Source organism: Pseudoclavibacter sp. CFCC 13611, from assembly GCF_008831225.1.
Taxonomy (GTDB): domain Bacteria; phylum Actinomycetota; class Actinomycetes; order Actinomycetales; family Microbacteriaceae; genus Pseudoclavibacter_A.
On the sequence record NZ_WBKE01000002.1, the window covers coordinates 1 to 461373 of the forward strand.

At 65.6% G+C, this 461373-nt stretch carries 378 protein-coding genes, 5 tRNA genes, 6 rRNA genes, 1 other RNA gene, 5 pseudogenes and 3 riboswitches (1 of these 398 only partly in view); of the genes and pseudogenes, 246 read left to right on the top strand and 149 right to left on the bottom strand.

Features of this window, described 5'->3' with window-relative positions; translation table 11 throughout:
* The 4 genes from F8O08_RS10945 to rrf (F8O08_RS04440) form a co-directional block, all read left to right on the top strand.
* Window positions 1–223, top strand: a 223-nt coding sequence (locus F8O08_RS10945; protein ID WP_225733567.1) for a hypothetical protein, incomplete at its 5' end; no start/stop codon positions are given.
* 312 nt (window positions 224–535) lie between these two features.
* A 16S ribosomal RNA gene (locus tag F8O08_RS04430) occupies window positions 536–2057 on the top strand.
* A gap of 481 nt (window positions 2058–2538) precedes the next feature.
* A 23S ribosomal RNA gene (locus F8O08_RS04435) occupies window positions 2539–5640 on the top strand.
* Between the two features lie 126 nt (window positions 5641–5766).
* A 5S ribosomal RNA gene (rrf, locus tag F8O08_RS04440) occupies window positions 5767–5883 on the top strand.
* The 16S, 23S and 5S rRNA genes sit together here, the layout of an rRNA operon.
* Window positions 5884–5929: 46 nt before the next feature.
* On the opposite strand, the gene F8O08_RS04445 is transcribed toward rrf (F8O08_RS04440), so the two are convergent.
* The gene (locus F8O08_RS04445) at window positions 5930–6907 is read right to left on the bottom strand and encodes a hypothetical protein (RefSeq protein WP_158042691.1); all 978 of its coding nucleotides are present in this window, start codon (window positions 6905–6907) and stop codon (window positions 5930–5932) included.
* 66 nt (window positions 6908–6973) lie between these two features.
* On the opposite strand from F8O08_RS04445, the gene F8O08_RS04450 reads away from it, so the two are divergent.
* Genes F8O08_RS04450 through F8O08_RS04460 form a run of 3 tightly spaced genes read left to right on the top strand, consistent with a single transcriptional unit; the run spans window position 6974 to window position 8773 of the window.
* Complete coding sequence (locus F8O08_RS04450) at window positions 6974–7657, top strand: hypothetical protein (RefSeq protein ID WP_158032132.1); 684 nt, start codon at window positions 6974–6976, stop codon at window positions 7655–7657.
* Window positions 7658–7667: 10 nt separating this feature from the next.
* Window positions 7668–8198 (top strand): DUF4186 domain-containing protein, encoded by a 531-nt coding sequence (locus F8O08_RS04455; protein ID WP_158042692.1) that lies wholly within the window; start codon window positions 7668–7670, stop codon window positions 8196–8198.
* Window positions 8195–8773 (top strand): mismatch-specific DNA-glycosylase, encoded by a 579-nt coding sequence (locus F8O08_RS04460; protein ID WP_158042693.1) that lies wholly within the window; start codon window positions 8195–8197, stop codon window positions 8771–8773. The genes F8O08_RS04455 and F8O08_RS04460 overlap by 4 nt, the downstream gene beginning before the upstream one ends.
* Window positions 8774–8861: 88 nt before the next feature.
* On the opposite strand, the gene gndA is transcribed toward F8O08_RS04460, so the two are convergent.
* Complete coding sequence (gene gndA / locus F8O08_RS04465; protein WP_158042694.1) at window positions 8862–10322, bottom strand: NADP-dependent phosphogluconate dehydrogenase; 1461 nt, start codon at window positions 10320–10322, stop codon at window positions 8862–8864.
* Window positions 10323–10424: 102 nt separating this feature from the next.
* Between gndA and F8O08_RS04470 the strand changes: the two genes are divergently transcribed.
* Both F8O08_RS04470 and F8O08_RS04475 read left to right on the top strand, forming a co-directional pair.
* Window positions 10425–11696, top strand: a complete 1272-nt coding sequence (locus F8O08_RS04470) for a Na+/H+ antiporter NhaA (RefSeq protein ID WP_158042695.1) — start codon at window positions 10425–10427, stop codon at window positions 11694–11696.
* Window positions 11697–12469: 773 nt separating this feature from the next.
* Complete coding sequence (locus F8O08_RS04475; protein ID WP_158042696.1) at window positions 12470–13429, top strand: aldo/keto reductase; 960 nt, start codon at window positions 12470–12472, stop codon at window positions 13427–13429.
* A gap of 103 nt (window positions 13430–13532) precedes the next feature.
* Here the strand turns inward: F8O08_RS04475 and F8O08_RS04480 are convergent, their stop codons facing one another.
* Window positions 13533–14744, bottom strand: a complete 1212-nt coding sequence (locus F8O08_RS04480; protein ID WP_158042697.1) for an NAD(P)H-dependent flavin oxidoreductase — start codon at window positions 14742–14744, stop codon at window positions 13533–13535.
* A 314-nt stretch (window positions 14745–15058) separates the two neighbouring features.
* Here F8O08_RS04480 and F8O08_RS04485 point away from each other — a divergent pair, with 314 nt between their 5' ends.
* The 3 genes from F8O08_RS04485 (at window position 15059) to mfd (ending at window position 20651) form a co-directional block, all read left to right on the top strand.
* Window positions 15059–15709 (top strand): 50S ribosomal protein L25/general stress protein Ctc, encoded by a 651-nt coding sequence (locus F8O08_RS04485; RefSeq protein WP_158037229.1) that lies wholly within the window; start codon window positions 15059–15061, stop codon window positions 15707–15709.
* A gap of 116 nt (window positions 15710–15825) precedes the next feature.
* Window positions 15826–16458 (top strand): aminoacyl-tRNA hydrolase, encoded by a 633-nt coding sequence (gene pth / locus F8O08_RS04490; protein WP_158037230.1) that lies wholly within the window; start codon window positions 15826–15828, stop codon window positions 16456–16458.
* Window positions 16459–16649: 191 nt separating this feature from the next.
* Window positions 16650–20651, top strand: a complete 4002-nt coding sequence (gene mfd, locus F8O08_RS04495) for a transcription-repair coupling factor (RefSeq protein WP_158042993.1) — start codon at window positions 16650–16652, stop codon at window positions 20649–20651.
* Window positions 20652–21204: 553 nt separating this feature from the next.
* Here the strand turns inward: mfd and F8O08_RS04500 are convergent.
* Window positions 21205–22368 (bottom strand): hypothetical protein, encoded by a 1164-nt coding sequence (locus tag F8O08_RS04500; RefSeq protein ID WP_158042698.1) that lies wholly within the window; start codon window positions 22366–22368, stop codon window positions 21205–21207.
* A 76-nt stretch (window positions 22369–22444) separates the two neighbouring features.
* Here F8O08_RS04500 and F8O08_RS04505 point away from each other — a divergent pair, with 76 nt between their 5' ends.
* Window positions 22445–23116 carry a TetR/AcrR family transcriptional regulator gene (locus F8O08_RS04505; protein ID WP_158042699.1) on the top strand — a complete coding sequence of 224 codons (672 nt, stop codon included), beginning with the start codon at window positions 22445–22447 and terminating at the stop codon, window positions 23114–23116.
* A gap of 489 nt (window positions 23117–23605) precedes the next feature.
* On the opposite strand, the gene F8O08_RS04510 is transcribed toward F8O08_RS04505, so the two are convergent.
* The 3 genes from F8O08_RS04510 to F8O08_RS04520 are packed head-to-tail and all read right to left on the bottom strand — an operon-like array spanning window position 23606 to window position 28033.
* On the bottom strand, window positions 23606–24358 hold the full coding sequence (locus F8O08_RS04510; protein ID WP_158037233.1) for a MazG family protein: 753 nt from the start codon (window positions 24356–24358) through the stop codon (window positions 23606–23608).
* A complete protein-coding gene (locus F8O08_RS04515) occupies window positions 24351–25505 on the bottom strand; it encodes an ABC transporter permease (RefSeq protein WP_158037234.1) in 1155 nt (384 codons plus the stop codon). Before F8O08_RS04515 ends, F8O08_RS04510 begins: the two co-directional genes overlap by 8 nt.
* The gene (locus F8O08_RS04520) at window positions 25505–28033 is read right to left on the bottom strand and encodes an ABC transporter ATP-binding protein (protein ID WP_158042700.1); all 2529 of its coding nucleotides are present in this window, start codon (window positions 28031–28033) and stop codon (window positions 25505–25507) included. Before F8O08_RS04520 ends, F8O08_RS04515 begins: the two co-directional genes overlap by 1 nt.
* A gap of 184 nt (window positions 28034–28217) precedes the next feature.
* Here F8O08_RS04520 and hisS point away from each other — a divergent pair, with 184 nt between their 5' ends.
* The 8 genes from hisS to F8O08_RS04560 all read left to right on the top strand — a co-directional run bounded on the left by hisS (window position 28218) and on the right by F8O08_RS04560 (window position 36524).
* The gene (hisS, locus tag F8O08_RS04525) at window positions 28218–29573 is read left to right on the top strand and encodes a histidine--tRNA ligase (RefSeq protein WP_158042701.1); all 1356 of its coding nucleotides are present in this window, start codon (window positions 28218–28220) and stop codon (window positions 29571–29573) included.
* Between the two features lie 159 nt (window positions 29574–29732).
* Complete coding sequence (locus F8O08_RS04530; RefSeq protein WP_158042702.1) at window positions 29733–30809, top strand: methionine ABC transporter ATP-binding protein; 1077 nt, start codon at window positions 29733–29735, stop codon at window positions 30807–30809.
* 5 nt (window positions 30810–30814) lie between these two features.
* A complete protein-coding gene (locus F8O08_RS04535; RefSeq protein ID WP_225733569.1) occupies window positions 30815–31552 on the top strand; it encodes a methionine ABC transporter permease in 738 nt (245 codons plus the stop codon).
* 55 nt (window positions 31553–31607) lie between these two features.
* Window positions 31608–32429, top strand: coding sequence for a MetQ/NlpA family ABC transporter substrate-binding protein (locus tag F8O08_RS04540; RefSeq protein WP_158037239.1), 822 nt, complete (start codon window positions 31608–31610; stop codon window positions 32427–32429).
* A 265-nt stretch (window positions 32430–32694) separates the two neighbouring features.
* Window positions 32695–33972 carry a phosphopyruvate hydratase gene (gene eno, locus F8O08_RS04545; RefSeq protein ID WP_158042703.1) on the top strand — a complete coding sequence of 426 codons (1278 nt, stop codon included), beginning with the start codon at window positions 32695–32697 and terminating at the stop codon, window positions 33970–33972.
* Between the two features lie 15 nt (window positions 33973–33987).
* Window positions 33988–34479, top strand: a complete 492-nt coding sequence (locus tag F8O08_RS04550; RefSeq protein ID WP_158042704.1) for an FtsB family cell division protein — start codon at window positions 33988–33990, stop codon at window positions 34477–34479.
* A gap of 41 nt (window positions 34480–34520) precedes the next feature.
* On the top strand, window positions 34521–35000 hold the full coding sequence (locus F8O08_RS04555) for a DUF501 domain-containing protein (RefSeq protein WP_158042994.1): 480 nt from the start codon (window positions 34521–34523) through the stop codon (window positions 34998–35000).
* 75 nt (window positions 35001–35075) lie between these two features.
* The gene (locus tag F8O08_RS04560; protein WP_158042705.1) at window positions 35076–36524 is read left to right on the top strand and encodes an NAD(P)/FAD-dependent oxidoreductase; all 1449 of its coding nucleotides are present in this window, start codon (window positions 35076–35078) and stop codon (window positions 36522–36524) included.
* A 334-nt stretch (window positions 36525–36858) separates the two neighbouring features.
* On the opposite strand, the gene F8O08_RS04565 is transcribed toward F8O08_RS04560, so the two are convergent.
* Both F8O08_RS04565 and F8O08_RS04570 read right to left on the bottom strand, forming a co-directional pair.
* Window positions 36859–37755 (bottom strand): M48 family metalloprotease, encoded by an 897-nt coding sequence (locus F8O08_RS04565; protein WP_158042706.1) that lies wholly within the window; start codon window positions 37753–37755, stop codon window positions 36859–36861.
* Window positions 37756–37763: 8 nt separating this feature from the next.
* Window positions 37764–38366, bottom strand: a complete 603-nt coding sequence (locus F8O08_RS04570) for a LemA family protein (protein ID WP_158042707.1) — start codon at window positions 38364–38366, stop codon at window positions 37764–37766.
* Window positions 38367–38474: 108 nt separating this feature from the next.
* Between F8O08_RS04570 and F8O08_RS04575 the strand changes: the two genes are divergently transcribed.
* Window positions 38475–38548 (top strand) — tRNA-Leu (locus F8O08_RS04575).
* Between the two features lie 199 nt (window positions 38549–38747).
* Here F8O08_RS04575 and F8O08_RS04580 read toward each other — a convergent pair.
* The 4 genes and pseudogenes from F8O08_RS04580 to F8O08_RS04590 all read right to left on the bottom strand — a co-directional run.
* A pseudogene (locus F8O08_RS04580) lies at window positions 38748–40031 on the bottom strand (MFS transporter); the annotation flags it as partial.
* A gap of 15 nt (window positions 40032–40046) precedes the next feature.
* Complete coding sequence (locus F8O08_RS10950) at window positions 40047–40298, bottom strand: hypothetical protein (RefSeq protein ID WP_225733332.1); 252 nt, start codon at window positions 40296–40298, stop codon at window positions 40047–40049.
* A gap of 83 nt (window positions 40299–40381) precedes the next feature.
* Window positions 40382–41395, bottom strand: coding sequence for a glutaminase A (gene glsA / locus F8O08_RS04585; RefSeq protein ID WP_158042708.1), 1014 nt, complete (start codon window positions 41393–41395; stop codon window positions 40382–40384).
* Between the two features lie 95 nt (window positions 41396–41490).
* Window positions 41491–42198 carry a hypothetical protein gene (locus F8O08_RS04590; RefSeq protein WP_158042709.1) on the bottom strand — a complete coding sequence of 236 codons (708 nt, stop codon included), beginning with the start codon at window positions 42196–42198 and terminating at the stop codon, window positions 41491–41493.
* Between the two features lie 197 nt (window positions 42199–42395).
* Here F8O08_RS04590 and F8O08_RS04595 point away from each other — a divergent pair, with 197 nt between their 5' ends.
* Window positions 42396–43190, top strand: coding sequence for an NADPH-dependent oxidoreductase (locus F8O08_RS04595; RefSeq protein WP_158042710.1), 795 nt, complete (start codon window positions 42396–42398; stop codon window positions 43188–43190).
* A gap of 46 nt (window positions 43191–43236) precedes the next feature.
* Here the strand turns inward: F8O08_RS04595 and F8O08_RS04600 are convergent, their stop codons facing one another.
* Window positions 43237–43956 carry an AraC family transcriptional regulator gene (locus tag F8O08_RS04600; RefSeq protein ID WP_158042711.1) on the bottom strand — a complete coding sequence of 240 codons (720 nt, stop codon included), beginning with the start codon at window positions 43954–43956 and terminating at the stop codon, window positions 43237–43239.
* 311 nt (window positions 43957–44267) lie between these two features.
* On the opposite strand from F8O08_RS04600, the gene F8O08_RS04605 reads away from it, so the two are divergent.
* Window positions 44268–47537: an immunoglobulin-like domain-containing protein gene (locus F8O08_RS04605; protein ID WP_192497714.1), complete on the top strand. Its 3270-nt coding sequence runs from the start codon at window positions 44268–44270 to the stop codon at window positions 47535–47537.
* A gap of 120 nt (window positions 47538–47657) precedes the next feature.
* On the opposite strand, the gene F8O08_RS11095 is transcribed toward F8O08_RS04605, so the two are convergent.
* Window positions 47658–48341 (bottom strand): helix-turn-helix transcriptional regulator, encoded by a 684-nt coding sequence (locus tag F8O08_RS11095; protein ID WP_158042713.1) that lies wholly within the window; start codon window positions 48339–48341, stop codon window positions 47658–47660.
* Window positions 48342–48646: 305 nt separating this feature from the next.
* Here F8O08_RS11095 and F8O08_RS04615 point away from each other — a divergent pair, with 305 nt between their 5' ends.
* The 7 genes from F8O08_RS04615 (at window position 48647) to F8O08_RS04645 (ending at window position 58274) form a co-directional block, all read left to right on the top strand.
* Entirely contained in the window at window positions 48647–49639 is a 993-nt protein-coding gene (locus F8O08_RS04615) for an iron-siderophore ABC transporter substrate-binding protein (RefSeq protein WP_158042714.1), read from the top strand.
* A complete protein-coding gene (locus tag F8O08_RS04620; RefSeq protein WP_192497715.1) occupies window positions 49639–52020 on the top strand; it encodes a hypothetical protein in 2382 nt (793 codons plus the stop codon). The genes F8O08_RS04615 and F8O08_RS04620 overlap by 1 nt, the downstream gene beginning before the upstream one ends.
* Complete coding sequence (locus F8O08_RS10815) at window positions 52017–52865, top strand: hypothetical protein (protein ID WP_192497716.1); 849 nt, start codon at window positions 52017–52019, stop codon at window positions 52863–52865. The genes F8O08_RS04620 and F8O08_RS10815 overlap by 4 nt, the downstream gene beginning before the upstream one ends.
* Before the next feature lie 80 nt (window positions 52866–52945).
* The gene (locus F8O08_RS04630) at window positions 52946–54064 is read left to right on the top strand and encodes a FecCD family ABC transporter permease (RefSeq protein WP_158042716.1); all 1119 of its coding nucleotides are present in this window, start codon (window positions 52946–52948) and stop codon (window positions 54062–54064) included.
* The gene (locus F8O08_RS04635; protein WP_225733570.1) at window positions 54061–55257 is read left to right on the top strand and encodes a FecCD family ABC transporter permease; all 1197 of its coding nucleotides are present in this window, start codon (window positions 54061–54063) and stop codon (window positions 55255–55257) included. The genes F8O08_RS04630 and F8O08_RS04635 overlap by 4 nt, the downstream gene beginning before the upstream one ends.
* Window positions 55258–55286: 29 nt before the next feature.
* Window positions 55287–56168, top strand: coding sequence for an ABC transporter ATP-binding protein (locus F8O08_RS04640; protein WP_158042995.1), 882 nt, complete (start codon window positions 55287–55289; stop codon window positions 56166–56168).
* 693 nt (window positions 56169–56861) lie between these two features.
* Window positions 56862–58274, top strand: a complete 1413-nt coding sequence (locus F8O08_RS04645) for an MFS transporter (RefSeq protein WP_225733572.1) — start codon at window positions 56862–56864, stop codon at window positions 58272–58274.
* A gap of 185 nt (window positions 58275–58459) precedes the next feature.
* On the opposite strand, the pseudogene F8O08_RS11100 reads toward F8O08_RS04645, so the two are convergent.
* Window positions 58460–58624 (bottom strand): annotated as a pseudogene (locus F8O08_RS11100) (pentapeptide repeat-containing protein); the annotation flags it as partial.
* A 251-nt stretch (window positions 58625–58875) separates the two neighbouring features.
* On the opposite strand from F8O08_RS11100, the gene F8O08_RS04655 reads away from it, so the two are divergent.
* From F8O08_RS04655 to ilvA, 5 genes are all read left to right on the top strand, one after another.
* Window positions 58876–60231, top strand: a complete 1356-nt coding sequence (locus tag F8O08_RS04655) for an enterochelin esterase domain-containing protein (RefSeq protein WP_158042717.1) — start codon at window positions 58876–58878, stop codon at window positions 60229–60231.
* Between the two features lie 26 nt (window positions 60232–60257).
* A complete protein-coding gene (locus F8O08_RS04660) occupies window positions 60258–61151 on the top strand; it encodes a lytic transglycosylase domain-containing protein (protein ID WP_225733573.1) in 894 nt (297 codons plus the stop codon).
* 42 nt (window positions 61152–61193) lie between these two features.
* Window positions 61194–61757 carry a nitroreductase family protein gene (locus tag F8O08_RS04665; protein ID WP_158042718.1) on the top strand — a complete coding sequence of 188 codons (564 nt, stop codon included), beginning with the start codon at window positions 61194–61196 and terminating at the stop codon, window positions 61755–61757.
* Between the two features lie 80 nt (window positions 61758–61837).
* Window positions 61838–63151 carry an AI-2E family transporter gene (locus F8O08_RS04670; RefSeq protein ID WP_158042719.1) on the top strand — a complete coding sequence of 438 codons (1314 nt, stop codon included), beginning with the start codon at window positions 61838–61840 and terminating at the stop codon, window positions 63149–63151.
* Window positions 63152–63328: 177 nt separating this feature from the next.
* Window positions 63329–64573, top strand: coding sequence for a threonine ammonia-lyase (ilvA, locus tag F8O08_RS04675; RefSeq protein WP_158037257.1), 1245 nt, complete (start codon window positions 63329–63331; stop codon window positions 64571–64573).
* 2 nt (window positions 64574–64575) lie between these two features.
* On the opposite strand, the gene greA is transcribed toward ilvA, so the two are convergent.
* Both greA and F8O08_RS04685 read right to left on the bottom strand, forming a co-directional pair.
* Window positions 64576–65064 carry a transcription elongation factor GreA gene (gene greA, locus F8O08_RS04680; protein ID WP_158032091.1) on the bottom strand — a complete coding sequence of 163 codons (489 nt, stop codon included), beginning with the start codon at window positions 65062–65064 and terminating at the stop codon, window positions 64576–64578.
* An 85-nt stretch (window positions 65065–65149) separates the two neighbouring features.
* Window positions 65150–65551, bottom strand: coding sequence for a DUF4307 domain-containing protein (locus F8O08_RS04685; protein ID WP_158037258.1), 402 nt, complete (start codon window positions 65549–65551; stop codon window positions 65150–65152).
* A 218-nt stretch (window positions 65552–65769) separates the two neighbouring features.
* Between F8O08_RS04685 and mca the strand changes: the two genes are divergently transcribed.
* Together mca and F8O08_RS04695 are read left to right on the top strand one after the other, a co-directional pair.
* Complete coding sequence (mca, locus tag F8O08_RS04690) at window positions 65770–66801, top strand: mycothiol conjugate amidase Mca (protein ID WP_225733574.1); 1032 nt, start codon at window positions 65770–65772, stop codon at window positions 66799–66801.
* A gap of 62 nt (window positions 66802–66863) precedes the next feature.
* On the top strand, window positions 66864–67274 hold the full coding sequence (locus tag F8O08_RS04695; RefSeq protein WP_158032089.1) for a hypothetical protein: 411 nt from the start codon (window positions 66864–66866) through the stop codon (window positions 67272–67274).
* A gap of 552 nt (window positions 67275–67826) precedes the next feature.
* Here the strand turns inward: F8O08_RS04695 and F8O08_RS04700 are convergent.
* Window positions 67827–68603: an isoprenyl transferase gene (locus F8O08_RS04700; RefSeq protein WP_158032088.1), complete on the bottom strand. Its 777-nt coding sequence runs from the start codon at window positions 68601–68603 to the stop codon at window positions 67827–67829.
* 335 nt (window positions 68604–68938) lie between these two features.
* Between F8O08_RS04700 and trhA the strand changes: the two genes are divergently transcribed.
* The gene (gene trhA / locus F8O08_RS04705) at window positions 68939–69550 is read left to right on the top strand and encodes a PAQR family membrane homeostasis protein TrhA (protein ID WP_158032164.1); all 612 of its coding nucleotides are present in this window, start codon (window positions 68939–68941) and stop codon (window positions 69548–69550) included.
* 15 nt (window positions 69551–69565) lie between these two features.
* Here trhA and F8O08_RS04710 read toward each other — a convergent pair whose 3' ends face one another.
* The 12 genes from F8O08_RS04710 to xseA all read right to left on the bottom strand — a co-directional run bounded on the left by F8O08_RS04710 (window position 69566) and on the right by xseA (window position 87591).
* Window positions 69566–74725 carry an NAD-glutamate dehydrogenase gene (locus F8O08_RS04710; protein WP_192497717.1) on the bottom strand — a complete coding sequence of 1720 codons (5160 nt, stop codon included), beginning with the start codon at window positions 74723–74725 and terminating at the stop codon, window positions 69566–69568.
* 330 nt (window positions 74726–75055) lie between these two features.
* Entirely contained in the window at window positions 75056–75637 is a 582-nt protein-coding gene (locus tag F8O08_RS04715) for a GNAT family N-acetyltransferase (RefSeq protein WP_158042721.1), read from the bottom strand.
* Between the two features lie 41 nt (window positions 75638–75678).
* The gene (locus tag F8O08_RS04720) at window positions 75679–77211 is read right to left on the bottom strand and encodes an aldehyde dehydrogenase family protein (protein ID WP_225733575.1); all 1533 of its coding nucleotides are present in this window, start codon (window positions 77209–77211) and stop codon (window positions 75679–75681) included.
* Between the two features lie 274 nt (window positions 77212–77485).
* Window positions 77486–77869 (bottom strand): DUF4177 domain-containing protein, encoded by a 384-nt coding sequence (locus F8O08_RS10955; protein WP_158037263.1) that lies wholly within the window; start codon window positions 77867–77869, stop codon window positions 77486–77488.
* Between the two features lie 737 nt (window positions 77870–78606).
* Entirely contained in the window at window positions 78607–79683 is a 1077-nt protein-coding gene (gene ychF, locus F8O08_RS04730) for a redox-regulated ATPase YchF (protein WP_158042722.1), read from the bottom strand.
* A 365-nt stretch (window positions 79684–80048) separates the two neighbouring features.
* Window positions 80049–80606, bottom strand: a complete 558-nt coding sequence (locus tag F8O08_RS04735; RefSeq protein WP_158042723.1) for a hypothetical protein — start codon at window positions 80604–80606, stop codon at window positions 80049–80051.
* A gap of 677 nt (window positions 80607–81283) precedes the next feature.
* Complete coding sequence (locus F8O08_RS04740; RefSeq protein WP_225733295.1) at window positions 81284–82585, bottom strand: PhoH family protein; 1302 nt, start codon at window positions 82583–82585, stop codon at window positions 81284–81286.
* Window positions 82586–83173: 588 nt separating this feature from the next.
* The gene (locus tag F8O08_RS04745) at window positions 83174–84565 is read right to left on the bottom strand and encodes a class II fumarate hydratase (RefSeq protein ID WP_225733576.1); all 1392 of its coding nucleotides are present in this window, start codon (window positions 84563–84565) and stop codon (window positions 83174–83176) included.
* 67 nt (window positions 84566–84632) lie between these two features.
* On the bottom strand, window positions 84633–85304 hold the full coding sequence (locus F8O08_RS04750) for a carbonic anhydrase (RefSeq protein WP_158042724.1): 672 nt from the start codon (window positions 85302–85304) through the stop codon (window positions 84633–84635).
* A 44-nt stretch (window positions 85305–85348) separates the two neighbouring features.
* On the bottom strand, window positions 85349–86014 hold the full coding sequence (locus F8O08_RS04755; protein ID WP_158042725.1) for a DUF4245 domain-containing protein: 666 nt from the start codon (window positions 86012–86014) through the stop codon (window positions 85349–85351).
* On the bottom strand, window positions 86001–86321 hold the full coding sequence (locus F8O08_RS04760) for an exodeoxyribonuclease VII small subunit (RefSeq protein WP_158037268.1): 321 nt from the start codon (window positions 86319–86321) through the stop codon (window positions 86001–86003). Before F8O08_RS04760 ends, F8O08_RS04755 begins: the two co-directional genes overlap by 14 nt.
* Before the next feature lie 10 nt (window positions 86322–86331).
* Window positions 86332–87591, bottom strand: coding sequence for an exodeoxyribonuclease VII large subunit (xseA, locus tag F8O08_RS04765; RefSeq protein WP_158037269.1), 1260 nt, complete (start codon window positions 87589–87591; stop codon window positions 86332–86334).
* 254 nt (window positions 87592–87845) lie between these two features.
* On the opposite strand from xseA, the gene F8O08_RS04770 reads away from it, so the two are divergent.
* The gene (locus F8O08_RS04770) at window positions 87846–88859 is read left to right on the top strand and encodes a 4-hydroxy-3-methylbut-2-enyl diphosphate reductase (protein ID WP_225733371.1); all 1014 of its coding nucleotides are present in this window, start codon (window positions 87846–87848) and stop codon (window positions 88857–88859) included.
* Between the two features lie 169 nt (window positions 88860–89028).
* Here the strand turns inward: F8O08_RS04770 and F8O08_RS04775 are convergent, their stop codons facing one another.
* Window positions 89029–90540 carry a DEAD/DEAH box helicase gene (locus tag F8O08_RS04775; protein ID WP_158037271.1) on the bottom strand — a complete coding sequence of 504 codons (1512 nt, stop codon included), beginning with the start codon at window positions 90538–90540 and terminating at the stop codon, window positions 89029–89031.
* A 182-nt stretch (window positions 90541–90722) separates the two neighbouring features.
* On the opposite strand from F8O08_RS04775, the gene F8O08_RS04780 reads away from it, so the two are divergent.
* Window positions 90723–91487: a ferritin-like fold-containing protein gene (locus F8O08_RS04780; RefSeq protein ID WP_192497718.1), complete on the top strand. Its 765-nt coding sequence runs from the start codon at window positions 90723–90725 to the stop codon at window positions 91485–91487.
* 63 nt (window positions 91488–91550) lie between these two features.
* On the opposite strand, the gene F8O08_RS04785 is transcribed toward F8O08_RS04780, so the two are convergent.
* Window positions 91551–91775 carry a DUF3107 domain-containing protein gene (locus tag F8O08_RS04785; RefSeq protein ID WP_158032074.1) on the bottom strand — a complete coding sequence of 75 codons (225 nt, stop codon included), beginning with the start codon at window positions 91773–91775 and terminating at the stop codon, window positions 91551–91553.
* 207 nt (window positions 91776–91982) lie between these two features.
* On the opposite strand from F8O08_RS04785, the gene F8O08_RS04790 reads away from it, so the two are divergent.
* The gene (locus F8O08_RS04790) at window positions 91983–95372 is read left to right on the top strand and encodes an ATP-dependent helicase (RefSeq protein ID WP_158042727.1); all 3390 of its coding nucleotides are present in this window, start codon (window positions 91983–91985) and stop codon (window positions 95370–95372) included.
* Complete coding sequence (locus tag F8O08_RS04795; protein WP_158042728.1) at window positions 95369–98665, top strand: ATP-dependent DNA helicase; 3297 nt, start codon at window positions 95369–95371, stop codon at window positions 98663–98665. The genes F8O08_RS04790 and F8O08_RS04795 overlap by 4 nt, the downstream gene beginning before the upstream one ends.
* A 39-nt stretch (window positions 98666–98704) precedes the next feature.
* Here F8O08_RS04795 and F8O08_RS04800 read toward each other — a convergent pair whose 3' ends face one another.
* Window positions 98705–99997 carry a phosphotransferase gene (locus F8O08_RS04800; RefSeq protein ID WP_192497719.1) on the bottom strand — a complete coding sequence of 431 codons (1293 nt, stop codon included), beginning with the start codon at window positions 99995–99997 and terminating at the stop codon, window positions 98705–98707.
* Window positions 99998–100019: 22 nt separating this feature from the next.
* On the opposite strand from F8O08_RS04800, the gene F8O08_RS04805 reads away from it, so the two are divergent.
* Window positions 100020–101693, top strand: coding sequence for an ATP-dependent helicase (locus F8O08_RS04805; protein WP_158037276.1), 1674 nt, complete (start codon window positions 100020–100022; stop codon window positions 101691–101693).
* On the opposite strand, the gene F8O08_RS04810 is transcribed toward F8O08_RS04805, so the two are convergent.
* Together F8O08_RS04810 and F8O08_RS04815 are read right to left on the bottom strand one after the other, a co-directional pair.
* Window positions 101662–102774 carry a hypothetical protein gene (locus tag F8O08_RS04810; protein WP_158037277.1) on the bottom strand — a complete coding sequence of 371 codons (1113 nt, stop codon included), beginning with the start codon at window positions 102772–102774 and terminating at the stop codon, window positions 101662–101664. The genes F8O08_RS04805 and F8O08_RS04810 overlap by 32 nt on opposite strands.
* Window positions 102775–102835: 61 nt before the next feature.
* Window positions 102836–104200, bottom strand: a complete 1365-nt coding sequence (locus F8O08_RS04815; protein WP_158037278.1) for a zinc-dependent metalloprotease — start codon at window positions 104198–104200, stop codon at window positions 102836–102838.
* Window positions 104201–104250: 50 nt separating this feature from the next.
* Between F8O08_RS04815 and F8O08_RS04820 the strand changes: the two genes are divergently transcribed.
* On the top strand, window positions 104251–105063 hold the full coding sequence (locus F8O08_RS04820; protein ID WP_192497720.1) for a PDZ domain-containing protein: 813 nt from the start codon (window positions 104251–104253) through the stop codon (window positions 105061–105063).
* Between the two features lie 168 nt (window positions 105064–105231).
* On the top strand, window positions 105232–108117 hold the full coding sequence (locus F8O08_RS04825) for a UPF0182 family protein (RefSeq protein WP_318655637.1): 2886 nt from the start codon (window positions 105232–105234) through the stop codon (window positions 108115–108117).
* An 84-nt stretch (window positions 108118–108201) separates the two neighbouring features.
* On the opposite strand, the gene F8O08_RS04830 is transcribed toward F8O08_RS04825, so the two are convergent.
* The 6 genes from F8O08_RS04830 to F8O08_RS04855 all read right to left on the bottom strand — a co-directional run bounded on the left by F8O08_RS04830 (window position 108202) and on the right by F8O08_RS04855 (window position 116899).
* Entirely contained in the window at window positions 108202–110577 is a 2376-nt protein-coding gene (locus F8O08_RS04830; RefSeq protein ID WP_158042731.1) for a hypothetical protein, read from the bottom strand.
* Between the two features lie 98 nt (window positions 110578–110675).
* Window positions 110676–111023: a TraR/DksA family transcriptional regulator gene (locus tag F8O08_RS04835; protein ID WP_158042732.1), complete on the bottom strand. Its 348-nt coding sequence runs from the start codon at window positions 111021–111023 to the stop codon at window positions 110676–110678.
* Window positions 111024–111165: 142 nt separating this feature from the next.
* On the bottom strand, window positions 111166–113880 hold the full coding sequence (locus F8O08_RS04840; RefSeq protein ID WP_158042733.1) for an ABC transporter permease: 2715 nt from the start codon (window positions 113878–113880) through the stop codon (window positions 111166–111168).
* Between the two features lies 1 nt (window position 113881).
* Window positions 113882–114670 (bottom strand): ABC transporter ATP-binding protein, encoded by a 789-nt coding sequence (locus F8O08_RS04845; RefSeq protein WP_158042734.1) that lies wholly within the window; start codon window positions 114668–114670, stop codon window positions 113882–113884.
* Window positions 114671–114854: 184 nt separating this feature from the next.
* On the bottom strand, window positions 114855–115649 hold the full coding sequence (locus F8O08_RS04850) for a response regulator (RefSeq protein ID WP_158042735.1): 795 nt from the start codon (window positions 115647–115649) through the stop codon (window positions 114855–114857).
* Window positions 115646–116899 carry a sensor histidine kinase gene (locus F8O08_RS04855; RefSeq protein WP_225733577.1) on the bottom strand — a complete coding sequence of 418 codons (1254 nt, stop codon included), beginning with the start codon at window positions 116897–116899 and terminating at the stop codon, window positions 115646–115648. Before F8O08_RS04855 ends, F8O08_RS04850 begins: the two co-directional genes overlap by 4 nt.
* A gap of 863 nt (window positions 116900–117762) precedes the next feature.
* On the opposite strand from F8O08_RS04855, the gene F8O08_RS04860 reads away from it, so the two are divergent.
* Window positions 117763–117836: transfer RNA gene (locus tag F8O08_RS04860), tRNA-Met, on the top strand.
* Window positions 117837–118077: 241 nt separating this feature from the next.
* On the opposite strand, the gene F8O08_RS04865 is transcribed toward F8O08_RS04860, so the two are convergent.
* Window positions 118078–118785, bottom strand: a complete 708-nt coding sequence (locus tag F8O08_RS04865; RefSeq protein ID WP_158037285.1) for a TenA family protein — start codon at window positions 118783–118785, stop codon at window positions 118078–118080.
* Window positions 118782–118893: riboswitch (TPP riboswitch) on the bottom strand. It overlaps the preceding gene by 4 nt.
* Before the next feature lie 67 nt (window positions 118894–118960).
* Here F8O08_RS04865 and F8O08_RS04870 point away from each other — a divergent pair.
* Both F8O08_RS04870 and F8O08_RS04875 read left to right on the top strand, forming a co-directional pair.
* Entirely contained in the window at window positions 118961–119413 is a 453-nt protein-coding gene (locus F8O08_RS04870) for a hypothetical protein (protein WP_158037286.1), read from the top strand.
* A 205-nt stretch (window positions 119414–119618) separates the two neighbouring features.
* Complete coding sequence (locus F8O08_RS04875; RefSeq protein ID WP_158037287.1) at window positions 119619–120122, top strand: FBP domain-containing protein; 504 nt, start codon at window positions 119619–119621, stop codon at window positions 120120–120122.
* A gap of 2 nt (window positions 120123–120124) precedes the next feature.
* On the opposite strand, the gene F8O08_RS04880 is transcribed toward F8O08_RS04875, so the two are convergent.
* Window positions 120125–121381, bottom strand: a complete 1257-nt coding sequence (locus F8O08_RS04880; RefSeq protein WP_192496807.1) for a cation:proton antiporter — start codon at window positions 121379–121381, stop codon at window positions 120125–120127.
* A 103-nt stretch (window positions 121382–121484) separates the two neighbouring features.
* Between F8O08_RS04880 and F8O08_RS04885 the strand changes: the two genes are divergently transcribed.
* The 8 genes from F8O08_RS04885 to F8O08_RS04920 all read left to right on the top strand — a co-directional run bounded on the left by F8O08_RS04885 (window position 121485) and on the right by F8O08_RS04920 (window position 128628).
* Complete coding sequence (locus F8O08_RS04885) at window positions 121485–121793, top strand: DUF4342 domain-containing protein (protein ID WP_158037289.1); 309 nt, start codon at window positions 121485–121487, stop codon at window positions 121791–121793.
* A gap of 125 nt (window positions 121794–121918) precedes the next feature.
* A riboswitch (FMN riboswitch) is annotated at window positions 121919–122059 on the top strand.
* 103 nt (window positions 122060–122162) lie between these two features.
* On the top strand, window positions 122163–122798 hold the full coding sequence (locus tag F8O08_RS04890) for a riboflavin synthase (RefSeq protein ID WP_158042736.1): 636 nt from the start codon (window positions 122163–122165) through the stop codon (window positions 122796–122798).
* Window positions 122795–123562: a 3,4-dihydroxy-2-butanone-4-phosphate synthase gene (gene ribB / locus F8O08_RS04895; RefSeq protein ID WP_158037291.1), complete on the top strand. Its 768-nt coding sequence runs from the start codon at window positions 122795–122797 to the stop codon at window positions 123560–123562. Before F8O08_RS04890 ends, ribB begins: the two co-directional genes overlap by 4 nt.
* Complete coding sequence (gene ribH, locus F8O08_RS04900) at window positions 123559–124074, top strand: 6,7-dimethyl-8-ribityllumazine synthase (protein WP_158037292.1); 516 nt, start codon at window positions 123559–123561, stop codon at window positions 124072–124074. The genes ribB and ribH overlap by 4 nt, the downstream gene beginning before the upstream one ends.
* Window positions 124075–124187: 113 nt before the next feature.
* Window positions 124188–125489: a Mur ligase family protein gene (locus F8O08_RS04905; protein WP_158037293.1), complete on the top strand. Its 1302-nt coding sequence runs from the start codon at window positions 124188–124190 to the stop codon at window positions 125487–125489.
* 5 nt (window positions 125490–125494) lie between these two features.
* Window positions 125495–126496, top strand: a complete 1002-nt coding sequence (locus F8O08_RS04910; protein ID WP_225733340.1) for a type 1 glutamine amidotransferase — start codon at window positions 125495–125497, stop codon at window positions 126494–126496.
* Window positions 126497–126639: 143 nt separating this feature from the next.
* Complete coding sequence (locus F8O08_RS04915) at window positions 126640–127008, top strand: DUF485 domain-containing protein (RefSeq protein WP_192496756.1); 369 nt, start codon at window positions 126640–126642, stop codon at window positions 127006–127008.
* Window positions 127009–127011: 3 nt separating this feature from the next.
* Window positions 127012–128628, top strand: a complete 1617-nt coding sequence (locus F8O08_RS04920; RefSeq protein ID WP_158032051.1) for a cation acetate symporter — start codon at window positions 127012–127014, stop codon at window positions 128626–128628.
* 141 nt (window positions 128629–128769) lie between these two features.
* On the opposite strand, the gene pnuC is transcribed toward F8O08_RS04920, so the two are convergent.
* Window positions 128770–129576: a nicotinamide riboside transporter PnuC gene (pnuC, locus tag F8O08_RS04925; RefSeq protein WP_225733372.1), complete on the bottom strand. Its 807-nt coding sequence runs from the start codon at window positions 129574–129576 to the stop codon at window positions 128770–128772.
* An 88-nt stretch (window positions 129577–129664) separates the two neighbouring features.
* On the opposite strand from pnuC, the gene gluQRS reads away from it, so the two are divergent.
* The 3 genes from gluQRS (at window position 129665) to F8O08_RS04940 (ending at window position 133089) form a co-directional block, all read left to right on the top strand.
* Window positions 129665–130624: a tRNA glutamyl-Q(34) synthetase GluQRS gene (gene gluQRS / locus F8O08_RS04930; protein ID WP_158042738.1), complete on the top strand. Its 960-nt coding sequence runs from the start codon at window positions 129665–129667 to the stop codon at window positions 130622–130624.
* Window positions 130625–130679: 55 nt separating this feature from the next.
* The gene (locus F8O08_RS04935) at window positions 130680–132110 is read left to right on the top strand and encodes a dipeptidase (RefSeq protein WP_225733341.1); all 1431 of its coding nucleotides are present in this window, start codon (window positions 130680–130682) and stop codon (window positions 132108–132110) included.
* A 115-nt stretch (window positions 132111–132225) separates the two neighbouring features.
* Complete coding sequence (locus F8O08_RS04940) at window positions 132226–133089, top strand: carbon-nitrogen hydrolase family protein (RefSeq protein ID WP_225733342.1); 864 nt, start codon at window positions 132226–132228, stop codon at window positions 133087–133089.
* On the opposite strand, the gene F8O08_RS04945 is transcribed toward F8O08_RS04940, so the two are convergent.
* The gene (locus F8O08_RS04945) at window positions 133069–134298 is read right to left on the bottom strand and encodes an aminotransferase class I/II-fold pyridoxal phosphate-dependent enzyme (protein ID WP_158042739.1); all 1230 of its coding nucleotides are present in this window, start codon (window positions 134296–134298) and stop codon (window positions 133069–133071) included. The genes F8O08_RS04940 and F8O08_RS04945 overlap by 21 nt on opposite strands.
* Before the next feature lie 105 nt (window positions 134299–134403).
* On the opposite strand from F8O08_RS04945, the gene F8O08_RS04950 reads away from it, so the two are divergent.
* Window positions 134404–136017, top strand: a complete 1614-nt coding sequence (locus F8O08_RS04950) for a S1C family serine protease (RefSeq protein WP_158042740.1) — start codon at window positions 134404–134406, stop codon at window positions 136015–136017.
* A 46-nt stretch (window positions 136018–136063) separates the two neighbouring features.
* The gene (locus tag F8O08_RS04955) at window positions 136064–136357 is read left to right on the top strand and encodes a DUF3039 domain-containing protein (protein ID WP_158037296.1); all 294 of its coding nucleotides are present in this window, start codon (window positions 136064–136066) and stop codon (window positions 136355–136357) included.
* Between the two features lie 59 nt (window positions 136358–136416).
* Here F8O08_RS04955 and F8O08_RS04960 read toward each other — a convergent pair whose 3' ends face one another.
* Window positions 136417–137748, bottom strand: coding sequence for a nicotinate phosphoribosyltransferase (locus F8O08_RS04960; protein WP_158042741.1), 1332 nt, complete (start codon window positions 137746–137748; stop codon window positions 136417–136419).
* A 95-nt stretch (window positions 137749–137843) separates the two neighbouring features.
* On the opposite strand from F8O08_RS04960, the gene rdgB reads away from it, so the two are divergent.
* A complete protein-coding gene (gene rdgB / locus F8O08_RS04965) occupies window positions 137844–138455 on the top strand; it encodes an RdgB/HAM1 family non-canonical purine NTP pyrophosphatase (RefSeq protein ID WP_158037298.1) in 612 nt (203 codons plus the stop codon).
* A 10-nt stretch (window positions 138456–138465) separates the two neighbouring features.
* Here the strand turns inward: rdgB and F8O08_RS04970 are convergent, their stop codons facing one another.
* Both F8O08_RS04970 and F8O08_RS04975 read right to left on the bottom strand, forming a co-directional pair.
* Entirely contained in the window at window positions 138466–140166 is a 1701-nt protein-coding gene (locus tag F8O08_RS04970) for a long-chain-fatty-acid--CoA ligase (RefSeq protein ID WP_158043003.1), read from the bottom strand.
* Between the two features lie 179 nt (window positions 140167–140345).
* Window positions 140346–141374, bottom strand: coding sequence for a YdcF family protein (locus tag F8O08_RS04975; protein WP_158037299.1), 1029 nt, complete (start codon window positions 141372–141374; stop codon window positions 140346–140348).
* A 131-nt stretch (window positions 141375–141505) separates the two neighbouring features.
* Here F8O08_RS04975 and F8O08_RS04980 point away from each other — a divergent pair, with 131 nt between their 5' ends.
* Together F8O08_RS04980 and F8O08_RS04985 are read left to right on the top strand one after the other, a co-directional pair.
* Window positions 141506–142249, top strand: a complete 744-nt coding sequence (locus F8O08_RS04980) for an ABC transporter ATP-binding protein (RefSeq protein WP_158037300.1) — start codon at window positions 141506–141508, stop codon at window positions 142247–142249.
* Complete coding sequence (locus F8O08_RS04985; protein ID WP_225733343.1) at window positions 142246–143628, top strand: permease; 1383 nt, start codon at window positions 142246–142248, stop codon at window positions 143626–143628. The genes F8O08_RS04980 and F8O08_RS04985 overlap by 4 nt, the downstream gene beginning before the upstream one ends.
* 49 nt (window positions 143629–143677) lie before the next feature.
* Here F8O08_RS04985 and F8O08_RS04990 read toward each other — a convergent pair.
* Window positions 143678–143759: transfer RNA gene (locus F8O08_RS04990), tRNA-Leu, on the bottom strand.
* Between the two features lie 208 nt (window positions 143760–143967).
* On the opposite strand from F8O08_RS04990, the gene F8O08_RS04995 reads away from it, so the two are divergent.
* The 6 genes from F8O08_RS04995 to ssrA all read left to right on the top strand — a co-directional run bounded on the left by F8O08_RS04995 (window position 143968) and on the right by ssrA (window position 150497).
* Window positions 143968–145323 carry a DUF2252 domain-containing protein gene (locus tag F8O08_RS04995; RefSeq protein WP_192496808.1) on the top strand — a complete coding sequence of 452 codons (1356 nt, stop codon included), beginning with the start codon at window positions 143968–143970 and terminating at the stop codon, window positions 145321–145323.
* A 76-nt stretch (window positions 145324–145399) separates the two neighbouring features.
* On the top strand, window positions 145400–146515 hold the full coding sequence (gene prfB / locus F8O08_RS05000) for a peptide chain release factor 2 (protein ID WP_158037302.1): 1116 nt from the start codon (window positions 145400–145402) through the stop codon (window positions 146513–146515).
* On the top strand, window positions 146512–147915 hold the full coding sequence (gene ftsE, locus F8O08_RS05005) for a cell division ATP-binding protein FtsE (RefSeq protein ID WP_225733578.1): 1404 nt from the start codon (window positions 146512–146514) through the stop codon (window positions 147913–147915). The genes prfB and ftsE overlap by 4 nt, the downstream gene beginning before the upstream one ends.
* Window positions 147912–148826: a permease-like cell division protein FtsX gene (gene ftsX / locus F8O08_RS05010; protein ID WP_225733345.1), complete on the top strand. Its 915-nt coding sequence runs from the start codon at window positions 147912–147914 to the stop codon at window positions 148824–148826. Before ftsE ends, ftsX begins: the two co-directional genes overlap by 4 nt.
* 4 nt (window positions 148827–148830) lie before the next feature.
* Window positions 148831–149313 (top strand): SsrA-binding protein SmpB, encoded by a 483-nt coding sequence (smpB, locus tag F8O08_RS05015; RefSeq protein WP_158037303.1) that lies wholly within the window; start codon window positions 148831–148833, stop codon window positions 149311–149313.
* An 812-nt stretch (window positions 149314–150125) separates the two neighbouring features.
* Window positions 150126–150497, top strand: a transfer-messenger RNA (tmRNA) gene (gene ssrA / locus F8O08_RS05020).
* Between the two features lie 803 nt (window positions 150498–151300).
* Here the strand turns inward: ssrA and F8O08_RS05025 are convergent.
* From F8O08_RS05025 to F8O08_RS05040, 4 genes are all read right to left on the bottom strand, one after another.
* Window positions 151301–152158 (bottom strand): potassium channel family protein, encoded by an 858-nt coding sequence (locus F8O08_RS05025; RefSeq protein WP_225733347.1) that lies wholly within the window; start codon window positions 152156–152158, stop codon window positions 151301–151303.
* Window positions 152128–152772: a DedA family protein gene (locus F8O08_RS05030; RefSeq protein WP_158037356.1), complete on the bottom strand. Its 645-nt coding sequence runs from the start codon at window positions 152770–152772 to the stop codon at window positions 152128–152130. Before F8O08_RS05030 ends, F8O08_RS05025 begins: the two co-directional genes overlap by 31 nt.
* A gap of 170 nt (window positions 152773–152942) precedes the next feature.
* A complete protein-coding gene (locus F8O08_RS05035) occupies window positions 152943–153644 on the bottom strand; it encodes an iron transporter (RefSeq protein ID WP_192496814.1) in 702 nt (233 codons plus the stop codon).
* Between the two features lie 156 nt (window positions 153645–153800).
* Window positions 153801–155099, bottom strand: coding sequence for an FTR1 family iron permease (locus F8O08_RS05040; RefSeq protein ID WP_158042742.1), 1299 nt, complete (start codon window positions 155097–155099; stop codon window positions 153801–153803).
* Between F8O08_RS05040 and F8O08_RS10820 the strand changes: the two genes are divergently transcribed.
* The 4 genes and pseudogenes from F8O08_RS10820 to F8O08_RS05055 form a co-directional block, all read left to right on the top strand.
* Window positions 155089–155253, top strand: coding sequence for a hypothetical protein (locus tag F8O08_RS10820; RefSeq protein WP_192497721.1), 165 nt, complete (start codon window positions 155089–155091; stop codon window positions 155251–155253). The two genes, F8O08_RS05040 and F8O08_RS10820, sit on opposite strands and share 11 nt — an antisense overlap.
* Window positions 155254–155548: 295 nt before the next feature.
* Entirely contained in the window at window positions 155549–155953 is a 405-nt protein-coding gene (locus tag F8O08_RS05045) for a fluoride efflux transporter FluC (protein ID WP_158037359.1), read from the top strand.
* Window positions 155950–156375: a fluoride efflux transporter FluC gene (locus F8O08_RS05050; protein ID WP_158042743.1), complete on the top strand. Its 426-nt coding sequence runs from the start codon at window positions 155950–155952 to the stop codon at window positions 156373–156375. The genes F8O08_RS05045 and F8O08_RS05050 overlap by 4 nt, the downstream gene beginning before the upstream one ends.
* A gap of 114 nt (window positions 156376–156489) precedes the next feature.
* A pseudogene (locus F8O08_RS05055) lies at window positions 156490–158706 on the top strand (heavy metal translocating P-type ATPase); the annotation flags it as partial.
* On the opposite strand, the gene F8O08_RS10960 reads toward F8O08_RS05055, so the two are convergent.
* Window positions 158704–159432: a VIT family protein gene (locus tag F8O08_RS10960; protein ID WP_158037361.1), complete on the bottom strand. Its 729-nt coding sequence runs from the start codon at window positions 159430–159432 to the stop codon at window positions 158704–158706. The pseudogene F8O08_RS05055 and the gene F8O08_RS10960 overlap by 3 nt on opposite strands.
* Before the next feature lie 203 nt (window positions 159433–159635).
* Here F8O08_RS10960 and F8O08_RS05060 point away from each other — a divergent pair, with 203 nt between their 5' ends.
* From F8O08_RS05060 to F8O08_RS05110, 11 genes are all read left to right on the top strand, one after another.
* The gene (locus tag F8O08_RS05060) at window positions 159636–160031 is read left to right on the top strand and encodes an ArsR/SmtB family transcription factor (protein ID WP_158037362.1); all 396 of its coding nucleotides are present in this window, start codon (window positions 159636–159638) and stop codon (window positions 160029–160031) included.
* On the top strand, window positions 160031–160957 hold the full coding sequence (locus tag F8O08_RS05065; RefSeq protein ID WP_158032027.1) for a cation diffusion facilitator family transporter: 927 nt from the start codon (window positions 160031–160033) through the stop codon (window positions 160955–160957). Before F8O08_RS05060 ends, F8O08_RS05065 begins: the two co-directional genes overlap by 1 nt.
* 443 nt (window positions 160958–161400) lie before the next feature.
* Complete coding sequence (locus tag F8O08_RS05070) at window positions 161401–162372, top strand: ATP-binding cassette domain-containing protein (protein ID WP_158042744.1); 972 nt, start codon at window positions 161401–161403, stop codon at window positions 162370–162372.
* A complete protein-coding gene (locus tag F8O08_RS05075) occupies window positions 162369–164576 on the top strand; it encodes a YhgE/Pip domain-containing protein (protein WP_158042745.1) in 2208 nt (735 codons plus the stop codon). Before F8O08_RS05070 ends, F8O08_RS05075 begins: the two co-directional genes overlap by 4 nt.
* A complete protein-coding gene (locus F8O08_RS05080) occupies window positions 164576–165229 on the top strand; it encodes a TetR/AcrR family transcriptional regulator (RefSeq protein ID WP_158042746.1) in 654 nt (217 codons plus the stop codon). The genes F8O08_RS05075 and F8O08_RS05080 overlap by 1 nt, the downstream gene beginning before the upstream one ends.
* Window positions 165230–165239: 10 nt before the next feature.
* Window positions 165240–167753: an ATP-dependent helicase gene (locus F8O08_RS05085; protein WP_158042747.1), complete on the top strand. Its 2514-nt coding sequence runs from the start codon at window positions 165240–165242 to the stop codon at window positions 167751–167753.
* Window positions 167754–167790: 37 nt separating this feature from the next.
* Window positions 167791–169026 carry a DUF6350 family protein gene (locus tag F8O08_RS05090; RefSeq protein WP_158042748.1) on the top strand — a complete coding sequence of 412 codons (1236 nt, stop codon included), beginning with the start codon at window positions 167791–167793 and terminating at the stop codon, window positions 169024–169026.
* A 9-nt stretch (window positions 169027–169035) separates the two neighbouring features.
* Window positions 169036–169665: a phosphoribosylglycinamide formyltransferase gene (gene purN, locus F8O08_RS05095; RefSeq protein WP_158042749.1), complete on the top strand. Its 630-nt coding sequence runs from the start codon at window positions 169036–169038 to the stop codon at window positions 169663–169665.
* Window positions 169666–169678: 13 nt separating this feature from the next.
* Entirely contained in the window at window positions 169679–171271 is a 1593-nt protein-coding gene (gene purH, locus F8O08_RS05100; RefSeq protein WP_158042750.1) for a bifunctional phosphoribosylaminoimidazolecarboxamide formyltransferase/IMP cyclohydrolase, read from the top strand.
* Window positions 171272–171400: 129 nt separating this feature from the next.
* Window positions 171401–173209 carry an ABC transporter ATP-binding protein gene (locus F8O08_RS05105; protein ID WP_225733348.1) on the top strand — a complete coding sequence of 603 codons (1809 nt, stop codon included), beginning with the start codon at window positions 171401–171403 and terminating at the stop codon, window positions 173207–173209.
* Complete coding sequence (locus tag F8O08_RS05110) at window positions 173206–175053, top strand: ABC transporter ATP-binding protein (RefSeq protein WP_158042751.1); 1848 nt, start codon at window positions 173206–173208, stop codon at window positions 175051–175053. The genes F8O08_RS05105 and F8O08_RS05110 overlap by 4 nt, the downstream gene beginning before the upstream one ends.
* Here F8O08_RS05110 and F8O08_RS05115 read toward each other — a convergent pair.
* Entirely contained in the window at window positions 175022–176320 is a 1299-nt protein-coding gene (locus tag F8O08_RS05115; RefSeq protein ID WP_158037371.1) for an MFS transporter, read from the bottom strand. The genes F8O08_RS05110 and F8O08_RS05115 overlap by 32 nt on opposite strands.
* A 146-nt stretch (window positions 176321–176466) precedes the next feature.
* Here F8O08_RS05115 and F8O08_RS05120 point away from each other — a divergent pair, with 146 nt between their 5' ends.
* Window positions 176467–176988: a hypothetical protein gene (locus tag F8O08_RS05120; RefSeq protein ID WP_158037372.1), complete on the top strand. Its 522-nt coding sequence runs from the start codon at window positions 176467–176469 to the stop codon at window positions 176986–176988.
* A gap of 30 nt (window positions 176989–177018) precedes the next feature.
* On the opposite strand, the gene purU is transcribed toward F8O08_RS05120, so the two are convergent.
* Window positions 177019–177891 (bottom strand): formyltetrahydrofolate deformylase, encoded by an 873-nt coding sequence (purU, locus tag F8O08_RS05125; protein ID WP_158037373.1) that lies wholly within the window; start codon window positions 177889–177891, stop codon window positions 177019–177021.
* Between the two features lie 284 nt (window positions 177892–178175).
* Between purU and glyA the strand changes: the two genes are divergently transcribed.
* Together glyA and F8O08_RS05135 are read left to right on the top strand one after the other, a co-directional pair.
* Window positions 178176–179456 carry a serine hydroxymethyltransferase gene (gene glyA, locus F8O08_RS05130; protein WP_158037374.1) on the top strand — a complete coding sequence of 427 codons (1281 nt, stop codon included), beginning with the start codon at window positions 178176–178178 and terminating at the stop codon, window positions 179454–179456.
* Between the two features lie 4 nt (window positions 179457–179460).
* Window positions 179461–180345 (top strand): bifunctional methylenetetrahydrofolate dehydrogenase/methenyltetrahydrofolate cyclohydrolase, encoded by an 885-nt coding sequence (locus F8O08_RS05135; RefSeq protein ID WP_158032014.1) that lies wholly within the window; start codon window positions 179461–179463, stop codon window positions 180343–180345.
* A 136-nt stretch (window positions 180346–180481) separates the two neighbouring features.
* On the opposite strand, the gene F8O08_RS05140 is transcribed toward F8O08_RS05135, so the two are convergent.
* The 11 genes and pseudogenes from F8O08_RS05140 to sdhC form a co-directional block, all read right to left on the bottom strand.
* Complete coding sequence (locus F8O08_RS05140) at window positions 180482–182470, bottom strand: ABC transporter ATP-binding protein (protein WP_158042752.1); 1989 nt, start codon at window positions 182468–182470, stop codon at window positions 180482–180484.
* A gap of 194 nt (window positions 182471–182664) precedes the next feature.
* A complete protein-coding gene (locus F8O08_RS05145; RefSeq protein ID WP_158037376.1) occupies window positions 182665–184110 on the bottom strand; it encodes an MFS transporter in 1446 nt (481 codons plus the stop codon).
* Window positions 184111–184334: 224 nt separating this feature from the next.
* A pseudogene (gene ribA / locus F8O08_RS05150) lies at window positions 184335–184925 on the bottom strand (GTP cyclohydrolase II); the annotation flags it as partial.
* Between the two features lie 10 nt (window positions 184926–184935).
* Window positions 184936–186024, bottom strand: coding sequence for a bifunctional diaminohydroxyphosphoribosylaminopyrimidine deaminase/5-amino-6-(5-phosphoribosylamino)uracil reductase RibD (gene ribD, locus F8O08_RS05155; RefSeq protein ID WP_158042753.1), 1089 nt, complete (start codon window positions 186022–186024; stop codon window positions 184936–184938).
* A 177-nt stretch (window positions 186025–186201) separates the two neighbouring features.
* On the bottom strand, window positions 186202–187203 hold the full coding sequence (gene trpS / locus F8O08_RS05160) for a tryptophan--tRNA ligase (RefSeq protein WP_158037379.1): 1002 nt from the start codon (window positions 187201–187203) through the stop codon (window positions 186202–186204).
* Between the two features lie 57 nt (window positions 187204–187260).
* Window positions 187261–188247, bottom strand: a complete 987-nt coding sequence (locus F8O08_RS05165; RefSeq protein ID WP_158042754.1) for an exodeoxyribonuclease III — start codon at window positions 188245–188247, stop codon at window positions 187261–187263.
* 75 nt (window positions 188248–188322) lie between these two features.
* Window positions 188323–189363, bottom strand: coding sequence for a YihY/virulence factor BrkB family protein (locus F8O08_RS05170; RefSeq protein WP_158042755.1), 1041 nt, complete (start codon window positions 189361–189363; stop codon window positions 188323–188325).
* A 655-nt stretch (window positions 189364–190018) separates the two neighbouring features.
* Window positions 190019–190849 (bottom strand): succinate dehydrogenase iron-sulfur subunit, encoded by an 831-nt coding sequence (locus tag F8O08_RS05175; RefSeq protein WP_158032006.1) that lies wholly within the window; start codon window positions 190847–190849, stop codon window positions 190019–190021.
* A gap of 2 nt (window positions 190850–190851) precedes the next feature.
* Window positions 190852–192654: a succinate dehydrogenase flavoprotein subunit gene (sdhA, locus tag F8O08_RS05180; RefSeq protein WP_158037382.1), complete on the bottom strand. Its 1803-nt coding sequence runs from the start codon at window positions 192652–192654 to the stop codon at window positions 190852–190854.
* A gap of 39 nt (window positions 192655–192693) precedes the next feature.
* Window positions 192694–193128 carry a succinate dehydrogenase hydrophobic membrane anchor subunit gene (locus tag F8O08_RS05185; protein ID WP_158032004.1) on the bottom strand — a complete coding sequence of 145 codons (435 nt, stop codon included), beginning with the start codon at window positions 193126–193128 and terminating at the stop codon, window positions 192694–192696.
* 17 nt (window positions 193129–193145) lie between these two features.
* Window positions 193146–193523 carry a succinate dehydrogenase, cytochrome b556 subunit gene (gene sdhC / locus F8O08_RS05190; protein ID WP_225732980.1) on the bottom strand — a complete coding sequence of 126 codons (378 nt, stop codon included), beginning with the start codon at window positions 193521–193523 and terminating at the stop codon, window positions 193146–193148.
* A gap of 211 nt (window positions 193524–193734) precedes the next feature.
* Here sdhC and F8O08_RS05195 point away from each other — a divergent pair, with 211 nt between their 5' ends.
* Window positions 193735–194859, top strand: a complete 1125-nt coding sequence (locus F8O08_RS05195) for a mannose-1-phosphate guanylyltransferase (protein WP_158042756.1) — start codon at window positions 193735–193737, stop codon at window positions 194857–194859.
* Window positions 194860–194905: 46 nt separating this feature from the next.
* Window positions 194906–196057, top strand: a complete 1152-nt coding sequence (locus F8O08_RS05200) for an adenosine deaminase (RefSeq protein WP_158042757.1) — start codon at window positions 194906–194908, stop codon at window positions 196055–196057.
* A 6-nt stretch (window positions 196058–196063) separates the two neighbouring features.
* On the opposite strand, the gene hrpB is transcribed toward F8O08_RS05200, so the two are convergent.
* From hrpB to F8O08_RS05215, 3 genes are read right to left on the bottom strand one after another with little or no spacing between them, the layout of a single operon-like run.
* Complete coding sequence (hrpB, locus tag F8O08_RS05205) at window positions 196064–198799, bottom strand: ATP-dependent helicase HrpB (RefSeq protein ID WP_158042758.1); 2736 nt, start codon at window positions 198797–198799, stop codon at window positions 196064–196066.
* Window positions 198796–200571 carry a phospho-sugar mutase gene (locus F8O08_RS05210; protein ID WP_158042759.1) on the bottom strand — a complete coding sequence of 592 codons (1776 nt, stop codon included), beginning with the start codon at window positions 200569–200571 and terminating at the stop codon, window positions 198796–198798. The genes hrpB and F8O08_RS05210 overlap by 4 nt, the downstream gene beginning before the upstream one ends.
* Window positions 200568–201440 carry a purine-nucleoside phosphorylase gene (locus tag F8O08_RS05215; RefSeq protein WP_158042760.1) on the bottom strand — a complete coding sequence of 291 codons (873 nt, stop codon included), beginning with the start codon at window positions 201438–201440 and terminating at the stop codon, window positions 200568–200570. The genes F8O08_RS05210 and F8O08_RS05215 overlap by 4 nt, the downstream gene beginning before the upstream one ends.
* Window positions 201441–201482: 42 nt before the next feature.
* On the opposite strand from F8O08_RS05215, the gene F8O08_RS05220 reads away from it, so the two are divergent.
* Window positions 201483–202907 (top strand): NAD(P)H-quinone dehydrogenase, encoded by a 1425-nt coding sequence (locus F8O08_RS05220; RefSeq protein ID WP_158037388.1) that lies wholly within the window; start codon window positions 201483–201485, stop codon window positions 202905–202907.
* Between the two features lie 184 nt (window positions 202908–203091).
* Window positions 203092–204117: an LLM class flavin-dependent oxidoreductase gene (locus F8O08_RS05225; protein ID WP_158037389.1), complete on the top strand. Its 1026-nt coding sequence runs from the start codon at window positions 203092–203094 to the stop codon at window positions 204115–204117.
* Between the two features lie 321 nt (window positions 204118–204438).
* Here F8O08_RS05225 and F8O08_RS05230 read toward each other — a convergent pair whose 3' ends face one another.
* Window positions 204439–206232 carry an acetyl/propionyl/methylcrotonyl-CoA carboxylase subunit alpha gene (locus F8O08_RS05230; protein ID WP_158037390.1) on the bottom strand — a complete coding sequence of 598 codons (1794 nt, stop codon included), beginning with the start codon at window positions 206230–206232 and terminating at the stop codon, window positions 204439–204441.
* Window positions 206233–206341: 109 nt separating this feature from the next.
* Window positions 206342–207067 carry a Maf family protein gene (locus F8O08_RS05235; RefSeq protein WP_158042761.1) on the bottom strand — a complete coding sequence of 242 codons (726 nt, stop codon included), beginning with the start codon at window positions 207065–207067 and terminating at the stop codon, window positions 206342–206344.
* Here F8O08_RS05235 and F8O08_RS05240 point away from each other — a divergent pair.
* From F8O08_RS05240 to F8O08_RS05260, 5 genes are all read left to right on the top strand, one after another.
* Window positions 207062–208435 carry a class I SAM-dependent RNA methyltransferase gene (locus tag F8O08_RS05240; protein WP_158042762.1) on the top strand — a complete coding sequence of 458 codons (1374 nt, stop codon included), beginning with the start codon at window positions 207062–207064 and terminating at the stop codon, window positions 208433–208435. The two genes, F8O08_RS05235 and F8O08_RS05240, sit on opposite strands and share 6 nt — an antisense overlap.
* A gap of 158 nt (window positions 208436–208593) precedes the next feature.
* Complete coding sequence (locus F8O08_RS05245) at window positions 208594–209115, top strand: hypothetical protein (protein ID WP_158037393.1); 522 nt, start codon at window positions 208594–208596, stop codon at window positions 209113–209115.
* 131 nt (window positions 209116–209246) lie between these two features.
* Window positions 209247–210173, top strand: coding sequence for an ATP-binding cassette domain-containing protein (locus F8O08_RS05250; RefSeq protein WP_158037606.1), 927 nt, complete (start codon window positions 209247–209249; stop codon window positions 210171–210173).
* Entirely contained in the window at window positions 210170–211231 is a 1062-nt protein-coding gene (locus F8O08_RS05255) for an ABC transporter permease subunit (RefSeq protein WP_158037394.1), read from the top strand. Before F8O08_RS05250 ends, F8O08_RS05255 begins: the two co-directional genes overlap by 4 nt.
* A gap of 213 nt (window positions 211232–211444) precedes the next feature.
* Window positions 211445–212149, top strand: coding sequence for a DJ-1/PfpI family protein (locus F8O08_RS05260; protein ID WP_225733579.1), 705 nt, complete (start codon window positions 211445–211447; stop codon window positions 212147–212149).
* 43 nt (window positions 212150–212192) lie between these two features.
* Here F8O08_RS05260 and F8O08_RS05265 read toward each other — a convergent pair whose 3' ends face one another.
* Both F8O08_RS05265 and F8O08_RS05270 read right to left on the bottom strand, forming a co-directional pair.
* On the bottom strand, window positions 212193–212477 hold the full coding sequence (locus F8O08_RS05265) for an acyl-CoA carboxylase epsilon subunit (protein ID WP_158031990.1): 285 nt from the start codon (window positions 212475–212477) through the stop codon (window positions 212193–212195).
* Window positions 212474–214051, bottom strand: coding sequence for an acyl-CoA carboxylase subunit beta (locus F8O08_RS05270; protein ID WP_158032146.1), 1578 nt, complete (start codon window positions 214049–214051; stop codon window positions 212474–212476). The genes F8O08_RS05265 and F8O08_RS05270 overlap by 4 nt, the downstream gene beginning before the upstream one ends.
* A gap of 563 nt (window positions 214052–214614) precedes the next feature.
* Here F8O08_RS05270 and F8O08_RS05275 point away from each other — a divergent pair.
* The 5 genes from F8O08_RS05275 to F8O08_RS05295 are packed head-to-tail and all read left to right on the top strand — an operon-like array spanning window position 214615 to window position 219105.
* A complete protein-coding gene (locus F8O08_RS05275; RefSeq protein ID WP_158037395.1) occupies window positions 214615–215430 on the top strand; it encodes a biotin--[acetyl-CoA-carboxylase] ligase in 816 nt (271 codons plus the stop codon).
* A gap of 10 nt (window positions 215431–215440) precedes the next feature.
* Window positions 215441–216109 (top strand): PH domain-containing protein, encoded by a 669-nt coding sequence (locus tag F8O08_RS05280; RefSeq protein ID WP_192496815.1) that lies wholly within the window; start codon window positions 215441–215443, stop codon window positions 216107–216109.
* On the top strand, window positions 216106–217266 hold the full coding sequence (locus F8O08_RS05285) for a 5-(carboxyamino)imidazole ribonucleotide synthase (RefSeq protein ID WP_158042763.1): 1161 nt from the start codon (window positions 216106–216108) through the stop codon (window positions 217264–217266). Before F8O08_RS05280 ends, F8O08_RS05285 begins: the two co-directional genes overlap by 4 nt.
* 11 nt (window positions 217267–217277) lie before the next feature.
* Window positions 217278–217781 (top strand): 5-(carboxyamino)imidazole ribonucleotide mutase, encoded by a 504-nt coding sequence (gene purE / locus F8O08_RS05290; RefSeq protein ID WP_158037398.1) that lies wholly within the window; start codon window positions 217278–217280, stop codon window positions 217779–217781.
* 1 nt (window position 217782) lies between these two features.
* Complete coding sequence (locus F8O08_RS05295) at window positions 217783–219105, top strand: LCP family protein (RefSeq protein ID WP_158037399.1); 1323 nt, start codon at window positions 217783–217785, stop codon at window positions 219103–219105.
* A 73-nt stretch (window positions 219106–219178) separates the two neighbouring features.
* On the opposite strand, the gene F8O08_RS05300 is transcribed toward F8O08_RS05295, so the two are convergent.
* Together F8O08_RS05300 and galE are read right to left on the bottom strand one after the other, a co-directional pair.
* On the bottom strand, window positions 219179–220315 hold the full coding sequence (locus F8O08_RS05300; protein WP_158037400.1) for a glycosyltransferase: 1137 nt from the start codon (window positions 220313–220315) through the stop codon (window positions 219179–219181).
* Window positions 220316–220379: 64 nt separating this feature from the next.
* The gene (gene galE, locus F8O08_RS05305) at window positions 220380–221363 is read right to left on the bottom strand and encodes a UDP-glucose 4-epimerase GalE (protein ID WP_158037401.1); all 984 of its coding nucleotides are present in this window, start codon (window positions 221361–221363) and stop codon (window positions 220380–220382) included.
* A gap of 194 nt (window positions 221364–221557) precedes the next feature.
* Between galE and F8O08_RS05310 the strand changes: the two genes are divergently transcribed.
* From F8O08_RS05310 to F8O08_RS05320, 3 genes are read left to right on the top strand one after another with little or no spacing between them, the layout of a single operon-like run.
* Window positions 221558–221875 (top strand): WhiB family transcriptional regulator, encoded by a 318-nt coding sequence (locus F8O08_RS05310; protein WP_158031982.1) that lies wholly within the window; start codon window positions 221558–221560, stop codon window positions 221873–221875.
* Window positions 221876–221891: 16 nt separating this feature from the next.
* A complete protein-coding gene (locus F8O08_RS05315) occupies window positions 221892–224705 on the top strand; it encodes a glycosyltransferase family 2 protein (RefSeq protein WP_158042764.1) in 2814 nt (937 codons plus the stop codon).
* A complete protein-coding gene (locus tag F8O08_RS05320; RefSeq protein WP_158042765.1) occupies window positions 224695–226203 on the top strand; it encodes a DUF5719 family protein in 1509 nt (502 codons plus the stop codon). Before F8O08_RS05315 ends, F8O08_RS05320 begins: the two co-directional genes overlap by 11 nt.
* A gap of 9 nt (window positions 226204–226212) precedes the next feature.
* Here the strand turns inward: F8O08_RS05320 and F8O08_RS05325 are convergent, their stop codons facing one another.
* Entirely contained in the window at window positions 226213–226629 is a 417-nt protein-coding gene (locus F8O08_RS05325; protein ID WP_158031979.1) for a hypothetical protein, read from the bottom strand.
* Between the two features lie 72 nt (window positions 226630–226701).
* On the opposite strand from F8O08_RS05325, the gene ahcY reads away from it, so the two are divergent.
* The 6 genes from ahcY (at window position 226702) to secA (ending at window position 235628) form a co-directional block, all read left to right on the top strand.
* Window positions 226702–228174: an adenosylhomocysteinase gene (ahcY, locus tag F8O08_RS05330; RefSeq protein WP_158042766.1), complete on the top strand. Its 1473-nt coding sequence runs from the start codon at window positions 226702–226704 to the stop codon at window positions 228172–228174.
* A 3-nt stretch (window positions 228175–228177) separates the two neighbouring features.
* A complete protein-coding gene (mtrA, locus tag F8O08_RS05335; RefSeq protein WP_158037405.1) occupies window positions 228178–228855 on the top strand; it encodes an MtrAB system response regulator MtrA in 678 nt (225 codons plus the stop codon).
* 2 nt (window positions 228856–228857) lie between these two features.
* Window positions 228858–230390: an MtrAB system histidine kinase MtrB gene (gene mtrB, locus F8O08_RS05340; RefSeq protein ID WP_158037406.1), complete on the top strand. Its 1533-nt coding sequence runs from the start codon at window positions 228858–228860 to the stop codon at window positions 230388–230390.
* Window positions 230387–232093, top strand: a complete 1707-nt coding sequence (locus tag F8O08_RS05345; protein ID WP_158042767.1) for a GerMN domain-containing protein — start codon at window positions 230387–230389, stop codon at window positions 232091–232093. Before mtrB ends, F8O08_RS05345 begins: the two co-directional genes overlap by 4 nt.
* Before the next feature lie 61 nt (window positions 232094–232154).
* Entirely contained in the window at window positions 232155–232808 is a 654-nt protein-coding gene (locus tag F8O08_RS05350) for a ComF family protein (RefSeq protein WP_158042768.1), read from the top strand.
* A gap of 129 nt (window positions 232809–232937) precedes the next feature.
* On the top strand, window positions 232938–235628 hold the full coding sequence (secA, locus tag F8O08_RS05355) for a preprotein translocase subunit SecA (protein ID WP_158042769.1): 2691 nt from the start codon (window positions 232938–232940) through the stop codon (window positions 235626–235628).
* Window positions 235629–235714: 86 nt separating this feature from the next.
* Here the strand turns inward: secA and F8O08_RS05360 are convergent, their stop codons facing one another.
* The gene (locus tag F8O08_RS05360) at window positions 235715–236098 is read right to left on the bottom strand and encodes an Rv3235 family protein (RefSeq protein ID WP_158042770.1); all 384 of its coding nucleotides are present in this window, start codon (window positions 236096–236098) and stop codon (window positions 235715–235717) included.
* A gap of 181 nt (window positions 236099–236279) precedes the next feature.
* Between F8O08_RS05360 and F8O08_RS05365 the strand changes: the two genes are divergently transcribed.
* Entirely contained in the window at window positions 236280–237779 is a 1500-nt protein-coding gene (locus F8O08_RS05365) for a sensor histidine kinase (protein ID WP_158042771.1), read from the top strand.
* Between the two features lie 100 nt (window positions 237780–237879).
* Here the strand turns inward: F8O08_RS05365 and F8O08_RS05370 are convergent, their stop codons facing one another.
* Window positions 237880–238128 carry a WhiB family transcriptional regulator gene (locus tag F8O08_RS05370; protein WP_158031970.1) on the bottom strand — a complete coding sequence of 83 codons (249 nt, stop codon included), beginning with the start codon at window positions 238126–238128 and terminating at the stop codon, window positions 237880–237882.
* A gap of 188 nt (window positions 238129–238316) precedes the next feature.
* Between F8O08_RS05370 and F8O08_RS05375 the strand changes: the two genes are divergently transcribed.
* Window positions 238317–238715, top strand: a complete 399-nt coding sequence (locus F8O08_RS05375; protein WP_158042772.1) for a hypothetical protein — start codon at window positions 238317–238319, stop codon at window positions 238713–238715.
* A 36-nt stretch (window positions 238716–238751) separates the two neighbouring features.
* Here the strand turns inward: F8O08_RS05375 and bcp are convergent, their stop codons facing one another.
* Window positions 238752–239243 (bottom strand): thioredoxin-dependent thiol peroxidase, encoded by a 492-nt coding sequence (gene bcp / locus F8O08_RS05380; RefSeq protein WP_158042773.1) that lies wholly within the window; start codon window positions 239241–239243, stop codon window positions 238752–238754.
* Window positions 239244–239330: 87 nt separating this feature from the next.
* On the opposite strand from bcp, the gene F8O08_RS05385 reads away from it, so the two are divergent.
* The 10 genes from F8O08_RS05385 to F8O08_RS05430 all read left to right on the top strand — a co-directional run bounded on the left by F8O08_RS05385 (window position 239331) and on the right by F8O08_RS05430 (window position 248196).
* Window positions 239331–239403, top strand: a tRNA-Lys gene (locus tag F8O08_RS05385).
* Window positions 239404–239561: 158 nt separating this feature from the next.
* Window positions 239562–240209, top strand: a complete 648-nt coding sequence (locus tag F8O08_RS05390) for a DedA family protein (protein WP_158037413.1) — start codon at window positions 239562–239564, stop codon at window positions 240207–240209.
* Between the two features lie 54 nt (window positions 240210–240263).
* Window positions 240264–240971, top strand: a complete 708-nt coding sequence (locus F8O08_RS05395) for an SGNH/GDSL hydrolase family protein (RefSeq protein WP_158042774.1) — start codon at window positions 240264–240266, stop codon at window positions 240969–240971.
* Window positions 240972–241014: 43 nt separating this feature from the next.
* Complete coding sequence (locus tag F8O08_RS05400; RefSeq protein ID WP_158031965.1) at window positions 241015–242514, top strand: alpha,alpha-trehalose-phosphate synthase (UDP-forming); 1500 nt, start codon at window positions 241015–241017, stop codon at window positions 242512–242514.
* Window positions 242511–243296, top strand: coding sequence for a trehalose-phosphatase (gene otsB / locus F8O08_RS05405; protein WP_158042775.1), 786 nt, complete (start codon window positions 242511–242513; stop codon window positions 243294–243296). Before F8O08_RS05400 ends, otsB begins: the two co-directional genes overlap by 4 nt.
* Before the next feature lie 258 nt (window positions 243297–243554).
* Entirely contained in the window at window positions 243555–245348 is a 1794-nt protein-coding gene (locus tag F8O08_RS05410; RefSeq protein ID WP_158037417.1) for an acetolactate synthase large subunit, read from the top strand.
* Window positions 245349–245352: 4 nt separating this feature from the next.
* On the top strand, window positions 245353–245862 hold the full coding sequence (ilvN, locus tag F8O08_RS05415; RefSeq protein ID WP_158031962.1) for an acetolactate synthase small subunit: 510 nt from the start codon (window positions 245353–245355) through the stop codon (window positions 245860–245862).
* A gap of 76 nt (window positions 245863–245938) precedes the next feature.
* Entirely contained in the window at window positions 245939–246979 is a 1041-nt protein-coding gene (gene ilvC, locus F8O08_RS05420; protein ID WP_158031961.1) for a ketol-acid reductoisomerase, read from the top strand.
* Window positions 246980–247216: 237 nt separating this feature from the next.
* Window positions 247217–247684: a hypothetical protein gene (locus F8O08_RS05425; protein ID WP_158042776.1), complete on the top strand. Its 468-nt coding sequence runs from the start codon at window positions 247217–247219 to the stop codon at window positions 247682–247684.
* Window positions 247681–248196, top strand: a complete 516-nt coding sequence (locus tag F8O08_RS05430) for a hypothetical protein (protein WP_158042777.1) — start codon at window positions 247681–247683, stop codon at window positions 248194–248196. The genes F8O08_RS05425 and F8O08_RS05430 overlap by 4 nt, the downstream gene beginning before the upstream one ends.
* Window positions 248197–248222: 26 nt before the next feature.
* Here F8O08_RS05430 and F8O08_RS05435 read toward each other — a convergent pair whose 3' ends face one another.
* Window positions 248223–248525 carry a rhodanese-like domain-containing protein gene (locus F8O08_RS05435; protein ID WP_158042778.1) on the bottom strand — a complete coding sequence of 101 codons (303 nt, stop codon included), beginning with the start codon at window positions 248523–248525 and terminating at the stop codon, window positions 248223–248225.
* A 151-nt stretch (window positions 248526–248676) separates the two neighbouring features.
* Here F8O08_RS05435 and F8O08_RS05440 point away from each other — a divergent pair, with 151 nt between their 5' ends.
* From F8O08_RS05440 to F8O08_RS05450, 3 genes are all read left to right on the top strand, one after another.
* A complete protein-coding gene (locus tag F8O08_RS05440; RefSeq protein WP_225733580.1) occupies window positions 248677–249723 on the top strand; it encodes a 3-isopropylmalate dehydrogenase in 1047 nt (348 codons plus the stop codon).
* A gap of 216 nt (window positions 249724–249939) precedes the next feature.
* Entirely contained in the window at window positions 249940–251043 is a 1104-nt protein-coding gene (locus F8O08_RS05445) for a branched-chain amino acid aminotransferase (protein WP_225733581.1), read from the top strand.
* Window positions 251044–251134: 91 nt separating this feature from the next.
* The gene (locus tag F8O08_RS05450; protein ID WP_158042780.1) at window positions 251135–251905 is read left to right on the top strand and encodes a fumarylacetoacetate hydrolase family protein; all 771 of its coding nucleotides are present in this window, start codon (window positions 251135–251137) and stop codon (window positions 251903–251905) included.
* Between the two features lie 33 nt (window positions 251906–251938).
* On the opposite strand, the gene F8O08_RS05455 is transcribed toward F8O08_RS05450, so the two are convergent.
* Window positions 251939–253402, bottom strand: coding sequence for a glutamyl-tRNA reductase (locus tag F8O08_RS05455; protein WP_158042781.1), 1464 nt, complete (start codon window positions 253400–253402; stop codon window positions 251939–251941).
* 64 nt (window positions 253403–253466) lie between these two features.
* Between F8O08_RS05455 and hemE the strand changes: the two genes are divergently transcribed.
* The 7 genes from hemE to F8O08_RS05490 all read left to right on the top strand — a co-directional run bounded on the left by hemE (window position 253467) and on the right by F8O08_RS05490 (window position 261342).
* Complete coding sequence (gene hemE, locus F8O08_RS05460) at window positions 253467–254579, top strand: uroporphyrinogen decarboxylase (protein WP_158037424.1); 1113 nt, start codon at window positions 253467–253469, stop codon at window positions 254577–254579.
* Window positions 254576–256138, top strand: coding sequence for a protoporphyrinogen/coproporphyrinogen oxidase (locus F8O08_RS05465; RefSeq protein ID WP_192497722.1), 1563 nt, complete (start codon window positions 254576–254578; stop codon window positions 256136–256138). Before hemE ends, F8O08_RS05465 begins: the two co-directional genes overlap by 4 nt.
* On the top strand, window positions 256135–257148 hold the full coding sequence (gene hemC, locus F8O08_RS05470; protein ID WP_158042783.1) for a hydroxymethylbilane synthase: 1014 nt from the start codon (window positions 256135–256137) through the stop codon (window positions 257146–257148). The genes F8O08_RS05465 and hemC overlap by 4 nt, the downstream gene beginning before the upstream one ends.
* The gene (locus F8O08_RS05475; protein ID WP_158042784.1) at window positions 257145–258086 is read left to right on the top strand and encodes a uroporphyrinogen-III synthase; all 942 of its coding nucleotides are present in this window, start codon (window positions 257145–257147) and stop codon (window positions 258084–258086) included. The genes hemC and F8O08_RS05475 overlap by 4 nt, the downstream gene beginning before the upstream one ends.
* Before the next feature lie 9 nt (window positions 258087–258095).
* A complete protein-coding gene (hemB, locus tag F8O08_RS05480) occupies window positions 258096–259181 on the top strand; it encodes a porphobilinogen synthase (protein ID WP_158037428.1) in 1086 nt (361 codons plus the stop codon).
* Between the two features lie 154 nt (window positions 259182–259335).
* On the top strand, window positions 259336–260688 hold the full coding sequence (gene hemL, locus F8O08_RS05485) for a glutamate-1-semialdehyde 2,1-aminomutase (RefSeq protein ID WP_158042785.1): 1353 nt from the start codon (window positions 259336–259338) through the stop codon (window positions 260686–260688).
* Window positions 260689–261093: 405 nt separating this feature from the next.
* A complete protein-coding gene (locus tag F8O08_RS05490; protein ID WP_158042786.1) occupies window positions 261094–261342 on the top strand; it encodes a hypothetical protein in 249 nt (82 codons plus the stop codon).
* 75 nt (window positions 261343–261417) lie between these two features.
* Here F8O08_RS05490 and glpX read toward each other — a convergent pair whose 3' ends face one another.
* Window positions 261418–262392 carry a class II fructose-bisphosphatase gene (glpX, locus tag F8O08_RS05495; protein ID WP_192496746.1) on the bottom strand — a complete coding sequence of 325 codons (975 nt, stop codon included), beginning with the start codon at window positions 262390–262392 and terminating at the stop codon, window positions 261418–261420.
* A 100-nt stretch (window positions 262393–262492) separates the two neighbouring features.
* Window positions 262493–264121, bottom strand: a complete 1629-nt coding sequence (locus tag F8O08_RS05500; protein ID WP_158042787.1) for a plasmid pRiA4b ORF-3 family protein — start codon at window positions 264119–264121, stop codon at window positions 262493–262495.
* Window positions 264122–264305: 184 nt separating this feature from the next.
* On the opposite strand from F8O08_RS05500, the gene cmtR reads away from it, so the two are divergent.
* Window positions 264306–264638, top strand: a complete 333-nt coding sequence (gene cmtR / locus F8O08_RS05505; RefSeq protein WP_158042788.1) for a Cd(II)/Pb(II)-sensing metalloregulatory transcriptional regulator CmtR — start codon at window positions 264306–264308, stop codon at window positions 264636–264638.
* Window positions 264620–265318: a cation transporter gene (locus F8O08_RS05510; protein WP_158042789.1), complete on the top strand. Its 699-nt coding sequence runs from the start codon at window positions 264620–264622 to the stop codon at window positions 265316–265318. Before cmtR ends, F8O08_RS05510 begins: the two co-directional genes overlap by 19 nt.
* A 93-nt stretch (window positions 265319–265411) precedes the next feature.
* Here the strand turns inward: F8O08_RS05510 and F8O08_RS05515 are convergent, their stop codons facing one another.
* Window positions 265412–267064: an ABC-F family ATP-binding cassette domain-containing protein gene (locus F8O08_RS05515; protein ID WP_158042790.1), complete on the bottom strand. Its 1653-nt coding sequence runs from the start codon at window positions 267062–267064 to the stop codon at window positions 265412–265414.
* Between the two features lie 263 nt (window positions 267065–267327).
* Window positions 267328–268137: a hypothetical protein gene (locus F8O08_RS05520; protein WP_158042791.1), complete on the bottom strand. Its 810-nt coding sequence runs from the start codon at window positions 268135–268137 to the stop codon at window positions 267328–267330.
* An 11-nt stretch (window positions 268138–268148) separates the two neighbouring features.
* Window positions 268149–268263, bottom strand: a riboswitch (SAM riboswitch).
* 183 nt (window positions 268264–268446) lie between these two features.
* Here F8O08_RS05520 and rhuM point away from each other — a divergent pair.
* Window positions 268447–268743 (top strand): RhuM family protein, encoded by a 297-nt coding sequence (gene rhuM, locus F8O08_RS10970; RefSeq protein ID WP_158042792.1) that lies wholly within the window; start codon window positions 268447–268449, stop codon window positions 268741–268743.
* Window positions 268744–268768: 25 nt separating this feature from the next.
* Here rhuM and F8O08_RS05530 read toward each other — a convergent pair whose 3' ends face one another.
* Window positions 268769–269656: an NUDIX hydrolase gene (locus tag F8O08_RS05530; protein ID WP_158042793.1), complete on the bottom strand. Its 888-nt coding sequence runs from the start codon at window positions 269654–269656 to the stop codon at window positions 268769–268771.
* Window positions 269657–269783: 127 nt separating this feature from the next.
* Between F8O08_RS05530 and F8O08_RS05535 the strand changes: the two genes are divergently transcribed.
* Window positions 269784–270788, top strand: coding sequence for an SPFH domain-containing protein (locus F8O08_RS05535; protein WP_158042794.1), 1005 nt, complete (start codon window positions 269784–269786; stop codon window positions 270786–270788).
* Between the two features lie 5 nt (window positions 270789–270793).
* Entirely contained in the window at window positions 270794–271699 is a 906-nt protein-coding gene (locus F8O08_RS05540) for a hypothetical protein (RefSeq protein WP_158042795.1), read from the top strand.
* A gap of 6 nt (window positions 271700–271705) precedes the next feature.
* Here F8O08_RS05540 and F8O08_RS05545 read toward each other — a convergent pair whose 3' ends face one another.
* Together F8O08_RS05545 and F8O08_RS05550 are read right to left on the bottom strand one after the other, a co-directional pair.
* A complete protein-coding gene (locus tag F8O08_RS05545) occupies window positions 271706–272203 on the bottom strand; it encodes a MarR family winged helix-turn-helix transcriptional regulator (protein ID WP_225733583.1) in 498 nt (165 codons plus the stop codon).
* Window positions 272200–272418 carry a hypothetical protein gene (locus tag F8O08_RS05550; RefSeq protein WP_158042796.1) on the bottom strand — a complete coding sequence of 73 codons (219 nt, stop codon included), beginning with the start codon at window positions 272416–272418 and terminating at the stop codon, window positions 272200–272202. Before F8O08_RS05550 ends, F8O08_RS05545 begins: the two co-directional genes overlap by 4 nt.
* Before the next feature lie 333 nt (window positions 272419–272751).
* Here F8O08_RS05550 and dld point away from each other — a divergent pair, with 333 nt between their 5' ends.
* Window positions 272752–274467 carry a D-lactate dehydrogenase gene (gene dld / locus F8O08_RS05555; RefSeq protein WP_158042797.1) on the top strand — a complete coding sequence of 572 codons (1716 nt, stop codon included), beginning with the start codon at window positions 272752–272754 and terminating at the stop codon, window positions 274465–274467.
* 132 nt (window positions 274468–274599) lie between these two features.
* Here dld and F8O08_RS05560 read toward each other — a convergent pair whose 3' ends face one another.
* Both F8O08_RS05560 and F8O08_RS05565 read right to left on the bottom strand, forming a co-directional pair.
* Entirely contained in the window at window positions 274600–274857 is a 258-nt protein-coding gene (locus F8O08_RS05560) for a Txe/YoeB family addiction module toxin (RefSeq protein WP_158042798.1), read from the bottom strand.
* Between the two features lie 24 nt (window positions 274858–274881).
* The gene (locus F8O08_RS05565; RefSeq protein ID WP_158042799.1) at window positions 274882–275139 is read right to left on the bottom strand and encodes a type II toxin-antitoxin system Phd/YefM family antitoxin; all 258 of its coding nucleotides are present in this window, start codon (window positions 275137–275139) and stop codon (window positions 274882–274884) included.
* A 286-nt stretch (window positions 275140–275425) separates the two neighbouring features.
* Between F8O08_RS05565 and F8O08_RS05570 the strand changes: the two genes are divergently transcribed.
* Window positions 275426–278011 (top strand): sigma-70 family RNA polymerase sigma factor, encoded by a 2586-nt coding sequence (locus tag F8O08_RS05570; protein WP_158042800.1) that lies wholly within the window; start codon window positions 275426–275428, stop codon window positions 278009–278011.
* Window positions 278012–278043: 32 nt separating this feature from the next.
* On the opposite strand, the gene F8O08_RS05575 is transcribed toward F8O08_RS05570, so the two are convergent.
* The gene (locus F8O08_RS05575; protein ID WP_158042801.1) at window positions 278044–279207 is read right to left on the bottom strand and encodes a DUF3320 domain-containing protein; all 1164 of its coding nucleotides are present in this window, start codon (window positions 279205–279207) and stop codon (window positions 278044–278046) included.
* 443 nt (window positions 279208–279650) lie between these two features.
* Here F8O08_RS05575 and F8O08_RS11105 point away from each other — a divergent pair, with 443 nt between their 5' ends.
* From F8O08_RS11105 to F8O08_RS05610, 7 genes are all read left to right on the top strand, one after another.
* A complete protein-coding gene (locus tag F8O08_RS11105) occupies window positions 279651–279767 on the top strand; it encodes a DUF2510 domain-containing protein (RefSeq protein WP_158042802.1) in 117 nt (38 codons plus the stop codon).
* 361 nt (window positions 279768–280128) lie between these two features.
* The gene (locus F8O08_RS05585; protein WP_225733584.1) at window positions 280129–281274 is read left to right on the top strand and encodes an ATP/GTP-binding protein; all 1146 of its coding nucleotides are present in this window, start codon (window positions 280129–280131) and stop codon (window positions 281272–281274) included.
* On the top strand, window positions 281271–281633 hold the full coding sequence (locus tag F8O08_RS05590) for a hypothetical protein (protein WP_158042804.1): 363 nt from the start codon (window positions 281271–281273) through the stop codon (window positions 281631–281633). Before F8O08_RS05585 ends, F8O08_RS05590 begins: the two co-directional genes overlap by 4 nt.
* Before the next feature lie 131 nt (window positions 281634–281764).
* Window positions 281765–284218, top strand: a complete 2454-nt coding sequence (locus F8O08_RS05595; RefSeq protein WP_158042805.1) for a type I restriction-modification system subunit M — start codon at window positions 281765–281767, stop codon at window positions 284216–284218.
* 95 nt (window positions 284219–284313) lie between these two features.
* Window positions 284314–285435, top strand: a complete 1122-nt coding sequence (locus F8O08_RS05600) for a restriction endonuclease subunit S (RefSeq protein WP_192497723.1) — start codon at window positions 284314–284316, stop codon at window positions 285433–285435.
* Complete coding sequence (locus F8O08_RS05605) at window positions 285432–288530, top strand: type I restriction endonuclease subunit R (protein WP_158042807.1); 3099 nt, start codon at window positions 285432–285434, stop codon at window positions 288528–288530. Before F8O08_RS05600 ends, F8O08_RS05605 begins: the two co-directional genes overlap by 4 nt.
* Window positions 288517–289263 (top strand): M48 family metallopeptidase, encoded by a 747-nt coding sequence (locus F8O08_RS05610; RefSeq protein ID WP_158042808.1) that lies wholly within the window; start codon window positions 288517–288519, stop codon window positions 289261–289263. The genes F8O08_RS05605 and F8O08_RS05610 overlap by 14 nt, the downstream gene beginning before the upstream one ends.
* A 71-nt stretch (window positions 289264–289334) precedes the next feature.
* Here F8O08_RS05610 and F8O08_RS05615 read toward each other — a convergent pair whose 3' ends face one another.
* Together F8O08_RS05615 and F8O08_RS05620 are read right to left on the bottom strand one after the other, a co-directional pair.
* Window positions 289335–290948 carry a DUF6119 family protein gene (locus F8O08_RS05615; protein WP_158042809.1) on the bottom strand — a complete coding sequence of 538 codons (1614 nt, stop codon included), beginning with the start codon at window positions 290946–290948 and terminating at the stop codon, window positions 289335–289337.
* Window positions 290949–291267: 319 nt separating this feature from the next.
* Window positions 291268–291897 carry a dihydrofolate reductase family protein gene (locus F8O08_RS05620; protein ID WP_158042810.1) on the bottom strand — a complete coding sequence of 210 codons (630 nt, stop codon included), beginning with the start codon at window positions 291895–291897 and terminating at the stop codon, window positions 291268–291270.
* Window positions 291898–291933: 36 nt separating this feature from the next.
* On the opposite strand from F8O08_RS05620, the gene F8O08_RS05625 reads away from it, so the two are divergent.
* From F8O08_RS05625 to F8O08_RS05635, 3 genes are all read left to right on the top strand, one after another.
* A complete protein-coding gene (locus tag F8O08_RS05625; RefSeq protein WP_158042811.1) occupies window positions 291934–292728 on the top strand; it encodes a hypothetical protein in 795 nt (264 codons plus the stop codon).
* Window positions 292729–292805: 77 nt separating this feature from the next.
* Window positions 292806–293147, top strand: a complete 342-nt coding sequence (locus F8O08_RS05630; RefSeq protein WP_158037611.1) for a DUF2200 domain-containing protein — start codon at window positions 292806–292808, stop codon at window positions 293145–293147.
* An 85-nt stretch (window positions 293148–293232) separates the two neighbouring features.
* Window positions 293233–293538, top strand: coding sequence for a DivIVA domain-containing protein (locus tag F8O08_RS05635; RefSeq protein WP_192496818.1), 306 nt, complete (start codon window positions 293233–293235; stop codon window positions 293536–293538).
* Window positions 293539–293555: 17 nt separating this feature from the next.
* Here the strand turns inward: F8O08_RS05635 and F8O08_RS05640 are convergent, their stop codons facing one another.
* A complete protein-coding gene (locus F8O08_RS05640) occupies window positions 293556–293942 on the bottom strand; it encodes a YchJ family protein (protein ID WP_225733361.1) in 387 nt (128 codons plus the stop codon).
* 71 nt (window positions 293943–294013) lie between these two features.
* Here F8O08_RS05640 and F8O08_RS05645 point away from each other — a divergent pair, with 71 nt between their 5' ends.
* The 3 genes from F8O08_RS05645 (at window position 294014) to F8O08_RS05660 (ending at window position 298892) form a co-directional block, all read left to right on the top strand.
* Window positions 294014–294826, top strand: coding sequence for a fructosamine kinase family protein (locus F8O08_RS05645; protein ID WP_225733585.1), 813 nt, complete (start codon window positions 294014–294016; stop codon window positions 294824–294826).
* A gap of 502 nt (window positions 294827–295328) precedes the next feature.
* Entirely contained in the window at window positions 295329–295559 is a 231-nt protein-coding gene (locus F8O08_RS05655) for an SCO4848 family membrane protein (RefSeq protein ID WP_158031918.1), read from the top strand.
* Between the two features lie 12 nt (window positions 295560–295571).
* Window positions 295572–298892, top strand: coding sequence for a DEAD/DEAH box helicase family protein (locus tag F8O08_RS05660; protein ID WP_158042813.1), 3321 nt, complete (start codon window positions 295572–295574; stop codon window positions 298890–298892).
* A 53-nt stretch (window positions 298893–298945) separates the two neighbouring features.
* Here F8O08_RS05660 and F8O08_RS05665 read toward each other — a convergent pair whose 3' ends face one another.
* Complete coding sequence (locus F8O08_RS05665) at window positions 298946–300379, bottom strand: MFS transporter (protein WP_158042814.1); 1434 nt, start codon at window positions 300377–300379, stop codon at window positions 298946–298948.
* 187 nt (window positions 300380–300566) lie between these two features.
* Here F8O08_RS05665 and typA point away from each other — a divergent pair, with 187 nt between their 5' ends.
* Window positions 300567–302474, top strand: coding sequence for a translational GTPase TypA (typA, locus tag F8O08_RS05670; protein WP_158031915.1), 1908 nt, complete (start codon window positions 300567–300569; stop codon window positions 302472–302474).
* A gap of 569 nt (window positions 302475–303043) precedes the next feature.
* Here typA and F8O08_RS05675 read toward each other — a convergent pair.
* From F8O08_RS05675 to F8O08_RS05690, 4 genes are all read right to left on the bottom strand, one after another.
* Complete coding sequence (locus F8O08_RS05675; RefSeq protein ID WP_192496819.1) at window positions 303044–304330, bottom strand: citrate synthase; 1287 nt, start codon at window positions 304328–304330, stop codon at window positions 303044–303046.
* Between the two features lie 318 nt (window positions 304331–304648).
* Window positions 304649–305755 carry a succinyldiaminopimelate transaminase gene (gene dapC / locus F8O08_RS05680; protein WP_158042815.1) on the bottom strand — a complete coding sequence of 369 codons (1107 nt, stop codon included), beginning with the start codon at window positions 305753–305755 and terminating at the stop codon, window positions 304649–304651.
* Between the two features lie 3 nt (window positions 305756–305758).
* Window positions 305759–306085: a ferredoxin gene (gene fdxA, locus F8O08_RS05685; protein WP_158031912.1), complete on the bottom strand. Its 327-nt coding sequence runs from the start codon at window positions 306083–306085 to the stop codon at window positions 305759–305761.
* Window positions 306086–306201: 116 nt separating this feature from the next.
* On the bottom strand, window positions 306202–307557 hold the full coding sequence (locus F8O08_RS05690; protein ID WP_192497724.1) for a PIG-L family deacetylase: 1356 nt from the start codon (window positions 307555–307557) through the stop codon (window positions 306202–306204).
* Between the two features lie 351 nt (window positions 307558–307908).
* On the opposite strand from F8O08_RS05690, the gene efeU reads away from it, so the two are divergent.
* From efeU to efeB, 3 genes are all read left to right on the top strand, one after another.
* Window positions 307909–309540, top strand: coding sequence for an iron uptake transporter permease EfeU (gene efeU / locus F8O08_RS05695; protein ID WP_192496821.1), 1632 nt, complete (start codon window positions 307909–307911; stop codon window positions 309538–309540).
* Window positions 309541–309611: 71 nt separating this feature from the next.
* A complete protein-coding gene (gene efeO, locus F8O08_RS05700; RefSeq protein ID WP_158037472.1) occupies window positions 309612–310835 on the top strand; it encodes an iron uptake system protein EfeO in 1224 nt (407 codons plus the stop codon).
* A gap of 194 nt (window positions 310836–311029) precedes the next feature.
* Window positions 311030–312376: an iron uptake transporter deferrochelatase/peroxidase subunit gene (gene efeB / locus F8O08_RS05705; RefSeq protein WP_158042818.1), complete on the top strand. Its 1347-nt coding sequence runs from the start codon at window positions 311030–311032 to the stop codon at window positions 312374–312376.
* On the opposite strand, the gene F8O08_RS05710 is transcribed toward efeB, so the two are convergent.
* Window positions 312355–313248 carry a PHP domain-containing protein gene (locus F8O08_RS05710; RefSeq protein WP_158042819.1) on the bottom strand — a complete coding sequence of 298 codons (894 nt, stop codon included), beginning with the start codon at window positions 313246–313248 and terminating at the stop codon, window positions 312355–312357. The two genes, efeB and F8O08_RS05710, sit on opposite strands and share 22 nt — an antisense overlap.
* A gap of 92 nt (window positions 313249–313340) precedes the next feature.
* Between F8O08_RS05710 and F8O08_RS05715 the strand changes: the two genes are divergently transcribed.
* Window positions 313341–314804: an aminopeptidase P family protein gene (locus F8O08_RS05715; RefSeq protein ID WP_158042820.1), complete on the top strand. Its 1464-nt coding sequence runs from the start codon at window positions 313341–313343 to the stop codon at window positions 314802–314804.
* Window positions 314805–314882: 78 nt separating this feature from the next.
* On the opposite strand, the gene F8O08_RS05720 is transcribed toward F8O08_RS05715, so the two are convergent.
* Window positions 314883–315413: a general stress protein gene (locus F8O08_RS05720; RefSeq protein ID WP_158042821.1), complete on the bottom strand. Its 531-nt coding sequence runs from the start codon at window positions 315411–315413 to the stop codon at window positions 314883–314885.
* A 65-nt stretch (window positions 315414–315478) separates the two neighbouring features.
* Between F8O08_RS05720 and F8O08_RS05725 the strand changes: the two genes are divergently transcribed.
* Genes F8O08_RS05725 through F8O08_RS05735 form a run of 3 tightly spaced genes read left to right on the top strand, consistent with a single transcriptional unit; the run spans window position 315479 to window position 318514 of the window.
* The gene (locus F8O08_RS05725; protein ID WP_158031904.1) at window positions 315479–316747 is read left to right on the top strand and encodes a magnesium transporter MgtE N-terminal domain-containing protein; all 1269 of its coding nucleotides are present in this window, start codon (window positions 315479–315481) and stop codon (window positions 316745–316747) included.
* Window positions 316725–317387: a DUF1003 domain-containing protein gene (locus F8O08_RS05730; RefSeq protein ID WP_158043010.1), complete on the top strand. Its 663-nt coding sequence runs from the start codon at window positions 316725–316727 to the stop codon at window positions 317385–317387. Before F8O08_RS05725 ends, F8O08_RS05730 begins: the two co-directional genes overlap by 23 nt.
* Window positions 317387–318514 carry an Mrp/NBP35 family ATP-binding protein gene (locus F8O08_RS05735; RefSeq protein ID WP_158042822.1) on the top strand — a complete coding sequence of 376 codons (1128 nt, stop codon included), beginning with the start codon at window positions 317387–317389 and terminating at the stop codon, window positions 318512–318514. The genes F8O08_RS05730 and F8O08_RS05735 overlap by 1 nt, the downstream gene beginning before the upstream one ends.
* Before the next feature lie 103 nt (window positions 318515–318617).
* On the opposite strand, the gene F8O08_RS05740 is transcribed toward F8O08_RS05735, so the two are convergent.
* Complete coding sequence (locus F8O08_RS05740) at window positions 318618–319010, bottom strand: twin-arginine translocase TatA/TatE family subunit (RefSeq protein WP_225733586.1); 393 nt, start codon at window positions 319008–319010, stop codon at window positions 318618–318620.
* Window positions 319011–319065: 55 nt separating this feature from the next.
* On the opposite strand from F8O08_RS05740, the gene F8O08_RS05745 reads away from it, so the two are divergent.
* Window positions 319066–319698, top strand: coding sequence for an O-methyltransferase (locus F8O08_RS05745; protein WP_158031901.1), 633 nt, complete (start codon window positions 319066–319068; stop codon window positions 319696–319698).
* 36 nt (window positions 319699–319734) lie between these two features.
* Here the strand turns inward: F8O08_RS05745 and F8O08_RS05750 are convergent, their stop codons facing one another.
* From F8O08_RS05750 to dapE, 3 genes are all read right to left on the bottom strand, one after another.
* Window positions 319735–319902 (bottom strand): DUF3117 domain-containing protein, encoded by a 168-nt coding sequence (locus F8O08_RS05750; protein ID WP_158031900.1) that lies wholly within the window; start codon window positions 319900–319902, stop codon window positions 319735–319737.
* Between the two features lie 140 nt (window positions 319903–320042).
* Window positions 320043–320921, bottom strand: coding sequence for an Ltp family lipoprotein (locus tag F8O08_RS05755; RefSeq protein ID WP_158042823.1), 879 nt, complete (start codon window positions 320919–320921; stop codon window positions 320043–320045).
* A gap of 95 nt (window positions 320922–321016) precedes the next feature.
* Complete coding sequence (gene dapE, locus F8O08_RS05760; RefSeq protein WP_158042824.1) at window positions 321017–322099, bottom strand: succinyl-diaminopimelate desuccinylase; 1083 nt, start codon at window positions 322097–322099, stop codon at window positions 321017–321019.
* Between the two features lie 35 nt (window positions 322100–322134).
* On the opposite strand from dapE, the gene dapD reads away from it, so the two are divergent.
* From dapD to F8O08_RS05775, 3 genes are all read left to right on the top strand, one after another.
* A complete protein-coding gene (dapD, locus tag F8O08_RS05765) occupies window positions 322135–323112 on the top strand; it encodes a 2,3,4,5-tetrahydropyridine-2,6-dicarboxylate N-succinyltransferase (protein WP_158042825.1) in 978 nt (325 codons plus the stop codon).
* Window positions 323109–323795 (top strand): TenA family protein, encoded by a 687-nt coding sequence (locus F8O08_RS05770; protein ID WP_158037486.1) that lies wholly within the window; start codon window positions 323109–323111, stop codon window positions 323793–323795. The genes dapD and F8O08_RS05770 overlap by 4 nt, the downstream gene beginning before the upstream one ends.
* Window positions 323796–323887: 92 nt before the next feature.
* Window positions 323888–324193 carry an MTH1187 family thiamine-binding protein gene (locus tag F8O08_RS05775; RefSeq protein WP_158031896.1) on the top strand — a complete coding sequence of 102 codons (306 nt, stop codon included), beginning with the start codon at window positions 323888–323890 and terminating at the stop codon, window positions 324191–324193.
* 47 nt (window positions 324194–324240) lie between these two features.
* Here F8O08_RS05775 and F8O08_RS05780 read toward each other — a convergent pair whose 3' ends face one another.
* From F8O08_RS05780 to F8O08_RS05790, 3 genes are all read right to left on the bottom strand, one after another.
* Entirely contained in the window at window positions 324241–324549 is a 309-nt protein-coding gene (locus F8O08_RS05780; protein ID WP_158037487.1) for an antibiotic biosynthesis monooxygenase family protein, read from the bottom strand.
* Window positions 324550–324621: 72 nt separating this feature from the next.
* The gene (locus F8O08_RS05785) at window positions 324622–326301 is read right to left on the bottom strand and encodes an AMP-binding protein (protein ID WP_158042826.1); all 1680 of its coding nucleotides are present in this window, start codon (window positions 326299–326301) and stop codon (window positions 324622–324624) included.
* 70 nt (window positions 326302–326371) lie between these two features.
* The gene (locus tag F8O08_RS05790) at window positions 326372–326983 is read right to left on the bottom strand and encodes a class I SAM-dependent methyltransferase (RefSeq protein ID WP_158042827.1); all 612 of its coding nucleotides are present in this window, start codon (window positions 326981–326983) and stop codon (window positions 326372–326374) included.
* 28 nt (window positions 326984–327011) lie between these two features.
* Here F8O08_RS05790 and hflX point away from each other — a divergent pair, with 28 nt between their 5' ends.
* Window positions 327012–328538, top strand: a complete 1527-nt coding sequence (gene hflX / locus F8O08_RS05795; protein WP_158042828.1) for a GTPase HflX — start codon at window positions 327012–327014, stop codon at window positions 328536–328538.
* 9 nt (window positions 328539–328547) lie between these two features.
* Here the strand turns inward: hflX and lexA are convergent, their stop codons facing one another.
* Window positions 328548–329249, bottom strand: a complete 702-nt coding sequence (gene lexA / locus F8O08_RS05800) for a transcriptional repressor LexA (protein ID WP_158042829.1) — start codon at window positions 329247–329249, stop codon at window positions 328548–328550.
* A 186-nt stretch (window positions 329250–329435) separates the two neighbouring features.
* On the opposite strand from lexA, the gene F8O08_RS05805 reads away from it, so the two are divergent.
* From F8O08_RS05805 to F8O08_RS05830, 6 genes are all read left to right on the top strand, one after another.
* Window positions 329436–329786 (top strand): LysM peptidoglycan-binding domain-containing protein, encoded by a 351-nt coding sequence (locus F8O08_RS05805; RefSeq protein ID WP_158042830.1) that lies wholly within the window; start codon window positions 329436–329438, stop codon window positions 329784–329786.
* 96 nt (window positions 329787–329882) lie between these two features.
* On the top strand, window positions 329883–330974 hold the full coding sequence (locus F8O08_RS05810; protein WP_158042831.1) for a histidinol-phosphate transaminase: 1092 nt from the start codon (window positions 329883–329885) through the stop codon (window positions 330972–330974).
* A 67-nt stretch (window positions 330975–331041) separates the two neighbouring features.
* Window positions 331042–331650 (top strand): imidazoleglycerol-phosphate dehydratase HisB, encoded by a 609-nt coding sequence (gene hisB, locus F8O08_RS05815; protein WP_158037497.1) that lies wholly within the window; start codon window positions 331042–331044, stop codon window positions 331648–331650.
* On the top strand, window positions 331647–332297 hold the full coding sequence (gene hisH, locus F8O08_RS05820) for an imidazole glycerol phosphate synthase subunit HisH (protein ID WP_158042832.1): 651 nt from the start codon (window positions 331647–331649) through the stop codon (window positions 332295–332297). Before hisB ends, hisH begins: the two co-directional genes overlap by 4 nt.
* Before the next feature lie 69 nt (window positions 332298–332366).
* Window positions 332367–333119, top strand: coding sequence for a bifunctional 1-(5-phosphoribosyl)-5-((5-phosphoribosylamino)methylideneamino)imidazole-4-carboxamide isomerase/phosphoribosylanthranilate isomerase PriA (gene priA / locus F8O08_RS05825; protein ID WP_158037501.1), 753 nt, complete (start codon window positions 332367–332369; stop codon window positions 333117–333119).
* Window positions 333120–333128: 9 nt separating this feature from the next.
* Window positions 333129–333908: an SseB family protein gene (locus F8O08_RS05830; RefSeq protein ID WP_158037503.1), complete on the top strand. Its 780-nt coding sequence runs from the start codon at window positions 333129–333131 to the stop codon at window positions 333906–333908.
* Window positions 333909–333926: 18 nt separating this feature from the next.
* Here the strand turns inward: F8O08_RS05830 and F8O08_RS05835 are convergent, their stop codons facing one another.
* Window positions 333927–334274 carry a DUF1844 domain-containing protein gene (locus F8O08_RS05835; protein ID WP_158037617.1) on the bottom strand — a complete coding sequence of 116 codons (348 nt, stop codon included), beginning with the start codon at window positions 334272–334274 and terminating at the stop codon, window positions 333927–333929.
* 297 nt (window positions 334275–334571) lie between these two features.
* On the opposite strand from F8O08_RS05835, the gene infC reads away from it, so the two are divergent.
* The 36 genes from infC (at window position 334572) to der (ending at window position 374634) form a co-directional block, all read left to right on the top strand.
* Window positions 334572–335261: a translation initiation factor IF-3 gene (infC, locus tag F8O08_RS05840; protein ID WP_318655638.1), complete on the top strand. Its 690-nt coding sequence runs from the start codon at window positions 334572–334574 to the stop codon at window positions 335259–335261.
* Window positions 335262–335300: 39 nt separating this feature from the next.
* A complete protein-coding gene (gene rpmI / locus F8O08_RS05845) occupies window positions 335301–335495 on the top strand; it encodes a 50S ribosomal protein L35 (RefSeq protein ID WP_158031884.1) in 195 nt (64 codons plus the stop codon).
* Between the two features lie 31 nt (window positions 335496–335526).
* Window positions 335527–335907 (top strand): 50S ribosomal protein L20, encoded by a 381-nt coding sequence (rplT, locus tag F8O08_RS05850; protein ID WP_158037505.1) that lies wholly within the window; start codon window positions 335527–335529, stop codon window positions 335905–335907.
* Between the two features lie 2 nt (window positions 335908–335909).
* Entirely contained in the window at window positions 335910–336713 is an 804-nt protein-coding gene (locus tag F8O08_RS05855) for a TrmH family RNA methyltransferase (RefSeq protein ID WP_158042833.1), read from the top strand.
* Window positions 336714–336876: 163 nt separating this feature from the next.
* Window positions 336877–337656, top strand: coding sequence for an amino acid ABC transporter ATP-binding protein (locus F8O08_RS05860; protein ID WP_158031881.1), 780 nt, complete (start codon window positions 336877–336879; stop codon window positions 337654–337656).
* Window positions 337657–337692: 36 nt separating this feature from the next.
* Window positions 337693–338568 (top strand): glutamate ABC transporter substrate-binding protein, encoded by an 876-nt coding sequence (locus tag F8O08_RS05865; RefSeq protein ID WP_192496739.1) that lies wholly within the window; start codon window positions 337693–337695, stop codon window positions 338566–338568.
* A 126-nt stretch (window positions 338569–338694) separates the two neighbouring features.
* Window positions 338695–339342 carry an amino acid ABC transporter permease gene (locus F8O08_RS05870; RefSeq protein WP_158031880.1) on the top strand — a complete coding sequence of 216 codons (648 nt, stop codon included), beginning with the start codon at window positions 338695–338697 and terminating at the stop codon, window positions 339340–339342.
* Entirely contained in the window at window positions 339339–340154 is an 816-nt protein-coding gene (locus F8O08_RS05875; RefSeq protein WP_158031879.1) for an amino acid ABC transporter permease, read from the top strand. The genes F8O08_RS05870 and F8O08_RS05875 overlap by 4 nt, the downstream gene beginning before the upstream one ends.
* A 144-nt stretch (window positions 340155–340298) precedes the next feature.
* Window positions 340299–341339 (top strand): phenylalanine--tRNA ligase subunit alpha, encoded by a 1041-nt coding sequence (gene pheS, locus F8O08_RS05880; protein ID WP_158037509.1) that lies wholly within the window; start codon window positions 340299–340301, stop codon window positions 341337–341339.
* Window positions 341339–343861, top strand: coding sequence for a phenylalanine--tRNA ligase subunit beta (gene pheT, locus F8O08_RS05885; protein ID WP_158042834.1), 2523 nt, complete (start codon window positions 341339–341341; stop codon window positions 343859–343861). Before pheS ends, pheT begins: the two co-directional genes overlap by 1 nt.
* A gap of 15 nt (window positions 343862–343876) precedes the next feature.
* Entirely contained in the window at window positions 343877–344941 is a 1065-nt protein-coding gene (gene argC / locus F8O08_RS05890; RefSeq protein ID WP_158042835.1) for an N-acetyl-gamma-glutamyl-phosphate reductase, read from the top strand.
* Window positions 344938–346092, top strand: a complete 1155-nt coding sequence (gene argJ, locus F8O08_RS05895) for a bifunctional glutamate N-acetyltransferase/amino-acid acetyltransferase ArgJ (RefSeq protein ID WP_158042836.1) — start codon at window positions 344938–344940, stop codon at window positions 346090–346092. The genes argC and argJ overlap by 4 nt, the downstream gene beginning before the upstream one ends.
* Window position 346093: 1 nt before the next feature.
* A complete protein-coding gene (argB, locus tag F8O08_RS05900; protein ID WP_158037514.1) occupies window positions 346094–347050 on the top strand; it encodes an acetylglutamate kinase in 957 nt (318 codons plus the stop codon).
* Between the two features lie 106 nt (window positions 347051–347156).
* Window positions 347157–348332 carry an acetylornithine transaminase gene (locus F8O08_RS05905; RefSeq protein WP_158042837.1) on the top strand — a complete coding sequence of 392 codons (1176 nt, stop codon included), beginning with the start codon at window positions 347157–347159 and terminating at the stop codon, window positions 348330–348332.
* A complete protein-coding gene (argF, locus tag F8O08_RS05910) occupies window positions 348329–349249 on the top strand; it encodes an ornithine carbamoyltransferase (RefSeq protein WP_158031872.1) in 921 nt (306 codons plus the stop codon). Before F8O08_RS05905 ends, argF begins: the two co-directional genes overlap by 4 nt.
* Before the next feature lie 168 nt (window positions 349250–349417).
* Window positions 349418–350854, top strand: coding sequence for an argininosuccinate lyase (gene argH, locus F8O08_RS05915; RefSeq protein WP_158042838.1), 1437 nt, complete (start codon window positions 349418–349420; stop codon window positions 350852–350854).
* Window positions 350855–350861: 7 nt separating this feature from the next.
* A complete protein-coding gene (tyrS, locus tag F8O08_RS05920; protein ID WP_225733587.1) occupies window positions 350862–352181 on the top strand; it encodes a tyrosine--tRNA ligase in 1320 nt (439 codons plus the stop codon).
* Between the two features lie 727 nt (window positions 352182–352908).
* Window positions 352909–354430 (top strand): 16S ribosomal RNA (locus tag F8O08_RS05925).
* 481 nt (window positions 354431–354911) lie between these two features.
* Window positions 354912–358013 (top strand): 23S ribosomal RNA (locus F8O08_RS05930).
* A gap of 126 nt (window positions 358014–358139) precedes the next feature.
* A 5S ribosomal RNA gene (gene rrf, locus F8O08_RS05935) occupies window positions 358140–358256 on the top strand.
* Between the two features lie 102 nt (window positions 358257–358358).
* Window positions 358359–359906, top strand: coding sequence for an amidase (locus F8O08_RS05940; RefSeq protein WP_158042839.1), 1548 nt, complete (start codon window positions 358359–358361; stop codon window positions 359904–359906).
* 10 nt (window positions 359907–359916) lie between these two features.
* On the top strand, window positions 359917–361068 hold the full coding sequence (locus F8O08_RS05945) for an HAD-IIA family hydrolase (RefSeq protein ID WP_158038184.1): 1152 nt from the start codon (window positions 359917–359919) through the stop codon (window positions 361066–361068).
* Between the two features lie 10 nt (window positions 361069–361078).
* Window positions 361079–361288: a hypothetical protein gene (locus tag F8O08_RS05950; protein ID WP_158038183.1), complete on the top strand. Its 210-nt coding sequence runs from the start codon at window positions 361079–361081 to the stop codon at window positions 361286–361288.
* Entirely contained in the window at window positions 361285–362100 is an 816-nt protein-coding gene (locus F8O08_RS05955) for a TlyA family RNA methyltransferase (protein ID WP_158038182.1), read from the top strand. The genes F8O08_RS05950 and F8O08_RS05955 overlap by 4 nt, the downstream gene beginning before the upstream one ends.
* Before the next feature lie 3 nt (window positions 362101–362103).
* Window positions 362104–363198: an NAD kinase gene (locus tag F8O08_RS05960; protein WP_158038181.1), complete on the top strand. Its 1095-nt coding sequence runs from the start codon at window positions 362104–362106 to the stop codon at window positions 363196–363198.
* On the top strand, window positions 363195–364889 hold the full coding sequence (gene recN, locus F8O08_RS05965) for a DNA repair protein RecN (RefSeq protein ID WP_158038180.1): 1695 nt from the start codon (window positions 363195–363197) through the stop codon (window positions 364887–364889). The genes F8O08_RS05960 and recN overlap by 4 nt, the downstream gene beginning before the upstream one ends.
* Window positions 364890–364987: 98 nt before the next feature.
* Window positions 364988–366676 carry a CTP synthase gene (locus F8O08_RS05970; protein ID WP_158038179.1) on the top strand — a complete coding sequence of 563 codons (1689 nt, stop codon included), beginning with the start codon at window positions 364988–364990 and terminating at the stop codon, window positions 366674–366676.
* A gap of 6 nt (window positions 366677–366682) precedes the next feature.
* Entirely contained in the window at window positions 366683–367258 is a 576-nt protein-coding gene (locus tag F8O08_RS05975; protein WP_158042840.1) for an NUDIX domain-containing protein, read from the top strand.
* 11 nt (window positions 367259–367269) lie between these two features.
* Window positions 367270–368214 (top strand): site-specific tyrosine recombinase XerD, encoded by a 945-nt coding sequence (xerD, locus tag F8O08_RS05980; protein ID WP_158038177.1) that lies wholly within the window; start codon window positions 367270–367272, stop codon window positions 368212–368214.
* 58 nt (window positions 368215–368272) lie between these two features.
* Window positions 368273–369115, top strand: a complete 843-nt coding sequence (locus tag F8O08_RS05985; protein WP_158031700.1) for a ParA family protein — start codon at window positions 368273–368275, stop codon at window positions 369113–369115.
* The gene (locus F8O08_RS05990) at window positions 369099–369902 is read left to right on the top strand and encodes a segregation and condensation protein A (protein ID WP_158042841.1); all 804 of its coding nucleotides are present in this window, start codon (window positions 369099–369101) and stop codon (window positions 369900–369902) included. Before F8O08_RS05985 ends, F8O08_RS05990 begins: the two co-directional genes overlap by 17 nt.
* A gap of 13 nt (window positions 369903–369915) precedes the next feature.
* A complete protein-coding gene (gene scpB, locus F8O08_RS05995) occupies window positions 369916–370497 on the top strand; it encodes an SMC-Scp complex subunit ScpB (protein ID WP_158042842.1) in 582 nt (193 codons plus the stop codon).
* Complete coding sequence (locus F8O08_RS06000) at window positions 370481–371269, top strand: pseudouridine synthase (protein WP_158042843.1); 789 nt, start codon at window positions 370481–370483, stop codon at window positions 371267–371269. Before scpB ends, F8O08_RS06000 begins: the two co-directional genes overlap by 17 nt.
* Window positions 371270–371280: 11 nt before the next feature.
* Window positions 371281–372375 (top strand): prephenate dehydrogenase, encoded by a 1095-nt coding sequence (locus F8O08_RS06005; RefSeq protein ID WP_158038173.1) that lies wholly within the window; start codon window positions 371281–371283, stop codon window positions 372373–372375.
* Window positions 372372–373115, top strand: a complete 744-nt coding sequence (gene cmk / locus F8O08_RS06010; RefSeq protein ID WP_192496886.1) for a (d)CMP kinase — start codon at window positions 372372–372374, stop codon at window positions 373113–373115. The genes F8O08_RS06005 and cmk overlap by 4 nt, the downstream gene beginning before the upstream one ends.
* Window positions 373108–374634: a ribosome biogenesis GTPase Der gene (gene der / locus F8O08_RS06015; protein WP_158031694.1), complete on the top strand. Its 1527-nt coding sequence runs from the start codon at window positions 373108–373110 to the stop codon at window positions 374632–374634. The genes cmk and der overlap by 8 nt, the downstream gene beginning before the upstream one ends.
* Before the next feature lie 408 nt (window positions 374635–375042).
* Here the strand turns inward: der and F8O08_RS06020 are convergent, their stop codons facing one another.
* A complete protein-coding gene (locus F8O08_RS06020; RefSeq protein ID WP_158038171.1) occupies window positions 375043–375897 on the bottom strand; it encodes a polyphosphate kinase 2 family protein in 855 nt (284 codons plus the stop codon).
* A gap of 120 nt (window positions 375898–376017) precedes the next feature.
* On the opposite strand from F8O08_RS06020, the gene F8O08_RS06025 reads away from it, so the two are divergent.
* On the top strand, window positions 376018–376971 hold the full coding sequence (locus F8O08_RS06025; protein ID WP_158038170.1) for an MYG1 family protein: 954 nt from the start codon (window positions 376018–376020) through the stop codon (window positions 376969–376971).
* Between the two features lie 63 nt (window positions 376972–377034).
* On the opposite strand, the gene F8O08_RS06030 is transcribed toward F8O08_RS06025, so the two are convergent.
* Entirely contained in the window at window positions 377035–377688 is a 654-nt protein-coding gene (locus tag F8O08_RS06030; RefSeq protein WP_225733435.1) for a response regulator, read from the bottom strand.
* Between the two features lie 151 nt (window positions 377689–377839).
* Here F8O08_RS06030 and F8O08_RS06035 point away from each other — a divergent pair, with 151 nt between their 5' ends.
* From F8O08_RS06035 to F8O08_RS06045, 3 genes are all read left to right on the top strand, one after another.
* A complete protein-coding gene (locus tag F8O08_RS06035; RefSeq protein WP_158038169.1) occupies window positions 377840–378991 on the top strand; it encodes a sensor histidine kinase in 1152 nt (383 codons plus the stop codon).
* Between the two features lie 216 nt (window positions 378992–379207).
* Window positions 379208–379825 carry an IMPACT family protein gene (locus F8O08_RS10830; protein WP_158038168.1) on the top strand — a complete coding sequence of 206 codons (618 nt, stop codon included), beginning with the start codon at window positions 379208–379210 and terminating at the stop codon, window positions 379823–379825.
* Window positions 379826–379861: 36 nt separating this feature from the next.
* Window positions 379862–380677 carry a hydroxymethylpyrimidine/phosphomethylpyrimidine kinase gene (locus F8O08_RS06045; protein ID WP_225733434.1) on the top strand — a complete coding sequence of 272 codons (816 nt, stop codon included), beginning with the start codon at window positions 379862–379864 and terminating at the stop codon, window positions 380675–380677.
* 90 nt (window positions 380678–380767) lie between these two features.
* Here F8O08_RS06045 and F8O08_RS06050 read toward each other — a convergent pair whose 3' ends face one another.
* A complete protein-coding gene (locus F8O08_RS06050) occupies window positions 380768–381709 on the bottom strand; it encodes a Ppx/GppA phosphatase family protein (RefSeq protein ID WP_158038166.1) in 942 nt (313 codons plus the stop codon).
* Between the two features lie 78 nt (window positions 381710–381787).
* On the opposite strand from F8O08_RS06050, the gene F8O08_RS06055 reads away from it, so the two are divergent.
* Window positions 381788–382543, top strand: a complete 756-nt coding sequence (locus F8O08_RS06055; protein ID WP_192496885.1) for a glutamate racemase — start codon at window positions 381788–381790, stop codon at window positions 382541–382543.
* Between the two features lie 9 nt (window positions 382544–382552).
* Here F8O08_RS06055 and F8O08_RS06060 read toward each other — a convergent pair whose 3' ends face one another.
* Window positions 382553–383083 carry an NUDIX domain-containing protein gene (locus F8O08_RS06060; RefSeq protein WP_158038164.1) on the bottom strand — a complete coding sequence of 177 codons (531 nt, stop codon included), beginning with the start codon at window positions 383081–383083 and terminating at the stop codon, window positions 382553–382555.
* A 46-nt stretch (window positions 383084–383129) separates the two neighbouring features.
* Here F8O08_RS06060 and F8O08_RS06065 point away from each other — a divergent pair, with 46 nt between their 5' ends.
* The 3 genes from F8O08_RS06065 to F8O08_RS06075 all read left to right on the top strand — a co-directional run bounded on the left by F8O08_RS06065 (window position 383130) and on the right by F8O08_RS06075 (window position 387098).
* Complete coding sequence (locus F8O08_RS06065; RefSeq protein ID WP_158038163.1) at window positions 383130–385769, top strand: DEAD/DEAH box helicase; 2640 nt, start codon at window positions 383130–383132, stop codon at window positions 385767–385769.
* Between the two features lie 214 nt (window positions 385770–385983).
* A complete protein-coding gene (locus F8O08_RS06070) occupies window positions 385984–386565 on the top strand; it encodes a peroxiredoxin (RefSeq protein ID WP_158038162.1) in 582 nt (193 codons plus the stop codon).
* A complete protein-coding gene (locus tag F8O08_RS06075) occupies window positions 386565–387098 on the top strand; it encodes a carboxymuconolactone decarboxylase family protein (protein WP_158038161.1) in 534 nt (177 codons plus the stop codon). Before F8O08_RS06070 ends, F8O08_RS06075 begins: the two co-directional genes overlap by 1 nt.
* Window positions 387099–387291: 193 nt before the next feature.
* On the opposite strand, the gene F8O08_RS06080 is transcribed toward F8O08_RS06075, so the two are convergent.
* Window positions 387292–388518 carry a glycoside hydrolase family 26 protein gene (locus F8O08_RS06080; protein ID WP_158038160.1) on the bottom strand — a complete coding sequence of 409 codons (1227 nt, stop codon included), beginning with the start codon at window positions 388516–388518 and terminating at the stop codon, window positions 387292–387294.
* 44 nt (window positions 388519–388562) lie between these two features.
* Here F8O08_RS06080 and F8O08_RS06085 point away from each other — a divergent pair, with 44 nt between their 5' ends.
* On the top strand, window positions 388563–389585 hold the full coding sequence (locus F8O08_RS06085) for a glycoside hydrolase family 26 protein (protein WP_192496884.1): 1023 nt from the start codon (window positions 388563–388565) through the stop codon (window positions 389583–389585).
* Window positions 389586–389610: 25 nt separating this feature from the next.
* Here the strand turns inward: F8O08_RS06085 and F8O08_RS06090 are convergent, their stop codons facing one another.
* Complete coding sequence (locus F8O08_RS06090) at window positions 389611–391971, bottom strand: glycosyltransferase family 2 protein (RefSeq protein ID WP_158038158.1); 2361 nt, start codon at window positions 391969–391971, stop codon at window positions 389611–389613.
* A gap of 366 nt (window positions 391972–392337) precedes the next feature.
* Here F8O08_RS06090 and F8O08_RS06095 point away from each other — a divergent pair, with 366 nt between their 5' ends.
* The 3 genes from F8O08_RS06095 (at window position 392338) to F8O08_RS06105 (ending at window position 396603) form a co-directional block, all read left to right on the top strand.
* Window positions 392338–393126, top strand: coding sequence for an HAD family hydrolase (locus F8O08_RS06095; protein ID WP_158038157.1), 789 nt, complete (start codon window positions 392338–392340; stop codon window positions 393124–393126).
* Window positions 393123–395660, top strand: a complete 2538-nt coding sequence (locus F8O08_RS06100) for a glycoside hydrolase family 65 protein (RefSeq protein ID WP_158038156.1) — start codon at window positions 393123–393125, stop codon at window positions 395658–395660. The genes F8O08_RS06095 and F8O08_RS06100 overlap by 4 nt, the downstream gene beginning before the upstream one ends.
* Window positions 395661–395760: 100 nt before the next feature.
* Window positions 395761–396603, top strand: a complete 843-nt coding sequence (locus F8O08_RS06105) for an HpcH/HpaI aldolase/citrate lyase family protein (RefSeq protein WP_192497725.1) — start codon at window positions 395761–395763, stop codon at window positions 396601–396603.
* A 110-nt stretch (window positions 396604–396713) separates the two neighbouring features.
* On the opposite strand, the gene ppsA is transcribed toward F8O08_RS06105, so the two are convergent.
* Together ppsA and F8O08_RS06115 are read right to left on the bottom strand one after the other, a co-directional pair.
* Window positions 396714–399098, bottom strand: coding sequence for a phosphoenolpyruvate synthase (gene ppsA / locus F8O08_RS06110; RefSeq protein ID WP_158038155.1), 2385 nt, complete (start codon window positions 399096–399098; stop codon window positions 396714–396716).
* Between the two features lie 100 nt (window positions 399099–399198).
* Window positions 399199–400020 (bottom strand): pyruvate, water dikinase regulatory protein, encoded by an 822-nt coding sequence (locus F8O08_RS06115; protein WP_158038154.1) that lies wholly within the window; start codon window positions 400018–400020, stop codon window positions 399199–399201.
* A gap of 65 nt (window positions 400021–400085) precedes the next feature.
* Between F8O08_RS06115 and F8O08_RS06120 the strand changes: the two genes are divergently transcribed.
* Window positions 400086–400937, top strand: a complete 852-nt coding sequence (locus F8O08_RS06120) for a CPBP family intramembrane glutamic endopeptidase (protein ID WP_158038153.1) — start codon at window positions 400086–400088, stop codon at window positions 400935–400937.
* Between the two features lie 31 nt (window positions 400938–400968).
* Here F8O08_RS06120 and F8O08_RS06125 read toward each other — a convergent pair whose 3' ends face one another.
* The 5 genes from F8O08_RS06125 to aceA form a co-directional block, all read right to left on the bottom strand.
* Window positions 400969–401988, bottom strand: a complete 1020-nt coding sequence (locus tag F8O08_RS06125) for an acyl-CoA thioesterase (RefSeq protein ID WP_158038152.1) — start codon at window positions 401986–401988, stop codon at window positions 400969–400971.
* Between the two features lie 38 nt (window positions 401989–402026).
* Window positions 402027–403163 carry a cation:proton antiporter gene (locus F8O08_RS06130; protein ID WP_158038151.1) on the bottom strand — a complete coding sequence of 379 codons (1137 nt, stop codon included), beginning with the start codon at window positions 403161–403163 and terminating at the stop codon, window positions 402027–402029.
* Window positions 403160–404533: an MFS transporter gene (locus tag F8O08_RS06135; protein WP_158042844.1), complete on the bottom strand. Its 1374-nt coding sequence runs from the start codon at window positions 404531–404533 to the stop codon at window positions 403160–403162. Before F8O08_RS06135 ends, F8O08_RS06130 begins: the two co-directional genes overlap by 4 nt.
* A 4-nt stretch (window positions 404534–404537) precedes the next feature.
* Complete coding sequence (gene aceB, locus F8O08_RS06140; protein WP_158042845.1) at window positions 404538–406256, bottom strand: malate synthase A; 1719 nt, start codon at window positions 406254–406256, stop codon at window positions 404538–404540.
* A 154-nt stretch (window positions 406257–406410) separates the two neighbouring features.
* Entirely contained in the window at window positions 406411–407721 is a 1311-nt protein-coding gene (gene aceA / locus F8O08_RS06145; RefSeq protein ID WP_158042846.1) for an isocitrate lyase, read from the bottom strand.
* Between the two features lie 214 nt (window positions 407722–407935).
* Between aceA and F8O08_RS06150 the strand changes: the two genes are divergently transcribed.
* Together F8O08_RS06150 and rraA are read left to right on the top strand one after the other, a co-directional pair.
* Window positions 407936–409447 (top strand): helix-turn-helix domain-containing protein, encoded by a 1512-nt coding sequence (locus F8O08_RS06150; RefSeq protein WP_158038147.1) that lies wholly within the window; start codon window positions 407936–407938, stop codon window positions 409445–409447.
* Window positions 409444–409944 (top strand): ribonuclease E activity regulator RraA, encoded by a 501-nt coding sequence (gene rraA, locus F8O08_RS06155; protein ID WP_158042847.1) that lies wholly within the window; start codon window positions 409444–409446, stop codon window positions 409942–409944. The genes F8O08_RS06150 and rraA overlap by 4 nt, the downstream gene beginning before the upstream one ends.
* 9 nt (window positions 409945–409953) lie before the next feature.
* Here rraA and F8O08_RS06160 read toward each other — a convergent pair whose 3' ends face one another.
* On the bottom strand, window positions 409954–412068 hold the full coding sequence (locus tag F8O08_RS06160) for an NAD(+) synthase (protein WP_158042848.1): 2115 nt from the start codon (window positions 412066–412068) through the stop codon (window positions 409954–409956).
* 105 nt (window positions 412069–412173) lie between these two features.
* On the opposite strand from F8O08_RS06160, the gene F8O08_RS06165 reads away from it, so the two are divergent.
* Both F8O08_RS06165 and F8O08_RS06170 read left to right on the top strand, forming a co-directional pair.
* Entirely contained in the window at window positions 412174–413406 is a 1233-nt protein-coding gene (locus tag F8O08_RS06165) for an AI-2E family transporter (RefSeq protein WP_225733588.1), read from the top strand.
* A gap of 57 nt (window positions 413407–413463) precedes the next feature.
* Window positions 413464–414021 (top strand): type 1 glutamine amidotransferase domain-containing protein, encoded by a 558-nt coding sequence (locus F8O08_RS06170; RefSeq protein ID WP_158031665.1) that lies wholly within the window; start codon window positions 413464–413466, stop codon window positions 414019–414021.
* 2 nt (window positions 414022–414023) lie between these two features.
* Here F8O08_RS06170 and F8O08_RS06175 read toward each other — a convergent pair whose 3' ends face one another.
* The 3 genes from F8O08_RS06175 to F8O08_RS06185 all read right to left on the bottom strand — a co-directional run bounded on the left by F8O08_RS06175 (window position 414024) and on the right by F8O08_RS06185 (window position 417250).
* On the bottom strand, window positions 414024–414659 hold the full coding sequence (locus F8O08_RS06175; protein WP_158042850.1) for a DedA family protein: 636 nt from the start codon (window positions 414657–414659) through the stop codon (window positions 414024–414026).
* Window positions 414660–414706: 47 nt separating this feature from the next.
* Complete coding sequence (locus F8O08_RS06180) at window positions 414707–416971, bottom strand: heavy metal translocating P-type ATPase (protein ID WP_412973616.1); 2265 nt, start codon at window positions 416969–416971, stop codon at window positions 414707–414709.
* Window positions 416972–417037: 66 nt separating this feature from the next.
* Window positions 417038–417250, bottom strand: coding sequence for a heavy-metal-associated domain-containing protein (locus tag F8O08_RS06185; protein ID WP_158031663.1), 213 nt, complete (start codon window positions 417248–417250; stop codon window positions 417038–417040).
* Between the two features lie 195 nt (window positions 417251–417445).
* Between F8O08_RS06185 and F8O08_RS06190 the strand changes: the two genes are divergently transcribed.
* From F8O08_RS06190 to F8O08_RS06205, 4 genes are all read left to right on the top strand, one after another.
* The gene (locus F8O08_RS06190; protein WP_158042851.1) at window positions 417446–418387 is read left to right on the top strand and encodes a VOC family protein; all 942 of its coding nucleotides are present in this window, start codon (window positions 417446–417448) and stop codon (window positions 418385–418387) included.
* Window positions 418388–418425: 38 nt separating this feature from the next.
* Complete coding sequence (locus tag F8O08_RS06195; protein ID WP_158042852.1) at window positions 418426–419205, top strand: formate/nitrite transporter family protein; 780 nt, start codon at window positions 418426–418428, stop codon at window positions 419203–419205.
* 99 nt (window positions 419206–419304) lie between these two features.
* Window positions 419305–419871: a GNAT family N-acetyltransferase gene (locus tag F8O08_RS06200; protein ID WP_158031867.1), complete on the top strand. Its 567-nt coding sequence runs from the start codon at window positions 419305–419307 to the stop codon at window positions 419869–419871.
* 148 nt (window positions 419872–420019) lie between these two features.
* The gene (locus tag F8O08_RS06205; protein ID WP_158042853.1) at window positions 420020–421219 is read left to right on the top strand and encodes a hypothetical protein; all 1200 of its coding nucleotides are present in this window, start codon (window positions 420020–420022) and stop codon (window positions 421217–421219) included.
* A 120-nt stretch (window positions 421220–421339) separates the two neighbouring features.
* On the opposite strand, the gene F8O08_RS06210 is transcribed toward F8O08_RS06205, so the two are convergent.
* Both F8O08_RS06210 and F8O08_RS06215 read right to left on the bottom strand, forming a co-directional pair.
* Window positions 421340–423379 (bottom strand): ArnT family glycosyltransferase, encoded by a 2040-nt coding sequence (locus F8O08_RS06210; protein ID WP_158042854.1) that lies wholly within the window; start codon window positions 423377–423379, stop codon window positions 421340–421342.
* Entirely contained in the window at window positions 423376–424704 is a 1329-nt protein-coding gene (locus F8O08_RS06215; RefSeq protein WP_158042855.1) for a bifunctional glycosyltransferase family 2/GtrA family protein, read from the bottom strand. Before F8O08_RS06215 ends, F8O08_RS06210 begins: the two co-directional genes overlap by 4 nt.
* A gap of 458 nt (window positions 424705–425162) precedes the next feature.
* Between F8O08_RS06215 and F8O08_RS06220 the strand changes: the two genes are divergently transcribed.
* Window positions 425163–425366: a cold-shock protein gene (locus tag F8O08_RS06220; RefSeq protein ID WP_158031657.1), complete on the top strand. Its 204-nt coding sequence runs from the start codon at window positions 425163–425165 to the stop codon at window positions 425364–425366.
* A 118-nt stretch (window positions 425367–425484) separates the two neighbouring features.
* Here the strand turns inward: F8O08_RS06220 and F8O08_RS06225 are convergent, their stop codons facing one another.
* Genes F8O08_RS06225 through F8O08_RS06235 form a run of 3 tightly spaced genes read right to left on the bottom strand, consistent with a single transcriptional unit; the run spans window position 425485 to window position 429706 of the window.
* Entirely contained in the window at window positions 425485–426675 is a 1191-nt protein-coding gene (locus F8O08_RS06225) for an acyl-CoA dehydrogenase family protein (RefSeq protein WP_158042856.1), read from the bottom strand.
* Complete coding sequence (locus F8O08_RS06230; protein WP_225733589.1) at window positions 426672–428144, bottom strand: beta-ketoacyl-[acyl-carrier-protein] synthase family protein; 1473 nt, start codon at window positions 428142–428144, stop codon at window positions 426672–426674. Before F8O08_RS06230 ends, F8O08_RS06225 begins: the two co-directional genes overlap by 4 nt.
* Window positions 428145–428152: 8 nt before the next feature.
* Window positions 428153–429706 carry a class I adenylate-forming enzyme family protein gene (locus tag F8O08_RS06235; protein WP_158042857.1) on the bottom strand — a complete coding sequence of 518 codons (1554 nt, stop codon included), beginning with the start codon at window positions 429704–429706 and terminating at the stop codon, window positions 428153–428155.
* 130 nt (window positions 429707–429836) lie between these two features.
* Between F8O08_RS06235 and F8O08_RS06240 the strand changes: the two genes are divergently transcribed.
* A complete protein-coding gene (locus F8O08_RS06240) occupies window positions 429837–430691 on the top strand; it encodes a carbon-nitrogen hydrolase family protein (protein ID WP_158042858.1) in 855 nt (284 codons plus the stop codon).
* A gap of 7 nt (window positions 430692–430698) precedes the next feature.
* On the opposite strand, the gene F8O08_RS06245 is transcribed toward F8O08_RS06240, so the two are convergent.
* A complete protein-coding gene (locus F8O08_RS06245) occupies window positions 430699–431742 on the bottom strand; it encodes a hypothetical protein (RefSeq protein WP_158042859.1) in 1044 nt (347 codons plus the stop codon).
* 110 nt (window positions 431743–431852) lie between these two features.
* Complete coding sequence (locus tag F8O08_RS06250) at window positions 431853–432668, bottom strand: NUDIX hydrolase (protein WP_225733590.1); 816 nt, start codon at window positions 432666–432668, stop codon at window positions 431853–431855.
* Between the two features lie 183 nt (window positions 432669–432851).
* On the opposite strand from F8O08_RS06250, the pseudogene F8O08_RS06255 reads away from it, so the two are divergent.
* The 3 genes and pseudogenes from F8O08_RS06255 to F8O08_RS11045 all read left to right on the top strand — a co-directional run bounded on the left by F8O08_RS06255 (window position 432852) and on the right by F8O08_RS11045 (window position 433869).
* A pseudogene (locus F8O08_RS06255) lies at window positions 432852–433120 on the top strand (Rho termination factor N-terminal domain-containing protein).
* A 469-nt stretch (window positions 433121–433589) separates the two neighbouring features.
* A complete protein-coding gene (locus F8O08_RS10975) occupies window positions 433590–433778 on the top strand; it encodes a hypothetical protein (protein ID WP_263970015.1) in 189 nt (62 codons plus the stop codon).
* Window positions 433717–433869, top strand: a complete 153-nt coding sequence (locus F8O08_RS11045; protein WP_263970016.1) for an SDR family oxidoreductase — start codon at window positions 433717–433719, stop codon at window positions 433867–433869. Before F8O08_RS10975 ends, F8O08_RS11045 begins: the two co-directional genes overlap by 62 nt.
* A gap of 299 nt (window positions 433870–434168) precedes the next feature.
* Here F8O08_RS11045 and F8O08_RS06265 read toward each other — a convergent pair whose 3' ends face one another.
* From F8O08_RS06265 to F8O08_RS06300, 7 genes are all read right to left on the bottom strand, one after another.
* Entirely contained in the window at window positions 434169–435812 is a 1644-nt protein-coding gene (locus tag F8O08_RS06265; protein WP_158042860.1) for a response regulator receiver domain, read from the bottom strand.
* Between the two features lies 1 nt (window position 435813).
* A complete protein-coding gene (locus F8O08_RS06270) occupies window positions 435814–438753 on the bottom strand; it encodes an ATP-binding protein (protein ID WP_158042861.1) in 2940 nt (979 codons plus the stop codon).
* The gene (locus F8O08_RS11110; RefSeq protein WP_158043016.1) at window positions 438746–439798 is read right to left on the bottom strand and encodes a DNA cytosine methyltransferase; all 1053 of its coding nucleotides are present in this window, start codon (window positions 439796–439798) and stop codon (window positions 438746–438748) included. Before F8O08_RS11110 ends, F8O08_RS06270 begins: the two co-directional genes overlap by 8 nt.
* A gap of 47 nt (window positions 439799–439845) precedes the next feature.
* Window positions 439846–440046 (bottom strand): helix-turn-helix domain-containing protein, encoded by a 201-nt coding sequence (locus F8O08_RS06280; protein ID WP_158042862.1) that lies wholly within the window; start codon window positions 440044–440046, stop codon window positions 439846–439848.
* Between the two features lie 146 nt (window positions 440047–440192).
* Entirely contained in the window at window positions 440193–440786 is a 594-nt protein-coding gene (locus F8O08_RS06285) for a hypothetical protein (RefSeq protein ID WP_158042863.1), read from the bottom strand.
* Window positions 440787–441427: 641 nt separating this feature from the next.
* Complete coding sequence (locus F8O08_RS10980; RefSeq protein ID WP_225733591.1) at window positions 441428–441784, bottom strand: hypothetical protein; 357 nt, start codon at window positions 441782–441784, stop codon at window positions 441428–441430.
* A gap of 659 nt (window positions 441785–442443) precedes the next feature.
* Window positions 442444–442692 carry a hypothetical protein gene (locus F8O08_RS06300; RefSeq protein WP_158042864.1) on the bottom strand — a complete coding sequence of 83 codons (249 nt, stop codon included), beginning with the start codon at window positions 442690–442692 and terminating at the stop codon, window positions 442444–442446.
* 188 nt (window positions 442693–442880) lie between these two features.
* Here F8O08_RS06300 and F8O08_RS06305 point away from each other — a divergent pair, with 188 nt between their 5' ends.
* The 3 genes from F8O08_RS06305 (at window position 442881) to F8O08_RS06315 (ending at window position 445169) form a co-directional block, all read left to right on the top strand.
* Window positions 442881–443210: a hypothetical protein gene (locus F8O08_RS06305; protein WP_158042865.1), complete on the top strand. Its 330-nt coding sequence runs from the start codon at window positions 442881–442883 to the stop codon at window positions 443208–443210.
* A gap of 45 nt (window positions 443211–443255) precedes the next feature.
* The gene (locus F8O08_RS11115) at window positions 443256–443414 is read left to right on the top strand and encodes a DNA-processing protein DprA (protein WP_158042866.1); all 159 of its coding nucleotides are present in this window, start codon (window positions 443256–443258) and stop codon (window positions 443412–443414) included.
* Between the two features lie 507 nt (window positions 443415–443921).
* Window positions 443922–445169 (top strand): helix-turn-helix domain-containing protein, encoded by a 1248-nt coding sequence (locus F8O08_RS06315; protein ID WP_158042867.1) that lies wholly within the window; start codon window positions 443922–443924, stop codon window positions 445167–445169.
* Window positions 445170–445177: 8 nt separating this feature from the next.
* On the opposite strand, the gene F8O08_RS06320 is transcribed toward F8O08_RS06315, so the two are convergent.
* Window positions 445178–446032, bottom strand: a complete 855-nt coding sequence (locus F8O08_RS06320; protein WP_158042868.1) for a hypothetical protein — start codon at window positions 446030–446032, stop codon at window positions 445178–445180.
* Between the two features lie 616 nt (window positions 446033–446648).
* Window positions 446649–446722, bottom strand: a tRNA-Pro gene (locus F8O08_RS06325).
* Between the two features lie 158 nt (window positions 446723–446880).
* On the opposite strand from F8O08_RS06325, the gene F8O08_RS06330 reads away from it, so the two are divergent.
* The 3 genes from F8O08_RS06330 to F8O08_RS06340 all read left to right on the top strand — a co-directional run bounded on the left by F8O08_RS06330 (window position 446881) and on the right by F8O08_RS06340 (window position 448876).
* Window positions 446881–447420: an FHA domain-containing protein gene (locus tag F8O08_RS06330; RefSeq protein WP_158031634.1), complete on the top strand. Its 540-nt coding sequence runs from the start codon at window positions 446881–446883 to the stop codon at window positions 447418–447420.
* The gene (locus F8O08_RS06335; RefSeq protein ID WP_158042869.1) at window positions 447420–448157 is read left to right on the top strand and encodes a MerR family transcriptional regulator; all 738 of its coding nucleotides are present in this window, start codon (window positions 447420–447422) and stop codon (window positions 448155–448157) included. Before F8O08_RS06330 ends, F8O08_RS06335 begins: the two co-directional genes overlap by 1 nt.
* 167 nt (window positions 448158–448324) lie before the next feature.
* Window positions 448325–448876 carry a MerR family transcriptional regulator gene (locus F8O08_RS06340; RefSeq protein WP_158031866.1) on the top strand — a complete coding sequence of 184 codons (552 nt, stop codon included), beginning with the start codon at window positions 448325–448327 and terminating at the stop codon, window positions 448874–448876.
* Window positions 448877–448952: 76 nt separating this feature from the next.
* Here the strand turns inward: F8O08_RS06340 and F8O08_RS06345 are convergent, their stop codons facing one another.
* Complete coding sequence (locus F8O08_RS06345; RefSeq protein ID WP_158042870.1) at window positions 448953–449804, bottom strand: ParA family protein; 852 nt, start codon at window positions 449802–449804, stop codon at window positions 448953–448955.
* A gap of 143 nt (window positions 449805–449947) precedes the next feature.
* Between F8O08_RS06345 and F8O08_RS06350 the strand changes: the two genes are divergently transcribed.
* Together F8O08_RS06350 and def are read left to right on the top strand one after the other, a co-directional pair.
* Window positions 449948–453379 (top strand): pyruvate carboxylase, encoded by a 3432-nt coding sequence (locus tag F8O08_RS06350; protein WP_158042871.1) that lies wholly within the window; start codon window positions 449948–449950, stop codon window positions 453377–453379.
* 1 nt (window position 453380) lies between these two features.
* On the top strand, window positions 453381–453872 hold the full coding sequence (gene def, locus F8O08_RS06355) for a peptide deformylase (protein ID WP_158031630.1): 492 nt from the start codon (window positions 453381–453383) through the stop codon (window positions 453870–453872).
* A gap of 39 nt (window positions 453873–453911) precedes the next feature.
* Here the strand turns inward: def and F8O08_RS06360 are convergent, their stop codons facing one another.
* Complete coding sequence (locus F8O08_RS06360; RefSeq protein WP_225733612.1) at window positions 453912–455417, bottom strand: LssY C-terminal domain-containing protein; 1506 nt, start codon at window positions 455415–455417, stop codon at window positions 453912–453914.
* A gap of 118 nt (window positions 455418–455535) precedes the next feature.
* Between F8O08_RS06360 and F8O08_RS06365 the strand changes: the two genes are divergently transcribed.
* Window positions 455536–456225, top strand: a complete 690-nt coding sequence (locus F8O08_RS06365; protein WP_158031628.1) for a lysophospholipid acyltransferase family protein — start codon at window positions 455536–455538, stop codon at window positions 456223–456225.
* A 133-nt stretch (window positions 456226–456358) separates the two neighbouring features.
* Window positions 456359–457696 (top strand): class II 3-deoxy-7-phosphoheptulonate synthase, encoded by a 1338-nt coding sequence (locus tag F8O08_RS06370; protein ID WP_225733613.1) that lies wholly within the window; start codon window positions 456359–456361, stop codon window positions 457694–457696.
* Window positions 457697–457813: 117 nt separating this feature from the next.
* Here F8O08_RS06370 and F8O08_RS06375 read toward each other — a convergent pair whose 3' ends face one another.
* Both F8O08_RS06375 and F8O08_RS06380 read right to left on the bottom strand, forming a co-directional pair.
* On the bottom strand, window positions 457814–459979 hold the full coding sequence (locus F8O08_RS06375; protein WP_158042874.1) for a protein kinase domain-containing protein: 2166 nt from the start codon (window positions 459977–459979) through the stop codon (window positions 457814–457816).
* Between the two features lie 36 nt (window positions 459980–460015).
* The gene (locus F8O08_RS06380) at window positions 460016–461119 is read right to left on the bottom strand and encodes a polyprenyl synthetase family protein (protein ID WP_158042875.1); all 1104 of its coding nucleotides are present in this window, start codon (window positions 461117–461119) and stop codon (window positions 460016–460018) included.
* Between the two features lie 42 nt (window positions 461120–461161).
* Between F8O08_RS06380 and F8O08_RS06385 the strand changes: the two genes are divergently transcribed.
* Window positions 461162–461373: the start of a DUF3040 domain-containing protein gene (locus tag F8O08_RS06385; protein WP_158038117.1), read on the top strand. 220 nt of this gene lie beyond the right edge of the window; the window shows 212 of its 432 coding nt (coding positions 1–212); the start codon lies at window positions 461162–461164; its stop codon lies beyond the right edge, outside the window.

A 461373-nucleotide genomic window follows, 5' to 3' on the forward strand; every position in this document is an offset into this window, starting at 1 on the left:
GGTTGGTGGTGTTCGACACGCCCGGGTGGTTGGTGTGGTTTTGGGTGGTTGGTGGGGTGTGGGTATTGTTTCTTCTTGTCACCCCAAAGGTGCTGGGATCTGTAGGGTTCTGGGCCTCAAGCGGGGGCCGCTCATTGTGTTGCTGGGGCTGTTTGGTTTTGGTGTATGGTGGGTGTCTGTGTTGCTTGGTTGTTTGCGTGTTGGTCTGGTTTTTCCGGGTTGACGTTGTGTGAATTTCTGGTAACATGGTGAAGCGCCTTGGCCGTTCTGGTCTTCTGGTTCTCCTGGTTTTGTCTGGGTGTTCTGGTTTGACTTGGTGGATGGTTGTGGTAAGCTGGAAAAGTTGCGCCGGCAGGTAGTCGCCCAGGTTTGGGTGGTGATGGTTGGTTGCGTCCGATCCTTGAGAACTCAACAGTGTGCACATGTCGATGCCAATTGATTTGGATTGCTGAGACCGTTTGGTTTTGGTGGTTCATGTTTTCTTTTGGTTTTATGCCATCACTTTTGTGGTGGTTTTTAGAGCCATGTCAGATTTTCTTCGGAGAGTTTGATCCTGGCTCAGGACGAACGCTGGCGGCGTGCTTAACACATGCAAGTCGAACGATGAAGCTGGAGCTTGCTTCGGTGGATTAGTGGCGAACGGGTGAGTAACACGTGAGTAACCTGCCCCTGACTCTGGGATAACTGCTGGAAACGGTAGCTAATACTGGATATGAACCGTACAGGCATCTGTAGCGGTTGGAAAGATTTTTTGGTTGGGGATGGACTCGCGGCCTATCAGCTTGTTGGTGAGGTAATGGCTCACCAAGGCGACGACGGGTAGCCGGCCTGAGAGGGTGACCGGCCACATTGGGACTGAGACACGGCCCAGACTCCTACGGGAGGCAGCAGTGGGGAATATTGCACAATGGGCGAAAGCCTGATGCAGCAACGCCGCGTGAGGGATGACGGCCTTCGGGTTGTAAACCTCTTTTAGCAGGGAAGAAGCGAGAGTGACGGTACCTGCAGAAAAAGCGCCGGCTAACTACGTGCCAGCAGCCGCGGTAATACGTAGGGCGCGAGCGTTGTCCGGAATTATTGGGCGTAAAGAGCTCGTAGGCGGTTTGTCGCGTCTGCTGTGAAATCCCGAGGCTCAACCTCGGGCTTGCAGTGGGTACGGGCAGACTAGAGTGCGGTAGGGGAGACTGGAACTCCTGGTGTAGCGGTGGAATGCGCAGATATCAGGAAGAACACCGATGGCGAAGGCAGGTCTCTGGGCCGTTACTGACGCTGAGGAGCGAAAGCATGGGGAGCGAACAGGATTAGATACCCTGGTAGTCCATGCCGTAAACGTTGGGTGCTAGACGTGGGGGCCTTTCCACGGTTTCCGTGTCGTAGCTAACGCATTAAGCACCCCGCCTGGGGAGTACGGCCGCAAGGCTAAAACTCAAAGGAATTGACGGGGGCCCGCACAAGCGGCGGAGCATGCGGATTAATTCGATGCAACGCGAAGAACCTTACCAAGGCTTGACATATAGAGGAAACGGCCAGAGATGGTCGCCCCGCAAGGTCTCTATACAGGTGGTGCATGGTTGTCGTCAGCTCGTGTCGTGAGATGTTGGGTTAAGTCCCGCAACGAGCGCAACCCTTGTCCTATGTTGCCAGCACGTTATGGTGGGAACTCATGGGAGACTGCCGTGGTCAACACGGAGGAAGGTGGGGATGACGTCAAATCATCATGCCCCTTATGTCTTGGGCTTCACGCATGCTACAATGGCCGGTACAAAGGGCTGCGATACCGCGAGGTGGAGCGAATCCCAGAAAGCCGGTCTCAGTTCGGATTGGGGTCTGCAACTCGACCCCATGAAGTCGGAGTCGCTAGTAATCGCAGATCAGCAACGCTGCGGTGAATACGTTCCCGGGCCTTGTACACACCGCCCGTCAAGTCACGAAAGTCGGTAACACCCGAAGCCGGTGGCCTAACCTTTTGGGAGGAGCCGTCGAAGGTGGGACTGGTGATTGGGACTAAGTCGTAACAAGGTAGCCGTACCGGAAGGTGCGGCTGGATCACCTCCTTTCTAAGGAGCTTTCGGAACCGTTTGGTTTCGTTGATAGTGCCTGCCAGTGTTTCCAAGAGAGCTGGTGGGTTGCTCATGGGTGGAATCATCGACATGCCTGCGTCTGGTGCATTTGAGTGTGAGTACGGTCTTCTTCGGAGGGTTTGGAAAGTGTTTGGGTGTGTTGGGTGTGGGGTGCATACTGTTGGGTCCTGGGGGATCGGGTCGGCCGCTTTTGGTGGTTGGACGGTTTTCCTTGGGCTTTGGCCCTTCTGGGCCGTGGTCTGGCTGGTCTTTGTGGCTGGTTGGGGTGCGGTGCTGGTCGTTGGTTGAGAACTGCATAGTGGACGCGAGCATCGGACACGCTCGCCTTTTGGTGGGTGTGTCGGATAGATATTTGTAGTCAATTTTGTTTGCACCATTGCGGCTGTTGTCGTGGTGGTTCGGACTGATGACACTGGTGAACATGATGAATTGATTTTGTTGTGTTCGTTACTTATGTGGTCAAGTTTCGAAGGGCAAACGGTGGATGCCTTGGCATCTGGAGCCGAAGAAGGACGTGGTAATCTGCGATATGCCTCGGGGAGCTGATAAACGAGCTTTGATCCGAGGATTTCCGAATGGGGGAACCCAGCCGGGCTGTGACCTGGTTACTCCAGTCTGAATGTATAGGGCTGTGAGAGGGAACGTGGGGAAGTGAAACATCTCAGTACCCACAGGAAGAGAAAACAAATTTAGTGATTCCGTGAGTAGTGGCGAGCGAAAGCGGATGAGGCCAAACCGATTATGTGTGATAGCCGGCAGGTGTTGCATGGTCGGGGTTGTGGGAGTCTCCTGTCGCGCTGCTGAGCGGCGAGGGTAGTTGAATAGCATAGTTGAATGGTCTTGAATGGCCGACCGTAGTGGGTGCGAGTCCCGTAGACGAAATGCTGTGATCGCCCGGAGGATTTCCCAAGTAGCACGGGGCCCGTGAAATCCCGTGTGAATCTGCCAGGACCACCTGGTAAGCCTAAATACTTCCAGATGACCGATAGCGGACGAGTACCGTGAGGGAAAGGTGAAAAGTACCCCGGGAGGGGAGTGAAATAGTACCTGAAACCGTTTGCCTACAATCCGTCGGAGCGCCCTTGTTGGTGTGACGGCGTGCCTTTTGAAGAATGAGCCTGCGAGTTAGTGATATGTGGCGAGGTTAACCCGTGTGGGGGATCCGTAGCGAAAGCGAGTCTGAATAGGGCGTTTGAGTCGCATGTTCTAAACCCGAAGCGAAGTGATCTATCCATGGCCAGGTTGAAGCGCGGGTAAGACCGCGTGGAGGACCGAACCCACTTAGGTTGAAAACTGAGGGGATGAGCTGTGGATAGGGGTGAAAGGCCAATCAAACTTCGTGATAGCTGGTTCTCTCCGAAATGCATTTAGGTGCAGCGTCATGTGTTTCTTACCGGAGGTAGAGCTACTGGATGGCTAATGGGCCCCACAGGGTTACTGACGTCAGCCAAACTCCGAATGCCGGTAAGTGAGAGCATGGCAGTGAGACAGTGGGGGATAAGCTTCATTGTCGAGAGGGAAACAACCCAGACTACCGACTAAGGCCCCTAAGCGTGTGCTAAGTGGGAAACGATGTGGAGTTGCATAGACAACCAGGAGGTTGGCTTAGAAGCAGCCACCCTTGAAAGAGTGCGTAATAGCTCACTGGTCAAGTGATTCTGCGCGGACAATGTAACGGGGCTCAAGCACACCGCCGAAGTCGTAGCATTCGCATTTGTGACAGGCCTTCGTGGTCCAGTCGTGCGGATGGGTAGGAGAGCGTCGTGTGGGCGTTGAAGCCGCGGGGTGACCCAGCGGTGGAGGCCACACGAGTGAGAATGCAGGCATGAGTAGCGAATGACGGGTGAGAAACCCGTCCTCCGGAAGACCAAGGGTTCCAGGGCCAGGCTAATCCGCCCTGGGTAAGTCGGGACCTAAGACGAGGCCGACAGGCGTAGTCGATGGACAACGGGTTGATATTCCCGTACCGGCGAAGAACCGTCAGAGCCAACCCAGTGATGCTAAGAGCCCGAATCCTCTGGCTTGCCCTTCGGGGTGGGAAAGAGGCCTAGCGCTCGACCCTGTCTGGTGCGGCTAGCGTATCTCTGGTGTGACGCAGGAAGGTAGCCTCCGCGGGGCGATGGTTGTCCCCGTCTAAGGGTGTAGGCCGAGGAGTTGGCAAATCCGCTCCTCATGCGGCTGAGACCTGATGGTGAGACCGTATGGTCGAAGTGGGTGATCCTATGCTGCCGAGAAAAGCATCGACGCGAGGTTCTAGCTGCCCGTACCCCAAACCGACTCAGGTGGTCAGGTAGAGAATACTAAGGAGATCGAGAGAATCATGGTTAAGGAACTCGGCAAAATGCCCCCGTAACTTCGGGAGAAGGGGGGCCCGGTGATGTGATCGGATTTACTTCGTGAGCGTTGTCGGGCCGCAGAGACCAGTGGGAAGCGACTGTTTATCAAAAACACAGGTCCGTGCGAAGTCGCAAGACGATGTATACGGACTGACGCCTGCCCGGTGCTGGAAGGTTAAGAGGAAGGGTTAGCTTCGGCGAAGCCTAGAATTTAAGCCCCAGTAAACGGCGGTGGTAACTATAACCATCCTAAGGTAGCGAAATTCCTTGTCGGGTAAGTTCCGACCTGCACGAATGGCGTAACGACTTCCCAGCTGTCTCAACCATGAACTCGGCGAAATTGCACTACGAGTAAAGATGCTCGTTACGCGCAGCAGGACGGAAAGACCCCGTGACCTTTACTATAGTTTGGTATTGGTATTCGGTGCAGTCTGTGTAGGATAGGTGGGAGACGTTGAAGCGGTCACGCTAGTGGTCGTGGAGTCATTGGTGAAATACCACTCTGACTGTTTTGGATATCTAACCTCGGCCCGTGATCCGGGTCAGGGACAGTGCCTGATGGGTAGTTTAACTGGGGCGGTTGCCTCCCAAAGAGTAACGGAGGCGCCCAAAGGTTCCCTCAACCTGGTTGGCAATCAGGTGGCGAGTGTAAGTGCACAAGGGAGCTTGACTGTGAGAGAGACATCTCAAGCAGGGACGAAAGTCGGGACTAGTGATCCGGCAGTGGCTTGTGGAAGCGCTGTCGCTCAACGGATAAAAGGTACCTCGGGGATAACAGGCTGATCTTGCCCAAGAGTCCATATCGACGGCATGGTTTGGCACCTCGATGTCGGCTCGTCGCATCCTGGGGCTGGAGTTGGTCCCAAGGGTTGGGCTGTTCGCCCATTAAAGCGGTACGCGAGCTGGGTTCAGAACGTCGTGAGACAGTTCGGTCCCTATCCGCTGCGTGCGTCGGAAATTTGAGAGGATCTGTCTCTAGTACGAGAGGACCGAGATGGACCAACCTCTGGTGTGCCAGTTGTTCCGCCAGGAGCATGGCTGGTTGGCTACGTTGGGAATGGATAACCGCTGAAAGCATCTAAGCGGGAAGCCGGCCTCAAGATGAGATTTCCATACCATTTATGGTGAGAGGACCCCAGCAGAACACTGGGTTGATAGGCCGGATGTGGAAGCACCGTAAGGTGTGGAGCTGACCGGTACTAATAGTCCGAGAACTTGACAACACACATAAATTCTTTCTGTAACGATGAACGCGTCCACTCTGCGGTTCCCGATCCATGACCGGGAACCACCACAACACACCTTTTGGGGTGTGGGTGTGGGTTGAACTGAATAGTGATCGAAGCCGTTACGGCGGCCATAGCGTGAGGGAAACGCCCGGACACATCCCGAACCCGGAAGCTAAGCCTCACAGCGCCGATGGTACTGCACGGGGGACCGTGTGGGAGAGTAGGACACCGCCGGAACATTATTCACGGAAGGCCACCCCGCTAGCGGGGTGGCCTTCCGTCGTTAACCACACACACGAACGCCAATCACACACGCAACACGAGACTGGCAGGATTGCTTCACCATGATGAAGACCCTGTCTACAACAGGAGAGACCTCATGAGTGAATACAACGATCGCGACGACAGCCGCGGAGACCGCAGTCACGGCCGCAACGAACGAAACGACCACCGGGGCGGTGCGGGCAATGGCCGCCGCAGTAGCAGTGGCCCCAAGCGTCAGTACCGAGAAGGCGGCCGGAGCGGCAGCCAGGAACGTCACGAGTACCGCGGGGGCGGTCGCTGGTCGGATCGCCCCCGCCGGGACGGCGACGGGTCGGGCTCCTCTCGCGGAGGGTACCGCGGGCACGATGATCGCCGCAACGAGCGTAATGACCGTGATGGTCAGCGTGGCGGCTACCGCGGTGGCAGTGATCACCGCGAGGATCGACGCGGTGGACATCGCGACGACCGTCAGGGAGGCTACCGCGGTGGCCGTGACCGCCGGGACGACCATCAGGATGATCGCCGAGGCGGTTACCGGGACGATCGCTCGGGCGGATATCGCGGTCGTGATGATCGCCGGAACGACCGTAATGACCGTGATGGTCAGCGTGACGGCTACCGCGGTGGCAGTGATCACCGCGAGGACCGTCGCGGTGGATATCGCGACGACCGTCAGGGAGGCTACCGCGGAGGCCGTGATGGCCGCGACGGCCGTCAGGATGATCGCCGGGGCGGTTACCGGGACGACCGGCGTGACGACCGGCGTGGCGGATATAGCGGTCATGATGATCGCCGCAACGACCGTAATGACCGTGACGGTCAGCGTGGCGGCTTCCGTGGCGGTAGCGACCGGCGTTCCGACTTCCGCGGCAATGATGACCGTCGTGGAGGGTACCGGGGAAACAGCGACCGGCGTGATGACCGGGGTTCGAACTATCGCGGTCGGGACGATGATCGTCGCGGCGGCGCTCGTGACGACCGCCGTCATGATGGCCACGACCGCAACGATCGCAGGTTCGACGACCGCGCACCGCGGCGCAATGAGCCGCAGCTTCCCGCGAATGTGCGCCCCGACGACCTGCCGTTCGGCATGCGCGTCGAACTCAAGACGCTCGCTCGCGAGAACGCCGATGTGGTCGCGCAGCAGCTGGCCGTCGCCCTCGCACTGATCGACGATGATCCGGCTGAGGCCTACACCTATGCGGCTGCAGCCGTGAAGCGAGCTGGTCGTATCGCGATCGTCCGCGAGGTCGCCGGCATCGCCGCGTATCGTTCGGGTGACTGGCAGACCGCGCTGCGCGAACTGCGCACGCACCGTCGCATCACCGGCAGTCAGCTGAACATCGCGCTCCTGGCCGACGCCGAGCGTGGCCTGGAGCGCCCCGCAGATGCCATCGCGCTGGCCGAAGAGACCGATCTCACCGATGTGCCCACCGAGGTTCGCGTCGAGCTCGCGATCGTCGTCAGCGGCGCCTGGCGCGACCAGGGCAAGCTCGCTGAGGCGCGGAAGGCGCTCGAGATCCCGGAGCTCGATCCTGATACAGCGTTCTCATACAGCGGTCGGCTCTTCGAAGCGTACGCAGATGTGCTGCGTGCGCTCGAAGACCCTGAAGCGGATGCCTGGGAGCGTCGAGCCAAGATCGCTGCCCGCGTCTGGAACGAGCACAAACACGGCACAAGCGGCGAACCGAAGCCGCTTGTCGACGACGAAGTCGAGGTCCAAGATCTGGGCGAGATTCTCGAGTAGTCCTCGCACCATGAACGACCCGGCGGGGATGCTGACCAGACTTGCGCGGTCCACCTTTCGCGCCAAGTTCCGTCTGACGAAGGCCGACGCTGACTACGCGAGGCAGCGAGGCAGGGCGACCATCGCATCCCACGCTCGTGACCTGCTGACCAAACGGATCGGCGCTGCGCACCCCGTGCACGATGGGCGTCAGACGCCGTATCGCGGGCACCCGGTCTTTCCGGCACAGCACGCCACGGCCACCTGCTGCCGTGGATGCGTCGAGAAGTGGTACGGCATTCCGAAGGGGCGTGAGCTCACACCACAGGAGCTCGACCGACTCGCCGCAGTGGTCATGGCATGGATCGACCGCGACCTGCAGCGTGATGCGGCGAGCCGAACGGGCGCACCGTCGAAGAGTGTTGCGACGAGCGTCTCCGAGAGCGTCACAGGGAGTGCTTCGAGCAGAGGCTCGGAAAGTGCCTCAGCGGGCACGCAGTCGGCAGCGGGCACGCAGTCGGCGCCGCGCGCCAGTGCACAGGAGAGGCAACGACACGTATGAAGCGATTCACGAGAGCGGAGCTGCTCGCACATGAAAACGGAACGGTCGACGACATCATCGGTCCGGACACAGAGCTGCTCTTCGTCGGAGTGAACCCGGGGCTGTGGACGGCGGCGGTGAACGCCCCGTATGCCTACCCGGGCAATCGGTTCTGGCCTGCGCTCGAACGGTCGGGGCTCGTGCATCGACACTTCGATGCCAGCCACGGGCTGAGCGCTGCCGACCGGGCCGACTTTGTCGCAGCCGGACTCGGCTCGACGAACTTCGTCAACCGCGCGACGATTCGTGCCGACGAGCTCTCGGCCGACGAGCTGCGCGCTGGCGCTGCGCATCTGGACAAGCTGGTGACGCGCGTGCGTCCACGTGTGGTCGCGGTGCTCGGTATCATGTCGTACCGGACCGCCTATCACCGGCCCAAGGCACACATGGGGCTGCAGGCGGAGCGACTGGCCGGTGCTGAGCTGTGGGTGCTGCCGAACCCGAGCGGGCTCAACGCGCATGAGACGATCGACAGCATCGCAGCGAAGATGCGCGAGGTCGGCGTGGCCGCCGGGCTGCTCGAGGCGTCTGCCTGAGCGCATCGAGGGGGTAAAAGGTGCGCCCTTGCGGGGCCAGCCGACCCGAACCCGGGTTCTGCGCGCCAGACGTCAGGCGCGCCGCCCGTTAAGCCTCGACTTCGCTGCGGTCGCCCGACCACAGCGTGTGGAAGGCTCCCTCGCGATCGACGCGACGATACGTGTGCGCACCGAAGAAGTCACGCTGCCCTTGCACGAGAGCGGCAGGCAGACGAGGCGAGCGCAGCCCGTCGAAGTAGGCCAACGAGCTGGCGAAGGCGGGTACCGGGATGCCGCCGAGCGCCGCATGCGCGACGATCTGTCGCCACGCGCCCTGCGTCGCATCGAGCACCTCGGCAAAGTGAGGCGCAGTGATCAGCGAGGCCGGAGCATCCGCCGGATCGCCCTCATACGCTGCCGCGATCAGATTCAGGAAGCCGGCGCGAATGATGCAGCCGCCACGCCAGATGCGGGCGATGGCCGCAAGGTCGATGTTCCAGCCGTGCTCCGCCGCACCAGCCCGGATCTCGTCGAAGCCCTGCGCATAGGCCACGATCTTCGACGCGAGCAGTGCGAGTCGAACCGCCTCGACGAAGGCGTCGCGGTCGGTGACGCCGAGCTGGCCGTCGGGGTATCCGGCGGATGCCGTGAAGCGCCGCTGCGCCGCCTCACGCTGAACGGGGCGGCCGCTCAAACCGCGGGCGAACACGGCTTCGGCGATGCCCGTGACCGGCACGGCCAGGTCGAGGGCGGTCTGCACGGTCCACGTGCCAGTGCCTTTCATGCCGGCCTGATCGACGATCACGTCGACGAGCGGGCTGCCGGTCTCGGCGTCGACCTGGCGCAGCACCTCGGCGGTGATCTCGACGAGGTACGAGTTGAGGTCGGTCTTGTTCCACTCGGCGAACACATCGGCGATCTCGGCGGGCTCGAGGCCGGCGCCGCGGCGCAGCAGGTCGTAGCTCTCGCCGATGAGCTGCATGTCTGCGTACTCGATGCCGTTGTGCACCATCTTCACAAAATGGCCAGCGCCGTCGGTGCCCACGTGCGTGACGCAGGGCTCGCCGTCGACCTGCGCGGCGATCGACGCGAGGATCGGGCCGAGGGTGGCGTATGACTCGTCGCTGCCGCCGGGCATGATCGAGGGCCCGTTGAGCGCGCCCTCCTCGCCGCCCGAGATGCCTGCGCCGACGAAGTGCAGCCCGCGAGCACGCGACTCGCGTTCGCGTCGAATGGTGTCGGCGAACTGCGCGTTGCCGCCGTCGACGATGATGTCACCCGGCTCGAACACTTCGCTGAGCTGGCGGATCACTTCGTCAGTCGGCTGGCCGGCCTTGACCATGATGATCGCGGTGCGCGGATGCTGCAGCGCCTGAGCGAACTCGGTCACGGTCTCGGTGGGCACGAAGTCACCCTCGTCGGCGTGGTCGCGCATCAGATCGCGGGTGCGCTGCGGAGTGCGGTTGTAGAGAGCGACGGTGTTGCCATGCCGGGCCAGGTTACGGGCGAGGTTGCTGCCCATGACGGCGAGGCCGACGACGCCGATGTTGGCTGATGCGCTGGAAGTCATGCAGAGAATTCTACCGTGACCGCCCGGTAGACTAGAGCGGTCTCGTGCCCTTCGGCCCGAGTGGTGCGTCGGGAAGCCTGGTCGACAGAGACGAGGAGACACATGCCCGCACCCAACGAGCCGAGCGCGCAGAACCACTCGGGCGCGCAGAACGACGTGAGCGCCGCCAGCGAGGCGAGCCAACCGAGCGCAACCACGCTGCCCGCCGCCTCTGCTGCTCGCGACGTGACCGATGCATCCGCCGAACGGGCGCATCGCGCTCGCAGCGGACGCCGCGCCGAGATGCTGCCCGGCCTTCTGCTGATTGCGGCGACGGGAGTCGCGCTCGTACTTGCCAATTCTGCGGCGAGCGGAGCGTGGCACGGCGTGGTCGAGGCACGGCTCGGACCGCTCACGGTGCACGAGTGGGTCGCCGAGTGGCTGCTCGCCGTGTTCTTCTTCGTGACCGGCGTCGAGCTGCGCGAGGAGTTCTCACGGGGCAGCCTGTCGACTCCGCGGCGGGCGCTGACGCCGATCATGGCGGCGCTCGGCGGCATGGTCGTGCCGGCCGTGATCTTCGTCGCGTTCACCGCAGGCGGGTCGGCTGCGCATGGATGGGCCATTCCCACGGCGACCGACATCGCCTTCGCGGTCTCGCTGCTCGCGCTCGTGGCGCCGGGAGTACCCGCGCCTGCGCGTGCGTTTCTGCTCGCGCTCGCGGTCGCCGACGACCTGTTCGCGATGATCGTGCTCGCGGTGTTCTACACGCCGGGGCTGCATCCCACGATTGTGGCCGTAGTGCTCGGTCTGCTGATCGGGCCATGGGTGCGGCCGCGCCTGCGCCGGATGCTGGAGCAGCTCTCGGTGTGGATCGTCGTGCCCGCCTTCGCCCTGGTCAGTGCCGGGGTGCCGCTGTGGGGCGGGGGTGCAGGGGAGGTGTCAGACGCCGCAGTCGGGGCCGGTGACGCAGGGGAGGTGTCAGACGCCGCAGTCGTGGCCGGTGGTGCAGGGGCTCTGGCGCTCGGTGCCGACCCTGTCTTCTTCGGAGTTTTTCTGGGCCTGGTCGTGGGCAAGCCGGTCGGCATCATCCTGGCGACGTGGATCGTGCAGCGGATCGGCCGCGCGTGGAGCGTCAGCCGCGCTCGGCGCGCTGGCACAGCCGTGGTGCAGCGCACGTCGGCGTCGGTCAGCTGGCCGGATCTCTGGGTGGTCGCCCTGCTCGCCGGTGTCGGGTTTACGATGTCGCTGCTGGTGGCGCAGCTCGCGTTCTCCGGCGGTGGTGCGGATGCGGTGCTGCATACCGAGCACGCCACGTTGGGCGTGTTGGCGGCTTCGTTCGTAGCCCCGGTCTTGGCAGGGATCTCGTATCGACTGCTGCGGAGGCGGCGGAAGTAGTTCGGGCGTGTGTCTCCGCGGCCGGCCGTCAAACGCCATGTTCCGGCCGCCATCGGCCGCTGCGGACTGCCGGGTAAGGCTTCAAATGTGGGGCAAAGGGCAAAGGGCAAAGGGCAAAGGCGAAGGCGAAGGCGAAGGCGAAGGCACCCTCTGCCACCTCTGCCACCTCTGCCATCCCTGCCACCCCTGAAAGGCCGGGAAGGCCGGGAAGGCGAGGCTGGTCTCGAGCGGGCAGAACGTGCTGAATGCACGGTGAGTGTGCAGAAGATGCGGGCATTGAGCACTGATGGTCGCGCATTCTGCACGTTCGGCGTCGGGGAGCTGAGAGGGCCGCCATCGAGACATGGGAGATGTCGTTGTGCGGCATCGAAGCATGCAACTTGGCATGTCTGGTTGGCTCTGGGGAGCATTTGGGGCGGATGGATGTGGCGAACGGCACTGGGCGTGGAGGCGGTGGGTGTGTGGATGTGGCGAACGGCACTGGGCGTGGAGGCGGTGGGTGTGTGGATGTGGCGAACGGCGCTGGGCGTGGAGGCGGTGGGTGTGTGGATGTGGCACGGTGTTGGTGCGGCACCTGTCGGATGGCGTCTGGGCGGGCGGGCAGATGCTGGCCAGCGTCGAGGCGAACAAATATCGTGTGACGCAACACGTCGCAGTAGCGTGCGAACGACGGCCACACTGGATATGGTGTGCAGACATCCGAGCGAGTGGGCCTGCGCCTGAACAACGAGCGCCCGCCTCCGAACAGCGCATGACCGAAAGGAAAGCAGACAATGACCAAGTCAGCGACCAGAGTGATCGGCAAGAGCGGCATCGAGATCTTCCCGCTTGCGTTCGGCGGCAACGTCTTCGGCTGGACGGCCGACGAACAACGCTCGCACGAACTGCTCGACCGGTTCACCGAGGGCGGCGGCAACCTGATCGACACGGCAGACTCCTACTCGGAGTGGGCCGACGACGAGCACGTCGGCGGCGAATCCGAGACGATCATCGGGTCATGGCTGCGCGGGCGGGATCGTTCGTCCGTGGTGATCGCCACGAAGGTGGCGAAGTATTCCAAGCGCCCCGGGCTCTCACCGGCGAACGTCGCAGCCGCAGCAGACGACTCGCTGCAGCGACTCGGCACCGACTACATCGACCTCTACTACGCGCACGAAGAAGACCCCAATGTGCCCATCGAACAGACAGCACAGGCCTTCGACGACCTGGTGAAGGCCGGCAAGATCCGTGCGATCGGCGTCTCGAACTTCTCTGCCGAGGCGACCGAGGCCTGGCTGAAGGCTTCGCGTGACAACGGCTGGGCAGAGCCGGTGGCCATCCAGCCGCACTACAACCTCGTTCATCGCAATGACTACGAAGAGCATCTTGCGCCGCTCGCCGCGCGCGAGAACCTCGCGGTGCTGCCGTACTGGTCACTTGCCTCGGGGTTTCTCACCGGCAAGTACCGCGAGCCCGTCGAGCAGGGCGATTCGCCGCGGGCAGGTGCCGCATCGAAGTACGCAGTGCCAGCCGGTCTGGCGATCATCGACCAGCTCGAAGAGATCGCCAAGGCACACCAGACGTCGATCGCCACGGCCGCCCTCGCCTGGCTGCTTGCGAAGCCGCAGGTGGTGGCGCCGAACGCTTCGGCTTCACGCGTCGATCAGGTCGCGGGGCTGCTTGCGGTCGGCGACGTCGAGCTGACCGCCGACGAAGTGGCCGAGCTCGACAAAGCCTCGACCTGGGCCCACTGAGCCTCCGCTGATGCGGCGACCCGGGGCTCTCTGAACCCCGCATCGGGAGATGCGCTCGCTTGAGGTGCAGCTGACAGGGCGACCGGGGGCCTCCCACGACGACCTAGCCGCGGGCACGCTCCAGCTCGGCGACGAGCGTGCGCACGAGGTCGGCCGCTGGCATCTCGCGAGCCCGGCCGACCTCGGAGCCGGCCCAGTGCGCTGCGAACGAGGTGGCATCCCCGTGTGCGGATGCGGCGGCGGCCAACGCCTTGCCTGCGTCGTAGGTCAGCGGGTAAGCGGGGATCTGCACACCGAGCTTTCTGGCCCGCACGCCGATCTCGTGCATTCGATTGCGCAGCCCGCGTGCAGGGCGGCCCGAGACCGCGCTGGTGAATGCCGTGGGGTCGATCGCCTCGAGCTGCTGCTCGCCGAGATCGGTGCGGGGGATGTTCGGCCCGCGGGCGCGACTGACCTCTTCGCGGATGCGCTCGCGGTGTGCCGGCCCGGTGGCCGCCTCGGGGCACAGCAGAAACGCGGTGCCCAGCTGTGCTGCAGCAGCGCCCGCGTCGAGGGCACGTGCGACGTCGACGCCGTCCATGAGCCCGCCGGCGGCGATCAGCGGCAGGTCGACGGCTCGCGCCGCCGCCGCGACGAGGTCGAGGGTCGAAGACCCGCGCGAGGCATGTGCGTCGCCGTCGACACCGCCGTCGAGTGTCGAATCGAACACGCCACGGTGTCCTCCGGCCTCGCGCCCCTGAGCGACGACGGCATCCGCACCGGCCCGCTCGACGAGGCGCGCCTCCTCGGGCGTGGTCGCCGTCACGAACACCAGGATGCCGGCGTCGTGCAGCTGCTCGATCACGCCCGCGGCAGGCAGCCCGAAGTGAAAGCTCACGACGGCCGGCCGAGTGGCCGCCAGCACGTCGACCAGTCGCTGGGTGTTCACACCGGGCGTCGCCGCACTGGCGTAGATTGCGCGCAGCGTGCCCGGCGAAGCGGTCGCGAAGGCTGCGAACTCGGGCTCCAGCAGCCGCAGCCACGACTGTGTCACCAGCGCACTCGAACGCGGCTCTGCGTGTGCGAAGAAGTTGACCATGAACGGCCGTTCGGTGAGCTCTGCCGTGCGCGCGATCTGCTCGGCCGCGCGCGTCGGGTCGGCGCCGCCGATGCCGAGCGATCCGAGGCCGCCGGCGTTCGACACGGCGGCCGCGAGCTCTGGTGTGGTCGCACCAGCCATGGGCGCCTGGATGATGGGGGTGTCGCGCAGCAGCGCCTGTGTCTGTTCGCGCAGCGAGGCGGATGCAGGCTCGGGCGAAGACGAAGTGGGGGACATCGGGGCCTCCTTTGGCTCGTTAAGCGTACGAGAATCCCCAGCTGTCGCAGAATTCACGGCTTGGCAGGCGGGGCCGCCGCGGCATAGACTGTGCACTGATACTTCGGCGAGGGCCGAGACCCCTGCGTGAGCAGATGTCTCAGCCGTTATCGACGCAGTGAGTGGGCAGCCCGCCCTCTCCTCGCGCGTGAGTGCTTGAGTTGAGAAAACCGTCGACCACCAGATGACATGCAGCATGAGACTGCGGGATTCGAGCGCGTCGGCGCCACACGGCGGGTGCGCATGGGGCGCATCCCACAGACCAAGGAGACAAAATGGCAGACAACGCCGAGAACACCTTCGACGCCATCGTGCGCACCAGCTTCGGCAAGGGCGCTTCGCGTCAGCTGCGCCGCGAGGGCCAGACCCCCGCAGTGATCTACGGCCACGGTGCAGAGCCCGTGCACGTCGCACTCGAGGCCCACCAGCTCGGCCTCGCACTGCGCACCTCGAACGCCCTGCTCACCGTCAAGACCGGTGACGACGAGCACCTGGTGCTCGTGAAAGACGTCCAGCGCGACCCGGTGAAGCGCATCATCGAGCATGTCGACCTGCTGGCGGTCAAGCGTGGTGAAAAGGTCGAGGTCGAGGTGCCGCTGCACCTCGTCGGCGAGCCCGTCGGCGGAACCATCGCCGAGACCGACCTCAACACCATCCTGCTGAGCGTCGAGGCCATCGCCATCCCCGAGAACGTCAAGATCGAGATCGAGGGCGCCGAAGAGGGCACCAAGATCTTCGCCAAGGATCTCGTGCTGCCCGAGGGCGCCGAACTGGTCACCGATCCCGAGGCCCTCGTGCTCTCGGTCATCATCCCGAGCGCGGCCGACATGGGTGACTCGGCTGACGAGCTCGCCGTCGAGGCCGCTGAGGCCGAGGCCGCAGCCGAGGCTGAGGGCGCCGGCGACGCCGAGACGACCGAGGCCTGATCGACTCGATCAGCCGCTCTGCTGGGCCGTGTCGCGTTCGTTCGCGCGCGGCCCAGCTCCACCTGCAGGCACATTGACGGCTGGCTGTCAGACAAGAAGAGAGCATTCACCGCACCGTGAGTGACACCCCGTATCTCATCGTCGGTCTCGGCAACCCCGGGCCCGACTACGAGGCGACCCGACACAACGTCGGGCACATGGCCGTCGAGCGCCTCGCCGACGACCTGAGCGCCGGATCGTTCCAGCGCAACAAACGCGCCAACGCCTTCGTAGCGACGGGCGTGACCCGAGCATCCGCCGCGAACGCGGCGCATGCGCCGGGCCAGACGATCAAGCTGCTGCTCGCACACCTCGGCAGCTTCATGAACACCTCGGGCGGCCCCGTCGCCGCCCTGCTCGATTACTACAGCATCACCCCCGATCACCTGATCGTGGTGCACGACGACCTCGACCTGCCGTTCGGCACGCTGCGCCTTAAGAGCGGCGGCGGTCACGGCGGGCACAACGGTCTGCGCGACATCATCGCCGCGACGAAGACCCGTGACTTCTCGCGGGTGCGCGTGGGCATCGACCATCCGCCGGGTCGGCAGCCGGTCGCCGACTATGTGCTGCGTCCCTTCTCAAGCACCGAGCGTCGCGAGCTGCCCATGCTGGTGAGCGATGCGGCGGATGCGGCGCTCGCCCTCGCTGCTGAGGGTCTCGAACCGGCCCAGCAGCGTTTCCACGCCCCGCACGACAACCGAAAGTGAGTATGGCAGCCAAGCGCAGGAACGCCGAGACCGAAGCAGCTGAGGCGGCCTTCGTGCTGCCGGATCACGCCGAGTCGATCACCCGAGCCTTCGCGGGCACCGAGGCCTTTCAACGAGTGCGCGAAGCGATCGACGAACGCGACCTGAACGTCGTCGGCATCGAGAGGCTGCGCACGGCGCTGCTGGCGGCGATGATCGACGAGTACTCAGGCGACCTCGCTGCGGCGAACGCCGGGGGGCAGTACCTGATCATCACGCCGACGGGGCGTGAGGCCGACGTGCTGCTGCGCGCTCTGCGCGAGCTGCTGCCAGAAGCCTCGGTGCAGGAGCTGCCGGCGTGGGAGACCCTGCCGCATGAGCGACTGAGCCCGTCGCCGCAGGTCACCGGGCAGCGTCTCGAGGTGCTGCGCTCACTCGCCGACTGGCGCGATGCGCGCGGTGCAGGCGGCGAGGCGGATGCCGCGTCGAGCTCCGAGCAGACCCCGGCTGCAGAGGGCGGCGCGGCTGCGGCTCAGCCGCAGGTGCAGATCGTGATCGCGAGTGTGCGAGCGGCACTGCAGCCGGTCGCCGACAACCTCGCCAGCATTCGCCCACTGCATGTCGCGGTGGGCGAGGACCACCCGCTCGAAGAGTTCGCCACCCGCCTCGTCGAGATGGCCTACGCACGCGTAGACCTGGTCACCCGTCGCGGCGAGTTCACCGTGCGCGGCGGAATCATCGACGTGTTCCCGCCGACCGCCGACTATCCGGTGCGCATCGAGCTGTTCGGCGACGAGGTCGATACCATCAAGCCGTTCCACGTGGCCGACCAGCGCACCGACGAACAGCAGCTCGACCAGGTCGACATCGGCGCCAGCCGTGAGCTGCTGCTCACCGAGCACGTGCGTCAGCGCGCCGCCGAGATGCAGCACGAGTTTCCGAACCTCTCGGGCATGCTCGAGAAGCTCTCGCAGGGCATTCCGGTCGAGGGCATGGAATCGCTGGCTCCCGCGCTCGACGATCATCTCGTGCCGATCACCGACTACCTCGCGCGCGATGCCGTCGTCGCCGTCGTGAGCCCGGAGCGAGCCCGTACCCGCGCCGAGAATCTGGTCGCGACCAACCGCGAGTTTCTCGAGGCGGCGTGGAGTGCCGCAGTCGCCGGAGCCGAAGCGCCGATCGACCTCAGCGCCGGCGAGTATCTCGACCTGGACGCGCTGCGCAAGGCGGCATCTCCACGCCACTGGTGGCAGCTGTCGCCGTTCGACAGCGAGATCGCCGGCGCCGACACGGGTGGGGCGGATGCCGCAGACGCGCCCGCCGGATCGGTGCCCGTGGTCGCGCGGGCCGTCCCGAGCTTCGCAGGCGACGCCAACGGCGCGGTCGAGCATGTTCGCGCTCTGCTCTCTGACGGCTGGCGCGTGGTGATCACGGCGGCTGCCAAGGGCACGGCCGCCCGCACCATGCAGCTGCTTGCCGATCAGGAGGTCGCCGCGCGCGCCGCATCCGCCGGAGCCATCGAGGCGGGCGTGGCCAGCATCCTCGTGGCCGACGTCGACGAGGGCTGGGAGCTCGCCGACGAACGGCTGGCGCTGATCACCGAGGCCGAGTTCTTCGGGCGCACTGCCAGCTACAACCGCGGCCAGCCGAAGAAGCTGGCGAGCCGGCGACGCAAGACGGTCGATCCGCTGCAGCTGAAGCCCGGAGACCTGGTCGTGCACGACAAGCACGGCATCGGCCGGTTCATCGAGCTGACCAGCCGTGAGGTCGGCGGGCGTGACGGCCGGCATCTGCGCGAATACCTCGTGATCGAGTACGCACCGAGCAAGAAGGGACACCCGGGCGACCGGCTCTACGTGCCGACCGACCAGCTGGACCAGCTGACGCGGTATGTGGGCGGGGAAGACCCGACGCTGTCGAAGCTCGGCGGCTCGGACTGGTCGCGCACCAAGAGCAAGGCCCGCAAGGCGGTGCGCGAGATCGCGGTCGGGCTGGTGAAGCTCTATGCCGAGCGCACCCGGGCGAAAGGGCACGCCTTCGGGCCAGACACCCCCTGGCAGCACGAGCTCGAAGAGGCCTTTCCGTACGCCGAGACGCCTGATCAGCTGCAGACCATCGACGAGGTCAAGCACGACATGGAGCGCGAGATGCCCATGGATCGCCTGCTCGCCGGCGACGTCGGCTTCGGCAAGACCGAGGTCGCGGTGCGTGCGGCGTTCAAGGCGATTCAGGACGGCTACCAGGTCGCGATGCTGGTGCCGACCACACTGCTTGCGCAGCAGCACGCCGAGACGTTCGCCGAGCGGTATGCGGGTTTTCCGGTGAAGCTGCGCACGCTCTCGCGTTTTCAGACGGCGAAAGAGACCGCCGACACGATCGCAGGACTCGCCGACGGGTCAGTCGACATGGTGATCGGCACCCACCGCATTCTGAGCAAGAGCGTGCACTTCAAGAAGATCGGGCTGGTGATCATCGATGAGGAGCAGCGCTTCGGCGTCGAGCACAAGGAGCGTCTCAAAGAGCTGAAGACGAATGTGGACGTGCTCTCGATGAGCGCCACGCCGATTCCGCGCACCCTGGAGATGGCTGTCACGGGCATCCGCGAGATGTCAACGCTCGCGACACCGCCCGAGTCACGTCACCCGGTGCTCACGTATGTGGGGGCGTTCAGCGACAAGCAGGTCGCCGCGGCGGTGCGACGCGAGCTGCTGCGCGAGGGGCAGGTGTTCTATGTGCACAACCGTGTCGGCGACATCGCCAAGGCTGCGGCGCACATCGCCGAGCTGGTGCCCGAGGCACGCGTCGGCGTCGCGCACGGACAGATGGGCGAGAGCGAGCTGGAGCGGGTCATCGTCGACTTCTGGGAGCAGAAGTTCGACGTGCTCGTCTCGACCACGATCATCGAGACCGGCATGGACATTCAGAATGCGAACACACTGATCGTCGACGATGCACAGCGCTATGGTCTGTCGCAGCTGCACCAGTTGCGCGGGCGTGTGGGGCGCGGGCGCGAGCGTGCCTACGCGTACTTCCTGTACGACCCGGAGAAGACGCTGACCGACACCGCCCACGACCGGCTTGAGACGATCGCTGCGAACAACGAGCTCGGCGCCGGCATGCAGGTCGCGATGAAAGACTTGGAGCTGCGCGGTGCGGGCAACCTGCTGGGCGGCGAGCAGAGCGGACACATCGCGGGAGTCGGGTTCGACCTGTACCTGCGGATGGTCGGCGAGGCCGTCGACGCGTTCAAAGGCGGGGATACTGCGGAGCAGATCGAGCTTCGGCTCGAGCTTCCGGTCGATGCGCACATTCCGACCGATTACGTCGACTCGGAGCGACTTCGACTCGAGGCCTATCAGAAGCTGGCGACCGCCTCGAGCCCGACCGGGCGCGACGGAGCCATCGACGCGGTGGTCGAGGAGTTCGAAGACCGCTACGGCAGGCTGCCGCTGCCCGTGCGCAATCTCATCTCGGTGTCGCGTCTGCGGCGCGCGCTCGCGGGCTCCGGGCTGGCCGAGGTCATCGCGGTGAGCGGTCGGCTGCGCCTCGCGCCGCTGGAGTTGAGCGATTCGCTGCAGATGCGCCTGCGCCGGCTCTACGGCTCGTACACGATGCTGCCCGCGGGCGGCGGGGCGCTGATCACCGTGCCCGAAGAGCTGCTGGGCTTGGACGATGTGCAGCCGCTGGTCGACTGGGTGACCGGAGTTCTGGTCAGTCTCGAAGTGATCGAGGCTCCGGTCGCTGCTGCGATTGAGAGCTCTGACGCTGGGGCTGAGAGCAGCGGTGTCGGCACTGGGGGGAGTGCTGGCGGTGTTGGCGCTCCAAGCGGGGCAGGTGTTGGCGCTGAGAGCGGCGCCGCAGGTCAGACGGGGAGTCGACGTGGCACAGGTTCTGCGCGCACCAGTGCCAGACGGACCGACAGCGGCGATTCGGCGTCGAAGGGATCTCGTGCTGCGGGCGCAGGGCGTCAGGGCCGCAGTGCATCGGCCGCTTCTCGGTCTTCAGAGGCTGGCTCGGCTTCTGAAACCCACGCTCAGACCAGCGCACACGGGGAGGCGGGGGAGAGCGGAGCATCCGCATCATCTGCCTCAGACCGTGATTCGGGTGTTGCCCGGCCGCAGACCTTCGAGGAGCGAGCCGCCGCCCGTCGTGCCGCGGCCGATGCTCGCGCGCGCGAACGCAGGGCCCGCCGGCGCAAGGCCGACGACTTCTGATTCGGGCGGGGCTGTTTCTGGTCTTGGACTGCTGTGATTCCACGCTGGGTGGGACCGAGGCATGGGAAATGCTGTTTCTGCCGATCGAGACATGGGAATTGTCGCTCTAGGCGATCGAGGCATGGGAATTGTGGCTCTAGGCGATCGAGGCATGCCAAGTGTCATGTCTGGATGCGGTGGTGCAGCATTTGCGGCGGCTGGATGGGGTGGGCAGGCTAGGGACCGAGACGCAGCACGATGAAAGGAGTGCCACAGGACTCGAGTGTGCAGAACCTGCTGAATGGGGTCGGTGGCTGGCTGCGAGTGTGCAGAACCTAATGAGCGGGGTGGATGCTCGGGCGCGAGTGTGCAGAATCTGTCGAATGGAGCCGGTGTCTGAACTCGAGTGTGCAGAACCTGCTGAATGCGGGGCGAGTGTGCAGAAGTGGTGGGCATCGTTTGCTGATGTCCGCAGGTTTTGTACTTTCGGCATCTGCACACCCGCGCAGCATCCTCTATGGCGCCCCGAACCCATATTCAGACCGCCCCGTCGAAGCGCCCCGCCCGGCGTCGGTCAGGCCGTCTTGCCTCCACGCCGCCCGCGCAGCATGGCCCCGATCACCAACAGCACGACTCCAGCGGCTGCCCACAGCAGCAGGGTCAACCACTGTCCGCTCGTCGAGGCATCAGGGAAGTAGCTCAGCGACTTCATCAGGCTCACGACCGTGCCGTTCGGCAGTTGCGCGCCGAACGTCCCCATGAACCCCGGCAGAAATTCGTTCGGTACCATGATGCCGCCCCAAGGCGTGCCGATCAGCAGAACGAGCGCGACCCCGATCCCCATGCCGGCAGGGCCGAACAGCGTGCCGAGTCCCGCGATCACCGAACTGATCGCCAGCGCACCGAGACCCAACGCCAGCGCGTGCGCCCAGTAGCTGCCCGGGATCATGTCGAACCACGGGCCGAGCACGGCGGCACCGATGAGTCCGGCTCCGAGTGCGGCGACGCCGAGCGTGATCAGCCGCGCATAAGGCCGTTTGACCATGAGCATCGAGAACATGCCGCCCATCATGCCGGCGATCAGAGCGGGCAGCATGGTGAGGTTCCCCGCGAACGCGTTGCCTCCGCCGACGACATCGGTGACCGTGACGGTGGTCGCAGCCTTCGCCTTCTCGTGCAGCGTCTGCTGCATGGCCAGAATCTGTTCGGCGGATGCGCCCTGCGATTTGGCTGCGGAAAGCGCGTCGTCGATCGCCTGGTCGCTCTTTTGCTCCAGCCCCTGTCGCATGCCGGTGGCGACCTGACCAAGCATCTGCGTGACCTGTGCGTTGCCGGCCGACGCGGTGAGGAATTCGGTGCCCTGTTCGCCGACGATCACGGCGCCGTCGACGTCGCGGCGCTCAATCGCGCCGATTGCGGCGTCCCGGTCGTTCTGCTGGGCGAATGAGAACAGATCCGCCTGCTGTGCGGTGAGAGCGGATTCGATCTGCGACACCTGTGCATCGGGGCCGGCGACGGCGAGTCGAATGCCCTCCGGGTGCATCTGACTCATCGGCCAGAGGAAGGCACTTACGAAGACGCCACAGATTACGGCGACCAGCAGGCCGGGCGCGAGCGCCTGCATCCATATCGGAAGGGGACGCTTCGCAGGTTTGCCGCGACTGGCCGGTGGCGCTGATCGCGTCGTGTTCTCAAGCGGCGTGCGCTCGTCGTCTGTCGGGCGATTCTGCGGGTTCATGGGGCTCCTTGTGTCGCTGTTTAGTAATTCAACACTCATTGAACTCAACGTGCGTTGAATAATGTAGCATGGGTGTATGCGAGACACCAGCGGCACAGCGAGACGTACCCCAGGGCGGCCGAAAGGCGGCTCGACGAGCCGCGAGCAGATTCTGAAGGCAGCTGTAGAGGTGTTCGCCGAGCGCGGGTATGAGGGGGCGAGTCTGCGTGCGATCACGACGCGCGCGGGGGTCGACGTCGCGTTGGTGAGCCACTTCTTCGGCGGCAAACAGGGACTTTTTGACGAGGCCGTCACCCAGCACGCCGAGCGTATGCTGAGCAACCTGATGAAGATCGATCCGGAAAGCGCCGGTGCTCGCGATCTGCTCGACACCTATTTCTCGATGTGGGAGTCGCCCGAGACGGCCCTCATGGTGCGGGCGCTGTTCCGTGCCGCTTTGGAATCTGAAGACAGCCGCGAACGCCTGCAGCAGATGGTGACGAATCGTCTGATCGTCGGTCTGGCACAGCTCGCCGCGCGCCGTGGGGCTGCCGATGCCTCAGCGGATGCGGTGGCTGGAGCCGCCATCGATGTCGCAGCCGACGGCACGATCACGGTTCAGAGTCAGCTGCTCGCGGCGCATCTGCTCGGTGTCGGCATCTCCCGCTACATCATGAAGGTGACACCGCTGGCAGATCTGAGCCGTGACGAGCTCGTTGAACAGCTGATTCCTGCGGTCGAGGCGTATTCGTCCGGTTGCCCGCGCTGATGGTCGCAGGTTTTGCACTTTCGGTGGTCAGCGAGTGGGGGCGGGTGTGTTTGAGCCCCCAAGTGTGCAGAAACCGCTGATCGAGGCATGGAGAACGGTGTTCCAGCCGATCGAGGCGTGGGAAATGTTGCTCTCAGCGATCGAGACATGTCAACTGCCATGTCTGGATGCGGTGGGGCGGCATTTGTGGCAGTTGGATGTGATGGGTGTCTGGGCTGGAGGCTCAGCGCACTGAAGCGTGTCCAGCTGACCGCGAGCGTGCAGAATCTGTCGGATGGGGCCGGCGGCTGGGCTCGAGTGTGCAGAACCTGCTGAAGGGGAGGGGCGACCACGCGTGGTGCGCAGAAACCGCCGGCCCTAGATACCAATGTCCGGCCCCGCACCAATGGCCGGCTCCGCACCAATGGCCGGCTCGGCACCAATGGCTGGCCCGGCACCACTTGCTAGCCCAGTACCGTTTCCAGCCCCGTACTACCTGCCAGCCCAGTACTACTCGCCCGTGCTGTCGCTGCCCGTGCTGTCGCCCGTCACACCGATGACTCCGGCATCAGAGCCGGCCTGCTCGGCCGCGTGAATCTCGCCCTGAAAATCACGCAGCGTCGAGCGCAGCGCCCGCTCCGAATCGAGCCCGGACGCCTTCGCCGACGCCACGATTGCAAGCAGCAGCTTGCCCAAGTCATCTTCGTCTTCGAGCTGAAACGCTCCGGGCTGGGTCGCATCGAGCAGCCCCAACTTGTGCGCGCGACCGATGACCTTGTCAGCGAGTGCGAGCGCGGGCAGATCCTGCGGAATCCCATCGAGCACGCTGGTGCGCTCGCTCTTCTCGCGGGCCTTGGCCGCATCCCACACCGCAACCACTTCGTCGGCAGTCTCGGCATGCGCATCGCCGAAGACGTGCGGATGCCGATCGCGCATCTTCTTGTCGACCGCGGCCGCGAGGTCGTCGATGTCGAACCGCCCCTCGGTCTGGGCGAGGCGCGCGTGAAAGAGCACCTGGTAGAGCACGTCTCCGAGCTCCTCTTTCAGCGCGGCGGTCGCCTGCTCAGACCCATCGTCGGTCTCGATCGCGTCGAGCGCCTCGTAGGTCTCTTCGAGCAGGTACTTCGCGAGCGAGCGGTGGGTCTGCTCGCGATCCCACGGGCAGCCGCCCTCTGCGAGGAGTGTGTCGACCGTGTCGACCAGCCCGTCGAGCCCCGGATGATCGGCGGCGGCGGCCGCGTTCGAGAACAGCGAGTCAGCCAATGCGCTGCCCCTTCGCAGAGTTGCGGTACGGTGCGCGGGTGCGCGACGTGGCCCACCCGAGCAGAATCAGCGAGAGCACGACCTGCCCTGCGATGCCCCAGAACCACACCGGCTGCGTGCCGGCCATCTGCTGCTCAGGAGTCTTCGAGTCGGCCGACCACTCGCACTCCTCGATCGTCTCGACCGGAATCGTCGAGTGCTGCGCCTTGCGCAGTTCGACCTTGAGCGTGGTCAGCAGGTTCGTCGGGTACCCGACCGCAGTTCCGGCGTCACCATGCCCGAAGCGGGCGGGGGTGGCATCCGCCAGAATGACGAACGGGTTCGCTGCCAGCACAGGCCAGACCAGATCGGGGCGCTGATAGCTGCGCTGCTCAGAGACGACCTGGCAGCGTCGGCTCTGCGTGCCCTCGCCGGGCTGCGTGCCGTCGGCGGATGCTCCCTCGCCCTGCGACTGCGCGCCGCTGCCCGCCTCGCCGTCAGTACCAGGCTGTCCGTTCGACCCGTCTGCGGCAGAACCGCTCTGCTGGCTCGAGGCTGTGACATGCGTGTTCACCTGGACGGTGCGCTCGCTGGTCAGCAGCGCAGCGCCGATGTTGAACGCGAAGACGGAGCCGACGCTCAACAGCGCGATCACGAGGTATGACATCGCGGTCGCGGCACCGGCGCGGCTGAAGATGCCCGAGAACGCGACCGAGATGGCTGAGAAGAAGGCGAGCTCCAAGAAGAGCACGACTAACGCGGGCACCACGATGATCCAGCCGACATTGCCGATGACCGCTGCGAAAAGCAGGAACGGCAGTGCAACCAAGACCAGCACGAGCGAGGCGATCCAAGCGGCGAACGCCTTGGCCCAGACGATGGTGGCAGCCGAGACCGGCGCGGTCTGGACGAGTGCGAGCACTCCGCTCTCACGATCGCCGTTGATCGACCCGCCGCCGAGTGCGGGCACCACGATTGCGGCGAGGAACAGGGTGAAGTACAGGATCAGCGAGAACAGCCACGCGCCCATGGGCTGGCCGTTGCTCTGGCTGATGAAGTAGGCGCCGGCGGTGAGCCCGCCGATTGCGAGCAGCCAGATGATCAGCAGTGGGAGCCACCCAGACCCGCGCATACGCTGGCGCAGCTCGAGGCCGATGAGTGTGAGCATCAGCGGTCACCTCCTTTGCGGTCGGATCGGTCGGTTGTGCGACCTGCGCCCCTGCCGCGGCCCTTGCGGGGCCTCTCGTGCGAGGCTTCGGCCGGCCCGTCGCTATCGTCAGCGGCACCGCCGACGGAGGCGTCAGCCGTGTCGTCTGTCTTCGCGCCGAGCGCGTCGAGCACCGACTCGGTCGTATCGGCCGGAGCCTGCTGCTGCAGAGCCCGGAACGTCTGCTCGGTCGCGCTGAACGCCGGGCTGTAGTCGTGTACCGGAACCCCGGCGATCACGAGCCGCGCGAGCAGCAGGTTCGCCGCCTCATCGCTGCCCATCAGCACTTCGACGGCCTGCGTGACCGGGTCGAGATCGAACGGCGTCTCGAACCGCTGCAGGGCCTCGAGCAGCGCCTGCGGGTCGAGACTGCGGATGCGCCACGCGCGCGGTGCGGTCGCGGCCTGATTGACCTCGGCTGACGAAGCGCTGACGCCTTCGGTGAGATAGACGACGTGGTCGGCGTAGTCGTCGAGACCTTCGAACCAGTTGGTCGAGATGACCACCGTCTTGCCCTCGTCGGCGAGCTGACGCAGCGCGGCCTGCACGCGATCGCGGCTGATGTTGTCGAGACCTGACGTGGGCTCGTCGAGCAGCAGCACCTGCGGGTCGTGCACGAGCGCCCGAGCGAGCGAGAGCAGCTGACGCTGACCTCGCGAGAGCTGCCGCGCCTGACGCTTGGCCACATCGTTGAGCCCGGTCTTGGTCATCAGATCGATCGTGCGCTTGCGCGCCTCGGCCCGAGGCAGTCCGTAGAGCCGAGCGAAGGTCTGCAGCGTGTGCCGCACGGTCATGCGCGGCCACAGCGGAATGTGGTCGGGCACCCATCCGATCGACGAGCGGGCATCCTGCGGGCGGGCCACGGCGTCGATGCCGTTGATGCGCACCTCGCCGTTCTGCGGCTTGAGCAGCGTCGCAAGAATCTGCAGCACTGTGCTCTTGCCGGCGCCGTTCACGCCGACCAGAGCGGTGACATGCCCTGATCGTGCGGTGAAGCTGACATCGGTCAGCGCCCGGTTCTTGCGGCCGAACGACCGCTGCAGATGGCGCACTTCGACGTTGCGTTCGGTGATGAGCGGCGCCGATGAAGGTTCGAGCTCATCGTCTTCGGCCGGCGTCTGAGTCGCGGCCGCGGTCACGCTCGGGGCGATCTGGCGTGTGGATGCGGCATCGGGCGCATCGTCCCGGTCGCCTGGTCTCGGGGTGGCTTCGACGGTCTCTTCGGGAATTTCAGCGGTAGGCTGCTCGGCGACCTCGGCAGCCGCAGCGGCGACTGACGCATCACGGGCAGACGCCGGTGCCAGAGGCGCGGTCGCCGCTTCGAGCGGCGCGGGCTGCGATACGGGCTTCGCTGCTGCAGCAGGCTCTGTCGTCGCAGGCTCCTCGCTCGCAGGCGCCACAGCAGCTGCCGGTGCGTCGTCGAGCGAGATCGGCGTCGCAATCAGCGGCTGTGCTGACGGATGCGTATCGACGTCGACGTCTGGATCGTACGTCGACGTGGTGCGAGGGGCTCCGTCGAGCGGAGGCTTCTCGGCGTCGTCACTCTGCTGTGCGAGGAGTGCGCTCGCCGCCGCCTCTTGCGGGGCGACCGGATTCGGCTCGGTCACTGGGGCCGGTGCGTCTTCCTGCGAGCTCTCTGACTTCTCTGAGCTCTCTGAGTTCGCAGGGCGCTCTGAGTTCGCTGAGTCCTCTGGGCGCTCTGGCGCCGGTGCTGCTGCAGCTGCTGCAGATGCTCCTGCGGAGGGCGCTGATGATGCTGCATTAGCAGAGGGCTCAGGCGCTGACGCCTGTGCAGCTTCGCCCGTGGACGGGGTCTCGACAGCCGAGGCCAGGGCGCCTGCAGCTGCATCGCCGCTCTCGGTCTTCTGCGCATCGACTGGCGTCACGTCATCGCGTCGTGGCTCAGCAGGGGGAGTCGCGGTCGCACTCGAGGTCTCTGAGATGTTGGCCTTGGCGGCATCGACATCGGCGGGTTTCACCGTGCCAGTGGCATCAGCCGCCCCCGCATGATGCTCATGCAGCGGGTCGGGTGCTCCGGCGGGCCGGCGGGCGCGAGCCGCGCGCAGGATGCGGGCAGCATCCGCCGCGGCCTGACCGCTGTCATAGACGGGGCGCTCGGGCATTGCCGGCGGAACGAACCGATCACCCGGCTGTGTCGCCGCACCGGAGACCTGCGGGCCGTGCGCATCGAGGCCGGCTTCAGCCGCACTCGGCACATCGGACTTCTGGTCACCTGCGGCTGAACCGCCGTCAGCGCCGGCTTCGGGTACGTCGATCGACTGCGGGTCGACTGGGTCAGCGGATGCGATGAACCCCTCGGGCTCACCGATGGGCGCCGTCTGTGGGTGCGGTTCGTTCGCAGGCCGATCGGCATCGACCGTGGAGGGGCCAGGCTCGGGCACCTCGACGGTCGTCTCGGCCTTGGTGCGCTTGCGCCAGCCGAAAAGACCGCGCTTGTGCTCGTGCGCGTCGTTCTCGTTGTTCGCCATGCTCCGCCTCACTGATCGGGTTCAGACACCTGTCTGAACATTCAGCCTAAGCATGAACCTCTGACATACTCTGTTCCTCTTCGGCGCGCCCCGCACATTCCGCGTGTGAGATCCACCGCCTACGGGCGTCCTGCACCGGCTTGCGGAGCCGCCGACCGGGCCACGCGTGGCATGATAGACAACCATGGCTCAGCAGATCAATCCGCCTCGCGGCATGCGCGACTTCCTGCCCGCTGACAAAGCACGCCGAGAGCGTGTGCTGTCGACGATTCTCGACACCTACCGTCGACACGGGTTCACCCAGATCGAGACACCGGTGCTCGAAGAGCTGAGCAGGCTGACCTCGGGCATGGGCGGCGACAACGAGAAACTGGCCTTTCGCGTGCTGCGTCGCGGGCTCACCCCCGAGAAGCTGCAGCGCGCGCTTGAGACGGGAGACGAAGCCGATCTCTCAGATCTCGGCCTGCGCTTCGACCTGACCGTGCCTCTGGCGCGCTACTACGCCTCGCATCACGCCGAGCTGCCCAAGGTGTTCCGTTCAATTCAGGCCGGGCCGGTCTGGCGGGCCGAGCGCCCGCAGAAGGGCCGCTACCGCCAGTTCGTGCAGTGCGACATCGACATTCTGGGCGAGCCGAGCGTGCTCGCCGAGCTCGAACTCATCACCGCTACCTCGGCGGCGCTCGCTGAGCTGGGGCTCACCGGGGCGACCATCCGCATCAACGACCGCGGCATCCTCAATGCGATTCTGGCCGACTCGGGCTTCGCCGAGGCCGACACCGCTCGCGTGCTGATCAGCATCGACAAGCTCGACAAGATCGGTGCCGATGGCGTGCTCGCCGAACTGCGCGAAGCCGGCCTTGGCAGCCAGGCAGAGCGTCTGGGAGGCTTTCTCGAGCGTGTGGAACGGCTCGGGCAGCAGCCACTCAGCCGCGAGGCGATCACGACGGCGCTCGGCGACATTGAGGCACCAGCGGCAGTGGAGAATCTGGTCACCATTGCAGACGCACTCGCTGCGACGGCCGCCGGCGACGCATCCGCCGCAACCACGGCTGACGCCGCCGGTGTGCGCCGCAAGGGCGCGCCGGCAGCGGCGAAGCTCGTCTTCGACCCGACCCTCGTGCGCGGCATGGGCTACTACACCGGTACGATCTTCGAGATCTCGCACCCCTCGTCGAAGTCGTCCGTCGGCGGTGGCGGCCGCTACGACGGCATGATCGGACGCTTCTTGGGGCAGCAGGTTCCGGCAGCCGGGTTCTCGATCGGCTTCGAGCGCATCATCGACCTCGTCGACGATTCGGCGTCGGGTCCCGAGGGCGGCCTCGTGCTGCTCGCCGACCGCAGAGCCGCTGCCGCGAATCTCATCGTGATCAAGGCGCAGGCTCTCGCGCAGACCGACCACACACGTGTCGACATCGTCACCGAGCCCAAGAAGGCGGGCAGGCTGCTCGACGAGCTGGTGGCCGACGGGTACACGCACTTCGCACGCGTTCCGGCGGATGCCACGTCACTCGCCGAGATCGAGGTGCGCGCGCTGGGCTGAGTGCGATGAACGTCTGCACGACGACGGAAGCTCTGGCCGCGCTGGTGCGCGCCCGGCCTCCTGCGGCGTGCATCGTTCGCAGGTGCGGGAAACGTCACACTCCGTCACATTCTTGGTCGTGATTGGGGGCTCGTGGTCTAGTACGGCTAATATTTGCGAGTGATCACCGCCTCTCACCTCTACAAAACCTACGGCTCGGGTGCTGCCGCCGTGCACGCGCTCGACGACGTGAGCCTCACCGTCGCCGACGGCGAAATCTTCGGGGTAATCGGGCAGAGCGGCGCTGGCAAGAGCACGCTGCTGCGCACGATCAACGCGCTGGAGCGCCCCGATCGCGGCAGCGTCGTCGTCGGCGATCGCGAGATCACCGCACTGACCGGCAGCGCACTGCGCGCCGCCCGTCATGAGATCGGCATGGTGTTTCAGCACTTCAACTTGGTGGGCAACCGCACGGTGCAGCAGAACGTGGAGTTCGCGCTCGAAGCCGTCGGCGTGCGCGGTCGTGAGCGTTCCTCGCGAGCTCGCGACATGCTCGATCTGGTGGGCCTTGCCGATCGCGGCGGGCACTATCCGGCGCAGCTCTCGGGCGGGCAGAAGCAGCGCGTGGGCATCGCACGGGCGCTCGCAGGCGAACCGAAGGTTCTGCTCTCTGACGAGGCGACGAGCGCACTCGACCCCGCAACCACGCGTTCCATTCTCGAGCTCTTTCGCCGCATCAATCGTGAACTCGGGCTGACCGTGCTGCTGATCACCCACGAGATGGACGTCGTCAAAGGGGTATGCGACTCGGCTGCGCTGATGGAGCACGGCCGCATACTCGAGCAGGGGCGGCTTCTCGATCTGATCGCGACTCCAGGGTCGAAGCTCGCGCGCGAGCTCTTCCCCCTCGGCGTCGATCAGACGGAGGCATCGAGCGCGCTCGGGCAGACCGTCGTTGATGTCACCTTCGGCGGCGGTGAGGTCGGTCAGGCCGTCATCGCACGGCTCGCACGCCGACGCAGTCTCGACGTCAGCATCCTCGGAGCGATGATCGAGCGCATCGCCGGCCAGTCGGTCGGCCGCACACGGCTCGCGCTGCCGGCAGTCGGTGCCGAGGCAGAGGCCGCGATCGCAGAGCTCAAGGCAGAAGGGCTGATCGTCGATGTGCTTTCGGGCGGAGCCGCCGCGTCCGCGTCGTCCGCCGCGCACATCGCGAACCCCGAAACGGCGCACACCGATGAGGAGGCCGGCCGATGATCGACATGAACGACCCGAAATTCTGGCCGAATCTCTTCGACGTGGTGCTCGAAGGCACCGGCGAGACCCTGTACATGGTGCTGATCGCGACGATCATCACCGTGATCGTGGGGCTGCCGCTCGGCGTGCTGCTCGTGGCCACCGAACGCAACGGCTTTCTGAGCAGCATCTTCGGTTCGCGTGTGCTGGCTCGTGTGCTGAACGCAGTGCTCTCTTTCATCGTGAACCTGGGGCGATCGGTGCCGTTCGTGATTCTGATGATCGCGCTCATCCCCGTGACCCGGTGGCTGGTCGGGTCGTTCATCGGCACCGGCCCGGCGATCGTGCCGCTCACGCTGGTGGCGATTCCCTTCTTCGCGCGGCTCGTCGAGATCGCGGTCAAAGAGGTCGAACCAGGGCTGTTCGAGGCATCCGAGTCGCTGGGCGCGAGTCGCTGGCAGCTCGTGCGGCGCGTGATTCTGCCTGAGGCGATGCCGGCGATCGTGCTCGGCCTGGCCACCACGTTCACGTCGATCGTCAACTTCTCGGCGATGGTCGGCGTGGTCGGCGGCGGCGGGCTGGGCAATGTCGCGTTGAGCTATGGCTGGCAGCGCTACAGCTGGATGCATGTGGTCGTCGTGATCGTCGTGCTCTTCGCGATCGTGCAGATCGCCCAGCTCATTGCGAACTTCGCCGCCCGCCGGCTGAGCCGCCAAGACGCAGGACGCACCGAGACCGTGCAGAAAAACCTCGAGACCGCCTGAACGACAGGCGCTCGACACACGTTCGACCAATAAGAAAAAACAGGAGAGACACATCATGAACAGACTCACCAAACGACTGCTCGCAGCCGGTGCCATCGTTGCCGCGGCAGTCAGCATGACGGCCTGCAGCAGTGGGTCTGGGGCGTCGAACGACGGCAGCAGCCTGGGCACGATCAAGGTCGGCGCGCTGCCCACTCCGGCCGGTGACATCCTCAAGTTCGTCGCCGACGGCCAGGCGAAAGACGCCGGGCTCGACCTGCAGTACGTTGAGTTCAGCGACTACAACACGCCGAACCCTGCGCTCGCAGACGGCTCGGTCGACGCCAACCTGTTTCAGCACCAGGCCTTCCTCGACAACTCGAACAAGAGCAACGGCACTGATCTGGTGAGCGTCGGCACGATCTACCTGCCGGCCGCCGGTTTCTACTCGAAGAAGGTCGACAGCCTCGACGCGCTGGAGAACGGCAGCACCGTGGCCATTCCCAATGACCCGACCAACGAGGGCCGCGCACTCGAGCTGCTCGCTGCGAACAAAGTGATCGAGATTCCCGCGGGAGCCACATCGGCGAGTGAGATCTCATCGAACCCGCGAGAGCTGAAGTTCGAAGAGCTCGACAACCCGACACTGGCCCGCGCCGTCGACGATTCGAACATCGACGCGGCCTTCGTCACCTCGACGTTCGCACTGGGCGCGGGGCTGACCGCCGACCAGGCGATCATTCTCGAGACCACCGAGAAGTACGCCAACGTGCTGGCGACTCGTCCTGAGCTCAAAGACGACGCGCGCGTGCAGAAGCTGCACGAGTTGCTGACCAGCGATGAGACGAAGAAGCACATCTCTGACACCTGGCAGGGTCAGGTGCTGCCGCTCAGCTGAGTGCGCCCATCGTCTGATCGATGACGGATGCCCGGGGCACGTTCGCGTGCACCCGGGCATCTCTGCGTGGTGAGGCAGGCCTGGTGCGACGTGGGTCGGAGACCCATGGGTGGTGGGCCGGGTCTGGCGAAGACAACGTAGACTGTTGAGAGAACCCGTATCAGCACCGACTGTCGCCCCGCGGCGGCGCATGGCTGCCTGCGGGTTTCACACAGAGATCACGAGCCGAAGACATCACCTTCGGAGACCCTGAGAGGCATTCAGCATGGCAGGCATCGTTTCGGTTTCAGCACGCGAGATCCTGGACTCGCGCGGCAACCCCACCGTCGAGGCAGAGGTCACCCTCGACGACGGCACCCTCGGTCGTGCAGACGTTCCCTCGGGTGCGTCCACCGGCCAGTTCGAGGCTGTGGAGCGTCGTGACGGCGGCGACCGCTACCTGGGCAAGGGAGTGCTGGGCGCAGTCGAGTCGGTGAACACCGAGATCAGCGATCTGCTCGCCGGGCGTGACTCCGCAGACCAGCAGGGCATCGACGAGGCGCTCATCGCGCTCGACGGCACCCCGAACAAGGCTCGCCTCGGCGCCAACGCCATTCTCGGCGCATCGCTCGCCGTGGCACGGGCCAACGCTCTGTCGAAGCAGCAGGAGCTCTACATCTCGGTCGGCGGCGACGCCGCGGTCACCCTGCCAGTGCCCATGATGAACATTCTCAACGGCGGCGCACATGCCGACTCGAACGTCGATTTCCAGGAGTTCATGATCGCCCCGATCGGGGCGAAGAGCTTCGCCGAGGCGCTGCGCTGGGGCAGCGAGGTCTATCACACCCTCAAATCGGTGCTCAAAGAGCAGAAGCTCAGCACCGGCCTGGGCGACGAGGGCGGCTTCGCGCCGAGCCTCGGGCACAACGCCGACGCCTTCGCCGTCATCACCGAGGCGATCGAACGTGCCGGCTACCAGCTGGGCAGCGACATCGCGCTGGCACTCGACGCCGCATCCAGCGAATTCTTCAGCGACGGCAGCTATCACTTCGAAGGCGAATCGCGTGATTCGCAGTGGCTCATCGACTACTACGACAGCCTGGTCAGCGAGTACCCGGTGGTCTCGATCGAGGACGGCCTCGACGAGAACGACTGGGCCGGCTGGAGCGCCCTGACCGCCAAGCTCGGCGATCGCGTGCAGCTGGTGGGCGACGACCTGTTCGTCACGAACCCAGAGCGTCTGCAGCGCGGCATCGACGATCAGGCGGGCAACTCGATTCTGGTCAAAGTGAATCAGATCGGTTCGCTCACCGAGGCGCTGCGTGCCGTCGAACTCGCTCAGACGAACGGCTACAGCGCCATGATGTCGCATCGCTCGGGCGAGACCGAAGACACCACGATCGCCGACCTGGCCGTCGCCACCAACTGCGGTCAGATCAAGACCGGCGCCCCGGCACGCAGCGAGCGTGTCGCCAAGTACAACCAGCTGCTGCGCATCGAGCAGCAGCTCGGCGACCGCGCGGTCTACGCAGGCGCAACGGCGTTTCCCCGGTTTGCGAAGTAAGCAGCGCGACTGCAGATGAGCGAACAGCGACAAGGGCGGCGGTTTCCAGCGTTCCCCGTGATTCTCACGGTGGCGCTGGTCGCCGCCGCCCTGCTGCTGACGCCGAACATCCGCCTCTACGTCGAGCAGCAGCAGCAGAAGCAGCAGCTGCAGTCCGAGGTCGATCAGCAGCGCAGCGAACTCGGCGAGCTGCAGCAGGAGCGTGCACGCTGGGACGATCCCGCGTACATTCGTGCGCAGACGCGCCAACGCCTCTATTTCGTGGTGCCGGGCGAGACGACCTATGTCGTGGTCGACGGCGACCAGGCGAAGAGCGCCGATGACCGCGCGCACCAGACGCCGAGCCAGAGCGTGACCAGCAGCGATCAGAAGTGGACCGATCTGTTGGGGTCGTCGATCGTTCAGGCGGGTGTCGGAGACCAGCCACTCGACGGCGACCAGACGCAGAGCGACCAAGGTGGCCAGAACGGTCAGAACGACCAGGGCGAGCAGCAGGAGCAGCAGTGACCGAAGCACAATACGAGGTGAGCGAGCGCGACCTCGAGATCATGAGCGAGCATCTCGGCCGGCCGGTACGGTCGGTCGTCGCGGTGGCCGCACGCACCGGCGACGGCACTCCCACCGTGGTCAGCACCGCCCCGCGGCTGGCCGATGGCACGCCGTTTCCGACCTTCTACTACCTGACGCATCCGGGGCTGACCGCTGCGGTCTCGAATCTCGAGGCCATCGGACGCATGAACGACTTCAACGACATGCTCGCCGCCGACGAAGAGCTTGCCGAACGCTACCGACACGCACATGCGGCCTATATCGCCGATCGCGAAGAGTTCGGCGAGGTGCCCGAGATCGCCGGCGTCTCGGCAGGAGGCATGCCGACTCGTGTGAAGTGCCTGCACGCGTTGGTGGGGCACGCCCTGGCCGCCGGACCGGGCGTGAACCCAATCGGTGACCTGGTGCTCGAACAGGTAGGCTGGGACAACCTCCACGGCACCTGCGCGCGGCCCCGCGTGCAACCTGATGCAATCTGAGACGGTCCCGAGACCTCGCAGGCGCTTTGGAGTAGATTGATCCATGTTCGTCAACAAGTCTGCAAAAGGAACGTCGTGACCAAGATCCTGATCATTGGTGGTGGCTACGCGGGTTTCTACACCGCGCGCACACTCGAGAAGCTGCTGAACCCCGGCGAGGCCGAGGTAACTCTGGTCGATGCTCGACCCTATATGACCTACCAGCCCTTCCTTCCTGAGGTCGCGGCCGGGTCGATCGAGCCTCGCCACGTCCTGGTGCCGCACCGTCGCCACCTGAGCCGTACGAACCTCATCAACGCCAAGGTGACCGCTATCTCGAACGCTGACAAGCAGGTCACGGTTCAGGCTGAGGGAGGTGCCCCCTACGAGCTGGACTATGACGTCCTCGTCGTCACGCTGGGCGCTGTCTCTCGCACCTTCCCGATTCCGGGCATCGCCGAGAACGCGATCGGTCTGAAGTCGGTCGAAGAGGCCGAGTGGATTCGCAACAAGATCACCACCAACTTTGACCGCGCGGCGAACCTCCCCGTCGGTCCCGAGCGTCAGCGTCTGCTGACCTTCGTCGTCGTCGGCGGCGGTTTCGCAGGCATCGAGGGCTTCGCAGAGGTGCGCGGCCTGGCCACCAAGCTGCTGAAGTTCTACCCGCAGATCAGCGAGAGCGAGCTGGAGTTCCACCTCATCGAGGCCGCTGACCGCATCATGCCAGAGGTTTCGCTCGAAACCGCCAAGTGGGTCATCGACGACCTCAAGAACCGGCACGCGACGATTCACCTCGAGACGCAGGTGACCAGCGCGGTCGACGGCATCGTCGAGACCTCGAAGGGTGACAAGTACCCGACCGACGTGATCATCTGGACCGCTGGTCAGATGGCCAACCCGGTGCTGCGCAACAGCGACCTGCCGCTTGAGCCTCGTGGCCGTCTGCGCCTGCGTGCCGATCTGCGCGCCGAGACTGACGACGGCGTGCTCGAGAACGTGTGGGGCGCTGGCGACTCGACGCAGGTTCCCGACGTGACCGGTAACGGCCTGCCCTTCGACGGCTCGTGCGTGCCGAACGCGCAGCACGCGGTGCGCCAGGCGAAACGCCTGGGCAAGAACATCGTGGCCTCGCTGCGTGGCGATGCCCCCATCGACTATGTGCACAAGCCCGCTGGCGCGGTTGCCGGTCTGGGAGTCGGTAACGGCGTGTTCACCGGCGGACAGAAGAAGTTCTCGCTCAAGGGCTTCCCGGCGTGGGTGTTCCACCGCGGCTACCACGGTCTGGCGATCCCGATGTGGGAGCGTAAGTTCCGCGTGTTCGGCGACTGGTGGCACCAGATGTGGATCGGTCGCGACCTCGCGACCACCAGCCACGGCGTCGAGCCTCGTGCCTTCTTCGAGGAGTTCGCCTCGCGCCCGCGGCCGAAGCCGGCCGAGGCCGAGAAGAAGGCCGACGAGAAAGCTGCTGAGGCGAAGGCTGCTGACGCCAAGCCTGCTGATGCCAAGGCTGCTGACAAGGCTGCTGACAAGGCTGCTGCGAAGTAGACCCTGCTGCCGGTAACCACTGACGCCGGTGGTTGCGAAGCAGGTTCTGTCGAGCTGACGTGGAGAGGCCCCGCACTGTGAAGTGCGGGGCCTCTCCACGTCTGAGCGGGTAGTCAGGGCCCGCGCAGGGCTGCTGCAGGCGAAGCTGTCCAGCGTGAAGAACTCCTGTGGCCACAGAAGCTTTGAACTGGTGAGCAGTATTTGTGGTTCTGCGTGAAGATTCCCACACAAAGTGTTGATCGGACGTGTGCGTCGTGTCGATTGGATGTGCACGTCTTGTTGATCGGACGTGCGCGTCACCGATGAGAGCTTCGACTCTGCCTGACGTCAGCCTTCAGAACTTGTCGGCACTTTTCAGCAGGCGGCGGATGCGGTCGGGAATCGGCGGGTGCGTCGCGAACAGTCTGTCGACGAATCCGCTTTTCAACGGGTCTGCGATGTACATGTGCGCCATCGCCGAGTTCTGCCGCGCCAGTGGCTGTGAGTACCGTTGCAGCTTGTCGAGCGCACTCGCCAGCGCCTCGGGGTCACGGGTGGTGAGCGCCCCGGTCGCATCGGCCAGATACTCGCGCTGTCGCGACACGGCCAGCTGCACCATCGTCGCCGCCAGGGGAGCCAGCACGGCTGCAGCGATGCCGACGACCAGCATGATCGGGTTGCCACCGCCGTTGTTGTTATTGCGGTTGCCGCCGGTCATCCCGCTCCAGAAAGACATGCGCATCAAGATGTCGGCGACCATGCCGATCGCCGCGACCAGCCCGAACACGATCATGTTCAGCCTGATGTCGTAGTTGCGCACGTGTCCCATCTCGTGGGCCATGACTCCGGCGAGCTCCCGATCGGTCATCAGCTCGAGGATGCCACTGGTCGCACACACGATGGCATGCTCAGGGTCGCGGCCGGTCGCGAACGCGTTGGGCGCGGGGTCGTCCATGATGTAGACCTTGGGCATCGGGGTGCCCGTGGTGATGGCGAGGTTCTCGACGATGCGCCACAGCCGGGGGTTTTCGGCCTTGGTGATCTCACGCGCCCCGCTCATGGCGACAGCAGCACGGCCCGCTATGAAGTACTGGATCACTGCATAGATGCTTGCTCCGACGAGAGCCCAGATGGTGATCGTCCAATTGCCGAAGAGCAGGCTCGCGGCGTATCCGAGCACCGCGATCAACACGATGAACATCAGGATGATGAACACCGTGTTGACCTTGTTACGGCGGATGGCTCGATACATGGATCAGATCAGAACTGGACGCGCGGCGGCTCGGCGATCGCGCTGGGGTTGTCGACCTCGAAGAACTCGCGGCTGGTGAAGCCGAAGGCGCCCGCGATGATGTTGGTCGGGAAAGTCTGAATCTTGGTGTTCAGCTCGCGCACGCCTCCGTTGTAGAAGCGGCGTGACGCTTGGATCTTGTCTTCGGTGTCGACGAGCTCCTGCTGCAGATGCAGAAAGTTCTGGTTCGCCTTGAGGTCGGGATACGCCTCGGCCACGGCGAACAGACTCTTCAGTGCCTCCTGCAAATGCCCCTCGGCCACGGTCGCCTCTGCGGGTGTGGCTGCGTTGACCGTCTCGGAACGCGCCTGCGTGACCGCTTCGAACACGCCCTTCTCGTGTGCTGCGTACCCCTTGACGGTCTCGATCAGGTTCGGCAGCAGGTCGGCTCGCCGTTTCAGCTGCACGGTGATGTCGCTCCAGGCTTCGTCGACGCGCACGCGCAGACGAACCAGAGCGTTGTACGTGGCCCATAGCCAGATGCCGATGATCGCGACGATCGCGATCACGACAATGAGGGTGATCCATCCAGCGCCCACAATGATCTCCTTGTTCAAGTCATCAGCGGACATGGTGCCCGCTAGCTTAACTCTACAGAGGCCGTCTTTCGCAGCCACTAAGATGTCAGAGCAGGCGATGCGCTCGCAGCGGAATGTCGCTGCCGATCTCGCTCGTATCGGGCCCCCATAGCCCAATTGGCAGAGGCAGCCGACTTAAAATCGGCCCAGTGTCGGTTCGAACCCGACTGGGGGTACAGATCTGCCGATCTCGTAACTCGCCGGTCGAAGCCTTCGCGGCGCAAGCTTCGTCACAGCACCACGGCAAAGCTCGTCAGAGCAGAGCCTCCGACGAGAATGACTCGCCCATAAGGCGGCCCTCTGTGTCCTCATCGTTCTGGTCGTTCTGGTCGTTCTGGTCGTTCTCGTCGTTCTCGTCATCGGGCAGCAGGCTGATCAGCTGCCTGTCGATGCGGCATCGGGAGCAGGAATCTCATGCGGTCGGTAGCGGGGCAGGCGTGAGGCGGGGAGGATGGCGATCGCACTGAGACCAGCGAGGATGAGCAGGCCCAGTTTGAGAGCGCGCAGACGCTGCTCCTCGTTGAGCTGAACCGCTGCCTCGACCTGAGCTCCGGTCGCGTCGGTCTGCGACAGGACCTCTTCGAGCCGATCGTTCGACACGAAGTTGACGCTGTCGAGATCGACCTGTGTCACGAGATCGTCAGGGAGTTCGGGGTGCTCCGTCACGGCGCGCCCGACGCCGACGCTCAAGAGAGCGACCAGCAGTGCGCCGACGACGGCGGTGCCCACCGCCGAGGCAAGGTTCTGTGTGCTTCCGCGAATCGACCCGACGTCTCCAGCGAGTTCGGCAGGCGCAGCGCTGACGAGAACGTTGAACATGAGAGTCACGAGGGCACCCTGGCCGATGCCGAAGAGGATGAGTCCGAGGATGGTCGGCAGTGTCTCCCAATTGTTCGTGACCACGAAAGAGAACCACACCAGCGCGCAGGTCGTGAGGACGAACGCTGCCATGCCGATGGTCCGAGGGCTGAAGCGCTTGTAGAAGCGCACAACCAGTGTCGCAGTGATGAACACCGTCAGGTTGAACGGCATCATGGCAAGCGAGGTCTCGAACGGGGTGCGCCCTTGCACGATCTGGATGTACATGGGAACCGTGAAGTTCAGGGCCGCCTCAAGCGCGACAACGACGAACATCGCATACACGGCTGCTCGCTCAGAGGGGGAACCGAGCACCGAGAGGTCGACGAGGGGAACCTTGCCCTGACGCATCCGTCGCCGTGTCCATGCGAAGAATGCCTGGCCGAAGATGATGCCGAAGACGATGAGCATCGGCGCCGGGGAGATTCCCAAGACGTCGAAAGGCGCACCTGGTGTGGCGAAGAATGCGCCCCACTCGTTGAGATTGTTGAAGCCGAGGGCCAGCAGCATGATCGACAGACCGATGAGGGCCGAGGCGACGAGGTCGATTCTGATACCAGCATCCCCCTTGTCTCGGCGCAGCTTGAAGCTGAAGAGGAACACGGCGATCGCGAGAGCGAGCACAATCATGAAGACCGGTCGCCAGCCGACCAGCGTGCCGAGCGTTCCTCCGATCAGGAAGGCGCTGATGCCTGACAGCGCACGAGCCGACCCGAGAGAGCCGATCGCGGTCGCCTGCTGGTCGCCGCTGTAGTTCTCTGCGATCAGCGCGACAAGAGAAGGCACGATGATCGCCGCAGCGGCACCTGCGAGACACTAACCAGCGATCGCCCAGCCGACTGAAGGCGCCAGAATCATCATCAGCGACGATCCGGCGAACACGACGATGACGCAGCGAAAAATGAGCCCCCATCCGACGCGCTGCCCGAGCTTTGCTCCGGTCATGACCAACGCCGCGACAACCAAGCCGTACACCACGATCGTGGTGCTCGCGGTGGTGGGCGGAACCCCGAAGTCAGCGACCATGCCGCCATTTGACATCGGCAGCGCTGCAACGTTGAACGACATGAGAATCTGAGCGAGGAAGAGACCGATCAGAGGAACCCATGATCGCTTCGTCTCTGATTGAAGCGTCTCTGCGGTGGCGGTTATCAGGCGACCTTTCCTGTCTGTCGTTTGCTGTCGGAAGCGAAGAGATTCAGGCCCAGTGCCCGAGAGAGATATGCAATCGCACGCTGGCCGCGCACACTGTTTCCTGCGGAGTTCAGACGCGGGGAGAACGTGCCGATGGAGCCCTTGCCGGGAGCGATCGCGACGATGCCCCCTGCCACACCTGATTTCGCAGGAATCCCGATCTCGAACAGCCATTCACCTGACCGTTCGTACATTCCGCTCGCGGCGAGCACCGAGAGCGTGTCTCTGCAGACCTCGGCCGATACGACCTGCTCACCCGTCACCGGGTTCATGCCTCCGTCGGCGAGCGTCGCCCCCATCACTGAGAGATCGTGCGAGGTGACGAGCATCGCGCACTGCCGGGTATAAATGTCGACCATATCTAAAGGGTCGTGGTCGAGGCGTCCATAGCTTTCGAGCAGTCGGGCGATGCCCTTGTTGCGAGAGTTGGTCTTCATCTCTGAGGCATAGACCTCACCGTCCATGGTCAGCTGGCGACCTGCGAAAGTCGAAAGGCCGGTGCGAATCAGCTCCCATTGCTCTGCGGGCGTGGCTCCGGGCATCATCGCGGTCGTCGCGATCGCCCCAGCATTGACCATGGGGTTCATCGGGTGGCCGCCGTTGAGCTCGAGTGCCATGACGGAGTTGAAAGGCAGGCCGGTGTTGTCGACGCCGACTCTCTCTTTGACGACTGCATGGCCATAGGCTTCGCACACCAGTGCGTACACGAATGCCTTGGAGACGGACTGGATGGAGAACGAGTAGTCGCTGTCGCCGGCATCGTGTGTAGCGCCGTTCACCTCGCTGACTGACAGGCCGAACAGCGTCGGATCCGCCTCGGCCAGCGCGGGAATGTAGTCGGCCACCCGTCCGTCGTCCAATTGGCGACAGCGCTCATAGGTGGTGGTCGTCAGCGAAGCGACCTCGGCCTGCCCGGGAAGATGCCCGGTCGACACCTGTTGATCGACCGTCTGAGATTCTGAAGTGATCATGACTCCGCCTCTTCGTATCCGTAAAACAGAGAAATGCGCTCGTGAGAATCGACGACTGAGGAGAAGTGCGCGGGGGAGATCTCTTCAGGCGCCGGTCAGCTGGCCTGACGCATCGGAGCGGTCTCTTGCGCCAGAATCTCCTGGGCTCGCGCGCCGGGTGCGCCCGTGGACTGAGCCTCGTCGGTCGCGGCAGCCCCATGGGCATCGACCTCTGTCGTGCCCTGCGTGATGGCTGGCGTGCCGGATGTGTCGGGCGAAGCCGTGTTGCGAGTGCTGCGTGACCACCATGAGGTCCAGGAATGCGACCGCGGAGACTCCGCCTCTGCTGTGCGGCGCGCAGCACGGGTCTGTCCGGTGACCCGGGGCGCAGCTGCCGATGACGATGCGGATGCGGTGGTCGGCTGCACGTGGGACGGCGAGTTCGTCGCAGCTTGAGTCGGCGACGCGTGAGGGACAGAGCTGGCGGCTGCCTTGGCCGTGGTCTTTCGCCTGGGCTTCTGCCAGACGCTCTTCTTTGCCTCAGTCGGGGCAGGAGTGACTGCTGCGGCGCCGGCGGAGGCAGGTGTACGTGCACCTGCAGGACGAGATGTCTGCGCTGTGGCCTTCGCACGCTTCTCGCGTTCGAGCTTGGCGCGACGCTGAGCCTTCTCATGCTCGTATTCGCGCAGGGCGGTGCGTGTGCCAGACCGCACGGCTTCACGAATGACCACGTACATGAGCAGCAGCCCGACGACGATGACGAGCAGCGAACCGGCCACGATGAGCAGGATGAAAGCGACCGTCGTCACATCGATGTTCTCCATAACTCGCCTCCCCGTCTGAGAAGAGTCTATGAGAAGCCTCTGACATTGCGCGCGACATGCCGACGACAGTGATCGAATCGTTACGGAACGACGTGTTGCACAGGTCGTAGAATCTGCTGAGTGACGGTTCGTCGCCGTCGCGCGACCAGCGCCGCGCCGTCCCGGGCGCTCAGACGACGTGATGAACGGAGAGCACAATGCCTGCACAGAAGTCGACATCGGCAGACGAAGTGAGCTCGGCACCCAACGCGACGATCGCCGCGCAGCTCGCACACCGCAGCATCCGCGCGTACACGGCAGAGCCGGTCGACGAGTCGACCATGCAGACACTGCTCGACGTCGCGTCACAGGCGGCGACCAGCAGCTTCTACCAGCAGCGAACGATCATCCGAGTGAAAGACCCAGAGGTGCGTCAGCGCATCTTCGAGTCGTCGGGTCAGACCTACGTCGGCGGCGACCGGGGCGAGCTGCTCATCTTCGTCGTCGATCTGTACCGCAACGCACAGATTCGCCAGCGGCAGGGGCGAAGCCTCGATCCGCTCGAGACCACTGCTCTGTTTCTGCAAGGCGTCGAAGACATTCTGATCGCGGCGCAGAATGTGGTCGTGGCTGCTGAATCACTTGGACTCGGCACCGTCTACTTAGGCAGCATCGGGGGAGACCCCCGTAAAGTCATTGACGCGCTGCAGCTGCCGACTCGCACGTTTCCTCTGGTCGGACTGCTGATCGGCCACCCTGACCAGGAGCCGCAGCTCAAGCCGCGCCTGCCCAAAGAGATCACGGTCGGCGTTGACGCATACCCAGATCTCACCGACCACGATGACGCGCTCGCAGCCTACGACGAGATCGTGCAGACCTACTATGACCTTCGCGACACCAGCCGTCGCATCGATTCGTTCTCACACCAGATCGCCACAAAGCCAGGCAGCGGGGCTGCCGAGAAGGCTCCTCTGCTGGAAGTGCTCCACGAGCAGCGGCTTGCGCTGCGCTAGTAGCCGACGTGCGGCCATCGCTTTGAAGGGCGACTGACGAAGGCGGTCAGGCTGAGCGACGGATGTCCGAGTTCCGTTCGGCGGCCCGCTGCCGGGGCAATGCGATCAGCTCGCAACTCTGCCTCAGCAGTGCCGATGGCAGCATCCCGATCTGCTGTCGAAATGCCTGGGCGAACGCTGAGGCCGAGGTATAGCCCGCGGCGGCCCCGAGCACGGCGAGATCAGTGCCGGCCGTCAGATGCTCGAGGGCGTACAGCGCTCGCGCCCGCTGGCGATAGGCGCTGAAGGTCATTCCGGTCTCCCGCTGAAAACTGCGCTGAACGGTCTTGCTGCTCACCCCGAGGGCTGCGGCGAATTGTGCGGCGGTACGACTGTCGGCGGGGCACTCGCGAAGCTGCTGCGCGATCCACTCGGCGTCTTCTGACCTCGCGCAGGGAACCTGTGCCGTGATGACCTCGCAGCTGCTGATCGCGGACATGAGCGCCTGCGTGCTGGCTCCGCACGCGCGCAGGCACAGGCCGCGATGTTCGACTGAATCGCACCCGTGCAGCAGCTGATGAGAGATACGCTGCAGAATCTGATGCTGAACCTCGTCATCGACGAGCAGGGCTGTGAGCGATGAAGGCGCGAGATCGAAGAGGGACTCAGCAGTGGATGCGGGGGCGGTCACTGGCAGCATCGTCAAAGCGTGCGTGAGCTGCCCGTCGAGCTGGTCGGCAGCCGCGACGTCTGCGGGCACCCAGAGAACGACACGTGAGGTGACCACATGTTCGACAGAGGCAAGGGCGACTCGATGCTGCCCTTCGAGAGCGAGTATGACTGTGCCGATTCGATGCGCCAGCTCGAGTGTCCGATTGGCTTGATCTGGCTGTCGGATGCCATGCACCTGTGCTCGAGATGCAGAATTTCTTCTTATCGAGTTCACAGAGATGGCCTCCTTTGCCAAGCTGGTGCAGGTCCGTCCTGAGTTCTGAGGTAAGCCTCGCCTGCATGCACGCGCATCAATATAGCAAGGTCTGCCTCTCTAACGACAGAGGATTGTCGACTGCCAATACGAAAGAAGGAAGTGGCGTACAGATGACAGCTGTCAATCATGTGGGCTCTGTATCGAATCGACGAGGCAGATCATTCCTGCGTCGAGCCGGTGCGGGTACCCTCGGTCTCGCGCTTGCCGCAAGCGGCGCGCTAATCGCTCCACTGCAGGCGTCGGCTGCAGATGAGGCATCGCAGATCACCCCGGTCACACGTGACATCGCGATCACGTCAGAGAAGACGCAGAGCATTCCCGGGCAGTATCAGATTGCCTACTCGTCGTCGCAGGATGCGCTCTATGTCACGGGCTCGGTCGGACGACCGCCGATCGTGACCAGCACGATTGCCAAGCTCGATCCCAAGACCCTCAAGGTCGAGGCTCTCGCAGAGCTGCCGACCATTGCTCGTGACGAGACCAAAGACGGCGTCGTCTCGCACGCAGGTGTCAAGCGTCTAGGCGCGTACGGCATCGACGTCGACGACGCGAACGGCCAGGTCTGGGTCACCAATACTCGTGACAACCAGGTGTCATCCTTCGACCTCAACACGCTCGGCAAGGTCTGGAGCAGCTACGAAGAGAACTCCACCGTGCGCGATCAGGATGAGGTCGTGACGACGACTGACAATACTGGTGCGACGAAGTCGACGACTTACAAGGCCGGCACGACCAAGGTGGAGCAGGAACTCTCTCACCCGCGTGAAGTCATCGTCGATGAGAAGCGGGGCTTCGTCTACGTCTCTGCAGCTGCACGCGGCGGAGACAACAGCCATGGTGTCCAGGTGTACGACGCCAAGACGCATGAGCAGGTCAAGAGCATCGAGACCGGTGAAGGCACCGTGACCATGGGATTCGCTCTCGATGAGGCGAACGGCAAGCTCTACACGAGCGACATGTCACTGAACAAGATCTACGAGATCGATCTCGAGAAGCAGGAGATCTCGAAGAGAATTGATCTTCAGACGAAGACCGACGGCAAGACGTTCAGCTCGTCGAACGTCGCCATCGACGCGAAACTGGGTGAGGTCTACACCGCGAACCAAGGCGGTGGCGCACTCGCGCTGCAGGCGTACGACATCAACACCGGTGCGCTTAAGTACGAGGTGAATACCGGCAACAGTGCTCTGGCTGTGGCTGTCGATCAGGAAAAGCACCTGATCTATGCGGCAGACTTCAAAGACGGCACGGTCTCGGTCGTCGACGGTCTGAGCCACGGTGTCATCAACACGGTGAAGATCGCTGACAAATCAGCAAACCACCTCGTCGTGGCCGACGGCAGCGCCTTCGTCGTTGACAAGGCCGGACGAAACCAGAACGCGACCATTCCGTACGCGCTCGATATTCTCACTGGCAAGTCGATCACTGCCAACACCGAGGTCAAAGGCTCAACGGCGGATCCCACGCCAGTCAACGCCGATGACATCACGAAGATCACACCGGGCAAGAGCACGGCTCGTGCCTATGTGCAGAACACGAAGCAGATCATTCCTGGCGACAGCGAGCAGCCACTTGTGGTCTCGGGCAGTGGATTCTCACCGAATCAGCGCCTTGCAGTGAAGATCGATCGTGACGCATACGGGCAGATCGCTGCAGATGACGACGAGAATGTACCCAATGCAACACGCGGGCGAATCTTGACCGATGCAAACGGCAACTTCACGAATGAGAAGATCACGGTTCCGGCGAAGACTTCGGCAGGCGTTCCCACGACTGCCGGCGACCACACGCTCTTCCTGCTCGACAACGACCCGGTGACATCTGTGCAGGCGCCGTTCCAGACCACGGCGGCCAAGACGTCCTCGGAACCAGCGCCGAGCACAGTTACGTCGAGCGAGGTGACGGTGACATCCTCCACAGAGGTTCTTGCAGGTACTGGCAAGATCCGACTGAGCGGGACAGGATGGGTGGGCCCTACGGCTGGCGTTGGCTCGATCATCGGTATCAAACTCGATGAAGGTAACGTGGTGACGACGCAAGAGGTCAAGCACCCGCAGACTGGCGCGGTGCAGCCTAATAAGACCATTTATGGAATCGTAATGGCTGACGCCGCTGGCGAATGGTCAACAGAACTGGCTGTTCCGACCTTGGAAAACTCGAATCAGGAGTGGAAGGCGGGCACGACCCACAAGGTTCGCTTGCTGACCGGATCTCTGCTTGCTGGCGATAAGATGCGGAGCGTCGAATCGGCTGACGTCAAAGTTGTCTCAGAATTCAGCGGGTCAGCCATCGATCCGACGCCCGCTGACGTCACTCCTCAGGCGTTCCAGCCCGCGACCTCCGTACCGACGACCATCCCGTTCCAGGGGTATCCCGAGTCGCTCACCGGAGGTCCTGACGTCACGGCTCCGGAGCTGACTGTTCCCGCCGATCAGACGGTGAACGTGGGCGATGCGTTTGATCCGAAGGCTGGTGTTTCGGCTAAGGACAACGTCGATGGCGATCTGACTGACAAGGTCGTTGTTGAGGGAACGGTGGATACCTCGAAGGTGGGCGAGTACACGCTGACCTATTCGGTGAAGGACGCTGCCGGCAACGAAACGAAGAAGTCGGTCACTGTCACTGTTGCTGACAAGACGGCTCCGGAGCTGACTGTTCCCGCCGATCAGACGGTGAACGTGGGCGATGCGTTTGATCCGAAGGCTGGTGTTTCGGCTAAGGACAACGTCGATGGCGATCTGACTGACAAGGTCGTTGCTGAGGGAACGGTGGATACCTCGAAGGTGGGCGAGTACACGCTGACCTATTCGGTGAAGGACGCTGCCGGCAACGAAATGAAGAAGTCGGTCACCGTCACTGTCGAGGTCATTCCGCCTACTGCCACGTATGCACACTCGGACGATCTGACAGATCAGAACCGTGGCGGTGTGTCGCTGGTATCCCTTAATGGCACGGTGGCAACGCTGAAGGTGGAGGCTCCCAACGTCCAGGAAGGCGAGTCGCTCTACGTCTACGGCTACTCGACGCCTCAGGGTCTCGGCTGGGCGAAGCTGACCGACGGTCAGATCGCGATCGACGTCGCGAAACTCGGCGTCGGCGATCACAAGCTTGCCGTGCAGAAGGCTGACGGAGACTTCCTCGGTTGGGCTGGCATCACTGTGCCTGAGACGGATGAGAATCAGGGTGCGACTCCTGGCCAGAATGATTCTGGCGAGCAGGCCCCGGTCAAGCCCGGCCAGGATGGCAAGGATGCGACCGGAACGCAGAACTCGGGCACGCTTGCGCACACGGGTGCAGGCGTTGCGGGTGTGCTCGGAGGTGTGGCGCTGTTGATCGTTGGCGCCGGTGCTCTCCTGGCCGTGCGTCGTCGTCGCGCCTAGCCATTTGGGCCTCGCGCACAGGGTTGAACTGCCCTGAGAGCGTGTGACTCTCGGCACTCAAGTGTGGGGTCGAAGGTGTTCTCATCTTCGGCCCCGCACTTTCTGTTTGGGAAGCGTCCGTTATTCGGGCTGCTCGTCGAAGGCGTATCCGTATGCTGCCGGGGGAGCCCCGAACGTTCTGCGGAATGCTGCGAGAAAACTGGTCGTCGACCTGTACCCGCATTGCAGCGCCACGTCTGTGAGTGAGACGTTCTGGTCGAGGAGTTTCAAGGCCAGGCGCATCCGCACCCGCAGAGTGTACTGTGCGACAGTGCAGCCGGATTCGGCTCGGAATCGGCGGAGCAGCGTGCGGGTGCTGGTGCCGCTATCTGCGGCCCACTGAGTCAATGAGGGCGGGGATGCCGGCTGCCTTTCGATGGCGATCGCCAGCTCGCGTGCGGTCGCGTTCACTGGCTGCGTGACTGATACTTGCGGTCGTCCAACCCTCCGTAGTGCATCAACTACCGGCTGCACGTCAAGCTGAGCGCCCCGAAGCCGGCCAGAAATGTACGCGAGAATGCTTGTGCGCAGATCCCCGTCCACAGGAACGACTCTCGGCAGCTCTGGCAGGGACTGAGCTCCGTGCGCTACGGTCGGCACCGCGACTCGAAAGAGAGGGCTGTGCCGCGCTGGCTCGATGCGAAAACTCGTTGACGCCGGAACCCAGACGGCCTGTGTTGGTCCGGCAGGCCATCGCTCGGCATTGACGACGACCTCCAGCTCGCCCGTAGGTGGCCAGAACAACGAGTGCGCATGGGCTTGCACCTAATCAGGCTCCCGAACTGTCGGCGTCATCACCAGACCGATGTGTAAGGAAGCACACACTGAGGTCGGATGATTCGAAAAATGTCCCTTTAGCATAGTCATTCTGTCGGATCAGAATCTACGGGGCCCTGGCCTTGGGAGCATCTTTCAGAACGGTTTGACTAGACCGGCATGTGTCTCTGCCTATAGGGCGGTGGTAGCCGTCAGGTGAGTGCCTGACAGGCTGAAGAATTGGAGGTCACAGTCTCGTGTCATCACGCCGTGAAGGTTCTGCAACTGCCCGACGCCGCCGAGGTGCAGCTCGAATGATCGGTCTCTTCGCCGCGCTTGCTGTCTCTTTGGGGCTCGCAGGCTGCGGCGTCGTCTCAGGCGGCAGCTCCGACAGCACCGCTGATGCACAAGGAAACCGCACCATCACAGACGCAACCGGCGCGGAGGTGGCGATTCCGGCCTCCCCGAAGAAGGTCGTCACCCTGAGCGAGCCGACACTTGACGGTGCTCTCGCCTTGGACGTGACACCAGCGGGAACGACCTCAGGCCGCGGGCAGAAGACAGCGCCGGGATACCTTGGAGACCGCGCTGCGAGCATTCCGATCGTCAGCGATGTCGCGAACCCCAACTTCGAAGAGATCGGCAAACTCAAGCCCGATCTGATTCTCACCGATGGCACGAGCATCAACGACGATGCACAGATTCAGCAGCTCAAGGCGATCGCCCCCGTGGTGATCGCAGGCGAGGCCGGTGGCTCTTGGCGAGACAACTTCGGCATCGTGGCCGATGCGCTGAACAAAGCCGACGACGGTAAGAAGGTCGTTCAGAACTACGACGACCATGTCCAACAGGTCAAATCAGGCCTTGGCACCTACCAGGACAAGACGTTCTCCATCGTTCGCTGGCAGGGCAACACGGCATCGCTGATCTTGAAAGAGCTCCTGCCCGGGCAGGCTCTCGAAGACCTCGGCCTCAAGCGTCCCGAGAACCAGGACCGAGCTGGCGCCGGTCACTCCGAGCCGGTCTCACTCGAGAACCTGAGCGAGATCGACGCTGACTACATGTTCTTCGGCACGCTTGGCGGCTCATCCGTCGGCAACGCGGATGCCGGCGGTGCGACCGACGAGCAGGGCGCGAAGGATGCGCTGCGTCAGGCCGTAGCCGTGCCCGGGTTCACCGATCTCAACGTCTACAAAGAGCAGCATGTGTTTCTGGTCGACGGGTCCCGGTGGACGTCAACCGGCGGACCGATCCTGATGGACTCGCTGATCACTGATGTGCAGCAGAAACTCGACGGAGCTCAGTGATGCAGAAGAGAGTCAACGAAGTGAGACACGATGTGAGCGTGCTCGACCGGTCTTTCACCGCCGTTCGCAACCTCACCGCATTCGCCGCGGCTGGCCTGTTGGCGCTTGGTGCGCTCGGCGCAATGCCAGCTTCGGCTGCGACGGGAGCGTCAGGAGAGACTGACGGAGGGAGCGTGCAGATCCTCGGCAGCGGATCTCCAACGGAATCGCTGCAGACCGTCCAAGCAGCATCCGAGAGCGCTGCAGCGCAGGATGATCGCTGCGAGGATCTGACAACGCAGGGCACCCCGAAACCCAACGGACAGGACCAGGGCGCTATCGCGGTTCTCAACTGTCGCAGCGTCATCACGGGCGATCTGATCACTGTGACCGGTCAGGGAATGGCTCAGCGCCCTGAAGGAACAGGGAAGCTCACCTTCAAGATCGACGATGTCAACGACAACGATCACACGCGCTTGGCCGTTGATCAGCCGAACGGCACGATCGATCAGGGCGGCGTGACGGTCACCGATGCCCGATACCTGCCCAATGCGAACGGTGACATGTCCGTTCAGCTCAGGCTCAGCCCGAGTCTCTCAGATGGTGTGCACTGGGTGCGCGTCTTGGGCGGTTCCGGTGACGGTGGCGAGGGCGTCAGCCAGTACGCGAAGTTCCTGGTCGGGCCCAAACCCGACACGTCCTCTCCCTCCGTCGCACCCCAACCCGGGAGTACCGTCACCAGTGGCTATGGCGCGACGTTCGAGCTCAGCGGGTTCACGAAATCTGCAGGGCAGACGGCCGCCCTCGTCCTTCAGGAAGACAAGCCCAACGGCCAGTCTTGGCCGTTGGCCGCAGCAGACGCCGAGAACGCGGTGCTCTCGTCAGATGGCGTTGCAACCGTCGCTATGACGATGCCCAAGGGGCTGGCGTCCGCGAGCTATCGGCTGACAGCCAAGACAGATAGCGAAGAGGCTGCGTCCCAGCCGTTCGCTGTGGAACGCGCGCAAGCGCCCGTCTTCACCCAGCGGATGCAGCCGCTGACCGTGGCCGACAAGGGCGATGGCGAATTCGAGACCGAAGTGAACCTTGATGCATCACCGATTCCCAGCGTGGTGTGGGAGCGTTCGCACGATTCCGGCGTTACATGGGAGAAGATCGTTGGTCCGAATTCTCAGCGAGGAAAGCTGACTCTGAAACTCCCCGGGCGCATGTCACCCGAGCAGAACGGCGATCTCTACCGGGTGACAGCGACCAATGACGAAGGGACAGCGCAGAACATCGCACCGTTGATTCTGGCGACCGGTGGCGGCTCGAACGGAGTATCCGGAGGAATCAGAGAAGAAGGTTGGAACTGCCGAACCCAAGAGGTGACGACCGAAGCAGAGCCCCAGCTGAGACTCTGCATGGTCAAAGCCGTAGCCGAGCAAGGCCGACTCCATTTGGAGGGTCGAGGGTGGAAGACTGCGGACGGAGACCTTGGCTCATGCTTCGCCGTGAAGTTCGAGGACGGCAAGGTCGAGGCATCGAACCCGCCCAAGACGGACACTTCCAACACCTGCAGCGGCGGTGGCACCGTCAGCAACATCTTCAGTTACTTCAAAGCCGATGACAACGGTGATTTCGTCGTCGATGTTCCGATTCCGACCCGGGCGAACTCTTCCACGCTCGCAGCCGCCGGCAGCGAGTGGAAGACCGGTGAATCACACGAGGTCACCCTACTGACTGGCAGCTCCCGCAGCGGCGATCGTGGCCGTTCCGTCAAACTCGAATTCGGCATCGGCACAGATTCGCCCGACCCGCGCCCGCAGTCGCAGGATGGCGGCGCATCCGATACGGTCGTCGTGCAGCAGGCGGCAGGGAGCACAGGCACCAGCAACCTCACACTGAAGGCGTCAGGCAACAGCCTCGTGAGCATCGGCGAAGCCGCAGCGGGGCAGCGCCCACTCATCACCCCGGCGGCCCCGGTGTCGGCAGAAGAAGACTTGACCGATCTCAACCGTGGCGATGTCGAGGTTCAACAGGACGGCACGGTTCTGACGACCACGTTCGACAGCCTCGAACCTGGTGACTGGGTGTATCTGCACGCGTGGCCCGGCCCACAGGGAGTGGACTGGCTGCAGCTCGACGCAGAGAAGAAGGTGCGGTTCGACATCGTCGATCTTGAGCCGGGAGACCACAAGTTCAGCTTCGTCGGGCAGCAGGGAGAACTCGTCGGCTGGGTCGACGGCAACCTGCCAGGAGAGAGCAGCCGCAAGAGCTTCGAGAACACAAAGCCGGTTGCCGGGCTGGCGACCCCCACCAACTGGAACGGGCCGCTGTTGATCGCGGCCTTCGGAACGCTGGCGCTCGGGCTTGTGGCGACCACGATTCTCGGCATCGCACGCAGCAGGAGGTCGGCATGAGACACACCAGCACTGAGGCCCCAACAAACCATGACCCGGCACGCAGCTGGGCGAGCATCGGCCGGCGGATGCTGGCCGCGGCGGCCGCGACGCTTGCGTTGACCTTCGGCGCCTCTTCGATAGCATCCGCTCTGCCTCCGGCGGGCGCGAGCCCAGACAGTCCGGGGACGAGCTCTACGGTCAGCTCTCGCTCGGTGAGCGCCGGAGAGCCTCTCTCATTCACAGTGACCGGGTTCCCCGCGAACCGTCAGATCAGTGTCAAGATCGCTGACGGCCAATACTGCGGCCAGGGGGTTCGCTATGGGTCGTGCGTCGTGACCCGCGTGCAGAGCGATGCCAGCGGGCGGGCCAGCGGAACGATCGTGATTCCGAATGATCTCACCGCTGGCTCCTATTGGCTGCGTTTTCTGACAGACACACCTGCGACGTCCAACCGGGGAAACAGCGAGTTCAAAGTCGTTCCCAAGAGCGCTTCGTCGGCACAGGGAGGAAGCGCCACGGTCGAAGGCGGCGGGTCGGCCACGACCCAGCAGGTCGAGCAGCAGCAGACTGTCGGCGACGGGGCCGTCTTGATGGTGCCGGCTCCTGACCCAGCTCAGGCCGCCAAGTCGGTGACCGACGACGAGCTGCCGATCGCGGGCGGAGCCTCCCACGGGGCAAGCAGCGGCGTAGATTCTTCGGCTGCTGCAGGCGGCAGTGAGGCGGCACAGTCGGCAGATCAGACGGCATTCTCCAAACCCGGCTTTCCCTGGGCTGGCACGGTCGTCTTCGCCGTGACGCTGCTGCTGGTCGCAGCGGGAGTCATCGCAGTTCTCGTCTGGCCGCGCAGACGGCCGGGAGCATGAACCCAGTCGTCGTCAGTCAAAGCCGCCCGGATGCGTGAGTTCGTGGAGGGCCCAGCGATCCGAAACGGTACCATCCAACCATGACCCAAGTCGCACCCACATCGAGTGCCCGCGCCCTTGGCGTGGGCACTCCCGGGTCTGGCTCCCCGTCGACGCAGAGCGCGACGACTGATCACAAACCAGGCCCCAAAGAGATCCATCGTCCAGGCGCCATCAGAGCCGCAGCACTGGCGGGTGTGCTCGTCGTCTTGGCGCTCGCCGTGCTGCTGAGCCTCTCACTCGGGTCGAAAGACATTCCGCTCGGCGAGACCTGGCGTCTGATGGTTGCACCAGACGGCAGCCAGAATTCGGTCGTGCTGCAGGAGCTGCGCATTCCGCGCACTGCGATGGGCCTCATCGTCGGCGTCGCCCTCGGTGTCGCCGGCGCCCTCATGCAGTCGCTCACGCGCAACCCGCTCGCCGACCCCGGCATCCTCGGTGTCAACGCCGGCGCCTCGTTCGCCGTCGTGCTCGCCGTCGCACTCACCGGCATCAGCGGCATCGGCTTCTACATGTGGTTCGCCTTCGCCGGCGCCGCCATCGCCTCGGCCGCGGTCTACGCACTCGGTGCCAGCGGGCGCTCGTCTGCCACCCCCGTGCGCCTCGCTCTGGCTGGCGTCGCGATCAGCGCGGCACTGCAGGCGCTCACCGAGGCCGTCATCCTCGGCAATCAGGTGGCCTTCAACGAGTTTCGCTTCTGGGTCGCCGGATCGTTGGAAGGCCGCGGCTGGGATGTGTTCGTGCTCGTGCTGCCCTTCATCGTCGTCGGCCTGATCATCGCGCTGCTGCTGTCGCCCTCGCTCAACGCCCTCGCCCTTGGCGATGACACGGGCAAGGCGCTCGGCGTGCGGGTCACGAGCACCCGTGTGTTCACCATGATCGCCGTCACCCTGCTCGCCGGAGCCGCCACGGCCGCCGTCGGCCCGATCGGCTTCGTCGGTCTCGCCGTGCCGTTTCTCGCGCGGTGGCTGGTGGGTACCGATCAGCGGTGGGTGACCGTGTTCAGCGCGATGCTCGGCCCGGTCTGGCTGCTTGCGGCGGATGTCGTCTCGCGTCTGCTGGTTCGGCCAGACGAAGTGCAGGTCGGCATCATCGCCTCACTCATCGGCGCCCCGATCTTCGTGCTCATCGTGCGCAGAAAGAAGATCGCAGCACTATGAGCCAGACACCTCTGAAACCCGCCGACCGTCGTGCCCAGGCGAAGGTGCGCAGCCAGGCGAAGACGCGCAGCCAGCGTGACATGGCATCCGCCGCACACCTGTCGCTGATCACGCCGACGCGCGAACAGGAGCAGCAGGTCAGGGCCAGCCTGCGCCAGGCGCACTCGCACTGGAGCCTCGGCCCGATCACGCTGCGCTTCGAACGCCGAGGCGCGATCGTCTACCTGGTTCTGATCGTCGCGATTCTGATCGCAGGCACAGTCAGCGTGCTGCTCGGCGACTACGACATCTCAGTCGGTGACGTGTTCGGCGCGATCTTCGGCACGCAGCGGTTCGATGACCCGCTGGTGCCCTACTTCGTGAACCAGGTGCGCCTGCCGCGCGTGGTCAGCGGCATTCTGGTCGGCATGGCGCTCGGCACCTCGGGCGCGATCTTCCAAGTGCTCAGCGGCAACCCGCTCGGTTCGCCCGACATCATCGGGTTCACCCGCGGTTCGGCCACCGGCGCGATTCTGGCGATCATGTTCTTCGGCGGCTCGACCCCGATCGTGGCGGCCGGAGCGATCGGAGGCGGCCTGATCACGGCAGCCATCGTGTACGGGCTCTCGTGGCGCGGCGGAGTCGCCGGCTACCGCCTCGTGCTGGTGGGAATCGGTGTGGGCGCGGTGCTTGCAGCGATCAATTCGCTGCTCATCGTGAAGGCCGATCTCGCCGCAGCACAGAAGGCCCAGCAGTGGATGGCCGGGTCGCTGAATGCTTCGCTGTGGCCGGAGTCTGGCATGATCGCGGTCGCGCTCGTGCTGCTGCTGCCTGCGGCGTGGAGCCAGTTTCGCGCGATGACGCTGATGCCGCTGGGCGACCCGCTTGCGATCGGGCTCGGTGTGCGGGTCGAGCGCTCGCGTCTGGTGATGGTCGTCGTCGGGGTGGCGCTGATGGCCGTGGCCGTCGCGGCCGCCGGCCCGATCTCGTTCGTAGCGCTCGCCGCGCCGCATCTTGTGCGGCGCATCACTCGCACACCGGGTGTGGGGCTGATCGGCGCAGGACTCATGGGGGCGTTCTTGGTGCTGGTGTCAGACCTGATCGCCCGGCGCATCTTCGCGCCGAACGAGTTGGCGGTCGGCGTGGTCACGGGATCCCTCGGCGGCATCTATCTGATCATCCTGCTTGCCATGGAATGGAGGAAACGCGCATGAGCGCATCCACCGAACACGCAGCGTCCCCAATGGGCGTGAGCGCAGCGGCACAGGCGGACTCGACCGCAGCGGCGCAGGCGAGTGGAGCATCCGCCGCAACGTCGCGGCTGCGCACCGAGAGGCTCGTCACCGGATACGGCAATGCGAAGACCGGGCGCGAGATTCTGCATGAGGTTTCCGTCGAGATTCCCGAGGGGGAGCTCACGGTCATCGTCGGGCCGAACGCGTGCGGCAAGTCGACGCTGCTGAAGTCGATGGCGCGGATGCTGCCGCCGCGCACCGGATCGGTGTGGCTCGACGAGCAGCAGATCACGGACTATGCGCCGAAAGAGGTCGCCCGACGGCTCGGGCTGCTGCCGCAGAACCCGAATGCGCCGGAGGGCATCATCGTGTCTGATTTGGTGGCGCGGGGGCGGTTTCCGCATCAGAACCTGCTGAAGCAGTGGACGCCTGCCGACGAGCGCGCCGTCATCGAGGCGATGGCCGCGGCGAACGTATCTGATCTGGCCGACCGCACGATCGACCAGCTCTCGGGCGGCCAGCGGCAGCGGGTGTGGATCGCGATGGCGCTGGCGCAGCAGACGCCGCTGCTGCTGCTCGACGAGCCGACCACGTACCTGGACATCGCGCATCAGGTGGAGGTGCTGAACCTGGCTCGGCGGCTGCACCGCAGCGGTCGCACGGTCGTGGCGGTGCTGCACGAGCTGAACCTGGCGTTTCGGTACGCGACGCACCTGATCGTGATGAAGGGCGGCATGGTGGTGACACACGGGGCGCCCCAAGAGATCGTGACGTCGGAGCTGATCGAAGACGTGTTCGGGCTGCCCAACGCGATCATCGAAGACCCGATCAGCGGTACGCCCCTTGTGGTGCCGCGCATCGAGGAGTTTGACGAGCCGGCAGGGGAGTAGGCGCGGCCGGGCCGCTGCCGAAGAACTGGCTGGGTCGCTGCCGAAGAACTGGCTGGGTCGCTGCCGAAGAACTGGCTGAGGGCCCGACGAGCCTGTTGCTGGTCTTGGTGACTTGGAGAATGCTGGTCCATTCCGATCGGGGCATGGGATTTGTCGTTCCAGACGGTCGAAACATGCCAAGTGGCATGCCCCGATGCTGTGAAGCGACATCTGCCATGTCTGGATTGTGGGTGCTCCTCTCTGATGAGGCCTCGGCAACATCTGCCATGTCTGGATGCGAAATGAGCCCGTCTGCGTAGGCGAGAGTTCTGTCCTGACGTTCGCGGCCAGACCATCCACAGGTGGTATGGTGTGAGTTCTGCTGGGTTATCTGACCCAGGTGGTCATGCCCTTCAACCTGCCGCTGAGCGTCGTATGCCGGGATGGTCCGAGGCTGGAAACCTCCAGTTCAGCCCAAGTGACCTGCGACTGTGCGCAGAGTCCGCTTCGAACGATGTGTTCACGCGCGTGCGCAACGCTCGGGCTCTGCAGTTGTGGAGCGTCTCGAGCCTCTGTGTGCGCCGAGCGAGTGCAGCACCTGCACGGCGCCCCGTGCTGGGCGCAGGGGCCGGGTGCAGAGTGCGCGTCGCGCCCGAACCCGATCGAGCGGCTTTGCTCTGAGCGGGCCTCGAAACCTGATGGAGGAGCATCCGCATGCCGGTTCTGCTGAAGAAAGGCGGCCGCTGGCTGCCGCTCATCGTGATCGCGATGACCCAGCTGATGGTCGTGCTCGACGGCACGATCGTGAACATCGCACTGCCGCACGCCCAGGCCGACCTCGGCCTCACCGATGTGCAGCGGCAGTGGGTCGTCACGGTCTACGCCCTTGTATTCGGATCGCTGCTGCTGCTCGGTGGCCGCGTCGCCGACTACTGGGGGCGCAAACGCTCGTTCGTCGCCGGCATGATCGGGTTCGGCATCGCGTCGGCCATCGGCGGCCTCGCGCAGAACGGCACCGAGCTGCTGGTCGCACGAGGGCTGCAGGGACTCTTCGCGGCGCTGCTCGCTCCGGCGGCGCTCGCGCTGCTCACCACGACGTTCACCACAGGTCGTGACCGGCAGATCGCATTCGCCGTCTTCGGGGCCGTCGCCGGCAGTGGTGCAGCGGTCGGTCTGCTGCTGGGCGGCATCCTCACTGAGTTCGCCTCGTGGCGCTGGTGCCTGCTCGTCAACCTGATCTTCGCAGTCGTCGGCGTCGTCGGCGGACTGCTGCTGGTCGGGGAGAGCCGCGCCGACGGCGATCACAGCTACGACATCTGGGGCGCGATTCTCGTCTCGCTCGGATTCGGCGCGCTCGTGTTCGGGTTCACGCTCGCCGAAGACAGCTGGACGAAGCCCTCGACCATCGGGCTGCTGGTCGCGGGCGTGGTGCTGCTGGTCGTCTTCGTGCTGGTTGAGATGAAGGTCAAGAACCCGCTGATGCCACTGCGCATCGTGCTCGACGGCACACGAGCAGGGTCGTTCCTGGTCCAGGCTCTGATGGGGACCGTGCTGATCGGTGCGACGCTGTTTCTCACCCTGTACCTGCAGAACGTCATGCATCTGACCCCGCTGCTGACCGGGCTCGCGGCTGGGGCGATGACGGCATCCACATTGATCAGCACACCGATTCTGACCAGGCTCATCGAACGCACCGGGGCGCGCATGTTCATGCTGCTCGGCCCGCTGCTCGGGGCGGCCGGGCTGATTCTGCTGTCGGTGAGCATCTCGCCCGACGGCAGCTACTGGACGCACGTGATGCCTGCGCTGATCCTGCTTGGCGTCGGGAATGCGTTCATCTTCATTCCGCTGCAGAACCTCGCGCTGACGGGCGTGGCGAACAGGGACGCTGGAGCGGCCTCGGCGCTCGTGAACTCGTCGCTGCAGATCGGCGGTTCGATCGGCCTGTCGGTGTTCTCGCTGGTGGCGGCGCGTTCGCTGGCGGCTGCCGGCCCTGCGGCGTCGATGCCGGATGCGATGACCGGCGCGTACAGCGAGGTCTTCTTGATCGCGGGGCTGTGCATGGCTGCAGCGTTCGTGGTTTCTTTCTTCATGGTGCGGCCGCCGAAGGCGCAGCCGGGGGTGTGAGATGGAGGCGGGCTGTGTTCGCCGCTGTCGAGTGTGTAGAACGTGCGGGCGTGGGCGAGTGATGGTCGCAGGTTCTGTGCTTTCGGCGTCGGGTGGAGCCTCCCGGTCGTTCTGATCGAGACATGGGAAATGACGTGCCACGGGATCGAAGCATGCCAAGTGCCATGTTCGGGTGTCGTAATGGCTCATTTGTGGCGGTTGGATGCCGTGGTACGGCTTCGAGCCGCTGCAAGACGCGAGGTACCCGTACGGCCAGCCGAGCACCCGATGAATCTTGCTCCGATGAATCTTGCTCCGATGAATCTTGCTCCGATGAACCTTGCTCCGATGAACCTCGTTCCGATGAATCGTGCTCCGACAAAGCCGTCTGGCCGAGTGCCGCCGTGTGCGGTTGAGCAGGGTCATGCGTGGCTTCTGTCCGGACAGGGATGATCGAGTGCGGTCGGCGCCGGTGCGGTCGAGTCCGGTTGCATGCGGTTGCACACTGCGAGGTGCATCTGCGCATGGCCAGAGCCCGACCACCGTGCCAGAATGAGCGGGTGAGCAAACAACGGGTGAATGCGCAGTGAAGAGCGTCGCCGAACCAACAGGGGAGCCGAAGATGAGCCCGGCCAGGCGGCATCCGCCGAAGACCCGCCGCCCAGAACCGGCACCGCTGACCACCAGCCCGTTGATCGCCGGGCTCGAAGCCCGCATCGCTGACCTGCTCCAGCATCCTGACGGCATACGCACGCCGCAGACACTCGCCGACGAGTTTCGGGCCGAGCACCCGGCGAGCCCGGTGTTCGAGCACCTGCCCGCCACTCCCGAGCATCCCGACGCTCCAGACGACCCCGATCACCGCATCGTCACTTTCGTTCTGCATGACGCCGCGGCCGAGCAGGTGCTGCTCTTCATCAACCGCATCACCGACGAGACCGACCTCGACCGGTCGCTGATGCATCGCATCCCCGGTACCGACCTGTGGCACCTCAGCTATCTCATGCGACGCGACTGGATTGCCTCGTACAGCTACCAGATCGCCCTGCCGGGGGCACCGGTTCCGTGGCAGGGGCTCGATCAGCGCGGCATCCGCGAGGTGCTCGACCACGGGCTGCCCGACCCGCGCAACCTGCGCCAGATCACGAACCGGGCCGGGGTGCGCATGTCGGTCGTGGCGCTGCGGCACGCGCCGTCCGATGAATGGCGGGCACCTCGCGACGACGTTCCCGAGGGCACGCTGGCCGAGCATGTCGGCCCGGACGGCCGTCGCCTCTGGGTCTACGAGCCCAGCGCGCTCGAAGTGGCGAAGCCTGGCCGCACACATCAGGCGCTCGCCGACGCCGGCGCTCAGGCGATGCTCGCGGGCCAGCAGCTGCCCCTGCTCATCGTGCTCGACGGCGACGTCTGGGCGGGCGTGCAACCGCTGCCGACCATCCTCGACAACATGATCGCCGAGGGAGTGATCCCTCCGCTGCTGGCCGTCTTCGTCGACAGCGCCGACCGCGAACGCCGCTGGGACGAGCTCGACGAGCACGGTGGCATCGTCGACTGGCTCGCAGACCGCCTGCGCCCGTGGGTGGTCGAGCACTGGGGTGCGGCTCTGAGCTGGGACCCGCATCGCACCGTCGTCGCCGGCCAGAGCCTCGGCGGTCTCGCAGCGATCGCTGCCGTGGTGCGGCGTCCTGACGTGTTCGGCGGCGCGATCAGCCAGTCTGCCGCGCTGTGGCAGCCGGATGTCGCGCTCGAGGCCGCCGCCCGGCCGCCGGTGGGTGCGCGCATCGACCTGCAGGTCGGCCTGCAGGAGTGGGTGCTGCTCGAACCGACGCGCGCGCTGGCGGCTCAGTTGAGCGAAGCGGGTGTGGACGTCACGCTCACCGAAGTGAACGGCGGCCACGATTACGCATGGTGGCGTCGCACCCTGGCTACCGCGATCGAGCATCAGTTCGGCGACGACCCGGTGCATGTTCGCCGCTGATGACCGCAATGGGGGAGAGAAGCGCTGTGGAGAAGGATGCCGTGGTCGAGACGCGTCGCGCGAGGCGCAACCGTGAGCGCAGCGGCGGCCTGAGGCAGCGCATCGGACTGCTCTCGCGCGGAGAGCGCGCGCTGCTCGGCGGCGCAGTGACCGCAGGCGTGGCAGGAGTCGTCGCCCTCGGGCTCGTGATCGGCGCGGCAGCCACAGGCATGGTGTCGACCGGCGGCGCGACCGAGGCACAGGCGCAGTCGCAGAATGAGGCAGCTTCCACAGACCTCGACGCATCGGAACACGGCGCCGACGCCGCAGCGGACGAAGCGGCAACGAGCGGGGCATCCCCATTGCGTGTTGGAGGCATCTCACAGCTCGCCGATGCGGCCTGGGCCCAGCGCATCGCGACCAAGACCGGCATTCCAGAACGGGCGATGCGGGCATATGCCGGGGCGACGATCCGGGCAAAGCAGCAGTACCCGTCGTGTCGGCTGGGGTGGAACACGATCGCCGCGATCGGCCAGGTCGAAAGCCACCACGGCACCCTCGACGGCGGCTCGATCGGCCCGGATGGTGTCGCCGCACCCACCATCGTGGGCGTCGCACTCGATGGCTCAGGCGTCGCGGCCATCGCCGACACCGACGGCGGCACGCTCGACGGCGACGCCGCGCACGATCGGGCGGTGGGGCCGATGCAGTTCATTCCGCAGACGTGGAAGCAGCACGGCGTCGACGGCAGTGGTGACGGTGTCGCCGACCCACAGAACATCGACGACGCGTCTCTGACCGCTGCGGCGTATCTCTGCGCCGACGGCTACGACCTCAGCAGCGGCTCTGGCTGGATCGCGGCGATCGACGGGTACAACCGCGGCGTCGAGTACAACAACCTCGTGGCCGACGCAGCGAACCGCTACGCCCGCGCGAAGTGAGGCGGAGCGTGCAGGCACTCTTGGCGCCGCTAGGCTGAGAGCATGAGCTTTCGAACCAAAGACGGCAAGCGGCTGGCAAAGACTCTGCGCGCGCGGGCATCGCAGCCACGCGTGGGCGAGCGGGCACCCAGCGACAAGCAGCTGCGCCAGTATCTGAAATCGGCAGGCAATGCTGCCGATCACTCCGGGCTGCGCCCGTGGCGCATGATCACGCTGCGCGGCGACGAGCGCTCCCGGCTGGGTGCTGCGATGAGCGAGGCTCACGGTGACAAGCACCCGAGCACGAAGCCGCTGCGTGCGCCCCTGCTGATCGCGGTGGTCGGCAGCTACCGCGCTGACAAGTACTACAAGGTGCCGCAGTGGGAGCAGCTCGCGGTGGCCGTCGAGGTCGTGCACGGGCTGCAGCTGCTGCTGCAGGCCGAAGGATGGGGTTCTTTCTGGCGCACCGGGCGCGTCGTCGAAGAGGCTGCCGTGCGTGAGCTCCATGGCTTGGGCGAGCACGAACAGCTGCTGGGCTGGCTCTATGTCGGTGAGATGACCGATCGTCCCAAGGCCGCCCGCAGACGTTCGCTGTCGGATGCCTCGCTCACCTCGCTGCGCGGCTGACGGCCGCGTGGCATGTCACTGCGCTGTGAAGGGTCGCGTGTGGCACGGTGGTGTCTGCGCGCACGACTAGAATACTGAGCATGTCAGCAGACTCAGGTCGAGACCGGTCGTCGGATCGCGAGAGCGAGTTCGTGCCCTTGGGCGTGCGCATCGCCGCCGGCTGGAGCTGGCGGGTGATCATCATCGTGGCTGCTGTCGCACTGATCGTCTGGACGGTCGTGCAGATCAGACTCGTGGTGATCCCCGTGGTGGTCGCCGTGCTCTTCGCCTCGCTGCTGCGCCCGCTCGTGCTCTGGCTGCGCCGGCACGGCATGCATCTCTGGCTTGCGGTGGCACTGGTCGAACTCGGCTTTCTGGCCATCGTCGCCGGGCTGTTCTGGACGATCGCCACCCAGCTCAGCCGCGGCCTGAACGGGCTGATAGAGCACTCAGAGAACGCCTACCGCGAACTCAAGACCTTTCTGCTCGACTCGCCGCTACACATCACCGAAGACGACATCAACAACTACCTCGGCGGGCTGTGGCATTCGGCGCAGCAGGACAGCCACGCGATCGTCAGCGGCGCACTCTCGGTGGGCACCACGGCCGGGCACATCGCCACCGGTGTGCTGCTTGTGCTCTTCTCGCTGATCTTCTTTCTCGCCGACGGGCGAACCATCTTCTTCTGGGCCATGCGCCTGGTGCCGACGCGAGTGCGCGCGGCGGTCTCCGGTGCCGGCCACGCGGGCTGGCGCACGCTGTCGAGCTATGTGCGCGTGCAGATTCTGGTGGCCGCCTGCGACGCGGTCGGCATCGGCATCGGTGCCGCGATCCTTGGTCTGCCCATGGTGGTGCCACTGTCGATTCTGGTGTTCATGGGATCGTTCGTGCCCTTCGTCGGCGCGATCGTCTCAGGCATTCTGGTCTGCGTCGTGGCCTTGGTCTACAAGGGATGGATCATCGCGTTCATCATGCTCGCTGTCGTCATCGCGGTGCAGCAGCTCGAGAGCCACGTGATGCAGCCGCTGATCATGGGCAATGCGGTCAAGGTACACCCGCTCGGCGTGGTGCTCTCTGTGGCGATCGGCACGATGCTCGCCGGCATTCCTGGTGCGCTCTTCGCGGTTCCCTTCGTCGCGGTGACGAACCGCATCGTCAACTACTTCGGCGACCGTGACTGGGAGACCGATCTCTTCGCCCAAGGCGTGCAGCTGACCATCGATGACAACTCTGGCAGGTCGTCGTTCACCGGTCCGCATGCGGCGAAGAAAGACGCAGCCGTGGTCGCAGCGGCTGTAGCCAACGGGCTCAGCGATGGGGCATCCGTCGCTGCAGACGCCCACGATGCGGGCACCTCGAATGAAGACGGGCCGGCAGACGAGAACGGCGACGGGCCGAGAATTACCAAGGGCTGAGCGCCCTGCGCCAGCCCGCACCAAGCCTCCTCGCAGACGCAGTCGGCTGCTGCGCCTGCCTACGAACCGACCGGCCGGTATTCTGGGAACGTCGCAGCATTGCATGCATGGTTCAGACCATCTGCACACGGTGCCGCGTGTGACCGGTGAAATCGCACGAAAGCAGAAGAACTTCACATGACCACACCAACAGGACTCGCCGCGGCACCTTCGCTGCAAGAGATTGAACGAGCACGCGCCAACGTCTCGCAGATCGCCAAGATCACTCCGATCGAGCGGTCGAAGGCTTTGGGGGCCGAGCTCGGTCACGAGGTGTTCATCAAATGCGAGAACCTGCAGCGCACCGGAGCCTACAAAGTGCGCGGAGCGTACACCAAGCTGCTCTCGCTGACGGACGAAGAGCGTGCCCACGGAGTCGTCGCGGCTTCGGCGGGCAACCACGCGCAGGGCGTCGCGATGGCGGCTCGTGAGCTGGGCATTAAAGCGACGATCTTCATGCCGATCGGCGTGGCGCTGCCCAAGCTGCAGGCCACCCGGCGCTACGGAGCCGAAGTGGTGCTCGAAGGCGACATCTTCGACCGCACCCTGGCCGCGGCCAAGGCGTTCAGCGCCGAGACCGGTGCCACGTTCATCCCGCCGTACGACGACCCGAGAGTGATCGCCGGCGCCGGAACGATCGGGCTCGAGATTCTCGACCAGCAGCCCGACGTCGAGACCGTCGTCGTGCCGATCGGCGGGGGAGGCCTCATCTCGGGCGTCGCCGCAGCGGTGAAGCAGAAGGCGCAGCTGCTCGGCCATCGCATCCGTGTGGTGGGGGTGCAGTCAGACCGCGCCAGCTCGTATCTGCCCTCGCTCGACGCGGGGCACCCCGTGACCGTACCGGTGCATCCGAGCATCGCTGACGGCATCGCGGTCGGGCGTCCGGGAACATTGAACTTCGAGATCATCCGCGATCTCGTCGACGAGATCGTGACGGTGCGCGATGAAGAGATCGCGCGGGCCATCGTGCTGATGCTCGAGCGCGCGAAGCTCGTCGTCGAGCCGGCGGGTGCGGCTGCCCCCGCGGCGATTCTCGCGGGCAAGGTGCACAGCGCCGGAACGACCGTTGCGATCGCATCAGGCGGCAACATCGACCCGCTGCTGCTGCAGCAGATCATCCAGTACGGTCTGGTCGAGCTGTCGCGCTACGCCACCATCTCAGTGATGCTGCCTGACCGGCCGGGGCAGCTGCAGATCATCTCGGAGCATGTGGCCGGCCAGGATGCGAACGTGGTCGAAGTGCTGCACACGCGGCACGGCAAGGGCTTCGACATCGGTGCGGTCGAACTGCAGATTTCGGTCGAGACGAAGGGTGAGGAGCACCTGCAGCAGGTGCTCAACAGTCTGCGCGAGATCGGGTACGACCCGCAGATCGTGCGGTGAGCCTACTCGCCTGAGTAGGTCTCGACCGAGACGATCTCGACCTGCATGGTCTTGCCGTTGGGGGCCTCGTACGAGACGGTCTCGCCGGCCTTGTGATTCACAACAGCGCCGCCCAGGGGGCTCGCTTCGCTGAAGACCTTGATGTCGCCGCTGGCGATCTCACGGTTGCCGAGCAGAAAGCGCAGCTCGCGACCGGCGACGTTGGCTGTGACGACGGTTCCACGCGCGGCGCGGCCGTCTTCTACCTCGACGGTGCCGACCTGCGCGTTGTGCAGCAGCGCCTCGAGTTCGCGAATGCGCCCCTCGAACTTGCCCTGCTCGTCTTTGGCAGCATGATAGCCGCCGTTCTCTCGAAGGTCGCCCTCTTCGCGCGCCTCTTCGATGCGCTTCGCGATGTCGCGGCGCCAGGGGCCGCGCAGATGGTCGAGCTCTTCGTGCAGGCGGTCGTATGCCTCCTGCGTCAGCCAGGTTCCCTCTTGCTGATCAGCCATTGCACTCTCCTCAGATGACTAAAGGCCAATTGTACCCCCACCCTCTGACAAGGAGTGGCCGCTCGTGCAGGCTGCGAACGGCGGGTCAGACGATCCAGCAGCTGTCGACCGAACCGGCCATGGCCGGCTGCACGGTCTTCACGGTGACCTCGATGGTGCGGCTCTGTGCGTCAGCTGCCGGCACGTCGACGTACTTCCACCCGACCTGACTCTGGCCTTCGCCGCGGGCGTCGACCGCACAGCGCGTCGTGGTGCCTGGGGCGACGTTGAGCGTGAACCGCACGTTCGCATTGCCGTGATCGTCGATCGCCGACGTCGTCGTCTTAGCCTGCACCGAGGCCATCGGCTGCGATGCAGAGAACCAGGCGAGCGCAATGATCGAGAGCACGATGAGCGCCGAGCCGAGCCAGATCCAGCCGCGGCGACTCAGCCGACGGGGAGCCCGGCCGTAGCGCTCCTGCAGCATCGCACTGTTGCCTGCACTCATGCTCTGACCCTCACCTTGTCTCGACAGTCACTCCGCTTGAGTCTATCTGTGTCAGTGCGAGTCAGACACGTCGGGAGCGATGCTGGGCAGACACGTCGGGAGCGATCGCAGCCGACCACTCTGATTACACTTGAGTCTGCGCACGCGAGTGACGATGCATCCGGCGACGGACGCGCACGCCCCGCCCAGTGCGCAAACGCAGCTGAGGAGGCCCGCCAGTGACACTTCGCCTGATGGCCGTGCACGCGCATCCCGACGACGAGTCGAGTAAAGGGGCAGCCACATTCGCACACTATGTGCAGGCCGGAGCCAGCGTCACGGTGGTCAGCTGCACCGGCGGTGAGAGCGGCTCGGTACTCAACCCGGACCTGCGTCGCATTGCGTGGGCCCAACGTGACATCGCCGGTCTGCGCCACACCGAGATGGCGGCTGCCCGCGACATCCTCGGTGTCGACCACATCTGGCTCGGCTACCGTGACAGCGGTCTGCCTGACCCCGGCGAGACGGTGCCGCCGCTCTCATTCGCATCTCTGCCCATCGAGCTCACCGTGCAGCCGCTCATTCGGGCGATCCGTCGCATCCGCCCCCACGTGCTCATCACCTACGACGAGAACGGCGGCTACCCGCACCCCGACCACATTCGCTGCCATGAGGTGAGCGTGCACGCGCTGCGCGCGGCTGCCGATGCTACCGTGCACCCGGATCTCGGGCCGGCGTGGCAGGTGCAGAAGCTGTACTACGACCGCATCCAGAACTACCAGCGCTTTCAGGCGGTGCACGCGGCGATGGCCGCTGACATCGGCGAGACCTGCAGCAGCAGTTCGAACGGCTGCGAGGGAGGCGATGGCGCCGTCGAGCGAACCGCTGAGGCTGACGAGCGGGCTGCGGCCGCCGCTCGGGTCGGCGAGGTCGCGGAGCTGTTTCGGGCACGGCCGCTCAAGGTCACGACCCAGGTGGAGTGCGGGGAGTGCTTCGAGACGCGCGATGCGGCGCTGCGCTCGCATGAGAGTCAGGTCGCGCCAGACAGCCCGTTCTTCTTTCTGCCCAACGACCTTCAGCGACGGGTGTGGCCCCACGAGGATTACCAGCTGGTCGACTCGCGGGTGCCGACCGCGATTCCCGAGCACGACCTCTTTGCCGGTGTCGTGGATGATGGTGATGGCGTCGTGGGTGCTGGTGCTGGTGCTGGTGCTGGTGCTGGTGCGGCGAGCGATGCCGCTGCCGGAGTCGATGGTGCTGCAGGCGCTTGAGGCGCTTAAGGCGCTGCAGCGTGACAGATTGATCGTGCCCCAACCGTGAGAGACTAGAGACCATGACTGTGCTGCCTGAAACCGTGACTTCGGCTCTGCCGATCGCTGACGCTTGGAGTGCCGAGACAGAGACCAGCCCCTCGCCGTCGCCGACTGACCAGCCTCAGCAGGATCAGCAGCAGATCGGCGCCGGTCCGGGCGCATTCTTCGCGATCTTCGTCATCGCCATACTCGTGGCTCTTCTGGTCTTCGACCTGGTTCGGCGACTGCGACGCATGCGCTACCGGCGCGAGGCTCGAGTCGAGCTGGCAGAGAAGTACGGCGTGGTCGAAGAGGAGTTCCCCGAAGGACTCGACGAAGACGATGAGCCGGTTGATCCGTTCGAGCGTAAGAAGCGGCAGATCGCCGAGCGCGACGCCAAGTTCGAGGCTCGTGCTGCCCGCCGCGAGGCCAAGCGCAGGAACCGCGGCTAGGGGCGTCTGACCTGGCTTTGGCCTGGGCGGTTGTGGTGCTCAGTAGTGGGGCTGCGGTCGGCAGGTGCGAGGCTGTTGCAGCGGTGGCGGGTCTTCGTCGCTGCTCTGCCCGCTGAAGGCCCGGCTGTTGCTATTGTGCTGCGGCTAAGCCTCCGACTGCTCCCCGTTGTTCGGCCGCGTTCGCTCCAGCTGATTCCTGTCCTGCTGCATCCGCCCGTCCCAGGTGTTGGCCAGACTCATCGAGCCGTCCCAAATGTCTGTCAGCGTGATCGAGGCATGCCAAGTTCCATGTCTGGATGCTGTGGGGCGTCATTTGAGGCGGCTGGATGCTGTGGGGCGTCACTGGGGCGTCATTTGAGGCGGATGGATGTGCCACCGTACTGGCTATCCTGCCGTACTGGCTATCCTGCCGTACTGGCTATCCTGCCGTACTGGCTATCCTGCCGTACTGGCCATTCCCGCCGTACTGGCCATTCCGACCGTCGGGGCAGCCTAGGCGCCATCCGGCCATCCGACCCTCCGGCCAACCAGGCCGCCGGCCAGAGCGACCGATCAGCTGCCGAAGCGTCGCTGCCGCAGGGCATACGCCCGCAGCGCGCGCAAGAAGTCGACCCGGCGAAAATCGGGCCACAGCACGTCAGCGAAGTAGAACTCGCTGTGTGCCGCCTGCCAGAGCAGAAAGTCACTCAGCCGCTGCTCTCCAGAGGTGCGCAGAATCAGGTCGGGGTCGGGCTGGCTGCCCGTGTAGAGATGGCTCGCGATCTCGCTCTCGCTGACCTTCGCGGCGAACTGCGCCAGCGACCGCCCCTGATCTTCCCAGTCACGGGCGGCCAGGCGCACCGCATCCACAATCTCACGGCGACCGCCGTAGCCGACCGCGAGATTCACCTGCATACCGGTGGCGTCGGCAGTGCGCGCCTCGGCCGACTGCAGCGCCTCGACCAGCTCACGCGGCAGATCGTCGATGCTGCCCACATGATGAATGCGCCAGTCGCTGCAGCGCGAGATCTCGTCGGTGAGATCGATGATGATCTGTATCAGCTGGGTGAGCTCGTCGGTTCCGCGGTGGCTGAGATTGTCGGTCGACAGCAGATACAGCGTCACGATGCCGATGCCGAGCCCGTCACACCACCCGAGGAACTCTCGGATCACGGCGGCTCCGGCGCGATGCCCGGTCGCCGCCTGGGAGTTCTGCTTCTGCGCCCAGCGACGGTTGCCGTCCAGAATCACCGCCACATGCTGCGGAGGAGTCTGCTGCCTCAGCTGCTTCTCAAGACGACGCTCGTAGATGCGATACAGCAGAGGGGTGCGATGTGCGGTACTGGACACTCCCCCAACGATACCCAATTGCAGGCGGTCGCGGGCTGGTCGCTGATCCGCTCGCGAGTAAACTGTGGCCCATGAGCGACCAGACACGGGGGCAGGGTGTGGGGGCTGATGCGGGGAACGCGCAGGGTGCGTCGGGTGCGAGGGCCGCGGCTGAGGGCTCTGCGGCGGATGCCGAGAGCCTGATTCGAGCAGAGCCTGCCGGTGCTCGGCCGGCTGAGTGCGCTGCCGTCAATGGCACTGAGCAGGAGGTCGAGCGTGCTGTTCAGGCCGAGGAGCCGCGACTGCCGCACCTGCCGATCACCGAGGTCACCCGCGAGATCCGTGGCGACAAACCCATGCTGCGCGGGTGGCTGCATGCAGTGAGCTTTCCGTTGGCGCTGGCCAGCGGCATCGTGCTGATCACCTTGGCGCATGGCCTGTGGCCGAAGCTGGCCTGCGCCGTCTACATGGCCTCGTCGATCATGCTCTTCGGCAATTCGGCGGTCTATCACATCTTCAACTGGGGGCCGCGAGTGAAGCTGGTGCTCAAACGCATCGACCACTCGAACATCCTGCTGCTGATCGCAGGTACGTACACGCCGCTCGCAACGATGACGCTGCCGCCGACGCAGGCGAGAACGCTGCTGCTGATCGTCTGGAGCGCGGCGCTCGCCGGCATCCTCTTCAGGGTGTTCTGGATCGGCGCGCCCCGCTGGCTCTATGTGGTGATCTACCTGCTTCTGGGCTGGGGCGCCGTCATGTACGTGCCGGCGTTCTACCGGGCGAACCCGGCGACGATGATCCTCGTGATCGTGGGCGGTCTGCTGTACAGCATTGGGGCCGTGGTCTATGCGCTGAAGAAGCCGAATCCGTTTCCGAAGGTGTTCGGGTTCCACGAGGTGTTCCACTCGTTCACGGTGCTGGCCTTCGCCTGCCACGCCGTGGCGATCTACCTTGTGACGGTGTGACCACGGCCCCTCGGCTCACAGCACGGTGCGCAGCAGCCGCAGCGCCACCACGAGCGGCGAGGCGTCTCCGGTGGGAGCCTCGGAGAGCCGGTTCGCCAGCGCCCGCACACGGTCGATGGTGCCGGCATGCTGCGCCTCCCATGCATCGAGCCGAGCTGAGGCGGTGTCACGCTGGTCGCCGTGCTGCGACGCCTCGACCGTCTGCAGAGCGCTGCCCGTGATCTGGCGCAGCACCCCGTAGACGTCTTGGCGCAGCGACGAGCGTGCGAGCGTCTGCCACAGGTCGTGTCGTGGCAGACGGCTGACCAGCTGCAGCAGCTGCTCGAGGTGGTACCGGCGCAACGCCAGGAACTCGACTGCTGCCGCGTGTTCGAGTGCCGCGTCCGACGCGTCGGACCCGCCTGTGGCATCCGCCGCCGAGGGCGAAGCCTGCGCCTCGTCGACCAGGTCGACCACACCGATGAGATGCACCTCTTCGAGAGCGAATGCGCTGCGCTCGGCGACGGCGGCCGGCACCCCGGCATCGACCAGGCCGGCCTCGGTGCGTTGCTCGTGCTCACCGTGATGCAGAGCCGGCAGCTCGCTGCGCAGCCGGGCCAGCGGCCGCACGTATCGCTCGCGCAGCTGCGGCACGTCGAGTCGCTCGCTGTGCGTTTCGAGCAGCAGCCGAACGCCGCGGCCGAGTGCCCGTTTGAAGCGGATCAGCATGCCGTCCTGCGTTTCGGTCGAGACGGCGTTGTCGGTGGCCGCGATGTCGCCGAAGACGGTGTCGACCTCGAACGCCTCACGAATGACCGCCCACGCCCGCACCACCTGCGCCGGGTCGTCGCTGGTCTCTTCGATCACGCTGAACACGAACTGCACGCCACCGTGGTCGACGATGTCGTTGGCCAGAGTCGTGGCCTTGATCTCGCGCGCCAGCGGATGCCGTTCGAGCGCCTCGCCATAGCGGGTGACCACCTCGGGCGGAAAGTACTCGCGCAGCAGCTGGTCTGTCCACGGTTCGTCAGGCACGCTCGACTCGAGAATCGCATGCTTCAGCGTGATCTTGGCGTACGAGAGCACGATCGCGAGCTCAGGCGAGGTGAGCCCCTCACCGGCGGCGATGCGTCGATCGAACTCGCTGTCTTCTGGCAGGTATTCGAGGGCGCGATCGAGCACACCGCTGGCCTCCCAGGCAGCGACCAGCCGCTGGTACGAGGGCATCAGCTCACCACGATCGCGCTCGAGGCCGAGTGCGCGGTTCTGCCGGTAGTTGTCGGTGAGCACCAGCTGCGCGACTTCGTCGGTCATCGACGAGAGCAGCTCGTTGCGCTCGTCGAAGGTGAGCACATGGCCGTCTGCCTGCGGCGACGCGAGCAGAATCTTGAGGTTCACCTCGCGGTCTGACGTGTCGACGCCGGCCGAGTTGTCGATGGCGTCGGTGTTCAGCCGGATGCCATGCTCGGCTGCCTCGACGCGCCCGGCCTGGCTGAACCCCAGGTTGCCGCCTTCGCCGACGACTCGCACGCGCAGGTCGCGCCCGTCGACGCGGATCGCGTCGTTGGCCCGGTCGCCGATCTCTGCGTCTGATTCGCTGCTGGCTTTGACATATGTGCCGATGCCGCCGTTGTAGAGCAGATCGGTCGGCGCGGTCAGCACCGCCATGATCAGCTCGTTTGGCGTGAGCGTGGCCGGGGCCTCGCCGTCGCGGTCGAGCCCCAGCGCCGCTGCGACCTCAGGGGAGATCGGCACCGCCTTCGACGCCCGCGAGTAGACGCCGCCGCCCTCACTGATCAGTTCGGGGCTGTAGTCGGCCCACGACGAGCCGGGCTTCTCGAAGAGGCGCAGACGCTCGTTCCAGGCCGCCTCGGCGTCAGGCTGCGGGTCGAGGAAGATGTCGCGGTGGTCGAACGCTGCGACAAGACGGATGCTGTGGCTGCGCAGCAGCCCGTTGCCGAACACGTCGCCAGACATGTCTCCGATGCCGACCGCGGTGAAAGGGTCGGTTGCCACGTCGACGCCGAGCTCGCGGAAGTGCCGCTCGACCGAGGTCCAGGCTCCGCGGGCGGTGATGCCCATCGTTTTGTGGTCGTAGCCGTGCGAGCCGCCTGACGCGAAGGCATCCTGCAGCCAGAACCCGTAGGCGACGGCGATCTCGTTCGCAGTGTCTGAGAAGCGGGCGGTGCCTTTGTCTGCGGCGACGACCAGATACGGGTCGTCGGGATCGTACGCGACCACGGCTTCTGGATGCGTGACCGTGCCTGCCGCCAGGTCGCGGTTGTCGGTGACGTCGAGCATGCCGCTGATGAACAGTCGGTAGGCGTCTTGGCCAGCTGACATCCACGCGCCGCGGTCGACGCTCGGGTCGGGCAGACGCTTCGGGTAGAAGCCGCCCTTGGCGCCCGTAGGCACGATGACAGCGTTCTTGACGACCTGCGCCTTGACCAGGCCGAGCACCTCGGTGCGAAAGTCTTCGCGCCGATCTGACCAGCGCAGACCGCCGCGGGCGACCTGGCCGAAGCGCAGGTGCACGCCCTCGACCTCGGGGGAGTAGACCCAGAGCTCGAAGAGCGGCACCGGCTGAGGCACGCCGCTGATGCGCCGAGGCTCGATCTTGAAGGTGATCTGCGGCTTGGGCGATCCGTCGGCGGCGAACTGATATGCGCTGGTGCGCACCGTGGCGATCACCGCTTCGGTGAGTCGGCGCAGTACCGTGTCGATGTCGAGGCTGGTGATCTTCGTCAGCGCCTGTTCGATGTCGGTCTGGATGGCGAGCACGCGTTCGCGGCGCTCGTCGATCGTGCCGCCGACGGCCGGGTCGAACGACTGCTCGAACAGCTCGACGAGAGCCAGTGTGATGTCGGCGTGGTCGACGAGGGTTCTGGCGATGAACGTCGTCGAGTAGGCGAGCCCGATCTGTCGCAGGTAGCGCACGTAGGCGCGCAGTACGCTGACCTCACGCCAGGTCGCACGAGTGGTGGTGACCAGGCGGTCGAGCGGGTCGGACTCGACCCAGCCCAGCCAGGCCGCCGCGAACGCCTCGACGAAGTCGGCCGCGAGGCTGTCAAGAGTGTCAGCTGCGCGCACCCCGTAGTCGTGCACGTAGACCGGAGAGTGGCCCGGGCCGGTCTGTACCACGAATGGGTGTTCGTTGACGACCTCGACACCGAGGTTCGTGAAGATCGGCAGCACCTCTGACAGCGCGATCGGCTCGTCGTGAAAGACTTTCACGTGCGCTTCGCCGTCATCGTCTCGATACAGCCGCAGGGAGAGCCGGTCGGCATGCGCGATGGCGCTCGGCGCCGGTGTGCGAACGACGCCCTCGGCCTCGAAGATGGAGGTCGGCGAGGTCTCGGCCGAAGCATCCGCCGGCTTTGCCGTCACGGCTGCGGGCGCCGTGCTCAGCGCGCCCGGCAGCGCCGACTCGGGCGATGCGACCGCGTACAGATGTGGCAGATCTGCCAGCGCTTCAGCTGGTGTGAAGGCCTCGCGATAGCTGTCGGGGAACGCCTGCCGCAGCTGCCGGGCGACGGACGCCGCGGCGATCTGACCCGACCGGCTCGCCACCAGCTCGGCGAGCTGATCGTGCCAGGTGCGGGTGAGTCCGATGATGCGCGCGTGCAGAGCATCGATGTCGGCGTCGGGCAGCAGCTCGCCCGGTTTCAGACGTGCGACGAAGTAGAGTCGCGCCAGCGCCGAGTCGGACATACGCGACTCGTGCTCGACATAGGCAGCATGGTAGGTCTGCTGAAGCAGGTCTGAGATGCCCAGACGCACCTGCGTGTTGAACGCGTCGCGAGGCAGATAGACGAGTGCCGTCACGAACCGCTCATAGGGGTCGGTGCGAAGGAACACCCAGCTGCGCCGCCGTTCGGCGACCTGCCGCAGAATCAGCACGTTGTGTCGCAGCGTGTCTGTGTCGGCCTGGAACAGCTCGTCGCGGGGGTATGTCTCGAGCAGGGCGAGCACATCGCGGCCGTTGTGGCTGTCGGTGCGAAAGCCGCTACGTTCGAGCACGTTCTGCACCTTGTCGGCGACGACCGGGATGCTCAGCACCGACTGCGTGTAGCTGGTCAGCGTGAACAGGCCGAGAAAGCGGCGCTCGCCGTCGACCCGGCCGAACGCGTCGAAGCGCTTGACGCCGATGTAGTCGAGGAATGCATCGCGGTGCACCGTCGACCGAGAGTTGGCCTTGGTGATGATGAGCACATCGCGCTCGCGGGCCTTCTCGAGGTTCTTGCGCAGCAGAGGCTTCGGCGCAGCGGCGGATGACGCGGTGACCGACTTCGGGGTCGCGGCGCCGTCGCGGGGGCGGAAGAGGCCGAGCCCGGTGCCGGTGACCCGCTGCAGGGCGTCGTTGCCGTCGACGGTGACGAGGTCGTACTCCTGATAGCCGAAGAAGGTGAAGTTGTCGTCGTCGAGCCACTCGAGGAATCGCGAGGCCTGTGCGGAGCTCTCTTCGAGCCCGAGCGGGGGAGCGGCCCGCAGCTCGGCGCTGATGCGCTGAGCCTGCGCTCGCATGAGCGGCCAGTCGTCGTTGACCAGCGTCACATCGGCCATGACCTTCTCGATCGCCTGAACGAGGGCCTGCCGCACGTCGTCGTGCGCGATCAGCTCGGTGCTGACATAGACCCACGATTCGACGGTGACTTCGTGGCCAGGCTGCGGCAGCACGAAAGACTCGGTGCGGGCGGTGGCCGTGGGCGGGCTGATCACCGACACGACCTGGCCGTCGGAGTCGCGCGTGACGACGAACGTCGGGTGCACCACCGCGTGCACATCGATGTGCTGCCGGCCGAGCTCGGCGAGCACAGAGTCGACGATGAACGGCTTGTCTGGCGTCACGATGAGCAGCGCGCCGCTGAGCTGTCCGTCTGAATCGGGAGCGGCCGGGCTGGTGAAGCGCACCAGCGACTCACCGTGGGCGCGAGTGGATGCGAGGTCGAGATGGTCTTGGACGACCTCGGCAAGCAGCGCGCCTCCGATCGAGGTCACATCCTGGTCGCCGAGCGCACGAGTGTACCTGGAGAGCAGATCGGCGAGGTCGTTCACGGCGTCGAGCGTCGGAGCGTCAGACGTGCCCTGCGTGAGGATCTTTCGAGCCTCGGCGAGCACGCTGTCGCGCGCTTCGGTGTCGGTGCCCTGTGCCTCTTCGTCGAAGTGGGTGGGGGTCGTCGTGGCTTCGCCGTTCACGTGTTCCTCCTGGATCACTCTGAATCGTTCTGAATCACTCAGTAGTCTGACACCGGGCCACAGCGAGCACGCGGAGGCCACGGTGCTTCCGGTCATGCATCACCCTACCCATTGCCACGGACACGAGGCGTCAGGCGGTGATTCGTATATCGCCGAGATGGCCATTGCATCGGTCGTGCAGAGAGAGTATGCGCCGCGACGCATGTTGGCGACGGCAGTATCTGTGTGCGTGCGGATGTGTGCAGAAAGAGCGGGCGCGACGACGGAGCGGATGCGGATGCGAATGCGAAGCCTGGCCCACGGTGTCGGCCTGGCTGGTGTCCGAGCCGATCAGCCCTTGAGATCGAGGCGCATCAGGGCGCGGTCGAAGTGCTGCCCGCGCAGCATGACCTGCTCATAGTGCACGACGGTGAACCCCTGCCGCTCGAAGACCGGAATCGCGACCAGACTCACGTGAGAGGTGAGTTCGGCGGCGCCGTGATCCCGGGCGCTCGCGATTGCCGCGGCCAGCAACCGGGTGGCGATGCCCTGCCTGCCATGGTCGGGGTCGACGAAGAGGTGGTCGACGTAGCCTGAGTCGCGAAAGTCGACGTATCCGACGACATGTTCGACTGGGGTCGGGGATGCCACACCGGGGTCGGCGACGGCCATGAGCCCCTTCTGGCTCTCGTCATCAGCGCCGGAATCGGCTGCGACCGCGACCAGCGTGTGATGTGCCGTGCGATCGGCATTCCAGCGGTGCACAGAACCGCCGCCTGCCGCCCAGGCTGTTCGCTGCTCTGGGGTGTAGCGCGAACCGGCGGTGATTCTCACGGCACGCGAGAAGACCTCACGGGTCGCGGCGGCATCCGCCGAAGAATACGGCCGAATGCGCACTGCAGGCGCCGCAGCGGACTGCACGAAGGCGGACATAGCAGCAGTCTACCGACCCCGTCTTTCAGAGGCGTGGCGGCTCAGCCACGGCGCTGCAGCCTTCCGACCAGGTTGAGCAGGCGATCGCTCGTGCCCGGATTCAGCAGACTCAGGGTGTCGGGACGCAGCGGTTTGGTGAGCACCGGTTTCAGATGCGAGAACCGGCGGAACGAGTGCACGCCGTGGTAGGCGCCCATGCCGCTGGCGCCGACACCGCCGAACGGCAGTGCGCCGATGCCTGCGTGCACGATGGCCGCACCGTTCACTTGAGCCCCGGACGAGGTGTGCTGAGCGAAGTAGGCGCGTGTGGCCGCGTCGCCGAAGACGTAGAGCGCGAGGGGCTTGTCCCAGGCGTTGATGACGCGGGCGGCCTCCTCTTTGGAGGACGCGGTCAGAATAGGCAGGATCGGGCCGAAGATCTCTTCGCGCAGCAGCTGGAACGGGGCGTCGTCGCCGATCACCGCCTCGTCGAGGTTCGGGAACGTCACAACGGTCGGCTCGATGTAGAGATCGTCACGGTCGGTGCGCCCGCCGAACTCGACGTTGCCCTCTTCGAGCATTGCGGCGAGTCGATCGAAGTGGCGCTCAGAGGCGATGCGCCCGTATTCCCGGCCTGCGGCGGGGTCTGCGCCCCAGACGTCGGCGACCGCCTCGCGCAGGGCGGCGACCAGTGGTTGCACGTGATCGGGTGTCGTCAGCACATAGTCTGGCGCGACGCAGGTCTGGCCGGCGTTGGTGAACTTCGCCCAGGCCAGTCGGCGGGTCACCGCCCTGAGCTGCCGGTCGTCGTCGACCCAGACCGGCGACTTGCCGCCGAGCTCGAGCGTCACCGGGGTGAGGTTCTGGGCAGCGGCCTCCATGACGATTCTGCCGACGCGACCCGAGCCGGTGAAGACGATGTGGTCGAAGCGCTCTTTGAGCGCGTTCTGGGCGACGTCGACGGCGCCGAGCAGCACGTGCACCGCGCCGTCGGGGAAGTACTGGGGGATCAGCCGCGCAAGCGTCTCGGCGGTGTGCGGCGCGTCGGGGCTCGGCACGAGCACTGCTGCGTTGCCGGCCGCGAGCACCCCGACGAGCGGGTCGAGCGTGAGGTTCACCGGGTAGTTCCACGGCGACATCACCAGGATGACCCCGAGGGGCTCTGGCACGATCCTGGCTGATGCCGGCCAGATGAGGGGGCCGGCGCTGATCGACTTCGGGGCCATCCAGCGGCGCAGGTGTTTCTGTGCGTGTGCGGCCTCTCCGATCGTGACGTCGATCTCTGTGATGCCGGCTTCGCGGCGGCCTTTGTGCAGGTCGGCGAAGAGCGCTGCTTCGAATTCGCTGCGGTGCTCTTCGAGCAGTCGGCGCACGGCGCTGACGTTTCGTCGGCGGGAGGCCAGAGACTTGGTGGAGCCTGACTCGAATGCTGCGCGTGCGGCTGCGACTGCCGCGGTGACGTCTGACGGTGTGGCTGTTGGCACTGCTGCCTGCGTGCGTGCGGTCATCGTGCGTGCGGGTGCGGTACGTGCTGGTGCGCGTGCGGGTGTGGTGGACGTTGTGGGTGATGTGGATTCTGGTGTGGGTGTGCTCATGGTCGGAGGCTAACGCTGTAGTAAAACGAAGCCAATCAGTTTCGAAACCGAACCCACGAATTCGCTGCGACCGATCTGTGCCGAAGCCCGGTCCACGTGGCTGGGAAAGGGGACTGCCGAAATGCGCTCAGCTGAGGGAGTCGAAATTCGACCTGTTGGGCGGCGCGCCGAACCTCGATGGGTTTGAGGTCAGAATCTCGACCTGCTTGGGTCGGGAAACTCGACCTGTCTGAGGCAGGCAGAGCCGACCGTTCAGCTGACCGCGTTCGAGGCTTCAGCACAGCTGTTCGAAGACCATCGTCGCCTGGATGCGGTCACCTCCACCGAGTCCTTTCGATCCAGACGACGCCGTTGTGATGGTGTGCAGCCGATAGCCTTTCGCCGCCTGTGCGTTGATCGCCTTTTCTAGCTCTGTGAGGTTGCCCGAGCCCGTGCCCCAGAGCTTCTCGCGAAGAATGACCTGCAACACTACGTAGTTGGGCGGGGTGGCGGCATGGGTCGGCTGAACCAGCGACGCCGCTGAGGGCTCGATCTCGTGGTGGGGCGCTGGCGCGTCCGCGTGTGCATCCGGACGCAGGGCTTCAGCCCAACGGTACCCATCCCACCATCGGTTCTTGCCCGTGCCGTCGTCGTACCAGCCTGCCGGTGTCTCAGCCATGTCGATCCTGTTCTGTGTTCTGTGTTCTGTGTTCTGTGTTCTGTGTTCTGTGCCGCGTGTCGCGTGTTGGGGCCGTGCCGTGCCTCGGTCACGCTCTGCGCGATGCGAGTCGGTAGACCCGATGTCGAGGCGGTGATACTCGGCGCTTCGCAAACGGCTTTCTTTCGACTGTGAGTGCCGAAGCTCATGCCACGCCAGACCCCTGAAAGACGCCAGAAGTCTTCCGACGACTCTCGGATCAGCCTAGAAGACGCGGACGCTCTAGCACGCCATGAAAAGCATCGTGTCCCGTGTTCGAGTCCCAAACCTCAACCGGAATACGCCGTACTGAAGACACCGCCCTTGTGGTCGCTCGGCGTCTTGATGACGGTACAGCCATCGCTGTGTACGTCGTCGATCTTCGTCGCAGTCGCAGGGACCGGGCCTCCGGCAGCGGCCGATGCGCTGGGCACCAGTGCCTTGGGCACAGACAACGGTGCCGGGATCGGGAACGGGGTCGAGCACGGGTTGTCTGGAAGCTCTCGCCGCGCCGCGAGACTGACCCAGCATGGTCGTTCCACGCGAAGGTCTACGTCGATGATCCTGTGGGACTCGCGTTCGACTCTGACGTGCTCGGCCATCGGTACGTGACCGTGCGTCAGGTAGAGCAGGTGCGGACGGTAGACAGACTGCGTCACTCTGCGGACTGATGTCGATGACGCGGAGCCGAGTCGCGCATCCGCCGTTGCGTCGGCAGACTAGACGTTGAAGCGGAACTCGACCACGTCGCCGTCTTGCATCACGTAGTCTTTGCCCTCCATGCGCACCTTGCCCTCGGCCTTCGCCTCATGCATGGAACCTGCAGCGTCGAGGTCGCCGAACGAGACGATCTCGGCCTTGATGAAGCCCTTTTCGAAGTCGGTGTGGATCACGCCGGCGGCCTGCGGGGCCGTCCAGCCCTGGTGGATCGTCCAGGCTCGGGCCTCTTTCGGGCCAGCCGTCAGATAGGTCTGCAGGCCGAGCGCCTGGAAGCCGATGCGGGCGAGCTGGTCGAGGCCGCTCTCGTCCTGGCCGATCGTGGCCAGCAGCTCGTTTGCCTCTTCGGCGGAGAGGTCGATGAGCTCGCTCTCCATCTGGGCGTCGAGCAGGATGGCCTTGGCCGGTGCGACGACTGCCTCGAGCTCGGCCCGCTTGGCGTCATCGGTGAGCACGGCCTCGTCGACGTTGAACACGTAGACGATGGGCTTCGAAGTGAGCAGGCCGAGCTCTTTGATCTCGTCGAGGTCGATGTCTTTGGCCGTCGAGAGGGGTTCACCCTTGTCGAGGTGTGCCTTCGCGGCAAGTGCCGCGTCGAGCACCGACTTGTCGATCTTCTTGCCCTTGACCTCTTTCTCGTAGCGCGTGATCGCCTTTTCGAGGGTCTGGAGATCGGCGAGCACGAGCTCGGTGAGGATGGTCTCGATGTCGCGCTTCGCATCGACGCTGCCGTCGACATGCACGACGTCGGGGTCGCTGAAGCCGCGGCTCACGAGGGCGATCGCGTCTGCTTCGCGGATGTTGGCGAGGAACTGGTTGCCGAGCCCTTCGCCTTCGCTGGCGCCCTTGACGATGCCGGCGATGTCGACGAACGACACCGGCGCGGGTACGAGCTTCTCGCTCTGGAAGATCTCGGCGAGGCGGTCGAGCCGCTTATCGGGCAGGTTGACCACGCCCACGTTCGGCTCGATCGTCGCGAACGGGTAGTTCGCCGCGAGAACGGTGTTCTTGGTCAGTGCATTGAAGAGGGTCGACTTGCCTACGTTGGGCAGTCCCACGATTCCGATTGTCAGCGCCACGAGGGTCAAGTCTAGCCGGTGTGGAGCGAAGGCGTTGGGCTGGCTGCGTTGTCAGCAGGAGCACCTGGCCGGTCGCCTGAGCCGTGCAGGAGCATCTGTGCCCAGCCTCCCTGCCATGCAGGAGCAGATGCATCGCACAGGAGCAAGTTTCGTGACTGCGATGCTCCCACTTGAGCTGAATGCTCCTGCTCGACACAACTGCTCTGAGTTGCTCCGTTGCTCCTGTTCGGAACGCAAATTTGCTGCAAAGGCGAGTGCCGACACCAAAAGCTGGGGAGAAGGACGAATACCTGTGGCAGAGCTGGGACGACGGTGAGACTGTCTGTCCTCGTGGAGACTCATCTTCAGAGACCCCAGTCGTGCGCTCAAACGGTCTGTGGAACTCGTGGCCTCAGCTTTTCAGGACAGAACCGCGCGAGCAGGTTCTCGATGCTGCTGAGCACTAGATCCCAGTCATAGATGATCTGCGCAAAGGTAAACCGCAGCGGAATGATTCCAAGCTGAGCAGATCGCGCAGCCTTGGCGTGATCTTGGACATATCGTCCTGGTTCGGCATGGCCCCGGCCATCCGCTTCGAGCGAGACGACCCCTTCGATGAGCAGGTCAAGCCGTTCACGACTCGGCAGCCGAACCTGGATCTTGACGTCATAGCCGAGAATCCTCAGCCGGACGCGTGGGAATGACTCGATGATTGATTCGGAGTCTGCATCGCTGAAGGCCAACACCTGTCGTCCGTTCGGAGTCCGTGAAAGCTCCACGCGAATCTGGTCTTCTCTCAGTGCCGAATTCGCAGGCAGCTTGCTGTTGCGGGCGGTGTGTAGGAGTCCGTCTACGACGGCAACCGCATCTGCAAGCTCAAGCCGCTTCAGTGTGTGTTGGAGAGCCTGCGGCCAAGGAACGATTCCAAATGGAGCTTCTGGCATGGCTGCGCGGTGTACGTAGTGGGTGTGGAGGCGCTCGCGCCTGACGGGTGCCGTGTGACTCACCTGCACAACATGACCGTAGGCGTCGGGAGGAATCCGACCGCCCCAGCGGGACAGCGCGTGCGGGCCACTGAGAAGACCGCCAAGGGACACGGCTCTGAGGACGTGAGGATCTGGCGCTGGAACAGTCTGCACCCAACCTCTGCGGATGGTTCTAATGAGTCCCTGCCGTCGTGCTCGCGCGACGTCTGCGCGTGAAACGCCTTGTTGAAGGAGCCAGCGCACTTGGACGACGCCGGTAGGTACCAGAGCGAGTAGGTCTTGCATGAAACCACATTGCCCTCATCTCGCACGCAGGCGTTGGGGAGCACGTCTGATGTGGACGCCTACGCGGCATCTGCAGGTTGTGCAGAGTGCGAGTGCACCGAGTTCTCCGGGCGCCGATGCGACGTTGGTGACCCGGCATCCGCACAGGTGCGATCAGCGCGGCATCAATCTCTCTCACCAGACCAGACCCTGAGACCGGCCATGGTGGCACTTGCTGTCGAACACGGGTCGAGGCCACGTCGCTTGGCCCAGCAGGAGCAGATGTGTTGAGGAGGAGCGCTTCTCACCGTATGAGTGCTCCCATACGGCACACCTGCTCCTGCTTGACGCACCTGCTCCCCGGGGCCAGGCTAGAAATCCCCGAGCACCTCGGTCACCAGGCCCGCGATCTCGCTGCGCTCGCTGCGCGTCAGCGTCACATGTCCGAAGAGCGGGTGCCCCTTCAGCTTCTCGACCACCGAGGTGATACCGTCGTGCCGGCCGACCCGCAGATTGTCGCGCTGATTCACGTCGTGCGTCAGCACCACACGTGAGTTCTGCCCGATGCGACTGAGCACTGTCAGCAGCACGTTGCGCTCAAGCGACTGCGCTTCGTCCACGATCACGAACGCGTCGTGCAGCGACCGCCCGCGAATATGCGTCAGCGGCAGCACCTCGACGAGCTCGCGCGCCACGATCTCGTCAAGCACCTGCGGCGACACCACGGCGCTGAGTGTGTCGAACACCGCCTGGCCCCACGGGTTCATCTTCTCGTCGCGATCTCCCGGCAGGTACCCGAGCTCCTGCCCGCCGACCGCATACAGCGGCCGAAACACCATCACTTTGCGGTGCTGCTCGCGCTCGAGCACAGCCTCCAGCCCCGCGCACAGCGCCAGCGCCGACTTGCCCGTACCCGCCCGGCCGCCGAGCGACACGATGCCCACGCTCGGATCGAGCAGCAGATCGATCGCCAGCCGCTGCTCCGCGCTGCGCCCGTGCAGCCCGAAGACGTCGCGGTCGCCCGACACCATCTTGACCTGCCCGTCGGCAAGCAGGCGCCCGAGACCCGACCCGCGTGCCGACGACAGCACCAGCCCCGTGTTCACTGGCAGACCCTCTGTGCCTTCCAGATCGACCCGATCCTCGTTGTACAGCGCCGACATCTGATCATCGGTCATGTGCAGCTCGGCGAGTCCAGTCCATCCCGTGTCGACGACCTGCTCGGCGCGATACTCGTCGGCTGCAAGACCCAGCGCCGACGCCTTCACCCGCATCGGCATGTCTTTCGACACCACCACGACGTCGCAGCCCTCGATCGACAGATTCTGTGCGACCGCCAGTATGCGCGAGTCGTTCGTCGACCCGCTGCTCTGAAACCCGCTTGGCAGCGCTGCCATGCTGGAATGGTTCAGCTCGACGCGCAGCGACCCGCCCTCGTCGCCGATGGGCACGGCAAAGTCGAGGCGTTCGTGTTCACTGCGCAGATCGTCGAGATTGCGCAGCGCCCGACGCGCGTAGTATCCGAGCTCGGGGTCGTGCCGTTTGCCCTCCAGCTCGGTCACGACCACGATCGGAATCACCACTTCGTGCTCGGCGAACCGGAAGATCGCGTCGGGATCGCTGATCAGCACCGACGTGTCGATCACGTACGTGCGCTGCCCCGTGCCATTCAGCTCTGTGTGATCGGCTGCGGCGAACTCGCTGGGGGCGTTGTCCGTTCTGCCGTGGGCGGCACGATCGGCATTCCGGTTCGATGCCTGCACGCGGTGTGCGGATGCGATGGTCTGCCCGCCTTCGACGGTCGCGCTGGTCGACTCGCTGCGGTGGGATGTAGTGGCCACGTTGACTCCTCAGACGACTGATGCGTGAGGGGCCGCTGCCTTCCTTTCGGGAGGGGAGGCCCTACCCGCGCCGATCGGGTGATCGGTTGCCTTGAGCCTACAAGCAGAACGGCCGCGAGACCGGTTCATTCGGGGTGTGACCGCATGACGCTCTGGTGAACTCTGAGCGACGTCCATGTTGCCTGCATCTGATGCTGCATAGCTCGTGATCGCGTCGAGTCGCTGCGCCAACGGCTGCGTCATCGGCTGCGCCATCTTACCGAGCTGTCGGCCTGTGAAGAAGAGATGCTCAGCACGCTCTGAACATCAGATCCGGGCTGATCAGAATGAGCCGTGATCGAGGGAAGTGCCGTGCACAGAAAACGGGGAGTGGTCAGCGCCCGATCAGGCGCCGGCCACTCCCCGCAGGAAGCGTGTGAATCAGAGGTTGGGCGAGGTCATCGACAGCACGTCGAGGGCCTTGTCAAGCTGCTCTTCGGTGATCTCGCCGCGCTCGACGAAGCCGAGAGCGATGGTCGCCTCACGCACGGTGACCTTATTGGCCACGGCGTACTTGGCGATCTTCGCTGCGTTCTCATAGCCGATCACACGGTTCAGCGGCGTGACGATCGACGGCGACGACTCTGCCAGCTGGCGAGCACGCTCGACGTTGACCTTGATGCCGTCGACGGTCTTGACCGCGAGCAGGTGCGTCGAGTTCGTGAGCAGACGGATCGACTCCAGCAGGGCATTGGCGATCACCGGAATCTGCACGTTGAGCTCGAAGTTGCCCGAGGCGCCAGCCCAAGTCGCAACCGTGTCGTTGCCGATGACGCGCGAGGCGACCTGCAGCACCGCCTCGGGAATCACCGGGTTGACCTTGCCTGGCATGATCGATGAGCCGGGCTGCAGATCGGGCAGGTGCAGCTCGCCCAGACCGGTGTTGGGGCCTGATGACGCCCAGCGCAGATCGTTCTGAATCTTGATCAGGCTGACGGCGATGGTGCGCAGCGCGCCCGACGCCTCGACCAGTGCGTCACGTGCTCCCTGAGCCTCGAAGTGGTCTTTCGCCTCGGTGATGGGCAGCCCGGTGTCTTCGCGCAGCAGCTCGATGACCTTCTGCGGAAAGCCCTTGGGCGTGTTGATGCCGGTGCCGGTAGCCGTGCCGCCGAGCGGCACCTCTGCGACGCGTGGCAGAGCGGCCTCGACGCGCTCGATGCCCAGACGGATCTGACGTGCGTAGCCGCCGAACTCCTGACCGACGGTGACCGGAGTGGCATCCATCAGGTGGGTGCGGCCGGCCTTGACGACGTCCTTCCATTCGTCGCGCTTCGCTTCGAGCGAGCGAGCGAGCTCGTCGAGCGACGGAATGAGGTCTTCGAGCAGCGCGCCGGTGACGGCCACGTGCACCGAGGTCGGGAACACATCGTTCGACGACTGCGAGGCGTTCACGTTGTCGTTCGGGTGCACGGGCTTGCCGAGTGCCTGCGACGCGAGCGTGGCCAGCACCTCGTTGGTGTTCATGTTCGACGAAGTGCCCGACCCCGTCTGGTACACGTCGATCGGGAAGTGCTGGTCGTACTCGCCGGTGACGACCTTGTCAGCGGCGTCGGCGATCGCCTGAGCGATGTCACGGTCGAGGATGCCGAGTTCGGCGTTCGCCAGGGCTGCGGCCTTCTTGATGTGCGCCAGCGCGGCGATGTGCCGGTGCTCCAGTCCGGTTCCCGAGATCGGGAAGTTCTCGACGGCTCGCTGCGTCTGCGCGCCGTAGAGCGCGTCAGCAGGAACCCGGACCTCTCCCATGGTGTCGTGCTCGATGCGGTATTCGGTCACTGTTACAGCCTTTCTTTCTGTTCTGTGCTGCGTTGCACGTGCAGCTTCGAGGTGGATGCGGCGGGGGTCAGTGCGACAGTTCGCGTCCGGCGTTGCTCGCGGTTGTCTGTCCGATGTCGAGGCCGCGAGCGGTGATGGGCCGCACGCGTGAGGTGCTCAGATCGTAGATGGCGCCGACGACGGCGGTCTCGCCCCGGGTCACTGCAGCGGCGACGAGTTCAGAACGCTCCATGATCGCCTGCACCGTGTTCTCGACCTGCAGCTCGCCGATGTGTCGCGGGGAGGCATCGCCGTCGCGCTCGGCTTGGGTGACCGCCGGTTTGATGCGGTGCAGCAGCTCTTCGAGAAAGTAGCCGGGAGGCGTCGGCTGTGCCGGGTCGGCGGCCGCGATGGCTCCGGCGATCGCGCCGCAGCTCTCGTGGCCCATGACCATCACCAGGGGAACGTGCAGCGAGCCGACCGCGAACTCGATCGATCCGAGGATGCTGGTGCCGATGACTGCACCGGCATTACGAACGACGAAGAGGTCGCCGAGGCCTACGTCGAACACGATCTCGGCAGGCACACGGGAGTCACCGCAGCCCAAGATGACGGCTTTGGGTGACTGCCCGGTCAGAAGTTCCTGCCGGCGAGCCTCATCGCGATGCGGGTGGCGACAGCGCATCGTGGCGAAGCGATCGTTGCCCTCCTGCAGGTCGTTCCACACCTCTTGGGGCGTACCAAGGTCCAGCTCGCTCATGGCTCTCCTTCGTGCCGGTGTGCGACGGTTCGTCCGATCGGGGGTCAGCTGTTCAGCGAGGTCAAAGTCGCGTCAATCAGCTGGGCGAACTCGTCGTCATCGGCTGTTCCGTTGAAGATCAGTGTAGTTCCCGAGACCTCGGTGGTCAGCGCGTAGTTGTTCTGTCCCTTCTGAAAGTCGGGGGAGTCACGCTGGTCATAGACGGTGAACGTGTGGCCGGAGAGGTCGATCTGCCCGGTCGGACGTCGGCCGTCGAGGTCTTGGCTGACCCAGGTCGGGTTCGCGCCCTTGACCTGCTCGAAACGGATGTACTGGTGTTTCGGCGTGACGAATCCGATCGTCCACACCTGCAGCTGGTTCGTCGGCTCCTGGTCGATGTCGGCACGATTCGCCTGCCAACCGGAGCCCGGCTCAGGAACGGCGAGGCGCCAGTCGACGGTCGGCTGGATGCCCTGTGCCGTGCCCTGGTAGTCGACGGCATTGTGCATCGGCGAGTCGTCTCGCGGCACCACGACGAGCATCAGCACGAGGACTCCCACGCACGCGATGATCGCCAGAATCAGATTGCGCAGCGTCTGCTGGGCGCGGTGCTTCTTGGCCGAATCAGAGGCCTGCGACGGCACCGGGCCGCGCGGAGGCTCCCCTGCGCCGGACTGTATCGATGTTGTTGCTGCTGGAACAGTGGACTCTGTCTGATCAGAAGACGTCATCGTCGCCTGGGGTCGTCGCGGGCGCGCCGGTCGCGTCTTGGCCGGCTGCTCCCGGTTCAGCGGCACCGGCTGTTGCAGCGCTCTGCTGACCGGCGGCAGAGGCCTCTTGTGCGGCTTCGAGGCGCTGGCGGGCACCGGTCAGCCACTGCTCGCAGCGGTCGGCGAGGGCAGTGCCGCGCTCCCAGAGTTCGAGCGACTCTTCGAGTGTCGCACCGCCCTGCTCGAGACGGTTGACCGTCTCGGCCAACTGGTCGCGGGCGGTCTCGTATGAGAGGTCGGCGACCTCTTGTGCGTAGTCGTGAGCCATGATCGACAGTCTACTTTCTCTCTGATGCGGCGAGATGATGGTCTGAAATCTGGTCGACGGTGCTCTGCAGCTCGCCTTCGGCGAACAGCACCATGATCTGCTGCCCGACGGCCGCATCGGCCGCGTTCGTGAGCACGGTGCCGTCATCACGCCGGGCGATTGAGTACCCGCGCCTGAGCGTGGCGAGAGGCGACAGCGCGACGAGGTGCCCACGCAGAGCCTCGATCTGACTGTGCCCGCGCTCGAGCGTGCGAACGAAGAGCTCCGAAGACCGGTCTCGCAGCCGATTGACGTCTTCGGCACGTTCGTGCAGCATCCACTCGGGGTCGCGCATGACCGGGCGGCTGCGCAGCTGCACCAGTCGTTCGTGGTCGTTGCGCAGACGACCACTCATCGCGGTCAGCAGCCGAGTGCGCGCCTGCGTGGTGCGCAGCAGCTCGTCAGAGACGTCTGGCACCACGCGCTTGGCGGCGTCGGTCGGGGTCGACGCACGCAGATCAGCGACTTCGTCGAGCAGGGGGCGATCGTTCTCGTGGCCGATGGCGCTGACGATCGGCGTGTGTGCTGCGGCCGCTGTGCGCAGCACCCGTTCGTCGCTGAAGCCGAGCAGATGCTGAAAGTCGCCGCCGCCGCGGGCGATGATGATGACCTCGACCTCAGGGTCGGCATCGAGCTGCTGGATCGCGGCCACGACTTCGTCAGGCACGCGTTCGCCTTGAACGGCGGTGTGGATGGTGCGGAAGCGCACAGCCGGCCAGCGCAGGGCGGAGTTGCGCAGCACGTCTTTCTCAGCGTCTGAGTTCGCTCCCGTGATGAGTCCGATCATGCCCGGCAGAAACGGCAGGCGCCGCTTGCGGTCGGTTGAGAAGAGCCCTTCGGCGGCCAGCTGCCGGCGCAGGCGTTCGAGCCGTTCGAGCAGCTCGCCCAGCCCGGCATGGCGCAGCTGTGAGGTCACGAAGGTGAGTGAGCCGCCCTTGGGCCAGTAATTCGGTGTGAAGAGCCCGACGACGCGGTCGCCCTGACTGAACTCGCCGAGATCGATGCGTCGAGCGGTCGACGACCAGATGGCGAACGAGAACGTGGCGTCCTGCTCGAGGTCTTTGAGCTTGCCGAAGACGTTGCCGCCGCGCACGTTCCACTGGGTGATCTCGCCTTCGACCCAGATGCCGCCGAGACGGTCGATGTAGCCCTTGAGCTGTTTCGCGACTCGCGCGACCGACCAAGGTGCGTCGGCCGTCGCTGGGCCGTCGTGCTGAACCTGCTCGCTCATCGTGCTCCTGTCTCATGTCGTCCGCGCTGCGGCAGAACCATGTCTGGTTCGCCACACGGCCGACCGCTCTGCCCACACGGCCCGCCGCTCTGCCAGCAGCTCGAGCCGCCGCGCTTCCTCTGCCAGCTGGCCGCGTGCCGAGCGCGCAGTCAGCTGCTGCGGCAACGGTGGCACCGTATCATGGGGGTGTGACACCAGAAGCCGCGAACGATCCCGTCTTCGTGCCGACTCCACGCGTTCCCCGCGCAGCGCCGGTGCTGCCGGTGATCGCTGATGATGACAGTCTGCCCCCTCGACGGGTGCTGCTGGCAGCCCCACGCGGATACTGTGCAGGAGTCGACCGCGCCGTCGTGGCTGTGCAGAGAGCGCTCAAGATCTATGGCGCCCCCGTCTACGTGCGCAAACAGATCGTGCACAACAGACATGTCGTCGCAGAACTCGAGCAAGACGGGGCGGTCTTCGTCGAAGAACTCGACGAGGTGCCCGTCGGCGCCCACGTCGTCTTCAGCGCCCACGGCGTCGCGCCGAGCGTCGTCGCCGAGGCCGAAGAACGAGAGCTGCAGGCCATCGACGCCACGTGCCCGCTCGTCACCAAAGTGCATCGCGAGGCGAAGCGATACGCGAAACAGGACTACGACATCCTCTTGATCGGCCACCGCGGGCACGAAGAGGTCGAAGGCACCTCAGGCGAGGCACCCGATCACGTGCAGATCGTGAACGATCCCAGCGAGGTCGACAAAGTGGTTGTGCGTGACCCGGCGAAGACCGTCTGGCTCAGCCAGACCACGCTCTCGGTCGACGAGACCATGCGCACGGTCGAGCGGCTGCGCGAGCGCTTTCCCGAGCTGGTCAGCCCACCGAGCGACGACATCTGCTACGCCACGTCGAACCGTCAGATTGCGATCAAGAACATCGCGGCGCGCTCCGATCTCGTGCTGGTCGTCGGCTCGTCCAACTCGTCGAACACGATGCGGCTCGTCGATGTCGCTCTCGATCACGGCGCTCGGACCGCGCACCGCATTGACTTCGCACATGAGATCGAGCCGGAATGGCTCGCCGGCGTGCGCACCATCGGCATCACCTCGGGTGCCTCAGTGCCCGACGTGCTCGTCGACGAAGTGCTGGCCGCGCTCGCCGAAGCCGGCTGGCACGACGTCGAAGAGGTGCGCACCGACGAAGAGGACCTCACGTTCTCACTGCCCAAGGAGCTGCGTCGAGATCTGGCGGCCGCCGGCGAGGAGACCGGGTTGGGCGGTCGCGCCCGCTGATTCGGACGCCCGCTGACCGGACGCCCGCTGACCCGGACGCCCGCCTGCCCCCGACCGATGAGGCCGCTGAACGTGCCACGGTGAGGTGCGCAGAAACGCGGGCGATCCGAAGACGCACACACCCATCGTGCATTTCGAATCGCCCGCGCTGCGTGCAGGTCAGGTTCGGCTATTCGGCTGAGGAGCCGGTCTGCTGACCGCTGCCCTGTGCGGCTTCGCCGCTCTGACCATGGCTGCGGCGACGGCGACGACGACGGGGCTTCGTGGTCGCGCCCGTCTGCTCCTGCTTCGCCTCGTCCTGCTGCCCGGCGTTCGAACGGTGGGCATCGCGCTGCCCGTCATGGCGCCGATCGCGGTCTCCGTGCTCGCGGCCGCGCCCATTGCCGCTGCGTCCGCCACGGCGTCCGTCATGCGAGGCCTGGCCGTCGCGACCGCCGCGCCCGCCGCGATCATGACCGCCACGCGAGCTGTGACGCTCGTTGCTGCGCGTCGAGGCCTTGAGTCGACCGGTGGCGTCTTCGGGAATGCTCAGGTCGCTGAACAGGTGCGGTGACGTCGAGTATGTCTCGGTCGGCTCGGGCTGGCCGAAGTCGAGGGCCTTGTTGATCATGCCCCAGCGGGCGACGTCCTCCCAGTCGACGAAGGTGACCGCGATGCCATGCTTGCCGGCGCGGCCGGTGCGGCCCACGCGGTGCAGATAGTCTTTCTCGTCTTCGGGGATGCTGTGGTTGATCACATGGGTGACGTCGTCGACGTCGATGCCGCGAGCGGCAACATCGGTGGCGACCAGCACGTCGGCCTCGCCGTTGCGGAACTTGTTGAGGTTGCGCTCGCGCTGATCCTGGTTGAGGTCGCCGTGCACGGCGACGGCCTTGAACCCTCGGTCGTCGAGCTCGTCTGCCAGACGGCTCGCCGCGCGCTTGGTGCGGGTGAAGATGACGGTGCGTCCGCGGCCCTCGGCCTGCAGGATGCGACCGATGATCTCGTCTTTGTCGAGCGGATGCGCGCGGTAGACGAAGTGGTCGATGTTGGCCTGGGTGAGGCCTTCGTCAGGATCGACGACCTGCACATGGATGGGGTGCGTCATGAAGCGGCGGCTCAGTGAGACGATCGCTCCCGGCATGGTCGCCGAGAACAGCATGGTCTGGCGCACGTCGGGCAGCTTCGAGAAGATGCGCTCGACGTCGGGCAGGAAGCCCAGGTCGAGCATCTTGTCGGCTTCGTCGAGCACCACGAAGCGCACCCGGCCCAGCTGCAGAATGTGCTGCTGGTTCAGGTCGAGCAGGCGGCCGGGGGTGCCGACGACGATCTGCGCGCCATCGTTCAGTGCGGCGATCTGATCGTCATATGACTTGCCGCCGTAGATCGCGGCGATCTTGACGTCGGGGCGGTGCGAGGCGGCGAACAGCAGGTCTTCGTACACCTGCTGTGCGAGCTCGCGGGTGGGCACGACCACGAGGGCCTGCACATGGTCTTCGGGGTGCTCGCCGAGCTCCTGCAGTACGGGAAGTCCGAACCCCAGAGTCTTGCCGGTGCCGGTCTTGGCCTGGCCGATGATGTCGTTGCCCTTGAGGGCGAGGGGGATGGCCTGTTCCTGAATGGGGAAGGCCGATTCGAAGCCCTTCTCATCAAGGGCCGAGACGATGGTGTCGTCGATGTTCAGTTCTCTGAAGGTGGTCACGTGTGTTCTTTCATCTGCGCGCCGATCGGTGCTCGCGGGTCGGGAACGACGTGTGCGTCGCGTCACCGACCGGGCACCCAAGGCGCTGATCTCCACTGCCTGTCATCAGGCATCACCGCGATTCTACCGGGTCAGCGGCCGTTTGCCATCGGGCTGCACCGACTGCGGGTACGATGAAGCGCGTGTTCAAACTCTTTCGTCGCCGCCAGAAGGGCACCGAGCTGCGTGTTCGTTCGCGCTCGGAGTCTGCCCACACGTCTCGCCCGACGAACGTGCGCATCGACTTTCTCGCCCCGGACTCCGAGGTGCTGGTCGGCACGCTCGCTTATTTCAAACTGGCGGCGTTCGAGTATCTGACCGGCGTGCTGCCGCTCATCGAGCAGCCCGACCTGCGTGCACAGACCGCTTCGGTCGCCGAAGAGCTGCTCACTCGGCATCGTCACTATCGAGGTGCGTTCGGCCAGGGAGACAGCGAGCTGGCCTTCGGTGGCGTGCAGGTGCATCAGGCCGACTCTGACGAACTGTGGTCCCGGCTCAGCCCGAACCTGTGGCAGGAGGCGGTGCTCGCCGTCTATCTGGTTGACGGGTTCGCCGACGACTTCGTGGCACGGCTCGGCAAGGGTGCGAAACTGCGCACGGGCCTGCGCTGGCCGGTCGCTGAGCGCGCTGAAGCGGATGCTGCGCTTGCAGTGCTCGCACAGGAGATCGAGCGAACGGACTGGCTTGCCGATCGGCTGGCGATGTGGGGGCGTCGCCTGGTGGGCGATTCGCTGCTGTGGTGCCGCGCGCTCATGGTGCTGCCGGATCCGGTGCTGCGTGCGCTGCGTGACACGTCGCTGCATCGCGATGACGAAGTGCAGCAGGTGATCTCGCAGATCGAGGCGGTGCACGCCGACCTCATCGCGGGTCACACGGCGCGCATGGAGAGGCTCGGGCTCACCGCCTAGCGTTTTCGCGTCTCTTGTCAGGTCGGGGAGCCCGCAGCCTCAGCTGCTCGGGATGCTGCCTCGTCAGGAGACGAAGCCGACGCGGCGGGTCTCCTGCGGGCCGACCTCGACGTAGGCGATGCCGGCTGAGGGCACGACGAAGAGGCGCCCCTTGTCATCGATCAGTTTGAGCACGCCGTGCTCATCGGCGATGGCCGTGCTGACCGCATCGGTCACCTCTTCCGGCTTCTGAGCCGATTCGAAGCTGAGCTCACGAGCGCTCTGTCGAACACCGATTCTGACCTCCATAGGGACTCCTCACTCTGGTCTGCGAAACGCTCATATCGAGCAGTCTCAAGACGACGACATGCGGGTCTCAGTCTAGGTCACCTCCGATCACGGGGCCGACGGAGTCAGACCTCTCCGCGGCCATTTCCGCTCTCGGCGCACAAATCCGCATGGCATCCGCGCAGAGCTCTCATGAGTCGTGTCGGAGGGGTGTCGTACCGTTGAGACATGCCCGAGATCAGATTCACCACCAGTGCCTCCGCGCCAGACCGGGTGCTCGACCGATCTGTGCTCGACGCGTCGCAGCTGCAGGTGATCGAGCGGTCACAGCAGAGCCATCTTCGTGTGCTGGGCGCCCCGGGAACAGGAAAGACGACCGCGCTCGCCGCCACGGTGCTCGACGCCCTCGACCTGGGCGTGCGCCCTGAGCAGATCTTGGTGATCGCCTCGTCGAGGCAGTCTGCGGCATCGCTGTCGACGCTGATCGACGCCGGGCTGCGCGACGTGTCGGCGAGCTCGCTCGTGCGCACGGCGGCGTCGCTCGCCTTTGAAGTGCTGCGCGCGGTGGCGCTGGCGCACGGCCAGACGCCGCCACGTCTGCTGACCGGTGGTGAGCAGGATCGCCTGCTGCAAGAGCTGTTGCAGGGCCATGAGACGGCGGATGTCGCAGGCGGGGCACTGCCCTGGCCGCCGGTGATCGGGCCTGAAGTGCGCGAGCTGCGCGGGTTCCGCACCGAGCTGCGAGAGCTCTTCGGCCGTGCGCATGAATACGCAGTGACCCCACAGGGCCTGGCAGAGCTCGGGCAGACGACGAACCGTGCCGAATGGGCGGCCGGTGCTCAGCTCTTCGACGAGTACCTCGCCGTGAAGAAGGCGATCGAAGAGACCGCGACGGCCTATGACTCCAGCGAACTCGTCTCAGCAGCGGCCGAGGTGCTGGCCGACCACCCGCCTGCAGAGCTCGGGGGTCTACGACTCGTACTCGTCGACGACCTCCAAGAGAGCACTGCCGCGCTGATCGGGCTGCTCCGGCCACTCGTGCAGCGTGGCGCACGGCTGGTGACCTTCGGCGATCCCGATCAGGCGACCAACGGGTTCCGCGGTGGTCGCCCCGATCTCGTCGCACGTCTGCACGACGAGATCGGCGTGCGTGCCGAGCAGGTCGTGCTCGAGAAGAGCCATCGGCTGCACGGCCAGCTTGCCCATGCCGTCAGCGAGATCATGCAGCACATCGGTACGGCATCCGCCGGCGAACAGCGCCGGGCGCTGCAGACCGCGGTCGAACGACCATCGACTGCCCAGAACCCAGAAGCTGCCCAAAGCCCAGAGGCTGTCGAAGAAATCGAGACTGCCGAGCGCCAGACTGACGCCGGGTCAGCGCCGACGACTGAGGCGAACACGAAGTCTGCAGGCCAAGGTGCCGGAAGAATCGCGGCGAAATCGTTTGCGACGTCGAGCGACGAGATCACCGGCGTGGCCGGAGTGCTGCGCCGGCGACATCTCGAAGAGCATCTGCCTTGGGCGCAGATGGCGATCGTGACGCGATCGTCAGGCGAGCTTGAGCAGCTCTCGCGGCAGCTCGCGGCAGCAGGCGTTCCGGTCTCGCTCTCGGGCGTCTCGGGAGCGCTGCGCGACGAGGCAGTGAACCTCGATCTGCTGCGCACCGTCGAGGTCGGCTGCGGGCTGCGCGAACTCGACGAGCAGGTCGTCACCGAACTGCTGACCGGACCGCTCGGCGGGCTCGACGGCGTGCACCTCCGGCGTGTGCGGCGTGCGCTGCGCGAACACGAACTGGCCGGGGGCGGCGCGCGGCGCGCCTCCGCACTGCTCGTCGACGCCGTGCGCGGCGGCACCGGGCTGCCGCACGCCGGGCCGCTGGCTGGGGCAATCGCACAAGTCGACCGGCTCGCCGCCCTGCTGAGCGAGATCGCACACGGCAACGAGCGTCAGGCTCCGGCGGTCGAGCTGCTCTGGCTGGCCTGGCAGAGTGCCGGGGTCGCCGACGAGTGGCGCGAACAGGCGCTCAGCGGCGGGGTCGCCGCCGTCGATGCGAACCGCAGACTCGACGCCGTCGTCGCGCTCTTCGCCTCGGCACAGCGTCATGTCGAACGCTTTCCCGAAGCCGATGCCGGCGAGTTCGTCGAACAGCAGCTGCAGCAGAGCGTGCCCGAAGACTCGCTCGCCCACACGGGGCGTCGTGACGCCGTGTTTCTGGGGTCGGCGTCAGCGACGATCGGCCTCGAGTTCGACACAGTCGTGGTGATGGGGCTGCAAGACGGTGCCTGGCCGAACACCCGTCAGCGCAATACGCTGCTCGGCGCCGAACACCTCGTCGAGACGGTGCGCGGTCAGCACGACGTCGACCGCCGTCGAGAGGTGCTGCACGACGAGCTGCGCATGTTCGTGCAGGCACTGAGCCGTGCGCGCTCGCATGTGCTGCTGACCACGGTGATCGACGAAGACAACGCGCCGAGCATGATGCTCAGAATGCTCGACGACATCGTCAGCACTGAACCGGCCGAAGGCGAAGAGTACGGCTGGTACACCCTGCGCGGCGTGGTCGGCACGCTCAGACGCCGACTCAACGAGCATCCGGACGACCAGATCGCCGCTCGGGCGCTGGTCGTGCTCGCGCACGCCGATGTGCGCGGAGCATCTCCGACCGAATGGTCCGGGCTGGCCGACCTGAGCACGACCGAGCCGCTCACCGAGCTCGATCCGTTCGCCGGCGACCTCGACGCTCCGCCCGCAGACGAGACTGTCGACAGCAGCGGGAGTCAGAAGGCGGTCGCAGCGACAGCGGCAGAAGCCGTCGAAGGGCCTCTGGTGCGCGTCTCTCCCTCGTCGCTGCAGATGTTCCAGAACGATCCGCTCGCCTGGTTCCTCGGGCACATCGGGGTCGACAGCGGCGGAATGTCCACCGGCATCGGCACGCTGATACACGAGGCCTTTCAGAAGGCCGAAGAAGAGCACCACCGTGATCTCGACCGTCTGGTCGGCCAGGTGCGCTCACGGTGGGGCGAGCTCGACTTCGAGACGCCATGGCAGTCGCGCATGATGCTCGACGACGTCACCAATCGGCTGCGCAACATGCGCTCGTACATGCTCGACGCCGACAAGATCGGGGCGCGGGCGATCGCCCTCGAAGAGGGGTTCACCGCCGAGTGCGGCATCGCTGAGATCGTCGGAACCGTCGACCGCATCGAACAGCTGCCAGACGGGGCCGTCCGCATCATCGATCTCAAGACCGGCAAGCCTTTCAAAGAGGCCGAGGTGGCCGAGAACCTGCAGCTGCTGGCCTATCAGGTCGCTGTGGCCGCCGGAGCGGTCAACGGAGTCGACGCCTCGAAGCTGCAGCAGGCGATGCTCGTCTTCGTCGGCGGAGACCGCAAGAGCTACAAGCCGCTCGTGCAGGCGGCCCTCGACGCGCAGCAGCTCGCCAACGCACGTACCCTGGTCGACCAACTCGCTCGGGGGATGGCCGGCAGTGAGTTCTGGGCCGACCTCGCCCGCACGAAACAGGGAGACGGCAGCGCGGCGACCACACACATCCACACGCTCGGCGAGACCACGATGCCGGCTCGACAGCCGGTGCAGCACATTCAGGAGGCACAATGACGCAGCGAATCAGCGCGGCTCGCATCGCTGAGGCCGTCGGCATCTTTCCGCCGACTGAGGAGCAGCGTCGGGTCATCGAGCACGAGGGCGACCAGCCTGCACTGGTGATTGCCGGCGCAGGTGCGGGCAAGACCGAGACGATGTCGCGTCGTGTGGTCTGGCTGGTGGCCAACGGGGTGGTCTCTCCAGATCAGGTGCTCGGACTCACATTCACCCGCAAGGCCGCCAGCGAGCTGTCGTCGCGCATCGACGGGGCGCTGCGGGCCCTCGTGCGCTCCGGACTGGTCGACTCGGTCGACCTGAGCGAGCCGCCGTCTGTGTCGACCTACAACTCGTTCGCCAACATGCTCTTTCAGGACAACGCCCTGCGCATCGGTCGTGAGCCCGACTCGACGCTGCTCACTGAGGCCGGCGCCTGGGGGCTGGCCCACGAGGTCGTGCTCGCCTCTGACGATGAAGAGTCGCTCTACGAACTCGGCAAGTCGCCGACCCGAGTCGCCGAGATGCTGCTCACTCTCACACATGCCATGATCGACAACAACGCCGAGCCAGATGACGTGCTTCGCTTCGCGCAGGAGTTCGCCAGGCTCACCGAACTGCCGCCCAAACCGCGCGCTCGCAAGCCTGGGCCGGGCAAAGAGGTCACCGACAGCGTCTCGGCGGTGCAGAGTCTGCAGACGCTGGTGCCGCTCGCGGTCGAGTACCAGCGGCGCAAGCGCGAACGCGGGCTCATCGAGTACGCCGACCAGGTCGCTCTGGCGCTCGAAGCGATCAGGCGTGACCCGAGCGCGGCCGAGCCGTATCGGCAGCAGTTCGACGCCGTGCTGCTCGACGAATACCAAGACACGTCGGTATCGCAGACCCGGCTGCTCAGCACGCTCTTTCATGGACAGCGGGTCATGGCCGTCGGTGACCCGAACCAGTCGATCTACGGCTGGCGCGGAGCGAGCAGTGAGAATCTCGAGGGCTTTCACCGCGACTTCGGCACCGAGGGTGCTCCGGCGAACTTCGAGCTGGCGACGAGCTGGCGCAACAGCCGAAGCATCCTCGACGTCGCCAATGCCTTGGTCGCCGATGCCGGTGCCGATTCGTCGGTGCCCGTGGTGCGGCTGCAGTCACGGTCGGGAGCCCCAGACGGGGCGGTGCAGGTGTCGGTGTCGGCCGATCTCGAGGCTGAGGCAGATGCGGTCGCTGCCTGGATGCGCGATCGCATGTCCGACACGTCCACCGGAGCGGTGCTGTTTCGCGCGCGTGCGCTGATGCCGGTCTTCGCGCAGGCGCTGGCCCGAGCCGGAGTGCCGCACGAGATCGTGGGCTTCGCCGGCGTGCTCGAAGCGACCGAGGTCGTCGACCTGCTCAGTGCACTGCGCGTCGTGCACAGCGCCGACGCCGACAACTCATTGGTGCGACTGCTGGCCGGTGCCAGGTGGCGGGTCGGCCCCGCCGACCTACAGGCGCTCGGCAGCCTCGCCAGACAGCTGGCGAGCTATGACGCCGATCTGCAGAAGCTGGCCCCGGCAGTGCGCGAACGGCTCAGGCAGTCGGTCGCCCGAGACGACCACGCCACGCTGGTCGACGCCCTCGATCTGATGGTCTCCGGAGGGCCTCGCGTCGAGCGTCTCATCACCCGCGCCGGGTTCTCGCGAGCAGGTGTGCATCGGCTGCATGACGCGGGTGCGCTGCTGCGCTCGCTGCGCAGTCAGGCGCACCTGCCGCTCACCGAGTTCATGCGACTGGTCATCGAACGTCTGGGCATCGACGTCGAGCTGCGAGCCAACGAGAGCCTGCGCCGACCGATGCAGAATCTGGATGCGCTGCTCGCGAAGGCGAGCGAATACATGCACAGTGCTCCGGCCAGCACCCTCGGCGGGTTCCTCTCTTGGATCGCCCAGGTCGAACGTCGAGAGCGTCTTTCGAGTGAAGGGGCCCAAGCGCAGCAAGGCGTCGTGCAGCTGCTGACGGTGCATGCGGCCAAGGGGCTGGAATGGGATCACGTCGCGGTTCCGCGGCTCGTCCAAGGTGAAATGCCCGCACGCCTGACTTCGACCAAGGGATGGCTGTCAGCCGGTGAGCTGCCCTACGAGTTTCGCGGTGACCGCCTCGATCTGCCCGAGCTGGCCTGGCGCACCGCGGCCGATGCCGCTGAGTTCGGTGAGACGCTCGAGGCGTTCGGCCAACACGAGAAGCGTCGTCATCTCGACGAAGAACGCCGTATCGCCTACGTCGCATTCACCCGCGGACGCGACGACCTGCTGCTCTCCTGCTCCGCCTACCGGGCCGAGCGAGCTGGAGCGCGCACGCCGAGCGTCTTTCTCAGCGAGCTGGTCGAACGCCGCGTGCTGACCGATTTCTCGGAAGAATTCACGGGGCAGCCCGAACCGGTCGACCACGGTGTCGACCAGTTTCCATGGCCACAGGATCCGCTCGGCGCACGCCGAGCATCGGTCGCTGCTGCTGCGGCGGCCGTCGGAGCCGTGGAATCGGCGCCCGACGCCGCAGCGCTGGGCGCCGATCCTGCCACGTGGCCTGACATCGGCGGTTGGAAGGTGCCGATCGAAGCGCTGCTGAAAGAACGTGCCGATGCCGGCCGTGGGCTCAGCATCGAACTGCCGAGTCGCGTCGCCGCATCGCGCATGCACGAGTTCCTCACCGACCCCGTGGCCGTCGCGGCACAGCTGTATCGACCGATGCCCACCGAACCGCACCGCGAGACCCGCGTCGGCACACTCTTTCACGAATGGGTCGAACGGCGCTACCGGGTCAGCGACCAGGAGTTCTCGCTTACGACGGAGTCTCTCTTCGATGATCTGCAGCCGACGTCAGCCTTCGACGAGCAGGGCCGCCTCCGCGCCGACGGGCTCGATCCCGAGGAACGCCCCGGCACCGCGCCCACGGTGCTCGACGAACAGGCGAGCGCGCAGCTCGCACGGCTGCAAGAGACGTTCGAACGCAGCAGGTGGGCGACCGCTCAGCCAGTCGCCGTCGAGACGCAGATCCGTCTGCCGCTGGGCGACGTGCAGACCGTCTGCAAACTCGACGCGGTGTTCCGCACCGACGAGGGCTACGAAGTCGTCGACTGGAAGACCGGCCGGGCCCCGCAGACCGCGGGCGAACTCGAAGAGCGACAGATTCAGCTGGCGCTCTACCGTCTGGCCTGGGCTCAGCATGCCGGCGTCGACGTGGCCGATGTCTCGGCACGGTTCTACTACGTCGCAGACGACCGGGAGATCGCACCGTCACGTTTCTTCACGGCTGACGAGCTCGCCGAACGGTGGGCGACCATCGCCTCGTGATGCCGCGGCAGGCGCCGTGCCAGCTGCGGTTCGTGCCGGTCAGGCGCGTGTGGCGGGAGACTCCGGCGCGTCGTCTTCGACGATCGTGGCGTTCTCCTCGTTCGCCGCAGCACGGTGCGAGTCGTCGCCGTCCGTCTCGTCGGCGTCGGCCTCAGCGCGGTCGCCTGCGTCCGGGTCTTCTGCGTCGTCTTCGATGACTTCGGCAACGACGACCTCGTCGGTCTCCTCTTCGACGACGATCTCGATCGGCTCGGTCACCACGATCGGTTCCTTCGGCTGCTCCGCAGAATCAGAACGATCACCGGAGTGCTCCGTGCTGTCCGTACCTCGCTCGGCACGGAAGTCGTCAGGCGTGCCTGGTCCGGCATCCGCCGTCGGGCGCTCGGCTTCGAAGATCGGGTCGGTCAGCAGCAGGCGGTAGTTGCCGTCGACCAGGTCGGCCAGATCCTGCAGCATGTGCTTGGCGTCTTCGGTGATCTTGGCGTCTTCGCTGTCGACTCCGTGCAGCAGCCACTTGGCCACCTGCAGCTCGGCATAGAGCGTGGCGCGCCGGCGCAGCGACTTGAGCGCACCCTCGCCGCGGGCCGACCCATAGGCGTCGAAGACCGCATCGACCGCCTGAAGCACAGCCGAGTGCATCAGCCATGAGAAGTCGAGGGCCGGGTCTGAGATGCGCAGCCCGCCCCAGTTCAGCACGCCTGAGACCTCGTCGGCCTCGATCAGCACCGCCTGGTCGTCGAGCTCGCCATGTACCACGGTCGGCTCGAACTCCCACAGGCCGTCGTCATCGATCGCCGCAAGCCAGCGGTCGAGCAGCGCGCGCGGCGCCAAGCGCGTCTTCTCGGCGCGCACGATGATCGTTCGCGAGCGTTCCCGAACGACTTCTGGATGCTCATGCGGCAGCCCGTAGTCGTCGACGAAGCCGGTGGGCAGCGTGTGCAGCGCTGCCAGCGCGCGGCCGAGGGATGCGGTGGTCGGGGAGTCGCGGTTGAGGTCGGCGATGTCGATGAGCACGCCCGGAATGTACGTGTAGATCAGCGCGGCCGTTCCGGAGAACTCGACGCGACCAGCCTCGCTGGGTACCTGGAAGGGCAGCCGGGTGCGGATGCCTGCGCTGAGGGCGCTGAGCGACTTCAGCTCCTCTTCGAGATGACGGTAGGCGGTCGGGGAGTTTGGCACTCGGATGATGAAGTGCCGGTTCTGGCCGTCGGCCACTACGGCAGAGTCGTAGTCACCGGTGGTGCCGGCGGTGTGCATCGCGACCGACGTGACCTCGAGGCCGGGAAGTGCCGAAGCGGCGAGTGCAGCTAATGTGAGAGGGGACCGACTCATGTGACCAGAGTAGAGGACGAGGATGCCGTCACCAGCGACCGCCACGCACAACGACCTGCTCGGCGGGCTCGACGTGCAGCAGCGGACGGTCGCCGAGGCGCTCACGGGGCCGGTGCGCGTGCTCGCTGGCGCAGGCACCGGCAAGACGCGGGCCATCACGCATCGCATCGCCTGGGGCATTCAGCAGCAGATCTATCAGCCGAGCTCAGTGCTCGCGCTCACCTTCACCAGTCGTGCAGCGGCCGAGATGCGGCTGCGTCTGCAGCGACTCGGTCTGCCTCCGGTCGCCGCCCGTACCTTTCACGCCGCCGCCCTCGCGCAGCTGAGACACTTCTGGCCTCGGGTGCTGGGCACCAGACTTCCGAACCTGCTGACCTCCAAGGCACCGGTGATCGCCGAGGCGGCGGCGGCCTGCGGCATCGAGAGCATCGACACCGCTCGACTGCGTGACCTCTCGTCGCAGATCGAGTGGCGCAAAGTTCGGTCGCTGACGGTCGAACGATATCTGCTGAGCGACCACGCCGGAGTGGACGGTCTCGCCGACGAGCAGGTCGCGGCGATCATGATGCGGTACGAACGGCTGAAAGAGCAGCGCCGCAGCATCGACTTCGAAGACGTGCTTTTGGCGATGACCGGGATGCTGCGCCAGGAGCCGGTCGTCGCCGACGAAGTGCGCGATCAGTACCGCTTCTTCGTCGTCGACGAGTACCAGGACGTCTCGCCCGTGCAGCACGACCTGCTGCGCGAATGGATGGGACGGCGCCGGGATTTGTGCGTGGTGGGAGACCCCAGCCAGACGATCTACTCGTTCTCCGGGGCCGATCCGCGCTACCTGCTCGACTTCGAGAACGAGTTCGCCGGCACGACGTCGATCGAGATGAGCCGCAACTATCGCTCGACTGCACCGATCGTGGCGCTGGCCAACCGCATCATGGCCGGCAGACCCGGGGCCGTGCAGCTGCACTCGCCGACCGCCGGGCCGACACCGATGCTCAACAGCGCCTCAGACGAGTCGCAGGAGGCCACACTGGTCGCAGCCCGCATCCGTGCGCAGATCGCCTCAGGCGAGAGCCCGGGCGAGATCGCGGTGCTGATGCGCGTCAACGGGCAGACCGCCCGCTACGAGCAGGCGCTCGCTGACGCCGGAGTGCCCTACAGGCTGCGCAGCGCCACCCCGTTCTTCGCGCGTCGCGAGGTGGTCGACACCATGCTGCTGATCGGGGTGGCCGCGGCCTCGACGCCCGAAGCGCTCGCGTTGCCGGCCGTGCTCAAAGCGATCGGCGAAGCCGGCTGGAAGGCAGAGCCGCCGTCGCAGGCCGGTGCCGTGCGCGAGCGGTGGGAGTCGCTCGACGCGATTCGTCGTCTCTGCGTCGACGCCGGCGAGCGAACGCAGCTGGCAGTCTTCAATCGTGAGCTGATCGAACGGCGTGAGCAGAAGCATCCGCCGCCCACCGAGACGGTCATGATCTCGACGATTCACGCCGCCAAGGGCTTGGAATGGGACCACGTGCATGTCGTGGGTCTGACCGACGACTACCTGCCGTTCGGCGGCGGCACCGACGCTGCGCAGATCGACGAAGAGCGGCGACTGCTGTACGTCGCGGTCACGAGAGCGCGCCGCACACTGCACCTGTCGTATCCCGAACGTGTGGCCGGTCGCGTGGTCAGGCCGTCGAGGTTTCTCTCGGAGCGCTGAGCGTCTCGTCGAAGGGCTGATCACGGCAGAGGCATCGCGGATGCGGTTCGTGCGGCAGCAGCCGTGTCTGCCCGTCGTGCACCACTACGCGTCGGTTCCAGACCTGAGAGAGCAGGTTCGGAGCGGCCGTCAGAGCATCGAGGACGCAGCGCACTGCCAGCGAAGTGGCCAGTGCGACATCAGTGGCCAGCGGGGCGAGGCGTGCACGTCGCCACATCTGATCACAGAGGAGCGCCCAGTCATCGATCTGATCGCGAGCGTGCTGATGCACGCAGCCGAGACAGCCCGTCTGGCCCGGCACGACCAGAGGCCCGACGACGATGGCGCCCGTTGCGGTGGCCCACACGCTCAGATGCACGCGATCGTCGCGCAGCAGAGGCGTCCACTGTGCGGGATGCGGCGGGCCGTAGCCGCAGATGATCGTCAGATCGTCGCGGGAGTCGCCGCCGTTCATGATCGCACAGCCGTAGAGATCGGCGATCTGCACGTCGTGCTCGTGCCACGCGCCAGGCGAGACCGGCTGGCGCAGCGCCGACTCAGCGGGCAGCTCGCGGCATCGGTCGGCCGGGTGCGGCGAGCCGTCGAGCCCGTACGGCACCGCGGGGTCGGGCAGATGGCGCAGCGACGTGCAGCCGCTCGCGGCCAGGGTGCGCAGAACGGCCGCAGGCAGCGACCCATGCCCGGTCACGGCGACCTGCGCTCGCCGAACGCGTTCGCCTGCGCGATGGTGCTCGGAGAGCGTGTGCGAGGGGCGCACACTCCACAGTCGGTGCAGGCTCAGCGGCTGCGGGGTGCGCTGGCAGCGCTCACCGAGCTGCGTGAGCAGACCTTCGACGGATGCCGGCGTCAGCCCGCCCTGCGCGCCCAGTCGGTGCAGCTCGTCGTCGGTCACACCGCCCTGCAGTGCGATGAGAAGCGACTCGATGCCGGGAGTCGTGTCGTCGAAGACGACAGGCTGCTGCAGACCGACCTGCAACCGCCCACCTGCGCGCCAGAGCAGCGGATGCTTCGGGTGCAGCTGAAGCGTCGACGGGCCGAGAGGCGGCGGTGAGGCTGATGAGGCGGGCGTTCGAGTGCTCATGCTGCGAGTATGCGAGAGAACGCTCGACGGCGCGAACGATTCTCCACAGGCTCGGCGACGACTAATCCTGCTTTGGGGCGTCGTCCTCGGACTCGTCGTCCGGCTTCGGCGAATCGGGCAGGTCGCCTTCGAGCAGACGGGCGAGATCACGATCGAAGTCAGTCTGCTCGTCGCCGCGAGCACGGCTGATGAACGCCTCGGGGGCATCCAGTTCGTCGGTGGTCGGAAGGAGATCAGGGTGCTGCCAGATCGCGTCGCGGTCGGCGCTGCCCAGTGCGTCGGTCACCTTGGACCACAGCGCTGCGGCCTTGCGCAGCTGACGAGGGCGGAACTCGAGGCCGATGAGCGTGCCGAAGGCATGCTCAGCCGGGCCGCCGATCGCTCGACGGCGGGTGACGGCCTCGGCAACAGCGGCACCTTTCGGCAGCCGACGCACGGCGGCGCCGGTCACTGTGTCGACCCAGCCTTCGATGAGTGCGAGCAGCAGCTCGATGCGCGCCAGCGCCGCGTTCTGGTCGTCAGTGCGCGGCGGGATGAGCTCGCCGCGCTGCACAGCCCCGCGCAGTGAGTCGAGATCAGAGGGGTCGATCTCGCCGCCGAGAGACTCGATGCGGCTCACATCGATCTGAATGCCGCGGGCATACGAGGTGATGGCGCTGGTGAGCTCGCTGGTCAGCCAGGGAGCGTGTCGGAAGAGCGCGACATGCGCCAGCTCACGCGTGGCCAGGAAGATCGTGATCTCTTCGACCGGCACTTCGAGACCCTGTGAGAACTCGTGAATGTTCTGCGGCAGCAGCGCCGGCTCGTTGTCAGGCATCGCGGGGATGCCGATCTCGTTGGCCGAGACCGTCTCTGCTGCGAGCTGGCCGACGACCTGGCCGAGCTGGACGACGAAGACGGTCGTCGCCATGGCGCGCATGACCTGCACGGCCTGACCCAATGAGGCCCGCATTTCTTCTGGAAGATTGCTGCGCAGCGCCTCGAGCAGAGCCTCGGCGACGCTGCCCGCAACCGGTTCGCACAGCTGCTGCCAGAACGGCAGGGTCTCACGTGCCCACTCGGTGCGGCTCATCACGCGGCCGGTCGAGACCGGTTCGAACGCGGTGGCCTCGCTCAGCCAGAGCCGAGCGATGTCGAAGGCGTTGGACGCACGGGCGCGGTCGTCATCGGTGAGCACGACCTCGGCGGCATGCGCGACCTGCTGCGCGCGCTCGCGGGCCTGCGACCAGTCGACCTGACCGGGAGGGGTTGCCGCGGCCTGCTGGATGGAGGCGATGATCGAAGCGATCGCGTGCTGGTCGATGGGGAGTCCGGCTGCCTTTGCGAGCCCTTCGGAATCACCGCTGAGGAGCTGCTTCAGCAGACGCTGGAACTCGTCGTCGGAGCCGTCGTCCTGTGGTTCGGATGGATTCTCAGGGGAAACCATGGAGACCTCCTTGGTGTTCGTCACAACGGTACACTAGTGTGATTCACGCCATGCCCATCGCTCGTCACCGCCTGAGCCGACTCGCGACCATCGTCGCCGCCGGAGCGCTGATCATCTGCGCCTTCACGCCGAGTCCCTATGTGATTCGCGAAGAGGGGCCTGCCTATGACGTGCTCGGCACGGTGACCGACGAAGGGCAGACCGAGACCAAAACGGTGCTCGACATCACCGGCGCACCGACCTATCCGACGACCGGCAGCCTGTACATGCTGACCGTTCGCGTGCTCGGCAGCCCGCGAGCTCAGCCAAACTGGGTGCAGACCGCCTCCGCCTGGGTCGATCCGACGCGAACGGTGCTGCCGCTCGACGCCGTGTACCCGCCAGGACAGACGTTCGACGACCAGGAACGCGAGACCACCGAGCAGATGACGACCTCCCAACAGGCAGCCGTCGACGCCGCCCTGAACCATCTCGGGCTCGAGGATGCCGAGAGCAAGCCACAGGTGCAGATCAGTCTCGACAAAGTCGGCGGACCGAGCGCCGGCATGATGTTCTCGCTCGGCATCATCGACAAGCTCACCCCCGGCTCGATGACCGGCGGTGAGACGATCGCAGGAACTGGCACCATCGATGCCGCCGGCCATGTCGGGCCGATCGGCGGCATCCGTCAGAAGGTGCTCACCGCTCGCGATCACGGAGCGCCTTGGTTTCTGGCCCCCGAGGCCAACTGCGCCGAACTGGCGGGCGGCATCCCCGATTCCGTGACGGTCGTCTCGGTCGCCTCGCTCGACGACGCGCTGCATGCACTCGACACCATCTCGACGACGAAGAGCGTCGCCGGGCTGCCTCAGTGCGCACGCTGACCGCCGTCAGCCTGCAGCGAAATAGGCCGCTCGACTGACCGGGTGTCAGCGGGTGCTGGCTAGAATGACATGACGCATTGACCGAGCAGCACCGGCCACCCCGCGAAGGAGCGCACCATCGTGTCTGACCCCCGTAGCCCTGTGACACACCCCAACAGAACTCGCCGGGTGGCTGTGATCAGCATCATCGCGCTGGCCGTGATCATCGCTCTGCTCTTCGCCGCCTCCGCCGTTTGGACCGATGTGCTCTGGTACCGACAGGTGGGCTTTCTCAACGTGCTGACCACTCAGTGGTTCGCCGGCGGGCTGATGGGGCTGATCGGTTTCGTGCTTCTCGCCGGACCGCTCTGGGTGAGCGTCTGGTTCGCCTTTCGCTCACGGCCGACGTATGTGCGGGTGAACGCCACACTCGATCAGTATCAGCAGGTGCTCGAGCCGCTGCGCAAGGGCATCACCTGGGGCATCCCGATCCTCTTCGGCCTGTTCGGCGCACTCTACTTCGCGAGTCGGTGGACGACCGCCGCGCTCTGGATCAACGGCGGCACCACCGGCGAGACTGACCCCCAGTTTGGGCTTGACACCGGCTTCTACCTGTTCCAGCTGCCCTTCTACCAGCAGCTGGTCGGCTACCTGCTCTTCTCAGTGCTGCTCAGCGGCATCGTGTTCGTCGCGATCTCGTATCTCTACGGATCGATCCGCATCGAGAACCGGCGCCTGCGAGTGGCCAAGGGCACGCGCGTGCAGCTCGCCGTGACCATCGCCGTCTATGTGGCGCTGCACGCCGTGCGCCTGTGGCTCGAGCGCTATCAGCAGCTGACCGACCCGCAGGGGCTGTTCACCGGCGCGGGATACTCGGGCGTCAACGCCCAGATTCCGGGCCGCACCATTCTGGTCGCCGTCGCAGTGCTGGTGGCCCTCGGGTTCGTGTTCGCCGCAGTCACCGGTCGCTGGCGCATCCCGGTCGTGGGCGCGGCCGTCCTGGTGGCGACCTCGCTGCTGATCGGCGTGGCCTACCCATGGGGCGTGCAGACCTTCGTCGTGAAGCCGAGCGAGCGCAGTCTCGAGGCCGAGTACCTGCAGCGCAACATCGATGCCACGCGTGAGGCCTATGGCATCGACAAAGTGAACGTGCAGCCCTACAACGCCGTCACCGATGCCAAGGCCGGTGCGCTGCGCAGCGATGTCGACACCACGGCGTCGATCCGCCTGCTCGACCCCGATCTGGTGAGCGACACGTTCCGACAGCTGCAGCAGTACAAGCAGTACTACCAGTTCGGCTCGAAGCTCGACGTCGATCGCTACAAGATCGACGGTCAGAGCGTCGACACCGTGCTGTCGGTGCGCGAGCTCAGCCAGCAGCCCAGCGACTCCTGGTACAACAACTCGATCGTGTACACCCATGGCTACGGCGTGGTCGCCGCCTACGGCAACCAGGTCACCTCAGACGGCAAGCCGATCTTCTTCGAGGGAGGCATTCCCACCAGCGGCGATCTCGGGTCGTTCGAGCCGCGCATCTACTTCGGCGAGAAGTCGCCGGGCTACTCGATCGTGGGCGCGCCCGAAGGCGAGTCGCCGCGCGAGCTCGACTACCCGTCGGGCAGCAGCGCGAATCCCGACGAAGGCGAGCAGAATGAGTCGAATCAGACCTACACCACGTTCTCGGGCGACGGCGGGCCGAAGCTCGACAACGGTCTGACCCGTCTGCTCTACTCCATGAAGTTCGGATCGATCGAGATTCTGACCTCGAACGCGGTCAGCAACTCCTCGCAGATTCTCTACGACCGCAGCCCGATCGATCGCGTGCAGAAAGTCGCGCCGTATCTGACACTCGACCAGGATCCCTACCCGGCGGTCGTCGACGGTCGCGTGCAGTGGGTGGTCGACGGCTATACCACCAGCGATCAGTACCCCTACTCGCAGCAGCAGAGCTACCGTCAGGCCATCAACGACGGGGCGTCATCTGCTGCTCGGCCAGCAACCGACACCATCAACTACATGCGCAACTCCATCAAGGCGACGGTCGATGCGTACGACGGATCGGTCACGCTCTACGCGTGGGATCAGGAAGACCCTGTGCTGCAGGCGTGGCAGAAGGTCTTTCCGAACACCGTCAAGTCGGCTGACGAGATGAGTTCGGCGCTGCTCTCACACGTGCGGTACCCGACCGACATGTTCAAGGCTCAGCGCAACGTGCTCGGCACCTACCATGTGACCGATGCCGGTTCGTTCTACTCGCGTGAAGACGCCTGGCAGGTTCCTGCTGATCCGCAGTCCGGCTCGGACACCTCGACGAAGCAGCCGCCGTACTACCTGTCGATGCGTCTTCCCGGGCAGACCGACACGGCGTTCTCGCTGTACAGCACCTTCATTCCGATCCAGCAGAGTTCGGGCGGCTCGCGAAACGTGCTGCGCGGCTATCTGGCCGCCAACGGTGATGGCGAAGGGGCCGACGGCAAGCGAAGCGAAGACTACGGCAAGCTGACGTTGTTGAGGCTGCCGGGCGAGACCAGCGTGCCTGGTCCTGGTCAGGTGCAGAACCTCTTTGACTCGGACAACACCGTGTCGACACAGCTGAACCTGCTGCGTCAGGGACAGACCACGGTGAGCAGCGGCAACCTGCTGACGCTGCCGGTCGGCGGCGGCCTGCTCTACGTGCAGCCGGTCTACGTGCGCTCGACGGGCGAGACCTCATACCCGCTGCTGCGCAAGATCCTGGTCTCGTTCGGTGACAAGGTCGCCTTCGAAGACACGCTCGACAAAGCGCTCGACGACATCTTCGGCGGTGACTCGGGTGCGATCGTCGGGCAGAACGGCCCCGGGCAGGCAGGGCCGTCGTCCGACGGGCAGTCTGCGGCGCCGACCGACAACGGGCAGTCCACAGACGGTGGCACGAGCACTTCGTCGAATCCAGCGGTCGCGCAGGCCCTCAAAGATGCCAAGGCGGCGTTGGACGCTCGTGAACAGGCTCGTGTCTCGGGTGACTGGGCGGCGTTCGGTACGGCCGACAAGCAGCTGCAGGACGCTCTGCAACGGGCGATCAGCGCGCAGCAGTGATGCGGCGCGCTCAGCGACGGTGAACGACGGCAGCCGGAGCCCTGAAGAAGGGGTCCGGCTGCCGTCGCCTCTGCTCTCCGGTCGTCACAGAAGCCTTCTGCGCAGCACAATGCCCGCGCCGAGAACCAGCATCGAGACTCCGGCCGCGACCCAGATCACCGGAGCCGGGACACCGGTCGCGGCGAGGGCGATCTCCGTCGCTGCCGCCGGTGCGATGTGCTCGGCAGGCGGAGCAGCTTCCCCGTCGACAGCCGGTACCGGTGCAGACACCGCCACCACGGTCTCGCCGTCAGCGCCGCACTCACCTTCGTGCAGCATGGTCGTCCGTGCCTGTTCATGAGCGTCCGACTCCCCGGATGCGCCAGCTCCGGCGTCAGACGTTCGCGTGACGGTGGTCGAGAGATGATGCCGGAACCCATAAGTGCCCGGAACCTCGATCGTCACCGGGTCAGAGACATAGTCGCCCGGCTTCGTCACCGCAATGGGCTTCGGCTGGGTCCACATCGGCGCCAGACACACTGGCTGTGCGCCTCCGTCAGTCGAATCGTCAAACCGGTACAGCGAGAACGTCAGCTCGGTGTGCACGGTCTCCGAGCCGTTCGAGGTCGGGATGGTTCCGCTCACAGTCGCGGTGTCTGTCGCTTGCTCTCCGGCGACGAGATGCTCCGCCGTCTTCGTCGTTGCGGTCGGGCGAGTGAGCGTGATCGTCTCATGGGGCAGCAGATGCCTGCCCTGCCAGCGCTCTGTGCTCGGTGATCGGTCGATGTGCTCGACCCAGTACAGGTTCGGCCAGACCTCCTCGCCGATGAAGCGCGACCACGGCACGTCAACGGGAGCGGTCGACACCGTCTGATTGCCGATGACCGTCGTCGACACCGTGGCCAGTCGTTCGGCATCGGCGGGAGCATCCGTCAGCCCTTCGGCATGCGCCGGTTCCCGTGACATCCACAGCTCTGACACCACGGTGAGTTCGGCCGCCGGATCATTGCCGCTCACGGCGATCAGATCGGTCACCTGACCGTCCACGATCTCAGACGCCTGCGTCACCACGCTGGGCTGCCACGGGATCACCGTCTGCTCTCGCTCAGCGTGGAAGTCGGCGGAGAAGTCGCTCACGAAGCGCCCACGAAGATGCTCTGGCTGGTCGGCCACACGAAAGGAGACCACGGGATAGAACCAGCCTGACCGATCGATCACACGCTTCGATGAGACGACGAGATCGCCGGGGCCGGTCGCAACCGCCTGCACCCGGTCGAAGTGCTCCGCTTCGGCCGGCGGCTTCGGAGAACGAGGCAGCGGGCGCGGCGAGTAGTACCAGTCAACTGTGAAGGTCGCCGGAATCTGCCCTGAACCGTCGACGTAAGGCAGCCACGAGGTATCTCGACTGGTGCGAACGTGCAGAGTGTCGACGAGCGGCGCCCCGAGCTTCGGCGTCTCGTCGGCCCGAGAGCCGTCATGGTGCCAGGTCTGTGCCGTGGTGTCGGCTTCCGGCTGAAAACGATCGACGACGCCCACGCGTGACTGCGCAGAGATCGGCACGTTCTCAGCTGACGCGACGATCCGCTGTGCGCCCGTTTGAGTCGGGTGCGCGACAAGCAGGTGCGTGCTCGGAACCGCTCGAGCGACTTTCACTGTGATCTCACCGGTTCCGGTGGCCAAGATGCGATGGCTCCCGTCGGCATCGAATGAGAGGGTGTTCGTGCCGGTCTGCTCCCAGACGCCGGGGCCGGTGATCGAGGCCACCGCCTCACCAGGCATCGCTTCTCCGCTGCGCCCACGCGGGGTCTCGAGGTCGGCTGCGACCTGCTGGCCGCCGTGCTGGGAGGTGAGTCGGGGGTCGGCCAGCGTGTGCGGGCCGCCGAACCGGCCGGCCTCCTGCCACAGACGATCGGCGAGTTCGGCGGTATCGGCGGTGAGTCGTTCGCCGGCTGGAAGGGCGAAGCCGACTCCAGTGTGGTGGTGCAGGGCACGGTAGACCGCACGAGCGGTGAATTCGTCCTCTGTGTCTCCCCAAGTCGCCAGGATGTACGCCGCCCGCTCCAGCGGCTCGCCGGTGAGATCAACTCCGTTTCCGCTCACGAACGATGACTCCTGCTGCCAGTCACCATAGGTGTAGTCGGAGGCTGTCGGTGCGAAGAGATCGGGGTCGAAGGCACACCAGGCGATACGGCCGTCGTCAAGCCGGTACGACCCCATCCAGACCGGCGCGATGCCGTATTCGTACCGACCAGTATGGGTCGAACCGCCGCCGAGCGCATGTGCCGGTGTGGGCAGCAGCGGGAGCATCGGCACGAGCATGAGCAGCATCATGACCGCTGCGGCGGCGGCCGCCGACCAGTGACGGCGCACAGAGAGCTCCGGACCTGATCGCAGGCGGTCGTCGGGTGCGTTCGGCGGATGCTCGCCAGAGCCAGACTGTCGGCTGACGGCTCGTGTGGAGCGCGTGACGAATTCGTTCATGATGTGCCTTTCCGCAGACGGATGATTCGGCACGAGACTAAGAAGACAGCGCACTCTCACAGGGCGCGGGAGCGACCGCTGTGCAAGAAGTCGGCAGGTCAGGCGAGCTGTGCGCAGTCGATGCACAGCGTCGCAGCAGGGCGCACCGCCAGACGCCGCGGATCGATCGGGCGGCCGCAGCGGGCGCAGACCCCGTAGGTTCCGAGACGGGCGCGACGCACTGCATCCTCAAGCGCCACACGCTCGGCCTGAGCCGCCTCGAGCACTGCCGCAGCCTTCGACCATTCGAACGAAACCGGCACGCCCTCGGGGTCGTGCTCGTTGTCAGACTCACCGCCGGCCTGCAGACGTCGCACCTCGGCGAGCTGCGCGGCTGCCCGACGTTCGCGCTCCTGCGCAGCCACCAGCCGGTCATGCAGGTCGGCGATCAGCGCATCTGGTGTCATATCTGCGATTCTGCCACGTGCTCGGAGCGCAGCAGCGACACCGGAACAGTCCCGCGAGCGCCGCGCACGCAGACGACGGCGGTGTCACGGGAGACGTTCCCGAGACACCGCCGTCGCGCGCCTGGCGGTCTGCTGCGCAGGCCTACTCGCTGGCGAGCCCCTGGACCGGCGACAGCCTGGCCGCACGCCGGGCCGGGAGCACCGAGGCCAGCAGCCCGACCAGCACGGCGATCACCACGAACAGCAGATACTGCACCCACGGCAGCTGCCACGAGATCTCGACGCCGGTTCCGATCGTCTGCCCGAACAGAATGCCCACGCCGAGCAGCCCGTACGCCGTGCCGAGCACCAGGCCGATCGTCGTCGCCACGATCGACACCAGCACCGACTCCATGCCGAGCATCGCGCGCAGCTGACGCTTCGTGAGGCCGAGCGCTCGCAGCAGGGCGTTCTCACGCACCCGTTCGATCACCGACAGCGACAGCGTGTTCGTCACCCCGATCACCGCGATGACCACCGCGATCGCGAGCAGTCCGGTCACGATCGACAGCAGAACGTCGATGATCTGCTCATACATCAGCTTTTCGAGCTGGGCGGGCGACACGTAGTCGTCGGGCATGATCGTGCCGATCTGCTCGGCCACATGCTGCACCGCCTGGGCGTCGAGACCCGGGGCGAGCTGCATGATGATGCTGGTCGTGGTGACGGGCACTCCGATCTCACTCGCCACCCGATCGAGCGTGGGCTCGTCGACCAGTGCGCCGAAGTACGGGTTCTTCATGCCGTGCTGCAGGTGCAGAGACGCGGTTCGTCCGTCGGGCCCGGTCATGCTCATCTCTCCGCCGGGCACGCTTGCGTCGGGCAGCGCCTCGTCGACGACGGTCACTGTGTCGGGCGAGGTCGCCGGCAGAGGAGCCTTCGCCACCTGCTGCCAGGTCTGTGGATCGACTGCCTCGAGCTGGGTGAGCTGTGCCGAGGTCGGGGCGTTCTGCCCGACGAACGACGGCGAGTCGCCCACGACGATTCCCTGCACAGTGCCGACCGACTGCACGTCGTCGATCGCGGCGAGCCGCTGCACGCGATCGTCGATCCACTGCTGGTCGGTGCTCGCCTCACGACTCTGCGGCGCCAGAAACACTTTGACGTCGACCGGTCGTGCCTCGTCCACGGCCGTGAGCAGGGTCGCCTTGGCCACCGACGCGCCGGTGAACACGGTGGTCACCAGCGTGACGCCGATGAGCAGCGCGGATGCCGTTGCCGCAGTGCGTCGCGGATTCCGAGACGCGTTGAGGGTCGCCATCTGTCCCGGCACACCGGTCAGTGCGAGCAGCGAGCCGATCACCCGCACTAGCGGCGGCACGATCACGATTGCGAGCAGGACCACGCCGACGATGCTCAGCGCCGAGCCGAGCACGCCGCCACCGAGGCCGAGCAGCAGCTGCTGCTCTGCAGCGTCTTCGGACACCGGCCGGTGCGCGGTCGTCCAGCCGTACCACTGCAGTGCGGTGCCGGCGACGAAGAGCACGAGGCCGACGATCACCCGGGCGCGACCGGCGCGGGTCTTGGTCGGCGTGGCCAGTTCGGGCCGCAGCGCGGCGAGCGGCGCCACCCGCGTCGCCGAGCGCGCCGGCTGCCAGGCGGCGATCAGTGTGATCACCACGCCGGCGAGTACACCGACCACGACCGATGACACCGGCACTGACAGCTCGGTGAGCATGCTGTTGCCGCTCGAACGCGAGAGGGCGACGGCGCCCGACATCATCAGCGCCGCGACGACCACGCCGAGCACCGAGGCGACCACGCTCATCACCAGCGCCTCGAGCAGCACGCTGCCACGCACCTGCCCGCGACTGGCGCCGAGGCAGCGCAGCATCGCGAGTTCGCGAGTGCGCTGTGCGACGATCACCGAGAAGGTGTTCGAGATGACGAGCACGCACACGATCAGCGCGATCACGGCGAAGGCGAGCAGCATTCCGGTCAGCACATCGGTCTGCCCGGTGAACTGCTTGAGCTGATCGGCGACGACCTGCTCAGTGGTGCGCACCCTGACGGTGTCGCCCGCTGCCGCCGGCGTCGCCGAAGAGATCGCCCCGGCCACCGCATCCCGCGCCTGGTCGGGCGAGACGCCGGCCTTGGCCTGCACCCGGATGCTCGTCATCGGCAGCAGGTCGTCGGTGGCCGCCGGGTTCGAGGCGGCAACAGGGGGCATGGTGCTCATGAGCGCGGCCAGCAGCGAAGTCTCAGACAATGCCACTTGGGGTGCCATGCCGCTGCCCGGGGAGCTGCTCGTCTCGGTGAGCCCGACCAGCGTGACCTCGACTGGCGATCCACCCGTGCTCGCGAACCGCACCTGGTCGCCCACGTGCAGCCCGAGCTGGTCGGCGCCCTTCGCATCCATGGTCATCTGGCCGTCGCCGGTCACCCAGGCGCCGGCGACCAGTGGGTGGGGGCGCAGCGGCGTCGGCAGCTGCACACTGGCAGACACGGGCTGGCTGCGCCCATCGTGCTCGAGAGCGAGCGAGGCCGTCTGATCGGCCCCGACCGCCTCGACCTGCGGCAGGTGCTGCACCGCGTGCAGCTGGCCGACGGTGAGCCGTGCGGCGGATGCTCCGCCTGTGCCCGCCTCGTCGCCACCGTCGTCGCCGTGGGCGGCGTCGTTCGAGCCGGCAGGCTGCGGCTCGACGAGCACGTCGGCATTGGTCAGATCCGAGCCCAGCGTGTTCCGCAGCGTCTGCTGAAAGGAGGCGTTGAGCATGAGCGTCGCTGCGACGAACGCGACGGCGAGCACCACCGCAATGGCGACGGCGACAAGGCGCGACCAGTGTGCGCGCAGAGTGGAGAGAGTCGTGCGCAGCATCTCACGCCCCCAGCCGGCTGAGCGCCTGCATGATCTGGTCGGTGTCGGCGGCGCGCAGGTCGTCGGCGATGCGCCCGTCGACGATCACCAGCACACGGTCGGCATACGAAGCGGCGACCGGGTCGTGCGTCACCATGATGATCGTCTGACTCATCTCACGGGCGCTGCGGCGCAGCAGCGTGAGCACCTCGGCACCCGACGTCGAGTCGAGGTTGCCGGTCGGTTCGTCGGCGAAGATCACATCGGGGCGAGTGAGCAAGGCTCGGGCGATCGCCACGCGCTGCTGCTGGCCGCCGCTGAGTTCGCTCGGGCGGTGCTTCAGCCGCTTCTGCAGACCGAGGCGGTGCACGACCTCGGCGAACCACTCCTGATCGACGCGCTGCCGGGCGAGACGAGCGGGCAACGTGATGTTCTGCTCGGTGGTCAGCGTGGGCACGAGGTTGAACGACTGGAAGACGAAGCCCACCTGGTCGCGGCGCAGCTGGGTGAGCTGGCGGTCGTGCAGGCCGGTCACCTCGGTGCCGCCGATCCAGGCCTGTCCTGAGGTCGCAGTGTCGAGACCGGCGAGCACGTGCATCAGCGATGACTTGCCCGAGCCCGACGGGCCCATGATGGCGGTGAACTCGCCACGACCGAAGCTCACGTCGACGTGGTCGATGGCGGTGACCTGGGTGTCGCCGCGGCCGTAGACCTTGAACAGGTTGACGGCGCGCACGGCGGTCTCGACGCTGTCGGCTGTGCGCGCTGAGATGGTGCGAACCGGGATGGTCGGGTCTGAATCCGGGGTCATGACGCTCCTCTGTGGTGTTCGGCCGAGCGAGCCTGCTGCGACCTGATACCCACAGCATCGTCGAGCACATCGGCGTGCGCGTCATGCCGAAGGAGGATTCTCGAGAGCTCATCCTGCAGGAGGAGATTCCCCTGATCGGGGTGTGCCTGCCTGCGCTCAGCAGATCGTCGCGATTCAGCCGAACTCAGGCGCACTCAGGCGCGGGCGCCGCGATGCCCGCGTGGAAGGCCTGTACGACGGCCTGCACGCGATCCCGCGCATCGAGCTTCATCAGCACGTGGCCCACGTGCGTCTTCACCGTGGTCTCGGACAGATGCAGTCGGGCGGCGATCTCGGCGTTCGACAGCGCTTCGCTCATCAGCACCAGAACCTCGCGTTCTCGTGGTGTGAGCGTCGCGATCGCGGCGCGGGCGGATGCGGTGCTCGGGAGGTCTGCGGGCGCGGGGGAGCGGGGCGGGCGAGCTCCGGCATCCGCCGCTGCTCTGGTCTGCAGCATCGGTACGACGTGCGCCAGCAGGCGACGCGTCATCGACGGCGAGATCACGGCATCGCCGCGGCACACGGTGCGAATTGCCGTGAGCAGCTCTTCGGGGCGGGCGTCTTTGAGCAGAAAGCCGCTGGCTCCCGCCTCGATCGCCCGCAGCACGTATTCGTCGAGGTCGAAGGTGGTGAGCACGATCACCCGCGTCTCGGGGTGGTCGGCGAGCACTCGGGCCGTCGCAGCGATGCCGTCCATGATGGGCATGCGCACGTCCATCAGCACGACGTCGGCGGGGTGCTCTCGCAGCTTTTTGACGGCATCCCACCCGTTGTCTGCCTGCACAGTGACCGTGAGATCTGGCTGGGAGTCGACCAGCATGCCCAGCCCGCCGCGCACGAGCGCCTGGTCGTCGACGATCGCGACGTCGATGTGCGAAGCGTCGGTTCGCGACGTTTCAGCCGGGCCGGTCTGTGCGCGATCGAAGGCGGGCGTGGTCATGAGGCTCCGTTCTCGTAGGGCAGCGTCGCGTGCACGCTGAAGCCGCCGCCGGCGCGCGGGCCCGCCTGCACACTGCCGTCATAGAGTGCGAGGCGTTCGCGCATGCCGCGCAGGCCGTTGCCTGCTCCGTCGTCGCTGCTCAGAGCGCCACGACCGTCGTCGTCGATCTGCAGCTGCAGCGTGTGTTCGCCCCAGTGCAGGGTCACGGTCGCCTGCGGTCCGGGGCCCGCGTGTTTGAGGACGTTGGTGAGGGCCTCCTGCACCACCCGGTAGGCCACGAGCTGGGCGCCGGCGGTGAGACGATCGGCGCGGGTGGCGTCGCCGCTCACGGTGAGCTTCGCGCGGGTTCCTGACAGCTGCACGGTGTCGACGAGGTCGGGGATGTCGGCGATGGTGGGCATCGGCCGTGTCTCGGCGCCGGAGTCGTCGTGCAGCACTCCCAAGAGGCGTCGCATCTCGTGCAGCGACGAACGGCCGGTCTCGGCGATGGTCTCGAGGGTGCGCCGGGCGATCTCGGGGTCGTTCTGCGACGCGTAGCGGGCGCCGTCGGCCTGGGTGATCATCACCGAGAGTGAGTGAGCGACGACGTCGTGCATCTCGCGGGCGATGCGGGCGCGTTCGTCTGCTGCGGCGAGGTCGCGTTCCTGCTGCTGCTGAATCTCGAGACGTTCGGCGTGCTCGCGCAGTTCGCGCTGCTGACTGATGCGATTGCGGGTGATCGCACCGAGCAGCCAGGCCGCGGTGACCGATGCGGCGATGAAGCCGAAGAAGATGGTGACGGCCAGGACGATCTGGAACAGCGGTTGTGCAGGTTCCTGAATTCCCTCTGCGGAATCGGTCGATGTCAGCACCGGCATCGCGCGGTACCGCACGATGAGGGCGGCGGCACCGGCGATCGCCAGCCAGAATCCGCTGATCGAAGCCCATCGTGGGGCGTAGGCGGCCAGCGCATAGACCATCATGAGCACGAGTGCGTCGGCGGGCACCACCTGCACGCCGAGCGCGACCTGAACCACGCAGACCGAGGCCATCGCGATCGCAGCCGGCACGGTACGGGTGCGCCGCCAGATCAGCGGCAGCGTGACGAGCACTGAGAAGAGAAAGCCTGTCCAGGTGTCGTTCTGCCAGTTCGTGTGGTCGAAGGTGCTGCCAATGCCCACCAGGGCGAAGGGCAGAACCAGAATCGCAGAGAGTGCGGCGACCAACAGTGTGTCGACCAGCTGCACATGGCTCGCGAACCAGTGCAGCACGCGACCGACCATCCCTCGGCGCGGGCGATGGGCGAACGCCGTCGTCGCTGTCAGCGGTGCTGCTGCCGGCGGCGTTGCGCCTGCTGGTACTGCATCTGCTGTTGCCGCTGTTGCCGCTGTTGCGCTCACTGCTCGTGCTGCTGCCTCTGAAGACACTGCTGGAGCATTCTCGACGGGCGCTGCAACCAGAACGACTGGTGTCGGCTGGGCTTCAGCGCTCGAAGTTGTCGGTCTGCTCACACTCCCAACTGTAGGGTGCGCCCGCTGGTCCGGGGTCATCCCGCAGAAGGATGTTTCCCTGACGCACCTGTCCTTGCCGCTGCACCTGTCCTTGTCTTGTCACCTCTGCCCGCCCGTCTTGTTTTCTTGTACCCAGTCTTGGGATTTGCCGTTCGCTCCCGACCGAGGCATGGGAACTGTCGTGCAGAAGCATCGAGTCATGCCATTTGGCATGTCTGGACGCCATGGGGCGTCATTTGCGGCGACTGGCTGTAGTTGGCCGGCCTGGGATGGAGGTGTCGTGCACGAGAGGGTGTGCGGGCGGCCGCGAGTGCATAGAAGCCGTTGAATGGTGTGGATGCTCAGACATGAGTGTGTAGAAGTGGCGGGCATCGTTTGCTGATGGTCGCGGGTTTTGTACTTTCGTTGATCGGATGCCGTGGGGCGGCATTTGATATGTCAGGATTCAGCGGGGAGGGGAGAGGAAGGAGTGTCAGAACTCGGCAGAACTGATTCAGACCTCCCAGCACCGTTGCAGAACCAGCCAGTACCGATGCAGAGCCGGCGAAACTCAACCGGAACCAGGGCAGAACCGGCGCAGAGTGGACGCAGGCGCACATCGGTGCTACTGTTATCTCTTGTGCCGCGGGGTGGAGCAGTTCGGTAGCTCGCCGGGCTCATAACCCGGAGGTCGTTGGTTCAAATCCAGCCCCCGCAACAGATGCGCCGACGCGGTGCGAAGAAGGTCGGAAACCCAATTGGGCTTCCGACCTTCTGCATTTCTCGGCCGAGGCCCTACCTGCCAGCACTCACAGAGTCCGGCTGGCTGACACTCATCGGGCCCGACCTGCCAGCATTCACAAAGTCTGGCGGGCTCACACTCATCGGGGCTGGCCGGCCAGCGCTCACCGGCTGGTACTCACCAGCCCCCCATGCACCAGAGCCCACCAGCCTGCAGGTCACCGCAGCTCGTACGACTGATCGAAGAAGTCGAGCTCAAGCTGCACCGTGCGTCCGAAGAACTCCCGAGCCTCGCAGGCATGAGCCGGGCCGACACGATCGAGTTCGCTGCGCAGAAACTCGACCAGCTGTCTGAACGGCGGGTTGTCGTGCAGCGTGATCCACTCTGCGTGCACGAAGCTTGCGGGTGCCTGCTCGGGTGCGCGCATCGCCCAGCTCAGGTACGACCATTCCGACACCAGCAGCACCGAGAGAATGATGGTGTAGTTCCGGGTGTCGGCGGCATCGCGAAAGACCCGTTTGAATCCGGCAGTGGCAGCCGTGTCCGGAATCTTCGCGCGGTCGGCCTCGCTCACCCCGAACTTCGCGAAGCAGCGCAGAAAGTACGTGCTCTCGTCGCCCGCCACGTCGCCGGCGAATGCTGCGAGCCGCAGTCGAGCATCCAACCTGTCGGCGCTCGCCACAGCCGCCCCGATCAGAGCCAGAAAGCCGTCGAGAAAGCGGTGATCCTGAATCAGATACCGGCACATCACCGAGTCGTCGATCGAACCGTCGAACAGCTCCGAGACGAAGCGGTGCCCGACGACCGCCTGCCAGTTGGCTGCATTGTCGTCGCGCAGCGAGTCGGTGAAGCGTTCGCCGGCGGATGCTCCGCTCGCGCGGGCAGCAGACGTCTCGTTGTGATCGGGCGTGGTGATTGCGTGCATAAGGGACTCCCATTCTTCCTTCGCCGGCATGACCCGGACAGGTTCGACGGTCGCAGGCGTCGGCAGCCCGATCTCAGCCCCGTGACCGGGGCACCCGTGTGGTACTGACGAGCGTAGCAGCAGGCGCAGGGCGCCTCGATTACGCTGGCAGAACACCCCGAGAGAAAGACCGCACATGACAGACACAGACCACACCGACGGGTTCAGCGCGAGCGAGCGTGCGGCGATGCGTCAGCGCGCCGAAGAGCTGCGCTCGATCAGCGGCGTCAAAGGCGCGGCGAAGCGGGCGCGCGAATACGAGGCGTGCGTCGCGGCGATCGAAGCACTCGACGGGCTCGACGCGGTGATCGCGCAGCGTCTGCACGTGATCGTGGCCGACGAGGCTCCGCATCTCGAAGCCAAGACCTGGTACGGGTTCCCGTCGTACGCCAGTGACGGCAAAGTCATCGTGTTCCTGCAGCCGTCGTCCAAGTTCGACACTCGGTATGCGACGCTCGGCTTCAGCGAAGACGCGCAGCTCGACGACGGTGCGATCTGGCCGACCTCGTTCGCCCTTGCGGCCTGGAACGACGCGGTGGATGCTCAGGTGCGTGCGCTGGTGCGTCGCGCTGCGGGAGCATCTGAGTAGACTGTCCGCGTGAACTACCGAGAGATGTATGCACAGCGCGAGGAGGTCGTCGGCGAAGCACTCGCCGACGACGATTAGCGCGGATGCTCCCACCGTGCCTGACATCCGGCCAGGCGCGGCGGTCGAGCGACCCTGATCACTCACTCACCATTTCTCCCGGCGAAGCGGCGTCTCTGCGATGCCGCGCGCCGTGAAAGGCATACTCATGCAGACTCTCACCGAATCCTTCATCCGCTCTTCGTTCGTCAACGCCTCACGGCGAGAGACGAAAGAGCTCACATTTCGCGACGACTTCGCCGCACTCACGGAAGAAGACTGGCAGCAGCTCGACTACCTGGGCTGGCGCGACCCGAAGTATGCGCGACGCGCCTATGTCGTGCTGCCGCGCCTCGACGGCGACCCGGTCGGCGTGCTGCTGACGCGTGCCGCGGCCGCCCCTCGCACACCGACCATGTGCCATTGGTGCCGTGACGTGCGGCTGCCGAACCCGGTCGTGCTCTGGAGCGCGAAGCGCGCCGGGGCCGCGGGGCGCCGTGGCGACACCGTCGGCACCTTGATCTGCGACGACTTTCAGTGCTCGCACAACGTGCGCAACGACCCGCCGGCGTTCTACAAGGGATACGACGTGCTCGCCGCGCGTCAGCAGCGTATCGACGACCTGCGCACACGGGTCGCAGGCTTCGCCGAGTCTCTGCTCGGCGCCGCCTGAGCTCAGCCCAGCGTGGTGACGAACGGAGTGTCTCCCGGGTCTTCGTCTCGGGAGGCACTCGCCGCGTCTCCGCGCTGACCGCCTGCGCCCGTCTGCCCCTGGGGCTTGTGCAGCGTGGCGCCGACGACGGGTCCTATGATCACGGAGAGCAGCCCGCCGCCGATCAGCGCGGCTGCCAGACCGCTGCCGATGATCTGCTGCGAGACGGCCAGTGTGGACGCGGCGACGATGATCGGCAGTGCGGTGCCGGTGTAAGCAGCCAGTGCAAACCGTGACCGGGCCGAGGAGCCTCGTGCGGCGGTGAGCATTCCGGGCAGGCCGCGCACGACGAACAGCGCGAGCGCCGAACCCACAGTGATGAGCAGAAGAATCGGCGACGCGAACAGCGCCTGCAGATCGAAGCCGAGGCCGGCGTTGATGAAGAAGATCGGCACGAGCAGCCCGAAGCCGATGCCCTGCAGTTTCGATTCGACGAACGCGGCATCCTCATGCGGGGCGTCCGAGAGCAGCACGCGCAGCACCATGCCCGCAGTGAACGCGCCCAGCAGGGTGTCGATGCCCAACAGCAGATCGAGGGCTATCAGGACGCCCATGATCATGATCACAAGGCGCAGGGCGAACTGGCTGCTGGTGTGCTGGGTCTCGCGGATGAACCGGTGGAGTCGAGCATGCGGGATGCGATTCGCCAGCCACAGCAGAAACACGGCGATCACGGCGAAGATGACGAGTACGAGCAGGGACGTGCTCAGCGTGCGCCCCGAGAGCAGCAGCGACATCATGATCAGCGGCAGAAACTCGCCGACCGCACCGTTGGCCACGACCGACGTCGCGAAGGGTGACCCCAGATCGCCCGCATCCTTCAGAATGGGCAGCAGCATGCCCACGGCGGTCGACGACAGCGCGATCGCGATGACCGGGGCGACGGCGGCTCCGGCCGCCACCGAGCCGAGGGCGAAGAGCACGGCGAAAGAGATCACCCAGGCACCTGCCGCTCGTCGCAGCGGTCGGCCGGTGATCGCGCGCACGTCGATCTCGGTGCCGGCGAGCAGAAACAGAAAGGCGCCGCCGAGTTCGGAGAGCACCGAGATCATCTCGTTCGGCTGAATGAGCCCGAGCACCGCAGGCCCGGCGATCACGCCCAGCACGATCTCGATCGCGGGCAGAGGCACTGGTGCGATCCGTCCGATGAAGCGGGTGATGAGCGTCGCGACCACGGCAAGAATGGGGAGCAGGGCGATGCTGAGCGTGAGATGCTGCACGACTCTCAGTCTATGCACAGCAGGCGAGGCAGCCTGGGTGAGCATCCGTCAGCCCTGCCTGACACAATGAAGGCAGTACGGCTTTCGCAACGAGAGGAACCTCATGACCCGTTTCGAAGAGTTCAAGGTCACCGGCGGGCAGCTGCTCGATCAGGTGAAGCAGCTGCTGCACGAGGGCAACGTGCGTTCGATCGCTGTGAAGAGCAAAGAGGGCCGTGTCATCGTGCAGTTCCCGCTGACGCTCGGCGTCGTCGGCGTCGCGCTCGCCCCAGTGCTCGCGGCGGTCGGCGCCGTCGCGGCTCTGGTCACGGAGTGCACCATCGTGGTCGAGCGCGACGAGAGCGCGCCCCCGCGCACGATCAAGGTCGATCCGGTCGATGATGCGGATGCGAAAGAAGACTCCGCCTCGTAGCGTTCGGATCGTCTGCGCTGAGGCGTTTGCGCGCTCTGTGCCATGCATCGGTGGTGCGCTCATCAGAGAGACCAGCGGGTGGTGTTGTCTGGCCTGCGCCCGCGGCGCATAATGGTGTCAGCAACAAGTGCTCACGGGGTCGGTGAAATTCCGAGCCGGCGGTGACAGTCCGCGACCCGTTCCTACTCGTCGAAGTGATGAGGCAGACGGTTGAGCCGGTGAAATTCCGGTGCCGACAGTGAGAGTCTGGATGGGAGTAAGCACTTGCGGCCTGCGACGTCTGACGTCGTCATCCGCAGCACCCGAAACGGGGTTCGATGACGAACGACGAAGTCGCACCGCATGCTCCCGTGGGCCGGGAAGGAACACATGTTCACCGGTCTCATCGAGGCGCGAGGAGTTCTCTTCGCGCTGCAGCCACACGACCGTTCAGCCGACGTCACTCTCGCAGATGTGCCGTTCGCTGCCACGCTCCGACGTGGTGACTCCGTCGCGGTCAACGGCGTCTGCCTGACCGTGCTCGAACACGACGACACGTCGTTCACCGCAGACGTGATGGCCGAGACGCTGCAGCGCACCACCTTGGGCGGGATCGTTCCCGGTACCGGCGTGAATCTCGAACGCGCTCTGCAGGCCGATGCTCGCTTGGGCGGGCATATCGTTCAGGGGCATATCGACGCCGTCGCCGAGGTGCTCGCGACCGACACGGTCGGCGAGCAGCTCGTGCTGCGCCTGTCGCTCACCCCTGACGTCGCCGACTTGGTCGTCTTCAAGGGGTCGATCGCCGTCAACGGCGTTTCGCTCACCGTGAGCGCCCGCAGCGACGACTGGTTCGAAGTGTCGCTCATTCCGCAGACCCAGCACGACACCGATCTCGGCTCGCTGAGCGCGGGAGACCGCGTGAACATCGAGACCGATGTGCTCGCGCGTCACGTGCAGCAGCTGCTGCAGGCCCAAGGAGTGCTGCAGACACCCGTGCACGATGCCCAGGAGGTCGCACGATGACCGTCACATCTCAGACCGGCGCCCCAGCCGCCACCAGCGCCATCGACCTAGATCGCATCGCGGTGACTCTGCGCTCCGCCGTCGAGGCGCTGCGTAAGGGACTCCCCGTGCTCGTCGCCGATGACGAAGGGCGCGAGAACGAAGGCGACGCCATCATCTCGGCGGCCATGGCGACGCCGGAATGGATCGGCTGGATGATTCGGCACACCTCGGGCTACCTGTGCGCACCGATGACCGAAGAACTCGCAGATCGCCTTGACCTGCCGCCGATGGTCGCGCACAATCAAGACCCCAAACGCACCGCCTACACGGTGACCGTCGACGCCGCCGAGGGCGTCACGACCGGAATCTCGGCGACCGACCGGTGCCGCACGCTCAACGTGCTGGCCGACCCGGCGTCCACGGCCGACTCGGTGCTGCGCCCCGGCCACATCGTGCCGCTGCGCGCTCGCGACGGCGGCGTGCTGGTGCGTGGCGGACACACCGAGTCGGGTGTCGACCTGATGCACCTGGCAGGGCTGCCAGCCGTGGCGGCCATCGGCGAGATGGTGCACGACGACGGCGAGATGATGCGATTTCCCGACTTGGTGCTCATCGGAGCGGAGTACGGGCTGCCGGTGCTCACGGTGGCCCAGATCGCGGCCTGGCGCCGCGCGCATCCAGAGAACGCCCCGATGAGCGGGCTGGCGGCCCCCGGAGCCACGCCCTCGATCGCAGACCAGCAGAACATGATTCAGCACGAACGAGAGCAGGTACAGGCATGAGTCGAGCAGGAGCCCCCAAGCAGCGCATCTCCGAAGCCGTCGCAGACGAGGCGGAGGGCGGCCGGAGCGGGGCATCGCACGACGTGCGCGTCACCGTCGTCGCAGCCAGCTGGCACGAGCAGGTCATGAGCGGTCTGATCGCCGGGGCCGAGCGCACGCTCAGTGAGGCGGGCGTGCGGTGGCGCACGGTGCGAGTGCCGGGCAGCTTCGAACTGCCGCTGGCCGCGCAGGCGGCCTTCGACGGCGGCGCAGATGCCGTGGTCGCGCTGGGCGTGGTGATCCGCGGTGGCACGCCGCACTTTGACTTCGTCTGCGAAGCCGCCACCGACGGGCTGACGCGAGTCGCCCTCGACAAGGGGTGCCCGGTCGGGTTCGGGCTGCTCACCTGCGATGACGAGCAGCAGGCGATCGATCGGGCCGGCGGGCCCGGCGCGTCCGAAGACAAAGGAGCGGAGGCAGCCGCAGCAGCTCTCGATTTGCAGCGGCAGCTCGGCGTGCTGCGACACGGGTGACCTGCCTGTCGTTTCATTCGATCTGTGCGGTTCGTACGAAACGACGCGGAGTAATCGGGAAACCGGGGAAGTCGCGGAGGAGATGTCGGCGGCTCCGCCTACAATGAAGAACCATGAGCAATCCCGTCGTCGTCGCAATCGGTCGCCTGACTCAGGCGGTCGCTCGCCTGCGTGGAGGCGGCTCGGCGCTGCCGGGATATGTGGTCGAGAGACTCGCCCCGCATTTCATGGATCAGACCTTGGGACAGCTGCCGCAAGGGGTGGTCTTGGTCAGCGGCACGAACGGCAAGACCACCACGACGAAGATGATCGTCGAGCTGCTGGCGGCGCAGGGGCTTCGCGTCTTCAGCAACAAGTCCGGGTCGAACTTCACCCGCGGAGTGGTCGCCAGCCTGATCAGCGAGGTCGACTGGCGAGGCGATCTCGCCGCAGACATCGCCGTGCTCGAGCTCGACGAGGCACATGCGCTGCACTTCATCGACAAGGTGAGGCCACGGGTCTCAGTGCTGCTCAACGTGATGCGCGACCAGCTCGACCGCTTCGGTGAGATCGACACCACGGCGCAGCTGCTGACGAAGGTCGCGCAGGCCACGACCGAGACGGTCGTGCTGAACCGTGACGATCCCCGAGTGCGGGCGATCGCCGACCAGGTCGCCCCTGAGACGCAGGTGCGCTACTTCGGCTATGCCCGTCAGCTCGCCGAGCTCTTTCCCGACGACGACAGCCTGCATGAGTCTCGTGACGCGCACACCGGTTCGGCTCTGGCCGTTCCCACAGCACCTGCCGATGTGCAGCTCACCGAGGTGAAAGGGCAGCAGGCCGTCTATACCATCGACGATGAGCGGTACACGGTCGATCTGCAGCTGTCCGGTGTGCACAACGCGCTGAACGCCGCGGCGGCGCTCGCCGGTGCCCGCGCTGCTGCGACCGAGGCGCATCCGCTGCGCACCCCGGGGCTGATCGCCGCCCTCGGACAGGTTCAAGCCGCCTTCGGCCGAGGCGAGACGTTCGACGTCGGCGGCAGGCCGGTTCGGTTCTCCCTGGTCAAGAACCCGTCCGGCTTCCGCTCCTCGCTGCGGTCGCTCGGCGGCCCCGATGAGGCCGTCATGATAGCGATCAACGACGACTACGCCGATGGGCGAGACATGAGCTGGCTCTGGGATGTCGACTTCAGCGCTCTGCGCGAGCGTGGGGTCAGCATGGTCAGCGGTGTGCGGGCATGGGATATGGCCCTGCGCCTGCAGTACGACCTGGTCGCAGCCGATCGCGTCGAGCCGGCCCTGAGCGCCGCTCTCGACGGTTTTCTGACCGATTCGAGCGGGCACCCGGCACGTATCTTCTGCACCTACACCGCTATGCTGCAGCTGCGTCGCGAGATGGCGCGATACACCACGGTGACTCGGATCGGAGAATGACGAGCATGAAACAGCCGTCCAAGAACCAGACATCGAAGAGCGGCGACGTCGCGAACGAGGCGCGAACGACCGAGCTGCTGATCTATCGCGAAGAGATCGCGCTGCTGTGGTCGCCGAGCGCAGCCGCTTCTGCGACGTCAGATCAGGCAGAGGCAGAATCGGCAGCAACCGACGTCGAGTCGGCTGAGGCACCGAAGTCGTCAGCCGAAGTGGTCGTGCATCGGCCTGTCGACACCTCGTTCATGGACGAACCGGTCACCTCGGTGACGCCGGGTTCAGACATCGGACGACCCGTCGACATCCTGCAGCTCTACCCAGACGAGATGAACATCTACGGCGACTGGGGCAACACCCTGACGCTGGTGCGACGGCTGGAGTGGATGGGTTTCGTGCCACGCGTGCATGATCTGCACGTGGGCGGGCCACTCCCGCGTCGAGCTGACATCGTCATCGGCGGCGGTGGGCAGGATTCCGGCCAGGCCAAGGTCTATCGCGATCTGCTCAACCGTCAGCAGTGGGTGCAGGCAATGGTCGACATCGGCACCCCCATGCTGCTGGTCTGCGGCATGTACCAGCTCTTCGGCCGAAGCTTCGACACCATCGGCGGTCAGCAGCTGCAGGGCATCGGCGTGCTCGACGTTCGTACCAAAGGCGAGAGTCAGCGGCTGGTCGGCAACGTCGTGGTCGAGAGCGAGCAGTTCGGCACGATCATCGGGTTCGAGAACCACAGCGGGCAAACGTTTCTCGGTGACGGCGTGCAGCCGCTCGGCACCGTGCACAGCGGTCACGGCGCAGGCAACAACGGGCAGGACGGCACAGAGGGTGCGCGAGTCGCCAACGTCGTGGGCACCTATCTGCATGGCTCAGTGCTGCCCAAGAATCCACGCCTGGCCGACTATCTGATCGGAGCGGCGCTTGCGAACCGCTATGGGATGATGCGCGTGCCCGAGGTCGACGACCCCTACGTCGAGCAGGCTCGCGCGGTCGCTCTGACACGCCCTCGCTGACTGATCTGAGGCAGCAGTGCGCCGTGTGACACGGCGTGTCTCACCTCACGGAACCACGTGTATACGATGCACGTATACGATTCGCCACCCCTGTTCGCTCTCGGTACATTGAGGGAAAATGACCGCCGAGGCAAGGAGGCCCCGTGGCGAACAAGGAGTTTGTCGACACACGACGAGGTGAGATCGACTACATCGCAGTTCAGGCATCGCCTGAGTTCATCAGTCTGAAGAAGAAGCACCGTCGCTTCGTTCTGCCCGTGCTGCTGGTGGCGTTGATCTGGTACTTCGGATTCGTGATCGTTGCCATCACTCAGCCCAAGCTGATGGCCACGCCCGTGTTTGGGCACGTCAATTTGGGCATCATACTGGGGCTGGCACAGTTCGTGACCACGTTCGCGATCACCATGTGGTACGTCTCGTTCGCCAACCGCAAGCTTGACCCGGACTCGGAGCACCTGCGTGCAGAGCTGACCGCCGCGGAGCAGACCGTCACCGCAGGCAAGGGGGAGTAGAACATGACCGATGTGCTGATTCAGAGCAATGCGGTGACCGAGAACAACCCGATTCTCAACATCATCATCTTCATGCTGTTCGTCGGCGTCACGATGTTCATCGTGATCCGTGTGAGCCGTAGAGGCAACAAGTCGGCTGACGACTTCTACGCCGGAGGCCGCGGATTCAGCGGCACTCAGAACGGTACGGCCATCGCCGGCGACTACCTGTCGGCGGCCTCGTTCCTGGGCATCACCGGTGCGATCGCCGTGAGCGGCTACGACGGGTTCCTGTATTCGATCGGGTTCCTGGTGGCGTGGCTGGTCGCGCTGCTGCTCGTCGCCGAGCTGATGCGCAACACCGGCAAGTTCACGATGGCAGATGTGCTGTCGTTCCGCCTGAAGCAGCGCCCCGTGCGCATGGCTGCGGCGATCAGCACGCTGGCGGTGACGTTCTTCTACCTGCTGGCGCAGATGGCTGGAGCGGGTGGCCTGGTGTCACTGCTGCTCGGCATCAGCGACAAGCTCGGTCAGTCGATCGTTATCACCATCGTCGGCGTGCTGATGATCGTCTATGTGCTGATCGGCGGCATGAAGGGCACCACTTGGGTGCAGATCATCAAGGCGATCCTGCTGATCGCTGGTGCCGGCGCGATGACGATCTGGGTGTTGGCGCTCAACGGATTCAGCCTCGACCTGCTGCTGGGTCGTGCCGTCGAGGCGGCGAACGGCAACGAAGCCATTCTCGCACCCGGTCTGAAGTACAAGAACCCGGCCGACTTTATCTCTCTGGGTGCCGCACTGGTGCTGGGCACCGCTGGTCTGCCACACGTGCTGATGCGCTTCTACACGGTTCCCACCGCCAAAGAGGCCCGCAAATCCGTGGTCTGGGCGATCTGGCTGATCGGCCTGTTCTACGTCTTCACCCTGGTGCTCGGCTACGGTGCCGGCTACCTGATCGGCCCTGACACCATCAAGGCTGCGCCCGGCGGTGTCAACTCCGCAGCTCCGCTGCTCGCCATGCAGCTCGGCGGGCCTCTGCTGATGGGCTTCATCTCGGCGGTGGCGTTCGCGACAATCCTGGCGGTGGTGGCCGGCCTGGCGATCACTGCGGCGGCCTCGTTCGCGCACGACATCTACTCCAACGTGCTCAAGAAGGGGCAGCACGTCCCGCCTGAGACCGAAGTCAAGATCGGTCGCAACACAGTCGTGGTGATTGGTGTGCTCGCAATCTTGGGCGGCATCGGCGCACAGGGGCAGAACGTGGCGTTCCTCGTCGCGCTCGCCTTCGCTGTGGCGGCCAGCGCCAACCTGCCGACGATCGTGTTCTCGCTCTTCTGGAAGGGCTTCACCACCCGGGGCGCGGTCTGGAGCATGTACGGCGGTCTCATCGTCACGCTGCTGCTGATCATCTTCTCTCCGGTGATGAGCGGAACGTCCACGTCGATGCTGGGAGACGGCGTGAACTTCGCCTGGTTCCCGCTTGAGAACCCAGGCATCATCTCGATCCCAGCGGGCTTCTTCCTCGGCTGGCTAGGATCCGTCATCCCGGCCAAAGAGAAAGAAGATCCCAAGCTCGAGGCCGAGATGGACGTGCGATCCCTCACCGGCTTCGGTGCTGAGGGCGCGGTCGAACACTGATCGCAGGCGCGTGATCGCATGATCGCGTGAGACACCAGGGGCGCAGCATCCGTGCAAGACGGGTGTTGCGCCCCTGCTGCGTGCCTGCCGGGTTCGGTGTATGCAGGCGAGGCAGGTTCTCGTTCGCGTGAGGCCTCGGCGTCAGTGGGAGAGGCGACGGCGTCGATCGACTCGGCGCCAGACGAAGAATCCCGTCAGGGTGAATGCTCCATAGAAGATGTACATCACTGCGGTCGCATAGTATCCGGCGCTCAGCAGCAGGGGTACGCCGACGACGTCGACCGCGACCCAGATCAGCCAGAACTCGACCCATCGGCGAGCCATCCCGTAGGTCGCCAGCAGAGACCCGACGAACGTCCAGGCATCTGCCCACACCGGCTCATACGACCCAAGCAGCCGGAACAGCGGAGTCAGTGCGATCGTGCCCACCACCATCAGGGTCACCAAGGCGGCGCGCTGACGTGCGGTGGCCCATACCGGCGACACCCCGGCCTCGCCGTGGGACTTTGTGCTGTGCTCGGCCTCGGCTCCAGTCGGCGTGCTGACGCGCAGTCGGTCGGTCGCCACTGCCTGTCCGACCAGACTCGCCGCCTCCGCAGCACTGGTCCCGTCGGGCCCGGTCTCCGCACTCGCCGAGGCCGGTCTGCGCTGGCGCGAACTCTGATGCCACTGCCGCCAGCCCCAGATCGAGACGGCGATGAACATGATCTGCCGTCCAGCCTGCCCCAGCAGGGTCGCTGCCTCACCGTGCGACAGAATTGCACCGAGAAAGACCGAGAAGAGCAGGGCATTGCCGATGATGCCCACCGGCCATGCCCACACTCTGCGACGCATGCCTCCGAGGGCGCTGGCCAGACCGAACACGTTGCCCACGACCTCGCGCAGCACCAGGGGTTTGAGATCGCCCAGTGGAATCGTCGCGTTGTAGAGCCAAGAGATGCTGTCGATGAGAGACACTGTCGCCTTTCCGAGCCGAATGCCGAGCGTCATGCTACACCGGGCGGCTCGCGGCAGATCGACTGCTACCGTGAGTTCCATGTTCGCTCATTCCGCTGGCTGCGGCCGCTATGCGCCGAGTCCCAGCGGAGACCTGCACATCGGCAACCTGCGCACCGCCGTGCTCGCGTGGCTCTTCGCGCGCTCGACCGGCCGCCGTTTCGTGCTGCGTGTCGAAGACCTCGACCGTCAGCGCTCGCGTGACCCTCAGCCTCAGATCGACGATCTCGGCCGCCTCGGCCTGGACTGGGACGGGCCGATCTCAGTGCAGTCCGAACACCTCGATCGGTTCGATGCGGCACTTGACGACCTGCAGCGCCGCGGGCTGGTCTACGAGTGCTTCTGCACCCGTCGTGAGATCGCCGACGCCGTGCGGGCACCGCATGGCATCCCCGGTCAGTACCCGGGAACCTGCCGAGAGCTCAGTGAGGCCGAACGCATCCGTCGACGTCGAGACCGGCCGCCTGCGCTGCGTCTGCGTGCCGACACCGACGCCGCGAGCGTGCACGATCTGCTGCACGGTGACGTCACCGGAGCGGTCGACGATTTCGTGCTGCGTCGCGCCGACGGCGCCTACGCCTACAATTTCGCGTTGGTCGTCGACGATGGATGGTCGGGTGTCGACCAAGTGGTGCGCGGCGACGACCTGCTGACCTCGGCACCGAGACAGGCGATGCTGGCGAGGATGCTCGGGCAGCGCCCGCCCGAATACGCGCATGTGCCGCTGGTCGTCAATGCCGCAGGGCAGCGACTGGCCAAGCGGGACGGCGCGGTCACCCTCCGTCGGCTGGAGGCGGCCGGTCACACGAGCGGTGAGGTGCTCTGCTGGATCGCAGGCTCTCTTGGCACGGCGGTCGATGTCGGCGAGAGCGCAGCCGCGATCAGACGAGAGGCCCCTGACCAGGAGCCCGCGGCTCTGCTGCGACGCATGCTCGAGACTTTCGACCCGGGCGCACTGCCTCTGCAGCCGTGGACGTTCGTCAGCCCCGACGCAGCCTGACCGCGTGGCAAGATGGAGGCGCAAGCACCGCATCCGTCTGCGAACAGGAGAGCACGTGTCAGAACAGAGCCATGAGCCCATCGACCTCGAGGCGGCCCTCGGTCTGCCGCAGGCGACGATCAGCGCGCTGATCGCCGCGGTTCGAGCCCAGCAGCCACGGGCGCTCGCCGAGCTCGGCGAGCTGGTGGCCTTTCCCTCGGTCGCCGACCCGGCGCAGTTCGACTGGCAGCACTCACGTGATGCGGCACAGTGGCTGCTCGCCCAGCTGCGCGAGGCGGGCATCGACGACGCACACACCGTCGACACCGTCGACGGCAGCCAGACCGTCGTCGGGCACGCCCCAGCACCGGCCGGAGCTCCGACGGTGCTGCTCTACGGACACTACGATGTGCAGCCGCCGCTTGACGAGGGGCTGTGGCAGACACCGCCCTTCGTGCTCACCGAACGCGACGACGGACGGCTCTACGGGCGTGGCGCGGCCGACTGCAAAGGCAACCTGGTCGCACATCTGGCCGTGCTCCGTGCGCTGCGCGAGCAGTTCGACGGGCTGCCCATCGGCGTGCGGGTGATCTTCGAGGGGTCGGAGGAGCAAGGCGGCAGCGGACTCGCCGACTACCTGAACCAGCACCCCGAAGACTTCGCCGCAGACGTGATGATCATCCTCGATTCGGGCAATGCGGCAACCGGTGAGCCGACGCTGACGGTGTCGCTGCGCGGAGTCGCCGACCTCACAGTGAGCGTCGACACCTTCCCGGTCGCTCTGCATTCCGGGCAGTTCGGCGGCGCTGCGCCAGATGCGCTGCAGGCGCTGATACGCATGCTCGACTCACTGCGAGACGAGCACGGAGACCTCACTGTCGAAGGCATCGACGCGACACAGCACTGGAACGGCGTCGCCTACCACGAACAGCGGTTCCGCACAGACGCCGGGCTCGAGCCGGGCGTCGAAGTGGTCGGCTCGGGCAGTGTCGCCGACCAGCTCTGGGCCCGCCCGACAGTGACGGTGCTCGGTGTCGATGCGCCCTCGGTCGTCGGCTCGACGGCCGCGGTGCAGGGTCACGCGGCCGCCCGTCTGAACCTGCGCGTGCCGCCGGGCATGTCGGCGTCAGCGGCGCAGGATGCACTGGTCGCGCACCTCTACGCGGTCGCGCCGTGGGGTGTGCAGGTGAACGTGACCTCAGGCGGAACCGGTGAGGGCTTCGCGGCAGACACGACGACGCCCGCCTATGGCATGCTCGGAGCCGCGCTCAGCCGAGCCTTCGAACGCGACGTGGTCTTCGCAGGCAGCGGCGGCGCGATCCCGCTGACCAACGAGCTCAGCGAACGCTTTCCCGACGCCGAGATCGCGCTGTTCGGCGTCGAGGATCCGGCGGCCGCGATTCACGCACCGAACGAGAGCGTCGCTCCCAGCGAGATCGAAGGGGTGTCGATCGCCGAGGCGCTCTTTCTCGCCGGTCTCGCGTCGCGACCTGTCGCCGCTGCCTGAGCCGTCGCTCGTCGCCTGCGGGTAGTATGCCCGGTCACGGGTCTGCGCGCGCTCGTCCCGCCGCCCGATAGACTGAGCCGGTGCGCGCCTGCAGCAGGCGTGGGGAAGGATCGCTGTGCCCACTCCGGAGGACTCACTCTGGCTGAACAACACCGTCACGATCGCCGCCGGGCAGTTCGGCCCGACGACCGACAAACAGGAGAACCTGCGGCAGATCACGATGTATGTGCAGGAGGCCGCCGACCGTGACGCCTCACTGATCGTCTTTCCCGAGTACGCCTCGTACTTCAACGGGCGTCTGGGCGCAGACTACGTCGCCAACGCAGAACCGCTCGACGGACCCTTCGTCACGACTCTGGGGCGCCTTGCTCGCGAACATCGAATGCACATCGTGGCGGGACTCGTCGCCGAGAGCGGGGTCGCCGACAAGTTCTCGAACACCGTCGTGGCCGTCGGCCCAGACGGAGACATCGAGTGTTCGTACAGCAAGGTGCACCTGTTCGACGCGTTCGGGCACAGAGAGTCCGACTGGGTGGTGCGCGGTTCGCTGGAGGGCAGCGCTCCGGTGTTCGAAGTCGACGGCGTCTCAGTGGGGCTGCAGACCTGTTATGACCTGCGGTTCCCGGAGCTGACTCGACGCATCGTCGATGCCGGCGTCGAGTTGGTGGCGATCCCCTCGCAGTGGGTGGGCGGCCCGCTGAAAGAGCATCACTGGAACACGCTGGTGCAGGCCCGTGCCATCGAGAACACTGTCTATGTGCTGGCAGCAGGGCAGTCGATCCCACACGGCATCGGTCGCTCGCTGATCGTCGATCCCATGGGCGTCGTGCTTTCGGCCACCGGCGCGGAGAGCGCCTTTCTCAGCACCGAGATCAGCTTGGAACGCATCGCCCAGGTGCGTGCGAACAACCCTGCACTGCAGATGCGCCGCCTCGACGTCATCGTTCCAGACGACGGCTCAGCCGCGCAGTCGCTCTAGGCGCTCGGCGGCATCCTGCAGCACGGCATCCCGCTTGCTGAATGCGAACCGCAGATACGGTCGGTACAGCTCCGCGTTCTCGGGCGCTGCGAAGGCAGTGAGCGGAATCGCGACGACCCCGCAGCGTTCGGGCATGACGCGCGCCAGTTCGGTCGCGTCGTCGAAGCCCAAGGGACTCCCGTCGGCGACGCAGAAGTACGATGCGGCGGCGGGGCTGCTGTCGAACCCAGCTGCGACGAGCCCGCCATGCAGGATGTCGCGGCCGTGCTGCAGCCCGCAACGTATCTGCTCGTAGTCGCTGTCGGGCAGCCGCAGCCCGGTCGCGACAGCAGGCTGGAACGGTGCGCCGGTGGTGAACGTCAGGAACTGTTTCACCGTCTGCACCGCTTGACGCAGACGAGCGGGAGCGGTCAGCCAGCCGATCTTCCACCCAGTCACCGAGAAGGTCTTGCCCGCAGATGAGACCGTGATCGAACGGTCGGAGGCCCCTGGAATCTGCGCGATGCTGGTGTGCCGGGCATCGTCGAAGACCAGGTGTTCGTAGACCTCGTCGGTGACGATCAAAGCGTCGAAGCGCTCGGCCAGCTCGACGATGCGGGTCAGCGCGGCACGACCGATCACGGTGCCGGTCGGGTTGTGGGGGTTGTTCAACAGGATGATGCGGGTGCGTTCGGAGAACGCCTGTTCGAGTCGGTCGAGATCGAGATCGAATGTGGGCGGCGTCAGGGGCACGCGCACTTGACGTGCGCCGGCCATGGCGATGAGAGCGGTGTACGCGTCGTAGCAGGGCTCGAGCGTGATGACCTCGTCACCGGGGCCGGTCAGTGCGAGCAGCGTCGCTGCGAGCGCCTCGGTGGCGCCTGTGGTGATCAGCACCTCGCTGTCGGGGTCGACGTCGAGACCGTAGAAGCGTTGTTGATGCTCTGCGACGGCCAGACGAAGATCGGCGAGGCCTGGGCCCGGCGCGTACTGGTTCACGCCATCGGCGATCGCCTGCCGGGCCACGTCGAGCACGATCTGCGGGCCAGAAGCATCGGGGAAGCCCTGACCGAGGTTGACGGAGCCGGTCTCGATTGCGAGATTGGTCATCTCTGCGAAGACCGTCGGAGCTGGTTGGCCTTTGTCGTTCAGCAGACCGACCGCTGCCGCAACGTGTCGCCAGGGCTGTGTGCGCTCCTCGTGCGGGGCGCAATCCTCGTGTGAAGTCATGGCCATAACTCTAGACTCGGTCGCAACAGGTTTTTGCTCAGCTTTGACACAGGCGCTTCATAACATGCAGGTGCACGGTGGGTATGTACGAGAGGAACGATTCTTATGACTCCGGAAGATCAGGACGCTCGGTCGCCCCAGGCCGAGCCCGCACGCCAAGAGGCCGCAGCGTCGCAGCAGGTTCCCCCTCGCCAGCCGTTCCACGAGCAGCCGACCACTCCGCTGCCCCCGGTCTATGCTGCGCCGCCGACTTCGGCACCGGCCTTCGCGTCGAGCCAGTCAGACTCTGCCGGCGCACCGGCGCAGCCGACGGCTCAGACGCCCCAATACCCCGGGCAGCAGACGCAGCGGTTTCCGACCGATGCGTACCCGACCCAGCAGTTGAACGATCCGAGCGCGTCTGCCGGTGGCGGATTCGGCGGCGGAGACGGTCCCAGCGGCGGCTCTGCCGACGGTACAGGCGACCAATCCGGCACAGCGAAGCGCAGCGGCGGTTCGATCGCCAAAGTGGTCGGCATCGCGGCGCTCGTCTCGGCGCTGGTCGGCGGCGGCGCAGGTGCCGCCATCGGCTGGCAGGTCTCGAATCATGGCGAGCCTTCGGTGAGTGCCAGCTCGGGCAGCTCGAACGTCACGATCAACAACCCGCAGAGTGTGACGCAGATCACCGCCGCAGCCGCGAAGGCGAGCCCCTCAGTGGTTACGATCTCGGCCACCACCGGCAGCGAGTCCGGCACCGGCTCGGGGGTCGTGCTCGACAACTCCGGCCACATCGTGACGAACACGCACGTGGTCACCCTCGACGGCGCGTCGTCGAAGGCGCAGCTCAGCGTCACCCTGAGCGACGGCAGCATCTACGAGGCGTCAGTCGTGGGGCTCGATCCGACCACTGACCTCGCCGTCATCCAGATCAAGAACCCGCCGGCACTGACCCCGATCACCATCGCCGACTCGGCCAAGCTCAACGTCGGCGACACGGCGGTGGCCATCGGCGCCCCACAGGGGCTGCAGAACACCGTCACCAGCGGTATCGTCTCGGCGCTCAATCGTGCGATCTCGCTGAGCTCGTCAGCCGCTCAGGACGGAAACGAGGGCGAAGACGGCAGCACCGATCAGGGAAACGGCTTCGACTTCTGGAACAACTTCGGCTCAGGCGGCGGCAGTCAGCAGCAGCAGCCTCGCTCGCAGAGCGGCAGCTCGTCGGCGGCAGACAACTCGATCTATCTGTCCGTGATCCAGACCGATGCGGCGATCAACCCCGGCAACTCGGGTGGGCCGCTGGTGAACGATGCCGGCGAGCTGATCGGGCTCAACGTGGCGATCGCCACCGCCACGAGTTCGTCCGGGCAGTCGAGCTCGTCAGGCAGCATCGGTCTGGGCTTCGCAATTCCGGCCAACGTCGTCAAGCGTGTGACCGGCGAGCTCATGGAGAGCGGCAAGGCGGAGCACGGGCAGCTGGGCGCGACGGTCAGCAGCGCCACGGCCCAGGACGGCGCCACCGGCGCTCTGATCAAGGATGTGACCAGTGGAGGGCCTGCAGATCAGGCCGGTCTGCGTGCGGGCGACATCATCACCAAGGTCGACGACGTGCGCATCACGAGTTCATCGCACCTCATCGGCACTGTGCGTCAGAACGGTCCCGACACTAAGATCACGGTTGAGTACGTGCGCAACGGCCAGACGCAGAGCACCGAGATCACCCTTGAGGCTTCGGCGCAATGACGAAGTCCGGCCGAGGCGAGCACGGCTCGGACGGAAGGAACCGATCATGACGTCGATCACGGATCACTCTGGAGACGACGATCCGCTGCGCGAGCTCGAGCGTGAGTTCGATTCGGGCAGCGTCGCCGTGCTCGAGCGTGAGATGCAGGAGCTCGAAGAAGACGGCGACCACGATCGCTTTGCACACTATGTGCAGAAAGAGAAGATCATGGAGTCGGCCGTCAACGGCACTCCAGTGCGCGCGCTGTGCGGCAAGATCTGGACGCCCGGGCGCGACCCGAGCAAGTTTCCGGTCTGCCCTGAGTGCAAAGAGATCTACGAGCGCATGCGCGACGAGTGACCGCTGACCTCTGTCGCGTCAGCGGTCGCTCGTAGAGACCGGTCGCTCGATAAGACGGGTCACTCGAAAAGGCTGGGGATGGCCGGGTCGCCCTTCGAGAGACGGCGACCGTTGGCCGGCAGCTCCTGCAGCACCTCTTGGTGGTGTTCGCGCGCAGCGCGTGTGCCGTTCACCCCGACGTACGCCTGATTGGCCTCGCCCTTCGTGATCAGCGGCACCAGCAGCGAACGGTCGTTCGCGTCGCGGGCCGCAGACTTCTCGACCGCGATGATCTCGGCTGTTGCGCGCCCTCGCGCGCTGATCCGACGTGCGGCATCCTTGCGCCCGCCTTGGTGCGCCTTGCCGGCACTGGTCTTCTGTACCGGTGTCCAGGAGCCGTCGGCGTTCTGTCGGCTGGTCAGTTTGTAGACCATGCCTGCCGTGGGATGCCCTGAACCGGTCAGCACCGACGTGCCCACGCCGTAGCTGTCAACCGGGCACGCCTGCAGCGCGGCGAGCGCGTATTCGTCCAGATCGTTCGTGACGGTGATCTTCGTCTCGGTGGCGCCGAGGCTGTCGAGCTGCTGACGAACCGCGGCGACCGTGCTGGAGAGGTCTCCGGAGTCGATGCGCACCCCGCCGAGCTTCGGTCCGGCGACGCGCACCGCGGTCTCGACGCCCTGTGCGATGTCGTAGGTGTCGACGAGCAGCGTCGTATCGACGCCCATCGCTTCGATCTGGGCACGGAACGCCGCCTCCTCGCTGTCGTGCAGCAGCGTCCAGGCGTGGGCAGCGGTGCCCATCGTGGGGATGCCCCAGCGGCGTCCTGCCTCGAGGTTGGAGCTGGCCGCGAAACCGGCGATGTAGGCGGCACGAGTGCCGGCGACGGCCGCGATCTCGTTCATGCGTCGCGAGCCCATCTCGGCGAGTGGGCGCCCGTGGGCTGCGGTGAACATGCGGCTGGCGGCGCTCGCGACGGCGGAGTCGTAGTTGTACACGCTCAGCGCCAGAGTCTCGAGCACGACGCCGTGAGCGAAGTCGGTCTCGAAGGTCAGCAGGGGGGAGTGGTTGAAGTAGAGCTCGCCCTCGCAATAGCCGAAGGCGTTGCCGTCGAAACGGTAGTCGGCCAGCCAGTCGACGGTATCGGGGCGCACCACTTTGCCGTCGCGCAGAAAGCGCAGCTGGTCGTCGGTGAAGCGGAAGTCACGCACCGCCTCGAGCAGGCGGCCGGTGCCGGCGACCACGCCGTATCGTCGCCCGTTCGGCAGGCGGCGCGCGAAGAGCTCGAACAGACTCGGGACGTCTGCGGTGCCGTCGTGCAGGGCTGCGTCGAGCATGGTGAGCTCGTAACGGTCGGTGAGCAGAGCGGTCGATGCCGCTGTGGTGATGGAAGACACGTTCGTGGTGCGCATGAAGTCACTCTACACGCAAGTGCACCTGTTCAGACATGTATTCTAGAGTGCGTTCTCGTCGTGCCTCGACATCGGCCCGTGAGACAATTGGCCGCATGGGCCAGTCATTGATTCTCGCCAGTCACAACGCGCACAAGCTCACAGAGTTTCGCCGCATCGTCGCTCAGGCACTGCCTGGCGCCGAAGTCGAGTCGTACGAGGGGCCTGAACCCGTCGAGAGCGGGGTCACCTTCGAAGAGAACGCGCTGATCAAAGCCCGGGCCGCCGCCCGTCACGACGGGAGACCCACGTTCGCCGACGACAGCGGCATCGCCGTCGACGTGCTGGGCGGGTCGCCCGGCATTTTCTCTGCGCGCTGGGGAGGAGCACAGGCCGGCGACGAGTTCAACCGTCGACTCCTGCTGCAGCAGCTCGCCGACGTTCCCGACGAGCATCGTGCAGCCGAGTTCGTCTGCGCCATCGCGCTGGTGATTCCCTCCGAAGCAGGGCTGCCCCAGCGGGAGCACACCGTCGTCGGGCGCTGGCCGGGCAGTCTGCTGCGTGACGAGCGCGGCGACGGCGGCTTCGGCTACGATCCAATCTTCCTGCCGCGCGGCGAGCACCGCTCGTCGGCAGAGCTCAGCGCCGACGAGAAGAACTCGCTCTCGCATCGCGCCCGTGCCTTTCGGGCGCTGGTGCCGATTCTGCGTGACGAGTTCGGAGCCTGAGCCCGACCGCTCAGCTCACTGCGGGGGTGCTCGTTGCGAACAGCTGCTCGCGCACCGCACGGCGCAGCACCTTGCCGAGCATCGAGGTCGGCAGAGACTCGACCACGACGAACGCGCGCGGCACCTTGTACCGCGCCAGCGTGCGCCGACAGTGCTCCGCCAGCGTCTCGCGGTCGAGAGCGGCCCCGTCGCGCAGCACCAGAGCTGCGGTGACCCGTTCGTTGCCGCTCGCAAGTCGCTCTCCGACGACGGCGGCGGCACGAACGTCTTGATGGGTGCACAGCACCGCCTCGACCTCTGAAGGCGAGACGTTGAAGCCGCCGGTCACGATGAGCTCTTTGCTGCGGTCGACGATGCTGAGGTAGCCGTCTTCGGCCTGCACCACGATGTCGCCGGTGCGCAGCCACTCGCCGTCGATCAGTGTCTCTGCGGTGAGCTCCGGGCGCTGCCAGTAGCCGGCGAAGACCTGCGGGCCGCGCACCAGCAGCTCGCCCTCGCTGCCCGGCGCGGCATCCGCGTGCGGGTCGTCAATCTCGGCGATGCGGATGTCGGTGCTCGGAAACGGCACGCCCACGGTGCCCGGGCGGCGGCTCGGGCCGATCGGATTGCCTGCGATGATCGGCGACGCCTCGGTCATGCCGTAGCCCTCGACGAGCAGCCCGCCGCTGAGACGCTCCCAGCGGTCGACCAGATCGGCGTGCAGCGTCATGGCGCCGCTGATCGAGAATCGCACCGAGTGCAGATCGACGCGACCGGCTTCGGCCGCCGAACAGAGGCGATCGTAGATCGGCGGCACTGCAGGCAGAAAGGTGATGGGTCGTCGACGCTGTGCGGCGATCAGCAAGTCGAGGTCGAACTTGGGCTGCAGCGCCAGCGTCGCGCCCATGGCGATGCCGTAGGCGAGGCAGAGGGTGAGCCCGTAGGCGTGGAAGAAGGGGAGCACGCAGGCGAAGACCTCCTGGCCGCGTCGCAGGCCCGGCACCCAGGCCTCGCCCATCAGCTCGTTCGAACGCAGATTGCGGTGAGTCAGCATGGCCGCCTTCGGACGGCCTGTGGTGCCAGAGGTGTACTGCAGGGCGGCGAGATCGCCGAGTGCCGGCATCGGCCAGTCAGCAGGGATCGGCGCGGTGAGCTCGGTGAGGTCGTGAAAGCTCAGCACGGCCGCCTCACCTGGAGATGACAAGGCGGCGCGCATCGTGCGCGCCCGGCTGATCGGCAGGCGCAGCGCGAGGCGGGAGCGCAGCGGCAGCGCTTCGATGAGGTTGACCGCGATCAGATGCTCAGGGCGACGGTCGGCCGGGAAACCGGCGACGAGGTCGGCGACGGAATCCCACACGATCGCCACTCGGGCGCCGTGGTCGGCGAACTGTGCGCCGAGCTCTGCCTCGGTGTACTGCGGGTTGTGCTCGACCACGACCGCACCGATGCGCAGTACGGCATAGAACGCGACGACGTGCTGCGGGCAGTTCGGCATCACGAGGGCCACGCGGTCTCCGCGCTCCACTCCGAGGTCGAGCAGGGCCTGTGCGAGCCCATGCACCTGGGCGCCGAGGTCGGCATAGGTGAGCGTGCCGCCGAGGAAGTCTGTGGCGACTCGTTGGGAATATGCCGTGACGCTGCGCTCGAAGGCGTGCGAGAGCGTGTCATAGCGCTCGGGAATGTCAGCGGGGACGCCCTCAGCGTAGGAATCGATCCACGGGCGAGATGTCATGGTCACGGATACCTCCAGATGTGCGTGTCGAAGAGGCGGGGACTCGGCCGTCTCCGCTGACGTCGACCTGCTTTCAGAGTATCGGGGCACAACTTGTGAGATTCCTGTCTTTGCACAGAAACTCCGGTCTGTGTTCGGAGATTACCTCCAAAGTCGTCCTGTGAGGAGCCTTCGGCGAATCAGAGCCGGAAGATCGCAACGACCGCGCCGACGAGCAGCGGCAGCGCGAGCAGCCCAAGCATCGTGACGTTGAGCGCCAGACTGTCGCGCAGCACGGCGATGAACTCACGGATCGTGGCGCTGGGGCGATAGTAGCGAGCTGTGTGGCCGCCGACCGCCTGCCCTGGGATGCCCAGACGGCGCAGCAGCATTGCGGCACGAAACGCGTGGTAGTCGCTGGTGGTCGCCACGATGGGGCCGCGTACGTCGCGTGCCTGCAGCAGATCTTGAGAGAACCGCAGGTTCTGCTCTGTGGTGCGGGAACGGTCTTCGATCGCGACCTGATCATCAGGCACGCCGAGCGCCCGCAGCCGCTCAGCCATGGCATCCGCCTCGCTGCGCGGCTCGTCAGGCCCCTGCCCGCCCGACGCCACCATCAGCGGGGCCCGCCCATCGTGCTTCAGGCAGCGCTCGCGCACCCTGAGGCCGGCCCGAATGCGCTGTTCGATCAGGGGAGTGACCTCGCCGTCGCGCAGACCGGCGCCCAAGACGATCACCGCGGCCGCACGCTCGGAGCGATGCCACGCCACGGAGGCGTAGACCAGCGAGTAGAGCAGATAGGCGGTGAATGCGAAGGCCACGTAGCCGATCGGCGGCAGCAGCAGAATCAGCCAGATCATCGTCCACTGGCTCTGAGCCAGAACGGCAGCGACGCAGGCTGCGATGTATGCCAGCATCGCGAGGCCGGTCGCCAGCGACAGCAGATTGGCGAGTGTGCGCTGCTCGCGTCGCAGCATGGTGAGACCGTTGACGATGAGGTAGAGGGTCAGCACCAGCACCATCAGCAGCATCGCTCCCAGCAGAGAGAGCATGACCCAGCCGAGAATCGGAGAGCCGCTGTCGCTCTCGCCTGCGGGGCGCACCAGAGCGATTGCGGCGGGCACGGTCATCGCGAGAGCCGCGAGCCAGAGCACCCCGGTGCGCAGCATCCGGGCATCGCGCACGAAGCAGAACACGCCACTGGCAGCGAGCACGATGGGAACGATCATGATGAGCCTCTCTGTGGAACGCCCCTCAGCGTATGGTCTGGGGCACACGGACGGATCGTTCTCAAGGATGAGACGCAGAGATCAGTCTGCAGGCCGATGTGCCGCTGAGCGCGACGGCGGATTCTGGAACCATGCATGATACGAATTCGCAACCAGCCGGCGACGCGCGGCTGACCGCACTGAACTTGGTGAAGATCTATCACGACCCCGAGCACCCGGAGACACAGACCCCAGCACTCAACGGTGTGTCTCTGGTCGTGCGGCCAGGGGAGTCTCTGGCGATCATGGGGGCCTCGGGGTCGGGCAAGACGACTCTGCTGCATGTGCTCGCCGGCATCCTGACGCCGGACAGCGGGCAGGTGCTGCTGCATCTGCCGCAGACCGACGCATCGATCGAGGTCAGCGGACTGAACGAGCGAGACCGCACGCGGCTGCGACGCGAGCGCTTCGGCTTCGTCTTTCAGCAGGGGCTGCTGCTGCCCGAGCTCACTGCGGTCGAGAACGTGGCGATGCCGCTGATGCTTGACGGGGTCGGTCGACGCGAGGCTGAGTCGCTCGCAGCCCAGTGGCTCGTCTACCTCGGCCTCGCCGGCATGGAGCAACGGCGCATCGGGCAGCTCAGCGGCGGCCAGGCCCAGCGCGTCGCCATCGCCCGTGCACAGGTCACCGGTGCGGCCGTGATCTTCGCGGACGAGCCGACCGGCGCGCTCGACTCAGAGACCTCGGCCGAGGTGCTCGCCGCATTGCTCGACTCGACAGTGGCACAGGGGCGCACGCTCGTCATGGTGACGCACGATGCCGCTGTTGCGAGCAGATGCTCGCGCACCGTGCACATGCACGACGGCCGGCTGGTCAGCGAGCAGGTGGTGTCATGAGCGGGACAGACGTCGCACCGGCGCTGGCCTCTCCTCTGCCTGCACGCCGTCGTCGCGCCCGACTCTTCACCATCTGCTGGGTGCTGTGCCGGCCTGCTCGCAGCGACTGGGCCTCGCTGCTGCTGCCGGCGGTCGCGTTCGCAGTGACCACGGCGCTGGGGCTGACCGTGTTGGGCGGCACGCTGATGTTCTGGAGCTGGCAGACCGAGATCGCGCCGGTGTATCAGATGCTCAGTCTGCTGGCCGTGGTGCTGCTCGCCGTGCCGCTGGTGAGCCTGGGCGCTGCGGCCGCACGTCTCTCGGCTCGGCGACGCGACGAGCGGCTCTCATCGCTGCGACTGATCGGGGCGCCTGGCTCGACCGTCACGCTGCTGACTGTGTTGGAGTCGACGGTGACCGCCATGGTGGGCGCACTGGCGGGCTGCGTGCTCTCGACGGCGTGGCTGCCTCTGGTGGGGCTGCTGCGCTTCGGCGGTGCGCCCATTGGGGCCGCCTCGCTGTGGGTCGGGCCCGGACGGCTGGTGATCGCAGTCGGCGTCGTGGGCGCGATCGCGGCGATCAGTGCCGTGGTCGGCCTGCGTCGAGTGATCATCTCACCGCTTGGCGTGCGGATGCGACAGACCGCTCCGAGAATGCGCACCCGCCGGCTGGTGATCAGCCTGATCGTGCTGGCCGCCGCCGCGCTGGCCGCAAAGCTGGCCGGTGCGGCGACAAGCGTCGCGATCGTCGTCGCCGTGGCGCTCGGCTCGTTGATGATCGGGCTCATGATCCTCAACCTGCTCGGCCCATGGCTGCTGTCTGCCACCGCTCGACGCGGTGTGCGGCGCGCCACGACGGCCGACCGGTTGATCGCAGCGCGAGACACCCTGGAGTCTCCGGCGGCGGCCTGGCGGCAGGTCGGTGGTCTTGCGTCGATCACGTTCGTGGCGGTCATCGCCGGTGCGGGGCTGGCGATGGCAGGTGCTGCCAGCGCCGATGCCGGTGCAGAGGATGCCATGCTCATCACCGACATGCGCACCGGCGTGCTGCTGACGCTCGCGATCGCCTTCATGATGGTGGCCTGCTCGGTCGGTGTGAACCAGGCGGCTGCCGTGCTGGACCGTCGTGACCTGTACCAGGCGATGTCTGCGATGGGCATGGATCGTTCGACGATGGAGGCTGCCCGCCGCCGTGCGGTGTTCTCTCCGCTGACGACCGTGGTGGTGGTCTCAGCCCTCTGTGCTGTCGTGGTCGCGGGGCCGATCGTCGGCGTCGGCCTGTTCCTGCAGCCATTGGCGGTGCTCACCGTCGCACTGACCTTCGGGCTCGGGTTTGCGATCGTGTGGCTCGCGCTCGCGGCCACCCGGCCGCTGCTGCGGCAGGTGCTCGTTCGCGAATAGAGGTGCGTCAGCTGCGCCAGAGCGTGCCAGCGGGCTCTGATATCATGAGTGCGGAAGGCGGGACTTGAACCCGCACGCTCGAAAGCACAGGAACCTAAATCCTGCGTGTCTGCCAATTTCACCACTCCCGCGTGGCAGCGGGTGTGGTGAAACAGAGAACTGAGCCACCACTCCCGCGATGCAGCGGTTTCGGGCCGCTGAGACGTGGTGATTCTAGCAAAGCACCGTGGCCGCTGCCGCTGGGAGCACCGGACGTCTGGAGGTATTGACTGCCTGGTCAGCGTACTATCGAGAGCAGGTCAGCCTGCCGCCGATCGGCCGGCAGAGATGGGGTCACAGATGGTGTCGCGCAGAATCTACGCAGATCGAACCGAGCAGTCGTTCGAGAGCGCCGAGGAACGTCGGGCTCAGGGCAAGGCGTATCGAAAAGAACTGCCGATCGAAGAGCTGGGGCGGTACGTTCGCAGCGATCGAGACCCCGTCGCCATTTTGAAGAAGCAGGACGAAACGCGACTGCCCGATCTGGTGCCGCTTCGACATGAGCGCATGTCGGCATCCCCGTTCACCTTCTATCGCGGTTCGGCGCGCCTGATGGCCTTCGACCTGGCCCAGCAGCCGAACACCGGTCAGCAGGTCGTGGCCTGCGGCGATGCGCACATCAGCAACTTCGGCTTCTTCGCGTCGCCCGAGCGACGTCTCGTCTTCGATCTCAACGACTTCGACGAGGCCGCGCCAGGCCCGTGGGAGTGGGATGTGCGGCGCATGGTGGCGAGCGTGGTGCTTGGCGCGAAGGATGCCAACTACAGCGACGAAGACGTGCAGCATCTTGCCCAGCAGACTGCGCATGCCTATCGAATCGCCATTCGCAGTCTCTCTCAGCAGTCTGCGCTGGAGCGCTACTACCAGTCGATCGACGAACAGCTGATCGTCGACCGTCTCGATGCCTCGTCGCTGCCCGCCTTTCAGAAGGTGGCTGCGAAGGCACGGCGGCGCACCTCGGTGCAGGCTGTGACCAAGATGACCGAGCTCGACGAGAACGGTCGACTGCAGTTTCGAGAGGACGCGCCGGTGCTCACGCACCTCATCGATGCGCCTGCCCGCGATCTGCGCAAGCTCTATCGGGAGTATCTCGCCTCGGCCTCTCCCGACATCCGACTGCTGCTCGAGAAGTATCGACTCATCGACGGGGCCAGGCGTGTGGTCGGCGTCGGCAGCGTTGGCACTCGCTGCTACGTCGTGCTGCTGCAGGACGCCGTCGGCCAGCCGCTCGTGCTGCAGATCAAAGAGGCGGTCACTTCGGTCGTCACGGAGTTCAACAAGCCGAACGCGTCGACTCCCGACACGCTGCAGCGCCGAGAGCATAACGGCAAGCGCGTCGTCGATCATCAGCGCATCCTGCAGGCGGTGTCCGATCCGTTCCTCGGCTGGGGATCCGCAGGCGGGCATGACTTCTATATTCGTCAGTTCCGCGACATGAAAGGGTCGATCGACCTGTCGAAGCTCAACGCCCGCGGATTCGAAGAGTACGTCACAGGTTGTGGTCTGCTGCTGGCCCGCGCGCATTCGCAGAGCCCGGCTCTGCACTGGATCGCCGGATACCTGACGAAGGGTGTCAAATTCGACAAAGCGATGACTCGATGGTCGATGGCATACGCCGAGCAGGTGGACGAGGACTACAAGCGGTTCGTGGCCTGAGCATTGCCTGAGCAAGCCGCTCGCAGAGGGGATCAATCGCACAGGAGTGAGTCGACCCCGGTAGAGTAGTGGGGATATGGCTGACCTCGAAATCTCTGAACGCATTGACGCACTCCGTTCCACATACGGCGACATTCGCCAGGTGGTCGACCCCGAATCGCTGTCCCGGCGCATCGAGGAACTCAACGAGCAGGCTGCTGCGCCTGGGCTCTGGGACGACTCCGAACGCGCCCAGAAGGTGACGAGTCAGCTGTCGCACGCGAAGTCGCAGCTGCACAAAGTCGAGTCGGTCGGCCAGCGCATCGATGACCTGGAGGTCTTGGTCGAGCTCGCCAACGAAGAGAACGACGAGGCTTCGAAGCGTGAGGCAGAGCACGAGCTCGAGCAGTTGCAGAAGTCGGTCGACGACCTCGAGGTGCAGACGCTGCTGAACGGCGAGTACGACGAGCGTGGTGCCGTCGTGACGATTCGCGCCGGTGCCGGGGGTGTGGATGCGGCAGACTTCGCCGAGATGCTGCTGCGGCAGTACACGCGGTGGGCTGAGCATCACGGCCTCAAGCCCACGATTCTCGATACGTCGTATGCCGAAGAGGCGGGCATTAAGTCGGCCACCTTCGAGATCGATGATCCATACCTGTTCGGCAAGCTCTCGGTCGAGGCCGGTACGCACCGGCTGGTGCGCATGAGCCCGTTCAACTCGGCGGGCAAGAGGCAGACCTCGTTCGCCGCCGTCGAGGTGGTTCCGCTCGTCGCACCGACCGAGCACATCGACATTCCCGACGCCGACATCCGCGTCGACGTCTTCCGCTCGTCCGGTCCAGGCGGGCAGTCGGTCAACACGACCGACTCCGCTGTGCGCATCACCCACCTGCCCACCGGCATCGTGGTGAGCTGCCAGAACGAGAAGAGCCAGATTCAGAACCGCGCCGCCGCGCTGCGTGTGCTGCAGTCGCGCCTGCTCGAGATCCGCCGACAGGAAGAAGAGGCCACGAAGAAGGGCCTCGCCGGTGACATCAAGGCCAGCTGGGGCGACCAGATGCGCTCCTACGTGCTGGCTCCGTACCAGATGGTCAAAGACCTGCGAACCGGCTATGAGGTGAACAACCCCGACGACGTCTTCGACGGCGATCTCGACGGGTTCATCTCAGCCGGCATCCGCTGGCGCAAGGGAAGTGCACGGCAAGACTCATGATGATCAGTTTCGAGAACGTCTCCAAACGGTACAAGAAAGCCGACCGACCGGCCCTCGAAGACATCACCCTCGACATCGACAAGGGCGACTTCGTCTTCATCGTGGGTGCGAGCGGCTCAGGCAAGTCGACGATGATTCGACTCATTCTGAAAGAGGAGAAGGTCAGTGCCGGCGACATTCACGTGCTCGGCTACGATCTGCGTGCGATCTCGTCGCGGCGTATTCCGTTCTACCGCCGCAACCTCGGCGTCGTCTTCCAGGACTTCCGTCTGCTGCCGAGCAAGACGGCCTACGAGAACATCTCGTTCGCTCTGGAGGTGACCGGCAAGTCGGCCGGCTACATCCAAGAGGCCGTGCCAGACGTGCTGCGCCTGGTCGGGCTCGACGACAAAGGCGATGCCATGCCGCACGAGCTCTCCGGTGGCGAGCAGCAGCGTGTCGCGATCGCTCGCGCAGTGGTGACCAAGCCTGCGATTCTGCTGGCGGACGAGCCGACCGGCAACCTCGACCCCGACACCAGCGCAGGCATCATGAGCGTGCTCGAACGCATCAACGCCGGCGGAACGACCGTGCTGATGGCCACCCACGACACGACGATCGTCAACCGCATGCGCCGTCGCGTCATCCAGCTTGAGAACGGGCACCTGGTGCGCGACGAGCGGGACGCAGGCTACCTCGAAGAGAGCCCGGTCGTGGCTGCGGCTCAGGCGTCTGCTGCGGCTCGTGCCGCACATCCAGAGACACCCGCCGCCGCCGAACCGCAGCGCCGACGGTCGGCAGCGCCGACGTTCACCGCCGCATCGCTGCAGAGCGAGACGAAGCCCGCCGCCCGCGACCCGCAGCAGGCCGACCGAGGCGCCGACGCATCCTCAGAGCGTGCCCAGCAGCCGCCGAAGACTCAGACGAGCAGCCAGCTGCCCGCCCAGTCTGGCAACCCGCTGCCCGCCCAGTCTGGCAACCCGGTCGAAGAGGCGCGGCAGTTCACGACCGAACGCATCGTCATCGAGACCGAACCCGTACTCGACGGGTCGGCACCTCCGCAGCAGGTCGACCACCTGCCGCCGCGCGTGCGGATGCCTCATCAGCCCACGTCGAACGGCACGACGGCGACTCCGCAAACGGATCGGCCGGCCACGCAGCCGACGACCGCGCCACGAGCCGCAGAGCCAGCACAGCCTGAGACCGGGCGCCTCGAGCTCGACGCCGAGGAGGACATCCAGGTGATCGCCTACGAATCGCAGCCGCTGACCGAGCGTCTGGGGCTTGTGGGCGGCAGCCAGCCCGCACCGGCACCTGCCGAGCGTGGGGCGCAGCAGGCGAACGATGCGCGATCAGCAGACGGGCGCGTCGATGACCAGCCCCGCGGCGCGCAGGGCGATGAGAGCGAGGAGCGTCGGTGAACTTCCGTCGAATTCTGGCTGAGACGCGAACCGGACTCAGCCGCAACATGTCGATGGTCGTCTCGATCATCCTCGTCACCTTCATCTCGCTGACCTTCGTCGGTGCGGCCGTGGTGCTGCAGCAGCAGATCAACTCGATGAAGACGTTCTGGTACGACAAGGCTCAGGTAGCGATCTACCTGTGCTCTGACACCTCGTCGGTCGATCGCTGCCCGCAGGGTGCCGTGACCGACGACCAGAAGCAGGCCATCGAGCAGAAGCTCGACTCGCCGCTGTTCTCGGAGTACGTCGACCGACACTACTTCGAAGACCAGCACCAGGCCTACGAGAACTTCAAGCAGCAGTTCTCGGACAACCAGGCGCTGAGCTTCGTCACCGAAGATCAGCTGTGGAGCACGTATTGGATCAACCTGAAAGATCCCACCCAGTCGCAGGTGATCATCGACGCATTCACGCAGGAGCCCGGCGTCGACCAGGTGCAGGATCAGAAGGCCTATCTCGACCAGATCTTCTCGGTGCTGAACGTCGGGTCGCTGACTGCGCTCGTGATCGCCGGCCTGATGCTCGTCGCCGCCATTCTGCTGATCACCACAACGATTCGTCTGTCGGCGTTCTCGAGACGAAGAGAACTCGGCATCATGCGACTGGTGGGCGCCTCGAACTTCTTCATACAGACGCCGTTCGTGCTCGAAGGTGTGGTCTCTGCTCTGATCGGCTCGGTGCTCGCCAGCGGCGCGCTGGCGGCCATTGTGAAGTTCTTCGTGCAGGGGTATCTCGCCAACGCGATGCCGTACACGGCGTTCGTGTCGCTGCACACCATCTGGCCGGTGTTCCCGATCGTCATCGGGGTCGGCGTGGTGCTCGCCGCACTTGCCTCGGGCTTCGCGATCAGACGCTATCTGCGAGTGTGACCTGATGTCGAGAGATCAGGGCGAGCAGCTCATCGCCAGCAACAAGAAGGCGCGACACGACTACACGATTCTCGACACCTATGAGGCGGGGATGGTGCTGACTGGCAGCGAGGTGAAGTCGCTTCGCGAGGGTCGCGCGACCCTCGCTGACGGCTACGCGTACATCGATCGCGGCGAGATGTGGATCGACAACGTGCACATTCCGCAGTATCTGAACGGCACCTGGACGAATCATGCGCCCAAACGCAAACGGAAGCTGCTGCTGCATCGTCAGGAGATCATCCGCATCGGGCGCGGGCTTGACTCGGCTGGCACGACGCTGGTGCCACTCAAGCTCTACTTCAAAGACGGTCGGGTCAAGGTCGAGATCGCTCTGGCGAAGGGCAAGCGAGAGTACGACAAACGCCAGACGCTGCGCGAGCGCCAGGACCAGATGGATGCCAAGCGTGCGATGGCGAGGATCAACCGGCGGAACGATCCCCGCTGAGCCGCGTGTTGTCGGTGTGCTGCGCGTGAGTTCGCGGTGCCCTCTCATCGGGTTCTCGGTGGCCTCGCGTTCTACGCGGCACTGGCCGCAGACATGGGGGCTCTTCCTGTCTGGTCTCGATGCCCTCCCACGAGATCGGGTGGTCCGCGAGAAAGTCACTGCAACTGCTTGATTGTCTGCCTTAGGTGAGGGTAGCCTTATTCGTGGTAGTGACGAAGTCTTCGACCAGATCGCCTCACACTTTGATCTGGCTCGGTGGCCAACTCTCGTGATCGGCGCGGTTCTTCAGATGCGCTGCCGATGCCACAATTGAATACTGGACGCACGTGAGGCCCCGCGAGAGCGGGGCCTCGCCATTTAAGGCGGTGTTGCCGGTAGATCGTTGTGGGTTGTGGGCTGTCGGCTGTGGGGTGTGGGGTGTGGGGTGTGGGGTGTTGACTGTGGCGTCGCGGGTGGTCTCGCCGCGGGTGGATTCTAGTGGCGGATTCTTGTGGTGGATTCGTAGCCGCCGGGCCAGCTGTCGCCTCTGGGTTGTATCCATCCTTGCCCAGTGTCTTTCTGGTTCGTCGAGCCGTGCCATGTTCTTTCAATGCATCGAGTCATGCCAAATGCTCTCCCAATGCATCGAGTCATGCCAAGTTCCATGTCTGGATGGGCTGTGGCGTCATTTCTCATGTCTGGATGCGGGCGGGTCGCGAGAAGCTGGCTGTGCTGGAGCCGGCAGGGGAATGCAACGGCCGATCTGGCGTTGTAAGATGATGAGTCCACCGTTCGGAAGCGATTTCGCACGGCGGCCAGTTGAAAACTGAAGAGGGGCCGATCGGTTTCGACACTGTCTTGATGATTGTGAGAAGCGGGCCGAGAAGGCGTGGATGATCTCGTAAACCAAGTCACGCAACCCAATAGGTGCCAACAACAAACGCACCGATTTCGCCCTCGCTGCGTAAAGCGAGCTAGAAATCCGTTCAACTGAGCATGCCTTCGCCTCAGACCTGAACGTCATTTAGAAGGCTTGCCGCCGCACCAAGTGGGAGGGTGCGTCGGGACTCTTCAAACCCACTGGGCTCGTCAGCCAGGCGTCTGTCACGACGGCTGGGGCCAAGTAGAACGCTAGACAGACTACGCCCGTAGAAGTCGCATGAAATGAGCAGTGGACCCGGGTTCGATTCCCGGCGGCTCCACAATGAAACAAAGAAACACTGAACTGCAGCCTCTGCTGTCGACACGACCAGTCGTGTTGACGCGGAGGCTGCTGCCGTTTCCGTGCGTCACCGACACGCAGCACCCGCTCTGCCGAACAAGTATCATGGCCGAAGTGCGCTGTCCGACATAGGCCAGCCCACGGAGCCGCACAAGCGCCCCCCGATCGATCGCATCCCCAATGAGCTGCTCTCGACATCCGTGTGAGCGCCTCGGCAGCCTCCGGGAAGGGCACATCACTACGGAGCGGAGTGCTGCCGTTGATGAGAAGGCTAGTGAAGAGACCACCGTTGGAAAGATCGCCATTGAAGAGAAAGACGCCGCTGCGAGTCGCCTTCGCCGCTGCCCTTCTGCTGGCGACTGCAGCGGGAGCCGCTGGGTGTGGTGACACCGCCGGCTGCGACGACAACGAACCCAAGAGCTCCTCAGCGGCGACGGTCAGCGTAGCGCCAGCTGTGGTGTCATCGTGGAAGACGCGTGGAGGCCATGGTCATGGCCACGGGCACGGGCACGGCCGGGATCATGACACCCACACAGAGGGGTGGTGGCCACCATTCGGCGGACGCTCCCACAGTCATCCATGTCACACCGCGACCCCTGACGTGGGAAGCGATCGCACGCCCTGACCGGCCACGTCGATCGTGTGCCCTCGCTGTTCGAGCAAGATCGAGGTCACACCAGCGCTCGTCGACGCACAAAATCAGTCGCCGCCAGACCCAGTCGCCGCCAGACCCAGTCGCCGCCAGCCCCAGTCGCGCACCGACCTTTGATCGCGGCGAACGCCGAATCATGTCTGGTCGGAGGATGCGGGCGCGACCGCGGCATCCGTCGATGCGTCTGTTTGCGAGGCGGGCGGATGCGGAGTCGTGTGGCCTTTCTGCGCAGCGAGCAGCTGATCGATCTTGCCTTCGAGCTCACGGAACTGCGCGCGGGTCGCGGCCTGATTGTCTTCGTCGACCTGATGGATGCGCTCGACGATCCACGAGGCGAGCGTGCCGGTCACGGTGCTGATCAGCGTGATGCCACCGGCCATGAGTGTGATGGCCACAAGGCGCCCGGTGAGCGTCACGGTGGTGAGATCGCCGTAGCCGACGGTCGTGATGGTGACGATGCTCCACCAAATCGCGTCGCCGTAGGTCTCGATGCTCGATCCAGGCTGACCGCGTTCAGCGTCGAGGATCGCGAGCGACCCCACGAGCACGAGCATGCCGACGGTGCCGATCACATAGACGAGGATCTTGCCGCGCAGCGCGGCACCGGCTGTGCGCTGCAGCACGCGCAGCAGAGTGACCAGGCGCAGCAGCCTGAGCGGCCGAGCCATCGGCAGCAGCACCATTGCCAGATCCAGCAAGTGTGTGTAGAACCAGCGCCAGCGGGGTCGAGCGAGGAGAATCGAGACCACATAGTCGACGAGGAAGATCGCCCAGGTGACATTCATCGTCCACTCGGTGATGGTGCGCAGACGGCCGTCGAGGTCGCCGAGCACCTGCCAGGCGTAGGCGAAGAGAAAGACCAGTGCGGCGATGGCCAGCGGCCAGTCGGTGGCGCGCTTCCAACGCTCCAAGTCGGCCCCGAAGGTGCGCTTCGACTCGAACATCGTCTCCCCGATCGCGTTCAGGCAGCCGCTCGTCGACTCTGCAGCCATCCGACCGCGAGTCTGATGGCCACGGGCAGAACCGACAGCACGACGATGAGAATGAGAATGACGTCGACATGGTCGGCTATCCAGGGGATGCCGCCGAGCAGATGCCCGGCCACCGGAAGCCCGATGCCCCAGATCAGGGCGCCGATGCCGTTCCAGAACAGGAATCTGGTGCGTCCGTAGCCGGCGACGCCTGCTGCGAAGGGAACGAATGTGCGAATGATCGGAATGAACCGAGCCAAGAGAATTGCCGGCCCGCCGAAGCGTGCGAAGAAATGACTGGCCTTCGCCGAATGAGGGGCGAGGCGGCCCTGCACAGAGCGGGCGATGCGCTCACTGCGCAGTGAGAGGCGGCCGATGCTGTAGCCCGTCTGATCGCCTGCGAACGCCATCACGGCGATCACCAGACACACCAGCCACAGCGGCAGTGCCGAGAGCGCCTCGTTCTGCGACTGAGCGGCGCCGGTCAGCATGCCGAGCAGAAAGACCAGCGAGTCTCCCGGCAGAAAGAAACCGATCAGCAGGCCCGTCTCGGCGAAGACGATGACTGCGCAGACGACCAGCGCCCATGGGCCGGTGGTAGCGAGAATGAGGTGAGGATCGAGCCAAGGAAACACCTGCTCACTCTACTCGCCGGATGGCCCGGTCGCGCCCGTCTCACAGCCACGCCTTCTGCGCTGAAATGACGGCGGTCGCCTGTCGTCTGCCGGAGGGAACGCCATCCGTGACAGAGACAGGCGACCGTGCGGGTGGACATCCGGACGCCGCCGTCAGCGTCAGCCGTCGATTAGGCGCGAGGATCGTCGACGATGCACTTCTTCTGCTCAGCGGTGTAGAGCCAGTCCATGCTCACGTCGAACGGAGCGAACCACTCGGTGGCTTCGATGCCGGTGCGCTTGTCCTGGTGCAGGCCGTAGTTCTTCGGAGGCGCGATGTGGAACGTCACCGTGTACTCTCCGGGGTTCTCCAGCGATCCAACGAGCCCGGCGGCCTCTGCCGACTTCGGGATGTTCGTGCCGTAGTGCGACCCGTCGGCGGCGTTCATCTCCATGAACATGCCCTTGACGATCTCTTTGCCTGACTTGTCGGTGACCGTGTAGTCGATATTGAGGTCTGCCGGTGTCTCGTCGACTGACCAGCCGTACTTGGTGCCCTCTTCATTGACCTTGACGTCGAGCTCGATGTGCGCGATCGAATCGGCGTAAGCCGGCATCATGCCGCCGTCAAACGCCATGTCGCCGGGCTGAAAGTAGTTGGCCTCCATATGGAACGGGCCCTCATCGGCGTCTCCGACGGGAATCTCATGGTTCTGACCGTCGTCTTCAGGCGTACCGCACACCGAAGGGGCCAGGCGGGCGTCTTCAGCGGACGAATCGCTGCTCGCGGCCGCACTGCTCTGCGTGCTGGCATTGTCGCTCGATGAGCAGCCGGTCAGCGCCAGCGTGCTGGCGGATGCGACCAGGCAGATGCCCAGTGCGGTGCGGGTCATGCGGTTCATTGTCATTCTTTGCTCCTTTGTCTCTGGGCGACCGGACGTCGCCCCGAATGGGGGAAAACTGCGGGGAAGGGTGATGGCTGGCGCCCAGAACACATGCTGCAGCCAGTCAACGGTGGGCTGATATCGGCCGGGTCTGTGCGGTCGTGCTCAGTCGTCGCTCTTCGCCGAGCTCAGTGCTGCCTCGGCGAGTTCACGTTTCTCGCGGCGCAGCTGTCTGTTCTGTGCCATGGTCAGCCAGACAGCGGCGACGACCAGAATGAGCTGCGGCAGCAGCGTTTCGGCACGTGGGTAGAGCCCGAGTACGGGCACTGTCAGCCAACTGAGTGAGGGAATGCTGGTCTGCCCCAGAATGAAGCCGGCCTCACCGAGCTCCACCACTCCGTTGCCCACGAAGACGATCGCGAGCAGGAAGAGCAGGGCCGAGGTCGCCTTGAACACGATGCCGATCGGCAGCTTCACCGCGAAGTAGCGGAAGACGACGAAGACGCCGACGAGCAATGCCGCGGCTGCGGCGATGCCGATGCCGACCCAGAGCGAGTCGGCCATGCCCCCTTGGAACGCGGCGGCATAGAACAGCACGAGCTCGGCGCCCTCTCGGCTGACGGCCAGGAAGGCTGCGAACGAGAGCAGCCACATGCTGCCTGTGGTGATCGACTGGTCGACCTTTCCGCGCACATACCGCTCCCAGGCCTGTTCGTCGGATTTGCTGAGCATCCAGTTCGAGATGTAGAAGAGCACGAGCACCGCGAGGAACATCGTGCCGCCTTCGAGCATCTCCTGCCCCGCACCCGCGTTCTGGAACACCGCGCTCAACAGCACGGCCAGCAGAATGGAGACCCCGATGCCGGCGAGCACGCCCCAGTAGACGTACTTCGTCAGCTGTCTGTTGCCTGACCGAACCAGGTACAGCACGATCGCTGCGACGACGAGCAAGGCCTCAAGGCCTTCGCGGAGCAGAATCGTGAAGGCTGTGACGAACGAGTAGACGCGGCGTGCCTCGGGCGTGACCGCCGTTGTCGAACGCTGGTCGAGCAGTTTCTGTGCGGCGGCCTCTTTCTGATCCTCAGGCAGGTCGTCTGCGATCACGCCGTCGAGCTCGAGCGCATCGCGTGCTGCGTTCAGTTTGATGCTCTCGATGGTGCTGCGCGCGGCAGCGGAGTCTTTGGCCTTGGCCTGGGACTTGGCCTTGCCGAACAGGCCTTCCATCATGGGCTTGCGGTTGCCGCTCAGTGACATCGACGGCCCCTCAAGCAGTGGGTCGTAGTACTTGAAGTAGGCGTTCTGCACCTCGCGGTAAGCCGACTCGTAGTCGGAGCCGTCCAGAGCGTCGATGGCGCTGTCGAGGGTGTCGGCGATCTTCAGTGCGACGTCTTGGTTGCTGGTCTCTGAGGTGTCGGCGGCAGCGTGCGCGGGAGTGGGGGAGAGGGCGACCCCGATGAGCGCCATCAGCGCCAGCGTGAGGCAGACGATGACGCGACCGATCCTGGCCAAACGGGGGTCGAGAGCTGCGACCGCAGATCGCGTCGGCTGCGAGGCTGGGCGCCGCACCGCCGATACGGATGTGGTCTGGGAGTGCGACGCGACGACGCGCGGCGCCTGATTCTGCAGAGATTGGCTGTGTGCCACGACTTCCCCTAAAGGTCTGATGATGCCTTAGTGAGGTTAGACCTTCCTAATTTATTCGGCAACCCGAACATTCTGCGAAGGCTACCCTGACACTGCACTGTGAGGTGGGGCGCATCTCGGCCTGTTCGCAGCCGGGCCGCGGAACTGTCCAGAACAGATCTGCCCAGAACCGGCCTGTCCAGAACAGATCTGCCCAGAACGGGCGCTGCCCAGAACGGCGCTGCCCGGTCGTGTAGGTCGCCGCATCATGGGGAGCGCATAATGGCTGCATGGTGAAAGCGCGCGGCTGGTTCCAGAACGTGTGGCCGGTGGCCGTCGGCGGCATGTTCGGCACGGCAGCGAGGGCCTCGATCGAGAGCGCCCTGCCGGTGGTCTCCGGATGGCCCTGGCCGACATTTCTGATCAACCTCGGCGGGTCTCTCATGCTCGGCCTGCTCACGGGGCTGCTCGCTCGCGGTGCGAGCGTCGGGTGGCGACGCCTGCTGCGTCTCGGCGTCGGCACCGGGGTCATCGGCGGGTTCACCACCTACAGCACGTTCGTGATGGAGGTCGATATGCGACTTGCGGGAGGCAGCACGACGCTGGCGCTGCTCTACGCGTTCGCCAGCATCCTCATGGGCGTGGCCGCTGCGATCGCAGGTCTGGTCATCGGGCGAAAGGCGGTGCGGGCATGACCTTCGCACTGCTTGCACTGACGTCGATCGCGGGCGGCGTCGGCTCTGGCCTGCGCTATGTCGTCGACACGCTGGTGACCGGTCGGCGGCTCGAATCATCGCCGAAAGGCATGCCGATGGGCACGATCGTCGTCAACCTGAGCGCCTGCCTGCTGCTGGGGGTGCTCACCGGATGGGCGGCAGCGGAGGCTGCGCCGACGGTGGGGGCGGGGTCAGCCGGCGCGGATGTCTCGACCGGAGTGACCGTGCTCGGCGTCGGTCTGCTGGGCGGGTATTCGACGTTCAGCACAGCCTGCGTCGAGACCGGTCGTCTGCTGCTTCAGGGCAGGGTGCGGCAGGCGGTGGCACATGGGCTCGGCATGATCGTCGGATGCCTCATCGCCGGCATGATCGGCATCGCTTTGGGCGGGCTGCTCGGCTAGCGGCGCCGCCGTTCTGCGGCGAACTGGCGCCGTGTTCGGCTCGGTCGTCGAGCCGACGAGCGCCGCTCGCAGTGAGGGTTCCCAGTGTCGGCGGGTCGGGCTATGGTGTCTGACATGAACGGGACCCCAGACGACCGCAGCGAGATGTCTCACGATGACGGCATGTCGCATCAGGGCGTGCGCCATGACGACATGGCGCACGATATGTCGCACATGCAGAAGAGCTACGGCACAACGAGTGAAGACGCTCTGGCCGGCATGGCAGATATGGGCGATATGGCAGACATGACCGGTACAGGATCGATGGCCCACATGCATCATGCCGGGCACGTGCTGCGCTTCCGACGCCTCTTCTGGATCATGCTCGCGCTGTCGATTCCCACTGTGCTGCTCAGCTCGATGTTCGCAGACATCTTCGGTTACGGCCTGCCTGATGCGCGGTGGGTCACTTGGGTGAGTCCAGTTCTGGGCACCGTCATCTATGCGTGGGGCGGCCGACCCTTTCTTTCCGGCGCCGTCGACGAGATTCGGTCTCGGCAGCCGGGCATGATGCTGCTGATCGCGCTTGCGATTACCGTGGCCTTTCTCAGCTCGTGGGGTGCGTCGCTGCATCTGCTGAGTCATGAGCTCGACTTCTGGTGGGAACTCGCGCTGCTCGTGGTCATCATGCTGCTCGGCCACTGGATCGAGATGCGCTCGCTCGCCCGCAGCGGGTCTGCGCTCGACTCACTGGCCGCTCTGCTGCCCGACGTGGCCGAGCGCGTGGTCGCTCATGGCGATGGCGAGCAGACCCAGGAGGTGGCGCCGGCAGAGCTGCGTGAGGGCGATATCGTTCTGGTGCGGCCGGGTGGCTCGGTACCGGCCGACGGCGTCGTCATCGACGGCACCGCGAGCCTCGATGAGTCGATGATCACTGGCGAGTCCCGCCCAGTGCGGCGCTCGCTCGGCGACCACGTCGTCGCCGGCACCGTTGCGACGGATTCCGGCCTGCGCGTCCGTGTGACGGCAGTGGGGCAGAGCACGGCGCTCGCAGGCATCCAGCGTCTGATCTCCGATGCGCAGCAGTCCACGTCGCACACGCAGCGTCTGGCCGACCGTGCTGCCGGGTGGCTGTTCTGGTTCACGATCGCCGCGGCTGCGATCACGGCGATCGTCTGGGTCGTCGGCGGGCGGCCTGATCAGGCGGTCGTCCGAGCGATCAGCGTGCTGGTGATCGCGTGCCCGCACGCCCTCGGGCTGGCGATCCCGCTGGTGGTCTCGATCGCCACCGAGATCGCGGCGCGCTCCGGCGTGCTGGTCAGTGATCGGCTCGCGCTTGAGCGGATGCGCACCGTCGACACGGTGATCTTCGACAAGACCGGCACACTGACACAGGGGCGCCCAGAGGTCACTGCGGTGCTGCCCGTGGGCCAGTCGACGTCGAATCAGCCTAGTTCGAGTGCGGCCGAGAACGCAGTGCTGTTGACGGCAGCCGCAGTCGAGAAGAGCTCGGAACATCCGCTTGCCGCTGCGATCGTCGGGGCGGCGCAGCAGAGAGAACTCGCACTGTTGCCGGTCGATGACTTCGTGTCGGCTCCGGCGACCGGGGTCTCTGGCACGGTCAATGGACACCGCGTTCGCATCGGCGGGCCGGCAATGCTGGCCGAGACCGGCTTGCCGGAGCTGGAAGGGGTCGAGGCATGGCGTGCCGAAGGCGCGATCATCCTGCATGTGGTCGTCGACGAACGAGTCGTTGGTGCGCTGCGTCTCGCTGACGCCGTGCGCCCCGAATCGAAGCAGGCGGTCGCCGCGCTGCACGATCGCGGGTGCCAAGTGATGATGCTCACGGGCGACGCGGAGGCCGTCGCAGACCATGTGGCCGAGTCCGTCGGCATCGATCGCGTCTTCGCCCAGGTGCGCGCCGAAGACAAGGCCGCGAAGCTTCGAGGTCTTCAGGGTGAAGGCCGCATCGTGGCGATGGTCGGCGACGGGGTCAACGACGCACCTGCACTGGCTCAGGCCGATGTGGGGCTGGCGATCGGGGCCGGAACCGATGTGGCGCGCGGTGCCGCAGGCATCGTGCTGGCCGGGTCGGATCCGCGCGCCGTGGTCTCGGTCATGGAGCTTTCGCGGCACACCTACCGCAAAATGCTGCAGAATCTGTGGTGGGCCGTCGGTTACAACCTGATTGCGGTGCCACTGGCCGCCGGTGTGCTCGCTCCCCTCGGCTTCGTCCTGCCGATGAGCGTTGGGGCCCTGCTGATGTCAGCTTCGACCGTCGTCGTGGCGATCAACGCCCAGCTGCTGCGCGAGATTGATCTGAGTCCGACACGCCTATGCCGTCAGATATTAGGCACCGACGGTGGTGCCGAAGAGCATGCCCACGGCATAGGTCACGACCATCGTGAGCAGCCCCATGCCGACGTTGCGCACGACGGCCCGGCCACGTTGCGCACCGCCGAGCGTGGCGCTGACGAACCCAGTGAGCAGCAGCGCGATCGCGACGGCCACGATGGTCACCCCGATGCGCACCGTCTGGTCGAGGGGCAGCAGCATGGCAATCAGCGGAATCAGCGCGCCGACGGTGAACGAGACGAATGACGACCCGGCTGCGGCCCAAGGATTGGTCAGCGCATCAGGGTCGATGCCGAGCTCCGCATCAGCATGAGCGCGCAGCGCGTCGTGCTTGGTGAGGTCGCGTGCGACCAGCTTCGCCACCTCGGGGGTGACTCCGCGGTCGACGTAGATGCCGACCAGTTCGTCGAACTCTTCACGGGGCATCGTCTTCAGCTCGTGGCGTTCCTTGGCGAGCATCGCCTTCTCTGTATCGCGCTGTGTGCTTACTGAGACGTACTCGCCACCGGCCATCGAGAAGGCACCGGCGACTAGTGCCGCGATCCCGGAAGCGGCGATTGCCACCGTGTTCGTCGTCGCGCCGGCGACGCCGATGATCGTGCCTGCGACCGAGACGATGCCGTCGTTGGCTCCAAGCACGCCTGCGCGCAGCCAGTTGAGCTTCTCTCCGACCGCTTCGACATGCTCTTCGCCCTCGTGGTGGGCGTGGGTCGACTTCGCCATGACGGTTCCTCTCGCCGGTGGATTCTGCAGGTGATGACTCTCATGGGATTGTACTGACCGCCGCGGGCCGGCCTGGTGCGCGGCACTGATCACCGCCGCGCAGATCTGACGGTCGGTATGTCATCGCCATTCCTCTCCGCGGAGCCGAACCGCGTTCTCGATGGGCACTTACAATTATCGTTGAGCGTCGATATCATCGTCTTATGGCGATCAAACTCACAGAGCAGGGGCCGATCCGCAGTACCGACTACGCGCAGCTGTTCCATGCTGTGGCCGATCCTGCTCGACTGCGCATTCTGCGCCACCTGATGCTCGGCGAACACAATGTGAGTCAGCTCGTCGACCATCTCGGGCTGGCCCAGTCGACTGTGAGCGCACATCTTGCCTGTCTGCGTGACTGCGGGCTCGTTCGACCTCGTGTGTCAGGACGGTCGACCTACCACTCGATTGTCGCCGAGGGAGAGGTGCGGCGACTGCTCTCGGCCGCCGAGTCTCTGATCGCTGCTACCGGAGTCTCAGGGCGGCATCCGCATGATCATTCACGCATCGAGCGCAGCGTCGATGCGATGCCTGCGGCGTCGGCGCGAGAGGAGGACTGATGCACGACACACACACTGCCCCAGACGGCGGAGTCGGCGGCCGTGCCCAGCGTCGCCGTCTCGCTTTTGCCTTCGGCATCACGGCCACGATATTGGTGGCCCAGGCGATCGGCGCGGTCGTCACCGGCAGCCTCGCGCTCACCACCGACACGGTGCATATGCTGGTCGATTCGTCTGGCCTGCTGCTCGCACTGGTCACGGCGCATCTGGTGCTGCGGCCGGCGTCGCCGGAGCGCACTTGGGGGTTCCGCAGACTCGAAGTCGTCGCTGCACTGGTGCAGGCGGGGGTGCTGCTGGCTGTCGGGGTCTATGCGCTCGTCTCAGGTGTGCTGCGGCTCTTTCGGCCGCCTGAGGTGCCGCCTGTCGAGCTGCTCGTCTTCGGTGTCATCGGGCTGTTGTGCAACATGCTCTCGATCATGGTGCTGGCCGGTGGTCGCGAATCCAGTTTCAATATGCGCGGCGCGTTTCTCGAGGTGCTCAACGACGCACTGGGGTCGGTCGGCGTGATCGCAGCGGCCGTCGTCATTTGGGCGACCGGCTGGCAGCAGGCGGATGCGGTGGCGGGGCTGTTCATCGCGGTGCTGATCGTTCCGCGTGCGGTCGTTCTGCTGCGCGACACCGTGCAGGTGCTGATGGAGTTCACACCGAAGGGCCTCGACCTCGCCGATGTGCGGCGGCATATTCTGTCTGTCGACCACGTGCGCGAAGTACATGATCTGCATGCGTCGACGATCGCGACCGGGCTGCCGGTGCTCTCGGCCCACGTCGTCGTCGACGACCAGTGCTTTCGCGATGGGCATGCGCCGCTGATTCTCGAAGAGCTGCGCGACTGTCTGTCGCGGCACTTCGACATCTCGATCGAGCATTCGACGCTGCAGATCGAGACCGCCGGGGTGAAGGCGGGCGAGACTCTGCACCACGAGTAGGGGCTGAGTAGTGGCATTCAGGGTGTCTGTTCTGCACTGATCGCGCGAAAACATGGGGTTCTGGTGTGCTCTGTGCCTGCACCGATTGCTCGGCACCGCCACGGATTGGACGAAAACACCGTGTTTTGGTGCGAACGTGGTCTGCCCCGGCCAATCGACGCAGGTGCCTGCCTGTCTGGCGGTGGCACGAGCCGGCAGGCTGAGCTGCAGCGGTGTGGCGCAGGCCGCAAGATGGTGCAGCAGCGTGAGGTGTGTCGGCGGCGTCGGCTTGGGTCAGCAGGCGGATGCTGCGGTCGTGTGAAGCATCCTGGCGCACACGCTTCACAGCGATTGCATAAAACTGACCGGTCAGTATAAAGTTGCAATCAGTACAACGACGTCGGCTGCTGGCGCCGTAGGCGCCATCTGATCGACACCATGAGACAGAGACGAAGGTGGCATACGTGCAGCACGCAGACGTGAGCGAAGACTCCCGCGCAGAGCATAGGCGCGATCTGTCTCGCGACGCTGACGGCAGTGCCGACTCTGTCGACCTGGCCACACAGCCCCTCTGGTCTCTGGCGAACTCTGACGGCGCCCCACTTGTCGAGTACCGGGCTGCAGAACTGCGCACGAAGCGCGGGCAGGTCTACGGCCCCTTGACCTTCGTGTCGAGCACTCGCTTCGTCGTGCTGCTCGGCAACCGAGGCGACGGCCGCACGGCGCTGCAGCTCTGCGCCGCAGGGCGCATGCATCCCAGCGCCGGTGAGATTCTCACCGAGGGCATCGACATCGTGAAAGAGGGCCGTCGCGTGCGTCGGCTGACCGGCATCGTGGCTTTTCGCAGCATCGACGACCTGGAACCGCGGGCGAGCATCAGCGATCTGCTGCGTGAACGCACCCGGTGGGCGACGCCGTGGTGGAAGTATGTCCCGCGTTTCACCGAGGAACGCACCGCTGAAGCGCTTCGTCTCGTCTTCGGAGAGATTCCCCTGCCCAGTCACAAACAGCTGGCCGGCGGTCTCACCGAGACGCAGGAGTTTCTCTTCAAAGTGGTTCTCGCGCTGATCGAGCGTCCGGAGGTGCTGGTCATCGACGACCTCGATCAAGTCCATGACACCGAGGCGCGCGCGCAGATCATCCGTCGCCTCGAGACGCTCAACCGTGGCGGAGTCGGCGTGCTGATGGTCTCGTCCGACGAGCGGGACTTCGAGCTCACCCCGCCTCTGCAGGTCGAACATGAGCTCGTTCGCATCGCCGACATCACCGGTGATCGCGGCCCCCGCGGGTTACGCGCGCGCATCGAGCGTCGCGTCGCCGAGCGACGGGCGTCGGATGCGGTGGCCGGCGAGCAGAACGCCGCAGCCACGAGCCCCGCCGGCGTCGATTCCCCCAGCACGTCTGCGACACAGCAAAATCAGGAGCCTCACGCATGAACATCTTCGCCACTCTGAGCACCGAGCTCAAAAGGTTCTGGCGCGGCAGCCTCACCAAAGTCGCCGTGCTCATCATCGTGCTGTTCCCCCTGATCTACGGGGCGCTCTACCTGTGGGCCTACTGGTCGCCAACCACAAACATGGGGTCGATGCCGGTCGCCCTCGTCAACGAGGATCAGCCCGCGACCACGAGCCAGGGCGAGCAGATCGACGTCGGCAAGCAGCTGGTCGAGAACCTGCAGGAGGACGGCAGCCTCGGCTGGCGCCTCGTCGACGCGAAGACCGCTGCCGACGGGGTCTCCGACGGTGACTACTACTTCTCACTGGTGATTCCCAGCGACTTCTCCAGCACGATCGCAGCCGCTGGAACCGATGCGGCGGCGCCTGCGAAACTGCAGGTCACCTACAACGACGCCAACAGCTACCTGGCCACCACGCTGGGCAAGTCTGCGATGACGAAGGTGCGCGACTCACTCGCACAGCAGACCAGCGAGCAGACCGCGAACGGCCTCCTGGTCGGCATCAACACGCTCTCTGACGGCATCCACCAGGCGTCTGACGGCTCGGCTCAGCTGGCCGACGGGTCGACGCAGCTGGTCGACGGCTCGGGGCAGCTGGTGGTCGGCATGAACGCCCTCGCCTCTGGCGCAGTGACGCTGAACACGGGAGCGGCCCAACTGGCCACAGGAGCCGACAAACTGGCTGTCGGCACGCAGCAGGCGAAAACCGGCTCGGCTCAGCTGGCCGCGGGCGCTCAGACCTTGGCACAGGGCACGCAGAAGACCGATTCCGGCGCACAACAGCTGTCTGCAGGCGTACAGAGTCTGTCCCAGAAGTACGACGGGCTCGTGAACGAAGTCAGTGCGGCGAACTCCCAGGTGCAGGCTCACCGCGACACGATTCAACGAGTCGGGCAGGATGCGCAGACGCTCTCAGACCAGCTGGCCACGCTGAACGGCGGGCCGAACAACGCCGAGACGCAGGCGGCCCTGGATCAGGCGATCGCAGGTCTCAAGGCGATCCAGCCTCAGACCGACCAGACGGCGCAGGCGATCGCACGGCTGGAGGCGTTGAAGACTCTGCTCAATTCCAGCGGAAGCTGGCAGCAGATCAGTGGTGATCTCTCGGCTGGGGCCAAGACGCTGGAGGGCCTTCCTGACCGTCTGAACGATGCGCAACAGCAGGTGGTGAACGGGCAGGACGCCATTCACAAAGAGCTCGTGCCCGGTGCCCAGCAGCTTGCCGCAGGCACACAGCAGGTCAACGAGGGTGCGCAGACCCTTGCGCAGAAGGCTGGAGAGCTCTCCGCAGGCGTTGGGCAGCTGAACGACGGCGCCCAGCAGCTCTCAGACGGCGCGACCAAGCTCGCGGGGGGCACCGGCGATCTGGTGACCGGCACGAACAGTGCGAGCAGCGGCGCCAGCCAGCTGAACGACGGCACCCAGCAGCTGAACGACGGTGCGCAGGAGCTCTCCGGCAAGCTGTCAGACGGCGCGGCGAAGGCCCCCAGCTTCTCTGACGAGTCTCGTGAGTCAAACGCAAAGGCCACAGCCGACCCGGTGCAGGTCGATGCGAACGAGCACAACCTCGCCTCGGCGCTGGGGCAGGGATTCGCCCCGATGTTCACCATGCTCGCGCTCTTCGTGGGCGGCGTGATCAACTGGCTGGTGCTGCGCCCGTTCCCGAAGCGTCCGATGGCCAGCAACGCCAGCGGATTCCGCACGGTGATGGCAGGCTTCGCTCCGGCGATCATCATGGGCATCGCGCAGGCGGTCATCCTCTTCGTGGTGCTGCAGCAGGTTTTGGGGCTCGATGCACAGCATCCGGTCTGGCTGGCGCTGTTCATGGTGCTCGTCTCGCTCAGCTTCCTCGCCCTGCAGCAGATGCTCATCATCGTGTTCGGCAGCGCTCCGGGCCGTGTCGTGAGCATTATCCTGCTGATGCTGCAGCTGACCTCGGCTGGCGGCACCTACCCGATCGAGACCACGCCGGCGTTCTTCCAGGCGCTGCATCCGTACATGCCCGGAACGTATGCCATTGAGGGCATGCGTCAGCTGACCGTCGGCGGCATCGACGGCCGGATGACCGGCTGCATCGGGTTCCTGCTCGGCATGCTGATCGTCGCGCTCACGATCAGCTCTATTACTGCGGCCAGGCAGAAGGTCTGGAACATGACCCGGCTGCACCCTGAGATCGAGGTCTGATGCATCACTCGAAGACCCGAGACGCCATCCTGCGCGCAGCCGTCGAGCTCGCGGCGAGCCAAGGCATCAGCGGCACCTCGATGGATGCCATCGCCGAGACGGCCGGAGTCGCCAAGGGCAGCCTGTACTACAACTTCAAGTCGAAGGATGCGATCTTCGAAGAGCTCGTTCACACCGGGCTCAACGACTTGGCGGAGTACCTGGAGCGCTCGCGCGCGCAGCTTCGCGGGGGCGCAGCGCTGGCCGCCATGATCCACGAGATGTTCGGCATTCTGCAGCGGCGTCCGCAGATGGCGAAGATCCTGGCCGCAGAGCTGTTCCGCACCGATCGCTCTTGGGCTGACAGCCTGATGCTGCTGCAGCGCGGCATCGTCGAGCAGTTCCATGAGTGTCTGGTCGAGGCCTGGGGCGACGAGGCGTCGGCGGATGCTCCGCTCACCTCGATCTCGGCATCCGGCGTCTTCGGCATGGTGCTGTTCGCCGGCATCGGCTGGCTGCGGTTCTTTCCGGAGCGAACGCTCGACGAGGCGACCCAGGCCACGCTGCTCACCCTTGCCGTTCCAGGCATCGACCAGTGGCATCCTGATGCCGTCAGCGGGGCTGAGCGAGGCCAGAGTCACGGCTGCTCACACGATGTCGCACCTCGACCGTAGAATCGAGCAGATGCCACTCACGTCAGAAGACCCCAGCTCCGACCACTCGTCGAACCGTGACCCGCGGCCAGCGAAGGGCGCAGCCGACACCCCTGAGGCCGATCAGCAGCTCGTGCGCGGGCTGAACCCGCAGCAGCGTGAGGCCGTGCTCTACTCGGGGCAGTCACTGCTGATCGTGGCTGGTGCGGGGTCGGGCAAGACACGCGTGCTCACCCACCGCATCGCGCATCTCATCGCCACGCACCGAGCCTGGCCCAGCCAGATTCTGGCGATCACGTTCACGAACAAGGCCGCCAACGAGATGCGCGAGCGCGTGGGTCAGCTGCTGGGCGGGGCCGCCGAGGGCATGTGGATCAGCACGTTTCATTCGGCGTGCGTGCGCATCCTCAGACGCGAGATCTCCGAGCTGGGGTACAACTCCAGCTTCACCATCTACGACACACACGACTCGCGCGTGCTGCTCAAACGGCTGATCAAAGAGCGACATGCCGACACCGACGGTCTGACTCCGGCTGCGGCACAGCACCGCATCTCACAGCTGAAGAACGAACTGCGCGACGCCGACGATCTCTCCCGCGACTCAGGCAGCCGCAGCCCGGTCGACGAAGCGCTGATCGACGTCTTCCGCGCCTACGATCAGGCGCTGCTGCGTGCGAACGCGCTGGACTTCGACGACATTCTCGTGCAGACGGTGCACCTGTTCGAGGCATTTCCCGAGGTGCGGCGACGCTACCAGCACAAGTTTCGACACGTGCTCGTCGACGAGTACCAAGACACCAACAAGGCACAGTACGAGCTCATCCGCCTGCTGACGACCTCAGCCGACGGCGCCGGTCCGGCGACCGCTCCCCGCCGAAGTGAGCCGCGCATCCTCGCGGTCGACGGCTCGACTGCGACCGAGCAGACGGGCGTGCGGCAGAGCAGCGAGGCGGTGGCGAGCTTCGGCGGCCCGCAGCACGTCGACGTCCCGACGCTGACGGTCGTCGGCGACTCCGATCAGTCGATCTATGCGTTCCGCGGCGCCGATATGCGCAACATCGTCGACTTCGAGAAAGACTTTCCCGGCACGCACGTCGTGCTGCTCGAGCAGAACTACCGATCGACCCAGCGCATCCTGAGTGCGGCCAATGCGGTCATCGGCAACAACTTCGACCGTGCTGAGAAGAATCTCTGGAGTGCCCTGGGCGAGGGCGAGAAGATCACCGCCTACGCGGGCTACACGGCTCACGACGAAGCCCAGTTCGTCGCCGACCGCATCGACGATCTGCACCTGGACGGGCTCGACTACCGAGACATCGCGGTCTTCTACCGCACCAACGCGCAGACTCGGGCGCTCGAAGAGATCTTCGTGCGTGCCGGAATCCCGTATCGCCTCATCGGAGGCACCAAGTTCTACGATCGCGCCGAGGTGAAAGACGCGCTCGCCTATCTCGTGGCGATCGCCAACCCGGTCGACGAGCTCTCGGTCAGGCGCATCCTGAACGTGCCCAAACGCGGCATCGGCCCCACCACCGAGCAGCGGCTGATGATGTTCGCCGAGCAGCAGCGCATCGACCTGCCCACAGCGCTCACGCGTGCCGAAGAGATCGGGCTGGGCCCCAAAGTGACGCAGGCGATGAGCGCGCTCGGCGGTGCCATCGTCGAGGCCCGCACCGCCCTCGCAGAGGATCGTCTCGACGAGGTGGTCGGCCGGTTCTTCGAGCACATCGGCATCATCGAGGTGCTGCGCAGCTCGCTGGACGCTCAGGATCAGGCCCGTGCCGAGAATCTCGAGGAGTTCCTCGCCCAGCTGACCGACTACGTCGACAAGCATCCCGACGCGAGCATGGTCGACTTTCTCACCGAGGTGCAGCTCACCGCAGCGGCCGACGACCTCGACGACGAGTCGGGCACCGTGTCGCTGATGACTCTGCACACCGCCAAAGGGCTGGAGTACCCGGCCGTGTTCATCACCGGGCTCGAAGAGGGGCTGCTGCCGCATCAGATGTCGATCGACGAGATCGGCGGCCTCGCCGAAGAGCGGCGACTGTTCTACGTGGGCATCACCCGAGCCCGCCGTCGGCTCTTCCTCAGTCTGGCGATCAACCGCACCGTGTTCGGTCAGACCCGCGACCAGCTGCCGAGTCGCTTTCTCGACGAGATTCCGAGCGAACTCATCGACTGGCGGCAGCATCCCGACGAGATCGGGGCGAACCGTCGGGGCATCAGCTGGGGAGGCAGCCAGCGCGCCAGCGACGACGATGACTTCGAGACCGGCGGGGGATGGGGCGGGGCCCGCAGTCGCGACGTACGACCGAAGCGCAGCGGCGCCACACACGCCTGGGCCAACGAGATCGGCGTCGGCTCGACCCCGAAGACCGAACTGCACCTGGCCGCAGGCGACCGCATCAGACACAAGAGCTTCGGCGAGGGCACCGTCGAAGAGCTCACCGGAAGAGGTGCGAAGCAGGTGGCTGCAGTGCGCTTCGACTCAGGGCAGCGCAAGAAGCTCGTGGTCGCCCTTGCCCCGATCGAGGCACTGTGAGACGGTGCGCACTCGGCGAGACGGGTAACCTGTTCTGGTGCTGAGACGTCGACTTCGCGAGATCGCCCCGGTGAGCGTCGAGCCGCTCACCCTGCTGCTGGTCACGTTCCTGCCGCTGCTGGTCGTCACCACCGCCATGTGGATCTTCGACGACGGTCTGCGCACCTCCTGGGGCGGTGCCTGGTCGCTGGCTGTGCGCGTGTGGCTGCTCGGCTTCGGCGTGCCCAGCGAGGTGACCGCAGGCGCGCTCGCCGCACCCGGCACCATCGGCTCGTATTCGTTCACGCTGATGCCGCTGGGCGTGCTCATCGCTGCCGTGTGGTCGAGCTGGCGCAGCGGAAGCCGCACCGCTCAGGCAGGGCCGCTGCCCACCGTGTGGATCGGCTACGCGCTCGTTCTGGCCGTCGCCGTCGGGCTGTTGGCGACCACGGCCTCGAACGCGTCGGCGCGCGTCTCTCTGCTGCCTGCCCTGCTGCTGCCCTGGCTGCTCAACCTCATCGTGTTCGTTGCGGCCACTCTGGTGCATGCGCCTGACTCACGGCCGGGCGCAGGCGTGCGCGTGCTGCTGAGTCGGCTGCGCGCATGGACGCACGTCGACGAGGTCGTCGCCGGGCCGTTCGTCTGGGCGGCTCTGCGCGGCGCAGCTGTCACGATGGTCGCGCTCGTCGGCGCCGCGACGATCGGTCTGACCGTCTCGGTGCTGGGCAACTGGATGAGCATCGTCGCCGTCTACGAGTCGCTGCACGGCGGATGGACCGGAGTGATCATCATGAGTCTCACCCAGCTGCTCTACCTGCCGAACCTCGTGATCTGGGCGATCGGCTGGGTCGGCGGTGCGGGCATCGCTGTGGGCACGGGCTCGCTGGCCTCTCCGCTCGGCACCCTGGTCGCCCCGATGCCGGCCATTCCGGTGCTCGGCGCGATTCCCACTGGCGGCTCTTGGCAGATCGTGCTGTTGCTGCTGCCGGTTCTGGCAGGGTTCGTCGGGGCCTGGTTCGCGCTGCGACCTCTGGCCGCAGAGCTGGTCGGCGGATGGCATGGCTGGCTTGTCGTCGCGGCCAGCGCAGTCGGTCAGGCCGTCGCGACCTGGCTGGTGCTGACGGTGCTGGCCGCGCTGGCGTCAGGCGCTCTCGGCCCGGGACGGCTGCAGGAGGTCGGCGTGCCGATCTGGCGCATGATCATCCCGGCCGGCTTCGTGGCGCTCGGTGCGCTCATCGCAGCCACAGTTCTGCTGCTCAGGCGACCGGCGCTCGACGAGACTGCGAACCGGTAGGCTGGACAGGTGCTCAGACTCGTCGTGCTCATCTCGGGAGCGGGAACCAACCTTCGTGCGCTCATCGCGGCGCAGTCCCAGCCTGACAGCGGCTTCGAGATCGTGGCCGTCGGAGCCGACCGAGCTGCCGCCGGGCTCGACTATGCCGACGACGCCGGCATCCCGACATTTCGGGTCGACTATCGAAACCATCCCGATCGTGGCTCATGGGGGCGCGCCCTTGCGGCTGCAGCAGACGACTTCCGGCCCGATCTGATCGTGCTCTCCGGCCTGATGCGCATTCTGCCCGCCGACCTCGTCGACCACTGGGCGCACCGCATCGTGAACACGCATCCCGCGCTGCTGCCGAGCTTTCCCGGCGCTCACGCCGTGCGTGATGCGCTCGCCGCCGGGGTCGACGAGACCGGCGCGACCGTGCACCTCGTCGACAGCGGGGTCGACACCGGGCCGGTGCTGGCCCAGCAGAGCGTGGCGATCGTCGCCGGCGACGACGAGACGACTCTGCACGACCGCATCAAGGTCGCCGAACGGCAGCTGCTCGCGCAGACGCTCACCCGCATCGCACACGGCGACATCGACTGTGATGCGGTCGCCGTGGCGACGCAGCCACCGACCTCACAACTTCGAACCCACGATTGAAGGAGACAATCTGATGAGTGCTGGACACAGCGCAGGCGAATACCGCGAACGCGATGTCGTGCCGATCAAGCGCGCGCTGATCTCGGTGTCGGACAAGACCGATCTCGACCGACTCGGTCGTGCGCTGGCCGAGGCAGGCGTCGAAGTGATCTCGACCGGATCGACCGCCAAAGCGGTCGCCGCCACCGGTGCCAAGGTCACCGAAGTCAGCGAGCTGACCGGGTTTCCCGAGTCGCTCGACGGTCGCGTCAAGACCCTGCATCCCAAGGTGCACGCGGGCATCCTCGCCGACCTGCGCCTGAGCGACCACGAGAAGCAGCTCGACGAGCTCGGCATCGAGCCGTTCGACCTCGTCGTGGTGAACCTGTACCCGTTCGTGCAGACCGTCGCCTCGGGCGCACAGGGCGACGACGTGGTCGAGCAGATCGACATCGGCGGGCCCACGCTCGTGCGCGCTGCGGCCAAGAACCACGCCAATGTGGCGATTGTCGTCGACCCGGCCGACTACTCGGCGATCATTGCGTCGCTGCAGGGCGGCACCTCGCTGGCGCAGCGTCGCAATCTGGCCGCGAAGGCCTTCGCCCATACCGCAGAGTACGATCGTGCCGTTGCCGACTGGTTCCAGAGCAACCTGGTCAGCCATCCCGAGGCTGAGGGTCGCTTCTGGCCTGAGAGCGTCGGCGTGGCCGGCGAGCTCGGCCACGTGCTGCGCTACGGCGAGAACCCGCATCAGCAGGCTGCGCTCTACCGCGAGCCCCTGGGACACGGCATCGCTCAGGCCGAGCAGCTGCACGGCAAAGAGATGAGCTACAACAACTACGTCGACGCCGATGCCGCGCTGCGCGCTGCATTCGACTTCGAGGCTCCGGCCGTCGCGATCATCAAGCACGCGAACCCCTGCGGCATCGCGGTCGGCGAGACCATCGAAGAGGCGCACCAGAAGGCGCACGCCTGCGACCCGCTCTCGGCCTACGGCGGCGTGATCGCGGCCAACCGCACCATCACTCTGGCCATGGCCGAGACGGTGAAGGGCATCTTCACCGAGGTCGTGGTCGCTCCGGACTTCGAGCCGGCGGCGCTTGAACTGCTCGAGACCAAGAAGAACATTCGCCTGTTGCGTCTGCCCGACGACTTCTCGCGCGACGAGACGATCTTCAAGCAGATCTCTGGCGGCCTGCTGGTCAGCGACGCAGACAACTTTCCGGGGCATGTCGACAGCTCGAAGTGGCAGCTGGTCACCGGCGACGAGGTCGACGAGGCCACCCGTCGCGATCTCGAGTTCGCCTGGGCCGCCGTGCGATCGGTCAAGTCGAACGCCATCCTGCTCGCTCACGACGGTGCGTCGGTCGGCGTCGGCATGGGCCAGGTCAACCGAGTCGACTCGGCACACCTCGCGGTGAACCGTGCCGGTGATCGGGCCAAAGGCTCGGTTGCCGCGTCAGACGCCTTCTTCCCGTTCGCCGACGGTCTCGAAGTGCTGCTCGCAGCCGGTGTGCGCGCCGTCGTCGAGCCCGGCGGCTCGATTCGCGACGACGAGGTCATCGCTGCGGCGAAGCAGGCGGGTGTTCCGCTCTATTTCACCGGTGAGCGTCACTTCTTCCACTGATCATCGTCGTCATCTGACTGCACTCCTGTGACCGAGCCCCGCCCAGCACACAAGCCCACCCGGGCTTCGTCTGGGCGGGGCTCGTCGGCGTCCCAGCGGAGTGCATCAGCGTCCCGGCAGGGCTCGTCCATGTCTGATGGCGCTGCCCGAACCGGCAGCCTGCCGCACGACATGGTGCGTTCGACGCCGCAGGGGGCCAGCATGTCGACGCTGCTGAGGCTGCTGCCCGCGCTGAAACCGGTGATCTGGCGCTACGTGGCCGGGCTGTGCGTCGGCTTCGCCGCCACCGGACTCGGTCTGGCCATCCCACAGGTGATCCGCGCGCTCGTCGACGGGCCGATCAGCGCCGGGCGAGACTCGGGCAGCTCCCGCGGCGTCTGGGTGGCTGCCGGCATAGTGCTCGCGCTCGGCGTGCTGCAGGCCGCCATGTGGTACTCCAGACGCATGCTGCTGATGGGCCCGATGGTCGGTGTCGAGCACCGGCTGCGCACATCGCTCTTCGATCATCTGCTCGATCTGTCGGTATCGTTTCACGATCACTGGGAGTCAGGACAGCTGCTCTCTCGGGCGAGCACCGATCTCAGCCGCATCAGACGCTGGCTGTCGTTCGGTTCGATCCTGCTCGTCGTCAACGTCACGACGGCCGTCGTCGGCATCGTGATCCTCATCGCGCTCAGCCCGCCGCTCGGCGGCATCTTCGCATTGTTCGCCATACCGACAGCCTGGCTCTCGCTGCGCTTCCAGCTGCGCTATCGGGTGCTGACCCGACGCGGCCTCGACCAGGCCGGTGCGCTCGCCACCGAAGTCGAAGAGAGCGTGCAGGGCATTCGCGTCATCACGGCATTCGGGCGCAGCGGCGAGTTCGCCGACCAGTTCATGGACGCCGCACGTCGGCAGCGCGACACCGAGATCGACAAGGCACGGTCGTTGTCGGGCATCCGCATGTGGCTGTCGCTGCTGCCGCAGCTCGCCTTCGCGGTCTGTCTCGCCGCCGGCGTCTGGCTGGTGCGTGACGGCGCTCTCTCACTGGGCGACGTCGTGGCGTTCTTCGGCACCGCGGCCTTTCTGCTCTGGCCGGTGCGGTCGTTGGGCTTCGCCTTCGCCGACGTCATGGACGCCACTGCAGCCACCGCGCGGGTCTTCGAAGTGCTCGACACGGCACCAGACGTCACCGACCCGGTCGATCCCATCGAGGACGACCCCGACCCGAGTCGCATCGGCGAGCTCCTCTTCGACGACGTGCATGTCGGCTACGGCGACCGCGAGGTGCTTGCCGGTGTCGATCTTCGGATCGCCCCGGGTGAGACAGTGGCTCTGGTCGGTGCCACCGGATCGGGCAAGACGGTCATGGTCGAGCTGGTGCCCCGGTTCATGGACGTCACGGGCGGTGCCGTGCGCGTCGGCGGGGTCGACGTGCGCGACATGACCCGACAGCGGCTGCGTGGGCAGCTCGGCATGGCCTTCGAAGCCCCGCAGCTCTTCTCGGGCACGGTTCGCGAGAACGTGCTCGTGGGGTGCCCGGATGCCGATGCCGATCAGCTCGACGAGGCGCTGGCGATCGCTCAGGCGGGATTCGTCTATGACCTGCCCGACGGCGTCGACACCGTCATCGGCGAAGAGGGGCAGAGCCTCAGCGGCGGTCAGCGTCAGCGGCTGGCACTGGCGCGTGCCATCGCAGCCGAACCGCGCATCCTCGTGCTCGACGACCCGCTCTCGGCGCTCGACGTCAACACTGAAGCATTGGTGGAGGCCAGCCTGCGCCGTGTGCTGCAGGGCGTCACCGCGCTGATCGTGGCCCACCGCCCGTCGACCGTCGCGCTGGCCGACCGCGTCGCCGTGCTGCGCGACGGGCGCATCGTCGCCACAGGAAGACACGACGAACTGCTGCGCAGCGACCCGTACTACCGTCAGCTGATGTCGTTGGAGGTGACCTCATGAGCGCAGCCGACGACCAGAATGCGCCGCTCGGCGTCTCACTTGAGCACCGTACGGCGGTGGATGCGCAGCAGTCGCGTCGCCTGCGCCGGCGATCGCTGCGTCTGCTCGCAGAACTCGTGCGACCCGTGCGCGGCCGAGCCATCCTGCTGTCGCTGTGCGTCGTCGTGGCACAGGCCGCAGGCTCGCTCGGACCGCTGCTGATCGCCACTGCGCTCGATCACGCCCTGCCCGCCGCCATCGACGGCAGCCTCGACGAGCTGACTCTGGTGATCTGCGCCTACCTGGCCGCGGCGGTGTGCGAAGCCGGACTGATGCGCATCTTCGTCGTGCAGACTTCGTCGCTCACGCAAGGAGTGCTGCTCAGTCTGCGACGCCGCCTCTTCGTGCACACACAGCGGCTCGGCGTGAGCTTTCACGAGGGCTACACCTCTGGCCGCGTGATCAGCCGACAGACGAACGACATCGACAGCATCCGCACTGCGCTCGACTCAGGGCTCAACGACCTCGTCACCGCAGTGATGCGCATGCTCTTCATCGCGGTGGCGCTCTTCCTGCTCGACCCGATCAGCGGTCTGGTCGCGGTCGTCGCGCTGATCCCGGCGGCGCTGCTCACCCGCTGGTTCCAGGGAGTCTCGACCAAGCTGTATCGCGAGTCGAGCGAGCGCTCGGCCCGACTCATCGTGCGCTTCGTCGAGGTGCTGCACGGCATCCGAGCGGTGCTGTCGTTCCGCACAGAGCGGCGTGATGCGGCACGCTACAGCAGACTGAGCGCACAGTACGCCGAGGCGAGCCGTCGCCAGATCACCACCATGGGCATCTTCTTCACACTGCTCGCCCTGATCTCGAACGTCGCGATCGCCGCGCTGGTGGCGGTCAACGGGCTGCGTGTGATGGACGGCACGATCGGCGTCGGGGTGCTGATCGGGTCGCTGCTCTACCTCACCCAGTTCTTCCAGCCGATGGAGGAGATCGGCATGTTCGCGAACACCTTCCAGTCGGCCGCCGCCGCTCTCGAGAAAGTCTCGGGAGTGCTCGAAGAGCAGCCGGCTGTGCGCCCCGCCGCCGGCCAGATCGCCGAAGACCGGGCGCAGGGGCGCATCGACTTCGACGACGTGACGTTCGCGTATACGGGGCTCGGGTCGAAGCGCGGTGCGACCGAACCGGTGCTCTCCGGGCTCGACCTGCACATCCCCGCAGGGCAGACCGTCGCCCTCGTCGGCGCGACTGGCGCCGGAAAATCGACCATCGTCAAGCTGCTCGCCCGGTTCTACGATCCCAGTGCGGGCATGGTGCGCCTCGACGGGCTCGACCTGCGCGAGATCCCTGATGCCCAGCTGCGTCGTGATGTGGTGATGGTGACACAGGAGGCCTTTCTGTTCAGCGGCACGATCGCCTCGAACATCGCGCTGGGGCGGCCCGGTGCCAGCCGCGAGCAGATCGCGGCGGCGGCGGATGCCGTGGGCGCCGATGCCTTCATCCGTGCGCTGCCTGAGGGGTACGACACCCCGATCAGCCATCGCGGCATTCGACTGTCAGCGGGGCAGCAGCAGCTGGTCTCGTTCGCTCGCGCCCTGATCGCCGACCCGCGCGTGCTGGTGCTCGACGAAGCGACCAGCTCGCTCGACATCCCGGGCGAGCGCGAGATACAGCTGGGGCTGCGCCGCCTGCTCGCCGACCGCACGGCGGTGATCATCGCGCACCGGCTGTCGACCGTTCGAGACGCCGACCGGGTGATCGTGCTCGACCACGGCGCCATCGTCGAAGACGACGCCCCTGGCCGTCTGATCGCAGCGGGCGGTGCCTACGCTGATCTCAATCGTCGCTGGCAGGAGTCACTGCAGTAGCACTTGGGCCGTCGTTCCGGGTCGCATCGCGCCCGAGCACGCGGTACGAGACGATCAGCGCGATGCCCAGCGCAGCCGCCGCGACCAGTGCGACTCCCGGCCACCACATCCATCGCAGGGCCAGGCCTGCGAACCAGCCGAGCAGACTCGACCCGGCGTAATAGAAGAGGTTGTAGAGCGAGCCCGCCTGCGCACGCCCCTGCAGCGCGATCGCGCCCACCCAGCCCGATGCGATCGCGTGAGCGGCGAAGAACCCGGCGGTGAACAGGAGCAGTCCGGCGAGAATCGCCCAGATGCTCGAGAACAGAGTGATCAGGGCCCCGGCGAGCATCATCGCGGTCGACGCGGCGAGCACATGGTGCCGCCCCCAGCGGCCGACGAACGAGCCGGCCATCGACGACGAGAGCGTGCCGACCAAGTAGGCGAGAAAGAGCAGGCTGACGATGGTCTGAGGCAGGTCGTAGGGAGGCTGGGTGAGGCGGAACCCCAGGTAGTTGTACACGGCGACGAACGAACCCATCAGCAGAAAGCCGTTGAGAAAGAGTACAAGCGTTCGCGGGTTGCGCAGGTGGCGTCTCACCTGGACGAAGACCCGTGCGTCGGGCAGCAGGTTCGTCGGGCGTCGCCGCAGCGGAACGAAGCCGCGGGAGCGGGGAATGACCGACACGAACACGATCGCGGCGGTGACGCACACCAAGACGACGGCGAGCACGCCGAGCTTCCAGCTGCCGGTGAGCTCGGTGACCGGCCCCGAGATGATGCGGCCCGAGAGCCCGCCGATCGACGTGCCGGCGACGTAGATCGCGCTGGCCTTTGCGGCGGCTCGGCGCGAGACTTCTTCGTTCAGGTAGGCGATCGCGATGGCAGGCACGCCACCCAGCGCACAGCCCTCAAGCAGCCGGAACACGACGATCGGGCCGATCGAGTCGAAGGCGATCGCGCTCAGGGCGAGCACGGAGGCGGCGCTGATCGAGCAGACCATGGCCGGCACACGGCCGATGTGGTCGGCGAACGACGACCATGGAATGACGCTGATCGCGATGCCCAGGGTGACCGCAGAGACGGTCAGGGCAGTGCTCGCCTCGTCTGTGCCGAGGGCATGACTCACCTCGGGCAGGATCGCCTGAAACGAATAGAGCTGGGCGAAGGTCGCAACGCCGGCGCAGAAGAGACCGAGCAGGATGCGGCGGTAGGCGGGTGAACCGGGCTCATGACCTGACCACGGCTGGTCGTCGGCTGCAGACTGCGCGTGCGAGCGGTCGGACACAGGTGACGTCGCCTCCTTCAGCTGCCGGGAGCGGCCGGCGAGCGCAGCCGGCACGGTCACCAGCGTAGACCATGCGACCTGCTAGCATTCCGACCGGGGGAGTCGTCTTGTGATCCCTCGATTGTGCCGATGAAAGGATCCCAGTCATGTCCACTCTGCCTCCGCCGCCGCCAGGTTCGAACCACCCGGGCAGCACCCCTCCCGCGCCGCCGGCTCCTCCTGCCGGCTTCGGCGCGCAGCCCCAGTTCGGCGGCCAGCCCGCGCAGCCACAGTTCGGCGGTCCGCAGCCTCCACAGCAGCCTGGCTATGGGCAGCAGATGCCGCAGCAGCGTTCGGGCGGATCGGCGATGGGCGATATGTTCAATCTCGACTTCGGCAACTCGGCGGCCGGCCGCAAAGCACGCGGGGGCTACCTCATCGTGCTGATCTCGGCGTTGGCAGCCGCGGCGAACACCATCGTGCTCGGCATTATCTACTCGATTCAGCTGTTCAAGACGACCTCGTCGATCGCCGCCTCGTTCACCGGAGCGAACACGACCGGCGGCATGCTCTTCGGCGTCTACCTGCTGCTGGCGAGCATCATCGGCAGCCTGCTCACCGCAGCCGCCGTGCTGGTGGTCGCTCGAACGATCTTCAGCAACTACGTGCGTCTCAACGAGCGCGGCTGACCCGCGAGGTCATGGCGTCGGTGCCCCTCATCACTGGAAGATGATGGTGCGCTGGCCGTCGCGCAGGATGCGCCGCTCGGCGAACCAGGTCACCGCCTGCCGCAGCGTGCGGCTCTCGACGTCCTGGCCGATCGCCCGCAGCTGCGCGGGCGATTTCGAATGATCGACGCGCACCACGTTCTGCTCGATGATCGGGCCCTCGTCGAGGTCAGCGGTCACGAAGTGCGCGGTGGCGCCGATCAGCTTCACGCCGCGCTGGTGGGCCTGCAGATACGGATTCGCACCCTTGAACCCGGGCAGGAACGAATGATGGATGTTGATCGCACGGCCTGAGAGAAAGTCGCAGAGCTCTGGCGAGAGAATCTGCATGTAGCGGGCGAGAACGACCAGCTCGATGTCGTTCTCTTCGACGTACTTCATGATGCGCTGTTCGAACGCATGCTTGTCTTCGGCGCTCTTGATCGGCAGCGAGGTGAACGGCACCCCGTAGAACCCGGCGAGATCGGCCAGATCGGGGTGGTTGCCGAACACGCGGGGAATCTCGATGTTGGTCTGGCCCGAGTTCTGCCGAAAGAGCAGATCCTGCAGGCAGTGCGCGGCCTTCGACACGAGCACGAGCGTCTTGGTCGGGCGGTCCGACTCGCGCAGCGTCAGATCCAGGTGATACTGCTCCACGACCGGAGTCAGCGCGGCGCGCAGCTGGCGTTCGCTCGCCGGCGTGCTGATGCGCAGCCGCATGAAGAAGCGACCCGTGTCGGTGCTGTGGAACTGCTGCGATTCTTCGATGTTGCCGTGAGCGTCGACGATGCCGCCCGTGATGGCGTGGACCAGTCCCGGCTGATCGTCACACGTGATGGTGATGATCCAGTCGTTGTTCGGGGTGCTGTCTGTGTGCTGGGTCACGATGAAAGATCTCCGCTCGATGCTTGACGACAGAGACCAATCGTAGTCGACAGCTGCGGGGTCTGGATCCCTGTATAGAATGGACGCTGTCGCGACTGGCGTTTTTGCAGTCTGACTGCCGAATGCGAATCAGACGGGTGATCTGTCTGATGAGCATCCAGTGGCAGACTTCGAAATGAGATGGACACCATCGGGGAGCGACACACGGATTGGGCCGCACGCCTGGGCCTCGACAGTCTGCTTGACACGCAACCGCAGTTTGCAACCATGACAAGGAGATCCGCGTGACTGGAACAAACCCCACGCTCAACACCCCGATCGAGCAGCTCGACCCTGAGATCGCTCAGGTGCTCGACAACGAGCTCAATCGTCAGCGCAACACCCTCGAGATGATCGCCTCAGAGAACTTCGTGCCACGTGCCGTTCTCGAGGCGCAGGGGTCGGTGCTGACGAACAAGTACGCCGAGGGCTACCCCGGACGCCGCTATTACGGCGGCTGCGAGTTCGTCGATGTGGCTGAGACGCTCGCTCAGCAGCGTGCGCTCGCCGTGTTCGGCGGCGACCATGTCAACGTGCAGCCGCACTCGGGCGCACAGGCCAACGCCGCAGTGCTGCACGCGCTCGCCAAGCCCGGCGACACGATTCTCGGTCTCGAGCTGGCTCATGGCGGGCACCTCAGCCACGGCATGAAGATCAACTTCTCGGGCAAGTTCTACAACGCCCGCGCATATGGCGTCGATCCTGAGACCTTCCGCATCGACATGGACAAAGTCCGTGAGATCGCGCTCGCTGAGAAGCCCAGCGTGATCATCGCTGGATGGTCGGCCTACCCGCGCATCGTCGACTTCCAGGCGTTCCGCGAGATCGCCGACGAGGTGGGCGCACGTCTTTGGGTCGACATGGCGCACTTCGCCGGTCTCGTCGCCGCAGGACTGCATCCGAACCCGGTGCCGATCGCCGACGTCACGTCGACGACCGTGCACAAAACCCTCGGCGGGCCGCGCTCGGGCACGATCTTCTCGAAGCAGGAGTTCGCCAAGAAGATCGACTCGGCCGTGTTCCCCGGTCAGCAGGGCGGGCCGCTCATGCACGTGGTCGCCGCCAAAGCGGTCGCGTTCAAGATCGCAGCGACCGATGAGTTCAAAGCGCGTCAGGAGCGCACACTCGAGGGTGCCCAGATCATCGCCGAGCGCCTGACCGCACCCGACGCCAAGGCGAACGGCATCGACGTGCTGACCGGCGGAACCGACGTGCACTTGGTGCTCGCCGACCTGCGCACCTCGCAGCTCGACGGCCAGCAGGCCGAAGACATCCTGCACGAGGTCGGCATCACGGTCAACCGCAACGCCGTGCCGTTCGATCCGCGCCCGCCGCGCGTCACCAGCGGTCTGCGCATCGGCACGCCGGCACTCGCCACCCGCGGGTTCGGCGCCTCCGAGTTCACCGAGGTCGCCGACGTCATCGCCGAGGCGCTCAAGCCGACGCCCGACGTCGAGGCGCTGAAGGCCCGCGTCGCCAAGCTCGCCGACGACTTCCCGCTGTACCCCGGCCTCGAGCAGTGGTGATCGCATGACCGCGATCAAGATCGACGGCAAAGCGACAGCGAAAGCCATCAAGGCCGAGCTCGCCGAGCGAGTCGACGCCCTTCGCCAGCACGGCGTGACACCCGGCCTCGGCACGCTGCTGGTGGGAGAAGACGCCGGCTCGCAGATCTACGTGGCGGGCAAACACCGTGACTGCGCCGAAGTGGGCATCGCATCCGTCAGAGAAGACCTGCCGGCCACCGCGACCGCTGCCGAGGTGCACGCAGCGATCGAGCGGCTGAACAGCTCGGACGAGGTCACCGGCTACATCGTGCAGCTGCCGCTGCCGAAAGGGCTCGACGAGCTGGCCGCGCTGGAGCTGATCGACCCGGAGAAAGACGCCGACGGGCTGCACCCGACCAACCTCGGGCGCTTGGTGCTCAACGTCGGAGGCGAGATCTCGACGCCGCTGCCGTGCACCCCTGCAGGCATCCTCGAACTGCTGCGCCGCTATGAGGTGCCGCTTGAGGGCCGCAAGGTGGCCATCATCGGCCGTGGCGTGACGGTGGGGCGCCCCTTGGGGCTGCTCCTCGGGCGTCGCGGCGTCGATGCGACCGTGACGACGCTGCATTCGCACACGCCGAACCTGGCCGACGAAGTGCGTCAGGCAGACGTCGTGGTGGCGGCACTGGGCAGGCAGCACTTCGTGCAGCCCGACTGGGTGAAGCCGGGTGCCGCGGTCATCGACGTGGGCGTCAGCCGTGTGGTCGACCCCGAGACCGGCAAAGGGCGCCCCGTCGGCGACGTGCACCCGGACGTCGCCGAGGTCGCCGGCTGGCTGACGCCGAACCCAGGCGGGGTCGGGCCGATGACCCGTGCCGAGCTGCTGGTCAATGTGGTTCGACTGGCCGAACAGCGTCTCGCGAAGTAGCCGATGGCCGAGTCCGGCTCGGCAGGCAGTGAACGACCGCAGGCCTCTCTGACACAGAGACCCTGCGGTCGTTCTGTCTTGCGTGACCGCAACAGGAGCCTGGGCCGTCTGCCAAGAGCAGACGAGGCCGAACGACTCAGGCCAACAGCTGCTGCTCTGCGAGCTCTCGATACAGGGGGCTCAGAGCGAGCAGCTGTTCGTGAGTGCCTGTGGCGACGGCCTTGCCGTTCTGCATGACCACGATCTGGTCGGAGTCGATCACGGTCGACAGACGGTGTGCGATCACGACGAGAGTGCGCTCTGCGGCCACGTGCGCGATGGCCTGTTTGAGCAGCTCTTCGTTCAGGCCGTCGAGACTCGACGTGAGCTCGTCGAGCAGCAGAATCGGCGGCCCGGCCAGCAGCACGCGCGCCAGTGCCAGGCGCTGACGCTCGCCCCCCGAGAGCAGCGAACCGCCTTCTCCGACAGAGGCGTCGAGCCCGGCACCGTCGCGGGAGACGAGATGCTCGAGATTCACCTCGCGCAGCACGGTCAGACACTCATCGTCTGTGGCATCGGGCGCTGCCAGCCGCAGGTTGTCTCCGAGAGAGCCTGCCAGCACGGGGGAGTCCTGCTCGACGTAGCCGAACTGGGCGCGCAGCAGATCGCGATCCCAGCTGCGCACATCGACACCGTCGACCTGCACCGATCCGCTCTGCACATCGTAGAAGCGCTCGAGCAGACCGAGCACAGTCGACTTACCGGCTCCTGAAGGGCCGACCAGTGCGGTCTTGGTGCCCGGGGCCACCGAGAACGAGAGGCTCTGCAGCACGTCTTCGGCACTCGATGGGTAACGGAACGTCACCTGGTCGAGCGCGATTGCCGCGCCAGTAGGCACCGCTTCTGAGACCGAGGACGTCTGGGCAGCAGTCGCTGGCGTGTCAGCGGGCTGGGCCCCGTCAGACAACTGCTCATGTGAGCCTGGGCGCACGCGATCGTGGGCATCTTCGTCGGGCAGATCGAGCACCTCTTGAATGCGGGCCAGCGCACCCAGCGCGCTCTGCACCGAAGTGAAGGCGCCTGCGGCACTCGCCAGGGGCATGACCATCATGAACAGGAAGATCACGAAGCTGACCAGCTGCGCGATGGTGATCACCCCTGCTGCCACTCGCAGACCGCCGACGCCCAGCACAACGAGCACTGCGGCCTGGAGGGCCACCTGCACCGTGGGCCCGACCAGCGCCGACAGACGCGCGATGCGCAGACCGCGATCGTAGGCCTGGTGCGCGTCAGTGAGGATGCCTGCGGTCTCTCGTGCGGTCGCTCCGTTCGCGCGGATGGTGCGCACCGCACGAACCGACCGTTCGACAGCTGCGGTGAGGGCGCCCACGCTCTTCTGCGCCTCGCGCGTCGCCGACTGCACCTGGCGTGCGACGACAGAGACGGCGACGATCGCCACGACGAGCACCAGTGCGGTGAGCGCGAAGAGCAGCGGATCGAGTACGAGCATGCCGACGATCGCACCGACGAGAATGAAGACGCCGCCGACCGCATCGACCAGCCCTTGGGTGAGCACGGCCCGCAGCAGGGTGGTGTCCGAACTGACCCGGCTCACGAGGTCTCCGGTGCGACGCTGATCGATCTCGCTGATCGGCAGCCGCAGAATCTTGTGCACCAGCCGCTGCCGGCTCGAGAGCACGACGCCTTCGCCCGTGCGACTCAGCACGTAGTACTGCACACCAGTGATGACGCCGGCCACGATCAAGAGTGCCACGACGAGCCAGACGAGAGAACCGAGCACCTCGCCGTTCTGCACCCGGGTGATGAGCACATTGAGCAGCAGGGGCTGGCACAGCGTGAGTAGGGCTCCGACGACGGAGAGCACCGCGGCGGTGATCAGAATGCCTTTGCGCTCGACGAGATACGGCCAGAGCTGTGAGAATCGGGCCCGAGGCTCATCGGATCGTGCGCGGCCGAACGGCCCCCGACGTCTCGGCTGCTCCGTTCGGGCGGCATGGTCGGACGACGGGTGCGTCACGTGCCCGAGAGTCTGCTGCGGATGCTGCGCTGCGGGGGACGCCGCACCCTGCTGAACCGAGCTGGCGGGGTCAGAGTGCTGCGGATGCGATGAGGCGTTGGCGGACATGCTGCTCCTTCGACTGCTCCATGCTATAGCCACCCGCTGACCGGGCATGACTCTTCTCGTGACGCTGCGGTGAGATCGATGCCCTGCACTCCCATGCTCCGGCTCCAGACAGAGCAGGGGCCTCGGACGCAGCGTCCGAGGCCCCTGGGCGTGTGGCGCATCCTTCGATCTGCCACGCGGTCTGAATGCCGAGATCAGATCTCGTCGAGGTCGAGATCCTTCGTCTCGGGGCTGAAGAGCAGTGCGACGAACGTCAGCACCGCGCTCACCGACAGATAGACACCGACCCACACCGGGTTGCCGTTGCCCTCGGCCCACAGCCACACGGCGATGATCGGAGCCACAGCGGCACCGAGGATCGAGCTGATGTTGTAGGCGATCGCCGAGCCCGTGTAGCGGGTCTCGGTGGGGTACAGCTCGGGCAGGAACGCACCCATCGGGCCGAACGTGATGCCCATCAGGGTGAAGCCGATGATCAGGAAGCCCTGTGCGAGCGCTCCGGTGAACTTCGGGTCGGCGCTGGGCAGCAGGAACAGCTGGAACAGCAGACCGAAGATCACGATCCCGCCGGTCACCCAGATCAGCAGTTTGCGGCGGCCGACGCGGTCGGCGATCGGACCCGACAGCAGCGTGAAGACGCCGAAGAAGATCACGCCGATGATCATCATCATGACGAAGTTGTTGTACGAGAAGCCCAGCCCCGGGTAGAAGCTCGACGGGTCGAACGGCTTGCCGGCCTTCTCTGCCGCTTTCGCCGCTGCCTCTGCACTGGCGGGTTTGGTGCCGTACGACAGTGTGAACGCAGTCATCAGGTAGAAGAGCACATATGTGGCGAGCATCGCGAAGGTGCCCAAGATCAGCTGCCACCAGTTATTGCGCAGCACTTCGCCCAGCGGCAGCTTCTTGACCTTGCCCTGCTTCTTCGCCTTGGCGAAGCTGTCAGACTCGACCAAGTGCATGCGCACCCACAGGCCGACGAGCACCATCAGTGCGCTGAACAGGAAGGGAATGCGCCAGCCCCAGGCCTGGAACGCGGCGGACTGCAGCGAGGTGTCGCCGCTCTCATGCGGAAGCAGGGCGTTGATCGTGAGGAACAGGCCATTGGCGATGATGAAGCCGATCGGCGCGCCGACCTGCGGGAAGGTGCCGAACCAGGCGCGCTTGCCCTTGGGGGCGTTCTCGGTGGCGACCAGCGCCGCACCCGACCACTCGCCTCCCAGCGCGAACCCCTGTGCCAGACGCAGGATGAGCAGCAGCACGGCGGCGGTGATGCCGATGTCGTGATACGTGGGCAGCAGGCCGATCAGGAACGTCGCGATGCCCATGGTGAGCAGGCTCCAGATCAGCGTGGTCTTGCGACCGACTTTGTCTCCGAGGTGGCCGAAGACGAGCGCCCCGATGGGGCGTGCGATCATGGCCGCGCCGAAGACCGCGAACGAGGCGAGCAGGGCGACGGTGTCGTTGCCCGCGGGAAAGAAGAGGGCTGGGAAGACCAGCACCGCTGCGGTCGCGTAGACATAGAAGTCGTAGAACTCGATCGTGGTGCCGATGAGGCTGGCGAGCACCACGCGTGAGGGCGGATTCGCCGGCTTGTTCTGCTGACTGGCGTCGACGGTGGCCGTCGCTGTTTCTGTAGACATCGTGAAGAAGACTCCCAATGAGAATGAGTGGTCGCGTCGTGCGGCCTACCGGTGCGTGGTCAGGCCATGGACGCTGATGTGAACACCCATGTTGGGGCGCGAGATGAACGCGGAAACGATGATGATCGCATACGCGTGTGCAGCGCTTGTGGCGCGCTGCACTATATTACGTCCTGGTTACGAGATTGACAAGAAGATCACAGTGCGAGGATGCCAGGCGGTGCTCAGAGATCAGCCGGCAGGATGTGACCCATGCGGTCGCGCTTCGTTTCGAGATACCCCTGATTGAACTCGGTCTCACCGACCACCAGAGGCACCTGGGCGGTGACCGTGATGCCATGCTGCTCGAGATCGGTGCGTTTGAGCGGGTTGTTCGTCAGCAGCCGCACGTGGTCGATGCCCAAGTCACCGAGGATCGCCACTGCCGCGCCGTACTCTCGTTCGTCGTCGGCGTGGCCGAGTGCGCGGTTCGCGTCGACGGTGTCGAGACCCTGCTCTTGCAGCCGGTAGGCGCGCAGCTTTTCGAGCAGACCGATGCCGCGGCCCTCGTGTCCGCGCAGGTAGATCACCACGCCGCCTCGGGCGTCGATCATGCGCAGCGCCGCGTGCAGCTGCGGGCCGCACTCGCACTTCTGCGAACCCAGCACCTCGCCGGTGAGGCACTCGGAGTGCACGCGAACCAGCGGCTCGCCGTCGAGCGGGCGCTCAGAGATGACGGCGAGGTGATCTGCCCCGGTCACGAGGTCACGATATCCGCGCACACGAAAGATTCCGTAGTCAGTGGGAATGCGGGTTTCGACTACGAACTCGATGCGATCTGAACTGCTAACCAAGTGAACCATCGCCTTCTATTCTCGCACGCCACAGTATGTCGCAACCCAGCTGCGTCGTGATGACATCGGTGAGACGCAGCGCGTCGCCGATCCTCCGCACATCGATCTGCTGCACGGCGAGCTTTGGCCCGCCGATCAGCACGGGGGCGCTGTAGACGTGCAGCTCGTCGACCAGCCTGGCACGCAGAAACAGGGATGCTGTGGTGGGCCCGCCTTCGACGATCACGCGGCGCATGGCGTCGTCGCCGTCGAACAGTCTGCCCAACATCTCGATCAGCTCAGAACGCACGCGCGCACCCGGCTGCTCGCGCAGGAATCGCAGGTCGAGCGGAACATCCACCACACGTTCATGGGCGACCCGCAGCTTTGCGCCGAGGTCCGAGCCCGGCTCGGTGCCCAGCACGACGGGAACCGGCTGGTGCGGGCGCAGCGAGCCGTCGGCGAAGCGCGCCGTGAGGGTCGGATCGTCGGCGGCCAGCGTACCGGCGCCGACGATGATGCCGTCGACCTCGCCGCGCACCGCGTGCGCATGGTCCCGAGACTCGGGCGAGGTGATCCACTGTGACGTGCCGTCGGCTGCGGCGGCCCGGCCGTCGAGCGACATGGCGAGTTTCACGATGACCCAGGGACGGCGACGGCGCATCGCGACGAACCAGTCGTGATTGACCTGCTCTGCTTCGTCGTGCAGCACGCCTGAGACCACCTCGATGCCATGAGCGGCCAGACGCTCGGCGCCGTGCGCTGAGGCGTCACCGGGGTCGTCCACGGCATAGACCACGCGTCCGACGCCCGCATCGATGAGCGCCTGGGCGCAGGGGCCGGTGCGTCCGATGTGGTTGCAGGGTTCGAGAGAGACGACGGCCGTCGCGCCGCAGGCCTGCTGTGCGGCCACTTGCGCCAGCGCATCGACCTCGGCGTGCGGCGTGCCTGCGCCATGGTGCCAGCCCTCGGCGAGCGTGGCGCCGTCGGCCGCCAGCAGCACACAGCCCACACGCGGGTTGCCGCCGGCCAGTGGGCCGCGCTGCGCGAGCTCGAGCGCACGGCGCATTGCCGCGCGTTCGGCGGGCAGCGGTTCAGGCATGGTCATCCTCATTTGCAACGACGACGATGTGCAGTCCATTCCGTTTGGCCTGCGGTCGTGTGCGTCACGTCAGAAGCGCGGACTGCCCACGCTCTTCGGTCTGCTGCGGGCGCTTGCGCGCCGAAATCGTCGGGTGCATCAGGAGGCCGAACGGCCAAGTGACACCAGGCGTGCATCTCAGCTGGCGGCCACGAACCCGATGCGGTCGTAGACCTCGGCAAGGGTCTTCGAGGCGATCTCGCCTGCGCGCTCGGCGCCGATGGCGAGGAGGCGATCGAGCTCGGCCGGGTCGTCGAGCAGTTCGAGCGCACGAGTGCGGATCGGCGACAGCGCCTCGACGACGATGTCGGCCAGATCCTTTTTGAGATCGCCGTAGCCGCGTCCTGCGTACTGCTCTTCGAGCTCGGGAATCGACGAGCCGGTGAAGACGGAGTTGATCGCGAGCAGGTTCGAGACACCGGGCTTGTGCTCGCGGTCGAAGCGAATCTCACGGCCGTCGTCGGTCACCGCCGAGCGGATCTTCTTGGCCGTCTTCTTCGGATCGTCGAGCAGGCGGATCAGCCCGGCGTCGCTGGCCGCCGACTTCGACATCTTCGCCGTGGGGTTCTGCAGGTCGAAGACCTTCGCCGTCTCGTCGGGGATGTACCCCTCAGGCAGCGTGAACGTGTCGCCGAAGCGCGAGTTGAAGCGCTGCCCGAGGGTGCGCGTGAGCTCGAGGTGCTGCTTCTGATCGATGCCGACCGGCACCAGATCCGCGTTATAGAGCAGGATGTCAGCCGCCATCAGCACCGGGTAGGTGAACAGACCGACCGACGTGTGGTCGGAGCCCTGTTTCGCCGACTTGTCTTTGAACTGGGTCATTCGGCTGGCCTCGCCGAAGCCGGTGATGCACGCGAGCACCCAGCTGAGCTGGGCGTGCGCGGGCACGTGAGACTGCACGAAGAGCGTCGAGCGCTCAGGGTCGATGCCTGCGGCGATGTACTGAGCCGCCGTGCCCCGAGTGTTGCGGCGCAGCTGCTCAGGGTCCTGGTCGACGGTGATCGCGTGCTGATCGACGACGCAGTAGATGGTGTCGTAGTCGTTCTGCAGGCTCACCCAATTGCGCAGGGCTCCCACATAATTACCGAGATGTAGAGAGTCACTGGAGGGCTGCATGCCCGAGAAGATGCGTTTCACCATGACTCCCAGTGTAGCCCCGAGAATCCGAGGGCAGCTTCGAGCTCGTACAGTGCCCGCTCAGAGCTGGTAGTCGACCACGACCGGCGAGTGATCGGTGAATCGCTGGTCGTACGTCGCCGGGCGATCGACGAAGTAGTGTCTTGCCGCCGCCGCCACCTGAGGTGTCGCCGCCTGATAGTCGATGCGCCAGCCGGCGTCGTTGTCGAAGGCCTGTCCACGCCATGACCACCACGTGTATGGGCCGGGCTGATCACCTGCGGCTGACCGACCGAGGTCGATCCAGCCGAGCCCCTCGCCCAGATCGGTGCCGTCGAGCCGCTGATACCGCTCGTCGGGTCGGCCGAAGAACTGGTCGAAGTAGGCGCGCTCTTGGGGCAGGAACCCCGCACGCTTGAGGTTCGACCGCCAGTTGCGAATGTCGATCTGCTCGTGGCACACATTGAGATCGCCCATGAAGACGGCCCGTTCATGCTCTTTCGGCAGTGCCGCAAGCCGTTCGCTCATCGCCTCGAGCATGCGATACTTCTCGACCTGCTTCGGGGTGTCGACCTCGCCCGAATGCGCATAGACGCTCACCAGCGTGAGCGGTGTGCCGTCGACGTCGAGGTCGACCTCGAGCCAGCGTCCTGAGGCATCGAAGTCGTCGTCGCCGATCTGCGTACGCGTCTCACCGAGCGGCAGTCGTGACACGATGGCGACGCCGGCGCGGCCCTTCTGCGAACACACGTCGTCGGCGATGTGCCAGCCCGGCAACAGCTCGCGCAGCTGGTCACCGGACGCTCTCACCTCTTGCAGGGCGATGACGTCGGGCTGAGCCGCTTCGATCCACGATTCGATGCCCTTGCGGAACGCCGCGCGGATGCCGTTCACGTTGACGGTTGCGACGCGCAGCGCACCAGCGGGCTTCGGCGTCTCAGCGGATGCACGGGTGCGTGCCGCCTGCGTGTTGACGCCCGGCTTGGGCTTCGGCTGCTCGTCGACCGGAGGCGGCGCGATGATCGTCTCGTGCAGGGCGGGGGAGAGTGCAGGCTGCTTCTTGCTCATGACGCCGATTCTAGGCGATGCCTCTGACCCGCATCGGCAGCGCACGGCGACATCGCCGAGGGATCAGCGTGCGCGTCACCGGGCCTCGGTATCGGGCTCGTCGGTCTTGATGGCGGAGTCAGGCACCTCGACCGGCAGCGGACTGTCCACGGCGTGCGGGCCGCGCACGGCATCCTGCAGACGGCTTGCGCCCCAGAAATCGAGATCGCCGTCATGCCGCTCGTTGACCTCGTGGTCTGAGGCGACGACGGCCAGCCAGGCGGCCGCGATGAGCACGGTCTGACTGAGCAGGCTGAACCAGAGCAGCAGACCGACGATGGTCAGAAAGCCGGCGAGCAGCGGGTTCGACCCGCCGCCGATGAGCGACCCGCCGACGGCCTTCAGCAGGGTGGTCGCAACGGCGCCCCAGATGACCACCGGCAGCATGCGCCGCACGGGGATGATCACCTGTGCGAGCACGCGCATGATCACGATGAGGATGATGGCGTCCAGCACCAGAGAGAGCAGCAGTGAGCCGATGGTGACCAGCAGCCACGAGAGCATGCTCTGCTCGCCGAAGCCGAGCAGCGCGGAGATGCGCCGGCCCAGACCCGAACTGACGGTGGAGGCGAGAGCCGAGATGATGACGAGCAGACCGAACCCGACCAGCAGGCCCAGATCGCGCAGTTGCGCCACGACCGGCTGCTGGGGCAGAGGAGAGCGGCCGAACTGGGCGCGCACGCCTGTGCGTACGGCCCCGAGCCAGCCGAAGAGAGTGAAAATCAGCGAGACGAGGGCGACGGCGCCGGTCCAGGACAGTGTGGAAGGCACGCCCTGCAGCGTCTCTGGACTGATGGCGCCGCCCTCGCCGGTGTCGATGAGACCGGGCACTGACTTGGCCAGGTAGTCGACGAGAGCGTCCCAGACGGTCTCGGAGCGAGCGATGAAAAGGCCGATGACGCTGAAGAGCGTCCAGACGCCGGCGAATGCGGCGAACAGTGAGCTGTAGCTCATGCCGCCGGCGAGGACGGGGCCGCCGCGCGAGGTGTAGTGCGCCATCACACGTGCCGGTCTGGTCTGCATCGCCCAAGCGATGAGACCTTGGACCGTGCTGACCGGTTTCTGTTGGGCGCTCATGGGTCAATGGTATCTGCAGACGCCGCGGGGTCGGTGGCGCCGACGCTCTGGAGCCGGCGCTCTGGGTCCGGCCCATGCCACGGCACATGCCGCTCTCCAGGATCGAGTCATGGCAGATGTCGTTCAGGTGCTTCGAGACATGGAACTTGGCATGTCTGGATGTCTCTGGGCGTCATTTGCGCCGACTCGAGGTGCAGAAGTGGTGTGTTGTGGGGAGAGGGGGTGAGAAGCATGTGGGGGAGGCTAGGAGGGAGGAGAAGTGTGTCGGGGGGGGTGAGGGAGGGGGAGAAGTGTGTCGGGGATGAGGGGGCAGAGACAGAAACGTGTTGGGGAGGCGAGGATGAGGGTGTGAGGAGCGTGTCGGGGGGGGAAGAGAGAAGCGTGCCGGGTCGAGGAATGCCACAAGGCCAATGCCGGACCGAGCGATGCCCGAGCCGCAGAGGTCAGATTCGCCGGAGGAACGAAGAACCGCCGCGCTCCGACTCAGCGAGTCAGAACCGGCGGTTCTCGTGCCGTGACAACTGTGCGGCTGTCGAAACGTTGGACAGCTGCTCACGAACGGCTGCACACGATCGGGTGCACACGAACAGCGGCACACGAACAGCCGGGACCGCGGCGGTACTGCAGCGCGCGAGCCGTTCAGCCGATCGCTAGATCAGCGGTGGCCGCGAATGGCCGCCTGCTTGACCTCGGCGATCGCCTTCGTGATCTGGATGCCACGCGGGCAGGCCTCGGTGCAGTTGAAGGTCGTGCGGCAGCGCCACACGCCCTCTTTGTCGTTGAGGATGTCCAGACGCACCTGCGACTCGTCGTCACGTGAGTCGAAGATGAACCGGTGCGCGTTCACGATGGCAGCGGGGCCGAAGTACTGACCGTCGGTCCAGAAGACCGGGCAGCTGGTGGTGCAGGCTGCGCAGAGGATGCATTTGGTCGTATCGTCGAAGATCTCGCGATCCTTGATCGTCTGCAGCCGCTCACGGCCTTCCGCAGGCTCCGAATGGGCCTGAAGGAAAGGCTGCACGTCACGGTAGGCCTTGAAGAAGGGCTCCATGTCGACGACGAGGTCTTTCTCAAGAGGCAGGCCCTTGATGGCCTCGACGTAGATCGGCTTGTCGATGTCAAGGTCTTTGATCAGCGTCTTGCAGGCCAACCGGTTGCGGCCGTTGATGCGCATGGCGTCAGAGCCGCAGATGCCGTGTGCGCAGGAGCGACGGAACGTCAGCGAGCCGTCCTGCTCCCACTTGATCTTGTGCAGCGCGTCGAGCACGCGATCGGTCGAGTACATCTCGACGTCGAACGACTCCCAGCGGGGCTCGGTGTCGACATCGGGATCGAAACGCCGGATGTTGAACGTGACGGTGAACGGCTTCACCGATGCGTCGTGTGCTGACGGAGCGTGCTTCGACCGGTCGGCAGCATCGGCGCTGTACGACTCGGCGTGTGCCTTCGAAGTGACGTTCTCAGTGGTCGCGGCAGCAGTCGCCATGATCAGTACTTCCTCTCCTTGGGCTCATACCGGGTGAGCACGACAGGCTTCCACCCCAGCGTGATGTGCGAGCCGGGCTCGCCTTCGTTGGGGTCACCTGTCAGGTAGGCCATCGTGTGCTTGAGGTATGTGGCGTCGTCGCGCTTGGGATAGTCGTCGCGCATGTGGCCGCCGCGGCTCTCCTTGCGGTTCAGCGCGGCTGCGATCAGCACCTCGGCAAGATCGAGCAGGAACCCGAGCTCGACGCCTTCGAGCAGGTCGGTGTTGAAGCGGCGACCGTGGTCGTGGATGCTGATGTGCTGGTAGCGCCTGCGCAGAGCTCGCACATCGTTGGCGGCCTGAGTCAGCGTCTCTTCGGTGCGGAACACCTGCGCGTTGGTGTCCATGGTCTCTTGCAGCTCTTTGCGGATCTGCGCGAGCGACTCGCCGCCGTCGTTGTTGCGGATGCCGTCGAGCAGATCGATGACGCCCTGCTCGGGTGCCTCGGGCAGCGGAACGAACTCCGCCTCACGAGAGTACTTGACCGCCTGACGACCGGCACGTTTGCCGAACACGTTGATGTCGAGCAACGAGTTGGTGCCCAGTCGGTTCGCACCGTGCACCGAGACGCACGCGCACTCGCCGGCCGCGTAGAGGCCGGGCACGATGTCTTTGATCGTGCGCAGCACCTCGCCGTTGTTGTTGGTGGGGATGCCGCCCATGGCATAGTGCGCTGTCGGATAGACCGGCACGGGCTCGACGACTGGGTCGACGCCGAGATAGGTGCGGGCGAACTCAGTGATGTCGGGAAGCTTGGTCTCGAGCACCTCGGCACCCAGATGGGTGCAGTCGAGCAGCACGTAGTCTTTGTTCGGGCCGACGCCGCGGCCCTCCTGAACCTCCTGCACCATGCATCGGGCGACGATGTCGCGAGGTGCGAGGTCTTTGATGGTCGGCGCGTACCGCTCCATGAATCGCTCACCATTTGCGTTTCGCAGAATGGCGCCTTCGCCACGGGCACCCTCGGTGAGCAGGATGCCCAGACCGGCGAGGCCGGTCGGATGGAACTGGAAGAACTCGATGTCTTCAAGGGGCAGGTGCTGACGCCAGATGATGCCGACGCCGTCGCCGGTGAGCGTGTGAGCGTTCGACGTGGTCTTGAACATCTTGCCAAAGCCGCCGGTCGCGAAGACGATCGACTTGCCCTGGAAGACGTGAATGTCGCCGGTGGCCAGCTCGTACGCGATGACCGCTGCAGGGCGGCGTTCGCCGTCGATCTCGGTGAAGACCAGATCAAGTGCGTAGTACTCGTTGTAGAACTGGATGCCGAGCTTGACGCAGTTCTGGTAGAGGGTCTGCAGAATCATGTGGCCGGTGCGGTCTGCGGCGTAGCACGAGCGACGAACGGGTGCCTTGCCGTGCTCGCGGGTGTGGCCTCCGAATCGGCGCTGAGCGATCTTGCCGTCTTCGGTGCGGTTGAACGGCAGACCCATGTTCTCGAGGTCGATGACTGCGTCGATGGCCTCTTTGGCCAGAATCTCGACGGCATCCTGATCAGCGAGGAAGTCGCCGCCCTTGACCGTGTCGTAGGTGTGCCACTCCCATGAGTCCTCTTCGAGGTTCGAGAGAGCTGCAGCCATGCCGCCCTGAGCCGCACCCGTGTGCGAACGAGTGGGGTAGAGCTTGGTGATCACGGCGGTGTCGGCATGGGGGCCGGCCTCGATCGCAGCGCGCATGCCGGCGCCGCCGGCACCGACGATGATCACATCATGCTGGTGGTAGTGAACGGTGTAGTCGCCGTTCTTGGTCGTTGAGGTCTCAGTCATCTCAGTCTTTCATCGCCTTTGACTCGGCGCCGTCAGGCGTCACTTCGTGCAGAACTGCTGCCAGTCTGCGTTCAGGTTGGGGTCGGCGCAGGGGTCGAAGCCGAAGACGACCCAGGTGCCGAGAATGATCAGCACGCCGGCTGCCGCGAAGATCGCGATGCGCAGGCCTTTGGCCACCCGCTGGTTCTCGACGTAGTCATTGACGATCGTGCGCATGCCGTTCGCGCCGTGCAGCAGCGCGAGCCAGAGCATGAGGATGTCCCAGACCTGCCAGAACGGATTGGCCAGCTTTCCGGCGACGAAGCCCCAGTCGACCTGGTGAATGCCGTCGCCGGTGAGCAGATTGAAGTACAGATGCCCGAAGATGAGCACGACGAGCAGAACACCCGAACCGCGCATGAAGAGCCAGGCGAACTTCTCGCGGTTCGAGCGCTTGTGAGGTGCGCGGGCGGGTTTTTCGATGGTGACGGTCATTGTCGTTCAGCCCTTCCCTAGAACCCGAACACGTGTGACAGGTGCTGTGGCACGAAGAAGATCATCAGCACAAGCCAGACGAGCATCACACCGTAGAAGAGTCCGCGCTGATGCTTCGTGCCCTGCGACCAGAAGTCGATGAGGATGACACGCAGGCCGTTGAGCGCGTGAAATGCGATCGCGGCGACCAGTGCGACCTCGCCCACGCCCATCAGAGGATTCTTGTAGGTGCCGATGACCGCGTTGTAGGCCTCGGGAGAGAGGCGAATGAGCGCGGTGTCGAGAATGTGCACCAGCAGGAAGAAGAAGATGGCCACGCCGGTGATGCGGTGGAAAACCCAGGACCACATGCCTTCTCGGCCACGGTACAGAGTACCGGCTGGTTTCGGTGACACGAACAACCCTCCTTGGTTGAGTACGCCCGGCAACAGAAACCTATCGGACGCTGACTGTGTTGTGGCAAGTCTAGACCCGGCGTGCATTCGCATATCAGTAAGGTCTGCCTAAGCAAGCGGCAGGATCATGGACGCCGAGCCGATTTCTCCGACATCTGTCTTCGCGGTGCCAGTCTACGTCGAGCCGGGAGGGCTCTGGTAGCCTGAGGGCATGTCTGCATCTGCCGCTGACCACGTGTATGCGATTATCCCGGCGGGAGGTGTCGGTTCCCGTCTGTGGCCTCTCTCTCGGGCGAAAGAGCCCAAATTCCTCCTCGATCTCACCGGATCGGGCCATTCCCTGCTGCGGTCGACTTGGGATCGCATCGTCCCGCTGATCGGCAGCGACCACATCATGGTGGTGACGGGTGCCGCGCACCGGGCCTCGGTCGTCAGCCAGCTGCCCGATCTCGACGGCGACAACCTGGTGCTCGAGAGTGAGCCTCGTGACTCGACCGCGGCGATCTGTCTGGCGGCTGCCCTGATCGCCCGCCGAGACCCAGACGCCATCGTGGCCTCGTTCCCCGCCGACCACTTCATCGGCGATGAGCGAGCCTTCCGCGAGGTCGTCACCGAGGCCGCGCAGGTCGCAGCGACCGGCCGGCTGGTGACGATCGGCATCACCCCGACCTCGCCCTCGACCGGCTTCGGGTACATACGCACCGACGGCACTCTTGACCCGGACGGCTCGCAGGGGCTGCCGAAGAGCGCACGGGCGGTCACCAGCTTCGTCGAGAAGCCCAAGGCCAGCGTCGCTCGGGAGTACGTCGCCAGTGGCGAGTATCTGTGGAACGCGGGCATGTTCGTGGCACGCGCGGTCAACCTCATGGGCTGGCTGCGCGAGAGCGAGCCCGAGCTCGCCGCCGGCATCGACCGCATCGCCGACGCCTGGGGCACTCCCGCCGTCTACGAAGTGAAGGCCAAGACCTGGCCGAAGCTCAAGAAGATCGCAATCGACTACGCCATCGCCGAGCCGGTCGCTGCAGCGGGTCAGGTCGCGGTGATCCCGGGTGACTTCGACTGGGATGACGTGGGCGACTTCTCTGCGGTGGCCCGGCAGGTGCGCAAGCGCAACCCCGGCAACCTTGCCATTCTCGGCGAGGCGAGCGTGCTCTCCGAGTCGAGCACCGGTGTGCTGGTCAGCGAGACGGATCGGCTGATCGCGATCATCGGGGTGCAGGATCTTGTCGTCGTCGACACCGAAGACGTGCTCATGATCACCACCAGCGATCATGCCCAGCGTGTGAAAGAGATGGTGAACATGGTGCGTCAGACGGGAAACGAGAATCTGCTCTGAGCGCTTCGGCGGCTGATGGCATCGTCGGCTCCGCTAGAGTTGGCGCATGAGCGCTGAGCACGATTCCGCAGAAGACCGAATCCTCGATGACGACACCCTCGATCTGACCCTCGAAGGGGCCGATCTGGTCGAGGTTCCCAAGATCAGCCTGCACGACCATCTCGATGGAGGACTGCGCCCTGAGACCATCGTCGAACTGGCCGACCAGGCCGGTCTCGAGCTGCCGGTCGACGATCCCGAAGAGCTCGGGGACTGGTTCGCCGACAGCGCCGACTCCGGCGACCTCATCACCTACCTCAAGACCTTCGACCAGACCGTCGGCGTCATGCAGACCGCCGACTCGCTGGCCCGGGTCGCCCGTGAGTTCGTCGAAGACTCGGTCGACGACGGCATCATCTACGTCGAGGCGCGGTGGGCTCCCGAACAGCACCTCGCTGGCGGTCTCACCCCTGAGGCAGCGGTTGAGGCGGTCGCCGCCGGGTTCGAAGAGGGCATGCGAGACGCCGCCGAGCGCGGCTGCCAGATCGAGGCCAACCAGATCGTGACCGCGCTGCGTCACAATGATCGCTCGCTTGAGATGGCCAAGCTCGCAGTGCGCTATCGGGATGCCGGCGTGGTCGGGTTCGACCTGGCCGGCCCCGAGAAGGGCTTTCTGCCGTCTCGTCACCAAGAGGCCCTCGACTATCTGGCGCGCAGCTTCTTTCCGACCACGGTGCATGCCGGCGAGGCTGACGGCCTCGACTCCATCGTGTCGGCCCTCATCGACGGCCGTGCGCTGCGTCTCGGCCATGGCACGCATCTCGTCGACGACATCCAGCTGATCGACGAAGGCGACGACTCCGACGAGGTGCTCGCCGTGCTCGGCGACGTCGCCGCATGGGTGCGCGATCGCGGCATCGTGCTCGAGACGAACCCGTCGTCGAATCTGCAGACCGGTGCCTTCGCCGGCCCGTTCGACGAGCATCCGCTCGACCTGCTCTACCAGCTCGACTTCCGAGTGACCGTGAACGTCGATAACCGGCTGCAGTCGAACACCACGCTGACCGAGGAGTTCGCACGCGTGGCGCAGGCTTTCGACTATGGTCTGGACGATCTGGCCGTACTGACGCTCAACGCAGCCGAAGGCTCCTTCCTGCCTGCCACCGATCGTCAGGATCTTGCCGATCGCGTGATCGCGTTCTACGACGACCTCGACTGACCTCGGTCAGCGTCGCGGGGTTCGTTTGACGCCTCGCGTCGCCTTCGCTGTGGTCGGGTCTTCTGGCCATGGGTGCTTCGGGTATCGGCCGCGCATCTCGGCGCGCACCTGTCGGTAGCCGTCGTGCCAGAACGACGCCAGATCCATCGTCACTGCGAGCGGTCGACCGGCGGGTGAGAGCAGCTGCAGCTGTACGGGCACTCGGCCGTCGACCAGATGCGGTACCTGCTGCCAGCCGAAGCACTCCTGCAGCTTCACCGCGAGCACCGGCGGCGCATCGTCATCCGACGGGTAGTGCACTCGAACCCGTGACCCAGACGGCACTTCGAGGCGTTCCGGCACCAGCGCATCCAGTCGCGACGCGTCAGGCCAGGGCAGCAGTCGACGCAGCGCGGACGCCAGGTCGAGCCCGGCTGTCGCGGTTCCAGCCGCAAGCCGCTCGATCTCTGGAGCGAGCCAGTCATCAAGACGACCGCTGAGGGCAGCGTCATCGACGGCCGGCCAGGGGTCGCCCAGCTCACGATGCAGCATGTGCAGGCGGTCGCGCAGGTCGCTCGCTGCCTGAGACCAATGCAGCGAGGCCAAGCCGTCTGCGGTGGCGAGCAGGCTGCGCACCTGAGCACGCGCATCGGCCGCGGCCAGACGTGCGGGCGCCCGTGAGAGCTCGATCGCTCCCAGCCGGCGCACCCGCCGGGCGCTGAGCCGGCCGTCTCGCCACTCGCTCTCGACCGTGTCTTCGATGAGACCTGCGCCGACGACGAGAGCTGCGTCGACGGTCAGCGGTGCAGCGGCACGAATCATGGCCCCAGAGCCCTCGCCGGTTCGCGCGACGCTCACTTCGCTGACGGCCAACCACTGCGACCCGCGCAGTGCTGAGCCGCGGGGCAGCACGGCACCGGTGCCTGAGGCAAGCTGATAGCTCAGCCCGGAGTCGCTGGGCCCAGAGTTGCTGGGCCCAGAGTCGCTGGATCGCAGGCGAGCCAGGCGCTCCGGGTATGCGAGTCCAGCGATCGCCGCGATCACCCCGTCGGCGTCGACCGACGAGTGACTCACCCCGCTTCTCGAGGTGCTGCTGTGATCGGGCATGAGCGCGACGAGGCGGCGCACATCCTGCTGCCACCGGTGCGCTGCTGCAGGCGAGACGGCGGCATCGGCCTGGCTGTGTGAGCCCTCGGTGCTGCCTGCACGTCGAGATCGGTGCCCGCCGCGGTGCCCGCCACGACGCAGCTCGTGCAGCAGCGCAGGCAAGTCGCCTCCGGGAGCCCGTGCGTCCGATTCGATGGCCGCCACTGCCTCGGCTGCCAGCGTCACAGCTGACCGGCGATCACCGTCGATCAGCGCGGCGCCGTCGATCAGCGCGCGTGCCAGTCTCGGGTGCACCGGCATCCGAGCGATCAGCCGTCCGAGGTCGGTGACACGCCATCGCATCGTCCTGCCGCTCTCAGGCGCGATCGCACCCAGCCGAACCAGCGTGCGCTGGGCGAGCTCGAGCGACGCCCGCGGCGGGGCATCAGGCAGCGCGAGCTCTTGAGCATCGGGGTCGCCCCAGAGCGTCAGCATGAGAGCTGCCTCGGTGAGGTCCGCAGTGGTGATCGCCGGGCGTGCCTGTGCGGGAGCCGACGCGAACTCGGCCTCGCTGTAGCAGCGCACGACTGTGCCGGGGCCCAGACGGGCGGCACGACCGGCGCGCTGCGTCGCCGCCGCGCTCGACACCGGAACGGTCACCAGGCCGGACATCTCGCGCATCGCATCGAGCCGGGGCTCGCGCGCGAGGCCGGCGTCGACGACGGTGTGCACGCCGGGCACGGTCAGCGACGTCTCGGCGATCGAGGTCGACACGATCACTCGGCGTTCGTGCGTGCCCAAGGGAGCGAGCGCCGCTCGCTGCGCCGACGCGGGCAGCGAACCGTGCAGCGGCAGGGCAGTGACTCCGGAATCGCGCAGGCGGGCGACCACAGCGTCCACCTCACGGCGGCCCGGAAGAAAAGCCAGCACGGTGCCCTCAGCCTGCTCGCGCGACTTGGCAGCCACGACCGTGGCGACGTGTCGCAGAAAACCGGGAGTGACGCCGCGGGCGTCGAGTCGTTGGGTGCCGACGGGCGCCGGCCGCCATTCCACCGTGAGCGGGTGCAGGGGCACCTCTGCGGTGAGCACCGGCGCAGCGTCGCCGAGCAGCGAACTCCAGCGTTGTGTGTCGAGCGTCGCCGACATGACGATCAGAGCGAGATCGCCGCGCAGCAGGGCCACTTCGCGGAGCATGGCGAAGAGCAGATCGGCGTCGAGGTCGCGTTCGTGCACCTCGTCGAGCACGACGGCATCGACTCCTGCGAGCTCGGGGTCGGCAGTCAGGCGACGCAGCAGCAGACCTGTGGTGACGAACTCCACCTGCGTCTGCGGGCCGATGTGGTGTTCGCCGCGCACGGCATAGCCGACCGCGTCACCGATACGAGTGCGGCTGAGGTCGGCGAGCCGTTCGGCTGCGGAGCGCGCGGCGAGTCGGCGTGGCTCGGTGACGATGACCCGTCCGGTGACCGCGTTCGCCACTGCGGGTGGTACGACCGTCGTCTTGCCTGATCCCGGTGGAGCCTGCACGACGGCGAACGCCGGACGACGAGTGGTCTGCGTGAGCACGTCGTGCAGTCGAGGCACCAAGGATGCCGCGGGAAGCCCGGCGCCGATAGCTGCCAGGTCGAAGACGGCCTGCCGCGCTTCGCCAGCGGCGGGCGCGGCAGAAGACGTCATCCCAGTTGCAGACGCTTCTGCCACCAGTCGCGCAGATCGGCGAGCTTCGCCGCGTTCTCAGCCGCTGCTGCGGCCGGATCAGGCAGACTGCTCGAGACGTCGAGATAGATCTTGAGCTTCGGCTCGGTGCCCGAGGGGCGCACGATGACCCGCGAGCCGTCGGCGAGCGAGTAGCGCAGGATGTCTGCCGGGGGCAGCCCGTCGATGCCGTGCAGCAGGTCGTCGTGAGCGACGACGTCGAGACCGGCGATCGTGGTGAGCGGTTCGGCGCGCAGGGCGGCAGTCGCCTGTGCGATGAGCGAGCGGTCGGCGACGCGAATGGCCACCTGGTCGCTCGCTGCCGAGCCATAGTCGGCAGCGATGCGCTGGAGAGCCTGCGCGACGGTGTGGCCCTCGCTTTTCAGCCGCGCGGCCAGCAGCAGGAACAGAGCGGCGGCGGAGATGCCATCCTTGTCGCGGACGAGCTCCGGATCGACGAGGTAGCCGAGCGCCTCTTCGTACCCGAAGATCAGCCCGGGCACACGGTTCACATACTTGAAGCCGGTGAGCGTCTCGACGTGCTCGATGCCGTAGTGCTCGGCGATGCGGCCGAGCAGCGGGCTGGACACCAGCGAGGCGGCGAGCGCACCCGGAGTGCCGGGGCGGTGCTCGCTGGCGATCAGATCGCCGAGCAGCCAGCCGACCTCGTTGCCGGTGAGGCGACGCCAGCCGCTCTCGGACGCATCGTCTGGAATGGCCACAGCCAGTCGGTCGGCGTCGGGATCGTTGGCGATGATGAGATCGGCCCCGGTCTTGCGGGCCAGTGCGAACGAGAGGTCGAGCGCGCCGGGCTCCTCGGGGTTCGGGAACGCGACGGTGGGAAACTCGGGATCCGGCGCGATCTGCTCTGTGACCGTCGCCGGTGCCGGAATGCCCAGCGTCTCGAAGAGTCGTGCGGCGACCTCCCAGCCCACACCGTGCATGGCGGTGTAGACGAAGCTGAGCCCGTCGGCAGAGGCCTGGGGTGCCCGTTGAGCGACTGCCGCCGCGGTCTCGGTGACGTAGGCGTCGATGACGTCTTCGCCCAGTACCCGATAGGCCTGCGATCGGGGCAGCTGGTCGACGGTGAAGTCCTGGGCGATCTGGTCGATGTGTGCAGCGATCAGCTGATCGGCAGGGCTGATGATCTGTGACCCGGCGTCGATACCGCCGAGATACACCTTGTAGCCGTTGTCGGCGCCGGGATTGTGGCTGGCCGTCACCATCACGGCGGCCGAGGCGTCGAGGTGGCGCAGCACGAACGCGGTGACCGGGGTGGGCAGGTTGCGCGGCAGCAGCAGCGCGTCGACGCCGGCGGCCTGTGCGAGCTCGGCGGTGTCGCGAGCGAAGATCTCGGAGTTGTGGCGACCGTCGTAGCCGATGACCAGCGTCGGGCGTTCGTCGCCGGCGTGCTCGACCAGGTATGAGGCGAGGCCGGCGGCGGCCTGCGAAACGAGCACGCGGTTCATGCGGGCGGGGCCGGGGCCCATCTCGCCGCGCAGCCCGGCGGTGCCGAAGGCGAGGCGCTCGTCGAACTCGCTGTGCAGGGTGCTCAGTGCCTGCTCGTCGCCCCTGCGTGCCAGGTCGATCTGGTCGTCGAGCAGCTTCGAGGTCTTCGGGTCTGGGTCTTGGTCACGCCACTGCTCGGCCTGAGCGACCAGAGCGGCAAGCTGCTCAAGCTCTGCGGCGTCGCCGGGTTCTCGACCCGACGCGTCGGCGTGCGTGTTCCCCTGGGCGTTGGCGGTATCGGTCATACGATGTTCTCCAGTATCTCGGCAAGCAGTTCGGTGAGCTGTGGCGCTGCATCGCGGCCAGCCTGAATGACCTCGGCATGGCTCAGCGGCTGGGCAGAGACCCCCGCAGCGGCGTTCGTCACCAAAGACAAGCCTAGAACCTCGAGGCCCAAGGCGCGAGCTGCGATCGCTTCGAGGGCGGTCGACATGCCCACCAGATCGGCTCCGATCGCCCGCGCCATGCGCACCTCGGCCGGGGTTTCGTACTGTGGGCCGCGAAACTGGGCATAGACGCCTTCGCGCATCTGCGGATGCCGCTCGCGCACCGCGGCGCGGAGCCGGGGGGAGTACACGTCGGTCATGTCAACGAAGGTCGGGCCACTCAGCGGTGAGGTGCCGGTGAGGTTGACATGGTCGCTGATCAGCACCGGACTGCCGGGAGCGAGCGACGGGTCGACCCCTCCACAGCCGTTGGTCAGCACGATCGAACCCGCCCCGAGCGCGGCGGCGGTGTGCACGCCGTGCACCACGGCATCCACACCACGCCCCTCGTAGAGATGCGTGCGCGCGGCGATCAGCAGCACACGACGACCTGAGGCGGTCTGCACGATCAGCAGCGTGCCGGCATGGCCGGGCACGCCCGACACATGAAAGCCGGGCACCTCGGCCGCGGGCAGCGTCGCGAGGGTGGTGCCGAGACGGTCGGCGGATGCTCCCCAGCCCGATCCGAGCACCACGGCGCGATCGATGCCCGAGACGCCGGAGCGCCGCCTGATCGTATCGGCCGCCTGCTGTGCGAGCGGTGTGGGTGTGCGTCCGGAGGCCGCGGGTGCATAATGTGCAGGCGTGGCGGTCTCTGATGGGCCATCTGGAGTGGCAGAAGCTGTCATACTGATAAAGATAGGCAACTCTGCAGAGGGAGAACACCGCACATGGCATACGAGTTCGGCGACAAGCACGATCTGGTGGTCATCGGAGGAGGGCCTGGCGGTTACGAGGCTGCGCTGACCGGCGCCCAGCTCGGAGCCAATGTCACCCTCGTCGAACGTCATGGAGTCGGCGGCTCTGCCGTGCTCACCGATGTCGTGCCCTCGAAGGCGCTGATCGCGGTGGCCGAGGCGACGACGCAGGTCGCCAACGCACAGCGTCTGGGCGTGCAGATCTTCGCGCCGGGCAGCGACGAGCCGATCGCTCCCGACTACCGCATCGACCTCAAGACGGTGAACCGTCGACTGCTCGATCTGGCCCGACAGCAGTCGGCCGATATGGCGGCGGCCCTCGAGAAGCAGGGCGTGCGTATCGTCAAGGGCACGGGGCGGCTGCTAAATCATCACGCCATCGCGGCAGATCTCACCAACGGGGAGGTCAGTGAGTTCCACGCCGACACCACGGTCATCTCTGTGGGTGCGCATCCTCGCAAGCTGCCGAGTGCGATGCCAGACGGCGAGCGCATCCTCACCTGGACTCAGCTGTATCAGCTCGAAGAGCTGCCGCAGCACCTGATCGTCGTCGGCTCCGGTGTGACCGGTGCCGAGTTCGCCAGCGCGTTCCGCCACCTGGGCAGCGAGGTCACGCTGATCTCGAGCCGCGACCGCGTGCTGCCCGGACAGGACGAAGACGCCGCACGCGTGATCGAAGAGGTGTTCCTGCGCGAGGGGATGAACGTGCTCTCGAAGTCTCGCGCCGAGAGCGTGGTGCGCGAAGGCGACGAGGTCATCGCCACGCTCAGCGACGGCAGCACGGTGGTCGGCAGCCACTGTCTGATGGCGGTCGGGTCGATTCCGAACACGGCCGGGCTGGGGCTTGAGGGTGCCCGGGTGCAGACGACGGCATCCGGCCATATCAAGGTCAACCGTGTCGCGCGCACCTCAGTGCCCGAGATCTACGCCGCCGGAGACTGCACCGACTTCTTCCCCCTGGCCAGCGTGGCGAACATGCAGGGCCGAACCGCGGTGTTCCACGCGCTCGGCGACGCGGCGCAGCCGATCAAGCTGCGCAACGTGGCCTCGAACATCTTCACCGCGCCCGAGATCGCCTCGGTCGGCTGGTCGCAGTCGCAGATCGAGGAGGGCCTCGCACAGGGCGTCATCTACAAGTACCCGCTCGCCGAGAACCCGCGCGCGAAGATGCAGAACATCAGCGACGGGTTCGTCAAGCTCTTCGCCCGCACGCAGTCGGGCACGGTCATCGGCGGCGTCGTCGTTGCGCCCAAAGCCAGCGAGCTGATCTTCCCGCTCGCACTTGCGGTCGAGCAGCGGCTGACCGTCGACCAGGTCGCCAACGCCTTCGCGGTCTACCCCTCGCTGTCGGGAGCGATCACCGATGCGGCGCGGGCGCTGCACATGCTGAAGGGCTGATTCGCGAGGCTGCGCGGAGAGCGGGCTGCGGTGCCCTGCAGGCGTGTGCAGCACTGGTGCGGGGGATCGGCCGTGTGGCTCGGCGGGCTCCTGCAGTCGATCCCGTTCGGCCAGCCAACCGAACGTCATCGGCGGTTCGCATCCTGTTGGGAATGGCCTCGGGCCGAATTTGTTGTAGCTTCATGTGAAAAATATCGCATTCCTGTCATTCGGGCATTGGCAGAACTCCATTCATTCGCCCGTGCGCACCGGCGGCGACGCGCTGCTGCAGTCGATCGATCTGGCTGTGGCCGCCGAAGAGATCGGCGTCGACGGCGCGTACTTCCGCGTTCACCACTTCGCTCAGCAGCTGGGGTCTCCGTACCCGCTGCTGGCCGCGATCGGCGCGCGCACCTCGCGCATCGAGATCGGCACCGGCGTCATCGACATGCGCTATGAGAACCCGCTCGCAATGGCAGAGAACGCCGGCGCGGCCGACCTCATCGCAGCGGGCAGACTGCAGCTGGGCGTCAGCCGTGGGTCACCTGAGCAGGTGATCGACGGGTTCCGGCACTTCGGCTATCAGCCGGAGGCACATGACCCCGACGGCGCTGAGATGGCGCGGGAGCACACCGCTCGTTTCCTGGAGGTGATCCAGGGCGAGGGCTTCGCCGAGCCGAACCCCCGGCCGATGTTTCCGAATCCGCCGGGCCTGCTGCGTGTCGAACCGTACTCGCCGGGCCTGCGCGATCGCATCTGGTGGGGTGCCGGTTCCCGGGCGACCGCGGAGTGGACGGCGCGTCAGGGCATGAACCTGATGAGCTCCACGCTGCTCACCGAAGACACCGGTGTGCCGTTGAGCGTGCTGCAGGCGGAGCAGATCCGTCTCTTCCGCGCGGCGTGGAAGGAAGCGGGATGGGACCGCGAGCCTCGAGTGAGCGTCAGCCGCAGCATCATGCCGATCACCTCTGACCTCGATCGGCAGCTGTGGGCGGGTCGCGACGAGAGCCATGACACGGTCGGCTGGATCGACTCGAAGACCGTGGCTCGGTTCGGGCGCAGCTATGCAGACGAGCCCGATCGTCTGGTCGAGCAGCTGGCGCAGGATGAGGCCGTCGCCGAGGCCGACACGGTGACGCTGACCGTGCCCAGCACGCTGGGCGTCGAGTACAATGCGCATCTGCTGCGCAGCGTCGTTGAAGACGTCGCACCCGGGCTCGGCTGGCGCTGAGGTCGGCTGGCTACGGGTTCGGCTGGCGGCGAGAGGGATGTCACGCGTGCGCGGATCCGCTAGCTTCGACACCGTTCCGCTCAGATTGCCGTGATCTTGGCGGAACGGTGCTCGGCATGGCGGAACGGTGCGCGGCGGAACGGTGCTGGTCGAAGCATGAGCTGACGACAGCTGTCTGTCGCCGACACTGCGCCATGCCGCCAGCGCACAGCGACTGTCGAGGCACTGTGATGGCACAGCATCCGCAGCAGGGATGCGATCTGCACCAGGGATGCGATCTGCACCAGCGATTCGACCTGCGGCAGCGACTCGGCGCGCTGACTACTCGTCTTCGATGGTGAGCAGCGTGTGCCCGGACGGAATTGTCTGCCCGAGCGGCGCGTTCAGATTGCGCACGACACCGGCGCGCTGCGCGGTGATCGGCTGTTCCATCTTCATCGCCTCGAGCACGACCAGCAGATCGCCCTCGATGACCTTCTGACCCTCTTCGACGGCGACCTTGACCACGCTGGCCTGCATCGGGGTCGAGACGGCGTTCGTGTTGTCGCCGGTGACCTCGGCGGCGCGGAATCGGCGCTTCGGGGCCGGGCGGCTCGCCGTGCCCCAATCGCCCTTCACCAGCACGTCTGGCACGCTGACCTCGATGCGTCGGCCGGCGACCTCCAGCACGACGTCGCTGCGCTTGGCGAAGATGCTCTCGTCTTCAGAAGGGGTGCCGCTCCACGCCGGAATGCGATTGTCGAAATCGTTCTCGATCCAGGTGGTGTGCACCTTGAAGTGCCCGTCTGCGGCCACGAAGTCGGGCTCGTTGACCACCACGCGGTGGAAGGGCAGTGCGGTCGGCATGCCGGTGATCTCGAACTCGGCCAGTGCTCGGCGTGAGCGCTCCAGCGCCTCTTCGCGAGTGGCACCGGTCACCACCACCTTGGCCAGCAGCGAGTCGAACGCACCGGAGACCACGTCACCGCCGGTCACTCCTGAGTCGACGCGCACGCCTGGGCCGCTGCACTCGCGGTAGGTGACGATCGTGCCGGGCGCAGGCAGAAAGTGGTTGCCGGGATCTTCTCCGTTGATGCGGAACTCGAACGCGTGCCCGTGATTCTCCGGGTCTGGGTAGTCGAGTTCGCCGCCCTCTGCGATGCGGAACTGTTCGCGCACCAGGTCGAGGCCGGTCACCTGCTCTGAGACCGGATGCTCCACCTGCAGTCGCGTGTTCACCTCGAGGAACGAGAGCGTGCCGTCGTGCCCGATGAGAAACTCGCAGGTGCCTGCGCCGACGTACCCGGCCTCGCGCAGGATCGCCTTCGAGGCGGCGTAGAGACGATCATGCTGTTCCTGCGTGATGAACGGCGCCGGGGCCTCTTCGACCAGCTTCTGGTTGCGCCGCTGCAGCGAGCAGTCGCGCGTGCTGACGACGACGACGTTGCCGTGCTCGTCGGCGAGGCACTGCGTCTCGACGTGGCGAGGGCGCAGCAGGAACTTCTCGACGAAGCACTCACCGCGACCGAATGCTGCGACGGCCTCACGTGTGGCCGAATCGAACAGTGCGGGAATCTCGTCGAGCTCGTAGGCCACCTTGAGACCGCGACCGCCGCCGCCGAACGCCGCTTTGATCGCGACCGGCAGGCCGACCTTCTCGGCGAAGGCCACGACCTCGTCGGCGCCCTTGACCGGGTCGCTGGTGCCCGGAGCCAGAGGAGCCCCGACCTTCTCTGCGATGTGTCGCGCCGAGACTTTGTCACCCAGCGACGTGATCGCAGCGGGCGGTGGGCCGACCCAGATCAGACCGGCGTCGATGACGGCCTGTGCGAAGTCGGCGTTCTCAGAGAGAAAGCCGTAACCGGGGTGGATCGCATCGGCGCCGGAGCGTCGAGCCACCGAGATGAGCTTCTCGATCGAGAGGTAGGTGTCGGCGGCGCTGTCGCCGTTGAGTGCGTACGCCTCGTCGGCCAGGCTCGCGTGAATCGCGTTGATGTCCTGGTCGGCGTAGACGGCGACCGAGGCGATGCCGGCGTCGCGTGCGGCTCGGATCACCCGAACGGCGATCTCACCGCGGTTGGCGATGAGAACTTTGGTGATCTTACGAGGCAGAGTGGTGTTGAGGGCAGTGCTCATAGTCGAACAGCCTACGATGCAGGCGCACAGATTCTGTGGCAACCTCCGACAAAATCGATTTGCCGGTTTCGTGCAGTCCTACAAGCGCACGACGCTCTGGCCTCGCACGTCAGTCTCGGGCCGCGCCTATGTTCCACAGGTCGGGCCAGAACACTCCGAGCTGTGCGGCGAGTCGGCGCACGACAGGCACTGAGAGCCCGATGACGCAGCTGGGCGCGCCCTGCACCGACGTGATGAACGCCTGCCCGAGCCCGTCGACAGTGAAGCTGCCGGCCACTTCGAGCGGCTCGCCGGTCGCGACATAGGCCTCGATCTCGGCGTCGCTGATGTCGTCGAACGTCACAGTGGCACTGTCCCACGCGCCTGCCTCGGCGATGGTCGAACCCCCGCGGTGGTCGACCAGCCAGTGCCCCGAGTAGAGCGTCCCGGTGCGTCCGCGCATCTGACGGATGCGCTCTGCGGCCCGCTGCGGTGTGTGCGGCTTGCCGAGCGGCACGCCGTCGATCTCGAACATCGAGTCTCCGCCGAGAACGAGTCCGTCGACCTCGGGGGTGAGCACCGCTCGCGCCTTGGCGCGGGCGAGCGTCGAGACGATCTGCGCGGTGCGCCCGCCGCCGTCGACCGTGCGGTCGCGACCCTCGACCACGCTGTCACCGGCCAGTCCGGCGGCGGCGACCACGGCATCCTCGTCAACGTGGCTTGGCACGACGACCGGCTCGATGCCGGCCGAGCGCATCGTGGCGAGCCGGGCCGGTGACGTCGAAGCGAGCACGAACGGCACACGCGGGCGCCGAGCGGGGGCCGCCGTTGGCGCAGTAGAGTCGTTGATGTGCATGAGCAGACCTTTCCCGAACCGCAGTCGAACGTCAAGAACCCCAGCCGCAAGTCGTCGAACGTCGAGGCCGGTGCGGCGAGTGACACGCAGCCGCAGGTCGGCGACGTGATCGATCTCGATGTTACCGGCGTCGCTCATCAGGGCGTCTTCGTCGCGCGTCACGCGGGCCGCGTCGTGTTCGTGCCCGACACCATGCCCGGCGAGCGGGTGCGTGCCCGCCTGACCGAGGCGAAGCCACGATTCGCCAGAGCCGTCGCGCTCGAAGTCTTGGAGGCATCCTCGGATCGCCGCCGTCAGGTGCTGCCCGAAGGCGACATCAGTCGTGAGCCCGAGGTCCGGGCCGGCAGCGCCGACTTCGGGCATATCGCCCTGCCGCGCCAGCGCGAGCTCAAGAGCATCGTGCTGCGGGACGCCTTCGAGCGCATCGGCCACTTCGATGCGGATGCGGTTGCGGCCTGGAATCTCGATGTCGCGCCCGTCGGCGACGCGGCGTCGCGCGATGCCGTCGATCTGCCGGGACTCGACCCCGATCACAGACCCGGGCGGCGCTGGCGCACCCGCGAGCTGCTGCACGTCGACGCCGAAGGGCGGGTCGGCCCCTACGCGGCGCGTTCCCACACGGTCGTTCCGGTCGAGCATCTGCCGCTGGCCGTCGACGAGCTCGAAGAGCTCGGCGTTCACCGCGGGCTGCGCAAGGGCCACAAGACCGTGCAGCTGGTGCTCGACGAGCGCAAACACTTCGACGGGCCCGGTCGCGCACGCATCGTGCTCGACGGCGGACACGGCGCAACGGTCGTGCGTCGGGTGCACGGTGTCGAGTTTCAGGTCGACGAGGGCGGGTTCTGGCAGGTGCATCGTGATGCGCCGACCACGCTGGTCGACGCGGTGGCAAGCCTTGTCGCCGTCGATCGGATCGACCCGGACGCACCCCACCTCGACCTCTACGGCGGCGTCGGGCTCTTCGCCGTGTGGCTCGCACGAGCAGGCCTGGCGGTCACCACAGTCGAGGCCGACCAGCGCGCCAGCGAGCTGGCCGATATCAACGCCCGCGAGTTCGAACGCGTCGACGCACGCAGTGAGTCGGTCGAGGGCTTTCTGCATCGTGAGGCGGAGCAGGCGCCCGCATCGATGTACCGGCGTTCGCTGGTCGTGCTCGACCCGCCGCGCTCTGGCGCGGGCAAGAAGGTCGTCGCCGACCTGACGAAGCTGCAGCCGGCGCAGGTGATCTACGTGGCCTGCGATCCCGTCGCTCTGGCTCGGGATGCTCGGCTGCTCGCCGACGCCGGCTATCAGATCGCCGACGTGCGCGCGTTCGATCTCTTTCCCCACAGCCACCACTTCGAGACGGTCGTGTCGTTCGTGCGCTGAGTCGTCAGACGAAGGCACGCATATGAGGCTCGCCCAGACACCGCTCGTACGGCGGGCTTCTGAAGGATGCTCTGAGCTCGCTGTGAATGCCGTCGTCGCTGGTCGCCCAGAGCGAACGCCTCGGTGGGTCGACGTGCGCGGCCGGTAGTCTGGGCGGCATGGTTCTCCAACGTGTGATGGCTCGTCTGCAGCCTGCGCTCACTGTGCTCTTGCCGCTGTGGCTCTTCTTCGGCGGCGGCTTCCGCGCGCAGAGCGGATGGCAGGTGCTTGCGCTCGGAATCGGCGCACCGGTCCTGTTCGTCGCACTGATCGTGCTGGCGCTGCTGATCTTTCTGCGTCCGGGCCGTCGCCCGGGGCACTTCGACTGGGTCGACGTCGTGGTGGTCATCGTCGTCGACATACTGGTGGTCGTGGCGTCGCTGCTGGGCGATCTCGCCTGGCTGAGCTTTCTCCTGCTTGCGGTTGCTGCGGTTGGGGCGATCGCCCTGTCAGGCTGGCGACTCGTGCAGGCGGGCAGACAGTCGGTGCAGCAAATGCGCGAGCGGTTTCAGCCGCGCACCGAGATCTCGGGTGAGACCATCGATGGCGGCGAGTACACCGTGATCGAGGTCGAGGAGTCGGGCCCGAACACTGATGACCAGGCCGACGATTCGAGTCGCTCCAGAGAACCGAGAGCGTGAGACGACTCGCTCACAACGGCGCTCCGCTAACCTAGTCGTGTATCTCGTGCCTTGTTTCGTCGACACCGAAGCAGACGGCGCACGATTCGCGACCGGCAGCATCCCCTCACCAGATGACAGGAGCACCTCCGATGATCGAGGCCCGCGACCTCAGCAAAAGGTATGGCAGCAAGACCGCTGTCGACCACGTCACCTTTCGTGTGGAGCCCGGCCGTGTGACCGGGTTTCTCGGGCCGAACGGCGCCGGCAAGTCGACGACGATGCGGCTGGCACTCGGCCTCGACCGCCCGACCACCGGCGCGGTGACGGTCAACGGACGTCGCTACGCCGAGCATCGTGCTCCACTGCGTGAGGTGGGCGCCCTGCTCGACGCCAAGGCCGTGCACCGCGGCCGCTCCGCCCGAGCACATCTGCGTGCGCTCGCTGCCACGCATGGCATCCCCGACGCACGTGTTGACGAGGTCATCGCGATGGCCGGGCTCGAATCGGTCGCCGACAAGCGGTCAGGCGGCTTCTCACTCGGCATGGGCCAGCGGCTCGGCATCGCGGCCGCGCTGCTCGGCGACCCCGACACGCTCATTCTCGACGAGCCGGTCAACGGCCTCGACCCAGACGGTGTGGTGTGGGTGCGGCAGCTGCTGCGCTACGAAGCGTCGAAGGGCAAGACGGTGCTCGTCTCAAGCCACCTCATGGCCGAGATGGCGCAGACCGCCGATCATCTGATCGTGCTCGGCCGCGGTCGGGTGCTGGCCGACACGTCGCTGCAGCAGTTCATCACACACGCAGGGCGAAACTACGTGCGGGTGCGCTCGCCACAGGGCGCCGACCTCGCCGCCGAGCTGCAGCGCATGGGTGCGACCGTGACCGCCGGCGCCGATGGCGCACTGTCGGTCACCGGGCTCGATGCCGCGGTGATCGGCCAGACGGCAGCCGACACACATGTCGTACTGCACGAACTGCACACCGTCGAGGCCTCGCTCGAGCAGGCCTACCTCGAACTCACTGAGAACGCCGTGCAGTACAACGCCGGCAGCCTGCCCGAAGGAGCCCGCGCATGACACCTCAGCCAGGACAGCCAGATCAGCCCGTACAGCCAGGACAGCCCGTCCAGCCAGGCCAGCCGGCTCAGCCGTCGGCCGAGTGGCAGGTATTGTCAGGCCCCGCCCCGCAGCCCGCGGCCGCACCTGTTTCCGGTGCCGCACCGCAGCCCCCGACGCGTCGCGCAGCCGCGGCAGCAGCTCGTCGCGACCGGCTTGGCAGCGCACGTCTCGGATTCGGGGGAGTGCTGCGCTCTGAGTGGATCAAACTCTGGAGCGTGCGCTCGACGTGGTGGACGCTCAGCGTGCTCATCGTTGTCGGAGTCGGTCTCGCCCTGTTGGTCGGCTTGGCGATCGCCTCGGTCGCCGGGCAGGCCGGTGCGGATGGCTCTGGGGTGACCGGTCTCTTCGAGTCTGGAGACGCCGACGCACAGACCGCACAGATGCTGCAGCTGGCTGCCTCCGGCATCGGAGCTGCGGCGCTCGTCGCCAGCGTGCTCGGGGTGCTGAACATCACCACCGAGTTCTCGGGCGGCTCGATCACCACCTCGATGCTCGCCGTGCCGCGGCGATGGCCGGTGCTGCTCGCCAAGGCCTTGGCAGTGGGCATCGTGCTCGCGGTACTCGGCTTCGTCACGATGCTGTTGAGCGCGGTCGTGGTCTCTCTGCTGCTGCACGGTGTGCTGCCCGACCAACAGCCGTTCAGCTCTCAGATGCTGTTGGTCAGCCTGGGCGCCGCTGCCTACCTGGCTGCTCTCGGCATCATCTCGGTGCACATCGGAGCGGTCGTGCGCTCGCCGGCCGCCGGCATCGCGATCGTGGTGGGGCTCTTGATGATCGTGCCGACAGTGCTCTCGATCGTCAGCGGCTTCGACATCGACTGGGCTCTGACGGTCAACGACTGGCTGCCCAGTCAGGCTGGCACAGCACTGACCACGATACCGATGGATGCTCCCGCTGGCATGCCCGCACCAGAGCACGCCGCGATGACGGCATGGCAGGGCGGGATCAGCCTCGCTGTCTGGTCGGTCGTGTCAGGCGCGGTCGCCTGGCTGCTGACACTGCGTCGAGACGTGTGACAGCTGGTGGGCAGACAGCAGGTCGGCCGCTCTTCGGCTGAGTACTGCTGGTGATGGGTATCGGCTCCGGATCGATTCGCAGCCGTCGGAGTGGAGCGTCTGCGGCTCACCGGCATGGCAGCGAAGGGGCGCCGCCTTGCTCTGCGGCCCGGTGCGGGCGCGGCGCGTGACGAACCACTTGTGCTGCGACAGGCTGAGGGACATGATCGACACATGACCGTCGAACCATCCCATACCGTTCAGCCGCTGACCATCACCATGCTGCTGTTTCCTCAGATCACTCAGCTCGACCTCACCGGGCCGGCCGAAGTCTTCGCACAGATCGAGGGTGTGCACATGCAGTACGTGTGGCACGACCTGAACCCCGTCGAAACGAGCGCCGGCTTCGCGCTGGTGCCGACTGTTCGCTTCGACGAGGCGCAGCAGGCCGACGTTCTCGTGGTTCCGGGAGGCCAAGGCGCCTTCACTCTGCTCGAAGACGAACAGGCGATCGGGTTTCTGCGCAGCCAGGCCGAACACGCCCAGTGGATCACCTCGGTGTGCACCGGGGCCTTCGCTCTCGCTCAGGCCGGATTACTCGCCGGCCGACGCGCGACCACGCACTGGAGCAGTCGGCCGCTGCTGGCAAGGTACCCCGACATCCTCGTGACAGACGAGCGCGTCGTCGTCGACGGCAATCTCATCACCGCAGGCGGGGTCACCTCGGGCATCGACTTCGCACTGACCCTCGTCGCGCGGCTGCGCGGCGAACAGGCCGCCCGAGACATCGCGCTCAGGCTTGAATACGACCCACATCCGCCTTTCGAGGCAGGCACGCCTCGCACACATCCGTCAGAACAGGTGGAAGGCATCATCGCTGCCAACGAGCGCCGACGCGGCCCTCTGGTCGAACATGCGCTGAAGCATCTCGGGCGCTGAAGGCCGCCAGCTGAAGGCCGCCCGCGGCCCGAGAGTCGCCGCCTCAGTACAACTGGCGATCGCGTCGTGCCGACCGCTGCTTCTCACGCCAGGAGGGCTCCGGCTCGTGCGACTCAATGGCGCGCTTTCGCTGCTCGCGGTGCCGCTCGCGCTCGGCCAGGCTCAGTGCCGAAGCGATCGCCGAGAGATCTTCGGGCGTCGGCGAGCCTGAGACGACCTGCAGCTGCTCGAGATACTCCTGTGGGCTGTGCGCCTCAGGCTCGTCTGCGGGGATGCTGGGCTCGGGCCCGCCCGCGGCGGTGACGTTGGTGTGCTGGTCGTCGATCACAGCGGGATGTTCCCATGCTTCTTGGAAGGCCGGTTGTCTCGCTTGGTGCGCAGTGTGCGCAGGGCCTTCGTGATCTCGACTCTCGTAGCCGCGGGTTCGATGACGCCGTCGAGCTCGCCTCGTTCGGCTGCGAGGAACGGACTCGCGACGTTGTAGGTGTACTCATTTGCCAGCCGGGTGCGCACGGCTTCGACGTCTTCACCGCGTTCTTCGGCCTCTTTGAGTTCGTGGCGGTAGAGAATGTTCACCGCGCCCTGGCCGCCCATGACCGCGATCTCTGCCGTGGGCCAGGCGAGGTTGAGATCGGCGCCCATCGATTTGGAGCCCATCACGATGTACGCGCCGCCGTAGGCCTTTCGGGTGATCACGGTGACCACAGGCACGGTTGCGTCGGCGTAGGCGTAGAGCAGCTTCGCCCCGCGGCGGATCACGCCGTTCCACTCCTGATCGGTGCCGGGCAGGTAGCCGGGCACATCCACCAGGGTGACGATCGGAATCGAGAAGGCGTCGCAGAACCGGACGAAGCGGGCGGCTTTCTCACCGGCGTCGATGTTCAGGGTGCCGGCCATCGCGGCTGGCTGGTTGGCGATGACGCCGACTGTGTGTCCCTCGACGCGGCCGAAGCCGATCACGATGTTCGGGGCGAAGAGCGCCTGCACCTCCAGGAACTCGCCGTCATCGACGATCGTCTTGATGACCGTCTTCATGTCGTAGGGCTGGTTGGTCGAGTCGGGGATCAGCTGGTTGAGTCGTCGGTCGACGTCGGTGATCTCGAGCTGGGTGTTCGACGCATACGTCGGGGCGTCGTTGAGGTTGTTGTCGGGAAGGTAGCTCAGCAGCGTGCGCGCGTAGTCGAGCGCGTCGTCTTCGTCCTGCGCCAGATAGTGCGAGACGCCGGAGGTCTTGTTGTGGGTGAGCGCACCGCCGAGCTCGTCGAAGCTCACCTCTTCGCCGGTGACGGTCTTGATGACGTCCGGGCCGGTGACGAACATGTGGCTGGTCTTGTCGGCCATGATCACGAAGTCGGTCAGCGCGGGGGAGTAGACCGCACCACCGGCGGCCGGGCCGAGCACGATCGAGATCTGCGGGATGACACCGCTGGACTTGGTGTTCAGCCGGAAGATCTCGCCGTACTTCGAAAGTGCGGTCACCCCCTCCTGGATGCGAGCGCCGCCCGAATCGAGGATGCCGATGATCGGGATGCCCGTCTTGAGGGCAAGCTGCATGATGCGCACGATCTTCTCACCGGCGACCTCGCCGAGCGATCCGCCGAAGACGGTGAAGTCCTGACTGTAGACGGCGACCTGCCGGCCGTGGATCGTGCCGGTGCCGACGACGACGGAGTCACCGTATGGGCGCTTGTCCTCCATGCCGAAGGCATGCGTGCGGTGCCGCACATAGGAGTCGATCTCGACGAACGATCCGTCGTCGAGCAGTTCGTGCACGCGCTCGCGGGCGGTCTTCTTACCGCGCTTGTGCTGCTTCTGCGCAGCTGTTCTGCTCGGCTCGACGACTGCTTCGCGGTAGCGGTCAGTGAGGTCGGCGATGCGTTCGGCAGTGGTGGATGGAACCACTTTGTCCGTGCTCTCGGCCGTGCTCTCGGCCGTCTTCGCGCTCGGGTTGGCGCTGGAATTCGCTGTCACAGAGGTCTCCTCGATGTCGATCGCAGACGAGTCTACCGGCGGGGTATGCCCGTTCTGCTGTAGTGATCACGCAAGACGACGGGGGGTGAATTGTGCGATCTGCACACTGTTTGGCCGCGTTCGCTGGTGTGAACCGGTCATTTTTGCTCTGAGGCATCCCCGCCTCTGCTTCTGGAGGCATGCCCGTCTCTTCTCTGGCGAGGGCATGCTCGTCGTGCGTTCTGGCGGGCGTGCCGAGGCAGTGGAGTTCGGAGACATCGGGCCAGGGGAAGTATCGATCCATGGGAAATGCTGTCCATACCGATCGAGACATGGCAAGCTCCATGTCTGGACGTTGTGGTGCAGCATTTGCGGCGACTGGGCTGACGTTGCTCGGGCACCGCTCCGCCCGCGATCTGCAGCGGTGATCCGTTCCGTGCTTCGCAGCCCTGATACACACGGGCTGCCCGCCCAGGGCGAGACCGCGAGAACGACCGGCTCCGTATGATCGAGGCATGGAGTTTCCCCTGAGCAGCGCCGAGTCGCCTAACCTCATCGCTCTCGATCACGTCGATTCGACGAATACCGTGCTCTCAGACATGATCCGCACCCAGTGGGCCGATGGGCAGCCCACCGAAGCCTTCACGACTGTGGCGACACTCGATCAGCGCGGCGGTCGCGGCCGACTGGATCGCGTCTGGCAGGCGCCTCGCGGGTCGGCACTCGCCGTCTCGATCGCATTCGTCGTCCCAGCAGAAGACGTCGATCTGCTCCCATGGCTCCCACTCATCTGCGGAGCAGCCACCCAGCAGGCCATGCAGCAGCTCGGGGTGCACGCCGGCGTCAAATGGCCCAACGATCTGCTGATCGAAGGACGCAAAGTCTGCGGCATCCTCAGTGAACTCGTCTCGACGACGCCTCCACCGGGACGCCAGGTGCCGACCGACCTGCCCGTCTTGGTGGGCTTCGGCATCAACCTCATGCAGACCGCTGCAGACTTCGAGGCGCAGGGGCTCGATCCCCGAACCGTGACCTCGCTCGCACGTGAGGGCGTCATGGTCACCGGCGACGTCATGCTGCAGCATCTGCTCGCGCGGCTCAGAGATCTCTGGGCGCGCGCGCTGCGGCACGACCCCTCTGTGTTCGACGCCGTGCGCGATGCCTGTGTCACCGTCGGGCAGCGGGTGCGCGTGATGCTGCCGGGCGGCGACGCCCTGGTCGGCGTCGCCGTGGGCCTCGACGCCGGCGGCAGACTGATGGTCGAGGCCGACGGAACGACGCACGCGCTGTCGGTGGGAGACGTGATCCATGTGCGCCCCGCGGCGCGCTAAGGTTTCTGACATGACGTTCGGCACGCAACCCGCAGAGGCGCCCCGCTCGCGGCCGCAACTCGACGGCGGCGACGAGGTGGCATCCGCCCGCGCCTCACACGGCGAGGCGGGCGGCGAGCGCGATCGGCGCGAGATTCGTCTGCGTGCGAGAGCGACCCGCCTGATCCTGCCGGTGCTGCTGCTCTGGGCTGCTGCCTGGGCGGTGCCGCAGTATTGGGGCGCTGCCGCAGGGGCCATGCGGTGGGTGCTCGCCGTTGTCGCCGTTGCGATCGTGGTGCTGCTGTTCTGCGTGTGGATGTCATGGCGGGGTCGCGCCTGTCGACTCACCGACGAGACAGTGGCCATGACCGAAGGAGTGCTGCGCCGCCGGCTGCGACAGATGCCGCTCGACACGATCTCATCGGTCGAGATGCACCAGTCGCTCTCGCAGCGTTTCTGGGGCAGCGGAGACATCCGTCTGCTGGCCGGCGACCAGTTCTCGCTCGTGCTCGGGTCGATGCCTGACCCGACCAGCCTTCGTGAGGCGATTCTCGAGCGCTCGGCCCAGGCCCGTGCACGCCGAACCCGCTATCAGCTCGCTGCGATCACCACGCAGCCCATGCAGCCACCGACGTCCCCCGGCGTCGGCCCCCGATTCGCAATTGCGCCCCCGAGCGCAGAGAGGTTTCCGCAGCCATGACATATCGTGTCGGAGTCATCGGAGCAGGCCAGCTGGCCCGCATGCTCACCCCAGTCGCCGTCAATCTCGACATTGAGCTGAAAGTGTTCGCCGAGGCGGAAGGAGCTTCGGCGAAGCTCGCGACGACAGTGGTCGGCGACTACACCGATGTCGAGCAGGTGCTCGAGTTCGCACGCGGCGTCGATGTGATCACCTTCGACCACGAGCATGTGCCGCAGCCGGTGCTGCAGCGCCTCGTCGAAGCCGGTGTCGCCGTGCGACCGGGCCCGCAGGCGCTGCGCTTCGCACAGGACAAGATCGAGATGCGCCAGAAGGTCGCCGAACTCGGGCTGGGCCAGCCAGAGTGGACGCGGGCGACCACAGCGGACGAGATTCAGGCCTTCGTCGACCTGCACGGCGGTCGCGCGATCGTGAAGACGCCGCGTGGTGGGTATGACGGTCACGGCGTGCGACTGGTCTCATCGGGCAGCGAGGTGGCCGACTGGCTGGCGGCCGAGGTGCTCGACCAAGTCGGCGGCGCGCTGCTGGTCGAAGAGGCCGTGGACTTTCGGCGCGAGCTGTCGCAGCAGGTGGCGCGGCGTCCCTCGGGTGAGATGCGTGCCTGGGCGCTGGCCGCCAGCGAACAGGTCGACGGTGTCTGCGCCGAGGTCATCGCCCCGGCGCCTGACACCACGGATGACGTGGTCGAGCAGGCCCGTCACATCGCGACGACCATCGCCGAGGCCGTCGAAGTGACCGGTGCGCTCGCAGTCGAGCTCTTCGAGACGAATGATGGTCGTGTGCTGGTCAACGAGCTCGCCATGCGCCCGCACAACTCGGGGCACTGGAGCATGGACGGTGCGGTCACCGGGCAGTTCGAACAGCATCTGCGCGCGGTGCTCGACCTGCCGCTGGGCGACCCCGAAGCTCGCCAGCCGGTGACGGTGATGGTCAACGTACTGGGCGGCCATGACGGCACCGAGCACGAGCAGGCGCTCGTCAGTGCGCTCGCCGAGGTGCCGCAGGCGAAAGTGCACTGGTACGGCAAGTCGTACCGGCCGGGCCGCAAGATGGGGCACGTCAACGTGACCGGGTTCGACCTGGTCGAAACGAGGGATGCGGCCCGCGACGCCGCTCGCGCGCTCGGCTCCGAGGTCGTTGACAGCCTCTCCGTGTAGTCTGGGGTGTCATGACAGCTGTGAACCCCAAAGTCGCCATTGTGATGGGATCCGACTCCGACTGGCCGGTCATGTCGAAGGCCGTCGAGGCGCTTGACCGCTTCGGTGTCTCGCACGAGGTCGAAGTGGTCTCAGCACATCGCACGCCGCGCCGGCTGATGGAATTCGGATCGGCTGCAGCGGGTCGCGGCCTGCAGGTGATCATCGCCGGTGCCGGCGGCGCCGCGCATCTGCCCGGTATGCTCGCCGCGGTGACCGAGCTGCCCGTCATCGGAGTGCCGGTGCCGCTGGCGAAGCTCGACGGTCTCGATTCGCTGCTCTCCATCGTGCAGATGCCGGCCGGCATCCCAGTCGCAACCGTCGCGATCGGCAACGCGTTCAACGCCGGACTGTTGGCGGTGCGCATCCTCGGGGCCTCCGACCTCGGGCTGCGCGAGCAGCTGCACGACTACGCCGTAGAACTCGAAGAGCTGGTCGAGCAGAAGAACGCACGACTGCAGCGCTCGCTCGACTGAGATGACCTACCAGACCCCACTGCGCACCCCGAACCAGACTGACGAGCCGCTGATGCGGCGTCGTGCCTGGTGGCTCGTCGTGCTGAACTTTCTGCTGCCGGGAACCCCGCAGCTGCTGACCGGCAATCGCCGACTCGGTCGTCTCGGCTTCGGAGCCTGGCTCATCATGGTCGTCGGTGCGATCGCTGCGCTGATCTGGTCGAAGAACAACCTCGCCGGGTTCACCTCCGTGGCGCTCAACGTCTGGACGCTCACGGCGCTGCAGGTGCTCATCGTGGCCTGGGTGCTGCTGTGGGTGCTCCTCACCGTCGACACCTTTCGCACGGCGAAGATCGGCCGGGTGCGGCCGGGCGCTCGAGCCGCGCTGAGCCTCGTCACCGTGGTCGGACTCGCCGCGACGCTCTTCGGCGCATATGGCGCCGTGCAGTACATCGGCTCGGCGCGGTCGCTCTTCGACGATCTGTTCAAAGGCCAGGGGCAGCTCGAAGCGGTCGATGGCCGATACAACTTCCTGCTGCTCGGCGCCGATTCGGGCGAAGGCCGCGACGGTATGCGTCCCGATTCGATCTCTGTCGTGAGCGTCGATGCGAAATCAGGGCAGGCCGCGATCATCGGCATCCCGCGCGACCTGCATCCGGTGCGACTGCCGGAAGGGTCGCCGCTGCAGGGAGTGTACCCACGGTCGTGGAAGGCCAACGGCGGCTACACCTACGTCACGCAGGTCAAGACGGGGCTCTACCCAGACATCCATGACGACACCGGCTTTCAGCAGGGGATCCAGGCGATGAAAGACATCGCGTCGGGCGTCACCGGGCTTCGCGTGCCGTACTACGTGATGATCGACATGAACGGCTTCTCGAAGATGGTCGATGCTCTCGGCGGTGTCGACATCGACGTCACCGAGCATCTCGACTTCGTCGACGGCAGTGACACCCATCACGTCTATCACGGGTCTGTCGAAGCCGGACGCCAGCACATGAACGGTGAGACGGCGCTCTGGTATGCGCGCAGTCGAAAGACGACCAGCGACTGGGATCGCATGCGCAGGCAGCGGCAGGTGCAGGAGGCACTGATCCAGCAGTTCACCCCGCAGACGCTGCTCACGAACTTTCAGCAGATCGCCGAGGCGAGCCCCGACTTTGTGAACACCGACGCTCCGCGCAATTCGATCGGGGCGCTGGTGTCGCTGGCCGACAAATCTCGCAAGCTGCCGATCAACAGCCTGGAGCTGGTCCCGCCCGACTTCCCCGAGGCCAACCTCGACTGGTCGAAAGTGGATGCCGCAGTGGCCGACGTGATCGCTCGGTCGCGCGGTGAGGGCTGACGGCACCGGAGCACGTCGGCGTCAGCAGGAAACCGACCGGCATCTCGGTGCGGAGCGGCCCTCCAGGCGGTGATCAGGCCAGGCTGCGGTGCAGCGCCCAAATGGCGCGCGCAGAGTCTTCCCAAGTGAACGAGCGAGCCCGATCAGCGCCCTCCTGCGTGAGGCGTTTGACCGCCTCTTTGTCAGTCATGACTGTGCGCATGGCGGCGGCCATGCCGTCGACCAGCGACGAACCCTCCAAAGGCACGCTGAGACCGGCGCCCCCTGTGACCTCGAGCAGTGACTCGGCATCCGGATAGATGACCGGGGTGCGAGCGACCATCGCATCGAACAGCGGCAGCCCGAGGGCGTCTCCGTCGCCGAAGTAGATCAGAGCGCTGGCCCGGGTGTTCAGCACGGCAAGGGCTTCGTCATCGACCTCGCCGAGAAGCCGCACCTGATCGGCGTTCAGCCCGGAGTCGGCGATGATCCGCGAGGCCGGAGTCTGGCCGGGATCCTGGCGGCCGATGAGCAGCAGCGGTTCGTCGAGGTGTGCCTGAGCGTAGGCGGCCAGCAGCAGTCGCAGGCTGGCCGGCCGTTCGCTGGCGAATGCGATCAGGAATCGATCGGGAAAGCCCAGCTCTCGAGCGCGCCCGGCGACCGACCCGCGGGCGACGAGATGGCGGGTGGGTGAAACCGGCACGACCTGCACTCGGTCGCCCATGCGCGTGTTCTGATCGACCAGATGCGCCAGCTCGTGGTGTGTGACCACGATCGCATCGGCGTATCGCTCGGTCAGCTTCAGCAGTCGTCCGATTCGCATGCGCTCACGGCGCGAGAGCGTCTCGGGAGCGGTCCAGATCGCCCCGGAGTGCAGCGTCACGGCGGTCTGAACGCCCGGCTCGAGCATGCGGTTGTGCGAGAAGAACGGGGCCAGCATCGTCGGCGAGTGCGTCGTGCCGTCGCTGAGCAGTCGCGGCGGAATGCCCATGTTCCAAGCGAGCGCGAGCTGACTGCTGCTGGCAGGCAGTCGGATGAGACGGTCGAGTCCCGGAAACTGGGATTCGAGCCGTCGCGTGAGCTCCTGCGGGTGCGAGGCGATGACACCGCTGACCGTATCGCCGTTCTCCGCGGTGCGAATGAGCGCGCGCGTGATCTCGGTGGTGTAACGGGTCACTCCGCTGGGGTCGGCATCGAAGAGATTGTCGATGACCACGCGAAGCTGCGTCATCTGTCCTCCTGTGCGATCATCGCATTGCTGTCGGTGTATGTGGGATGCGGTGCAAGGCCGGGGCTCAGGCCTCGGTGCCGGGGTGGCTGACGAGCCAGGCCTGCCAGGCGCTCGTCACGATATCAGACAGGTCGTGGCTGGCGTGCCAGCCCAGCACCTGATTCACTCGCGAGCTGTCGGCGATGAGCTGCGGAGGATCGCCTGCCCGCCGGCCGCGCACCTCGGGCACCAGATCGCTCCCGGTGACCTTGAGAATCTCGTCGACCACCTGGCGCACGCTGAAGCCGCTGCCGGTGCCGATGTTGAAGGTCGACTCGGGGCGGTCGTCGCCCTTGAGATAGGCGAGCGCACTCAGATGGGCGTCGGCCAGATCGTAGACATGGATGTAGTCGCGCACGCAGGTGCCGTCGGGAGTGGGGTAGTCGTCGCCGAAGATGAGCGGCGCTTTGCCCTGGGCGATGCGGTCGAAGACCATGGGAACGAGATTCAGGATGGCCGGATCGCCGAGGTCGTCCCAGCCTGAGCCCGCGACGTTGAAGTAGCGCAGCTTGGCGACGTGGATGCCGTGGGCGCGAGCCACGGCGTCGATCAGCCATTCACCCGCGAACTTGGTCTGGCCGTAGGGGTTGATCGGCTGGCACACGACGTCCTCCGGTACGACGGCCACGTCGGGCTCGCCGTAGACCGCTGCGGAGGACGAGAAGACGATGTTCTGCGCATCTGCGTCGACCATGGCCTGCAGGACGTTGTTCAGACCGTCGAGGTTCTGGCGGTAGTACCAGAGCGGACGCTCGACCGATTCGCCGACCTGCTTCTTCGCCGCGAAATGGACGACAGAGTCGATCTGCTCCTCGCGCATGATGTCAGCGAGTCGCTCGTTCGCGCCGGCGGCCGAGATGTCGAACTGATGCAGCGTGGCGTCACCGACTCGATCGGCCGCTCCGGTCGTGAGGTCGTCGACGACGACGACGTGTTCGCCGCGCTCCTGCAGCAGACGGACGACATGTGCGCCAATGTACCCGGCACCGCCGGTAATCAGAGTTCCCATGAGAGCCAACTATACCGACTGGTGTCTGCCCGACGCGGATGCGAAGGGCTCGCCGTTTCGAGGATGCGGGGTGGATGATCAGCCGTCGGCGGTCTGTCTTCCGATGTGGTTCGACTTGACTCAAGGGAATTACACGGGTGTAATTAGACAGGTCGAATTGCTTACACACCATCTGCACAGAGGGAGGCACCTGCATGGCCGAGCAGCATCTCAGCGCGGTGCCTGACGACTGGTTCGACGACCCCATTCTGCGCGGTGTGGCCGGCTATACCGGCTATGATCGCGAAGCTGGCGTGCTCGAATGGCAGTCTGAGGCGCTGTGCGCCCAGACTGATCCCGAGGCGTTCTTTCCTGAGAAGGGCGGCTCGACTCGCGATGCGAAGCGCATCTGCTCTTCCTGCGAAGTGCGAGCCCAGTGCCTTGAGTATGCTCTTCAGAATGATGAGCGATTCGGTATTTGGGGTGGTCTGAGTGAGCGTGAGCGCAGAAAGCTCAGAAGGCGTGCAGTCTGAAGGGCAGCAGTCTTAGATGAGCGCGCGCATTTTCGCTGTCGTCGTCGTGCACAACGGTGCGTCGCAGCTGGCTGACACGCTCACGGGCCTGCGCCAGCAGACGGTGCAGGCACCGGTCATCGTCGTCGACACCGCATCCACCGACGACTCTGCGGCCGTCGCCAGAGCCGGCGGTGTCAACTACATCGTTCGCACCGGCGCAGACACATCGTTCGGCGCCGCTGTCGGCGACGCCGTCCACGCCGTCATCCCTGACCTCCAGGACGACGACTGGCTCTGGCTCCTGCACGACGACAGCACCCCTGAACCCACTGCTCTCGCCCAGCTTCTCTCAGAGCACGATCGGTCGCCGAGTGCGCTGCTGCTCGGGCCGAAGCTGATCGACGCCGACCGTCCCGATCGCCTCGACGAGTTCGGCCTCACCATGACGACCCGAGGCGAGAAGGTGAGCCCCGCCGCGGGCGAGCTCGATCAGGCACAGTTCGACACACAGTCCGATGTGCTCGCCGTCGGCACGGCAGGCATGCTCGTCCAAGGCGGGCTGTGGAGGCGCCTCGGCGGCCTCGACACCAACCTGGCCTTCAGCGACGACGGACTCGACCTCGGCATCCGCGCACGCCTCGCCGGCGCTCGCGTCGTCACGGTGCCTTCGGCACGTGTGGCGCATCATCGTCTCAGCGAACGCAGCAGCACTCCGGCCGCGCGGACGCGTCGGCCGAAGTATCGTCAGGTGCGCTGGGCCCAGCTGTACCGTCGGCTGAGCTACACCACCGGCACGAGCGCCGTGTTTCTGTGGCTTGCGCTGCCCTTCATCGCGTTCGGGCGAACGCTGCAGCACCTCTTCGACAAGCGTCCCGGACTGATTGCAGGGGAGTGGGCGGCCACTGTCACCGCCATGTTCAGTCGCGGCCGTGTGGCCGCGCATCGCCGACGCATCGCCGACGCATCGGTCGCCCCCTGGTCGGCCATCGAACCGCTGCTGCTCTCGGCGGGCAGCGTGAACCGACTGCGGGCCGATCAGCGTGAAGAGGCCCTCTTCATCGACACCGACGTCGACGACGATGACACGGTGCCGTTCTGGCGCTCGAAGGCCCCTCTGGTCGCTCTCGCGCTGTGGGTCTTGAACGTGCTGCTGCTGTGGCGCCTGATCGCCGCGGGCGAGGTCTCGGGCGGTGCAGTCGAGCCGCTGCGGCCTGACTGGTGGACGAGCTTCACCTCGCTGTTCTCGCTGCAGCACTTCGGCGCCGTCGACAGCGGTTTGATGACCGATCCGAACTCCGCCCTGTGGACTCTGCTCTCCGCCCTCACGTTCTGGCATCCGTCGACCGTCATCGTGCTTCTGCTGCTGACGGCGATGCCGCTCGCCTTCGCGTCCGGCTGGTATCTGATGCGGGCGCTGTCGAAGACGTCTTGGGTGCGCATCGTCGGCGCTGCCGTCTGGGCGCTGTCCCCGGTGTTCGTGCAGGCGCTCGTCTCGGGAGACCTGTCACCGACGGTCTTCCACATCGTGCTGCCTCTGGCGGTCGGCTCTCTGCTTGCGGTGGCGCGCCCCGGAAACGGTCGAGAGCGCTCGATCGGTCGCGCAGCCGCTGCGGGCCTCTGGCTCGCCCTGCTGAGCGCCTGCTCTCCGATCGGATGGGTCGTCCTGCTGGCGGGCATCCTCGTCTGGTCGGTCTTCGCACACCGACTGCTGCGGTCTCTCTGGGCGGTGCTGATCCCCAGCCTCGTGGTCTGGGCGGGGCCGGTGCGCGACGCAGTCGTGACCCACGACTGGCTGGGGCTCCTCTCCGTCGGCGGCTCGCTGCCGTCCAACGGCTCCAACGATTCTCTCGATCTGCTGCTGCCCGGCTCTGCTCCATGGCTGTGGCAGACTCTGATTCCTGCTCTCGACGGCCAGCCGCTGGTCGCACAGGCTGTCGCCGCGATCTCGGCGGCGGCGCTCATCGTCATCGCGCTGGTCGGTCTCTTCACCCATCGCTGGGGACGCGTTCTCATCGGTCTCGTCCTGTTCGCGGCGACCGGTGCGCTGGCCGTCGTGCTCTCTGGGATCACGTCGATCCGGGTCTTCGGAGCGCCCAGCACCTGGGACACGACCCCGCTGCTCTCTGCGGCGACGCTGTTTCTGCTGGTGGCCATCTCGGGCACGCTCGTCGGCGCACGGGTCGGTCTGGCGAAGACGGCGGCCGCCGTCGCCATCTGCGGTGTCGCCGTGGGCATGGCCGCGCCCGGAGCTCTGGCGATCAGTCAGGGCGGGGCCGTGGGGGCGGTCGCGAACACCGCCCCGGCGCTGGTGCAGGCCGAAGAGCGCAACGCCCCCGGCGGGCGTGTGCTCGAGATCGTCGAGAACTCCGACGGGTCGTTCGATGCGACGACGACTCCGTCGGCGTTCTTCGGCACGCTGCAGGGCCGACATCGCCAGGTGATCAGCGCGAGAAGCCTCGACGACGGCCGGCAGCAGGTCGAATCGACCGTATCGAATCTGGCGAGCTACAGCGGCTACGATCCCACAGACGCGCTGAACCAGATGGGGGCCCGTTTCGTCCTGCTGCGCGCCGCTGACTCCACCGTCTCGACCGATCGCGTGAGCTCGGTGCTTGATGCCAACACCGCGCTCGAGCCGGCTGGTCGCAGCGACATCGGTCAGTTGTGGCGCGTCACGGGATCGACTGCGGTGACCGACTCCGGGCCCAGCATTTGGTGGCTCATCGTGCCGCAGGCGATCGTGCTGCTGTTCTTCCTCGCGCTGAGCCTGCCGACCGGCCGCCTGCGCGACGACGCCGAGACGTCGTCGGCACTCTCGCTGCTGGAAGGAGACGCCGATGATGTCTGATACGGCATCCGAACAAACGACCCCGAAGACCTCCGATGCCCCCGCAGCCCAGCCAGAGGCGTCGTCGAGCGGGACGCAGCCGGGCGGCGTTCGTCGTGTCGCTCGCCAGGCCTCCCGGTGGCTGCTGAGTGTCGTGGTCGTCGTCGCACTGGTCGCCGGAGGCTGGGCGCTGACCAGATTCGCCACACCCGAAGTCGACCTCAGTCGTCAGGCCAGCACCGTCGTGCCGGCCTCGGTCGAGAGCACCCGAGTCTGCCCGGTCGGCTTCCGCACCGGGGGCTCCATGACCTCGGTGGACGCCGGTGAGGCCGTGGGCAGCGGATCGATCGCTGCGATCTCTGACTCAGACCTCACGGTGCAGAGCCTCGGCCAGTCCGAGGCGACACCGTTCGGCGCGGCCGGCCGAGTCGCGACGCGCGACGGCGTCTCAGCAAGCACCGTCGTGCGGACCAGCACTGACCATCAGTCTGCCCTGGGCGTGCTCAGCGGTGCCCGGGTCGACGACGGGCAGAGCAGAGGCACGCTGCTGGCCGACTGCACCAGCCCGACGTTCGACAGCTGGATCGGCGGCGGTTCTCAGCAGGTGGGACGCTCCACGTCGGTGCGTGTGGTCAATCCGAGCTCGCTCGCCTCGACGGTGACGCTCACGGTGTTCACCGGCGAAGGACAGCTTCTGTCCAGCACCGGGGAGCTGAATGTCGAAGCAGGCAGCGAGCGTGTGCTGCCGATCTCGGCCGTCACCACCACCGACCAGCAGATCTTCGTGCGCGTGCAGGCGGTGCGAGCACCAGTCGCCGCATTTCTGCAGCAGTCGACGGTTCGCGGTCTCGAAGCCGGCGGCCTTGATGTGCAGGCACCGGGGGCTCAGCCCGCGACGCAGCAGAGCATCACCGGTGTGCGCATCTCCGGTGGCGCCGAACGGGCAGACCTGGCCGGCGAAGGCGGCTGGGAGGACACCCAGCCGGTGCTTCGCCTGCTCTCGCCAGACGAAGGAACAGTCGCACACGTGACGGTGAGCGGCGCCGACTCGCGGTCGTTCGACGTCTCGCTCACGCAGGGAGTCGTCGTCGACACGCCGCTCGGTGACCTGCCTGACGGCGACTACCAGATCTCGACCACGGCCGACGCATCGATCGTCGCTGCAGCGCGTGTGACCTCGGGCGGGCGCGATCAGGCCGACTTCACCTGGCTGCAGAGCTCAGACGCGGTGACGGCGCCGCTGTCGTTCGCTGTTCCTTCGACTCCGACTTCGCTGGCTCTGAAGCTCAGCGGCGCACCGTCGTCGACGGTGTCGGTGCAGGTCGACGGGGCGTCCCGAGACGTTCAGCTCGACGACAGCGGCCTCGGCTCGTTGGATCTCTCGGCGGGGCAGTCCGTCGAAGTGCGCCCGACGCAGGCCGTGCATCTCTCGGTGGTGACGAGCGGTGGCGATGGCATCGCGGTGGCCGCGCTGGCAGGGGCAGAATCCGCTGGTGCGGTGGACGTGCTGGCGCGCTGACGTCGACCGCTAGATCTGGTGCCCGTGCATCTCCCACGGCTGACGTCCAGTGAGTTCGGCGAAAGCCGACAGCACACAGTACTCGATCGTCATCTGACGCTGCACCTCGTCGGCGTCCTCCACCTCGGCGCCGAGAGTCAGGGGCAGGCGATGCAGAACGATGGTGCGCTGACTCTGATCGACCGTCCAACGAGGGTCATGCCCGTCTTTGAGCTGATTCGGCATGTCGGAGAGCAGGACTGTCACGTCGTCGAGTTCGGGGGCCCAGTTCGCCTTGACGTACGAACTCGTGGCGGTGATCCGGTCGATGAGCGCCTGTCGGCGAGAGCCGAGCCTCTGCAGGTACGGACCTCCGACACGGCTGCGCAGACGGCGGTGCCGTGACCGGTGCCCGGAGCGTGACGGGTGAGACGAAGACGCTGACATAGCTCCAGTCTAGAGGCGAGCGCACCGACTACAGTTGGTACAGTCCCTCGATACTGCAAGGAGCACTGCCCAATGAGCGAGACCCACGAGCCCTTCGACTATCAGATTCGCGATCTGACGCTCGCCGAGGCAGGTCGGCATCAGATCCGTCTCGCCGAGTACGAGATGCCGGGCCTGATGTCGCTTCGCGAGCAGTATGCCGGGCAGCAGCCGCTGAAGGGCGCTCGTATCGCCGGTTCGCTGCATATGACGGTGCAGACCGCCGTGCTCATCGAGACGCTGGTCGCGCTCGGCGCTCAGGTGCGCTGGAGCTCGTGCAACATCTTCTCGACGCAGGACGAAGCCGCCGCCGCTGTGGTGGTGGGGCCCCACGGCACCCCTGACGCGCCGGCGGGAGTCCCGGTCTTCGCGTGGAAGGGCGAGACGGTCGACGAGTACTGGCAGATGCTCGCTCGGGTGTTCGACTGGTCGCATGAGGCAGAGCAGCAGGGGGCTGACTGGATCGGCCCGAACCTGATCCTGGACGATGGGGCAGACGCCACCGGATTCGTGCACCTCGGCTTCCAAGCCGAGCAGGATGCGACCTCGCGGCCGTCGCATGAGCTCAGCCACGAAGAGACGGCCATGTGGACGGTCATCGACGCGCTGCTGTCGGAACGACCCGGCTGGTTCACTCGCGTCATCCACGACATCAAGGGGTCGTCCGAAGAGACGACCACCGGTGTGCACCGGCTGGCGCACATGGCCCGCGATGGAGAACTCCAGTTCTCGGCCATCAACGTCAACGACTCGGTCACCAAGAGCAAGTTCGACAACAAATACGGCATTCGACACTCGCTGCCCGACGGCATCAACCGCGGCACCGACACACTGATCGGCGGCAAGGTGGTGTTCGTCGCCGGCTACGGCGACACCGGCAAGGGCGCGGCCGAGGCGATGCGCGGCCAGGGCGCTCGCGTGATCGTCTCTGAGGTCGACCCCATCTGTGCGCTGCAGGCGGCGATGGACGGCTTCCAAGTCGCCCGACTCGACGACGTCGCTCACGAGGTCGACATCGTGGTGACCGCCACCGGCGACCTCGGAGTCGTCACCGTCGATCAGCTGCTGAAACTGAAGAATCACGCCATCGTCGGCAACGTCGGGCACTTCGACAACGAGATCGATATGGCTGGTCTCGAACGCCTTCAGGGCGCCAGCAAAGTGAACATCAAGCCGCAGGTCGACGAATGGCACCTGCCGAACGGCCACAGCATCCTCGTGCTCAGCGAGGGACGCCTACTGAACCTCGGCAACGCCACGGGGCATCCCAGCTTCGTCATGAGCGCCTCCTTCACCAACCAGGTGCTGGCGCAGATCGAGCTGTTCACCAATCTCGAGGCATACCCGATCGGTCTGCACCGGCTGCCGAAGGCGCTCGACGAGCACGTGGCACGGGTGCATCTTGCCGCTCTCGGCGTCGAGCTCACCACTCTGACGCCTGCACAGGCCGACTACCTCGGCGTTCCCGTCGACGGCCCGTACAAGCCGGATCACTATCGGTACTGACCTATGGCTCATCGCATTCTCGCCGTCGACGACGATCCCGATCTGCTGGAGATGATCGAGATCGTGCTGCGCGGGCAGGGGTGGTCGGTCGTCACGGCAGCGGACGGACCGTCAGCCGTTCAGACCTGCCGCGATCAGCACCCTGATCTGGTGCTGCTCGACGTGATGCTGCCCGGCTTCGACGGCGTCGAAGTGGCGCGACGCATCCGCAGAGAGTCCGATGTGCCCGTCGTCATGCTCACAGCGCGCACCGACACCACCGACGTGGTCGCCGGGCTCGCTGCCGGCGCAGACGACTATGTGTCCAAGCCGTTCTCACCGCAGGAGCTCGTGGCCCGCATCGAGGCCCGCCTTCGCCGACTGCCCGGAGACATCGCCTCGGTGCTGCGTCTTGGCGCGCTCACGATCGACACCGCAGCGCATCAGGTCACGAAGAACGGCGAGATCGTGCGACTCACACCGCTCGAGTTCGACCTCTTGGCGGCCCTGGCTCGACAGCCTGGGGTCGTCGTCAGCCGCGACCAGCTGCTCGAGGAGGTCTGGGGCTACCACTACAAGGCCGACACTCGACTGGTGAACGTGCACGTGCAGCGCCTGCGGGCCAAGATCGAAGACGACCCGGAGAACCCCGAGTACGTGCTCACCGTGCGCGGCGTCGGCTACACCGCAGGAGAGCGCTGATCGTGGCGGCAAGTCTGCTCCGCGTGCCCGCCCGGCGTCTGATGCAGTGGCTGCGGCGCTCGCTGACGGCTCGCGCGCTCGTGGTGTCTCTGGTGCTCAGCACGCTGACCACACTGCTCGTGTTCGGACTCATCTCACTGCGCATCTCGACCGAGCTGTTCAAGTCGCGCAGCGAGACGGTGGTCGGGCTCAGCCAGTCGGCGATCGAAGACGTGCGATCGATCGGTCTGGGCTCGACGGCGCAGGACGAACAGTCTCTGCAGACGCTGAAAGTGTCGATGCTGCGCAGCGCCGAGTCTCTGGCCCTCTCGCAGCAGGTCGCGCTGCTGCAGACGGAATCAGGCGAGCGGCCGGTGCTGAACAGTCCCGATCTGATCAGCGCCTCGCTGAACGCGCAGAGCATTCCCGCATCCCTGCGCGAACAGGTGCAGGCCAACCCCGACACGATCTTCTGGCAGTCGGCGAAGGGCGCCTCCGGAGAGCCCGCCATCGTGGTCGGCGGTTCGTTCAGCGTGCCGCTCGCCGGCGAGCACGAGATCTACATCGAGAACTCGCTGGCCCCTGAGCAGCAGACGCTGGAGTTCGTGCAGCTGATGCTGTTGATCGCGGCTCTCGTGCTGGTGCTGATGACCGGTGCGATCGCGGTCATCGTCACCTCGCTGATTCTGCGGCCCATTCGCCGCACCGTCCAAGTCTCGAGCCGCCTCGCACGAGGCGACCTCGGGCAGCGTCTGCCTCAGACCGGTGCGGCCGAGGCCGTCGCGCTGGGGCGTTCGTTCAACAAGATGGCCGACTCGCTCGAACGGCAGATCCTCGAGCTGCGTCGGCTGTCGACCCTGCAGCGGCGCTTCGTCTCGGATGTCTCACATGAGCTGCGCACCCCGATCACCACGATCAGTCTGGCGGCAGACGTCATCTACGCCAAACACGACGATCTGGAGGGGGCGACGCGGCGATCGGCCGAGATTCTGCACACCCAAGTGCAGCGCTTCGAACGGCTGCTCAGCGAGCTGCTCGAGACCAGCCGTCTCGACGCCGGCGTCGTCGCGCTTGACCGTTCAGAGGTCGATCTCGTCGGGCTGGTGCGCAGCGTCGTCACCGACTGCGAGGCGCTCTCCCAGCGGCAGGGCAGCCCGATCACGGTGACGGCTCCAGACGGGGCCGTTCCCGCATCCATCGACAGCGTGCGAGTGGGGCGAGCGGTGCGCAACCTGCTCTCGAATGCTCTGGAGCACGGCGCAGGATCACCCATCGAGGTCATCGTCGACCGACCGATCGGGGCGACGCCGGCCGTCGGGCGCATCCGTGTCGTCGACCACGGGCGCGGCATCTCGGCCGACGATCTGGAACACGTGTTCGACCGGTTCTGGCGGGCCGACGCCTCGCGTCAGCGCACACTCGGCGGCACCGGGCTGGGGCTGTCGATCACACGTGAGGACATGCAGCTGCACGGCGGCAGCGTTTCGGCCGAGTCCGAGCTGGGGCACGGCGCGACGTTCACGATCACGCTGCCGCTCGAAGAGGAGAGCGCATGATGAGCGGGCCGAAACGAGTGCTCGTCGGGCTGGTCGCTGCTGTGCTGCTGCCGGTCGCTTTACTGCTCGGCGGATGCGTCCGGCTGCCCGATTCCGGGTCGCCGCAACGCGTGGTCGACAGCGGAGGCAGCGAGAACAGCAGCGGCTACGTGGTCAACGCCTCGGGGCCGGCTGACGGCGCGAGCCCGATCGAGGTCATCAACGGGTTCATCCTGGCGTCGGCCGACACCAGAGGCAGCCACTCTGTCGCCCGAGAGTTTCTGACCGACGGTCTGGCAGCCAGCTGGCAGCCAGATGCGCAGGTGCAGGTGCTCGACAGCATGCCCGACCTCGACGATCACGACAGCGGCCACGTCGAGGCGACGGGTGCGCTGCAGGCGACGGTCGACGCCGTCGGCGTCTACCGCGAGCAAGCGTCTCGGCTGAAGCAGGAGTACTCGCTCGTGCAGGTGAACGGGCAGTGGCGCATCAGCTCCGCACCCGACGGAGTGCTGATGACTCGAGCGAGCTTCGACCTGGTGTTCAGAGCAGCGCGACTCGCCTACCTCTCGACGTCCGGCGACACGCTCGTGCCCGACGTCCGCTGGTTCCAGGCGGGCGACCAGACGGCCACACGACTGGTCAAGGCCTTTCTCTCCGGCCCCGTGCCCACCGTGCAGGCCGGCGTGCAGCAGCTGATCGGCAGCGATCTGCATCTTGCGGTCGAGGCCGTGGGCGTGAGCAGCGGGGTCGCCTCGATCTCGCTGAGCGGTGAGTTCCTCTCACTCGACGAACTGCACCAGCGTCAGGTGAAGACCCTGTTGGTGCGCTCGCTCGAGCAGGTCGACGATATCCACGAAGTCAGTCTCACCGTCAACAATCTGCGCATCGATCTGCCCACCATTCCGACCGCTGAGATTGATTTTCCCCATACCCAGAACGGCGTCGTGCTCGGGTCCGAAGGTGAGAGTCTGCAGGCCATGGACGGCCAGAGCTGGCAGCCGGTCGATCCTCTGCCATCCGAGCTGCAGCCAGTTCGCTCGGCGCTGACCGACACCTCGGTCAGCTCGCTGAGCGTGGCGCGTGGGCGACTGGCCGCAGCCGCAGCCGACGGCATGCACTACATGGGCGACGACCAAAACGCGCGCGTACTGAGTGGAACGGCATCGGGCGTCGCGTCGATCGACGTCGTCGGCACCGCCTGGACGCTGCGCGACGGCCAGATCGTCTGGGTCGATGCCAACAGCGGAGTCTCGGGTGCGCTGCCGCTGCCCGCAGACGTCGTCGGCACCGGAGCTGTGGTCGCCACTGCCGCAGCTGCGGATGGTGCCCGCGTCGGAGTCGCGGTGGCCGAGGGGCAGAGCATTCGCCTGCTGGCGTTCGGTGTGCGTCGTGACGCGACGGGGCATCCGGCCGAGCTCACCGCGGCGACAGAGCTCGGACAGGCGTCAGGCACGGTGACGGCCCTCACCTGGAACGCCGACGACCAAGTCGCAGTGGCTCTCGCTCCGGAGTCCTCGACAGGTGAAAGCACGATCCTCGTGCGTTCGATGAGTGGGCGGGGCACTCAGGCCACAGTGCACGGGCATGTCACGCAGCTCGTCGGCGCGCCCCGCGACGGTCAGCTGCGCGTGGTGAGCGACGATCGGCTCTTCTCTGTGCAGAGCGGCAGCGTGACCGAACTCGGCGTGCGCGTCTCTGCACTGACCACCATCTGGCATTGACGCGTGCACAGGGGGCGTCGAGAGCTGGTCTGTCGATTTCTGTCTGGGCGATTCTCGACGCATGGACGTCATGGGCGCGCTGCGCGAGATCGGAACGCTGCTGCTGCCCGAGACCTGCCTTGCCTGCGGAGGCCGGACGTCGACGGCTCTGTGCATCACCTGTCTGCAGGCGTTCGACGATTCTCCGACGGCCGTGTGCGTCGACGGTGTGCCCTGCCTGGGGTGGGATGACCACGACGGTCGCATCCGCGTCGTCATCCGTGCGGTGAAAGACGATCGGCGCACGGCCGAACTCGGCTTGCTGCGCATGCATGCGAACCGACTTGCAGCAGTCGCACGCCGACGGCTCGCTTCTGACGGCGCAGTGTGGGCGGCGCTGCCGTCGGCGGCGGCTGCCCGACGCCGACGAGGCTTCTGTCTTGCCGAGCGGGCATTCGGCCGCAGCGGGGAGTCCGTGCGCGAAGACGTGCTCTGGCCGGTTCGGAAGCTGCATGACCAGCGGGCGCTCAGCGCGTCGGGCAGACGAAGCAACCTCGCAGATGCGCTGTATGCGGATCGGGGCGTGGTCGACGGGCGGCAGGTGCTGCTGATCGACGACGTGATGACGACGGGCGCCACCATGCGGGCGGCGAGAGACGCAGTGCTCGCGTCCGGTGGAGACGTCGTCGGAATGCTGGTGCTTGCACGAACGCCTCGTGCGCTGGCTGCTCGATGAGAGAGCTGGGCATTCTCTGAGATGGCTCCACACTTCTCTCGCAGACACGTAGAATGGTTCGGTGTGCGCCCTGCGGCAGCGACTGACAGTGTGCTGAGGCCTGCACGAGACCTGAGAGAGAGTGGACACGTGGCTGGAATCGTCGACAACATCCTGCGCATCGGTGAGGGGCGCATCCTCAAACGACTGAAGCGGGTGGTCAGCCAGGTCAACGCGCTGGGCGACGACTACAAAGAGCTCAGCGATGACGAGCTTCACGAAGAGACGCAGCGTCTGCGTGACCGCTATGACAGCGGCGAGACGCTCGACGATCTGCTGCCCGAGGCATTCGCCGCCGTGCGCGAGGCCGCCGACCGCACGTTGGGCATGCGTCACTTCGACGTGCAGATCATGGGCGGCGCGGCACTGCACCAGGGCAACATCGCCGAGATGAAGACCGGTGAGGGCAAGACCCTGGTCGCGACGCTGCCGGCCTACCTGAACGCGATCGCGGGCAAAGGCGTGCACGTCGTCACCGTCAACGACTTCCTGGCCAAGTACCAGAGCGATCTGATGGGCCGCGTGTTCCGTGCGCTGGGCATGACCACCGGCTGCATCGTCGCCGGGCAGACTCCGCAGCAGCGCCGCGAGCAGTACGCCGCCGACATCACCTACGGCACGAACAACGAGTTCGGCTTCGACTACCTGCGTGACAACATGGCCTGGCAGAAGAGCGACCTGGTGCAGCGCGAGCGCTTCTTCGCCATCGTCGACGAGGTCGACTCGATCCTGATCGACGAGGCGCGTACCCCGCTGATCATCTCGGGTCCCGGTGACGGCGACGCCAACCGGTGGTTCGGCGAGTTTGCCAAGGTCGCCCGTCGCCTCAGAGAGGGCACTGACTACGAGGTCGACGAGAAGAAGCGCACCATCGGCGTGCTCGAGTCCGGCATCTCGAAGGTCGAAGACTACCTCGGCATCGAGAACCTGTACGAGTCGGCGAACACCCCGCTGATCTCGTTCCTGAACAACGCCATCAAGGCCAAGGCGCTCTTCAAGCGCGACAAAGACTATGTGGTGCTCAACGGCGAGGTGCTGATCGTCGACGAGCACACGGGCCGAATCATGCAGGGGCGTCGCTACAACGAGGGCATCCATCAGTCGATCGAGGCCAAAGAGGGCGTCGAGGTCAAGGCTGAGAACCAGACCCTCGCCACGATCACGCTGCAGAACTACTTCCGCTCGTATGACAAACTCGCCGGCATGACCGGTACCGCCATGACCGAAGCGGCGGAGTTCTCGAGCACCTACGAGCTCGGCGTCGTGCCGATTCCCACGAACAGGCCCATGATCCGCAAAGATCAGGCCGACTTCATCTTCCGCACGGCCGAAGCTAAGTTCCACGCGGTCGTCGACGACATCGTCGATCGGCATGAGTCCGGCCAGCCGGTGCTGGTCGGCACCACGAGCGTCGAGAAGAGCGAGTACCTCTCGCGTCTGCTTGCCAAGCGCGGGGTCAAGCACGAAGTGCTGAACGCCAAAAACCACTCGCGTGAGGCCGCGATCGTGGCTCAGGCCGGTCGCCTCGGGTCGGTCACGGTGGCCACGAACATGGCTGGTCGTGGTACCGACATCATGCTCGGCGGCAACGCCGAGTTCCTGGCGGTGTCTGAGCTGGCCAGCCGCGGGCTCTCGCCGACCGAGACCCCAGAAGAGTACGAAGAGGCCTGGGACACCGCCTTCGCCGACGTCAGACAGCGTGTGCACGACGAAGCCGAGAAGGTCATCGAGGCCGGCGGTCTGTACGTGCTCGGCACCGAGCGGCACGAGTCACGCCGCATCGACAATCAGCTGCGCGGTCGTTCCGGCCGTCAGGGAGACCCCGGCGAGTCGCGCTTCTACCTGTCACTCGAAGACGATCTGATGCGGCTGTTCAACTCGTCGGCGGCCGAGGCGCTGATGGCTCGCACCTCGCCAGAAGACGAGACGCCGATCGAGTCGAAGATGGTCTCGCGTGCGGTCGAGAACGCCCAGGGGCAGGTCGAGGCGCGCAACACCGAGATTCGCAAGAACGTGCTGAAGTACGACGACGTGATGAACCGCCAGCGCAACGCGATCTACGCCGACCGTCGGCGCATCCTCGATGGGGCCGACCTCGCCGAACAGGTGCAGGGCTTCCTCACCGACAGCGTCGAGGCGATCGTCGACGACCACGTGACCTCGGGGTCGGCGGCTCAGTGGGATCTCGACGGACTCTGGCGTGACCTCAAGGGCGTCTTCCCCGTGTCGGTCACTCGTGACGAGGTGATCGAAGAGGCCGGTGGCGACCTTGGCCGAGTGACCGTGCCGATGCTGAAGGAGCAGCTGCTCTCAGATGCCCGCATCGCCTACGAGAAGCGCGAGCAGCAGCTCGGCGACGAGGCCATGCGCGAGCTCGAACGCCGCGTCGTGCTCTCGGTGCTCGATCGCAAGTGGCGCGATCACCTCTACGAGATGGACTACCTCAAAGAGGGAATCGGCCTGCGGTCGATGGCGCAGCGCGATCCGCTGGTCGAGTACCAGCGCGAGGGCTTCACGATGTTCAACCAGATGATGGGCGGCATCAAAGAGGAGTCGATCGGGTTCCTGTTCAACCTCGATGTGCAGATCGAGCACAAAGACATCGACGGCGACGGCATTCCCGACGTGCAGGTCGAGGCGAAGGGACTCGATCGCACCGACAAGCCTGCACAGTACAGCTACTCTGCGGCTGACGAAGACGGCGCCGAGAGCGACGGCGGCGAAGGCAAGCCTGCACCGGCCGCCAATCGCGCCCAGCGACGCGCCAACAAGCAGAAATAGCCGTCTCGGGCGCATACGTCGCCGATGCAGCAGTCAGGCCGGTCGTCCCACCTGGGAGACCGGCCTGACTCGTCTTCCTCGACGGGCTACAGCACGGCGAGCTCTTCGACCATCCAGCGCTCCCGACTCCGGCCGAAGACCACGGTCGCGACCTGGGTGCGTGCACCGTCTTTGGTGAACACCACGACGCAGTCGACACGGGCCAGGTCGTAGGTCGGGCGAACCAGTGTGCGCAGCACGCGCACGTCAGGCCGTGTCGGACGTGCGCGTCTGAGGCGGTGCCTCTGCTGAGCGAGCTCTGAACGAACCCGGATCTTCATGAGCACGTCGGCAGACACCCACCTCGTGAGATGCTCCGCCGGGCGCACGCCGGCATCCACCTCTTGGGCGGCGACGAAGAGCTGGATCAGACGGCGCTCGAAGGTCGTCTGACTGCTGCGGTTCGGTGGATATGACGTCTGCTCTGACATGGTGTTCCCCTTTGATCGTGATCTGTAACTGCGCCAGCCGGCGATCTGCAGACGACCGATCTGACGTGGTCTCAGACTAAAAGTCGGGTGCCGTTGAGGCGGCGGATGCTGTGGAGAGATCTGTGGAGAGCCGACGTGGAGTCGGGGCGCCGTCACCGCACAGGGCCGGTACACTGACAAGGTGTCGATACTCTCTGAATTCGCCGAGAAGAACCCCGGACTGGTCACCGAAGACCTCGACTGGTTGCATTCGCTGATCGGCGACTGGCAGATGATCGCCGACATGGCGCTCGCCGATCTCATTCTCTGGCTGCCCACCAACGACGGTCAGTACGAGGCGGTCGCTCACGCTCGGCCGAGCGGGTCGCCCACGGCCTTCGCCCATGATCTCATCGGGCATCGAGCTCGCGAGGAGTGGGCGTCGCTGATCGATCAGACCTATGTGCAGGGCGTCGGACACGTCTCGAAGAACCCCGACTGGACTCAGCATTCGCCGACCCGTCTGCGCGCGGTGCCGGTGCGCCGGGCGATTCGCAAAGAGGGCGACCACATCGAGACGACCGCGCCGATCGCCGTGGTGACCAGACATACGAACGTGGCAGAGTCTCGCACACCGAGTCGGCAGGATCTGGTCTTTCTCGGCTGTGCCAGTGATCTGCTCGATATGATCGCCGTCGGTGACTTTCCCGATCTCTCGGCACCGACCGGCCCGCGTCGCGGCGCTCCACGGGTGAGCGACGGTCTCATTCGTCTCGATCGCGTCGGAGAGGTGCTCTTCGCGAGCCCCAACGCCATCTCGGCCTATAACCGTCTGGGATTCGACGGCGAGATCGAGGGGCGCAATCTCTCAGATGTGACGGTGACGCTGGTCACCGGCGAGAGCATCGCCGACGAGAGTCTGCCTGTGGTGACGAGCGGCAAGGCGTCGTGGCGGGCCGACGTCGAAGGCAATGGCGCGACGATCACGCTGCGAGCCATTCCGCTGCGTCGCAACCACCACCGCATCGGGGCGATCGTGCTCTGCCGAGACGTCTCTGAGGTGCGTCGCCAGGAGCAGGAGCTACTCACCAAGGACGCGACGATCCGCGAGATCCACCACCGAGTCAAGAACAACCTGCAGACGGTCTCGTCGCTGCTGCGCATTCAGTCGCGACGCACTCAGACTGAGGAGGCCCGGGCTGCGCTGCTCAAGGCCATGCGACGCGTCGAGGCCATCGCCGTGGTGCATGACACGCTCTCTGAGGGGCTGTCGCAGTCGGTCGACTTCGACGAGGTGTTCGAACGCGTGCTGCGTCTGATCACCGAGGTGGCCTCGGTCGACACCGGCAAAGTGTATCCGACGTTCAGCGGCAGCTTCGGCGAGCTGCCCTCGGCCTCGGCCACGCCGCTGGCGCTGGCGCTCACCGAGCTGGTGACGAACGCGGTCGAACACGGGCTCAACGGCGCCGACGGGCAGGTCTGGGTCAAGGCCGATCGCGACGAGCAGGAGCTGCGCATCATCGTCGGCGACGACGGCGGGGGGCTGCCGGAAGGCAAGGTCGGTTCGGGCCTTGGCACACAGATCGTGCGCACGCTGATCGAGGGTGAGCTCTCGGGCGCGATCGACTGGCACACCCTGACGGGCAGTGGCACCGAGGTGACCATCACCATTCCGGTGCGCTCGCTGCGCAGCCACGGCTGACGGTCATCCGTGGCGTCAGGGGACGGCACCCGTCGACAGACAGAATGAGAGCCGAGCCCCAAAGGGCCCGGCTCTCATGAGTCTTCTAGTTCTGCCGAGGTCAGCTGGCGCGGCGTGCACGCGCTGCGCGGCGCTTCAGCGCCCGCCGCTCGTCTTCGCTCAGCCCGCCCCAGACGCCGGCGTCCTGTCCGGTCTCCATCGCATAGTGCAGGCACTCGTCAGTGACCTCGCAATCGGAGCAGACCACTTTGGCCTTCTCGATCTGGTCTACTGCTGGCCCGGTGTTCCCCACGGGGAAGAACAGCTCCGGGTCGGCTGCCAGACACGCTGCGTGATCGCGCCAGTCCATACCACTCCTTGTTCGAATTCCTTGCAGAGATGACGTGTCGCTGTAAGCGATACCGTCATGAGTGCATCTGAATCTTGGCATAGCATCGTTTCGAGCGCAAGGGTTCTGCCCCGACGAAATCGGGTGCTCTGCGCTAGGATCTTCACCGCGAATCGTTCGTGTGGACGAAGAATCAGGAGAACACGCTCATGGCTGACGGCAGGCATCCGTGGCAGCTTCGACTCGCGAGCGTGCTGATGATGCTCGAGGGCGCGGCGGCATTGGTCTTGGCAGTGTGGCTGCTGATCGAGCTTTTCGTCGCCAAGGCGGAGTCTCCGGTCTCGGCGATCGCACTGATCGTGATCTGTTTGGGCGCAGGGCTCTGGATCTTGAGCGCCGGTCGCTCCCTGCTCAAGGGGCGCGGATGGGCCCGATCCGCAGGCGTCTTCGTGCAGCTCGTACTGGCCGCCTTCGCTGCGGGCAGTCTGGGCGGAGAGGGCTCGAGCGTGCGCGCGTTCGCCTTCCTGCTCGCCCCCGCCATCGTCACAGTAATCCTGCTGTTCACGAAGCCGGTCGTCCAGGCCAGCCAGCAGCGCAGCGAACGCTGACCTCGCGGCGCACGCGCGGCATCCGCCGGCGCCCGGTCAGGCGTCGAGCTTCAGCGCCCTGCGCAGTGAGGCGACATGCCCGGTCGCGCGCACATTGTAGCGCGCCAGTGTCAGCTCACCGGTCTCGTCGATCACGAAGGTCGAGCGAATCACGCCGGTGACCTCTTTGCCGTAGAGCTTCTTGACGCCATAGGCGCCATAGGCCCTGTGCACTGTCAGATCGGGGTCGCTGAGCAGTGCGAACGGCAGTTCGTGGTGCTCTCGAAAACGCTGCAGTTTGGACTGGGCGTCTTTCGAGACGCCCAGAACCGTGTAGCCCGCAGCCTGCAGCGACGCGATGCTGTCGCGGAAGTCACAGGCCTCCTTGGTGCAGCCGGGAGTCTCGGCGGCAGGGTAGAAGTACACGATGACTTTGTGCCCACGCAGGTCGTGCAGTGAGACGGGGCGGCCGTCGGCGTCGGGCAGCGTGAAGTCAGGTGCCGGTGTGCCGGCCTGCAGGCGTTCGGGATGGTTCTGTGCGGTGCTCATGCGAGCGATTCTAGACACTGTCAGCTGAGTTGTGACATGCATGCGCACTGTGCTAATGTCTTCTCTTGGCTCAAGCGAGCACAACATGCGCCTCTAGCTCAATTGGCAGAGCAGCTGACTCTTAATCAGCGGGTTCTGGGTTCAAGTCCCAGGGGGCGCACAAGGGGAACCCGGAGACCTCGTGTCTCCGGGTTTTTTCGTCACCGGGTACCGCCGCGCATCGTCGCCGAGCCGAACCCGCGCGACCGAGTGTCGTCGAGCAGCGTGCTCCAACATCGGCCCGCCGAAGTCGCGTTCGACAACGAGAGATGGTGCACCATGCTGTTCGCTGCCGCAGACTCAACCCCAGAGCTGGGGGCCTTCGCCGGATTCATCACCACGATCATGGACGCACTCGGGGCGTTCGGCGTCGCCGTCCTGGTGGCAGCCGAGAACCTCTTTCCTCCGATCCCCAGCGAGGCCATCCTGCCCTTGGCAGGCTTCGCCGCGTCGCAGGGGTCGCTGAACCTCGTGGCCGTGATCGTCTGGGCCACGGTGGGCTCGGTCGTCGGTGCGATCGCCCTCTACGCTCTGGGAGCGTGGCTCGGGCGCGAACGCTTCATCCGTCTGGCCGCCAAAGTGCCGCTGATCAGCGTCAGCGACATCGAGCGCACTGAGCAGTGGTTCGTGAGACACGGCCGCATGACGGTCTTCTTCGGGCGCCTGGTGCCGATCTTCCGCAGCCTGATCTCGATTCCGGCGGGCATAGAGCGCATGCGTCTGATCGTGTTCATTCCGCTGACCGCATTCGGCTCGCTGATCTGGAACACGGTGCTCGTTCTCGCAGGCTATGCGCTCGGCGAGAACTACGGCCTCGTCGAAGAATATGTCGGCGCGTTCCAGTGGGTCGTCATCGCCGTGGTGCTGGTGGTGATCGTCGCATTCGTGGTGTGGAAGGTGCGCGCGTCGCGTCGCACACGCGACTGACCTGCCGTGGGCGTCGATGCGGTCTCGGCTCCGCAACGCGGTTAGGCTGGTGACGTGACCAGCGACCCGAGCAGACGTGCGTTCCTGAGTGCGGCACTGGCAACGGGGATGCTCACACTCGCCGGGTGCAGCGCTGACGGCGTCGAGCCTGGTCACTTTCGCAATCTGCCGCTGCGCACCTTCGGTGGCTACGCTCCGAGCGACACCGTGCATCTGGCCGTGGTGGGCGACTCCCTCAGTGTGGGCGTCGTCGGCCAGCTGACCGGGGCGAACGTCAACGGCGACTGGCACGACACCGTCGACCTCGGCGCACTGCAGTTCTTGGGCGGCTGGTCGAAGGTCGGTGCGACGACCGCCGACATGGCGCGCTCCGCGAAGCCGGTCAGCGGTGCCGATGCCCTGCTCATCATGGCGGGCACGAACGACGTCGCCGCCAAGACGGTCTTTGACGACAGCAGCGTCTCGATCGGTCGCATCGCCGACGCCGTGCATCTGGACCGGGTCTCGGTGGCCATGATCCCGCCCTCGAACGCTTCGCCCCAGGCCGCCCTCGACTTCAACGACCAGCTGAGAGATCTCGCCGGAGATCGCGGCTGGAGCGTGGTCGACCCTTGGCGTTCGGCGCGCGACGACGAGGGCAGGTGGGTGACCCGGTACCGCGGTGACGGAACGCATCCGAACCAGAGCGGATACCAGGCAGGAACCGATCAGCTCGTCGACGACCTGGCCGAGGTCTACCTCGGTGCCGAACCGGTCGGATGACTGGGTGAGCTACCATGAAGGCAACTGACGCGAGGGAGACGGCATGAGCACACCCGCGGAGAAATTCGACCTGATCGTCGTCTCGAACCGACTGCCGGTCGACCGCACCGTCGACTCTGACGGAAATCCGGGATGGCGGCGCTCGCCGGGCGGTCTGGTCACCGCACTCGAACCGGTCATGGAGCTCTCGAACGGAGCCTGGGTCGGCTGGCCCGGCGTGCCGGACGAAGAGTTCGAGCCGTTCGTCGCCGAGGGGGGATCGCGCGGCGGGTCGTTCCACGTCTACCCGGTCAGTCTCAGCGAGACGGAACTCGAAAGCTATTACGAGGGCTTCTCGAACGCGACGCTCTGGCCGCTCTACCACGATGTGATCGCGCCGCCGCTCTACCACCGGGTGTGGTGGGACTCCTACAAATCGGTCAACGAGCGCTTCGCCGCCCGCGTGGCCGACATCGCGAGCTCTGGGGCGACGGTGTGGGTGCAGGACTACCAGCTGCAGCTGGTGCCGCGCATTCTGCGTCGCATCCGGCCAGATCTGAGCATCGGGTTCTTCAACCACATTCCGTTCCCGTCCTACGGTCTCTTCGCCCAGCTGCCCTGGCGTCGCCAGATTCTTGAGGGGCTGCTCGGCGCAGACCTGATCGGCTTTCAGCGCAGCGAAGACGCGCGCAACTTCGCCCGTGCCGTGCGCACGCTGCTGGGCATCACGGTTCGGCGCGGCCAGATCGACGTTCCGGCCGAGCTCGACGGCGGCAGCGGGCATGTCGCGGCCTTTCACGACTACCCGATCTCGATCGACGCCGACGAGTTCGAGCAGCTCGGCGAAGATCCCGAGGTGCAGGAGCGCGCGCGGCAGATCCGCCGAGACCTGGGCGATCCTCATCGTGTGCTGCTCGGCATCGACCGACTCGACTATACGAAGGGCATCCGTCATCGGCTCAAGGCCTACGGCGAGCTGCTCGACGAAGGGCGCGTCGACGTCGAAGACACCACGCTGATCCAGATCGCCGTGCCGAGCCGCGAACGCGTCGAGACCTACAAGCGCCTGCGCGATGACATCGAGCTGTCGGTCGCCCGCATCAACGGCGATCACAGCACCATCGGCCGGCCCGCGATCCAGTATCTGCACCGCAGCTTTCCGCGACGTGAGATGGCGGCGTTCTACCTCGCCGCAGACATCCTGCTGGTGACGGCCCTGCGTGACGGCATGAATCTGGTCGCCAAGGAGTTCGTGGCAACGCACGTCGACAACGACGCCGTGCTGGTGCTCAGCGAGTTCGCCGGCGCCAGCGACGAGCTGAAGACTGCTCTGCTGATCAACCCCCATGACATCGACGGGCTCAAACAGGCCATCGTGGATGCGATGCAGATGCCCGAGGCCGAGGTGGCCCGGCGCATGCGCATCATGCGGCGGCACGTGCGCGAAGACAACGTCGAGCGCTGGTCGGATGCCTTCCTGGCTCGGCTGCGCGAGGTCAGCGCTGACAATCGTGCGCAGAGTGACGACGCGCCTGAAGGCGCAACGCCGGAGACTCGCGCATGACGCCCGAACTCGACGCCGCTCTGCAGCGCATCACAGAGACTGAGAGACTGCTGATCGCTCTGGACTTCGACGGCACGGTCGCGCCCTTCACCGACAATCCCGCAGACTCCCGGTCACTGGCTGACTCGCATCTCGCCGTCATCCAGCTCTGGCAGCTGCCGCATACCGATGTCGCGTACGTCTCGGGGCGCGCTCTCGAGTCGCTGCGTGCGGTCAGCGACGCCCCTCCGGGCATGCTCCTGGTGGGGTCACACGGTGCGCAGATCCAGCTCGACAGCGGCGTGCCCGATCCCAGCCCGCTCAGCACCGGGACGATCCGCGACGTGAGCCGCCTGAGTTCGACGCTCGAAGATCTGGTGACAGGCGTGCATGGTGCCTGGGTCGAGCACAAGCCAGTCGGCGCGGTGCTGCACACCCGCAGCGTCGGCCGTGCAGAAGCCGAACGACTGCAGCGGCTGGCCCGTGAGCGAGTCGCCGCAGAGCTGCCCGTCGCACGTGTGCTCACCGGCCATGACGTGCTCGAGTTCTCGCTGCGCGAGACGAACAAAGGCGACGCGATCGAGCAGCTGCGCGCGCACACCGGCGCAACCGTCGTCTTCTACGCGGGCGACGACCGCACCGACGAAGACGTGTTCCGCGTGCTGCACGACGGCGACGTCGGCGTCCACGTGGGCGAGGGGCGAACAGCTGCCGAGTTCACCGTGGCGGGCCCTCGGGCGCTCGCGGGCGTGCTGCTCACCATGGCCTCGCGGCGACGACGGTATCTCGCCCTTGCCCGGTGACCGTCGCGGTGCGAACGACCCCACTGCGTGTGCTAGCGTTGAATGTCGCAGGCCTGATCGATGCAACCCATCTGATCGGCCGCTGAGACAGATCGCGTCGCCGAACCATGGCAGACGCTCTGAACAGGGGTGCACCGCAGAGACGATACGCTCGCAGGCTCATCGCGCAGCTCGCCCCTGCGTCCCCTTCCCGATGAACTCGGGTTCTTCTTCTGACTTGCCGCACGATGGCGACAACCAACGAATCATGATCGAGGAATGACAGGCATGGCTCCCACACCGAAACCGACACCCACCGTGCAAGAGCGCGATCTCACCGGGGCGGAGATTCTCATCGCCTCGCTGAAGAAGCTCGGTGTCACCGACGTGTTCGGGCTGCCCGGCGGCGCCATTCTTCCGACCTACGACCCGCTGATGGACGCCAAGGGGCTGCGGCACTACCTCGTGCGTCATGAGCAGGGCGCCGGGCATGCGGCCGAAGGGTACGCAACGGCCGGTCAGACGGTCGGCGTGTGTCTGGCGACCTCAGGGCCCGGTGCCACCAACCTGGTGACTGCGATCGGCGACGCCTATATGGATTCCGTGCCGATGATCGCGATCACGGGTCAGGTCTTCTCGGCGCTGATCGGCACCGACGCGTTCCAAGAGGCCGACATCGTCGGCATCACGATGCCCATCACCAAGCACGCCTTCCTCGTGCGCAGCGCAGACGAGGTCGCACCGGCGCTCGCTGCGGCCTATGAGATCGCCAGCACAGGTCGCCCTGGTCCGGTGCTCGTCGACATCAGCAAAGACGCCCAGCAGGGGCTCGCCGACTTCAGCTGGCCGCCGCAGATCACCCTGCCCGGCTACCACCCGGCGACGCAGCCGCACGGCCGCCAGGTGCAGGCAGCGGCACAGCTGCTCGCGAACGCCCAGCGTCCCGTGCTCTACGTCGGCGGCGGCGTCATCCGCAGCGGAGCATCCGCCGAACTCACAGCGCTCGCAGAGGCCTCCCATGCGCCGGTCGTGACCACGCTGATGGCCCGCGGTGCGTTTCCCGACTCGCACCCGCAGAACCTCGGCATGCCCGGCATGCACGGCACCGTGCCTGCTGTGCTCGCCCTGCAGCAGGCCGACCTCATCGTCAGCCTCGGTGCTCGCTTCGACGACCGCGTCACGGGCAACGCCAAGACCTTCGCGCCGCTGGCCAAGGTCGTGCACGTCGACATCGACCCGGCCGAGATCTCGAAGATCAGGCACGCCGATGTGCCGATCGTCGGCGATCTGCGTCAGGTGCTCGACCAGCTCGTGCCCGAGTACGAGGCCGAGACCTCTGAGCACACCCCCGATCTCACACATTGGTGGGAGCATCTCAACAAGCTGCGCGAAGACTATCCGCTCGGCTTCACCCAGCCCACCGACGGTCTGATCGCGCCGCAGCACGTCATTCAGCGCATCGGCGAGCTCACCGGCCCAGAGGCCGTCTACGCCGTGGGCGTCGGCCAGCACCAGATGTGGGCCGCACAGTTCATCAAGTACGAGCGCCCGAACTCGTTCCTCAACTCGGGCGGCGCCGGCACCATGGGCTACGGCGTGCCCGCAGCGATGGGTGCGAAGGTGGCGCAGCCCGACCGAGTGGTCTGGGCGATCGACGGCGACGGCTGCTTCCAGATGACCAATCAGGAGCTCGCGACCTGTGTGCTCGAGGGCATCCCCATCAAGGTGGCGATCATCAACAACTCGTCGCTGGGCATGGTCAAACAGTGGCAGTCGCTGTTCTACGACAAGCGCTTCTCGAACACCGAGCTGCACACCGGTCACGGCTCAGAACGAGTGCCCGACTTCGTCAAGCTCGCCGAGGCGTACGGCTGTGCTGCGCGCCGCGTCGAGAGTGAAGACGAGGTGGATGCGGCGATCGAGTGGGCGCTGTCGGTCGACGACCGGCCCGTGGTGATCGACTTCGTGGTCTCGGCCGACGCCATGGTGTGGCCGATGGTGCCGCAGGGAGTCAGCAACGACTTCATCCAGTATGCGAAAGACGAGTCACCGGCATTCGAAGGCGAGGAGTGATCTGATGAGCAAGCATGTGCTCTCAATGCTGGTCGAGGACACCCCCGGCCTGCTGACCCGAGTCGCGGGGCTCTTCGCCCGGCGTGCGTTCAACATCGACTCGCTCGCCGTGGGGCAGTGCGAGGTCGAGGGGTTCTCGCGCATGACCGTGGTCGTGAACGTCGAGCGTCAGCCGCTCGAGCAGGTGACCAAGCAGCTGAACAAGCTGGTGAACGTGATCAAGATCGTCGAGCTCGAAGACGAGACCTCGGTGCTTCGCGAGCACATGCTGGTGAAGGTCAAGGCCGATCCCGGCACCCGCTCGCAGATCGTCGAGATCGTCGAGCTCTTCCGCGCCCGCATCGTCGACGTCAGCCAGGACGCCGTCGTCGTCGAGGTGACCGGCGACGCCGCGAAGAACCGCGCACTGCTCAAACTGCTCGAGCAGTACGGCATCCGCGAGCTGGTGCAGTCCGGCCTGCTTGCGATCTCGCGCGGCCCCCGGTCGATGACCGACCGCGTCACCCGTGGCTGACCCCGGCCACCCTCGGGCAGCGACCCGACAGACTCACCTTCCGACCGCATCCACACAACAGAAATGGAGTAACACCATGGCAGCAGAGATCTTCTATGACGACGATGCCGATCTGACCATCATCCAGGGCAAGAAAGTCGCCGTCATCGGCTTCGGCTCACAGGGCCACGCGCATGCGCTGAACCTTCGTGACTCGGGCGTCGAGGTGAAGGTCGCCCTGCGCGAGGGCTCAGAGACGCGCTCTCGCGTCGAGGAGCTCGGCTTCGAGGTGCTCGACAACGCAGAGGCGACCAAGTGGGCCGACCTCATCGTCGTGCTCGCTCCCGACCAGTACCAGGCCGACATCTACAAGAACGAGATCGAGCCGAACCTCTCAGAGGGCAAGACCCTGCTCTTCGCTCACGGCTTCAACGTGCGCTTCGGCTACATTCAGGCGCCGAAGGGCGTCGACGTCGTCATGATCGCTCCGAAGGGCCCGGGACACACCGTGCGTCGCGAGTACGAAGCCGGTCGTGGCGTGCCGATCCTGGTCGCCGTCGAGAACGACGAGTCGGGCAAGGCCTTCGAGACCGCCCTCTCATACGGCAAGGGCATCGGCGGCACCAGAGCAGGCGCCATCAAGACCACGTTCAAAGAAGAGACCGAGTCTGACCTCTTCGGCGAGCAGGCTGTGCTCTGCGGCGGCCTGTCGAAGCTCATCCAGAGCGGCTTCGAGACCCTGACCGAGGCCGGCTACCAGCCCGAGATCGCGTATTTCGAGGTCTGCCACGAGATGAAGCTCATCGTCGACCTGATCAACGAGGGCGGCATCGCCAAGATGCGCTGGTCGATCTCTGACACCGCCGAGTACGGCGACTACGTGTCAGGCCCGCGCGTCATCGACGCCAGCGTCAAGGAGCACATGAAAGAGGTGCTCGCCGACATTCAGTCGGGTGCCTTCGCCGAGCGTTTCATGGCCGACCAGGCGGCGGGCGCTCCGGAGTTCAAGAAGTTCCGCGCCGAGGGCCAGGAGCACCCGATCGAGGCGACCGGCAAGGGGCTGCGCAAGCTGTTCTCGTGGTCGAACGCCGAGATCGACGCCGACTACGTCGAGGGACAGGTCGACCGCCACGCCTGATCCGCGCTGCTCACCATGTGACCTCCTCCGCGTACAGATGAGGTGACGCAGACCCTGAGGGCCGTCCGAACTCGTTTCGGGCGGCCCTCAGTCGTCTCTGCAGACGTGGTCGTCTCGGGTGCACTGGCAGCTCGACCGTGCCGTGCCACGGATCGGTATCATTGAGGGCGGACGCTCGGGCAGATCACGCCCGACAAGATGACGTTCGCACAACCGGAGATGGCGAGGCCTGACAGCATGGGTGACAAAGAACGCGACGGCACCGACGACGAGGCGCTCGTCTGGGAGTCAGACCGGCTCGATACGTCGGCCGTCGTCCCGGGAGGCCGATCGACAGAGTATGACGAGGTGCCGGTGGTCGAAGAAGACCGCAGCGCACTCGCCGCGATCGACCAGCTGCCCTCCGGCGTGCTCGTCGGGTATGGCGCGATTCTCGGCGTCTTTCTCGTCTACACGATCTCGTGGGTGACGATTCTGCTCAAGCGCCTCTCGACCCCGCCGCAGCCTCTGCTCGACGGCATCGACCGCGCGCAGTTGCTGCTGGGTCTCGCCGGCCCCGCTCTGTGGGTCGTGTTCGCCTTCTTCTTCGTGCGCGGCCGCCGCTGGTACTGGCAGACGCTCTGGCTGGTGCTGGGGCTGGTGCTGCTGGCACCGTGGCCCTGGATCATCACACTGATCACCGCGAGCAACGGAGGCGCACAGTGAACACCGGCGACGAACTGAACGAGACGAGTGGTGCGAGCATGAACCGCAGCAGCACTGACCGCGTCGACACCGCTGTGCTCGGCGATGACGTCCAGCGGCTCGGCGGGCAGTCGAACGCCGATCATGCTGGGGCCGCAGCCGAACAGCCGGGCGGTCTGAGCATCCGCGTCTCAGACGCACTCTGGGGCGTGCTGGCGGCGGTGCTCTTCGCCTACCCGGTGTGGCAGGCGTTCGCGTTCGCATTCGCGAACTCAGACACCGGCTGGCAGGCCGTCTTCGGCGGCCTCGGCTGGGTCAGATGGACGCTGCTGCTGGTCGGCCTCGTCGTGCCGCTCGCGTTGCTGGCCGCGGCGTGGTGGATCACTCGTGGCATGACCTGGTGGCGTCGTCTGCTGGCCTATGCGACCGGGTGGGCGATCGTGCCGCTGATCATGATCTCGGTGCAGCAGCTGGTGATGGCCAACCCGCAGGTCAACGACATCGTGCTCTCGCACCTGCTCTTCGGCGACTGAGCCGAAGCGGCTGAGGTGAGCCTCGTTCAGTCGACGGGCAGGCCCTCCGAGGCCCAGGCGAATGTGCCGCCGCTGACGTTCGCGGCGGCGACGCCCTGCTGATCGAGCCAGAGCGCGGCCTGCTGTGAGCGTCCGCCGGCCTGACAGATGACCAGCAGATCGTCGGCGTCGGGCACGTCGCCCAGACGCGACTGCAGCTCGGAGAGCGGGATGTTCACCGCGCCCGTCGCATGACCCGCAGCGAATTCGTCGGTCTCGCGCACATCGAGAATGACGGCGCCGGCCTGCTGCCGTTCGAGTGCCTGCTGCGGGGTGATCTGCTCGACCATGGTGACTCCTCGTGTGCGAATCCGCGCGCCGCGCGCCGATTCAGTGATCTGTCTGTTCTGACACTGTACCTGCGCTGCGGCTAGGCTGGAACACATCATGCCCGGAGGCGCTGCAGCGCCCTGTTCGCGGGTCAATGCTGAGGAGGAAACGGTGAGCACACAGATCGATCTCGGAGTCATCGCCGGTGACGGCATCGGGCCAGAGGTGGTCGCCGAGGGGCTCAAAGTGCTCAACGCGGTCGCCGCCGCAGACGGGTTCGCCTTCGCCACGACTGACTACGATCTGGGTGCACGCCGCTATGAGCGAACCGGCGAGGTGCTCGCCGCCGAGACTCTGGACGAACTGCGTCAGCACGACGCACTGCTGCTCGGTGCCGTCGGCGATCCGCGCCGTGTGCCCGCCGGCGTGCTCGAGCGCGGCCTGCTGCTCAGGCTGCGCTTCGCGTTCGACCAGTACGTCAACCTGCGCCCGGTCGAGCTCTTCCCGGGTGTGCGCTCGCCGCTCTCGAACCCCGGCGACATCGACTTCGTGGTCGTGCGCGAGGGCACAGAGGGGCTCTACACGGGCAACGGGGGAGCCCTCCGGGTGGGCACGGAGCACGAGGTCGCCACCGAAGTCTCGGTGAACACGGCGTTCGGTGCGGCACGGGTGATCCGCTACGCGTTCGAGACGGCGGCGAAGCGCCCGCGTCATCACGTCACGCTCGTGCACAAGAAGAACGTGCTCGTGAACGCCGGCGGCATGTGGCAGCGTCTGGTCGACGAGATCGCCGCCGAGTTCCCCGACGTGACCCACGACTATCTGCACGTCGATGCTGCCACGATCTTCCTGACGACCGACCCCGCACGCTTCGACGTGATCGTCACCGACAACCTGTTCGGCGACATCCTCACCGACCTCGCTGCCGCGGTCACCGGCGGCATCGGGCTGGCGGCGTCGGCCAACATCAACGCCGACGGCACCGCACCCAGCATGTTCGAACCCATTCACGGCTCTGCGCCCGACATCGCCGGCCAGCAGAAGGCCGACCCGACCGCAGCGATCCTGTCAGTCGCCCTCATGCTGCAGACGCAGGGGCATGCCGACTCGGCCGCTCGCATCGTCGAGGCGGTACGGGTCGACACCGCGTCGCGGGCGGATGCGGTGCGTTCGACTGCCGAGATCGGCGACGCGATCGTCGCGCGACTGCGCGCCTGACCCCAGGCACGCCCGACCACACCGCCAGGCCTCGGTCCGACTGATCTGGGCGAGCGTACCGCGGCCTGGCGTCATGCGCGGTACGATAGAGAGCGCGGCGTCGAGGCCGCCTCGCGCGACACGATCGCGCCCCATGTGCGCCCCGCGCTCCACCATCCCCGAGCTGGCAGCTGCACCACGACAAGAACTCTGTAGACCTCTCTGAGGAAGGACGAAATGACCGAGACGAACGCGATGACTTTCGCGAAGCACCTGACCACGAACCCCACCGATGCGGCGAAGCGCACCGAGATTCTGAAAGATCCGGGGTTCGGCGTGAACTTCTCGGATCATATGGTCACCGTCGACTACAACCACGAAGAGGGCTGGCACGATGCACAGGTGCAGCCGTACGGGCCGCTGTCGATTGACCCTGCCGCGAGCGTCTTTCACTATGCACAAGAGATCTTCGAGGGGCTGAAGGGCTTCCGCCACGAAGACGGCAGCGTGTGGACGTTCCGTCCCGACCGCAACGCGCACCGCTTTCAGCGCTCGGCCGAGCGCCTGGCGCTGCCGCAGCTGCCGGTCGACACCTTCGTGCAGTCGCTGAAGGAGCTCGTCGAGGTCGACGCCGACTGGGTGCCCGACGCTGAGGGCGAGAAGAGCCTGTACCTGCGCCCGTTCATGATCGCCACCGAGGTGTTCCTCGGCGTGCACTCGGCGCATGAGGTCAAGTACGTGCTGATCGCCAGCCCGGCGGGGCCGTACTTCAAAGACGGCGTCAAGCCTGTCAACATCTGGCTGTCGACCGACTTCTCGCGCGCGGCCCTGGGCGGCACGGGCGAGGCCAAGTGCGGCGGCAACTACGCCGCCAGCCTGGAGCCGCAGGAAGAGGCCTACCGCAACGGCTGCTCGCAGGTGCTCTTCCTCGACGCCGAGACACACACCAACGTCGACGAGCTGGGCGGCATGAACATCATGTTCGTGACCAAGGACGGCCGCCTGGTCACGCCGAAGCTCACCGGATCGATTCTGCACGGTGTGACTCGCGAGTCGGTGCTGCAGCTCGCCGAAGAGGAGTTCGGCCTGAAGACCGAAGAGACCTCGGTGTCGCTCGACTGGTGGCGCGACGGCGTGGCTTCGGGCGAGATCACCGAGATCTTCGCCTGCGGCACCGCAGCGGTCATCAACCCGCTCGCCGAGCTGCGCAGCCCGGACTTCACGATCGCAGCCCCGGCCGAGACCGCTGGCAAGATCACTTCGGGTCTGCGCAAGGCACTCACTGACATCCAGTTCGGCCGCGTCGAAGACAAGCGCGGCTGGCTGACGCGTCTGGCCTGAGCCGTTCAAGAGTCAGTCCCTCATCCGAAGGCGGCGGCACTCGTGCGAACTGCGCAGGTGTCGCCGCCTGACTTGACCAATGGAGTGAAGCATGAAGATCGCACGTTTCAGCCACGAAGGCGCTGACCCGGCATTCGGAATCATTGACGGGGACGAAATCGTCGTCCTCAGCGGAGACCCGATGTTCGCCGGCTACGACACGACGGGCGATCGCGTTCCGCTTGCCGATGCGCACCTGCTCGCTCCAGTCATCCCTCGCTCGAAGGTCATCGCGGTGGGGCGCAACTATGCTGCGCACGCGGCCGAGAAGGGCAACGCGGTGCCGACGCATCCGCTGCTTTTCTTCAAGCCGAACACCTCGGTGGTCGGCCCGGGCGACCCGATCGTGATTCCGGAGTTCGCCGGAACCGTCGAGCCCGAGGCAGAGCTGGCGATCGTGATCGGCAAGGTCGTGAAGAACCTGCCACGCGAGCACTGGCAGAAGGCGGTGTTCGGCTACACGCTGGGCAACGATGTCAGCGCGCGCACGCTGCAGCAGGGCGACGGGCAGTGGGCTCGTGCAAAGGGAATGGACACGTTCTGCCCGCTGGGCCCCGTGATCGAGACCGAGCTGGATCCGGCGGCGGTGACGGTGACCTCGTCGATCAACGGCGAGGCGGCGCAGTCGGGCGAGACGAAAGACTTCATCTTCGATGTGCCGACCCTGCTGGAGTTCATCAGCCAGGCGTTCACTCTTCTGCCGGGCGATGTGATTCTGACGGGAACGCCTGCGGGGGTGCGGCCGATCGTGCCCGGAGACACCGTGACAGTCGCGGCCACGGGCATCGGCGAACTCACGAACCCGGTGCGCGCTGCACTGTGAGGTGCGGCGGTCTGCAGGCCGCCTTCTGCCGACTCAGCTCACCGAGCGCAGCGAGCCATCGTCATCGGCACGATGCGTGTGCGGCCCCAACAGCTCATGCGCGATCGGGCAGCGGCCGCAGGTCTCGGCGTCTTCGTCAGGCATGTCTACCTGGATGCCGTAGAGCGCTTCGAGCGCATCGACGAAATCGTGCGGACGATCTTCGGCCGCCAGGTCGCGCGAACGCTGCATCGACGTGTTCAGCAGCACTCCGACCAAGTGGTGCAGGGCCTTCTCTGTGTTCGCCTGGCTCGGCTCATGGCGTCGTGACCGTTCGATCTCGGCATCGAGCTTGTCGAAGAACATCGCCTTCAGTTGGGCGAGGCCGCGGCCCACACGCTGTTGATTGCGCTGCTGGTGAAAGCTCTGTGCGGCCTCGTCGACGAGCGAACGTGCGTCGTCGCTCGATCTCAGCTCGCTCAGCGGCGCGTGCAGCTTGATCGTCTCGAGATCGAGCAGCTCCACCTCGGGCAGGTCGGTGACGTCGACGGCCACGTTGCGCGGCATACCGAGGTCGATGACGAGCTGGCGCGCGGGCAGGTTCGGCACTGCTGCGACGGAACCGACGGAGCCGTGATCGAAAGGGCACCCCGTGGCGTCTGCGTCGCTGCCTGTCGCCTCGACTGCGGCCCGCGACACCCCGGTGTGGGCGGCCTCGGTGCGGCTGGCGCGCAGGAGTGCGGCGTCGATCACCGTGTGCGGCGACGTCGTGCAGGTAACGATCAGGTCGGCGCAGGCGAGCTCGTGGGTGAGGCGCTCTGGCTTGACCGCGCGCAGTTCGCGCATTTCGGCGAAGTGTTCGGCGCGGCCGCTGGCCGAGTGCACGGCGATGTCTGTGACCCCGCGGGTCTTCAGCGCGGCGACGGTGACGCGTGCGTACTGCCCGGTGCCGACCAGCAGCACGCGCAGCTTCGACCAATCCACGATGCGGCTGTCGCTGAGGTCGAGCGCCAGCTGCACGATCGAACGGCCCATGCGGCCGAGCTTGGTCTGATTCTTCACATCGCGCGAGGTCTTCGCTGCAGTCTGGAACAGCCGCTCAAGGTCAGAGGTCGTGGTGCCGATCTCGCGAGCGTGTTCGAGCGCGTTGGCGACTTGGCCAGAGATCTCTGTCTCTCCGACGACCAGCGACTCGAGCCCGGCAGTCACAGAGAACAGATGCTGGGCGGCGGCATCGCCGACATAGACCGCACTGCCGGTCTTCAGATCTTCGTATTCGACACCGGTGTGCGCACAGACCGCCTGCCAGGCGGCCACCACCGCGAGACGGGGATCGGACCCTTCGGGCTGGCGCACATCGAGGTACGCCTCGAAGCGGTTGCAGGTGGCGACGACGACGGCGCCACTGAAGAACTCGTTTCGAGACGTGAGGGTGAGCGCAGCGTCAGCGGCGCCGGAAAGTCCCTCGAGCAGGGAGAACGGCGCGTTTTTATGACTGGACGACACGCAGAGAAGCACGTCTGACATTCTAGGCGTTTGGTGTCAATTCTCTAAATCGTCAGATGTTTGCGAGAATGGGGTTGTGAGTCTTTCTGCCGCACATCCCCTGAACCCGGTTTCTCAGGCATCGAACCCCCCGAAGTCCACGGCTGACTCGGCCCTGGTGCGCGCTCTGCGGGGCGAGCCGGTCGACCACGTGCCGGTGTGGTTCATGCGACAGGCGGGGCGGTCGCTGCCTGAGTATCGCTCGGTGCGCGAGGGCATCGCAATGCTCGACTCCTGCCTGCGGCCCGATCTCGCCGCCGAGATCACTTTGCAGCCGGTGCGCCGCCATCATGTGGATGCCGCGGTCTTCTTCTCTGACATCGTCGTTCCGCTGAAGCTGGCCGGGGTCGATGTCGACATCGTTGCGGGGCGGGGTCCCGTCTTCGGCTCGCCGGTGCGCACCGCGGCCGATGTGGATGCACTGCCCGAGCTCACCGTCGATCAGCTTGCCCCGATCGCCGAGGCCGTGCGGCTCACCGTCGCCGAACTGGGCGACACTCCGCTGATCGGCTTCGCGGGTGCGCCCTTCACTCTCGCTGCCTATCTGGTCGAGGGCGGCCCGTCGAAGGACCATCTGGCCGCGCGCACGCTCATGTTCGCCGAACCCGAGGTCTGGGATCGTCTCGTGATGAAGATGGCCGACTACTCGGCGGCGTTCCTGCGCGCGCAGGTGCTCGCCGGGGCCTCGACCGTGCAGCTCTTCGACTCGTGGGTCGGGTCGCTGGCACCGACCGTCTACCGTGCTCATGTGCGCCCGGCATCCGCTCGCGTGCTCGCCAGCGTCGCCGATCTGCGCACTGCCGACGGACGCGGCGTGCCGCGCATCCACTTCGGTCTCGCCGGGCCTGAGCTGCTCTGCGACCTGCGCGATGCGGGCGCTGACGCGGTGGGCGTCGACTATCGCACCGAACTCGCCGACGCGATCGATCGTCTGGGCGTCGACGTGCCTGTGCAGGGCAATCTCGATCCGGCGCTGTTGGGCGCCCCGGCCGCCGTGCGCGAGGCAGCGGCCGACCGCATTCTGAGAGCAGGGCAGCGAGCCGCCGGGCATGTGTTCAACCTCGGTCACGGTGTGCCTCCGGCGACCGACCCCGACGTGCTCACGCGCCTCGTCGCACACGTGCACGCATGGGAGGCGACCGAGCGGTGACCGACGAACGCGACGCTGAGCTCGACGCCGACCTGCTGGTCGTCGGCGGGGGCATCGCCGGGCTGGTCAGCGCCTGGACGGCGGCTGAGGCCGGGCGACGTGTGACCGTGCTCGAGTCGGCAGGCCACGTGGGCGGGCCGGTTGCGGCGCACGTGCTCGCAGGCCTTGAGATGGACGCCGGCACCGAATCGTTCGCGACCCGCGGGGGTCGGGTCGAACCGCTGCTGGCCGAGCTCGGGCTGGCCGATCGGGTGGTCGAGCCGAACCCGGTGGGTGCGTGGGTCGGGTACCGCTATCAGGGACGCTTCGCCGCAAGCCGTCTGCCGCGCACAGGCATGCTGGGCATTCCGGGCGATCTCGACGAGCACGGCACTGCATACGGCGAGCTCGTCGAAGCCATCGGGGCCGAGGGGGCTCGTGCTGCTCGACGTGATCTGACTCTGCCGCCGACCGTGGGCGTCGACGCGACCGATCCCGGCGCGACGACCCTCGGCGCATTGGTCGAGGCGCGCATGGGTCGTGCGGTGATCGATCGTCTTGTGGCGCCGGTCGCCGGCGGCATCTACTCGGGCGACCCGTATGAGATGCCTGTCGAGTCGGTTGCGCACGGCCTGCTCTCAGCGCTCGTCGAGGTCGGAACGCTCAGCGACGCCGTGCGGCATCTGCAGGCGCAACGGGCTCCGGGGTCTGCTGTGCGCGGCCTCGTCGGGGGCATGCACATGCTGACCGATCGACTGCGAGACCGCATCGTCGCGGCCGGTGGTCGCATCCTGCTGCACCGAGAGGTCGACGGCATCGAACGCACGGCCGAAGGATGGCGCGTGCGGGTCGCTGCGGTCGGCGACCGCCCGAGCAGCGGGTCGCCGATGTCTCCGGGTGTGTGCGATCCCGGCTCACAGACATGTCACACCGCATCCCAGCTCGTGCTGGCGACCACGGCCGACCCTGCCCTGCGGCTGCTCGAGCTCTCAGAGGCGGGCCCGTGGGCGCATCCTGCGGCAGTCGCCCTCGTCACGCTCGTCGTCGACGATGCGCGACTCGACGTCGAACCGCGCGGCACCGGGATGCTCGTCACCGCAGATGCGCCTGATGTGCAGGCGAAGGCGATGACCCACGCCTCGGCCAAATGGCGCTGGATCGCCGACGCGGCAGCATCGGGTCACCCCGGCCGCCACGTGCTGCGACTGAGCTACGGCCGCGCGGGGCAGCCGAGCACGATGACCGACGACGAGCTGTGCGCACAGGCCGTTCGCGACGTGCGCGTGCTCACCGACGTCGACATCGCCGATCGGGCTGTGGCGGCGACGGCGGTGCATCGCTGGCTGAACGTGCAGCCGAGTGCTCGGGCTGATGAGATCCGGCAGAGAGTGGATGCCGCAGCCGCGAACCTCGGAGACCTCGCGGTGGTCGGGTCGTGGCGTTCGGGAACCGGCCTCGCTTCGGTACTTCCGTACGCTCGTGAACAGACACTGAGACTGCTGGGTCACCCCGATCGCCCTCGAAACGGCACATCGGGTGCGAGCACAGCAGACACAACATATGAAGAGGTGGCAAAGTGACAGGCACGACCATTCGTCTCGGCACACGAGGCTCTCGACTGGCGGTGGCGCAGTCGCAGCTGGTCGCCGACGCGCTCGAAGAGGCGACCGGACGTTCCGTCGAGCTCGTGCAGGTGGTCACCCACGGCGATGTGTCCAAGGCATCGCTTGCGCAGATCGGCGGCGTCGGCGTCTTCGCGACCGCCCTGCGGCAGGGGCTCGCCGCCGGCGACTACGACGTGGTCGTGCACTCGTGCAAAGACCTGCCCACCGCGCAGGAGCAGCACCTCGACATCGCCGCAATGCCCGAGCGAGCTGATTCGCGCGACGTGATCGTGACCCGTGGCGGTGAGGGCCTGAGCGGTCTCGTGCAGGGTGCTCGGGTGGGCACCGGGTCGACACGTCGTCAGGCGCAGCTGCGCCGAGCACGCCCCGATGTCGAGATCGTCGACATCCGCGGCAACATCGACAGCCGCATCGGTCGGGTCTACGACGATCTGGACGGCGTCGTCCTGGCCGCCGCGGGGCTGGAACGGCTGCCCTCGGCGGCCGCCCACCACCACGAGGCTCTGCCCGTCGACACCTGGGTTCCCGCACCGGCGCAGGGTGTGCTCGCCGTCGAGACGAGGCAGGGAGAAGGCAGCCTGGTCGCGACCCTCGACCATGCGCCGACGCGTCTTGCTGCGACGCTCGAGCGTGCTGTGCTCGGCGGCCTCGGCAGCGGATGCGCCGCTCCGGTCGGCGTGCACGCGATCGTCGCGTCTGACCTGCGGTCGGCCGAGCTGCATGCCCGCGTCTATGACCTGTATGACGCGCAGCATGACGTCGCCGTCGACGAGGTTCTCGAACTCGGGAAGATGCTCTGCGCGGGTGCTGCACACGGCGCCCGGCAGCTCAGTGCAGCTGGTGCGGCCGACGCAGCGGCGATCGAGGCGTGGACCGCTGCGGAGGGCGAACGCGTCGCGCAGCAGCTCATCGCCGAAGGCGCCGCCCGAATCATCGCAGCGGCAGACGCACGGAGGTCGGAGTGACCGACGGCGCAGCTGTCAGCGCCGACGCGCACGAGGCTGCCAGCGCAGGGCTGCGCGGATGGCGTGTGCTCGTGCCTCGCGGCGGGCCAGGCGGTGAGCGCATCGCCGCTGAGGTCGCCGCTCGGGGAGGGGAGCCGGTCGTCGCGCCGTTGATCCGCAGCATTCCGCCAGCAGACGCCTCGAAGCTCGAAGAGGCGGTCGAGCGTCTGCAGTCGGGAGACTACGCCTGGCTTGTGCTCACCAGTCAGCGCACGGTCGATGCGCTCGCCGACTGCGGTCTGACGTTCTCAGCGCCTGCCGGCACGCCGGGATTCAGCACCGCGTGCGTGGGCGCCACGACGGCCGCAGCTGCGGAGGAGCGGCTCGGCCTCAGCCCAGATCTGCTCCCGCAGAAGCAGAGTGCGCACGGCCTGCTCGACGTCTTTCCACGACCTGACCACGCTCGTGCCCGGCTTCTGCTGCCGCACTCGGCGCAGGCACATGACTCGCTCGAACGGGGGCTGCGCGCGCTCGGATGGCAGGTCGACACCGTTGACGCCTACCGCACCATCGGCATCGCACTGTCGCAGCACGCCATCGAAGACGTGCGCCGCGGAGCGATCGACGGCGTGCTCGTCACCAGCGGCACGGTGGCGCAGCAGGTCGCCATCCAGTTCGGAGCATCCGCCGCGCAGACCGTGCTCGTCTCGATTGGAGAGCAGACGACGAACGACGCCGAGACACTCGGCCTCGACGTCGCGGCGACGGCGCGCGAGCACAGCATCCCCGGTCTGCTCGACGCCCTCGCCGAGGTCGCCGCAGGCCGCCGTCGCACCGGCGCAGCCACCACCATTTCGCGTGCGCCCATTTCGCGCGCATCCGGCATGCGCGCACCCGGCGCTGCGTCGGTGCGCGCCGCACCTGCACGCACAACAGACATCACAGACGACAACCACTGAGGAGTCAGCATGAACGACAGCACATCTCACGACATCAGCTCTGCCCGGGGCCTGCCCGCCGGAGGATCCCACGTTCCCGGTGATCCCGGGGCCCCGGCGCTCGCGGCCTTCCCGCGTGTGCGTCCTCGGCGTCTGCGCCAGTCGCCGGCCGTGCGCCGCATGGTGCGCGAGACCCGCATCGAGCCGTCGCAGCTGATTCTGCCGCTGTTCGTGCGCGAAGACGCCACCGAGCCGGTGCCGATCTCGGCACTGCCCGGCCAGGAGCAGCACACCATCGACTCGCTGCGTCGCATCGCCGCCCGCGCTGCTGAGGCCGGCATCGGCGGCGTGAATCTGTTCGGCATTCCGGCGCACCTCGACGCCGTCGGGTCGCAGGCGGATGCCGCAGACGGCATCGTGCAGCGCGGCGTGCGTGCGATGGTCGAAGAGGTCGGCGATGCGATCGTGATCCAGACCGATCTGTGCCTCGACGAGTTCACCGACCACGGCCACTGCGGCGTGCTCGATGCGCAGGGTCGCGTCGACAACGACGCCACGCTGGAGCGCTACGGCGCGATGGCGCTGGCTCAGGCCGAGGCCGGTTCGCACATGCTCGCGCCGAGCGGCATGATGGACGGCCAGATCGGCTACCTGCGCGACGTGCTCGACGCCAACGGCCACCAGGACGTCATGCTGCTCGCCTACGCGGCGAAGTACGCATCCGGGTTCTACGGGCCGTTCCGTGAGGCCGTCGACTCGCAGCTCAAAGGCGATCGCCGCACCTACCAGCAGGATCCCGCGAACGGTCGCGAAGGCGTGCGCGAGGCTCAGCTCGACATCGCCGAGGGGGCCGACGTGGTGATGGTGAAACCGGCTGCGTCGTTCCTCGACGTGCTCTACCGGGTGTCGCAGATCAGTCCGGTGCCGGTCTGGGCCTACCAGGTCTCGGGCGAGTACGCTTCGATCGAGGCCGCCGCCGCGAACGGCTGGCTCGATCGCGAACGGGTGATCGACGAGTCGGTCACCGGCATCTTCCGCGCCGGGGCAGAGGCCCTGCTGACCTACTGGGCGCTCGAGGTCGCCGACCGTCTGAAACACGGCAGCTTCGGGGAGTGACCCTGCCGCTGCGCGCCCAGTCGGTTCGGGTGCGCACCGTCTGCGCGGTCTGCGCGCGGGCTGCAGCCGACCACACGACCACGTGGGCAACAGACGGGCGCGAGCGGCGCATCCGCAGAAATGACTTCATCACAATCGAGAGGTGACACAGAACATGACTACGAACGCAGAACTGTTCGAGCGCAGTGGGCGCATCATTCCGGGCGGTGTCGACTCGCCGGTGCGGGCCTTCGGATCGGTCGGCGGCGTGCCCAACTTCATCGCCAGCGCCTCGGGGGCGCACGTGCGCGACGTTGAGGGAAACGAATTCGTCGACCTCGTCGGGTCGTGGGGGCCGGCGCTGCTCGGCCACGCGCAGCCTGAGGTCGTGGCGGCGGTGCAGGCCGCCGCAGCTCGTGGGCTGTCGTTCGGCGCTCCGACCGAAGGCGAGGCCGAGCTGGCCGAGGTCGTCGCGCAGCGTGTGCGTCGCGGCGGGGTCGCCCCCGTCGAGCGGCTGCGCTTCGTGTCGACTGGCACCGAGGCGACCATGACCGCCATTCGACTCATGCGCGGGGCAACCGGCCGCGACCTCATCGTGAAGTTCGCCGGTCTGTACCACGGCCACAGCGACTCGCTGCTGGTGGATGCCGGGTCGGGTCTCGCGACGTTCGGCCTGCCCGCCTCTGCTGGCGTGACGGCGGCGGTCAGCGCGCAGACGATCGTGCTGCCGTACAACGACATCGAGGCCGTGCGTGCGCTCTTCGCCGAGCGCGGTGACGAGATCGCTGGCGTGATCGTCGAAGCCGCTGCGGCGAACATGGGCATCGTGCCGCCGCTGCCCGGCTTCAACGCCGAGCTGATCGAGGTCGCTCATGCGCATGGCGCGCTGGTGACGCTCGACGAGGTGCTGACCGGATTCCGCGTGAGCGACGCCGGCTGGTGGGGATTCGAGAACGCCGAGGCGGCCGAGCCGTACCGTCCCGACCTGATGACCTTCGGCAAAGTCATCGGCGGCGGCATGCCGATCGCTGCCGTGGGCGGCGCAGAAGAGTACATGAACCTGCTCGCGCCGCTCGGCCCGGTGTATCAGGCCGGAACACTGTCAGGCAATCCGCTGGCGATCGCCGGCGGGCTGGCCACGCTGCGGCTCGCAGACGCCTCGGTCTACGAACGTGTGAACGCTGCCTCTGAGGCGCTGCAGGGCGCGGTGTCCGAGGCGTTGGATGCTGCCGGCGTCGCGCATCGCATCCAGCGTGCGGGGTCATTGTTCTCGATCGCGTTCGGTGAGCACGACGGTGCGCTGGTGAACTACGACGAGGTCAAGGCGAGCGAGACGTGGCGGTATGCGCCGTTCTTCCACGCGCTGCTCGACGGGGGAGTCGCGGCACCGCCGTCGGCGTTCGAGGCGTGGTTCGTCTCGGCCGCTCATGACCAGAGCGTGATCGATCGCATCGCCGGGGTGCTGCCTGCCGCCGCTCGTGCGGCAGCCGCTGCCGAGCGCCCTGCGACCCCGCCGATCGGCGGGTAGTGGCGGTAGCCTCGGTGCTGGCAGGCTGCTCGGCCTAGGCAGCGCTTGGCGTGGGCGGCCTGGTGCGGGCAGCGCTTGGCGTGGGCGGCCTGGTGCGGGCGGCCTGGTGCGGGCAGCGCTTGGCGTGGGCGGTCTGGTGCGGGCAGCGCTTGGCGTTAGCAGCCTGACATGGGCTGACCCGTTACTGAGGGTATCTGGCACAGTCGACGTCAAGCAGACGAAGACACTTCGGTGAAGCTACCTGCTCAGCCAGGAGCAGATTCGGCTGTAGTGGGGGAGACAAGAGGCTTCCGGCATTTCGCGGTGCCGGAAGCCTCTTCTGGGCTGTGTTCAGTGCACTTGCGCAGTTCCTAGGCCGGCTCACGCCCCGGTTCACCATCCCTTTTGCGCGCTGGTCTGTGTTCAGTGCACTTTCTCATTGCCCAGGCCGGTTCGTGCTCGCTGCACCACACGTTTTGCCCGTCCTGCCAGTTCAAATCCGCATCGATCCATGGCAAATGCTGTCCCAGCCCATCGAGTCATGCCAAGTTCCATGTCTCGATGATTGTTGAGGTCATTTGCCATGTCTCGATGGTTGGCGACGGCATTTCCCATGTCTCGATGGGTGGCGACGGCATTTCCCATGCCTGGGCGCGGCGTGATCAGCATCTGTGAGAGACAGAGATGGGGCCGCCGAACGAATCGGCGACCCCATCGAATTCAGCGGCTCGGCTCAAACGAGCAGAGCGATCACGCCCACTTCGAGGCGAGGTGATCGGCCTCGATCCAGCGCACGGTGCCCGACTTCGAGCGCAGCACGATGCTCTGCGTGTGGATGTAGCCGTTGCGCGGCCCCTTCACACCCTTCAGCAGCACGCCGTCGGTCACACCCGTGCCGACGAAGTAGGTGTTGTCGCTGGCGACCAGCTCGGAATCGGTGTAGATCTTGTCGATGTCGAGACCTGCGTCGATACCACGCTGACGCTCGGCGTCATCCTTCGGCGCCAGACGCCCCTGCATGACGCCCTTGAACGCCTTGATCGCCGCTGCGGTGATCACGCCTTCGGGGCTGCCGCCGCGGCCGAGCAGCATATCGGCGTCGCCCCAGGGGCTTGCAGCGTTGATGCCGCCGACGACGTCGCCGTCGAGAATCAGGTTGGTCTTCGCCCCGACCGAGCGAATGCGCTCGATCAGCTCTTCGTGACGTGGGCGGTCGAGCACGATGACGGTCATCTCGCTGACGGGCTTGCCGAGTGCCTTTGCCAGCTCGCGGATGTTCTCTTCTGGGGTCATCTCGAGCGAGACGACGCCTTCGCCGATCGAGCTGGTGACGATTTTGTCCATGTAGAACACCGTCGAGGCGTCAAGCATGCTGCCGCGGTCGGCGACGGCCATGATAGACACGGCGTTGGGGCGGCCAGCCGCGGTCTGCGTCGTGCCGTCGATCGGGTCGACTGCGATGTCGGCCTGAACGCCGGTGCCGTCACCCACGTGCTCTCCGTTGAAGAGCATCGGCGCGCGGTCTTTCTCGCCCTCGCCGATCACCACGACGCCGTCGAATGCAACAGTGTGCAGGAACTGGCGCATGGCGTTGACAGCGGCCCCGTCGGCCTCGTTCTTCTGGCCACGGCCGACCCACACCGACCCGCGGATCGCCGCGGCCTCAGTGGCACGCACCAGCTCCAGCGCAAGGTTGCGGTCGGGCTGCTGAGACTGTTCAGTCATCTGAAAACTCCTAAAAGCTGCCGACCGCATTTCGATCGGCGCGTCAGCCTCCATCTTACCCGGTACCGGTGACAACAGCGGCTGAAAGCGAGTGCCGAAATCACCCGCGCAGCAGCTCGGCCGCGAGCGCCGCGGCAGCTGGAGAGATGCGGCTGTGTCCGGCCGGCTCCGCTCGCGAGGTGAGGTGCTTCTCTCGGGTCTCGCGAACATCCCCGAGATTGGCGAACAGGGTGACGTAGCTGCTCACGTCGGTATACAGCGCCGACTCGTCGACGCCGCCGCCGCTCGCCGTGCGCCAGCCGAACGCGGTCATCTCGGCGGCGATCAGACGCATCTCGGGCTCGCGGCCCTCGGCGGCGACGTGCAGCAGGTAGAGCAGCCGGGTGAACTCTCGTGGATCGTCCAGAGTCTCGGCGCCCAGCCGTGCGCGCAACACGGTGACGAAGACCGCCGCGTCGGTGCAGGCCTGGCGACCGGCGCGCGACAGCAGAAGCCGTCCGCCGCGCACGTAGAGCAGCCCGAGCCGCTGCAGCAGTGCGCGCAGGTTCGCGACCGGCGGGGTCGAATCCTCGCGTGTGGCGCTGCCTGGCCAGCCGTCGCACGAGGGCAGCAGCTGCGCGACGGCCGACACGATGTGCGGGCGCAACCGCCCGGCCTCGGTGAGCTCGGCCCCGTCGTCGCCGATCAGGTCGAGCACGGCCATGATCGGTGCGAACGCTGCGGCGAACATGGTGTCGCGCTGCGCGTCGTCGGTGGATGCCTCGCCCGCGCCCGCCCCGCCATCGTGCGCCCGCAGCAGTCCGTCGACGATCTGCGCGCGATGCAGGGTCTCTTCGGCGATCGACGCCGGTGCCAGCCGCACGAGTCGCTGCACCGCGGCGCCCAGGTGTTCGAGCTGTCGAGCTGCCAACAGCTCGATCGACGCATTCACTTCGGCGACCGAGAACCGGTCTGGGGTGCGCTCGGCGAATGCCGACGGGTCACCCGCCGTGACCAGCCTCCGCGTGTTCTCAAGCGGGGCGGCCCGTCGGCCGTCGACGCAGGTCGCGGCAGGGGCATCCGCAGTCGACGTCTCCGGTGTCTCAGAGAGTTCGACGACACGCTCGAGACGCAGCGTCACCTGCCAGTGATCACCGTAGTCATAGACGTAGAACAACCGGTCGCCCGGCTGCTGCAGGGCTTCGTCGAGGTGAACTGAGGCCTCGGGTGTGCCTTCGGCGTCGCCCTCTTCGAGGTCGTATTCGCAGATGAAGGGCTCGACGCCTTGGCTGAGCGGCGACCCGCCGAGCGCGAAGCGATGCAGATGCGTGTCTTGCCAGGCGAACGCGGCCTGCAGAATCTGGTGCACCTGATCGAGCGTGAGGTCGCTGCGCAGATCGAGACGGCGCCAGATCTGTCGTTCACGAGGTGTGGGCTGCATGGCTGAAGATGCCTTGACACTGTTGGCAACGGTCGCGTCGGGCGAGATATCGATGTCGAGGTCGAGATCAACGCGGATGCGCAGCATCGCCGGTCGCGCAAGTCGAGGCCGGCGAAGGCTCGGGCGCTGTTCGGTGAGTTCGGACAATAAGGTGTCGGGCTGTGGAGCATCGATCTCGTTGAGCAGTTGCAGGGCCTCTTCAGTAGAGAACTGACCGACGAGCGCAGCGAACCGCTGCTGCAGATCGCGGTCGCTGCGGGCTGGATCGTTCTCTTTGTCTGGGCCGTTCTCTGCGTCTGCGGCGGTCATGCGCACAGCCTACGGGCTGAGCGCTTCGCACGCGAGGGGTGGGGACAGACACCGTTGCTGCGCAGCGGGTGTCTTGTCGGAACGGCCGCTCTGGGGCGTGGTCAGCGGCGCCAACACTGTGACACGGAATCCAGGTGTCAGCACGAGGATTGCAACAGGTCAGCATTCGCTGTATGGTCAGCATGTGCTGACCATTGCATCTCGGATTGAAGTCATGAATCGGCTGGGACGTGCGATGGCCGATCCCACACGGTCACGCATCCTGCTGTCGCTAATGCGCAAGCCGGGATATCCGGCTCGCCTGGCGAACGACTTGGGGCTCACCCGAACAAACGTCTCGAACCATCTCACCTGTCTGCGTGGCTGCGGCATCGTGGTGGCCGAACCAGAGGGTCGGCGCACCCGCTACGAGATAGCCGACCCCCATCTCTCAGCGGCGCTCGACGCCCTGATCGACGTCACCCTTGCAGTCGACGAGGGTGCGCCCTGCATCGACGAATGCAGGCGAGCGCTGTGACGACACTTCTGACTCGCGAACGTTCGGCTGTTCTGCGCAGGCGCATCAGAGGCATCGTGGCCATAACCATCGTCTGGAATGTCATCGAAGCGGTGGTCGCATTGCTCGCCGGTCATGCGGCATCGTCGGCCGCACTGATCGGTTTCGGCCTCGACTCGGTCGTAGAGGTGCTCTCGGCGGCCGCGATCGCCTGGCAGTTCGCTTCGCCGACTCCTGAACGTCGGGAACGTACCGCTCTGCGTGTCATCGCGTTCTCGTTCTTCGGGCTGGCGCTCTACGTCACGACAGATGCGCTGCTCACGCTGTTCGGCGTGCAGCAGCCGGAGCACTCGCCGGTTGGCATCGTCATCGCAGGGCTCAGCCTCGTTGTGATGCCCGTGCTGAGCTGGTTCGAACGGCGCACCGGCAGGGAACTCGGGTCTGCTTCGGCCGTGGCCGATTCGAAGCAGACTCTCATCTGCACGTACCTCTCTGCAGCAGTGCTGGTCGGTCTGTTGCTGAACAGTCTGCTGGGCTGGGGATGGGCTGATTCGGTCGCTGCGCTGGCCATCGCCGTGTTCGCCGTTCGCGAGGGCATCGAGGCATGGCGGGGTGACGCCTGCTGCGCCTCATCGGCGGCGACTGCGATCGCTGCAGACGAAACGGAGGACGAACGTCACGACGACTGCTGCGCGCCGTAGGGTGCCCGCACCGAGTGGCGATCGATTGAACGGGCGAACGACGAAGCGGCCCTGACGGCTGCACTCGCACCCGACACCTGCGTGACTCGCGCATCAGCACCGGGTCAGGACGCCTGCGGCATCGAGCCGCAACTCGACGTCGAGGTGCAGGCGTTCGAGAAACGCCCGATCATGGCTCACCACGATCACCGCACCGCGATATGCGTCGAGTGCCTCGACCAGCCGGTCGACACTCGCCATATCCAGACTGTTCGTCGGTTCGTCGAGCACCAGCGCCTGCACCGCGGGAGTCGCCAGCAGCACCTGGGCCAGTGCCACGCGGAAACGCTCGCCGCCGGAGAGCGAGGCGACCGGAGCATCCGCCATACGGCCACGCAGCAGCAGCCGCGCGAGCTGATTGCGCAACTCGCGATCGCCCAAACCAGGGGCGAAGCGTGCCACGTTCTGCACCACGCTCTCGTCGTCGTGCAGCGAGGCGAGCTGCTGCGAGAGATATCCGACGTGATCGACGAAGAGCTTGCCGTGCGCCGTCTTCGCCAGGGCGCCACCGGGCTTCGCTGCGGCAACGTCGGCCTGACCGCAGAGCATCGCACGCAGCAGCGTCGACTTGCCGACGCCGTTCGGGCCGGTGAGGGCGACGCGCTCCGGGCCCTGCACCACGAACTCACGCCCGTCGGCGCCGGTCAGGCACGCGATGCGGCGGCCCACCGGCACGTCGGGGTCGGGCAGCTCGATCACGATGTGCTCGTTGTCGCGCACCCGCGACTCGGCATCGTCGACGACGCGCTGTGCGGCATCCACTCGGTCGTCGAGCGTGCCGCGGCGGGCCGCCTGCGACTTCTCGGCAGAATTGCGCCGGTCGTTGACCACGGCTTTGACGAACTTACGATTCACGGCGTCTTTGCGCCCCTGCCGCGCGGAGTGCGCAATGCGCTGCTCGGCCTGCGTGCGCTGCCAGCGTTCGGCCTTCAGCTCCTGCTCGGCCGACCGCAGCGCCTGTTCGGCGGCCTGCTGCTCGTTGGCGACCTGAGCCTCGTACGCGCTGAACGCCCCGCCGTACAGGGTGATGCGCCCATCGCGCAGCTCGGCGATCGCATCGACATGCTCGAGCAGCTGGCGGTCGTGGCTGACCACGATGAGGGCGCCGCGCCATCCGTCGATCAGACGATAGACCTGCTGGCGCGCGTCGGTGTCGAGATTGTTGGTGGGCTCGTCGAGCAGCGCGATGTCAGCTCGGGAGCGCTGTACCGCGAGCTGCACGCCGACGATTGCAGCGAGCATCGCCTCGCCGCCCGACAGCGTGTCGACAGTGCGGTCGAGTCCAAGATCGACGCCGACCGCGGCGAGGGCGGCGCTCGACCGCGCCTCGACATCCCAGTCGTCGCCGATGACATCGAAGGCCTCGGGGTCGACGCTGCCGCGCTCCACGGCAGCGATCGCGTCGAGCTCCCCGCGCACACCGAGCAGCTCGGAGACGGTCTGGTCGGGATCGAACCGTTGGGGCAGACACGCGACGACGCCCGAACGCGTGATTCGGCCATCCGTCGGCTGCAGGCGACCCGCGAGCAGCGCGAGGGCGGTCGACTTGCCGGCGCCGTTATCTCCGATGAGGCCGGTGCGGCCGGTTGGGAACGCGGCGGTCACGTGCGTGAGGATGCTGCGGCCGTCGGGCCAGGCGAAGCTCGCGTCGTGCAGCGCGATGGAGGATGCGGGCGTCGAGGAACGAGGGGAGTGGTGGGTTGGCAAAATGGTCTCCAGAGTGTCAGAGGGTGCTGACACGAGACCGCGCGACAGTCGGCGCAGGGGTCGGTCAGCGATGGATGCTGGAACCGAATGCCCTCAACGTGATGCCTTTGCGCTTCATCTCTTCTCACAGCGGCCGTGTGCCGCAGAGATGCTGGGAGTAACGATAGTTGAGCGGTGGCGTGCGGGCAAGGTCGCGCGGGCAGAGTCCGTCTGGTGTCGGCTCTGCCCGCGCATGGCCTCTTCTCAGCGCGCCGATGGGCCGATCAACAGAGTCGCGGCTCGTGGTCGATGACGCGACGGGGTGACCGAGTCACCGCACCGTCCATCCATTCGACGACCCAGTCGTCGTCGGCGCTGAAGTGCAGCATATGCACATTCGCACGCACCGTCGGCATAGCCATGCCGCGGTCGGTCGGTCGCGCCGGGGTGATGAACCTCGTGTCTGACGTGGTCAGCAGCCGGTCCATCTGCGGCCAGTTCCAACCGGGAAAGTGCTCGGTGACGTAGCGCTCAGTCATGCCTCGGCTGAGTGGAACAGGATGGTCGAAGCGAATGAGCGCTCCCAGAGCACTCCGGTCAAGGCGGAAGGCCATGGCATGTGCGGCCTCCCGGTCGGCCTCTGTGGCGGCGTCATCAAGCTGTGGCTCACCTGACGCGTCGGTGACGGCGTGCTGGGCGCGAAACTGAACTCCGGTCTCGCCATCGTCGGCGAGCGCCAGCCCCGCTGCGAGGCGCAACGTCTCAAGCTGTGCGACGATGCGGTCGTTCTGCCTGTCGATGAAGGCCTGCGCAGACTGGCTGCTGAGCGATTCGGCGGATGCCGGACTCGCCTCGTCTGGCCCGGTGCTTCCGCCAGCGCGGGTGAGATCGGTCGACCCGACCACTTTGTCTCTATTCATCACCGTCACCCGCAGGAGTTCGGCTCCGGTGAGCTGATCCAGACGTGCAGCGATGATCGGTGGAGCCTGAGACCAGCGCACGCCAAGTCGGATTCGTGCCACACGGGGCGTGGCGTCGTGGTGGCTCTGCTCGCGGTCGCCGGGCAGGTTCGGGGAATCGGTGTCTTTGCACATGGTGTGCCTTCCATCAGAGCTTGCGCGCGACGTCTGTCACGTGCCCGTTCTTCTCCTGGGGCACCCGGAAAGATGGATCGGGTTGCCGTGCGGCCAGCCAGGTACTGTCAGCCACAACTCTTGAACGTGGGTCAAGACTACCGGTACCCGACGACTGCCGTGTGTCAGGCGGTTCGATCCAGATTCTGTGAAGCCGCTTTCGGCGCGGTGCGTCTGGAGGTAAGACTCGAAGGCGAGGCAGTTGTTGCAGATTTTGCAACAACTGCCTGAGATGGCAAGACCTACAGCGTCGCTCTCTGCAACCTTGACGTGGATATTTCGGTTGGCTATCGAGTGAAATCTCATGAAGGCGTGCGCTTTCGGCGCTGGGCAACCTTGGTACTGCGGGATTATCTGCTCATCGGTGTGGCGATTGATCGTCAACGCCTCGAACAGCTTGGCACAGTCGTGCAGATTCTCGGCCGCTCGACCGATGAGCTTGCGTCGGGCAAGGGCTGCTGTATCGAGATACAGGCATCGCGATCATTGACAATGGGGCACTTGCCGCGCTCACACTTCTCGTCGCGAACTTTGACCCGCGAGAGAAAGAACTGCTGGTGCACCTGATCATCAGAGTGATCACCGGTGAAAACTAGTGCGAGCGCATCAGCGGCGGGTTTAGCACCCCATCCGTGACGTCGGTGCCCGGCGCCAGTCGATAGAGGGCGGCCGGGCGGCCCACCGCCTGCGCGCGTGATGAACCGGTTGCCTCAAGAAATCCGGGTGTGCCGACCGCCTTGCGATGAAAGTTGCGAGCATCGATCGATGCACCCCAGACGGCCTCGTACACCTCGCGCAGCTCGGCGATCGTGAACTCGGGCGGGCAGAAGGCGGTCGCCAAGGGGGAGTATTCGATCTTCGCTCTCGCACGTTCGACCCCGTCGGCGAGAATCCGTGCATGGTCGAAAGCCAGCTGAGCGCCGTCATCGCCCAGTACATCCGCCACATCATGCCACGCGACTTCAGCGGCGTCGCCGCCTGCGCTCGGCACATCGAAAGCCGGAGCGAGCGCGAGGTAGGCGACCGACAGCACCGGCCCGCGTGGGTCGCGATGCAGCGGGCCGTAGGTGCGCAGCTGCTCGAGATGTCCGCTGGCATGTCCGCTGGCATGCCCACTGAGGTGCGCGCTCGCGTGCTGACCTGTCGGTGCGTCAGAGGTGGGAGTCTGCACAATCAGCGCACTCGGCTGTACGCCTGTTTCTTCTTCGAGCTCACGTCGCGCGGCGTCTTCAAGGGATTCGCCGGCGAGCACGAAACCGCCCGGCAGCGCCCAGCACCCTCGAAACGGGTCGAGCATACGTTCGACCAGCAGCACCTGCAGGCGTTGGCTGCGCACGGTCAGCGCCACGACATCCACGGTGACGGCGATGTCGGCGGCAGTGCGGGGAATCGCTGCCGAATCGGTCTCACCGCGGCAGTCAGTTCGGACGTCGGTGTGAGTACCAGCCGCGTCGTCAGCATCATGACGAGTTCTGCTCATTGCCCGATGGTGCGGGCTCTCTTTGGCGAACATACCCACAGCATAACACTTATCGTCATCTTGACATTTACTCGACGTTGCAGTTATCGTCAGACTGACATAAACAACCGCAACGAAGGAGCACACCATGGCAACCATCAAGAGGCTTCCCGGCGTCCGCCGCTTTCTCGGCACCCCGACCGGCTACGTCGTCCACCTGCGCAAGGGCCAGCTGACGCACGAAGGCGTCGGGCAGGCGTTCTGGTTCTCACCCGCGACCTCGGTGCTCAGCGAGGTGCCCTCAGACGACCAAGAGCTGCCGCTCATGTTTCACGCCATCACCGCCGATCACCAGGACGTCACCGTGCAGGCCAACGTGACCTTCGGTTTCGTCGACCCGGTCACGGTGTCGCAGCGCCTCGACTTCGGCATCTTTCCGGCGAAGGCGGATGCCACCTCGACCGGCCTGCAGCAGGTCACCACGATCGTGGGTCAGGTCGCACGCAGCATCGCTGTCGATCACCTTGCCACGATGTCGCTGCAGAACGCACTGCGCACTGGGATCAGCGAGGTGCGTGCCTCCTTGGTTGGAGGCCTGCAGGCCGACACTCGTCTGCAGAGCACCGGTCTCGCCGTGCTCGGCGTGCACGTGCTGGCGATTCGACCCGAGGCCGATGTCGAGGTGGCGCTGCAGACGCCGGTGCGCGAGCAGCTGCAGGCCGAAGCCGATCGCGCGACCTACGAACGTCGGGCTCTCGCCGTCGAGCGTGAGCGTGCGATCTCAGAGAACGAGCTGGCGAGCAGCATCGAGCTGGCCACCCGACGCGAACAGCTGGTGGTGCAAGAGGGAGCCAACGCTCGTCGGCAGGCGGAAGAGGCTGCGACGGCTGCGCTCGTCGAGACTCGAGCGGCCTCTGAACGACGCGAGATCGACGCGGCATCCCGGGCGCAGGAGGTGAGCGTCGTCGGTGCGGCCGAGGCCGAGCGCGAGACGGCGAAGCTCGCCGCCTACCGCGACGTCGATCGGCAGACCCTGATGGCGCTGGCGCTGCGAGAACTGGTCGGCTCTGGTGCGCTGCCGAAGATCGACAATCTGACGATCACGCCTGATCTGCTCACCAATGTGCTGAGCGCCTTCACCGGAAGGCGGTGAGTGCCATGCGCAGCAGAGCGGTCGTCGTCTACCGGCGCACCGAGCTTGATGAACTGCTCGATCGCCACGGCACCCGGGGGCAGGCCGAGTTCTTTCTGCGCACCCGTGGCCGCACGCTCGACGAGGTGCAGCGCCGCCACGACGCGGCTGCGGCGGCGCGCGCTGCTGTCGCGGGTGGGCTGCCCGAAGGGTGGGCGCTCGCCGAGGTTGAACGTGCGGATCTCAGCCGCTTTCTGGTGGCACCTGAGGATGTCATGGTCGTCGTCGGTCAGGACGGTCTCGTTGCGAACGTGGCCAAGTACCTCGACGGGCAGCTGGTGATCGGGGTCGATCCAGAGCCCGGTGTCAACACCGGGGTGTTGGTGCGGCACTCGGCTGGCGAGGCGCTGAGGCTGCTGCGGGCACCGGAATCGGCCGCGGTGTCCGGCCTCACCACCGTCGAGGCGAGACTCGACGACGGCCAGAGTCTCTGCGCCCTGAACGAGGTGTTCGTCGGGCACCCGTCACACCAGTCGGCCAGATACCTGCTGCAGGTGGGGGAGTACCGCGAGCGGCAGTCGTCTTCTGGGGTCATCGTCGGCACCGGCACCGGGGCGACCGGGTGGTGCGCGTCCATTGCACACGACCGCGGAGGCAGACGCCTGCCTGCGCCGAACGACGCGAGTCTCGCCTGGTTCGTGCGTGAGGCCTGGCCGTCGCCGGCGACCGGAGCGAACCTCATCGAGGGGATGCTGGGCGGATCGGCCAGCCCGGGTGCCGTCACTGGAGGCACCGCTGAGCTGGTCGTCACCGTCGAATCGGATCGGCTCGTCGTCTTCGGCGACGGCATCGAGAGCGATCGGCTCACCGCGAGTTGGGGGCAGGAGATTCGCGTCGGTGTCGGTGGGCGCAGGCTGCGGCTCGCCGTGTGAGGCGGGTCAGGTGTGTAGAGCGGCGACGAGCAGAGTTGCGGCATCTCTGACCTGCTCGACCTGCTCGGGCGTCAGACGCAGCCGTTCGAGCATTCGCCTCGGCACCAGCTTCGCCTGCGCACGCAGAGCCCGGCCCTCAGACGTCAGCAGAAGTCGCCGGCGCCGGTCGTCACGCGGGTCTGGCTCTCGCGTGACCAATCTCTGCGCTTCGAGACGACGAACCAGACCGGTGAGTGTCGCAGTCTCCATGCTGAGTATGACCGAGAGCTCTGTCGCAGTGAGCGGGCTCTCGGATGCCCCCTCGTCGTGGTCATGCTGCCAGAGCGCCAGCATGACGAGGTACTGCGGATGGGTGAGACCCATTGGTGAGAGGACGTGCCGGTACTCCTGAACCAGCAGCCGGGCGGCGACGGTGACGGGGAAGCACAGCTGTGCTTCCAGACGAAGGAGTTCGTCGTCAGAGAGTGCGTCGTCGTGCGCGGTGGGAGCATTCGGTGTGTTCACGATGACGGAGTCTCGTCGCGCGGCTGTGCCTGTTCGGACTGAGCCGTGGAGGTTCTGCGCCTGACCTCTTCGAGGGCTCGCACATCATCGGGTGAGAGGGGAGAGACCGCCGGCGGGCCGATGAATCTCAGCAGGAACCGTGTCCACTTGCTGTCAGTGGGGCGGCCCTGAGAGAGAGTGCGCTTGCGTGGCTCGGCGGGAATGTCATCCGGCATGGTTATTAGTGTACTGACAGTCAGCACACATGCGACTTTGTCCGCGAGGGGTCTTCACTCAAGGAGTGTGCCCAGAGAGAAGAAGGTCATTCAATGGTCGCGCGACACGCGCGAACTTGCATACAACATGTATCTCACAGAAATACCTCCGTGCCCGCCTATGGTCTGGCCACAAGGCATATAGAGTGCCAGGACAGCCGCCGCCCCTGCTTGACAGCCCATGCTCAGGGCCGGAAGATTGCTAGTGGCCGTACCACGATGCACGGCAACACTCCCCTGCAATGACGCGTCGAAAGCGTCATGCGGGAGCAACTATCGACAGAAAGAATTGAGATGACTCCCTCTCAAGAGACAACGGGCGCAGAACACCAGGCGATCGGTGCCTTTAAGAGCATCGTTGGTGCCGAGAACGTGCTGACGTCAGAACGCGCCACCATGCCGTTCAGCAAGGGCTACCGCTTCGGCGGCGGCCCCATCTTCGCAGTGCTGCGACCGACCACGCTGGTTCAGATGTGGAAGGCGCTGCAGGTCTGCGTCGACAACAACTTCATCGTCATCCCGCAGGCGTCGAACACCGGTCTGACGGGTGGATCGGGCCCGGGCTTCCAGCCCTATGACCGCCCGATCGTCGTCATCTCGACTCACCGCATCAACGACGTGTACCTCATCAACGATGCTCGCGAGGCCATCTCGCTCGCCGGCACCCCGCTGACGCACCTGACCGAAGAGCTCGCCAAGCACAACCGTGAGCCGCACTCGGTGATCGGTTCGACATCCATCGGCGCCTCGGTCATCGGCGGCATCTCGAACAACTCGGGCGGCAGCCAGATTCGCAAGGGCCCGGCCTTCACCCGTGAGGCGATCTTCGCCCGGGTGAACGAGCAGGGCAAGGTCGAGCTGGTCAACCACCTCGGCATCTCGCTCGGCGACGACCCCGAGGTCGCCCTCGACCGTCTGCAGCGCGGCGACTGGTCGCCCGCAGACGTCACTCCGGCACCCGCTGACACCAGCGAGACCGAGTACGCCGAGCACCTGCGCAAGATCGAGCCGACCCCGGCCCGCTACAACGCGAACCCCGAGTACCTCTTCGAGGCGTCGGGCTCAGCCGGCAAGCTCATGGTCTTCGCCGTGCGCACACGCACCTTCCCGCTCGAAGTGAACCCCACCATGTTCTACATCGGCACCAACAGCACGCACGAGCTCGAAGAGATTCGCCGCATGTTCCTCGAGGCCGACATGCCGCTGCCCATCTCGGGTGAGTACATGGGCCGCAGCGCCTTCGACCTGGCCGAGAAATACGGCAAAGACACCTACGTGTTTCTGAAGTTCATGAGCGCCGGCCTGCAGACCCGCATGTTCTCGTTCAAGACCTGGGCAAACGGCGTCTTCGGCAAGATCCCGGGCATCGGCCCGACCTTCGCCGATACCGTGTCACAGGTCGCGTTCGACCTGCTGCCGAACCAGCTGCCGAAGCGGCTGATGGAATACCGCAATCGCTTCGAGCACCACCTGCTGCTCACCGTGAGCGCCGACCAGAAGGTCGAGAGCGAGAAGATGCTCAAAGCGTTCTTCGCCGAGCCCGAGCATAAGGGTGACTTCTTCGTCTGCACCGCTGACGAAGAGAAGAGCGCTTCGCTGAACCGCTTCGGTGCGGCCAGCGCTGCGACTCGCTACGCCAACATGAAGCGCAAGCACATCGCAGGCCTGATTCCGATCGACGTGGCCCTGCGCCGCGACGACTGGGACTGGCTCGAAGTGCTGCCCAAGGAGATCGCCGATCAGCTCGAGGTGACTGCATACTACGGTCACTTCTTCTGCCACGTGATGCACCAGGACTACGTCGCCAAGAAGGGCGTCGACCCCGAGAAGCTGCACGACCAGATTCAGGAGCTGCTCGAGGCGCGCGGCGCGAAGCTGCCGGCCGAGCACAACTACGGGCGTCTGTACCACATGCCCGAGTCGATGGTGGAGCACTTCAAAGAGCTCGACCCGACCAACACCTTCAACGCCGGCATCGGCGGCACGTCGGTGAAGAAGAACTGGAAGTAAAACTGCTCGTCAAGAACCCGCTCGTGTGACTTCGGTCGCGCGGGCGGGTTCTTTTTTGTTTTCGGTGGATGCTGGGGTGTGGTCTCAGCGGATATTCAGGTGAGTCGTGAGGTGAATGGCGAAGTCAAACGACTACTCGTAGTGAAACCGGCATTGAGCGATGCGGATCTCATCGCCTGCGAGTCGGTAGACAAGACGATGCTCGGACGTGATGCGTCTCGACCAGTAGCCATGAAAGCCGTGACGCAGTGCCTCGGGTTTGCCGATGCCGACGTTTCCGTTGCGCTGAATGTCCTTTATCAGAGCATTCACGCGCTTGATGACTCGTCGATCTTCGTTCTGCCAGAAGAGGTAGTCGTCCCAAGCGTCGGCGTCCCACACGATGCGCATACGGTGTTGGTCTCTGCGTCGATGTCAGTCGTCGGTCAGGGGATGCTCTTCACCGGCGCCCTGTTCGAGTCTGTCGATCGCGCCCAGGAGACGGCGCGCATTCGCGGGGTTCCGCAGCAGATGTGCGGTCTCTTTCAGTGACTCGTAGTCGTCAAGAGCGACCATCACCACGGGGTCTTTGCCTGCCCTGGTGACGATGATCTCTTCACGATCGTCTGTGACCGCATCAAGTGTGGCGGCGTAGTGGGCCCGGGACTGCGAATAGCTGATGGTCTTGGCCATGGTGTCCTCCTGGGATGCGACGATGCGTACGTACAGGAAATTGTACCTAGAAAGGTCAAGGGTGGGAAGGGGAAGCCTTGGCAGGAGAGCAGCGGATGGTCGCCGGTCCTCGCTGCTCGCAGGCCGCACTTGGCGACGGTGCCGGAGTGCGCCCGAGCGATGCGGGATGCGTGGGTGCACCACGAGGGAAGAGGTGCGTCGGTCTGTCTCAGATTTCGGCCATCAGACCCCTATGTCGGTGGGAGTGTCTAGTCTCTAGAGAGACTCAATTGGGGTGGGAGCACTTATGACAGAGCCGAGCGAGAGCATCTACGTCTGGCAGCAGGAGGCCCTGCATGCATGGCGCAGTCACGAGCATCGCGGTGTCATCGAAGCCGTGACCGGCGCAGGCAAGACGCGAGTGGGAATTCTTGCGGCTCGCGAAGCGGTCGGTGCTGGAGTCAAGACTGTGGTGATCGTTCCGACCAATGAACTGCTTGAGCAGTGGGTTCAGAATGCGTCGAGATCGATGCCGTGGGCCAAGATCGGCAGACTCGGTGGTGGCCATCATGATGACCTTGTCCAGAATGATCTCGTGATCGGCACTGTGCACAGCGTCGCTGCCGTGTACCGGGAAGGCAGTACGAGGCTGGTATCGCCTGGTCGCAGCGGGTTGCTGATTGCAGATGAATGTCATCGATATGCGGCGAAGACCTTCGCAGATGCTCTCAGTGAGAACTTCACCTGGCGTCTCGGGCTGACGGCGACATACGAGCGAGACGATCAGCTGCACACCAGTGTGCTGGATGCGTATTTCGGCGGCATCGTCTATCGGCTGTGGTACGACCGTGCCTTGGCAGATCATGTCATCTCAGAGTTCGACATCGCTCTCGTCGCAGTCGATCTCGATGCGGAACGTCGGGTTGAATATGAGGCTCTCAGCGAGCGGCTGCGGCAAACCCGCCAGTCTCTTCGGGGATATCTCCCCGCGGCAGCACGTCATGATGCTGAGATTCCATATGGGGTTATTCTGCGACTCTTCATTCGCTGGAGTGCCGATCGTGGTCAAAGCGCTCGAAACACTCTGGCGCGTCGATATGTCGGCCTGCTCGCACAGCGAAAGAACCTGCTCGCTGACGCTCCCTGCAAACTGGACGCGCTCGACGCACTTTCCTCAGTCATTTCCCACTCACAGGGAACATTGATCTTCACCCAGACGCAGCAAGCAGCTCGCCAGGCGATCGACCGACTGGCCCAGCACGGCCAGACCGCACTTGCTGTTCACAGTGGGCTCGCCCGCGAAGAGAGAAGGGCTGGTATGCAGCGCTTTCGCGAGCATGACGTGAACGTGCTTGCTGCGCCAAAGGTTCTCGATGAGGGCATCGACGTGCCAGAAGCCGACCTTGGAGTGGTGCTTGCCGCAAATCGCAGTCGACGCCAGATGGTGCAGCGGCTTGGGCGAGTCATTCGGCGCAAGACTGGTGGTCGGTCGGGCAGATTCGTGGTCTTCTATGCGCGTGACACTGTGGAAGACCCGCAGATACACGGAGACGATTATCTGAACGACATTCTGCACTTCGCGAGACAGCTGATGTTCTGCGATGACGTACAAGACCCGATGCTGCAGCGTTTTCTTGAGCCGGCCAATGAACGAGCCGGGGTGGTCGAAGTTCCGCAGCCGACGTGCGTGGAAGACCCTGAAGAGCAGCGCATCGGGAAGATCGCTGAGGAGCTCTCCGTTGAATCCGAAGTCGCAGAGCAGCTGCAGGGCACACATCTTACGGCTGACATCTTCCGAGACTACAAGCGACGAATTGCAAGATTCCCACTCATCGACAAAGCCGAGGAACAGCGTTTGGGGCGCCTCCGTCAGTGTGGAGACGAGGCTCGCAAGAAGCTTGATGCACGAGAGTACGAGAACCGGAGGCAGCGCCGGCAGCTCGACCGGGCTGACCGTGCAGGTCGCCGAGCGACGCAGGCATTTCTTCAGGCGAATCTGCGACTGGTCGTCAGCGTTGCAAAACGCTACTTTCCAGGTCGGTCTCCGGGGCTCGACATCATCGATATAGTTCAAGAAGGCAACTGCGGCCTGGTTCGCGCAGTCGAGAAGTTCGACCCTGAACGTGGGAATAAGTTCTCCACATATGCGACTTGGTGGATTCGCCAGTCGATAACGCGGGCACTCGCAGACCAGTCACGGACGATTCGACTGCCCGTTCATTTCGTCGAACAGCTGAACTCCATGCGCAAATCGCTCAAGAGGGTGCAAGGGCTTTCTCAGCCGGCTCCCACCAATGAAGACTGGCGTTGCTCCACTCCGATCGAGCGAGTGCAACGGGGAATCGCCACACCCGCGGAAACTCGAGCGGTCATTGCTGATGCGATGCAGATCGACGTGACAAAGGTCGAAGAGCTTCAAAGGAATGATCGGTCTCTGCTGTCACTTGATCATCCACACTGGATTCTTGACGGTGGACGAGTCACCTTGGGCAGCCTTCGAGACACGCTGGTGTCTGACGATGAACCGGTTGATGCGAGCGTCGAGCGGGAAGAGCGACAGCTCTGGATTGAGGATGTGCTCAGTCAGCTTTCCACAAGAGACGCGGAGATCATTTGTCGTAGGTTCGGGTTCAAGTATGGCAATGAAGAGACATGCGAGGAAATTGGCGAACGAGTCGGAGTGACTCGAGGACGAGTCTGTCAGATCATCAACCAGTGTCTGAAAGAGTGGCGCGAGACGATAAGCAGAGACCCCGCGGTGAGCTCCATCATGATCCGCTACGAGACGAGACACTTTCAGCACATGCGTTCACAGACTAAGGCTGCTGACTTGGTGTCGCCGGAATTGTGCTTCACCGATGACGCCAACGTCAGCGCACATGCACAAGTTTGAGCGAGACGAGGCATTCCAGCCAGAGCATCAGCTCAAAGATACGACCAAGCCTTGTCAAGGTGTTTCTGGGCCCCTGAAGTGAGCCGTTTTCGTCCGAAGGTCTGCAGCACCGATCGTTGTACAGCTTCATCGTCCCAATCCGGGTGGCGAGCCTGTACGAATCGGGCGGCATTGCAGATCTCGATGGGCGAGATATCTGTGAAGTCTCGATCGACGTTGCTGCTGTTCGGCCGGAACTCGCTCCAGCTGTTGCTGTCTATGTCGCGCGGCCAGACGAAATGAGCCTTGTCCACGGTGACGTCAGCGCACTGGCCGATTTGACGCTTGATCTGGTTCCTGCGCTTCTGGTGCAGACGACTGACCCCGTAAGAGAGAGCGATGAGTCGAGCGAGCCGGTCGATCGCTATCGGGCCTTCGACTTCGGTGATCTCTGCCGCCAACGCACGAACCTGCATCTTGGGCTCTTTCTTGGGCAGCTCGTCCAGAACCGAAGAATCATCGCTGAGGATGACCGTCCACGGTTCGAAAGGAGCTCGTCCTGACCCGACGAGGGGTGTTGCCTGTTCACTCTCTTCGCGTTCCAGAACCTCTAGTTCTGGCTCAATGAGCTCCTCTTCCGAGCTCGCGGGCGCCACTGCTTGCTTTGGCTCGGCCTCAGACGCAAACGACGTGGCAGAGGGGTCTGACGCCCGCTCGTCAGAGCGCACAGGCTGAAGCTGAGTCGCCCCGGTGTACTCAAATGCAGCGTGCCGACTGATGAGTTCCGCCGAATCGGCATCCGTGCAGTGGAAATAGGAGAGAAGTCTTTGCGCGCAGTCTGCCGCTCTCCAGGCGTCGATCCATCGGAGTTCTGCATTGTGTGCCCACTGGTTACGAACAAATCTGAGTTCGCCGCCGAGAATGGAGACCCGTCGTGTCTGATCGTCGAAGGGGTAACCGATGCCGCCCAATCGTTCTGTGAGCATTCGCAACTGGGCCTGGAGGTCACTTGTCGCGTATTGCCTCGGGGTGCGCCCTTTGATGGTGTCAAGCTGCGTCAACACCGCTGTCCACGGTAGCCCGTTGAGATTGCGCTCCAGTCGTTTAGCGATAATCGGGTCAAGCGCCGACGAGAGCACTTCAATCGTCTGAGACACCGACTCGCGTGGAGTTGCTTTGGGAGCGAAACGAGGCGCTTGAGTGGGGAGCGAAGTCATAGTGACAAGAGTAGACGAGGCTACTGACACGAAGCCGTATCAACCACAGACGTTGAGAGCTGTCATGTTCGGCCTAGGTCACCGTGAAAGAACCCCCAGCCGGTCAAGGCGAAGAGGGCTGCTCATTGGGGCAAGCTGGTGCTCGCCGCCGAGGAGTTTCTCGGCTGGGCGCTGAGCGCTGGCGCGGGGCACGTCGGTGAAGAAGAGCTGGAACTAAAACTAGTCGTTTCGCTCGAGATTCTGCTCAAGTGACATCGGCCGCACTAGCGGGTTCTCTGCATCTTTGACGGATGCTGGGGTGCGCCGCGAGGCGAGAGATACGTTGGACGTTGGGAGGCGTCGACAACAACTGGATTCATTCCAAGCCTAGCAATCGTCCGTGACCGGCGCGACTCCATGAGGTGCGGGCTTGCTTGTCGGTGGTTCTCGCTAGATTTGTAGGCATGACAGAGAGCAATGGGTCGTCGCTGGGCCCCGCTGGGTGGTACAAGGATCAGACAGGCCAACTTCGGTGGTGGGATGGGAACCAAGGGGTCCCTATGCGCCGCAACTGCAGGTGATCGTCCAACCGGTCCCGATGCAATACGCGGGGCGTACCGCAAACCAGATGCCAGTAACTTATGCTCGTGCGCAACAGGGGCACAGTCTCATTAAATGGATGCTTGCGAGCATTTTCTTCGTGATCCCGATCCCATGGCTGATCTACTACTCTGTCTCACCAAACCACTACTGGCACGCTTAACGCGATTCCTATGAGTTGGCGTGTCCAGATGCTCGACAGTGATCCAGCAAGCATCTCCAGATCAGAATGCAGAAGGTACATGCGGAGCTACTAATGTACTCTCATAGAGGCCATCAGTCAATACCAAGTCCGGATATTGTTTGCGAAAGTAGGTAGGCATGCGCTTGTCCCCTCGAGTCATGGAACAACAGATCGCCGTATTTGGAGAAAGTGGTAGCGGCAAGACGGTTTTGCTGTCGTCGTTCTACGGGGCCGCACAAGAGCCTGGGTTTCTTGAGAGTAACCCCTTCAGAGTATTGCCAGAGGACGCCGGCCAAGGAAGCAGGCTTCATGCCAATTATCTTGGAATGAAGAAGTCTGCAAAGCTCCCAATGACAGACCATTTCTCAGGTTCTACATACTCCTTCTCGATAACACCTGCCGCAGGAAAGGGCCAGAATAAGGATCGCAGACAACTCGAAGGACTGCGCCTAGTGTGGTATGACTACCCTGGTGAATGGTTGGAGCAGGAAGCAAGTGGCCCGGAGGAGGCCGCTAGGAGAATCGAGACCTTTCGGTCACTTCTCGGGTCAGACGTTGCTTTCTTGCTTGTTGATGGTCAACGGCTGCTTGATAATACTCACGAAGAAGAACGTTATCTCAAGCATCTATTCACGAGCTTTCGCAACACGTTGATATCTCTACAAGATGACCTTCTTATCGACGGAAAGAAACTCGATACGTTCCCTCGAATCTGGATCATCGCCTTGTCGAAGGCGGATCTGCTGCCCGAAATGGACGTTTTCGGCTTCCGAGATCTTGTTATTGAAGCAGCCTTTGGCGAGGTTAATGCGCTGCGGAAGACGATCGATGATCTCGTAGAAGGCACTGCCGCTCTGGCTATGGGAGAAGATTTCGTGCGTCTGTCATCAGCGAAGTTCGAGCCGAATGTCATCGCGGTTGATCAGCGCATCGGCGTCGATCTCATTCTTCCTATGGCATCAGTCTTGTCTTTTGAACGTTATGCCCGATGGCTTAGAGCAAAGCTGATACCTAACAAGATAGCGGCAGAAGTCGCACGTGGCGTTGGAGCGTTTGCTGCCGCGCTGGTCGGCCCTAGTGCTGGCAAGTTCTTGGGGAAGCTGCCGAGACGATTTACTGCGATACTCAAACTAGTATCTCCTGAACTGATTAGGGACGCCGTCCAGCTGGCCGGTGACCGCCTCGATACTGCGAATGATGTTGCCCGTGCAAAGGCAGACCAGCTGAGCGAAACACTCACTCAGTTCAAGATTGACCTTGAAATAGCAGAAACGGATAGAGTGCTGCTTCGGAGCCCGCGATGAGTTTTATCTGGGCGACTCGTGGCTACTCTTGGGGGTTTCGTTTTCTTTCTTCTGGAAGGTATGCAGATCCACTCCCCGTATACGAAGGGGTTTTCTCTTCGGCTTCTGCTGATGAAGAATTCTTCATCCGAAGGAGCGACATCGTCGGGATGAGATTTCTGGACCCGCTTGGCCGTAAAGACCGGTCTGGAAGAGTGATTCCGCACGAGTTTGTTGTAGATGGTCAAGATGCCATCGGCATTTCAACGGTTGGAGAGGGGCGAGAAACTCTCTGGCCGAGAGTATCTCACCACTATGAGCAGGTGTGGAAGCGCAATCCATCAGCCAACGATCCGGGCTTTACTGACTTCATCGGATGACTAGATCACGGAAGCTCCACACGCGGGTTCACAGGGCGGGCTCCGGTTGAGGAGCGCGAGAAGCTGATTGCTTTGGCACCACTCTTCTACAATTCCAGCTTAACGTAAACTTATATGAATGAGGATTCAACATGGCGTTGAAAAAGTCAGACCTGTATAGCTCGCTATGGGCGGGCGCTGATGAACTTCGTGGCGGCATGGATGCCAGCCAGTACAAGGACTACGTCCTCACGCTCCTGTTCGTGAAGTACGTCTCCGACAAGGCCAAGGCCGACCCCTACTCGGACGTCGAGGTACCCGACGGCGGTTCGTTCGACGACCTAGTCGCCCTGAAGGGCAAGCCCGACATTGGCGAGCAGGTCAACGTCGCCATCCGTAAGCTCGCGGACGCGAACGAATTGCAGGGTGTGATAAACAACGCCGACTTCGACGACCCGGACAAGCTCGGCAAGGGCAAGGAGCTTGTCGACCGCTTGACCAAGCTCATCGGCATCTTCCAGGACCTCGATTTCTCGGGCTCGCGCGCTGAAGGCGACGACCTTCTTGGCGACGCGTACGAGTACCTGATGCGGCACTTCGCCAGTGAATCAGGCAAGAGCAAGGGGCAGTTCTACACGCCCGCAGAGGTCTCACGGGTCATGGCCGCGCTGATCGGCATCAAGCCGACGACGCCGAAGTCGGCCACCGTATACGACCCGACCTGCGGATCTGGGTCGCTTCTGCTGAAGGTGGCTGACGCTGCACCCAACGGCCTGACCATCTACGGCCAGGAGAAGGACAACGCAACCCGTGCGCTCGCAGTCATGAACATGGTGCTGCACGGCAGCGCGACGGCGGACATACGCCAGGGCGACACCATCACCAGCCCACAGTTCACGCGAGGCAGCGACTTGCAGACCTTCGACTACCTCGTCGCCAATCCGCCGTTCAGCGTCAAGTCGTGGAGCAACGGCCTGGAGAACGAGTACGGACGCTTCGACGGCTACGGCCGTCCACCCGAGAAGAACGGCGACTACGCTTTTCTGCTCCACATGATCAAGAGCTTGAAAAGCATCGGCAAGGGCGCGGTCATCCTGCCGCACGGTGTGCTGTTCCGCGGCAACGCGGAGGCGACGATCCGCAAAGAGCTCATCAAGCGCGGCTATATCAAGGGGATCATCGGCCTGCCCGCGAACCTCTTCTACGGCACCGGCATCCCAGCCTGCATCATCGTGCTCGACAAGGAGAACGCGGTCGGCCGCACCGGCATCTTCATGATCGACGCCAGCAAGGGCTTCGCCAAGGATGGCAACAAGAACCGCCTTCGCCCGCGTGACATGCACCAGATCACCCACACGTTCACCCGGCAACTTGAGGTCAGCCGCTACTCGCGCATGGTGCCACTGTCGGAGATCGCCGACCCGAAGAACGACTACAACCTGAACATCCCGCGCTATATCGACAGCTCGCAACCCGAGGACATCCAAGACCTGCAGGCACACCTCAAGGGCGGCATCCCAGATCGTGACCTCGACGCCCTGCAGCCCTACTGGGACGCCTTCCCTGCCTTGCGATCAGCGCTGTTCCAGCCGCTGCGCGATGGGTACAGCGAACTTGCCGTCGACAAGAACAACATCCAGGCGACAATCACCGGCTCGCCCGATCACAGGACTTTCGTCAGCGGCAGCGATAGCGCCGTGAAGCACTGGTGGAACACGCACGCGGCGCTGCTGCGAGGCATCACCAGCACGACGCACCCCGCCGAACTGATCGCCGAGCTTGGTGACAGCCTGCTCGACGTATTCCGCTCGCGCCCGCTCATCGACGAGTACGGCGTGTACGAGCAACTGATGAGCTACTGGAACGACATCATGCACGACGACGTCGCGTTGGTCATGGGCGACGGGTGGATTGACGCCGCGCAGCCGCGCCCAGCAAGGATCCTCGGCTACGACAAGAACAAGAAGCCGAAGTACGAGACCGCGCACATCACCTTCGGCACCGGCGTCAAGGCGCAGCGCTGGGTCATGGACCTCATCCCGCCCGAGTTGATCATTGCCCGATACTTCGCCGAAGGCCAGGCGCAACTCGACACCTTGAACGCTGCGGTGGAATCGGCCGCGCAGGCGATCGAGGAGTACGTCGAAGAGCACGCCGTTGAAGAGGGGCTGCTGTTCGACGCGGCTGACGACGACGGCAAGGTGACGAACAAGACCGCCACCGATCGGCTGAAGGTGGCCCGCGCCGAAGGAGCAGACCGTGAGGAGATCAACGCGCTCGCCCACGTCGTCAGCCTGTTCAAGGCCGAGACGGCAGCGAAGAAGGCAGCCAAAGAAGCCAAGCTCGCACTGGACCAATCGACGCTACGACAGTACGCACAGCTCGATGCCGCTGACGTTCAGCGCCTTGTCACCGACGACAAGTGGGGCGCGCGAATCCAAGTCGGAGTCAAAGTGGAACTCTCCGCATTGACACAGCAGCTGGTCGACCGCCTCAATGTCCTGGGCGACCGCTACGCCGAGACCGTGGGCGATCTGGATGCCGAGATTGAGGCGTTGAGCGCGAAGGTGTCGGCGCATCTGGCGGCGATGGGGGTGCGGTCGTGATCGTTACCTTAGGCTCTCTCGGTGCAACGTATGGGGGGCTCGTCGGGAAGTCCGGGAAGGACTTCGGGCGTGGGTCCGGTAGTTACGTGACGTTCATGGAGGTTTTGGCCGCACCGCGGCTCGTCGGCCGGTCGCTAGAGCGCGTCGACGTCGACATCCATGAACATCAGAACGAAGTCCGTCGCGGCGATCTGCTCTTCAACGGGTCTTCCGAGACGCCCGAAGAGGTTGCACTTGGCACGGTGGTGGACTTCGAAATCCCGAGGGGTGTGTTCCTGAACAGTTTCTGCTTCGGATACAGGCTGGCCCGCGGGAATGCCGTCGCCGATCCGACCTACCTGGCCTACTTCTTTCGATCGGGTGCCGGCCGGGAACTTGTGTTCGGACTCGCGCAGGGTGCAACGCGGTACAACATCTCCAAGAGGAGACTGCTTGAGGCCCCGATTGATCTGCCACCACTCGCGGAACAACGAGGCGTGGTTCGGGCACTGACGGACATCGACGACCTGCTTCAACGGCTGGAGCGTGTCATCGCCAAGAAGCGCGCCATCAAGCAAGGCATGATGCAGGAGCTGCTGACCGGCCGCACACGGCTTCCCGGTTTCAGCAACGAGTGGCAACAAGTGCGTCTGGCAGATGTGGCGAGCGTAGACCCCGAGTCCTTAAGCCCGGCGACTACGGGTCCTACGCAGGTGATTGATTACATCTCTCTCGAAGAAGTACAGAAAGGGGAGATACTGGGGAGCACCTCATACTGCTTTGCCGACGCACCTTCGAGGGCGCGCCGCAGGCTTCGCGAAGATGATGTCCTCTTCGGAACCGTTCGGCCGAACCTACAGTCGCACGCGCGCTACACGGGCGGACTACGTTTCCCGGTCGCATCTACCGGATTTGCCGTTATTCGCAGCTGCGTTGGGACAACCGATTCGAGCTTCCTGGCCCAGTGGGTGCTCGGTACCGATGTCATCGCTCAAGTCGATCGCATCATCGCTGGCTCGAACTATCCTGCTGTCTCCAGCCAGGACGTTCGGAACTTCGAGCTGTTGCTACCTTCTGCCAAGGAGCAGGCGGCGATTGCAGGTGTGTTGACTGACGCCGACGCGGAGATCGACGCACTCGAGCGTCGCCTCGACGCCACACGCGCCATCAAACAAGGCATGATGCAGGAGCTGCTCACGGGGCGCACGCGACTGCCGGTCAAGGAGGATGCAGCATGAGCACGGTCGGGCAAATCGAGCGTAGGACGCAGGACCGGGTTGTCAAGTTCTTCCAGCAGCGGCTGGGGTATGACTATGGCGGCAACCTTGAGTCGTTCGAGAACAGCAATATCGATGAGGATTCGCTTATCCACTATCTCGATGGTCGCGGGTACGACGAGGAGGTCGTCCGCAAGACGCTTCGCGCGCTGGAGGCGGCGAGCATCGTCGGTGGCGCACGTACCCTGTACGAGGCGAACCGGGATGTCTACGACATGCTGCGCTATGGCGTGAAGGTCAAGCGCGGCGTGGGCGACCAGTTCGAGACGGTGTGGCTGATCGACTGGGACAACCCAGAGGCGAACGACTTCGTCGTTGCCGAAGAAGTGTCGATCGCTGGCGAGCACAAGAAGCGCCCCGACGTTGTGTTGTACGTGAACGGCCTGGCGCTGGGTGTCATCGAGTTCAAGCGTTCGAAGGTGAGCGTCAGCGAGGGTATCCGCCAGAACATCGGCAACCAGAGCGCACACTTCATCCGACCGTTCTTCGCGACCGTGCAGCTCGTGTTCGCGGGCAACGATGTCGAGGGACTGCGCTATGGGGTTATCGAGACGCCCGAGAAGTACTGGCTGGAATGGAAAGAGCCCGAGTACAGCGCTGTGGGCGCGAACGTGACCGAACCGCTTGATCGCGCGATCTTGCAGATGTGTTCGAAGGCTCGCTTCCTCGAACTCCTCCACGACTTCATGGTGTTCGACGCGGGGCGCAAGAAGACCGCCCGGCACAACCAGTACTTCGGGGTCAAGGCGGCGCAGGCCCGGATTGCGGGGCGCGAGGGCGGCATCATCTGGCACACCCAGGGCTCAGGCAAGAGCCTGACGATGGTGTGGCTGGCCAAGTGGATCCGGGAGCACCAGCCGGAATCGCGCGTGCTGATCATCACCGACCGCACCGAGCTGGATGAGCAGATCGAGAAGGTCTTTGGCGGCGTCAACGAGAGCATCTGCCGCGCCACCTCCGGCACCGACCTGCTGACACAGATCAACAATCACGACCCGTGGCTGATTGCCTCGCTCGTGCACAAGTTCCGCGGCGGCGACGACGAGAGGGACGCCGATCGCGACAGTGCGGAGTTCATTGCCGAGCTGCACTCGCGTGTTCCCGCCGGGTTCACCCCGAAGGGCAACTTCTTTGTCTTCGTCGACGAAGCCCACCGCACCCAGTCCGGCAAGATGCACCGTGCCATGAAGGAACTGCTCCCCGGAGCGATGTTCATCGGCTTCACGGGGACCCCGCTGCTGAAGGCCGACAAAGCAACGAGCATCGAGACGTTCGGGTCGTTCATCCACACCTACAAGTTCGACGAGGCTGTCGAGGACGGCGTCGTGCTCGACCTGCGTTACGAAGCCCGCAACATCGCGCAAGACCTCACCAGCCCGGACAAGGTCGACAAGTGGTTTGAAGCCAAGACGAAGGGGCTGACGGACCTCAGCAAGGCGCGGCTGAAGAGGAAGTGGGGCACGATGCAGAAGGTTGTTTCTGCCGAGCCTCGCGCCAGGCAGATCGTCCAGGACATCCTGCTGGACATGGAGACCGAGCCTCGTCTCGTCAGCGGACGCGGCAACGCGATGCTGGTCGGCGACTCGATCTACCAGGCGTGCAAGTTCTATGAGATGTTCGTCAACGCCGGGTTCAAAGACAAGGTCGCCATCGTCACGAGCTACGTGCCGAACCCCAGCGACATCTCCAAGGAAGACTCCGGCGCGGGCGCGACCGAGAAGCTGCGCCAGTACGACATCTACCGGCAGATGCTTGCGGACTTCTTCGGCGTCTCTGCTGATGAGGCAGTCGGGCGGATCGACGAGTTCGAGAAGGAGGTCAAGCGTCGGTTCATTGAAGAACCTGGCCAGATGCGTCTGCTCATCGTGGTCGACAAACTCCTGACCGGCTTCGACGCCCCAAGCGCCACCTACCTCTACATCGACAAGAAGATGCGCGACCACGGCCTGTTCCAGGCTATCTGCCGGGTCAACCGTCTCGATGGTGACGACAAGACCTACGGCTACATCATCGACTACCGCGACCTGTTCAACTCGCTGGAATCGGCGATCACCGACTACACGTCCGGCGCGCTCGACGGCTACGAGGAGAAGGACGTCGATGGGCTGCTCAAGGATCGCGTCGAGCAGGGCCGTCAGGATCTCGACGAGGCACTGGAGAAGATCCGCGCCCTGGTAGAACCCGTTGCGCCACCGAAGGGAACGCTGGAGTATCAGCACTACTTCGTTGCGGCCATCCCCGGTGACGCTGCGCAAATCAAGGCCAACGAGGGCAAGCGGGTCGAGCTGTACAAGAGCGTCTCGGGCCTCGTGCGCGCCTACACGGCGCTCGCCAACGATATGGAGGCCGCCGGGTACTCGCCCACCGAGGCTGCCGCGATCAAGAACGAGGTCACTCACTTTATTGCTGCACGCGATGAGGTGGAGCTCGGCGCTGGCGAGAACATCGACATGAAGCAGTTCGAAGCAGGCATGCGCGCACTGCTTGACACGTACATCCAGGCAGACCCATCCGAGGTTGTCGCCACCTTCGAGAAAGGGCTGGTCGACCTCATCGTCGAACGTGGTGAGGGAGCACTCACGACGCTCCCGCCGGGCATTCGCAAGAACCCGGAAGCCGCAGCCGAGACGATCGTCAACAACGTCCGAAAGACCATCGTCGACGAACGTGCCCTGAACCCTCGGTACTACGACCGGATGTCTGAACTCCTCGATGCTCTGATCGAACAGCGCCGTCAGGACGCGCTCGACTACAAGGCATACCTGCAGCAGCTTCTCGATCTGGCGACCAAGGTCGGCACGGGAGAATCGGACACGGTCTATCCGGAGTGGGCGACGAATGGTGCGCAACGTGCACTGGTGGACTTCGCGTTCCCCTCGCCCGACTTCGCCATTGTCGTCGATTACACCGTGACGCACGAGAAGGAGCATGGCTGGGTCGGCAACCGGATGAAGGAGCGACGGCTGGCTCGAGAGTTGCGCAAGGTGCTGCCGAAGGATTTCGACCGCTTCGAAGAACTGTTCGAACTCGTAAAGGCTCGCGATGAGTACCGCTAGCGCCTACCTCACCGTCGCCGGGCTCGGAGTAGATGTCGTCTACAAGGACATCAAGAATCTGCACATCTCCGTCTACCCTCCAGTCGGGCGGGTGCGAGTCGCGGCGCCGCGCCGAGTAGACGAGGACGCCATCCGCCTGGCCGTCGTTCAGCGCCTGCCATGGATCAAGAAGCAACGCGAACAGCTGGGGAACGCTGACCGCCAGACCGAACGCAGGATGGTCTCGGGCGAGACACACTATGTCTGGGGTGAGCGCCTGCGCCTTGATGCCTCACGGCACGGCCGTTCGAAGATTCACGTGGTCGGCAAGACCCTCTGGCTGACAACCCCTGCCGACTACGACGAAGAACAGCGCCGAGCCGTCCTCGACCACTGGTACCGCAAGGAACTCAAAGCTGCCGTCCCGCCGCTCCTGGCCAAGTGGCAACCAATCGTTGGCGCGGACGCCAGCAAGTTCGTCGTGCGTCACATGAAAACCAAATGGGGCACCTGCCAGACGGAGTCCCGTTCCATCTGGCTCAATCCCGAGTTGGCGAAGAAGAATCCCCGCTGCTTGGAGTACATCGTGGTGCACGAGCTCACCCATCTGATCGAGCGCACCCACAACGAACACTTCATCGAGTTGATGGATCTGCGCATGCCCGACTGGAGGGTTCGTCGGGACGAATTGAATGATGCGCCGCTGGCAGCTGAAGAGTGGGGAGGGGAAACTCAGTACCGGCGCTCAAGCTAGTTGAGGTAGACCTAGAGAGAAGTTAGAAGCTCTTGAGTTGATATTCCACCATCTGTCATTCGAGTACTGGATCAAATGTCAGTGGCGCTGTCAACTGGAACCTTCGAGATGCAAACAGTAGGGCCAAGACTCTCGATCTGTCTAGCGGTCTGCATCAAGTTCAACTTGCTGAAGAATGGCAGCCAGTCAGCTCCTTCGCCTTTAGAGTTTGTCAGCACCGCGAAGTGAACCGTGTAGCGGGCACGGTCGGGGCGTGAGGCGGACCCGGGAATGAGGTCAAGCCATCTGCTGGCCTCTTCGCCTGCGATTTGCTCGAGTTGCAATCGTACTGAGTCACGAAAGGAGCCATCTCCTATAAGTGTGTTTGCAGAAATATTGCCCTGAGCGAAGAGATGGCTGAGCGTTGCCGATCGTGACTTGCGCTTGACATGGATCAGCTCACCGTTTTGTGCAAGCAAGTCGCAGAATTCGATTGAACTAGTCGCGCCTTCTGCTCGTACGAGATGCTTGTCGAGGAGAAGGACGTCCTTGAGCTGCTCCGCTACTCGAGCGTTGTAGGCACCTTCATGCTCATTATTCCACGCGGTTGGGAGGGCGGTCTCTGCTTCGGGAAGAGATTCTAGGTAGGTGTCGACTTCGTGTACCAGTGTTGCCGCTACCTCGAACCATCGGCCTTCGATGAGTGCAAAGAGCTGACCTTCGAAATCCTGCTCTGAGACGAGGGCGTTGTAGACACTCCAACGGGTGTCAAAGGTCCCTGACTTGATCCAGCCAACTTGGACTCGACGAGACTTTAGCTGATCGACTGTGAGCAGGTTCATTCCATCGCCGAGAGCTTGTAGGTACTCGTCGAGATCCAGGTCGTCGAACTTACGTCGGCCGGCACCGCCAATCTTGAAGCCGGAAATCTCATCCCAACCGAAGTTTTCTGGCATTGCCAGATGAGTTCTTGTCGTATCGCCAGTCTGCAGCTGCGCAAGTAATTGTGCATCTAATGCTGAGTTAAGCGCTGGGACCTTTACCTCGGCAAGATGGTCGATCCATCCGAAGCGAGCCTTATATGCGTCATCCTCGTAAGCGACAAACAATTCTCCCAACACGATGGGCAGTTCTTTCACTGGTCGTTTAGTAGTCAATATGAGCGCATCTGAGCCGGTTAGTGTGCGCCCGAGCGACTCGTCTGACTGTTTTCCCGTGACTGCACGGAGGAGGTCGCGAACGACGTCGACCCCGAAGTTAGAGAGCTCGGAGTTCTTGCTAGTCTGCGTGGTCTTGGAGACCACCATATCCTCAAACGTCTTAGTGTCAAGGCTGCGGATTTGTTGGGCATCGATTCGATTGAGCGCTACCTTCAGGCCAAACCGACGTTCGATCTTTGAGGGGGCCAAGAAATTGCGGCCGAATCCGAAGCTCAGCGCGAAGTAACGTTCTGATGCTTTCAGAACGAGAAGGCCAGACGCAGATGCTGACTTCACCTTTGGAGCAGATTTCAGAGCAGGCGAAACATACTTTACCCATTCTGGAGTGTGGGGCTGGCTATATCGTGAGAAGAACGCGCCCTCGAAGGTTGAGAGGTCAGATACGGCCTGCTCATCGTAGACATGTCCACCCTCAAGATCCAAGGCCTCTCTTGGAGTGGTTACAGCTGTAGTTAGGAGAAAAACTGTAAGTCGTTGACTACCCATTATGCCGCCTCTTTGTGGTGCTTTCCTCTACACTATCGGTCTGTCCTAGCGTTCTGGGGTGCAGCGTGCCGTGGAGAAGAGCTACGCCGAGCGGTAGATCCGATCAAGGGTTGCCGCCGACTGCTAATGAGGACGCGCTATGTCGGTTGTCAAGCGGCGAGGGCAGTAAGTCGTTGGCCGATGTGTCTTCTCGCCGCCTTGCGTAGAGAACGTGGCAGTTCTTTCGTGTGCGTATGAATAGGGTTTGGTCGTGGGCGATTGCCTTGCGCTCGTTTCCGGTCGAAGTCCCGTCAGGTCTGCGCCTGAAAGGTCGGTCGCTTCACACGTATGCCGGAGTCTCGCCGAGCAATGCTGCCTCGAAATCGGCCGGGGCATCAGAGCCGGCTCCACCCTCCCACCGCACCGCATACCTCAGCTCCGCGAAACGACCGATCTGGCGCGTGCCCATCAGCTCGAGTTCGCGCCAGCTCAGCGCTCGCGGCAGAAACGGTTTGCCCTGCGCGAGCGTCGCCGGTGCGATCGTGACGATAATCTCGTCGAGTGCCCCGGCATCCGCGAACTGTCCAGCCAAGTCGCCGCCGCCCACCACCCAGATGTCGCGATCGCCTGCGGCCTCGGAGATCGCCGCGAGATGCCGCCCGACTTCGCCAGAGATCAAGCGGATGTCAGCGCCGGGAACGAGCGGAAGCTCGCGTGACGTGAACACGAAGGTCGGGCGCGCGCCGTAGAACTCCTGCCAGCGTTCCGGATGATTCAACAGATCATTCTCGTGCAGCATCCACTCATAGGTCGCCGAGCCCTCGATCAGCACGCCCACACGTTCCATGAAGGCGTCGGCTGCGCCGAGTGCGTCATCCTGCGGCACTTGGAGCAGCCAGTCGAGAGAGTCGTCGGTCGACGCGAGAAATCCGTTGAGCGTCGAGGCTGCGTAGTAGATGGTGTGGGGCATGGAGCCATCCTGACACGCTTGATAAATTTATCAACTGTGAGCGACAGCAGCGCAGCACTGCGCAACCAGACCGACGAGGCCGACTTCGTCTCGACCGACAACGCCACCGAGTTTCTGCGGCTGATCAACGTGCTTGAGCGCGAGCTGCGCCGCCAGGCGGTGCGACGTGACGGGCCCAACGCCGAGAAGCGGCAGCTCAACGATCTCATCCGCGACTCCGATGCCCTCTTCACTCGTCGTGAGCGTGACGAACTGCACAGCTTTCGCGTGCTGCGCAACAGCATCGTGCACGAACCGTACGACAACCGATCGCAGGAATACCCGATCGCCGTGCCCCGCGATCAGTCGGTCGCCCGCCTCCGCGCACTCGTGAACAAGGCAGCTCAGCCGCCGAAGCTCTCCGACCTGCCCAAACTCAAGACGCCTGTCGTGCTCGACGCGGATGCCCCGGTCTCACGATTCCTCGAACTGGTGGCACCGCCGCGTTCGTTCTCGCAGGCGCCGTTGCGCGACGGGGACCGCTACGAGCTGGTGACGACGAACCTCTTGGCCCGATGGCTGGCCGCTGAGTTCGTCAGCAGCGACGGCCAGCTCGCCGCCGGGACGCCGCTGCGCGCCCTGCTCGAACACGCCGAGAAGCGCGATCGCCTCGAACTGGTCTCAGAGAGGATGCCGGCCCTCGAGGCCCTGCGCGCGCTGGGAGGCGACCTCGATGCGAGAAGCGACCCGAGCATCCCACCGGCGGCCCTGCTGGTGATGCGCGGGAACGAGCCGGTCGGCATTCTCACGCAGTCTGACATCCCCGATCTGCTGCATTGGATCGAGGGGTAGCAGCCCCGACGCGAGACGCCGCAGCCCGGGCGACCCCGCTTGCTACGCTGGCACGCATGAGCAGAGCCAGCGACAATATGCAGCGGGTGTTCGACATGAGCGTGGCCTCGGTCTACGCGCTCTATGTGGCGAAGGTCGAGCGCAAAGGGCGTACAGTCGACGAGCTCGACGAAGTGATCCAGTGGTTGACCGGATTCGATCACGACCGGCTGCACGCGCTGCTCGACGATGGCGTGTCGTTTCGCGACTTCTTCGCGCAGGCTGCGCTGAATCCCAAGGCATCGAAGATCACCGGAGTGATCTGCGGCGTGCGCGTCGAAGAGATCGACGACCCGCTCACGCAGCAGATCAGATACCTGGACAAGCTGGTCGACGAGATCGCCAAGGGCAAGGCGATGCAGAAGATTCTGCGGGGGTAGCCACGCGGCAGCCTGCTCACCGGCTGCGATGTCAGACCTCCCCGCTACGATATTCACCAACGACCGGAACACTCGGGAGGAAAGCATGCCATACACATCAGCAGGATCTCAGCCCGGACCAAGCGCAATCACCTCGCAAGAGGTGCTCGGCGCGCGCTTTCGCGTGACTCGGTTCAAACCTGGCTATGCGCAGGCCGCAGTTGATGACTTTCTCGACGAGATCACCGCATATCTGCAGCAGGTCGAACGCGGAGAGCCGGCCACGAGCGTCATGACTGTCGACCGCTTGCGCAGCGTGCGCTTTCCGGTCGTGCGCTTTCAGCTCGGCTATGCGCAGGATGCTGTAGACGACTTTCTCGACGACGTCGCGGCCCGCCTGCCCCGCGGCTGAGACACCACCGGTCTGAGTCAGTCGCGCACCTCGCCGTCGAGGTAGACCCAGCGGCCGTCGTCGCGCACGAACCGGGACCGCTCCTGCTGAACGCCGCGCTCGCCGCCAGTCATGTATGTGGCGCGAAACTCCACAATTCCCTCGGAGTCGTCGGACCCGCCGGCGACTGTGTCGACGATCTGCAGCCCCCGCCACCGAACCTCGGGATCGAATCGAAGCTCAGCAGGCCTCGTGCGCGGGTGCCAGGAGGCGAGCAGCCAGGCGGCATCCTCATGACGGAACGCCTCGAACCGTGACCGCATCAGCGCCTCGGCGGTCTCGGGCCACGCCTCGGGCGCGCTGGTCGACGATGAGGGCGCTGAAGCGGCGGACGGATCGGTCGATGCGGAATGATCATTGGTCACAGGGTGAGTCTACGATCGCACCGCGCCCACATATGCCCAGCCCGCACAGTCTCGCGTCGTAGACTCGCCACGTGCAAGATCTCGACATCTTTCTGAAGACCAAGCGGCCTGGCGACAATCTTCCGGGCGAAGCGGCGAGTCTGCGCTGGCTGGCCGAAGCCGAGCCCGATGGGGGAGTGCACATCGCCCGAGTCTTCCGCGTCGACGAGACCGAGCTCGCGATCGAGCGGGTGCACGAGACCATGCCGACTGCGGCATCCGCCCGAGCTTTCGGGCGCGCCCTCGCGCACACGCATGCCGCCGGGGCTCCGTGGTGGGGGTGCCCGCCGGACGACTGGGTGAGACCGTCGTGGGTCGGCCACTCCCACACCCCGCTCGTACTCGACGAGACGCAGGCGGCCCCGAACTGGGGCACGTTCTATGCCGACAGCCGCATCGAGGTGTTCGCCGAGCGTCTCAGCGACCGCGGAGACATCGATGCTGCCCAGCGTGCGGTGTTCGATCGGCTCTGCGACCGGCTGCGTGCCGGGGAGTTCGACGTCGTTCAGCCTGCGCTCGTGCGCGAAGCCGGCCACACCGTCGCCCGCAATCACGGAGACCTCTGGGGCGGCAACGTGATGTACGACGGCGGGCCGACCGGGGTGACGCTGATCGATCCCTATGCGCAGGGCGGGCACGCCGAGACCGATCTCGCGTCGCTCGCGGTCTTCGGTCTGCCCCTTCGTGCGGATGTCGTGGCCGCCTACGACGAGGTCTCACCGTTGGCAGACGGGTGGCGTGAGAGAGTCGGTCTGCACGAGCTGGCCATGATCATCATGCATGCGTACAAGTACGCGGGCGGGTATATCGAAGCGTCTGTGAACCTGGCCCGACGCTACTGCTGAGTTCGGGGTGCGGACTCTGTTCGCGGGTTCTGCGCTTTCGCAGCTGGGCGTATGCATTTGTCCTGCCGCGTGTGCAGAACCTGTCGACTTCGTTGCGCGAATGTGCAGTTCCTGTCGAATGCACGGCGAGTGTGTAGAAGGTGCGGCCATGCGTGGCTGATAGTCGCTGGTTCTGTGCTTTCGCGGTTGGGGATGCCGGAGAGGGTTCGTGAGTGTAGAGAATGTGCTGGACTGATCTTCCAGTGCGCAGAACCTGTCGACTTCGTTGCGCGAGCGCGTTGACTCTGTCGACTTCCTTGTGCAAGTGCGTAGACTCTGTCGACTTCGTTGCACGGGTACGCCCTGTCTGTTGTCTGTTGTCTGTTGTCTGTTGTCTGTTGTCTCTTGTTGGCTGACTGCTGACTGCTGACTGCTGACTGCTGACTGCTGACTGCTGACTGCTGACAGCGCAGCGAGCGTCTGAACCGGAGCTCGAATGAGGCACAGCAACTAGGCTGTGTGCATGCTCATCTTCATCTCAGTGGTTTTGCTCGTCAACGCCTTCTTCAACGTGATCGTCTGGCCGCAGTTTCTGCGCCGTGTGTCGCAGGACAAGCGCGCTCGCGACGAGAACGGCAAGGCCACGAGCTTTCTGCGAGTGCACCAGATTCTCATCGCGATCGCCTTGACTCTCGCCGCAGTGAGCGCAGTCGCCGGGGTCATCGGTCTGGTGAGCGCCGCGACCGCTGCCTAAGGTGCGACAGCTGTGGAGAAGCGAAACAAGAAGAGGCCTGCGAACAAGCGAGTCTCTGTCGCCGCACCGCAGAACGAACCGTCGCCTGCAGACGCAGAACCTGCCAGAGTTCGCGCCGACTCGCAGCATCCGCTGAGCGCGTGGCAGTTCACGGGCACGCTGCGCACGTATCAGCGCGACATTCTGCAGCGCATCGAGGTGGGCAGCCACGAAAGCCTGCACATTGTCGCACCAGCGGGTTCGGGCAAGACGCTCGTCGGGCTCTTGCTCGCCATGCGCGATGGTCGGCGTTCCGTCGTGTTCGCGCCGACAGTGACCATCCGTCAGCAGTGGGGACGAACGGCGAGCGGTCTGGCGACCAGCGCCACACGCCCGGCGGCGTCGCCCGAGCCTGCGGTCTCCGAAGACCCGCAGCACCTCGGCGACCTCACCGCCCTGACCTATCAGATGGTCAGCACCGTCGCCGACTCGAATCCGTTCGACGACGTCGCAGCTGAGATGTGGGTCACAGAGCTCGTCGAAGGCGGGCGCACCGAGCACGATGCCCGCGCCTGGCTCTCCGCACTTGAGCAGAGCAACCCTCAGGCATGGCGTGCAGGAGTGCGCCGCCGCGCAGCTCGGGCCCGCAAGGCCGAGATCGCAGACGACCCCGCCACGATCGAACGTGCACTGCATCCGAACGCGGTCGCGCTGATCGACCGGCTCGTCGCGCACGGGGTGCGCACGATCATCCTTGACGAATGCCACCACCTGCTCGACCACTGGGCGCTGGTCATCCGCTGCCTCGTCGCGCGCATCCGAGCCACCGGCGACACTCCGCTGCTCATCGGGCTCACTGCGACGCTGCCCTCGAGCGAAGACCCGCACTACGCGAACTACGCACAGCTGCTCGGCGACGTCGACTACGAAGTGCCGACTCCGGCGGTGATCCGCGAGGGCAACCTCGCACCGTCTCGCGACATCGTGTGGTTCACCGAGCCGACCCCCGACGAGCAGCGCTTTCTGCGGCGTCACGACGACGAGCTGCAGCAGCTGATCGCCGACACCCTCGGCACGGCCGACGGGCACGACTGGCTGATCTCAGTGCTGCAACCGCCCGTGGCCACTTCCGTGTCGTCTGTTTCTGAGTCGTCTGCTGCCGTGCCGCCCGATTCCGAGGATGCTCCCGGCGCGTCCCTTGCAGCCTCCCGACCGCCCGCCCTTGAGAGCCAGGCGGCCCGCGACGCCGCCCTCGCCCGAGCATTCGACACCGACTTCGACCTCGCCCATGCGGCGGCCGTCATGCTCGCCGACCTCGATCCGAGGCATCCGCTGGTCGGCCGCCTGCCCGCTGGATCGACTGCCGCCCCGACCGCCGAAGACCGTTTCACCGTACTCGCTAGGTACGCGCTGCAGCGGCTGCTGATCGACCCCGAGCGCGAAGGCGACTGGCGGAGGATGCGACGCGTGCTCTCCGACTTCGGCTGGCGGCTGACCGATCGCGGGCTGCGGCGCGGGCGAGACACCGTCGAGCAGGTGCTGGCCATGTCTGCGGCCAAAGATCAGGCGGCCGTCGACATCCTGCACGAGGAGCTGCGCCGCGACGGCGAGCTCGTGCGTGCCGTGGTGGTCACCGACTTCGCGACGCACGGGAACTCTCGTTCGCAGCGGCGTGCCTCGGGCGTCTCAGACGTCTCGGGCGGAGCGCACCAGCGCGGTGCCGCAGGAGGGGCGGCAGAGGGGTCGACGGGTTCGGCGCAGAGCGGCGCGCTGCGCGCCTTCGAGACCATCGCGGCAGATCCGATCATCGCCGAACTGCATCCGGTGCTGGTCACCGGCCAGCATCTGCGCGCGAGGGCTGATCAGGCCGAGGCGCTCGCGGATGCCCTGTCTCAGCTGTGCGGGGCGACCTGCACGGTGCGCGGTGGGGCAGAGGCTGAGCGCATGACCGGCACGAACACGGCCAGTGAGACCAACACGGCCAGTGAGACCAGCGCGAGGTCACAGGCGGGTGTGGCTGGCGCATCCGTCGCCGATATCGAAACCGACGCCAGTGCGGCCACCATCATCGCGGGCCTCAACCGCCTGGTCACCGAGGGGCGTGTGCGTGTGCTCGTAGGCACCCGCGGTCTGCTGGGCGAAGGCTGGGACTGCCCTGCGATGAACACGCTCATCGATCTCACAGCGACCGCGACCTCGGCGGCGACGCAGCAGCTGCGCGGGCGAACGCTGCGGCTCGACCCGGCGTGGCCGGGCAAGGTCGCCCACAACTGGACGGTCACCTGTCTGCTGCCGGCACGGTCGAAGCTTGACGGCAGCTCTGAGCTCAGCCGGCTGAACCGCAAACACGAACACCTCTGGGGCGTCGATCTCGAGAGCGAACGTGAGATCGTCACCGGTCTCGCCCATGCGCTCACGATGGAGCAGATCGCACGGCTCAGCGTGCGGCTCGGACAGGGTGGCGAAGCCGGCGGCACGACCCCAGGCGGTGTCAGACCCGAGGCAGCGGAGAAGCTCACCGAGCGCAGCCTTGCGGCCCTCGAACCGCGGCCCACGACCTGGAGACGCTGGGGCGTCGGCGAACCATATGCCGACCAAGAGGGTCAGGCCGCCGTTCTCGGCGACGGGCGCTCCGTCGCGAATCTGCACGTGCCGACGCTGCTCGGCCTCACCGCAGTGCTCTGGGCCGTTGCCGCGTTGTTCGCCGTGCTCATAGGACGAACGTTCTTCGGCTTCGGTCTGTCAGCGGGCGGCCTCATCGCTGCGCTCGTGTACCTCGTGGTCTGCGTCTGCGTGCTCTGGCGCCCCACGCTCGAGGCGGCCCGGCGCATTCGCTACCGGGCCCGTCCCGAGCAGGTCTACGTCGGCGCGCTGCAGTCAATAGCCGACACCTTCGCCGACGAGGGCACCACCGAGCGCATCGGCCGTGCCAACCTGACGGTGGCGGCCACTCGCGACGAGAAGAGGCGACCCGTCTCGTGGACGCTCGGCGTCAACGGCGGCTCCGAGGCCGACCGCCGCCTCATCATGGATGCCGTCGGCGAACTGTTCGGCCCGGTCGAGCGCCCGCGGTTCCTGCTGCGCATCGATCGCGGGCCGGTCACTTTGGCCAGCGTTCTGACGGATGGTCCGCTTGCCCTGCTCGATCGCCTGCTGCCCGCCTCGACGCTGCTCGCGGTGCCGAAAGAACTCGGTCGGCGTGCAGAGACCGCGAAGCGATTCGCGGATCGGTGGAGTCGCACCGTCGGGCCCTGCCAACTGATCGAGGCGCGTGGCATCGAGGCCGCACCTCTGATGACCGAGGCGCGTCGAGGTCAGCGTCCGTCGCCGCAGCGACGTCGGGTGTGGAGCTGATCCGCTGTCGACGACGCAGGATCGCACTGAGCGATCGGCCGAACCGTGTCGAACTAGCGACTGATCTCGCGGCGCGAACCGGGCATCATCTGTCGTACCGCGAGCCAGGCTGCGACAGCGCCGACGCCGGCGAACGCGGCGAAGAAGAAGGTCAGCGACCGTGCGCTGCCGGGAATCGACGGGCCGCCGAGATTCACTAGCAGGCCGGCCAGCGCCGAACCGACCGTGTTTGCCAGCAGCTGCACCGTGTTCACGCCGGCCGAGGCCTTCTGCGACTCCACCGGGTCGTCCGTGCTGCGCAGCGCCGCGGCCGCTGTGTGCCCGAACGATGATCCGATGCCCACGCCCGCGACGAACAGCGCGGCGAACCACAGCACGACCGTGCCGAGCCCGGCATCCGCCGGCTGCACCAGGGCGTAACCGGCCAGACCGACCGCAAGCAGTATCGGGCCGCCGACGCGCAGGGCAGCAACCCTGCCGTCAGACACGGCGCCTGAGGTGAGGATGCCGCCGAACGTCCAGCCCCACGAGATCATCGCGCCCAGAAAGCCGGCGACGAACGGCGACATCCCGGCGAGCTCCTGGCCGAAGAGCGGAACGAACGCCTCGACCGTCGAGGCGGCAGACAGGGCGGCGATCACGATGTAGATCCACCGCAGCGGCGAACCGCCCCGGTAGACGCTGTGCGGCAGCAGGGTGCGTGACCCGCTGCGTTCGACTAACACGAACGCGACTGCCAGCGCTGCGGCGACGCCGAGCAGGGCGAGCACCTGCCGCTGCTCGGTGAAGACGACGGTCAGCGAAAGCGCCGCCGTGACTCCGGTGAGCAGCGTGAGCGAGACGATCGGCATGCGTTCGAGCTGTTCTGCGGATGCCGTGCGCGGCAGCGTGCGCAGGGCCAGGCCGGCTGCGACGAGCGCGCCGATCGCCAGCGGAGCGAACGCCCCGCGCCAGATGCCGAACTCGGCGAAGAGGCCGCCGAGCATGGGGCCGACGAAGTTGCCGACGCCCCACATCGCCGAGAGCAGGGCGATCGCGCGCGTCCAGAGTCGGGGAGCGAGAGCCACGCGCATGACCGCATAGGCCAGACCAGTCAGCAGGCCGCCGGCGCAGCCCTGCACGAACCGGCCCGCCAGGAACATTGGCATGTTCGGCGCGATCATGCTGAGCACCAGGCCGGTGGCGAAGCCGAGAAACGCGACGAGGTACGCGCGGCGGGCGCCCCAGCCGGCCAGGGCGCGGCCGACGAAGAGCGAAGCGACCACCGAGGGCAGTAGAAATGCGGTCGACACCCACGCATAGAGCTCTTGGCCGCCGATGTCGGCGACCGCGCTCGGCAGCAGGCTCGCGGTCAGATAGACGTTGGTGCCGTAGAGTGCGATTCCGCTGGCGAGCACGATGACGGCTGCTCGGCTCGGGGCGGCGAAGAGATCGCGCCAGGACGCTGCAGTCTTCGGGGTGGTCGATGCGGTGGGTTCGGTAGACATACAGGGCACAGAATACCGGGTGCAGGTGGCTGAAGGTTCGGCGTCGTCAGAATGGCGTTCGCCATGTTCACGCGTGTGAACTAAGATAGATTGGCTCCTCGTTTCGTCTCGATGGAGCCCCGGCGGTTGCCGACCGCCGTCTGTTCCGTGCCCGACCTGGCACACACACATTTTGAGGATGAACCTGATGGCCCTAGTTTCACGCGAGGATCTTCGCAACGTCGCAATCGTGGCACACGTCGACCACGGCAAGACCACGCTGGTCGATGCGATGCTCCGCCAGACGAACTCGTTCGATTCGCATGCCGAGGTCGAAGACCGCGTCATGGATTCGAACGACCTCGAGCGTGAGAAGGGCATCACCATTCTCGCGAAGAACACCACGATCTTCTACAACGGCCCGGCCAGCGACGGCAAAGACATCACGATCAACGTGATCGACACCCCCGGTCACGCCGACTTCGGCGGCGAGGTCGAGCGCGGCCTGAGCATGGTCGACGGCGTCGTGCTTCTGGTGGATGCCTCTGAGGGCCCGCTGCCGCAGACGCGTTTCGTGCTGCGCAAGGCGCTGGCCGCACGTCTGCCGGTCATCCTGGTCGTGAACAAGACCGACCGCCCCGATGCTCGCATCGAAGAGGTCGTCGAAGAGAGCCAGGATCTGCTGCTGAGCCTCGCGGGCGATCTCGAAGACGAGGTGCCCGACCTCGACGAGGATGCACTGCTCGACGTCCCGGTCATCTACGCGTCAGGTCGTGCCGGCCGTGCCAGCTGGAACCGTCCCACCGACGGAGAGCTGCCCGACAGCGACAACCTGGAGCCTCTGTTCGAAGCCATCATGAAGCACGTTCCGGCTCCGAAGTACGATGACGAGGCTCCGCTGCAGGCTCACGTCACCAACCTCGACGCCTCGCCGTTCCTCGGCCGTCTTGCCCTGCTGCGCATCTTCAGCGGCACGCTCACGAAGGGCCAGCAGGCGGCGCTGATCCGCAGCGATGGCTCGCAAGAGAACGTGAAGATCACCGAGCTGCTCAAGACGAAGGCCCTGACCCGTGTGCCAGGTGAGAGCGCCGGCCCGGGCGAGATCGTCGCAATCGCCGGCATCCCCGACATCACCATCGGCGAGACGGTGACCGATCCCGAGGATCCCCGCCCGCTGCCTCCGATCATCGTCGACGACCCCGCGATCTCGATGACGATCGGCATCAACACCTCGCCGCTGGCCGGCCGCGTCAAGGGCGCCAAAGTCACCGCACGTCTGGTCAAGGAGCGCCTGGAGCGCGAGCTCATCGGCAACGTCTCGATCAAGGTGCTGCCGACCGATCGCCCGGACACCTGGGAGGTGCAGGGCCGTGGAGAGCTGGCGCTGGCAATCCTCATCGAAGAGATGCGTCGTGAGGGCTACGAGCTCACTGCAGGCAAGCCGCAGGTGGTCACCAAAGAGATCGACGGCAAGACCTACGAGCCGACCGAGCAGCTGACCGTCGACGTGCCTGAGGAGTTCCTCGGTGCGGTCACGCAGCTGCTGGCCGCACGCAAGGGCCGCATGGAGAGCATGACGAATCACGGCAGCGGCTGGGTGCGCATGGAGTTCATCGTGCCGTCGCGTGGCCTGATCGGCTTCCGCACGCAGTTCCTGACCGACACCAAGGGCACCGGCATCGCGAACACGCTGGCCGCCGAGTACGAGCCCTGGGCCGGCCCGATCTCGACGCGTGTGAACGGATCGATCATCGCCGACCGTGCCGGTGTGGTGACCCCCTTCGCGATCACCAACCTGCAGGAGCGCATGTCCTTCTTCGTCAAGCCCACCGAAGAGGTCTATGAGGGCATGGTCATCGGCGAGAACTCGCGCGCCGAAGACATGGACGTCAACATCACCAAAGAGAAGAAGCTCACGAACATGCGTTCGGCGACGGCTGACACTTTCGAGTCGATGACGCCGAGCCGTGAGCTCACGCTTGAGGAGTGCCTTGAGTTCGCCCGCGAAGACGAGTGCGTCGAGGTGACTCCCGAGGCAATTCGCATCCGCAAGGTCTCACTTGACGCGAACGAGCGCGCTAAAGAGGCTTCGCGTCGTCGCAACGCCTCGAAGTAGGTCGCGCGGCGTCTCCGCGGCGTAGCACTCGTTTTCAGAGTGCCCGCGCCGCGGAGCGACATTCGTCTCAAGAGCGGGTGGTCAGTGGCAGTAATGCCCACTGACCACCCGCTCTTTCTTTGTGCTTTGTGCCTTGTGTCTTTTGCCGCAGCAGCTCACGCCGCCGGAGCTCGAACCAGCTCGACACAGTTGCCGGCGGTCACGGTTTGGCTCGCTCGGCCTCTCGATCGCCTGGCGCGGTCACGGTTTGGCTGGTGCGACCACGGATTTGTCAGAATGCGTGTGATCTTGGCGGAAATCTGCACAGGCCGGCGGAAAAGTGCACGGGCGGCGGAAATGTGCACAGGCCGGCGGAAGTGTGCACGGGCGGCGGAAGGGTGCACAGACCGGCGGAAGTGTGCACAGGCCTGCGAGACGGGTGCTGTAGCAGAGTGCAGAAGACGGACTGCAGAGTGCAGACAGCAGTAGGCAGAAGGCAGAAGACAGCAGACACCAGAAGGCAGAAGGTAGACAGCAAAAAGCCCTGACCCCAGTGTGAGCTGGAGGCCAGGGCTTCAGAACGTCGACGGTCAGATGCCGGGGTAGTTGCGCTCGACGTTGCCCATGTAGAGCTGATGCGGGCGACCGATCTTCGTGGTCGGGTCATCGTTCTGCTCGCGCCACTGTGCGATCCAGCCCGGCAGACGACCGATGGCGAACAGCACGGTGAAGAACTTCGTGGGGAAGCCCATCGCCTTGTAAATGACGCCGGTGTAGAAGTCGATGTTCGGGTACAGACGACGTGACTGGAAGTAGTCGTCTTTGAGCGCGATCTCTTCGAGTTCGGTGGCGATCTCGAGCAGCGGGTCGTGCACGCCCAGCTCGTTGAGCACTGACTCTGCCGAGGCCTTGACGATCTTGGCGCGCGGGTCGTAGTTCTTGTAGACGCGGTGGCCGAAGCCCATCAGGCGGATGCCCGACTCTTTGTTCTTGACCTTCTCGACGAAGTCGCCGACGCTCATGCCCGACTCGCGGATCTGCTCCAGCATGGTGAGCACGGCCTCGTTCGCTCCGCCGTGCAACGGCCCGAACAGAGCGTTGATGCCTGACGACACGCTGGCGAAGATGTTTGCCTGTGTCGAGCCGACGAGGCGAACGGTCGAGGTCGACGCGTTCTGCTCGTGGTCGGCGTGCAGAATGAGCAGACGTTCGAGGGCACGGCTCACAACCGGGTTGACCTCGTACTCCTCAGTGGGCATGCCGAAAGTCAGGCGCAGAAAGTTGTCGACGTAGCCGAGCTTGTTGTCGGGATACATCAGCGGCTGACCCAGGCTGCGCTTGAGCGCATAGGCGGCGAGCACCGGCATCTTCGCGAGCAGACGCACCGACGAGACCTTGACCTGGTAGGCATCCTGCGTGTCGAGCGAATCCTGATAAAAGGTCGACAGTGCGCTTACCGCGCTGGCGAGCACCGACATCGGGTGCGCTTCTTTGGGAAAGACGTCGAAGTAGCGTTTGAAGTCTTCGTTCAGCATGTTGTGATGCATCACTCGGTACTCGAAGTCGGTCAGCTCTTCGGGGGTGGGCAGCTCTCCGTGGATCAGCAGCCAGGCGACCTCGAGAAAGCTGGAGTGCTCGGCAAGCTGCTCGATGGGATACCCGCGGTAGCGCAGGATGCCTTCGTCACCGTCGATGAATGTGATGTTCGACTTGGTAGAGGCGGTGTTCACGAAACCGGGATCGAACGACGTCAGCCCCGTGTTCTTGGTGAGCTTTGTGAAGTCGATCGCATCGTGTCCCGCCGTCGTCTCAAGGATGGGGAACTCGGTCTCACCGTTCGGATGAATCAGCTTCACAGTTTTGTTGCGGTCGCTCACTGCTGTCTCCCTTTACTGATGTGTGACGGCGTCACGGCGTTGTAGCACGGTCAAACGCAATCCTACGAGGTGCGGGTCAGTTCATGAAATCGAGCTCGGGATTCGCCGGTGGGTGTCGGAGAACCTCGCCAAAGACTGTCAGCCCAGCACAAGGCTCTCTGTATGAGAGGCACAAAGAGTGCGTGATATGAGCGGTGCGAAGAGCGCGTGCGACGGCGCACCGCGACGATCGAGTCTCGTGGGTTCGCTGGCTTCGCGGCAGTCAGGCGTCGATGCGATCGTGAGGCATCAGGCGGATGCCCCGGTGCCGCCCGCAGGTCAGAGCGACAGGCGAGCCGCGGCGGTCTCGATCGCGGCATCGGTCGCCGTGAGCGCGAGACGCACATACCGCTCGCCGGCCGAACCATAGAAGTGCCCGGGGCCGCCGATGACACCCAGCTCAGCGAGTGCGCGCATGGTGTCCCAGCCGTCCTCGCCACGAGTGCCCCAGAGGTAGAGGCCCGCAGTGCTGTCGGAGATCTGCAGACCCCAGGTGCGTGCCGCGGGCAGCAGCAGCTCGCGACGCCGACGGTAGACGGCCTTCTGCGCCTGGACGTGTTCGTCGTCGTCCAGTGCTGCGGTCATTGCGGCCTGGACCGGACGTGGCAGCGAGAGCCCGAACTGCTTGCGAAGGTTGACCAGAGACTGCACGAGCTTCGGGTCACCGGCGACGATGCCGGTACGGTAGCCCGCCATGTTGGACTGCTTGCTGAGGGAGTACATCGACAGCACGTTGTGCAGGTCGCCGTCGGTGACGGCGTCTTCCAGGATGCAGGGCACGTGCGCATCCCACGGGGCCTCCCAGCCCAGCTCGGCATAGCATTCGTCCTGCACGATGATCGCGTCGAGCTCGCGGGCCCGCGCGACGGCTCGACGCAGCAGCTGCACGTCGTTGACTCGGCCGTCTGGGTTGCCGGGGGAGTTCAGCCAGATCAGACGAGTGCCAGCCGGCCATTCGTCGGGATCGTCGCTGCTCACCAGTCGCGCGCCTGTCGCATCCGCGCCGACCGCATAGGTGGGGTAGTGCACGACGGGCTGCACCACGACGTCATCTGGCCCCAGCCCGAGCCAGAGCGCGAGCTGTGCGATGAACTCTTTCGAGCCGATCGTGGGCATGACCGCGTCGGTGTCGAGCTCCACCCCTCGGCGGCGGCCGTACCACCCCGCGATGGCCTCCCGAAGGGCCGGCGAACCCGCGGCGGTGCCGTAGCCCGGCGTGTCGGCGTGATCGGCCAGGGCTCGCTGCACAAGGTCGGGAACCGGGTCGACAGGCGACCCGATCGAGAGATCGACGGGCCCGTCAGGATGCTGTGCGGCGCGTTCGCGAATCGGCTTCAGCTGTTCCCAAGGATAGGTCGGAGTCTGCGCGACGAGATTGCGTGGCATGCGTCAGTGGCCCTCACCCTGCGGCGGCAGATCGCGAACGGCGGGATGATCGTAGCCGGTCGGGCCGACCTTGGCGGCACCGCCGGGCGAACCGAGCTCTTGGAAGAAGTCGACGTTGATGCGGTAGTAATCAGACCATTCTTCGGGCAGGTCGTCTTCGTAGTAGATCGCCTCGACCGGGCAGACCGGTTCGCAGGCACCGCAGTCGACGCATTCGTCGGGGTGGATGTACAGGGTGCGATCGCCCTCGTAGATGCAGTCGACCGGGCACTCCTCGATGCAGGCGCGGTCTTTGACATCGACACAGGGCAGTGCGATGACATAGGTCACAGAATCAGCCTCCGAAAGTCTTGCCGCAAGTGTACCGCCCGGTGCTGCCGCCAGACGATGAGGATGTCCTCACCAGCTGCAACGAGCCGGTGCCGACGGCCTGGTCGCTCTCGGCCTCAGCTCGAATGGCTGCCGCTGCGGTGAGGCAGCGGAGCCACCGCGAGAACCGCGACGGCCAGCATGCCGCCGTAGAGCCAGATATAGCCGTTGACGCCGAGGCCGCTGATGATCACACCCTGCGTCGGTGGCGAGGCGGCGAACACGAACATGGTCACCCAGACGCCGACGGCATACCAGGCCGCCGACCAGCGGCCTGCGAGCTCGAGTCGCAGCGCCAGAGCGACGCCGAGCAGTGCGACCAGCGAGAAGACGAGACCGTAGGGAATCGTCGGCGAGGCCGAACCTGTCGGGCGCCAGACGGCGTTGTGGCTGAAAGTGGTGATGAACGTGACCAGCACGCCGAGCAGAATGAGCAGAACCGGCGTGAGCACCGAGTGTACGATGCGTCGTCTGCCGGTCGTGACGGACCCGGTCGGCGGGCTGTAATAGACCTCTGATCGGCCGCTTCTGATCGGCTCCCAGCCGTTGACCAGATCGCGCTGAGCGTCTGGCGACGCCGCGTAGGCGCGCCCGCCGATCTCGGTGAAGTACTCGAAGCCGGGAACCGGGCCGCCGGTGCCGTTCGAAAGAGCGTAGTAATCGCCTTCGACGATCAGCTGGGTGCGGTAGCACTGCATGGCCCGACGAATCTGATCGTGGAAGGGCCGCACATCGACACTGGTGTCGATCTGCCGGTCGGGCACCGTCACCTGACGGCTGTGGGGCAGTGGCTCGAATCTGCTGTTGGCCCGAGTGCGTGCGGCGTCGCGCCGCACTGCGCTGCGCGGACGCTGCACCGCGAAGAGCGTCGAGGGATGCCATGCCTCGTCGTCGAGATGGGCGGCGTCGAAGGCGCGCTGGGTCGCTCGATGCACCATGACATGGTCGGGGTGTCCGTAGCCGCCGATGGCGTTGTACGTGACGATCGCATGCGGCCTCACCTGTTGGATGACCGCCTGGATGTCTTCGGCGACCTGATCGAGCGGGGCGTTTGCCAAGGCGTTCTCGGGGGAGTCATCGGCAGGCTCGGCGACCCCGCCAGGCCCCCACTGCATGCCAGAGTCGCTGTAGCGATGCAGCGCGACGTCGGCGGGCTTGGCGTGCAGGCCGCCGAGCCATCGATGGTCAGTGACCCCGAGCTGTCGCACCGCCTGGCTGAGCTCGGCCTCGCGTGCCGCTGAGAACTCGGGCTGATCGTGTTCGAGGTACTTCAGCGACTCGGGAATCACCTCGCCGAGCTCGCCGCGCGTCGCGGTGAGTACGGTGACCTGAGCGCCCTGGGCGGCATATGTGGCGATCGTGCCACCGCTCCAGAGTGTCTCGTCGTCGGGATGCGCGTGCACAAAGAGCACGCGTTTGGCGGAATTCTCCATGCCGACCATTGTGGCACCAGCCGCCGACACACGGGCAGCGGCTCGCTGCCCACCGCGGGGAAACCGCCGCCGAAGGCCGGCTCTGCCGCGGAATCCGAACGCTGCGTCGTTCGTCGGGGGCGCAGTCTCGCCGTTCGACCGCAGAGGCGATCTATCTGCGTGAACGGCTGAGCGAGGGCCGCCAACAGGCGTCGACAATCGCACAGGACCCGGTTGCGTGAGACAGACAAAAAAGTACGGCTTCCCGGAGCCAGAAATTCGGATTCCCGAATAGCGTTCAACCCCGTGTGTACGGTCACTCCCGGTGCTAGTGTCAGGCGAGTCCACGCTTCATCTGATGATTGGAACGGTGTGTTTCTCGGCACGTTTTTGATCGGCCTGCGCGAGGGTCTCGAAGCCACGCTGATCGTCGGCATCATCGCTGCGTTCCTGCGCAAGAACGGCAAGCCGCTCAGGCCTCTGATCGTCGGCGTCACCGCTGCGGTGCTGCTCAGCATCGCCGTCGGCGTGCTGCTGCAGACCCTCTCCATGAATCTGCCTCAGGCCCAGCAAGAGGCCCTCGAGACCGTCATCGGTGCCATCGCCGTGGTCTTCGTCACGACGATGATTCTGTGGATGAACCACCACGCCAAAAGCATGAAGCGCGACCTCGAGCACGACGCCTCGAGCGCGCTGAACGCGGGCGGCGCCTACGCGCTCGCCGGAATGGCGTTTCTCGCCGTGGTCAAAGAGGGGTTCGAGACCGCTGTCTTTCTGCTTGCCGCCATTCAGGCCTCGCAGTCGAGCGAGGCCCTCGCGCTCATCGGAGCGGCTGCCGGTATTCTCGTGGCCGTCGCGATCGGATTCGCGATCTACGTCGGCGGGCTGCGTCTGAACCTGCGCAAGTTCTTTCGCATCACCGGCATCTTCCTCGTCTTCATCGCCGCAGGTCTGGTGCTGAACGTCTTCCGCACCGCACACGAGGCAGGCTGGATCGTCATCGGGCAGCAGCAGATCGGCGACTTCTCGGCCTGGATGCCGAAGACCTCGGTGCTGGGCGCGGTCATCACCGGCATGTTCGGCATTCCGACCGATCCTCGTCTGATCGAAGTGCTCGCCTGGCTGGCCTACCTGCTGCCGGTACTGGTCATCTACTTCTGGCCCGACTCGCACACCGTGCCGCTGCACCGTCGGCTGCGGCTGAAGATGTGGTTGGCCGGTGGCGCCGTGGTGCTGGCGGCGGCGCTGTTCGCCCTGGTGCCTCGCGTGCACACGGATGCGATGGGAGACACGCTGCAGGCCCAGCGGCCTGGTACGGCACCTGGGGCGACCATCTCGGTTCGACTGACCGAGGTCAGCGCCGATCAGATCACTTTGGCCGTCGACGGGCAGGACGACGTGACACTGCACCATGTCTCTGACGGCGTCGTCGGAGGCGTGCAGCAGAGTCAGTGGGAGACCACGGTGTCGTCGCCGACGCCGAGCGATCTGCCGACGAACCCCACGGTCGCCGACCTGCAGCGACGCAACGGCGGTCGGCTGCCGTCTGGTCTGAACTTCGAGCGCACACCTGGGCCTTTCGAGGCGCAATGGAGCCAGCGCCAGACCTACAGCGCCCGCACGAGCGGCAGCACGCTGATCAACGCCGCGCAGAGCACCACGCTGAATGCGGTGCTGGCCGGCGGCGGCATCAGCGGAACCAAGACGGTCAGCGTCAGCGGCGGTCTGGGCGCAGGCTGGGTCGTCCCCGACGACGAGGTCGCTGCGGTGACCGACCGCCTCGTCGACGCACAGCAGCAGGCGGCCGAGCGTGCTCTGTGGTGGGGGTGGCTTCCCGGCGTGCTGCTGTGCGTCGCCGCCGGTCTGCTGCTCTCGGGCGCGCTCGATCATCGTCGGGCCAAAGATCAGATCGCGGAAGACGCAGAGGCCGGAGTCCATCCTGCGCGGCAGGCCGGTGCTGAGGGTGACCACGCACCGGTCGAGACCGGCGCCGCTGCGAAGTGACGGTTTTCTCTGCGCTCCGTGCAGAGAATCAGAGAGCGGAGAGATCCGCGACAGTTGGAGGGAACACACAGATGAAGAAGCATCACACTCGGGTGCTCGTCGCCGGCGGCGTCGCCGTGCTGGCAGGAATCAGCCTGGCAGGGTGCTCGTCAAACGGCGGCGATGCGGCACAGTCGTCCGGCGGCGCCGCACAGGTCAATGTCACGCTCACCAGTGACAACGGCAAAGACACCTGCAAGCTCGACACCACCGAGGCCGCTGCCGGCCCCGTGACCTTCACGGTCAAGAACGAGAGCGCGCCGGCGATCAGCGAAGTCGAGCTGCTGTTCAACCAGAAAATCATCGGTGAGAAAGAAAACCTCGCCCCAGGCCTCGACCCGGTGAGCTTCACCTCGACGCTCGACGGCGGCAAGTACCGCATCTACTGCCCTGGCGCAGACACCGAGTACGTCGATTTCACCGTGACCGGTGAGGCCGCCGCCGCCCCCAGCGGCTCGGCACAGGACGTCCTCAACGCCGGTGTGCCCGCGTACGGCAGCTACATCAAAGATCAGGTCGCCCAGCTGGACTCGACGGTCAAAGCCCTCGATGCGAAGGTGCAGGCCGGTGACGTCGAAGGCGCGAAGACCGCCTACGCCACTGCGCGCCCGTACTACGAGCGTGCTGAATCGGCCGTCGACGGGTTCCTCGTACCCGGAAACGAGAACCCCGAAGACAACGCTCAGAACCTCGACTACCTGATCGACATGCGCGAGTCGAACCTCGACGACGCGGCCGGCTGGCACGGCTTCCACGCCATCGAGCGCGACCTCTGGCAGGGCGGTGCGATCACTGCCGAGACCAAGACCCTCTCGACCGAGCTGGTCAAGAACGTCGACATTCTGAACACGCAGGTCATCCCGACCTTCACCGAAGGCCTGAAGCCCGAGGATCTCGCCAACGGCGCAGCCGACCTGCTCGAAGAGGTCTCGACCACGAAGATCACCGGCGAGGAAGAGGCCTACAGCCACATCGACCTCGTCGACTTCGCCGGCAACGTCGAGGGCGCACAGCAGGCGTACGCTTCGCTGCGCGACGGCCTCGACAAGATCGACCCCGACCTGGTGAAGACCATCGACCAGGAGTTCGAGAACGTGCAGAAGATGCTCGACGGCTACCGCGATCCGTCAGCGCTCGGCGGGTTCAAGACCTACGACGAGCAGCTGAAGGCGAGCGACTCTGAGAAGCTCACCAAGGGCATCCAGCCGCTGCACGACGCGCTGGCCTCGATCGCAGAGAAGGTCGCCACCGCGTAGTCTGCTGTCAGAGGTGCACCAGCACCGCTGAGCACAGCGTCGTCTGAGTCGCTCGAGCACAGACGACGACGGCCAAAGGGTCGAAAGATATCGAGTACGCGATGACGCGGGGCGCCGGCACTGAGCCGACGCCCCGCTCCCGCGCAGCAGGCAGCACAGCCGCACGCAAGATCGCAGCAGGGGAAGAACGACAGATGTCAGAGAAACAGCCAGAGAGCCACGAACCCGGCCACGAACCCGGCCACGCACCCGACGCAGGCGCTCAGACGCAGGCGACGGGGGCATCCGCCGAAGAGGCGAAGCCACGAGCCGGCGTGAGCCGCCGTGCGCTGCTGACCGGAACCGGACTCGGCGTCGTGGGAGGTGCGCTCGCCGGAGGCGGCATCACCTGGGCCACGACGAACCAGGACGGCAAAGACACCATCGAGCTGCACGATTCGGTGCCGTTCTACGGGCAGGCGCATCCGGCAGGCGTGCAGACGCCGCCGCAGCGCTACCTGATGTTCATGACGTTCAATGTGAAGACGACTTCGAGGCAGCAGCTGCAGACGCTGCTGGCACGGTGGACGGCCGCAGCCGGCCTGCTGCAGAAGGGCGACGCCGTCGGGTCGGTCGAGCCGACCAGCGAGCAGGGCGTGCCCAAAGACACCGGCGAGGCCTACGGTCTGGCCCCGGCGAGCCTCACCGTCACGATCGGGCTCGGCCCGTCGCTGTTCGCACCCGGGCGCTTCGGGCTCGAGAACAAGCGACCCTCTCTGCTGGCCGATCTGCCGGCTCTGCCGAGCGACAACTTCGACCCGGCGCTCACCGGCGGCGACCTCAGCGTGCAGGCATGCGCCGACGACCCGCAGGTCGTGTACCACGCGGTGCGCAACCTCGCGCGCATCGGGCGCGGGCTGGTCGAGACGCACTGGACGCAGATGGGCTTCGGGCGCGCGTCGGCCGGGCCGGGGCAGCAGACGCCGCGCAACCTGATGGGGTTCAAAGACGGCACGCGCAACATCACCACCGACGACGACTACGAGAAGTTCGTCTGGAGCGACGGCGACGGCCAGGACTGGTTCGCCGGAGGCACCTATCAGGTCGTGCGCAAGATTCGTATGAGCATCGAGACTTGGGACGCCGACCGCATCGGCGATCAGCAGACGATCTTCGGGCGCACGAAGGGCGAGGGCGCTCCGCTGACCGGGTCGAAGGAATTCGACGACCCGGACTTCGCCGCCACTGACGACCACGGAGAGCGCATCATCGATGTGACCTCGCACATTGCGCTGGCGGCGCACGAAAACAACGACGGGGTGAAGGTGCTGCGGCGGTCGTACAACTACACCGACGGGCTGAACCCGCATGCGCAGCTCGACGCCGGCCTCGTGTTCATCACGTACCAGAACGACCCCGATCACTTCGCACGTCTGCAGCGGCGGCTCGGCGCGTCAGACCTGCTGAACGAGTACATCTCGCACATCGGGTCGGGCATCTTCGCGATTCCGCCCTCGCCGAAAGAGGGGCGCTACATCGGTCAGGAGCTCTTCGAAGGCTGAGTCGCTCGGCGCTGGGGCAGCAGCACCGGCACACCGGTCGCCTGCTCGACGATGCGCTCGAGCTGATCGGGCGGCGTCAGGTTCTCCCCAAGTCGGTTCGGCTTGCCCGCACCGTGGTAGTCGCTCGAACCGGTGACGATGAGGTCGTAGGTGCGCGCGACCTGCATGAGGTGTGCGCGGAACTCCGGCGGATTGAGCCGGTGCCAGACCTCAAGACCGCCGAGCCCGGCGTCGGCCATCCGGTGCATGAGGTCGTCGTCGGGCCCGGCGCCGCGCCCGACCGTCGCCGGATGCGCGACCACCGGAACGCCGCCGGCCTCGCGAATCATCGTGATCGCCTCGACCGGGTCGGGTGCGAAGTACGGCTCGTAGTAGCCGGCGCGCGGATGCAGCATTCGGTCGAAGGCCTGGGTGCGGTCTGCGACGATGCCGCGTTCGACCAGGGCGTCGGCGATGTGCGGGCGACCGATCGCCTTCGCCTCGCCTGACTGTGCGAGCACGTCGGCCCAGGTGACGGGGAAGTCTTTGGCCAGCCGGGCGACGATGCGTTCGGCGCGGTGTTCGCGGGAGTCCCGAATCTCTGCGGTCAGCTCGGTGAGCGCCCGGTTCGTCGGGTCGAACAGGTAGGCGAGCATGTGCATCGAGCCGCTGCGGGTGATCGTCGACAGCTCCATGCCTCGCACGAGGCCGATGCCCGCCTGCTCGGCGGCGCAGGCGGCTTCGTCCCAGCCGTCGGTGTTGTCGTGGTCGGTGAGTCCCAGGCAGTCGAGGCCAGTGGCCGCGGCCTCGTCGATCAGCTCGGTCGGCGACTGCGTGCCGTCAGACACCCGAGAATGGGTGTGCAGGTCGATGCGAGTGAATGAGAGGGCCATGTCGTCATCGTACGTGAGCCGCTGCCTCGTCCGGCCGACGTGCCTCTGCGGCGCGTGAGATCGCCTGTTGACACCGGTGCGAGAATGAGAGCATGAGCGATTCAGCACAGAAGCCGGGTGAGGCGCGCTCGCGCACCCCGAAGAACGAGCACTTTCGCACCTACATCTCACAGGGCTGGGCAGACCGAGAGGCGCAGGTTCCCGACACCGACGTCGTGGCCAGGTTCGCCGAGGATCGCCGCGATCGTCTGCATGCGATGCTTCCCGAACACACACTCGTGGTTCCCGCTGGCGACGTCAAAGTGCGCAGCAACGACACCGACTTCCGTTTTCGGCCGCACAGCGCCTTCACCCATCTGACGGGTTGGGGAGCAGACGCGGTGCCGGGCGCCGTGCTCGTGCTGCCGCCGGTCGACAGCGATGACGAGCCCGTGCTGCTCTTCCGCAAACCCGCCGGCCGAGACACCGACGAGTTCTATGCCGACCCCGCCATCGGCGAGTTCTGGAACGGGCCGCGGCCCGGTCTCGACGAGATCGCGGCTCGACTGGGCGTCAGCACGGCCGACATCCGCCAACTGCCTTCGGTCTTGGGAGCGCACAGCGGCCCAGTCTCCGTGATCGCCGGTGTCGACGCGAATGCAGACGCCGCGGTCGACGATTTGGGGGAGCGTCACGACGCCGCTGGCGACAGCCTGCTCAAACGCGATGCGAGCGAACTGCGTCTGGTCAAAGACAGCTGGGAGATCGCGCAGATTCGCGAGGCGGTCGGGGCCTCCAAGGCGGGTTTTGACGACATCCTGCGACGGATGCCGGAGATCAGCGGGCACCCGCGAGGCGAACGTGTCGTGGAAGGGACGTTCTGGGCGCGCGCTCGCGAGCTCGGCAACGATGTCGGCTACGACACCATCGCTGCTGCGGGAGATCACGCGTGCTATCTGCACTGGACCGACAACGACGGCGCAGTGCAGGACGGCCAGCTGATTCTGATCGACGCGGGCGTCGAGGTCGACAGCCTGTATACGGCCGACGTCACTCGAACGGTTCCGGTGTCCGGGCGGTTCTCCGCACGACAGCGTGAGGTGTACGAGGCGGTGCGAGAGGCGGCCGATGCGGCGTTCGCGGTGGCTCGTCCCGGTGTGCGTTTTCGCGACGTGCACAATGCTGCGCTCGAAGTGATCGCTCGCAAGACCAGCGAATGGGGGCTGCTGCCAATTCCGCTGGAGCAGACGCTCGACACGGAATGGCAGCTGCATCGCCGTTTCATGGTGCACGGCACCAGCCACCATTTAGGGCTCGACGTGCACGACTGCGCTCAGGCCCGTCGTGAGATGTATCAGGATGCTCTGCTCGAGCCCGGTATGGTGTTCACGATCGAGCCAGGGCTGTACTTCCAGGCCGACGACCTGACGATTCCCGAGGACTTTCGCGGCATCGGGGTGCGCATCGAAGACGACGTGCTCGTGACCGACGACGGCGTGGAGTCGCTGACTGCCGCCTTCCCGCGCACGGCCGACGAGGTCGAGGAGTGGTGCGCGTCACCCGAGACGTCGGAGTGATCGGCGGAGCGGCGGCCTCTCGCACGTGCGTGCAGACAGGATTCTTCTCGTCTCACTCCTGCGCGGGAGGCACGCGGCTCAGATCTGCGGCGCGCGCGGCGGGGTCGGATCCCCGAGCGACGGCGTGGTACCGAGGATGCGCTGGGCCTGCCCGGCGACCGACGGATCGGTGACCACCGCATACGCGCTCGCCACGACCGCGGTGGTCGACTGGTAGTTCTTGTAGCGGCGGGTCAGCGCATACGTCACGATGCCCGAGATGATGCCGAACCCGGCGCCCAGTGCGAGAGCGGCGAAGAGGTAGTTCATCCCGTTGTTCGGCGTCCAGATCAGCATGATCAGTCCGAGGAACAGGCCGAACCACAACCCGCTGATCAGCCCGCTGAGAGCCGCCTTCGGGTAGCTCAGTCCGGTGGTGATGCGCTCGATGCTGTGCAGGTCGTTGCCCACGACGCTCACTTTTTCGACGGGGAACTCTTTCTCGACCAGCTGGTCGACAGCAGCGACCGCTTCGCGATACGTCTTGTACTCCGCGACGGTCGTGCCAGTCGGAAGCGTCGGAAACATGTGCGGGTTGGTCTGCCCGGCAGAATTTAGTCCATTGCCCATGACCTCATTGTCGCACTCACGCCGGATTGTCGCACTGGGCTGGGTGCACGGCGTACCATTTGCGTGTGACGTCACCCAAGATCTTTGTCTCCCGCATCATCGGCAGCGGGGTGTTCGACCCTGCCGGTGACCGAGTGGGCCGCACACGTGACGTGGTCGTCACCTATCGCACCGTAGGGCCTCCTGTGGTCGTCGGCCTGTTGGTCGAGGTTCCCGGGCGCAGGCGGGTCTTCCTACGAATCGCCCGGGTCACCGGCATCGTCTCCGGGGCCATCATCACCACTGGGCTGATCAACCTGCGCCGCTTCGAGCAGCGCGCCGGTGAGACGCGCATTCTCGCTGAGATCTTCGGCCGAACCGTGCGCCTGCGCGATTCGCAGCAGACCGGACGCATCGAAGACGTCAGCATCGAGAAGCTGAGCACGGGTGAGTGGGTGATCGCCGACGCCTTCATGCGCAAGCCGAAGACGAACGCATCGCCGTTCTCGCGCGGCGAGACCGTGCTCGTGCCGTGGGATGAGACCGAAGAGATCCACCGTGAGGGCGTCGAACAGGACACCACCCACCTGCTCGCCTCGTTCCAAGAGCTGCAGGCCCCAGATCTGGCGAGCTCGCTGATGGAGCTGCCAGACCGTCGGCGTGAAGAGGTCATCGAGAACCTGTCGAACGAACGTCTCGCCGACGCGCTCGAAGAGCTCGGTCGCAACGACCAGGCCGAACTCGTGCGCACCATCGATGACATTCGTTTCGCCGAGGTGCTCGACCACATGCAGCCTGACGACGCCGCCGACCTCGTCGCCGAGATCGCTCCAGAGCGCAAAGAGAAGCTGCTGCAGCTGATGGAGCCCGAAGAGGCCTCTGACGTGCGTATGCTGCTGCGCTACGCCCCCGACACCGCCGGTGGTCTGATGACCACCGAGCCGGTGATCTGCTCTGCCGACACGACCGTGGCCGAGGGGCTGGCGCTGATCCGCCGACATGAGATCGCACCCGCTCTGGCGGCCGCGATCTGGGTCACGCTGCCGCCCTATGAGGCGCCGACGGGTCGCTACATCGGCATGGTGCACTTTCAGCGGATGCTGCGGTATCCTCCGCATGAGCGTCTCGGCACCCTGGTCGACGACGACATCGAGCCGATGTCCCCTGAGACGTCGGCACTTGAGGTCGCGCGAAATCTTGCCGCGTACAATCTGACGTCGATTCCCGTCGTCGACGGCAACCGACGCCTGCTCGGCGTGGTGACTGTTGACGACGTACTGGACAACCTGCTGCCTGAAGACTGGCGGCACCGAGTCGGGGAGGTGAACGATGATGGCGAAACAGCCGAGCAGTGATCACGGACTGCTGAACGCACCACAGGCACGTCGCGTGCGACTGTGGAAGCGCAAGGATCCTGTCGAGTTCGGCAGCGCCGACACCTTCGGTCGGTTCACTGAATCGTTCGCGCGTGCGATGGGCACGCCGGCCTTCCTGCTCGGCATGAGCGTGTTCATCATCCTCTGGATCACTTGGAACACGATCGGCCCCGAAGACCTGCGCTTCGACTCGGCGGCGATGGGGTACATCGCCCTGACGCTGGTGCTGAGTCTGCAGGCCTCGTACTCGGCTCCGCTGCTGCTTCTGGCGCAGAACCGACAGGACGATCGCGACCGTGTGCAGATCGAGCAGGATCGCCAGCGAGCGGAACGCAACCTGGCCGACACCGAGTATCTGGCTCGTGAGGTGGTTGCGCTGCGTCTTGCCGTCAGCGAGCTCGCCAGCGAGCGGTTCGTGCGTGATGAGCTGCGCGAGCAGCTCGAAGATCTGACCGCCACCATCCAGGAGCTGCGCGGCGAGATGACACCGCGACAGGCGGGCGAGGGCATCGCCTCATCGGCCGCTGAGACATCCGTCGCTGCTCACCGCAACGGTCACGCAGCGACGGCCGCACCTCTGAACCAGGCGGTCGACGGGCAGGCGCAGGAACAGCGCTGATGCTGCCCGATCAGACGTCGAAGCACATCGACCCTGCTTTGGAGGCAGCGCTTTCGCGCGTGCACGATCCAGAGCTTCGTCGGCCGCTCGTCGACCTGGGCATGATCGAGCAGGCGACGCTCGTCGACGGTCGCGCTGAAGCGCTGGTGCGGCTCACGATCACGGGTTGCCCGGCCTCGCAGCGCATCGAGCATGACGTCATCGAAGCGCTCGAAAGCGTCGTGGGCGCAGGCAACGCCAATGTCACCCTCGAAGTCATGAGCGACGAGCAGCGGCGGGCGCTGCTCGCCTCATTGCGGCAGGGGCACCGCGGCAATCCCTTCGGTGAAGGCACCCTCACCCGGGTCATCGCGGTCACCAGTGGCAAGGGAGGCGTCGGCAAGTCGACCATCACCGCCAACCTTGCGGCCGACCTTGCGGCTCGGGGGCTCGACGTCGGGGTGCTCGACGCTGACGTCTACGGATTCTCGATTCCCGGCCAGCTCGGCATAACGACCGGCCCGACCAAGCTCGACGAGCTGATGCTGCCGCCGATCGGCCATGGGGTGAAGGCGATCTCGATCGGCATGTTCGTGGGGGCGGGCAAAGCCGTCTCGTGGCGTGGACCGATGCTGCAGCGCACGCTTCAGCAGTTTCTGACCGACGTGCACTTCGGCGATCTCGACGTGCTGCTGCTCGACCTGCCGCCGGGCACCGGCGACGTCGCGCTGACGGCCGGGCAGCTGCTGCCGAACGCCGAGGTGGTCGTCGTGACCACGCCCCAAGAGGCCGCCTCCGAGGTTGCCGTGCGAGCCGGACTGCTCGCCGGGCAGCTGGGGCAGAAAGTGGCTGGCGTCGTCGAGAACATGTCGTGGCTGCAGCAGGGCGATGAACGCATCGAGGTCTTCGGCTCGGGTGGGGGTCGGCGCGCCGCCGACGAGCTCAGCCAGGATCTCGAACGCCCCGTGCCGCTGCTGGGACAGATTCCGATGAGCATTCCGGTGCGTGCCGGCGCCGACATCGGGCAGCCGGTCGTGCTGACGGCTCCGGAAGACCCGGCGGCTCAGGCTCTGCACGCACTGGCAACCAGGCTCGTCGAGCGACCTCGCGGCCTGCAGGGTCGGCAGTTGCCGCTCAGCGTCGGGTGACGAGGGGCGATTCTGTGCGCACGGGACAGAGCATCTTTTCGGGCTCGACGAATGGCCTGTGCACAGTGTGATCAGCATGCACGCCGACCGATGAAGTGCGTGATCAGGTCGCGTCGCTGTCGAAAGGTGCCGGTCGCTGATTGCGCTCACGTTCGGCTCGCTCGCTTGCGACGAGCGCGGTGGCGGTGAGGGCGGTGGATGCGACGGCCCCGGTCGCCGCTCCGGCTGCACCTGCGGCGGTTGTGACGGGCGGATCATCCTGCAGCGCCTCGGCGATGATCCGACGCGGATCGTACTGGCGTGGGTCGAGCTTCTTCCAGTCGAGGTCGTCGATGGCGCCGTCGGTCTCGTCTTTGACACGCTGCTTGGAACTCTCGAGAAACTCTTTGACCTTGCGCGTGCCACGACCGAGCAGCTCTGCGTAGCGCGGTAGATTCGCCGGGCCGAGAATGAGCGCAGCAACCACTGCTACCAAGAGGATTTTCTCGAAACTCATTCCCACAGGTATTACAGTAGCCGAGTTGTTCCTATGCTTGCAGCAGGAGGTTGCCATGACATCAGCGGCGAACATCGCCAGGTACACGGCCGAATACCAGACCGAGCCTGAGACGATCGAACGCGCTCGAGCTGCGGCGCTCGAGTGGAATGTTGAGGCGGTCTCACCAATCGTCGGCGCGCAGCTTGCACTGCTCAGCGGTGCCGTAGACGCCCGTAACATCGTCGAAGTGGGCACGGGGACCGGTGTCAGCGGTCTGTGGCTGCTGAAGGGCGCGCCAGAGGCTACGCTGACCACGATTGAGTCAGAGGTTGACTACCAGCAGTCGGCCAAACGCTCGTTCGCTCAGGCAGCCCTGCCAGGGTCGCATGTGCGCGCCATTCTGGGGCGTGCATCAGGAGTGCTGGAACGACTTGCCGACCGTTCGTACGATCTGGTGTTCATCGACGCCGACATCGCTTCGGCGCCCGCCTACGTCGCACACGGACTGCGACTGGCACGACCGGGTGGACTCATCGTGCTGGCCCACGCACTGGCTCATGGTCGAGTGGCCGATCCAGCGGCTCGGGATGCCGAGACGACTGGGCTGCGAGATCTCATCGAAGAGATCGGCAAGCGAGACCAGATTCGATCATCGCTGCTCCCGCTGGATGACGGCCTGCTGACTGTGGTGGCCCCCGCGAGCTAGAGGCCTGAGCGAGCTAGAAGCCCGGTCAAAACCGGTTCAGGCGACCACGTCGGCCAGAACGGAGTGCAGCTCTTTGGCCTCGTCGGGTGTGACGGAGACGACAAGTCGTCCGCCGCCTTCAAGTGGCACGCGTACCACGATGACCTTGCCCTCTCGGACGGCCTCCATCGGTCCGTCACCAGTGCGCGGTTTCATCGCTGCCATGGCATATACCTCTTTCTGAGCGATACGAGCGTGCTGCTTTGCACCACTCCAGTATCTCACGAGCGCTCGAAAAGGGGCAGGGCGCACTTCGTCCCAGGCCCTTCTGGACATCGATGAGTCTGGGACGAAGACGACGCAGGCTAGAGTCCGGCGCTCTGGGCCCCGTGCTCGGCCTGGGCAGCCGTGAACCCGTCGAAGACCAACTGATCGACGAGTGACTTGTGAGAGAAGCCGGTGAGCTTCAGATAGGCGGCAGCTTTGCGCTCGGCCTGGGCATTCCAGTCGACGTTCAACGAGTCGACCGCGGCGGCGGCGTCGGCAGCCGAGAAGTGCTCGAACTCGAGCTGCTTGATGAGGCCATCTCGTGAGAAGCCGGTCAGATCAAGGTAGTTCTGCGCCTTTCGCGCGGCCTGTGTCTGCGACACTGAGCCCGCCGGAGGCTCGGGCGCACTCGTGGTCGGTGCGGCCTCAGGTGTGGCTTCGGTCTTGGGGGCAGCATCGGTCTGTGCCTCATTCGTGGGTGTGCTCGATGCGAATGGCTGCTGCGTTGCCGACGTGCCGACGCCCGTCGTGGTTGACGACAGCATGGCGCCTGTGGTGGCACCCGAGGCGATGCCGAGCACGACGACCACGGCAGAGACGATCCAGGCGATGGTCGCCTGCTTTCCCTCCGGGCGCACATTGAGTCCCTGTTTGTCAGTTGCGTTGCCGGTGAGGGCCAGAATGAGATCGATCAGTGACCAGATGCCGAAGCCGCCGAGGGTGATGAGCTTCAGGATGCCGGTGCCGACTTTGCCGAGATAGAAGCGGTCGATGCCCAGAGAGCCTAAGAACAGGCTGAGCAGCCAGGTGGCCAGAAAGCTCTTCGGCGACTGGCCCCGCTGCGGAGCGCCGAACTGAGCATTCGGGCTTCGCTGCTGTGCCGTCCACCCGGTGCCGTCGAAGTATCGTTCTGCACCTGGCTGCTGCGGGTCGGGGTACCAACCTGCGGGAGGGGTACTCGGGGTGTTGTTGGTCATGTGGCCAAGCTCCAATCATCAATCGGCTGTGTGTTATCTGAGAATAACCACTCCCACCGACAGTCGAGTGTTCACTGAGCCTGGCGCATCCGGGGTCAGCGCAGCCAGGCGACCAGCGCATCCAGACAGCGCGGCACTTCGTCGACGCGCAGACGTTCGTCGTCGGCGTGCGCCAGCAGGGCGTCTCCGGGGCCGAAATTGACCGCGGGGATGCCGAGCGCACTGAAGCGGGAGACATCGGTCCAGCCGTATTTCGGCTTCGGTTCGCTGCCGACGGCCTCGACGAACTCTTTGGCGATCGGGGCGTCGAGCCCGGGGCGGGCTCCCGGCGACATGTCGATGAACTCGATTTCGTAGCCGGCGAAGAGGTCGCGCATGCGCTGTTCTGCCTCGGCTGCGCTGCGGCTCGGTGCGAAGCGATAGTTGACGTGCACGGTGCACTCGTCGGGAATCACGTTGCCGGCGACACCTCCCGTGATGCCTACGGCGTTGAGACCCTCGCGGTAGGCAAGACCGTCGACCGCGATCGTCTCGGGCTCGAAGTCGCGCAGAATGTCGAGAATGCCGGCGGCGGCATGAATCGCATTCACCCCGACCCATGCGCGGGCGGAATGCGCGCGCCGACCCCGAGTGTGCAGCAGGAAGCGGCACGTGCCGTTGCACCCGCCTTCGATCTCGCCACCGGTGGGCTCGCCCAGGATGGCGAAGTCGGCGGCCAGCCACTCAGGGTGCTCACGCGAGACTCGGCCCAGACCGTTGAGGTCGGCGGCGACCTCTTCGTTGTCGTAGAAGACGTAGGTGATGTCGACGCTCGGGGCGGGCACACGACCCGCAACGGCCAGAAACACGGCGTCACCGGCCTTCATGTCGACGGTGCCACGACCGTTCAGCCAGGTGCCTTCGGCGTCGGTCGTGGTGGTGGTCGGCACGTTGTCCCGGATCGGCACGGTGTCGAGGTGCCCCGCCAGAAGCACTCGTCGGTCGCGTCCGAGGTGCGTGCGCGCCACAACGGTGTCGCCGTCGCGCAGCACCTCGAGGTCGGTCTGCGTGCGCAGCGCATGCTCGACCGCGTCGGCCAGCCGTCGTTCGTCACCCGACTCAGACGGAATGTCGCAGATGGCGCGGGTCAGGTCGATGACCGAGCCGGAGAGGTCGAGAGCGTCGGGCGAAGTGTTCATGGTCAACATGGTAGCGACGGGTACAATCTGTGCCTATGACTGACACCCCAGACAACGCACCCCGCATCGGATTCGGCACCGGCCTCGCCACGCTCACTGCGAAGGGCGATGTGCTGGACGTGTGGTTCCCGCTGCCCGAGCTGCTCGAGAGAGTCGAAGACGCGCCGGGCCAGCAGCCGGGGCTCGAGTCGCACTTTGCTGGGCTCGTCGAAGGCGAGCAGGCGCGAGACGAGCTGCGCGAGGTCGAACGCCGGGTGATCTCAGCTGTCGTCGACCTGCAGCAGCCCGTCGAAGACACCGCTGACGCGTACCTGCGCCTGCACCTGCTGTCGCATCTGCTGGTGCAGCCCAACTCGATCAACCTCGACGGCATCTTCGGCCACCTGCCGAACAACGTCTGGACCAACCGCGGGCCGGTCGAGCCCGACACCTTCGACCGTCGCCGCGGGCAGCTGCGCGCGGCAGGCGTCGTCGCGCTGCTGGTCGACAAGTTCCCGCGTCTGATCGACTACGTGAGCCCCAAGGGCGTGCGCATCGGAGACGGCGCTCGCGTGCGTCTGGGCGCACACCTCGCTCCGGGCACGACGGTCATGCACGAAGGCTTCGTCAACTTCAACGCGGGCACTCTCGGCGAGTCGATGGTCGAGGGGCGCATCTCGCAGGGCGTCGTGGTCGGCGACGGTTCGGACATCGGCGGCGGCGCATCCATCATGGGCACGCTCTCGGGCGGCGGTCGCGAGCGCGTGCGCATCGGCGAGCATGCGCTGCTCGGCGCGAATGCCGGCATCGGCATCTCGATCGGTGACGACAGCGTCGTCGAGGCAGGGCTCTACATCACGGCTGGCACCAAGGTCACGCTGCTTGGTGCAGGCGGCACACAGCGCGTCGTCAAGGCCGTTGAGCTGAGCGGCGAGAGCAACCTGCTGTTCCGTCGCAACTCGGTCACCGGTGCGGTGGAGGCGCTGCGTCGAAAGGGTCAGGGCATCGAGCTGAACCCGGAGCTGCACGCTTGAGTGCCGCGTTCAGCGACGAGGCCTGGACGCTCACGGCGGGGCTGCGTGCGCAGATCGACGAACTCGACTTTCTGCGCGAGCTCGGTGACGGCACGCTCGACATGGACGACTTCCTGTTCTATCTGCGGCAGGATTCGTTCTACCTGACGGGTTACGCCAAGGCGCTCGCCTTTGTGGCGACCCACGCGCCCGATCCGCAGAGCGCCGCTTTCTGGGCGGGCGCCGCAGCCGAAGCGAGCACCGGCGAGACCGAGCTGCACGAGACGCTGCTGCCGCACGGCCGTGCCGAAGAGGTGCGCGAGCCGCTGCAGGCGTCGCCCACCTCGCTCGGCTATACGTCGTACCTCGTCGCCACCGCTGCGACCGAGTCGTACGCCGTCGCCGCGGCTGCTCTGCTGCCGTGTTTCTGGGTGTATGCGGATGTGTCGGCTCGGCTGGCCGTGCACGCGCACGACGTGCTCGCGGCCGATCCACGGCATCCGTTCGCCCAGTGGGTGGCCAACTATGACGGCGAGGACTTCCAGCACGCCGTGGCCGAAGCCCGACGCTGGACGGATGCAGCGGCCGAGCAGGTCGGCGCCGACGAGCGCCAGCGCATGCTCGACGCATTCCTGATCGCCACGCGCTACGAGCTGCTGTTCTGGCGCACGGCGAAGCTCCGCGAGCGCTGGCCTGAGCACTGAGCCGGATGCACGCAGGCGCATGCGCTGAGACGGATGCACCGAGACACCGTGGGCACCGACTGAACGAGAACTGAGAGTCTGAGGAGGCAATCATGCTGTTGGCATTCTCTGTGGCGCCGTCGGGCACTGGCCGAGCCGATGCGTCGGTGCACGATGCGGTCGCTGCAGCGGTCAAGGTCGTGCGCGACTCCGGTCTGCCCAATCGCACCTCGTCGATGTTCACTGAGATCGAAGGCACATGGGATGAGGTCTTCGACGTCGTGAAGCGTGCCACCGAGGCGGTCGAGCCGTTCGGGTCGCGGGTCTCGCTGGTGATCAAGGCGGATATCCGCCCAGGTCACACCGGCGAGATCACCGGCAAGCTCGAACGGCTGGAGCAGGCCATCGACGAGCTCTGAGACGCCGCTGCGTACAGATCCGTCGCGGGAATGCCTCCCGGATCAGGTCAGATCTCTTCGAGGTCGACGACCTCGAACTCAAGCAGACGCGCCCCGGTGGCGACCGGCTTGTGGCCCTCGCCGTGAGCGTGCGCAGCATGGTTCGCACGGCTGTCGCGCCAGTGTTCGAAGTCCTCCTGCGTCGCCCACTGCGTCAGCACGAAGTAGCGATCCTCACCCGCGGTCGGGCGCAGCAACTGGAAGCTCTCGAACCCCGGCTGTCCGTCGACCGAGTGACGGCGAGCGGCGAAGCGGCGCTCCAGCTCGGCACCCTCGCCTTCGGGCACCTCAAGCGCATTGATGACGACGACTGACATGTTGTCTCCTTCTGTTGCGATTCTCGTTCCGAGGGACTCAGGCGGTCCCACAGCAGTCGGCAGCGCCGACGATCAGGCCCGCTCTTTGAGCACGTAGCGCTGAACCTTCGCGCTCGCCGTTCGGGGCAGCTCGTCGACGAACTCGATCACCCGCGGATAGGCGTGCGCTGCGTAGCGGGTCTTGACCTCCTGCTGCAGCTCGTGGATGAGCGTCTCGTCGCCGGTGAAGCTCTGAGCGAGCACGATATAGGCTGCGACGACCTCGCCGCGCAGCTCGTCGGGTTTGCCGACGACCGCGACCTCGCGCACTGCCGGGTGCATGGCGAGCACACTCTCGACGTCAAGCGGACTGATGCGATATCCAGCAGCCAGAATGAGGTCGTCGTCGCGCGACACGAAGTGCAGCTGACCGTCGTCGCTCTGCCAGGCGAGGTCTCCGGTGAGGTACCAGCGGCCGTCGTCGGTGTAGCGCTCGGCGGTCTTCTGCGGCGCATCGTCATAACCCGGGAACCACCAGACCGGGCTCTCGGAGGGCGAGAAGGCGAGACGACCCACCTCGCCGGCCTTGGCCGGCCGGTCAGCATCCTGATCGAGGATCTCGCAGTGCCAGCCGGGCAGCGTCACCCCCATCGAACCGGCCTGGGCCGGCAGCGAGATGCCCTCGCGCCAGGGCACCCCGATCAGCATGCCGTGCTCGGTCTGTCCGTAGTGATCGTGCGGCTCGGCTCCGAGCACATCGCGCGACCACTCGAGCACCTCAGGCGTCAGGGGCTCACCGGCAGACGACGCGCGGCGCAGGTGCACGGGCAGGTCGCTCTGCGGGTCGTTGCGCATGGCACGGAACATGGTGGGTGCTCCGCAGAAGTTGGTGACGCCGAACCGGCTGAGCACGTTCCAGGCCTGCTCGGCGGTGAATTTGTCGTGCGGCAGCAGGTTCGTGTGGCCCACGACCAGCGGCCCGAGCACCCCGAAGTAGAGCCCGTAGGCCCAGCCCGGGTCGGCGGCGTTCCAGAACACGTCGTCGGGCTGCAGATCGAGCCCGTTGACCATGTACGAGCGGAACGACACCAGCGCCTTCATCGGCAGCGGGACGCCCTTCGGCGCCCCGGTCGTGCCAGAGGTGTAGAGCAGAGCGAGCACGCCGTCACCACCGATCGAAGCCGATTCGGTGAGGGGCTCGGCCGTTTCGACGAGCGGACCGAAGACCGCGTCGTCGGCCCATTCCGGGTGCGCGGCTGCCGTCGTGTCGTCGTCGATCGGGTCGACGCGCAGGATGCTCCAGCTGCGTCCGTCTGCAGGCAGATCCTCGCTCGGGTCGAGCTTGTGTCGCTGGCTCGCGTCGGCCACGACCAAAGTGGCACGACCGGCGTTGACCCGCATGCCGATGGCCTGCGCCGCGAGGGCGGTGAAGAGGGGGATGTGCACGGCGCCGAGACGCCAGATGCCGAGCAGAATGCCGATGTAGTCGGCTGATCGAGCCATCATGACGCCGACGCGGGAGCCCTCAGTGACGCCGAGATCGGCGAGCACGCGAGCCGAGCGCTGCGAGAGTTCGTCGAGGTCGCCGAATGTGAGGTCGACGGCATTCCAGTCGGCGTCGACGGTGCGGAAGGCCACAGCATCGCGAGGATGCGCCCGCAGCAGCAGATCGATCGCGTTCGCCTCGGGTGCGTCGTAGACGGCACGCCAGCGGGTGATCTCTTCGTCGATGAGCCGAGTGATCTCGGTGTCGGGCTGCTGCGCTTCGGTCATCTGGGCTCCAGTCTCGTCGTGCTTCTCGGGAAGGCGCACCGCCGTTGCTGCGCCCGGCAGACAGCCTACGTCAGGCGTCGCGCCGAATGTGGATCACACGGAATCCACGCGCAGTGGCTGCACGGCGCACTTCGAAGTCGCAGGGCAGCTCCTCGGCCAGCCAGCGCTGCAGCGAGTCAGCACCGAGCTGCTTGCCGACGACGAGCCAGGCTGCGCCGCCAGGAGCGAGCCGCGGCAGCCAGGTCAGCAGCAGCTCGTGCAGCGCCTGTTTGCCGATGCGGATCGGCGGATTCGCCCAGATGACGTTGAACTCGACATCGTCGGGCACGCCGTCGGGGGAGGCGACGGTGACCCCCTCGAGACCGAGGCGATCGGCGTTGCGCGTGGTGGCATCCCTCGCCCGCTCGTTCACGTCGACGGCCCAGATCCGCAGATGCGGTGCACGCAGGGCAAGCGTCAGTGCGATCGGGCCCCAGCCGCACCCGATGTCGAGCGCCTGACCGGTCTGCGGCGGCTCGGGCACGTGATCGAGCAGGATGCGGGTGGCCTTGTCGAGCCCGTCAGGGGAGAACAGGCCACTGGCGACGGCCACTGTGCGTGTGCGACCATCGAGATCGACGTCGATGTCGCGCCAATGCGCGGCCACCTGTGGGTGTTCGGCGAAATAATGCTCTTGAGCCATGCGTTCAGGTTAGTGGAGGTACATATACATGACAGATTCCGGGCGCCCGTTGGACGAGCTGCTGCAGAGGATCGAGGCTCGTGAGCAGGCGACGGAGGCTCTCGGCCGAGAGATCGATTCGACCACTGTGAAGGTCGGCCATGCTCAGGCGCTGCAGTCTGAGGCGAGCGAGGCTCACGGTGGTGACGAGGAGCGATTCGAACGTGCGGCGCTGAAGCGCGTCGCAGGGCTCTCGACCGAACTCGAAGACGTCTCAGAGGTCGAGTACCGGCAGCTGCGGCTTGAGAACGTCGTGTTGATCGGTGTGTACACGCAGGGGAGTCTTGCCGATGCCGAGAACTCGCTTGCCGAGCTCGCCGCACTGGCAGAGACCGCCGGATCACGAGTGCTGGATGCGCTGCTGCAGCGCCGGCTGAACCCAGATCCGGGCACGTATCTTGGTCACGGCAAGGCCCATGAGCTGAAAGAGCTCGTCGCCGCACTGGGTGCCGACACCGTCATCGCAGACACTGAGCTCGCCCCGAGTCAGCGGCGTGCGCTCGAAGACGTCGTGCGGGTGAAGGTCGTCGACCGCACCGCGCTGATCCTCGACATCTTCGCCCAGCACGCCAAGAGCCGAGAGGGCAAAGCCCAGGTCGAGCTCGCGCAGATGGAGTACATGCTGCCGCGTCTGCGAGGCTGGGGCGGATCACTGAGCCGTCAGGCCGGCGGCCGTGCTGCTGCCGGTGAGGGCATCGGCTCGCGTGGCCCGGGCGAGACGCAGATCGAGATGGATCGCCGGCGCATTCACACGCGCATGGCGAAGCTGCGCAAACAGATCAAGGCGATGGCGCCGGCCCGCGCCGCGAAGCGTGCGAACCGCGACCGTTTCGCGATTCCGTCGGTTGCCGTGGTCGGGTACACCAACGCGGGCAAGTCGTCGCTGGTCAACGCGATCACCGGTTCGGACGAACTCGTGCAGAACCAGCTGTTCGCGACTCTTGACTCGACCGTGCGTCGCAACACGACCGAAGACGGTCGGGTGTACACGCTCAGCGACACAGTCGGCTTCGTGCGGCGTCTGCCGCACCAGCTCGTCGAGGCGTTCCGGTCGACGTTCGAAGAGGCAGCCGACGCAGATGTGCTCGTGCACGTCGTCGACGGCTCGCACCCCGATCCACAGGCGCAGATCGAAGCGGTGAGAACCGTGCTTGCGGAGTCGGGTCTGGAGGGGGCACGCGAGATTCTGGTCTTCAACAAGATCGACCTCGTCGACGACGAGCGTCGCATGGTGCTTCGTGCCATGGAGCCCGAGGCTTCGATGGTCTCTACTCGCACCGGTGAGGGCATCGTCGACCTGGTGCGTCGCATCGAGACGGCGCTGCCCGACCCCGGCGTCGAAATCGATGTCGTGGTTCCCTACGACCGCGGCGATCTCGTTGCGCAGGCGCACGAGCACGGGCAGGTGTTGCACACCGAGTACCTGGACAAGGGCACACGGCTGCATGCGCGCGTCAGCCCGCAGCTGGCAGAGCAGATTGACGGGGTTGCCGTCACAGCTGCTGCCGTGCAGTGAGCGCCGCGATCACACAGAGCGCAGCACGGCGACGACTTTGCCGAGGATGACCGCGTGGTCACCGAGGATCGGCTCGTACTGGGTGTTCTGAGGGAGCAGCCAGGTATGCCCGTCACGCTGACGGAACGTCTTCACCGTGGCCTCCTCTTCAAGCAGCGCGGCGACGATGTCACCGGCGACGGCGTCCTGCTGCTGCCGCACCACGACCCAGTCGCCGTCGCAGATCGCCGCGTCGATCATGGAGTCGCCGCGCACTTTGAGCAGAAAGAGCTCGCCCTGCCCGACCAGTTGTCTGGGCAGCGGAAACACGTCGTCGATGTGCTGATCGGCGAGGATGGGGGAGCCTGCGGCGATCTGACCGACCAGTGGCACCATTGCGGTCTCTTCTGAGACGACCGCCAGTGCCTGCTGTGCCGGAGCCGACGGTGGTTCGGCGACGGCCGTCGGCTCGTGCTCGATGAGCACTTCGAGTGCGCGCGGTCGCTTCGGGTCGCGGCGGATGCAGCCGGCGAGTTCGAGCTGATTGAGCTGGTGGGTCACCGATGACAGCGACGAGAGACCGACCGCATCGCCGATCTCGCGCATGCTCGGCGGATACCCGCGGTCGCTGATCGACTCGGTGATGAATGCGAGGATGCTCTGCTGCTTCTTACTGAGCCGTGAGCGGTCACCACGGCCTGACGTCGTCGACGTGTGCGGTCTCGTGGCCATATTTTCAGTCCTTCTGCGCGTGATGTCAGTGGGTCGTGGTGCACTGACTCAGGTGATGCCTATTCGAAACTTTATCCGAACGATGGGCATCTGGCCAAAGATGTCTTCGAACAGGCGTGGCGTGAGTGGGTTGCCCAAACGCAGATTCGAAGATATATTCGAAAGACACGTTCGAAAGGACTTCTCATGGACGCGACCAACAACCTCTCCTCGGCACCCATCGTCAAGACGCGGGCACGTCTCACGCGCCGTGGCCGGCAGGTGCGGGCGCTGGCACTGGTGATGCTGCTGGCTGCAGTCATCGTGGCGGCCATCTCATTCGGCACCCAGGCCTTCGCCGGTGACGACGAGCCGATCGAAGTCACCAGAGTGCAGGTCCAGCCCGGTGACACGCTCTGGGACATCGCACAGCTGTCCGCCCCGCGTCATGACGTGCGCGACGCCGTCGCCGAGATCCGCAGGGCGAACCACCTCGATGACGCCACGGTGCATCCTGGCGAACAGCTGATCATTCCCGCTCATCTGCTCGACGCCTGAATGACGAACTCGCCGACTGGTTCGAGACCGGAGTCCTGATGACGCCGTCCTGGCGATTCGTCGTTTGCGCAAGGGCGCACGCGTAGACTTGCGTCTGTGACCACTCTTGATGATCTTCCCCTTCGCGCAGAACTCGTCGGACAGCAGCCGTACGGCGCACCGCAGCTGCACGTGCCCATCGAACTCAATGTGAATGAGAACACCTTCGGACTTCCCTCAGAAGCCGTTCGCGACATCCAAGAGAGCGTCGCTGGTGTGGTCGCCGGTCTGAACCGCTACCCCGACCGAGAGTTCACCGCACTGCGCGAAGCCTTGGCCGGCTACCTCGGTCACGGTGTCACCCCAGAGCAGGTCTGGGCGGCAAACGGCTCGAACGAGGTGCTGCAGCAGGTGCTGCAGGCATTCGGCGGGCCAGGTCGGTCACTGCTGAGCTTCGTACCGACCTACTCGATGTACCCGCTGCTGGCAGCCGGAACACAGACGGCCTGGCTGCCGATCGATCGGCAGGCTGATTTCACTCTCACCCCAGATGCCGTTGCCGCGGCGATCCGCGAGCACTGTCCAGATCTCGTGTTCATCTGCCGGCCCAACAACCCCACCGGCACTGGCGCCGCGCTCGATGTGATCGAAGCCGCATATGCTGCGTCTGACGGCATCGTGGTCGTCGACGAGGCCTACCAAGAGTTCAGCGGTTCCGATGCCGTGAGCGCACTCACACTGCTGCCGGGGCGCCCACGTCTGGCGATCTCGCGCACCATGAGCAAGGCGTTCGCCTATGCGGGTGCACGGGTCGGCTATCTCGCCGCAGATCCGGCGTTCGTCGACGCGCTTCGGCTGGTGCGGCTGCCCTACCATCTCTCTGCGCTCACCCAGGCGGCGGCCGAAGCCGCACTGCGTCACGCGCCGGCGATGCTCGCCAATGTCGATCGCATCCGCACGCAGCGAGACCGCATCGAACGGCGAGTTGCCGAGCTCGGCTTCACGCCCTATCCCTCTGCGTCGAACTTCGTGCTGATCGGTGGCGTGGCAGACCCGAAAGACACCTTCACTCGTCTGCTCGCCGAGGGCATCATCGTTCGCGACAACGGTATTCCGCACACGCTGCGCGTCACCGCCGGAACCGAGAGCGAGACCAGCGCGTTCCTTGCCGCCTTCGAACGAATCGCCAGGCCGGTCACCGCCGGTTAGACTAGGTGATCGTATTGCCTCCGGGCGGCTGATCGCCCTGGACGAGGGCAGTTGACAAGGGAGAGAGATGCCTGAATCATCGCGTCGAGCGACCGTGCGCAGAGAGACCTCTGAATCGTCAGTCCGCGTGACTGTCGATCTCGACGGCACCGGCACGTCGCACATCGAGACCGGGGTTCCCTTCTACAATCACATGCTCACGGCACTGAGCCGACACTCGCTCATCGACCTCGATATCGAGGCGACCGGCGACATCGACATCGATGTGCATCACACCGTCGAAGACACCGCCATCGTCTTGGGCGAGGCCGTGAAGCAGGCGTTGGGCGACAAACGGGGCATCACGCGCTACGGCGACGCCACGGTCCCGCTCGACGAGGCTCTGGCACAGGCCGTCGTCGACATCTCGGGGCGTCCGTACTTCGTGCACACCGGCGAGTCTGAGGCATTCACGATGCACCTGATCGGCGGTCACTTCACCGGTTCTCTCGTCGGTCACGCCGTAGAGTCGTTCGCCTTCCACGCGGGAATCACGATCCACCTGCGTGTGCTGGCCGGTCGTGACCCGCACCACATCGCCGAGACTGAGTTCAAAGCGGTCGCGCGCGCACTGCGTGCTGCGGTGTCGCTCGATCCGCGCGTCACCGGAGTGCCCTCGACAAAGGGCGCCCTGTGAGTGCAAGACCCACGGTCGCCGTGCTCGACTACGGCAGCGGCAACGTACACTCAGCGGCGAAGGCACTCACGCAGGCAGGCGCCGATGTTCAGCTCACGCGGGACAAGGCCGCGGTGGGCGCCGCCGACGGACTGCTCGTGCCCGGTGTCGGTGCGTTCGGCGCCGTGATGGACCAGCTCAACGAAGTCGGCGCACCCCAGATGATCGAGCGGCGCCTCGCCGGCGGGCTTCCCGTGCTCGGCATCTGCGTCGGCATGCAGGTGATGTTTGACCATGGTGTCGAAGGCGAGACGGAGCATGACGGACTGGCCCAATGGCCCGGTACCGTCAGCCGACTGCAGGCTCCCGTGCTGCCGCACATGGGGTGGAACACCGTGCAGCCGGGGGAACACAGCCGTCTCTTCTCGGGTATCGAGAACGAGCGCTTCTACTTCGTGCACACTTTCGCGGCCAAACGCTGGACACTGCAGACCGACCCGCCGTTTCCACAGCCAGTCGTGACCACGGCATCCTACGGCGAGCCATTCCTGGCCGCGGTCGAGAACGGTGCCCTGTGCGCGACGCAGTTCCATCCTGAGAAGTCGGGGCGTGCAGGCATCAGACTGCTGCGCAACTGGCTGAGCACATTGCCGAACGTCGCCCACTGAGGTGTCGTGCACGAGAGACATCAGGTCACTCGGGGAGCCCTGTGACCGGTATGAATGAGGGAGAGACACATGAGTGAGGAAGATCTGGCCCAGCGCCCTGAACTGGTGCTGCTGCCTGCCGTCGACATCGCCGATGGAAAGGCCGTGCGCCTCACCCAGGGCGAGGCCGGCACTGAGAAATCGTACGGCGACCCGACCGATGCGGCCCTTGACTGGGTTCGCCAAGGGGCCGACTGGATTCACCTGGTCGACCTTGACGCCGCCTTCGGTCGCGGTGAGAACCGCAAGGCGATTCGTCGCGTCATCAAGCAGGCCGGTCACGTCAACATCGAGCTCTCCGGCGGCATCCGCGATGATCGCTCTCTCGAGCAGGCGCTCAGCACCGGTGTCAAACGCGTGAATCTCGGCACCGCAGCGCTGGAGAACCCTGAGTGGGCTGCCAAAGTCATCGGTGAGTATGGCGAGGCGATCGCCGTCGGCCTCGACGTGCGCGGCACGACCCTCGCTGCGCGCGGATGGACGAAAGACGGCGGCGACCTGTTCGAGGTTCTGGAACGTCTGGAAGAAGCCGGCTGCGCTCGCTACGTCGTCACCGATGTGTCGAAAGACGGGACGCTCAAAGGGCCGAATCTCGACCTGCTGAGCCAGGTGCTCGCTCGCACTGACAAGCCTGTTGTGGCCTCTGGCGGGGTTTCCTCCCTGGACGACGTCGCCGCGCTGCGCGAGCTGATTCCGGCTGGCCTCGAGGGGGCGATCATCGGCAAGGCTCTCTACGCCGGTCGCTTCACCTTGGCCGAGGCCCTCGACATCGCTCGCGACTGAGGCGCGTCGATGACTGACAGCCGTGCATCCGGCCTGCCTGCTGACTCAGCCGGCACGCCATGGGCCGGGCGCCGATTCGAGGCCAATCGCTTCGCGACCGATGACGGCACGTCGCCGACGGCTTGGTTGGAGGCGGTGCGCAGGTTTCGCCTGGCCGAGATCAGCATCAGCGAGGTCATCGCGGAGCTGCACAAGACGAGGCTGCTGATTCCACTGGTCGCCGAACTCGAATCCTCCGGCGTCGCAGAGAACGGGCTGCCGGTCGACAAATCTGCCGAGCTCGCAACAGTCACCGTTGCGACCCCTGACGGTCAGCGTGCGCTGCCCGTCTTCACCGCGGTGGATGCAATGCAGCAGTGGAACCCCGAGGCGCGGCCGGTGCCAGCCGAGGCTCCTCGGGTCGCGCTGGCAGCAGCGGGGGAGCACACCCCGCGTGTAGTGGTCGATCCCGGTGCCGAAAGTGAGTTCGTAGTGCGGTGGCCGGCCCTGGAAGCGCTGGCGACTGGCCGCGCGTGGACTCCGGCGATCGACGACCCGCGCGTACTGGAGGCATTCATGCGTCCGGCCAGTGAGCTGCCCAGCATCAAATCGCTGGTTCTGACCCCGGGCGACCCGACCTCACAGCTGCGCGGTCCAGAGATTCTGGTGCAGCTCGAGATCATCGACGGTCTGGACGCTGCGGCGCTGAAAGAGATGTCGGACTGGCTCTCTGAGCAGTGGCGTGCCGACGAGACCATCATGGGGCAGGTGGACTCGATCGGGGTGCGCTTCGTGCGCACTCAGTACTGAACGCCGGGGTGCTTTCGGTCAGTTCACTGGTCCGGTGAGCTTCTCACCCGGGCCCTCGCCACGAGCGTCGGGAATCAGTGACGCCTCACGGAAGGCCAGCTGCAGGGTGCGCAGTCCGTCGCGCATGCTGCGAGCATGCAGGTTGCCGATCGCAGGCGCTGATGCGATGACCAGCCCGGCCAGCGCCTCAATGAGTTTGCGCGCCTCGTCGAGGTCTCGTTCCTGCTCTGGATCCTGAGCCAGCCCGATCTTCACGGCCGCGGCGCTCATGAGATGCACGGCTGCGGTCGAGATGACCTCGACGGCAGGAACGTCGCCGATATCGCGGGTCAGATCCTCCAGCGCTTCGCGCTCCCGAACATCCATCTCGCGCGATCCGCCGGCCGCCGGTGACTCAGCCGCGTCGGCTCCGTCGCTGTGCAGACCGCTGGAACGCTCGCCCAGAATGTCGCCTTCGTGGATGCTTCGCTTGGTCATCTTCGCTCTTTCTCTCGTCTCCCCGGCACTCAGAACGGCAGGAGCGGCGCAAGTGCTCGCAGGAGGGCTCGGTCTCTGGTAGTATGGTTTGTGCTGTGCGTCTCGACGATGCTCAGCGCTGAGCTGAAGAGGAGTTCACACTCCCACCTACTGTAGTCGACCTCAACACAGACTGCCGGGTCCAAAGTGCTCAAGACGCGACTGCGCCTTGCTGCTTCTCTGACGTTCACCATGCCGTGCACGAGTAAGGAGCAGCCGATTAGCGAGCCGCGCATCAATGACCGTATCCGAGTTCCCGAAGTCCGCCTGGTCGGGCCCAAGGGAGAGCAGATCGGTGTCGTCTCCGTAGCCAAGGCACTGCACCTGGCGCGTGAGGCTGACCTCGACCTCGTCGAGGTCGCCCCGCATTCGAAGCCGCCGGTAGCCAAGCTCATGGACTACGGCAAGTTCAAGTACGAAGCCGCTCAGAAAGCGCGTGAGGCCCGTCGCAACCAGACGAACGCCCAGCTCAAAGAGATTCGCTTCCGCCTCAAGATCGACAGCCACGACTACGAGACCAAGAAGGGCCATGTGCTCAGGTTTCTCAAGAGCGGCGACAAGGTCAAGGTCATGATCATGTTCCGTGGTCGTGAGCAGTCTCGCCCCGAGTTCGGCTACAAGCTGCTCATGAAGCTCGCCGAAGAGCTCAAGGAGTACGCGACCATCGAGTTCAAGCCGCTGCAAGACGGTCGCAACATGACCATGGTGCTTGCGCCGATCCGCACCAAGGCCGAGATCAAGGCCGAGGCCGAGCGTGCTGCGAAACGCGAGGCGAAGGCCGCCGAAGTCGAGGCTGACGCTGAGAAGACCACGACTGACGCAGAGAAGACCAACTGACCGATCCACCGGTCGGCAGATACGAAAGAGAAGAAGAAGATGCCAAAGCAGAAGACACATTCCGGTGCCAAGAAGCGTTTTCGCACCACCGGCAGCGGCAAGCTGTACCGCGAGCAGGCGAACAAGCGCCACCTGCTCGAGCACAAGTCGTCACGTCGCACCCGTCGCCTGAGCGCGGATGTCCCGGTCTCGGCCGCTGACACCAAGCAGGTCAAGCGACTGCTGGGCAAGTAAGAGCGAACCGGACTGAAGAGAGAGTACTGAAATGGCAAGAGTCAAGCGTTCCGTCAACGCCAAGAAGAAGCGTCGCGAGATCCTCGAGAAGGCAGAAGGCTACCGCGGTCAGCGGTCGCGCCTCTACCGCAAGGCGAAGGAGCAGGTCACTCATTCGTACACCTACGCCTTCCGTGATCGCCGTGCGAAGAAGGGGCAGTTCCGCCGCCTCTGGATCCAGCGCATCAACGCTGCGGCACGTGCGAACGGCATCACCTACAACCGTCTGATCCAGGGACTGAACCTGGCCGGTGTCGAGGTCGACCGTCGCCTGCTCGCCGAGCTGGCCGTCACTGACGCCAAGACGTTCAGCAGCCTCGTCGAGACCGCAAAGCAGGCTCTGCCCGCTGATGTGAACGCTCCTCAGGCCTGAACATGCTCAGCAGCGTTCACAACGAGCGCGTGAGATTCGCTGCCTCTTTGGCACGCAGAGACGCCCGGTCGAAGACCGGGCGTTTTCTGCTTGATGGGCCGCAGGCCGTGGCCGAGGCCATTCGGTGGCGCCCTCAGGTCGTCGAACAGGTCTATGTGGCAGAGAACGCCCTCGGGCGCCTCAGCGATCTGTCCGAATCTGCTCGCGCAGCTGGGCTGCCGGTCGAGACCGTTACAGAGCGTGTGCTCAAAGCGATGAGTGACACCGTGCATCCGCAGGGCGTCGTGGCGGTGGCCCGGCAGTTCCCGGTCCGCGCCGAAGACCTGTTCTCCGGAACCCCGAGACTCATCGTGATCATGCATCACGTCTCAGACCCGGGAAACGCTGGCACCGTGCTGCGGGTGGCCGACGCAGTGGGCGCCGACGGGGTGGTGTTCACCGATCGCAGCGTCGACGTCTACAACCCGAAAGTGGTGCGTTCGACGACCGGGTCGCTCTTTCACCTGCCGGTGGCGGTCGGGGTCGATCTGGGCGAAGCAATGCGACTCGCACACGAGAGCGGCCTGCAGACCCTCGCAGCCGACATCAGCGGTGACGAGCTCGCATCTGATGACGCGACGGCAGAGCTGCTGTCTCGGCCGACGGCATGGCTCTTCGGCAATGAGGCGCACGGTCTCGACGATGCCGAACTTGCCCTCGCCGACCGCGCCGTGCGACTGCCGATCTACGGTCAGGCGGAGTCGCTGAACCTGGCCATCGCCGCCAGCGTGTGCCTCTACCAGTCGGCGTTTCGCATGCACGCCTGAACGGCGCAGGAGTCGGCCCCTACGTGAGGTCGGCCGTCGGTGCAAGTCGAATAGGATTCGCCGGGTCGGTCTGCGATTGCTACTGTGTAGCCAGGTTTCACTCTTGTTACGAGAGTGTTACGCGGCAGTTCTTGCAATGAAGCGCTAACTACGATGGGGCACCATGACCACGAACGACACCGTCTCGATCCCGCAGATCCAGAGTGATGACCCCATTGTGGTCATTGACCACGTCGAAAAGCACTACGGTGAGCTGCACGTGCTGAACGACATCAACACGAACGTGGGCCGTGGCGAGGTCGTCGTCGTGATCGGCCCCTCCGGGTCGGGCAAATCGACGCTCTGTCGGGCGATCAACCGACTCGAGACGATTGACTCGGGCACAATCACCATCGACGGCAAGCCGCTGCCCTCCGAAGGAAAAGGCCTCGCACGCCTCCGTGCCGACGTCGGCATGGTCTTCCAATCGTTCAACCTCTTCGCGCACAAGACGATCCTTGAGAACGTCACGCTCGGCCCCATCAAGGTGCGAGGTCTCAAGCGCAAAGAAGCCGAAGAGCAGGCGATGGTTCTGCTCAAGCGTGTCGGTGTGGCGAACCAGGCCATGAAGTACCCCGCTCAGCTCTCAGGCGGCCAGCAGCAGCGCGTGGCCATCGCCCGCAGCCTGGCCATGAACCCCAAGCTCATTCTGCTCGACGAGCCGACCAGCGCGCTTGACCCCGAGATGATCAACGAGGTGCTCGACGTCATGGTCGAGCTGGCTCGCACCGGTATGACCATGGTGGTGGTCACACATGAGATGGGCTTCGCCCGCAAAGCGGCCAATCGCATCATCTTCATGGCCGACGGCCAGATCGTCGAAGAGGCCCGGCCAGAAGAGTTCTTCACGAATCCCAAAACCTCGAGAGCACGTGAGTTCCTCTCGAAGATCCTCACGCACTGAGTCGTGAGCTCAACCCGAAAGAATGGAGACCACCCCATGAGAATGAGGAAAGCGCTTTCAGGTGCAGCACTGCTGGCAGTCGGGGCGATCGCCCTCAGCGGATGCGCGTCAGGCGGTTCGACGACAGATTCCGCCAAGTTCCCGGTGGCAGAGAACGTCACGGTCGAGGGCAGCCCGACCTTCGACGCGATCAAGCAGCGCGGCAAAGTCGTCGTCGGTGTGAAAGACGACCAGCCTGGCTTGGGCTATCTTGACGCCGCAACGAACGAGCGCTCTGGGTTCGACATCGAAGTGGCACAGTGGATGGCCGCCTCGCTGGGCTTCGGTGCTGACAAGATCGAGTACAAGTCGATTCCGAGCGCCAACCGTGAGCAGTCGATCATTAATGGCGATATCGACTACTACGTGGGCACCTATTCGATCACTGACAAGCGCAAGCAGCAGATCGGCTTCGCAGGTCCGTACTTCGTGACCGGTCAGGGCCTGCTCGTCCGTTCGGACGACGACTCGATCAAGGGCCCCGATGATCTGGCAGGCAAGACCGTCTGCTCCGCAACCGGCTCGACGCCGATTCAGAACATTCGCGAGAACTACCCCGAGGCGAAGGTCACTGAATTCGACAAGTACTCGCAGTGCGTCGACGGGCTGAAGAACAAGCAGCTCGATGCCGTCACGACAGATGAGGCCATCCTGATCGGCTACGCCGCGCAGGATCCCGACTCGCTCAAAGTCGTCGGCGAACCCTTCACCACAGAGAAGTACGGCATCGGTCTGAGCAAGGACGACACCGCACTGCGCACGTTCTTCAACAAGACGCTCACCGACGGCGGCTCCACCTGGACAGAGATCTTCGACCGCACTCTGGGAGCGTCGGGCACGAAGGTCGAGCAGCCCAAGGTCGAAGCGTACTGATTCGCCGTCGACTCGCTCCGCTGAACGACGTGGCCGTCTGAGCCACTGGCCGGCGGGGCACGGAGTGCCGGGGAAATCCTCCCGGCACTCCGATCCTCCCCATCCGCATCGAACTGAGAGACGAACGTGAACACTCTGCTCGAAAACAGCGACCTGTTCCTCACCGGGTTTCGCAACACTCTGATTCTGTTCGCAGTGTCAGCGGTCTTCTCTCTGTTGCTCGGCGGCGTGGTCGGCGCCATGCGAGTGTCACCTGTCGGCCCGATGCGCGTGGTCGGCACGGTGTACGTGAACCTGGTGCGCAATACTCCACTCACTCTGCTCATGCTGTTCTTCGCATTGGGCTACCCGAAGCTGGGGCTGCCGACTCCTGGTTTCATGGCCTTGGCCATCATCTCTCTGAGCCTCTACACCGCAACCTACGTCGCAGAGGCCATCCGCTCCGGCATCAACACCGTTCCGGTCGGACAGGCCGAGGCCGCACGGTCGATCGGGCTGACCTTCGGGCAGACCATGTCGCAGGTCGTGCTGCCCCAAGCGATCCGAGCCGTCGTTCCTCCGCTGATCAGCGTGTTCATCGCTCTTCTGAAGAACACCACAGTGGCTGCGGGCTTCTCCGTCTTCGAGGCGGGCGCCATCCGCGCCTACGCCTCAGAGCGTGGTGAGAACGCCATGGTCGTGCTGCTGTGGGTCGCACTGATCTTCGTGGTGCTGGTAATGGGGCTTTCTCTGCTACAGCGAGTCCTCGAGAAGAAATGGAAGGTCAAGGCATGAGCACCTCCGTTCTCTATGACGCACCAGGACCCAAGGCCCTGCGACGCAATCGCATTCTGGGCGTGGTCACGGTCATCGTCGTCATCGCCGTACTGGGCTTCGTGATCTCTCACCTGGCGACGAGTGGCCAGTTCGAGGCGAAGAAGTGGCAGCTGTTCACCTACCCCTTGGTGTGGCAGCGAGTCGGGCTCGCCCTCGTCTCCACGCTGTCTGCGTTTGCTCTCGCCGCGGTGCTCAGTCTCGTACTCGGAGTGGTGCTCGCTGTCGGGCGACTCTCGGATCATGCCTGGGTGAGCCGTCCGGCCGCTTGGATCACCGAGCTGTTCCGGGCCGTTCCTCTGCTGATCCTGATGATGATCATCTACTACGGTCTGCCGACGATCGGTGTCACTTGGGTGAGCCCGTTCGTCGCGGTCGTCGCCGGCCTGACGATGTACAACGGCTCGGTTCTCGCCGAAGTGTTCCGCTCCGGAATTCAGGCACTGCCGAAGGGGCAGGCAGAGGCCGGCTACTCGATCGGCCTGCGCAAGGGGCAGGTCATGCGCATGATTCTGCTGCCGCAGGCGGTCAAGTCGATGATGCCGGTGATCATCTCGCAGCTGGTCGTCGTGCTCAAAGACACGGCACTTGGCTTCATCGTCACCTATGAAGAGCTGCTGTACGTCGCCAAGTTCTACGGGGCTCAGGCACAGTTCGACTACCCGATCATTCCGTCTGCCATCGTGATCGGCTCGATCTACATCGGTCTCTGCCTGCTGCTCAGCGGCTTCGCGGTCTGGCTGCAGCGGCGACTGAGTCGTGCACACCGCTGACCAGCGCGCCAGCTGAAGCGCGCATTCCGAGTGTGATGCGCAGACGTCGCTAGAATGGAGTGGTGCGCGCAGGCGCACCCTCCACTTCGACCGCGGCTGCACCACGTGCCGGCCGCCTCGCGAGGAACGTCACGGAACGGAATCATGTCTGATCACACTCCCATCACGGGCGAGATCGTCGACGGGCTCGTCGACGATGCTCTGCAAGCGATTGAGGCCGCGGCGACGACCGACGAACTGAAGCAGGTTCGAGCCGCACACAGCGGCGAAGGTTCGCCGCTGGCCACACTCAACCGATCGATCGGCGGTCTGCCGAAAGAGCAGAAAGCCCAGGCCGGCAAGCTCGTCGGTCAGGCACGCGGCCGAGTGAACAAGGCCTTCGCCGCGCGCGAGAGCTCACTCGCCGCCGCTGAGAAGGCCGAGCGGCTGGCAGCCGACACCGTCGACATCACCGCCGCCGCCAGCATCCATCGCACCGGATCCCGCCACCCCCTCAACCTCCTCGTCGAGCAGGTCAGCGACGTCTTCGTCGGCATGGGGTGGGAGATCGCCGAAGGGCCCGAGATCGAGAACGAGTGGTTCAACTTCGACGCGCTGAACTTCGACGCCGACCACCCCGCTCGCGCAATGCAGGACACCTTCTTCGTCGAGCCGGTTGACCGGCATCTGCTGATGCGCACCCACACCTCTCCGGTGCAGGTGCGTTCGCTGCTGACACGCGACCTGCCGGTCTACGTTCTGGCGCCGGGGCAGGTGTACCGCACAGATGAGCTCGACTCGACGCACACTCCCGTGTTCCACCAGTTCGAGGGGCTCGCGGTCGACCGAGGGCTGACCATGGCCGATCTGCGCGGCACGCTCGAACACATGGCTCGCATCATGTTCGGCGACGACGCACGCATTCGCCTGCGCCCCAGCTACTTTCCCTTCACCGAGCCCAGCGCCGAACTCGACGTCTGGTACCCGGGGGCCAAAGGCGGCCCCCAGTGGGTCGAATGGGGCGGCTGCGGCATGGTTCACCCCAACGTGCTGCGTGCGGCGGGCATCGACCCCGAGGCATACTCAGGCTTCGCGTTCGGCATGGGCGTCGAGCGCACGCTGCAGTTCCGCAACGATGTGAATGACATGCGTGACATGGTCGAAGGCGATGTGCGCTTCAGCGAGCAGTTCGGGGTGATTATCTGATGCGGGTTCCATTGAGCTGGCTCGGCGAGTTCGTCGAGCTGCAGAGTTCCGAACCGGATGCGGTGCTGGCCGCGCTGGTCAAAGTCGGGCTTGAAGAAGAAGACGTGCATGCGTTCGAAGTCAGCGGTCCGCTCGTCGTCGGCCAGGTGCTCGAGGCGACGCCCGAGCCTCAGACCAACGGCAAGACCATCAACTGGTGCAGTGTGCGTGTGGCCCCCGAAGGTCAGCAGGCCGCTGACGGCGGTGAGTCGGTGCGAGGCATCGTCTGCGGCGCGCACAACTTCGTGGTGGGTGACAAAGTCGTCGTGACGCTGCCCGGCAGCGTGCTGCCCGGTGACTTCCGCATCGCGGCGCGAAAGACGTACGGCCATGTCTCTGACGGCATGATGGCCAGCGCGCGCGAGCTCGGCCTGGGCGAAGACCACGACGGCATCATCGTGCTCGCCGATCTGGGACTCGACCCCGAGGTCGGCACGCCGGCGATTCCGCTGCTCGGCCTGGACGACCGCGCGGTCGAGATCAATGTGACGCCTGATCGCGGCTACGCCTTCTCGATTCGCGGTGTGGCCCGCGAGTACGCTCACGCGACCGGTGCGGCCTTCGTCGACCCGGTCGATCGGGTGGGCACACCCGTGCTCGCATCCGGCTTCTCGGCCGAGATCGACGACCGGCAGCCGATTCGCGGTGCGGCCGGCGTACGCAGCTTTGTGACGCGCGTCGTCGACGGCGTCGACGCCAGCGCTCCGACGCCCCCGTGGATGCTGGAGAGGCTGACCTTGGTCGGCATCCGGTCGATCTCGGTCATCGTCGACATCACCAACTACGTCATGCTCGAGACCGGGCAGCCGATCCACGGCTACGATCTCGATCGACTCGCAGGCGGGCTGGTGGTGCGTCGCGCACAGGCCGGCGAGAAGCTGACCACGCTCGACGACAAAGAGCGCACCCTCGATCCCGAAGACCTGGTCATCGCCGATCACGCTCATGCCATCGGCCTGGCCGGTGTGATGGGCGGTGCGGCCACCGAGGTGAGCGAGACCACGAAGCGTGTGCTCGTCGAGGCTGCGGCGTTCGAGCCGGTGTCGATCGCCCGCACCGCCCGTCGGCACAAACTGCCCAGTGAGGCTTCGAAGCGCTACGAGCGCGGGGTCGATCCCGCCATCGCCTCGGCGGCTGCGCAGCGCGTCGTCGACCTGCTGGTCGAACTCGCCGGCGGAACCGCCTCCGAGATCGGATCGGCCTACCTGCCCGAACTGCCCAAGACGACGGTGCAGCTGCCGGTCGACGCTGCGGCCGCGCTGACCGGCATCGACGTCACCCGTGACGAAGTGGTGTCGATTCTGCGACAGATCGGTGCCCAGGTCGTCGACAACGGCGACGTGCTCGAGGTCACTGCCCCCACCTGGCGCCCTGACATCACCGAACAGGTCGACCTGATCGAAGAGGTCGCCCGCATCGCCGGCTACGAGCGCATTCCGGTGCGCCTGCCGGTGGCCCCTCCGGGGCACGGCTACACGGCTGCTCAGCAGGCTCGTCGGCGGCTGGCCCGGCATCTTGCCGGTGCCGGCTACACCGAAGTCTTCAGCTATCCGTTCGTCTCTGCAGCGCAGAACGCACTGTTCGAATCGGCAGAGGTGGCGTCGGTCGCCCTGGCGAACCCGCTCGATGCCAAAGAGGGCCTTCTGCGTCGGCTCGTGCTGCCCGTTCTGCTCGAAGTGGCCCGGCGCAACATCAGCCGCGGGCTCACCGACCTGGCGATCGTGGAGCAGGAGCTGGTCTTTCGACCCGAAGCAGGGCAGCAGGCGGGGTCGCCGCAACTGCCGATCGGCACGGCGCGTCCCGATGCGGCCACGCTGCAGGCGCTTTACGAGAGTCTGCCGCCACAGCCGCGGCACATCGCCGCAGTGATCGCCGGCAACAGCATCGCGCATCAGCCCGGCACCAAGGCGCTCCCCGTCGACTGGCAGGAGGCCAGCGCGTTCGTGGCACAGGTGGGTCTCGCCTTCGGCGTCACGCTCAGCCTGCGTCAGGCCGCGCTCGTCGGCCTGCATCCCGGGCGCGGTGGCGAGGTCGTCGCCTCGACGGCCGAGGGAGAGGTCGTCGTGGGCTTCGCCGGCGAGCTGCATCCCGACCACGTCGCCGCGATGAAGCTGCATGGACGCATCGCCGTCGCCGAGATCGACATCGATGCTCTGCAGCGCATCGCCCCGGCTCAGGTGCACGCCGCGCCGGTGCGCACGCAGACGGCGGCCACCCAAGACCTCTCTCTGGTCGTGCCGCTCGACACCCCGGCTGCTCAGGTGCGGGCTGCCGTCACCGAAGGCGCCGGCGACCTGCTCGAACACGTGCAGCTGGTCGACGACTATCGCGGAGACGGCGTCGGCGAAGGTGAGAAGTCTCTCACGTTCGCTCTGCGCTTCCGCGCGGCCGACCGCACACTGACCGCCGCAGAGGCGACCGAGGCGAAGGACGCCGCCGTCGCGCTGGCGGCCGAGCGCTTCGGTGCGCAGCTGCGGGCCTGACGTAAGGTGAATGCCATGTCGATCTCTGTAGCCGTCGCCGGAGCCAGCGGGTATGCGGGCGGAGAGCTGCTTCGCCTGCTCTCGTCGCACCCGCAGCTCGAGGTGCGCACGGTCACCGCTCATTCGAACGCCGGGCAGCGCCTCGGTGACATCCACCCTCACCTGCACCGTCTCGGAGACCTCGTGCTCGCCGACACGAGTGCCGAGAACCTCGCGGGTCACGACATGGTCTTCGTGGCCCTGCCGCATGGCAAGAGCGGCGAACTCACTGATCAGCTGCCCGAGAACGTGGTCGTCGTCGACGCCGGGGCCGATCATCGGCTGATCGACGAAGACGACTGGAACCGCTTCTACGGCGGCGACTATCACGGGGCCTGGGCCTACGGTCTGCCAGAACTGCCGCGAGAGGGCGGCCGTCAGCGCGACTGGTTGCGCGGGGCGACTCGAATCGCCGCTCCGGGCTGCAACGTGAGTGCCATCAGCATCGGGCTGGCGCCCGCCGTCGCGGCAGGACTGGTCGAGACCGATGACTTGGTCGCCGTGCTCGCGGTGGGTCCCTCCGGCGCCGGGCGTTCGCTGAAGCCGAACCTGCTTGCCAGCGAGATTCTCGGATCGGCCAGTGCGTACGCCGTCGGCGGCACCCATCGCCACATCCCCGAGATCCAGCAGGATCTGCGTTGGGCCGCCAGCGCTCCGGGCGAGATCTCGACGCAGGACATCCGCATCTCATTCACCCCCGTGCTGGTGCCGATGGCCCGTGGAATCCTGGCCACCTCGACCGCACGGCTGTCTGCGGGCACTACGATCGGCGACCTGCGCGACGCCTACGAAGCCGCATACGAAGACGAGCGCTTCGTCGAACTGCTGCCCGCCGGCCGTTTCCCGGCGACCGCATCCGTGCTCGGCTCCAATGTCGCCTCGCTCGGCATCGCCGTCGACGAGGCCGCCGGGCGGCTCGTCGCCGTCTCAGCGCTCGACAACCTGGTGAAGGGCACCGCCGGTGCCGCCATTCAGTCTGCAAACATCGCCCTGGGCCTTGACGAGGCCGCCGGGCTGCCCATCGAAGGAGTCGCTCCGTGACCGTCACCACACCAGCAGGATTCGAGGCGGCCGGGGTGGCCGCCGGCATCAAAGCGAACGGACACCGCGATCTGGCGCTCGTCGTCAACCGCGGGCCGCGCTTCGATGCCGCTGCGGTGTTCACCACCAACCGGTGCCAGGCGAACCCAGTGCGCTGGAGCCGTCAGGTCGCGGCCGACGGCCGCGTCGACGCGGTCGTGCTGAACTCCGGCGGTGCGAACTGCTACACCGGCGAACAGGGCTTTCAGACGGCTCACGCGACAGCAGAGGCGGTCGCCGAACAGGTCGGCGTCTCGGCCGGCGACGTCGTCGTCTGCTCGACCGGCATCATCGGCCATCAGCTGCCGCGCGAGAAACTGGTCGGCGGTGTGAGCGCTGCCGCTGCCGAGCTCTCCGCAGACGGCGGCAGCCTGGCCGCCGAAGCCATCCTCACGACTGACACTGTGGCCAAAGAGGTCGCTGTGCGGCATCCCGACGGCTGGTCGATCGGCGGCATCGCCAAGGGGTCGGGCATGATCGCCCCGGGCATGGCCACCATGCTCGTCGTGGTCACCACCGACGCCGTGATCGAGGCTGCCGAGCTGCAGCAGGCGCTCGACGAAGCCGTGCGACACACGTTCAACCGCCTCGACGTCGACGGCTGCATGTCGACCAACGACACGGTCACCCTGCTGAGCTCGGGCGCCTCAGGCGTCAGCCCTGCGCACGCGGAGTTCGTCGCACGGCTGACCGAGGTCTGCGACGTGCTGGCCGCCAAGATCCAGGATGACGCCGAGGGCGCTTCGCACACCATCGACATCGAAGTGCAGCACGCGGCAGACGAGGATGACGCGATCGAAGTCGCCAGGGCCGTGGGGCGCAGCAACCTCTTCAAGGCCGCCATCGCAGGCAACGATCCGAACTGGGGACGCGTCCTCGCAGCTGTGGGCACGACTCAGGCCGCGTTCGACCCCTTCGACATCGACGTGACGATCAACGACACCCGCATCTGCCATGCGGGCCAGCCTGATCGCGACCCCGCCACCGTCGACCTCTCGCCTCGAGCCGTCCATGTGCTGATCGACCTGAAGTCAGGCGAGGCGACAGGTATGGTGCGCACCAGCGATCTCACACATGAGTACGTCGAGATCAACAGCGAATACGAGAGCTGATATGACTGAGCATCTCTCTCTAGCCGAAGACGCTGCGCTCGCCGAAGTCAAGACGGCGACGCTGATGGAGTCGCTGCCGTGGCTTCAGAAGTTCCACGGCGAGACCTTCGTCCTGAAGTTCGGCGGCAACGCGATGGGCGACCCAACTCTGATCGACGCGTTCGCGCAGGATGTCGTCTATCTGAGCATGGTCGGCATCCGGCCCGTCGTGGTGCATGGCGGAGGCCCGCAGATCACGCAGATGCTGGAACGGCTCGGCATTCCCACCGAGTTCAGGGTCGGGTACCGCTACACCTCGCCCGAGGCGATGGATGTCGTGCGCATGGTGCTCACCGGGCAGATCTCTCGAGATCTGGTCGGGCGCATCAACCACTACGGTCCGTTCGCCGTCGCCATCTCAGGTGAAGACGCCGGGCTGTTCACCGCCGAGCGCATTACGGGCAACGACCACGGCAGGTCCGTCGATCTGGGGCTCGTCGGCGAGGTCGTCGGCGTGCAGCCGCAGATCGTGCGCGCACAGCTCGACGCCGGGCGTGTGCCGGTCGTCTCGTCGATCGCCCCAGAGGGGGAGTGCGGTGCGCAGCCGCTGAACGTCAATGCCGATCGGGCGGCCTCGGCCCTCGCCGTGGCGCTCGGCGCAGCCAAGCTCGTGCTGCTGACGAACGTCGGGGGGCTCTACCGCGACTGGCCGGATCCCACCAGCCTGATCTCGCAGATGACGACCGATGAGCTCGAACAGATGCTGCCGAGTCTCGAGAGCGGCATGATCCCGAAGATGCGCGCCTGCCTTGACGCCGTGCGCGGCGGCGTTCCTCAGGCGCACGTGGTCGACGGTCGACGTCCGCACTCGGCGCTGCTCGAGATCTTCACCCAATCGGGTATCGGAACGCTCGTCACCCCGACGCCCGACGCGACAGTCCGCGCCGAGACGAACGACGCATCGGCCGAGCGACGATGATACGGGACCGCCTCGACTGACCGGTCGTTCACGGCGGCCCCGACCACCGCATCCGCACACCCATTGCGCAACGCACTCATTCACCGCACAGGAGCACATCACACACATGGCAGACTGGACCACTGACTATCAGGAGCATCTGCTTCCCGTCTTCGGCACCCCCGCACGCGAGCTCGACCATGGTCGAGGTGCATGGGTGTACGACGTCGACGGCAATCGGTATCTCGACTTCCTGGCCGGCATCGCCGTCTCGGCGCTCGGCCACGCCCACCCCGCACTCGTGCGCGCGATCAGCGAGCAGGCCGCTCGCATCATCCACGTCTCGAATCTGTTCACCTCACCGTCTCAGATCGGTCTCGCCGAAGACCTGCTGCGTGTCGCAGGCAACCCCGAGAACGGCCGCGTGTTCTTCGCCAACAGCGGCACCGAGGCGAACGAGGCGGCTTTCAAGATCGCTCGCGCCCATGCGCGTCAGGGCGGCGGCACTCGCATTCTCGCGCTCGAGCATGCCTTTCACGGGCGCACTCTCGGTGCCCTCAGCGTGACATGGAAGCATAAGCTGCGCGAGCGCTTCGAGCCGCTTGCGAGCGAGGTCGAGTTCATTCCGGCGACGCTCGACGCGCTCGACACCATCGACGACTCTGTCGCTGCGATCTTCGTCGAGCCAGTGCAGGGCGAGGCCGGTGTGCTGCCGCTTCCCGAAGGGTACCTGCAGAAGGCCCGCGAGCTCACGACACAGGCGAACGCACTGCTCATCGTCGACGAGGTGCAGACCGGCATGGGCCGCACCGGCAGCTGGTTCGCGTTCCAGCAGTCGGGCATCATGCCAGACGTCTTCACGCTGGCCAAGGGGCTCGGCGGCGGGGTGCCGATCGGTGCGACCGTCACCGTCGGAGCGGCCAGCGGCATCCTGCATGCCGGCGACCACGGTTCGACGTTCGGCGGCAACCCGCTGGCGACGACCGCAGGTCGCACGGTCATCAACTCGATCGAGAGCGAGGCCCTGCTCGACAACGTGCGACACCAGTCACAGCACCTGCGCGACCTGCTGCCGACGCTGCGGCTCGTCACGGGTGTGCGCGGCATGGGGCTGCTGCTCGGTGTGCAGCTGGAGAAGCCGGTCGCGGCCGACCTCGTCGCAGCCGCCCTTGAAGAGGGGCTCATCATCAACGCACCCGATGCACAGACCATCCGACTCGCGCCGCCGCTGATCATCGGCGAGGCAGAGGTGCAGGAGTTCGGCGAACGGTGGACGAAAGCGACAGAGAGGCTCAGCGCATGACCAGGCATTTTCTTCGAGACGACGATCTGACTCCCGTCGAGCAGGCCGAGGTGCTCGACCTCGCGGCCGCACTCAAAGCCGACCGATTCTCTCAGCGCCCGCTTGAAGGCCCGCAGACGGTCGCCGTGTTCTTCGACAAGACGTCGACGCGCACCCGCGTGTCGTTCGCCACCGGCATCGCCGATCTCGGCGGCTCGCCGCTGATCGTCGAGTCGCAGTCGAGCCAGCTCGGCGGCAAGGAGTCGATCAGCGACACCGCACATGTGCTCGAGCGCATGGTCGCGGCGATCGTGTGGCGCACCTACGCACAGTCAGGCCTCGAAGAGATGGCCGCGAACAGCCGCGTGCCGGTCGTCAACGCTCTGTCGGACGACTTCCACCCGTGCCAGATTCTGGCCGACCTGCTCACGATTCGCGAGCACAAGGGCGCACTCAAGGGGCTGACGCTGACGTATGTCGGTGATGCGGCGAACAACATGTCGCACTCCTACCTGCTCGGCGGCGCGACCGCAGGCATGCACGTGCGCGTGGCCGGCCCGGAGGGGTATCTGCCCGACCCGCAGGTCGTGGCGGATGCCGAACGACGTGCCGCCGAGACAGGCGGCTCTGTCTGGGTCGGCACCGATCCGGCTGCTGCGGTCAAGGATTCGGACGTCGTGCTCACCGACACCTGGGTGTCGATGGGGCAGGAGTCCGAGAAGGCCGAACGCCAGCGACTGTTCACCGACTACCAGGTGAACGACGAGCTCTTTGGCCAGGCGGCTGACGACGCGATCTTCCTGCACTGCCTGCCGGCCTACCGGGGCTATGAGGTCTCGGCGTCGGTCATCGACGGCCCGCGCAGTGTGGTCTGGGACGAAGCTGAGAACCGTCTGCACGCGCAGAAGGCGCTGCTGGCCTGGCTGCTGCAGCACTGAGCAGCGCAGGCCCCGACAGCTGCACAGATCGACGGGCTCTGAACGGGCCGCGGCACATCCCACTGCCGCGGCCCGTTCTGCGCATCCGGCGCGCGCCGTGGTGCACGGGCCCGACGAGACCTCTCACGTAGAATGAACACGGCCGCAGGCGCGGCATGAAGGAGCACAATGTCTGAACGCGCAGGAAAAGCCGGAGCACTCTGGGGAGGACGCTTCACCGACGGGCCGTCGCCGGCTCTTGCCGAGCTGAGCAGGTCGACACAGTTCGACTGGGTGCTCGCCCCCTATGACCTGGCAGGTTCTCACGCCCACGCGGCGGCCCTGCACCGGGCCGGCTATCTGACCGACGCCGAGTACCGAGACATGATCGCAGCCCTCGACGAGCTCGGTCGTCGGGTGGCATCCGGCGCGTTCGCGGCCCAGCCAGAAGACGAAGACGTGCACTCCGCGCTCGAACGCGGCCTGATCGAGATCGCCGGGGGCGGGCTCGGCGGCAAGCTGCGTGCCGGTCGATCGCGCAACGATCAGATCGCGACTCTTGTGCGCATGTATGCCAAAGATCACGCCCGAACCATCGCAGGCCTGGTCGCCCACGTCTTGGACGCACTGCTCGAGCAGGCCGAGCGCCATATCGATGACCCGCTGCCCGGTCGTACGCATCTGCAGAGCGCTCAGCCCGTACTGCTCGGGCATCATCTGCTGGCGCACGTCTGGCCGCTGCTGCGCGACCTCGACCGACTCGCCGACTGGCGCGATCGTGCCGACGTGTCGCCCTACGGCTCGGGCGCGCTCGCAGGCAACACTCTGGGGCTCGATCCGCAGGCGGTCGCCGAAGACCTGGGGTTCACCTCGTCGGTGCAGAACTCGATCGACGGCACGGCCTCGCGCGACGTGGTCGCCGAGTTCTCGTTCATCCTCACGATGATCGGTATCAATCTGTCGCGCTTCGCCGAAGAGATCATCACCTGGAACACCGCTGAGTTCGACTTCGTGACTCTCGACGACGGTTACTCGACCGGCTCGTCGATCATGCCGCAGAAGAAGAACCCCGACATCGCCGAGCTCGCTCGCGGAAAGAGCGGCCGTCTCATCGGCGATCTGACCGGGCTGCTGGCGACGCTGAAAGCGCAGCCGCTGGCATACAACCGTGACCTGCAAGAAGACAAAGAGCCGATCTTCGACCAGGTGACGCAGCTCGAAGTGCTGCTGCCCGCCTACGCAGGCATGGTCGCAACGGCCCGTTTCAACACTGAGCGCATGGCCGAGGCCGCGCCCAAGGGATTCTCTCTGGCGACCGACGTCGCCGAGTGGCTCGTGAAGCGGGGTGTGCCCTTCCGCGACGCCCACGAGATCTCGGGCAAGCTGGTCGGATACTGCGAACAGCGTGGCATCGGTCTCGACGACCCCACCGACGCAGAGTACGCATCGGTGGATGCGCGGCTCACGCCCGGCGTGCGAGAGGTGCTGACCGTCGCCGGATCGGTCAATGCCCGCACCGGACGCGGCGGCACCGCAGCGGTGAACGTGCGATCCCAGCTCGAAGAGGCACCGCGAACACTGAGTGAGACGCTGCGTCGTATCGGCGTCGCCGAGCAGCAGGCATAGACAGAAAGTGACTGAACCCGTGACGGACACCCCGACCGAACTCGCGCCGCAGCGCATCGACGAGTCATTCGACTCCATCGTCGACGAGCTCCAGTGGCGGGGACTCATCTCAGTGAGCACCGATCTCGACGACCTGAGAGCATCTCTCGCCGCCGGGCCGATCCGCTATTACTGCGGATTCGACCCCACTGCGGCGAGCCTGCACTTGGGCCACCTCGTGCAGCTGTTGCTGATGCGTCGCCTGCAGCTGGCCGGCAATACGCCGTATGCTCTGGTCGGCGGGGCGACCGGACTCATCGGCGACCCGCGGCCAACCGCTGAGCGCACGCTGCACTCCCGCGAACAGGTCGGAGAGTGGGTCACACGCATCCAGCATCAGGTGTCGCGGTATCTCAGCGACGACGGTGCCAACGCGGTGCGCATCGTGAACAACCTCGACTGGACGGCCGAGCTGAGCGCGATCGACTTTCTGCGCGACATCGGCAAGAACTTCCGCGTCGGATCCATGCTCTCGAAAGAGGCCGTCTCGAAGCGGCTGAACTCGGACGCCGGCATCAGCTACACCGAGTTCAGCTACCAGGTGCTGCAGGCCAATGACTTTCTCGAGCTGTTCCGTCGTGAGGGAGTCACCCTGCAGAGCGGCGGCCAGGATCAGTGGGGCAACCTCGTCGGCGGTGTCGATCTGATCAGGCGTGTCGAGAAGCAGTCGGTGCATGCGATGGGCACGCCGCTCATCACGAATTCCGACGGCACCAAGTTCGGCAAGAGCGAAGGCAACGCCATCTGGATCGATGCCGACCTGACCGCGCCGTACGCGTTCTACCAGTTCTGGCTGAACACCGACGACGCCGACGTGATCGAACGGCTCAAGGTCTTCACATTTCTGACTCGAGACGACATCGCGGAGTACGCACAGAAGGTCGCCGACGAGCCGTACAAGCGTGAGGCGCAGCGTCGGCTGGCGTTGGAGGTCACCGCGCTGGTCCATGGGCTGGACGCCACGCTTGCGGCGATTGACGCCTCGGCTGCGCTCTTCGGCAACGGCGACCTCACGACGCTCGACGAAGCCACGCTGATCGCCGCGCTGGCCGAGCTGCCCTCTGCAACCGTCGCACCGGACACCACGGTTGCTGCGGCGCTGGTCGAGACGGAGCTGGTGAAGAGCCTGGGCGAAGCCCGACGTGCGATCTCTCAGGGAGGGGTCTCGGTCAACAACGAACGGGTCACCGACCCAGAGGCCACCTTGGCAGACCAGTCGCTGCTGCACGGGCGCCATGCGGTGCTGCGACGCGGCAAGAAGACGCTGGCCAGCCTGACTGTGGCATAGACACGCAGCAGCACCCGGCCCGTCGCCGGTCGAAAGGGAGTCGTCACCACTGGTGGCGGCTCCCTTTTCGCCTTCTGGGTGTCTCTGGTCTGATGAGGGGATAAGACCACCTGATTGCAGACGGCTGTGGCTCAGATCGTTCCGAGAGTCCCGACTCGCGGGAGACCCCTGTGCCTGTGTCTGTGGGTGTGGGGTTGGTGGTGTTCGACACGCCCGGGTGGTTGGTGTGGTTTTGGGTGGTTGGTGGGGTGTGGGTATTGTTTCTTCTTGTCACCCCAAAGGTGCTGGGATCTGTAGGGTTCTGGGCCTCAAGCGGGGGCCGCTCATTGTGTTGCTGGGGCTGTTTGGTTTTGGTGTATGGTGGGTGTCTGTGTTGCTTGGTTGTTTGCGTGTTGGTCTGGTTTTTCCGGGTTGACGTTGTGTGAATTTCTGGTAACATGGTGAAGCGCCTTGGCCGTTCTGGTCTTCTGGTTCTCCTGGTTTTGTCTGGGTGTTCTGGTTTGACTTGGTGGATGGTTGTGGTAAGCTGGAAAAGTTGCGCCGGCAGGTAGTCGCCCAGGTTTGGGTGGTGATGGTTGGTTGCGTCCGATCCTTGAGAACTCAACAGTGTGCACATGTCGATGCCAATTGATTTGGATTGCTGAGACCGTTTGGTTTTGGTGGTTCATGTTTTCTTTTGGTTTTATGCCATCACTTTTGTGGTGGTTTTTAGAGCCATGTCAGATTTTCTTCGGAGAGTTTGATCCTGGCTCAGGACGAACGCTGGCGGCGTGCTTAACACATGCAAGTCGAACGATGAAGCTGGAGCTTGCTTCGGTGGATTAGTGGCGAACGGGTGAGTAACACGTGAGTAACCTGCCCCTGACTCTGGGATAACTGCTGGAAACGGTAGCTAATACTGGATATGAACCGTACAGGCATCTGTAGCGGTTGGAAAGATTTTTTGGTTGGGGATGGACTCGCGGCCTATCAGCTTGTTGGTGAGGTAATGGCTCACCAAGGCGACGACGGGTAGCCGGCCTGAGAGGGTGACCGGCCACATTGGGACTGAGACACGGCCCAGACTCCTACGGGAGGCAGCAGTGGGGAATATTGCACAATGGGCGAAAGCCTGATGCAGCAACGCCGCGTGAGGGATGACGGCCTTCGGGTTGTAAACCTCTTTTAGCAGGGAAGAAGCGAGAGTGACGGTACCTGCAGAAAAAGCGCCGGCTAACTACGTGCCAGCAGCCGCGGTAATACGTAGGGCGCGAGCGTTGTCCGGAATTATTGGGCGTAAAGAGCTCGTAGGCGGTTTGTCGCGTCTGCTGTGAAATCCCGAGGCTCAACCTCGGGCTTGCAGTGGGTACGGGCAGACTAGAGTGCGGTAGGGGAGACTGGAACTCCTGGTGTAGCGGTGGAATGCGCAGATATCAGGAAGAACACCGATGGCGAAGGCAGGTCTCTGGGCCGTTACTGACGCTGAGGAGCGAAAGCATGGGGAGCGAACAGGATTAGATACCCTGGTAGTCCATGCCGTAAACGTTGGGTGCTAGACGTGGGGGCCTTTCCACGGTTTCCGTGTCGTAGCTAACGCATTAAGCACCCCGCCTGGGGAGTACGGCCGCAAGGCTAAAACTCAAAGGAATTGACGGGGGCCCGCACAAGCGGCGGAGCATGCGGATTAATTCGATGCAACGCGAAGAACCTTACCAAGGCTTGACATATAGAGGAAACGGCCAGAGATGGTCGCCCCGCAAGGTCTCTATACAGGTGGTGCATGGTTGTCGTCAGCTCGTGTCGTGAGATGTTGGGTTAAGTCCCGCAACGAGCGCAACCCTTGTCCTATGTTGCCAGCACGTTATGGTGGGAACTCATGGGAGACTGCCGTGGTCAACACGGAGGAAGGTGGGGATGACGTCAAATCATCATGCCCCTTATGTCTTGGGCTTCACGCATGCTACAATGGCCGGTACAAAGGGCTGCGATACCGCGAGGTGGAGCGAATCCCAGAAAGCCGGTCTCAGTTCGGATTGGGGTCTGCAACTCGACCCCATGAAGTCGGAGTCGCTAGTAATCGCAGATCAGCAACGCTGCGGTGAATACGTTCCCGGGCCTTGTACACACCGCCCGTCAAGTCACGAAAGTCGGTAACACCCGAAGCCGGTGGCCTAACCTTTTGGGAGGAGCCGTCGAAGGTGGGACTGGTGATTGGGACTAAGTCGTAACAAGGTAGCCGTACCGGAAGGTGCGGCTGGATCACCTCCTTTCTAAGGAGCTTTCGGAACCGTTTGGTTTCGTTGATAGTGCCTGCCAGTGTTTCCAAGAGAGCTGGTGGGTTGCTCATGGGTGGAATCATCGACATGCCTGCGTCTGGTGCATTTGAGTGTGAGTACGGTCTTCTTCGGAGGGTTTGGAAAGTGTTTGGGTGTGTTGGGTGTGGGGTGCATACTGTTGGGTCCTGGGGGATCGGGTCGGCCGCTTTTGGTGGTTGGACGGTTTTCCTTGGGCTTTGGCCCTTCTGGGCCGTGGTCTGGCTGGTCTTTGTGGCTGGTTGGGGTGCGGTGCTGGTCGTTGGTTGAGAACTGCATAGTGGACGCGAGCATCGGACACGCTCGCCTTTTGGTGGGTGTGTCGGATAGATATTTGTAGTCAATTTTGTTTGCACCATTGCGGCTGTTGTCGTGGTGGTTCGGACTGATGACACTGGTGAACATGATGAATTGATTTTGTTGTGTTCGTTACTTATGTGGTCAAGTTTCGAAGGGCAAACGGTGGATGCCTTGGCATCTGGAGCCGAAGAAGGACGTGGTAATCTGCGATATGCCTCGGGGAGCTGATAAACGAGCTTTGATCCGAGGATTTCCGAATGGGGGAACCCAGCCGGGCTGTGACCTGGTTACTCCAGTCTGAATGTATAGGGCTGTGAGAGGGAACGTGGGGAAGTGAAACATCTCAGTACCCACAGGAAGAGAAAACAAATTTAGTGATTCCGTGAGTAGTGGCGAGCGAAAGCGGATGAGGCCAAACCGATTATGTGTGATAGCCGGCAGGTGTTGCATGGTCGGGGTTGTGGGAGTCTCCTGTCGCGCTGCTGAGCGGCGAGGGTAGTTGAATAGCATAGTTGAATGGTCTTGAATGGCCGACCGTAGTGGGTGCGAGTCCCGTAGACGAAATGCTGTGATCGCCCGGAGGATTTCCCAAGTAGCACGGGGCCCGTGAAATCCCGTGTGAATCTGCCAGGACCACCTGGTAAGCCTAAATACTTCCAGATGACCGATAGCGGACGAGTACCGTGAGGGAAAGGTGAAAAGTACCCCGGGAGGGGAGTGAAATAGTACCTGAAACCGTTTGCCTACAATCCGTCGGAGCGCCCTTGTTGGTGTGACGGCGTGCCTTTTGAAGAATGAGCCTGCGAGTTAGTGATATGTGGCGAGGTTAACCCGTGTGGGGGATCCGTAGCGAAAGCGAGTCTGAATAGGGCGTTTGAGTCGCATGTTCTAAACCCGAAGCGAAGTGATCTATCCATGGCCAGGTTGAAGCGCGGGTAAGACCGCGTGGAGGACCGAACCCACTTAGGTTGAAAACTGAGGGGATGAGCTGTGGATAGGGGTGAAAGGCCAATCAAACTTCGTGATAGCTGGTTCTCTCCGAAATGCATTTAGGTGCAGCGTCATGTGTTTCTTACCGGAGGTAGAGCTACTGGATGGCTAATGGGCCCCACAGGGTTACTGACGTCAGCCAAACTCCGAATGCCGGTAAGTGAGAGCATGGCAGTGAGACAGTGGGGGATAAGCTTCATTGTCGAGAGGGAAACAACCCAGACTACCGACTAAGGCCCCTAAGCGTGTGCTAAGTGGGAAACGATGTGGAGTTGCATAGACAACCAGGAGGTTGGCTTAGAAGCAGCCACCCTTGAAAGAGTGCGTAATAGCTCACTGGTCAAGTGATTCTGCGCGGACAATGTAACGGGGCTCAAGCACACCGCCGAAGTCGTAGCATTCGCATTTGTGACAGGCCTTCGTGGTCCAGTCGTGCGGATGGGTAGGAGAGCGTCGTGTGGGCGTTGAAGCCGCGGGGTGACCCAGCGGTGGAGGCCACACGAGTGAGAATGCAGGCATGAGTAGCGAATGACGGGTGAGAAACCCGTCCTCCGGAAGACCAAGGGTTCCAGGGCCAGGCTAATCCGCCCTGGGTAAGTCGGGACCTAAGACGAGGCCGACAGGCGTAGTCGATGGACAACGGGTTGATATTCCCGTACCGGCGAAGAACCGTCAGAGCCAACCCAGTGATGCTAAGAGCCCGAATCCTCTGGCTTGCCCTTCGGGGTGGGAAAGAGGCCTAGCGCTCGACCCTGTCTGGTGCGGCTAGCGTATCTCTGGTGTGACGCAGGAAGGTAGCCTCCGCGGGGCGATGGTTGTCCCCGTCTAAGGGTGTAGGCCGAGGAGTTGGCAAATCCGCTCCTCATGCGGCTGAGACCTGATGGTGAGACCGTATGGTCGAAGTGGGTGATCCTATGCTGCCGAGAAAAGCATCGACGCGAGGTTCTAGCTGCCCGTACCCCAAACCGACTCAGGTGGTCAGGTAGAGAATACTAAGGAGATCGAGAGAATCATGGTTAAGGAACTCGGCAAAATGCCCCCGTAACTTCGGGAGAAGGGGGGCCCGGTGATGTGATCGGATTTACTTCGTGAGCGTTGTCGGGCCGCAGAGACCAGTGGGAAGCGACTGTTTATCAAAAACACAGGTCCGTGCGAAGTCGCAAGACGATGTATACGGACTGACGCCTGCCCGGTGCTGGAAGGTTAAGAGGAAGGGTTAGCTTCGGCGAAGCCTAGAATTTAAGCCCCAGTAAACGGCGGTGGTAACTATAACCATCCTAAGGTAGCGAAATTCCTTGTCGGGTAAGTTCCGACCTGCACGAATGGCGTAACGACTTCCCAGCTGTCTCAACCATGAACTCGGCGAAATTGCACTACGAGTAAAGATGCTCGTTACGCGCAGCAGGACGGAAAGACCCCGTGACCTTTACTATAGTTTGGTATTGGTATTCGGTGCAGTCTGTGTAGGATAGGTGGGAGACGTTGAAGCGGTCACGCTAGTGGTCGTGGAGTCATTGGTGAAATACCACTCTGACTGTTTTGGATATCTAACCTCGGCCCGTGATCCGGGTCAGGGACAGTGCCTGATGGGTAGTTTAACTGGGGCGGTTGCCTCCCAAAGAGTAACGGAGGCGCCCAAAGGTTCCCTCAACCTGGTTGGCAATCAGGTGGCGAGTGTAAGTGCACAAGGGAGCTTGACTGTGAGAGAGACATCTCAAGCAGGGACGAAAGTCGGGACTAGTGATCCGGCAGTGGCTTGTGGAAGCGCTGTCGCTCAACGGATAAAAGGTACCTCGGGGATAACAGGCTGATCTTGCCCAAGAGTCCATATCGACGGCATGGTTTGGCACCTCGATGTCGGCTCGTCGCATCCTGGGGCTGGAGTTGGTCCCAAGGGTTGGGCTGTTCGCCCATTAAAGCGGTACGCGAGCTGGGTTCAGAACGTCGTGAGACAGTTCGGTCCCTATCCGCTGCGTGCGTCGGAAATTTGAGAGGATCTGTCTCTAGTACGAGAGGACCGAGATGGACCAACCTCTGGTGTGCCAGTTGTTCCGCCAGGAGCATGGCTGGTTGGCTACGTTGGGAATGGATAACCGCTGAAAGCATCTAAGCGGGAAGCCGGCCTCAAGATGAGATTTCCATACCATTTATGGTGAGAGGACCCCAGCAGAACACTGGGTTGATAGGCCGGATGTGGAAGCACCGTAAGGTGTGGAGCTGACCGGTACTAATAGTCCGAGAACTTGACAACACACATAAATTCTTTCTGTAACGATGAACGCGTCCACTCTGCGGTTCCCGATCCATGACCGGGAACCACCACAACACACCTTTTGGGGTGTGGGTGTGGGTTGAACTGAATAGTGATCGAAGCCGTTACGGCGGCCATAGCGTGAGGGAAACGCCCGGACACATCCCGAACCCGGAAGCTAAGCCTCACAGCGCCGATGGTACTGCACGGGGGACCGTGTGGGAGAGTAGGACACCGCCGGAACATTATTCACGGAAGGCCACCCCGCTAGCGGGGTGGCCTTCCGTCGTTAACCACACACACGAACGCCAATCACACACGCACACGCCCAGTAGACTGCTCGACATGAGCTCTCTGCACGAAATGAGCGCGGTCGCTCTTCGAGCTCTGCTGCTTCGCGGCGAAGTGAGCCCGCTGGACGTCGTGCAGGCGTTCCTCGATCGTGTGCGATTCCTGGATTTCGCCGAGAGACCGATCGGAACTCCGCGCCCTATCGGTGCGTTCACCGAACTCAGCGCGGAATCTGCCCTGGAACGGGCACGCTCACTGACTCAGACGGGCATGCGTCTGCCACACTCGGCGGCACAGCATCCGCTCTGGGGGCTCGCACTGGCAGACAAGGATCTCTACGATCGCTCGGGCAGCGTGACCCGCTACGGCTCACGAGTGCACGCAACCACACCGGCGACCGAGACGCACCCAATGCTGGCGGCGACCGACGCTGCTGGAGCGGTGAGCATCGGGCGCACCAGCACTCCGGAGTTCGGTCTTTCTGGGTATACCGAACCTGATGCGGGGCGTCCCGCGCTGAACCCCTGGAAGCTCTCGCGCAACGCCGGCGGATCGAGCGGCGGTGCCGCGGCAGCCGTGGCCTCAGGAATGCTGCCCTTCGCGGTGGGCACCGACGGCGGCGGATCGGTTCGTATCCCGGCTGCCAGCTGCGGGCTGGTGGGGATGAAGCTGAGCCGCGACCTCTTCTGCCTGAAAGGCTTCGAAGCGCGACGGGCGACGCCGGCCGACGATCTGGCGCCAGACGCACCCGAGCTCGATCTGGTGGTGCCCGGGCCGATCGCACGCAGCGTCGCCGATGCGGCTCTGCTCGTCGACGGTCTGCTCGGCGGCCTCGCGAGGCTTCGTGGTGCCCGTCACCCGTACGCGAGCGGCCCTGGACGAAACGGGTCTTCTGCGACCCCGCTCGCAGATTCGGTGGCTCCTGCCAAGGTGCGCTCTGGCGAAGCGTCACCGGGCCGGCTTCGCGTCGGCGTGCTGCAGGGGAGCCCCTGGGACGCGTTCGTCCAGGTGCAGGTGTCGGTCGAGGCCGCGGCACAGGTGAGCAGAATCGCCGACCTGCTCGACGAAGGAGGCCATGACGTGCGCTCTCTGCGGCTGCCCGACTCGGTGGAGTACGGCCAGTCGTTCAGCGCTGTGTGGCAGATGGGCGCGGCCGGTCTGCCGATTCCCTCGAACCGCATCGACGAAGTCGAGCCGCTGACACAGTGGCTGATTCACAGCGGTCGCGCCCTTCCCAGGGCGACGAAGACGCGTGCACTGCGATACCTGCACGATTATGGAGAACGCGTGACGGCGGCGTTCGCTCCGTGGGATGTCGTGCTCACGCCCGCCTTGGCACTGACAGCTCGCCCGAACGGCTGGTTCGACACGGCGGATGCCCGTCGCAACTTCGCGGAGCGGGGAGCGTTCACGCCGTTCACCTCGTTCGTGAACGTGTCGGGCGCGCCGGCGATTGTGATTCCCACCGGGTTGGCACGAGACGGGCTGCCGCTCGGTGTGCAGCTGATCGGACGCCTCGGGCATGACGACCACCTGCTGCGCATCGCCGCCGAGATCGAACGTCTGGCAGCGTGGTCTGGGCACCCGTGGCTCTACCCGTAGGATGGACGTCATGTCTGGATTCCTGCAGCGTCTCACACAGCGGCATCGCGACGAAGCCACAACCGGCGAACGTCCGGGGGAGCAGCAGAGCTCCGGCACTCCTGCAAGCCACAGCAGCCTACCGACGACTCTGCCGAATGACGCCGGTGCAGAACCAACCGCCAAAGTGGTGCCGAATTCGCCGCTTGACGGGGCCGACGCGATCTTCGCCGACCTCGACGGCGTCGTCTACCGCGGCCCCGAGCCCGTGCCCGATGCCGTCGAGTCGCTGAACCTCGCGCAGCGCACCGGGCTGCAGGTCAGCTATCTGACGAACAACGCCTCACGCACGCCGAAGATGGTCGCCGACCAGCTCAACGCAATGGGTCTGCACGTTGCGGAGAATGACATCGTGACGAGCCCTCAGGCCGCCGTGCCGCTGCTCGCTGACCACATTGCCCCCGGTGCGGAGGTGCTCGTCGTCGGTGGTGTCGGGCTGCTCGAGGCCGTGCAGCAGGCCGGCTATCATGTGACCCGCACACAGAGCGAGCAGACCGCCGCCGTCGTGCAGGGCTTCGCCAAGGACGTCAGTTGGGCGGATCTGGCCGAGGCCGCCTACGCCGTCGCCGCAGGCGCCGTGTGGATCGGTACGAACCAGGACTGGACGCTGCCGAACGAACGCGGTCTGGCGCCTGGCAATGGAACGCTGCTCTCAGCTGTGCACACGGCGACGGGCACCTTCCCGACGATCGCAGGCAAGCCGGAGCGGCCGATTTTCGACGTTGCAGTCACCCGCTTTCGAGCGGCTCAGCCCCTGTTCATCGGAGATCGCCTCGACACCGACATCGAGGGAGCACGTCGTGTCGGCATCACCTCGGCCCACGTGCTGACCGGTGTGGACCAGGCGCGTGAGATCATCGAGGCAGCGCCAGAGCGACGGCCGGATTTTCTGCTGCAGACGCTGGCTGACCTGCACCGACCGTATCCAGTGCTCGAGATTGCGCCCAACGGAGCTGTCAGTGGACACTCTGTGGTGCGCATCGACGGAGCCGACGTCATCATCGAGCGCGGCGACCCGAGCGACATCGACACGCTGCGGGCCGCGGCCGCCGCTGTCTGGGAATGCAGCATCCCCGTCTCTGCGCTGCGCCTGCCCGAAGACCTCGTCGGCCCGCCGCGGTAGGATGCCGCACATGACGATGCCCGATCAGCAGATGCCCGAACGGCCGCAGCCGGCGAGCGACGAGAACGCAGCGATCGATCGTGCGCTGATCACATCGACGCTGCAGCGCATCGACGAGCTGCCGATCGATCAGCGTGCGGTCGAATACGAACATCTCTACGCCGATCTGAGCCGGCGGCTCGAACAGGCGGTCGGTCAGACCCAGCTGGGCGGGCGATGAACCCCACCGGCATCCGGCTTGATCAGGCGCTCGTCGAGCAATCGCTCGCACGATCTCGCACGCAGGCGCAGAAGCTCGTTCGCACGGGTCAGGTGACCCTCGACGGGCGCATCGTCGACAAGGCGTCGTATCCGGTTCACGCCGGACAGACGCTCGCCGTCAGCGGTGACCATCACTACGTGGGGCGTGCAGCGGGCAAGCTCATCGATGCGCTCGACGCGTTCCACATCGATGTCTCGGGCCGTGTCGCGCTCGACGCAGGCGCCTCTACAGGAGGATTCACCCAAGTGCTGCGCGAACGCGGCGCCGCACACGTCTTCGCCGTCGACGTCGGGCACGATCAGCTCGCTGCGGCGATCGCCGCAGACTCCGGAGTGAGCTCGATCGAAGGGGTCAACCTGCGCTGGTTCACGCGTGCCGAACTGGCCGCGGCCGCGTCGTGCGCAGTGTCGCCCGATCAGATCGACCTGGTCGTCGGCGACCTGTCGTTCATCTCGCTCACCCAGGTGCTGCCTCGACTGCACGAACAGCTCGATGCACACGACTTCGTGCTGCTGGTGAAGCCGCAGTTCGAAGTCGGCCGCGGTAACCTTGACCGTGGTGGTCTCGTGCACGATCCGGCCGGGCATCGGGCCGCCATCGAGCGTGTGGCCGCCTGCGCCGAGCAGATCGGCCTCGTCGTCGCCGGCATCACACGAACGAGCGTGGTGGGCGGCACCGGCAACCAGGAGTTTCCCATCTGGCTCACCCCGAACGGGGACAGAGCCGTCGACTGGCATGAGCGAGTCGACGAACTGATCGGCAGGAGGTGACGCATGGCCGTCAGCGCGCATTCGGCTCAGCCGACGCCCCGCGCCCGACAGCGACGGGCCGATCAGCCTCGGCGAGTGCTGCTCGTCGTGCACCCCAAACGCGAGGTGGCGCTGAAGTCGACTCAGACGACCCTGCGTCTGCTGCGTGAGTCGCATTTGGTGCCGGTGTTCCCGCCGGACGCGATCGCGCCGCTGCGCGAGTGGGGCATCGACATCGACGACGCCGAGGTGCTGGGCGAAGACTGCACCGGCCCGGATCTCGAGATCGTCATGGTGCTCGGCGGTGACGGCACGATTCTGCGCGCAGCAGAGCTGGTGCGGTTCGACGCCACACCGATCATCGGCGTGAACCTCGGACACGTGGGGTTTCTGGCCGAGAGCGAGCGTGGCGATCTCGTCGACGCAGTGCGGCACGTGGTCTCTCGCACCTATGAGGTCGAGGAGCGTCTCGCGCTGAACGTGCGGGTGTTCTCAGCAGGCCGTCTGCTCTTCCAAGACTGGGCGCTCAACGAAGTGACCATCGAGAAGCCGCGCAGCAACAAGATGATCACCGTCGACGTCAGCATCAACGATCGGCCGTTCACCGCGTTCGGATGTGACGGCGTGATGGTGAGCACGCCGACCGGCTCGACCGCCTACGCATTCTCAGCGGGCGGCCCGATCGTCTGGCCCAATCTCGAAGCGCTGCTCTTCGTTCCGCTGAACGCACACGCCCTGTTCGCGCGCCCGCTGGTGATCTCGCCGTACAGCTCGGTCAACGTGCAGTTGGGCGACGACGCCGATGGCGCCATCAGCTGGTGCGACGGTCGCCGCAGTCAGACGCTGCCTCCCGGGTCGCTCGTCCAGGTCGGTCGCTCGACCATTCCGGTTCGGCTCGCCCGCCTGCGACGTGGATCGTTCGTCGATCGTCTGGTGAACAAGTTCTCGCTGCCCTCGCTGAGCTGGCAGCAGCATGCCGTTCGCACGCGCGAGACGCAGGAGGCGCTGCAGGAGGCCGAGCGAATGCTCGACCTGGCCGAACCAGCGGCAGCCGAACAGGGGCGGGCCCGCCCAGAGGCCGACGAGAGCCCCGAGCGCACGAGCGGAGACCGCACGTGATCGACGAAGTTCGCATCGACGACCTCGGCGTCGTCGAGTCGGCGACCCTGGAGCTCGGTGCCGGGCTCACTGTCATCACCGGTGAGACCGGCGCGGGCAAGACCATGGTCGTCACCGCTCTGCAGCTGCTGCAGGGTGCGCGAGCAGACGCCTCACGCGTGCGTGCCGGCGCCGATCGCGCAGAGGTCTCGGGTCTGCTGCAGGTGTCTTCCGAGAGCGATGTCGCCCAGGCCGTCGAAGACGCCGGCGGAGAGATCGACGACGGCGATCTGATCGTGACTCGCCGACTCGCCGCCACCGGTCGCACTCGAGCCTGGCTTGGCGGCCATGCGGTGCCGAACGGCGTGCTCGCCGACACCATCGGTCAGCTGGTCTCGATTCACGGCCAGAGCGACCAGCTGCGGCTGCGCACCGCCGCTCAGCAGCGTGACGTGCTCGACGCGTTCGGCGGGCGAGAGCTGCGTGCCGCTGCAGAGGCCTTTCACGACGCCTATCGACGCTGGCGTGATCTCGACCGTCGGGCACGGGCGCTCGCCGACGACGCCGAGGCCCGTCGAGCCGAGGCAGACCGGCTGCGCGAAGAGATCGAGGCGGTCGAAGCCGTCTCGCCCCAGCCCGGGGAGCTCGACCAGATCGAGGCCCGTGTCGCACGGCTCGACGCCAGACAGGATCTGCTGCGTCGAGCCGGCGACGCCCGGCAGCGGCTCTCGGCCGACATCGACGCGGTGGCCGGCCCGCAGGACGTACTCGGTCTGCTCAGCGGTGCGCGCGCCGATCTTGAGAGCGCGGGCGATCCCGACCTGAGCGATCTTGCGACCCGGCTGCACGAGGTCGAGGCCATGACCCAGGATCTCTCTGGCGACCTCAGCTCCTACATCGCCGCGCTCGACGACGTGGGCGACGGCGAGCTGGCCGCGGCGCACGAGCGTCTCGACACGCTGCGAGACCTCGAACGTCGGTTCGGCGGCCTCGACGAGGCGATCTCCCTGCTGAACGACGGCAGCGCCAGACTGGCCGAACTCGACGCCGACGGCGACACCCGGGAGCAGCTCGCCGTCGCGCTCGCCGAGGCCCTCGACCAGCGCGACCTCACCGCGCGTCGCCTGAGCGACATCCGCCGCAGTGCTGCGCAGCGACTCAGCGAAGAGGTCACCGGCGAACTCGGAAGCCTCGCGATGCGCGACGCAGCGTTCGCCGTGCAGGTCATGCCGTGTGCGGTGGATGCGACCGGGGCAGACGAGGTGGCGTTCCTGCTGGCAGCGCACGCCGGTGCCGACCCGCTGCCGCTGGCACGATCGGCGAGCGGCGGCGAGCTGTCACGCGTCATGCTCGCTCTGGAGTTGCGACTGGCGGCGAGCGGCGACCTGGCGGATCGGACCTTCGTGTTCGACGAGGTCGACTCGGGGGTCGGCGGCGCGGCTGCCGTGCAGATCGGGCAGCGGCTGGCCAGACTCGCACGGCATGCGCAGGTGCTCGTCGTGACGCATCTGCCGCAGGTCGCGGCCTACGCCGATACGCATCTCGTCGTCACCAAGGTCGGAGACGAACGCGTCACGACCAGCGATGTGGTTCGCCTGGACGGCGAGCAGCGCGTGCACGAGCTCGCCCGCATGCTGGCCGGCCGCGTCAGCGACACCGCGCTGGCACATGCACACGAGCTGCTGGAGCAGTCCCGCATTGAGGCCGAATGAGAGAGCCGTGCATGAGCACCGCAGTCAGAGACATGATCAGAGCAACGACGACATCGCAGTGTTCGAAGACCGCTGCGAATGAGATAGGATGAAGACCCGTGGATAACGCGCAGAGCACTCGGACGGTAAAGCAGATCTTCGTGACCGGGGGCGTGGTCTCCTCGCTCGGAAAGGGCCTCACGGCGGCCAGTCTCGGCCATATTCTTCGAGCCAGCGGTGTGAGAGTCGTCATGCAGAAGCTCGACCCCTATCTCAATGTCGATCCCGGCACCATGAACCCGTTTCAGCACGGCGAGGTGTTCGTCACCGAAGACGGCGCCGAGACCGACCTGGACATCGGCCACTACGAGCGCTTTCTCGACATCAACCTGAACCAGGCGGCGAACGTGACCACCGGTCAGGTGTACAGCGAGGTCATCGCCAAAGAACGTCGTGGCGAATACCTCGGCGACACCGTGCAGGTCATTCCGCACATCACCAACGAGATCAAGCGTCGTATGCGCGCACAGGCCCATGGCGAGCACACGCCCGACGTGATCATCACCGAGATCGGCGGCACTGTCGGCGACATCGAGTCGCAGCCCTTCCTCGAGGCCGCCCGTCAGGTTCGTCAGGAGCTCGGCCGCGACAACGTGTTCTTCGTGCACGTCTCGCTGGTGCCCTACATCGGCCCCAGCGGCGAGCTCAAGACCAAGCCCACTCAGCACTCGGTTGCCGCACTGCGATCGATCGGCGTGCAGCCCGACGCCATCGTGCTGCGCTCGGATCGCCCCGTCGGCGACAGCATCAAGTCGAAGATCGCCCTGATGTGCAGCCTTGAGACCGGTGCGGTCGTGAACTGTCCGGATGCGTCGAGCATCTACGACATTCCGACCATCATCCACAGCGAGGGGCTCGACAAAGTCATCGCCGAGCAGCTGGGCCTGCAGACGCACGACGTCGACTGGTCCCGCTGGCAGCCGGTGCTCGACGCGGTGCACAACCCTAAGCACGAGGTCACCGTGGGGCTGGTCGGCAAGTACATCGATCTTCCCGACGCCTACCTGTCGGTCACCGAGGCGCTTCGAGCCGGCGGCTTCGCCCACACCACCAAGGTGAACGTGCGCTGGATCCCCTCAGACAGTCTGCTCGACGAACAGGTGCGCGAGCGCGAGCTCGGCGCCGTCGACGCGATCTGCGTGCCCGGCGGCTTCGGCATCCGCGGCATCGAGGGCAAGCTCGCCGCGCTCACCTTCGCCCGAGAGCAGGGCATCCCCACACTCGGGCTCTGCCTCGGACTGCAGTGCATGGTCATCGAATACGCACGTTCCGAGGCCGGCCTGACCGAGGCATCCTCAAGCGAGTTCGACCCGCAGACGCACGAACCGGTCATCGCGACCATGGCCGAGCAGGTCGACATCCTCGCCGAGGGCGACCTGGGCGGCACCATGCGACTTGGCTCGTACCCGGCTGCCTTGGCCGACGATTCGATCGTGGCCCAGGCCTATGGGAGCACCGACGTCACCGAACGTCACCGCCACCGCTACGAGGTGAACAACGTGTACCGCGATCGCATCGCCGCCGCCGGCCTGCGCTTCAGCGGCACGTCGCCCGACGGGCACCTCGTCGAGTTCGTCGAGCTGCCGGCCGATGTGCATCCCTACTACGTGGGCACGCAGGCGCACCCCGAGTTCAAATCACGCCCGACCGCTCCTCACCCGCTGTTCGCCGGGCTGATCGCCGCGGCACTGGAGCGTCAGCAGGCCTCTCGTCTCTTCGACGTCGAGAACTCCACGACCGAGAGCTGAACTGACATGGCCGACGAATCGGAGCTGTGCGACAGCGCAGAGCAGCATGAGATCCGCGAACGGCATCTCGATCTGCAGGGTCATGTCATCGATGTGACGAGCGAACGCTTCGACTACGACGGCGGGCAGCTCACCCGACAGTTCGTGGAGCATCCCGGTGCCGTCGGCGTGCTCGCGATCGACGACCTCGACCGTGTCGCGCTCGTTCACCAGTATCGCCATCCGGTTCGTGAGCGCCTCTGGGAAGTGCCCGCAGGTCTGCTCGATGTGCCCGGCGAGCTGCCGCTGGACGCGGCGAAGCGGGAGCTCGCCGAAGAGGCCGAGCTCGTCGCCGAACACTGGCTGCACCTCATCGACATGTACACCACGCCTGGCGGCAGCAACGAGCGGCTGCGCATGTATCGCGCCACCGGTCTCTCGCCGGCCGCGCACTTCGAGCGCACCGCCGAAGAGCAGGACATGGGCCTCACCTGGCGTGCCTTCGACGAAGTGCTCGACGCCGTGCTCTCCGGCCGTCTGCACAACCCGACGCTTGTGGCGTCCATCCTCGCTGAGGCCGCCAACCGCAGTCGTCGGGGCTGACCGAGGCCGCCATGCCTGCGGTCGACCGCGAGATCGACGCGTTCCTGCGCCACCTGCGCATCGAACGCGGCCTGTCTGAGAACACCGTGCGCAGCTATCGCTCCGACCTGCGCAGCTACACCGACTGGCTGGCCGAGCGAGGCGTCGTCGACCTGACCACCCTGACCGAACGCGATCTCAGCGAGTACCCGCAGTGGCTGGCCGACCATCGAGCCGAGGCCGGTCTGCCGACGGCAGCCACCACCACGGGCCGTATGCTCAGCGCGGTGCGCAGCCTGCACCGCCATCTCTTTCTCGACGGCCGCACCCCACACGACCCGGCCACTGTGCTCCATGCGCCCAAGAAGCCCAGCCGACTGCCCAAGGCTCTGTCGATCGACGAGGTGTCGCGGCTGCTCGGCGGGGTCGACGGCAGCGACCCGGAGTCGGTGCGCGACAGGGCCATCCTCGAATTCCTCTATGCCACCGGTGCCCGAGTGAGCGAACTCTGCGACGCACTGGTCGACGACGTTCAACACGTGGAACGAGCCGATGCCGACACGATCGACGTGGTCCGGCTGCGCGGCAAAGGCGGCAAGCAGCGCGTCGTGCCGTTCGGCTCCTATGCGCGAGCCGCGCTGGACGCCTACCTGGTCAGGGTGCGTCCAGCCCTCGCCGCGAGGGGGAGGGGCGGAGCGCATCTGTTTCTCGGCGTGCGCGGCGGGCGCCTCTCGCGACAGGCGGTGTGGACGATCATCAAACGCGCAGCGGCTCGCGTCGACCTCGAGCATCGAGTGTCACCGCACGTGCTGCGGCACTCCTTCGCCACACATCTGCTCGCCGGCGGGGCTGACATCCGCATCGTTCAAGAGATGCTCGGGCACGCGTCGGTGACGACCACGCAGGTCTACACGCGTGTCACGCAGGAGCACCTGCGACAGGTCTACGCGACCAGCCACCCGCGGGCGCATCGCTGACGGTGCCGGGCCGCACACACGTCAGCCGAGGGCGTCGGCGTCGAGCCGCTCGTGATGCATGAGTCAGGCGACGGGTAGACTATGCGGCGTGAATGATTTTCCCGTGCCCCAGCCGTTGACCAGCCACGGCCCTGCACGCGTGATCGCGATGTGCAATCAGAAGGGCGGCGTCGGCAAGACCACCACGACGGTGAGTCTGGGCGCGGCGCTCGTCGAGTACGGGCGGCGCGTGCTGCTTGTCGACTTCGATCCGCAGGGCGCACTCTCGGCGTCGCTCGGCGTTCAGACGATGGACGACCCCACGATCTACGACCTGTTGATGGGCACGGTCAAAGACACACGCTCGGTTATCGTGCCGAGTCTCATCCAAGACCTCGACGTGCTGCCTGCCAACATCGACCTCTCAGCCGCCGAGCTGCAGCTGGTCAACGAGGTGGCCCGCGAACAGGCCCTGAGCCGTGCCCTGCGGCAGGTCACCGGTGACTACGACGTCATTCTGGTTGACTGCCAGCCCTCCCTCGGCCTGCTCGCCATCAACGCGCTCACCGCGGCGCACGGTGTGCTGATTCCGCTGGAGGCCGAGTACTTCGCCCTGCGCGGCGTCGCTCTGCTCGTCGAGACGGTCGAGAAGGTGCAGGACCGGCTCAACCCCGCGCTCGAACTCGACGGCATTCTGATCACCATGTTCGACTCGCGAACGCTGCACGCCCGCGAGGTGTCGGCGCGCGTGCGCGAGGCGTTCGGCGACAAGGTCTTCGACACCGTGATTCCGCGCACCGTCAAGTTTCCCGACGCGTCGGTCGCGGCCCGCCCGATCACCGAGTTCGCCAGCAGCCACCCGGCGGCCGAGGCGTATCGGCGCGTCGCCAGAGAACTGATCTCGCGTGGCGGAGCGCCCTGACGCCGAGCCCGGGTTCGCCGTCCGGCTCGACAACTTCGACGGCCCGTTCGACCTGCTGCTGACGCTGGTCAGCCGTCACGAGCTCGACGTCACAGAGATCTCTCTGAGTGCGGTCACCACCGAATTCGTGGCCTATGTGCGGGCACTCGACGAAGCCGGGCAGCTGGAGCAGGCCAGCCAGTTCATCGTGATCGCTGCGACCCTGCTCGATATGAAGGTCGCCAGTCTGCTGCCACGCGGCGAGGCTGTCGACGACGAGGACATCGCCGCGCTCGAGGCGCGTGACCTGCTCTTCGCCCGGCTGCTGCAGTATCGGGCGTTCAAGCAGGTCTCTGCCTGGTTCGCGACGCACCTCGAAAGCGAGCGGCTGCGCGTGCCTCGCACCGCTGGCGCCGCAGCAGAGATCGACCTCACCCCGCCCGACCTGGTCTGGACGACGTCGCTCGACGACTTCGCGGTCATCGCTCGACTTGCTCTGGCCCCCAAGACCCCGCCGACCATCGGACTCGCGCATCTGCACGCACCGGCGGTCAGCATCCGCGAGCAGGCAGCCGTGCTCGTCGCACGTCTGCGCGCCACAGGCCAGGCGACGTTCCAAGAGCTCATCGCCGACGCCGACAGCAGGGGAGTCATCGTCGCTCGCTTTCTGGCTGTGCTCGAGCTCTACCGTGAGGCGGCGATCACCTATGAGCAGATCGAGCCGCTGGGGCCGCTCAGCGTACGCTGGACAGGCCAGCACTGGAGCGACGATCAGCTCGCCGCGCTGGGAGCCGACTACGACCAATGACCGAGAGGACGCCATGAGCGAGAGCGAACAGCTCGTCGCAGCCAACGAACTGGCGCAGCTGCCGGTGCGTGCCCGCGTCGAAGCGGTGCTGATCGCCGCCGACCACCCGATCGACACGATCTCGCTGGCCGCAGCGGTTGAGACGCCCGTGCCCGAGGTCGCTCAGGCACTGGACGAGCTGCGCGCCGACTACGACGCGCCCCCGGTGCGAGGGTTCGAGCTGCGACAGATCGCCGGCGGCTGGCAGCTCTACGTGCGTGCCGGCTGCGAACAGGTTGTGCGCCGCATGATCGAGGAGCAGACCCCGCCCAGACTCTCGCAGGCCGCACTTGAGACCCTCTCGGTGATCGCCTACAAACAGCCGATCAGTCGCGGTCAGATCGCCTCGATCCGTGCGGTCAACGTCGACTCGGTCGTGCGCACACTGCTCGCACGCGGGCTGATCGCCGAGGCCTATGTCGACGAGCAGACCCAGGCGACCTTCTTCGAGACGACCGACCTGCTGCTCAGCCACCTCGGCATCGACTCGATCGCCGACCTGCCACCCATTTCCGACCTGCTTCCGGAGGACCCTGAAGATGACGACCTCAGCTGACCACACCCCGCGCGCCGACGGCGAACGCCTGCAGAAGGTGATGGCCGCCGCCGGGGTGGCGTCTCGTCGCGCGAGCGAAGACCTCATCGCCGCCGGGCGAGTCACGGTGAACGGGCGCGTGGTGCGCGAACTCGGCTCTCGAGTGAGGCCCGACGACCGCATCGAGGTCGACGGTCTGGTGATCGTCACCGACCCCGATCTGCGCTACTACGCGCTCAACAAGCCGGCCGGCGTGGTCAGCACCATGAGCGACGAGCGGGGCCGCCCCGATCTCAGCCGCTACGTGACCGCCGAGACCGGACGCATCTTCAACGTCGGCCGTCTCGACGAGGCGACGCACGGGCTGCTGCTGCTGACCAACGACGGCGAGCTCGCACATCGGCTGATGCATCCCTCATTCGAGATCGACAAGGTGTACGTCGCCCTCGTGCGCGGCAAGGTCGCGCCGCGCACCCTCGCCGAGCTGCGTGAGGGCATCGTGCTCGATGACGGGCCGATCGCCGCCGACCGCGCTCGTGTGCTCGACGCCAGCCGTGACCAAACCATGGTCGAGGTGACCCTGCACTCCGGGCGCAACCGTATCGTCCGCCGCATGTTCGGGCACGTCGGCCACCCGGTCATTGAGCTGACTCGGCGTCAGTTCGGCCCCGTTCACCTCGGCACGCTGCGTGAGGGTCAGATCCGCCCGCTGACCAGTGACGAAGTCGGCCGGCTGCTCAAGCAGACCGGCGATGCGGTCGCGCCACAGGGTGCCGCACCCGAGAACGACTAGACTGGCCCGATATGAGCATCAGTCACGATCTCGCGCGCACCCCGTCACCGGTGCTCATCATCGGCACCGGGCTGCTGGGCGCCAGCATCGGCCTCGCTTTGATGCAGCGCGGTGTCGAGGTGCTGCTCTCTGACATCTCGCCCAGCGCGCTGGCGCTCGCAGCCGACTACGGCGCAGGTCGTGCCTTGGCCGACGGCGACCAGCCGGTGCTCGTGGTCGTCGCGGTGCCGCCTGAGATCGCGGCGGATGCCGTGGCCGAGCAGCTGCGTCGCTGGCCCGACGCCGTGGTCACCGACGTCACCAGCGTGAAGGCGCAGATCGTGCGGGCGCTGATCGACGAAGGCGCCGATCTCGATCGCTATCTGGGCTCGCACCCGATGGCGGGGCGTGAGCGCGGCGGGCCGATCTCGGCGCGGGCCGACCTCTTTCGCGGCCAGCCGTGGGTGATCGCCGAGCACAAGCACGTCACCGCTCACGCGCTCGAGACCGTCGAACGACTCGCACTTGACGTCGAAGCTGTGCCGGTGCATCTCGACCCCGTGCAGCACGACCGGGCCGTCGCCCTGATCTCGCATGTGCCTCAAGTCGTCGCCACGCTGCTGGCCGGTCGGCTCGTCGACGGCACGCCGTCACAGATCTCTCTTGCCGGGCAGGGGCTTCGCGACACGACGCGTATCGCCGCCAGCGACCCGGGGCTCTGGCTGCAGATCCTCGCCGCGAACTCTGACGAGGTGACCAGCGTGCTGCGTGCCCTGCGCGATGACCTCGACGCGATGATCCACGATCTCGAAGACGTCGACCGTGCCGGTGCACGCCGCGAGATCACCGAGCTGTTCATCGCAGGCAACACCGGAGTGCGTCGTATCCCCGGCAAGCACGGCACCGATGCCGAATTCTCGACGACGATCGTGTTCGTCGACGACAGGCCGGGCGAACTCGCGCGTCTCTTCGCCGAGATCGGCGAGATCGGCATCAACATCGAAGATCTGCGTCTGGAGCACTCGCCCAAGGCCGAGTTCGGGCTCGCCGAGGTCTCGGTGCTGCCCGAACGCGTCGAAGAGCTGACCAGAGCACTGAAGGAGCGCGGATGGCGGTTGAGTCGATGACTGAGACACGCACACCGGCGGCCGCACCCAAGCCGGTCATCATCGCCCTGGACGGGCCGGCGGGCAGCGGCAAGTCAAGCACTGCGAAGGCAGTTGCAGAACGCCTGCACTACGCACATCTCGACACCGGCGCCTGGTACCGAGTGCTCACGCTGATCGCGCTGCGCACCGAAGTCGATCCGCACGACGAGGCCGCCGTACGGGGGCTGCTCGACGCGTTCGATCAGATCATCGCCCAGGCCTTCGACCACTCGCACATCCTGATTCGGGGGCGCGACGTCTCTGCCGAGATCCGCACGCACGAGGTGAGCGGTGCGGTGAGCCGCTACTCGCAGCTGCCCATCGTACGCGACCATCTCAACACTGCCTTCCGCCACCTCGCCGCGACCACGTCGGCGCCCGGCGTCGTCGCCGAGGGGCGCGACATCACCACGGTCACCTTTCCGCAGGCCGAGGTTCGGGTGCTGCTCACCGCATCCGCCGACGCCCGCGCCCGCAGGCGAGCCGCACAGATCGGTGAAGCCGACGTGGCATCCATCGCACGCAGCATCTCGGAGCGTGACGCCCGCGATCTCAGCGTGGTCGACTTCATGCGCCCGGCCGACGGCGTGACGCTCATCGACACCAGCGATCTCACCCTCGAGCAGGTCACTGATAAAGTTGCGGGGCTCGTTCCTGCGGCGGCGGGCACCGGCACGAACCTTCCATCTCATCCTCAGACTCAGGAGTCACATGGCTGAATCACGCGAACCGATCGACCCCGAGTTCGGCGCCACCAGCGCAGATGAGCTCGCTGCCCGTCTGCAGCACATCGAACCCGAGATCGAGCAGCAGGTCGCCGACGTGGCACGCGCCGAGCTCGACGACTACGACCTCGAGCCCGAAGACGCGGCGGTGCTGGCCAGCGGCGACGAGACGCCCGATGCGCAGGCGGCTCGTCCTGCCCCGCCCGTGCTGGCCGTGATCGGCCGCCCGAACGTGGGCAAGTCATCACTCGTCAACCGCGTGCTCGGCCACCGTGAGGCCGTCGTCGAAGACACTCCCGGTGTCACCCGCGATCGTGTGTCGTACGACGCCGAGTGGAACGGTCAGCCCTTCAGACTGGTCGACACCGGCGGCTGGGAGCTCGAGGCCAAAGGCCTCGACCGGTCGGTGGCCGAACAAGCGGAGCTGGCCATCGAAGAGGCCGACGGCGTGCTCTTCGTGGTGGATGCAAAGGTGGGGCCGACTTCGACCGACGAGCAGCTGGTGGCCGTGCTGCGGCGCTCGGGCAAGCCTGTGCTGCTGGTCGCCAACAAGGTCGACGCAGGTGGCCAGGAGGCCGAGGTCGCGGCGCTCTGGAGCCTCGGCCTCGGTGAGCCGCACCCTGTCTCGGCGCTGCACGGACGTGGCAGCGGCGATCTGCTCGACGCGGTGATCAAGATGCTGCCGAAGGAGTCGAAGGTTGCGCAGCAGCAGCCTGGCGGGCCGCGTCGTGTGGCCATCATCGGCCGCCCGAACGTGGGCAAGTCGAGCCTGCTGAACAAGGCGACCGGCTCGACGCGCGCCGTGGTCAACGACCTGGCCGGTACTACGCGCGACCCGGTCGACGAGCTGGTCACCATTCTCGGCACGACCTGGCGCTTCGTCGACACCGCAGGCATCCGTCGTCGCGTGCACCTGCAGCAGGGCAGCGACTACTACGCAACGCTGCGCACACAGTCTGCGCTCGACCGTGCCGAGGTCGCCATCGTGGTGATCGACGTGAGCCAGAGCATCTCTGACCAGGATCTGCGCATCATCGACATGGTGCTCGAAGCCGGTCGCGCGCTCGTGCTCGCGTTCAACAAGTGGGATCTGCTCGACGACGAACGCCGCCCCCAGCTCGAGCGTGAGATCGAGCAGCGCCTCGGCCATGTGGCTTGGGCGCCTCGGGTGAACCTCTCGGCCAAGACCGGTCGTCATCTCGAGAAGCTGGTGCCCGCCCTGCAGGCCGCGCTCGAAGGGTGGGACACTCGTGTGCCCACCGGCAAGTTCAACGCGTTCATCCACGAACTCACCCAGGCGAACCCGCACCCGCTGCGCGGCGGAAAGCAGCCTCGCATCCTGTTCGGCACGCAGGCGGACACACAGCCGCCGACCTTCGTGCTTTTCACCAGCGGCTTCATGGACCCGCAGTATCGACGCTTCATCACACGTCGCCTGCGCGAGGTCTACGGTTTCGTCGGCACGCCCATTCGCATCAACATGCGTGTTCGCGAGAAGCGCGGTCGCAAGTAGGACCAGCTCTGGCACACGCTGTTGCAGGTTGCAGGTTGCAGGTTGAGGCTTGCCTCTAGCGGTATGCCTCTCTCCGCCCTCAGCCCACCGTCCGGCCCCGGCAGCTCGACAGCAGCCCGAAGCTCGCCGACCCCGCAGTTCGCGTCCCTCAATCTCAGTTCGCCGGCCGCACCGCGCACTTCGCAGACACCCCGCAGCTCGTCGATCCCAGTCAGACGTGGAGCGCAGTGCAGCCGTGCACCGTTTCGCCAAGACTGACACCGTTCCGCTGAGACTGTGGTGATCTCAGCGGAACTGTGTCCATCCCAGCGGAACCGTGCTCGGTATTGGGGCTGGTGCAGTGCCGGCTGGTGCCGGAGCAGCGCTGTGCAGCGCTGGTGCTGCGCTGAGGCACAGGCTTCAGCGAGGTCAGCTGGCGGCGAGGCGCCGACGCTCGGTCTCGACGTCGAAGTCGGCCTTCGGCCAGGTGAGCGCGAGATCTTCGAGGGTCTCAATGAGGATGCGCTGCACAGCGGCACGGGAGTACTGCTTCGAATCGGCGGGAACGACATGCCAGGGCGCCACCGCAGTCGAGGTGCGCTGGATGGCGATCTGATACGCCTCTTGGTAGGCGGGCCAGAGCTCGCGTTCGTCAACGTCGTTGGGGGAGTACTTCCAGTGCTTGTCAGGTCGATCGAGTCGTGACTCAAGACGCCGACGCTGTTCGTCCTTCGAGATGTGCAGCATCACCTTGACCACAGTGGTGCCCTGTTCAGTGAGCTCCGCCTCGAAGTCGTTGATGATGCCGTAGCGCTGTTCGACCACCTCTGCGGGCGAGAGGTGGCGCACTCGATGCACCAGGACATCCTCATAATGAGAACGATCGAAGACGCCGATCAGACCGATCGCCGGCAGCTCTCTGCGAATGCGCCAGAGAAAGTCGTGCTTGAGCTCGACTGGCGTGGGCTTCTTGAACCCATGGATGTGGGTGCCCTGCGGGTCGACGTTGCCGATCACGTGTTTGACGATGCCGCCTTTGCCTGCGGTGTCCATGGCCTGCAGCACGAGCAGCAGCGAACGCTTCGCTCCGGTTTCGGTGCGGCCGTTGGCGAAGAGCATCTCCTGGAGGTCGGCGAGATCTCCGGCCGTGTCTGCGAGGTAGTCGTCGGCGTCGCAGCCTTTGCGCCAGCCCGGTGTCGAAGCCGGGTCGACGGCTGACAGATCGAAGTGCTCGCCCTCGGCGCGCAGCAGTGCGCGCGGGCTCTCTTTCCATGGATTCTTCATGTGCTCATGGTATCGGGATGTGCCCATGGCGCCGGGCTGCACGGCATCCCCAGCGGCGGCGTGCACGGACGGCGCACGCGATCGGGTGGCGCTGACGGACGAGTGCGTAGAATGTACGGCGTGATCATCGCAACGCACAACGGCAAATTCCACGCAGACGACGTCTTCGGCGTCACACTGCTTCTTCAGCTCTACCCAGACGCCACGGTGGTGCGCTCGCGAGATCCGAAGGTGCTCGACAGTGCAGACATCGTGCTCGACGTGGGCGGCGTCTACGACCCGAAGAAGCTGCGCTTCGACCATCACCAGAAGACCTCCGGCGCACGCGACAACGGCATTCTCTACTCGGCGTTCGGGCTGCTCTGGCAGCACTACGGCATGGAGTTCTGCGACGGGGACGAAGACGTCTGGAAGCGCATCGACCGCAGCCTGGTGCAGTGCATCGATGCGGGCGACAACGGACAGGACCTCTACACCCTGAACGACTTTCGTGCTCGCCCCATCGAGATCAGCGAGGTGCTGGGCTGGTTCAACCCGGTCACACTGGTCGGCGAAGAAGACTTCGACGAGCAGTTCATGGTCGCAGTCAAGGTGGCCACACACCTGCTCAAGCGTCTGCTGCTCAAATCTCGTGACGCCATCGAGGGCAAGCGCTACTTTTCCCGTGCCTATGACCAGACTCCTGATCCGCGGTACGTCGTACTCGACCAGTTCGTGCCGCACGGCGGCATCGCGAGCAAGCAGCCTCTGCTGCAGTTCGTGGTCTTTCCCAATGCCAACGGCGACTGGGCTATCAAGACCGTGCAGGTCGACTCTGCGAGCTTCGAATCTCGCGTGCTGCTGCCTGAAGCCTGGCGCGGTGCTGATCAAGAGCACCTCGCCGAACTGACTGGGGTGCCCGACGTCGTGTTCACGCACAAAGTGGGGTTCATCGGTGCGGCGAAGACCAAAGAAGGCGCGCTCAAGATGCTGAAACAGGCGCTTGAGCAGCCCGAGTCTGCGGAGTTCGACCGCACAGCGAAGCAGGAGCTGGTCGCAGCTGACGCAGAAGACGGCGTGACTGCCGCCGAGTAGAGCTCCGCCCGGCTGGCGGCGCCGAGCGCAATCTGCGCCGGTGCCCCATGTGCGCCGGGCCGGCTACGACAGGTCGACGATCCCGTTCGACACTGCGTAGATCAGGGCCTGCACGCGATCGCGCACACTCCATTTGCGCAGGATGCGTCCGATCGCCGCCTTGACGGTTGGCTCAGCCAGATGCAGTTCGTGAGCGATCTCAGCGTTGCTCCTGCCCTGCGCGATGAGCCTCACGATATCGAGTTCGCGGGCGGTCAGCGGTTCGCGAGCCACGTCGTCGCGAGGGTCAGGGGCCGAAGCGACCTTGGCGACGAGTTCCTGCGAGATCGAGGGAGAGAGCACCGGTCGGCCTTCGTACACCTCGTGCACAGCGCGGATGATGTCGCGCGGTTCGGTGTCTTTCACCAAGTAGCCAGACGCCCCGGCGCGCAGGGCGGGGATGACATGTCGGTCTGACGAGAACGTCGTCAGCATCAGCACTCGCATGACCACGGGCAGACGGGTGATCGCCTTGGTGGCGTCGATGCCCGACATCTGAGGCATCTGGGTGTCCATCAGGATGACGTCGGGCATGTGGCGTTTGGCCAGCGCGATGGCGTCGAGGCCGGTGGCTCCCTCGGCGACGAGGGTGAGGGAGGAGTCCAGCCCGATGAACATGCGAAGCGCATGCCGCACGAGTGCTTCGTCGTCGACGACGGCCACGCGGATCTGATTCACGAGATCATCGTACGTTCAACGAGTTCAGGCCTCTGCCAAGTCAGTACTTTGGTATGTATCAGTGCTCGGTTCCGCGGTGTATCGTCATGTCCATTCGTCGTCAGACAGGCTCGAGGCGGCCGTTTCATGCGCTGTGGGCGACAATGGTGGTGTGAGCTCTTCGAACCATCAGGTCTTTCGATTGCAGACAGACCAGCCGCGCGCGCGTCTGCCGCGGTGGGGAAGTCTCGCCCTGGTGGTCATCGCTGTGGGCGTCATCGCCTTGGAGAGCATCAGCTTCGTCTCTGACTCGATGACTTCCTGGCAGCAGCAGCTCCTCGAACTGGCGATGGTGCTGATGCTTCCGCTGTTCGCTCTGGCTCCGGTCGCCGCCGCGATATCGCTGGCGGCACTGGTCTTCGCACAGGCGGTCATGCTGTCTCCGGGCGGATATCTGCTCTTCGCCGCCGCGACGATCGGGCTCGTCGTCTACGCCTGCCCGCGGTGGTGTCTCTGGACGCATGTGGCGGTGATCACCGCCGTGGGCGTCATCGCCAACGCACAGGCGGGAACACTCACGAGCCTGGGGCCATTCGCGCTGGCCTTCATCGCCCTCGTCTCTGCGTTGATCGGCGTCGGCGCCAGGCGAGCCTATTTTCGCTCGGTCGAGCTTGCAGACGCTGCGTCCCGCAACGAAACGGAGCGAGTGCAGGCCGTCGCTGCGGAGCGCGAGCGCATCACTTCGGAGCTGCATGACATCCTCGCCCATGACGTGACGCTCATCGCCATGCATGCGCGGGTCATGGAGGCCATGGACGATCCCGAGGTGAATCGGGAGTCACTGGCCGTGATCAAGGGCAGCGCCACACGGTCGCTCGCCGACATCCGCAGGCTGCTGAACACGGTTCGAACCGACGAACTCGTCGATGATCAGCCGTTGGGAACCGACGTCGCAGCAGCTGCGCGCACCGCACAGGTCGAGCTGGAGTCGATCGGAGCCACGGTGAACAGCCGCACGGAAGGCCTCGAGAGTCTTCCGCCGGCAGTGGCCAGCACTCTGGTGCGCGTGATCCGAGAGGCGACGACCAACATCGTCAGGCACGCCGGCCCGGCACCGACGGTAGCCATTGACATCGTGCGCCAAGGTGCCTCTGTCACGGGTCTGCTCACGAACTCCGTCGGCGTCGTCGACGATGACCTCGACGAGTCGACGCATTTGGGGCTCGACCGACTCTCTGCCCGAGTCGAGACGCTCGGCGGGGAACTCTCAGCGACTGCTGACGGAGAACGCTGGAGTCTGCGCGTGGTGATCCCGCTGTTCTGACGCCAAGCGCACGGTCAGCGCGTCTGTATGCATACTTTGGTATCCATTCTCGGCAACCCGTTCGGCTGACGAAGACCTGCTTGGTAATCTCGAGGTGTCGGCTGTGAGCGCTTGGCGTGCACAATCCGGGGGGAGCCGGTTGGGCCGCTTCGCTGCATGTCAGCAGGCGGCCCTCTCTTTCTCTTGGCGTCTCAGACCCGGCGGTATCATCGCCACATGACGCATTTCCTGACCCCGTCACTGCCGGTCGATGGTGAGATCCTGGTGCAGCGCTCGCGCTTTCTCAGCAGGCTCGTCTCGGTCGAGAGCGAGACGGAGGCTCGGGCAGCCATCGCGCAGGCGCGCTCGGCGCATCCACAGGCCAGGCACCACTGCAGTGCCTTCATCGTCGGCGAACGAGCCGACATCCTGCGCACCAATGACGACGGCGAGCCGTCGGGCACCGCGGGCCGCCCGATTCTCGACGCGCTGCAGAGCGCTGGTCTCGGGCACGTCGTCTGTGTGGTGACCCGGTATTTCGGCGGGATCCTGCTCGGCACGGGCGGCCTCGCCCGTGCATATCGCGAGGCCGCCACAGTCGCGATCGACCGGGCGTCGCTGCGCGAAGTGCGCGAGTGCGCGGTCATCGAGGTTGCTGCTGCACACCACGATGCGGCCATTGTGCAGCGCGCGGCTCGTCAGCGCGGCTGGGCACAGATCGGTGCTGTCTGGGAAGCGTCGGTGACCCTGCGATTGGGCGTGCCGCTCGCAGAGGCGGATGACGCACTCGCCCACCTGGTGCAGGTCACCGCGGGTCGGGTGCGCGGCGTCGTCACCGACCGTCGGCTGATGTGAACATCGACCATGCGTGTCGCGCGTAGAATACTCTGCATGCCATCGACACCTGCATTCGCCATGACCATCGCGGGCTCTGAGGCCACCGGAGGCGCCGGAGCCCAGGCCGACCTGAAGACCTTTCAGCAGCTCGGAGTCTTCGGCTCCATCGCACTGACCTGCATCGTCTCGTTCGACCCTAAGAACAACTGGAGCCACCGGTTCGTGCCGGTCGAGCCGCAGGTGATCAGCGATCAGATCGAGGCGATCACCGCAGCGTACGGCCCTGATCAGCTGAAGACCGTGAAGGTCGGCATGCTGGGCACCACACCGACCATCGACCGTGTGGCCGCCGCGCTGACCGAGCGCTCGTACCAGAACGTCGTGCTCGATCCCGTGCTGATCTGCAAAGGGCAGGAACCCGGCGCCGCGCTTGACATCGACACCGCGCTGACCGAGAAGGTGCTGCCTCTCGCCACGTTCGTCACCCCGAACCACTTCGAGAGCGAACAGCTCTCGGGCATGGCCCGCATCGACGGCGAGCAGGACCTCGTCGAGGCGGCCAAGCGCATCTACGACAAGAGCGGCGCGGCGGTGCTCGCCAAGGGAGGCGTCCGCATTCCCGGCCCCGACGCGATCGACGTGTTCTACGACGGCACCACGCTCGAGGTGCTCCGCGTGCCCAAAGTCGGCGAGCATGTGGTGGCCGGCGCGGGATGCTCTCTCGCGGCCGCCGTGACGGCTGGCCTTGCTCTCGGGGACAGCCCGCTCGAAGCCGCACATCGTGCGAAGGACTTCGTGACCGCAGGCATCAAGGGGCGCGTCGAGTCGAACGCCCCGTTCGATGTGCTCTGGCAGGGTGCGGCGAACTGACGTCGATCTGACGGCCGTCACCGGCCATCGCAGGGCTGAGGGCCGCGTGCACGCAGAGCGCACGAGGCCCTCAGCGTCTCGGTCGGCAGATCAGAGATCTGAGCCGCCCTGCTCCAGCGAGTCGAGGTAGCGCAGAATCACGCCTTCGCGCAGCGCCCAGGGGCTCACCTGCAGCTCGTCCACATCGAGCGCCTTCATGGTCTGATGCAGAACGATGCCGCCGCCGACGATTTGGAAGGCCCGGTCAGCGGTGATGCCGCGCAGGCTCTGCCGCTGATCGGCAGGCAGCTCCGCGAGCTTCGGCAGCCACTTCTTGAGATCGCTGCGCTTCAGCCACTGTGACGAGATGTTGCCGTGCGTGTGCGTCTCGCCGGCCAGTCGTGCGAGGGATCGGATGGTCTTCGAGCTGCCGACCACATGGTCTGGGCGCGGCATCTCGGCGAACACGTCTGCCGCGTCGGACACCAGCTCGAAGGCATGGCGACGCAGCCGACGAATCTGATCTTTGGTCGGAGGGTCGTCATGCAGATAGCCGATCGTGCTGCGACCTGCGCCGAGCGGCACCGAACGTGCCGAGATCGGATACTCCGAGGGGCCGATCGCCATCTCGAGCGACCCGCCGCCGATGTCGATGAGCATGATCGTGCCCGACGACCAGCCGAACCAGCGGCGTACCGCCAGAAACGTCAGCCGTGCCTCGTCCTCTCCGTCGAGTACCCGCAGGTGCACGCCGGTCTCGTTCTCGATGTGTTCGAGCACTGCGGGGCCGTTGGTCGCCTCGCGCACCGCCGACGTGGCGATGGCCACGAGGTCGTGCACCTTCTCTGCCCGTGCGCTCGCGACGGCCTGTGCGATCGAGGTCACGAGATGGTCGACGCCCTCATCGCTGATCGAACCGTCTGCCGTCAGATACCGCATCAGACGCAGTACGGACTTATGCGTCGAGTACGGTGACGGGTTTGCGCCGGGGTGGGCATCCACCACGACCATGTGAACGGTGTTCGATCCGACATCAAGAACCCCAAGGCGCATGCGTCAAGCCTAGTGTGCGACGTGCGCCTGCGTGCAATCGGCGCTGGCGTCGAAGCGCCGCGGCGTAGAATGCACAGCGTGTCTACCGAGAAATGCGTTGCGCTGATCGACTCCGGAAAGGGGCTGCTGCCCACCGCACAGTGGATCCACCGTCTGGCCCCCGACCTGCGTGTGCTGCTGATGACCGACCCGGCCGGTTCGCCGTGGGGCGAACGCGACCCCGGAGACGTCGTCGAACGCGTCTTCGCCATGGCCCGTCGGGCCCGAGACGCCGGTGCCCAAGGCATCGCGCTGGCCTGCAACACCGCGAGCATCGTGGCACGGGAGCCGCTGCGCGACCAGTTCGAGCCGCGCATCCCCATCATCGCGACCGTGCCGGCAGTGAAACCGGCTGCACAGCGATTCGACCACTTCGCGGTCTGGGCGACCGAGACGACTGCGCACAGCGACTACCTCGCCGACCTGGTGCAGGTGTTCGCCGGTACGAAGCAGGTCGACATCGTCGGCAGCCATGGCCTTGCCGATGCGATCGAGCACGCAGACGCCGACCGCATCGAGGCGGCTGTTCAGGACGCCGTCTCGCGCACGCCCCGAGTGCCGGCCGTGGTGCTGGGCTGCACGCACTACCCGTTGGTCGCCGACGTGATCGCCTCTGCACTGCCGCCTGGAACGGTGCTGCTCGACAGCGCCGAGGCCGTCGCACGACAGACCCTGCGTCGGCTCAAGGTGCCGGCGGATGCGTCGGTCGCAGAGTTCTCTGACGACGCCGCCTTCGCTGCGGCTGGCGTTCGAGACGCCGCCGAACTGACGTGGGCGGAGCACATCGTCCTGTAGCGGTTCTGCTCAGATCTGATGCTCGAGCAGCGTGCGCTGCAGGTCAGGCCAGGCCTTGGCGAACCCGGGATGCAGCTCGAGACGGGCGACCTGCGTCAGCGGGATCCAGGCGACCTCGAGGCTCTCGGCGTCGGAGCGCACCGCGTCGAACGGCCGTGTGACGCGGGCGAGCACGGTGACGTACGACCAGAAGCCCAAGTCGTATCGGTGCTCGGTGATGGGGTCGATCGCGTCGCTCGGCACTCCGGCCTCCTCGCCGGATTCGCGGAGGGCGGCCTGCAGGGCAGTCTCGCCCTCGCGGCGAGCGCCGCCGGGAATGCCCCAGGTGCCGCCGAAGTGACTCCACTCGACTCGGTGCTGCATGAGGACGCCGCGGTCGGTGTCATGGGCGAGCAGTCCGGCCGCTCCGAACCGCCCCCAATACCTGCTGCCGTCAGGCCCGGTGACCCAGGCGTCACCCGAATCTCGAACCACATAGCCGTCGGGCGCCGGCTGCAGATACTGACTCCGGTCACTGGGGTGCTGGTTCAGGTCGCTCATGGCGTCAGTCTACTGGCCGTCGGCGGCCACCCCTAGACTGAACGTGATGGCTGACCAGACTTCTGACACCGATGCCGCTTTCGACGATGTGCAGCGCGATGACGCTGTACGCGCGAACGGCGGTGACGCCGACGGGCCGACGGTGCCGTCGCTGGCCGAACGGCTGACGCCCGATCGCGATCGCGACGATCTGGACGCCGCATTCGAGCAGTTCTTCGACTGGGTGAGCGCACGAGGCATCGAGCCCTATGAGCATCAGCAGGAGGCCGTGCTCGAGCTTGCCGGTGACGCACATGTGATCCTCGCCACGCCGACCGGCTCGGGCAAGTCGCTGGTTGCCATCGGAGCGATCTTCCTCGCGCTGTGGCGTGGCGGACGGGCTGCCTACACCGCCCCGATCAAGGCTCTGGTCAGCGAGAAGTTCTTCGACATGATCGAGATCTTCGGCGCAGATCGCGTCGGCATGCTCACCGGTGACTCCGCAGTGAACAGCGACGCCGACGTGATCTGCTGCACGGCCGAGATCGTGGCCAACCAGGCACTGCGCGACGGCGACCGGGCGGGTCTCGACACCGTCGTGATGGACGAGTTCCACTACTACGGCGACAGCGAACGCGGATGGGCCTGGCAGGTTCCGCTGCTGCTGCTCGCCGATGCGCGCTTTCTACTGATGTCGGCCACTCTCGGCGACGTGAGTGGGCTGCGAGCCGACCTGGCCCGCCGCACCGATCGCCCAGTCGCCCTCGTCGACGACGCCGAGCGGCCGGTGCCGCTGCACTTCGAATATTCGCTGACGCCGCTGCACGAGCTCGCCGAAGAGCTGATGCATTCGCGTCGCGAACCGATCTACGTCGTGCACTTCGCACAGGCGGCGGCGATCGAGACCGCGCAGGGGCTGGTCAACGCCGGTCTGGTCGGACGTGAGCGTCGTGACCGCATCAAAGAGGCGCTCGGAGACTTCCGCTTCACCACAGGATTCGGCAAGACGCTGTCGCGGCTGGTGCGCGCTGGCATCGGCGTGCACCATGCGGGCATGCTGCCACGCTATCGGCGGCTGGTCGAGCAGCTGTCGCAACAGGGGCTGCTCGCCGTCATCTGCGGCACAGACACATTGGGCGTCGGCATCAACGTGCCCATTCACACCGTGCTGTTCACCGGTCTCACCAAGTTCGACGGGGTGCGTCAGCGTCATCTCACGGCTCGTGAGTTCCACCAGATCGCAGGCCGTGCCGGGCGAGCCGGATTCGACACCGAGGGCGACGTCATCGCGCAGGCCCCCGAGCACGAGATCGAGAATGCGAAGATCTCGAAGAAGTACGCCGACGACCCGAAGAAGCGCCGCAAGGTCATGCGCAAGAAGGCGCCTGCGGGCATGGTGAGCTGGGGCGAGCCCAGCTTTCAGAAGCTGATCGCGGCCCAACCGGAGCCCCTGCGCTCGCAGATGCGCATCACCCATGGCATCCTGCTCAACGCGATCGCCTTCGGCGGCGATGTCTTCGCCCGGGTGCGATCGCTCATCTTCGACAGCGCCGAGCCGCTTGAGAACAAGTACGCCCTGGCCCGACGCGCCCTGCAGATCTATCGAACCCTGCGCGCTGCGGGCGTCGTCGAGCAGAAGCGCTTCGACGACGGGCGCCTGGTGATTCGTCTCGCCGACGGAGTGGGCGAGCAGGTCGCGCTCGACCAGCCGCTGTCGCCGTTCGCTCTGGCGGCGCTCGAGCTGCTCGACCCCGAGAGCGAGACCTATGCACTCGACGTGGTCTCGATCATCGAGGCCACTCTCGAGAACCCCCGAGTCGTGCTGGTCGCGCAGCAGAAGAAGGCGCGCGGTGCGGCGATCGCCGAGCTGAAGGCCGAGGGCGTCGAGTACGACGAGCGCATGGAGATCATCGAGCAGATCGAATGGCCTAAGCCGCTCGACGAGCTGCTGAGCGCGGCTTTCGACCAGTACCTGCAGTCGGTGCCGTGGGCTGCCGACGAAGAGCTTCGGCCGAAGTCGGTGGTGCGCGACATGTTCGAGCGGGCAATGGACTTTCGCGACGTCATCGGCTTCTACGATCTGCAGCGCTCCGAGGGGGTCGTGCTGCGCTATCTCTCTGATGCCTTCCGCGCGCTGTCGCACACCGTGCCCGAGAGCAGGAAAGACGAGGCGCTCACAACGATCATCGAATGGCTCGGCGTGCTGGTGCGGCAGGTCGACTCCAGCCTGATCGACGAATGGGAGCAGCTCGCGCATCCCGATGCCGAGCAGCTCGCCCGCGATGCCGAGCAGTCGCTGCGCCCCGGGGCTCTTCCGGCCAACCCGCCGCGACTCACCGACAACCGTCGCGGTTTCATCGTGCTGGTGCGCAACGAGATGTTCCGGCGAGTTCAGCTTGCCGCTTTCTGGCGTGTCGATGATCTGGCGGCGGCGGATGCCGAGCACGGCGGCCTGGACGCTGCCGGCTGGCAGCAGGCGCTCGACCGATATCGTGAGCAGTACGACGCGATCGGCTTCGACGCCAAGGCACGCAGCCCTCGCCTGCTCGAGATCGATGAGACGAACCCCCGAGTGTGGACGGTGCGGCAGCGGCTCGAAGACCCGGAGGAGAACCACGACTGGCAGATCACCGCTGAGGTCGATCTCGACGCCTCGGACGAGGCCGGAGAGGCCGTGGTGCGCACGCTCGCCATGCACGAGGTCTGATCCTGCGGCGCGTGAGCTCGTCCAGCGTCATGACGGCTGCACCCGCAGACTCAGATCGGGAGCCGTGCACCGTATGTCCGTCGTGTTCGTGTCGTCACTCTCCGACAGATGCGGTATATTTGAGTCAGACAAAATAAGTCGACGACCCAATCGGGCCGCCTTGGCGCGGCGTCGTGCAGAGTGATGCCGTGCCGCAGAGATGGAGGAACACGGAATGTCTGTACTGACGATCGGCGATCAGTTTCCCGATTACGAGCTCACGGGTGTGGTGCCCGGTGATCTGAGCAAGGTCGAGGCGAACAAGCCGGAAGACTTCTTCACGACGGTCTCGTCGAAGGACAACCCCGGCAAGTGGCGTGTCGTCTTCTTCTGGCCGAAAGACTTCACGTTCGTCTGCCCGACGGAGATCGCGGCCTTCGGCAAGCTGCACGATGACTTCGCAGATCGGGACACCGTCGTCATCGGCGCTTCGGTCGACAACGAGTACACGCACTACGCATGGCGTCGTTCGCACGAAGACCTGCGCGATCTGCCTTTCGTGATGGCCAGCGACATCAAGCGCGAGCTGGTCACAGCCACCGGTGTGCTGAACAAAGACGGTGTGGCCGACCGCGCCACCTTCATCATCGACCCGAACAACATGGTGCAGTTCGTCATGGTCGACGCAGGCTCGGTCGGGCGCAACACCGACGAGGTGCTGCGTCAGCTCGACGCGCTGCAGTCTGACGAACTCTGCGCCTGCAACTGGCAGAAGGGCGCAGCCACCATCGACGCGTTCCACGAACTGGTGCACTGATGACCATCGAGAACCTGAAGAACGCACTGCCGGACTACGCCAAAGACCTCAAACTCAACATCGGCACGCTGCTGCGCGATTCGACGCTGACCGAGCAGCAGCTCTGGGGCGCGATGGCGGCCACGGCTGCGGCGACGAGAGTCGAGTCGGTCATCGTCGAGGTCGTCGGCGAGGCCAAAGAGCATCTCGACGAGACGGCGCTGAAAGCGGCGCTCGGTGCGGCCTCGATCATGGGCATGAACAACGTGTTCTACCGTGCCCGTCACTTTCTGCACGGCACCTATGACGATCTGCGTGCGGGCCTGCGCATGAACATCATCGGGTCTGCAGGAGGCGTCGACAAGGCCGACTTCGAACTCTGGTCGCTGGCCGTATCGGCGATCAACGGGTGCGAGCAGTGCCTCGACGCTCATGAGGCGACCGTGCGTCGCGAGGGCATCTCTCGTGAGCAGGTCTTCGAGACGCTGCGCATCGCTGCGGTGATGGCGGGCATCGGCCAGGCGATCACGCTCGCCGAGGCAGTGGAGATCTGATCCGGCTGCCTGAGCCACAGGACGAACCTCAGACGCGAAGGTCAGCAGAAGTCTGACCGCACGCTCTCGGCGTGAGTCTTCCCGGCTGCAGCTGGAAGGGGCCGGCCCGCATAATGCGGTGCCGGCCCCTTCCTCATCTGCGGGTGAGCCACACGGCTCTTCACCGGCCGAGGTGCTTCGGTTCGGGCTCCGATCACCGGCCAGCGCGGCAGGTGCCGAGCGCAGACGAGTACAGCAGCCAGTCGGGCAGATCAGCAAGGAACGCATCCCGCGTCTCATCGGACCCGGCAGCCCGCCAGTCGACGGTGTCGTTGATCTCGATCTCGAACTTGCGCCACTCGAACCAGTTGATCATGCGGATCTGTGGATACTGCTCATGCACGGAGTCGTCGAACACCTGGTTCCACCACGCCTGCTTGACCGTCAGCTCGTCGGCTCCGCCACGTGACGGCGTGTAGATGGCTGCCGTCTCGGGAATGCCGATGGGCTTGCCGTGCTGCTCGCCGTAGACCGCGTAGAAATCTGGCAGAGCCGAGTCGTCGCCAGCTGTGCCCTGATATGTGCCGGTGAGCATATCGGTGAACTTCGTTCTCTCGATCAGCGGGTCGTTGTCGCCCCAAGGGCGCTGATTGCCCCAGTGATAGAGCGAGACTCCCGCCCAGTCGACGACGTCATCGCCCGGATAGTAGGGGGCATACGGGTCGTCATGCATGGTGATCGTGCCGTCGCCGTCAGTGTCGAGAAGGTGGTGATCGACACTGCCCGGAACCGCGGCGAACTGGCCGCCGACGAAGGGATAGCCGCCGCCGTAGTTCGGAGCCCACATCATCGAGCTTCCGGGGGCACCGTCGTAGACGGCCTCGGCGACGCGCCGAAAGACCTCACGGTACGCCGTCGGCTGCTGGCCCCAGGCGTACCAGGAGCCGTTCATCTCATGGGCCAGCCTGACGATCACCGGCACGCCCGACGCATTGAGGAATGCGAGGTCGGCGACCAGCTTGTCGACGACTGGTTCGCTGAGCGTGGTGAGGCCGCCGTGCGGTTCCAAAGTGAGAAGCAGCGCCCCGCCGGTCGCTCTGACCTGGGCGGCCGCCTCGACGGTATGCTGCCACGTCTCGTCATCATAGGGAATATCCGTGAACTGAACGACGACTGCGGGGTCATGCGACAGCGACTTGCCGTGCTCGGCCAATGACTTGGCCTCCCAATCGAGGTTCACGCCCAGCAGCACGCCGTCATCGGTGCTGTCGAGCAGGTCTCGATCAGTGATCGCGCACTGAGCCGCAGTGGGCTCGGGCGGAAGCGCCTGCCGCATTCCCAGAGTGATTCCTGTGGCGGACAGCGCCATCAAGACGACAGGAACGACGACGGATGCGCGTGTTCGACCAAGTCTGCGGGGTCGATTCTCAGAGGTGTTCATGTCAGACTCCAATGCAATCGGATGCGGCGGTCAGGAGGCCCGGAATGCCGAGCAACAGGAAGACTGGAAAAGGTCGACGTCAGTCTGTGCTGTCTGCAGCCGCCGGCGTGATGGCGGTCACCGTGATGGCGATGGGATGCGCCGCATCGCCCAAGGGTGCACCGGCAGAGCGCGGGGAGTCGGAGACCGCACCGACCAGTGCTCGGCACGATCTGACTTGGGGCGTCTTCCTGCCGCACGACGGGCAGGCGTCGAGCGACTATGCACACGTGACCGAAGTGGCCGGTGACACGCCTGACTACCTCATGCGATTCGCAGCGCTGGACGATCCGGTGCCGGTCGACGGCATCCGTGCAGACTTCGCTCAGGGAGCCACCCCGGTCGTGGCGCTGGAGCCCTGGCAGCCCGGGGCAGGCGTCGATCAGCCGTCGTACGCACTGCGCACGCTGGCCGCCGGAGACCATGACGTCGCTCTGCACCGCTGGGCGCAGGCGCTGGCCGTCGTCGAGGCGCCGATCATCCTGCGCTTTGGCCACGAGATGAACGCGAACTGGTATCCGTGGGCTGTCGGCGTCAACGGCAACACCGCCGAAGAGTACGTGCGGGTCTGGCACCGGCTCGATCGGATACTGGCCGAGCACAGAGCCGACAACGTGCAGATGCTCTGGTCGCCGAACGTCAAGGTGAGCGGCGTGACGACCCCGATTTCCGACACCTTTCCCGGTGCCGAGACCGTCGACCTCATCGGGGTGAGCGGGTACAACTGGGGCGACGGCGAAGGGCACCACTGGACCGAGCCGGCGGAGCTGTTCGGGGCGTCGCTCGACGAGCTGAGAGCGTTGGAGACGACGGCGCCGCTGCTGATCTCGGAGACGGGTTCCGCAGAGGACACCAGCGCCACCCGGCGCAAAGCCGCGTGGATCGACTCTCTGATGCGGCTGAGCGCGAGACAGGAGCGCCTCTTGGGGATCATCTGGTTCCAGATGGACAAAGAACGAGACTGGCGCATCGACTCCAGCCCCGAGAGCGCTGCGGCGTTTCGGCAGGCGCTCAGCGAACTCGCCTGAATGCGTCGGTCGGCCGCCGCCGCACTCATCTGACATCGTTCCTCCGTGTGCTCGCGTGTCGTGCGGTGAGAGACGGCTGTCGACGGCGCCCCCGCGGCTGAGCGACTGCCGGCGCAGGGTTCCAACGCAGGGCGTCAGCCTCCTGCCGATGTATCGGCGTCAGCAGATCGAGCCGGTAGGCCTCGTGCGCACTGCGCATGGCCGCCGACAGCCCGAACAGGCGCAGGTCTGCTCCCTCGGCCCGGACGAGATGCAGCAGCTGCAGCATTCCCGCCAGCCCCGCCGGCGTGACCTTCCGAACCTCGGAGACGTCGATGAGCACCAGACGGTCTTCGCTCAGGAACCCGGCGACCTCATTGCGCAGTCGCAGGGCGGCACGAGAATCGAGCGTCATCGCATCCGGAGTGAAGACCACCGCATCGGCTCGGTCCGAGATCGGCCCGCACAGTGCTGTCGCAGTTTCTGAGACACACGCGTCTCGGGTCGCCGCGGCAGCGTCCTGCCTGCTCGCCGCCGCGGCCACCAGATCGGCGAACAGTGCGTCCTCAGCAGGCGAGGGCTCTCGCACGGCATTCGGATTCGGCCCGCGATAGATCGCCGCTGGAACCACGACCGAGAGCAGAACGACGTCCAGAGCCGTCCAGCCGAAGGCCAGCAGCGACGCCTGAAGATCGGTTGCTCCGATGATCAGGCGAACCCCGCCGATCAGACCCGCTACGAGCAGCAGCGACAGCGCCACCAGCTGCGGCATGACCACGCGGAATCCACCACGAGCGGCTCCGTCGGCCGACTTGGGAGTGACGGCGAACTGCACCGGACGGCCGATGAGGGCAGAGAGCACGCCGTCGACCGAGGCGCGCATCCAGGTGGGGAAGAGCGCGATCGACATCTGCTGACCTCGCCACAGCCCTCGACGACGCCAGCCTGTGACGATGAACAGCAGCTGGCAGAGCACGAAGAGCGGCATGAAGCGCACGGCGAAATCGATCGCACTCGCCTCCATCGGTGCGATGCCGAGGGTGAGAAACACGATCGGAGCGCTCAACAGAGCCACCGCAGCGAAGCCGCTGAGGTAGCTGGTCATGGTGGCGAGATACATGAGCCGCTGCCCGATAGACAGCCCGCGCACGACCAGCGGATTCTGCGTGAAGAACACCTGCATCGTGCCGGTCGCCCAGCGGTGCCGTTGAGCGAGAGCGTCGCGAATATGCTCGGGCGCCAGCCCGCGCACCAACACCTCGTCGTGGAAGACGCTGGACCAGCCGAGTGCATGCAGATGCATGGCCGTCGCCATATCCTCGGTGATCGAGGTGGTGCGCACCGGCTGCACGGCGAGCGCAGCATCGCTGCGTGTGACGGTCATGCGCTGCTGCACGGCGTCGATCGCCTCAGCCACCTCGAGGGGAAGAATGGCCTCCATGCTGCACGCCGTGCGCACACAAGCACGGAATCGCAGCACGACGGCCGCCAACGGCTGTGCCCGCCGAAGTGAGCCGGCAGCCTCATCGATCGCAGACAGCACGTCTGCGAGCACATATGCGGCAGCCTGGTCGGTGGCCCGCACCGACCTGCGAAGCGCCGTCAGCCGATGCCGGGACCGACGCAGATGCCGGTGGATGCGCACCCGGGCGCGTGAGGGAATGCGCTTGAGTCCCAGAGCCATCACCGCTTCGCGACGCAGCACCGCGTTGGAGCCGCAGAAGAAGGCGGCGTCCCAGCCGTCCTTGCCCTGCTGGATCGGGCCGTAGAAGAGCTCGGCTCTGCTGCCGAGCGGGTCGCGCCGCCCGATGTTCCAGAACTCTTGGGGAGTCTGCACGAAGGCGACGCGGTCGTCGGTGAAATACCCGAGCACGGCGTCCAGGAACGAGGGCTCAGGCACCTGATCGGCGTCGAGCACGGCGAAGAACTCTCCATCTGTGCGAAACAGGGCGTTGTTGATGTTGCCGGCCTTGGCGAGACGGGGCCGGCCCTGCCACTCCGGGCCTCGCGTGATGTATCCGACACCGATGCGTCGCGCAGCCAGACGGAACTCGGGGCGGTCCCCGTCGTCCAGAATCCAGGTGTGATGCGGGTATCGAATCTTCTTGGCGGCGATCGCCGTGCGCAGAACGAGCCCGAGCGGCTCGTCGTACGTCGTGATGAACACGTCGACGGTGCGCCCCGGGGGAGCGGCAGGCGGACGTGGACGTTCTCTGGCATTCCAAATCGTCAGCGCGTAGAGCAGCGACTCCGAGAGGTAGTAGGTCTCGGCGACCACCAGCGGAACTGCGAGCCATGCAGCAGACCAGGCGATGGTCTCCGACCACCGCCAGACGATGTATGCGGTGCCGAACCCCGCGACGAGAACGGCGATGAGACGTGCGAACAGCAGTCTGGAAGGGGACATAATGGACGCCTCCACGGCAGGATCAAGGCTGGAATCAGATGAGAGCGCGGCGCCTGTCAGCCGTAGAGCGGCAGGTGCCGGGAGCCTGTCGACGGATCGCCGGGAGCAGAGGCTCACACGGTGTCATCGTCGATTCAGCGGCCACAAGAAGACGCCCACGGGACGGGGGCGCCCCCTGACGGAGATCAGGCGGTCAGACTGCGGATGGAACGAGAGAAGCGGTCAGTGCGGTTGGGGACTGCCGACGAGCGCGTGCTTTCGCCCCAAAGTACTTTGCCCACTGTGCACAGCCGAAGACATGGATGTAACCATTGAGTGAAATGATCGGCGACACAACGAGCTCGCGACGTCGCTAGTCTTGACAGGGTGACGACCAATCAACAGTGTCAGGCAGTGCTCTTCGACCTTGACGGCGTGCTGACGCCGACGGCGCTGGTGCACGAGCGTGCCTGGAGTCAGCTCTTCGAGCGCGCGTTCGCACACTTCGGCGTCGAACGCCCTTACACGACAGACGACTATCTTCGGTTCGTCGACGGGCGCCCACGCTATGCCGGGGTGGCGGCGGTGCTCGCTTCTCGAGGGGTGACCCTCGACGAGGGTGCGCCAACCGACGCTCCGGGGTTCAGCACGGTCTGTGCACTGGGCAATCTCAAGAACGAGCTCTTCACCGAGGTGCTCGCCCGTGACGGCGTCGAAGCCTATCCGGGGTCGAGGGCACTGCTCGACGCGTTGCAGCGCCGGGGCACTTCCGTCGCCGTGGTCTCCAGTTCGCGCAACGCCCGACGTGTGCTCGAGGCCGCGGGGCTGCTGCAGCGTTTTTCGGTGATCGTCGACGGCGCCTACGCGGCTGAGCGCGGGCTCGCCGGCAAGCCCGCCCCCGACACGTATCTCGAGGCCGCACGTCGTCTGCAGGTCGATCCGCGTCATGCCGTCGTCGTCGAGGATGCGCTCTCGGGAGTGGCCTCGGGGCGTGCCGGCGGGTTCGGCCTCGTGGTCGGTGTCGACCGCGGAGCCGGTGCCGCCGCGCTTCGCGAGCACGGCGCGGACGTGGTCGTCACTGATCTCGCCGAGCTCATCGAGACCGATGACGAACTGCCAACATCAGCCGAGTCATCCGCAGAACAGAGTGAAACGGGCGAGAGGAAGCACGCATGACGACATCCGGACGTCTCGCGTTGGGGCGCGAGTGGAGCCCGACCGACATCGACCGAACGCGATTTCGCATCGACGAGTGGGGGCTGCGCGAAGATCGCTTCAACGTTGACGACATCGGCATCACCGAGACGCTGTTCGCCGTGTCGAACGGATACATCGGCTTTCGCGGCAACTTCTCAGAGGGACGCTCCAGCTACGAGCAGGGCACGTATGTGAGCGGGCTGCACGAGACCTGGGAGATTCGTCACGCCGAAGAGGCCTTCGGATTCGCCAAGGTCGGGCAGAGCATGATCAACGCTCCCGACGCGCGGCCGATTCGCGTCTACGTCGACGATGAGCCGTTCATACCGGACAAGGCCGAGATCGTCGACTACCACCGTCGTCTTGACTTTCGCACCGGGCAGCTCACCCGCGATGTGGTCTGGCGAACCCCGGCCGGCAAACGAGTGCGCATCACATCGTCGCGTCTGGTCTCGTTCACGCAGCGTCACCTGGCGCTGCTAACCCTCACAGTGACGATGCTCGAAGGGGATGCCCCCATCGCGATCTCGTGTCAGATCATGAATCGGCAGGATGGCGAAGACGACTTCGGCGTGCGCCAGCATGCGCTGGGCAAAGGGATCGAGCCGCGCAAGGCGAAGCAGTTCGAGCACCGAGTGTTCCTGCCGCGCTATCGCATGCAGAACGATCAGCGCAGCGTGCTCGGCTACCGCGTGGCCGAATCAGGCCAGACGATCGCGGTGGCAGCCGATCACCTCATCGAGACGCGCAACGCGTATCGAAGTTCGCACACCATCACCGACGACCTCGCCCGCAACGTGTTCGAGGTGGATGCGCGCGAGGGAGTGCCCACGACGGTGACCAAGTTCGTGACGTATCACACGTCGAACGGGTATCCCGTGCAGGAGCTCGTCGATCGCTGCGTGCGCAGCCTGTCACGGGCACACGAGTACGGGGCCGACGGGCTGCGTCGGCAGCAGCGACGCTGGCTCGACGCGTTCTGGGAGCGGTCAGACGTGCGCATTCCTGGGCAGCCGGTGATCCAGCAGGCGGTGCGCTGGAATCTCTTCCAGCTCATTCAGGCCTCTGCACGTGCCGAAGGATGGGGTGTGCCGGCCAAAGGCCTCACCGGGTCGGGATACAGCGGCCATTACTTCTGGGACACAGAGGTGTTCGTGCTGCCGTTTCTCTCGTATACCAACCCTGACGTCGCCCGCAACGCCCTGCGTTTTCGCGTGCAGATGCTGCCACAGGCCCGACAGCGCGCCGAGCAGCTCGGCGTCGAAGGGGCGCTCTTTCCGTGGCGCACCATCAACGGCGAGGAGTCATCGGCCTACTACGCCGCAGGCACCGCGCAGTATCACCTCGATGCCGACATCACCTATGCAATCGCGAAGTACATGGGGGCGACGAGCGACTACGAGTTTCTCGCACGCGAGGCGATCGACGTGGTGGTCGAGACCGCGCGCATGTGGGCTTCGCTGGGGTTCTGGCGAGGGAAGAACGGAGAGCGCAGCTTCAACATCCATGGCGTCACAGGGCCTGACGAGTACACCACCGTCGTCAACAACAACCTGTTCACGAACGCCATGGCGCAGTTCAATCTGCGCTATGCGGTGAGCGCGCTTGAGCAGATCTCCCAGCTGCGCCCTGACGACGCGCTGCGCGCTCGCGAACGGCTCGCCGTCACCGACGACGAGATCCGCCGTTGGGAGCTGATCGCCGATCGTATGGAGCTGCCCTTCGACGAGCACTTCGGCATCCACCCTCAAGACGAGCAGTTTCTCAATCGCGAGATCTGGGACGTCGAGAACACCCCGCCCGAGCAGCGACCGCTGCTGCTGCACTTTCATCCGCTGGTGATTTATCGGTTCCAGGTGGTCAAACAGGCAGACGTCGTACTCGCCCTCTACCTGCGCAGCGATCTGTTCAGCGACGCCGAGAAGCGCGCAGACTTCGAGTACTACGAGCCGCTGACCACCGGAGACTCCACACTCTCTGCAGGCGTGCAGTCGATCGTCGCCGCCGAGGTCGGCTACCAGGAGCTCGCCTACGACCACTTCATGTGCTCGCTGTTCACCGACCTCGACAACCTGCACCGCAACACGGAGGACGGTGCCCACATCGCATCCGCCGGAGGCATCTGGAGCACCATCGTCAGCGGCTTCGGCGGTCTGCGCGACGTCGGCGGCGTGCTGCGCTTCGACCCTCGGCTGCCTGCCGGGTGGCAGGAGCTCTCGTTCCCGCTGGCGCAGGCCGGCACACGGGTGCGCTTCACCGTCACGCGAGACACGTTCTTCGCCGAGGTCGAGGAGGGAACGCAGCTGACCTTCTGGGTGCGGGCACAGCGTTTCGTGGTGCGAGCCGGTGAGCCGGTCTCGGTGGTGCTCGACGGCCAGGGGCCGATCATCGAGGGCGAGCCGGACATCGATCAGCTCGAGGGCTTCCGGCGTGAGGACGGCACGCTGCTCACGACGTCGATCCCCGTGGTGACGAGCGAGATTCCGATCGTGCACGGGTCGGTCAGCGCCTGAGCCGACGAATCGAGGTGCGTATGCTCCGAGTCGTATATGTCGCTGCGTCGGAACTCGGTGAGACACGCCAAAACGTCGGCGCATGACTAGCATGGCTGGTATGGGCATTCGAAACGAACGTGCGGCAAATCTTCCGGCCAAACTCTCGCGAAGCTGGCTTCTCGCGCCGCCACATGACGAGCAGTCGCTGCTCGACGCACTGGCGAGTGAGGCAGACTCCGTCGTCTTCGACATCGAAGACGGCATTCCAGACGAGGGCAAAGACGCCGCTCGCGCACTGGCAGCCGACGCACTGAACAACGGGATGAGCGCGTGGGTGCGCATCAACCCGGCAGGCAGCGAGCTGTGGCACCGTGACCTCGACGCGCTGCGTGGCGCCGAGGGACTGCGCGGCGTCATGCTTGCCAAGACCGAGACCGCTGAGCAGGTCGCACTCACCGGGCAGGGTCTCAACCCGGGCACACCGGTGGTGGCGCTGCTCGAGAGCGGCCTGGGCGTCGAGAACGCGCCGTTCATCGCAAAGGCCCCGGGAACCTTTCGGCTCGCCTTCGGCGTGGGCGACTTTCGGCGAGACACCGGGGCGGGCAACACCGCCTTGGCACTCGCGTACGCACGCTCACGTCTTGTGGTGGCTTCGCGCGTCGGCGAGCTGCCCGGGCCCATCGACGGGCCTGTGCTCAGCGACGACCCCGCCGTGATCACGGCGGCCTGCCAGGTCACGGCTGAGATGGGCATGACCGGCAAACTGGTGCTCAAGCCGCATCAGACGGCCCAGATCAACGATCACCTCGCACCCACGCAGTCTGAGATCGCTTGGGCGCGCGACCTGCTCGACAAAGACGCACAGGGCGATGGGGGAGCTGACGGCAGCTACCTGCCGCGACTGTCTCGTGCGAAGAAGATCAGCCGCCTCGCCGCGTCGTTCGGTCTGTGGAACAGCTGATCGAACAGACGTCCCGCACAGATGCAGAAGGGCCGGCGCACGAAGTGCGCCGGCCCTTCTGCTCCGGTGTCGTGACGAGCCTGACGCTCAGCACGACACCGGGCACATGATCACTTCTGGTGTTCGGCCAGACGCAGCCACGTGTCGACGACCGTATCGGGGTTCAGCGACATCGAAACGATGTGCTGATCAAGCAGCCACTCGGCAAGATCCGGGTGATCGCTCGGGCCCTGACCGCAGATGCCGACGTACTTGCCGGCTGCATTGCAGTGCTCGATCGCCATTGCCAGCAGCTTCTTGACCGCCGGGTTGCGCTCGTCGAACTCGTCGGCGACCAGTGACGAGTCACGGTCGAGGCCGAGCGACAGCTGCGTCATGTCGTTCGAACCGATCGAGAAGCCGTCGAAGTACTCGAGGAACTCGTCGGCGAGCAGCGCATTGCTCGGGATCTCGCACATCATGTAGATCTCGAGGCCGTTCTCGCCGCGCTTCAGCCCGTTGTGCTCCATCAGCTCGATGACGTTTCTGGCCTCTTCGACCGTGCGCACGAACGGCACCATCAGCTTCACGTTGGTGAGCCCGATCTCGTCGCGCACGAACTTCATGGCCCGGCACTCGAGTTCGAAGCAGGCCCGGAAGTCAGGCGAGACATAGCGCGAGGCACCGCGCCAGCCGAGCATCGGGTTCTCTTCATGGGGTTCGTAGCGCGCTCCGCCGACCAGGTTGGCGTATTCGTTCGACTTGAAGTCGCTCATGCGCACGACCACGGGCTTGGGGGCGAACGCCGCAGCGATCATCGAGACGCCCTCGGCCACGCGTTTGACGAAGTAGTCGGTGGGGCTCTCGTATGCCGCGATGCGCTTCTCGATCTCGGCTTTGAGCGCGGGCTCCTGGTCGTCCAGTTCCAGCAGCGCGCGCGGGTGGATGCCCACCTGGCGGTTGACGATGAATTCGAGTCGGGCGAGACCGACTCCGGCGTTCGGCAGCTTCGCGAAGCTGAAGGCCTGATCAGGCGTGCCGACGTTCATCATGACCTTGACCGGGATCTCAGGCATGTGATCGAGTTCTGTGCGCTTGAGCTCGAAGTCGGCGATGCCGTCGTAGACGAATCCGGTCTCGCCCTCGGCGCAGGAGACGGTGACCGATCTGCCGTCGGCGAGGGCGTGCGTGGCGTCGCCGGTGCCGACGACAGCGGGGATGCCGAGCTCGCGCGCGATGATCGCGGCGTGGCAGGTGCGCCCGCCGCGGTTCGTCACGATGGCGCTGGCGCGCTTCATGATCGGCTCCCAGTCAGGGTCGGTGATGTCTGCGACGAGCACTTCGCCCTCGACGAAGTCGACCATCTGATCGAGCGAGTGCATGACGCGCACCGGCCCGGCGCCGATGCGCTGACCGATGGCACGACCCTCGATCAGCACGTCGCCCTTGCCCTCTTCGCCGATGCTGAAGCGCTCGAGTGCCGATGAGTCGTCGCGCGAGCGCACCGTCTCAGGCCGGGCCTGCAGCACGTAGATGCGGCCGTCGACCCCGTCTTTGCCCCACTCGATATCCATCGGGCGCCCATAGTGCTCTTCGATGGCCAGTGCATGCCGGGCCAGCTCCTGCACCTCGTCGTCGGTCAGGCTGAGCCTGAGACGGTCTGGCTCGGCGACGTCGACGAACTCGGTGCTGCGACCGACGGTCTGGTCGTCGGTGTAGATCATCTTCAGCGCCTTGCCGCCGACAGAGCGCTTGAGAATGGCCGGTCGGCCGGCACGCAGCGCCGGCTTGTACACGTAGAACTCGTCGGGGTTGACGGCACCCTGCACGACGCCCTCGCCGAGGCCGAACGCGCTGGTGATGAACACCGCGTCGTCGAAGCCCGACTCAGTGTCGAGAGTGAACATCACACCGGAGGCGCCGATGTCGGAGCGCACCATTCGCTGGATGCCCGCCGACAGCGCGACGTCTTCATGGCTGTAGTCGTTGTGCACGCGGTAGGCGATCGCGCGGTCGTTGTAGAGCGACGCGAACACCTCTTTGATGGCGGCCAGAATGTGGTCGATGCCACGCACGTTCAGAAAGGTCTCCTGCTGACCGGCGAACGAGGCGTCGGGCAGATCCTCTGCGGTGGCAGAAGAGCGCACGGCGAACGAGACGGCCGTGGGATCGTCGTATGATCCGGTCAGCGTGTCGAAGGCGCTGCGGATGTCGGCCTCGAGTGCCGAGGGGAACGGCGTGTCGCGAACCTTCGCACGGATGTCTTTGCCGGCCGCAGCCAGGGCAACCACGTCATCCGCATCGAGATCGGCAAGGGTCTTGAAGATGTAGTCACGCACACCCGACTCGTCGAGGAAGGTGTGGAACGCAGCCGAGGTCGTGGCGAAACCCTCGGGAACGTTGACGCCTGCCGATGAGAGGTTCTGAATCAGCTCACCCAACGAAGCGTTCTTGCCGCCGACTTTGTCGATGTCATCGAGGCCGGCCTCGGTGAACCACAGGACGTTTTCTGACACTGGTCTCCTTCAGAGGTAGTGGTGTCGATGGATCATCATCGTCACCCTGCAAAAAAGTATAGTCACGATATGTTTCCGCGTGGTGACACGGTCGCACAGGTCACTTGCGCAGGCTCATGCTGTGCAGAATCACAGACGACATCTCTTCGATCGACTTGCTCGCCGAGTTGACGAAGGGAATGTTGTGACGCCGGTACATCTCTTCGGCGTTGCGCAGCTCGTAGCGGCACTGGTCGAGCGACGCATAGCGTGAGTCGGGGCGGCGCTGCGAGCGCACCTCGCTCAGCCGCTGGGGAGTCGAGAGCAGCCCGAAGCACTTGTCGGCCAGGGGAGCGATCGGCGCCGGGAGTTCGGTCGAGCCGAAGTCTTCGTGGATGAGCGGGTAGTTGGCGACCAGCACGCCGTGCTGAAGCGCCAGATACATGGTCGTCGGCGTCTTGCCGCAGCGTGACGGGGCGATGAGGATGATGTCGCTGCGATCCAGCGCACGCAGACTCTGGCCGTCGTCGTGTTCGATCGCGAACTCCACGGCATGCATGCGGGCGTTGTATCGCTCGAGGTCGCCCTGACCGTGCGCGCGGCCGGGCGAGTGACTGGCCTCAGTGTGCAGCGTCTGCTCGAGACGCTTGGTCGCCTCGCCGAGCAGATCGATGACCAGAGCCCCCGAGGCGGTGAACACCTCACGGATCTCGTCTGAGACCACGGTCGAGAAGACGAGGGGAATGGGCTGCGTCTTCGAGAGCGAGTCGATGTGGCGCACCACGGTGCGCGCGTATTCGACGGTGTTCACGAACGGGATCGTGGCGCGGATGAAGCTGTCGTTCGGAAACTGCGTCAGCAGTGTGTTGCCGAGGGTCTCGGCCGTGATGCCGGTGCCGTCCGACACGAAGAAGACGGAATGCGTCTCGCGCTCTGTGATCATGACTGCCTCTCTGCCGGCGACGGGTTCCACGATACCGCAGAGAGGCCGACGAGTAGGGTGCTGCTATGACCCAAAGCTTCCGCTGGCCGCAGACCGAGGTGACGCCGGCCTGGGCCCGGCCGCGCGTGCGCGCCGAGGTCTGGATCGTGCTCGGGCTCACCCTCGGCCAGTCGGCGGTGTTCGCCGTGCTCTCGCTGCTGCGCAAGCTGACGGCCGAGGGTGGCCTCGGTGCGCAGACGAGCACGCTGAACGCCAGTCAGGCGTCGCAGCCCTGGCTCGATCTGCTGATCCAGCTGGCGCAGATCGGCTTCGGCCTGGTGCCGGTGCTCCTGGTGCTGTGGCTGCTGGCGGCTCGGTCGTCGGAGCCTGCCGACCGATGCTCCGGCGCGGGCTTCACCGGCGCCGGCTTCGCAGCAGGCGCGGCCAGACTCGGTCTGCACGACCTCTGGAGCAGGCGCGCATGGGGCCGCGGCTGTCTGCTGGCGGCGGTGATCGGGCTGCCCGGCCTCGCGCTCTACGCCGTCGGGCGGCTGCTCGGGCTGACCGCGAACGTCGTCCCCGCAGCGCTCGATGCGCATTGGTGGAGCATCCCGGTGCTGCTGCTCGCAGCCGTCGAGGCCGCCGTGCTCGAAGAGACCATCGTCTCGGGCTGGCTGGCGATCCGCCTGCGCGAGATCGCGTGGGGATGGCCGGCCGTCTTCGTCGCTGCCGCCCTGCTGCGCGGCTCGTACCACCTGTATCAGGGCATCGGCCCGTTCGTCGGCAACGCGGTGATGGGCGTGGTCTTTCTCTGGGCGGCCCGACGGTGGGGCGGAGTGGCCCCGCTGGTGGTGGCCCACTTTCTGCTCGACACCTGCGCGTTCGTCGGCTGGCAGCTGGCCGGCCCCTGGCTGCTGTCGACCGGTCTGCTCGGCTAGGTCGCGCGTCGGTCGGCCAGCGGCCGATCGATCAGATGCCGGGCAGTTCGAGCGGCACCGGATGCATCTCGTGACGCATCTGGATGAGCTCGCGAGCGTGTGAGCGCAGGTGGCGATCCTCGTCGCTGACCGGCTCCCACTGCGGCACGTCGGTGGCGTGCCCGTCTTCGCCGACGACGACCAGCACGGTCATGCATCGAGTCGTCAGGCGCAGGTCGTTGGGCCGCTTCGGGTCTGCCGTGCGCACCTGGGTGCTGACGTGGATGCTGTGCGGCGTCGTCAGCAGCAGGCGCGAGCGGATCTCGACGATGTTGCCGATCGGAATCGGGTTGATGAAGTGGATGCCGCCCGAGTAGACGCCGACCACGTCGTGTTTGGCCCAGCTGCTCGCGCAGGTGTTCGCCGCTTCGCCGATCCAGCGCATCACCGTGCCACCGTGGGTCTTGCCGCCCCAGTTGGCATGCTGCGGCGCGGCCAAGAAACGGAAGACCGTCTCTGGTGCGGTGCCGTAAGTGGTGTATGCCTGCGAGGCCATCGACTGGCGGATGCGGCGGCGGGGCTCGATGCGCTCGATGGCCGCCTCGTGCAGCTGGCGTTCGGTGTCGGTCTGCGGGCTCCACTGCGGAACCTGCGCCGGCGTGCCGTTCTCGTCGACGGCGACGAAGATCAGGATGCAGTCGCAGGCCGGCTGGTAGGCGCGAGTGCGCACGTCGGCCGATTCGACGCGCACGAGCACGTGCATGCTGGTGCGGCCGGTGTGGATGATGCGGGCATGCGCAGCGATGATGCTGCCCGGGGCGATCGGACTGTTGAAGTGGACGTTGCCGACGTACGCGGTCACGCAGTACGACGAGCTCCATCCGACGGCGCAGGCGTAGCCCGCACGATCGATCCATTCGAGGACGCGGCCCTCGGCGATTGAGGTGCCGGTCTTCGAGACCTCTTGAGGCAGGGCCATGAAGCGCAGCGTGATGTGATCTTCTGGCGACGTCGCATCGCTGTCGGCGGGGGATGAGCCGGTGGGCTCTGACGGATGAGGGTCAGTGAGCATGCACATACCCTAGTCGATTCGCCCGCGGCGGCAGCGGATCAGCGCTGCGTGGCGAAACGTCTCGCTGCGAGAGGAACCGTCGCCGACAGCGACACGACGCTGATGAGCGCGCCGAAGACGAGCGCTGCGGCGTCACCGCTGTTCAGCGCACCGGTCTGCATGCCGATGGTGGCCGCAGCGATCGGCACGCCCAGCTGTGCGCCGCCGAGCAGCGCCAGTGAGGCGGGCTGCCCGGTCAGCGCGCTGACCGCGTGCACGGCCAGGCCGCCGAAGCCCAGTGCGAGGCCCAGCAGAACGTGCCGCGGACTGCTCCACAGGTCGCCCAGCGACAGCGACGCGCCGAGCCAGACGTAGAACAGGGGTGAGAAGAAGCCCTCGCTGAGGGCGAAGACCTGCTTCGCCAGTCGTCGAGGCTCTCCGATCGCCGAGACCGCGACCCCTGCAGCGAACCCGGCGAGCATGATCGACACCGCTGTCTGCGAGGCGAGTACGGCGAACGCGAGCAGCAGCACGAGTGAGATGCGCAGCTCGAGCGCCAAATGCTCGCGGCGACTGACCCGGTGCGCCTCGCTCAGCATGCCGCGGCGTCGCATCATGCGCAGCGCGAGAACGACCCCGGCGGTCAGAGCGCAGAGTGCCAGTGCGCCGACGATGGTCAGCAGGGCGCGGCCGGTGTCCATGACCAGAGGCAGCAGCACGATCGACGCCACGTCGGCGACGGCGATCTGCGCCATCGTGGCGGTCACCGCCGGGCCGGTCAGCCGGGCCTGAGCCATCGCGGGCAGCGCCAGCGCCGCCGAAGAAGACCCGAGTACGACCGTATAGATCAGCCAGTCCGCACTGTGCAGGGTGAGGCTGATGAGCGCGCCCAGCGCCAGAGCGGCCACGGCCACGGCTGCCGCTCGGATGAGCCCCTTCAACAGCAGCGGCCGCAGCTCGGGGTTGCGCACCGGAATCTGGCTGCCGGCGACGAACATCGTGAGCGCGAAGCCCAAGTCGGCCAGCAGTGTGAACATCGAGTCGCCGGCATCGACCCATCCCAAGCCGGCGCCGCCGATGAGCAGGCCGCCGAGAATCTGACCGACGAGCACCGGGGCACGCCATCGGGTGACCCAGCTCAGCACAGGCCCCAGCAGCGCGATCACAGTGATCGCCAGCAGCGTGAGCAGAGTCATGCTGGCACGTTAGCACCCCGTGTGCAGCCGCCCTCCCGCGTGAGCTCGACCATGGCATCCGCACTGGGACGCTCACGCAGTGCTGCGCTGCTCGCTGCGACCACCGCGAGACTGACCAGCGCCAGTGCAGCGCCCACTGCGAACATCCAGATGTGGTGCACCCCGCTGAATGCCAGCTCGACGCCCGAGAGGATCGCCGGCATGAAGAACCCCGTGTAGGTGAGGCTGTAGAACACGGCGGTGAACGCGGCCAGACGACCGGGCGGCGCGATGCGCTGCACGTACTGCAGACCAGACACCAGAACCGTGCCGTAGCCGATGCCCAGCACGGCCGCGGCGGTCAGACCCAGCCAGAGCTGCTGCGTGGCCAGTGCGCTCGCGGCCAGCAGCATCCCCGCGCAGGCGACGACCAGGCCGAGCACCAGCGTGCGGGCCGACCCCGGACGCTCGAGACGCTTGATCACCGGCTGCACACCGACGCCGCAGGTGAGACCCACCAGACACATCAGCGCGCTGAAGCCGATCTCAAGGCCGGGAGCCTGCGAGCGCATCTGCGTGGGCAGAATCGCGTAGGCGCTGGCTGCACAGCCGAACACCCACGGAGCTGCGGGAGCGACGATCAGCAGGAAGCGGCGACGCACCGCCGGGTCGATGCCGTCTTCGGCGATCAGCGCGAAGCGCGAGCGGCTGCGGCGGCGTGACGTCGAGAGCACTGCGTGCACCTGCGTCTCCGGGCCTTTGCACATCATCCACACAGTCACCGGAATGAGCAGCCCGACGTTGACGAGGTAGGGCAGCATGGTGGCCGCTGGCCCCCACTGCGCGATGGCACCGGCGACTGCGGCGCCGGCCCCGAAGCCCACGCTGAGCGTGATGGATGCGCGACGTGCGCCCGCCCCCGCATCGGCGTTCGCATCGAACGGGGCCGTCGAGAGCTCCTTGATCCAGGTGCTGCCGACGGCCATCGCCAGACCGAGCGCGAGCCCGCAGAGCAGACGACCGACGAACAGCGCCACCATGCTCTCGGGGCCGAGGGCGAGTACGAGGCTGCCTGCCATGGCCAGCAGCGGGCCTGGGATCATGACCGGACGGCGGCCGATGCGGTCGGCCATGGGGCCGCCGATCAGCAGAGCCGGGATGATGCCCAGCACGTAGCCGCCGAAGAGGATGTTGACCTGCAGGGCGGTGAAGCCGCTGTGCATCTGGTACATCACCAGCAGCGGAGTGAACTCGTTGCCGGCCCAGGCGACTGCGAAGAGCACGGCGGCGACGCTGACCCAAGACCGGCCGTGCGCTGTGCGCGCCCGACCGGTCTGCGGATCGCCCGACCGTCGAACTGTCTGCGTCTGCGTCTGCGTCTGCGTCGACATGGTGTCATCCTCGGTTCGCCGGCTGCGGCTCGACGAGACCGGCGGCCTCGTCGGTCAGCGGCTCAGGGGTGACCACATCGGTGGCGAGGTAGCGTCGGTAGGCCTCTGTGGTGAGAAAAGGCAGGAACGGCTTGTCGAGGGCGACCTGCGCGAACACCTGCACGGCGTCGTCGAACCGGTCGCCGTCGAAGCGCTGCAGCTCTGAGACCACGCCGTCGATGATCTGCTGCACGCGCTCGCGGGTGATGGCATTGCCCTCGGCGGTGACGGTCTGGTAGTGCAGCCACTGCCAGATCTGCGTGCGCGAGATCTCGGCGGTCGCCGCGTCCTCCATCAGGTTGTCGAGGGCCGCGGCACCGACGCCGCGCAGCCACGACTCGATGTAGCGGATGCCCACCGAGACGTTGTCGCGCAGGCCGGCCTCGGTGACCTCGCCAGGGGTCGCCTGGAAGTTCAGCAGATCGCTCTGCCCGATGCTGACGTCGTCGAGCTGACGTTCGACCTGGTTGGGCCGCTCGCCGAGCACCGCGTCGAACTCGGCCTGTGCGTAGGGAATCAGGTCGGGATGCGCGACCCAGGTGCCGTCATAGCCGGCCTCTGCCTCACGGCGCTTGTCTGCCGACACCTGCTGAAAGGCGCGCTCGGTGACCTCCGGATCGCGCCGGTTCGGGATGAATGCGCTCATGCCGCCGATGGCGTAGGCGCCTCGGGCATGTGCGGTCTTGACCAGCAGCTGTGCGTATGCACGGGTGAAGGGAACCTCCATCGTGATGCAGGAGCGATCAGGCAGCACGTTCTTCGCACCGCGCTCGCGGAAGACCTTGATCACGCTGAAGATGTAATCCCAGCGGCCGGCGTTGATGCCGGTGATGTGATCGCGCATCTCGTAGAGGATCTCATCGATCTCGAAGGCCGCAGGCAGCGTCTCGATCAGCACGGTGGCGCGGATGGTGCCGATGTCGAGACCCAGTGCGTGCTCGGCGAAGGTGAAGACGTCGTTCCACAGGCGGGCTTCGAGGTGGCTCTCGAGCTTGGGGATGTAGAAGTACGGGCCTCGCCCGCGGGCGATGAGCTCTTTCGCGTTGTGAAAGAAAAACAGCCCGAAGTCGACGAGGCTGCCCGACGTGTCTTCGGTGCGGTTGCTGTCATCGGTGAAGACCAAGTGCTTCTCGGGCAGATGCCAGCCGCGCGGGCGAGGCACGATGGTGGGCAGCTCGGCGAGCTCTTTCGTTCGCAGGGCGTACTGCTTGCCCTCTGGCGAGGTGAAGTCGATCTGCCCGCGAATCGCGTCGAAGAGGCTCAGCTGGCCGCCGACCACGTTCTGCCAGGTGGGGCTGGTGGCATCCTCGAAGTCGGCGAGCCAGACCTTGGCCGTGGAGTTGAGCGCGTTGACGGTCATCTTGCGATCGGTCGGCCCCGTGATCTCGACGCGCCGATCCTGCAGACCGGGCGCATTCGCAGAGCCGACGACACGCCAGCTTCGGTCGGCGCGGATGTGCGCGGTGCCGGGCAGGAAGTCGGGGTTGGTGCCCAGCGAGTAGTCTTTCAGCCGCTTCGCCCGTTTGGCGAGCAGCTCATGGCGACGTGACGAGAAGCGGTGGTGCAGTGCGGCGAGAAAGTCCAGCGCCTCGGGCGTGAGAATCTCGTCGAAGCGTTCGTGCATGCGCCCGGCGACGCGCACGACGGGTCGGGTCGGTCGGCGGACGGCAGTGGTGGTGTGCATGATTCTCCAATCCTGGTGGCGGGGCCGATCGTCGTTGATCGGCGGGTGCGTGGCGGTGTGACGTGACGACCGGCGTCGCGGCGACGGCGGCGTCGGGAGTGAGCCGGTCGGGGCACGGCCTGCGGCGATGCAGGGGCGCCCCGATCCGACGAGATCAGAACTGTGCCTCTTCGGTGCTGCCCACCAGCGCGAGGGTCGCGCTGTCCGGGTTGAGCGCCGTCGAGATGCGGTCGAAGTAGCCGGTGCCGACCTCGCGCTGGTGCCGGGTGGCGGTGTACCCCTGGCTCTCGGCGGCGAACTCTTTCTCTTGCAGCTGCACGTAGGCGGTCATCTGCTCGTCGCGGTAGCCGCTGGCCAGCTCGAACATCGAGTAGTTGAGCGCGTGGAAGCCGGCCAGCGTGATGAACTGGAACTTGTAGCCCAGCTCGCTGAGCTCACGCTGGAACGAGCCGATCTGCTCGTCAGAGAGGTGTGCCTTCCAGTTGAACGACGGCGAGCAGTTGTAGGCGAGCAGCTTGCCGGGGAACTTCTCGTGGATCGCCGTGGCGAACTCACGGGCAAGCTCAATGTCGGGCTCTCCGGTCTCGACCCAGAGCAGGTCGGCGTACTCGGCGAAGGCCAGACCGCGGGTGATGACCGGCTCGATGCCGTTGCGCACTCGGTAGAAGCCCTCGTCGGTGCGCTCGCCGGTCGTGTACTGGCGATCGCGCTCGTCGACGTCGCTGGTGAGCAGATCTGCCGCCAGCGCATCGGTGCGGGCGATGATCAGGGTGGGAACACCCGCGACGTCGGACGCGAGTCGAGCCGACTGCAGAGTGCGGATGTGCTGCTTCGTCGGAATGAGCACCTTGCCGCCGAGGTGGCCGCACTTCTTCTCACTGGCCAGCTGATCTTCCCAGTGCACGCCCGCCGCTCCGGCCTGGATCATCGCCGACTGCAGCTCGAAGGCGTTCAACGGGCCGCCGAAGCCCGCCTCGGCGTCGGCGACGATCGGCGCCATCCAGTCACGGGTGACCGCCTCGGGCCCCCCTTCGCCGAACTCAACCTGGTGGGCGCGCATCAGCGCGTTGTTGATGCGGCGCACCACCGCTGGCACCGAGTTGACCGGGTACAGACTCTGATCTGGGTAGGTCTGGCCCGAGAGGTTCGCGTCTGCGGCGACCTGCCAGCCGGAGAGGTAGATGGCGCGCAGACCGGCTCGCACCTGTTGAACCGCCTGGTTGCCGGTGAGAGCGCCGAGCGCGCGCACCCAGTCGTCGCCCTCTTCGTGCAGCAGCTCCCAGAGTCTCTCGGCGCCGCGACGGGCGAGTGTGCTCTCTTCGCGGATGCCGCCGCGAATGCGCAGCACGTCTTCGGCGGAGTAATCGCGGCGCACGCCCTCCCAGCGCGGGTCGTTGTCCCACTCGAACTGCAGGTGCTCAGCGGTCTGTGTCTGGTCGCCGGGGCGGATGTTCTGCTCGGTCATGGTGATCTCCTTTGATCTCATGGTGCGTGTGCCACCTCATCGGCCGGTGAGCCGAACCACGTCACTTGGGTGATCGAGTCATCGTTGAGTCGATCGGTCGTGCTGTGGTGAGTTCTACTCTGCGACAAGAGATGCGGACGATCCGGACGAATTTGCAGGAAAGTTCTGCGATATTTCTGTTCTGCGGAGAAAACGGCTGTGTCATCATGAAGACATGACGACCACGCAACGGCGCGGGGCGCGTCTTGGCGATGAGGCGATGGTTGACGCTCTCATCATCGGGCGGCGGATTCGCGCGATACGAAAACAGCGAGGGCTCACCTTGGAGTCTCTCGCGCAGGCGATCGAGCGCGCACCCAGCCAGATCTCAGCGCTCGAGAACGGACACCGAGAGCCGAAGCTCAGCCAGCTCAGGCGCATCGCCGAAGTGCTCGCCGTTCCCCTCGACGATCTCATCGGCGGCGATGAGCCGCCCGACGAACGGGCATCACACGAGATCGAGCTCGAACGCATACAGCGGTCGGTCGGGTTCTCATCGCTCGGCCTGCCTGCGGTGCGAGTGGGGCCTCGACTGGGAGACGACGCCTTGGCCACGATCGTCGGCCTCTATCGCAAGATCGAGCAGCTGCGCGACGACCGACAGGCGACACCAGAAGAGGCCCGCAGGGTGAACGCCGAACTGCGCACCACGATGCGGGCCAGCGACAACTACTTCGAATCGATCGATGATGAGGCCGAGGGACTGCTCGAGACGCTCGGCTACGCGGGCGGCCCGCTGCCGCAGCGGCTGACCGCAGCGCTGGCCGAACACCTCGGCGTCACGCTGCACTACGTCGACGACCTGCCGCAGTCGACGCGGTCGGTGCTGGACGAGCGCAACGGCCGCATCTATCTGCCGCAGTCGGTGATCGGCTCGGGCGACTCGCGCGCCGCGGTGCTGCAGGCGCTGTCGAGCAAGGTGCTCGGGCACACCGTTCCTGCGGACTACGCGGAGTTCCTGCGCCAGCGGGTAGAGAGCAACTACTTCGCCGGTGCGATGCTCATGCCTCGCACCCGCAGCGTCGAACGACTGCGGGCCGCGAAGGCGAACAAAGACCTGGCCATAGACGACTTTCGCGACGCCTACGCCGTCAGCTACGAGACTGCTGCGCATCGGTTCACCAATCTGGCCACGGAGTTTCTCGATCTGCCCGTGCACTTCGTGAAAGTGCATGAGTCCGGCACGATCTGGAAGGCCTACGAGAACGACAGCGTGTGCTTTCCCACCGATTCGCTGGGCGCCATCGAGGGGCAGACCTGCTGCCGACACTGGACGAGCCGCATCGTCTTCGCCGAGACCGATCACTTCAGCCCGTTCGCTCAGTACACCGACACGCCGACCGGCACGTTCTGGTGCGCCGCTCGCGTGCTCGCCTCGTCGCAGGGGAGGGTGTCGGTGTCGGTCGGCACCGACTTCACCCATGCCCGTTGGTTCCGCGGCGGCAACACCGCCAGTCGTGCCGTCTCGACGTGCCCGGACGAGAACTGCTGTCGCATCCCGCCAGCGCACCTGCGAGAGAAATGGGAGGATCAGTGCTGGCCTGCCACGCGACCGCACGCCTCACTGCTCGCCGCGCTGCCACAGGGCGTCTTTCCCGGCGTCGACACCACAGACGTGTACGAATTCCTCGAACGACACGCACCGCCCGAGCCGTCACCGACGGCCGACGAAAGGAACCGCCCATGACCGACTCTCCCGACCTGCTCACCGCAGATCTCGCCGACGACGGTGATCGCGAGCTGCGCAGCGTGGTCACCCAGATGCGCAGCTTCGGCGGTCGCCGACGCGTCTTCGGGCGTGTGCAGACGCTGCAGGTGCACGAAGACAACACGCTGATCAGAGAGCAGCTCGGCACGCCCGGCGAAGGGCGTGTGCTCGTCGTCGACGCCGGCGCATCGCTGCGTCGCGCGGTGGTCGGCGGCAATCTCGGCGTGCTGGCCGCGCGAAACGGGTGGGCCGGCATCCTGGTGGCAGGCGCCGTGCGTGACACCGTCGAACTCGGTCAGGCCGACGTGCACGTCAAGGCGCTGGGCTCTCAGCCGGTGCCCACCGTGAAGCGCGGCTTCGGCGTGCTGGGCGAGCCCATCCGCTTTCTCGAGGTCGATGTGCGGCCGGGCGACTGGGTCGTCTCAGACGAGGACGGCGTGGTGTTCCTCAGCGTCGACCCGCGTTCCGAGGGGTGACCGACCGGTTCAGTCGCCGTTCGGGAATGCCCGGTGCAGCTCGTCGAGCCATGCCTGCGGCGAGGAGTCTGACGGCGCCCGCCAGTCGCCGCGCGGCGAGAGCGACCCGCCGGGCGACACCTTCGGGCCATTCGGGATCGCCGTGCGCTTGAACTGCGCGAACCCGAAGAAGCGCTGCAGAAAGACCTCGAGCCAGTGCACGATCTGCTGCAGGTCGAAGTCATGGCGATCTGCCTCGGGAAAGCCCGCGGGCCACTGCCCGATGCCGGCGTCGCGGCAGGTCGTCGGCTCGGCCCACGCATGTGCGGCCAGCCAGGCGATGCGACTCGGGCGCATGCCGTGACGCAGCACCTGATAGAGCGTGAAGTCGTGCAGCGCGTAGGGGCCGATCTTCTCTTCGGTGCTCTGCACCTTGCCGTCGGCGCCGGCGGGCACCAGTTCGGGCGAGATCTCGGTGTCGAGCACACGCTGCAGCACGGCTGAGACCTCGGCAGAGAAGTGCCCGGTCGAGCTCACCCAGCGAATCAGATGCTGCATCAGCGTCTTGGGAACGCCGGTGTTGACCGTGTAATGCGACATCTGGTCACCGACGCCGTACGTCGACCAGCCCAAGGCGCCCTCTGAGAGATCGCCGGTGCCCACCACGATGCCGCCGCGCTGGTTCGCGAGTCGGAACAGATAGTCGGTGCGCAGCCCGGCCTGCACGTTCTCGAAGGTGGTGTCATAGACCGGCTCACCGTCGGCGAAGGGGTGTCCGATGCGGCTGAGCAGCTCGCGTGCGGCAGGCCTGATGTCGAGCTCTTCGAATGTGACCCCCAGCGACTCGGCCAGTGCCACGGCGTTCGACTTGGTGTGGTCGCTCGTGGCGAACCCGGGCATGGTGAATGCGAGGATGTCGGTGCGCGGGCGTCCGAGACGGTCCATGGCCTGTGCGCAGACGAGCAGCGCGTGCGTCGAGTCGAGGCCTCCCGAGACGCCGATCACGAGCTTCGGCGAGCCGATCGAGCGCATGCGCTGCATGAGACCCGAGACCTGGATGCTGTACGCCTCGTAGCAGTCCTGCGCGAGCCGGGCGGGGTCGGCGGGCACGAAGGGAAAGCGGGCGAGGGTGCGGCGCAGGCCGATGTCGTCGGTGGGCGGCCTCAGCGTGAACGAAACGGTGCGATAGTCGCCCTCGCGGCCGTCGCCGCTCAGATCGGCGAGTGTGCGTCGGTTGTCGTCGAACGTGCCCTGTCGCAGACGCTCCTGCCGCAGCACGTCGAGATCGACATCGGCGACCGACCGTCTCGGCCCGTCGGGAAAGCGTTCGGTCTGCGCGAGCAGCGTGCCGTTGTCGTAGATCATCGTCTGGCCGTCCCACGAAAGGTCGTTGCTCGACTCTCCGGCTCCCGCGGCGGCATAGACATAGGCGGCGAGGCAGCGGGCAGACGCCGAGCGCACCAGCAGATGGCGGTCTTCGGCGCGTGCGATGGTGATGGGACTGCCCGAGAGGTTCGCGAGCACGCTCGCCCCGGCCAGTGCGGCACGAGCGCTCGGCGGAACCGGCACCCACATGTCTTCGCAGATCTCTGCGTGCAGCACCAGCCCCGGTACGTCGACGGCATCGAAGAGCAGGTCGGTGCCGAAGGGCGCATCGAATTCGCCGATGCGGATGCTGCCGCCGCGCTGGTCGTCTCCGGGAGCGTACCAGCGGCGTTCGTAGAACTCCCGATAGGTCGGCAGGTAGGACTTCGGCACGACCCCGAGCAGACGGCCGCGATGGATGACTGCGGCGCAGTTGTAGAGCCGGGACTCGTGCCGCAGCGGCACTCCGACCACGAGCACCGGCAGCAGCTCGGTGCTCGCTGCGACCACCTCGATCAGGGCGTCGACGGCGGAGTCGAGCACTGCATCCTGCAGCACCAAGTCGTCGATGGCGTAACCGGTCAGGCACAGCTCGCTGAAGACGGCCACTCCGACCGCGTCTCGGTCGCACTCCACAGCCTGCTGGATGATCTGCTTCGCGTTCGCAGCAGGATCGGCGATGGCGATGGGAAAGGTGACGGCTGCGACGCGAGCGAAGCCCTGAGCGTAGGCGCTCGCCCGGGCGCCAAGTGCACGGGCGGCGACAAGTCGATCGGTCATGGCCTCCAGTCTGGCACAGCGCGAGGTCTTGCCGGCAGACAGTACACTTGGTGAACATTTGCTACCGTGTTGGCACGATGATGATGAAGGGGCTGAGGCGTCATGATGACTGAACGCGCAGTGAAAGAACCAGGAGCGGCTCGTCGGCTGTGGGCTGACGGCTTCGGAACGCTGGCCACGCGATGCGTGCAGACTCTGGTCGTGCTCGCTGTGATCGTGGTCGTGATCTTCGCCATCATGCAGGTGTCGATCGTCGGCATTCCCGTGCTGCTCGCTCTCATCGTCTCGTCGGCGATCGTTCCGTTCACCGCCTGGCTGCGGCGCAGAGGCGCGCCGGCCATGCTCGCCGCCTGGACGGCCCTGCTGAGCATCGTGGTCACCTTCGGGCTGCTGATCTGGCTGATCGTGTGGGCTGTGCTCAATCAGTGGAACGTGCTGGTCAGCTCGGCGACCGGCGGCATGCAGACGCTCCAGGACTTCATCGACGGGCTGCCGTTCACCGTGCACATGCCGGCGCTCGCCGAGGTCGGGGCGTGGGCGCAGGGCGTGCTGGCCAGCAGCGGCTTTCAGAGCGGAGCACTCGCCGGCGTCTCGGCGACGGCGGAGTTCTTCACCGGCTTCGGCATCTTCGTGGTGGTGCTCTTCTTCTTTCTCAAAGACGGGGCGGCGATCTGGGAGTTCCTGCTGCGGCCTCTGCACGGAGACGGATACACGAGGGCTCGCCGCGCCGGACAGCAGGCCGTCACCACGTTCGGCAGCTATCTGCGCGGCACGACGATCGTGGCCGCGGCTGATGCCGTCGGCATCGGCATCGGACTCGTGATTCTGCAGGTGCCGCTGGCGCTGCCCCTGGCCGTGATCGTGTTCGTCACGGCATACATCCCGATCGTCGGTGCCACACTGGCCGGCGGGCTCGCCGCCCTGGTCGCGCTGGTGGCCAACGGGCCGGTCGCCGCACTGATCGTGATCGCCATCGTGATCGTGGTCAACCAGCTCGAGGGCAATCTGCTGCAGCCTGTGGTCATGGGACGCACGCTGAAGCTGCACCCGTTGGTGATTCTGATCGCGCTGACCATCGGCGCCTCGCTGGGCGGTGTGCTCGGGGCGATCATCGCAGTGCCGCTCACCGCAGCAGCGTGGTCGGTGCTGCAGGTCTGGGACGGGCCCGGACGCCCGGCACGGTTCGCTCGGGCGAAGTCAGCTCGGGAACGTCGTGAGGCTCGCGAGGCCGAGCTGGCCGCCGAAGAGGAGGCCAAAGCCCCCACCGGCGCAGCGTCGGCGGATGCGGCGGCGGCCTCGGACAAAGACGCTGACGCATCGGGCGGCAGCGACGTATGATCGGCGGCGCCGGCTCCGTCTCGGCGTCGGCGATCAAGACTCAGAAGGAGTTCTTCTATGAACACAGCACTCTCAGAGAAACGCGTGCTCGTCATCTCGACCAACTACGGAGTCGAGACCGCTGAGATCTCGCGCCCGGTCAACGATCTGCGCGCAGCGGGTGCTCGGGTGACCGTCGCCGCGCCGAAGCCTGAGGCCATTCTCACCTTGGTGCACGACCGCACGGTCGGCGAGACGCTCGCACCCGACGCGACCTTCGCCGACATCGACCCGGCGCAGTTCGACCTGCTCGTGCTGCCCGGCGGCACCATCAACGCCGACCAGCTGCGCGTTGACAACGACGCGCAGCGCATCGTGCGTCGCTTCACCATCGCGGGTCGGCCGATCGCTGCGATCTGTCACGCACCGTGGGCGCTGATCGACGCCGGAGTGGCCGAGGGCAAGAAGCTCACCTCGTACAGCAGCATCAAGACCGATCTGGTCAACGCGGGAGCCGAGTGGGTCGACGCCGAAGCGGTCGTCGACGACACCGATGGCTGGCGGCTGATCACCTCGCGGTCGCCGCAGGATCTCGACGCCTTCGTGGCGGCCATCATCACGACGCTGGAGGGCTGAGCTCAGGAGGCGCGTCCAGAGCGACTCTCCGAGGTCTCGCGAGACATCAGCGCGGTCTGGATGCGTGAGGCGATCATGCCGATGAGCATGGCGATCACCACGGCGATGCAGATCACGGCTACGGGATGCCTCTCGACCCAGATGCCGGCGACCGCGCCGATGCCGGTGCTGTAGATCGCCCAGACCAGCGAGCCGACCGCAGAGAGTCGGACGAACAGCGCCGTCGGCATGTGCAGGTCGGCGCACGCGAGGGTGGTCGCCAGGCGCCCCATCGGCACCAGACGGGCGCTGATCATGGTGATGTCGGGCTGATCTCGCAGCCGGCGTCGCATCCAGCGTCTCATGCGCCGCACTCTGACGCCGTTCAGCCATCGCCAGCCGCCCAGATGCGTCCACCGTGCCAGACCGAACGCTCCGAGGTCGCCGACCACCATGCCGACAGTGGTGCTGATCAGCAGCACGATGGTCACGAACAACTGCTCGGGGCGGGCGTAGGCGATGGTCGCCAGTGCGATCACGAGCGACTGTGTGGGCAGAAAGGTGAGCGTGCCGCTCAGCGCGAGCACGAGGGCCAGCGCGACGAACACCCAGGGCGAACTCGCGAGTGACAACACCCAGTCAGAGGCTGCAGATCCCATGGCCTCCCAGCGTACCCGGTGAGCTGTGCCACATCGTCGAGCGTGCGTCAGCCCTGTGCACGACTGCGGAAGCCGCGCAGCCGCAGGCTGTTGCCCACGACGAAGACGCTGCTGAACGCCATCGCTGCGCCCGCCAGCATCGGGTTGAGCAGCCCCAACGCTGCGAGCGGGATCGCCGCGACGTTGTAGGCGAAGGCCCAGAAGAGGTTGGTCTTGATCGTGCCGAGCGTGCGCCTGGCCAGTCGGATCGCGTCGGCGGCGCTGCGCAGATCGCCACGCACCAGGGTGATGTCTGCGGCCTCGATGGCCACATCGGTGCCGGTGCCCATGGCGAGCCCCAAGTCGGCGGTGGCCAGTGCGGGGGCGTCGTTGACGCCGTCACCGACCATCGCCACGACGTGCCCGGCCTGCTGCAGCCGCCTCACTTCGGCGACCTTCTGCTGCGGCAGCACCTCGGCGATCACCTGGTCGACGCCCACTTCGGCGCCGATCTGTCGAGCGGCCCGTGCATTGTCTCCGGTCAGCAGCACAGGGTCGAGCCCGAGACCGGTGAGCTGCGTGATCGCCTCGCGGCTGGTGGGCTTCACCGTGTCGGCCACGACGACGATGCCGCGTGCCGTGCCGTCCCAGCCCACGGCGATGACGGTCGCACCGCCCTGCTCCGCCTGCTGCTTGGCGGCCACGAGTTCGTCAGACAGGTGCATCGACCACTGCTCCAGCAGCGCCTCGCGGCCGGCGACGACGACATGGCCCTCGACCAGACCGCGAACGCCGAGGCCTGCGGCATTGGCGAAGTCAGAGACCTCTGGCAGAGCTCCGGCTTCGGCCGCAGCCTGGGCGATCGCACGGGCGATCGGATGCTCCGAGGCCGCCTCGAGGGCGCCGGCCAGCCGCAGCAGGTCGTGCTGCGTGACGTCAGGCTCGGCGACGACGTTCTTCACGGTCATGCGGCCCGTGGTCACTGTGCCGGTCTTGTCGAGAACGATGGTGTCGACCCGACGCGTCGACTCGAGCACCTCGGGGCCTTTGATGAGGATGCCGAGCTGCGCACCGCGCCCCGTGCCCACCAGCAGTGCGGTCGGTGTCGCCAGCCCCAGAGCGCACGGGCAGGCGATGATGAGCACCGAGACGGCCGCGGTGAAGGCCGCTGTGGCGGGATGCCCGAGCAGCAGCCATACCACCAGCGTGATCAGGGCGATGCCGATCACGATGGGCACGAAGACGGCTGACACGCGGTCGGCAAGTCGCTGCACCGGTGCCTTGCCCGACTGGGCGTCTTCGACCATCTGCGCCATTCGCGCGAGCTGCGTGTGGGAGCCGACCCGGGTGGCGCGCACGACCAGGCGGCCACCGGCGTTCACCGTCCCGCCGACCACAGCGTCGCCTTCGTGCACCTCGACCGGCACCGGTTCGCCCGTCAGCATCGACGCATCCACCGACGACGACCCTGACATCACGCGGCCGTCGGTCGCGATCTTCTCGCCCGGCCGCACCACGAATTCGTCGCCCACGGCGAGCTGAGCGACCGGAACGCGCTGCTCGCGGCCGTTCCGCAGCACCGCGACGTCTTTGGCCCCGAGCTCGACGAGTGCGCGCAGCGCCGCGCCGGCCTGTCGTTTCGAGCGCATCTCGAAGTAGCGTCCGGCCAGGATGAACATGGTGACCCCGGCGGCGACCTCGAGGTAGATGTTGTTCGAGCCGTCGGTGGGAGCGATCGTGAGTTCGAACGCATGGTGCATGCCTGGCATGCCGGCTGTGCCGAAGAAGAGCGCGTAGAGCGACCAGAGCAGCGCCGAGACGGTGCCCAGAGAGATGAGCGTGTCCATCGTCGCCGCCCCGTGACGCAGGTTGGTCCAGGCGGCGCGATGGAACGGCCACGCCGCCCAGACGACGACCGGAGCCGCAAGGGTGAGCGACAGCCACTGCCAGTTCGTGAACTGCAGTGCGGGGATCATGGCCATCGCGATGACCGGCACTGAGAGCACCACAGAGCCGATCAGCCGGTTGCGCAGCGCCACCAGCTCGACGTCGGCGTGCGAGGCGGCGGATGCGGTGGACGGCTCGGGGGGAGCGGGCAGAGCTGCCGTGTAGCCGGTCTGCTCGACCACGTCGATCAGCTGCGCCGGGTCGTACCCTTCGGGCGCGTGGACCCGTGCCTTCTCGGTGGCGAAGTTCACCGTCGCCTGCACACCGTCGAGCCGGTTCAGCTTCTTCTCGATGCGTGCTGCGCACGAGGCGCAGGTCATGCCGCCGATCTCGAGTTCAATGCTGTCGCGCCCGGGCGCTGCCGAGGTGGTGCTCTCTGCGGTCACGGTGTCTGACTCCTTCGCTGAGAATGAAGCCCGCTGTTGTCTCTGCGGCTTCTGACTGCGGCCGGCTCAGCCGCGAGTCGCCGAGTATCCGGCCTCTTCGACGGCGGCCAGAACTGCTGCGTCGTCGAGCGGCTGCTCGCTGGTGATGTGCAGGCGACCGGTCTGTGCGCTGACCTCGAGGCTCTGCACGCCGGGGATCTTCTCGACCTCCTCGCGCACGGCGTGCTCGCAGTGCCCGCAGGACATCCCCGTGACGGCGAAATCGGTGATCGTGCTCATGTCGTCTTCCTCTCTTCGACGAATCAGATCGTCGGCTCGAATACCCGGTGGGGGTATTCGTTCGACCACTATACTCCTGACTTTGTGCTGTCGCACCGACGAAATCGAATATTCCGCGGCGCCCGAGTGGTGGCAGAACGGTCTCATGGCGCACGATGAGATGACATGGTCAGCGGCGATCGAAGGAGGCCCCCGATGCAGACAGACGAGAAGACCTGCATCGTGCCGAACCTCTGGTTCGACGGCAGCGCTCGCGAGGCCGTCGACTTCTACCTCGAGGCGCTGCCAGACTGCCACGTCACCGACGTCTCTCACTATCCGCACGAGGGCCTGCCTCCCTTCCAGGAAGCCATGGCGGGCCAGGAGCTCACGATCGAGTTCACCGTCGCGGGCCAGAGGCTCGTCGCCATCAACGCCGGTGCGGAATTTCGCCCGAACCCGTCGATCTCGCTCATGCTGAACTTCGACCCCAGCGTCGACGCCCAGGCACAGGAGCGTCTGCACCGCGTGTGGCAGGCACTCGGTCGTGGCGGCACAGCCCTCGCCCCGTTGGGCGAGACGTCGTTCAGCAGGTGTTTCGGGTGGATGCAGGATCGATACGGCGTGTGCTGGCAGCTGATCCTGACCGACCCTCGCGGTGCGCCTCGGCCGTTCGTGCTGCCGTCGCTCCTGTTCGCCGGCCCTCAGCGGGGAAGTGCACTGCCTGCGATCGAGTACTACGTCGACGTGTTCAGACCGCGCGCCGAGATGGCCGGGCTCGGCACGGTCATTCCGCACAGCCGAACAGACAAAGATCCGACGGACGACGCCAGCGCCGACGGGCTGCTGGAGTTCGCGGACTTTCAGCTCTGCGGCCAGTGGCTCACGGCCGCAGACGACACCGGCAGTGCCGACTTCACCTTCACCGAGGGCGTGTCTCTGCAGGTCGACTGCGCCGACCAGACCGAGATCGACCGTCTCTGGGCGCTGCTGTCGTCGTCGCCTGAGGCCGAGGCCTGCGGCTGGTGCCGAGATCGGTTCGGGGTGAGCTGGCAGATCGTTCCTGCGAACATCGGCGAGCTGATGCAGCGCCCCAAAGCCTATGAACGACTTCTGGGCATGAAGAAGATCGTCATCGACGAGCTGCTGGCGTCGTGAGTGCCCCGAGTTCCCCGAGTGCCGTGAGCGCGCGGGTCATGCTCGATCGAGTGATCGACTCCGGAGGCCAACGGGCTGTGGCTCCGGCCGCGTCGCTCTTCGCCCGCGGTGCACTTGCCGGAGCGCTGCTCTCGTGTGCGACGGTGCTCTCATATGCGGCCACGACGCAGACCGGGCTGCCGCTGATCGGCGCCATCGTGTTTCCGATCGGGTTCGTGGTCATCATGCTGCTCGGTCTCGAACTCGTCACCGGCAACTTCGCCGTCGTGCCGCTGGCCATGCTCGCGCACCGCGCTCGCGGCCGTGACTTCGCGCGCAACGCGACATGGGTGCTGCTCGGGCACTTCGTCGGTGCCGGCGTCTTCATCGGCCTCTTCGCAGCCGGTGCCACGGATTTCGGCAGGACGCCCGAGGGACACAGCGCGACATCCGCCGTCATCGCGATGATCGTGAGCACCGCAGAGACCAAGACGACCGGCTACGCCGCATTCGGTGCCCTGGGCGTCGCCGTGGTCTTCGTCAAGGCGATGCTCTGCAACTGGCTGGTGACGATCGGCGCGATGCTCAACTACGCGGCTGACGACACTGCCGGGCGAGTGCTGGCGATGTGGCTGCCGGTGACGATGTTCTATGCCCTGGGACTCGAACATGCGGTGGTGAACCTGTTCGTGATCCCGGCCGGCATCGTACTCGGCGCCGACGTCACCGCAGCGCAGTGGTGGGCGTGGAATCAAGTGCCCGCACTGGCCGGAAACCTGGCCGGCGCGCTGCTGCTCACCGTCCTTCCACTGTGGTGGGCACATCGGCGCGTCGCCTGATCCCGTCATCCCATGCCAGGGGCGTGCCACGACGTCGGCGACACGCAGGAAACAGGGGTTTGCATGTTCGCTTTCGAACGTTAGGCTAACGCGGTGACGATGACAGAGACTGTGACCGATCTGAACATCCGCCTGGCGACGATTGACGACGCTCAGGCGTGCGCCGAAGTGTACCGTCCGTACGTCGAACACACGTCGTTCACCTTCGAGACGATCGCTCCGACGACCGAGATGGTCGCCGAGCGCATGCAGGGAGCCCTCGAGCACTACGCATGGGTGGTCGCCGAACGCGACGGCCAGGTCGTCGGGTACGCATATGCGCACGAGTTCAGCGACAGACCCGCCTATGACTGGACCTGCGAAACCAGCGTCTACGTGTCGGTCGACGAACGCCGTGGAGGCGTGGGCCGTGCGATGTACGACGCCATGATGGATCGTCTGGCCGAGCGCGGCTACCGACGCGTCATCGCGAACGTGGTCAGCGAGAACGAGGCCAGCATCCGCATGCACAAGCGCATGGGGTTTCGTGAGGTCGGCCGCTTCGAACGGGTCGGCTGGAAGTTCGACGAGTGGCACGACGTCACCTGGCTCGAACTCGACCTCGACGACGATCATCCCGCCGAGGCCGGCATGGCCCGCCCCGCCATGCTGCCGAAGCACCTCTGAGACCCCTCTGACCCGGCTGGCACCGAACCGGCGCTCCTGATGCCCCTTCGGTGATTGCAGACGCACGGCTGCTGCTCAGACACGGCACAGCATCAGGCGGCACCCTGTAGTCGGGGACCGCACGCTGCGGCTCCCGGCAGGAGGAGTCATGCAGTTCAGCGAATTCGTGCAGGCGTATCACCGCGAAGTCCCACCGACGCACACCGCGACAGCTGGGGCAAGCCTCCCAGCGAAGACGCAGCGCGAACTCGACTCCATCATGGGTCAGGGGAGGGTCCACGCCGAGCGCTGGGGCGGTCTTCTGCACGACTGTCTCGCAGGCAGAGCCATCGGCATCTCGAAGCGTCAGCTCGACGCCGAGGCGCAGGCCTACCTGCGCTGGTTCGCCGCGGCCGGAGACCGACTCGTCGCGCTGTCAGTCGAGATCGCAAACGAGCAGGCGGCCTCTGAGGTCGATTGCTCTGGCGGGGCGGCTGAAGGAGCGACCGCATCTCAGCAGATCGAATCGGCGAAGGTGCTCCACGCGCTGACCGAATTCAGCTTTCACCGGCTGAACGCCAGATGTCTGCCGATGTGGAGCGCACTGCTCTTCGACGAATGCACGCCACGAAGCATCCGCCGCACGGTGGCGCGGGCGCGGTTCGAACTCTCCAGTGACGTCCTGCTGTTCTCTGCAGTGCGCGAACAGGCCCTGGGCAGCATGGCCCAAGACGACGCTGAGACGAGGCAGCTGCGCAGGTGGCACACGGGAATGCTCACAGAGATCGACGCGATGATCGCCCTGCTCGAAGTGTCGTGCCGGTCACCTCAGACAGTGGTGCTTCCCGCCCCGCCGCAGTTCGAACGATTCGCCGGCGGAGCGAACGCCGACATGATCGTGATCGACACCGCAGCGCACGAAGTGATCGGCGTCCAGGTCAAGTCGAGCCGCTCGTGGCGTCAGGCAGACCATTACGACGCCCGCCGCGTCGTCATGCTCGACGGCGTGCTGCACCTGGAGAACTCGCGAGTGATGCGTACCGACGCCCGACGGTCAGACCGCCGGGCGGTCTCATGGCCGGGCCTCGTCGGCGCGCATTATCTTCGAGCTCTGCCGGTCGGCCGCGTCGAGAAGGGCTGGGCGACACGACGCCAGGCGCTGAACATGAAAATCGCCGCGCGGCACTATGCCGGCGAGATGACCGATCGCAACGCCGAAGCGTTCGAGAACTGCGTACGACTGGTGCAGCAGGCGCTCGGAGCGACCGGAGTCACCGGAGCGACCGGAGCGACCGGACGGATGCGCGTCGGGGATGGAGCGCAAGGCCGCTCGACAGCGCCCGACCGTCTGAGGGCGTCTCTGGCCTGAACAGAGCCGACCGCCTGAAGAACTGGCGGCCTGCACAGGGCCGGCCGCCTGAACAGAGCCGACGAAGATCGCCCGCCGCACAGCTGCTCACCGAGCAGAGTGCGGCGGGCGATCTTCGGTTCACCGTTGTGTGAGGTCGTAGACGGTCACTCCGTCGACGGTCTGAGCTGTGAAGTTCTGCTGCACCCACGACTCGATCTCAGAGGACGCCGATGACCCTCCGTTGGGCGCTCCCATGGAACCCCCGGCGATGTAGAAGTGGATCTCGCCATCGTCGACGTACTGCTGGAACAGCTGCAGCGTCGGGAACGGGTCGCTGCCGTTGAACCCGCCGATCGGCATGACCGGCACGTCGGCGGCGAGCTGATACGAGGCCGCGTTCTGCGACCCTGTCGTGGCGGCCGCCCACCGGAAGGCGGTGGAATCGCCTCGCAGCATCTCTGTGATCTGATCCGAGACCGTGGTGCCGCCGAGAAGCCCGCCGCCCATGCGGCCTTCGGCGCGTCCTCCGGCCGATCCTGCACTCGGCGGCTGGGTACCCGAGCCGTCCGGTGAGGTGCCCGGAGCATTCGGTGCCGAGTCGGCACCGTCAGCCGCGCCTGCTCCAGGCTGCGGCATGCCTTGTCCGCCGCCCATGCCGCCGCCTGGGCCTCGCATGCTGCCCGACTGCACGGCAGGGCCCGCGGTGATGATCGAGCCGGTGTACCCCTGCTGCACGGTGTAGACCGTGTAGCTCGTCGGCCCGGCGAGGCAGACGACGACTGCGGCGACTGCGCTGCGCACGGCCAGCTTTCGCGAATCGGGAACCCAGGCGCTGGCCGCCAGCCCGATCGCCGAGGCCGCGCCGAGCACGAGAACCGGCCAGCGAAGCAGACTCTCACTGCGGCCGAGCAGCACGAACGCCCAAACCGCCGTCACCATGACCGTCCCTGCCAGCACGATGGTCAGAGCGCGGCCGCGTCGTGCGCTCTCGCCGCGCATCCGCCACAGCTCAGCGGCACCGAGCCCGATGACGCCGGCGATGCCCGGTGCCAAAGCGACCGTGTAATAGGCATGGAAGATGCCGGACATGAAGCTGAACACCAGGAAGGTGACCAGCATCCAGCTGCCCCACACGATGACCGAAGCCCGCAGTGCGTCAGTTCGTGGACGACGCCACGTGAGCACGAGCAGCGCGACCATCAGGATGACCGCAGCAGGAATGAGCCAGGACGCCTGACCTCCGATCTCGCCGTCGAGCAGACGTGTGATCCCGGTCGAGCCCCACATGCTTCCCTGCCCGCCGCCTCCGCCGGGTGTGACCGATCCCGTCTCGTTGCCAGTGATGCGGCCGAGCCCGTTGTACCCGAAGGTGAGCTCGAGAAACGAGTCGTTCTGCGAACCGCCGACATAGGGGCGCCACGACTCGGGAACGAGTTCGACCAGAGCAACCCACCATCCAGCGCTCCCAATGATCGCCGCGACGGCCAGCAGTCCGTCTCGCAGACGGCGTCTCAACGGCACCGGTGCCGCCAGCAGATAGGCTGCGGCGAACCCCGGCAGCACGACGAAGGCCTGCAGCTGTTTCGTCAGAAAGGCGAACCCGATGGCGACGCCGGCCCACAGCATCCATCGTGTTCTGCCGTCTTGCACGGCACGGACGACGAAGTACGCCGTGAGCGTGAGCAGAAAGACGAGCATCGCATCGGGATTGTTGTAACGGAACATCAGCGCCACGATCGGCGTCGACGCGAATGCGACGCCGGCCAGCAGAGCAGCCACGGGGGTGGAGACCCGCCGCACGGCGGCATAGAGCACCGCTGTCGTCGCGACGCCCAGCAGGGCCTGAGGTATCAGCATCGCCCACGTGTTCAGTCCGAAAACCCGCACAGAGAGCGCCATGAGCCAGAGGAACGCCGGCGGTTTGTCGACAGTGATCGAGTTGCCGGCGTCTGACGAGCCGAAGAGAAATGCCGTCCAGTTCTCGGCGCCGGCCTGAACGGCGGCGCTGTAAAAGGCGTTCGCCCAACCCGACGCGCCGAGATTCCAGATGTATGTGAAGGCCGTCACCACCAGCAGGGCGCCGAGCGCCGGGAGCTCCCACCGTGGTCGTCGCTGCCTCTCGGGCGCCCGCGTCTCGCTGACGGCGGCGGTCTCGGGGGTGGATGCGGTGGTCGTCATTTGTCTCCTCCGGAGATGATCGTAGGGTGTGAGGATCGGTCGTTCGAATTGGCTGCCGACGTCGAATCAGCGGGGTGCGGGCGGAAGACCCAGCGTCGAAAGAGCAGGAACTTCAGCAGCGTGGCGACAAGGTTCGCGACGGTGGCAGCCACGATCTGCACGAGGGGAGAGAACCCCTGAGTCAGCGAAAGCGCCACCGAGGTCAGCAGCCAGCACAGGGCGAAGACGAGCAGCCCCTGGCCCTGATGCCGCAGGGTGCCGGCACGGCTGCGCACTCCGAAGGTCAGTCTGCGATTGGCCTGGGTGTTGACGATCGTGCTCAGCAGCAGCGCCAGCAGATTGGCCGCCTGCGCGCTCATCATGGTCTGCAGCATCAGCAGCAGCACGGTGTAGAGGGCCGTGCTCGCGACGCCGATCAGACCGAATCGTACGAGCTGTCTGAGCAGCGAGCCGCTCTGCGTCTCTGGTGCGCTCGCATCGGTCGGCGCAGGTGCTCTCGGGTCGCCTGGCCGAACCGTGCGACGAATCGTCTCGAGCGGGATGCGACCGCGCACGAGCTCGGATCCGAGTCGCACGATGCCACCGAGGTCTTGCCTGACAGTCGCCGGGATGTCGACACGGCTGTCTGGATCGTCGACCCAGTCGACCGGAACCTCGTGAATGCGCAGTCCCGCCTTCTCGGCGATCACCAGCAGCTCGGTGTCGAAGAACCACTGCGAGTCGTGCACGTAGGGCAGCAGAGCCCGAGCCGCCTGCGCCGAGATCGCCTTGAACCCGCACTGTGCGTCTGAGAAGCGAACGCCGAGCGTGCCGTGCAGCAGCAGGTTGTACGAGCGTGAGATGAACTCTCGTTTGACGCCGCGCTTCACCCGAGAGGTGCGAGAAAGCCGTGTTCCGATCGCCAGATCGCTGTGCCCTGAGACCAGCGGTGCCACGAGCGGTGCGAGTGCGCGCAGATCTGTCGAGAGATCGACATCCATGTATGCGAGCACCTGAGCGTCGGCAGCAGACCAGGCGGTGGCCAGCGCGAGCCCTCGCCCCTTCTGATCGAGATGCACAGCGCGCACGGAGGGCAGACTCTCGGCCAGCGCGCCGGCGACCTGCCACGTGCCGTCTGTCGATGCGTTGTCGACGATGGTGATCGTCGTGCTGAACGGAAACCCGTTATCGAGAAAGGAACGGGTGGTCGTCACCGCCCGCGCCAGCGAGGCCTCTTCGTTGTACACGGGAATCACGATGTTCAGCACGCTGTGCGGCGTCTGCGGCGGATCAGGGGCGCGCAGACGGTGTGGGTCGGTTGCCGGTCGGGTCTGGTCGGTCGTCATATGAACATGCTCGCGACGGTGCTTGTGATGCAGGAGGTGATTGCATGTGCAGTTCCGAGCAGCAAGCTGTGACAGTCTTGTCGGCGAGATTCGCCGCGACGCGCCGCGCCGCAGGAGTCGCGCGTCGCAGGCGAGGTGTGTAGGCTGAGAGCTACCGCGGGCGGTTGAGAGCGCCTGTACGGACGAGAGCGATGCAGGCAGTCGTCTCTCGGTCACATCGGTCGTCGAACGGCCGAGTGATTTCCCGCTCGGCCTTCGAAAGCAATCAACGGACGATCAGCACTCTCGGTGGCATGTGCGAATATGCCTCGGCGTCCGACCAGATTCGCGCGAAAAGGGCGTGCGCAAGTCGTATGACAACGGTTGTCATACGCACACAGAAAAGCTTCGCGCCCACCGGGCCGCGAAAAATCGACAGTGCAGGAGTGCTGTCGAACAACGAAAGAAAGCAGTACAGCATGACAACCGGCACAGTCAAATGGTTCAACTCGGAAAAAGGCTTCGGCTTCATCGCCCCTGACGACGGCAGCGCCGACGTGTTCGCTCACTACAGCGCGATCACCGGTGACGGCTACCGTAACCTCGAAGAGAACCAGCACGTCGAGTTCGAGGTGACGCAGGGCCCCAAGGGTCTGCAGGCCGAGAACATCCGCAACGCCTGAGACAGGCGCAGTCGACTTCGTGAGTCGTGAACGATCGCACTGATCGCGCACGGCACACACCAAGAGGGCGTTCACACTGATGAATTCAGTGGGAACGCCCTCTTTCGTCGTCTGACGACTACTGTTCGTCGAGATACTGCGTCGCGAAGACAGGTCGGGCGGCGTCCCACCCGGCCGGATGGAACATCCCCGCGAGCACGTCGCGCTGGAGGCGACTGAGCTCGCTGCCGGCGTCATAGGCACGTGACCCGGACAGACGGATCGCATCCTGCACGACGTTCTTGGCCATCTCGACGGCGCGCAGCTTGCCGCCCACGAAGCGGCGGGCCCAGCCTGCGCCGTGATCGACGAGGGCGTCGAACTCTCTGGTGTACGTCGCCAGCTGCGGCGGCACGGCTTCGTACTCCATCGCCATGTCGGCGATGCGCGCACGAAACTCCGGCACCTCGGCGAGCGACTCCGAAGCCTTTGCCGACCAGCGGCTGCGCAGCCCCTCGACGGCAAGATCGAGCGCCCGCGCGGCGAGGCCTGTGTAGACCGAGGCGATCAGCAGCTGGAAGTTCGCGTTGATGGCGAAGGTGAGCAGGTCGGGGGAGGGGCCGACCGGAATGCTTCGGGTCATGCGGTCGGCGTGCACCAGCGCGTGATCGAGCCGCGTCGACCGGCTCTGGGTCGCGCGCATGCCCAACGGATTCCAGCCGCCCACGGGCTCGGCGCCGCCGTCTTCGCGATTGAGGAACCCGTAGACCACTCGCGGGGCTTCCGGGTCGGTCTGGTCGAGCCCGTGCACCCCCAGCCGCGTCCAGACCGGGCCCAGCGAGGTGAACACCTTCGTGCCGGTGAAGCGATAACCGCCGTCGTCCTGGGGGTCGGCCTCGGTTGTCGACCCGAAGAGCACGAAGTCGTTGCCCGCCTCGCTGATGCCGAAGGCGAAGATCTCTCCCTCAGCGGTCTCTTCGAGCACGAAGTCGTGCGAGTGATCGCCGCGAGCGGCCATGGCGTGCGCCACACCCGTCCAGACCAGATGCATGTTGATGCCGAGAGCCGTCGCGGGTGCGGCCTGCGCCAGGCGCTGCTGCAGCAGCGACACCTCGTGCATGCCGAGGCCGGCGCCGCCGAGTTCGGTGGGCACGAACGCCTTGAGATAGCCGTGTTCGCGCAGCTCGGCGAGATCTTCGTCGAAGAAGACGTTGCGCTCGTCGTAGTCGGCGGCTCGATCATGGATGCGCTGCCAGAGATCGTCGGGCAGCAGCTGCTGCGAGATCTCGGCGAAGCGCGCCTCGCGGTCACGGTGTGCGGTGTCAGTCATCGATTGCCTTTCGCATGGGTCGGCGGCCGGCTGGTTGCCCGGTCGTCTGGTTCTGGGGCTGAGTTTGGGGCTGAGCCTGAGTCTGGGGCTGGGCCTGAGTCTGGATTTTGGATTGGGGCTGAGCCTGAGCCGTCTGCGGATGCGAGCTCACGAGGTCTCCTGGGGGCGAGTGCGGATGCGCGGCGCAGCAGCAGCGAGGCGTTATGACCGCCGAAGCCGAAAGAGTTCGACAGCACCGTGCGCACGTCGACCGGCCGGGCCTGCCCGGTGACGATGTCGTGGTCGGGGAACGCACTCTCGTCCAGATTGATCGTCGGCGGCACCACACGGTCGCGAAGCGTCTGCACGGCGAACACCGCCTCGAGCACGCCCGAGGCGCCGAGCAGATGACCGGTCGACGACTTCGTCGAGGTGATCGGCACCTGCTGTGCCGCCGCGCCGAGCGCGCGGTCGAGGGCCTGCACCTCCATGCTGTCGTTGAGCGGGGTGCCGGTGCCGTGCGCGTTCACGTGATCGACGTCTCGGGGCGCGACGCCGGCATCCTGCAGACAGGCGTCGATCGCCTGCGCCGCGCCGCGCGCCTCGGGGTCGGGCGCCGTCGCGTGCCAGGCATCGCTCGACGCCCCGTAGCCGGCCAGCTCGGCGAGCGGGCGACCGCCGCGAGCCCGCAGACTCTCGCCGGATTCGAGCAGGACGGCCGCGGCGCCCTGCGCCATGACGAACCCGCTGCGGGCGCGGTCGAACGGGCGACAGGCGGATGCCGGGTCGGCCTCGTACCCGGCCGCCAGCGCCCGCATGCGTGCGTTGGCCGAGAGATTGACCGCGTTGAGGCAGTCTTCCATGCCCACGACGAGCACGGCGTCGGCATAGCCGTGGCGGATGCGGCGCATGGCCTCGCCGAGTGCGACCGCCCCGCTCGCGCAGGTGGCCGAGAGGCCGACGGTCGGGCCGTGCAGGCCATAGCGCATGCTGAGCAGGGCGCCGGCGGCGTCGGGCGCGCCGTGCATGGCGACGTACGGGGTGACTCCTCTCGGCCCGCGGGCGTCGAGCGCCCGGGTCTGCTGCTGCACCGTCTCGATCGGGCCAGATCCGGTGCCCACAATGATCTCGGCACGTGGCGCGCCCGGCAGCCGACCAGCCGACCCAGCGTGAGCGAGGGCTTCGTCTGCAGCGGCGATCGCCCACCACAGCACCCGGCTGAGTCGGCGCGCCTCGTGCGGCGGCAGCACCGAGCTCGCCTCGAAGTCGCGAACCTGCCCGCCGATGCGCACAGTCAGGTCGTCGTACGATCCGCCGCAGCCGTCAGGCCCGTGCAGCAGCCCGACGCCGCTGCGCCCCGCGAGCACCGCCTGCCAGGTGGTCTCGGCATCGAGCCCGCAGGGGGTCACGGCACCGAACCCGCTGACAAAGACCGGGCGGCGTGCGCCGTTCTGGGGTGCGCTCACCGCAGGACGTGAGCTCGTGGACACATCTGCGCTCATAGCCGGGTGACCTCCGGTCCGTCGGCCTCGATCAGCTCAGTGGTTTCGGAACGCCGAACCTTGCCCCCGACGGTGCGCGGCAGCCGGGCGACGACGCAGAACCTTCTGGGCACGAACTGCGGAGCCAGACGCCGACGCAGCTCGCGGAGTAGCTCGGCCTTCGTTGGCAGCCCGGCCTTCGTGGGCAGCCCGACTGCGCCCGCATCCCGCTCATCGTGCTCGATGACGGCGACCACGATCGAGCCGAGCGTGCGGTCGGGTACGGCGACCGCGCAGCTGCGCTCGCAGCCCGGGATCTCGGCCAGGGCGCGTTCCACCTCGGGAAGGCTCACCTTGTGACCGCCGGTGACCACGATGTCGCCTGCGCGCCCGACCAGCTCGAGCGCGCCATCCACCAGCCGGCCCTGGTCGTGCACCGTCGCCCAGCCGGCCTCGTCGACGAGATGCTCATCGGTGAGCGCGGCGACATAGCCGGCCGCCGTCGAGGGCACGCGAATGTGCAGCTCGCCGATCTGACCGTCGGGCACCGGCTGCCCATGCGGGTCGCGGATGCTGATCTCGACGCCGTCGTAGAGATGGATGCGGGTGCCGTCGCCGCCGCGGCTGTCGCCGATGAATCCGATCTCGGCGGCTCCGTAGTAGCTGATCAGCGGCACACCGGGAAAGGCCTGCTGCACGCTTTCACGCACGCTCGCCGAGAGGTTGGCGCCGCCGGTCACCAGCAGCCGCAGGTGCTCGGCCGCGGCCGGCTCGTGTCGTGCCGCCTGAGCGATGCCCTGCACCGCAGCCGGCACCGCCACGATGCGTTCGATGTGCTCGTCACGCATGCGCGAGACCAGCGGAATCGGCGAGAACGAGTCGCTCAGCGAGCAGGTGCCGCCCGAGGCGAGCACTTCGAGCAGGGCATAGAGCGTCAGACTGTACGAGATGGGCCCGGGTGCGAGGGTGCGCTCGCCGTCGAGCGCCTCGAGGTAGCGGCTCGAGACGGCGATGTTGTAGCGGTACTCGCGGCGGGTGCGGATGAAGCCCTTGGGCGCGCTGGTCGTACCTGACGAGAACAGCAGCAGAAAGGGCTCGTCGCCGTCGCGGACGGTCGGTGCGCTCGCCGGCGGCAGGGCGCGCGTGAGCTCGTCGAAGGCCGCCGAGGTGATCACAGTGCCCGTCCAGTCGTGCAGCCGCTGCCGCAGCGTGGTCGAGTCGGTGATGACGATGGCCATCTGGGTGCGGTGGATGACGCGCAGCTGATGGTCGACCGGCCAGCGCGGGTCGATGGTCGCCGAGATCGCGCCGAAGCCCGCAAGACCGGCGATGAGACGCCCGGTCTGTGCGGCGTCGGTCAGGCAGATGCCGACGATGGGACGCCCCTGCGCCTCAGGGATGCCGGCTGTCGTCGCGTCTCGGTCGGGGCTCAGCAGATGCTCGACGGCGGCCTGCACTCGGGCTCCGTCGGCGACGAGCTGCCGGTAGGTCAGACGCAGACGGTCGCCGACGATCGCGAGGCGTTCGGGGTGCGAGGCCGCGACCTGCAGCATCGACTGAGTGATGGGCACGGTTTTCTCCTCGAAAGGTGCGCTGAGACGGGCGGCGTTCTGCCTCGATGACGCACACCTTACCCCACCGGCCGCTGCGGGCAGAGCGTCGTGCGGCGACTCGACGCCTGTGCTGTGAGAAGATGACGTCATGTCGACTCCCGAAGACTCTCTCTGGCTGAACAAGACCGTGGTGGTGGTGGCCGCGCAGATCTCGCCGGGACCGGATGAAGCCGAGAACCTGCGCATCATCGAGCGGTGCGTCGCTGAGGCGGCCCGTCGCCGAGCATCCCTCGTGGTCTTCCCGGAGTACGCCTCGTATTTCAGCGGTCGTCTCGGGGCAGACTTCGTCGCCCACGCGCAGCCGCTCGACGGCCCCTTCGTCTGTCAGCTCGCCGAGATCGCAGCGGTGCACGGCATCCACGTGGTCGCGGGCTTCGGCGAGGTCGACGACCAGGATGACCAGCGGCTGTGGAACACCGTGGTCGCGGTGTCGCCCAAAGGCGAGATCGAGGGCATCTATCGCAAGGTGCACTTGTTCGACACGTTCGGGCACCATGAGTCGCGGTATGTGCGACCGGGGCCGCTCGACGACCCGCAGACCTTCGAGGTCGAGGGCATCGTCGTCGGGCTGCAGGCCGGGTACGACCTGCGCTTTCCCGAGATCACCCGGCGCATCGTCGACGCCGGTGCCGAGCTGGTGGCGGTGCCGTCGCAGTGGGTCGGCGGTTCGCTGAAAGAGCTGCACTGGCGCACGCTGGCTCAGGCGCGTGCGATCGAGAACACCGTCTATGTGCTGGCTGCGGGGCAGTCGGTGCCCGACGGCATCGGACGGTCACTGATTGTCGACCCGATGGGCGTGGTGCTCTCGGCCACCGGTGCCGAAGACGCTCTGGTGCACACCGAGATCAGCCTGCAGCGCATCGCCCAAGTGCGTGCCACGAACCCGGCGTTGCTGGGCCGGAGGTTCGCCGTGACGATCGCAGACGAGTCTCAGCAGCACTGACCGACGGTCAGTCGCACTGCCGCTGCAGGTAATCCTGGTTGGCCGTGATGCGGCTCCAGCCGTTCGACGCACGGTAGGTGATGTAGCCGTTCTGCGCCTTGCAGAAGGCGTGCAGCCGGATGTCTTCGCCGCTCGCAGATGCGTCGGATGCGGTGCTCTGAGTGCTGGGAGAGTGCTCGGCATCCTGCTCGTCGGCATCGTGCTCGTCGTCGTGCGAGGTGTCGAATGCGGCCTGCTCCAGCGACTTCTGCGAGACCGCGGTCTCTTCGTCAGCACGCGCCTGCTTCCACTCGGCCAGGTCTGCGGCCAGCGCCGTCGCGCCGGAGCGTGCGGCATCCACCGTCTTGTCGAACAGGGCGGCGTCGACGTTCTTGGTGTCGGTTTGCGTCAGTTTGCGCAGAGCATCACGGCGGCTCTCGACGTCGGGAATCAGCGTGCGCCCCACGTCGCTGGTTGCGTACTCATCGGTGCCGTGGGCGTCGGAGAGTACCTGGTCTGAGGTGCTCAGCACCTTTGGGGCGGTCTCGGCTGCCTGATCGCGCTTGAGCTGGGTCATGCCCTGGCGCAGCGTCGCCGTGCTCTTCGTGAGATCGTCGGCCTGTGCCTTTACCTCGTCGGCGTGGGTGCCGATCGCGTCGGCGTCAGATCGCGTGCTGCACGAGGGAACCGGCGTTGTGGTGGCACTGCTCGCGGCCGGCCGCAGCTGTGCGATGAGCGTCGTGCCATCGGGTGTGGCTGCGTACGCGGGGCCCTCTTCGTCGGCGGCCTCGGCGGGGCGACGGCTCGCGACGTCGGCGTCCGCGTCTGCCTCGTGCAGAGCGGTCTTCGCTGCGGCTGCCGCATCGGTGAGTGACTTCTGCGCTTCGGTCAGAGCAGTCGTGGCTGACGCACAGCGGCCTTCATCACTGCCAGCGCCTGTGTTCAGCTGATCGAGACTGCCGCCGTGCAGGTACCAGAGGTAGCCGCCGCAGACGAGTGCGACGACCAACAGCGCGCTGGCGATCCACCAACCGCCGTTCGCGTGGCTCCTGCTTCTGGCTGCTTGGGCCATGTTCTGTGGTTCCTGTTCTCAGCTCGACATTGCGTGCGACACAGTGACGACCACCGAGTTTAGTCGGCTCGTGCACGGAGCGGTACTCGACCGGCGGCGACCATGCACGATCAGCGGGCGACCTCGAAGCGGCGGTCGGCATCCCACGCAACCGCCCACCCGAGCGAGTCGAACACGCCGGCGAGCAGCATCGCGGTGAAGCCCCAGATCAGATGCCCGCCGAAGTGCGACGCGAGCCGGAAGGCCGGGCCATGATTCGTCTGGCGGCCGACCCGCAGCACCGACGTGCCACGGTGCGTCGGGTCGATCAGCTCGGCGACGGGCACGCGGAACACCTCGGTCGACTCGGTGTTGTCGGCCGCGATCTCGCTCGGGCGACGCCACCAGCCGATCACCGACGTGACCAGATTGTTGCTGACTGGGATGTAGATGTCTGGCAGCGTGCCCAACACGTCGACGCCGGTCGGGTCGAGGCCGGTTTCTTCATTGGCCTCGCGCAGCGCGGTCGCCGCCGGTGACGCATCGCCGGGCTCTGCGCCGCCGCCGGGGAAGGCGATCTGGCCTGCGTGCGCGCGCATCGTGCTCGATCGGCGGGTGAGCAGCACGTCGAGTTCGGGCACCACGGCGCGGGCGTCTGTGGCGTGGTCGGCGGCATCGACCGCGGCGGTCGCGCTGGCGGTGGCGGGCACCTCGTCGAGCTGGCCGAAGAGAATGAGCACGGCCGAGCGGCGTGCGTCGGCCCTCGAGGTCCCGGTGCCCTGCGCAACAAAGGGGATGCGATAGCCGAGCCCGAACTGCGCCTCGAGCTGGTGCCGTGCCTGCTGGGCCAATGTGGTCATGATGACACCATAGGGCAGGGTGCGGCCGCGCCGTGTGGTCGTGTACTCGGAGAGCGAGAGGTCTTGATTCGCGGGGAGCGTCATCATGGGCCATCGCTGTCAAACATGTCAACGGGGTGGTCGTGCGACAGGGCTCCGCTTAGAGTCGGTGGTAGAGACTTCCTCCGGCAGCCGGCAGCACGCGAGTCGATGGGTTTCTCTGCGTAGCCTTCTGCCTGCGTGGCGGGCGCGCAGCCTCCGTAGGACCACACGCAAAGAAAGGAGAGGACGATGCCCAAACGATCATCTGTGCCCCAGCTGAAGGACGAGAAGCTCTACGAACGTTTGCGTGACGAAGGGGCGTCGAAAGAGAAGGCCGCCCGCATCTCGAACGCGGCAGCCAAGGAAGGCCAGTCAAAGCTGGCAAGCGCGGTGGCGAGGCCGGGGACTACGAAGAACGCACCGTTTCGCAACTGCGTGGACGTGCGAAAGAGCTCGGCATCACCGGCTACTCCAAGCTGCGTAAAGCCGAGCTCATCCGCCTGTTACGCGAGCACTGACTGCGGGCGATCCTCGTCTCGATGAAGTGGGCTACGGGCAGAGGAGCGCACCACAACGGGGCACACCTTGACGAACACGTCCAAGCTACAAGTATCCAAAGCCGCCACTACCGGCGCAGAATCAGCTGGACCAGCTGGGCATGACCGCCTCGATGAACCCCAGACCAGATAACGGTGAGGAGAATTACCGCGGCAACGCGAGACTATCGGGTCTGCGGGCACTCATCAGCGGCGGCGACTCTGATATCGGTCGCGTCGTCGCGATCGCTTTTACAGGGGGCAGATATCGCGATCTCGCACCTGCCGCAGGAAGAATCAGGCGCCTCAGAGACTTAAAGATACATTGTAGATGCGGGGCGCAGGTGCCTCAGGCTGCCGGGAGAGCTCCGCTCCTGCAACCCGCATTCCCTTCATTTTGACCGCGTCGATCCAGTTGTTCGATCTGGGATACCACCCGCTTGACTATGCCATGACGAAGGCCAGTCTCGTGGTCTTCACCTGTGCCCTCGCTAAGGAGCAGGGGGAGCGGAGTGAGCGCGTCAACGCGGTTGCTCCGGGACCCATTGGGGTGACTCCCGTCCTGCCACTGGCCGAGAATGACAAGCAGCGTCGCTTCGGCGAGAACGCGCCCGCTCGTCCGCCCCGGCCAGTTCGCTGAGCTTGCGGACACCTGCGTCTACCTGGCCTCGGAAAAGGCCTCCTATGTCTCGGGTGCCGTACGTCCCGTAAAAGGCGGTCGGCATCCGTAGCGAGCACTCTTCTGCAGCACGCTCGTGCGAAGGCGGTCAAGAAGTGATTACCTCCAGATCACACCGAGGGGACTGAAGAGGGGAGTGGTAACGAGAAAACGCCCGTGCCGTGTGCTTGCAAGTGCACGGAGTGCTCTGTCTGGCGAGCTGACCGGATTTGAACTTGCGACCCCTTGACCCCCAGGCGTTCAGAAACTCTTGTTGGACCGAAAATCCGCATGATTCCAAGCCTCAGAGCACGCAGAGCACATCACGGGACTTATGCTTTTCAGGATTCTGGTCCCCCTTTAGTCCCCCCCCTACCACCCCTGTCTTAGAGACTCGGCTTCTTCCAGCCCGACTCGCGAAAACTCGGAAGATAGGCGCTCGACCATGCGCTGCGCATGATCAGCCTTTAAGTCACCTACCCAACGCCAAGACTTACCCCGGCCTTTAACCTTGACTTCTGAGAAGCGGTCGACCTCTCGATACCGGCGACCTTGCACAGTCCCGGAAGGGCCACTCTTAAAGTCACGCATCAGAATTCTCGATGGCTTTGGCACCAGGCGCAATCGCACGTATCCACCCGGATTGTTGCTGTCGCGGACGGTCAGATCGCTTTGAATCCGATCCCCCTCGCTGACAATTTCAAGAGGCAACAAAGGAAACATTCGAGATCCATCGATCCTGACGCTGTCACATAGCGGCTGAACACACACTGCGTACAGACCGTCCTGTTCAACGATGGTTCCAAGCTGAAGGACCGGCGAAGGTTTCGCGTACCGACTCCGAAGTGACATGCGCATGGAAAACAACTGGTCGGAGATTTGTTTCTCCTCCAACGTCTCTACAAACAGGTGAGTGGCCTCCGTCACGAGTTTGCCCTGTTTGCTCTTACTTATCCCGGCGTCCTTTAGTTTTGCCTTCGTCTCCGAACTGAATCCGTCGGCAAGAAGCTGTAGACGAAGCTCGGCATCCATCGATTCGAAGGTCGATATTCCACGCTCTCCGAGCCGGGTTTTGTGGGTCAACCACTCTCGAATTCTCGGTAGACCAACGTGGGAACCAACTTCGTGATCCTGCACAATAGCCGCGAGTTCGGAAGCGATCAAACCTTCAACCTGACGTTCGACGTCTTCTGGATGGGGCAAGGAGACGCGTTGGCCAAGAACAGCAGCGTCGATCTCCGGCCCCAGTGCAGCAAGCAGTCGATGGGCATCATTTCGGATCCCGGACAGTGCAGCAAGCGAGGCGGCTGTCACCAAACCCAGACTATGCCGACTGAATTCCTCAACGACGAGAGACGGCAAGTCAGAGATCGCTCTTCGACGATCAGCAAGCTCCGTCGAGATGCTTCGCACATGCTCCTTCGCGAAGACAGCGACACGGAGCGGGCCGCGACTAAAAGCTACGCGGCGATCATCGTCCCACTTCAGTTCATCTTCGCCGAGGCTCTCTGTCGTCGCCTTCGCGACACGCTCCGCAATTTGCGTAAGGTCAGGCTCGCCCGTATAAACCGTGAGCAGCCGTAGCCGTCTACGGGGCAGCTTCGTATCATTGTGCAAAACTGCTTTGATCAGTTTCTCGGCGGTCGTACCGTTGTCGCTATTGAGATTCCAATCGAGAATCAGCGCGTCCGCACGCTTGGCTGTACCAACGAAGGCTGGCCTGAAGTCCTCGTTCTCCTGTAGCGACTGTGGCGACAAAATAGCGCACGCGAGCGCCTCCTCCGCGAAGCTACGCGACACTTCCTGAACATCAAGCTCATCGCCTTCAACCGAACCACTCGGCGGGATCAACTTGAGTGGTGAACCAATCGATGCATCTTCGACCTCGTCCCAATTTTCATCAGTGGGCAGCGTGGCTTCAGTCTCTCTTCGGAAAGCCTCATCGTCGATCATCAGGATCGTCTGTAGAAACCCCTTTACTTGGTGACGCACGTGAAGCTCGAATCTCGTAGCCATCTCAACCTTCGCTCTCATCAGGGAGGACTATATCGAACCGAGCGCCGCGGTCCGCAGCTGGAGCAGCGAGCGAAATATCCGCACCATCTCTCCGCAAAACCTCACGCGCGACGAACAACCCATACCCCGACCCTGCCGGCTTCTTAGAGAACCCCTGCTCAAAGATGGCCTCCTCATCACCCACGCTGATCCCGGGCCCGGAATCCGTGACAGTGATTAGGCCGGGAACCTTGTCGAGATAGATCACTCGATCGCCCGCGTACCGGTCGAGCCAGTAGATAGCATTATCAATCAAGTTGACTATCACCGGGTAAAGGGTCGATGGGTACATGCGAACACGCATACTCTCGAACGAATCCGAAACCTCTAGTGCGACCTCTTGATCGTTTAGGCGCTTATCGAAAACATCATGAAGGTATCGCTGAACGTCCACACCTCGAATTTCAACAGGCTCGCGATAGAGTCGGCGATGAAGTGGCGTGAAGAGTTTTAGGTATCCGTCGAGATGGTCGAAGGAAACTCTCAAGTCCGAATACAAGGGTCGCAGCCCTGCATTCTGTTGTGCCCACGACCGAAGTCGTCGGAGATTGTCTCGTACAGACTTGACACTGTTCTCGAACTCGTGCGTCACGATGTTGACCGCCATGCCGATCTGTACAAGTTCGAAGTCTTGCGCCGCGCGATCTGTAAGCGCTTCGACGCGGGCCTCTAGCTGCTCGACTTGGTCAACCAAGGAAACCTCGTCGATCGCATCGTCCTGCGACGACCAAGCCACAGCCCTCAACTGGTCCGTGATCGCGGTAAGTTCTTCCGCTTGGGCGGCCGCGACGCTGCGCACTCGTCCTTCGAGGGAGTTCCGAAGTAGAGTGAAAGACTCGTCGGTGATGCCCGAGACGTCGGTCTTGCTGGCCTCCTGAAGAACCCCAACAGCAGCGTCCTCAAGAGCCCGGTGAGCAACTCTGACGGCGTCCTTCGCACGGTCGCCGGTGTCGTTCGCCCGTCTGGTCAGGTCCTGTCTCGCCTCGCCCACAAGAGTCCGAGCGTCTGAAACCGCCTGGTCTACGGCCTGGTCAAAGCGGAGCCTCCGGTGCAGCGCTGCATCAAGGGCAAGACCTGCCTGACCTAGGGTCGACTCGATCTCACGTTCCGCTGGCTCAACTACCGAGGTCAACACTTCGAAACGAGCGGCTTCGTATGCCGCTGAGCGACGACTCAATTCGGCGCTCAGCGCTACGCCACGGGGCCGCTTGACCTGGAGGTCCGAGGCCAGTTCCCGAAGCTTCACTTGAGCAGCCAACTCAGCGCGAACCAGCCGGTCGGCGCCAGTTGAAGGGTCACGGTCGCGTTTCGCCGTGTCGATCGCGGAGACGATGTCCGCTTGGATCTCAGCCACTCGTGTCTCAGGGCGTCGTGTGTCAACGGCGTCAAAAAAACGGTCCAACGCGGCACTATACTCCGAGCGGCGTGCACGAACCTGCTTGCTTCGTGCGCGTCGAGCCTTCTCCATCCGCTCGTTGGCGATGCGTCCGTCTTCGTACATTTCGGCTTGAGCGCCGCCCTCGCGGAAGAACTCTGAAGCGACCTGGAGCAAGAAGTTCTGGAGAATGGCGCGGAATTGTCGATAGGCCTCGTTGGTCGCGAAGCCCTCACGCCCGGCCTTTTCTCGCAAGCGGCTGTTGTTCTCACGTGATATCTCTACTGCACCGAACATCCGTCGATAGGAGAAGAAGTGGTCCGAGGCCGATTTAGTTCGCCGTAGCTCTACGTCAAGCCAGTCAAACCTACTGTCACCGTATGGCAGGACTCTGATTCCGTCTCGATAAATATAGAGCCCGCCGTAGCGGTCGAGTTTTTCAGTGATCAGGAAGTAGTCGTTGGGCTCAAGTCGAGACTGTTTAGCCCGACCTTGGATGTAGGCGAGGTTCAACTTGAACGGACCACATTGGGTCTTGGTGCCACGGGCAGCGTTCCAGGCAAGCGGGAATGTTACCGGCTCACCGCCGAAAATTGAGACCGTTCCAGAGAACTGTCCGTACTCGTCAAACTGTCCCTGGAAGTGATGGTCGGCGTTCAGGAACTCATTCACGGTGAAGAACTCCTGCTCCTCGATCAGGTCGCTAATGTTGTCTGGAGCGCGATGATCTCGAAACACTGTGCGCAGCTCGGGGGCGCTATGGCCCGGAGTCATGGTGTTTGCGAAGCCAATTAGGGTGCGAAGGAGCGGAGCCGCTTCCTTGGGTGTCTGTGGCTCTAGGTCTGCCTCCAGGTCCGGCGATGTCGGCAAGATCACGAACGCAGTACCAGAGTCGAACGACGTTAGATCAAAGCCAGCCATGTTAGCTAACTCGACAAGGTCCGTTTCGCGCCAACGTGAGACATCTAGTTCGATCCGTTCGTAGAGGCCTTCGTCGTCTTCTGTTATGAGCTCACGGAGGTTGGACAGGATCCTTTCCCCCATCTTGCGCACATCGAGGGCCTCACCCTCCGACAGCTCCTCAACGGGTACCACTAGCTCGTCCAAGCCAGCGTGCGCAAGCTCGAAAACTCCCCAATGAATGAGTGAGACAACACGAGGATGCCCGTGTGCTTTCGTCACGACCAGTGTCTGCGGTCCGATTGCAGCAATCGCTAGGCGGCCGATTCCCTTCTCACCCAAGATTGCTCTTCGGGGACCTGCATGATTTCGGGACGCCGAACCCTGCACCGACTTGGACGAGGTTCCAAGCGTGAGCCACCGACCTTCGAAGTCCGCACGGGACATGCCGTCCCCGTCATCCCTGATGACAAAAGCATCTTTGAACCGTATGAAGTCGGCTTCTGCTCTCGCGGCATATGCGTCGTGAGCATTCTTAAAAAGTTCGCTGATTGCACTTGGGATACCAGCAATCTGTTGCCTCCCCAGCATATCGACGGCGCGCGCGCTTGTCTTGAACTCAGCCATCACTATCAATTCCGGCGTCGTTCAAGTGCTCGACGATATGGTCACCCATTGCTTTCGCGACAAGCACGGGAACTGCGTTCCCGATCTGCTTTGTTACGGACTTCAAGCTACCCAGAAACTTGTACTCCAGGGGGAACGTCTGCAACAAAGCGGCCTCGCGTGCGCTGATAGCGCGATGCTGGGTCGGATGCCCATATCTGCCGTTGGTGATGTCTGTGCACTTCGTTGTAAGGACTGGGGCTGTGTCGTCGTACCTCATTCGGCCATAGGCATCCTGATGGCCCTTGCTATTCCGATGACACTCGAGCCACAAGTCGTCAGGCCATTCCGACCGACTTCCACCTTCTGAGAGCGCCATGATTCGACGCATGTTGAGATCCCCGAGCGCCCCCGAACGGTGGAGCGGGTCGTCCGCGTATGTCTCGCCGGCCTGAATAGCGGGTAGTGATCCAATCCAATCCCGCACCGTTGAGTAGGGTCGTCGATTACCTCCGTGTGTTGGGGTGGGCAAGTCGATTTCTCCATGCCGGGACGCCAGCAAGACCAGACGCTTGCGTCTTTGCGGCACACCGTAGTCACGACAGTCGATTACCTCCCACCGAGTTGAATAACCGGCACGTGCGAGGTATCGAAGGAAACGATTCCAAGTCGAACCACCTGGAATCTTCTGTAGCCCTGGAACGTTTTCAACGATGAGCACGTCGGGTATGAGTCGATCCATGAATGGTATGAGAGTGAGTAGCAATGATCGCTCTCGGGGACGGGCCCGTGAAGCGGTCGGACGCATCGAACTGTACGGTTGACACGGAGCGCAAGCGGAAAAAACCAGCGGTGCATCGTGAGGTACTAGATGATCGAAGGCGTCATGAGCAAGTATACGAATGTCGACTTCGTGGAATTCTGCTTCGGGGAAGTTGGCCCGGTAAGTAGCGGACGCCGCGGAGTCAAAGTCGACTGCAGCGGCGATTCTCATACCAGCGTCGCGAAGGCCAGTGCTAGTTCCTCCGCAACCGGAAAAGAAGTCAATGACAGTCGGCGTGGGCATGTGGGGCCCCGCGCTCGTCGACCCCTCCTCCTCTGCCAGGTCTCCGCTCACGCGTTCCCTCCCTTCTGCCCACGTTGAGTGTCCGCTCCGAGGACGTACGAAAGGACATCGGTCCGGAGGAAGCGCCACGCTCGTCCGACATTTTCTCCTGGGAGCGCTCCCGAGTTGGCGAGACACAGGACAGTTTTGGTGCTGACTCGAAGAAGAGCTGCCGCCTCGTCGGTAGCAATGACCTCGTGTTCCGCCATCTTTCCGCAACCTCTCGCTGACGCCTACAACATAGTGTAGCAACGGAGGCAGACACCGCCTCCGAGCCCGCGCAGCAGGCAACCCCAGGCCGAGCCGCAGCGCCTCGGGCCCGTCGCTATCGCTGTCGCTGGACGCTCCACAACGCCTACCGTTGGGGCAGTTCTCCTGGGCCGTCGTTCACGATGTTGATTGAGCCATCCCATTGCGGGTCGAACGCGTGTGTTAGGAACGGAGAGACCTCCTGCGAGGTACCGATCAAGGACCAGAGCAATCCTCGCAGTCGCCATGTCTCCCGTATCAGGTCGAACACGAGATCGATCATTTCCTCGGACGAAACCGGCTCAGGAGACGGCAGAGGTTCGCCCTTCTCACCCTTTCGGCGCCAGAGCTTGAATCGAGCCCAGCGCTCCTCCGAAATGAGATCGTGCCGGAGCGCATCATGCACGAACCTGTTGCGCCGCTCGTAGAGTACTGCTGCATTCTCGATTACAGTCATCGCGAGGGGCTTGATCCGTTTGCTGAGGCGTTCGCTGCTGGAGACGAAATTGGCGCAATCCACCGCCAGCTTCTTGAACTGTTGGGGCGTATCAAGCGCTTCCTCCAGATTGGAGCCGCCGCTCAGTCTCACATACACGTAACGTGCGACGGCTTCCATACTTAACGATTCTCCGAGGATACGACCCCGCAAGAACGTCATCTGATCGGCTAGTGGCAGCGTTTTCACCGCGTCTATATCCATGTGGCAATTATGGCGGAGGTTAACGTCGAGAAGAGAATACCTGTGACGACCAAAGCGGCACTCATCTGGTCTTCCCGAACGCGCGATCGAGATGCTCAGCCGTGACAGGGTTCACGGTCTCGTTGCGCTGGATGTAGTGCTGTATTGTGTTCGCGGGTCTGCGTGCCCGAGGAGCTCGGAGGCGAGGAGGATGCCTTGTGGATCGTTGATGACGGTAGCGACGGTCCGGTAGAAGCGGTGCGGGGTCACGTTCTTATTCTTAATCCCGGTCGCGTCCATCACGTCGCGCAGGAGCCGGCGGATGTTGTTCATTGTGTGGTGTGCCCACTCGCGTGCTGAACAGGAGCACGGCGGGGTCGGTGTCGCCGGTACGGATGAGGCGCGATCGGATCGCCTGCGACGCGAATGATGGCAGTGGAACGCGGCGAACCGAGCGGTGCGTCTTCGGATGATCGTCCCGGCGATCCGCACCGTCGGGTCGGGCCATCCAGATCAAGGTCTTGGAGGCGGATGGCGAGGATTTTGCCGATGCGAGCGGAGGTGCCGAGCATGACCTCGGCGATCTGCCCGAGCGGCCGGTCCTGCTTCGGCCTCGCCAGTATCCGCCGTGAATCCAATTCCTTGATCGCTGTACGGATCTCCTACACCTTGCCGATGGTGAACGCGGCAGGGACGGTCCTCTTCCGATGCAGCCGGGGGACGTGGTTCATTGGGGTGCGGGGCAGGAACTCGTGGCGAATAGCCAGCGCGAGGGCGAGGAGCAGGACGACGCGGGCGTGCTTGGCCCGGCTGTAGCTGCATCCGGCAAGTTGCTTGAGGACGTAGTCGCAGTGTGCAACCCCGATCTCTCGAAGCGTGAGGTCCTTGAAAGCTGGGAGGACAAGAGTGCGCATGTCACGCTCGTACAAGTTCCTGGTGGTTCGTGTGACGCGGTCTTCGATTTCCATGTCTTCGAGCCAGTAGGCGACAAGTTCCGGGAAGAGACTGTCGGTGCTCATGCCGCTGAACCCTGGATGGTAGAGGGAGTGTTCAGCGAACTTCTGTATCAGTTTACGCTCTGCCGTTGCCCGTGTGGGACCTGCGGCTTGGACGAGCCGGCTGCTGCTGTCCCAGTCCCGGTACCTGGCGCCGACCACGTCGCTGCCGTTGGGCTGCGCACGGGTGACGATGATCCCGAGGTACCGGGTGTGCGGGGCCTACCCACACGCGGCCTCCCCGCGCCGGGAAACGTCGCAGCGCCGGACGGGGTGGCGGGCTCGCGCATGGTGTCCATCCAGGCGCGGATGTCGGTGATACCGAAAATGATGCGCTTGCCGAAGCGGGAGGCGCGCGGGCCATTGCCGTTGGTAAGCCAATCGTAGACGGTGGAGACGGGCACGCCGGGGTAGTCAGTGAGTTCGGTGATGTTCAGCAGCGGTTCGAGATGGGGAGGGCTGGCCTGGCGCTCTTTGTTGATCCCACCAGTCTCGAAGCCCCGGTCCGCTGATCGCGAGCGGGCTCAGCCCCGCTTGCCATCAGCGCTTAGCGACCCACTGCGTGGAGGAAGCCGCACCGGCTTCTCCTCCGTCTTCTTGAAGCTGGACTGCGCGAGTTCGCAGCAGTCTCTACGGGGCATACCAGTACCTAACGGCTTCGCTGAACCGGTCCGGTCAAACACCTAGTCACCGTTGCAGCGCACCATCACAAACAGGAACATGAGAAAAGTGAGCCAGCCTGGGCCGCCGTCTTCGATCAGGGTGGTGCAATAGTTCGCGGCGAGCCGGTATGGCGCGGTGAGGAGTATCGCGGGGAGGCCCCATTTCAGACCACGGCCGGTGCAGATCGCGTCGAGTGCGATGTTGGTGGGCAGGTAGCGCCTCAAGTAGTAGCGGGTGTGAGTGCTCAGGCCCCAGAGCAGGCGGACCATGGCGATGTCCTCTCATGGCATGGCCAGGTGACGAGACTGTGCGTAGAGAGTGGCCCAGAAATCCTGCCCGCGAGCGGACGCTAGTTCAAGGAAGAGTCTGCCACCACCAGGCGGACTGCGTAACAGGTGCGCCAGCAGCCCCGGAGCGTCTGCGCGCGCCTACCTAGTACACGATCTTGGAGCCGGGTATGGTCACGGTCACTTCTCTCGCGAAGGATGAGCGCGCGGCTCGGGTCGCGTTGGCTGCGGTGTTGGAGCCGGACGACTCGATGACCGGTCGCATACTGACAGCTGGAGGCGCTGTCGAGACCATCCGCCTCGCGGCTAGCTCGAAGGTCGTCGATCCCGTCGAAGGCGAGCTCTGGCGCAAGATGATCGCCCCGCGACTGGACGTGGTGACGCTCGAGCGAGTACTCACCCGGACCGACCGCTTCGGACTGACGGTGCTTGTGCCAGGCGACCGCGACTGGCCAGCCGCACTGAACGGCCTGGGCGATTGTGCGCCGACGGCGTTGTGAACGCGCGGAGCGCCATCGTTCCCCGCTGACCCGTCTAAGGATCGCGTGAGCGTCACCGGGACACGCGCCGCAACCAGCTACGGCGAGCATGTCACGACAGAGTTGACCTCCAGTCCAGCCGACGCGGAGCAGATTATCGTGGCTGGTGGCGCCCATAGCATCGATGCCGCCGCACACAGAGCCGCGCTCGTCCCTGGTGGGTAGACTCTCGCCGTGGTGGTGGGTGGTCTGGATCGCCTTTACCCGTCCCGGGAACCGCGCGCTGCTGGAACGAGTCCGAGACGTTGGATTGCTGGCCAGTGAGATGGCGCCCCGGTTCCGCGCCGACCAAGTGGCGGTTCCTCGCGCACAATCGCATCCGGGGTGCCCTCTCCGCGGCGACCATCGTCGTGGAGGGTGGGCTACTGGTCCGGTTCCCCCAACGTCGCTGCACGTGCCGCGCGGCTCGGCCGCTCGGTGGGCGCCGTGCCTGGCCCTGTGACCAGTGCCGCCAGCTCCGGCACGTGCCGGCTCTTGCGCTAAGGCGTCGCATTTCTCGTCACGGACACCGCCGCTGTCACGGCCCTCCTCGGCCCGCCCTCAGGGGGTGGGGCAGGCATTCGAGCGTGCACTGAGCATCGCTCGACCTGCTCACTGGCAGGGGCACGCTCTGTAGGTAGCCACTGGTCGGCGGCACCGCCGGTTGTCACACGTGATCCGTATGCTGGGGTCATGATTTTCACCGCCTTGCATCGCGCCCTCGGGGGCGCTCCTGGTTCGCTGACGGACGAGCTGCTGGAGGCCGCGGTGAGCAGCGGTGTCGTGGAGACGAACGATCTGGACTGGAAGTCGGAGCTGCCGCCGGCGAAGGGCCTACCGCAAACGGATTTCCCCAAGGACGTCGCAGCGATGGCGAATAGCGGCGGTGGCGTCATCGTGTTCGGAGTACGCGAGTCGCAGAAGGCCGCGACAGGGCGGGTCGACGTCGGAGAGTTCGATGAAGCGTACGAGCGGTCCCTGCGCTCCGCAGCGATCACCGCTATCTCCCCGCCTGTTTTCGGCCTTAACGTGCACCGTCTCGGAGCTGAGGGTGCTCGCGCTGTCGTTGTGGAGGTGCCGGCAAGCGTCGACGGGCCGCACCTGATCTACCGTAACGACTACTTCGGCGCGCCGGTGCGCAACGACTCCGACACCGTGTGGATGAAGGAACGTCAGATCGAGGCGATGTACCGAGCTCGCTTCGATGAGCGACGCCATGCCAGCGAAGCGCTCGACAACCTGTATGCCGAGACCGCGGGCGGGCGGACCTCGAGTGAACGCGCCTGGCTGATCGCTGTCGCCCACCCACGCGTCCCTCAACTCCACAACCGCTTCACCCGCGACGGCGCCCGCGACGTGCTGAACAAGGCCGAAGGCCTCGCCTTGCTCTACGCCGGACGTGGCGGTGTGCACCCGATGGAGAACGTCGACCGGCACAACCCGCGACCGGGGCTGCGCCGCTGGGTCGCCGTCAACACTGCAACAGGTGACCGATCACTGTGGAAAGAAGCATGGGCGAGTCTCCACCACGACGGATCAGTCACGCTCGCAGCCGCAATCGGCGGCCACCGCATGAGTAGCGACGGGTACTTCGAGGGATCGCAGGTCCAGTCGGACGCGGTCGAGTGCGGCGTCGCCGATCTGATGGCGCTGATCCGAGCGACCGCCGCCGCGACGGGAAACGACGAGTACGAGGTGCGCGTCGGGATCGAGTGGACCGGCTCAGGACCTCTGACGATCCTGACGGTGGACGACTTCGGTCACTCTTACGGCGGTGTCTCCACGCCGCTGCACCGCTACATACCTGTCGAGAGCACCGTGGACGCGGCGGCTGCCGACCTTGACTTCTACTGGCGCGTTCACGACCTAGCCCAGGATTGCGTGAACCAGGGCGGAATCTCGAACGTACGGATGATCCAACCACCGGATCGGACCGAGTAGTCGAACCGCTACAGCGTCGGCCCGCCCCGCCCGGACCTGGTCTGGTGTCGGAGTTCCTGTACGTGCTGTTCGGCGACTGCAAGGGTCCGTGCGCGGTCGAGCACCGCGCGTGCCCTGGCCGCGTCGATATTCTGCGCGTCGTTCTCGGCGGGGGCTCCGAGAGGCGTGGTGTCGATGATGTCGTAGCGGTCTCGATAGGCGGCCACAGTGCGGGCAGCCTGCAGCCAGGCGGCTGCGGCGCGGGTTTCCTTCGGCGGGATGCCGAGGGTTGTCAGCCCTTTTGGTTCTCGGTGAGCGCGGTGTCGAGAAGCGCGACTGAGCGAGCCTCGATCAGGTCGCGTCGTTCGGTGAGCGCTTGGCGGAACTCGGCGCTCATGGTGCCGGTTACCTCGAGGATGAGCCTGGCGATCAGGCGTGGTGCCTTCCGAGCGCGCCCGGAACCAGCTGGTTTCGTCGTGGCGCGGGTGACGCGGTAGTGGAAGGACGGCAGTGATGTCGTCGGCGTCCGTGAATCCGCGGGCTCGTACGAGGCATGGCAGCAGCGTCTCAATGTCGTGGTGGTTGGCCTCGGCGCGGCGGAGTTCTGCGGCTAGGGCGCTGAAGGCGGGTGAGGTGATGGTGTCTTTGGCTTCCTCGTCGGTGAGTCCTGAGGCACGGACGAGGTGTGCCCACCTGTCGTGTTGCGCGGCGGCGGCCAGTGTTTCGTATTCGGCGGCGAGCTGTCCGATGTTGGCCCATGCTTCCTGCTCGACGCTGATGGTCTCGTGGGCGGAGAGTTCGGCGCCGACGTGTTTGTTGTAAGACCCCGAACAGCACCGATCGGGTGGTGGCTTCGGTGTTGTCTCCGGGGTGCGGGCCGTCATGGGCATCGTCGGGCTTGTCGATGGTGACGTAGGTGAGGTTCGCGTCTCGTCCTCGGGTGAGCGTGACGTACAGGTTCTCGAGGGTCATGCTCGTGTCGACCAGAACGTGCGAGGTATCGACCGTGAGGCCCTGTGCCCGGTATGAGGTGACGGCGTAGCCTAGGTCGAGGCGCCCAATGGCTTGGACGGCGGGCACGGCCAGGAAGTCGCCGACTCGTCCTTGTGTAGCTTCGTGACCAGCCAACGGTCACTATTCCTGGCCCATGAGCTGCCAGTGCGGAGGCATCGGTCGTTGCGCAGGGTGATGACCAGGTCGCCCCGCATGCCGTGCTCCCGTCGGGGGGGGGGGGGGGGACAGCTCTCGCTGTGATGGTGCTGTTGATAATGCGGTCGGCGCGCGCCCGCAGGTTCAAAGCCGGCCAGCGTGGGCACCTGACGTTGGTGAACTGGCGGTCGAGGCGTCGTAAGAGGATGGGCAAGGGGGGCGGGAGATGTGGGGCAGTCAAGAGTCATCACCCCCCCCAGATCACCTCCGAGGTGGCTGAACACGGGTTGACCGGTTAACGAGAAAACGCCCCGTACCTTGTGTTTACAAGGGCACGGGGCGTTCTGTGTGTCGGGCTGACAGGATTTGAACCTGCGACCCCTTGACCCCCAGTCAAGTGCGCTACCAAACTGCGCCACAGCCCGTCGTCCATTTCTTGGACAACCTCACCCATAATACACATGCGCACAGGTGCATCGGTACGCACATGCCTGAGAGCGCGTGAATCGGCACGACACGCCGCGCCCACACCTTTCATTGATCGACTAAAGTGGTCACCAGATTGTGTTGAGAGGAGGGATGAATGAGCGCAGACCAAGATCTGGGGCAGCAGCATCCCGAGAATGATCCCCAAGAGCCGGCCACGCGAGTGCAGCCGGTCGTGAATCTCTCGACCGAAGATGAGACCCTCACCTTCACTGGCACGTTCGCGCAGAAGCTGCTTGCGACTGGGGCGATTCAGATTGGCGTCGGCACCGAAGAGCTCGAGGCCATCGCCTCGCTGCCTGCCGGGTCGGCACTGCTGATCGTGCGCCAAGGGCCCAATGTCGGGTCACGTTTTCTGCTTGACTCCGACGTGGTGACGGTCGGCCGTCACCCGCACGCCGACATCTTCCTCGACGACGTGACCGTGTCGCGTCGTCATGCGGAGTTCCGTCGCACAGGCACCGGTGCCGCCGTCGGCTACGACGTCGTCGACCTCGGGTCGCTGAACGGCACGTACCTCAACGGCACTCGCATCGAGAGTGCACATCTCGAAGACGGCGCAGAAGTGCAGATCGGCAAGTTCCGACTCACTTACTACCCGTCACGTCGCGATCTGCTCACAGGCGAGAACGGCTGATGGGACAGGCAGCACGCAGGCACATCGACCACTCGGCGGCTGCACAGGCAGCATCCGAGTCAGTCGATGACGCTCAGAAGCTGTTGAGCATCGGCCAGGTGCTCACTCGACTGGTCTCAGAGTTTCCCGACGTCACCCCGTCGAAGCTCCGCTTTCTCGAAGAACGCGGTCTGGTCTCGCCGCAGCGCACCGAATCCGGGTACCGCAAGTTCGGCCCCGCAGACGTCGACCGTCTGCGCTTGGTGCTGAGCCTGCAGCGCGATCACTACCTGCCGCTCAAAGTCATCCGTCAGTACGTCGACGAGATCGATGCGGGGGAGTCTCCGATGCTTCCGGGTATCGCGCATCCGCTCAGCGCACTCGACCACCAGGCCGACCAGCAGGCGTACTCGCGAGCTGAGCTCATCGAGATCACACACGCCGACGCCCAGCTGGTGCGCGACGCGGTCTCGGTCGGTCTGCTGCCCACCGGGTCGCGCTTCGACCAGAAGGCTCGCGAAGTGCTGACACTGTTGGTCTCACTCAAAGAGCGCGGCATCGAACCCAGACATCTGCGAGGCGTGAAGGCCTCGACCGATCGTGAGATCGGGCTCGTCGAGGGCGCGATCAGTGGCTTTCGTCGTGATGTTCCGGAGGCTCGTGCCCAGGCGGCGAACGTCACCGCCGAGGTGGTCGAGGCCCTTGTTGACCTGAAACGCACACTACTGGAGCGAGCGGTTCAACAGCTCGACAGCTGATTCAAGTCTCACGTGAACGTTGAGACTTCGACACGCCGACGAGAAAGCCTCGTCTTCAGTCTTCGAGCGGGGTGCGGCTGGTAATGTGACTCACAGATCGCGCACAAGCTGCGGTCGTCACAGCCCCCTCGAAGGAGTCGTTCATGACTGATGAACAGCACCCAGATATGCCGGATGCGCAGCTTTCGTCAGTCGACGACCCTGAACTCTCTGACGTGCTGTTCACCGATGGCATTCCCGGGCTCGACCGAGACCGTGGTTACCGTGGTGCCGTCGCAGCGAATGCCGCCGGCATCAGCTATCGACAGCTCGATTACTGGGCCCGCACGGGCTTGGTGAAGCCCACGATTCGTGGCGCACACGGGTCTGGCACACAGCGTCTGTACGGCTTTCGCGACATCCTCACGCTCAAGCTGGTGAAGCGTCTGCTCGACACGGGCATCTCGTTGCAGCAGATCCGCGTCGCAGTCGAGCAGCTGCGCGATGCGGGCATTCAAGACATGACGCAGATCACGCTGATGAGCGACGGCGGCGGCGTGTACCTCTGCACCTCGAACGACGAGGTCATCGACTTGGTGAGTCGGGGCCAGGGGGTGTTCGGCATCGCCGTCGGCAAGGTGCTGCGTGAGGTCGAAGACAACCTGGTGACGATCGGCGCGACCGAGACGCACGTCGACGAACTCGCCGAACGCCGCCATCGCCGCCGCTCGGCCAGCTGAGCCGTCGCATCCCCGCCTCGGCGGAGAGCCAGCTCAAAACAGGGGAGCATGCGCGGCCTGCGCTGACCGCTGAGGGTCAGTGAGACTTCTTCTCAGCAGCTTTCGCGGCGGCCTTGCGTCCGGCGTGCCCGCGAGCCTGCGGGTGACCGTCGACGGCCTGCTCGAACACGTCGAACACCTGGTCGAACTGTGCGGCCATCTTCTTGCCCGACTCGCTCGGCCACGAGTGCACCGGCCGTGCCGAGCCCTGAGCCTGCTGCAGGCTGGCCCGCTCGGGCAGACGCACGTCGAGCAGCTGGCGGGGGTAGAGCTGTTCGAGCTCTGAGATGCGGAACTCATGCTCGATCGACTGTTTGCGAAAGCGGTTGACCAACACGCCGAGGGGCTTCACCGGCACCTGCTGGTCGAGGCTGAGCTCTTCCATAGCCTTGAGCGCGCGGCCCACGGCTGAGACGGCGAAGAGGCTCGGCTCGGCGATGAGCAGCACTCGGTCGCTGGCGAGCCAGGCGTTGCGTGTGAGCGAGTTCAGCGACGGCGGGCAGTCGATGATGACGACGTCATAGGCGTCTTCGAGCAGCGCGAGCGCCTCGTCGAGCTTCCAGAGATCGCGTGGGCGAGGGGCCGGCACGTCGAACTCGATGGTTCGCGGCGAGCCGACCATGACGTCGACTGACAGTGTGCGGTCTTCGGTCCAGGCGCTCGACACGATCGCGCGACGCACGACGTCGGGCGACGGGTTCTTGAGCACGTCTGCCACTGTCAGCGCCGACCCGGGGTCGACGGCCAGACCGGTGGTCAGATCTGTCTGGGGGTCGATGTCGACGACCAGGGTGCGCTTTCCGCGCGCCAGGGCCGCTGAGGCAAGACCGAGGGCGACGGTGGTCTTTCCGACCCCGCCTTTAAGAGAGCTCACACTGAGTACGTCCACGACCATCTACGCTACCCGGTAGAGCGCGACTCTGCACAACCGTCTCGGTTCTGGCCGTCGGCTGGGCGTGCGAACTGGGCGTGTGAACGGGGCGCGGCAGCACGGTACAATCGTGCAAACGACTCGCGATGTGGGGAGACCAATTGTTCAAGAAGATCCTGGTGGCCAATCGTGGAGAGATCGCCGTTCGTGCGTTCCGGGCCGCATTCGAGCTCGGTGCGAAGACGGTCGCGGTCTTCCCCTACGAAGACAGACACTCCATTCACCGGCTGAAGGCCGATGAGGCCTACCAGATCGGTGAGGCGGGGCGCCCGGTGAAGGCCTACCTCGACATCGACGAGATCATTCGCGTGGCCCTCGAATCGGGTGCAGACGCGATCTACCCGGGCTACGGCTTTCTCTCTGAGAACCCCGGGCTGGCCCGCGCCGCCGCCGAGAACGGCATCACCTTCATCGGGCCCGGTGCGGATGCGCTGGAGCTGGCCGGCGACAAAGTCAACGCCAAAGAGGCGGCGATTCGTGCGGGTGTGCCGGTGCTCGCATCGACGCACGCCAGCAGCGACCCGGATGAGCTGGTCGCGCTGGCAGACGATATCGGCTTTCCGCTGTATGCCAAGGCTCTGGCCGGTGGCGGCGGTCGCGGCATTCGCAAGGTCGACACCGCCGAAGAGCTGAAGCCCGCACTCGAACAGGCCATGAGCGAGGCCGGCAATGCGTTCGGCGACTCGCGCATGTTCCTCGAGCAGGCCGTGCTGCGCCCGCGTCACATTGAGGTGCAGGTGCTCGCCGACCACAGCGGCTACACGGTGCACCTCTTCGAGCGCGACTGCTCGGTGCAGCGCCGAAACCAGAAGGTCGTCGAGATCGCTCCGGCGCCGAACATCACCGCAGAGCTGCGCGAGCAGCTGACCACGGCGGCCATCCGATTCGCCAAAGAGATCGGCTACGTCAACGCCGGCACCTGCGAGTTCCTGGTCGAGACCGTCGGCGACCGCGCTGGCACGCCGGTCTTCATCGAGATGAACCCGCGCATCCAGGTCGAGCACACCGTGACCGAAGAGGTCACCGACGTCGACCTCGTGCAAACCCAGATGCTCATCGCGGCCGGCGCCACGCTGCCCGAGCTCGGTCTCTCGCAAGACCGCATCAGCATCCACGGGGCGGCGCTGCAGACCCGCATCACGACCGAGAACCCGGCCGAGAACTTTCGGCCCGACACCGGTCGCATCAGCACGTACCGCTCGCCGGGCGGTGCGGGCGTGCGCATCGACGGCGGCACCACTGCGGCAGGTGCGCAGGTCAGCCCCTACTTCGACTCGATGCTCGCCAAGCTCACCTGCAGGGCCCGTGACTTTCCGTCGGCCGTGCGTCGTGCCCGTCGTGCCCTCGCCGAGTTCCGCATCCGCGGAGTCTCGACGAACATCCCGTTCCTGCTGAACGTGCTCGCCGAGCCCGACTTCATCGCCGGCGATCTCAGCACGCACTTCATCGACGAACGGCCCGAGCTGTTCGACATGCGCAAGTCGAAAGACCGCGGCACCAAGCTGATCACGTGGCTCGCCAACGTGACGGTGAACAAGCCCTGGGGAGAGCGCCCCGCAGGTCTGGTCGACCCGACGCAGAAGCTGCCGCAGACCATCGACACCAAGGTCGTGCCCGACGGCGCGAAGCAGCTGCTTGACCGGGTGGGGCCGCGCGCCTTCGCCGAGGCGCTGCGCAACGACACCCAGCTGCGCGTCACCGACACCACGTTCCGCGACGCCCACCAGTCGCTGCTGGCGACGCGCGTGCGCACCAAAGATCTGCTCGAAGCCGCGCCGTACGTCGCCGCCGCGGCGCCGGGTCTGTGGTCGGTCGAGGCCTGGGGCGGTGCCACCTACGACGTCGCGCTGCGCTTCTTGGGCGAAGACCCGTGGGAGCGTCTCGACAAGCTGCGCGTCGCGCTGCCCAACATCCCGCTGCAGATGCTGCTGCGCGGTCGCAACACCGTCGGCTACACCCCGTACCCGACCAAGGTCACCGACGCGTTCATCGAAGAGGCGGTGAAGGGCGGCGTCGACGTGTTCCGCATCTTCGACGCGCTCAACGACATCAATCAGATGCGCCCGGCGATCGAGTCGGTGCTGGCGACCGGCACCGCGGTGGCCGAAGGCGCGCTGTGCTACACCGCCGACCTGCTCGACCCGCGCGAAGACCTCTACACGATCGACTACTACCTGCGTCTTGCCGAGCAGATCGTGCAGTCGGGCGCCCACGTGATCGGCATCAAAGACATGGCCGGTCTGCTGCGCCCCGAGGCCGCACGCCAGCTCGTCACCGCGCTGCGGCGCGAGTTCGATCTGCCCGTGCACCTGCACACGCATGACACGCCCGGCGGTCAGCTGGCGACGCTGCTGGCCGCCAGCGAGGCCGGTGTGGATGCGGTGGACGTCGCCGCCGCGCCGCTTGCGGGAACGACCAGCCAGCCGTCGTTCTCGGCCCTGGTCGCCGCGCTCAGCCACACCGAGCGCGACACCGGCTTCGACCTCGATGCGATCAGCGATCTCGAGCCGTACTGGGAGGCCGTGCGGCACCTGTACCGACCGTTCGAGTCGGGGCTCGACGCGCCCACCGGGCGCATCTACCGCCACCAGATTCCTGGCGGTCAGCTGACGAACCTGCGCCAGCAGGCCATCGCCCTCGGCCTGGGCACCAAGTTCGAGGTCATCGAAGACAACTACGCGGCGGCCAATCGCATCCTCGGTCGCCCGCCGAAGGTGACCCCGTCGTCGAAGGTGGTCGGCGACCTCGCTCTGCACCTTGCAGCTGTCGGTGCCGATCCCGACGACTTCGAGGCGCATCCCGAGAAGTACGACGTGCCCGACTCGGTCGTGAAGTTCATGGCCGGCGAACTCGGCGATCTGCCGGGCGGGTGGCCTGAGCCCTTCCGCTCGAAGGTGCTCGCCGGGCGCGAAGTGCACCTCACCGAGACCGAGCTCACCGAAGATCAGGAGCGCGCGCTCGAGGGCGACTCCGCGTCGCGTCGTCGTCAGCTGAACCACCTGCTGTTCCCGGGGCCGGCCGACGACTTCGAGAAGTTCCGTCAGGACTACGGCGATCTGTCGACGCTCGACACCGAAGACTATCTGTACGGCTTCGAGGCGAACAAAGAGCACGCGGCTCAGCTCGACAAGGGGCTGCGACTCTACACCGCGCTTTCGGCGATCGGCCCGGCCAACGACAAGGGCGAGCGCACCGTCATGGGCGTGCTGAACGGTCAGCTGCGACCGGTCACCGTGCGCGACGAGTCGATCAAGGTGCAGACCGAAGAGGCCGAGCGCGCCGACGTCAGCAACCCGAACCAGGTGGCCGCTCCCTTCGCGGGGGTCGTCACGCTCAAGGTCAAGCCGGGCGACACCGTCTCGGTCGGCGAGCCGGTGGCCAGCATCGAGGCCATGAAGATGGAGGCGAACATCGCCGCCGGCGCCGACGGCGTCGTCGAGCGCGTCGTCTTCGACGGGTCGCGCCAGGTCGAGCCCGGCGACCTGCTGCTGGTGATCGCCCCGAGTACGGTGACGAACGTGGCAGGGGAGTGACGTGGCGGTTCGCGACATTCGCCTCTACGGCGATCCGGTGCTGCGCCAGCCGACCGAACAGATCGACCACATCGACGAGCACGTGCGCCAGCTGGTGCAGGATCTCATCGACACAGTCAAACTGCCCGGGCGGGCCGGCGTGGCCGCGCCGCAGATCGGCGTGAGCCTTGCGGCGTTCAGCTACAACGTCGACGGCGAGGTCGGCTACCTGCTGAACCCTCGCATCGTCGAGCGTCGCGAGCCGATCGTCGAGATTCAGGAGGGCTGCCTGTCGGTGCCCGGCCTGTGGTTCGACACCCCGCGGTACAGCTGGGTGCGCGCCGAGGGCATCGACCTCGACGGCAACGCCGTGACGCTGGAGGGCGACGGGCTGATGGCCCAGGCGCTGCAGCACGAGATCGATCACCTCGGCGGCACGGTCTATCTGCACCGGCTGCAGGGCGAGACCCGGCGTGCCGCCATGCGCGAGGTGCGCGCTCAGTCCTGGTTCTGAGCGGGCCTCTGCCGCAGCACCATCAGCCGCATCGCATTCTCAGGCAGCTGCGGATGCGATGCGTGCTCTGCGTCGCTCGCGACGCGTCGTCGCGTAGGCGCGAGCGGGTCGTCCGCTCAGCGCGATCAGAATCAGGATGTTCAGAGTCACCGTCATCAGCGTCGAGAAGTCGGACAGCAGGGGCAGCCCCGCCGCATGGCTCGCGAAGGCGAGCAGCGTCGACAGCGTGGCGAAGACCAGCACGACCATGCGGGCGAAGTCAGAGCCGCGCAGCACCAGGATGGCGAGCAGCGCGGTCACTGCCGCGATGGCCAGCCCCAGCAGCACCAGCACCCAGTGCACGTCGAAGGCCTGGGGCAGCGTCGCCGCATCGACGCCGACGTCGGCGACGAGCTCATGCACGTCGGCGTCGGGCAGCAGCGCACCGCTGACCATCAGCACCAGAGACCCCAGTGCGCGCAGCATCAGCACCGCCGCACCGAACGTGATCGTCACGGGCCGACCGTGACGCCGAACCTCTTCGAGGGTCGACTGTTCGCCTGAGTCGTCGTCGAGCAGCTCGAATGCCGGCCGCTTCAGTCGTGCCGCAGCCCTTGCCGCAGCCCGTGCCGAGTGCGCAGGCACGGCATCCGCTGCACGGTCCTGACGTGCACCGGGCAGCCAGGCCGCAGCGTCAGACGCCTCGACGACACCCTGCCCGGCGAACGGTTCGACGCCGTCGTCACGCAGATCGATGATCGGCAGATCGCCGTCGGTGCGAATGGAGTCTCCGCCGCCGTTGCGGGAGTGATAGCCGGTCGAGAAGTCTCGCAGCACGTGAACGGTCACGTCGTCGTCGGCGCCGAGCACGCTCCCCACGATGTGGTCGCGCTCGATGTCGGTGTTCTCGTCGATCTTGTGCGTGACCTGCAGGGTGAACAGCGAGAGCCCGACCGCACGGTCGAAGGTGCCGGCCGCGAGCCAGTCCACGCGGCGGCCGCCGGGCAGCAGCCAGTCGGGCGGGCAGCGCCAGAATCGCACGTGATGCCGCTTGGCGGGGTTGCCCTCGACCTCCTGCTGATAGGCGAAGTCCTGCTGCCTGCCGAAGAGGAACAGCGGGCTCACGGGCGCCTCGCGATAGCTGCGTCGAGACAGCGTCGAGGTCACGATGCGGATGCTCGAGCGCAGCCCGAGGTCGTCGGCGCGCGTCCAGCCGGCCGCGTCCATGATCTGATGCAGACGCTGCTCGTCGCCCATCAGCGCCAGGTTCACGGGGTCGCCCAACAGACCGTCGCTGGTGCGGGTGCGGCCGATGAAATAGTCGGGCACGTAGATCGAAGTGAGGATGCGATGCAGTCGGGGCAGCGCGAGGTAGGCGATCAGCACCCAGAACACTATGGCGACCAGCGCACCCCACCAGCCGGTGTCGAGCGAGTCGGTGAAGAGCGTGAATGCGAGCCAGAATGTGGCCACGGCGGCGAAGACGAAGAAGAATCCGTCAAGCAGCCTGGCGATTCTGGTGCGGTTGCGCACCAGCGCGGTCGAGCGCGTGCGGAGGGTCCGCATATCCATGTTCCCCTTTCGGACTGCTGCGCACGGTTCACCGACGGGCACCGTGCCATGCGCCGTGTTGCGCCCAGACCCCCAGACTATCCCGGTAGACTGGCCCACTGGAGGTTTCACCGTGCTCTACTGGCTGCTTAAATGGGTGTTCATCGGCCCCTGGCTGCGACTGTTCTTCCGCACTGAGGTGCGCGGTCTTGAGAACATCCCCGACCGGGGGCCTGTCGTGCTCGTCGGCAATCACCTGTCTTTCATCGACTCAATCATCATGCCGCTCTTCGTGAAGCGCCCGGTGCGCTTCTTGGCGAAGAGCGAGTACTTCACCGGCAAGGGCATCAAAGGGTGGTTCACCCGGGTCATGATGAAGGGCACCGGTCAGCTGCCCATCGACCGCAGCGGCGGCAAAGCGAGCGAGGCCTCGCTCAACACCGGTCTGCGCGTGCTCTCTGAAGGTCATGTGCTGGCGCTCTATCCCGAGGGAACGAGAAGTCCGGACGGCTATCTGTACCGTGGCCGCACGGGTGCAGCCCGCACGATTCTCGCCGCAGGCTGCCCCGTCGTGCCCGTCGCAGTGCGCAACACCGACAAGATGATGCCGATCGGCGCCAAATGGCCGAAGCGCGTGCCGCTGGCCGTCATCGCCGGGCCAGCGCTCGACTTCACCCGCTTCGCGGGAATGGAAGGCGATCGATTCGTGTTGAGATCGATCACAGATGAGATAATGCACGAGCTGCAGATGATCAGCGAGCAGGAGTACCGCGACGTGTACGCGTCGAGCGTGCGCCACCGTCTCGCCGCAGCTCAGCAGTGACCCCGCGGCGACGCGGAACCGCCGACCCGACGCACCTGCATCGAGCCGACAGCACCAAATGATTGGGGAACACCACGTGAATGCCAATATCACCGACCAGCAGCCGGTCGTCAGCGACACGGTCGCACAGTCGCTGCTGGCCGAGCTCGACGCCGCAGAGCAGCTGCCTGCGAAGCAGCAGCCGTCGTGGCCTGATTCGGCTGCGCTCGCGGATGCTCGGGCGACGCTGAGTGCGCTGCCTCCGTTGGTCTTCGCTGGTGAGGCCGATGCCCTGCGCGACCGTCTGGGGGCGGCAGCCCGAGGCGAGGCATTCCTGCTGCAGGGCGGCGACTGCGCCGAGACCTTCGAGGGTGCCACCGCTGACAAGATCAAGGATCGCGTCAAGACGATCCTGCAGATGGCCATCATCCTCACCTACGGGGCTTCAGTGCCCGTCGTGAAGATGGGGCGCATGGCCGGTCAGTTCGCGAAGCCGCGCTCGAAAGACACCGAGACGCGCGGCGACGTCACACTGCCTGCGTTCCGCGGTGAGATCGTCAACGGCTATGACTTCACTCCGGAGTCACGTGAGGCAGATCCGCAGAGACTGGTGCAGGCGTACCACACCTCGGCTTCGACGCTGAACCTGATTCGAGCCTTCACCCAGGGCGGGTTCGCCGATCTGCGCGAAGTGCATCGCTGGAACCAGGGCTTCGCACGCAACCCGGCCAACTCCCGCTACGACGAGATGGCGCAAGAGATCGACCGGGCCATCAAGTTCATGGCCGCCTGCGGCGCCGACTTCGACGATCTCAAACGCGTCGACTTCTACGTGGGCCACGAGGGGCTGCTCTTCGACTACGAGCGCCCGCTCACACGCATCGACTCGCGCACCGGGCTGGTCTACGACACCTCGGCGCACTTCCAGTGGATCGGTGAGCGCACCCGCGGGCTCGACGACGCACACATCGAGTACTTCTCGAAGATTCACAATCCCATCGGCGTCAAGCTCGGCCCGACGACCGACCCCGACGACGCGCTTCGTCTGATCGACCGACTCGACCCGGATCGCATCCCCGGTCGTCTGACCTTCATCACTCGTATGGGCGCCGGCCGCATTCGCGAGGCGCTGCCGCCGCTGCTCGAGGCGGTCAAGGCGAGCGGTGCTCAGCCGCTGTGGATCACCGACCCCATGCACGGCAACGGCATCACCACCGAGACCGGCTACAAGACTCGTCGGTTCGATGACGTGGTCGACGAGGTGCGCGGCTTCTTCGAGGCTCATGCAGCAGTCGGAACCGTTCCCGGAGGCATCCACGTGGAGCTCACCGGTGATGACGTCACCGAGTGCCTGGGCGGCGTCGAACAGATCGATGAGGCCGGGCTGGCCACTCGCTACGAGTCGCTCTGCGACCCGCGTCTGAACCACCGGCAGTCTCTGGAGCTCGCGTTCCTGGTGGCCGAGGAGCTCAAGAAGTCTCACTCCGCCTGACCGACGCTGACGGGTGGGGCTCACTGCGCGTCGCACTCGTCAGTACCCGCGTCAGTGCGCCTCGTGGTTCGCGGTGCTGCTTTTGCGCTGGCTGGGACCTCGACCCTCGATGGCCAATCAGAAGGCGTCGAAGAGCGACCCGTTCATCTTCACGGTCGTGCCCTTCTTCACCGACGTGCCGGCGGCAGGGTCGGTGCCTGACACAGTGACGACGTCCCAATAGCTCTTCGTGCTCAACGGGATCGCCTGCTCGGGAAAGTTCGACGTGCCGTCGAGCCCGGCTGCGCGCAGCGTCGCACGTGCGTCGTTGAGGGTCTGTCCGCTCACATCGGGCACTGTGACCATCTCGGGGCCCTTCGAGACCACCAGACGAATCGTGTCGCCCTTGTGCACGGGCTTCTTGTCCGGCGCCGCCGAGATGACGGAGCCTGCGGGAACCGTATCGTGGAAGGCCTCGGACGAACTGACCTTGAGACCCACGTCTTGCAGATGTGTCGTCGCGTCTGCCAGTGACTGCCCTGAGACAGCCGGCACCGCACCGAGTGAGACGACCAGCCCGAGCTGCGTTCGCTCGGCCAGCTCGGTCGATGCCTTGACCATGCTGCCGTCGCTGCCCGTGACTCCGATCACCGACCCCGAATCCACCTTGTCGTCGAACTGCTCCGCGCGGTCGTCCGACACCACGAAGCCTGCCTGCGCAAGGGCGTCGTCGGCGAGATCGGCCTTCGAACCGACCACGTCGGGCAGCGCGATCATGCGCGGGCCCAGTGAGACGACGACTGAGACCGATGCGTCTTTCGGCACGCGCGAGCCCGCCGAAGGGTCGGTCCCGATCACCTGGCCTGCTGGCACGTCCAGACTGTTGGCCTGTGCCTGCGTCGAGTCGATGCCGGCATCGGCAAGCACGCGTTGAGCGTCTTCGAGGGTCGCGCCTGCCACGTTCGGCACGGTCAGGCGTGCGCCGGGGCCATCCCCGAGAAACCACCCCGCCGCGGCCAGCAGCACGGTCACCACAACGACGACTGCGGTGATCGACCACCCTCGCCGACGTCGCGTCTGCACCCGCGTGAGCACGGCGTCCACCGCATCGCGCTCAGACTCTGGATCTTCGCCGGAATCAGCGACCACTGGGGCAGCTGCGGCAGTCGATGCCTCAGGGACGACCGGTTCGTGCGCAGCGGTCGCATCGTCATCCGGCGTGTCGGCGCTGTGCCCGTCGCCACCGTCGCCGCGATCGTCAGCGCCGGCAACGGGCAGCGGCGGTGTGACGGTGGGCAGCTTGGCGATGGCGGATGTCGGAGACGGGGGAGCGGCCGAAACGGCAGGCGCGACCATGGTCGGGCGCAGCACCTCAGTGGCGTTCAGCGAGCGGTCACCGGCCGCTGCGTGTGCGAGCAGCGCGCGCAGCGCACGGTAGGAGCCGACCGGAAGAGCGAGCTCGGACTGCACACGTCGGGTCTCTTCGAAGAGATCGGTGGCGTTGGCGGGCCGATCCTGTGGGTCGGCGCGCGTCGCCCAGACCACTAAGTCGTCGAGCTCGGCAGGCAGGGTGTGCACGATCGAACTGGGCAGCGGCACTTCGTCGTTGGCATGCTGAAAGGCCACCTGGGCCGGAGCCGACCCCGTGAAGGGCTGCTCGCCCGTGAGCATCTCGAAGAGCATGATGCCGAGCGCGTAGATGTCCGAGCGTTCGTCGGCCGTGCCGCGGCGCAGCAGTTCGGGCGAGAGATACGCCACGGTGCCGATGAGCGCGGAGGTGGCCGAGGTCGAGCTCTCCACCGCTCGAGCCAGCCCGAAGTCTGCGATCTTCACCCGGCCGTCCGGGCTGAGCAGGATGTTCTCGGGCTTGAGGTCGCGATGCATGAGCCCGGCCTGGTGCGCGGCGGCGAGCCCTTCGAGCACCTGTGAGAGCACTTCGAGCGCGACCTGCGGAGTGAGTCGACCCTGCTGATGCAGCAGGTGGCGCAGCGTCTGCCCGGGAACGTACTCGAGTACGAGGTAGCAGACTCCGGCCTGCTGGCCCTGGTCGAACACGTTGACGACGTTGGGGTGCGACAGCCTCGCCGCGGCCAGCGCCTCACGGGTGAAGCGGTCACGGAACGACTCGTCTTCGGCCAGATGCAGGTGCAGCACCTTGACGGCGACCACGCGATCGAGGCGTTCGTCCCGTGCCCGGTAGACGGTCGCCATGCCGCCGCGAGCGATGCGCTCGTCCACCCGATAACGGCCGTCGAGCAGCATCCCGATGAGGGGATCTGCTGGAGGCGTGTAGTCGTCGGTCACGGCACCATCCTAGACGGCAGGCTCTTTCAGGCCGGATCAGCGGGTGCGCTGAGCAGCCTGTCGGGCGAGATCGCCCAGTGCCCGGCGGGCGGGCGGAACGATCGGAGCGGACTGCAGTGCGGCATCCGCCTGCGACGAGTGATCGTCGATGAGGCGCTCGGTCGCAGCGAGTGCGCCGGATTCGACGATCGTCTCTTGCAGCATCTGAATCTGCTCGCTCGTGAGCGTCGGGTCGCCTAGCAGGTCGTCGACGACGTGACGCACGGTCGCGGGCACCATCGATCGGGTGAGGGCGACGAGCACGGTGCGTTTGCCCTCGCGAAGATCGTCGCCCGCCGGCTTGCCGGTCTGCGCGGGATCGCCGAAGACGCCGAGCACATCGTCGCGCAGCTGGAAGGCCAGGCCGGCATGCACGCCGAAAGTGGAGAGCGCGCTCGCTTGCTCGTCGTCGGCACCGGCCACCGCTGCGCCGATCAGCAGCGGCTGCTCGATCGAGTACTTCGCCGATTTGTAGAGCATGACGGTCTCTGAGCGTTCGAGTGCCTCGTCGTCAGGCAGAGCAGGCCAGGCGTGTTCGCCGAGGATGTCGAGGTACTGCCCGACCATCACCTCAGTCGTCATATCTGCGATGAGCACGCGAAGACGCTGACGGATGCCAGCCTCGGGCAGCAGGTCGACGGCGTCGGCGAAACCGCGCTGCGACCAGCCCAGAAGAAGATCACCGAGGACGACGGCGGCAGACGAGCCGAACTGGGCGGAATCCCCGCGCCAGTGGCCGGAGCGGTGCAGTTCGGCGAAGCTCACATGCGCAGCCGGGCGACCCCGTCGGGTGTCGGAGTTGTCGATCACGTCGTCGTGCACGAGCGCGGCCGCATGAAAGAGCTCGATGGCGGCGCTCAGCTGCAGCACGGACTCCAGCTGCATGCGAGACAGCTCCTCGTCGGCGTCGGTCTCTGCCGCACGCCAGCCCCAATAGCAGAACTGGGAACGAAATCGCTTGCCGCCGTGCAGCAGGCCGGAGAGCTCGTCGGTGAGCGGAGTGGCGAGTGAGGAGATGCGACGCAGGTGTGCGGATTCTCGACTGAGAAACGCATCGATGCGATCCTGCACCAGCTGCAGCAGAGTGGAATGGGCGGTCACCTGTCTAGCCTAATGCTTCGCTTGCCCTTAGAATGAGCGCAGATGAAGACTGCGATGCAGTCCCCGAGCGAGAGAACGGAGGTGCTCATGCCGCTTTCAGACCACGAGCAGAAGCTGCTCGAAGAAATGGAGCGCAACCTCTACCAGGCCGAGTCTGACGAAGTCTCGACCGATCAGGTGCCGCGCTCGCTGAACCGCATGGCCGTCGTGCTCGGCGTGATCGGCGTCGTCATCGGTCTCGCGCTGCTGCTGTG

Bases quoted from the DNA above. Each gene is read 5' to 3' on its own strand.
- F8O08_RS05120 (WP_158037372.1), top strand. From the start codon at position 176,467: ATGTCCACTCTGCCTCCGCCGCCGCCAGGTTCGAACCACCCGGGCAGC.
- F8O08_RS04850 (WP_158042735.1), bottom strand. From the start codon at position 115,649: ATGACCACGCCCGCCTTCGATCGCGCACAGACCGGCCCGGCTGAAACG.
- dld (WP_158042797.1), top strand. From the start codon at position 272,752: ATGACTCCCTCTCAAGAGACAACGGGCGCAGAACACCAGGCGATCGGT.
- F8O08_RS05960 (WP_158038181.1), top strand. From the start codon at position 362,104: ATGGCCGTCAGCGCGCATTCGGCTCAGCCGACGCCCCGCGCCCGACAG.
- typA (WP_158031915.1), top strand. From the start codon at position 300,567: ATGGCCCTAGTTTCACGCGAGGATCTTCGCAACGTCGCAATCGTGGCA.
- purH (WP_158042750.1), top strand. From the start codon at position 169,679: ATGAGTGCTGGACACAGCGCAGGCGAATACCGCGAACGCGATGTCGTG.
- F8O08_RS05805 (WP_158042830.1), top strand. From the start codon at position 329,436: ATGGACGCGACCAACAACCTCTCCTCGGCACCCATCGTCAAGACGCGG.
- dapC (WP_158042815.1), bottom strand. From the start codon at position 305,755: ATGCCACGCAATCTCGTCGCGCAGACTCCGACCTATCCTTGGGAACAG.
- F8O08_RS06105 (WP_192497725.1), top strand. From the start codon at position 395,761: ATGGGCATTCGAAACGAACGTGCGGCAAATCTTCCGGCCAAACTCTCG.
- F8O08_RS05630 (WP_158037611.1), top strand. From the start codon at position 292,806: ATGCAGCGGGTGTTCGACATGAGCGTGGCCTCGGTCTACGCGCTCTAT.
- F8O08_RS06075 (WP_158038161.1), top strand. From the start codon at position 386,565: ATGACCATCGAGAACCTGAAGAACGCACTGCCGGACTACGCCAAAGAC.
- dapE (WP_158042824.1), bottom strand. From the start codon at position 322,099: ATGAACACTTCGCCCGACGCTCTCGACCTCTCCGGCTCGGTCATCGAC.
- F8O08_RS04785 (WP_158032074.1), bottom strand. From the start codon at position 91,775: ATGGAGGTCAGAATCGGTGTTCGACAGAGCGCTCGTGAGCTCAGCTTC.
- F8O08_RS05715 (WP_158042820.1), top strand. From the start codon at position 313,341: ATGAGCGATTCAGCACAGAAGCCGGGTGAGGCGCGCTCGCGCACCCCG.
- F8O08_RS05200 (WP_158042757.1), top strand. From the start codon at position 194,906: ATGAGCGCTGAGCACGATTCCGCAGAAGACCGAATCCTCGATGACGAC.
- F8O08_RS04735 (WP_158042723.1), bottom strand. From the start codon at position 80,606: ATGCCAGAAGCTCCATTTGGAATCGTTCCTTGGCCGCAGGCTCTCCAA.
- F8O08_RS04665 (WP_158042718.1), top strand. From the start codon at position 61,194: ATGAGCTTTCGAACCAAAGACGGCAAGCGGCTGGCAAAGACTCTGCGC.
- F8O08_RS05435 (WP_158042778.1), bottom strand. From the start codon at position 248,525: ATGGTCGAGCAGATCACCCCGCAGCAGGCACTCGAACGGCAGCAGGCC.
- F8O08_RS04945 (WP_158042739.1), bottom strand. From the start codon at position 134,298: ATGACTTCACACGAGGATTGCGCCCCGCACGAGGAGCGCACACAGCCC.
- F8O08_RS04695 (WP_158032089.1), top strand. From the start codon at position 66,864: ATGACTGTGCTGCCTGAAACCGTGACTTCGGCTCTGCCGATCGCTGAC.
- F8O08_RS05570 (WP_158042800.1), top strand. From the start codon at position 275,426: ATGACAGAGCCGAGCGAGAGCATCTACGTCTGGCAGCAGGAGGCCCTG.
- xseA (WP_158037269.1), bottom strand. From the start codon at position 87,591: ATGAGCGAGCAGGTTCAGCACGACGGCCCAGCGACGGCCGACGCACCT.
- F8O08_RS05080 (WP_158042746.1), top strand. From the start codon at position 164,576: ATGCATCACTCGAAGACCCGAGACGCCATCCTGCGCGCAGCCGTCGAG.
- glpX (WP_192496746.1), bottom strand. From the start codon at position 262,392: ATGACTGAACAGTCTCAGCAGCCCGACCGCAACCTTGCGCTGGAGCTG.
- F8O08_RS04670 (WP_158042719.1), top strand. From the start codon at position 61,838: ATGTCAGCAGACTCAGGTCGAGACCGGTCGTCGGATCGCGAGAGCGAG.
- F8O08_RS05320 (WP_158042765.1), top strand. From the start codon at position 224,695: ATGATGTCTGATACGGCATCCGAACAAACGACCCCGAAGACCTCCGAT.
- F8O08_RS04970 (WP_158043003.1), bottom strand. From the start codon at position 140,166: ATGACATCTCGCCCGTGGATCGATTCCTACGCTGAGGGCGTCCCCGCT.
- F8O08_RS05325 (WP_158031979.1), bottom strand. From the start codon at position 226,629: ATGTCAGCGTCTTCGTCTCACCCGTCACGCTCCGGGCACCGGTCACGG.
- F8O08_RS05875 (WP_158031879.1), top strand. From the start codon at position 339,339: ATGAGCACCTCCGTTCTCTATGACGCACCAGGACCCAAGGCCCTGCGA.
- F8O08_RS05720 (WP_158042821.1), bottom strand. From the start codon at position 315,413: ATGGGCAATGGACTAAATTCTGCCGGGCAGACCAACCCGCACATGTTT.
- F8O08_RS05060 (WP_158037362.1), top strand. From the start codon at position 159,636: ATGGCGATCAAACTCACAGAGCAGGGGCCGATCCGCAGTACCGACTAC.
- F8O08_RS04955 (WP_158037296.1), top strand. From the start codon at position 136,064: ATGACGTCGATCACGGATCACTCTGGAGACGACGATCCGCTGCGCGAG.
- F8O08_RS05575 (WP_158042801.1), bottom strand. From the start codon at position 279,207: ATGACTTCGCTCCCCACTCAAGCGCCTCGTTTCGCTCCCAAAGCAACT.
- F8O08_RS05955 (WP_158038182.1), top strand. From the start codon at position 361,285: ATGAACCCCACCGGCATCCGGCTTGATCAGGCGCTCGTCGAGCAATCG.
- argC (WP_158042835.1), top strand. From the start codon at position 343,877: ATGTCGATCTCTGTAGCCGTCGCCGGAGCCAGCGGGTATGCGGGCGGA.
- bcp (WP_158042773.1), bottom strand. From the start codon at position 239,243: ATGAGCACCGCACAGAACCATCCCGAACGCCTGCAGGCCGGCACACCG.
- F8O08_RS05370 (WP_158031970.1), bottom strand. From the start codon at position 238,128: ATGGACTGGCGCGATCACGCAGCGTGTCTGGCAGCCGACCCGGAGCTG.
- F8O08_RS06280 (WP_158042862.1), bottom strand. From the start codon at position 440,046: ATGGCGGAACACGAGGTCATTGCTACCGACGAGGCGGCAGCTCTTCTT.
- F8O08_RS04635 (WP_225733570.1), top strand. From the start codon at position 54,061: ATGAGCCAGACACCTCTGAAACCCGCCGACCGTCGTGCCCAGGCGAAG.
- hrpB (WP_158042758.1), bottom strand. From the start codon at position 198,799: ATGACGTCTTCTGCCGCGCCCGCCGCTGGCGAAGCGCGGCAGGCCGTC.
- F8O08_RS05215 (WP_158042760.1), bottom strand. From the start codon at position 201,440: ATGACAGCTTCTGCCACTCCAGATGGCCCATCAGAGACCGCCACGCCT.
- xerD (WP_158038177.1), top strand. From the start codon at position 367,270: ATGCCTGCGGTCGACCGCGAGATCGACGCGTTCCTGCGCCACCTGCGC.
- F8O08_RS10975 (WP_263970015.1), top strand. From the start codon at position 433,590: ATGACGAAGGCCAGTCTCGTGGTCTTCACCTGTGCCCTCGCTAAGGAG.
- F8O08_RS10950 (WP_225733332.1), bottom strand. From the start codon at position 40,298: ATGTCGTTCAACGTTGCAGCGCTGCCGATGTCAAATGGCGGCATGGTC.
- F8O08_RS04640 (WP_158042995.1), top strand. From the start codon at position 55,287: ATGGGCGTGAGCGCAGCGGCACAGGCGGACTCGACCGCAGCGGCGCAG.
- F8O08_RS05540 (WP_158042795.1), top strand. From the start codon at position 270,794: ATGCGCAGCAGAGCGGTCGTCGTCTACCGGCGCACCGAGCTTGATGAA.
- F8O08_RS05255 (WP_158037394.1), top strand. From the start codon at position 210,170: ATGACACCTCAGCCAGGACAGCCAGATCAGCCCGTACAGCCAGGACAG.
- gndA (WP_158042694.1), bottom strand. From the start codon at position 10,322: ATGACTTCCAGCGCATCAGCCAACATCGGCGTCGTCGGCCTCGCCGTC.
- F8O08_RS05360 (WP_158042770.1), bottom strand. From the start codon at position 236,098: ATGTCAGAGCAGACGTCATATCCACCGAACCGCAGCAGTCAGACGACC.
- F8O08_RS04975 (WP_158037299.1), bottom strand. From the start codon at position 141,374: ATGATCGTTCCCATCGTGCTCGCTGCCAGTGGCGTGTTCTGCTTCGTG.
- F8O08_RS06225 (WP_158042856.1), bottom strand. From the start codon at position 426,675: ATGACTGACACCGCACACCGTGACCGCGAGGCGCGCTTCGCCGAGATC.
- F8O08_RS05140 (WP_158042752.1), bottom strand. From the start codon at position 182,470: ATGTCCGCCAACGCCTCATCGCATCCGCAGCACTCTGACCCCGCCAGC.
- rdgB (WP_158037298.1), top strand. From the start codon at position 137,844: ATGGGCCAGTCATTGATTCTCGCCAGTCACAACGCGCACAAGCTCACA.
- F8O08_RS05310 (WP_158031982.1), top strand. From the start codon at position 221,558: ATGGCCGAGCAGCATCTCAGCGCGGTGCCTGACGACTGGTTCGACGAC.
- F8O08_RS06090 (WP_158038158.1), bottom strand. From the start codon at position 391,971: ATGTCCCCTTCCAGACTGCTGTTCGCACGTCTCATCGCCGTTCTCGTC.
- F8O08_RS04455 (WP_158042692.1), top strand. From the start codon at position 7,668: ATGAACGACCCGGCGGGGATGCTGACCAGACTTGCGCGGTCCACCTTT.
- F8O08_RS06100 (WP_158038156.1), top strand. From the start codon at position 393,123: ATGACGACATCCGGACGTCTCGCGTTGGGGCGCGAGTGGAGCCCGACC.
- F8O08_RS05735 (WP_158042822.1), top strand. From the start codon at position 317,387: ATGCTGCCCGATCAGACGTCGAAGCACATCGACCCTGCTTTGGAGGCA.
- F8O08_RS05940 (WP_158042839.1), top strand. From the start codon at position 358,359: ATGAGCTCTCTGCACGAAATGAGCGCGGTCGCTCTTCGAGCTCTGCTG.
- F8O08_RS06335 (WP_158042869.1), top strand. From the start codon at position 447,420: ATGGGACAGGCAGCACGCAGGCACATCGACCACTCGGCGGCTGCACAG.
- F8O08_RS04995 (WP_192496808.1), top strand. From the start codon at position 143,968: ATGGTGTCGCGCAGAATCTACGCAGATCGAACCGAGCAGTCGTTCGAG.
- F8O08_RS04555 (WP_158042994.1), top strand. From the start codon at position 34,521: ATGAGCGAGCATCTCGGCCGGCCGGTACGGTCGGTCGTCGCGGTGGCC.
- hflX (WP_158042828.1), top strand. From the start codon at position 327,012: ATGACAGATTCCGGGCGCCCGTTGGACGAGCTGCTGCAGAGGATCGAG.
- F8O08_RS06330 (WP_158031634.1), top strand. From the start codon at position 446,881: ATGAGCGCAGACCAAGATCTGGGGCAGCAGCATCCCGAGAATGATCCC.
- F8O08_RS05065 (WP_158032027.1), top strand. From the start codon at position 160,031: ATGCACGACACACACACTGCCCCAGACGGCGGAGTCGGCGGCCGTGCC.
- rpmI (WP_158031884.1), top strand. From the start codon at position 335,301: ATGCCAAAGCAGAAGACACATTCCGGTGCCAAGAAGCGTTTTCGCACC.
- F8O08_RS05710 (WP_158042819.1), bottom strand. From the start codon at position 313,248: ATGGCCCTCTCATTCACTCGCATCGACCTGCACACCCATTCTCGGGTG.
- F8O08_RS04905 (WP_158037293.1), top strand. From the start codon at position 124,188: ATGAGCAATCCCGTCGTCGTCGCAATCGGTCGCCTGACTCAGGCGGTC.
- pheT (WP_158042834.1), top strand. From the start codon at position 341,339: ATGCGGGTTCCATTGAGCTGGCTCGGCGAGTTCGTCGAGCTGCAGAGT.
- F8O08_RS05500 (WP_158042787.1), bottom strand. From the start codon at position 264,121: ATGACCGCCGCAGACGCAGAGAACGGCCCAGACAAAGAGAACGATCCA.
- F8O08_RS04885 (WP_158037289.1), top strand. From the start codon at position 121,485: ATGACCCGTTTCGAAGAGTTCAAGGTCACCGGCGGGCAGCTGCTCGAT.
- F8O08_RS10960 (WP_158037361.1), bottom strand. From the start codon at position 159,432: ATGGCGAAGTCGACCCACGCCCACCACGAGGGCGAAGAGCATGTCGAA.
- F8O08_RS05855 (WP_158042833.1), top strand. From the start codon at position 335,910: ATGCTCAGCAGCGTTCACAACGAGCGCGTGAGATTCGCTGCCTCTTTG.
- F8O08_RS05450 (WP_158042780.1), top strand. From the start codon at position 251,135: ATGAAGATCGCACGTTTCAGCCACGAAGGCGCTGACCCGGCATTCGGA.
- argH (WP_158042838.1), top strand. From the start codon at position 349,418: ATGTCTGAACGCGCAGGAAAAGCCGGAGCACTCTGGGGAGGACGCTTC.
- F8O08_RS04630 (WP_158042716.1), top strand. From the start codon at position 52,946: ATGACCCAAGTCGCACCCACATCGAGTGCCCGCGCCCTTGGCGTGGGC.
- otsB (WP_158042775.1), top strand. From the start codon at position 242,511: ATGACGCCCGAACTCGACGCCGCTCTGCAGCGCATCACAGAGACTGAG.
- efeB (WP_158042818.1), top strand. From the start codon at position 311,030: ATGTCAGAGAAACAGCCAGAGAGCCACGAACCCGGCCACGAACCCGGC.
- F8O08_RS05085 (WP_158042747.1), top strand. From the start codon at position 165,240: ATGCCACTCACGTCAGAAGACCCCAGCTCCGACCACTCGTCGAACCGT.
- F8O08_RS04685 (WP_158037258.1), bottom strand. From the start codon at position 65,551: ATGAGTGCAGGCAACAGTGCGATGCTGCAGGAGCGCTACGGCCGGGCT.
- F8O08_RS05185 (WP_158032004.1), bottom strand. From the start codon at position 193,128: ATGACCGTCACCATCGAAAAACCCGCCCGCGCACCTCACAAGCGCTCG.
- scpB (WP_158042842.1), top strand. From the start codon at position 369,916: ATGAGCGAGAGCGAACAGCTCGTCGCAGCCAACGAACTGGCGCAGCTG.
- F8O08_RS05690 (WP_192497724.1), bottom strand. From the start codon at position 307,557: ATGGAGAATTCCGCCAAACGCGTGCTCTTTGTGCACGCGCATCCCGAC.
- F8O08_RS06000 (WP_158042843.1), top strand. From the start codon at position 370,481: ATGACGACCTCAGCTGACCACACCCCGCGCGCCGACGGCGAACGCCTG.
- F8O08_RS04950 (WP_158042740.1), top strand. From the start codon at position 134,404: ATGACTCCGGAAGATCAGGACGCTCGGTCGCCCCAGGCCGAGCCCGCA.
- F8O08_RS06060 (WP_158038164.1), bottom strand. From the start codon at position 383,083: ATGAGCGACCTGAACCAGCACCCCAGTGACCGGAGTCAGTATCTGCAG.
- ftsE (WP_225733578.1), top strand. From the start codon at position 146,512: ATGATGATCAGTTTCGAGAACGTCTCCAAACGGTACAAGAAAGCCGAC.
- F8O08_RS06215 (WP_158042855.1), bottom strand. From the start codon at position 424,704: ATGACGACCGACCAGACCCGACCGGCAACCGACCCACACCGTCTGCGC.
- F8O08_RS06285 (WP_158042863.1), bottom strand. From the start codon at position 440,786: ATGGATATAGACGCGGTGAAAACGCTGCCACTAGCCGATCAGATGACG.
- ribH (WP_158037292.1), top strand. From the start codon at position 123,559: ATGAGTCGAGCAGGAGCCCCCAAGCAGCGCATCTCCGAAGCCGTCGCA.
- F8O08_RS04475 (WP_158042696.1), top strand. From the start codon at position 12,470: ATGACCAAGTCAGCGACCAGAGTGATCGGCAAGAGCGGCATCGAGATC.
- F8O08_RS06165 (WP_225733588.1), top strand. From the start codon at position 412,174: ATGACTGAACGCGCAGTGAAAGAACCAGGAGCGGCTCGTCGGCTGTGG.
- ribB (WP_158037291.1), top strand. From the start codon at position 122,795: ATGACCGTCACATCTCAGACCGGCGCCCCAGCCGCCACCAGCGCCATC.
- F8O08_RS10820 (WP_192497721.1), top strand. From the start codon at position 155,089: ATGAGCGCCATCAGCGCCAGCGTGAGGCAGACGATGACGCGACCGATC.
- F8O08_RS10980 (WP_225733591.1), bottom strand. From the start codon at position 441,784: ATGAGCACCGACAGTCTCTTCCCGGAACTTGTCGCCTACTGGCTCGAA.
- F8O08_RS05350 (WP_158042768.1), top strand. From the start codon at position 232,155: ATGGACGTCATGGGCGCGCTGCGCGAGATCGGAACGCTGCTGCTGCCC.
- F8O08_RS05165 (WP_158042754.1), bottom strand. From the start codon at position 188,247: ATGAGCAAGAAGCAGCCTGCACTCTCCCCCGCCCTGCACGAGACGATC.
- F8O08_RS04480 (WP_158042697.1), bottom strand. From the start codon at position 14,744: ATGTCCCCCACTTCGTCTTCGCCCGAGCCTGCATCCGCCTCGCTGCGC.
- F8O08_RS04870 (WP_158037286.1), top strand. From the start codon at position 118,961: ATGACAGACACAGACCACACCGACGGGTTCAGCGCGAGCGAGCGTGCG.
- F8O08_RS05135 (WP_158032014.1), top strand. From the start codon at position 179,461: ATGACCGCGATCAAGATCGACGGCAAAGCGACAGCGAAAGCCATCAAG.
- F8O08_RS06135 (WP_158042844.1), bottom strand. From the start codon at position 404,533: ATGTCGACGCAGACGCAGACGCAGACGCAGACAGTTCGACGGTCGGGC.
- F8O08_RS05235 (WP_158042761.1), bottom strand. From the start codon at position 207,067: ATGCACATCAACGACTCTACTGCGCCAACGGCGGCCCCCGCTCGGCGC.
- F8O08_RS05780 (WP_158037487.1), bottom strand. From the start codon at position 324,549: ATGTCAGTCGTCGTCATCAATGCGCTTGAGGTGCCCGAAGGCGAGGGT.
- F8O08_RS05635 (WP_192496818.1), top strand. From the start codon at position 293,233: ATGCCATACACATCAGCAGGATCTCAGCCCGGACCAAGCGCAATCACC.
- der (WP_158031694.1), top strand. From the start codon at position 373,108: ATGGCTGAATCACGCGAACCGATCGACCCCGAGTTCGGCGCCACCAGC.
- F8O08_RS05750 (WP_158031900.1), bottom strand. From the start codon at position 319,902: ATGGCAGCGATGAAACCGCGCACTGGTGACGGACCGATGGAGGCCGTC.
- F8O08_RS06115 (WP_158038154.1), bottom strand. From the start codon at position 400,020: ATGATCACAGAGCGCGAGACGCATTCCGTCTTCTTCGTGTCGGACGGC.
- F8O08_RS04485 (WP_158037229.1), top strand. From the start codon at position 15,059: ATGGCAGACAACGCCGAGAACACCTTCGACGCCATCGTGCGCACCAGC.
- lexA (WP_158042829.1), bottom strand. From the start codon at position 329,249: ATGGCCACGAGACCGCACACGTCGACGACGTCAGGCCGTGGTGACCGC.
- F8O08_RS06315 (WP_158042867.1), top strand. From the start codon at position 443,922: ATGATTTTCACCGCCTTGCATCGCGCCCTCGGGGGCGCTCCTGGTTCG.
- F8O08_RS04505 (WP_158042699.1), top strand. From the start codon at position 22,445: ATGCGAGACACCAGCGGCACAGCGAGACGTACCCCAGGGCGGCCGAAA.
- F8O08_RS06360 (WP_225733612.1), bottom strand. From the start codon at position 455,417: ATGCGGACCCTCCGCACGCGCTCGACCGCGCTGGTGCGCAACCGCACC.
- F8O08_RS05520 (WP_158042791.1), bottom strand. From the start codon at position 268,137: ATGTGCAAAGACACCGATTCCCCGAACCTGCCCGGCGACCGCGAGCAG.
- F8O08_RS06245 (WP_158042859.1), bottom strand. From the start codon at position 431,742: ATGGCCCAAGCAGCCAGAAGCAGGAGCCACGCGAACGGCGGTTGGTGG.
- F8O08_RS11110 (WP_158043016.1), bottom strand. From the start codon at position 439,798: ATGCCCACGCCGACTGTCATTGACTTCTTTTCCGGTTGCGGAGGAACT.
- hisB (WP_158037497.1), top strand. From the start codon at position 331,042: ATGCCTGAATCATCGCGTCGAGCGACCGTGCGCAGAGAGACCTCTGAA.
- F8O08_RS06220 (WP_158031657.1), top strand. From the start codon at position 425,163: ATGACAACCGGCACAGTCAAATGGTTCAACTCGGAAAAAGGCTTCGGC.
- trpS (WP_158037379.1), bottom strand. From the start codon at position 187,203: ATGGTGAAACGCATCTTCTCGGGCATGCAGCCCTCCAGTGACTCTCTA.
- F8O08_RS04570 (WP_158042707.1), bottom strand. From the start codon at position 38,366: ATGTCCGCTGATGACTTGAACAAGGAGATCATTGTGGGCGCTGGATGG.
- F8O08_RS04460 (WP_158042693.1), top strand. From the start codon at position 8,195: ATGAAGCGATTCACGAGAGCGGAGCTGCTCGCACATGAAAACGGAACG.
- F8O08_RS05665 (WP_158042814.1), bottom strand. From the start codon at position 300,379: ATGTCTACCGAACCCACCGCATCGACCACCCCGAAGACTGCAGCGTCC.
- sdhA (WP_158037382.1), bottom strand. From the start codon at position 192,654: ATGACTGAGACCTCAACGACCAAGAACGGCGACTACACCGTTCACTAC.
- F8O08_RS06195 (WP_158042852.1), top strand. From the start codon at position 418,426: ATGCTCGATCGAGTGATCGACTCCGGAGGCCAACGGGCTGTGGCTCCG.
- F8O08_RS04805 (WP_158037276.1), top strand. From the start codon at position 100,020: ATGCCGTCACCAGCGACCGCCACGCACAACGACCTGCTCGGCGGGCTC.
- mtrA (WP_158037405.1), top strand. From the start codon at position 228,178: ATGGCTCATCGCATTCTCGCCGTCGACGACGATCCCGATCTGCTGGAG.
- F8O08_RS06150 (WP_158038147.1), top strand. From the start codon at position 407,936: ATGACGACCACGCAACGGCGCGGGGCGCGTCTTGGCGATGAGGCGATG.
- galE (WP_158037401.1), bottom strand. From the start codon at position 221,363: ATGGGAACTCTGATTACCGGCGGTGCCGGGTACATTGGCGCACATGTC.
- F8O08_RS04795 (WP_158042728.1), top strand. From the start codon at position 95,369: ATGACGCAGCGAATCAGCGCGGCTCGCATCGCTGAGGCCGTCGGCATC.
- F8O08_RS05040 (WP_158042742.1), bottom strand. From the start codon at position 155,099: ATGGCGCTCATCGGGGTCGCCCTCTCCCCCACTCCCGCGCACGCTGCC.
- F8O08_RS06045 (WP_225733434.1), top strand. From the start codon at position 379,862: ATGCCATCGACACCTGCATTCGCCATGACCATCGCGGGCTCTGAGGCC.
- F8O08_RS05985 (WP_158031700.1), top strand. From the start codon at position 368,273: ATGAGTCAGGCGACGGGTAGACTATGCGGCGTGAATGATTTTCCCGTG.
- F8O08_RS06065 (WP_158038163.1), top strand. From the start codon at position 383,130: ATGGCTGACCAGACTTCTGACACCGATGCCGCTTTCGACGATGTGCAG.
- F8O08_RS06070 (WP_158038162.1), top strand. From the start codon at position 385,984: ATGTCTGTACTGACGATCGGCGATCAGTTTCCCGATTACGAGCTCACG.
- greA (WP_158032091.1), bottom strand. From the start codon at position 65,064: ATGGCTGATCAGCAAGAGGGAACCTGGCTGACGCAGGAGGCATACGAC.
- F8O08_RS04790 (WP_158042727.1), top strand. From the start codon at position 91,983: ATGCCCGAGATCAGATTCACCACCAGTGCCTCCGCGCCAGACCGGGTG.
- mfd (WP_158042993.1), top strand. From the start codon at position 16,650: ATGATCGACGAGTACTCAGGCGACCTCGCTGCGGCGAACGCCGGGGGG.
- F8O08_RS05050 (WP_158042743.1), top strand. From the start codon at position 155,950: ATGACCTTCGCACTGCTTGCACTGACGTCGATCGCGGGCGGCGTCGGC.
- smpB (WP_158037303.1), top strand. From the start codon at position 148,831: ATGTCGAGAGATCAGGGCGAGCAGCTCATCGCCAGCAACAAGAAGGCG.
- prfB (WP_158037302.1), top strand. From the start codon at position 145,400: ATGGCTGACCTCGAAATCTCTGAACGCATTGACGCACTCCGTTCCACA.
- F8O08_RS06200 (WP_158031867.1), top strand. From the start codon at position 419,305: ATGACAGAGACTGTGACCGATCTGAACATCCGCCTGGCGACGATTGAC.
- F8O08_RS04875 (WP_158037287.1), top strand. From the start codon at position 119,619: ATGCAGACTCTCACCGAATCCTTCATCCGCTCTTCGTTCGTCAACGCC.
- F8O08_RS05835 (WP_158037617.1), bottom strand. From the start codon at position 334,274: ATGGATGTTCGGGAGCGCGAAGCGCTGGAGGATCTGACCCGCGATATC.
- F8O08_RS05075 (WP_158042745.1), top strand. From the start codon at position 162,369: ATGAACATCTTCGCCACTCTGAGCACCGAGCTCAAAAGGTTCTGGCGC.
- F8O08_RS06175 (WP_158042850.1), bottom strand. From the start codon at position 414,659: ATGGGATCTGCAGCCTCTGACTGGGTGTTGTCACTCGCGAGTTCGCCC.
- F8O08_RS05315 (WP_158042764.1), top strand. From the start codon at position 221,892: ATGAGCGCGCGCATTTTCGCTGTCGTCGTCGTGCACAACGGTGCGTCG.
- F8O08_RS04655 (WP_158042717.1), top strand. From the start codon at position 58,876: ATGAGCCCGGCCAGGCGGCATCCGCCGAAGACCCGCCGCCCAGAACCG.
- F8O08_RS06020 (WP_158038171.1), bottom strand. From the start codon at position 375,897: ATGAAGAATCCATGGAAAGAGAGCCCGCGCGCACTGCTGCGCGCCGAG.
- F8O08_RS04535 (WP_225733569.1), top strand. From the start codon at position 30,815: ATGAACGACCCGAAATTCTGGCCGAATCTCTTCGACGTGGTGCTCGAA.
- F8O08_RS06265 (WP_158042860.1), bottom strand. From the start codon at position 435,812: ATGGCTACGAGATTCGAGCTTCACGTGCGTCACCAAGTAAAGGGGTTT.
- argF (WP_158031872.1), top strand. From the start codon at position 348,329: ATGACCAGGCATTTTCTTCGAGACGACGATCTGACTCCCGTCGAGCAG.
- F8O08_RS05745 (WP_158031901.1), top strand. From the start codon at position 319,066: ATGACATCAGCGGCGAACATCGCCAGGTACACGGCCGAATACCAGACC.
- F8O08_RS06185 (WP_158031663.1), bottom strand. From the start codon at position 417,250: ATGAGCACGATCACCGATTTCGCCGTCACGGGGATGTCCTGCGGGCAC.
- F8O08_RS04890 (WP_158042736.1), top strand. From the start codon at position 122,163: ATGTTCACCGGTCTCATCGAGGCGCGAGGAGTTCTCTTCGCGCTGCAG.
- F8O08_RS06320 (WP_158042868.1), bottom strand. From the start codon at position 446,032: ATGACGGCCCGCACCCCGGAGACAACACCGAAGCCACCACCCGATCGG.
- F8O08_RS04835 (WP_158042732.1), bottom strand. From the start codon at position 111,023: ATGACACCAGATGCGCTGATCGCCGACCTGCATGACCGGCTGGTGGCT.
- F8O08_RS06050 (WP_158038166.1), bottom strand. From the start codon at position 381,709: ATGCGCCTTGGGGTTCTTGATGTCGGATCGAACACCGTTCACATGGTC.
- F8O08_RS05585 (WP_225733584.1), top strand. From the start codon at position 280,129: ATGGAACAACAGATCGCCGTATTTGGAGAAAGTGGTAGCGGCAAGACG.
- trhA (WP_158032164.1), top strand. From the start codon at position 68,939: ATGCTGCGCGGGTGGCTGCATGCAGTGAGCTTTCCGTTGGCGCTGGCC.
- F8O08_RS05110 (WP_158042751.1), top strand. From the start codon at position 173,206: ATGAGCGCAGCCGACGACCAGAATGCGCCGCTCGGCGTCTCACTTGAG.
- F8O08_RS05105 (WP_225733348.1), top strand. From the start codon at position 171,401: ATGTCTGATGGCGCTGCCCGAACCGGCAGCCTGCCGCACGACATGGTG.
- F8O08_RS06080 (WP_158038160.1), bottom strand. From the start codon at position 388,518: ATGAACACCTCTGAGAATCGACCCCGCAGACTTGGTCGAACACGCGCA.
- F8O08_RS05400 (WP_158031965.1), top strand. From the start codon at position 241,015: ATGAGCACACCCGCGGAGAAATTCGACCTGATCGTCGTCTCGAACCGA.
- F8O08_RS04520 (WP_158042700.1), bottom strand. From the start codon at position 28,033: ATGGCGAACAACGAGAACGACGCGCACGAGCACAAGCGCGGTCTTTTC.
- F8O08_RS11045 (WP_263970016.1), top strand. From the start codon at position 433,717: ATGACAAGCAGCGTCGCTTCGGCGAGAACGCGCCCGCTCGTCCGCCCC.
- F8O08_RS11105 (WP_158042802.1), top strand. From the start codon at position 279,651: ATGACAGAGAGCAATGGGTCGTCGCTGGGCCCCGCTGGGTGGTACAAG.
- F8O08_RS04470 (WP_158042695.1), top strand. From the start codon at position 10,425: ATGCCCGCACCCAACGAGCCGAGCGCGCAGAACCACTCGGGCGCGCAG.
- hemB (WP_158037428.1), top strand. From the start codon at position 258,096: ATGAACGACAGCACATCTCACGACATCAGCTCTGCCCGGGGCCTGCCC.
- F8O08_RS05175 (WP_158032006.1), bottom strand. From the start codon at position 190,849: ATGGCGACTGCTGCCGCGACCACTGAGAACGTCACTTCGAAGGCACAC.
- hisS (WP_158042701.1), top strand. From the start codon at position 28,218: ATGGCTCAGCAGATCAATCCGCCTCGCGGCATGCGCGACTTCCTGCCC.
- F8O08_RS05445 (WP_225733581.1), top strand. From the start codon at position 249,940: ATGACCGAGACGAACGCGATGACTTTCGCGAAGCACCTGACCACGAAC.
- F8O08_RS06005 (WP_158038173.1), top strand. From the start codon at position 371,281: ATGAGCATCAGTCACGATCTCGCGCGCACCCCGTCACCGGTGCTCATC.
- F8O08_RS06125 (WP_158038152.1), bottom strand. From the start codon at position 401,988: ATGCTCACTGACCCTCATCCGTCAGAGCCCACCGGCTCATCCCCCGCC.
- F8O08_RS05945 (WP_158038184.1), top strand. From the start codon at position 359,917: ATGTCTGGATTCCTGCAGCGTCTCACACAGCGGCATCGCGACGAAGCC.
- aceB (WP_158042845.1), bottom strand. From the start codon at position 406,256: ATGCACACCACCACTGCCGTCCGCCGACCGACCCGACCCGTCGTGCGC.
- F8O08_RS04645 (WP_225733572.1), top strand. From the start codon at position 56,862: ATGCCGGTTCTGCTGAAGAAAGGCGGCCGCTGGCTGCCGCTCATCGTG.
- F8O08_RS06305 (WP_158042865.1), top strand. From the start codon at position 442,881: ATGGTCACGGTCACTTCTCTCGCGAAGGATGAGCGCGCGGCTCGGGTC.
- F8O08_RS04615 (WP_158042714.1), top strand. From the start codon at position 48,647: ATGATCGGTCTCTTCGCCGCGCTTGCTGTCTCTTTGGGGCTCGCAGGC.
- F8O08_RS05410 (WP_158037417.1), top strand. From the start codon at position 243,555: ATGACAGGCATGGCTCCCACACCGAAACCGACACCCACCGTGCAAGAG.
- argB (WP_158037514.1), top strand. From the start codon at position 346,094: ATGACTGAGCATCTCTCTCTAGCCGAAGACGCTGCGCTCGCCGAAGTC.
- glsA (WP_158042708.1), bottom strand. From the start codon at position 41,395: ATGATCACTTCAGAATCTCAGACGGTCGATCAACAGGTGTCGACCGGG.
- F8O08_RS04540 (WP_158037239.1), top strand. From the start codon at position 31,608: ATGAACAGACTCACCAAACGACTGCTCGCAGCCGGTGCCATCGTTGCC.
- F8O08_RS05605 (WP_158042807.1), top strand. From the start codon at position 285,432: ATGAGCACGGTCGGGCAAATCGAGCGTAGGACGCAGGACCGGGTTGTC.
- hemL (WP_158042785.1), top strand. From the start codon at position 259,336: ATGACTACGAACGCAGAACTGTTCGAGCGCAGTGGGCGCATCATTCCG.
- F8O08_RS04515 (WP_158037234.1), bottom strand. From the start codon at position 25,505: ATGCTCACACTCATCGGCCTCGAGCTGCGCCAGCGTATGCGCGGGTCT.
- F8O08_RS05595 (WP_158042805.1), top strand. From the start codon at position 281,765: ATGGCGTTGAAAAAGTCAGACCTGTATAGCTCGCTATGGGCGGGCGCT.
- F8O08_RS05250 (WP_158037606.1), top strand. From the start codon at position 209,247: ATGATCGAGGCCCGCGACCTCAGCAAAAGGTATGGCAGCAAGACCGCT.
- F8O08_RS05600 (WP_192497723.1), top strand. From the start codon at position 284,314: ATGGAGGTTTTGGCCGCACCGCGGCTCGTCGGCCGGTCGCTAGAGCGC.
- F8O08_RS05615 (WP_158042809.1), bottom strand. From the start codon at position 290,948: ATGGGTAGTCAACGACTTACAGTTTTTCTCCTAACTACAGCTGTAACC.
- F8O08_RS04590 (WP_158042709.1), bottom strand. From the start codon at position 42,198: ATGGAGAACATCGATGTGACGACGGTCGCTTTCATCCTGCTCATCGTG.
- F8O08_RS04605 (WP_192497714.1), top strand. From the start codon at position 44,268: ATGACAGCTGTCAATCATGTGGGCTCTGTATCGAATCGACGAGGCAGA.
- F8O08_RS04760 (WP_158037268.1), bottom strand. From the start codon at position 86,321: ATGGCTCACGACTACGCACAAGAGGTCGCCGACCTCTCATACGAGACC.
- ahcY (WP_158042766.1), top strand. From the start codon at position 226,702: ATGAGCGAGACCCACGAGCCCTTCGACTATCAGATTCGCGATCTGACG.
- F8O08_RS05865 (WP_192496739.1), top strand. From the start codon at position 337,693: ATGAGAATGAGGAAAGCGCTTTCAGGTGCAGCACTGCTGGCAGTCGGG.
- F8O08_RS05170 (WP_158042755.1), bottom strand. From the start codon at position 189,363: ATGAGCGCCCAACAGAAACCGGTCAGCACGGTCCAAGGTCTCATCGCT.
- F8O08_RS05280 (WP_192496815.1), top strand. From the start codon at position 215,441: ATGACGTTCGGCACGCAACCCGCAGAGGCGCCCCGCTCGCGGCCGCAA.
- ribD (WP_158042753.1), bottom strand. From the start codon at position 186,024: ATGCCTGAACCGCTGCCCGCCGAACGCGCGGCAATGCGCCGTGCGCTC.
- F8O08_RS05755 (WP_158042823.1), bottom strand. From the start codon at position 320,921: ATGACCAACAACACCCCGAGTACCCCTCCCGCAGGTTGGTACCCCGAC.
- F8O08_RS04815 (WP_158037278.1), bottom strand. From the start codon at position 104,200: ATGGTTTCCCCTGAGAATCCATCCGAACCACAGGACGACGGCTCCGAC.
- F8O08_RS06130 (WP_158038151.1), bottom strand. From the start codon at position 403,163: ATGACTCTGCTCACGCTGCTGGCGATCACTGTGATCGCGCTGCTGGGG.
- F8O08_RS05145 (WP_158037376.1), bottom strand. From the start codon at position 184,110: ATGTCTACAGAAACAGCGACGGCCACCGTCGACGCCAGTCAGCAGAAC.
- F8O08_RS05905 (WP_158042837.1), top strand. From the start codon at position 347,157: ATGGCAGACTGGACCACTGACTATCAGGAGCATCTGCTTCCCGTCTTC.
- F8O08_RS05590 (WP_158042804.1), top strand. From the start codon at position 281,271: ATGAGTTTTATCTGGGCGACTCGTGGCTACTCTTGGGGGTTTCGTTTT.
- F8O08_RS05195 (WP_158042756.1), top strand. From the start codon at position 193,735: ATGTCTGCATCTGCCGCTGACCACGTGTATGCGATTATCCCGGCGGGA.
- F8O08_RS05620 (WP_158042810.1), bottom strand. From the start codon at position 291,897: ATGCCCCACACCATCTACTACGCAGCCTCGACGCTCAACGGATTTCTC.
- F8O08_RS04800 (WP_192497719.1), bottom strand. From the start codon at position 99,997: ATGAGTCGGTCCCCTCTCACATTAGCTGCACTCGCCGCTTCGGCACTT.
- F8O08_RS04550 (WP_158042704.1), top strand. From the start codon at position 33,988: ATGAGCGAACAGCGACAAGGGCGGCGGTTTCCAGCGTTCCCCGTGATT.
- F8O08_RS05550 (WP_158042796.1), bottom strand. From the start codon at position 272,418: ATGCCGGATGACATTCCCGCCGAGCCACGCAAGCGCACTCTCTCTCAG.
- F8O08_RS05285 (WP_158042763.1), top strand. From the start codon at position 216,106: ATGACATATCGTGTCGGAGTCATCGGAGCAGGCCAGCTGGCCCGCATG.
- F8O08_RS05790 (WP_158042827.1), bottom strand. From the start codon at position 326,983: ATGGCTCAAGAGCATTATTTCGCCGAACACCCACAGGTGGCCGCGCAT.
- F8O08_RS06085 (WP_192496884.1), top strand. From the start codon at position 388,563: ATGCCGAGCAACAGGAAGACTGGAAAAGGTCGACGTCAGTCTGTGCTG.
- F8O08_RS05530 (WP_158042793.1), bottom strand. From the start codon at position 269,656: ATGAGCAGAACTCGTCATGATGCTGACGACGCGGCTGGTACTCACACC.
- purE (WP_158037398.1), top strand. From the start codon at position 217,278: ATGACAGCTGTGAACCCCAAAGTCGCCATTGTGATGGGATCCGACTCC.
- F8O08_RS05210 (WP_158042759.1), bottom strand. From the start codon at position 200,571: ATGACCGATACCGCCAACGCCCAGGGGAACACGCACGCCGACGCGTCG.
- F8O08_RS04920 (WP_158032051.1), top strand. From the start codon at position 127,012: ATGACCGATGTGCTGATTCAGAGCAATGCGGTGACCGAGAACAACCCG.
- F8O08_RS05785 (WP_158042826.1), bottom strand. From the start codon at position 326,301: ATGACCGAAGCGCAGCAGCCCGACACCGAGATCACTCGGCTCATCGAC.
- efeO (WP_158037472.1), top strand. From the start codon at position 309,612: ATGAAGAAGCATCACACTCGGGTGCTCGTCGCCGGCGGCGTCGCCGTG.
- F8O08_RS04845 (WP_158042734.1), bottom strand. From the start codon at position 114,670: ATGACCCCGGATTCAGACCCGACCATCCCGGTTCGCACCATCTCAGCG.
- F8O08_RS10815 (WP_192497716.1), top strand. From the start codon at position 52,017: ATGAGACACACCAGCACTGAGGCCCCAACAAACCATGACCCGGCACGC.
- F8O08_RS05560 (WP_158042798.1), bottom strand. From the start codon at position 274,857: ATGCGCATCGTGTGGGACGCCGACGCTTGGGACGACTACCTCTTCTGG.
- F8O08_RS06240 (WP_158042858.1), top strand. From the start codon at position 429,837: ATGTCGACTCCCGAAGACTCTCTCTGGCTGAACAAGACCGTGGTGGTG.
- F8O08_RS05245 (WP_158037393.1), top strand. From the start codon at position 208,594: ATGGTTCTCCAACGTGTGATGGCTCGTCTGCAGCCTGCGCTCACTGTG.
- ilvN (WP_158031962.1), top strand. From the start codon at position 245,353: ATGAGCAAGCATGTGCTCTCAATGCTGGTCGAGGACACCCCCGGCCTG.
- F8O08_RS05390 (WP_158037413.1), top strand. From the start codon at position 239,562: ATGCTGTTCGCTGCCGCAGACTCAACCCCAGAGCTGGGGGCCTTCGCC.
- F8O08_RS05730 (WP_158043010.1), top strand. From the start codon at position 316,725: ATGGCGAAACAGCCGAGCAGTGATCACGGACTGCTGAACGCACCACAG.
- F8O08_RS05830 (WP_158037503.1), top strand. From the start codon at position 333,129: ATGACTGACAGCCGTGCATCCGGCCTGCCTGCTGACTCAGCCGGCACG.
- F8O08_RS04910 (WP_225733340.1), top strand. From the start codon at position 125,495: ATGAAACAGCCGTCCAAGAACCAGACATCGAAGAGCGGCGACGTCGCG.
- F8O08_RS04500 (WP_158042698.1), bottom strand. From the start codon at position 22,368: ATGAACCCGCAGAATCGCCCGACAGACGACGAGCGCACGCCGCTTGAG.
- F8O08_RS06205 (WP_158042853.1), top strand. From the start codon at position 420,020: ATGCAGTTCAGCGAATTCGTGCAGGCGTATCACCGCGAAGTCCCACCG.
- F8O08_RS05860 (WP_158031881.1), top strand. From the start codon at position 336,877: ATGACCACGAACGACACCGTCTCGATCCCGCAGATCCAGAGTGATGAC.
- F8O08_RS06210 (WP_158042854.1), bottom strand. From the start codon at position 423,379: ATGACGACCACCGCATCCACCCCCGAGACCGCCGCCGTCAGCGAGACG.
- F8O08_RS06120 (WP_158038153.1), top strand. From the start codon at position 400,086: ATGACCCAAAGCTTCCGCTGGCCGCAGACCGAGGTGACGCCGGCCTGG.
- rraA (WP_158042847.1), top strand. From the start codon at position 409,444: ATGACCGACTCTCCCGACCTGCTCACCGCAGATCTCGCCGACGACGGT.
- dapD (WP_158042825.1), top strand. From the start codon at position 322,135: ATGACTGACACCCCAGACAACGCACCCCGCATCGGATTCGGCACCGGC.
- F8O08_RS04985 (WP_225733343.1), top strand. From the start codon at position 142,246: ATGAGCGGGACAGACGTCGCACCGGCGCTGGCCTCTCCTCTGCCTGCA.
- F8O08_RS05220 (WP_158037388.1), top strand. From the start codon at position 201,483: ATGGCATACGAGTTCGGCGACAAGCACGATCTGGTGGTCATCGGAGGA.
- pheS (WP_158037509.1), top strand. From the start codon at position 340,299: ATGTCTGATCACACTCCCATCACGGGCGAGATCGTCGACGGGCTCGTC.
- F8O08_RS04820 (WP_192497720.1), top strand. From the start codon at position 104,251: ATGCCCATCGCTCGTCACCGCCTGAGCCGACTCGCGACCATCGTCGCC.
- F8O08_RS05975 (WP_158042840.1), top strand. From the start codon at position 366,683: ATGGCCGACGAATCGGAGCTGTGCGACAGCGCAGAGCAGCATGAGATC.
- F8O08_RS05375 (WP_158042772.1), top strand. From the start codon at position 238,317: ATGGCTGACGGCAGGCATCCGTGGCAGCTTCGACTCGCGAGCGTGCTG.
- eno (WP_158042703.1), top strand. From the start codon at position 32,695: ATGGCAGGCATCGTTTCGGTTTCAGCACGCGAGATCCTGGACTCGCGC.
- F8O08_RS04960 (WP_158042741.1), bottom strand. From the start codon at position 137,748: ATGCGCACCACGAACGTGTCTTCCATCACCACAGCGGCATCGACCGCT.
- F8O08_RS06160 (WP_158042848.1), bottom strand. From the start codon at position 412,068: ATGACCGATCGACTTGTCGCCGCCCGTGCACTTGGCGCCCGGGCGAGC.
- F8O08_RS04750 (WP_158042724.1), bottom strand. From the start codon at position 85,304: ATGAGCGAGCTGGACCTTGGTACGCCCCAAGAGGTGTGGAACGACCTG.
- F8O08_RS05775 (WP_158031896.1), top strand. From the start codon at position 323,888: ATGCTGTTGGCATTCTCTGTGGCGCCGTCGGGCACTGGCCGAGCCGAT.
- cmk (WP_192496886.1), top strand. From the start codon at position 372,372: ATGACTGAGACACGCACACCGGCGGCCGCACCCAAGCCGGTCATCATC.
- F8O08_RS05260 (WP_225733579.1), top strand. From the start codon at position 211,445: ATGACCGTCGAACCATCCCATACCGTTCAGCCGCTGACCATCACCATG.
- gluQRS (WP_158042738.1), top strand. From the start codon at position 129,665: ATGTTCGCTCATTCCGCTGGCTGCGGCCGCTATGCGCCGAGTCCCAGC.
- ilvA (WP_158037257.1), top strand. From the start codon at position 63,329: ATGACCACACCAACAGGACTCGCCGCGGCACCTTCGCTGCAAGAGATT.
- F8O08_RS04565 (WP_158042706.1), bottom strand. From the start codon at position 37,755: ATGTATCGAGCCATCCGCCGTAACAAGGTCAACACGGTGTTCATCATC.
- F8O08_RS05610 (WP_158042808.1), top strand. From the start codon at position 288,517: ATGAGTACCGCTAGCGCCTACCTCACCGTCGCCGGGCTCGGAGTAGAT.
- F8O08_RS04865 (WP_158037285.1), bottom strand. From the start codon at position 118,785: ATGCACGCAATCACCACGCCCGATCACAACGAGACGTCTGCTGCCCGC.
- F8O08_RS04720 (WP_225733575.1), bottom strand. From the start codon at position 77,211: ATGAGCACACCCACACCAGAATCCACATCACCCACAACGTCCACCACA.
- F8O08_RS04755 (WP_158042725.1), bottom strand. From the start codon at position 86,014: ATGACGTCTTCTGATCAGACAGAGTCCACTGTTCCAGCAGCAACAACA.
- F8O08_RS06340 (WP_158031866.1), top strand. From the start codon at position 448,325: ATGCCGGATGCGCAGCTTTCGTCAGTCGACGACCCTGAACTCTCTGAC.
- F8O08_RS05655 (WP_158031918.1), top strand. From the start codon at position 295,329: ATGCTCATCTTCATCTCAGTGGTTTTGCTCGTCAACGCCTTCTTCAAC.
- F8O08_RS04810 (WP_158037277.1), bottom strand. From the start codon at position 102,774: ATGAGCACTCGAACGCCCGCCTCATCAGCCTCACCGCCGCCTCTCGGC.
- F8O08_RS06250 (WP_225733590.1), bottom strand. From the start codon at position 432,668: ATGATGACGCTCCCCGCGAATCAAGACCTCTCGCTCTCCGAGTACACG.
- F8O08_RS05275 (WP_158037395.1), top strand. From the start codon at position 214,615: ATGGAGTTTCCCCTGAGCAGCGCCGAGTCGCCTAACCTCATCGCTCTC.
- F8O08_RS06270 (WP_158042861.1), bottom strand. From the start codon at position 438,753: ATGGCTGAGTTCAAGACAAGCGCGCGCGCCGTCGATATGCTGGGGAGG.
- F8O08_RS06170 (WP_158031665.1), top strand. From the start codon at position 413,464: ATGAACACAGCACTCTCAGAGAAACGCGTGCTCGTCATCTCGACCAAC.
- F8O08_RS04620 (WP_192497715.1), top strand. From the start codon at position 49,639: ATGCAGAAGAGAGTCAACGAAGTGAGACACGATGTGAGCGTGCTCGAC.
- F8O08_RS06300 (WP_158042864.1), bottom strand. From the start codon at position 442,692: ATGGTCCGCCTGCTCTGGGGCCTGAGCACTCACACCCGCTACTACTTG.
- F8O08_RS06190 (WP_158042851.1), top strand. From the start codon at position 417,446: ATGCAGACAGACGAGAAGACCTGCATCGTGCCGAACCTCTGGTTCGAC.
- F8O08_RS05295 (WP_158037399.1), top strand. From the start codon at position 217,783: ATGACCTACCAGACCCCACTGCGCACCCCGAACCAGACTGACGAGCCG.
- F8O08_RS04980 (WP_158037300.1), top strand. From the start codon at position 141,506: ATGCATGATACGAATTCGCAACCAGCCGGCGACGCGCGGCTGACCGCA.
- aceA (WP_158042846.1), bottom strand. From the start codon at position 407,721: ATGACCGAGCAGAACATCCGCCCCGGCGACCAGACACAGACCGCTGAG.
- F8O08_RS05025 (WP_225733347.1), bottom strand. From the start codon at position 152,158: ATGGCTGCAGAGTCGACGAGCGGCTGCCTGAACGCGATCGGGGAGACG.
- F8O08_RS05425 (WP_158042776.1), top strand. From the start codon at position 247,217: ATGGGTGACAAAGAACGCGACGGCACCGACGACGAGGCGCTCGTCTGG.
- F8O08_RS05740 (WP_225733586.1), bottom strand. From the start codon at position 319,010: ATGAGTTTCGAGAAAATCCTCTTGGTAGCAGTGGTTGCTGCGCTCATT.
- F8O08_RS05035 (WP_192496814.1), bottom strand. From the start codon at position 153,644: ATGACCCGCACCGCACTGGGCATCTGCCTGGTCGCATCCGCCAGCACG.
- F8O08_RS04830 (WP_158042731.1), bottom strand. From the start codon at position 110,577: ATGAACGAATTCGTCACGCGCTCCACACGAGCCGTCAGCCGACAGTCT.
- F8O08_RS05345 (WP_158042767.1), top strand. From the start codon at position 230,387: ATGATGAGCGGGCCGAAACGAGTGCTCGTCGGGCTGGTCGCTGCTGTG.
- F8O08_RS05300 (WP_158037400.1), bottom strand. From the start codon at position 220,315: ATGACGCAGCTTCGCGTGGTCATCGACAATCTCTTCGATGCCGACCCC.
- F8O08_RS04840 (WP_158042733.1), bottom strand. From the start codon at position 113,880: ATGCTGCGCACGACTCTCTCCACTCTGCGCGCACACTGGTCGCGCCTT.
- F8O08_RS05535 (WP_158042794.1), top strand. From the start codon at position 269,784: ATGGCAACCATCAAGAGGCTTCCCGGCGTCCGCCGCTTTCTCGGCACC.
- F8O08_RS10955 (WP_158037263.1), bottom strand. From the start codon at position 77,869: ATGGCTGAGACACCGGCAGGCTGGTACGACGACGGCACGGGCAAGAAC.
- F8O08_RS05510 (WP_158042789.1), top strand. From the start codon at position 264,620: ATGCAGGCGAGCGCTGTGACGACACTTCTGACTCGCGAACGTTCGGCT.
- F8O08_RS04715 (WP_158042721.1), bottom strand. From the start codon at position 75,637: ATGTCCGCCTTCGTGCAGTCCGCTGCGGCGCCTGCAGTGCGCATTCGG.
- ilvC (WP_158031961.1), top strand. From the start codon at position 245,939: ATGGCAGCAGAGATCTTCTATGACGACGATGCCGATCTGACCATCATC.
- F8O08_RS05230 (WP_158037390.1), bottom strand. From the start codon at position 206,232: ATGAGCACTGCCCTCAACACCACTCTGCCTCGTAAGATCACCAAAGTT.
- F8O08_RS05045 (WP_158037359.1), top strand. From the start codon at position 155,549: ATGGTGAAAGCGCGCGGCTGGTTCCAGAACGTGTGGCCGGTGGCCGTC.
- F8O08_RS04595 (WP_158042710.1), top strand. From the start codon at position 42,396: ATGCCTGCACAGAAGTCGACATCGGCAGACGAAGTGAGCTCGGCACCC.
- rplT (WP_158037505.1), top strand. From the start codon at position 335,527: ATGGCAAGAGTCAAGCGTTCCGTCAACGCCAAGAAGAAGCGTCGCGAG.
- F8O08_RS05565 (WP_158042799.1), bottom strand. From the start codon at position 275,139: ATGGCCAAGACCATCAGCTATTCGCAGTCCCGGGCCCACTACGCCGCC.
- F8O08_RS10830 (WP_158038168.1), top strand. From the start codon at position 379,208: ATGACGCATTTCCTGACCCCGTCACTGCCGGTCGATGGTGAGATCCTG.
- F8O08_RS05950 (WP_158038183.1), top strand. From the start codon at position 361,079: ATGACGATGCCCGATCAGCAGATGCCCGAACGGCCGCAGCCGGCGAGC.
- priA (WP_158037501.1), top strand. From the start codon at position 332,367: ATGAGTGAGGAAGATCTGGCCCAGCGCCCTGAACTGGTGCTGCTGCCT.